The organism is Sphingosinicella sp. LHD-64 (assembly GCF_031157375.1).
Taxonomy (GTDB): domain Bacteria; phylum Pseudomonadota; class Alphaproteobacteria; order Sphingomonadales; family Sphingomonadaceae; genus Allosphingosinicella.
Map to the genome: position 1 here is coordinate 787,938 of NZ_JAVIFV010000003.1, position 343,423 is coordinate 1,131,360.

Sequence of the window (343,423 nt, forward strand, 5' to 3'; positions counted from 1 at the left end):
CGATCGTCTCCACCGTCGGCGCATCATTGAACAAAGCACCGCCGCCGCCGTTCACCTGGACGTCGATGAAGCCGGGGACGAGCATCGCGCCCTCGAGGTCAATGCGTCGGGCGGCCACCGGCACGTCCGACTCGGCCGCGACGGCCGCGATACGACCCTCCTCGACGAGCACGGCCTTGCCGGCCCTGAAGCCGGAATCGAGCAGAACCGGGCCGTTGAGGAAAGCGGTCAGACTCATACCGTCTCCGTGACCTTGGCGAGGTGGGGCGGGTGGTCCGGATCGAAGCCGCGGCGGACCGACAAGGTCACTGCGGCACGGTAGAAGCTCTGGATCTGCAGCATCGGCTCCAGCACCGGATCGTGCCTGACGCTTGGCAGCGCATCCGTGCCGGTAACGAAAACCTCGGCACCACGCGCGGCCACGTCGCAGATCAGCTCGTCCACGCTCTCCTCGGTCTCGTCGGACTGGCGGAAGACGAGCAGCGGCAGATCGGGGCCGACCAGCGCCATCGGTCCATGGCGCAGCTCGGCGGCGCTGAACGCCTCGGCATGAAGGCCGCAGGTTTCCTTGAGCTTGAGCGCGGCCTCCTGCGCGACACCAAGCCCGAGACCGCGGCCGATCACATAGAGTCCACGCGCACCGGCCAGCCGGTCGGTCAGGGGCGCCCAGTCGCAGTCCCAGGCGCGCGCAAGCAGGTTCGGCGTCGCGGACAGAGCCTCGTCCAGGGACTCGTCACCAGCCCAGGCGGCAGCCAGCGACGCCACCGCGGCGAGCGATGCGATGAAGGACTTGGTCGCCGCCACGCTGGTCTCGGGAGCGGCGTGCAGCGGCAGAACATGATCGGCCGCCGCGGCGAGCGGCGAGCCGGGATCGTTGACCAGGGCGACGGCCAACGCGCCGCCTCGCTTCGCCGCCTCGACCGTGGCGATCAGGTCCGGACTGCGGCCGGACTGGGAGATGGCGATGCAGAGCATCCCTTCGGCCGCCGACGGCGCGCCGTAGACCGAGGCTACCGAAGGCGCGGCCGAGGCGGTCGGGATGCCGAGCCGGGTTTCGATCAGATATTTGGCGAAGGTCGCGGCGTGGTCCGAGCTGCCCCGCGCGCAGGTCATCACCGCGCGTGGTGGATCGTCGCGGAGGCGATCGGCGAGCGCGGCCACGGCATCGCGATTCGCGGCGAGCTGAGTCGCGACCGCCACATGGGCCTCGCACGCTTCCGTCCACATGCGGGTCTTGGCGGGATCGATCATCCGAGATCGTTCAGCTCGGCGACGAAATCATAGGCGTCGCCGCGATACCAGGACTGGGTCATTTCGACCGCGCGGCCATCTTCCAGGAAGCCGCGCCGTTCGATGAGGAGGCCGGGGGCGCCCGGCTCGATCCCCATCAGGCTCGCCTTCTGGCCGTCGAACAGGACGGCGCGCAGCCGCTGCAGCGCGCGTACCGGCCGGGTGCCCGATGCGTTCAGCGCCTCGTAGAGCGACCCGTGCACGACCGCGAGATCCGGCAAGGCGAAGCCGGGAATGGTCGAATATTCGAGCGCCATCGCGAAATCGTCGGCGTAGCGGATGCGGTTGAAGCGATAGACCGGCGTGCCGGGGCTCAGGCCCAGCATCAGCGATTCGTCCGGCGTCACAGCGCCTTCGCTGCGCGAGATCCATTCGCTGCGCGAACTGCGGCCACGCGCCGCCATGTCCTCGGAGAAGGAGGTGAGCTTTGAGAAGCTCTTCTCGACGCGCCCGGAGATGAAGGTGCCGGCGCCCTGACGGCGCAGGAGAAGACCGTTGCCGACCAGCCCGTCGAGCGCCTTGCGGATGGTGATTCGCGAGACCGCGAAATCCTCGGCGAGGTCCCGCTCGGAAGGCAGCGCCTGTTCGGGCTTCAGGACACCCGATTCGATCGCATGCCGGAGCCGCTCCTCCAGCCGCCGATAGAGCGGTCCGCGGCCTTCCTCAGGCTCGAATCCGATCTGTGCGGCTAGGCTCATGTGATGGTCAGCTCCCCTCTTGTCAGACCAACATAATACCAATCAGTTACCATTTGCCAGAGGTTTTTCGCTCAGCTTGGCCCTTTCTTCCAAACAAGCCTCTTGACGGAATGATGACAGTAGCAGATGGTCCGCTTATTGGTCTCCGTTTGGTATCAGATTGGTTCTGTTCAAATGCGAGCCTGCAAGCCCGGGACAACGGGCAGCAGTCAGTGGGGAGAAAGTCAATGATCCGTCGGCTTCTGATTGGTTCTGCCAGCGTGTGTGCGTTGGTCGGTGCAGCCGCACCGGCCTGGTCCCAGGACACCGCGCAGGGCGCGGACGCGCCGGACGGGGAAATCATCATCACCGGCATTCGCGGCTCGGTCGTCCAGTCGATCGAGGCCAAGCGCGATTCGAGCGTGATCGCCGACTTCCTCACCGCCGAGGACATCGGCCAGTTTCCGGATCGCAACGTCGCCGAGGCGCTGCAGCGCGTGCCCGGCATCGTCATCAACCGCGAGTTCGGCGAGGGCGAGCGCGTCTCGCTGCGCGGCACCGCGCCGAACCTCACCCGCACCCTGATCAATGGCCATGCGGTCGCGACCGCCGACTGGTTCATCCTCGACCAGGTCGCCTCGACGCGCAGCTTCAACTATCTGACCCTGCCGTCCGAGATCGTCGGCCAGCTCGACGTCTACAAGAGCCCGCAGGCGGACATCGAGGAGGGCGGCATCGGCGGCACGATCAACGTGCGCACCCGCAACCCGCTCGATCTCGAACCCTTCACCGTCTCCGCATCCGCCGAGCTGGTCTATTCGCAGCTGCGCGATTCGGTCGATCCGCAGGCGTCGGGCCTGGTCAGCTGGCACAATCCGGCCGGCACGTTCGGCATCCTGATCGGCGGCGTCTACCAGCGCCGGGACATCCGCCGCGACGGCATCGAGGTGTTCGGATACCGCTCCTTCCCAGTCGGCGGCGGCCAGGAGGCGCTGGTGCCGACGCTGATCGGCTCCGCGCTCTTCACCCAGGAGCGCGAGCGCTACGGCGGCAATATCGGCATCCAGTTCCGTCCGTCCGACCAGCTGGAGATCAACCTCACCGGCATGTACTCGCGGTTCAAGGCGGACAATATCAACCGCAACTACATCGCCTGGGGTGAGCAGGCGCTCGGCGGCGGCGGCACGATCACCGGCGCGACCATCGTCGACGGCGTGGCGGTCGCCGGCAACATCGCATCGCCCAACGGCGGCACCACCGGCGCCGCGATGGTCTACGATACGATCGCGCGCGCGGCGGTGGCCGAGACCTGGTTCGCCGACCTCGACATCACCTATCGCCCGACCGACGCGCTCACCATCCACCTGCAGGGCGGCTGGACCCGGGCGAGCGGCGACACCTCGAATGAGAATTTCTTCGAGGTCGCTGCACCCGGCGCCTTCAGCTACGACCTGCGCGGCGGCGTCCCGCAGGTGAGCTTCACCAGCCCCAATCCGCTGTCGCCCACCGGCAACCGGATCGACTTCGCCCGGATCCAGTCGGTCACCAACGACGACGAGGAGAAATATATCTTCCTCGACGTCGAGCACGAGATCGACTGGGGTCCGCTCGAGGCGCTGCGCGTCGGCTTCAAGTTCACCGATCACGACCGCGCCGCCGACCGTCTTTCCACTGCCGGCGGCATCCTGACGCCCGGCCTGATTTGCGGCGGCGCGCCCTGCGTGGCCGGCGATTTCGCGGGCGGGAGCCTGCCCGGCAACTTCCTCGGCAATATTGCCGAGCCGGGCACGCTGACCGATTATTGGACGGTGGACGCGCGCCGTCTCGCCGAAATCTACGGCGCTCAGGATCCGTCGATCACTGAGCGTTTCGTCGTGCCGGGCAACGTCTATTCGATCAACGAGAAGACCTATGGCGGCTATGCCCTGGCCCGCTTCCGCGGCGACGGCTGGCGCGGCAATGTCGGCGTGCGCGTCGTCAGGACCGACCAGACGTCGATCGGCAACATCATCGGCGGCGCCAATCCCGAATTCGTGAATCCGTTCGGTGGCTTCACGCCGACCACGGCCGAGCGCTCCTACACCGACGTGCTGCCGAGCGCGAACCTCAGCGTCGACCTCTCCCGCAGCCTCGTGCTGCGTTTCGCGGCGGGCCGGACGGTCACGCGTCCGGACTTCGTCGACATCACACCCGGTGTTGATCTCAACGGCACGGCGCTCACTGGCCGCGGCGGCGACCCGAACCTCGATCCCTATCGCGCCAACCAGTATGACGTGTCGGTCGAATGGTATCCCGACCGTGAGACGCTCGTCGCGCTGGCCCTCTTCTACAAGGACATCCAGTCCTACATCGTCAGCGAAACCGGGACCGAGATTCTGCCCGGAACCTATGTGCCCGGCACCGAGCCGGCGGGCTGCGTGCCGGCCGGGGGCGGCGATCCGAACCTGTTCAACTGCCCGTTCCTGGTCGATCGCCGGACGAACGGTCCGGGCGGCCGCAACCAGGGCTTCGAGCTCCAGGTCTCGCGTCCGATCTGGCGGGGCTTCGGCGCCATCGTCAACTACACCTATTCGGACGCGCAATCGAACGATGGCGATCCGATCCCGGGCAACAGCAAGCACACGCTGAACCTCACCGGCTATTACGAGAACGATTGGCTGTCGGCCCGCCTTTCCTACAATTATCGGTCGAAATTCTTCATCGACTTCAACCGGTCGGCGCCGCTCAACCAGGGTTCGACGGAATCGCTCGATGCCTCGCTGAACGTCAGGATCACCGACAACATCTCGCTGACCGCCGACGCGATCAACCTCACCCGCGCGTCGATCATCCAATATTCCGGCACACCGGATCTGCCGCGCGCGATCTACGACAACGGCCGGCAGTTCTACTTCGGCGTGCGCGTGCGCTACTAGGAGACGAGTCGGGGCCGCATAGACAAGATCATGCTCCGGCGGAGGATGTCGCGCGTGCCCCGATTTGCCGTTCCGGCCCTGCTCGCGATCTGGTTGTCGGCCCCCGCCTTGGCGCAGGAGCCGACGGCCGCATTGCTGCCGATGCCCCAGTCCGTCGTCGCACAGCAGGGCCGCTTTACGGTGTCGGCGCGCACGGCGATCCTGGCCTACAGCGATGACGAGCGGCGGGCAGCGCAACGGTTCGCCGATTTGCTCGGACGGACCACGAACACCCGGCTGGTGACAGGCGGTGGCGCGGCCGGAGCCGGCATCGCGTTCCGGACGGCTGCGGGGATGCGGACGGAATCCTACCGGCTGGAGGTCACCGCCAATGGCGCGACGATCACCGCCTCCGATTTTGCAGGCCTGTTCTATGGAGGTGTTACCCTCTGGCAGCTGCTGACCGCCCGGCCGGGCCTCACCGCTGAAGCCGTCATCATCGAGGACGGGCCACGCTTCGGCTGGCGCGGGCTGATGCTCGACAGCGCGCGGCACTTCCAATCGCCCGAGTTCGTCATGCGGCTGATCGACTGGATGGCGGCGAACAAGCTCAATCGCTTCCACTGGCACCTGACCGACGATCAGGGCTGGCGCATCCAGATCAACCGCTATCCGCGCCTCACCGAGATCGGCGCGTGGCGCACCCCGGCGTCCGCGCCCGACGCTCCGACCTTGCCGCAGACGGGCGGCTACTACACGCAGGACCAGATCCGCGAGATCGTCGCCTATGCCCGCGAGCGCGCGATCGAGATCGTGCCGGAGATCGACATGCCCGGCCATGCCCTCGCGGCGGTGCGCGCCTATCCGGAGCTGGGCACGGGTGTCGAGCCGCCGTCGGGAATCGAATCCGACTGGGGCGTTTTTCCCTATCTCTACAATGTCGAGGACGGCACCTTCATCTTCCTCGAGAACGTGCTGGACGAGGTGCTGGCGCTCTTTCCCGGCAGGTACATCCATATCGGCGGCGACGAGGCGGTGAAGGACCAGTGGCGCGCCTCGCCCCAGGTCCAGGCGCGGATGCGCGCGCTCGGCATCGCCGACGAGGCGGCGCTGCAAAGCTGGTTCATGGCGCGGATCGGACGCTTTCTCGACACACGCGGCCGGCGACTGATCGGCTGGGACGAAATCCTGGAGGGCGGCATTCCGGCCAGCGCTACGATCATGTCCTGGCGCGGGATCGACGGCGCGGTCCATGCGGCGCGCGCCGGGCATGACGCGGTGCTCTCCCCCGCGCCCGTCCTCTATCTCAACCACCGGCAGGCGGGCGGGCCGGAAGAGCCGCCCGGCCGGGGCCAGATCGTCTCCCTGGCCGATGTCTATGCCTTCGATCCCGCCCCAACCTCACTGACGCCGGCCGAACAGGAACATATTCTCGGCCTTCAGGCGAACATGTGGACCGAACATGCCCGCACCGAAGAGCGCGTCGCCAGCATGATGTTCCCGCGCGCGCTCGCGGTGGCGGAGCTCGGCTGGTCGCCACGCGCGTCGCACGATTATGCGGGTTTCGTCCGCAGGCTGGTGCCGCAGCTGGAACGGCTCGGGAGCCTTGGCCTGCAGCCGTCGGTGAGCGCGTTCCGGCCGGTCGCCGCCGAGCGTTTCGATCCCGCCGCGAACCGCGTTGCCGTCACTTTGTCCAATCAGGCAGAGACGGATGTGCGCTACACTCTGGACGGCTCGATGCCGACTGCCGCCTCGCCGCTCTATGCAGCGCCGCTCGACCTCGCTCTTCCGACCCGCCTGCGCGCCGCCGGTTTCCTCGGCACAGGCGCGCTGCCCGGCGAACTCGATCACAGCTTCGATTCCGCGAGCGTCAGACGGCGCGACGACACGCAGCTCGAGCTGTGCAGCGAGAATATCGCCCTTTCGCTGGAGGACGATGCACCGGCGGAAGGCGAGCGTGCCGTCTTTCTCACCGATATCCAGAACCCCTGCTGGATCTACGAGGATGCGCCGCTGGACGGCGTGACAGCGATCGAGATCGACGTCGGCCAGATCCCGTTCAACTTCCAGATCGGCCGCGACATCGAGCGCATACGCTTCCGCCCGCCCGCCACGCCGGCCGGCGAGATGGAGGTGCGCGCCGGCGGGTGTGAGGGCGAGCGGATCGCGGTGCTGCCACTCGGCTCCGCCGTCGGGAATCCGGCGGTGACGCGCCTGCGGGTCCCGATCGCGGCGAGGCGGGGACAGGCCGACCTTTGCTTCACCTACACGGCAAACGGACCCAACCCGATGTGGGCGATCGACGCGGTGCAACTGGTGCCGGGGTCGTGACCGCGATCATTCTCCACGCGCCGTTCGCCGGGTGGGCCGCGCCGCTCGACGAAGTCCCGGACGCGGTCTTCGCCGAACGGATGATGGGCGACGGCCTCGCCATCGACCCGCTCGAAGCCGTGCTACGGGCGCCTTGCGATGCCGAGGTGATCTCGGTCCCCGCCACCGCTCATGCCGTCACGCTGCGCCTCGCCAACGGCGCGGAGCTGCTGATCCATATCGGACTGGAGACCGTGGCGCTGGGCGGTGCGGGCTTCACCGCCCATGTCGCGGCCGGGCAGCAGGTCCGTCGCGGCGATCCGCTGATCGACTTCGATCTCGATCTCGTCGCCGAGCAGGCGAAGAGCCTGATCACCCCGATCGTCCTGACCTCCGAAGGCTATCGGCTCGCGGCGCTTGCGGTGGATCGTGCCGTGGCGGCGGGCGATCCGATTGCCGAAGTGTCCGGCGGGCAAGCCCCCACGGCTGTCGCGCCGGCGGAGCAGGAGGCGCATCGCACGGACATTTCGATCGGCGTTCCGAACGGCATTCATGCGCGGCCCGCCGCGCGTATTGCCGCCGCTGCCAAAGGCTTTGCTTCCGCGTTGGACATCGAAGCCAGGGGCAAGGCGGCCGACGCGCGCAGCCCGGTGGCGCTGATGACCCTGGGCCTTGTGCAGGGCGACACGGCGTCGCTGGTCGCGCGCGGTCCCGACGCCGAGGCGGCGCTCGTCGCGCTGAAGCGCCTGATCGAAACCGGCCTGGGCGATGAGCATGACGCCACGCCTCGCCCCGTGCCCTCAGGGGCGCCGACCGCGAAGGGAGCACTCCGCGGCGTCTGTGCCGCGCCCGGCCTTGCCGTTGGACCCGCCGCGCAGTTCGCGGCGGCGGACATCCGCGTGGAGGCGCGCAGCCGCGGCACCGAAGCGGAGCGACACGCGCTCGCCGCCGCCCGGGCGAAGGTGGCAACGGAGCTGGCCGGTCAGGGCGGCAGCATCGCGCTGGCGCATGAAGGACTGCTCGACGATCCCAAGCTGCTCGCCCTCGCCGATGCCGGGATCGCGGCCGGGCAGAGCGCCGGCATCGCCTGGCAGGGCGCGATCCTCGAGACCGCCGAGGCGCTGCGCGCGACCGGACAGGCCCTGCTGATCGAGCGGATCGACGACCTCCACGATCTGGAGCGACAGGTCCTCGCCGCGCTCGCCGGCGAAGCAGGGCGGGTGTCGCGCGCCTTTCCGGATGGCGCGATCCTGATCGCCGATCTCCTGTTCCCGTCGGACATGATGGCGCTCGATCTCACGACGCTCGGCGGCATCTGCACCGCGCGGGGCGGGCCGACCTCCCATGTCGCGATCCTCGCCGCCTCCGCCAGCGTGCCGATGCTGGTGGCGGTTGGCGATCGGATCGCCGATATCCCGGAAGGCAGGGCCGTCATCCTCGATGCGAGCGCCGGCTGGGTCGATCCCGCACCCGATGACGCGGCGCTCGCCGCAGCCAGCCAGCGGGTCGACGATCGCCGACGCATCCGTGCGGCGGAGGCCGCCGCCGCCACCGAGGACTGCCGGATGGCCGATGGCACGCGGATCGAGATCTTCGCCAATCTCGCATCGCCCGCAGAGGCGCAGCGCGCCGTCGCGGCCGGCGCCGAGGGCTGCGGGCTGTTGCGCACCGAGTTCCTCTTCCACGACCGGGCGGATGCCCCGTCCGAGGACGAGCAGGCGGCGGTTTATGAGGATGTGGCGCGCGGACTCGGCGGGCGTCCGCTGATCGTGCGCACGCTCGACGCTGGCGGTGACAAACCACTCCCCTATCTTCGCGTGCCGCAAGAGGAGAATCCCGCCCTCGGCCTGCGCGGCGTCAGGCTCAGCCTCGCCCGGCCGGACCTGCTGGCGACGCAGTTGCGCGCCATCCTGCGTGCGACAGGCGCGGGCGATATCCGGATCATGGTCCCGATGATCGTCGATGTCGCGGAACTGCGGTTCGTGCGTGCGCTGCTCGATGAGGCGGCCGATGCGCTGGGCCTCGGCGCGACGCCGCTCGGCGTGATGGTCGAAACGCCCGCCGCTGCCTTGCTCGCCGGAAGTCTCGCGGCCGAAGCCGATTTCCTGTCGATCGGGACCAACGATCTCACCCAATATGCGCTCGCGGCCGATCGCGGAAACCCTGCCACCGCTTCCCGGATCGATGCGCTCCATCCTGCCGTGCTGCGTCTGATCGCGGCGACCGGCGAAGGGGGCCGGCGGCACGGCAAATGGTTCGGCATCTGCGGCGGCGTCGCCTCCGACCCGCTCGCCGCGGCGATCCTGATCGGGCTCGGCGCCACCGAGCTTTCCGCGACGCCCGCTGCGATCGCGGCACTCAAGGCGGCGGTGCGGCGGCTGACGATGGCGGATTGCCGCGCCCTCGCCGTGCGTGCGCTGGAGGCGGAGACCGCGGAGGCCGTCCGTATCCTCGCAGCCGAAGCGCAGACGCCCGCTTTCGAAGGAGCCACGGCATGAAGCTCGGCCTCGACCGCCTCCAGCCGCTGGGCCGCGCCCTGATGCTGCCGATCGCGGTGCTGCCGGTCGCCGGCCTGCTGCTCCGTCTTGGCCAACCGGACCTGCTGAACATCGCCTTCATTGCTGCGGCGGGCAGCGCGATCTTCTCCAATCTCGGCCTGCTGTTCGCGATCGGCGTCGCGGTCGGCGTCGCCCGGGAAAATCACGGCGCGGCGGGCCTCGCCGGCGCGGTCGGCTATCTGGTCACGATCGAGGGGGCGAAGACGCTGCTCGTTGTCCCGCCTGAGGTAACGGCGGCTTATGCCGAGCAGGCGGGCAAGGATCTGGCGTCGGCCGCCTTTGCCGCGCGCGAACTCGCCAAATTGAGCGTCCCTGCCGGCATCCTCGCCGGGCTCACCGCAGGCTGGCTCTACAACCGCTACGCCAACATCAAGCTGCCCGAATATCTCGCCTTCTTCGGCGGGCGCCGCTTCGTGCCGATCGCGGCAGGGTTCGCCGGCATCGTCGGCGCGATCGCCTTCGGCCTCGGCTTCCCCTGGCTCGAGCAGGGGATTGACACGCTGAGCCGTTGGGTGGTGAGCTCCGGGCCGATCGGCCTGTTCATCTACGGCGCGCTCAACCGGTTGCTGATCGTCACCGGCCTCCACCATATCCTCAACAACATCGCCTGGTTCATCGTCGGCGATTATGGCGGCGCGACCGGCGACCTGCAGCGCTTCTTCGCGGGCGATCCGGACGCGGGCGGCTTCATGTCGGGCTTCTTCCCGGTGATGATGTTCGGCCTCCCCGCCGCCTGCTTCGCCATGTACCGCTCGGCGCTGCCGGAGCGCCGCAAGGCGGTGGGCGGCATGCTCCTCAGCCTGGCGCTGACCTCGTTCCTGACCGGGGTCACCGAGCCGATCGAGTTCACCTTCATGTTCCTCGCGCCGTTGCTCTACGCCGTGCATGCGGTGCTGACCGGCCTTTCGATGGCGCTGATGGACGCGCTCGGCATCCGGCTCGGCTTCAGCTTCTCCGCAGGCCTGTTCGACTATGTGATCAATTTCGGCTCCTCGACCCGGCCGCTGCTGCTCCTGCCGGTCGGCACCGCCTATTTCGCGGTCTATTATGCGGTGTTCCGCTTCTGCATCCTGCGCTTCGATCTGAAAACGCCCGGCCGTGACGTCGCGCCCGCGCAGGCCGCAACGCCGCAGGACGACCGCGGGCGCGCCGATGCGATGATCGCTGCGCTGGGCGGCCGCGCCAACCTGCTCACCGTCGACGCCTGCACCACGCGCCTGCGCCTCACCCTCGCCGATCCGGCGCTGGCCGACGAAGCGCGACTGAAGGCGCTCGGCGCGCGTGGGTTGGTCTCGCCCGGCGGAAACGCGCTCCAGGTCGTGCTCGGCCCGCAGGCCGACCAGGTTGCGACCGAGATCCGCGATGCCCTCGCCGGCCCTGCGGCTGCCCCGCTCTCGGCATTGCTGGACGTCCTCGGAGGCGCCGGCAACGTCAGGGCCCTGCAGGCAAGATCCGGCCGGTTGCGGGTGCGCGTGAATTCGGCCGAGAAGATTGATCCGGACCGGGTGAAGGCACTCGGAGTAAGAGGCTTTGCGGTCGTTTCACCCACCGGCATTCATGTCCTGGCGGGCGACCAGGCCGGCATCTGGTCGGAGGAATATGCCCGCGCGACGGGTTCGTGAAGCCTAGTCGCCCGGCGGAGTCAGGCGGTAGCCGACACCGGGTTCGTTGCGAATCAGCGTCGGGGCGGAGGGATCGCTTTCCAGCTTGCGGCGTACCGCGCGCGCGGTGACGCGCAGATATTCGACGTCTCGTTCATGCGCCTCGCCCCAGACGGTACGCAGGATCTGGCTGTGGGTGACGACGCGGCCGGGATGGCGGGCGAGCTCGGCGAGGAAGCCGAATTCCTTGGGCGTGAGGTGGACCTCCAGGCCGGCCTTGGTCACCCGGCGCGCGGCGAGGTCGATCTCGACGTCGCCGATCGCGACGGCCGGCGCGTCGGCGGCGAGACGGTGGCGCAGCGCCGTGCGAACACGGGCGAGGACCTCCTCGGTGTCGAACGGCTTGGTCACATAATCGTCGGCGCCGAGATCGAGCGCGGCGACCTTCTCCTCGGTCGCCTCGCGTGCGGAGATGACGAGCAGCGCCGCACCCGCCGCCTTGACCAGCGGCACCAGCTCCATGCCGTCGCGATCGGGCAGGCCGAGATCGAGCAGCACCGCCTCGGGCTTGTCGATCTGGAGCGCGGTCAGCGCCTCGCGCGCGGTCTCGGCCTCGATGACGCGATAGCCGGCACGCTCGGTCGCGGCACCGAGCAGGCGGCGGATGGCGCGCTCGTCGTCGACGATGAGGATCTTCGCGCCGTTCATTCGGACGGCGCCGGCTTGACCAGCACGCTGGCCGGGAAGCGGATGGTGAAGGCGGCGCCGCGCGGCTCCTCGCGGGTGGCGGCGGAGACGGCGAGGCCCATCGCTTCGGCGAAGCCCTTGACGATGGCGAGCCCGAGGCCGGTGCCGCCCTTGCGGTCCGAGCCTTCGAGGCGGGTGAATGTCTCGAAGATCGCCGCCTCGCCCCCGGGCGGGAGACCAGGACCGTGGTCGATCACCGAGAGGGCGATGCCGTCCGGCCCGCGTGCCGCGGAGATCGTGATCGGCGTGTCGGGATCGGCATATTTCCCTGCATTTTCAAGCAGGTTGATCAGACAGTGGTGGAACAACTGCGGATCGACCCGGACCAAAGGCAGCTCCGGTGAGACGTCGAGGTCGATCTTGTGGCCCTCGAGCGCGCGGCGGAGGTCGTGCGCCGCGCTGGCGATGGCGTCGGTGAGATCGACCGCCTCGAGCTGGAGACGCAGCGCGCCGGCCTCGATCCGCGCCATGTCGAGCAGGTTGGCGACAAAGCGGTTGAGCCGCTCGGCCTCGGCCTGGAGCGAGGTGAGCAGCGCCGGTTCGGCCTCTCCGGCGCGCTTCAGCTCGGCGACCGTCGCGAGAATCGCGGTGAGCGGGGTGCGCAGATCGTGGCTGACCGAGGACAGCAGGGCGGCCCGCAACCGGTCGCGTTCCTTGAGATGCGCGATCGTCGCCATCTCGTCCTCGAACCCCATCCGCTCCAGCGCGAGCGCGGTCTGGCTGAGCAGGCTGAGCAGCAGCGGCAGCTGGTCCGGGCGGAGCGCATCGCCGCCATCCGGCCGTGCGATGCCGAGCACGCCGAGCGTGCGCTCCCCGGCGATCAGCGGCTGGAACAACCAGTCCGACGCGGTCAGCGTGTCCGAGCCGCGTCCGGCCGGCTGGCCATGATCGAACGCCCAGGCCGACGCCGCCTGCTCGATCACGCCGAGCTCGTCGATCGGCGGGACGGCGGCGGCCGGCGCCAGCCCGTCCTCGCCCGGCAGCAGCAGCACCGCATCCACGCCGAACAGGCGGCTGACCTCGCCGCACAATATCTGCCCGACTCCGGCCTTGTCGGTGATACCGGTGAGCGCCCGGGCATAGCCGGCCAGCGCGGAATTCTGCCCGGCGCTGCGCTGGGCGAGGTCGGCCTGGGCGCGCACCCGCGAGGCGAGCTGGCTGGTGACGATCGCGACGCCGATCAGCACCAGCACGGTGATCAGGTTGCGCGGGTCCTGGATGGTCAGGGTGTAGAGCGGCGGGATGAAGAAGAAATTGTAGCAGAGCGAGGAGAGGAGGCCGGCGAACAGGCCGGTGCGCAGGCCATAGCGGGTCGCCGCGAACAGGACCGGAATCAGGTAGACCAGGCCGATATTGGTGATCTCGCCCAGCGTATAGATGCTGACGCCGAGCAGGGTGACGAGCGACACCAGCAGGGTCGAGATCGCATAGCCCGACGGCGGGCCCCAGAGGTTCTTCTTCTTGACACCCGTGCCGGTCCGTGACGGTGCCGCACCAGCCTGCTCCATCGGCAGGACGTGGACGGCGACCCCCGGCGTCTCGCGGACAAGCCGGTCGACGACGGAGCCGTGGCGCAGCTCGAAAAAGCGCGAGCGCGCCGATTTGCCGACGACGAGCTGGGTCGCGCGCGCCTCGCTGGCGAAGCGCTTCAATCCCTCCAGAACCGATGTCGCCGGCACCGAGGCGACCCGCGCGCCGAGCTGACTCGCAAGCTGCATCACCGCGGCCAGCCGCTGGCGCTCGTCGTCGGTGAATTCGCGCTCGCGCGGCGTTTCGATATGGAGGGCAGTCCAGGGCGCGCGCAGCGCATCGGCGAGCCGTTTGGTCGCGCGGACCAGCCCATCGGCGCCCGGCAGCTCGCTGATGGCGACCACGATCCGCTCGCCCGCCGCCCAGGTGCCGGCCAGCGCATGGGCGCGCAGATGCTCGAGCATCTGATCGTCGACCGCCTGCGCGGCGCGCCGGAGCGCCATCTCGCGCAACGCGGAGAGATTCGACTTGGAGAAGAAGTGCCCCAGCGCCCGCGTCGCCTCGTGGGGGACGTAGACCTTGCCCTCCTTCAGGCGCTCGATCAGCTCGTCGGGCGGGATGTCGACCACCTCGATCTCGGCATTTTCGAGCACGCTGTCGGGCACCGTCTCGCGCACCCGCACGCGCGTGAACGAGGCGACGACGTCGTTGAGGCTCTCGAGATGCTGGATGTTGATCGTCGAATAGACGTCGATGCCGGCGGCGAGCAGCTCCTCGACGTCCTGGTGGCGCTTGGGGTGGCGGCTCTCGGGCGCGTTGGTGTGGGCCAGTTCGTCGACGAGGACGAGGGCGGGGCGGCGGGCGAGGATGGCATCGAGGTCCATCTCGGTCAGCGTCCGGCCCTGATAGGCGATCTCCCGGCGCGGGATGATTTCGAAGCCCTGAGTGAGCGCCTCGGTCTCGACCCGGCCGTGCGTTTCGACCACGCCGACGACGACATCGATCCCGGCCCGCCGGCGGACCGCGGCGTCGGTCAGCATCTCGTAGGTCTTGCCGACCCCGGGCGCCGCGCCGAGGAACACCTTCAGACGCCCGCGGCCCTCCTGCGCGGCTTCGCGCAGGAGGGCCTCAGGAGACGGGCGTTCGGACTCGATGTCGCGTCGTCGGGTCACCGGCGCGCTTGTGCGCCGATACTATCGAGTTGTCGATTGAGCAGCAGCACATTGACGTGGGGATCGCCCAGCACGCCCAAAGTGGGACGCTCGATCGACCGCTCGACGAGCGCGCGCACCTCGGCCGCCGGCAGGCCCCGCGCCGAGGCGACGCGGTTCACCTGGGCGAGGGCGTTGGCCGGCGAGATGTCGGGGTCGAGGCCGGAGCCGGAGGTCGTCACGATGTCGGCCGGGACAGGCCCGGTGACGCCCTCGGCGCGGGCGGCGGCGACGCCTTCGCCGATCCGGTCGGCCAGCGCCTGCGAGGTCGGGCCGAGGTTCGAGCCCGAGGAAGCCGAGGCATTGTAGCCGTCGCCGGCCGCGGACGGGCGCGGGTGGAAATAGCGCGGCTCGGCGAAATTCTGCCCGATCAGCGCGGAGCCGACGATCCGGTCGCCGTCCCGAATCAGGCTGCCATTGGCTTGGCTCGGGAACAGCGCCTGGCCGAGGCCGAGGATGACGAGCGGGTAGAGGAGGCCCGTGATCAGCGTCAGCAGGATCAGGAAGCTGAACGCGGGGCGGAGCGCGGTCTTGATGTCGTTGCCCATGGCTGGAGTTCCTTAAGCGAGGCCGATGCCGGTGACGGCGAGGTCGATGAGCTTGATGCCGATGAACGGCGCGACGATGCCGCCGAGGCCGTAGATGGCGAGATTGCGCCGCAGGATGTCGCCGGCCGGGGCGGGGCGGTAGGTGACGCCCTTCAGGGCCAGCGGCACGAGCAGCGGGATGATCAGCGCGTTGAAGATGATCGCCGACAGGATCGCGCTTTCCGAGGTTCCGAGCCCCATCACGTTGAGCACGCCTAGGGAGGGATAGAGCACCACGAAGATCGCCGGGATGATCGCGAAATATTTCGCGATGTCGTTGGCGACGGAGAAGGTGGTGAGCGCGCCGCGGGTCATCAGGAGCTGCTTGCCGAGGCCGACGACCTCGATCAGCTTCGTCGGATCGCTGTCGAGATCGACCATGTTGCCGGCTTCGCGCGCCGCCTGGGTGCCGGTGTTCATGGCAAGACCGACATCGGCCTGGGCGAGGGCAGGGGCGTCGTTGGTGCCGTCGCCGCACATCGCGACGAGCCGGCCGCCGGTCTGCTCCTTGCGGATGAGGGCGAGCTTGTCCTCCGGCGTCGCCTCGGCGAGGAAATCGTCGACCCCCGCCTCGGCCGCGATCGACGCGGCGGTCAGCGGATTGTCGCCGGTGATCATCACCGTACGGATGCCCATCCGGCGCAATTCGCCGAAGCGCTCGCGCATGCCGGCCTTGAGGATGTCCTTCAACTGGAGCACGCCCAGCAGCCGGCCGTCCTTCGCCACCGCGAGTGGCGTGCCACCGGTGCGGGCAATCTCCTCGGAGACCCGGCGAAGATCGGCCGCGGCGCCCGAATCGGCTGCGGCGGGGACTGCGCGCAGCACCGAATCGACCGCGCCCTTCTGGATCAGGCTGTCCTCCAGCTTGAGGCCCGACAGGCGGGTCTGGGCGGTGAAGGGGATGACGACCGCCTTCTCCGGCATGCCCCGGTCGGCGACGCCGTATTTCTCGCGGGCCAGCGCCACGATCGAACGGCCTTCCGGCGTTTCGTCGGCAAGGCTGGCGAGATAGGCCGCCTCGGCGAGCTCGGCTTCCGGGATTCCCGGCAGCGGCCTGAACTCGGTGGCGTGGCGGTCGCCGATCGTCACCGTGCCGGTCTTGTCGAGCAGCAGCACGTCGACGTCGCCCGCCGCCTCGACCGCGCGGCCCGATTTGGCGAGCACGTTGAAGCGCACCAGCCGGTCCATGCCCGCAATGCCGATCGCGGACAGGAGGGCAGCGATCGTGGTCGGAATGAGGGTGATGAGCAGGGCGGCAAGCAGCGGCACCGGGACCGCGTCGCCCGCATAGGTCGCGAAGCTCGGGATGGTCGAGACTGCGATCAGGAAGATGATGGTGAGGCCGACGAGCAGAATGGTGAGCGCGATCTCGTTCGGCGTCTTCTGCCGCTCGGCACCCTCGACGAGCGCGATCATCCGGTCGAGGAAGCCGTGACCCGGCTCCTGCGTCACGCGCACCTTGATCCAGTCCGAGATAACACGCGTGCCGGCGGTCACCGCCGAGCGGTCGCCACCGCCCTCGCGGATCACGGGCGCGGATTCGCCGGTGATCGCGGCCTCGTTCACCGAGGCGACGCCGCCGATCACCTCGCCATCGGCGGGGATGAGATCGTCGGTTTCCACGAGCACGATCTCGCCGGCCATCAGCTGGGTGGCCGGCACCTTCTCGTAGGTGTCGCCGACCCCCAGCATCCGCTTGGCCCAGAGCTGCGCCTTGGTGTCCCTCAGCGACGCCGCCTGCGCCTTGCCGCGGCCTTCCGCCAGCGCCTCGGCGAAATTGCCGAACAGGACGGTAAGCCACAGCCAGAAGACGAGCTGGATCTGGAAGGCGACCGTGCCCGTGCCGTGCCCGGTGCCGAACAGCACCGTCAGCAGCAGGGCCACCACACCGGTCGTGAACATGACCGGGTTGCGGATCAGCTGGCGTGGATCGAGCTTCTTGAAGGAGTCGAGGATCGCCGGGCCGATCAGGCTCCAGGTGAAGATCGACGGACGGACTTGTGCGTGACGAGTCATGTGTATGGCTTTCAGAAGAGCTGGCCGTGGATCATCGCGAGATGATCGGCCGCCGGACCGAGCGCGAGCGCCGGCAGGAAGGTGAGGCCGCCCAGGATCAGGATCAGGCCGGCGAGCAGGCCGATCCACAAGGGACCGGTGGTCGGGAAGGAGCCGGGGCCGGCCGGCACCTGCTTCTTCGCCGCGAGCGAGCCGGCGATGGCGAGCACGGGGATGATGATGAAGAAGCGGCCGATGAACATCGCCACGCCCAGCGTCGAGGCCCAGAAGGGGTTGGACGCCGTGAGGCCGCCGAAGGCCGAGCCGTTGTTCGCCGCCGCCGACGTATAGGCGTAGAGCATCTCGGAGAAGCCGTGCGGACCCTGGTTCAGCAGGCCTTCGAGCCCCTGCGGCAGCACACTCGCCAGCGCGGTGAAGCCGAGCATGCACAGGGGCAGCACCGCGATCGCGATGATCGCCAGCTTCACCTCGCGCGATTCGATCTTCTTGCCGACATATTCGGGCGTGCGCCCGACCATCAGGCCGGCGACGAAGATGGCGAGGATGCAGTAGAGCAGGACGCCATAGAGACCCGCACCGACGCCGCCGACGACGACCTCGCCGAGCTGCATGTTGAACAGCGGGATGAGCCCGCCGATCGGCGTGAAGCTGTCGTGCATGCCGTTCACCGCGCCGCAGGAGGCGGCGGTCGTGATCGCCGCGAACAGGGCGGTGGCGGCGACGCCGAAGCGGGTCTCCTTGCCCTCCATGTTGCCGCCCGCCGGATCGACGCCGGCGGCATGGTGGATCGGGTTGCCGGCGGATTCGGCGATATAGGCGGTCGAGACGCCGGCGGTGAACAGCACCAGCATGGCGGCGAGGATCGCCCAGCCCTGCTTCGTGTTGCCGACGGCCTTGCCGAAGGTCCAGGTGAGGCCTGCGCCGAGCGCGAAGATCGACAGCATCTGGAGGAGGTTCGAGAACTGGGTCGGATTCTCGAACGGATGGGCGCTGTTGGCGTTGAAGAAGCCGCCACCGTTCGTGCCGAGCATCTTGATCGCTTCCTGGGAGGCGACCGGTCCAAGCGCGATGATCTGCTCGGCGCCCTCCATCGTCGTCGCGACGACGGAGCCGGCGAGCGTCTGCGGCACGCCGGTGAAGACGAGCACCAGCGCGTAGATGATGCACGCAGGCAACAGGATGTAGAGCGTGATCCGGGTGAGATCGGCCCAGAAATTGCCGATCTTCGCCGTTTCCTTGCGGGCGAAGCCGCGGATCAATGCGAAGGCGACGGCGATGCCGGTCGCGGACGACACGAAGTTCTGGACGGTGAGGCCGAGCATCTGGACGAGGTGGCCCATCGTCGTCTCGCCGCCATAGGATTGCCAGTTGGTGTTGGTGACGAAGCTCACCGCGGTGTTGAACGCAACCGGTGTCGGAACGGCGGGAAAGCCCTGCGGATTGAGCGGCAGCCAGGCCTGGAGCCGCTGGAGCGCGAAGAGCAATACGATGCCGAAGATGTTGAACAGCAGCATCGCGACCGCATAGCCGCGCCAGTTCTGCTCCCTGGCCGGATCGACACCGCCGGCGCGGTAAAGCAGGCGCTCGACGGGGCCGAGTGCGTAGCTCGCGAAGGTCGGCCGACCTTCGTAGATGGCGAAGAGCCAGGCGCCCATCGGCCTGGCGATGAGCGCGGTGAGGGCGACGAAGCCCAGGATGAGGATCCAGCCCTCGGGGGTGGTGTGCGACATGGGAAAGCGCCCCTTCAGAAGCGCTCGGGCCGTGCGAGCACGGCCACGAGATAGACGAGGAGGAAGAGGGCGGTGAGCCCGCCCAGCCAGAGTTCCAGGGTCATGCGCCCTCTCCTTCGCCGCCCTCGCCGAGCAGGCGGATGAGCAGCAGGCCGAGCAGGCTCAGCCCGACGATGATTGCGATCCACATCAGGTCGTCCATGGCGCTTCCCCTCAGAAGCTCGCGGTCAGGGAGACGACGACCGCGCCGTCGGCGATCGATCCGGTGCCGTCCTGGCCCAGGCTGAAGCTGGGCTGGAGATAGGCTGCCTCGCTCCGGCTGATGTCCGTGTCGACATAGGAGACGTTGAACGTCAAGTTGCGCCACGTCACGTCCGCGCCGACCGACCAGTCCCAATATTCGCCGGTCGGGGCGAGGCTCGTCGCGTTCGGGCCGAGGCCCGAATTGCCGCTGGTATAGCCGATATGCGCCTTGGCGGTGACGGGCGTGCCCGCAATCGCGACGGCGCCGTCGCCCCAGACGTAGAGATTGTCCTCCTTGTCGCCGGGATCGTTGTAGACGCCAGCCGCCGCGTCGGCGCCGGTGAAGTACCAGCGCCCGAGCGCCTGCTGGCTGGGCGCATAGGCGACGCCCGCGGTCAGCGTCGCCGGGCCGGTGGTGCCGGTGAGCTTGACATAAGGCTCGGCGAAGTCGGTCTCGTCCGCGCCGCCGGGATACATGTACCAGACCAGGCCGACGTCGAGCGTGGCATTGTCGGACAGTCGCGCCCTGTAGCCGCCGATCAGGTCGAGTTCCATATTGGCGCCGCCGAACGTGCCCCAGCCCGACAGGTTCGAACCCCAGGTGCCGACATAGAAGCCGCTCCTGTGGGTGAGCGTCAGGCCGCCCTGGACGGCCATATTCTCGTCGGTCTGCGAGATGCCGCGGAACCGGTAGTCCGAGGCGATGGCGGCGGAGCCGCTGATGGTGAAGGCGCGCGGCGCCTCGGTCTGCGCGAGCGAAGGGGTCGAGAAGGCGGACGCGGCGAGGGCCGCAGGCAGGCAGAAACGCAGCATGGAAATCTCCGAAACCCCGACGCGAGGCGCATCGGTCGTCGGAGGCGCAAATGGTCCCCGTTCGGATTAGATTTCCATGTGAAGTGCGGGCGGGCCGCGTAAAGAAAGCGTAAGGGCGCTGGATGGGTCAGCGCGGCTCCACGCTGATCTGGGAGATATGCCAGCGCCGCTGCTCGGCGGTCGATCCGGGCACGTCGTTGACCCGACGCAGCATCGCGGTGCCGGACGCATTGAACGGCGCGCCGTCCCGGAGCCGCCCGTAAACTTGCACCGGCACCTCGACATAGAGCGAGCCGGCGGCGCCTTCGATCTCGCCTGGCCCGCCGATATTGGCATGATATTCCCGGTAGCGTTCGAAGCCCGAGGCGAAGTCGGTCTCGCTCTTGCCGCTCGCCCTGCCGTCATCGGACCAGAGCCGCCGCGCCTCGCCGTAGCGCCGCTGCTCGATCAGCGCGAAATAGCTCTGCAGCACATTGGCCGCGCCCTGCGCGCTGGTCTCGGCAAACGGCCCTTCGTCGACCGGCGTGCGATCGTCCGGCAGGCCGCCCGGTTCGCCAGGCGCCGGCGGATCGAGCAGCGCCTCGGCCACCTGGTTCGCTTCCGGCGGCTGTTCCAGCGCAACATTCTGCCGGGCCTCGTTCTGCGCCGCCGCGGGCGCCTGGGCAGGCTCGCGACTGCAGGAGGCCAGCAACAGCAAGGAGGCGAGACAGAAGCGAGGAGACATGACTGATCCACGTTAAGCAACAGGTGCGATCCAAACCGCCATCCGGCTATCGCGTTCCGGGATTTGCGACGGGTGCCAAAATTGTCTCGGATACGGAATATTTTTTGGAAACAAGCCGCGGTGGCGCTCGTTCTTGGTGGCGGAAGCACCGAGTGCCTGGTGCGAAGGGATGAGGAGAATCCTGATGCGTACACTGCTGCTGGCCGCCGCGATGGCCGCGACGGCGATCCCGCTTGCCGCCACACCGGCCGATGCGCAGGGCCGCAACGAGCGCCGCGAGCTGCGCGAATGTCGCGAGGACCTGCGCGACGCCGACAGCCGCCGCGAATATAATCGCGAGCGGCGCGACTGCCGACGCGACCTGCGCGAGGCACGTGCGCGCGACTGGCGGCAATATCGCCGCTACGACCACAACCGCCCGCCGCCGGGCGGTTATTATGCCGACGATTATTATCGCGACGGGCGCTACTATCGCGAGCGGCGGCTGACCCGCAACGACCGGCTCTATCGCGGCCGCGACGGGCGCTATTATTGTCGTCGCAGCGATGGCACGACCGGCCTGATCGTCGGCGCCGGCGCCGGCGCGCTGCTCGGCAATGCGATCGACGGCGGCCGTTCGAGCCTGCTCGGCACATTGATCGGCGCCGCCGCCGGCGGTGCGATCGGCCGCGAGATCGAGCGCGGCAACATGCGCTGCCGCTAACGGCCCGCCAGGATGACGGATCAGGGACCCATGCCCTCATCCGTCATCCGCGACTTCGCCTACCGGCCCGGGGCCGGGGAGCTGGAAATCCTGTTCACCACCGGGCGGCGCTACGTCTATCACGACGTTCCGCCCGCCGTGGTTTCGGCACTTGCCAGCGCGGGCAGCAAGGGCCGCTATTTCAACGCCCGCATCCGCAACCGCTTCCGCTACTCTGAGAAGACTGCGAAAAACCCGCCCCGCCGCCGGCGTTAAACCGTGGGTGAACGGGCGCGTCGCCCGCGGTTCATGCAACAAGGCGTATCTTCCGCGCGTCTCTTTCGGGTGTCCGGATGAGGACGTTTGATGGGAGTTGGATCATGCGTACCATTCTTATCGCCGCCGCCGCCACGATCGGAACGCTCGGCGCGATGGCTCTACCGGCCGCGCCGGCCGCCGCGCAGTATCGGGGTTACGGCTATCAGGACCGCGACGTCCGCCGCGAAATCCGCGAATGCCGGCGTGAGCTCCGCCGTGCCGACAGCCGGCGGGAATATCGCCGCGAACTGCGCGAATGCCGCCGCGAGATCAATCGCGCGCGCTGGGACAATCGCTACGATCGTTACGACCGGCGCTGGAACCATCGCTACGACCGGCGCTATTATCGCGACCGCTATCGCGGCTGGTGACAGGCGCTGATTGACTTGCCCCGCCAAGGGGCAGAGCATCCCCCCTTCCGGGCAACCAGGAGGGGGGATTTGCCATGGCCACCGAACCGATCGCGCCTGCGCAGCCGAACGATCGCGGCGCAACGCTGATCAACCTCGCACGCGGCGCCAAGGTGCTGGCGCTGCTGTTCTTTTTCCTGCCTTGGGTGACGGTGTCCTGCGCCGGCCAAGAACTGGCGTCGATGAGCGGCTACGAGCTGGCGACCGGATCGGTCAGCGTCACCAATCCGATGACCGGCCAGCGCGAGACGCCGCCCGGTGCGGGGGAACGCGACTTGCCGGTGATCGCCGCAGCGGCACTGATCGCGCTGGCGCTGGTGGCGAGCTTCCTGCTTGCCCGCGGCTTCGGCGCGCTCGTCGCGGCCGGCGGCGCCGCGGCTGCCGCGGCCCTTGTCGCCTACACCGTCTTCCACCGGATCCCGGGCAAGCTGCACCAGGGGCCGACGCCCGCCGGCGACGCCGCCGATGCCGGCATCAACCAGCAGCAGATCGCCGAGATGATCCGCATCGAACAGGCGATCGGTTTCTGGCTGGTCCTCGCGGCACTTATCGCAGCGGTCGCCTTCAACCTGATGGCGCGCAGCCGGACGCCCTGAGCTGGGTCTGGTTCCGACTGGTTGAATCACAAATCCGTTCGGGCTGAGCTTGTCGAAGCCCTGCCCTTCTTTCGGCGTCGAAGAAAAGGACAGCCCTTCGACAAGCTCAGGGCGAACGGTAGTATTTCAATAGCCTCTACGCCCAAAGGCCGCGATAGCGGCCCCAAGTGGACAGCAAATCGGGCCAGTGCGCCACCGATTTGCCGCGTGCGAGCCTCAGGCCGAAGCCGTGGCCGCCGTCCGGGAAGATATGGGTCTCGGTCGCAATGCCGCGTGCGCGAAGCGCGTCGCGCAGCAGCAGCGTGTTGGCGACCGGCACCGTCGCATCGTCCTCGGCATGGAGCAGGAAGCAGGGCGGGGCATCGGCGGGCACGTGGAGATGCGGCGAATGGGCGCGCTCCGTCCCGGCGGACGGATTTGCGCCGAGCAGATTCTCGCGCGAGCCGATATTGGCCTCGGGTGCGCGCATCGAGATCACCGGGTAGATCGGCGCCGCCGCATCAGGCCGCGCCGAGAGACCGTCAGCGGCGTCGACCGGATCGTAAACCCGTGCCGTGAAGCGCGTGGCGAGACTGGCGCAGACATGGCCGCCGGCGGAAAAGCCGATCGCGCACAGCCGCGCCGGATCGATCCCGTAGGCGGCCGCGCGATGGCGGATCAACCGGGCGGCACGCTGCGCGTCGGCGAGCGGCACATTCGCGCGATCGGCCCAGCCTTCCCCGGGCAACCGATAGAAGAGGATGAAGGCGGTGACGCCGCGCGCCGCCAGCCAGCGGGCCAGCTCATAACCCTCCTTGTCGATCACCACCCGGACGTAGGTGCCGCCCGGCGTGATCAGCGCCGCCGCGCCGTTCGGACGCTGGGGCCGGAACACGACCAGCCGCGGTCGCGAGATGCCGGTGACGAAGCGGTCGTTGTAGGTGGGATCGGTGCTGCGTTCCTCGACTCTCTCGACGAGCGCCGCCCGCGGTCCGCCGGGTGCGCCGTCGGGCCAGAGATCGATCGTCTCGTCTGGATCGGGAAGCGCGAGCCTGCCCGAAGGTGCGGTGTCGGGGGGCGGGGTCTGCGCAGCGGCCCGAGCGGCAAGACCGGCGGCGAACGTGCCGATGAGGAGCGTGCGGCGATCGAGGCTCATAGGGCCGTATAGGTGAAATCGCGGAACCGCGCCTCCCCGCCTCCCGCCGCATAGAGCGCCGGGCGCAGGCTCAGGAAATCGTAGGCGACGTTGTGGTGATAGCCCGAGACCTCCATCTGCACGTCGAACTTCTGCCAGCTTGACCCTTCATCAGCGCTGGTATGGATGGTGAGGATGTTGCGCTGGTTGGTGAGCCTCAGGCGCAGCGCTCTGACCGGCCCGGCCGCGCCGGTCTGCCGCTGCCCCGGAATCGCGCCGCGCGGCCACTGCAGGCCGTAGCGGTGCATGACGAGGCCGTCGTCGCCGAAACCGAGGCCCGCATAGAGCCGCCGGTTGTAGAAGAGCAGCAGGCCGGCCTCCGCGCCGGGATCCACCTCCACCGCCGCCTCGATCCGGTAGCTCTGGTCGCCGCAGATGCAGGTGACCGGCGCACAGTCGCTTGGCGAGGTGCCCTTGCCGCGCAGATGGAGGGTGCGATCACCGTAGCGCACCCGCGCCATCTCGTCCGGGGCGGGATCGTAGAAGGCCCACTGGATTCCGAAGCGGTTGGCTGAGAAATCGTCGCTCAAGGGCGCGCCGTGCGGCTGCGCCCCGAGCTCGCGCGGCTTGCGCAAGGGGCGGGAAAGATCGCCGCCCAGGGGACGCACCCAGCCGTCCGCGGTCCATTCGATCGGCTCGAGCAGCGCCTGGCGTCCGAGCGTCCAATAGCCGTTCTCATAGCCGTGATAGATCATCCACCAGCGCTCTTCGGGCCCCTCGACGATCGTGGCATGGCCGCGCGACCACCATTTCTCGGTCTCGGACCGGGTACGGACGATCGGATTGTTCGGGTCACTCTCCCACGGCCCGTGAATCGAGCGCGACCGAGCCATGATCACCATGTGACCCGTGGGCGGCCCGGCGGTGCCGCCGACCGCGGTCACCATGTAGAACCAGTCGCCGCGCTTCAGGATCTTCGGCCCCTCGGGCGCGAAGGTCTCGACCACCCAGTTCTCGGGATAGCGCCAGGGATCGTAGACATGTTCCACCGGGCCGGCGGTGGCGAGACCGTCGCGGCTCAGTTTCACGCGATCGCCGCCGGACAGGAAGAGATAGCGCTCGCCGTCTTCGCCGACCGCATGGCCGGGATCGATATGGCTGGGAAGATCGAGGTCGATCGGCTCCGACCAGGGGCCTTCGATCCGTTCGGCATGGATGACGTAGATCGAGCGTTTGTCGGGAAAGCGGGCCGGGATGTAGAGGAAGTAGCGGCCGTCATGCTTGACCAGCTCGGGCGCCCAGACCGAGCCGATCGGGGTTCGGAGCGCCGCCGTCACCGGCCGCCAGTTCACCAGGTCGCGGCTGTGCCAGATGACGAGGCCTGGATAGGCGTCGAAGCTGGAGAAGGTGACGTAATAATCCTCGCCGTCCTTCAGGATCGACGGATCGGGATGGTCGCCGGCGAAGACCGGGTTGAGGAAGGTGCCGTCGCCGAGGTCCGCCCGCCGCTGCCCTTCGAACCCCCGCCCCCAGCGCATCTCGGCATAGGGATCGAGCGAGGAGGAGGCGCGCGAGCCCTGGGCCCGCAAAGGCAGGGACGGCAGGCCGAGGCCGGCCGCGAACCCTGCGCCGGCGAGGAACTTCAGGCTGTCGCGTCGGTCCATCGGACATCCTTGCTCACAAAAAAGCCGGACGCCCGTCGGCCAGGCGCCCGGCATGCTGGGGAGATCGTCTCAGGTCAAAGCCGGTAGCGGATGCCGAACAGGATCGTGCGCCCGAAATGATTATATTCGTAGTTCCGGTTCGCATCGACATCGACATAGCGGTCGCGATATTCGTCGGTGAGGTTGATGCCCTCGACCGAGACCTCGAAATTCTCGGTGATCGCATAGCGCACCGAAGCGTCGACGTTGATCGTCGAATTGTAGCCTTCGAAGATGTTCCCGGTGCCGCTGCCGCCGTCGACATAGCCGCTGCGGTAGCTGACCGAGGCGCGCGCGCTGAACCGGCCGTCGTCATAATAGAGCGTCGCGTTGAAAGCACGCTTGGACAGGCCGAACAGCGTTTCCTCGCGCGTGACGTTGACCAGGCCGCCGCCCGGCGTGATCGCTGGTCCGCTCTGGGTGTATTCGGCGCTCGAATCGACGAAGGTCGCATTCACGATCCCGCCGAAGTTGGAGAGGAAGCCGGGGAGGAAGCGGAACGGCGCCTGCAGGGCAAGCTCGACGCCGTTCAGGGTCGCACCCTCGCCATTGTCGATCGTCGAAATCTGCCAGGTCGGCGAGGCGCGAAGCGCTGCGCTGAGCGCGGCCGGCGAGGAGGGCACCAGCACGGAGACCGGTAGACCCGTCGAATCGAAGCTGTCCGTACGGGTGACGTTGATCGGGAAGCTCGACACCTCCTTGCGGAAGAAGGCGACCGAGAAGACCGATTCCGGCGCGAAATACCATTCGACGCCGAGGTCGTAGGCGGTCGCCCGGAACGGCTCGAGCTGCGGGTTGCCGAAATTCACCCGCAGGTTGAATCCGTCGGCGGAGCCGCCCGGGGTCAGGTTGCCGAGCGTCGGCCGGGTCATCACCTTGGCGACGGCGGCGCGCACGATGATGTTCCGGGTCGGATAGAGCGCGAGGTTCAGCGACGGCAGCCAGTCGTCGTAGCTCCGGTCGATGGTGACCAGCGTCGTGCCGTTAAGCCCGTAGGAGCTCTGGTCGGTCTGGACGTAGCGGATGCCGGCATTGAAGGCATAGCGCAGGCCCGCCAGCTCGCCTTCCGTCACGAATTCGAGATAGCCGCCGGTCACCTCCTCGGTCACGCCGCGATTGTTGCCCGCATCGAGCCGCAGCGGCCGCTCGTAGAGCCGCGTGAATGCCGTGCCGGCCTCGAGATTGGGGATCAGCCAGCTGTTGGTGTTGCCCGCCGGCTGGCCGGCATTGCCGAGCTCGAACAGCTCGGCGAGGTCGCCAGTGACCGGGAAGCCGTAGATCGCACCCGGCCCGAAGGCCGAGGAGGGCGAGCAGGTGATCGTGCCGAGCACCAGATCCGGCCCGCCATTGCCGCACACCGCGGTGTCGCGGGTGAAGGCGGTGATGTCATAATCGAAGCGCCGGTAGACGCCCCCGACGCGCACCTGGAAGCCCTCCGCCACGTCCCATTCCGTCCGCAGCTGGGCCGTGCGGAACTTGTTGGTGACGTTGGACGGCCGGTCGCGGATCTCGGCGAACTGGAAGTTGGCCGGATCGGTGACGCTCGTGCCGAAGGTGAGCAGGGGGCTGCGGGAATCGGTGTAATCGTAGGTATAGCCCTGCGCGTCGCGATCGTCGAAGACGAGCGTCGTCTCGACCGGAATGTCGGCACTCGACCTGGAGAAGCCGCCCATCAGGGTGAAGCGGAAATTGTCGGACAGATCCTGGTCCCAGCTGCCGCCGACCTGGTAGAATTCCGTCTCCGACTGGCGGAGATAATGTTCGGTGCGGACCCAGGCGTCGTTCACCGTCGCCCGGATCATGTTGTTGTTGTCGTCGATCTCATAGTCGGTGACGTCGATCGACCGCTCGTTGCTGCGGAACAGCACCTCGCCCCATTTCTCCTCGCGGTCCTCGCGGAAGCGCGAATAGAGCGCGTCGATCGAGATGCGGGTTCGGTCGCTGGGCGCGAACTGGATGCTGCCGGTGAGGCCCAGGCGCTCGCGGTCGTGCCGGACCTCGCCATAGCGCGGGATGCGCGGGTGGAAGGCGAGCGCCACCTCGTTGCAGGCCACGCTCGGAACGTAGGTGCCGCCGCTGTTCGGCTGGGTGAAGCAGCGTGTGCCGTTGACCGAATCGAAGCGCGCCTGCGCCCAGCGCACCGTGTTGTTGCCAAGCTCCAGCGTGTCCGACTTGGAATAGGCGCCGGAGATCGAGACGCCGAACGTTCGCTCGGGATTGGTCCACGACAGCAGGCCGGCGAACCGCGGCCCGACATTGTCGCTGAGGTCGTTGTAGGAGCCCTGCGCCGAGAGCGCGAGGTTGAGGCCCGGCCGGCCGCCCAGCGGGTTGCCGGTGTTGAGATCGACCACCGCGCCCAGCGAGCCTTCGTCGAGCGATGCCTCGGCGGTCTTGTGGACGACGATCGAGGTGAACAGCTCGGAGGCGAAGACGTTGAAGTCGAATGCGCGGTCGCGATTGGCCGACGCACCGTCGGTAGAGGTCGCCACGGTCTCGAGGCCGTTGAGGCGCACCCGGGTGAACTGCGCGCCGAGGCCGCGCACGGTGATTGCCCGCCCCTCGCCGCCGTCGCGCTGGATCGAGATGCCGGGGATGCGTTGCAGCGATTCGGCAAGGTTCTGATCGGGGAACCGGGCGATATCCTCGGCGACGATCGCATCGACCGCCGCCACCGACTCGCGCTTGAGGTTCAGCGCCGCGTTGAGCGAGCCACGAATGCCGGTGACGACGATCGCCGGCTCGTCCGCCTGCGCACCGGCGGTGTCCTGGGGCGTCGGGGCGTCGTCCTGCGCATAGGCCGGCGCCGCAAATCCCGTCGTCGCCAGGGCCAGTGCCGAGGCAGCGCCAAGCAGGCCACGTTGCGCGATGTCGAGCTTCGAAATCATCTGGTTCCCCTCCCGATTGGCCGCGCCCGAGCGCGCATGTCCAGTCCAACGCGTCGTCGTGTCAGGTGTCATCGCGTTCTCCGCGTGATGACACCGGTGTCTAATGGAGACGAAAAAACGCGACGCACGAAGAGGCGAAGCCGATCCCTTGTCTGATTCGGTGCCCATCGGCTTGCTTCCTCTCCTGTCGCCACGCTGCGTTCGCCGCAGTCGCTTGTCCCGGTTGTCGATGTGAAGTAACCGGTGTCATAAGACATTGAGCCGATGGCCTGCGCATGTCAAGTCGGCGTATCGGAGAGGGAACGCCATGCTGCTTCGTCTGTTCGCATTGCTCCTGGGCCTCATGCCGACACCGGTGCTGGCCGAAGCCTTTCCCGGCGCGGTCGGCTGGGCCGCGCAGACGCAGGGCGGGCGCGGCGGCGCGATTCTCAGGGTAACCAACCTCGATGCGGCGGGCCCCGGCTCGCTCCGCGCGGCGCTGGAGGCACGGGGGCCGCGAATCGTGGTGTTCGAAGTCGCGGGCGTGATCGATCTCGGCCTCACGACGCTGACGATCGCCGAGCCGTTCCTCACCATCGCCGGCCAGACTGCGCCCTCGCCCGGCATCACGATCATCCGCGGCGGCATCGACATGCGCGCCCATGACGTGATCATCCGCCATATCCGCATCCGCACCGGTGTCTCCGGCCAGGCTCGGCGCAGCGGCTGGGAGGCGGACGCGCTCTCCACGGTCGGCGCCTACAACGTCATCGTCGACCATTGCACGATGACTTGGGGCCTCGATGAGAATCTCTCCGCCTCCGGACCACGCTTCACCGGCAGCACGCCCGAGGAATGGCGGCGCGGGACCAGCCACAACATCACCTTCTCCTACAATCTGCTGGCCGAGGGGATCGCCCATGGCAGCCACCCCAAGGGCGAGCATTCCAAGGGCTCGCTGATTCACGACAATGCCAGCGGTATCCTCATCTACCGCAACGTCTACGCCCACAATTACGAGCGCAATCCGCTGCTCAAGGGCGGCGTCCATGCCGCGGTGGTCAACAACCTCATCTTCAATCCCGGCGCGCAGGCGATCCACTACAACCTCATGGACCTCGAATGGGGCGATCATCCGCACGAGCTCGGCCGGCTTTCGGCGGTCGGCAACGTGCTGCGCGCCGGCTTCTCGACCCGGCCGGACATCGCCTTCCTCACCGTCGGGGGCGTCGGCGACCTGTCCTATTACGGCCGCGACAATCTCGCGGTCGACCGGCGCGGCGCACCACTGCCGATGTTCGGCCGCTACACGACGAGCCCGGCGCGGATCATCGAGACGGAGCGGCCGGAGATCTGGCCCGACGGGCTCGACGTGCTCCCCGCCAACCAAGTCGAGACCCATGTGCTGCGCTATGCCGGCGCACGGCCCTGGGACCGTGACGCGCACGACATCCGCATCCTGTTCGACGTCGCCGAAGGCCGCGGCGAGATCATCGACGACGAAGCGGCGGTCGGCGGCTATCCCGAGGTCGAGCCGACCCGCGCCCCCTTCGTCGAGGCAGACTGGAACCTCGACACGATGGAGCCGCGCTCCGGCCGCTATCCCGGTCAGCGCGACGACTTCATCCAGCAGCCGACCACCCGCCGCGACACCGAGATGCGCCGATGACCCGGTTGCTCGTCTGGTTTCTCCTGCTGGTCACCTGCGCGGCGTCGGCGCCGGCACAGGAACCGATCCGCGCGCTGCTGTTCAGCCATTCGACCGGCTGGCGGCACGATTCGATCGAACCCGGTATCGCGGCGATCCGCGCCATGGCGGCGCGGGAGGGCATCGCCCTCACCGCGAGCGAGGACCCGGCCGTATTCGCTGGCGAAGGACTCGCCGGTTACGACGCACTGATCCTGCTCAACACGACGACCGATGGCCGCCGGCCCGAGACCGAATGGTTCACCGGAGCGCGCCGCGATGCGCTCCAGGCCTTCGTCCGGCGCGGCGGCGGCGTGGTCGCGATCCACGGCGCGGCCGATTCGCACCATCACTGGCCCTGGTACCGCCGGATGATCGGCGGCCGTTTCCAGCGCCACCCACCCGGCACGCCCGAAGCAGCGTTGACCCGGCGCGATGCGGCGCATCCGGCCGCGACCGCCTTTCCGCCCGAATTCCGGCGCACCGACGAATGGTATTATTTCGACGATCTCGATCCGACGATCCGGCCGCTCGTCACCTTCGATCCCGGCTCGATCGGCGAGGCCGACGCCAATCCCAATCCCGTCGCCTGGGCGCACGAGTTCGAGGGCGGCCGGGTCTTCTACACCGCAATGGGCCACACCGCCGGCAGCTATGCCGAACCCGCCTTCCTGGCGCACCTGCTCGGCGGCCTGCGCTGGGCGGCCGACGCCGCACCCGAGGCGCGACCGATGGTGGTGGTCGACGAGGCTGAGCGCGTACGCGAGGAGTCGCCGCCGCACGGACGGATCGGGATGAGCACTGCCCACCGGATCAGCGACGGCATTCCCGGACGCACGATGGAGTTCCGCAAGCGCACCCTCCACGTCGGCGCAGCGATCGGGGCGCATGTCATCGACCATGACGAGGTCTATTATGTCGTCGCCGGCGCGGGCGAGGTGCTCTCGGACGGGCGGACCGCACGCCTCCGCCCGGGCATGGCCGCCTATCTCTACCGCGGCGCCAATGTCGGCATTCGCCAGCTCGGTACCGAGCCGTTGACTTTGATCATCTCCTATCCGCTGAATGCGCCGGCAGACTAGACCAGCCGGAGCGGGGCACAGATGGAGCAATGACCGGACCCCAAACGCGCTGGCCTGCGCTCACCCTGCACTCCACCCTCCTCGCCACCCTCGCCTTCAACCTGGTCTTCTTCCTCCAGGAGCTGTTCCTCGTCTGGCCCAAGGCGCTGACGCCGGGCCTCAGGCCGACCCTGTTCCACAACAATCATGACTGGGCGGGAAGCAACCCACTCGCCGAGCTGCTGCAAGGGACGGGCGCGTCGGCGATCCTCGCGACCGGTCTCGCCCTGCTACTCCTGCTCCGCCGGCACGGCGGCGGATCGGCGGCGCTCAGGCTGCTGCTCATCTGGATCGCGTTCAGCGGCCTCTATCAGTCGCTGCCGCAGGTCGTGCTCGGCGCGTTCGTGCCGATGAACGACGTCGGCCGGGCGATGACCTATCTGGGCATGAGCGAGACCGCAAAGCTCTTTGCTGCCGCGGCTGCGGTAATCGCGATGATCCTGATCGGCCGTGCGCTGGTGCCGCTCTATCTCGGCTTTGCTCCCGAGGCGAAACCGGGATCGGGCGCCTTCCGCCTGGCGACCCTGCCGGCGCTCGTCGCGATCCTGCTGATCCTCCCCTTCCGCGTGCCCGGCGATCCCCTCCAGGTTGCGCTGGTTCCGGTGATCATGAACGTCACCGGTGCGATCTTCGTCCAGCTCGGCGCGATCGGGCGGCCGCGGCCGGGACCCGCACCCGGCGGACCGCTCCTGCCCGTCATCTGGCCGGTCGGCGCGTTGCTCGCCGTGCTCGCCGTCTTCCAGATCGTGCTGCGACCCGGCGTCGACTTCTTCTGACGCCTTGCGGTTGCCCTGAAACCCCGCCTACAGCGTGAGGGAGACAGGGAGCGCGGGATGAGCGAGGGCAGCAACGTCAAATTTTCCGAAGCCGAGGCGCTGGAGTTCCACGCCAGCGGCCGGCCGGGCAAGATCGAGATCATCGCCTCCAAGCCGATGGCGACGCAGCGCGACCTCAGCCTCGCCTACTCGCCCGGCGTCGCCGTGCCGGTGCGCGCCATCGCCGAGGACCCGAGCAAGGCCTACGACTATACCGCCAAGGGCAATCTCGTCGCGGTCATCTCCAACGGCACCGCGATCCTCGGCCTCGGCAATCTCGGCGCGCTCGCCTCCAAGCCAGTGATGGAGGGCAAGGCGGTCCTGTTCAAACGCTTCGCCGACGTCGACTCGATCGACCTCGAACTGAAGACCGAGGACGTCGATCGCTTCATCGACGCGGTCGAGCTGCTCGAGCCGAGCTTCGGCGGCATCAACCTCGAGGACATCAAGGCGCCGGAATGCTTCATCATCGAGCAGACCCTGCGCGAGCGGATGAATATCCCGGTCATGCACGACGACCAGCACGGCACCGCGATCATCAGCGCTGCCGGCCTGATCAACGCCTGCTACCTGACCGGGCGCGAACTCAAGGACGTGAAGGTGGTGGTGAACGGCGCCGGCGCCGCCGCGATCGCCTGCACCGCCCTCGTCAAGGCGATGGGCGTGCGCAACGACCATGTCACCATGTGCGACCGGACCGGCGTCATCTACGAGGGCCGCACCGAGGGCATGGACCAGTGGAAGTCGGCGCACGCGGTCAAGACCGGCGCGCGTACGCTGGCCGAGGCGATGAAGGGCGCCGACGTGTTTCTCGGCCTCTCCGCCGCCGGCGCGCTGAAGCCCGAGATGGTGAAGGACATGGCGCCCCAGCCGATCATCTTCGCCATGGCCAATCCCGACCCGGAGATCACCCCGCCCGAGGCCAAGGCGGTCCGCCCCGACGCAATCGTCGCGACCGGCCGGTCGGACTATCCCAACCAGGTCAACAACGTGCTCGGCTTCCCCTTCATCTTCCGCGGCGCGCTCGACGTGCGCGCGACCGCGATCAACGAGGAGATGAAGATCGCCGCCGCCCAGGCGCTCGCCGATCTCGCGCGCGAGGCGGTGCCGGAGGAGGTCGCGGCCGCCTATGGCAAGGTGCACAGCTTCGGCGCCGACTATATCATCCCGGCGCCGTTCGACCCGCGGCTGATGGAGGTCGTGCCGGCCGCCGTCGCGCAGGCGGCGATCGACACCGGCGTCGCCCAGCGGCCGATCGCCGACATGGCCGAGTATCGCACGAAGCTGCGCGCCCGGCTCAATCCGACCACCTCGGTGCTCAGCCTCGCCTATGAATCGGCGCGCGCCAATCCGCGCCGCGTCCTTTTCGCCGAGGGCGAGGAGGATGTCGTGCTGCGCGCCGCGATCGCCTTCCGCGACGGCGGCTACGGCATCCCGATACTGGTCGGCCGCGACGACGTCCATGATCGCCTCCGCGCGCTCGGCGTCGAGGACCCGGAGAGCTTCCCGGTGTTCAACAGCCGCCACTATCCGCGCGTGCCCGAGCTCGCCGATTACCTCTACCAGCGCCTCCAGCGGCGCGGCTATCTCCAGCGCGAGGTCGAGCGGGTGGTCAATCAGGACCGCAACATCTTCGCCGCCCTGCTGCTCGCCGCCGGCGAAGCCGACGTGATGATCACCGGCGTCACCCGCACCTACGCGCAGAGCTTGCGCCAGATCCGCCGCGTGCTCGATCCGCTGCCGGGCGTGACTCCGTTCGGCATCCACGTCATGGTCGGCCAGGCGCATACCGTGTTCATCGCCGACACCACCGTCACCGAACGGCCGGCGCCGGAGCAACTGGCCGAGATCGCGATCCGGACCGCCGAGGTCGCACGCCGCATGGGCCACGAGCCCCGCGTCGCCTTCCTCTCCTATTCGATCTTCGGCAATCCGGAGGGCAGCTTCCTCGACCGTATCCGCGATGCCGTGAAGCTCCTCGACAAGCGCGACGACATCGACTTCGAATATGAGGGCGAGATGCCGCCCGACGTCGCGCTCAACCCGGCGATGCACAAGGTCTATCCGTTCAGCCGCCTGACCGGCCCCGCCAATGTGCTGATCATGCCGGGCCTCCAGACCGCGAACATCTCGGCCAAGCTACTGAAGGAGCTGGGGGGCGATGCGGTGATCGGGCCGATGCTGGTCGGCATGCAGCACCAGGTCCAGATCGCGCCGATGACGGCGACCGCCTCGGACCTCGTGACGCTGGCCGTGCTCGCGGCCGGACGGGTGGCCCAGTAGGGCTCAGCTACCGGCTGCTTCGGCCCTGACTTCGGCGACGAGGTCCTTGCGGCTCAGCTTGCCGATCATCGTCTTGGGCAGGCTTTCGCGCACGACCACCGCGTCGACGCGCTCGTGGTGACCGAGCTGCGGGTTGAGCCAGGCCATCAGGGCCGCCCCGTCCGCCTCGGCATCCTCGTTGAGCGTCACATAGGCCCGCGGCTGCTCGCCGCGATAGGCGTCGGGCATGCCGATCACCAAGGCCTCCTTAACCGCAGGATGGCGATAGAGGAGCTTCTCGATCTGGCTCGGGAAGACCTTGAAGCCCGAAACCGCGATCATATCCTTGAGGCGATCGACGATGCGGATGAAGCCGTCGGCGTCGATCGCGCCAACGTCGCCGGTCCGCAGCCAGCGCCGCCCTTGGGAATCGGTTACGAACACCTCCTCGTCGGCATCCGGGCGGTTCCAATAGCCCTTCATGATCTGCGGCCCGAACGCGACGATCTCTCCCGGCTCGCCCTCCGGGGGATCGCGTGTGGGGTCCGACTTGTCGACCAGGCGGACCTGGGTTCCGGGAATGGGCTGGCCGATCGTGCCGGCCTTGCCCTCCGCCTCATAGGGATTCGACGCGATGACGCCGGAGCTTTCCGACAGGCCGTAGCCTTCGATCAGCTTCGCTCCGGTCGCCGCCTCGAACTTCTGCTGGAGCTCGGCCGCAAGCGGCGCACCGCCCGAGACGCAGACGCGGAGCGAGGAGAAGTCGGTCGCCGCGAGATTGGGATGGTCGAGCAGCGCCTGGTACATGGTCGGCACGCCCGGCATCGCGGTCGCCTTGGTGCGGGTGATCGCCGCCAGCACCTGGCCGGCGTCGAACCGCGGCAGCATGACGATGCATCCGCCGTTCACGACGGTGCGGTTGAGCACGCAGGTATTGGCGAAGACGTGAAACAGCGGCAGCACGCCGAGGATCCGGTCGGGCGTCCCGGGATGCGGATCGAGGCCCACGACCTGGCGGGCATTCGCGGACAGGTTCGCGTGGGTCAGCATCGCGCCCTTCGGCGTGCCGGTGGTGCCGCCGGTATATTGGATGAGGGCGATATCCGTTTCGGGCCGGATCGCGGCCGCGGGCGCCGCCCCGTCATTTGCGATCAGCGCGGAAAAGGCCATGATGCGCGGATCGTCCGGCCGCTGGGCCACCTCGCGGCCGCGGAACAGCCGGTAGAAGAGGGATTTGGCCGCCGGCAGCGCCCCCGCCACCGACCCGACGATCAGCCGCTCGAGCGCACTGCCGTCGAGCACCCTGAGGGCGGTCGGCAGCAGCGCGGTCGCCGACAGCGTGAACAGCGCCCGCGTCCCCGAATCGGCGACCTGATCGGCCAGCTCCTGGGCCGTGTAGAGCGGCGAGAAGTTCACCACCGTCGCACCGAGCCTCAGGATGCCGTAATAGGCCGCCAGATAATGGGGAACGTTGGGGAGGAAGAGCCCGATCCGATCGCCCGGGCCGTATCCCAGTGCGCCAAGGCCAGTGGCGACGCGCTGCGCGCCATTCAGCGTTTCGGCATAGCTGTAGTGGCGGCCGAGGAAGTCGATGAGCGGGGCTTCGCCCGACCGCGCAGCCGTTTGTTCGAACAGATCGACCATCGATTGCAGCGGAAAGTCCGCATCCCAGGGCGTGGGATGGCGATAGGCGTCGCGCCAGGCTCGGGCCGGACTGCTCATTCCCTTGGCGTAAGCAATCGGCCCGGCGGAATCCAGCCCGCCCGGACTATTGCGGCCCTTATTGCGGGTTGTCGGCAGTCTGGCCGCGCTGGCCGCCCTGCCCGACGGCACCGATATTGCCGAACAGCTCCTCGAACAGGCTGCGATGGCGGCCGAGCGTGGGAGTCTTGTCGGAATCGGGCCGGATCCGCGCGACGAGCTCCAGGCCCGTCCGGTTCACGCTCTCGACATTCCCGGCCTCGTTAAAGCGCACGTGGAGCACGGTCTGTGCAGTCGGGCGCGGCATGCGGAAGGCGAGCGCGGCGGTGTCGCGCGACACATAATACCAGTCACGCTGCTGCTGGTCGAACTGGCCGGTGAAGGTCGGCCGGCCGAGCGTGCCCTGGACCGACTCGCGGTTGTCGACACCGGGCTGGATCGACTCGACCAGCGCCGTATCGACCAGATAGCCCTGATGCTCGCGGAACGGCGAGCAGCCGGCGACCAGAACGCCGCCAAGGGCGATCGCCAGAAGGGCGCGGGATCCGGGGCGGAAAGGCATGTGCGGTGGAACTCCTGATCGTCCGATGCGATGTCCGACGTTGAGGCAGCGGACTTGACTAGGCCCACCAATATGAACATCGCCTAACCGGCGCAAGTCGCCCGGCCATCACGGAAAAAACGCCTTGTCCCTTCTCGAGCGCATTTTCGGCGAACGCAAGGAGCGCGCGGCGCTCGATCCGCTCTACCGTGCGATCGTCGCCGCAGGGCGCGATCCCTTCTGGTATGTGGAGGGTCAGGTGCCCGACACACTCGACGGCCGCTTCGACATGGTCGCGGCGATCACCGCGTTGGTGCTGCTCCGGCTCGAGGCCGATGGCGAGGCCGGCCGACAGCCGGCCGTGCTGCTCACCGAGATCTTCGTCGACGACATGGATGGGACGCTGCGGCAGATCGGCATCGGCGACTATGTGGTCAGCAAGCATGTCGGCCGGATGATGGGCGCGCTCGGCGGCCGGCTGGGCGCCTTCCGTGACGCCGACGAAGGCGGCGGGGGCTATGCGGAGGCCGCGCGTCGCAACATCTTCCATGAGGCGCCGCCGTCCGAGGAGGCGGTCGCGCTGGTGAGCGGCCGGCTCGAGGGATTTGCAGGCGCACTCAAGGCGATCTCGACCGAAGATCTGGTGGCGGGCCGCCTGCCGGCGCCATGACCGCGCCCGAGTTCAGCCGCCCGGTGGCGCTCGACACGATCGGCGAGACTCCGCGCACGATGACGATCGCGGCCGATGCCGACGAGCGCGCGGCGCTGGCCAAGCGTTTCGCGCTGATCGCGATCGATCGGCTCGCCGCAGATGCAGCGCTGGCGCGGCGGGGCGATGTGGTGACGGCCAGGGGCAAGCTGCGCGCGGCGGTGACGCAAAGCTGCGTCGCCAGTGGCGCGCCGGTTCCCGCCGAGATCGACGAGGCCTTCGAGATCGCCTTCCACCCGCAGCCCGCGGACAGCCCGCCCGACGAGGAGGTGGAATTGGGCCACGACGACCTTGACGTCGTCTTCTACACTGGCGGGTCGATCGATCTCGGCGAAGCGGTGGCCGAGACGCTGGCGCTCGCCCTCGATCCCTATCCGCGCGCGCCGGACGCCGAAGCGGCGCTGAAGGCCGCCGGGGTGAAGAGCGAGGAGGAAGCCGGCCCGTTCGGCGCGTTGACGGGGTTGAGGGACAAGCTCACCGGCAAAGAGTGATCGTCATTCCAGGGCAAGCTGGAATCTCCCTTCCTTACAGAACCACCGAGATCCCGGCTTTCGCCGGATGACGCGCTACGGCGCATCAGAACGGGACGTCGTCGTCCAGATCGGAGTCGAATGCCGGCGCGGGCCGGGACTGCTGGCGCGGCGCGGCGCCGAAGTCGCTGCCGCGGTCGCTGAAGCTGCTCGCGCCGCCGGAATCGTCGCCATAGCCGCCGCCTCCACCGCCGCCGCGGCTGTCGAGCAGGACGAGCTCGCCGCGGAAGCGCTGCAGCACCACTTCGGTCGAATATTTGTCTTGGCCCGAATTGTCCTGCCACTTGCGGGTCTGGAGCTGGCCTTCGAGATACACCTTCGAGCCTTTCTTGAGATAGGACTTGGCGACCCGGCCGAGATTCTCGTTGAAGATCACGACCCGGTGCCATTCGGTCCGCTCCTGGCGGTTGCCGTCGCGGTCCTTCCAGGTCTCGGACGTGGCGACGCGCAGGTTCACCACCTCGCCGCCGCTGTTGAGGCTCCTGACCTCGGGATCGTCGCCGAGATTGCCGACCAGTATCACCTTGTTCACGCCCGCCATGGGCTCATCTCCTAAAGACCGATGGCGGTCGCGATCCAGAAGGTCGCCCCTGCCGCCAGATATGCCAGTGCGAACAGGTAGCCTAGCATGAAGAGCGGCCACTTCCACCCGTTCGTCTCGCGCCGGACGACGGCAATTGTGGATAAGCATTGCGGCGCGAAGACGAACCACATGAGAAAGGCGAGCGCGGTGGGGAGCGACCAGCGGGAGGAGAGCTGCTGGCCGAGCGCGGCGGCGCCGGCCTCCTCGTCATCGCCGGCGTCGATCGCGTAAACGGTCTGCAGGGCCGAGACGGCGACCTCGCGCGCGGCCATGGCCGGGATCACGGCCAGCGACATTTCGTGATTGAAGCCGATCGGCGCCAGCACGACCTCAAGCCCCGAGGCGATCCGGCCGGCGACCGAATATTCGCTCTGCTTCACGCCCTCCGGCGCCTGCGGGAACGAGGCGAGCAGCCAGAGCGCGACGGTGACGCCCATGATGATCGTGCCAGCGCGGCGCAGGAACACATAGGCGCGCTGCCACAGGCCGATGACGAGATCGCGCGGCAGCGGCAGCTGGTAGCGCGGCATCTCGATGGTGAAGCCGGCCTTGCCGCCCTTCGCGACGCTGCGCCTCAGCACCAGCGCGACCAGCATCGCGCCGAGGATGCCGGTGACGTAGAGGCCGAGGAGGACCAGCCCCTGCAGGCCGACGCCGCCGCCGACGTCGCGCGCCGGGATGAAGGCGCCGATGATCACCGCATAGACGGGCAGGCGCGCCGAGCAGGTCATCAGCGGCGCGATCAGGATGGTGGTGAGGCGCTCGCGCGGGTCCTCGACCGAGCGGGTCGCCATGATGCCGGGAATCGCGCAGGCGAAGGAGGAGAGGAGCGGGATGAAGGAGCGGCCGGACAGGCCGACGCCGGACATCATCCGGTCCATCAGGAATGCGGCGCGGACCATGTAGCCCGACGCCTCCAGGAGCAGAATGAAGAAGAACAGGATCAGGATCTGCGGCAGGAAGACGACGACCGAGCCGACGCCGGCGATGATGCCCTCGACCAGCAGGTCGCGCAGGAAGCTCTCGGGCAAGGTCGCCACCGCCCGCTCGGCGAGCCAGGCCTGGGCGCCCTCGATCCAGCCGATCGGGGTCTCCGACCAGGCGAAGACCGCCTGGAACATGATGAAGAGCAGGGCGAACAGGATGATCGGCCCGGCGACCGGATGCAGCACGATCCGGTCGATTGCGCGGGTGAAGGCGCGCCCCTGCGGCTGCTCGACGGTCGCGGCCGCGGCGATCCGCCGCGCCTCGCGCTGATAATGGCGGATGTCGCGATCGACCGACGTGTCGGGTGTTGCGGCCGCGGTGGAGAGATCGGCCAGCACGTCCTTGAGCGCATCGAGGCCACGCTTGCGGACCGCGACCGTCGGCACGACCGGCACGCCGAGCTCGCGCGACAGCACGGCCTCGTCGATGGTGAGGCCGTCGCGCGTCGCCATGTCGACCATGTTGAGCGCGACCACCATCGGCCGGCCGAGCTCGCGCAGCTGCAGGACGAAGCGCAGGTGATTGTCGAGATTGGTCGCATCGACCACGACGATCATCGCATCGGGAAAGCGCTCGCCCTCCTGGGTGCCGAACAGCACGTCGCGGGTGACCTGCTCGTCGGGACTCGTCGGCTCGAGCCCGTAGGTGCCGGGCAGGTCGACCAGTTCGATCGGCCGCCCGTCCGGCAGCGACATCCGGCCGGCATGGCGCTCGACGGTGACGCCCGGATAATTGCCGACCTTCTGGCGGGCGCCGGTCAGCGCGTTGAACAAGGCGCTCTTGCCGGCATTGGGATTGCCGACCAGCGCGATCAGCGGGATCGTCGTCATGCCTGCGCCGCGCTTCCCGGCGTCACGGCGATCGCCCGTGCCTGCGCGCGCCTGAGCGCGATCTGCATGCGGCCGATCCTGACCGCGATCGGATCGCGGCCGAACGGCGCGCCATGGAGCGCCTCGATCGCCACGCCTTCGTCGAAACCGAAGTTTCGCAGCTTCTTCGCATCGCTCTCGGACAGCGAGTCCCAGAGGATCTCGGTCACCGTGGCCGGCGTGCGATAGGGAAGCTCGTCGAGGCTGAGGCGCATGGGCGCCTCATGGATCATTTGCGACTGATTATCAATAAGCTGTACGGACCCTAGGCGGCGACGTGGCGGCGGCTGGCCGCGAGGCGCGGCGTGGTCTGCGCGACGACGCAGCGGTTCCGGCCCTGCGCCTTGGCCTTATAGAGCGCACCGTCGGCGGCCTCGATCAGGTCGGCGAAGGCACAGCCATGCTCGCGGCTGAGCGCGACGCCGATGCTGACCCCGATGTCCACGCCGCTGCCATCGATCAGATAGGGCAGGGACAGCGCCCGAATCAGGGTTTCGCCATAGCTGCGCATGCCGGCCGGGTCGCCGGAACGGGTGACGAGCAGGAACTCGTCGCCGCCGAGGCGCACCACGATGTCGCCGCTTCGCGCGGCAGCGCGCAAGCGCTCGGCGACCTCGACCAGCAGCCGGTCGCCCGCGCTGTGGCCGAGCGTGTCGTTGACGCCCTTGAAGCCGTCGAGATCGAGGAACAGGAAGGCGAGATCCTCCGCATCTCCGGCCACTGCGCGCCGGTCGAATTCCGCGGCGAGGCCGGTGCGGTTGAGCAGGCCGGTCAGCTCGTCGTGGCGGGCGCGCCGGTCCTTGTCGATCTCGGCCTCCATCCGCTCGATCAGCATCCGGTTCATGCGGAAGGTCGCCGCGGTCATCGCGCCGAGATAGGCGGGGATCTGGAGGAAGGTCACCAGCAGCACCGTCTCGCCCGACAGGATGCCGCCAAGGACGCAAGGGCCAAGGCTGAGTGCGATCATCGCCGCGCTGAGCCGCGGCGCGGCATAATTGCGCAGGCAGATGCCGCCGACCATCGCCGCGGCGGAGAGGCAGGCGAGGGTTGCAATCACCCAGTCGCCGCTCAGCAGGCAGATGAAGCTGCCGAAGCCGACGCTGAACGCCCACAGGAGGGCGAGCAGGATGTAGAGGTCGCTCGGTCCGCGCCGGCCTTCGCGAATCGCCCTGAGCCCCAGGATGACGACGGGGAGGCGAATGATCGCCAGCAACAGCTCCCCGATCGCCCAGCCGATGAACAGCGGCGTCGGATGGCGCATCGCGATCGCGGTGGAGACGAGCACAGTGTTGAAGACGCCGCCCAGGAAGATCGGGAGCGTGCCGTAGAGTGCGTTGAACAGGGAGATGCGGATTGCGTCGGGAACGTCCTGGCCGGGGTCGATCAGCCAGCGCGTCAACGACCAGCGCGGCAATGGATCGCTTGCAACCAGCCCGGACATTCGTTTCCCACCTTCCTGCCGATGCCGTTAAGGCAGGTGGGTTAAGTCTTTCTAAGCGTCCGCAGAATCAGACGGCAGGGTAGCGCAGGCGGCCGAGGAACCGGCTGAGCGAGGGTCGAAGGTGGCCCTGGCCCTTCCAGCGCGCCTTGAATTTCTCGAAGCGCATGACGTCGTCGATCCGCCGGTCGAGGAAGGCCCGGGTTTCCGCCAGATCGTCGCTGTCGTCGTCGAGAAACACGAAGGTGGTCGAGCCGTAGACGCCGGTCAGGATGGCCCGCTTGGAATAATGGTTGAAGTCGGTCGCGGTGTCGCCGGCAAGGCGCCAGATCCGGTCGGCGCTTCGCCAGGCGAGACGGGCGGCGCGGGCAACATGCTGCGGCATGGCGAGGATGGCGAGCGCGCGGCGCAGCGCCTCGCGGTGGGGATGCGCGACTGTGAGGCGGAACAGGACCAGTTCGCGGATACGCGCGCGGATCTTCATCGTTTCGATGCGCTCCGCCGGAAAGGCTTCGAGCATCGCGCGGTCGATCGAATCGAACCAGGCATCGATCATGTCGGTCTGGCCGCCGGGAAAGCAGAGCGCGGCGCGATCGGCGGGAACGCCGAGCTCCCCGGCTGCCATGGCAAGCGCCTGCGGCGACCAGCTGTCGAACGCGGCGTGGCGCGGCAACAGCGGCGCCAGCGCCATCCTGAGCTCGTCGAGAGTCATGTCGGCGGGCGGGATCATGCCCGCTCAATGGGCTTCGGCGCCGCTGGTTGCAACCCTCCGGTCCGGCAACCGGATGAGGACCAGTGCCGCACAGACGAGCAATGCGCCGAGTCCGTCGGCGAGCCCGAGGCGTTCGTCATAGACCGCCCAGCCGAGCGCGGCGGCCGCGACGGGCTGGGTGAGCAGGCCCACGCCAATGACGAGCGGCGGCAAATGGCCCATCGCATAGACGAGCAGGCCTTGCCCGACGACCTGGCTGCCGATGGAAAGAGGGATCAGCGGCGTCCAGTCGGTCGGCATCACCTGCTCGCCCATCGCGAGCGCAAAGAGGAGGATCGGCAGCGCACCGGCCGTGGTGGCGATCGCCAGCACCGGCCAGGGCGCCATCGTCTTGCGGGCGCGATCGACGACGATGAGGTAGAGGGCGTAGAAGAGAGCCGCGAGCAGGCAGAGTAGATCTCCGACGAAATGACCGGGCGAGAGCTCGTAGCTGCGTCCGAGCAGCAGCGCGGTGCCCGCCATGGCGAGGAGCAGGGCGACCGCCTGCATCGGCCGCGGCAGGGCGCGCAGCATGAGAAAGCCGTAGAGCGCGAACAGGAAGCTGGCGAAATTGCCGAACAGGGTGGCATTGGCGAGCTTGGTGCGCAGGATGCCCTCGTGCCAGGCGGCGAGATCCGCGGCGAAGAACAGGCCGCCGAGCGCGATCGACCCGATCAGTACCCAGCCAGGAAAGGGTTTTCCCCGGCGCTGGCGGACGGCGAGGAGGGCAAGAAACGGAATCGCCAGCGCCAGCCGCCAGAATCCGGCGGCGACCGGCCCGACGTCGGAGAGGCGCACCATCCACGGGCCCGCAGTCAGACTGAGATTGGCGCCGATCAGCGCGGCGAACGCATAGCGGGCGTGGCTCTTCTCCATCGCGTTGTCCGCCTATCGGCGACGGCAGCCCGATGGCAAGGCGGCAGACAGATAAAAGCCGCTCGCGGCTTGATAAGGACAGTTTGTGACCGGCGGTCAGGGGCGGATGCGCGCCTTCCATTGGGCCGCGGTCTGGCCCCAGGCATCGACCGGCAGGTCCTCATAGGGCGGCGGCAGGCGAGTCGGGCCGCGATTGGCCGCGCCGAGGCGCTGGGCGAGGCGGATCGATGCCAGATTGTCCGGATCGATGGTGTGGATGATGTCGGTCCAGCCGAGCATGTCGACCGCATAGTCCATCGCGGCGACCGCCGCCTCATAGGCATAGCCCTGGCCGGCAAATTCGCGCGCCACGCCCCAACCGACCTCGGTCCCCGGCCAGCCCTCCGGCTGCCACGGCCCGACCCGGCCGACCCAGCGTCCGGTGCCGCGCTCGATCAGCGCGAACATCGAATATCCCCGCACGCTCCAGGCGCCGGCCATGGTGCACAGGCTCCGCCAGGATTCGGCGCGGCTCTGGACGCCGCCGAGGAAGCGCATCATCTCGGCATCCGCCTGGAAGGCGGCCCAGGGCTCGAAATCCTCCCCGTTGAGCGGCCGCAGAACCAGCCGCTCGGTGAAGAGGACCGGCAGGGTCATGCCGCGAAGCGCTCCTTCAGCGCGAGCATCGCGAGCGCCGCTTTGGCCGCCTCGCCACCCTTGTCCTTTTCCGTCGGCCTGGCGCGAGCAAGGGCCTGCGCCTCGTTCTCGACGGTGAGGATGCCGTTGCCGATCGACAGGCCGTCGAGGCTGAGCGCCATCAGCGCCCGGGCGCTCTCGCCGGCGACGATCTCGAAATGATAGGTCTCGCCGCGGATCACCACGCCGAGTGCGACGAAGGCGTCGTAGTGCCCGCTCTCCACCGCCAGCGCGATCGCGCCGGGGATTTCCAGCGCGCCCGGCACGGTGATGGTGTCATGCACGTGACCTGCCGCCTCGATTGCGGCGCGGGCGCCTTCGAGGAGCAGGTCATTGAGATGGGCGTAGAACCGCGCCTCGACGATCAGGATCCGGGCCATCAGGCGCAGCCCTCGATTCCGCGCTCGCCGACGATGGCGAGGCCGTAGCCGCCGAGCGCGACCGGCGTGTGGTGGCTGTTGGTCAGCAGGATCATGTCGTGGACTCCGAGCTCGGCGAGGATCTGCGCGCCGACGCCATAGTCGCGCAGCTGCTCGCCGTCACGCCCGTCCGCCTCACCGGCGCGGACCTTCAGCGCCCGGGCGAGCGCCCCCTGCATCGGCCGGTTGATGACGACGATGACACCCGCACCGTTTTCGGCGATCGCCTTCATCGCGCCTTCGAGCAGGCCGCCGCGGCCGGTCGCCTCGGCGAAGGTGTCGGCGAAGAGGTCGAGCGCGTGCATCCGGACCAGGGTCGGCTGGTCCGGATCGACATGCCCCTTGACCAGCGCGATCTGCTCGGTGCCCGCCGCCTTGTTGAGGAAGGTCTTGGCGGTCCACGTCCCGCCCCAGCGGCTTTCGAAACGCGACTCGGCAGTAAGCTCGACCAGCCGGTCCTTCTTGAGGCGATAGGCGATGAGGTCGCGGATCGTGCCGATCCTGAGGCCGTGCATCGCGGCGAACTCGACGAGGTCGTCCATCCGCGCCATCGACCCGTCCTCGCGCATGATCTCGCAGATCACGCCGGAGGGGTTGAGGCCGGCGAGGCGAGCGACATCGACTGCCGCCTCGGTATGGCCGGCACGGACCAGCACCCCGCCATCGCGGGCGACCAGCGGGAAGACGTGGCCCGGAGTCACGATATGCTCCGGCCCCTTGCCGGCATCGATCGCGACCGCGACGGTGCGGGCGCGGTCGGCGGCGGAGATGCCGGTCGTCACCCCATCCCGCGCCTCGATCGAGACGGTGAACGCGGTCTCGTGGCGGGTGCCGTTGGTGCGGCTCATCAGCGGCAGGCCGAGCTGGTCGACCCGTTCCCGGGTGAGCGACAGGCAGATCAGGCCGCGGCCGTGGCGGGCCATGAAGTTGATCGCGTCCGGCGTCGCCATCTGGGCGGGGATGACGAGATCGCCCTCATTCTCCCGGTCCTCGTCGTCGACCAGGATGAACATCCGCCCGTTGCGCGCCTCGTCGAGGATCTGCTCGGCCGAGGCCATTACGTCGCGCCGTCCGCCGGCGAGGAACTTCTCGAGCTTGAGCAGCGTGTCGGCTGTGGGATTCCAGTCGGAATCGCCGAGCTTGCGCAACGAATTGGGGTGGAGGCCGGCGGCGCGGGCAAGGCCGGCCCGGCTCATCTCCCCGGCGGCAACGATTTCGGACAGGCGGTCGATCAGAAGCGTGCTCATGCCGCGCCAGTATCACATCACAATGTGATCCGCTATTGCAGAAATCACATCTTGCTGTTGCGGACGTCGAGCATGCGGCCGAGATAGCGGGCGAGGATGTCGATCTCGAGGTTCACCTGGTCCCCTGCCGCGAACAGGGCGGTGTGGGCTGCGGTGTGCGGGATGATGTTGACGCCGAAGCTGGTGCCCTCCGGCCCGTCCGCGACTTCGTTGACGGTGAGCGAGATGCCGTTGATCGCGATCGAGCCTTTCTCGGAGAGGTAGGGCGCGAGCTTCGCCGGCACCGCGATCGCGAAGCGGATCGAGCCCTGGTCGGGTGCGCTCGTGGTGACGGTGCCGAGCCCGTCGACATGGCCGGTGACGATATGGCCGCCGAGCTCGTCACCGACCTTCAGCGCGCGCTCCAGATTCAGCCGCGTGCCCCCGGCCCACATTCCCGGCGCGGTGCGGCTCAGCGTCTCGCCGGAGACATCTACCGCGAACCAGCCCGGCCCCTTGTCGACCACGGTGAGACAGACGCCCGAGCAGGCGATCGAGGCGCCAAGGTCCACCGTCGCCATATCGTAGCCGTTGGCGACCCGGACGCGCAGGTCGCCGCGGTCCTCAACGGTCTCGATTGTGCCGACGTCGGTGATGATTCCGGTGAACATTCAGCTCTCTTCCCGGACGCGCTCGTAGACTTCGAGCCGGTCCATGCCAAGCGCGCGCGTGTCGGCGAGGCGCCAGCGTCGGTGTGCATCGGCGATAGCATTGAGGCCGATATAGCCGACCGATGACCTGCCCTCGCCAATCAGGATCGGCGCGCGGTAGATCAACATGCGGTCCACCAGGTCGGCGGCGAGGAAGGCGGTGGCGGTCGCCGAGCCGCCCTCGACGAGCAGGTCGTTGACGTCATGAAGGCCGGCGACCTCCTCGGGTGCGCCGATGCGGGCCCAGCCTTCGACCGTCTCGCCGCGGGTCAGCAGCGCGCGCCGGGGCGAGCGGTCCTCGAGGCCGGGCAGGCGCACGTCGAGCCGCGGCCTGTCCGCCTCGTAGGTGCCGCGGCCCACCAGGATCATGTCGGCGCGGGCGCGCTCGAGATGGACATGGGCGCGGGCATCCTCGCCGGTGATCCACTTGCTCTCGCCGGAGGGGAGCGCGATCTTGCCGTCGATCGACATCGCGAGCTTCAGCGTCACAAGGGGCCGGCCGCGCCGGATGCGGCTCAGGAATCCGGCCAGGCTGCGCGCCGCCGCCTCGGCGCCTTCGCCGACGTCGACCGTGATTCCGGCTGCGCGCAGACAGGCGATGCCGGACCCGTTGGTGCGTGGATCAGGGTCTTCAAGCGCGACCACCACCCGCGCCGGCCCGGCAGCGACGAGCAGGTCCGCACAGGCCGGTCCGCGCGCGCTCTCATGCGCGCAGGGCTCCAGCGTCACATAGACGGTGGCACCCTCCACATTGCCGGCTTCCTCGAGCGCGACGGCTTCCGCGTGCGGCCGCCCGCCCGACTGCGTTGCACCACGCCCGATCACCGCGCCGTCGCGGACGATCACGCAGCCGACATGGGGATTTGGGGCGGTGGTGCCGCGGGCGCGCTCGCCGAGCGTGATCGCTTCGGTCATCCGGACGGCGTCGCTCAAATGCCCAGCCTGTTCAGGCCCTCGTCGATCCGCTGGAACTGCTCGCGCCGCTCGCGCTCGAGCGCCTCGCGTCGCGCCTGGTCCTGGCGCTGCTTGGCCTGGATCTCCGCATCGCTGCGGGCCGCCGGCCAGTCGTTGACGTAGATGACCTGCTCGGGCGGCACGATGTTGGTCTGCGCGTCGAAATAGAAGGCAAGGATGATCCCGACCGGGATCAGGATGGCGAGCGTGGCCGCGAGCCACTGGTGGCGCGGCCGCGTGCGCCAGAATTCGCGCATGTCGGCCCACAGGACTTTCGGGGAAGCGGGACGGGGCAGGGGCATCGCGCCAAGATAGTCGCGCGGCGCCCCTGCCGCCAGCCCCGGCCGGCATAGGGGCCTGTACCCATAACCGGCAATGGTCGTGATCGTCTGGAGAGGTCCGCTGGCAAGGAGCGCAGCGCAGTCGCGTAGCTGACCGCTACGCGCAAGCAAGCGACGCCGCCAGCAGGCCTCTCCAGACGACCGCGAAGCGGCGGGCGGCTTTTGGCGCAGGGCGGCGTCGCTCGTCGGTCACGATGCGCCCAGCATCGCTCCCTCCTCACTCCTTGCCCTGCACCAAAATCCACTCCGTCACGACCGTTGCCGGTTATGGGTGCAGGCCCCAAGGGGGACTCAGACGTCGGCCAGCCGGAAATGCAGGGTCATGACCTTGGTGCTCTCGATCGGACGGCCGTCGACCGTCGCCGGACGGAAGCGCCAGTGACGCAGCGCCTGACGCTCGGCGACCGCCCAGAAGGCGTCGCTGGTCGCCGACAGGCGTTCGACGGCGCGGACGCGGCCATCGGCGCCGATCGTCACGCGAACCCGCACCGTTCCCTCGCGTTGGGCGCGCTGCTCGGATGTCGGATAGGGCGGCTGGAACGCGGCCGCGTAGCGCTGGTCGATCTCGGCGTCGCGGCGGACCGGGGTGAGCGGAGGCGGTGGCTGAACCTGTTCGACGAAGCCGGTGCCAGTGCCGCCGAGCGGCTGGACCGGACCGGTCCCCGACACGATCGCAATCTGGTCCCGCGCCCCGTCGGGAGTCCGGACGATCGGATCTATCGTCCGGATCGGGGTTTGGGTTTCCACTTCAGGCCGCGGCGGCGGGGCGGGATCGGGCGTCCGCTCGGGCGGGACATTATAGACATCCATCGGAGGGAAGGCCGGCGGGATGATCACCGGCCCCTTGATCAGCAGCACCGCGCCGAGCGCTGCCGCATGCATTGCCACCACCAGAGCGAAGCCGCTGGGGCTCGCCCGTCTCTGTTCGAAGAAACCTGCCTCTGACATGGGTTTTCTCCTCTCCTCACCGACCCCAAAAGTCGGCTCAGTAACGTTACACCATATCGTTACGTTATACTATACAATCCCATCAAACCGAAACGCGCCAGCTTGCTGCCTCAGCGATCGATGGCGGTTGCGTATCTCTCGCTGTCGACAAGGCCAAGCCGGTCGATGCCGGCGCGGCGGACGTCGGCCAGAATCTGGTCGACCCGCTCGTAGCGCGCCTCGCTGTGCGGGTTGAAGTGGAGCGCGGGACCGGCCGGGTCGGCGGCCGCCGCTGTGAGGCGCTGGCGCAACTCGTCATCGGTGACGGGCCGACCGTTCCAGATGGCGCGGCCGCCGAGGTCGATGTCGAGACGGTGGACCGGGCGCGTATCGACAGGGCCGGGGACCGGCGGAGGCAGATCGAGCGGCACCTTGTGGGTGCTCAAGGGGATGGCCATGATGAACATGATCAGCAGCACCAGCATCATGTCGATCAGCGGCGTCGTGTTGATCGCGGCGATCGGGCTGTAGTCCTCGCGGGGAGCGTAAAGACGAAGCCTGGGCTTTTCGCGCTTGGACTGGAGCGTGACGGCCAAAAGTCGCCTCCTCGTTCGCTGATATGATATTATAACATCACAGAAACGAAGGGAAGGCACATTTTCGGCCGTGTCTTCAGCCGAGAATGTCGAACACGCGCAGGATCCAGCTCAGATAATAGACGAGATAGATGGCGGGAAAGAGCAGGTGGAAGCGGCGGTTGCGGGTCAGGACCGCCACCAGGCACAGGCCGATGCAGACGACGATCTTGATCTCATATTCCAGCCCGAGCTCGCCCAGCCGGGTTCGGCCCTTGATCAGGGTGTCCATCAGGTCGACCGCGAAGGTCGCCGCGAACAACCCGAAGAACCACCGCCGCCGGGAGAGGAAATAGTCCTCATAGCCTTCGTAGTCGCTCATATCGTCGGGGAAGAGCAGGCTGGCGAGCAGGTAGAAGAGGAAGGCGTAGAACAGGACGAAGAGGAAAAGCTGGAAGCGGAACGGGGAAATCCGGCTGAGCTCGAACTCCCACCACCAGAAGTGGATCGCGGAGATGAGAATGACCGCGACCCAGACCAGGTGCGGGGCATAGAGCCGCTCGCGCCCGGGATGCTGGACCAGCTTGCTGACGCCCGAAAGGACACGGGTGAGGCTGAGGCCGACGACCAGCCCGATCAGGATCCGGATATGAAAATAGACGTCGTGCGTGATGGCCACGTCGTGCATCGGCGCCTCCGCTCGCGGCGCAGCCTAGTGCGGCGCGCGGCCGCGCGCCAGCCGGGTCAGCCTCCGACCTGCACCCGCTCGAGCCGCGGCGACAGCAGGTGGACGAGCAGTAAGGCAATGAAATAGGCGCCCGCCGCCACCGCGAACAACGGCCAGTAGGTGCCCAGCCGCTGCAGGACCTCGCCGGCATAGAAGGACATCAGCATGCCGCCGACCGCACCGGCGGTGCCGCCGATGCCCACCACCGATCCCACCGCCGCGCGCGGGAAGAGATCGGCCGGCAGCGCATAGAGATTGGCCGAGAAGGCCTGATGGGCGGCGGTCGCGAGACCGATGACCAGCACCGCGACCCAGACGCTCAAGATGGATTCGGCGAAGACGACCGGGACCACGGCGCAGGCGCAGATGAACATGGTCAGCTTGCGCGCGCGGTTCGCCGTCCACCCGGCGTTCATCAGTCGCGAGGAGAGCCAGCCGCCCGCGACGCTGCCGGCGTCGGAGATCAGGTAGATCGCCGCCAGCGGCAGGCCGAAGGTCAGGAGGTTGAGATCGTAGCGCTCGAACAGATAGCCGGGCAGCCAGAACAGGAAGAACCACCAGATCGGATCGATGAAGAACTTGCCGAGCGCATAGGCCCAGGTTTCCTTGCGGGTGAAGACGGCGCCATAGCCGAGCGGCACGACCGGATCGGCCGGATCCTGCTCGATCCAGGCGAGTTCGCTCTGGGTGACCTTCTTGTGGGCGCGGGGATGGCGGTACATCGCCCACCAGGCGATCAGCCAGACGAAGCTGACGACGCCGGTGATGACGAAGGCGGAGCGCCAGCCCCAGGCGATCACCATCAGCGGCACGATCAGCGGGGTGATGACCGCGCCGATATTGGCGCCGGCGTTGAACACGCCGATCGCGAAGGCGCGTTCCTTGGCGGGGAACCATTCGGTCACCGCCTTGATGCCGGCGGGGAAATTACCCGATTCGCCGATGCCGAGCGCGAAGCGGGCGATCGCGAACTGGGTGACGGTGGACGCGGCGCCGTGCGCGATGTGCGCGATCTGCCAGATCACGAAGGCGATGGCGTAGCCGGCGCGGGCGCCCGCCTGATCGACGATCTTGCCGAAGGCGATGTAGCCGATCGCATAGGCGAACTGGAACCAGATGATGACGCCGGCAAAATCCTTCTCGGTCCAGCCGAGGTCCGCCATCAGGGTCGGCTTCAGCACGCCGATCATCTGGCGATCGACATAGTTGATCACCGTGGCGGCGAAGAGCAGGGCGACGATCATCCAGCGATAGGAACCAGCCTTCGCCGCCGCCTGCCGGATCGTCGATTGCGCCTCGTCCGTCATGTCCACCCTCTCTTGCCGGACGTCTTCGCCTCGGCGGTCAAAACCCTATTCCGGCGCCGCCGCCTTCAGCCGGCAAGCCACCGACAGTCCATCGCCGAACCGGGCCTCGACCAGCTGGCCGGGCCGCGCCGCATGGACGCCGGTCACCGCGCCGCTGGAGATCCACTGGCCCGGAATGGTAGCGATACCACGGCGCGCGAGAAGGTCGAACAAAAAGCGCGCCGCGCCGATCGCACCGTCGGGGAAGGCGGACGCGCGCCCGGTGCCGACGGGCGTGCCGTCGATCACGGTCTCGATCTCCCAGTCCTGGAAGCCGCTCGACCGCCAGTCCGGAATTTCCGGCCCGATGACCAGGCCGTTGTTGTTGCCGAAGTCGGAGACGACCGCGATCGGGCCGAGGTCGTTGATCGCGCCCAAAGGCGAGCTCGCGATCTCGATGCCGATATGGACGGCGCCGATCAGGTCGGCCGCCTCGTCGAGCGTGAAGCCGGTCTTGCCGGGAGGCGGGGCCTTGCCGATCTGGAGCAGGAACTCGGCCTCGCCGGCAACGAAGCCCTCGGCGAAGACCGGCATGTCCACGGGCAGGCCCGCTTCCACGACCTCTGCGAAGATCGGCCCGGCGAGCCGATCGGTATCGAAGCGCTCGGATAAGGGTGGATGGACGCGGCCGACCTTCCAGCCGACGATCGGGCGGCCCCAGCGGGCGATCGCCTCGTCCTGGATCGCATAGGCGTCGTCGAGCGTCGCAGGAAACCGGCCGGGATAGGAATCGAGCCCGATCGCGGCGCGGCGGGCGTCCAGAAACCGTCCGGCGATGCCGCTGCGATCGTTCACCAAAATCCTCCCCGCGCCTCGAGCCCGTTTCCCGGCTTGCTATAGGAAACCGGTGTCATAAGCAACGGGAAGAAAGCGCGCGACATGAAATTCAGCGGCTGCGGAGTTGGGCGGCAGCTGCGGCGCGTGCGCGAATCGCTTCGGGATCAATCGCCTGGCCGCGCGGCACGAGCCAGCTGCCGCCGACGCACGCGACAGCGGGCTCGGCCAGCCACTCGGGCGCGCTCGCCAGGGTGATCCCGCCCGTCGGGCAGAAGCGTACCTGGCCGAACACCGCGGTCATCGCCTTGAGGACGGGCAGGCCGCCGGCGGCCGTCGCCGGGAAGAATTTGAGGCGGAAGAAGCCGAGGTCGAGCGCCCGCATGATATCGCCGGTGGTCGCGGTGCCGGGCAGGAAGGGCACGCCCGCATCGGCCGCGGCGCGTCCGAGCCGGTCGGTGAGGCCGGGACTCACGACGAACTCGGCGCCGGCTTCGAGCGCGGTATCGAGCTGGTCCGGGTCGAGCACGGTACCCGCGCCGACCACCGCGCCGTCGACTTTCTTCATCTCCCGGATCGCGTCGAGCGCGGCAGGCGTCCTCAAGGTGACTTCCAGCACCGGCAGGCCGCCCGCGACCAGCGCCTCGGCGATGGGGCGGGCGTCCTCGACGCGGTCGATGACGAGCACGGGGATGACAGGCGCGCGGCCCATGAAGGTATCGATATCGGCCATGATCTAAAGCGTAACGCCCCGTTTCCAGATGGCAATGTCGCGCTCGCCGGCGCGCTCCGCCGCCGTCGGCGTGCCGGAGGCGATGGCGGCGATCCGCGCGGTGAGCGCGTCCGTCGGCGCATCGAAGCCGTCGACGAGCACCCGGCCGGCATCGAAGTCGATCCAGCCCGGCTTGCGCGCGGCCAGGGCGCTGTTGGTCGCGATCTTGACCGTCGGCACCGGAAAGCCGAGCGGCGTGCCGCGTCCGGTGGTGAACAGGATGACGGTCGCCCCCGCGGCCGCCAGCGCGGTCGACGACACCGCGTCATTGCCCGGTGCCTCCAGCAGCGTCAGCCCCTTGCGCCGCACCCGCGCGCCGTAACGGAGCACGTCGGCCACGGGCGCGCGCCCCGCCTTCTGCACCGCGCCGAGCGACTTTTCCTCCAGCGTCGTGATGCCGCCCGCGATATTTCCGGGCGACGGATTCTCCGAAACCGGCTGCCCATGCTCGAGAAAGTAGCGCTTGAAGTCGTTCACCACGCCCACCAGCGCGTCGAACACCCCGCGATCGCGGGCGCGCGCCATCAGCAGCCGTTCGGCGCCGAAGATCTCGGGGATCTCGGTCAGGATCGCCGACCCGCCCGCACCGATCACCCGGTCGGCGATCCGGCCGACCAGCGGGTTGGCGGTGAGGCCGGAAAAGCCGTCCGAACCGCCGCATTTGAGGCCGACGACCAGCTCGGACAGCGGCACGCTCTGCCGCTTGTGGATCGCGGCCCGGGCGGTCAGTGCATCGACCGCGGCCAGGCCCGCTTCGACCTCGTCCTCGGCCTCCTGCGCCCTGAGCGTCCGGACGCGGGACCGCAGCCCTTCGGGAATCTCCGCCATCAGCCGGTCGAGCTGATTGGACTCGCAGCCGAGCCCGACGAGCAGCACGCCGCCGGCATTGGGATGGCAGGCCAGCGCCGCAAGGATCGCCCGGGTGCCGTCCAGATCCTCGCCGAGCTGCGAGCAGCCGTGCGGATGGGCAAAGGCATGGACGCCATCGATCGTCCGCGCATGGCGGGCATGGGTGATCGCCGCGATACGCTCGGCCGTCCGCGCGACGCATCCGACCGTGGGCAGGATCCAGATCTCGTTGCGCGTCCCGACCCGTCCGTCCGGCCGGCGATAGCCGTCGAAGCCGGTCGCGGCATGCGGCGCTGGCGGCTCGGCTGCGGCCGGCGCATAATGATAGCCCTCGACGCCGCTCAGCAGCGTTTCGAGATTGTGGCTGTGGACATGGCCGCCCGCCGGAATAGCAGCTGACGCCCGTCCGATCGGCCAGCCATATTTGCGCACCGTCTGGCCGGACGCGATCGGTGCGAGCGCGAACTTGTGGCCGGCTGGCACCGCCTCCGCGACGGTGACGCCGGCCGCCGCCTCCCCCGCCATTATCGCACGCAACGCCACCGCGACGTCATCGTCGGGATGGAGCCTGAGCGCCGCCGGGGCGGTCGCGACCTGGTCCTGGAGTTCGGCTTGAGACATTTGGAAACCGGTGTCAGAATACGCCGATGGAGAAGTTCGGGCAAGCGGCGGCATCACCGCTCTTTATCGGACGGCCGCACGCGGCTAAGCCGCTCGGGTGGGAGCGACACGGGTGACCAGAAGCGCGCAGGCGCCGGCAGCGGGACGGACGGCCAAGCCGACGATCAATGACGTCGCGCGCCTCGCCAACGTCTCCAAGAAGACGGTGAGCCGGGTCATCAACCGCTCGCCCTTGCTCAACGCGGAAACCCGCGAGCGGGTCGAGAAGGTGATCCGCGAGCTCGGCTATGTCCCCAATCCGCAGGCGCGGGCGCTGGCGCTCCGCCGCAACTTCCTGATCGGCCTCATCCACGACAATCCCAACGCCCAGATGGTGCTCAACATGCAGCAGGGCATCCTGGAGGCGTTACACGGCACCGATTTCGAGATGGTGGTGCGCCCGGTCGACCGCTCCTCGGCGATGATGCTCGACGACGTCCGGACCTTCCTGGAGCGCCAGCGGCTGTTCGGCGTCGTCCTGCTGCCGCCGATCAGCGAGAATGACGCGCTCGCCGCGCTCTGCGAGGAGGTCGGCTGCCGCTACGTCCGGATGGGATCGGCCCAATTGGACGATGCCGATCATATGGTCGCGTCGAACGACCGCGAGCTGGTCAAGGAGGCGACCGAGTTCCTGATCGGCCAGGGTCACCGGCTGATCGGCCTGATCGAGGGACCGGACGGCTTCCGCTCGGCGCAAGAGCGGCGGCTGGGCTTCGAGGACGCACTCGCCGCCGCCGGGCTCAGCTTGCCGCGCAGCCATATCGCGCGTGGCAACTATACGTTCGAGACCGGCGTCACCGCCGCCAACCGCCTGTTCGACCTCTCGCCCCGCCCGACCGCCATCTTCGCCAGCAATGACGAGATGGCCGCCGGTGTCGTCTTCGCGGCGCGCGAGCGCGGAATCGCGGTGCCGGAGGAGCTGTCGGTGATCGGCTTCGACGACACGCCGATCGCCGCCCATATCTGGCCGCCGCTCACCACCGTGCGCTGGCCGATCGTGTCGATGGCCCGCGCCGCCGCGCGCAAGCTGGTCGGCGACGTTGTCGGCGGCGAGGCGGCCGCGCCGCAGCCCTCGGAATTGCCGTCGATGCTGGTCAGGCGCGCGTCGGTCGCGCCGCCGCGCTGATCCGAGTCGCAACCGGAGATTCCGATGCCGCTTTCGCTCTACGACGTCACCATTCCCGTTTTCATCCGCTCGTTCGGCAATTTGTCGGCGATCCTCGACAAGGGCCGCGCCTTCGCCGATGCCGAGGGCCTGCCGCATGGCGAATTGCTCGAGGCGCGGCTGATTGCCGACATGCACCCGCTGACCAGCCAGGTGCAGCGTGCCAGCGACAGCTCGAAGTTCGTCGCCGTGCGGGTGGCCCAGGTCGAGGCGCCGGCGATGGAGGCCGATGAGACGAGTTTCGACGATCTGCAGGCGCGGATCGCCAGGACGGTCGACTTCCTGAAGTCGGTGCCGGCAGGCAGCATGGACGGGCGCGAAGACGCCGAGGTCGAGCTCCGGACGCCGAACACGCACCTGACCTTCACCGCCAGGGACTATGTGCTGGGCTTCGCGCTGCCCAATTTCTTCTTCCACGTCACCACCGCCTACGACATCCTACGTCACAAGGGCGTGCCGCTCGGCAAGATGGATTTCATCGGCCGACCCTGAGCGGCCCGGGCAAACGGCCGGCGTGACTTGCAGAGGATTGTGACACCGGTTACCAAGATACGCCATTCCCGGAGAGGTCCATGTTCGAACGCACCTACTACGCCACCCATCCCGACATGATGGAGTGCGTCTCCAACGAGGAGCTACGCGACCGCTACCTGATCGCCGGCCTCTTCCGCGAGGGCGAATGCGTGCTCAACTACACCCATGCCGACCGCTTCGTGATCGGCGGCGTGGCGGTGGGCGCGGGCGAGGTGAGGCTTCCCGACCAGACCGAGCCGCCCTCGGCCGCTGGCCATCCCTTCCTCGAGCGGCGCGAGCTCGCGGTCGTCAATGTCGGCGCGGCGGGAGGCACGGTGACGGTCGACGGCGAGACGTTCACGCTTGCCAGCAAGGACTGCCTCTACGTCACCATGGGCGCCAGGGATGTGCGCTTCTCCGGCCTGGACGCGCGCTTCTATCTCGCCTCCTGCCCGGCCCATCAGGCCTTCCGGACCCGCAAGCTCGGCATCGCCGACGCGAATGCGCTCGATCGCGGCAGCCTCGAAGAGTCGAACGAGCGGACGATCTACCAGCTCGTCATCCCGGGCGTGTGTGATTCGGCGCAGCTCGTCATGGGCCTCACCGTGCTGAAGCCCGGCAGCGTCTGGAACACGATGCCGCCGCACATCCACGAGCGGCGGAGCGAAATCTATTTCTATTTCGAGCTCGACGACAGCGCGAAGGACCGCGTCTTCCACTTCATGGGCGAAGGCGAGGCGACTCGCCATATCGTCGTCCAGAACGAGGAGGCGGTGATCTCGCCGCCCTGGTCGATTCACATGGGGTCGGGCACCAGGGCCTATGCCTTCATCTGGGCGATGGCCGGCGAGAACCAGGACTATACCGACATGAACGTGCTGGACATCTGCCAGCTGGCCTAGCCGTCTCCCTTCTTTTTTGGGGCGCGAGACAAGAAATGGGATTCCAGCTTTCGCTGGAATGACGAAGGTAGACAGACATGACCAATCCCTTCGACCTCGGCGGCAAGGTGGCGATCGTCACCGGCGCCAATACCGGCATCGGCCAGGGCATCGCCGTCGCGCTCGCCGGGGCCGGGGCCGACATCGCGCTGGTCGGCCGATCGAGCGCGGACGAGACCGCCGAGAAAGTGCGCGCCGCTGGTCGCCGCGCCGTGCTGATCGCCGCCGACCTGTCCACGATCGGGCCCGTCCAGCAGGTCGTCGACGAGACACTGGGCCAGCTCGGCCGCCTCGACATTCTCGTCAACAATGCCGGCATCATCCGCCGCGCCGACGCGGTCGACTTCACCGAGGAAGATTGGGACGCGGTCGTCGACACCAACCTCAAGAGCGCTTTCTTCCTGTGCCAGGCGGCGGGGCGGCACATGATCGCAAGCCACGAGCAGACCGAGGACCGCGGCAAGATCATCAACATCGCCTCGATGCTGAGCTTCCAGGGCGGCATCCGCGTGTCGAGCTACACGGCCTCCAAATCGGGCCTTGCCGGCCTCACCAAGTTGCTTGCCAACGAATGGGCGGGCAAAGGGGTGAACGTGAACGCCATCGCCCCCGGCTATATCGCCACCAGCAACACCGCCGCCCTCCAGGCGGACGAGGCCCGCAACCGCCAGATCCTGGAGCGCATCCCGGCCGCTCGCTGGGGACAGCCGTCCGATCTTGGCGGCGCGGCAGTCTTCCTCGCCTCGGCGGCCTCGGACTATGTCCAGGGCCACGTCCTCGCCGTCGACGGCGGCTGGCTGGCGCGATGACCGGACGCGTTGTCTGCTTCGGCGAGCTGCTGCTGCGCCTGACCGCGCCGGGCCGCGAGCTGCTGCTGCAGAGCGGTCGGCTCGACGTCCATGTCGGCGGCGCCGAGGCCAATGTCGCGATCGGCCTCGCCCGGCTTTGGCATGACGCTGCGATGGTGAGCCGCGTGCCCGACAGCGCACTGGGCGATGCCGCGGCGGGCCATCTGCGCCGCTATGGCGTCGATGCCCGGCATGTCGCCACCGCAGCGGGACGGATGGGCCTCTATTTCCTGTCGCCGGGCGCAGGCCTGCGCGCCTCCGACATTGTATACGATCGCGAGGGCAGCGCGTTCGCGCTCGCCGGCCCCGAGGATTTCGACTGGGACGCGCTGTTGGATGGCGCCAGCCTGCTTCACCTGTCGGGCATCACCCCCGCGCTGGGACCCCGATCGGCCGAGACGGCGGCCGCGGCCGCCGAAGTCGCCAAGGCCAAGGGCATCTCGGTCTCGTTCGACGGCAATTACCGGGCACAACTCTGGAACCGTTGGGACAGCGATCCCAAGACGATCCTGTCGCGGCTGGTCGGCCAGGCCGACATCCTGTTCGGCAACCACCGCGACATCTCGCTGCTGCTCGGGGCGCAGTTCAGCGGCGATGGCGAGGACCGTCGGCGCGAGGCATCCGAGGCCGCCTTCGCCGCCTTTCCGAACCTCGCGCTGATCGCCTCGACCGCGCGCCACATCGTCGATGCCGATTCGCACCGCATCTCGGCGCGCATCGACAGCCCCGAGGGCGCAGTGCAGACCGAGGAGGTGCTGGTCGCCGGGATCATCGACCGGATCGGCGCCGGCGACGCCTTCGCCGCGGGCGTGCTGCACGGCCGGCTGAGCGGGCTCGATCTCGACGGCACCGTCCATTCCGGCCTCGCGCTCACCTGCCTCAAGCACTCGCTGCCCGGCGACGCCAGCCTGTTCGGGCCGCGTGACATTGCCGCCTTCCTCGCCGGCGAGCGCGACGTCCGCCGCTGAGATGATCGGCCGGCGGACCTTCCTCGGAGCGGTCGCCGGTCTCGCCGCCGCGCCGGTTTTTGCGGCTTCGGACCGCCCCCAAGCTAAGACGAGTCTCGGCCAGGTCCGCGGCTTCACCGAGGGCGGCCTCTCGGTCTTTCGCGGCATCCGCTACGGCAGCGCCGAGCGCTTTCAGTCGCCTGTGGCGCCGACACCATCGCGGGACGTCATCGATGCGCGGAGCTATGGCCCGTCCTGCCCGCAGACGGGTCTCGGCGACCTGAGCAAGAGTGAGGACTGCCTCTATCTCAATATCTGGACGCCCGAGGCCAATGCCCGGGCACGCCGGCCGGTCATGGTCTATTTCCACGGCGGCGCCTATTCCTCGGGCACGGCGAACAGCCCGCTCCTGGACGGCCGCCATCTCGCGGCGCATGGCGACGTCGTCGTGGTGACGGTCGGGCACCGGCTCAACGCGTTCGGCTATCTCTATCTTGCCCGGCTCGATCCCCGCTTTCCCGACAGCGGCAATGCCGGCCAGCTCGACCTCATCCTCGCCCTCCGCTGGATCCGCGACAATATCGCGGCGTTCGGCGGCGATCCGGGCAAGGTGATGGTCTTCGGCCAGTCCGGCGGCGGCGCCAAGATCGCCACCCTGATGGGCACGCCCGCGGCCGCCGGCCTCTTCCACCGCGCCGCGACGATGAGCGGGCAGCAGGTCACCGCCTCCGGCCCGCTCAACGCGACGCGACGCGCGCGCGCCTACATGGCCCGGCTCCGCGTCGAATCCGTCGATGCGCTGCTGGCCCTGCCCGCCGAACGACTTGTCGAAGGCCTCGAGGCGACCGATCCGATCCTCGGCGGCGGCGTCTATTTCGGCCCGGTGCTCGACATGAAATGGCTGACCCGCCATCCCTTCTGGCCGGACGCCAATCCGCAGTCGAACGCGATCCCGATGATGCTCGGCAACACACGGGACGAGACGCGCGGCTTCTACGGGCCCGATCATCCGAAGATCGTCGGGCTCGACTGGACCAATCTCGCGGAGCGAATGGCGCCCGAGCTCAGGATCGACGCCCATCCCGAATGGGTGGTGGCCGAATATCGCCGCATGTTTCCGGAGCATAGGCCGGAACAGGTCTTCTTCGCCGCTACGACCGCCGGCCGCAGCTGGCGCGGCCAGGTGATCGAGGCGGAGGAACGGGCACGCGCCGGCGTTCCCGGTTATGTCTACCAGCTCGACTTCGCCTCGCCGGTCGAGCCGTGGCGCGGCGCGGCGCACATGCTCGATATTCCACTCGTCTTCGGCACGCTCGACGCGCCGGGCGCGATCACCGGTACGGGCGCCGGGTCCCGCGCGGTCAGCGCCGCGGTGATGGGCGCCTTCCTCGCCTTCGCCCGCACCGGCGATCCCGGCTGGAGGCCCTACACCCTGCCCGAGCGCGCGACCCGCATCTTCGATGCGTCCCCGCGCACGGAGAACGACCCCCGCCGCTGGCAGCGCGAGCTGTTTGCCCGCTTTCCCTACATCCAGCCTGGGACCTAGGCGGTCGACCTTCCGAAAAGCCGGTTCCGAAACGCCGCGCGACCCTCTATCCATCGGCCATGGCCACCCGGGCGAAAGCAGAAGGCGCGAACGCCGCAACCCCGATGATGGCGCAGTATCTCGCGCTCAAGGCGGAGGCCGAGGGTTGCCTGCTGTTCTACCGGATGGGCGACTTCTTCGAACTGTTCTTCGACGATGCCAAGGTGGCGGCGGCCGATCTCGACATCGCGCTCACCACGCGCGGCGAGCATGACGGGCAGCCGATTCCGATGTGCGGCGTCCCTATCCATGCCGCCGAATCCTATCTCGCGCGCCTGATCCGCGCCGGCCACCGCGTCGCCATCGCCGAGCAGACCGAAAGCCCGGCCGAAGCCAAGAAGCGGGGCAGCAAGGCGGTGGTCAACCGCGCGATCGTGCGCGTCGTCACCGCCGGCACGCTGACCGAGGAGACCCTGCTCGATTCCCGTGCCGCCAACTGGCTCGCCGCGGTGGCGAAGGCGGGTGAACGCTACGGCATCGCGGCCGCCGACATCTCGACCGGCCGGTTCGAGCTGACCTCGATCCCCGCCGCCGCGCTCGATGCGGAGCTCGCCCGGCTCGCCGCCACCGAGATCATCTCGCCGGAACCGCTGCAGCAAGCGCACGCCCGCCGCGCCGGCTTCGACAGCCTCGCGGCCGAAAAGCGGCTGAAGGACCGGTTCGGGGTTGCGACCCTGGACGGCTTCGGCAGCTTCGATCGCGCCGCGCTGAGCGCGGCCGGCGGCCTGCTCGCCTATCTCGACGAGGTCGCACGCGAGTCGCTGCCCTTCCTGCGCCCGCCGGTCGCGGTGCGCCTCAGCGATCATATGGCGATCGACGCGGCGACCCGCGAAAGCCTGGAACTGATCCAGTCCGCGTCGGGGAGCCGCGCGGGCAGCCTGCTCGCCGCGGTCGACCGCACCGTTACCGGCGCCGGCGCCCGCCTGCTCGCCGCCGACCTTTCGGCGCCCCTGCTCGATCGCGGGACGATCGAGGCCCGGCTCGACCTGGTCTCGTCCTTCGAGCGCGACTCCGCCACGCGCGACTGGCTCCGGCGCCAGCTGCGCGCGCTTCCCGACATCGGCCGCGCGCTCGGCCGCCTCGTCGCCGGGCGCGGGAGCCCGCGCGACCTCGGGCAGCTGCGCGACGGCCTCGGCGACGCTCGGCGCCTGCACGAGCGCCTCGCCCACGCCGCCGAGCCGACTCCGCTGCTGGCCGAGCTCCTCCCCCATCTCACTGGCCATGGCGCGCTGGTCGACCTGCTGTCCCGCGCGCTGGTGCCATCGCCGCCAATCGATGCCGCGCAGGGCGGCTATATCGCCGAGGGCTATGATGCCGCGCTCGACGCGCTGCGCGCCACCGGCGGCGAGGGGCGCCGCGCGATCGCCGCGCTCGAAGCCCGCTACCGGAGCCAGACCGGCATCCAGTCCCTCAAGATCCGGCACAACAATGTGCTCGGCTACCATATCGAGGTGCCGGCCAGGAATGCCGACAGGCTGATGGCGGCCGACTCCGGCTTCACCCATCGCCAGACGCTGGCCGGCGTGGTGCGGTTCAACGCGCCCGACCTCCACGAGCAGGCGCTGCGGGTCGGTCAGGCCGGCGCCCATGCGCTTGCCGCCGAGGCGGCACACCTGGAGGACCTGACCGAGTCCGCCTTGAAGCGCGCCGAGCCGATCGCCGCCGCGGCCGACGCTTTGGCCCGGCTCGACGTCGCCGCCGCTCTGGCAGACCGCGCCGCCGAGGGCGGCTGGTGCCGCCCGCAGTTCGACGAAGCGAACTGCTTCGAGGTCGAGGCCGGCCGCCATCCCGTGGTCGAGGAGGCGCTCCGCGCCAGCGGCGTCCGCTTCGTCGCCAACGACCTCCGGCTCGGCGAGGCGTCGCGCCTCTGGCTGGTCACCGGCCCGAACATGGGCGGCAAATCGACCTTCCTGCGCCAGAATGCGCTGATCGCGATCCTTGCCCAGGCGGGCAGCTACGTCCCCGCCGCGCGGGCGAAGCTCGGCCTCGTCGACCGGCTGTTCAGCCGGGTCGGCGCGTCGGACAATCTCGCGCGCGGCCGATCGACCTTCATGGTCGAGATGGTCGAAACCGCCGCGATCCTCGCCCAAGCGACGGACCGCAGCTTCGTGATCCTCGACGAGGTCGGCCGCGGCACCTCGACCTATGACGGCCTCGCCATCGCCTGGGCGGTGGTCGAGGCGGTCCACGACGCGGCGAAATGCCGCTGCCTCTTCGCCACCCACTATCACGAGCTCACCCGCCTCGCCGAACGGCTCGATGCCCTTTCGCTGCACCATGTCCGCGCGCGCGAGTGGAAGGGCGATCTCGTCCTTCTCCACGAGGTCGCCGACGGCCCGGCCGACCGCAGCTACGGCATCGCCGTCGCCAAGCTCGCCGGCCTGCCGCCGCCCGTCCTCGCCCGCGCCAAGTCGGTGCTGGCCAAGCTCGAGGAAGGCCGCGCCGCGACCGGCGGCATTGCCGCGGGGCTCGACGATTTGCCGCTCTTCGCCGCCGCGATCCCGGAGGAGAAGGCGCCCGATCCGCTCCACGCCGCGCTGGCCGGCGTCGAGCCCGACAGCCTCACCCCGCGCGAAGCTCTCGATCTTGTCTATCGGCTGAAGCGCCTCCAGATCGCGGACAGCTGATGGCCGCCCGCTTCGCCTCGATCCCCGCCCGGCGCGAGATCGTCGACCGGGCCGCCCTCGCCGAACGGCTGGCGGGGGTCGATCGCGCCGAAGCGACGGCGATCCTCAAGGACGCGCTCGCGCAAGGCCGCGCCGAGATCGCCCGCCGCCTTGCCGAGAAGCCCTATGCCGGCACCGAGGCCGCCTCGGCCTATGCCTTTCTCACCGACCAGATCCTGCGCCTGGTCTACGACCATGTCACCGGGCACGAGCATCCGCGCGCCAACCCGACGACGTCGGAACGGCTGCTGCTGATCGCGGTCGGCGGCTACGGGCGCGGCGAGATGGCGCCCTGCTCGGATGTCGACATCGGCTTCGTCACGCCCTGGAAGCAGAACCAGTGGACCGAGACGGTCATCGAATCGATCCTCTATCTGCTCTGGGATCTGGGGTTGAAGGTCGGCCAGTCGACACGCAGCATCGACGAGCAGATCAGCGTCGCCCAGAGCGACCAGACGGCGCGGACGGCCCTGCTCGAGGCACGCTATCTCTGGGGCGACGAGACGCTCTACGACGAGGCTTCGGCGCGGTTCTGGAAGAAGGTCGTCGCCGGAACAGCGCGCGCCTTCATCAAGGAGAAGCTCGCCGAGCGCGAGCAGCGCCATCATCGGATGGGCGACAGCCGTTATCTGGTCGAGCCCAACGTCAAGGAGGGCAAGGGGGGCCTGCGCGACCTCCACACGCTCTTCTGGATCGGCAAATATGTCTACAAGGTCGGCGCGGTCGCCGAGCTCGTCGATATCGGCCTCCTGACCCAGGCGGAACTGCGCCGCTTCCAGCGCGCCGAGCGCTTCCTCTGGGCGGTGCGCTGCCACCTCCATCTGCTCGCCGGGCGGGCCGAGGAGCGGCTCACCTTCGACTATCAGCGCACCATCGCCGAGCGAATGAACTATGCCGACCGGCCGGGCAAATCCTCGGTCGAGCGCTTCATGCATCATTATTTCCTGCACGCGCGCACCGTGGGCGACCTGACCGGCGTGTTCCTCGCCCATCTCGACGAGAAGTTCGCGACGCGCGGCAGCCGCTTCCTGCTTCCGATGCTGCGGCGCCGGCCAAGCAAGCTCGAAGGCTTCGCGCTGGAGCGCGGCCGGCTTGCCGTTCCGCGTCCGGACTTCTTCGCCGAGGACCCGGTGCGGCTCCTCCAGATGTTCGCGCTCGCCGACGCCCACGGCCTCGAAATCCACCCGATGGCGATGCGCGCCGCCGCCAGCCACGCCAAGCTGATCGACGGGAAGGTCCGCGCCGATCCACGTGCCAATGCCTATTTCCTCGACGTTCTGACCTCTCCGCGCGACCCGGAGACGGTGCTGCGCTGGATGAACGAGGCGGAGGTGTTCGGCCGCTTCGTGCCCGATTTCGGCCGCGTCGTCGCGCAGATGCAGTTCGACATGTACCACCATTATACGGTGGACGAGCACACGATCCGCGCGATCGGCCTGCTGGCCCGGATCGAGAAGGGCGACCTCAAGGCCGATCACCCGCTCTCGACCAACCTGTTCCGGCACATTTCCTCGCGCCGCGTCCTCTATGTCGCGGTGCTGCTCCATGACATCGCCAAGGGCCGCGGCGGCGATCACAGCGTGCTCGGCGAGAAGGTGGCGGAAGCGCTCTGCCCGCGGCTCGGCCTGACGGCCGCCGAGACCGAGACCGTCGCCTGGCTGGTCCGCTACCACCTGCTCATGTCGGCGACGGCGCAGAAGCGCGACCTCTCCGATCCCAAGACGATCCAGGATTTTGCCGACCAGGTGAAGAGCCTGGAGCGGATGCGCCTCCTGCTCATCCTCACCGTCGTCGACATCCGCGCGGTCGGACCAGGCACCTGGAACGACTGGAAGGCGCAGCTGCTTCGAACCCTGTTCGCCGCCGCCGAGGAGGTGCTGCGGCTCGGCCACAAGGGCCAGGGCCGCTTGCTCAAGGTCGAAGAGGTGCAGCAGGTGCTCGCCGAGGGAATGGGCTGGGATGCGGCGCAGCGCACCGCCTATGCCGCACGGCTCGCGGACAGCTACTGGCTCGCCGAGCCGATCGAGGTGATCGAACGCAACGCCCGCTTCGTCGCGGCCGCCGACAAGGCGGGACCCGCCGGGCGCCATCCCTTCGAGGCGGTCGCCCAGCCAGAGCGCGGCGCGACCCTGGTCAGCGTTTACGCGAAGGACGAGCCGGGCCTGTTCTACCGGATCGCCGGCGCGATCAGCCTGGTCGGCGGCAACATCATCGACGCGCGCATCCACACCACCGCCGACGGCATGGCGCTCGACAACATCCTCGTCCAGGACCTGAACCGCGGCCCGATCGCCGATCGCCACCAGCTCAGGCGGCTGGAGAAAGCGGTGCTGGAGGCGGTGGAGGGGCAGGAGCCCGACACCTCCCGCCTCGCCGCCCGGGCGCTGCCGCTCCGCCGCGCCGAGGCGTTCGCGATCCATCCCGCGGTGTTCATCGACAACGAGGCGTCGAGCCGCCACACGGTGGTCGAGGTCAACGCGCGCGACCGTGCCGCCTTGCTGTCGGAGCTCGCCCGCGCGATCTTCGAGGCGAAGGCGACCATCCACAGCGCCCATATCGCCACCTATGGCGAGCGCGCCGTCGACGTCTTCTATCTCGCCAGGCGGGGCGGCGGGAAGATCACCGGCCCCGCCAAGCTGAAGGCGCTGGAAACGCGGTTGCTGAAGGCCGCTTCCGAGACGCCGACGCCGGCCAAACGGCGGGCCGCCTGAACGAAAGAAGGGCTCCCGCCATCGGCGAGAGCCCCTCCTCCCCCTTGATCGGACCCGGGTCCGGCGGCGCCTTTAGAAGCGGAACCGTCCGGTGATGCCGAAGGTGCGCGGCTCGGCCAGGAAGGCTGAGGTGAACTGATTGGCGAACGCGCTGGTCGGCGCGCCGAACTGCTGGACCTGCGCCACCGTATTGTTGTTCGGGCCGCTGCCCTGGAACGGCGTGCTGAACGCGACCTGCTGATAGTCGACGTCGAACAGGTTCTGCGCCCACAGCTCGATCGCCCAGCGCTGGGCAGGGCCGCGAATGCCGAGACGGGCGTTCACGATCGCATAGCCGTCCTGCTCCTTCTCGGGAAACAGGTCGGAGCCGGTATTGTAGTCGCCGGTGAGGCGGGCATCGGCATAGACCAGGGCGGACAGGCCCGAGCTGCCGATCTCCGGGGTCCACGCGAAGGAGGTCGTGACGACATATTCCGGCGCATTGGACAGATTGTCGCCCGGCAGCAGGAACAGTGCCGGATCGAGCGGCGTGCCCGTGTCGCGGCCGACCAGATTGTCGCGGTAGCGGGTGTTGGCATAGGTGAAGCCGGCGGTGATGGTGATATCGCGGTGCGGATAGAGCGCCGCCTCGACCTCGAAGCCGGTCGAGAGCACGCCCGCTTCCACGTCGTCCACACCGCAGGCGCCGGACGTCGGGCTCTGGTCGGAATCGGTCGAGCCCAGGTCGGCACCGCAGCCGTTGATGTTCTGGACGAGGAAGACCGAGCCGTTGAACGTGTTCAGCTGGAAGTTGGTGAACTCCTGGTGGAAGGCGGCGAAGTTCAGTGTGAAATTGCGGTTCGTCCACTTGAAGCCGACCTCGTAGGCGTCGACGATCTCGGGATCGAACTGCAGGTTCAACGTGCCGAACGGGGCGCCGCGGCCGCCGATGTTGCGCGGATCGGTCGGCGAGAAGATCGGCAGGCCGAGCGCCGATCGATCGAGGTTGAAGCCGCCCGCCTTGTAGCCGCGCGAATAGCTGCCGTAGACCAGCAGCCGGTTGTTGGGCCGGTAGGAGAGGACGGCGGTGCCGGTCCATTCGTCCTCGTCGCGCTCGTCCTCGAGGTTGAGCGCATTGAGCGAGGCGGACGAATTGCCCTGGCAGGTCAGGTTGACGATGCCCTGGGCGAGCGACTGCAACGCAGGCGGGAGCGCCGCCGCGCCGCCGGTGATGAACGGCGCGAAGAAGGCCTGCTGGACCGGGCAGATCGTGTTGGTGTTGTTGAAGTTGGCCGAGAAATCCTTCTTCTCGCTGGTGTACCTGAGGCCCAGCGTGATGCTGAGCTCGTCGGTGATGTTGAAGATGTTGTGGGTGAAGATCGCCCAGTTCGTGCTGTCCTGGAAATAGTTGGCGGTGTTGTCGCCGACATTGTTGACCGTGCTGAGGCGATCGATGCCGGCTAGGATGATCGGCGCCGCGGCGCCCAGCTGCGCGGAGAGCGCTGCCCGGCCGGCCGGTGACAGGCAGCCCGGAAGCGCTGGATTGCGCAACGCGGCGGTGGGATTGACCGTCGCGACCAGACGACAGGCGGCGAAGGCGCCATACTGGCTGCCGAAGCTCAGATTGTCGCTGAGATCGAGATTCTCGCTGGCGAAATAGCCGCCGACCAGCCAGTCGAGGAAGCCGTTGAAGGCCGAGCCCTGGAGCCTCAGCTCCTGGCTGAAGGTCTGGAACTGGCGGAAGGCATTGCCGTCGTCGTTGCGGCGCAGGATATCGACATTGTTGTAGTCGACGTCGCCCGGCTGCTCGGAGCGATAGTCGCGATAGGCGGTGATCGAGGTGAGCGTCGCGCCGCCGATATCCCAGTCGATCTGGCCCGAAACGCCCCACTCCTCGGTCTTGCCCTCGTAGGACGTGCCCGGCGTGATCGCGATCTCGCGGTTGTAGGGATCGCCGGCCGACGGGAAGATGCCGCCGAGGCTCTGCAGGACGCCGACGATGCGGTTGCTGGCCGCCACCGAGAAGTCGCCCGGCACGCCCGGCGTCGGATCGAACGTCTCGCGCAGCTGGGTGTAGACGGCGCCGCAGCAGGATTCCTCGCGGGTCGTATAGTCGCCGATGATCCGGATCGAGAGCGCGTCGCTGGGCTCGAACAGCAGCTGGCCGCGGACGAACAGGCGGTTGCGGTCGTTGACCTCGTCCTCGGTGCCGCCCGACGCGTTGACGACGTCGTAGAAGCCGTCGCGCCGCGCGTAGACGGCGTCGAGGCGGAAGGCGAGTGCCTCGCTGATCGGCCCGGTGACCGCGCCCTGGGCGCGGACATAATTGTAGTTGCCGTAGGTGAGCTCGGCCATGCCGCCGAACTCGAACTCGGGCCGGCGGGTGATGACATGGATGAGGCCGGCGGACGCATTGCGGCCGAACAAGGTGCCCTGCGGGCCGCGCAGCACCTCGACCCGCTCGATCTCGCCGAGCTCGTTGAGGCCGATGCCCGAGCGTGAGCGATAGACGCCGTCGATGAACACCGCCACCGAGCTTTCGAGGCCCGGATTGTCGCCGACCGTGCCGATGCCGCGGATACGCGCCGAGCCGTTGGCTTCGGTGCCGGTCGAGGAGACGAGCAGCGAGGGCGCGAGCTGGTTGAGCTGGCGGATGTCGGTCGCGCCGGAATTCTGGAGCTGCTCCGCGCCGACCGCCTGCACCGCGAGCGGCACGTCCTGCAGCAGCTGGCGCCGGCCCTGGGCGGTGATCACGATCTCGTTCTGGCCGGCGCCGGTATCGTCCTGCGCGGTCGTGGCGGCGTCGGTGGTCGTCGTGGCGGTGCCCGGCTGCGGCTGATCCTGCGCATAAGCGGGCGCCGCGAGCGCGGTGAGTCCGGCGGACAGCAGCCAAAAGGTCTTCGGCATCAACCCCTCCCAAAATATGTTCTGGTTTCCGTTAAGGTAAGGGCTAACCCGGATGCGGTCGTGCCGCCAGCGGAAAAACCGCAGTTTCCCGTAGGTTTGGGAGGGCTTATGGCAAATCGGCAACAGAATGGTTGCAAGATGAAACGGGCAAAAAAGGCCTTCCGTTACGGAAAGCTGATCTTCCGCTTCTCTATTTACATCGGGCACAATCGGAGAGTCCCGTCACCAGCGTGACGGGAACACGTGTTTGATACGATGGAGGAGGCTAGCGGGGTGCCAGCACCATCAGCATCTGGCGGCCTTCCATGCGCGGATGCTGCTCGACCTTGGCGACCTCGCCGGTGTCGCCCTGAACGCGCTGGAGGAGCTGCATGCCGAGCTCGCCATGGGCCAGCTCGCGGCCGCGGAAGCGCAGCGTCACCTTCACCTTGTCGCCCTCGCCGATGAACTCGAAGATCTTCTTCATCTTCGTCTCATAGTCGTGGTCGTCGATGTTCGGACGCATCTTGATCTCCTTGATCTCCTGCGTCTTCTGGGTCTTGCGGGCGAGGTTCGCCTTCTTTTGGGCCTCGTATTTGAATTTGCCGACGTCGAGGAACTTGCACACCGGCGGATCGGCATTGGGCGAGACTTCGACCAGGTCGAGGCCGACTTCGGCGGCCTGCTCGATCGCCTCGGCGGTCAGCATGACGCCGAGATTCTCGCCATTCTCATCGATCACGCGCACCTTGGGCACGTTGATGAATTCGTTGAAGCGGGGGCCGCTGAGCGGCGGGGCGGCCGGGCGCCGCATCTGGGGGGAACGTATGTGAGTCTCTCCTGAGGCCAATGGGCGGCCTTACCTAGTGAATCGCGCGGGCGAATGAAAGATACGCGCAGCGCTCCGGGATGATTTTCGTGCCCGCCTGTGGCGGATCAGCCGCGAAGGTCGGGCGGCAAGGCTTCGGCGGTCAGGCGCCCGATCAAGGCGTCGAGGCCGATCGCCTCCTGCCTGGCATCCGCGCCCAGCGGCCGCAGCGCCACCGTCCGCTCCTCCGCCTCGCGCTTGCCGACAACCAGCAGGTAGGGGACCTTGGCGAGGCTGTGCTCGCGCACCTTGTAGTTGATCTTCTCGTTGCGAAGATCCGCCTCGATCCGGATGCCGGCGGCGCGCAGCGTCTCCTCGACCTCGCGCGCATAATCGTCCGCGTCGGAGACGATCGTCGCCACCACCGCCTGCACCGGCGCCAGCCAGAGCGGGAAACGGCCGGCATGATGCTCGATCAGGATGCCGATGAACCGTTCGAAGCTGCCCAGGATCGCCCGGTGCAGCATGATCGGCCGGTGCCGCGCCCCGTCCTCGGCGACGTAGGAGGCGTCGAGCCGCTCGGGCAGCACCGTGTCGGTCTGCAGCGTGCCGACCTGCCAGGTCCGCCCGATCGCGTCGGTCAGGTGGAATTCGAGCTTCGGCGCATAGAAGGCGCCTTCGCCGGGCAGCTCCGCCCAGCCGAATGCCTCGGTCGCCCGGCCCGTCGCCTCGACCGCGTCGCGCAGCGACTGTTCCGACCAGTCCCACATCCCGTCCGAGCCGAAACGCTTATCGGGCCGAAGCGCCAGCTTGATCGCGTAATTGGGGAAACCCAGGTCCTTGTAGACGACGTCGAGCAGGTCGCAGAACAGCCGTACCTCCTCGACCAGCTGGTCCTCGCGGCAGAAGATATGGGCGTCATCCTGCGTAAACTGGCGCACGCGCAGGATGCCGTGCAGCGCGCCGTGTGGCTCGTTGCGGTGGCAGCAGCCAAACTCGGCCATGCGGATCGGCAGGTCGCGGTAGGACTTGATGCCCTGGCGGAAGATGAGGACGTGCGCGGGGCAGTTCATCGGCTTGATCGCCATCAGGTCGGCCGTGCCCGACAGGACGGGGCCGTCCTCCTCCGTGCCCGGGATCTCGTCCGGAACGATGAACATGTTCTCGCGATACTTGCCCCAGTGGCCGGACTGCTCCCACTGCCTGGCGTCCATGATCTGGGGCGTCTTCACCTCGACATAGCCGGCCGCGTCGAGGCGGCGGCGCATATAGGCCTCCAGCTGCCGCCAGATGATGTAGCCCTTGGGGTGCCAGAAGACGCTGCCATGCGCTTCGGCCTGGAGGTGGAACAGGTCCATCTCCTGTCCCAGCTTGCGATGGTCGCGCTTGGCCGCCTCCTCGAGCCGGTGGAGGTGCGCCTCGAGCTGCTTCCTGTTCAGCCAGCCCGTGCCGTAGATGCGCGAGAGCTGCGGATTGTTCTGGTCGCCGCGCCAATAGGCGCCCGACACGCGCGTCAGCTTGAACGCTTGCGGATCGAGCTTGCCGGTCGACGCGAGATGCGGCCCGCGGCACATGTCCATCCAGCCGTCGCCGGACCAGTAGACCGTCAGCTCCTCGCCGTCGGGCAGCTCGGCCGCCCACTCCGCCTTGAACGTCTCGCCTTCCTGCCTCCAGCGCGCGATCAGGTCCTCGCGGCGCCACACCTCGCGACGCAGCGGCTGGTCGGCGCGGATGATGCGCCGCATCTCCTCCTCGATGACCGGCAGGTCCTCCTCGGTGAACGGGCCGCGCTCCGCGGTCGGGGCAAAGTCGTAGTAGAAGCCGTCCTCGGTCGCCGGACCGAAGGTGATCTGCGTTCCGGGATAGAGCGCCTGTACCGCCTCGGCGAGGACATGGGCATAATCGTGCCGCGCCAGCTCCAGCGCATCCGCCTCGTCGCGGGCCGTCACCAGCGCCAGTTCCGCGTCGCCCTCGAACGGCCGGCCGATGTCGCGCAGTTCGCCGTCGACGCGCGCGGCCAGGGCCGCCTTGGCGAGCCCCGGTCCGATTGCTGCCGCCACATCCGCGGGCGTGCTGCCCGGCGCGACCTCGCGCACCGAGCCGTCGGGAAGGCTGATCTTGAATGCTTTCGTCATCGCCGGTGCATGTAATGACAGGCCGTGCCTTGGGCCAGACCCTTCCGCCGCGCTAGCGAAGATCACCGTCGGGATCGATCAACCGAATTTCGGCGTCGCCTTTCTCCGTCCAGCGCCAGAGTACAAAATTGACGCCGCCCTGATGCTGTGCCGACGGGACAAGCGCACCCTGCGCGCCCGCTGCGATCAACCTTTCGGCGAGATCCCAGCTCGGCGGCCGGCGGCGTTCGATGGCGAAGATCGTCTGCCAGTCGCACATCAGCACCTCATTCCCGATCGCGGCGCGCCGAAGGCTGAGCGAGTCGGTGAGGTCGGCGATCTTCCCAGCCTTCACTTCGTAGGTCGCCAGTGTGCCGGGCCGGACGAACGCACGGTGGAATTCCAGGATCGCGGCCGAATGGTCGCTAGCGAGATAAAGCGCGCGACTGCCCTTGGCATTCCAGCGCCCGCCCGTCAGACGCGACCCACTGCCGAGCGGCTCGCGCTGCCAGCGCACCGACAGCATCCGCCAGAACCGCCCTTCGAGCGCACCGAGTGGATAGAAGCTCATGCGTCGAAGTTAACCGCTACCGCCGGTGGAATCTTCTGAACGTTATTCGCACCAGTGCGCGCGCCAACATCAGGCGTAGACGCCCGCTTCCAGCCCTTCGAGATGCCAGAGGACCGCCTCGGCATGGCCCTCTTCGACGATCTCCTCCGCGGTCTTGTTGCCGAAGCCGGGGATCGGCTGGTGGCGGAACCAGATGATCGCGCGCCCTTCGTCGCCCGACAGCTCAGCCGCCTTGGCGATGATCCGGGCGATCTCACCGAGCCGCTCCTGCACGGCGGGCGAGCCCGCCTTGGCGGTCAGTGTGTTGCGGTTGACATGGGCGAGCCGCGACAACTGGGTCAGCGGCACGCGCAGCCGCGCCGCCATGCGCTTGGGGGCGATCATGTCGCCGTCGCGAATGTCTTCAAGAAAGGACGCAAGCATGAAATGAGCACCTCATGCCTATATTATGCTCGTTTCATGCTCGAACTTCCAGGGGTAAGCCCTGCGTGCTATTTCGTGCTAGGCGCGCCGCATGACCGATTTCTCCGCTCAGTCCATCAGCGCCGCGCTGCGACTCGCGCACCATCATCGACCTGATCACGGGCCGACGATCGTCTTCCTGCCCGGCTACATGTCCGACATGGCAGGGACCAAGGCGCTGGCGCTCGACGCGTGGGCCGAGGCCGAGGGGCGCGCCATGCTCCGCTTCGACTATAGCGGTTGCGGCGAGAGCCCCGGCGATTTCGAGGCGCAGACGCTGGGTGGGTGGCGCGACGACGTGCTGGCGATGATCGATGAGATGGTGCGAGGTCCGGTCGTGCTGGTCGGTTCGTCGATGGGCGGCTGGCTGATGCTGCTCGCGGCATTGGCGCGGCCGGACCGGGTGAAGGCACTGATCGGCATCGCTGCGGCGCCGGACTTCACCGACTGGGGCTTCACGGTCGAGCAGAAGATGGCGATCCTGCACGAAGGCCGGCTGATCGAGGAGACGCCCTGTGGCGACCAGCCCTATGTCACGTCCCGGGCCTTCTGGGAGAGCGGCGAGGCGCTCCGCCTCATGCACAGCCCGCTCGCCATCGACTGTCCGATCCGCCTGCTCCACGGCCAGGCGGACAAGGACGTCCCCTGGACCTGGTCGCCGGAGATCGCTCGGCTGGCGCGTTCAGCCGACGTGCAGGTGACTCTGATCAAGGACGGCGACCACCGCCTGTCGCGCGAGTCGGACATCGCCCTCCTCATCGCGACGGTGAAGACGCTGCTGGAGCGCCTGTGATCCTTGCCCTTCTTGCCATTGCCGCCGCGCAGGCGCCGGCCATGCCCTCCTCGCCCGATCCGGCGCCGCCGACCACCGACGGCGTCACGCCGCCGCGCGTGCCCGACGAGATCGTCGCGCGCTTTGCCGCCTGCACCGACCTCGTCCGCTCCGATCCCGAGCGCGCGGTCGAGGTCGCCAGCGCCTGGCGCGTCGACGGTGGCGGCATCTACGCCCGCCAGTGCCTCGGCCTCGCTTATGTCGCGCTCGAGCGCTGGGCGCCGGCCGCCACCGCCTTCGAGCAGGCGGCTCGCGACGCCCAGGCGGCCGGCGACGTCCGGCGCGGCGACTTCTGGGTGCAGTCCGGCAATGCCTGGCTCGCCGGCGGGGAGCCGACCCGTGCGGTCCAGGCCTTCGACGAGGCGCTCGCCGCGCCCGGCCTCAGCAACGCGCTGAAGGGCGAGGTCCATCTCGACCGCGCCCGCGCCCTCGTCGCGCTCAACAATCCCGCCGGCGCGCGCGACGATCTCAACGAAGGGCTGCGGCTGGTGCCGGAAGATCCTTTCGCCTGGTATCTCTCCGCCGCCCTCGCCCGGCGGCAGGGCGACGCGGCGCGCGCCCGCACCGACATCGCCCGTGCGCGCGAGCTCGCACCCGACAATCCCGACATCATGCTGCTCGCCGGCACGCTCGCCGGCGAGGGCGGCGACATGGCCGAGGCCGAGCGGCTCTATCGCCGTGTCGCCGAGGGGGCGCCCAATACCGACGCCGGCCGCGCCGCGCAGGCGAGCCTCGCGACCGCGCGCGAGACCGAGACGCCGGCCGCGGCGCCGGCCCAGCCGCCCGCGCCGCAACCCGCTCGGCCAGCGCCCCAGCCCGCGCCGACGCCTCAGTCTCAGTTGAGGTAGAATTCGATCGTGGTGACGACCCTGGCCTTCTGGTCAGGCGAGTCGCTGGCATTGCCGCCGCCTTCCTCGCCGGCGCCAGCGCCGTCGCGCGCGGTGATCGAGAAATAGCCCTGGGTGGCGGAGCGGATCGCGCCGACCTCGGCCCCCGAATCCCGCGCGAACCGCTCGGCGCCGGCCCGGGCGTCGCGCACCGACTGGGCGATCATGTCGGGCTTCACGTCGTTGAGGCGGGTGAAGCTGTAGACCATGTTCGAGCCTTCCTGCAGCGCGACGCCGCCGCGGATCAGGTCGAACTGGCGGGCATAGGTGCGCCGCGCCCGGCCAACGTCGGTGCTGCGAAACTGCAGGCGGCGGTTGATCGTCACGACGTTCGCCGCGCGATTGTTGTCGTAATAGGAGCTCACCGATCCGCCGCCGTCGCTCACCGCCTCGGCCGGGAAACCCGCCGCGCGGAAGAAGTTGCGGATCGTCTGCGTGTCCTGCTCGATCTTCGCCTGGACCGGGCCGAGATCGCTGCCCTGCGCCGAGAAGTTGATCGTCCAGGTGGCAAGATCGGCGGTGACGTCACGTTCGGCAAGGCCGCGCATGGTCACCGCGCGGTCCGCCGTCCGCGCGCGCTTGAGGCCGTCGCCCAGCAGATAGCCACCGGCAATGATGCCGACAGCGAGGATCAGCACTGCGATCAGGATCGTTGTACGGTTGCCGTGCACACTGTCGGACATGATATGCGTCCTCCCCTCCCCGAACGCGCGACTCCATCGCGCAGTGCCTTATATCTCAGCCCACCGATGAACCGTGCATTTATAGCGATGAACCGAAGGGTCTCCCGATGAAGTATCTCCACACCATGATCCGCGTCTCCGATCCTGACGCGACCATCCGCTTCTTCAACCTGCTCGGCCTCGAGGAGACCCGCCGGATGGAGAGCGAGAAGGGGCGGTTCACCCTCATCTATCTCGCCGCGCCTGGCGACGAGGGCGCCGAGGTCGAGCTCACCCACAACTGGGACCCGGAGGATTATGGCGAGGGCCGCAATTTCGGTCACATCGCGTACCGCGTCGACGACATCTACGACACCTGCCAGCGGCTGGTGGACGCCGGCTACACGATCAACCGTCCGCCCCGCGATGGCCACATGGCGTTCGTCCGCACACCCGACAACATCTCGATCGAATTGCTGCAGGACGGCCATCTCGATCCGGCCGAGCCCTGGGTGTCGATGCCCAATAGGGGGCACTGGTGATGCTGGGGTCCCTGCTCGCGACGGCGATCGTGACCGTCCCGATTGAGGACGCGCGTTTTGCGCCGGTGGATCCTGCCCGTCCGGACGGCGCGCGGATGGCGGTGCTGAGAGGCGATCCGGCAACGGGTCCTTCGGATATGCTGCTGCTGATGCCCCGTGGCGAAGGAGCGCTTCACGTCCACAGCGCCGACTATCGGCTGGTCATGCTGCGCGGTACGCTGCGGCGCTGGGGAGTTGGCGGGCGCGAGGGCGCGGCCGACCTCGGGCCGGGCAGCTATTCCTTCCAGCCCGGCGGCGTCGCGCATGGCAGCGAATGCCTGACCGACGAGTGCCTGATGTTCGTCAGCTGGTCCGGCCGGCGAGACGGCCGCCTCGCCACCGAGGCGGACTCGGCGGAATGACCGGCGCCGGCGATGTGGCCTGACGACCGTTTCGCCGGGCTGCTCGGCAGCCGTTTGCCGATCATCGCCGCGCCGATGGCCGGCGCCGGCGGCGTCGAGCTCGCCGTCGGCGCCATCGCAGGCGGTGCCGTGGGCTCGCTGCCCTGCGCCCTGCTGACCCCCGACCAGATGCGCGCGCAGGTCGCGGAAGTCCGTACGCGCACGACCGGCCCGATCAACCTGAACTTCTTCTGCCACGCCATGCCGGAAGCAGTGGACGACAGTGCCTGGCGCGCTGTGCTGCGGCCCTTCTACGACGAGTTCGGAGTGAAGCCGGTGACGGGTGGCACCCTGCGCCGGCCATTCGACGCGGCGTCGTGCGCCGACGTCGAGGAGATTCGGCCCGATCTCGTCAGCTTCCATTTCGGCCTGCCGGACGATGCCCTGCTCGCGCGGGTCCGCGCCACCGGCGCCCGCATCCTCGGCAACGCGACCACCCTCGCCGAAGCGCGTGTGCTCGCCGCGCGCGGCGTCGACGCGATCATCGCCCAGGGCTGGGAGGCCGGCGGCCATGCCGGTCGCTTCCTCGGCGCGCCGATCGAGGAGGCGCCGGGGCTGATCGCGCTGGTGCCGCAAGTCTCGGATGCGACCGGCCTGCCGGTCGTTGCAGCCGGCGGCATCGGCGACGCGCGCGGCATCGCCGCCGCACTGGCGCTCGGCGCGACCGCGGTCCAGGTCGGCACCGCCTATCTCCACTGCCCGGAAAGCCTGATCGGCCCCGCTCACCGCGCCGGTCTCACCGGCGAATCGGCCGAGCATACCGGCTTCACCAATCTGTTCAGCGGCGGCCTCGCCCGCAGCCTGCCGACCCGGCTCACCGACGTGCTCGGCCGCATCCGAACAGAAGCGCCGCCGTTCCCGCTCGCGTCGCCGGCCCTGGCCCCGCTGGCGAAGACGACGGACGGCTTCGCGCCGATGTGGGCCGGCCAGGCATCCCGGCTTGGTAGGCCGCTGCCGGCGCGCGAGCTGACCGAGACGCTGGGCCGCGAGGCGCTGGCCCTGCTCGGCCGAAAGGCGTAAAGGAGCGGCCGTGCTGGAGATCGCCCGCATCCCCGCGCTCAGCGACAACTACATCTGGCTCGCCCACGATCCGGACTCGGCCGAAACCGCCGTGATCGACCCCGCCGTGGCCGATCCGGTGCTCGCCGAAGCCGCCAAACGCGGCTGGCAGATCACCCAGATCTGGAACACCCACTGGCATCCCGACCATATCGGCGGCAATGCGGCGATCAAGGCGGCGACCGGCTGCACGGTGACCGCGCCGGCGGCCGAGGCCGCGAAGATCCCGACGCTCGACCGGGCCGTGCGGGAGGGCGATGTCGTCACGCTCGGCGCGATCGAGGCCGAGGTGCTGGAGGTGCCGGCGCATACCGCCGGCCACATCGCCTACCACCTGCCGACCGAAGACGTGATCTTCGTCGGCGACACCCTGTTCGCGATGGGCTGCGGCCGGCTGTTCGAGGGCACGCCGGCGCAGATGTTCGGCAACATGCAGCGGCTGGCCGCGCTGCCGCCCGACACGCTCGTCTACTGCGCCCACGAATATACGCTGGCGAACGGCCGCTTCGCACTCACCGTCGAGCCGGACAATGCCGCGCTGGCCGAGCGGATGGCGCAGGTCGAGGCGATGCGCGAACGCGGCGAGCCGACCGTCCCCACCACCGTCGCGCTGGAGCGCGCCACCAATCCCTTCATGCGCGCCGCAACTGCGGACGAGCTCGCCGCGCGGCGTCAGGCAAAGGATGGCTTCAAAAGCTGAAGGAGGCGAGGATGAAGACGATCGCAACTCTGGGGCTCGCGCTTCTGGCCGTCGGCTCTGCCGGGGCAGAGGGTGGCCAGTCCTCACCAGAGGTCGACAAGGCAGCCGAAGCCTTGGCGGGACGCACGGCGGGAACACCGGTCAGCTGCGTGAACCTGCGCGATCTGCGCGGCAACCGCTCGATCGGCGATGGCGCGATCCTGTTCGAGGGGGCGGGAAACATCGCCTATGTCAACCGGCCCGCCGGCGGCTGTCCCGATCTCGGCGCGGGCCGGACCTTGGTCACGCGCACCCCTTCGGGCCAGCTGTGTCGCGGCGACATCGCCCGTGTCGTCGATCTGACCAGCGGCGTCGAATATGGCTCCTGCGGCCTGGGCGATTTCGTGCCCTACAGCCGGCGCTAGTCCGGAACGCTTGCCTCCGGCCGGAATCAGGCGGATAATCGCCTGGGCTCATGCGTTGAACGGCAACAGGAGGTTGCCATGAAGGCCTTGATTGCCATCGCCGCGGCCGGCCTTGCGGGCACGGTCGCTTTCGCCGCCGGCGTCCACCGCGATGCGGATCCGGAGCGCCGTCTCGCCACCGCACTCGAGGGACGCGTGGCCGAGCCGCCGGTCGCCTGTGTGATGTCCCGCCAGCTGCGCGGCAACACACCGATCGACGAGAGCACGATCCTGTTCCAGGGCATCGGCGGACGCGTCTACGTCAACCGGACGCGCAATGCCTGCGCGGGCCTGCGCTCCTGGCACGCGCTGCGCAGCCGCCGGCTCGGGACATCCTTGTGCGAGGGCGACCTGGTCGTGGCGTTCGATCCGACCTCGGGCGTGGAGCGCGGCGGCTGCACGCTCGGCGAGTTCGAACCCTATCGCCGCGCGAGCTAGCGCTTGTAGAGCGCGTCGAGCCGCGCGCCATACTTCTCCTTGATGACGTGGCGCCGGATCTTGATCGACGGCGTCAGCATCTGGTTCTCGACCGTGAACGGCTCGTCGGCGAGGATGAAGCGGCGGACCTTCTCGATCACCGAGAGCTCCCGGTTCACCCGCTCGACCGCCTCCGACACCGCCCGGATGAAGTCCGGATCCTTGGCAAGCACCGCGAAATGGCAGGTCCGCCGCTGCGCCGCGCACCATTCGGCCGACCATTCGGGATCGGGGACGATGAGGCCGACCAGATAGGGCCGCCGGTCGCCCGCCACCATCGCCTGCAGGATCTCGGGCTGGAGGGTGAGCATGCCCTCCACCTTTTGCGGCGCGACATTGTCGCCCTTGTCGTTGACGATGAGGTCCTTCTTGCGGTCGGTGATGACGATCCGCCCGGCCTCGTCGAGATGGCCGACGTCGCCGGTGTGGAGCCAGCCGTCCTTCAGCACGCGCTGGGTCTCGGCGTCGTTGCGCCAATAGCCGTGCATGACCAGCTCGCCCTTGACCAGGATCTCGCCATCCTCGGCGATCCTGACCTCGACCCCGTCGAGCGGCGGGCCGACCGTGTCCATCTTGAGCCCGGCCCTGGGCCGGTTGCAGGAGATGACCGGCGCCGCCTCGGTCTGGCCATAACCCTGCAGCAGGGTCAGCCCCAGCGAATGGAAGAAGATGCCGACCTCGGGATTGAGCGGCGCGCCGCCCGAGACCATCGCCTTGATCCGCCCGCCGAACCGCTTCGCGATCTTCGGCTTCAGCGTCCGGCTGAGGAACAGGTTCATCGGCTGGTCGATGAACGGCACCCCGCCGCCATAGCTCTTGGCGCCGATGTCGAGCGCCCGGTCCATGAGGTAGTTGGTGAACCGCCCCTGCTTCTCGACCTGCTTCAGGATGCGCTGGCGCAGCACCTCGAACAGGCGCGGCACGACGACCATGATCGTCGGCCGAACCTCCTCGATGTTGGAGGCGAGCTTTTCCAGCCCTTCCGAATAATAGATTTGCGCGCCGAGCCCGATCGGGAACATCTGCCCGCCCGAATGCTCATAGGCATGGGAGGCGGGGAGAAAGGAGAGGAACACCTCGTCGTCCCAGCCGAAGTCCTCGGAAATCAGCTTGGCGCAGCCTTCGATGTTGCACAGGATGGCGCCGTGATGCTGCATCACGCCGCGCGGCGCGCCGCCGGTGCCTGACGTATAGATGATGCAGGCGAGATCCTCGCGCGCGAAGGTGGCCGTCGCCGCACAGGCTTCGGGATCAGTATGCTCGGCGGCGATCAGCGCCGACCAGTCGTGCATGTGCACATTGCCGGTCTGCCCGAGGCCGGACGACGGCTCCATCATCAGCACGTGCTCGCAGCCCGAGCTCCGGATCGCCGCGGGCAGCAGGGTCCGGGCGAGCTTCTGGGTTGAGACGATCACGGCGCGCGCGCCGCTGTCGTCGAGGATGTGCTGGTGATCACGCTCGGTGTTGGTCGTGTAGGTCGGCACGGTGACGCAGCCGGCGGCCATGATGGCGAGGTCCGAGATCAGCCATTCCGGCCGGTTCTCGGCGACCAGCATCACCCGGTCGCCGGGCTTCAACCCGAGGCGTGTCAGCGCTGAGGCCAGGTTGGCCACCTGAAGCGAAGCCTCGCGCCAGCTGATGGAGCGCCAGGACCCGTTCTTCTTCGCCCAGAGGAAGGGAAGATCGTCCTTGGCCTTCGCGCGCGCGAAGAACATCGCGACCAAATTGGGGAAATGCTCCAGTTGCCGCATCGTACCTCCGCCCCCTCGCACGGTTTGCCCGCGTCGAAGGCGCCAGTCTAGCGACGTGAAACTTACTGCGCCAGCCACGTCCCTTCGCTGCGCGGATCGGCGGCGCCAACCCAGCGCCCGTTGACGCGCTCGATCGCATTGGCCTTGTAGCCGGGCTCGACCGGCGTGACCTGATGGCCCATCGCGGTGAGGGCGGGCACCATGGATTCCAGCGCCGTGCCGCGCTCGACCATCACCCGGTCGCCCATGCCGAGGATCTGCGGCATCGCGATCGCGTCCTGCGCGCTCATGTCCCAATCGAGGACGCCGATGATCGCCTTGGCGACCTGCGAGATGATGGTGAGGCCGCCGGCGGCACCCACCGCGAGGCGTACCTCGCCGTCCGGTGCGTAGACGATGGTCGGCGACATCGAGGAGAGCGGCCGCTTGCCGCCCTCGACCCGGTTGGCCGCCGGCGCGCCTTCATATTCGGGCGCCGAGTTGAAGTCCGTGAGCTCGTTGTTGAGGAACATGCCGTTGACGGTGATCCCCGATCCGAAGGCGCTTTCGATCGTGGAGGTATAGGTGGCGACATTGCCGGCGCTGTCGACGGCGACGAAATGGGTCGTGCCTTCCTCAGGCACGGTCTGGCCGGCGCGCTGGCGTGTCACGCCGGGCGGCGTGCCGGCCTCGGCATGTTCGATCGCGCGATCGACCGAGAGGAGCTGCGCGCGGCTGGCGAGATAGGCCTCGTCCATCAACCCCTCGACTGGCACGCGCACGAAATCGGGATCGCCGAGATAGGCGGCGCGATCGGCGTAGGCGAGACGCATCGAATCGGCGATGAGGTGCCAGGCTCGCGGGTCGTTGCGGCCCATGGCGCGCAGGTCGAACCGCTCGAGCTGCTTCAGGATCGCGAACACCGTGGTCGCGCCGGACGAGGGCGGCCCCATCCCGCAGATGCGATGGCCGCGATAGGTGCCGCAGCGCGAGTCACGCTCACGCGCCTGATAGGTGGCGACGTCGTCACGGGTCATGATCGAGGGGTTGCGCTCGGCGCCGCGCACCGCCTGCACCAGCGCCTCGGCGGCAGGCCCGGTGTAGAACGCCTCGGGTCCGCGCGCCGCGATCTGCTCCAAGAAGGCGGCGAATTCGGTGTTGCGCAGCACAGTACCGACCGGCTTCGGCGTCCCGTCCGGCTGATAGTAGAAGCCCCGGCTCCATGACGTCAGCCGCGCCGTCGAGCGCGGCGATTCGAGCGCACGGTAGAGTCGCGGGGTGATTGCGAAGCCGTCGCGGGCGATGCGGATCGCCGGCTGGAACAGCCGCGCCCAGGGCAGCCGGCCATGGTCCTCATGCGCCTTCGCCATCAGACTGATATTGCCCGGCACGCCGACGCTCATCCCGCCGGGGATGATGTCGCGTCGCTCGCGCGGCTGGCCGGCCGCGTCGAGGAAATAGGCTGGAGTCGCCGCATGCGGGGCGGTCTCGCGGCCGTCATAGCTGGTGAGGCCTTGGGCTTGCTGGTCGTGATAGACGAGGAAGCCGCCGCCGCCGATCCCCGAGCTTTGCGGCTCGACCACGGTCAGCGCCACCATCATCGCGAAGGCCGCGTCAGCCGCAGTGCCGCCGGCGCGCAGGACCTCGACGCCCGCTTCCGCGGCGCGCGGATCGGCGGCGGACACCGCGCCCTGATTGGTCGGGGTCGGGGCCGGTGTCTGCTGGGCCGATGCGGCGCAGGCAGCGATAAGGAGGGCGAGCGGGGCGAGGAGACGGCTGAGCATGATCACGGCTTTTCAGTCCCGATGGCGTCCGTCAAGCGGGCGAAGCCGTCACTTTCCATGAGGGCCCTCAAGCCGGAGGCTATACGCCGCGCCAGCCCCGGCCCCTCGTAGACCAGCGCGCTGTAGAGCTGGACGAGGCTCGCCCCGGCGCGGATGCGGGCATAGGCATCCGCCGCCGTCTCGATCCCGCCGGCCGCGATCAGCGGCAGCGCTCCGCCGGTCGCGCGGCGGAAATCGCGCAGCCGCGCCAGCGCCAGCGCCTTCAGCGGCGCGCCGGAAAGGCCGCCCGTTTCCTCCCGGTGTTTCGACCGCAGCACCGGCCGGCTGACGGTGGTGTTCGACACGATCAGCGCGTCGATCTTCCGCGCGATCGCGACCGCGGCGAGATCGTCGATATCCTGGCGTTCGAGGTCTGGCGCGACCTTGAGGAAGACCGGCGGTCCCACTCCGCGCGCCTCCATCACCGCCGCAAGCAAGGCGTCGAGCGCGCCCTTGTCCTGCAGGGCGCGCAGGCCCGGGGTGTTGGGCGAGGAGATGTTGACGGTGAGATAGTCGGCCACGCCGAGCATTGCCCGCACCCCGGCGGCATAGTCCGCGATCCGGTCCGGACTGTCCTTGTTGGCGCCGATATTGACCCCGACGATCCCGCCATTGCGGTGGCGCCTTGCGAGCCGGGCCAGCGCCGCCGCCTGCCCGCCATTGTTGAAGCCCATCCGGTTGATGACCGCCCGGTCCTCGGCGAGGCGGAACAGGCGCGGGCGATCGTTCCCCGCCTGCGGCTGCGGGGTCAGCGTGCCGACCTCGACGAAGCCGAAGCCGAAGCCCAGCATCTGCCGCCACACCTCGGCATCCTTGTCGAAGCCGGCGGCGAGCCCGACCGGATTGGGAAAGTCCAGCCCCGCGACATTGACCTTCAGCACCGGATCGGCTTTGGCCGGCCGGCCTGCCGGCGCCAGCTTCAGCGACCGGATCGTCAGGCGATGCGCCGCCTCACCATCGAGCGCGAAGGCCAGCGGCCGGACGAGGGAATAGAGCGCCATCGCCGGCGGCTATGGCACCGCGATCCGGGCGGGTCAAAGGCGCTTGATTTCAGATTGCAACGGGACCACATGCCCAATCGGAACGAATCAGTCCGATTTGAGAATCATTCGCAGGTGCGCCAGATCCTATGAGGCTTACCAGTCTTGCCGATTATGCGGTCGTGATGATGGCCGCCGCCGCCCGCCACGATGCGGGCGCGCGCCTCAGCGCCACCGTGCTCGCCGAGGAGACCGGCATCCCGCTCCCGACCGCGCAGAAGCTCACCGGCCGCCTCGCCGCGGCGGGCCTGCTGGAGACCGCGCGCGGCTCCGGCGGCGGCTTGTGCCTCACCCGCACCGCGGCCGAGATCAGCCTCGCCGACATCATCGAGGCGGTCGAGGGGCCGATCCAGATGACCAGCTGCGTCGACGCCGAACGCCACGATTGCGCGCTGGAGCAGGCCTGCCAGGTCCGTCCGCACATGGGCGTCGTCAACGGCGCGGTGCGCGGCGCGCTGGCGGCGGTGTCTTTGGATCAACTTTCTTGTGCTCCCGCGCAGGCGGGAGCCCAGAAGGACGGCTGGACCCCCGCCTTCGCGGGGGAGCAGGTGGCGTCATGAGCGAAGTCCGCAACCGCGAAGCGATCGAGGCCGCCGAGCGTGCGTCCAAGTACGAATGGGGCTTCACTAGTGACATCGAGCAGGAGTTCGCGCCCAAGGGCCTCAACGAGGACACGATCCGCTTCATCTCCGCCAAGAAGGCCGAGCCGGAGTGGATGCTCGACTGGCGGCTCAAGGCCTTTCGCGCCTGGCTGACCATGGAGGAGGTCGACTGGGCGAAGCTCGACATTCCGCCGATCGATTTCCAGGACGCCTATTATTACGCCGAGCCCAAGAAGAAGCCGACGCTCGCGTCGCTCGACGAGCTCGACCCGGAGATTCGCCGCACCTACGAGAAGCTCGGCATCCCGATCGAGGAGCAGAAGGTGCTCGCCGGCGTCGCGGGCGCGCGCAAGGTCGCGGTCGACGCGGTGTTCGACAGCGTCAGCGTCGCCACCACCTTTCGCGACGAGCTGCGCCGCGCCGGCGTCATCTTCCTCTCCATCTCCGAGGCGATCCGCGAATTCCCCGAGCTGGTGAAGAAATATCTCGGCTCCGTCGTCCCCCAGCGCGACAATTATTACGCCTGCCTCAACAGCGCGGTCTTCTCCGACGGCACTTTCGTCTACGTGCCGGAGGGCGTGCGCTGCCCGATGGAGCTTTCCACCTATTTCCGCATCAATGCCGAGAATACCGGCCAGTTCGAGCGCACCCTGATCGTTGCCGACAAGGGCAGCTACGTCTCCTATCTGGAGGGCTGCACCGCGCCGATGCGCGACGAGAACCAGCTCCACGCGGCGGTGGTCGAACTCTACGCCCACGAGGACGCGGAGATCAAATACTCCACCGTCCAGAACTGGTATCCGGGCGACGCCGAGGGCAAGGGCGGCATCTATAATTTCGTCACCAAGCGGGCGATGTGCGCCGGCGCGCGATCGAAGGTCTCGTGGACGCAGGTCGAGACCGGCTCGGCGATCACCTGGAAATATCCGTCCTGCATCCTGAAGGGCGAGAACAGCGTCGGCGAATTCTACTCGGTCGCGCTCACCAACAACCGCCAGCAGGCCGACACCGGCACCAAGATGATCCATATCGGCGCCGGCAGCCGCTCGACCATCGTGTCGAAGGGGATCAGCGCGGGCAAATCGAACAACACCTATCGCGGCCTCGTCCGCGTCAACGCCAACGCCGAGGGCGTGCGCAACTTCACCCAGTGCGACTCCCTGCTGCTCGGCGACCGGTGCGGCGCCCACACGGTGCCCTATATCGAGGTGCGCAATCCCTCGGCGCAGATCGAGCATGAGGCGACGACGTCGAAGATCAGCGACGACCAGCTCTTCTACGCGATGAGCCGCGGCCTTTCGCAGGAGGACGCCGTCGCCCTCATCGTCAACGGCTTCGCCCGCGAGGTGCTGCAGCAGCTCCCGATGGAGTTCGCCGTCGAAGCGCAGAAGCTGTTGGGGATCTCGCTGGAAGGTTCGGTCGGATGACGATCCCCCTCCCCCGTCATGCTGAACTTGTTTCAGCATCCATGCCTCCACCGCTGGCGCGCGCGACCAGCTGGACCCTGAAACAAGTTCAGGGTGACGAATTGCGACTGGAGGCCACGGCACGAAAGCTGCGGAGGATCAACCTCGCGGGGAGTGGGGGATGAGCCTCACCGTCCGCCCCGCCACGTCAGCCGACGCGCCCGAGCTGGCCGAGCTGCTCAACGCGATCATCGCGCGCGGCGGCACGACCGCGCTGGAGCGGCCGTTCACGCCCGAGCGGCTCGACGCGACCTATCTGACCGGGCCGGACGTGCTGTCCTGCGTCGTCGCGGTCGACCGTGCGAGCGGCCGCCTCGAAGGCTTCCAGACCCTGATCCGCGAGGACCATCTTCCGGCGGACTGGGGCGATATCGGCACCTTCGCGCGCGTCGACGGTATCCAGCGCGGCGTCGGCTCGGCCCTCTTCGCCGCCACCCGCGACCGGGCGCGCGAACTCGGCCTCGCCGCGATGAACGCCGAAATCCGCGCCGACAATACGGGCGGCCTGGCCTTCTACGGCAAGATGGGCTTCGAGGACTACAAGACCGACCGCGCCGTCCCGCTCGGCGACGGCACGCCGGTCGATCGGATCAACAAGCGTTATGTGCTCGATGCCCCGGCACCTTCTGAGGTCAGCCGTGAGAGGAGCGTGGGACAATGATCTCAGTTTCTCGAGACAGCGTTGAAGCAGAAGTCCTGGAGAAAGCTCACCGCATTCATGAGCTGCGCAAAGGGCTTTCTCCGGCGGTGAGCCATCTAGTGAAACATGGCCTCTTCGAAGCAAACTCAGATTTCATCGACTGGGACAAAGGCCTTTGGGACCTACACGATTGGCTGATGCGCGAGCGAGCGCGCCTGATTGATGGAGAATCGCCGGTCGAGGTCCTTGAAAGAGCGCGAGCAGCAACCGCCCACTTGGACGGTGCATCGGAACGGATCGAACAATTTAAGGCCCGCGGATGGTGGGCGGACGTGAGTTTTAATGATGCTAAGGATTGAAAACCTCCACGCAGAAGTCGACGGCAAGCCGATCCTGAAGGGGATCAGCCTCGAACTGAACCCGGGCGAGATCCATGCGATCATGGGGCCGAACGGGTCGGGCAAGTCGACGCTCAGCTACGTCCTCGCCGGACGACCGGGCTATGAGGTCACCGAGGGGTCTGTCACGCTCACCCTTCCCCGTCACTGCGAGGGGCGAAGCGACGAAGCAATCCAGGGTGGCTCGGCCTCCGAGACTGGATTGCTTCGCTCCGCTCGCAATGACGAGGAGAGCATCGATCTCCTCGCCCTCGATCCGCACGAGCGCGCCGCCAGGGGCATGTTCCTCGGCTTCCAGTATCCGGTCGAGATTCCCGGTGTCTCCAACGTCCAGTTCCTGCGCACCGCCTTGAACGCGCAGCGCAAGGCGCGCGGCGAGGCGGAGCTGTCGGCGGGCGATTTCCTGCGGATCGCGCGCGAACAGGCCGATGCGCTCGGGCTCGACATGGAGATGATGAAGCGCGCCGTGAACGTCGGCTTTTCGGGCGGCGAGAAGAAACGCAACGAGATGGTGCAGATGGGGATCATCGATCCGGAGCTCGCCATCCTCGACGAGACCGACAGCGGCCTCGACATCGATGCGCTGCGCGTCGTAGGCGAGGGGATCAACCGGATCCTGCGCAAGCCCGACAAGGCGGTGCTGCTCATCACCCACTATCAGCGCCTGCTCGACCTCGTCCGCCCCGATTTCGTCCACGTCCTCGCCGGCGGCCGCATCGTCCGCTCCGGCGGCGCCGAGCTCGCGCTGGAACTGGAACGCGAAGGCTATGGAGCGATCGCGGCGTGAACGGGCCTGTTCCCTCCTTCTTCCGTCACCCTGAACTTGTTTCAGAGTCCAGCTCTTCGCACGCCATGCCGGTGGAGGGCTGGATGCTGAAACAAGTTCAGCATGACAATGAAGGGGGCAGCCCCGGCATTTTCCTACACACCCCGTTTCGTGCTTTGCTTTCGGCCATGCGCGCCAGCTTCCCTCGTTCCCAGATTCACCCAGCGGGTCTGATGGAGATCAGGTTTTTTTCCCTAGGGAAGCTGAAACTTATGAAACTTACGCGGCTCGGGGGCACAGCCTGATGCTGCTCGAACTCCCGTCGAATCGCACCGAGGCGTGGCGCTGGAGCGACCTGTCGGCGCTGCCGGCGCTCGCCGAGGCGACGCCGTCGGGCGCGGTTCCGGCTGATCTGCCGTGGATCGAATGCGAGATCGCTGGCCCGCGCCTGCTGTTTGTTGACGGCGTGTTCGTGGCGGAGAAGAGCGACCCGCGCGAGGTGAAGGTGGCGGCGGCGCGCTACAAGCCTGGCACGCAGCCGCTCGCCGATTTCGCCGGCACGCAAGCGAAGGCGGGCTATGTGATCTCGCTCGGTGCGGACGGCGCCACCAGCGGGCTCGTCCAGATCGTCCACGTCTCCACCGGCGGTGCGGCGCATCTCTCCAACCGCATCGCACTGGAGGCGAACGCGCAGGCCTCGGTGGTCGAGACCCATGTCGGCAGCGGCTGGAGCAATACGACTTCGGTGTTCGAACTGGGCGAGGGCGCCCGGCTGATGCGAGTCGTGCGCGTGCTGAAGGACGGCGGCGTCCACACCGATTTCGCCATGACCTCGGTCGGCGAGGCGGCGAGCTACGACAGCATCGCCCTCGTCACCGGCGCGGACAGCGCGCGGATCGAGAACGACATCGTGATCGCGGGCGAGGGCGCCTATGCCGAGGCCGGCGGCGCGCTGCTGGCACGCGGCAGCCAGAAACTGGAGGGCGTCACCGTCCTGCGCCATGGCGTGCCGCTCGGCACCAGCCGGCAGGTCTGGCGCTCGGTCGCCGACGACCGCGCCACCTGTTCGGTCGCCGCCCGGGTCGAGGTCGCCCGCGACGCGCAGAAGACCGACGGCGAGCAGAGCCTGAAAGGCCTCCTCCTCGATCGCGCCGGCACGATCAACGCCAAGCCCGAGCTGGAAATCTTCGCCGACGACGTGAAATGTGCCCATGGCGCGACGGTCGGCGAGCTGGACCGGAACGCCCTCTTCTACCTCGAAAGCCGCGGCGTGACGCCTGACGAGGCGAAGGCCCTCCTCACCCGCGCCTTCGTCGCCGACGCGCTCGACCGGATCGGCGAAGAGGCGGTGCGCACGGTCTGCTATGCGGATGCCGAGGCCTGGTTTGGGGGCGCCCAATGAGCCGCCCGCTCAAAGCCCCCTCTCCCCGGTGGGGAGAGGGACGGGGTGAGGGGGTTCTGAGTCCGAGAATCCCCACCAGCGCCCGACCCCCTCACCCTGCCCTCTCCCCCAAGGGAGAGGGGGAGGTTTGCTGATGGACGCCGTGACCACCCGCCCGCTCGACTGGCTCGCCGATTTCCCGGCCATCCCCGAAGGTTGGGCCTATCTCGACAGCGCCGCCACAGCGCAGAAGCCGCAGGCGGTGATCGACGCGATTGCGCGCGGCTATGCCGAGACCTATGCGACCGTCCATCGCGGCGTCTACCAACGCTCGGCCGACATGACGGTGGCGTTCGAGGCCTCGCGCCAGCGCGTCGCGCGCTTCCTCAACGCCGCCGCGCCCGAGGAGATCGTCTTCGTCCGCGGCGCGACCGAGGGGATCAACCTCGTCGCGCAGAGCTGGGGCCGCGCGAACCTGAAACCGGGCGACCGCATCCTGCTCTCGACGCTGGAGCATCACAGCAACATCGTGTCGTGGCAGATGACCGGCGCCGAGATCGACGTGGTACCGCTCACCCCGGACCAGCGCATCGATCTCGACGCGATGGCCGCGATGATCCGGCCGGAGCACAAGCTGGTCACTCTCGCCCATGTCTCGAACGTGCTGGGCTCGGTGCTCGACGCGAAGCGCGCCGCCGAAATCGCGCATTCGGTCGGCGCGAAGCTGCTGCTCGACGGCTGCCAGGCGGTGCCGCGCCTTCCCGTCGACGTCCGCGACATCGGCTGCGACTTCTACGTCTTCTCCGGCCACAAGCTCTATGGCCCGACCGGCATCGGCGTGCTCTGGGCGCGCGGCGACATCCTCGACGCCATGCCCCCCTGGCAGGGCGGCGGCGCGATGATCGACAAGGTGACGTTCGAGAAGACCACCTACGCCCCGCCACCGGCGCGGTTCGAGGCGGGGACGCCGCATGTCGTCGGCGTGATCGGCCTTCACGCCGCGATCGACTATGTCGACGGCATCGGCCTCGACGCCATCGCCGCCCACGAGAGCGCATTGGTCCGGGAGACGCGCGGCGCCCTGCACGGGCTCAATTCGGTCCGCCTGTTCGGGCCGGAGGATTCGGCCGGCATCGTCAGCTTCGCGGTCGAGGGGGTGCATCCCCACGATGTCGGCACCATATTGGACGAGGGCCAGGTGGCGATCCGCGCCGGCCACCATTGCGCGCAGCCGCTGATGGCGGCGCTCGGGATGGACGCGACGGCGCGGGCGAGCTTCGGGGTCTATAACGGCCGGCGCGACATCGATGCGCTGGTGCGTGGAATTGAGAGAGTGACGAGGATTTTTGGGTAGACACTAACCGTGATGCTGAACTTGTTTCAGCATCCAGTTCTCCGCCTCCCGGGAGGCGACAAGATGGACCCTGAAACGAGTTCAGGGTGACGTTTCTGAAAGCGTAGAATGAACGAGGAACGGAAGATCGAAGCAGAAGAGGTGGACGGCGTCGCGGCGCCGCCCAAGGCGCGCGTGGCGGATGTCGTGGAGACCTTCGAACGGAAGCGCGACTATCTCGAAGGCTTCCTGTCGCAGAAGCCGGCGGCGCTGACCGGCACCGAACCCGGTGGGGATCTCTACGAGGCGGTGATCGACGCGCTCAAGGAGATTTACGATCCGGAAATCCCGGTGAACATCTACGACCTCGGCCTCATCTACAATGTCGAGATCAGCCCGGATCACCACGCCCGCGTCCTCATGACACTGACCACGCCGCACTGCCCGGTCGCCGAGAGCATGCCGGGCGAGGTGGAGCTGCGCGTGGGCGCGGTGCCGGGGATCGGCGATGCCGAGGTCGAGCTGGTCTGGGATCCGCCCTGGGATCCGCAGAAGATGAGCGACGAAGCGAAGCTGGAGCTGGGAATGCTATGAGTGCCGAGACGAAAATCCGTGCGCGGCCCGCTGCGGTCATTCTGACGCCCGCCGCCGAGCAGCGCATCGCCGACCTGATGGCGAAGGCGCCCGAGGGCGCGATCGGCGTCAAGCTCTCGACGCCGCGCCGCGGTTGCTCGGGCCTCGCTTACTCGGTCGACTATGTGACCGAAGCAGACCCGTTCGACGAGAAGATCGAGACGGCCGGCGGCACCTTCTACATCGACGGCGCTTCGGTCCTCTACCTGATCGGCTCGACGATGGACTGGCAGGAGGACGATTTCACCGCCGGTTTCGTCTTCGCCAATCCCAACGCCAAGGGCGCCTGCGGCTGCGGCGAGAGCTTTACCGTCTGACCCCTTCCCCTGACGCGACCGTCCGCTAAGAAGGCCGGATGCGCATCGGAATCCTGACGGGGGGCGGCGACGTCCCGGGGCTCAACGCCTGCATCCGCTCGGTCGTGCTCTCCGCCGACGATCTCGGCTGGAAGGTGACCGGATTCCGCCGAGGCTGGGAAGGGGTGATGGGGATCGACCCCGCCGAGCCCGCCAGCATCGGCGAGCACAGCCTGGCCCTGAACCGCGAGACGGTGCGCGGCATCGACCGGATGGGCGGCACCATCCTCCACACCTCGCGCACCGATCCCCGCACCCGGCCGGAGGGCGACCGGACCGGTCACGTCCTCGACGTGCTCGAAAAGCTCGGCATCGACGCGATGGTCACCCTGGGCGGCGACGGCACCTTGCGCTTCTCGGCCCATCTCGCGGCGCAGGGCGTGCCGGTCGTCTCCGTCCCCAAGACGATGGATAATGACGTTTACGGCACGGATTATTGCATCGGCTTCTCCACCGCCGTCAGCCGCTCGGTCGAATCGATCAACGCACTGAGGACCACCATCGAGAGCCACGAACGGATCGGCGTGATCGAGCTGTTCGGCCGTCGCAGCGGCGAGACGGCTTTGCTCGCCGGCTTCCTCGCCCAGGTCGATCGCACAGTGATCGCGGAAGTGCCCGCCGATCTCGACGTGCTGCTGCCTTTGCTCGCCGAGGACAAGGCCTCCAACCCCGCCCATTATGCGATGTGCGTGATCTCCGAGGGCGCCAAGATCGGCGGCGAGGCGTCGGGCGACGGCGACATCGCCAAGCCGGCGGCCGAGCGCAACGACGGCAGCGTCGGCCAGCGGCTCGGGCGGGAGATCACCCGCCGCCTCGGCAGCGGCGCGGTCGTCCAGGAGCTCGCCTACCTGATGCGCGCCGGCGAACCCGACGCGATGGACCGGATGGTCGGCTTCGCTTTCGGCGCGCTCGCCGTCCAGCTCCTCAATCGTGGCGAGAAAGGCCGCATGGTGACGCTCACCGACGGCAATTATAGCCACGTACCCGCCGACACCCTGCTCCAGGGCAAGAAGTCGGTCGACGTCTCCGCGCTCTACGACAAGGCCAGTTATCGCGCCCGGCTGATGCGCGTCGAGGGCATGCCGATGTACCTTTACTAGGAGCGGTTGCGCCGCCCGAAAGGCTTTGCTAGAGGCCCCGCTTCCTACCGGCGCCGGGACTTCTCGGCGGCATCACGTGCGGTCGTGGCGGAACTGGTAGACGCGCAGCGTTGAGGTCGCTGTGGCCGAAAGGCCGTGGAAGTTCGAGTCTTCTCGACCGCACCATCATTTGGGTAGTTCGGCCAAAGGCCGAACCGCAACGTCCGGGGGACGTTGCGCCAAATGATCAAATAACCCCTCCGGTAATTCCTCCTTTGACGCGGCCGCAACCTAGTCCATGCAAGGCCATGGACCCCGTCGCTCCGGCCACACCCAGGCGCGCCTTCGGCTTCTGGATCTGCCTGGCACTCGTCATCGGCAACATGATCGGTTCGGGCTTCTTCCTGATGCCCGCGACTTTGGCGCCGTTCGGCTGGAACGGGGCGTTCGGCTGGCTGGTGACGACCGCCGGCACGCTCTGCCTCGCCATCGTGTTCGGCAGCCTCGCCCGCACGATGCCACGGGCCGGCGGCGTCTACGCCTATTCGCGGGCCGCCTTCGGGCCGTTCCCCGCCTTCATCGTCGCCTGGAGCTACTGGGTATCGATGTGGGTCGGCAACGTGGCGATCGCGACCGGCGTCGTTGCGCCGCTCAGCACCGTCTTCCCCGGAATCGGCGCCCATTCCGCCTGGGTGACGCTGGCGCTGGTCTGGTCGCTCGCCCTGATCAACTGCCTCGGCGCCAGGACCGTGGGCCGGATCCAGCTCGTCACCACCATCCTCAAACTGCTGCCCCTGGCGGCGGTGGTCATCCTCGCCGTCCTGCTGCTCGGCGGTGGCGAGGCGCGGCTCCCGCCGCTGGAAGCGAGCGCACTGACCTTCACCGGCGCCACTGGGATCGCCGCGGCAGCGACATTGACGCTCTGGTCCTTCCTCGGCTTCGAATCGGCGACCGTGCCGGCCGAACGGGTCGAGGCGCCGGAGCGGGTCATCCCGCGCGCTACCCTGATCGGCGTTGCGCTAACCGGCGCGATCTACACCTTCGCCTGCTCGGCGGTCGCCTTGCTGATGCCGGCAGATCAAATCGCCCAGTCCGGCGCGCCGATGGCCGACTTCATAGGCCGCTACTGGGGCGGGCCTGCCGCGACGCTCATCGCCCTGTTCGCTGCGATCGCCGCGTTCGGCGCGCTCAACGGCTGGATGCTGATGCAGGGCGAGCTGCCCTGGGCGATGGCGAAGGACGGGGTGTTCCCGTCATGGTTCGCGACGCTCTCGCGCTTCGGCACGCCGGTGCGCGCCCACCTCGCAGCAACCACGCTCGTCACCATCGTGCTGGTGCTCAACAATGCGCGGTCGATGACCGATCTGTTCGGCTTCCTGATCCTGCTCGCGACCAGCGCCTCGCTCGTCGCCTATCTCGCCGCCTCGCTGGCAGCGATCAAGCTCCGGACCGGCACGACCGCCATGCCGGTCTTCGTGGTCGCGGCGATCTTCTCGCTCTGGGCGCTCTGGGGGGCGGGTTTCGAGGCGATCGGCTGGGGCGCGGTGCTGCTGGCGAGCGGAATCCCCGTCTACTTCATCGCCCGGACCAGCCGGCCGGCGGCGGAACCGCTTCCCGCGTCTGCGGAATGATCCGCCGGAGCTTCTGCGCGAAGCTCCTCAGGCACACCTCGCTCTCGCCCAGCGGCCCCGGCCGGTAGAGCGACGAGCCCATGCCCTGCTGGACGCGGCGGATCAGCACCGTGTCCTCGGCATTGACCTGCCGGTTGATCCGCCAGTTGAGATAGCGCGCTGCTTTCATCTCCCGCCGGTCGTCGGGCACCGCATAGCTGATCTCGCGGATCATCGTCTCGGTCGGCGAGACCGGTACGAAGTGCATGAAATCGACCTGGTCCGGATAGATGTCGAAAGCAACGTTCGGCCAGAGTTTGAAGTAGAGCCAGGTCCGCCCTCCGCCCTCGGGCAGCAGGCGCTGATAGGCGCGTTCAGACAGATTGGCCGATTCTCGCTCGACCAGCTCGCCCGACATGCGATCGACATGCGGCCCCGCCTCGATCGCATAGCTCGCGCCGAACAGGCGGGTGAGGCCGGGATGGGCAATGTCGATGTGGAGCCCGTCCGAATAATTGTCGGCGACATTCTTCCAGTTGACGTCGCGCGGCCGCATCGTGATCCGCCCGATCGCCTCAAGATCTTCGAGCCGATGTGGCGCGATCTCCGCGTCATAGGGCGCCATCATCTCCGCGACGCCCGGCCCGCCGCCCTCCAGCCGCACGAACAGGAAGCCCCGCCATTCCTCGAGCTCGACCGGGATCAGACTCCACTCACTCTGGTCGAAATCCGGATAGTCCACCTTGTGCGGCACGCCGATCAGCCGGCCGTCGGTCGCATAGGTCCAGGCGTGATAGGGACAGGTCAGCCGCCGCGCGCAGCCCTCATGGCCGTCGACCAGCCGCGAGCCACGATGCCGGCAGACGTTGGCGAAGGCGCACACCTCGCCGTTCGTGCCGCGGATCACCATCACGCTCTCGCCGAGGTAATCGAGCGTCCGCCAGTCGCCCGGTGCGGGAATGTCGCTGACGTGGCAGACGATCTGCCAGGCGGGGCGGATCACCCGCGCCATCTCGACGCGGAAATATTCGGGATCGTGATAGACCCAGCCGGGCAGGCTCAGATCGTCGGTCCGGTCGGGGGCGCGGATCGGCAGGCGGGCGATGTCGGACATGGCATCGATGCTATCACATCTCCGTCATTCCGGCGAAAGCCGGAATCTCCCTTCCTTTCGGTGACTATGAAGAAGAGGGATTCCAGCTTTCGCTGGAATGACGATAGAGGATGAAATGTCGCGCCAGACGACTTTTCGCGGGTTTGATCCCAGCCGTCGCGAGGCCCACATTCGCCGCATGGACAAGATGGACCTCCCCGACGCGGAATGGCGCAAGCGCCTTTCGCCCGAGCAATATCATGTGCTCCGCGAAGGCGGCACCGAGCGTGCCTTCACCGGCGTCCTCTACAACAATCATGACGACGGCCTCTATCGCTGCGCCGCATGCGGCAACGAGCTGTTCGACAGCGGCACCAAGTTCGACAGCGGCAGCGGCTGGCCGAGCTTCACCGGCCCGGCCGCGCGCGATCATGTCACGCTGCACGAGGACCGGAGCCACGGCATGGTCCGCACCGAAGTGCGCTGCGCCAGGTGCGACAGCCATCTCGGCCACGTCTTTCCCGACGGGCCGGGACCGGAAGGCCTGCGCTTCTGCATCAACTCGGCCAGCCTCGATTTCGAAAAGCGGGACGAGTCGAAGTAAGCCTTCGTTCAGCCGTTTCGCGCTTCTGCTTGCCGCCATGACTCGCGCACCCTATCCGTAGCCTTCGATGGCCAACGCCGCTCCCCGCCCCCGGTCCCGCGTCCGGCGGTATCTCGTCACCAGCTTCAAGATCGCGGCCTATCTCTTGGTCGTGTCGCTGGTCGCGCTGGGCGTCGCCGTGGCGGTCGCGGTCAACCAGCTGCCGAGCTACACCGAGCTCGCCCGCCGCAACGATCTCGGCCAGATGATCCGGGTGCGCGCCGCCGACGGCACGATCATCCACTCGATGGGGCCGGTGTTCGGCGAATGGCTCGCCTATCGCGACATTCCGCCGGTCATGCGCGACGCGATGGTCGCGGTCGAGGACCGCCGCTACCGCTCGCATCCCGGCGTTGATCCGGTCGGCATCGCCCGCGGCATCTGGATCGGCTGGACGGATGGCGGGCGGGTGCGCGGCGTCTCCACCATCACCCAGCAGCTCGCCCGCAACATCTTCCTCACCAACGACCGCAGCTTCGCGCGCAAGGTGCGCGAGGGCATCCTCGCCCTCGCCCTCGAATGGAAGTTCTCGAAGGACCAGATCCTCGAACTCTATCTCAACCGCGTCTATTTCGGCGGCGGCGCCTATGGCATCGATGCCGCGTCGCGCCGGTTCTTCGCCCACAGCGCGACCGAGATGAGCGTCGCCGAGGCCGCGATCGTCGCCGGCCTCGTCAAGGCCCCCTCCAACTATTCGCCGACCGCCGATACGGAAGCCGCGCGCGATCGCGCCGGCGTCGTGCTGCGGCTGATGGTGCGCAATGGCGCGATCACGCCGGGCCAGGCCGCCATGGCCAATCCGCAGGACATCCAGTTCGCCGCCGATGCCGAGCGCCACGACAGCTCCCGCTATTTCGTCGACTGGGTGCTGCCGCAGCTCGACATGCTGATCGACGAGACCAACCAGCCGCTCGACATCTGGACGACGATCGACATCGGCATGCAGCGTTCCGCCACCGCCGCGATCAACGCCAATGCGCCGCAGGGCGCGCAAGGCGCGCTCGTCTCGCTCGACCGCGACGGCGCCGTGCGCGCGATGGTCGGCGGGCGCAACTATGCCCGCTCGATCTACAACCGCGCCACTCAGGCGACGCGCCAGCCGGGCTCCTCGTTCAAGCTGTTCGTCTACCTGACCGCGCTCGAGGCGGGCTACAATCCGAACACGATTGTCGAGGATTCGCCGATCACCATCAACGGCTGGAGCCCGCGCAACGACAATGGCCGCAATGTCGGCCCGATCCCGATGCGCGCCGCCTTCGCCTACTCGGTCAACACGGTGGCGGTGCGGCTGGCCCAGCAGGTCGGCACGAGATCGGTCGCCGACATGGCGCAGCGCTTCGGCGTGACGACGCGGATCAACACCAGCCCGGCCATGGCGCTGGGCTCCTCCGAAGTGCGCCTCATCGACATGACCCGCGCCTATGCGGCGGTCGCGCGCGGCGGGGTCGGCGTCACGCCCTACGGCATCCGCCGGGTGACCACGGCCGACGGCACCCTGCTTTACCAGCATCAGGACGATGAGACGCGGGTGCTCGTCCAGCCCTGGGTTGCGGCACAAATGACCCAGCTGCTGGAAGGCGTGGTCAGCAACGGCACCGGCCGCGCCGCCAATCTCGGCCGCCCGACCGCGGGCAAGACCGGCACCACGACCGCCAACAAGGACGGCTGGTTCATCGGCTTTTCCAGCGGCATCACCACCGGCGTCTGGTACGGCCGTGACGACAATCGCCGCCTGTCCGGCCTCTCCGGCGGCCGCGCGCCGGCCCAGGCCTTCCACGACTACATGGTCCGCGCCGTCGCGAGCCGGCCGGCGGAGCCGTTCGCGACCGAGGCAGCCGCGCCCGACTGGCAGGTCGCCAACGAACAGGAGATGGACATCTGGTACGCGCCGCAAGAGGGCGACGGCCCGATGGTCGATGCCGACGGCAACCCGCTTCCGCCCACCCTGCAGACCGTTCCGGAAGAAGGCAGGGAGGTCTATGAGGAGGAGGTCCTGCCGCCTGTCGACGAGGGCAAGCCGCCCGAGCGCCTCGATCCGGAATGGCTCGAGCGCGCGATCGATCGTCCACCCCGGCGGGACGACCGCTTCTAGCGCGCGCCGAACCGGTGCAGCCGCGCGCCTTCGCGCCGGAGCCAAAGGCGGGCCGACCGCGGATCGCTGCCGAGCAGCTCCGCGACCAAAGCGTGGAAGGCCGGGCCATGGTTCATGTGGACGAGATGGGCGACCTCGTGCGCGACCGTCGCCCGGCGCACGAAGGCCGGGGCGAGAATCAGGCGCCAGCTGTAGCGGATCGTGCCGCTGCTCGCGCAGCTGCCCCAGCGCGAGACCGGATCGCCGACCCCGACCTTTGACGCCATGACGCCGGCCTTGGTGCCGAACTCGCGCGTCTCCGCCTCCAGCACCGCCAGCGCCCGCGCCTTGAGCCAGCGCAGGACGCGGGCCTGAAGCCCATCCAAAGGACCCCCGGCAACCAGGCGGCCGTCTCGGGCCTCGATCCGGCGCGAGCGGCTCGGATCCCAGTCAAGAACAAGATCCTCGTCCGCAAGTGGAACGACCGTGCCCGGCCCGATCGGCGCGGCGACCGGGATCGCCGCCAGCGCCCGCTCCGCCCAGTCGCGATGGCCGGCCGCCCAGGCGAGCGCACTGCGCCGCGAAACGCGGCGGGGAATGGTGAGCAGCACGGTGCGGGTGCGCGTGTCGACCTTGAGCCGCAGGCGACGCGCGGTCGGGCTGACCCGGATGGTCAGCGGCAGGTCGCCCAGCGCGCGCTCAGAGCTCACGATCGACAAGATAATGTTCGAGATCGCCGACATCGTCCTCCGACACCGTCCAGCCGCGCACCGATACGCCGGCCGCGTGGATGCTCTCCGGATCGCCGCTCACCAGATAGTGCCAGTCGAACAACGGCTTGTCCTCTGCGCGCAGGCGATAAGCGCAGGTCGACGGCAACCAGTCGATCGTATCGATGCTGCGCGCGTCAAGCCGCACGCAATCCGGCACATAGGCCCGCCGGTTGCGATAGTCCTTGCAGCGGCAGGTCTTGCGGTTGAGCAGGCGGCAGGCGACGTTGGTCGGGAAAAGCTCGCCGGTGACCTCGTCCTCCAGCTTGTGCAGGCAGCATTTGCCGCAGCCGTCGCACAGGGCTTCCCATTCCTCGCGGGTCAGATCGCCGATCGGCAGTTCCCAGAAGCGATCCCTCATCTGACCCAGCGTGCGAGTTCCGCAGCGACGCCGTCCGCCCCCTGATCGTGCGGGATGATCGCGACCGGTTCCCCGTTCGGCCCGTAGAGCACGACGACCCTCGTATGGTCGACCAGATAGGCGCCCTGCGCATTCGGCGGCTCGCGATTGTAGTGGATCGCATAGGCCCGCGCCACATTGGCAATTTCCGTCTCGCTGCCGGTGAGGCCGATCAGGCGCGGGTGGAAGTTGCGTACGAAGGCGCGCAGCACCTCCGGCGTGTCGCGCACCGGGTCGACGGTGATGAAGATCGGCTGGACCCGCTCGGCCCGCGCCCGATCCTGCTCCTCGAATCGGCGCAGGCCCGCGCCGATCACCTGCATGTCCACCGGGCAGACATCGGGGCAGAAAGTGTAGCCGAAATAGACCAGCCGGTACATGCCGGCGAAGTCGGTGTCGCTCTGCCGCCGCCCGTCCTGGTTGGTGAGGGTGAAGGGACCGCCCATCGTCGCCCCTTCGAGCGGCGGCGGGCCCGATTGCGCCCCTTGCTGGCAAGCGGCCAGAAACAGCGCGAGCCCCAGCGCGAACGGGGCCAGCAAACGGGCAAAAGCGTTTTCATTCATGGCAATGACCGCCATGCTTTGCTAATCCCCCGCGATCAAGCCGAATAGATATGGGTGCCCCATGGCCCGGACCAACCTTCGCCTACTCCTCGCTGCTCTCGTCGCTGTCGTCGCGGTGCCGGCGATCGCCCAGATGGGCTTCTCGGAAAGCTATACCTTCCTGAAAGCGGTGCGCGAGCGTGATGGCGCCAAGGTCGACGAGATCACCTCCAATCCCAGCTCGACCGCGATCAATGCCCGTGAGCAGGCGACCGGCGACGCCGCGTTGCACATCGTCGTACGACGTCGGGACCTGAGCTGGCTCGGCTTCCTGCTCGGCCGCGGCGCCCGGCCCGACATCGAGACCAATGACGGCTCGACGCCGCTGATGCTGGCCGCCCAGATCGGCTGGCGGGAAGGCGCCGAACGCCTGATCACTGGCCGTGCCAATGTCAACGCCGCCAACAATCGCGGCGAGACCGCGCTCATCTATGCGGTGCAGCGCAACGACCTGCCGATGGTGCGCCTCCTGGTGAGCCAGGGCGCCGATCCCGACCAGACCGACAGCGTCGCGGGCTACTCCGCGCTCGATTATGCCCGCCAGGACCGCCGCTTCTCGGCCGTCCTGCAGGCGCTCCAGAATCCGCAGGGGCGACCCACGACCGGCCAGATGATGGGGCCGACCCAGGATTAGTCGAGCCCGGCAAGACCCGGATCGAGGTCGCCTGCCAGGCGTCGCGCCGCACGCCGCGCGAAACGCAGCGTCTCCGCCTTGCGCCGCGCCGCGGCCAGAGGACGATAGGGCGCCTCGCGGATCACCTCGGCATCATAGCGGTCGGCAATGATGAGCCCGGCGCAGTCGTGGCCCAGCGCCTCGCCGTCGAAGGGCTCCAGCGCGAAGCCCGCCGGCACCGCCCAGAAGAAGCGGTCGCAATAATCGAGATAGTCGGTCCATTTGTGATCGCCGATGAGATCGGCGCGCGACACCTTGATCTCGACAATGGTGAGCAGCCCCCTGCTGCAGATCGCCATCATGTCGGCCCGTCGCCCATTGGGCAGCGGCACCTCGCAAATGCCGTAGAGATCGGAACGGAAGAAGAGCCGTGTCACGCCCCGCGCCACGTCCTGCGCCACCAACGGCAGGCCGGCGAAGCAGTCGGTGCGGGGCGAATCGGGCAGGCTGGCCATCGCGGCAGACTAGAATGAAACGGGAACAAGGGAAACCCGGCGACATAAAAAGGCCCGCTCTCCGGGCACTGGAGAGCGGGCCATGTCCTAGCCGGGGAGCCGAAGCTCAGCGGTAGAAAACGTGGTTTCCGACGGTCGCGACGCGGGTCAGCCGCCAGCGCGGATTGACGTGGCGGGCGTGGAAGAAGAGCGCGCGGGGCGCGGCGCCGTCGGCGAGGTCCTCCATCGCGATCCGGGCGATCGCGACCGCGATCCGCCAGTCGCGCGCGCCTTCCGGCGGCGTCGGGATGACGCCGCGGCGGACGAAGGAGAACTGGCCGGCCTGGCGGACGACGCCGCAGATCGACGACGGGAAACGACCCGAGCGCGACCGGTTGACGATCACGTCGGCGACGGTGAGCTGGCCCGACAGCGGCTCGCCCTTGGATTCGTAATAGACGGCGCGGGCGAGGCACTCGGTTTCCGCGTTCGGCGTGTCGGTGTCGCCATAATCGTCGACCAGTGCCGCGAGCGAGCGGCCGTCGCGCTCCGCGGGCGCATCCCCGGCTTCGTCGGCTTCGTCATTTTCGGGGAAGGCAGGTGCGATCGCATGGGTGGCGACCGGCGTCGAAAAATCGATGTCCTGGGAGAGCTGGCGGCGATCCTCGACCGCGTTTACGCCAAGCCCCGGAGTGGTCTGGACGGTCGCGGCGCCATGCTCCGTATAGGAGATCGCCGGCGTGCCCTCGCTGTCCGAGGCGAGCAGCGGGCCGGCCAGGCCGGCGACCGCACAAAAAGAAAAAGCGACCGCGGCGGCAGCCGCAGCGCGAAACTTGGTTTGCATTGACAATCTTGTCTCTGCGGTCGGCCGATCAAATGCCGGATGGAAACGCCATCCCCGATCGAGCCTCCCGACTCGCGTGCCGTCTCTCTTTTCGAACTTGCGGACGGCCCCCGCTCTTTCACCTGAAGTGCTGTTCTTGGCGCTAGGATTTCACGCTGCAACCGTCAATCGAAAGCACTCATTTCAGCGGCGAACCGTTCGGCCGATGCGATATCCAGTTCGACGATCCAGAGGTCCGGATCGAAGCTGCGCTTGCGCTTCAATAGTCTTTCGAATTCCTCTGCTTTTTCAACATCTTGTGAAGATGCTTGCCATGCATAGCGGCCGTCGGGCTGAAGCGCGCGTTCCAAAAGGCACGCTTTTCTGCCCTTTTCGGCAAGGATCACAGCGATCGCGCCGGCGGTTTCGTCCCCTTTTGCGACAACCACGCCGAACCCGCCTTCCGCTTCCGCCCGGCGAATCAGCGCGCTGGCCAGAACCGCGCTCGCGACCCGCGGCGCCATCAGCGCGGCCGGTAGCCGGCGAGGCTGGAAAGCGGGATGTGCGAGCGCATGAAGGTGCCGGTCCCGCGTCCCGCTTCCTCGCCGTCGGGGGTGAGCAGCCGCGCCTCGCCCACGAACACGCGCCGCCGCCCGCTGATCCAGCGGCCCTCGGCGACGACCGGTCCCGTCCTGAGCGGCCGGGTGAAGACCAGATTGAAGGCCGTGGTCAGGAGGAAGCGGTCGCTGACCATACTGTTGCAGGCGTAGAAGGCGGCATCGTCCATCATCTTGAAATAGAGGGTGCCGTGCGCTGCGCCGGCCGCGTGGAACGTCTCCTCCCCGATCTCGAACCGGATCCGCGCCCGGCCCGGTTCGACGATCTCGAGCTGCGAGCGGAACAGCCGGTTGATCGGCGCTTCGTTGTAGAGCGACTCGAGCGCGCGGAAATGGGCCGCCTCTCCGCCCGGGACCGACGCCGCGCCCGCCTCAGGCGGCATTGCGCGCTTCCTCCCCGGCGAGCAGCGCATAGATCGCGTCGCGCGAGCGGGCGCCGCGCAGCTTGGCGAGGGTCGGCTGGTCGCGGAAGGTCCGACTGACGCTGGCGAGCGCCTTCAGATGATCGGCGCCGGCATCGGTCGGCGACAGCAGCAGGAACACGAGATCGACCGGCAGCCCGTCCACGGCACCGAAATCGATCGGCTGGGTGAGTCGCGTGAAGGCGCCGACCACCTTTTCCAGCCCGTCGATCTTGCCGTGCGGAATGGCGGTTCCGCCACCAAAGCCGGTCGAGCCCAGTTTCTCGCGGGCGTTGAGGCTGGCGAGAATGTCCTTCGCGTCGAGCCCAGTCTGCCGGCTCGCGACGGCGGCGAGCTGCTGGAACAGCGCCTTCTTGTTGGCGGCGGTCAGGTTGGCCTCGACGGCTTCGCTGGAAAGGATGTCGCTGAGATCACTCATGAAATAGCACCGGCAGGGCCGCTCCGACCCATGGAGAGAAGAGTTTCGATTGCGGGGCGAAAGGTTCAGTCGCCTTTGGGCTCGACCCAGCCGATCGTCCCGTCCCCTCGTCGGTAGACCATGTTGAAAAGGCCCGTGCCGCTGTTGCGGAACATGAGCGCGTTGGTGTTGCGAAGGTCGAGGAGCATCACGGCATCGGACACGCTGGAGCTCGGGATGTCGACCCGGGTCTCGGCGACCACGGGTGGGTTGTCGACCGGCTCCTCCGCCTCGGACGGCGGCGCGAAGATGGTGTAGCCGGCGTCCAGCGCCGCCCCGTCATCGGCCTCGGCGCGCGCCGTCTGGGCGTGGCGGTCCTTGAGCCGCCGCTTGTAGCGGCGGAGCTGGGTCTCGATCCGGTCGGCGGCCTGGTCGAAGGCATTGCGGGCGTCGGCCGCGGCGCCGCGGCCCTTGAGGACGACCCCTTGCGGCACATGAGCGACGATGTCGCAGGTGAAGCTGTGGTCGTACGGCCCCTTGCCGAAGGTCACCTGGGCCGAGATCGCCCGGGCGAAATATTTGTCGGCAATCCCGCCCAGGCGCTGGTCGACCTGGGCCTGGAGGGCTTCGCCGGTTTCGATCTGGTGGCCGGAGACTCGGATGTCCATCGCCTGCTCCTGCTTGCTGCCTAAGCCCGGCATTTGGGCTCGGGCGCGGCCAAGGTCAACCGCGGCCGGCCAGCCGGTTCCAGATCGGGTCCTTGATGCCCGAAAGGAACGCGGCGTGGCGCGCCAGCTCCTCGTCCGACGGCGCATGCGCCCGCGGCGGCCGGATCTCGAGAACGACTGGCGCGGCGATCGTCTCGACGACCAGCGCCGCCGGATCGACCTCGATCACCGCGGCGACCAGGCCGAGGCCGATCTGCCGCCCGCCGGTCAGCTCGACATAGACCTGGGCGAGCAGCTGCGCGTCGATCAGCGCGCCATGCTTGATGCGCAGCGAGCGATCGACGCCGAAGCGCGTGCAGAGCGCATCGAGGCTGTGCTTGGCCCCCGGGAACTTCTGCCGCGCGATGGCAAGCGTGTCGACCATCCGCGAATGGCAGACGGTTGGCCTGCCGCAGGTGCCGAGCTCGTGATTGATGAAACCGAAGTCGAACGCGGCATTGTGCGCGATCAGAGGCGAATCGCCGATGAACTCCAGCAGCGCCTCGACCACCGTGTCGAACGGGGGCTTGTCGGAGAGAAAGCGTTCGGAGAGGCCATGCACCGCCTCGGCCTCACTCGGCATCGCCCGGCCGGGGTTGAAATAGGAGTGGAAGGTGCGCCCGGTCTCGACCCGGTTCACCAGTTCGACGCAGCCGATCTCGACCAGACGATCGCCATTGCCCGGGCTGAGCCCGGTGGTCTCGGTGTCGAACACGATTTCGCGCATGGTTCTCTATGAATCGCCGTCCGTCCGGAGGCAAGCGATGATGCGGCGAACCGCTTCGCGCGTCTCCTCGATGTCGACATCGGTCGGGATGACGAAGTCGGCGCGCTTGCGCTTTTCGGCGTCCGGCATCTGGTGGATGAGGATGCGGGCGAACTTCTCCGGCGTCATGTCCGGCCTGGCGAGCGTACGGATCCGCTGCACGTCGGCGTCCGCCGAGACGACCGCGACCTTGTCGACATGCGCGTCGCCGCCGGTCTCGAACAGCAGCGGGACGTCGAGCACGACGAGGAGCGCATTTGCATGTTCGGCAAGGAACGCCTGGCGCGCCTCGCCCACGGCGGGATGCACGATCGCCTCGAGCTGCTTGAGGATCGAGCGATCGGTCAGCACACGCTCGGCCAAAACGTCCCGTTTCACGCCGTCGGGCCCGGTCGATCCGGGAAACGCCGCCTCGATCGCCGTGACCAGCGCACCTTCCGGCCCCTGCAGCCGCCGCACCGCCTTGTCGGCATCGAAGACGGGCACGCCCTCGTCGGCAAACATGCGCGCGACGGTCGATTTGCCCATGCCGATCGAGCCCGTCAGTCCCAGAACGATCATGTGGCGATCATCCCCCTCGAGCGCAGGAAGGCGAGCAGCGGCAAAAGCGGCAGGCCGAGAATCGCGAAATGGCTGCCGTCGACCCGGTCGAACAGCTGCGCCCCCAGCCCCTCGATCCGGTAGCCGCCGACATTCCAGCGCACCTCGTCATATTCCCGCGCGAGATAATCGTCGAGGAAGGAATCGCCGAACTTGCGCATGACGAGGGTCGCCGTCTCGGTCGCACGCCAGCAAGGCCGGCCATTGGCGACGACGACGGCCGCAGAGTGGAGGAAATGAGTCCGGCCCCTCAGCACGCGCAATTGCATCCGCATCTCAGCCACCGAGGCGGCCTTGCTGAAAATCTCGCCAGAATCGGTTTCCAGCACCTGATCTGCGCCAAGCACGAGCGCGTCGGCAGCCGCCGCGGCGCTGAGCGCTTTTCCTTCGGCCAGATGATCAGCGACGGTCCGGCCATCCGGATCCGAAGCCAAGACCTCAGCCTTGGCCTGCTCCTCGTCGAAGGGCGCATCGACGACCTCGAACGAAACGCCCGCGGCGTCGAGCATGCGCCGGCGCGTGCCGCTTTTCGACGCAAGCAGCAGCCCTGTCCTGAGCGACGCCGAAGGGTTCACGCCGCGCCCTCGAGCCGCTCCATGTACAACCTGACGATGGCGAGCGCGCTTTCCTCGATCGAGCGGCGCGTCACGTCGATCACCGGCCAGCCATTGTCCGCGAACATCCGCCGGGCGAAGGCGAGCTCGCCGTTCACCGCATCGCTGTCGACATAGTCGGTCTCCGGTGCCTGGTTGAGCGAGAGCAGCCGGTTGCGCCGGATCTGTATCAGCCGCTCGGGATTGGTGGTGAGCCCGACAATCAGCGGATGCGTCAAGCGGAACAGCGCGTCCGGCGGCGGCGAGGCGGGGACCAGCGGCACGTTCGCGACCTTGTAGCCGCGATTGGCGAGATAGATGCTGGTCGGCGTCTTGGACGTGCGCGAGACGCCGGCGAGGACGATGTCGGCCTCCTCCCAATTCTCCGGCCCGACGCCGTCATCATGGGCGATGGTGAACTGGATCGCATCGACCCGCGCGAAATAGGCGGCGTCGAGCGCATGCTGGCGTCCGGCCCGGCCCTTGGCCTGATGGCCGCTGACGGCCGCCAGCGCGTCGAGCACCGGGTCGAGCACCGACACCGCATTGATCTGCCGCTGCCGGCATTTGCGTTCCAGCTCTTTCCGGATCGTCGGATTGACGACCGTGTAGAGGACCAGCCCCGGCCGCCGCTCGACGTCGTCGAGTACCCGGTCGAGATGGCCCTCGGACCGTACCATCGGCCAAGGGTGGCGGATCGCCTCGACGTCGTCGAACTGGGCGAGGCAGGCATTGGCGACCATGTCGAGCGTCTCGCCGGTGGAGTCCGAGAGGAGATGCAGGTGGAGCTGCTTCATCGGCGAGCGCCGATTTCGGGCCTGTGGAAAACCATGGGGAAATCGCTAGCTTAACCCTGCGCATCGCCGCAAGGACAGGATTCGCCCACGTCCGCCGCCAAACCGCCCACAGCTCGGCGAACAGTGCGCAAGATTCACGCACCGCCTGTGAATACCGGGGATGGCATTCGCGAATCCGCGGGAGTCCGCGCCGCTCGTCGCGTCAAGCTGTTGGCAAAATATGTGCGAGCCCATAAACCCCGCTTTGCCCACGCCTACTCACTTCAACAGACTCCTTAGAATCTAACTAGAGATTAGAAGAGAGCGGAGACGCCTTTCCTTCATGCCCGGTCCGTCCAAGCCCTTGCTTACCGTCCTAAGTGGCAGGATTTCCGAGAGAAAACCGGTTTGGTTGATGCGCCAGGCAGGCCGCTATCTGCCAGAGTATCGCGCGCTGCGGGCGGAGAAGGGCGGCTTTCTCGCGCTCGTCTACGATCCCGACGCCGCGGCCGAGATCACGCTCCAGCCGATCCGCCGTTTCGGCTTCGACGGTGCGATCCTGTTTTCCGATATCCTGATCGTTCCCCACGCGATCGGCCAGGAGTTGAGCTTCGGTGCCGGCGAGGGCCCACGCCTCTCGCCGCCTTTGGTCGATGCGTCGCTCGCCGCCCTGGAGCGTGTCCCGGCGCGGCTCGAGCCGATCTATCGGACTGTGGAGAAAGTGAAGTCGCAATTGCCGGCGGAGACGACCTTCCTCGGCTTTGCGGGCAGCCCCTGGACAGTCGCGACCTATATGGTGGCGGGCCAGGGCAGCCGCGACCAGGCCGAGACGCGCGGCTTCGCCTATCGCGATCCGGCCGCCTTTTCCGCAATCGTCGACGCGGTCGCCCACATGACCGTCGACTATCTGGTCGGCCAGGCCGATGCCGGCGTCGAGGCGGTCCAGCTGTTCGACAGCTGGGCCGGCAGCCTTGCCCCGGCGCAGTTCGAGGACTGGGTGATCCGGCCGACCGCCGCCATCGTCGCGAATCTGAAGGCGCGGCGTCCCAACCTGCCGGTGATCGGATTCCCCAAGGGCGTCGGCAGCCGCATCGCCGCCTACGCGAACGAGACCGGCGTCGATGCGCTCGGGCTCGACGAGACGATCGCGCCGGAATGGGCCGTCGAGGCCCTGCCCGCCGATCTGCCGATCCAGGGCAATCTCGATCCGCTGGCGCTGCTGGCCGGCGGCGAGGCTCTTGAAAAGGCAGTGGCGCGCATCCTATCTGTGTTCGCGGGGCGGCCGCACATCTTCAACCTCGGCCACGGCATCATCAAGGAAACCCCGATCGGCCATGTCGAACGCCTGCTCGAACTGGTGCATGCGCGGTGACCTATGACCTGGGATGGGTGCTGAACGTGACCTACGCCTGGCTGAAGGCTGGCCATATCATCTTCGTCATCTTTTGGGTCGCCGGCCTCTTCATGCTGCCGCGATTCTACGTCTACCATCAGGAATCGGCACCCGGATCCGAGGAAGAGAAGAGATGGATCGAGCGCGAGCGGAAGCTCCGCACGATCATCATCACGCCCTCGATGGCGCTGGTCTGGATACTCGGGCTCAGCCTCGCCTATGTGACCGACGCCTGGCATCAGGGCTGGTTCATGGCCAAGTTCGCGCTGGTGTTCGCTTTGTCCGGCTATCACGGCTGGATGGTGAGCTACGGCAAGAAGCTGGCGGCCGGAGGCGAGCGGATCAGCGGCCGGTCGCTTCGGATGATGAACGAGATTCCAGGCATCGCGGTGATGCTGATCGTCGTCCTGGTCGTCGTCCGTCCTTTCTAGACCTTTCCACAGCTTGACTCGCTTCCGGGCGGCGCATAACGCCGTTGCAGTCGTTGCCTGCCGTCCGCGCGGGTGTTCAAGCTGCATCGCAATCTTAGACTTCTGAGCTCTCCAACGCCCAGAATCCGACTCCAAAACGAGAAAATAAATGCATCTCAATGATCTGAAGCAGAAAACCCCCGCCGAACTGGTCGCGCTCGCCGAAGAGCTCGGTGTCGAAGGCGCCTCGACGCTCCGTAAGCAGGAGCTGATGTTCTCGATCCTCAAGGTCCGCGCCGAGAATGGCGACGAGATCATGGGCCAGGGCACGATCGAGGTCCTGCAGGACGGCTTCGGCTTCCTGCGCTCGGCCGATTCCAACTATCTGGCCGGCCCCGACGACATCTACGTCTCGCCCAATCAGGTCCGCAAATTCGGCCTGAGGACCGGCGACACCGTCGAGGGCGAGATCCGCGGTCCCAAGGAGGGCGAGCGCTATTTCAGCCTCGTCCGCGTGACCCAAATCAACTATGACGACCCCGACGTCGTCCGCCACCGCGTCAATTTCGACAATCTGACGCCGCTCTATCCGGACGAGAAGCTCCGGCTCGACAGCCTCGATCCGACGATCAAGGACAAGTCGGCGCGGGTCATCGACATCATCTCGCCGCAGGGCAAGGGCCAACGCGCGCTGATCGTCGCGCCGCCGCGCACGGGCAAGACGGTGCTCCTCCAGAACATCGCCAAGGCGATCACCGACAATCACCCCGAGGTGTTCCTCATCGTTCTGCTCATCGACGAGCGGCCGGAAGAAGTGACCGACATGCAGCGCTCGGTGAACGGCGAAGTCATCTCCTCGACCTTCGACGAGCCGGCCAGCCGTCACGTCCAGGTCGCCGAGATGGTGATCGAGAAGGCCAAACGCCTCGTCGAGCACAAGAAGGACGTGGTGATCCTGCTCGACTCGATCACCCGCCTCGGCCGTGCCTACAACACGGTCGTGCCGAGTTCCGGCAAGGTGCTGACCGGCGGCGTCGACGCCAACGCACTCCAGCGGCCGAAGCGCTTCTTCGGCGCCGCGCGCAACATCGAGGAGGGCGGCTCGCTCTCGATCATCGCTACCGCGCTGATCGACACCGGCTCCAAGATGGACGAGGTCATCTTCGAAGAGTTCAAGGGCACCGGTAACTCCGAAATCGTCCTCGACCGCAAGGTCAGCGACAAGCGCATCTTCCCGAGCCTCGACGTCGGCAAGTCCGGCACCCGCAAGGAAGAGCTGCTGGTCGAGCAGGGCACGCTTTCGAAGATGTGGGTGCTGCGCCGCATCCTCATGCAGATGGGCACCGTCGATGCGATGCAGTTCCTGCTCGACAAGATGAAGGACTCGAAGACCAACGAGGACTTCTTCGCGTCGATGAACCAGTAGCCGCACGGGGCGTTCGGGGGCGATGGTCGATTTCCTGCAGCATCTGAGCGCGTCGGCGACCGGCCTCGTCGGCATCTGGGCGTCGATCGTCCACGATTTCTCGAATCTCGACGATCCGGCCGCGCTGGCTGCCTTCGGGCAGGTGCTGATGATCGACATCATGCTCGCCGGCGACAATGCGATCGTCGTCGGCGCGCTCGCCGCAGGCCTGCCGGCCGATCAGCGCCGCAAGGTCATCCTGATCGGCATCATCGCCGCTCTGGTGCTGCGCATCGCCTTCGCGCTCGTCGTCACCCAGCTCATGCAGATCGTCGGCCTGATCCTGGCCGGGGGCATCTTGCTGCTCTGGGTTGCCTGGAAGATGTACCGCGAGCTCGTCCACAAGCCCGAGGATCCGGCGACGGCCGCGCACGAGTCCGCCCATGTCCGCCCGGCCAAGAGCTTCGCGGGCGCCGCCTGGGCGGTCGCCGTCGCCGACGTCAGCATGAGCCTGGACAACGTCCTCGCCGTCGCCGGCGCTGCGCGCGACCATCCCGGCATCCTGATCATCGGCTTGCTGCTCTCGGTCGCCCTGATGGGCCTCGCGGCGAACTTCATCGCCAAATATATCGACCGCTACCGCTGGATCGCCTGGATCGGCCTGCTCGTCATCCTCTGGGTCGCCGGACGGATGATCTATGACGGCTTCGTCGACCACAATGTCGGTGTCCTGCAGTTCATCGCCCCGCAGCTCGCGGGCTGACGTACCCCGAATCCGGGGTCACGAAACGGCAACAGCTTCGTGAGATGCTGCTGTCGTGGGGAAAATGACTCTCGTTCAGCCGCGCGCCTGCGGCCAATGCGCCTTCTGGCTGCGTATCGTCCTCTGGGCCACCCGTCGGGTGCGGCCCGATCGGTTTCGGTAGGCCTGGCGCCTAGCGGAGATTCTCGGCGAAAAAGGCTTCCGTCCGGCTGTCGGCCAACTGTGCCGCCCTCTCGCTGCGGCGATTGCCCATCTCGACCGCGAAGCCGTGATCCTCGCCGGGATAATCGTGGATCGTCACGCGCGGATGGTCGTCGAGGCCTTCGTGGATGATCTTCTGCTTGTCCGGCGTGACGAAATGATCGGCGCCGGCGATGTGGAGCAGGAGCGGATGCGCGATCGCATGCTTCTCGCCGAGGAGCGCATCGAGATTCACGCCATAATAGCCGACAGTGGCGTCGATGTCCGTCCGTGCCGCGGTCATGTAGGCGAGGCGGCCGCCGAGGCAGTAGCCGACCGCGCCGACCTTGCCGCCTTCGGGCAGGCGCGCCCGCGCCGCGCGGATCGTCGCCTCGATGTCGCGGATGCCCTGGTCCTGGTTGAACTTCTGCATGAGGCCGAGCGCCTCCTGGAACTGCTCGGGCACGTCGGGGTCGAGCTCGACGCCCGGCTGCAGCCGCCAGAACAAGTCGGGCGCGACGGCCAGGTAGCCGAGGCGCGCCCAATGGTCACACTTGCGGCGAATGCCCTCGTTCACGCCGAAGATTTCCTGGATGACGACGATCGCGCCCTTGGGCGTTCCGGCCGGCTCGGCGAGATAGGCACCGAACGCGCCATCATGTTCGAGAGTCGGGATGTCGATCATCGGCATGGCGGCCTCCTCTTGCGGTCGGGGTGTCTATAGACTTAGACGCCGATGGGCCAACAGCGGGAAAGGGCCCAGGGCCATGAAAGTCTCGGTCGACGTCGATTGCACGCCCGAGGAAGCGCGCCGCTTCCTCGGCCTGCCGGACCTGACGCCGGTGCACGACGCCTATGTCGAGAAGATGAAGGCGGTCGTGACCGAAGGCGCGACGCCCGAGATGTTCGGCGACATGATGAAGGCGTGGGGGCCGATGAACGAGGCGGGCATGAACCTGTGGCGCCAGATGCTGGGCCAGATGGGTGGAAAGAGCTCGAGCTGACCGACACGATCTACGCCCTCTCCTCGGGTGCGCCGCCGGCCGCGATCGCGGTGGTGCGGATCAGCGGGCCCCGCGCCGATGCGGCGCTCGAAACGCTGGCGGGAACGCTTCCTGCCCCGCGAACCGCGAAGCTCGCCATCCTTCGCGATGATGATGAAGTCCTTGATAATGCTCTGATTCTCCGCTTTCCGGGCCCACAGAGCGCGACCGGGGAGGATGTTGCCGAACTGCATCTTCATGGCGGTCGTTCGGTCGTTGCGGCCGTGCTCGCCGCTCTCGCGCAGATCGACGGGCTCCGCGCCGCCGAGCCGGGCGAGTTCACCCGACGGGCCTTCGAGTGCGGACGGATTGATCTGGCCGAAGCGGAAGGGCTGGCCGACCTCCTGTCCGCCGAGACCGAGTCGCAGCGCCGCGCCGCGCTCGCGCTCGCCGGCGGGGCGCTGAGCCGACAGGTCGAGACATGGCGTCAGGCGCTGCTGGCCGTCGCCGCCCGGATCGAGGCGGTGCTCGACTTTTCCGACGAAGGGGATGTCGATGTCGCGCCAAATGACTTCGCGCCGGACATCGCGGCGCTTGCGGACGAGATCGACGCCTGGCTCGCCCGCCCTTCGGCGGAGCGTCTGCGCGACGGCGTCCGGGTGGTCATCGCCGGGCCGCCGAACAGCGGCAAATCCAGCCTGATCAATGCGCTGGCCGGGCGCGAGGCGGCGATCATCTCCGACATTCCGGGGACGACCCGCGACGTGATCGAGGTGCCGGTCGCGATCGGCGGCACGCCCTTCCTGCTCGCCGACACGGCCGGCCTGCGCGCGAGCGGCGATGCGATCGAGACGATCGGCGTCGAACGCGCACGGGGATCGATCGCGGCGGCCGATATTCTCCTCTGGCTCGGTGATCCGGACGCGTGCCCGGCACCCGCCAGGACGATCCTTGTCCAGCCCAAGGCCGATCTTCTGCCTCCGGCCCGGCGGGCCGACGTCATCGTCTCGGCCGTGACCGGGCAGGGTCTGGATGATCTGGCGCAGGAGTTGCGGGGCCGCGCCTCCAGATTGCTTCCCGCCGAGGGTGAGGTCGCCCTGAATGCCCGCCATCGTGCGGCCCTGGCAGATTTGGCCGGGTGGCTGCGTGAGGGTCAGGCGACCTCTGATCCTCTCATCGTCGCGGAAGCAATGCGGCAGGCGCGGGTCGCGCTCGACCGCATAACCGGCCGGGCCGGGGTCGAAGACATGCTGGACGCCCTGTTCAGCCGCTTCTGCATTGGAAAGTGAATGTTCCACGTGGAACAGATGCGCTAGAGGCGCCGGCGTGACTCGGGCATTCGACATCATCGTGGTCGGTGGCGGCCATGCGGGAACCGAGGCGGCGGCCGCCGCGGCGCGTATGGGCGCGTCGGTGGCGCTGCTCAGCTTCACCCGCGACCAGATTGGCGCCATGTCCTGCAACCCGGCGATGGGCGGGCTCGGCAAGGGCCATCTCATCCGCGAAGTCGATGCGTTCGACGGCCTGATCGCCCGCGCATCTGACGAGGCCGCGATCCACTATCGCATGCTCAACGCGAGCAAGGGCGCGGCCGTACGCGGACCGCGCATCCAGGCCGATCGCAAGCGCTACAAGGCGGCGATCCATGCGCTGCTCGATGCGCAGCCCGGCCTCGAGATCGTGGAGGGCGAGGCGGCCACCCTTATGGTCGATGGCCGTGCAGTCCGGGGTCTCGAGCTGGCCGACGGGCGGCGATTGCCGGCGCGGGCGGTCGTGCTCGCAACGGGCACCTTCCTCGGCGGCAGGCTCCATTTCGGGATGACCAGTCGCGACGGCGGGCGGGTCGGCGAGCGGGCGGCGACGGCGCTGGCCCGTCAGCTCCGCGATCTCGATCTGCCCCTGGCCCGGCTCAAGACGGGCACGCCGCCGCGCCTCGATGGGCGGACGATCGACTGGGCTGTGCTGGAACGCCAGGACTCGGACGACGGCAGCTGGACGATGTCCGCGATGGGCACGGACCGCCCCCTCCCCCAGCTCTTCTGCGCGATCACCCGCACCAACAAGCGGACCCACGAGATCATCCGCGCCAGCCTCGACCGCTCGCCGCTCTTCGCCGGCGAGATCACTGGCGTCGGCCCCCGCTATTGCCCGTCGATCGAAGACAAGGTGCACCGCTTCGGCGATCGCGATGGTCACCAGGTCTTCCTCGAGCCCGAGGGGCTCGATGACCCGACCGTCTATCCCAACGGTATCTCGACATCGCTGCCGGGCGATGTGCAGCTTGCCATGGTCCGCTCGATGGCGGGGCTGCAGCGGGTGGAGATCCTCCAGCCCGGTTATGCGGTCGAATATGACCATGTCGATCCGCGTATCCTGGAGCCGACCCTCGGCGTGCGCGATGTCGAAGGGCTGTATCTGGCCGGCCAGATCAACGGCACCACCGGCTATGAGGAGGCGGCCGCGCAGGGACTGGTTGCGGGCCTGAACGCCGCCGCCTGGGTGGCCGGAAAGGCGCCGGTCGTGTTCGACCGCGCGGATTCCTACATCGGGGTCATGGTCGACGATCTCGTTCTCCAGGGCGTGACCGAGCCTTATCGCATGCTCACCGCCCGCGCCGAGTACCGGCTGCGTCTCCGCGCCGACAATGCCGAGGCCCGGCTCACGCCCAGGGCGCTCGCCGCCGGCTGCGTCACCGAGGCACGGCGTCGCCATTTCGAATCCGCGCAGGCGGCGCGCACGCATATCCACACTCTTCTCGCGCGACCGGTGGGTGCATCGATGCTGCGGGGCGCCGGGGCAATGGTGCGTGAGGACGGCGTCCGGCGGAGCCTCGGCCAATGGCTGCGGTTTCCGGAGCTCGACACGCCGCACCTCAAGGAGATCGAACCCGATCTGGCCGCAGTGCCCAAGGACCTGCTCGAAGAGGCCGTCCAGGACCATCGCTACACGCCCTATCTCGAGCGCCAGCAGAGCGAGATCGGCCAGCTTCGGTCCGACGAGGCAGCGCACATTCCTCCGGATCTGGACTTTTCGGGAATTGCCGGACTCTCGAACGAGATGGTCGAGCGCCTGTCCAAGGCCCGCCCAGCCACCATCGGCGCGGCCTCGAGGATACGCGGAATCACCCCCGCCGCTTTGGCAGCGATCCTAGTTCACACGCGTCGCAAGGCCGCCTGATGGAGGAGGAGGAAGCGCGCACCTGGGTGGCGGAAACGTTCGATGTTCCACGTGAAACACTGGTGCGGCTGAATGCCTTTCTCGATCTGATTCGCGCCGAGAATGAGCATCAGAACCTTGTGTCGAAGGCGAGCCTGGACCAGCTTTGGAGCCGCCATATTGCCGATTCGGCTCAGCTTCTGCGCTTCACCCCGAGCCCGACGGCAAGCTGGCTCGACCTGGGCAGCGGGTCGGGTTTTCCTGGCCTCGTCGTTGCGGCGCTGCATCAGGGACCGGTCACTCTCGTCGAGGAGCGGCGATTACGCGTGGAATTTCTCCAGCGGGCAGCCGACCTGTTGGGCGTGCAGGTCGAGATTCTCGGAACGAAGGCCGAGCGCGTCCCGCCCCGCCCGTTCGACGTGATTAGCGCCCGCGCCTTCGCGCCGCTGCCGCGCCTGCTCGATCTTGCCACAGGATTTTCCACAACAAAGAGTCTGTGGGTGCTGCCCAAGGGACGAAATGCGCAGTCGGAACTGGAAGCGCTCGATCCTTCGTGGCAGGGTGACTTCCGGCTCGAACAGAGCGTGACCGACCCCGAGGCACGGATCATCGTCGCGACCGGGGTCCGCAGAGGGAAGCGCCCATGATCCGCATTGCGGTCGCCAATCAAAAAGGCGGGGTCGGCAAGACCACGACCGCGATCAATCTCGCCACCGCGCTGGCCGCGACGGGCCTGCGCGTCCTGCTGATCGATCTCGATCCGCAGGGCAATGCCTCGACCGGCCTCGGCATCACCCAGGCCCTGCGCGAGCGCTCCAGCTACGAATTGCTGACCGGGCAGGCGACCCTGGAAGAGGTGGTCGTCCAGACCCGCGTGCCGCGGCTCGACATCGTTCCCGCCAAGGTCGATCTGTCGGGCGCCGAGATCGAGCTGATCGAGTTCGAGCGCCGCACCCACCGGCTCGACGGCGCGCTCGAAAATGTGCCCGCGGCGCGCTGGGAGGTCTGTCTGATCGATTGCCCGCCCTCGCTGGGCCTGCTCACCGTCAACGCGTTGATCGCCGCCAATTCGATCCTCGTGCCCCTGCAGGCCGAATTCTTCGCGCTCGAGGGCCTGAGCCAGCTCCTCAAGACGATCGAGCGGGTGCGCGAGCGGTTCAACCCGGAGCTCTCCGTCCTCGGCGTCGCGCTCACCATGTACGATCGGCGCAACAATCTCTCCGCCATGGTCGCCGATGATGTCCGCGCCGTGCTCGGCAAGGTCGTGTTCGAGACGGTCATTCCGCGCAACGTGCGCCTGTCGGAAGCACCCAGCCACGGCATTCCCGCCCTGATCTACGACCATCGCTGTCCGGGTTCGGAGGCCTATATCGCGCTCGCCCGCGAGTTCATCGCCCGGCTGCCGCGCCCGGCGGAGGCGGCATGAGCGACGACCTGCCCAGGAAGCGCCCGACCGGGCTCGGCCGCGGCCTCTCCTCCCTGCTCGGCGAAGTGGCGCACGAGGCGCCGGTGGGCGGAAGCGACTCGCCCCAGGGCAATGTCCGCATGATCCCGATCGCCAGCATCGAGCCGAATCCGGACCAGCCGCGTCGCATCTTCGCCGAGGAGGCGCTGGCCGAGCTCGCCGGGTCGATCACCGCCCGCGGCGTCATCCAGCCGATCATCGTCCGCCCGCACGGCCACCGCTTCCAGATCGTCGCCGGCGAACGGCGCTGGCGCGCCTCGCAGAAGGCCCGGCTGCATGAGATCCCGGCGATCGTCCGCGAGTTCAGCGACGAGGAGACGCTGGAGGTCGCCCTCGTCGAGAACATCCAGCGGCGCGACCTCAACGCGATCGAGGAGGCGCAGGCCTACAGGCGGCTGGTCGACGATTACGGCCACACCCAGGAAGAGCTCGGCCGGATCGTCCACAAGTCGCGCAGTCATGTTGCCAACCTGTTGAGATTGCTCGATCTTCCCGCGAAGGTTCAGGTCCTGGTCGGCACCGGCCAGCTCACCATGGGCCACGCCCGCGCGCTCGTCTCGGCGACCGATCCGGAAGGGCTCGCCGACGAGGTGGTCCGCCGCGGCCTCTCGGTGCGCGAGACCGAGAAGCTCGCCCAGTCGGGCAAGCCGACCCGCCAGCGGCCGCTGCCGATCAAGAACGCCCAGGCAGACATCGCCGCGCTGGAGCGGCAACTGGGTGACATGCTCGGCCTCAAGGTCGCGATCAGGCACAGCCCCAAGGGCGGCCAGGTCATCCTCGCCTATTCGACGCTGGATCAGCTCGATATGATCTGCCAGCGCCTCAGCGGCGACAAGTTTTGAGCGAAGCGCGCGCAGGGCACGCGGGTCGCTCAGAACCCTGACGGTCCCGACAGGCCGTCCCCAGCGAAGGCTGGGGTCTCAGTGGGTGAAGAGTTCGGTGTCTGACCGCCCTGAGATCCCGGCCTGCGCCGGGATGACGCTATCTGAGCCGTCCGGCCTGCCGGCAGATCGCGAACAGCTCGGTTTCGGCCGCGACGATTCCCGGTCCGCCCGGCATCATCACCTGCCGCTCCGCCTCGATCAGCCGGCCGATCACCCGCGCGATGAGATCGCCGCGCCAGCGGCCGAGTTGCGGCGCGATCGCATCCTTGTCCTTCCAGAACAGCGACTTGCCGGATGACGCCATGACGGCGCCGACGTTCATCCCCTGATCCACCTCGGCCCGAAGCCGGCCGAGCAGGGTCATCCGCCGCAGCATCGCCCGGGTGAGCGCGATCCCCTCCTGCCCTTCGGCCCGCAACCGTCCGATCTCGCTCTCCAGCATCGTCGCATCGCCGCCGAGCACGCTGTCGACCAGCCGCGACAGATCGCCTTCGTCGCTGTCCGCCCCAAGCGCGTCGATCGCATCATGGTCGAGCGGCTTGGGCGCCCCGGGCGTCGCATCGACAAAGAGCGCATATTTGCCGAGTTCCTGGGCAATCAGCGCCCGGTTGCCGCCGCAGCTCTCCGCGATCCGCCGCGCGACATCGCTCCGTATCTCAAGGCCCAGGGCCTGTGCCGGCTCCCCGACCAGCGCCGCATAGTCGCGCGCGTCCGGCAGATAGGAGGCGAAAGCGAGCGCGGACTTCTCCGCCAGAGCGAGCTTCAGCAGCCTCGAGGCCGGCCGGAGCGCGCCCGCGACGATCACGACCAGGTTGCCGGCCGCCGGCACTTCGGCCAAGGCCTTGACCGCCGGAGTGACCTCGTCGCCGACCTGCTCGACCAGGATCCAGCGCCGGTCGCCGAACATCGAGAGGGCTGCCGCCTCGTCGGCGAGCCGGGCCGGATCGGCCTTGAGCTCGCTACCGGTGAGATCGATCCGCTCGGCACCTTCGCCCATCGCCGCGCCCAGCATCTTCATCAGCGCACGGCTGCCGGCCTCGTCGGGGCCGTGAAGCAGGAAGAAGCGCGTCTCGCCGGGGTTCCTGAGCGCGCGTTCGATCTCGCCGCGATTGGCCTTCACGGGCCGGGCTTCACAGCCTGGATTTCACTGGGCCGCACGCGCCTGCGGCGTGCGCGAGGCGTAGAGCGCGACGCGCGCGACGATCTGGTCGGCGATGTCGACGGCGAGCCGCTCCAGCGCGGTCTGCTCGGCGGCGACGGTGGCATATTCCGAGCTGACCACGTCGATGCCGGCGTCGGACCCCGCGGTGGCGTCGAGCACCACCGTTCCCTGCGCCGCATCGACCAGCCGGTAGCGGGCGCGCAGCGTGCGCCGCTCGCGCGTCACCGCGTCGTCGGCGCGGATGCCGAAGCCGGTGATGTTGTCGTCGAGCTCGATCTCCAGCCGGTAGCGCGGCACGGTGTTGGCGCCGAGGCGGTCCTCCAGCGCCGTACGGACCAGCCAGCCGGCCCTGCCCGGTATTTGTGCTACCGAGACGCCCTCCAGCGCCTGGGCGACCGGTCCGGTGGCGCCGCCCGCGTAAAGCGGGCGCAGCGTGCAGCCGGAGAGGAGGAGCGCGAGGCCGAAAAGGGCGGCCCGGCCGATCATGCGACGATGTTCACCAGGCGGTCGGGCACCACGATCACCTTCTTCGGGGTCGCGCCGGCGAGGATACGCTGCACATGATCGTTGGCAACCGCCATCGCCTCAAGCTGTTCCCGGGGGGCGCCCTTGGGCGCACGCCCGGTGTCCCTGAGCTTGCCGTTGACCTGGATGGCGATCGTCACCTCGTCCTCGATCAGCAGCGCCGGATCCGCCTCGGGCCAGGGGGCATCGGCGATCATGCCGTCGTGCCCGGCGGCCGTCCAGGCCTCCTCAGCGACGTGCGGCACCATCGGCGCGACCAGCCGCATCATGGTCTCGACCGCGGCGGTGCGCGATGCCGACGGCGGCGCCTTCTCGATCGCATTGGCGAGCTCGTAGACGTTGGCGACCGCCTTGTTGAAGGCGAGCCCCTCGATATTGGCGCCGACCGCGGCGATCGTCTGGTGCAGCTTGCGGTCGAGCGCCCGATCCTCACCGGCGCCCTCGCCGGCCTGCGCCGTCGAGGCCAGCCGCCACAGCCGCTGGATGAAGCGCCAGGCGCCCTCTATCCCGGCCTCGCTCCATTCGAGGTCGCGCTCCGGCGGCGAGTCCGAGAGCATGAACCAGCGCACCGCGTCGGCGCCATACTGGTCGACGATCGGCTCCGGATCGACCGTGTTGCGTTTCGATTTGGACATTTTCTCGACCCGGCCGGCCGTCGCCGGCTCGCCGGTCGAAGACTCGATCAATCCGGCGCCCTGCCGCTCGACCTCGTCGGGGCTGAGCCAGCGGCCGTCCGCCGCACGATAGGTCTCGTGCGTGACCATCCCCTGGGTGAACAGGCCCCGGAACGGTTCGGCGAAGTCGAGCCGGCCGATCCGCTGCAATGCGCGCGTCCAGAAGCGGGCGTAGAGAAGGTGCAAAATGGCATGCTCGACGCCGCCGATATACTGATCCACCGGCAACCAGCGCTCCGCCACCGCCTTGTCGAACGGCCGGTCCGCCGGCTGGCTGGCGAAGCGGATGAAATACCAGGAGGAATCGACGAAGGTGTCGAGCGTGTCGGTCTCGCGCACGGCCGCCCCGCCACAGGACGGGCAGGTGACGTGCTTCCAGGTCGGGTGGCGCTCCAGCGGGTTGCCGGGGATGTCGAACGTGACGTCCTCGGGCAGTACGACCGGCAGCTGGTCCTTCGGCACCGGCACCGCGCCGCAGGCCGGGCAATGGATGACCGGGATCGGCGTCCCCCAGTAGCGCTGGCGCGACACACCCCAGTCGCGCAGCCGCCAGGCGGTCGTGCCCTCGCCCCAGCCTTCCGCTTCGGCACGAGCGATGACGGCCGCCTTCGCCCCGTCAACGCTCATCCCGTCGAGGAAGCGCGAATTGACGATCACGCCGTCGCCGTTCTCGGCCTCGCCCTCGACCGGCTTGCCGGCATCCTTCGCGGATGCCGCGACCACGCGGCGGATCGACAGGCCATATTTGGTCGCGAACTCGAAATCGCGCTGGTCGTGCGCGGGCACGCCGAAGATCGCGCCCGTGCCGTAATCCATCAGCACGAAGTTCGCGATGTAAACCGGCAATTCCCATTCGGGATCAAGGGGATGTACAACCCTGAGACCGGTGTCGAAGCCAAGTTTCTCGGCCGTCTCGAACTCCGCCGCGGTGGTGCCGCCGCGCTTGCACAGCGCTATGAACTCGGCGGCCTTGGCCTCACCGTTCCCGAGCGTCTGGGCGATCGGATGGTCCGGCGAGACCGCCACGAAGCTCGCCCCGAAGATCGTGTCGGGCCGCGTCGTGAAGACCTCGATGCGCTCCTCGCTTCCGGCCAGCGCGAAGCGGAACTGCAGGCCCCGGCTCTTGCCGATCCAGTTCTCCTGCATCAGCCGCACTTTGTCGGGCCACTGGTCGAGTCCCTTGAGGCCCTCGAGCAGATCCTCGGCGAAATCGGTGATCTTCAGGAACCATTGGCTGAGCTTTCGCCGCTCGACCAGCGCACCGGAGCGCCAGCCGCGCCCGTCGATCACCTGCTCGTTGGCGAGCACGGTCATGTCGACCGGGTCCCAGTTGACCTCGCTCTCCTTGCGGTAGACCAGCCCCGCCTCGAACAGGTCGACGAACAGCGCCTGCTCCTGCCCGTAATAGGCCGGATCGCAGGTCGCGACCTCGCGGCTCCAGTCGAGCGCGAAGCCCAGCCGCTTCAGCTGCGCCTTCATCGTCGCGATGTTCGACCAGGTCCATTCGCCGGGATGGACGTTGCGCTCCATCGCCGCGTTCTCGGCCGGCATGCCGAAGGCGTCCCAGCCCATCGGGTGGAGCACCTCGAAACCGTTCATCCGCTTGTAGCGGGCGAGCACGTCGCCCATCGTATAGTTGCGGACATGGCCCATGTGGATGCGCCCCGACGGATAGGGGAACATCTCGAGGATGTAGGTCTTGGGCCGCGGGCTGTCGTCCGCGGCGCGGAACGTCCCCGCCACCTCCCAGGCCTTCTGCCAGCGCTCGTCGGCCGTGAGCGGATTGAAGCGCGATGCCATCGCGGCGATTGTCCTTCCGGGCCTAGCCGATGGAGGCGGCGCGCCTCAGGTCGCGGGCACGGGTGAGGATGATCTCCTCAAGCCGCTGGACGGTCGCCGCGGTCACCGGCGCCTCGATCCACTGGCCGTTCTGCATCACCTGGCGCGCGGCGTTGACGCGCAGGGCGTCGGCGCGCAGGTCGCGGTCGAGGATCGCGACGCTGACCTTCACCCGCTCGTTCGGATTCTGCGGGTTGGCATACCAGTCGGTCGCGAGCACGCCGCCATTGGAATCGCTCTGGGCGAGCGGCGCAAAGGCGAGCGTTTCGACCGCGGCGCGCCACAAATAGGCATTGACGCCGATCGTCGTCACCTGGCTCGCGGCGATGTCCGCCTGCTTCCCCCGGTCCTCCCGCGGCGCGAGGCCGAGCGCACGGTCGACGTCCCGGCTGAACGAATTGAAGGACTGGCAGCCAGCCAGCATGACGGCACAGGCGGCGACCAGGCCGAAGGTGGAAAGGCGAGCCATCGTGAATCCTTGGAAAATACGCTCTTCGAGAGGGCCGTTATAGATAACGGCGCGCGCCCGGCAAGCGCCGCGTGCGCGGGTTCCGGCGCGATTCGCCGCCATTAACCTCATTTCCAGATCAATTGGTTGTGGGAAAGTTGCAACAGCCGGAATGATTCCGGTATGAATCCCGGTCGGCCGGACCCTTTCCATAGGAATGGGGGGCGAGTCGTATTACGTTTCGGCCGAACGTGGAGTCGCATGTCGTGAGGAAGCTTCGGGCCATCGGGTCGGCAGGAGGCGCATCGCTTGTCGCGATGGCGTTGCTGCTCGCCCCTGCTCTGGCCGCTTCCACCGCCGTCCGCAACACCGCCCGCCCGCCCGCCATAGCCCAGGCCCGTCCGGTCGGCGCCTTCACCCCGGCCGTGTCCGATCCGCGCCTCGCCGCCCTGCTGGCCCGCTCCGGCGGCGCGGTCGATGCCGATTTCCGCTTCACGCCGGCAGGCAACAATGCCGACCGCAACCGCGCCGTCCGGGTCGCGATCCGCGCCCGGGCGACGACCCCGGCGCAGGCGCAGCGCGACGTTCTGTCGATCACGTCGGCCTCGCCGGTGACCGCGATCACGCCGGTCTCCTACAATCTCGGCGCATCGCTCGGCTGGCGGCGCTTCGCCGTTTCCGGCGACATCGCCCAGATCGACGGCGGCGTCGTTCCGGGCCGGCGCGAGGCGGCGCAGGTTGGCATGAGCTACCGCGCCAATCGGCGGCTGACCGGCCGCGTGGCGGTTGCCGCCGAACGCGCCGAGGGCGCCCAGCGGATCGTGTCGGAAGACGAAGCCTATTCGCTCGACGTCGGCGGCGCCTTCTCGATCACCCGCAACATCGATCTCACCGCCGGCGCGCGCTATCGCATCGCCCGTGACCGGGTCGACACGATCGCCCGCGACGAGCGCCAGGACAGCCAGGCCGTCTATATCGGCACGGCCTTCCGCTTCTAGTCGCCGCTCCAGGCGTCGATTCCCGCCCAGCCATAAGCGCCGTCGAGCGCGGCGAAGCGTGCTTCGTTCATCCCGCCGAGCGCGATCACCGGCAATTGCGTCTGCCCTGCCAGTTCGGCGAACCGGTTCGGGCCGAGCGTCGCAGCTTCCGGATGGCTGCGCGTCGGAAAGACGGGAGAGAGGAAAACCAGATCCGCGCCGGCTGTCTCGGCCGCGCGAATCTCCGCAAGATCATGGGCCGGAGCGCTTCGAATACCCGCGCCGGAGTTCCGGCCGTGGCTGCCGTCCGCACCCCACATTTCCGCCTGCTCGGAGGGGCCGGCGATCAAAAGCAGCAGCTCGCGATCACGCGTCTTCTGCCGGACTTTTTCGAACAGCGATCGTCGGTGCGCCGCGTCGAGGCTGTAGTGGCGAAAAACGATGCCGGCGCCCTGCGGCAGCCGTTCGATCGCCTGCCAGAGCCGGTCGCCCAGCCGCTCATCGGTCATGAACCAGCGGCGCGGCAGGGTCTGGCGGGCGCTCATGCCCCTATCTATAGCAGCCGCCATGCAAGAGGCATCCGCCAAAGACCGCCTGGCTGACGTGCGTGCCGATATCGCCAGGGCCGCCGCGCTCGCCGGCCGCAAGGCCGACGAGGTGACGCTGATCGCGGTCTCCAAGACCCATCCGGCCGAGGCCGCCGTCCCGCTCATCGCTGCCGGCCATCGCGACTTCGGCGAGAATCGCGTCCAGGAGGCCGGGGCGAAATGGCCGCCGCTCCGGGCGGCCCATCCGGACCTTCGGCTCCACCTGATCGGACAGCTTCAATCCAACAAGGCGGAGGAAGCCGTCGCGCTCTTCGATGCGATCCATTCGGTCGACCGCCCGTCGCTCGTTGCCGTGCTGGCGAAGGCGATGGGCAAGACGGGGCGGCGGCCGGACTGCTTCGTCCAGGTCAATATCGGCGACGAGCCACAAAAGGGCGGTTGCGCGGTGGCGGAGCTGCCGGCGCTGCTCGCCAAATGTGTCGCGGCCGAACTGCCGGTCGTCGGCCTGATGTGCATTCCGCCCGACGGGCAGGAGGCGGCGCCCTATTTCGCGCTGCTCGCCAAGCTCGCCCGGCGTCATGACGTCACCGGCCTCAGCATGGGCATGTCCGGCGACTATGAAAGCGCGGTGATGATCGGCGCTACCCATGTGCGCGTCGGCACGGCATTGTTCGGAGAACGCACAAGCTGAAACGAAGAGGGGGATGATCATGGGAGATATGCGTGAACCTGGCGCGGCGGTGCCGAAGCGCCGCTGGCGCGTCTGGCATTTTGTCACCCTGGGCGCGATCGTGCTGGCGGCATTCGTCGCGATCCTGCTCACGACCGTCCTGTCCCTCACCCGTCCGGTGGTGGATGACGCCGAAACCTTCATGTTGGCGCTGCGGGACGGCAATTACGAGACGGCCTACGCCCGGATGACCCCGGCGCTCCAGGCGGAACTCGGCTCTGCCCGGCAGATGGAACAGCGATTCGCGCGGCTCCGGCCCACCGCGTGGAGCTGGAACAGCCGCCGGATCGTCAACGGCATCGGTGAGGTTCAGGGCACGGCGACCTTCGCAGCCGGCGGCAGCGGCCGCGCCGGGATGCAGTTCGAGAAGATCGGCGACGAGTGGCGCGTGACCTGGTTTCGCCTCGATCCGCCGTGATGCGCCATGACGCGATCCTGTTCGATTTCGACGGGGTGCTGCTCGAAAGCGAATATGTCGGCAACAAGCAGATCGCCGACTATTTGACCGCGCGCGGGCATCCCACTTCCGTTGCGGATTCCATGAACAATTTCATGGGCCTGTCGGGGCGCGACTTCCTGGGCGCGATCGAGCGATGGATCGGGCGGCCGCTGCCGGAGGATTTCCATGTCGCCCGTGCAGCCGAAGATGAGCGGGTGCTCGCCGAAGGGATCGAGGCGGTCGCGGGCGCCGTCGCCTTCATCGAGAGCCTGCCGCCGGCCCTGCCCAAGGCGATCGCCTCCTCGAGCTCGACCGAATGGATTGCCCGCCACCTCGATCATCTCGGCCTGCGCCAGGTGTTCGGCCATCATATCTACAGCGGTCACGAGCATGTCGCGCGCGGCAAGCCGGCGCCCGACATCTATCTTCATGCCGCCGCGGCGCTCGGCGTGCCGATCGAGCGGTGCCTGATCCTCGAGGATTCGCCGGTCGGCGTCACCGGCGCGCTCGAGTCGGGCGCCGACGTGATCGGCCTGTGCGCCGGCCGCCATTGCACGGACGGCCATGCCGAGCGCCTGCGCGCGCTGGGCGTCGCCCGGATCGCGCGCAGCTTCGACGAGGTGGCCGCGCTGATCGCCTAGGGTCCAGACCCTAGCTTCTGTTGACATTCAGCGGAGCCATTTGAGAGCGGCGACGAGGAGGAGGAAGCTGCGATAGTTTCTGGCGAGCTTGTCGTATCGTGTAGCGATGCGGCGGAAGTGTTTGATCTTGCTGAAGAAGCGCTCGATGAGATTGCGCTCTTTGTAGAGCGCGGCATCGAAGGGTCGCCGGGTGGCAGTGGTTGTCCGGCGCGGGATGATGGGGATGGCGCCTGATGCATTGGCGGCATCGATGGCGCGCTGGGCGTCATAGCCCCCTTCGACGAAGCTCAGGACATGCTTGTCGGCGAGGACGAAGGCGGTGCGGATGCCGTCGAGCAGCGGCTCGATCTGGGTGATGTCGTTGCGCTCGCCGCCGGTCAGCAGGATCCGCACCGGCAGCCCGAGCGCATCGGTGACGACATGGACCTTGGTGCTCGGCCCACCCTTGGAGCGGCCGAGCGCGTCAGCTTGAGCCCCCTTTTAGGCGCTCCGGCGCTGTGCTGGTGGGCACGGATGATGGTGGAGTCGACCAGCACATAGTCCCAGTCCGGCGTGTCGGCCAAGGCATTGAAAAGACGCTCCCACACCCCTTCCCGGCACCAGCGGTTGAACCGCTGATACACACTGTTCCACTTGCCATACTCTGCCGGCAGAACCCGCCAATGCGCACCCGACCGCGCCAGCCACAGGATCGCCTCCACGAACAGCCGGTTGTCCCGCCCCGTCCGCCCAGGATCGCTCGCCTTGCCCGGCAGATGCGGCTCCATCCGCTCCCAAACCCCGTCACTCAGCTCTGCTCGATCCATCCATGCTGACCTCCACACCAGCCAGCAGCTTGAAGCACAACAAAACCTAGTTGTGAATCCTGAATGTCAACAGAACCTAGAGCTGGTGGCCGCTGCGGTCGCGCTTGGTGGCGAGATAGGTGCGGTTGTGTGCGCCGGGCTCGATCTTGAGCGGCACCCGCTCCGCGACCTTGATCCCTTCCGCTTCCAGCGCCGAAACCTTGGCGGGATTGTTGGTCAGCAGCCGCACCTCGCGCTGCCCCAGCGCCTCCAGCATCCGCGCCGCCGCACCGAAATCGCGCTCGTCGTCCTGGAAGCCGAGGCGCAGATTCGCGTCGACCGTGTCGAAGCCCTGATCCTGCAGCTGATAGGCGCGCAGCTTGTTGACCAGGCCGATGCCGCGCCCTTCCTGCCTGAGGTAGAGGAGGATGCCCCAGCCGGCCGTGCCGATCGCACCGATCGCGCCGGCGAGCTGGTCGCCGCAATCGCATTTGAGGCTGCCCAGCACGTCGCCGGTCAGGCACTCGCTGTGCAGGCGCACCAGCGGCGGCCGCCCGTCCGGGCTGCCGATCAGCAGCGCGACATGCTCGGCGGTATCTCCATCGGCGCGAAAGGCGACGATCTCCGCGCCTTCGGCGAATTTCGTCGGCAACCGTGCCCGCGAGACGATGCGCAGCTCCGCGCCATGGCCGAACGCCATGACATCCGTCGCCGTCACCCGCGTTTCGGCCGGTCCGTCACGCCGCGTGAACAATGCCGGCAGCAGTCCTGCGAGCCGGGCCAGCCGCAGCGCGGCGACCGCGGTCGGCGGCGAGCAGAGCGGGGCCGTCTCGAAGGGGCCCTTGAACGGATTGGCGAGATCGAGCGCCGGATCGGCAATAGCAGTCGCCATCGCGAAGTCGATCCACGGCGCCCGCCGGATCAGCACCGGCTCGGTCGGCACCGCCTCGATCTGGTTGGCGAGCTTCAGGGTAGCGCCGCGATTGCCGGAGATCAGCAGGCTCGCCGGCGCGCCCTCTCCATCGAACGCCGCGAGACCGGTCTCATCTCCGGTCTCGATTGCGAGGAACGAGACCTCGTCCACCGCGATCGGCCAACCACGCCGCAGTGCGTCGATCGCGCGGGCGACGTCCCGCGCGCCCATCAGAACGTGAATTCCGTCATCAACGGCACATGGTCCGACGGTCGCGTCCAGGCGCGGCACGGCTCGTAGACCTTGTGGGAGACGGCCTGCGCGGCCACGTCCCTCGTCGCCCACATATGGTCGAGCCGGCGGCCGCGATCGTTCTTCGTCCAGTCGGGCGAGCGATAGCTCCACCAGGTGTGGAGGCGCTGCGGCGCCGGGAAGAAGTGCCGGCCGAGATCGGTCCATTCGTTGCTCTGCTGAAGCTTCGTCAGCGCCTCGACCTCGACCGGCGTGTGGCTGACGACATTCAGCAGCTGCTTGTGGCTCCAGACGTCGCATTCGAGCGGCGCGACGTTGAGGTCGCCGACCAGGATCGTCGGCAGGTCGCAAGTCTCAGACCAGCGCGTCATCCGCTCGATGAAATCGAGCTTTTGGCCGAATTTGGGATTGAGCGTACGGTCCGGAATGTCGCCGCCGGCCGGTACGTAGACATTCTCGAGCCGCACGCCGTTGTCGAGCCGCACGCCGATATGGCGCGCCTCGCCATTGGCCTGCCAGTCGAGCCGGTCGTCCTCGCGCATCGGCACCCTGGAGGCGATCGCGACGCCGTGATGCATGGGCTGGCCGCAGATCATCAGGTGATTGTAGCCCAATCGCCGGAACAGCCCTTCCGGGAATTCCGCATCGCGGACCTTGGTTTCCTGCAGGCAGAGGATGTCCGGCGATTCCTCGATGAGGAATTTCTCGACGATCTCGGTCCGGGCGCGGATCGAGTTGATGTTCCAGGTGGCGATCTTGAGCGTGGATGACATGGCGGCGGGCTTAGCGGCGACTGGCCGGGCTGTCGATGCGGGGCGGATCGACGGTTGGTGACGCGAAAGGCCCCCGCTCCGGGGGCGTGGAGCGAGGGCCTACCAAGCGTTGATACGCGAGGTCAATTGCGGCGCCGGCTCGGGCAACAGGGGGAAAACCCGAATGACCGGACCCCGCAACTGCAAGCTTCGTTCTAGCGGAGCGGACCTGTCGCCCCGATGAACGGTTCCGGCCCTTGGGCGTCAGCCGCGCGGCCCCTGCCTCCGCGGGTCGCGATAACGGAACAGGCTGTCGGCGACCGGCACGTTGAACCGCTGGTTGGCGAGGCGCACCGTCGTCAGGTTGTTCTGCGCATCGATCGTGTTCCAGCCCTGCAGAATGAGGCCAGCCGGCCCGCTGGCATTCTTTGAGAAGGCGAGGGTGATCGTGCCGAACTCGCGCCGCCGCGGATCGCGCGCCTCGATCGTCAGCACCTGCGCGTCGTTGCGTACAACCCGGGCGAAGCGACTGAGATCCTGGCTCGCGTCGAGCAGCACGGAGAGCGGCGAATCGCCGATCGGCCAGCGCTGCACCTGGCGTGCGTCATAATCGACGAAGGTCAGCGCCCGCCCGTCGCCGACGATCAGCATGTTGGCGCTGCGGCCATAATCGAAGCGGATGCGGCCGGGCTGCTTCATGGTGAGCGTGCCGCTGACCGTCTGGCCGCGCCGGTCGCTCTGAGTGAAGCTCGCGGTCATCGAATTGACCGCGCGCAGGTGCGCCTGCACCTGGGCAAGTCCGTCTGCCGCCTGTGCCTGTACTGGAACGGGTGCCGCGGCCGCGACCAACGCGAGCGGCGTGAGGGTGAGGGCAAGGGCGCCAAAGCGCGTCATAATCTTCCTTTCGGATCGTCCGAATGCGTGTGGGGCGATATGAAGCTGGCGGATTGAATGTCCAGTGAACCCCTGTGGTTCCCGCCGGAAAGACTGATCCGATTCGCAACGGATCGCGCCTCAGCTCAACGGCCGCCCGTCCGGATCGACCAGCACCTCGCGACGGCCGACATGGTCGGGGGCGCTGACGATGCCTTCCTTCTCCATCCGCTCGATCAGGCGCGCAGCATTGTTGTAGCCGACGCGCAGCTGCCGCTGGAGATAGGAAGTCGAGGCCTTCTGGCTCTCGGCGACGACCTGGACGGCCTTGCGGAACATCTGCGTCTCGGCATCGTCCTCGCCGGTCGGCTGGCCCTCGAACATATAGCCGCCGTCCTCGGGTTCCTCGGTGACCGACTGGATGTAGTCGGGGGCGCCCTGGGTCCGCCAGAAATCGGCGACGGCGCGGACCTCCTCGTCGGAGACGAAGGGGCCGTGGACGCGCGCGATCTGCTTGCCGCCGGGCATGTAGAGCATGTCGCCCTTGCCGAGCAGCTGCTCCGCGCCTTGCTCGCCGAGGATGGTGCGTGAATCGATCTTCGAGGTGACCGCGAAGCTGATCCGCGTCGGCAGGTTCGCCTTGATGACACCGGTGATGACGTCGACCGACGGGCGCTGCGTCGCCATGATCAGATGGATGCCGGCGGCGCGCGCCTTCTGCGCTAGGCGCTGGATCAGGAACTCGACCTCCTTGCCCGCGGTCATCATCAGGTCGGCGAGCTCGTCGACCACGACGACGATCTGCGGCAGCAGGTCGTATTCCAGCTCCTCCATCTCGTAGGTGGGCTGGCCGGTCTCGGGATCGTAGCCGGTCTGGACCCGCCGCCCGAGCGTCTGGCCCTTCATCTTGGCCTCGCGCACCTTGGCGTTGAAGCTGGAGAGCTGCCGCACGCCCAGCGAGGCCATCATCCGGTAGCGCTCCTCCATCTGCTCGACCGTCCATTTGAGCGAACGGATCGCCTTTGGCGGCTCGGTAACCACCGGCGCCAGGAGGTGCGGAATGTCGTCGTAGATGCTGAGCTCCAGCATCTTGGGATCGATCATGATCATTTTGCACTGCTCGGGCGTCAGCCGGTAGAGCAGCGAGAGGATCATGCAGTTGAGGCCGACCGACTTGCCCGAGCCGGTGGTTCCGGCGACGAGCAGGTGCGGCATCGGCGCCAGATCGGCGACGACGGGATCGCCGGCGATGTTCTTGCCGAGGATGATCGGCAGCGAAGCGACCTGGTCCTCGAAGGCGGGGCTCGACACCAGCTCGGAGAAGCTCACCATCTCGCGCTTGGCGTTCGGGAGCTCGATGCCGATCACGCTGCGCCCGGGAATCGTCGCGACGCGGGCCGACAGCGCCGACATGTTGCGGGCGATGTCGTCGGCGAGCTGGATGACCCGGCTCGCCTTGATGCCGCTGGCCGGCTCAAGCTCGTACATGGTGACGACGGGGCCGGGGCGGACCTCGACGATCTCGCCCTTCACCGAAAAATCCTCGAGCACCGATTCGAGCAGACGGGCGTTGCGCTCGAGCGCGGTCTTGTCGAGCGCGACATTGGTCCGGGCGGGCGGCGGGGTGAGGAGGTCGACCGAGGGCAGGGTGTAGCTGTCGCCGAGTGCGAGCGAGGGCTGCCGCTCACGCTGCGGACGCCGGGTTCGCTCGGCCGGCGCCGCACGATCGGCGATCACCGGCGTGCGCGACGGCCCGGCGGAAGGCGCTGCGGCGGTTCGGGCCGGCCGCGGCTGCGGTTCGGGCCGGTTTTCGACGCGGACCCGCTCGCGCTGGCTGCGGCGCGCGGCGATCCATTCGCGCTCCTCGACGGTGAGGCCGAGCCCGAACAGCCACAGGGCGAGGCCGCCCGCCGCCGCCAGCGCGATGATCGCGATCCGGAACGGCTGGACAATGCCCGCCGCGCCAATCTGGCCGAGCCCGAGTTCGACCAGATTGGCGAGCGCGAGGCCGATGCCGCCGCCCCAGCCTGCGGGCAGCCCCGCGACCGCGCCGCCGACGAGCAGGCCCGCGGCCAGGCCGAGCAGGGCGATGCCGGCAACGGTGATGAGAAGGTAGCGTCCCCAGCGCCCCGGCTCGGCGCCGCGCATGACCCGAAGGCCCAGCAGGAAGACGAGCGGCAGCAGGAGCCCTGCGAGCGGGCCCATCAGCATCAGCAGGACGTCCGCGGTCCAGGCGCCGGGGCTGCCGATCCAGTTCTGGGTCGGTCCGCCCGCGTCGGTGTTCAGCGCCGGATCGCTCGGATGGTAGCTCACGAGGGCGAGCAGCGTCAGCGTCGATCCCAAAGCGAGCGCAATGCCGCCCAGGAAGCTGCCCGAGCGCCGCGCCGCCTGGCCCAGGCTTTCGCGCCACCGCGCGAGCCGCCCTTCCGCTGCCGTCGCCATTCCCGTGTGCCCCAAATGTTCCCGTCGGCCCTCATGCGCCCTCGCGGACTCCCGGGTCAAGCTTGGCGTGGCGTCGTGGCGTCGCTACAGCGGCAAAATGCGGCAAGCGGACGTGATCATCCTCGGCGGCGGCCTGGTCGGCCTGACCCTCGCCATCGCGCTCGACCGCCACGGCCTTGCCACCCTGGTCATCGATCCCGCCGATCCCGCCAGGCAGGTCGCGCCGACCTATGACGGCCGCGCGACCGCGGTCTCGAGCTCGTCCTGGCGGATGCTGGAGGCGATCGGTGTCGCCGGGCGCCTGGCCGGCCGCACCAGCGCGATCCGGGCGATCCGGGTCAGCGACGGCCTCAAGCCCGGCGGCATCCTGTTCGATCCGGACCGGGACGACGATCCGCTCGGCATCATGGTCGAGAATCGGCTGCTCCGCGCCGCCTTGCGCGATGCGGCGCTCGCCTCGGCGCGGATCGAGCTGCTGATGCCCGCCCGCGCCGCCGAGATCGTCCGCAACGCGACCGGGGTCCGGATCGCCCTTGCCGACGGCAGCGCGGCGGCCGCGCCGCTGCTGATCGGCGCGGAAGGGCGCAACTCGCCGGTGCGCGAAGCGGCCAATATCCCGCTCGCCCAATGGCGCTACGACCATGTCGCGATCGTCGCGACGGTGACCCACGAACGCGACCACGAGCACGTCGCCTACGAGATCTTCTATCCGGACGGCCCGTTCGCCATCCTGCCGATGTCGGACGGCGAGGATGGCGCCTATCGCTCGGCGATCGTCTGGTCGGTGAAGGCGAAGGACGGTCCCGCCGTCGCTGCCCTGCCCGATCGGGCGCTCGCGCACGAGATCGCCAGGCGGATGGGCGGTTTCCTCGGCGAGGTCGCGCTCGCCGGTCCGCGCTGGAGCTATCCGCTCGGCTTCCATCATGCTGCCCGGATCACCGACACCCGCCTCGCCCTCGTCGGCGACGCTGCGCACGGCATCCATCCGATTGCCGGCCAGGGCCTCAATCTCGGCTTCCGCGACGCCGCGGCGCTCGCCGAAGTGCTGGTCGAAGGCGCCCGGCTCGGTCTCGACCTCGGCGATGCCCAGCTCCTGGGCCGCTACGAGCGCTGGCGCAGCCTCGACACTTTGATGGTGGCGATGGCCACCGACAGCCTCACCCGCCTCTACGGCGTCCCCGGCAGCGCCGCCTCGGCGATCCGCCGCTTCGGCATGGGCGCCGTCCAGCGTATCGGTCCTCTGAAGGACCGGCTCATGGCCGAGGCCCGCGGCGAATCGGGCGAGCTGCCGCTCCTGTTGAGAGGATTGCCGATCTAGCGGGAAGTCCGACCGGTTCCTCGACCTTGATTGCCCGCTCCTCCCCGGCGCCTGCGGCACGGATCATGAGGAACGTGCCGGCCCACACTTCCGGAATCTCCCATCGCCCGTCGATCTCGTCTCCGTCCGCATGGACCGTGCCTTCGTAGTGCACCACGTCATAATGTTCGTCGGCATCATACATTTTCAGGAAGCGGACCGTGCTCCCCTCCTTGCGACCGTCGATCACTGCGTGCAGGATCTCGCCATGGCGCTCGAGCAGGTCCGACGTTTCTGTCGTTGTTGCCGTTACGCATCCGGAAATTTCGTGCAGCACGGCTTCGAACGGCACGGGAGACCCTCCGGCGGGATAATTGTAGAGCCCGGTCCAATGTCCGGTCAGTCCGGCATCCGTTCCGGTCATGCAGCGATGACGCGCGCCGCTTCGACCAGCAACACCGGCACACCGTCCTGTATCGGATATGCCAGGTCCGCAGCCTGCGACACGAGTTCCTGCGCCGCTTCGTCATAGACGAGCGGTGCGCGCGTCACCGGGCAGACCAGCTTGGCCAGCAACTCCGGGTCAAGATTCATTGCAGCGTCGCCGGTCCGTCGGCGCCGCCCGGCGCCATGCGCTGGAACTGCATGAACTGGACGAGCAGGTCGGCCCGCGCCGTGAGGTCGCGCGCCTCGAGCAGCGCCTGCTTCGAGCCGACGTCGAGCGGCGCGATCTGGGCGATGCCGTTGACCAGCATCTCGTCGTCGAGCCGCGCGACCGATTCCCAATCCACCGCGTAACCGAGCGCATCGGCATAGGCGCGCGATTCGCGCTCGATCTCGGCGCGCTGGGCAATTGCGAGCGGTTCATCCTCATCCTGGTCGTTGAAGCCGCTGCGATCGGCGTCGACCTGGCGATAGAGCGTCTCGACCCGTGCCTCGCGTGCGACGCGGAAGCGGCTGAGGCCCTCCAGCACGATGTTGAACCGGCCGTCGTCCAGCTCCTCGCAGCCGGCGAGCCGACCGATACAGCCGATCTCGAAGATCGGGGGTGCGATCATCTCGCGAGAATCGTCCAGAGCGGGCCGCGGCTGGATCATCGCGATCAGCCGGTCGCCGTCCAGCGCATCGCGGACCATCGCCCGGTAGCGCGGCTCGAAGATGTGGAGCGGCAGCTGGCCGCGCGGGAAGAGCAACGCCCCGACGAGCGGGAAGATCGGCACGCGCAGGAGCGCAGTCTCGTGCATCAGCCGAACAGGATCTCGGACAGCCGCCGCCGCCGCTGCGCCGCCCAGGGATCCTCGAGCCCGGTCGCCTCGAGCAGCTGGAGCAGCCGCTTGCGGGCCGCGCCCTCGTTCCAGTCGCGGTCGCGGCGGACGCTTTCGAGCAGCTGGTCTGCCGCCGCGTCGCGCTCGCCACGTGCCATCAATGCACCGGCCAGCTCGTAGCGGGCCTCGTGATCGTCGGGATCGCGCGCGATCCGGCCTTCGAACTCGGCCGAGTCGCCGGCCGGCGCGATCTCGGCCAGCGCGAGCGCCGAGCGCGCCTGCGCCACGGCGGGGTCCTTCGCCGCCTTCTCCGGCAGGCCGTCCAGCGCCGCCTTCGCCTCGTCAATCCGCCCGGTGCCGACCAGCGCGCGCGCCAGCCCGGCGACCGCCTCGGGATTCTCCGGGGCCATCTCGACGATCTGGCCGAAAATGTTGGCCGCCCGCTCGGCATCGCCTTCGGACAGGACCTGCTCGCCCATCTCGATCAGCGGTTCGATCTGTGCCTCGAGCTCCTGCGCCTCGCCCTGGATCGGAAGCTGGGCGAGCAACTGGTCGAGCGCGCCCGAAATCTGGCTTTCGGTCCGCGCCGAGGAGAGATCGGCGACCGGCTGGCCCTGGAAGATCGCATAGACGGTGGGGATCGACTGGATGCGGAACTGGGCGGCGATGAACTTGTCTTCCTCGACGTCGATCTTGACCAGCTTGACGCCCTTGGCGGCGTAGTCGGCGGCGACCTTCTCGATCACCGGCGAGAGCTGTTTGCAGGGGCCGCACCATTCCGCCCAGAAATCGACGATGACCAGATTGGTCATGCTCGGCTCGACGACCTCGCGCCGGAATTTCTCGACCGCCGTCCGCTCGGCCTCGGTCATGCCCAATGTCGCCACGTTGAAATGCTCCGGAAGGGGATATCTATCCGGCTCTATGTGGGATCGCGGCCCCGTCTGCCAAGCCCGCGCGTGGACATGCATTTCGGGGCCCTTTGACTTCGCTCAGGACAGGCTTGCAGGGCAACGAAGCCCGTGCTAGCAGCCGCCGCCTTACCCGGACCGGTCCCGCCGGTTCCGCCGAGAGCGGGCGTAGCTCAGGGGTAGAGCACAACCTTGCCAAGGTTGGGGTCGAGGGTTCGAATCCCTTCGCCCGCTCCAGATTTCCTGCATTTGGGGGTCGCCATGAAACTCACTGCCGCCCTCATGCCTGCCGCTGCCCTGTCGCTCGCGGCCTGCGGCCAGTCCGATTCGGACCGGCTGAACCAGGTCGCCGCCGAGGTTCATGCGGAAAAGCAGGCGGAGCTCAATGCGCCGGCGCCGCAATCGACCACGACCCCATCGGGCCTGCGCTTCGAGACGCTGACGCCGGGCAATGGCCCACGACCGCAGCTCGGCCAGCCGGTGATGGTCACCTATGAGGGGCGCCTGACCGACGGCACGATGTTCGATTCGAGCGCCCAGCCGGTGCCGATGGTCGTCGGCCAGCTCATTCCGGGCTTCAACGAAGGGCTGCTGCTGATGAACAAGGGCGGCCGCTATCGCCTTCGCATCCCGCCCGAGCTCGGCTACGGCGCGGCCGGTGCCGGCGGCGTGATCCCGCCCAATGCCGAGCTTGATTTCCTCGTGACCCTGGTCGATATCGGCGACGGCGCGACCCCGGCCCAGCTGCTGCCGCCCGAGGGCAATTCCACGAACTAGCGGCGTCCCGGCAAGGGAACGCATCCGTCACGCTGCCGTTCTGTCATCTCCCGGACACGGGGGCCGCATCGGCCGTCCGTCCGCCGGGCAGAGGCAGGATGCATGAGCACGCAGCTTCCCGCGCTCGATCCTTCGGTGTTCGAGCCCCCGCCGGCCGCGGTCGACTTCTATGTCGAATGCCTGCGCCTGCTCGACGAATCGGGTATCCCCTTCCTGTTGTCCGGCACCTATGCCCTGTCCTGCTATACGGGCATCGTCCGGCCGACGAAGGATCTCGACGTCTTCTGCAAGCCGTCGGACGCGCCCCGGATACTCAGCTTCTTCAAGGAGCGCGGCTACCGGATCGACATCGAGGACGAGCGCTGGATCGGCAAGGTCTGGAAGGACGACCGGCATTTCTTCGACGTCATCTACAACATGTCCACCGCCGGCATGCCGGTGACCGAGGACTGGTTCGCCGAAGGCTATGAGGTCGAGGTTTACGGCACCAACGTGCGGATCACCCCGCCGACCGAGTTCATCCTCTCCAAGCTCTTCCTGCAGGACCGCTACCGCTACGACGGCGCCGACGTCGCCCACGTGATCCTCAAGAAGCATGACGAGATCGACTGGCAGAAGCTGCTGAACGCGCTGGAGCTCTACTGGGAGGTGCTCCTCATCCACGTTCTCAATTTCCGCTTCATCTACCCGACCGAGCGCGAGTGCATCCCGCGCTGGCTGTTCGACGAGCTGCTTGCCCGGCTGGCGGCACAGGCGGAGATGCCGACGGCGCGCATGAAGATCTGCCGCGGCCGCCTGTTCAGCCCGCGCGACTACATCACCGACATCACCGAATGGGGCTTCGCCGACGTGGTCGGAAAGGGCATCGAGGAGAAGCATGAGCCCAAGTCGTGACACTCTCACGCTGGCGGCGATCGGCGATCTCCATGTGACCGAGGCGAGCGAGCATCGCTACCGCGACATGTTCGCCGAGATTTCCGGGAAGGCGGACGTTGTCGCCCTGTGCGGGGACCTCACCAATTTCGGCAAGACGCGCGAGGCGGAGATCCTCGCGGAGGACCTGCGCCACTGCACCATCCCCTCGGTCGCGGTGCTCGGCAACCATGACTATGAATGCGGCCAGCCGGAGGAGGTGGCCCGCATCCTCCACGCCGCCGGTGTCACCATCCTCGCCGAGCAGGCGGTCGAGATCGAAGGCGTCGGCTTCGCCGGCGTGAAGGGCTTCCTCGGCGGCTTCGGCCGCGGCGAGCTCGGTTCGTTCGGCGAGGCGCCGATCAAGGCCTTCGTCGATGCGGCGCTGGACGAGGCGCGTAAGCTGGAGAACGCCCTGCGCTCGTTGAAGACGGAGCGGACAGTCGCCGTCCTCCACTACTCGCCGATCGCCGAGACCCTCGAGGGCGAGCCGCTGGAAATCTATCCGTTCCTAGGCTGCTCGCGTCTCGCCGATGCGATCGACCGGTTCGAGAATGTCGCCGCCGTCGTTCACGGCCACGCCCATCGCGGCACCCACGAAGGGCAGACGCCGCGCGGCATCCCGGTCTACAACTGCGCGCAGATGGTCGTGGAGGCCATCCACGGGCGGCCCTACGCGCTGATCGAAATCTAGCGCGTGGCCGGCGCTGGTGTCGGGGCGACGGCCGTTGCAGGCCCGGAGCCGCTGGCGGTCGGCGTCGGCATGCGTGGCTCCAGCAGGGCGGCGGTCTCGATCGTGTCCAGCGCGCGGCGGGCGAGCACGTAGCGGCGGGCATCGACCACCCATTCCCGTGCAGCCTCGCGGCCCGGCAGCCGCATCACCTCGGCCAGCGCGACGTCGACCTGGCCCGCCTCCAGCCGCCGCGTCGCGCGGCGCAGCCGCTCGGCGGGCACCGGGGAGGGCGTGCCCTCGCGGCGGACGATGATGAGACTTCCGAGCTCGGCCCGGACCCGCCCCCACCAGCTCTGCTGCGGCCCCTCGCCGACGAGCTGCGGTGCGATCTGGCCGAGGCCATCCTGCAGCTCCTGCAGCGTCACCGGCTCGCGCGCCGCGGCGATGATCGTGCCGACCGCCTGCGGCTGGGTCGCGCCGAAGCGCTGACGCAGCAGCGCCTCGAGGAATCCCAGCGAGACGCCGCGGTCGAGCGCGCGCCGCGCCGCGAAGGCGACCAGCAGCCCCTCGGCCCGGTCGGCATTGCCGACCGCGGCGCGCGACTGGCTGTCGACCTGGCCGAGCCGCGCCTCGATCGCCGCGACCCGGCGTGTGATCTCGGGATCGATGACGATGCGCTGCGGCTCGGCGCCGGGGGCAGGCGTGGCTTCAGGAGGGCGGGCCACTTCCGCAGGCCCGCCCGGCGTCTGGACGGTGGTCGGCGCCGGTGGCGGCGAGGCGACCTGGACGACGGGCGGCTCCGCCGGCGCGACGCCAAGGAACCGCGCCGCGGCCTCCCAGCGGCTCAGCACCCAGCCCATCGCGGCGATCCCGATCAGGAAGAAGATCAGCGCCAGGATCAGGTAGGTCGGCCATCCGCGTTGCCGCGGCTCGGCCATCCGGCCTTCGATCGGGTCGTATCTCTCGCTCATGCAGTGGGGCGCCCCATCATCGGCACAGTCTGGCACAGCTCGGCGGCAAGCTCCAGCAAGGCTTCGTCGCGCGGCCGCGCGGCGACGGCGATCGATGCCCAGCCCGTGCCGGCGGCTTCGACTGTGGCGTCGCTGATCGCGGCCAGACAAATGGCGTCGGGCGAGGCGACGAGCGTCCGAAACAGCGCCGCAGCGCGGGGCGAGTGCAGCAGCACCAGCGCGTGTCTCTGCAACGCAGCCACCGCGCGCGGATCCAAGGCGTCGGCGGCTTCGGAAACATAAACCGGCACATCCGCGATCGCGATGCCGGGCCGGCTCATCCGGCGATGATCCTGTCCGCAAGGGTGGAGCAGATATCGAGGCCCGGCCTCCGCAATCTCCTCCAGCAGCGCTGCCCCGTCGGCCGGCCCCGTCCGGACGTCGGCAAATCCCGCCTCCTGCGCTGCAGCCGCCGTCGCGTCTCCGACAGCGAAGCAGGGCAGGTCGAAAAAGGGCGCCACGCCGCCACCGCCATGGCGCGCGGCATTGGCGCTGGTCAGCATGACCGCGTCGAACGGTCCCTCGGGGGCCGTCCAGGGCAGCGGCCGCACGGTGAAGAGCGGGGCGACGACAGGCTCCAGTCCCAATGCCCGCGCCCGCGCCGCGGTTTCGTTGGCGCCGGGCTGCGGCCGCAGGATCAGGATGTCGCGGCTCATCCGGCGAACATCGCCCGCAGCGCCGGGCTGGCCCTGGCCAGCAGCCGCTGCGCCAGCTCCGCCGGATCGCTCCCGTCCTCAGCCAGCACCTCGCGGCCGTCCGGGCTCAGGATTTCCGCGCTGAGCCGCCCGTCGCCCGCCTGCGCCGCGACCGCCGACCGGCAATCGCCGCCAAGCGCGGCCAGGAACGCGCGCTCCAGCGCGACGCAGCGATGGGTCTCGCCATGGTCGATCGCGGCGACCAGACCGCGCACCTCGGCATTGTCCGCGAGGACCTCGATCCCGATCGCGCCCTGCGCCGGGGCGGGCAGAAATCCGTCCAGCGGCACGCCGATCTCCAGTCCGAGCCGGTCGAGCCCCGCGGCCGCCAGCAAGGTCGCGTCGAACTCGCCCCGTTCGATCTTCGCGAGCCGGGTCTGCACGTTGCCGCGGATCGAGGCGATCTCGAGGTCGGGCCGCCGCGCCAGCAGCTGCGCCGTCCGCCGCGGCGAGGAGGTCCCGACTCGCGCCCCCTCCGGGAGCGCGTCGAGGCTGTCCGCCCCGACCAGCCGGTCGCGCGTATCCGCCCGCTCGAGCATCGCCGCGACGACCAGCGCGTCGGGCCGGATCGTCTCGACGTCCTTCATCGAATGGACCGAAAGGTCGGTGCGCCCCTCGATCAGGCAGCGGTCGAGCTCCTTGGTCCACAGCGCCTTGCCGCCTACCTCAGCGAGCGGCCGGTCCTGGATCATGTCGCCGCTGGTGGTGATCGGCACGATCTCGGTCTCGACGCCCGCGCTGGCGCGCAGCGCCTCGGCCACCATATGGGCCTGGGCGAGCGCGAGCGGCGAGCCGCGGGTACCGATACGCAAGGGACGGATCATGCGGCGCTTGTGCTAGCGGCAAGCGGAGTGGCAGGGAAGCACGGATGAACTTGATCCTCGGCATCGAATCGAGTTGCGACGAGACGGCGGCGGCGCTGGTGACCGCCGATCGCCGCATCCTCGCGCATCGCGTCGCGGGGCAGGAGGCGGCGCATCGTCCCTATGGCGGCGTGGTGCCGGAGATCGCGGCGCGCGCCCATGTCGAGATCCTGCCGGATCTGATCGAAGAGGTTCTGGCGGAGGCCGAGGTGAAGCTCGCCGATGTCGATGCGATCGCCGCCACAGCGGGCCCCGGCCTGATCGGCGGTGTTATGGTCGGCCTGCTCACCGCGAAGGGTCTGTCTCTGTCGACAGGCAAGCCGCTGGTCGCCGTCAACCATCTCGAGGCCCATGCGCTCTCGCCGATGCTGACCGAGCCCGGTCTTGCTTTTCCCTATCTGGTGCTGCTCGTCTCAGGCGGCCATTGCCAGTTGCTCTTCGTCGAAGGCGTCGGCCATTATCGCCGGCTCGCCACCACAATCGACGACGCGGCCGGTGAGGCGTTCGACAAGACCGCCAAGCTGCTCGGCCTCGGCTATCCCGGCGGCCCGGCGGTGGAGCGGGCAGCGCAGAGTGGTAATGCTGCTGCCGTTCCGTTGCCGCGCCCGCTGGTCGGCTCGGCCGAGCCCCATTTCTCCTTCGCCGGCCTCAAGAGCGCGGTGCTGCGCGCCCGCGACTCCGGCCGATACGCAGATGCCGACATCGCCGCCTCGTTTCAGCAGGCGGTGGTCGACTGCCTCCTCGATCGTACCCGTGTCGCCCTCGAGGCCGCGTCGGGCGCTACGGCCCTGGTGGTCGCCGGTGGCGTCGCTGCGAACCAGGCGATCCGCGCGGCGCTCACGGCCCTTGCCCATGCGCACGATCTCCCGTTCGTCGCCCCGCCGCTTTGGCTTTGCACCGACAATGCCGCAATGATCGCCTGGGCCGGCGCGTTGCGTTTCGCCGGAGGGCTGGTGGACGGCCTCGACGCCCCGGCGAGGGCCCGTTGGCCGCTCGATCCCGATGCCGAGAAGGCGCGCGGGGCGGGGGTCAAGGCGTGAGGATCGGGGTTGTCGGCGCCGGCGCCTGGGGCACGGCGCTTGCTCAGATCGCCGCGGGCAGCGGCGGCGAAACGCTGATCTGGGCGCTGGAGCCCGAGGTCGTCGACTCGATCAACACGTCTCGTCAGAACGCGCTTTTCCTCAAGGGCCTGCGGCTCGCGCCCGCGATCCGCGCCACGGGGGATCTCGCCGACCTCGCCGGCTGCGATGCCTTCCTCGTCGTCACGCCCGCTCAGCATCTGCGCGCGGTCGCGGGCAGATTGCCGGCTGCCGGCAAGCCCCTGATCCTCTGCGCCAAGGGCATCGAGGAAGGCACCGGCCTGCTCATGCACGAGGTCGCAAGGGCGGTGCAGCCCGCCTCGCCGATCGCCGTCCTCTCGGGGCCGACCTTCGCCCACGAGGTGGCTGCCGGCCTGCCCACGGCGGTGACCCTCGCTGCGGCCGACAAGGCATTGGGCGAGGCGCTGATCGCCCGCATCGCCCGCCCGCATTTCCGCCCTTATTATTCCGACGATGTCGCCGGCGCCGAGGTCGGCGGCGCGGTCAAGAACGTGCTCGCCATCGCCTGCGGCGTGGTGGAGGGGCGCGGCCTCGGCCTCAACGCCCGCGCCGCCCTCATCTCGCGCGGCTTTGCGGAAATGACGCGCTTCGGTCTCGCCAAGGGCGCGCGCGCCGAGACGCTGGCCGGCCTCGCCGGCCTCGGCGACCTCGTCCTCACTTGCTCCTCGACGAGTTCGCGCAACTTCAGCCTCGGCAAGGGGCTCGGTGAGGGCGCCCGCGCCGCCGATCTCCTCGCCGATCGGCGCACGGTGGCGGAAGGCGCCTTTACCGCGCCGGTGCTGAAGCGGGCGGCCGCAGCCCTTGAGGTCGACATGCCGATCGTCAATGCGGTCTGCGCTTTGCTGCAGGAGGAGGCGTCCGTGGATGAGGTGGTGGGACAGCTCCTGTCACGACCGCTCAGAAGCGAAGGCGTTTGACCCCACCCGTCACCCTGAACTCGTTTCAGGGTCCAATCCTGCGCCGGCTCCGCGGCTCGAATCTGGATGCTGAAACATGTTCAGCATGACGGGTTGGAGTCAGAAGTCCCAGCAAATCCCCTTGTTCTCCCAGTCGCCGTAGCGCGTCGGCTCCTTGCCCTTGGGGCCGCCATGTTCGTTGCCCTCGTCGACGGGGCGGGGCTCGGGCACCGGCGGGCTCTTTGACAGGTAGGCGGGCGGTTTCACGTGCGGCGGGCGTTTGGCCATGGGGCATCCATTTGAATTCTGGGCGTCTCGCTCCCACATTTCGGCCACGGAGGTTGCGAAGGCAAGATGAGCACGTTCAGGACCATGTTGCTGCTGGCGGCACTGACCGCCCTGTTCATGGGTCTCGGCTACACGATCGGCGGCGCCGGCGGCGCGGTCATCGCCTTCCTCGTCGCGGCGGGGATGAACCTGTTCACCTACTGGAACGCCGACAAGATCGTGCTGAGGATGCACAATGCGCAGGAGGTCGACGCGCGCTCGGCGCCGCAGCTCCACGGCCTGGTGCGCGAGCTCGCGACGCGCGGCGGCCTGCCGATGCCGCGGGTCTATCTGATCGACTCGCCGCATCCCAACGCGTTCGCGACCGGCCGCAATCCCGAGAATGCGGCCGTGGCTGCGACCACTGGCCTGCTCGCGATTCTCGACACCAACGAGGTCGCCGCGGTGATGGCGCATGAGCTGGCGCACGTGAAGAATCGCGACACGCTCGTCATGACGATGACGGCGACCATCGCCGGCGCGATCTCGATGCTCGCCAATTTCGGCCTGTTCTTCCGCGGCGGCGGAAGCCAGAACCTGATCGCCACGCTGCTCGCGGTCATTGTCGCGCCGTTTGCCGCGATGCTGGTCCAGCTCGCGATCAGCCGCACCCGCGAATATGGCGCGGATCGTGGCGGCGCGCTGATGCACGGCGATCCGCGCGCGCTCGCCCGCGCACTGGCCAAGCTCGCCGGCGCAGCGCAGCGCATTCCCAATCCGGTCGCCGAGCGCAATCCGGCGGCTTCCGCGCTCTATATCGTGCCCGGCATGGGCGGCGACAGCCTGTTCTCGACCCATCCGGCGACCGAGAACCGGATCGCCGCGCTGGAGGCAATGGCGGCCGAGCTCGGCGGTCCCCGCCCGGCGCCGCGCGTCGCCGGCGGCAGCGCTTCCGCGCTCGACCCGCTCGGGCGCCGCCGCTGAACCGCGCCGATCCGCCGGGCACGGCCGCGCGCCGCGCGGCCTTGCGTCTGCTCGATGCGGTGCTGCGCAGGGGATTGCCGCTGGAAAGCGCGCTGGACGCCGCCGCCCGCGATCTCGACCGCGCCGACGACCGTGCCTTCGCCCACGCCATCGCCGCCGAGGCGCTGCGGCGCCTCGCCGATCTCGACGCGCTGATCGACAGCGCGACCCGCAAGCGGCTGCCCGACGATGCGAAGGCGCGGTTCGCCCTGCGCATTGCACTCGTTCAGGCGCTCGCACTCGATACGCCGCACCATGCCGCGATCTCGACGGTGCTGCCGCTGGTCGACGGCGGCCCGCGCAAGCTGGTGCACGGCGTGTTCAGCGCGGTGATGCGGCAGCAGCCGGTCCTGCCCGACGTCCCGACCCTGCCCGAGCCGGTCGCGATGCGCTGGCTGAAGGCTTGGGGCGAGGACGTCCTTGATGCAGCTGCCCGCGCGATCGCCACACCGCCGCCGATCGATCTGTCCTTCCCGGCAGACTCGCCGCCACCCGGGATCGAGGGGATCAGCCTGTTGCCCGGCCATCTGCGCCTCCCGCGCGGCACCTCGGTCGCGGCCCTTCCCGGCTATGCAGGGGGCGAATTCTGGGTGCAGGATATCTCGGCCTCGCTCCCCGCCCGCCTGCTCGGTCCGGGCGACGGCCGCACGGCGCTGGATCTGTGCGCCGCCCCTGGCGGCAAGACGATGCAGCTCGCCGCCGCCGGGTGGCGGGTGACGGCAGTCGATGCCTCGGAAAGTCGCCTCGCGCGACTTTCGGACAATCTCTCCCGCACCGGCCTTTCCGCGGAGGTGGTCGCCGCCGGTGTGATGGCCTGGGCGACGCCCGCGCCGGTCGACGCGATCCTGCTCGACGCGCCCTGCTCGGCGACCGGCATCTTCCGCCGCCACCCCGACGTCCTCCACCGCGTCCGCCCGAAGGCGATCGCGGAGCTGGCCGAGGTGCAGCAGGCGATGCTCGCCCGCGCCGCCGACTGGCTGAATCCCGGCGGCGCACTCGTTTATTCGGTCTGCTCGCTGGAGCCGCAGGAGGGCGAGGCGGTCGCCCGCACCTTCCTCGCAAGCCGGCCGGATTTCGTTCAGGAGGACGAGCAACGCATCCTTCCAGGCACATACGAAGAAGCCGGTGGCGCCGACAGCTTCTATCTGACCCGCTTTCGACGCGCCTGACGCCCTTTCGGAGGCAATTAGCCGGGGATAAGTCCCGCCGCTTCCTTGCCCCGCGAGTCGCGCGGATGCTAGATTCGCCGCCGTGCCGCAGCCCGTCCGCATCTCCCCCTCGATCCTCTCCGCCGATTTCGCGCGCCTCGGCGAGGAGATCCGTGCCGTTGACGAAGCGGGGGCCGACTGGATCCACGTCGACGTGATGGACGGCCATTTCGTGCCCAACATCACGATCGGCCCGGCGGTGGTGAAGGCGCTGCGCCCGCACACGGCCAAGCCGTTCGACGTCCATCTGATGATCTCGCCGGTGGATTCGTATCTTGAGGCCTTCGCGGAGGCCGGTGCCGACACGATCACCGTCCATCCCGAGGCCGGTCCGCACCTTCATCGCACGATCCAGGCGATCAGGGCGCTGGGCAAGCGCGCCGGCGTCTCGCTCAATCCCGCGACCCCGGCCAAGGCGCTCGATTATGTGCTGGAGGAGGTCGACCTCGTCCTGGTGATGAGCGTCAATCCCGGCTTCGGCGGCCAGAAGTTCATCGAGAGCCAGCTGCGCAAGATCGAGGCGATCCGGGGGCGGATCGACAAGCTCGGCAAGCCCATCGACCTCGAGGTCGACGGCGGCATCGACCAGTCCAACTGCCGCCGCGTCGTCGATGCCGGCGCCGACGCGCTCGTCGCCGGCACCGCGACCTTCAAGGGCGGCCCCGCCGCCTATGCCGAGAACATCCGGGCCTTGCGGGGATGAGCCTGCTCGAGCGGATCGACGCCGAGGAGGGCGAGATCGAGCCGGGCAAGCGACTGATCCGCGTCGGCGACGATCGCGGCCTCTCCCTGTTCGAGCGGATGGGCTACCGGCTCCACCGCCTCGCCTGGCGTACGCCGCTGCACAAGCTGCGCCTGCGCGGCCGCGTCCCGCTGAAGCTGATCGCCGTCCCGAAAGACCCTGTCGCAGGCGAGAAGACGGCCGGTGAGGCGCTGATCGACGGCGCCTTTTTCCATCACGGGCACGAGCTGCCGGTCGACGGGCTCGATTTCACCGCCACCGGCTACCCGGAGGACTTCGCCGACTATCTGCAGAGCTTCGCCTGGCTCCGCGATCTCGCCGCCGCCGTCACCCGCGATCGCGGCGCCGGGGTCGCCGAAGCCGTGATGCGCAAATGGCTCGATGCCTATGGTGAGCATGTCGGCGAGCCGGCCTGGCGCGCCGATCTCTGGGGCCGGCGCATCCTCTTCTGGACCGCCTACGCCCCCTATATCCTCTCCAGCAGCGACATCGTCTACCGCTCGTCGGTCCTCTACGCGCTCGCCCGCGGCGCCCGCCATCTCGATCGCGGCGCCGACAAGGTCCCGCCCGGTCTGCCGCGCGTCACCGCCTGGTGCGGTGTCATCGCCGCCGCCCTGCTCGTCCAGGGCGGTCCGGCGCGGCTGAAATCGGGTGAGGCGGGCCTCACCCGCGCGCTCAGCCTCTCGCTTCACGACGACGGTGGCCTGATCAGCCGCGCGCCGTTCGAGCAGCTCGCTCTGGTCGAGACGCTGTCGCAGCTGCGCTCGGCCTACATCGCCGGCCGCCGCGACCTGCCGGACTGGCTGATCGAGGCGCTGGAAGCGGCGGTCGGCGCGCTGCTCGCCGTCACGCTAGGCGATGACGGCCTGTCGAGCTGGCAGGGCGGCAACAAGGCGAGCCGGCGCCGCGTCCTCGCCGCCGTCGAGGCGTCCGCCGTCACCTCGCAGGCGCTCCGCCAGGCGCGGGGCTGGGGCTATCAACGCGTCCAGTGCAAGCAGAGCGTGCTCATTTTCGACGCCGCCCCGCCCCCGCCGCCCCGCGCGCTCTCCGGCGGCTGCGCCTCGACCCTCGCCTTCGAGTTCAGCGACGGAGCGGATCGCCTGATCGTCAATTGCGGCGGCGAGGGGTCAGCGAAGGGCGCACTGCCCGAAGCGCTGGCCAACGGCCTCAGGACCACCGCCGCCCATTCGACCCTGACCCTCGCCGATCGCAACTCGACCGCGATCCACGAGGACGGTTCCCTCGGCAAGGGCGTCGGCCAGGTCGAGATGTCGCGCGACCAGACCGCTGGCATCGCCCGGGTCGAAGCCACGCACGACGGCTATGCCCGCCGCTTCGGCCTGATCCACGAGCGCCGCCTCACCCTGTCGCCCGACGGTCGCCAGCTGACCGGCGAGGACCGCCTCCACCCCGCGGAGAAGCGTCGCCGCCACGCCGAGACCATCGCCTTCGCCGTCCGCTTCCATCTCGCTCCGGCGGTCGAGGTGACCGCCACCGCCGACGGCCAGGGCGCGATCCTGCGCCTGCGCGGCGGCGCGGCCTGGCAGTTCCGCTGCCGCGGCGGCCAGCTGATGCTGGAAGACAGTGTCTGGATCGACGGTTCGGTACGCGCCCAGCCGACCCTGATGCTCGCCATCACCGGCGAAACGCCGCCCGATGGCATGACGATTTCATGGGAGCTCAAGCGGGCCTCCTGATCGTCATCCCGGCGCAGACCGGGATCTGAGGACCAGGAGTCACGGCATGTCTCCACGAGGCCCCGGCCTGCGCCGGGGTGACGGGCTGGTCAGTAGACGCTAAGGGCCTCGCAAACTCAGCCTCTTCAAGGACTCCCGATGACCGACGTGAGGATCACGCGCGCGCTGCTCTCCGTTTCCGACAAGACCGGCCTCGCCGAACTGGGCCGGGCCCTCGCCCGCCACGGCGTCGACCTGATCTCGACCGGCGGCACCGCCGGGGCATTGCGCGACGCGGGCCTCGACGTGCGCGACATTTCGGACCTCACCGGCCTTCCGGAAATGATGGACGGCCGGGTGAAGACACTTCATCCCAAGGTCCATGGCGGCCTGCTCGCCGTCCGCGACGACCCCGCCCATGCCAAGGCGATGACGGATCACGACATCGGCCCGATCGACCTCGTCGTCGTCAATCTCTACCCGTTCGCCGAGACCGTCGCCAAGGGCGCCGAGCGCGACGAGATCATCGAGAATATCGACATCGGCGGCCCGTCGATGGTCCGCTCGGCCGCGAAGAACCATGCCTATGTCGCCATCGTCACCGATCCGGCCGACTATGGCGAGTTGATCACCGCGCTCGAGGCCAGTGGCGGCATGACGTCATCGGATCTGCGCAAGCGCCTTGCCGCCAAGGCGTTCGCTGCAACCGCCGCCTATGACGGGATGATCGCGAGCTGGTTCGGCTTCGCCGACCAGGGGCAGCTGTTTCCGGAGACGCTGCCGCTGACCCTGAAGCGCAGCGCCGAGCTGCGTTACGGCGAGAATCCGCACCAGAAGGCCGCCTTCTACACCGCCACCGGCCCGGCGGCGCGCGGCATCGGCCAGGCCCGGCAGGTGCAGGGCAAGGAGCTGTCCTATAACAATTACAACGACGCCGATGCCGCGCTCGAGCTGGTTGCCGAGTTCCGCGACACCGCGCCGACCTGCGTCATCGTCAAGCACGCCAATCCCTGCGGCGTGGCCACCGCCGCGACCCTGAACGCGGCCTATGAGGCGGCCTTCGCCTGCGACAGCGTCTCGGCCTTCGGTGGCATCATCGCGGTCAACCGCGCGCTCGATGCGGCGACCGCGCAGGCGATCGCCGGCATCTTCACCGAGGTCGTCGTCGCCCCCGACGCCGACGACGCCGCGCTCGCCGTCTTCGCCGCGAAGAAGAATCTCCGCCTGCTTCTGACCGGCGAGCTGCCCGATCCGGCGCGAGGCGGCCTCCAGGCCAAGTCGATCGCCGGCGGTTGGCTGGTCCAGAGCCGCGACAACGGCCGGATCGTTGCCGAGGACCTCAAGGTCGTGACGAAGCGCCCCCCGACGGACGGTGAGCTGGCCGACTGCCTGTTCGCCTGGACCGTCGCCAAGCATGTGAAGTCGAACGCCATCGTCTATGCGAAGGACGGCGCCACCGCCGGCATCGGGGCCGGCCAGATGAACCGCCTCGAATCCTCGCGCATCGCCGCCTGGAAGGCCCGGGACGCGGCTGAAAAGGCCGGCTGGCCCGCGCCGCGCACGATCGGCTCGGTGGTCGCCTCGGATGCCTTCTTCCCCTTCCCGGATGGCTTGCTGACCGCCGCCGAAGCAGGCGCCACCGCCGTGATCCAGCCTGGTGGCTCGATCCGCGACGCGGAGGTCATCGCCGCCGCCGACGAAGCCGGCCTGGCGATGGTCTTCACCGGCGCGCGCCACTTCCGACACTGAGCGGCCGTTCCCGGATTGCTCGGGCCTATTTTTCCGGCGGCAAAGCCGGTGTTTCGTCCGCTTCATGCTTGCGAAACAGCGCCCGGTCCTCGCTGGTGAACCCGCGCCGCCAGACGATATAGCCGAACGTGCCGAGGATCAGCGGGATGCCGAACACCAGCTCGCTCCATTCGTAGCGGCGCGGCAGTGCGGTGAAGACATAGCCGATCACCGTCGCCGCGGCCGCCGCCCAGACGAGCGGCCAGCGCCAGCCCTGCACCGGCGCGCCGAGCAGTCGCGACAGCAGGTTCGCCTTCATCACCGACGCGAAGCCGAGTGCCAGCGTGAGGGCAATCGCCGCGCCCGCGGCCTGGAAGGCCTGCGACCAGCCCAACTCACGCATGGCGAGGATGATGGCGACGGTCAGCACCGCCTGCACGCCCAGCATCGCCATGGAAATGAGCAGGTTGCGGTGGCGCGCGATGTACACCAGCGCCGCCTCGGATACGACGGCCGTCGCAGCTACGACTTCGGCGAGGAGCAGGAAGGCGAGCGCGCCGGTGCCGCCGACGAACTGCGGACCGACTAGCCCCATCACCGCCTCGCCGGGGATACCAAGGGCGAGGCCGATCCCGGCCTGGGCGGCGATGATCCAGAAGCCGACCTGGCGGACCTGCTTCGCGACCGCCTGCTTGTCGTCCTCGGCGAGCTTCTGGGTGATGACCGGCGCGAGGATCGGATCGAAGCTGGTCTTAAGCTTCTGCGGCAGCGAGGCGACCTGCTGGGCGATATAGTAGACGCCGACCCAATAGGGCGCGACGAACAGGCCGAGGATGGCGATGTCGAGCCGGCGCGAGCCCCATTCGATCGCATCGGCCGCGGCGAGCGGCACGTTGCGCCGCGCCACCGCCAGGATCTCGTCCGGCCGCGGCGTCCATCCCCGCGGCGCGCCGTAGCTGCGTCCCAGCCGCCAGAGCGCGGTCAGCAATCCGGCGACGATCGAGATGACATAGGCGATGATCAGGCCGTCGCGCGACGACAGGAAGATCATTGCGAAGGCGGCGAGGCTGATCGTCCACGGTTCGACGATGGCGCGGACATGGACGGTCGAGGCGACGTCATGGCGGTAGGCGAGCGCGGCCAGCGCCACGTCCGCCCCGGCGATCCCGAAGATGACCAGCGGCAGCAGCCATTCGGCGCCACGTATGTCGTTGGCCGGGAACATCGCCTGCGGAAAGAGCATGAGGGCGCCGCTCGCCAGTGCCGAGGCGATGAAGGCGGCCAGCAGCCCATCCCAGACCACCCAGACGTGCGGTTTCTCGGTCGTCGCGAGCTGCTGGGCAAGGCCGCGCTTCAGGCCGATCGTCGCGAGCTGCGCGGCAAGCTCGATGACGATGATCGCATAAGCAAACCGCCCGAGCAGCTCCGGCCCATAATAACGCCCGGCGATGAACAGGAAGGGCAGCCGCGCAACGAGGCGCAGCAGGAAGCCGAGGAAGTTGGTCCGCCCGCCCTTCGCCAGCGCGGCGATGTCCTGATCGGTCTGCCCGGGGGCAGGCTCACTCAATGCGCTTCGCCCCAGTTCGGCCCGGTGCCGATCTCGACACCGAGCGGCACGCTCAGTTTGAACGCCGGCTCGGTGGCGCTCTCCATCACCCGGCGCACCACCGCCCTGGCCGGCTCAACCTTGTCCTCGGGCACTTCGAACACGAGCTCGTCATGGACCTGGAGCAGCATGCGCACCTCACCCAGCCCCTCGGCGTTCAGCGCCGGCCCCATCCGCGCCATCGCCCGCTTGATGATGTCGGCGGCCGTCCCCTGGATCGGCGCGTTGATGGCCGCGCGTTCGGCGCCCTGCCGCTCGTGCTGGACGGAGGAGTTGAGCCGCGGGAAATGCGTCTTGCGGCCGAACAGGGTGGTGGTGAAGCCGGTTTCCTTGGCGTGGGTCAGCGTGTCGCCGATATAGGCGCGGATGCCGGGGAAGCGCTCGAAATAGCGGTCGATGATCGCCTGCGCCTCGTCCGCCGTCACCTCCAGCCGCCCCGCCAGCCCCCAGCGCGAGATACCGTAGAGGATCGCGAAGTTGATCGTCTTTGCCGACGCGCGGGTGTCGCGGTTGACCTCGCCGAAAAGCTCCTGCGCGGTCATGTTGTGGATGTCCTCGCCCCGCTCGAACGCGGCGCGCAGCTGCGGCACGTCGCAGATATGGGCGGCGAGCCTGAGCTCGATCTGGCTGTAGTCGGCCGACATCATCACATGGCCCGGCTCGGCGATGAACGCGTCGCGGATGCGCCGGCCGATCTCGGTGCGGATCGGGATGTTCATCAGGTTGGGGTCGGTCGAGGCCAGCCGCCCGGTCTGCGCGCCGGAAAGGGAGTAGCTGGTGTGGACGCGACCAGTTGTCGCGTTGATCTGCTCCTGCAGCGCGTCAGTATAGGTACTCTTGAGCTTCGAGAGCTGCCGCCAGTCGAGGATCAGCCGCGCGATCGGCACCCCCTCGCGCCCCAGCCGCTCCAGCTCGGTGACGTCGGTCGACCAGGTGCCGGACTTGCCCTTGCGCCCGCCCGACAGGCCCATCCGGTTGAACAGGATGTCGCCCAGTTGCTGCGGCGAACCGATCGTGAAGCGCGTGCCGGCGGCCTCGTAGACCTGGTCCTCAAGTGCCGCGATCTGGGTGGTGAATTCGGCCGACAGCGATTTCAGCGCGTCGCTGTCGACCTTGACCCCGCCCTGCTCCATCGCGCCGATGACGGACACCATCGGCCGGTCGACCATCTCGTAAACCCGCGTCACCTTCTCAAACGGCAGGCGCGCGCGGAAGCGCAGCCACAGGCGCAGCGCGACATCGGCATCCTCGGCGGCATATTCGGTCGCCTTGTCGACCGGCACCCTGTCGAAGGTGATCTGCTTCTGCCCCGTCCCGCACAGCGACTTGTAGGGGATGCATTCGTGGTCGAGATGCTTCTTCGCCAGATCGTCGAGCGCATGGCTGTTGAGGCCGCCTGCATCGAGGTTGAAGCTCATCACCAACGTATCGTCATAGGGCGCGAGATCGATCCCGCGCTGACGGAACACGACCCAGTCGAACTTGAGGTTGTGGCCGATCTTGAGGATCGCCTCCTCCTCGAGCAGCGGCTTCAGTCGTTCCAGCACCAGCGCCACGGGCAGCTGCGGCGGCCGCTCGTCGAACATGTCGCCGCCGCCATGCTCGAGCGGAATGTAGCAGGCCTTGTTGCAGTCGGTGGCGAGGCTGATCCCGACCAGCTTCGCGGTCACGCAGTCGCGCCCGTCCGTCTCGGTGTCGATCGCCACCAGCCCCTTCTCGCGGATCGCGGCGATCCACTGGTCCAGCGCCGCCTCGTCGGCCACCGTCTCGTAGAGCGACCGGTCAATCTTCGGCTCGGGCCGCACCTCGCGCTGAGTCACCGCCGGCGTCGCCACATTCGTGGCCGCAGGTGCGCCCGCCGCGGCACCCGCGCCGCCAGCCAGCCGGTTCAGCAGCGACTTGAAGCCATGATGCTCGAGGAATTCCCTGAGCGGCTCCGGCGGGATTCCCTTCATCGCCAGCGCCTCGAGTGGCTCGGGAATCGGCGCGTCGCAGACCAGCTCGACCAGCCGGCGCGACAGCCGCGCCATCTCGGCATGCTCGATCAGGTTCGCCTTGAGCTTGGGCTTGGTGATCTCCTCGACATGGGCGAGCACGCCCTCGACGTCGCCATATTGCTGGATGAGCTGGGTCGCGGTCTTGGGTCCGACGCCCGGCACCCCCGGCACATTGTCGACGCTGTCGCCCATCAGCGCCAGCACCTCGCCGACCTTCTCCGGGCCGACGCCGAACTTCTCGATCACCTCGGCGACGCCGATCCGGCGGTCGTTCATCGTGTCGAGCATGTCGACCTTGCCGTCCTCGACGAGCTGCATCAGGTCCTTGTCGGAGGAGACGATCGTCACCTTCCAGCCGGCCCTGACCGCCTCCTTGGCGTAGCAGGCGATGATGTCGTCCGCCTCCAGCCCGTCCTCCTCGATGCAGGGGATCGAGAAGGCGCGAGTCGCGTCGCGGATCAGCGGGAATTGCGGCACCAGCTCGGGCGGCGCCGGCGGCCGGTTCGCCTTATACTGGTCGTACATCTGGTTGCGGTGGGTGCTTTCCGACGCGTCGAGGATCACCGCCAGATGGGTCGGCGCGCCCGCTCCTTCGACGCCGCCCGGGGCCGGCTTGTTGAGGCTCTCGGCGAGCTTCCACAGCATCGTCGTATAGCCATAGACGGCGCCGACATTGAGACCGTGCTTGTTGGTGAGCGGCGGCAGCCGGTGGAAGGCCCGGAAGATGTAGGACGAGCCGTCGACGAGATAGAGGTGCGGGGAGGACATGCGCGTTGTCTAGCCTTTGCCGCGAAAGCCGTGAAGGGTAAGGCTGCGTTCAACCAGCCGATCCTAGGAGACATGGGATGAAACGCAGGGATTTCATCCTGTTGGGCACCGTCTTCGCGCTGACCGGGCTTGCCGTCCCGGCCGCCGCGCAACGCTTCCGGCCGACCCGCTTCTCGGCTCAGGTGCGGGGGCGCGGGCCCGATGTGATCCTGATTCCGGGTCTGACTTCGGGCCGCGACGTCTGGGCCGGCACCGTCGCCGCCGTCCCCGGCTACCGCTATCACCTCCTCCAGGTCGCGGGCTTCGCCGGCGAGCCGGCGGGCGCCAACCGCACCGGCCCGCTCGTCCGCCCGCTCGCCGACGAGATTATCCGCTACATCGAGATGCACGGCCTGCGCCGTCCCGCCATCGTCGGTCATTCGATGGGCGGGGCGCTCGCCATGATGATCGCGGCGCGCCGGCCGGAGCTGCCCGGGCGGATCATGGTCGTCGATATGCTGCCCCAGCCCGCCGGCCTGCTCGGCGGCACCGCCACCGGCTGGGGGCCGCTCGCCCGCAGCCTCGGATCGATGATGGAGACGCCCGGCGGCCGCCAGCTCTTCGCCAATCTGATGGGCGCGTTCAGTCCGCCCGGCGCGCCGAACCGCCGCAGCGATCCCGATGTGGTCGGCCGCGCGATGAGCGAGCTCACCTCGACCGATCTCACGCCCCAGCTCCCCCGCATCCGCGCGCCGATGACGGTGGTCTACGGTTCGGCCGACCCGCGCGGGCGCGCCGCCGTCGATCGGGAATTCGCGACAGCCTATGCACCCGCCCGCAGCGCGCGGCTGGTTCGCATCGACGGCGCTGGCCACATGGTAATGCTCGACCAGCCGGCCCGTTTCCAGCGCGCGCTGAGGACGTTCCTCAGCGGCTAGGCCGCCATCGCCGCCACGGGGGCGTGGCAGACGAACTCGATCAGCCGGCCGTCCGGATCGCGGAAGAAGCCGGCATAATAGCTCGGGTGAATGTGCGGCATCACAGCCGGCGCGCGGTCGAGCCGGTGCCCCGCAACGACGCCCGCCATATGGATCGCATCGATCGTCGCGCGACGGCGCGCCCGCGCCGATGAAGAAGTCGAGCCGGCTGCCCACGCCGAAACCCTTGACCGGCCCGTCCAGCTTCAGCGCGTAGCCGAGCGGCGCCAGGAGGTCGGCATAGAAGCGGACGTGGGCATCCACGTCGCGGATACGGATCTCGATATGGTCGATCATTTCCGGGTCTCCTCAGACATTGCCGCCGCACAGGGGGACGGCGATCCGTTTGCCCCGCCAGCGCGGTCCGGATCGGCGATCAGGGCGGCGAGGCCGGCCGCGCTGGCCGGTTCGACGACGAGGTCCAGCACCTCGCCGAGCAGCGCCATCGCGGTCCGGATATGGTCGTCCGCGACGAGCACGACATCGTCGATCACCGCGCGGACCGCCGGGATGGCCGAGGGGATCGGCACACGAACCGCGATACCGTCGGCGATCGTGTCGGCGGTCGCGGTCTCGATCACCCGGCCGGTCCGCACGGATTCCGCCATGGCCGGCGCGCGGCGCGCGGCGGCCGCCGCCGTCTCCACGCCGGGCAAGGCATGCTTGGCCCAGCACCCCGTGCCGGTGGCGAGCGCGCCGTTGCCGAGCGGCACGATCAGCGCGTCGAAGGCGCCGGCCTCGGTGATCTCCCGCGCCAGCGTCCCGGCGCCCTCGGCGATCGCGGCATGGGCACCGTCCTCGACATAGAACAGCCCTTCCGCGGCCGCATGAGCCTCCGCTTCGGCCTTGGCCGCGTCATAGTCCTCGCCCGCGAGCTTCACGGTCGCGCCGAGCCGGCGCATCGCCGCGATCTTCGCCGGCACGGCATGGCGCGAGGCGAAGACGGTGAGCGCGAAGCCATGTCCGCGCGCGGCCCAGGCGAGGCCCTGCCCGAAATTGCCCGCCGACGCGCAAAACCAGGGCCGGCCGGAGAGCCGGGCCGCGAAATTGCACCTTCACAGCCGAAGCGGGGGATTTACAGTCCCTTGAGTTCACTCATACCCAGCCCGTCCGCAACTGACGGGCATGAAACCCGTCAAGCAGACGGACAATATCGGGCGGTGACTTCAATCCGGAACATGGCGTGGTCCATTCGGAACGCTCGTGCCTCTAGATGATCAGTCGATCAGGCCGTTATCGCGGAGGACCTGACGCTCATCGCCGGTGATCCAGGCGAAGACCTTCGGCGTCCCATCGCGAATCTGGAGCAGGTAAATGTTGGTGAAGGGGATTTCCTTGCCGCCCTTGTAGCGGGCGACCCAGTCGACATGGGCCATGGCGTGGTGGTCGTCGAGGTCGGTGACCCTGACATCGGCGACGTCCATCGCAAGCGTGCCGATCCTGCGATAATATTTGATGCCGCGCGGGATCATCAGGCGGAAGAGGAGGCCGTTGCGGCCGCCCGCGACGCCGTTGGGATCGGCGCCCACGAAATAGCGGGCGAAGGCCTCGCGCGTCCCCGTGACGTCAATCTTCGACGGGTCGGCGAGGGCGTCGTTCATGCGCTGCGCATAGGCCGCGAAGAAGGGCCGGATCAGCGCCTCATGCGAGCGCCCTGGCGCGCTTGCCGATGTGCCCGAGGTCTTCGACGAAGCGGGCATATTCCTCTTCCTTGTTGTCGCGGACGCGGAGCAGGAAGCTCGGATGCACTGTCACCCAGGCCTCGCCGACATCAGCGAGCGCATGGCCCTTGCCGCGCAGCGCCGAGATCGTCACCGCCTTACCGAACAGCGATCGGGCCGCGGTGGCGCCGAGGGCGACGGTGAGCTCGGGCCGGATCAGCGCCAGCTCCTGCTGGATCCACGAGCGGCAGGCGGCGATCTCCCCGCCGTTCGGCTTCTCGTGAATGCGACGCTTGCCGCGGCGGACGAACTTGAAATGCTTGACCGCATTGGTGACGTAGGTGCGCTTGCGATCGATCCCGGCCTCGGCCAAGGCTTTGTCGAAGAGCTGACCAGCGGGGCCGACGAAGGGCTTCCCAGCGAGATCCTCCTGATCGCCCGGCTGCTCCCCGACGAAGACGATGCTCGCACCGAGCGGCCCCTCGCCGAACACCGTTTGCGTCGCATGCTTGTAGAGATCGCAGCGGGTGCAGTGCGCCGCCTCGGCGCACACCGATTCCCATCTCTTCGTCACATTGCCGCCGGCCATCTCGGCGACCGAGGCGGCGACCATCTGCGTCTCCCACGCCTGCGCACCTGCAATCAGGTCCGGCATCAACGCTGTCTCGGACATGTTTTTCCATTCGTCCTCGCCCGGTTCGCAGAGCTGCGGGAAAGCGCGCGTCTTGTGCATGTCACGGCGGACCGCGCGCGCCATCAGCTCAAGCCGGCGCAGCAGCGGATCGGCAGCGTCCTCCATCGCCCGCGGATTGTCGCGCAGACGGCAAAGGAAGGCATAGAGGAGCGAGAAGCGTTCCGGGTCGCGATGACGGATCACCGTGCGGGCGAGGTCGACGAACGGGCGTGGCACAGAAAAGGCGCCTTCCGCGGCTGGCGGAGCCGGGGCGGGCGCCATGTTGAAAAGATCGACTTCGCTTTCGACCTGCCACAACACCTCTTCCGGCGCCGCATGGACCAGGGCGAGGGCGCGGGCCGCGCTGCGCCAGCCGTCGAAATCATCCTCGGCGGCGAGGCGGACCGTGCGGATCGGCCCGCGTTCAGTCGCGCGCGTCGCCAGGGTCGTCCTCCTCGGCGAGCGCCAACTCCTTCGGCTTGCGCGCCTCGAACACGCAGGCGAGGCGGTCCTGCTCGGCCTGCGGCAGGTCCTTCGCCGCGGCCGGGAACATCTCCTCTTCCTCCTCGTCGATATGATGCTCGTAGCGGTGACGCATCTCCTTGAACTTCGCGAGCCAAGCCGAGGAGCTCATGTCGGTCTCGATCAGTTGCCCAAGGAAATCGTCGATCTCCTTGTGCTCGGCGACCGAATGGCGGGCATCGTCGCGCAGCTCGGGATTGGCGAGCATGCAGGCGTAGAGCGATTCCTCTTCGGCCGCGGCATGGGCGGAGACCTCGATCCGGAACGCCTCGAACAGATCGCGCCGCTCGGCGCTGTCGCCACTGGTCTCGCCGAGCCTGGCGAGCATCTTGCGGTGACGATCATGGTCGGCCTTCAGATCGGCGAAAATGCGGGCGTCAGCCATATGTGTCTCCTTTCCTTGTGGCTTCAACCGGCGACGGTGCCCTCTTGTTTCACGTCAGCAGATACATGCGTTCACTATATGTTCTTATGGCCACTTTGTCGAGGGCAGGCCGGCCCGCACCTTGCGTCCGCGATCTGACACCATATGCCTGACGCTCTCGACGCTTCGGGCAGGGAGGCGCGCATGAAGTTCCTGAATCGGTCTCGGTCAGCATCGCACTTCTGTGCGGCCTTTCGCTGACGCTGGCGGCGCCCGCGCAGGAGCGGATGACGGCGCCGTCGGGCGGCGACATTCCGGCGAACTTCACCCAGCCGACCGCCGCCTACGACTATGAGCGGCGCGAGGTGATGATCCCGATGCGCGACGGGGTCCGCCTGCATACCGTGATCATCGTGCCGAAAAATGCGCGGACCTGCCGATTCTGTTGACCCGCACGCCCTACAACGCCTCGGGGCGGACCTCGCGGACGGACAGCCCGCACATGCTGGCAACCTTGCCGGAGGGCGACGAGGATGTGCGCGGCAAATACGGCTCGGAGGGCGACTATGTCGTGACCCGGCCGGTGCGTGGGCCGTTCAACCCGACCGAGACCGATCACACCACCGACGCTTGGGACACGATCGAGTGGCTGGTGAACCGCGAGAACCTGCCGGAGAGCAACGGCCGGGTCGGCATGATCGGATCGTCCTACGAAGGCTTCACCGTCGTGATGGCGCTGCTCGATCCGCATCCGGCGCTGAGGGTCGCCGCGCCGCAGAGCCCGATGATCGACGGCGATGACTGGTTCCATTACGGCGCCTTCCGCCAGGCCAATATCGGCTGGATCGGGTCGCAGACCGGCTACAAGGGCGCGGGCGAGCAGCCAGCGCAGGGCGCCTATGACGATTACGAGACCTTCCGGCGGATTGGCTCGGCCGGCGCCTGGGCGCGCCAGTCCGGTTTCGACCAGCTCCCCTTCTGGCAGCGGATGAGCGCGCACCCGGCCTATGACGCCTTCTGGCAGGGGCAGGCGCTCGATCGACTGCTTACCGCCCGCCCTTCGAACGTCCCGACGATGTGGATCCAGGGCCTGTGAGACCAGGAGGACATGTACGGCGCAATCATGACCTGGGAGGCGTTGAAGGCCGCGGGCCACGAGACCAACAACTGGCTGGTGATGGGGCCATGGCGGCACAGCGGGGTCAATTACGATGGCTCGTCGCTGGGGGCGTTTCGGCGCCACACGCTGCTGCCGTGAAGGTCCCGGACCTGATCCGGGACTGCCTCTACTCGCTCCATCTCTATGTCGCGATCGACCGCACCTCGAAGCTCGCCTGCGCCCAGCTCCACGCCAAAGCCAACCGGCCCACCGCCGTTATGTTCCTGGAAGCGCTGATCGCGGCGATCCCCTACGACCTCCACACGATCCTGACCGATAATCCTGTCCTGAGCGACTGCCGCAGGCAGGCAGTCGAAGGGGGCATCCAGCACGGCATCGAGCATCGGCTCACCAAGCCCAACCATCCCTGGACCAATGGCCAGGTCGAGCGCATGAACCGCACCATCAAGGACGCCACCGTCAAACGCTACCATTGCGACAGCCACGACCAGCTCCGGCAGCATCTCCAGCTCTTCATCGACGCCCACAACCACGGCCGCAGGCTCAAGACCCTGCATGGCCTCACCCCCTACGAATATTCTGGACAGAAGAGCCGAACCGATTCAAATCAGACCCGTATCACCACCCCACGGGACCAAACACCTAGGCGGCCAGCGGGAAGCGCAGCAAGCGATCTGCAACCGGGACCAGCGCTTCCGCACCCGTCCCCACTGCACGCCCGATCTCCGGATGCCGGGCGTCGAGCCCGCCGGTCAGCGCGCCGAACGCCGGCAGGATCAGCTTGCGCTCCGTCGCGACGAAGCAGCGGCGCGACACCATCCGGCCGCGATGGCTGATCCGGAGCTTGGGATGGAAATGGCCGGACAGTTCGGGGCGGCTTTCGCCGGGCACGGCCTCGTGACGCAGGATCAGGCCGTCGATCTCCGCCTCGTCGACGATCACGCCGCCGCAGGTGTCGGTGAATGATGGGGTTGCGCTGTCCCCCGGACAGCGCAACCCCATCATGGGATCATGATTGCCGACGATCCACGTCCAGCGCGTCGCGGCCGTGAGCCCGGTCAGGATCTCGCGGGCGCGCACCGGCAGGCGATCGCAGCCGTCGCTGTCGTGGAAGCTGTCGCCCAGGCACCAGATTTCCCCGGCGCCGACTCCGACGACGAGACGAGTCAAATCCGTCAGCGTCGCAATCGAATCGTAGGGCGGCAGCATCTGCCCGCCCTTGGCGAACCAGCTCGCCTTTTCGAGATGGAGGTCGGCGACCAGCAACGCGCTGCGTGCCGGCCAGAACAAGGCGCCCTGCGACAGCGCCTCGAACTTGTGACCGCAGAACGAAAAGGGAACCATGGACCCGCTATAGCGCGGGCCGGGCCGCGATCAAGCGCCTAAGGTCTGGATCCTAGCGCGCCGCCTCGATCGCCGTCGGAGCGACCGGCGCAGCCTCGCTGACGCCGTGGAAGGCGAAGAAGAGGACGCCACCCAGCACGAAGCCCTGGCCGACCAGCGCAAACGGATTTTGCAGCTTCTTCCAGAACGTCATGACTCGTCTCGCTCTTCGTCTCGGTTGCGGCCTGCGCCGCGCAAACGCGCGCCCGTTACACAACCGAAAAGGCGTTGGCACGCAAAATCTGGTTAGAGACCCCACCTTAAACGGCACCTGAACCGGACTGTTCAGTCGCGTTCAGCTTTCTCTCCGTTCTGAGGCAGAAACCGGGTGATCAGCTTGACGAGGGTGAGCAGCGCGATGCCAAGGCCGGTGCCGACGATCACCAGCCGGTACTGCCCGGCGCCTGCAGCGATGCCGACCGCGGCCGCCACCCAGATATTGGCCGCGGTCGTCATGTTCACGACATTGGCGCCGCGCACGAAGATCACGCCGGCGGCGATGAAGCCGATCGCCTGGCTGAGCCCCTGGATCGCCCGCAGCGGATCGGGCGAATAATCGTCGCTGCGCAGCTCGACGGTCAGCATCAGCGACGAGACCATGATCATCGCCGAGCTGAGCGCGACCAGCGCATGGGTGCGTATGCCCGCCTCGTGGCCCTGCAGCTCGCGGTCGAGCCCGAGCAGCAACCCCACGAGGGCGGCGACGCCGAGCCGGAGCGTCAGCTCGGTCCAGGAGAAGACGGCGAGCGGATCATGTTCGAACACGCTCGCCCAATGCAGAGGCGCGGCACAGGTTCCGGCGCGCACTCGCTACGGCGTGTAGCCGCCGCCCGTCACCCAGCGCACCTGGGGATCGTTGAAATCCATCACGTCGCTGAGCTCACGCACGTTGCGGTAGCCGTAGCCGACGAGGTGGACGAAGGTGGACAGGTTGAGTGCGAGCGGCATCGATTTCAGGACGACCGGCTGCACGTCGTTGCGAAAGTTGTTGTTGCAGTAGATCAGGATCGGCCGGTCGGTGCGGCCGATGACGGCGGCGAGGCTTTCCTCGCTGAACTCCGGCAGCGGCAGGTTGACCGCGCCCTCGATATGGCCGGCGGCGAACTGGCGGGCGGTGCGCGCATCCAGGATCAGCACGTCCGGCTCGGCCGCGGCCGTGACGAAATCGTCCCAGCTGATGAGCCGGGTCTGGCGATAGCCCTCCACCTCGTTGGCGAGCTGACGATAGCCGGCATAGTCGATCTGGGGATTGGGCGGGGCGGCAGCCGTGGCCGGAACCGCGGCGCAGGCAAGGAGAAGCGGAAGCACGCAACGCAACATGAGACTCTCCTTTCGGAAGGCGATATCGCTACGGCAGCGTAACTTTATCGGGCCTGAATGGTCTCGCCGAGCATCGCGAACGCCCGGACCGGAAAGGTGCCCATGCCGGCGATCTTCGGCGGCACCGCGGTGAAGAGGAAGCCCGCGTCCGGCAGCGCGCCGAGATTGGTCATATGCTCGCAGATCAGGATGTCGTTGCCGAGCAGGACGGTATGCACCGGACGGGCGCGGCCGCCGGTGTCGTCGATATTGTGGCTGTCGATGCCGACCAGCGCCACGCTTTGGCGGGCCAGGAAATGCGCGGCTGCCTCGGTCAGGTGGGGATGGCCCGTCTGATAGGCGTCCGTGCGCCAGTGGCGATCCCAGCCGGTATGGACGAGCACCGCCTTGCCGGCGAGGTCGTGGCCTTCGAACAGGTCCCGGTCGATGGCCGTCGCCTCTGTCCTGAGGACGAGGCCGGGCAGGGCGACGAGCTGCCCGAGCTTCAGGCCGGCGAGATCGGCGCCGCCGGCGAAGCGGTGGAATGGCGAGTCGAGATAGGTGCCGGTGTTGGCGACCATGTCGATCCGGCCGATCTGGAAGGTCGAGCCGTCGTCATAGAAGGCAGCCGACGCCTCGCGCTGCCAGAAGTCGCAGATATGCGGCCCTGGCAACCCCTTGTGGGTGGTCATGCCGTCCTCGATCACATGACTGAGGTCGACGAGCGTCTGGCCTTCCTGATGTTCCATAAAGCGAGCAATCCCAGCCCTGCCCAGATCACGTTCACCGCCGCCGACGGATAGGCGCCGTTGACCCCGCTGTTGACGATGAAGCCGGCCGCGGCGGCGACATTCATCCACTGGTAGAGCGGCGAGCGCGCATCGACCTTGCCGCTGTTGAGCAGCCCGTAGGCGGCGAGGATCAGGACCGCCGAGATCCAGCCCAGCGCCTCGACCAGGATGCCGGCTACGCTCAGGCTGCACCCCCGCGCGCGAGATTCCTCAGCACGTAGTGGAGGATGCCGCCCTGGCGGTAATATTCGAGCTCGTTGGCGGTATCGATCCTGACCCGTGCCGGGAAGCTGAAGCCGGTGCCGTCGGCACGATCGACCTTGACCGCGATCTCCTTGCGCGGAGAGAGATCGGCGACGCCGGAGATGGTGAAGGTTTCGGTGCCGTCGAACGCCGGCGGCGCCTCGACGAACTGCAAGGGGATCACGCCCATGCCGACGAGGTTGGAGCGGTGGATGCGCTCGTAGCTCTCGGCGATGACGGCGCGCACGCCGAGCAGGTTGGTGCCCTTCGCGGCCCAGTCGCGGCTGGAGCCGGTGCCATATTCCTTGCCGGCGACGATGACGAGCGGGGTGCCTTCTGCCTTGTACCTCATCGCGGCATCGTAGATCGGCATAACCTCGCCGTCGGGCATGTGCCTGGTGATGCCGCCCTCGATGCCGGGCACCATCCTGTTCTTGATGCGGATGTTGGCGAAGGTGCCGCGCATCATGACGTCGTGATTGCCGCGGCGGGCGCCGTAGGAGTTGAAGTCGGCACGGCTCACCTGATGTTCCGACAGGTATTTTCCGGCCGGCGAGTCCAGCTTGATCGAGCCGGCGGGCGAGATGTGGTCGGTGGTGATGCTGTCGCCGAGGATAGCGAGCGGACGGGCGCCGATGATGTCTGAGACGGGCGCCGGCGTCATCGTCATGCCCGCGAAATAGGGCGGGTTGGCGATGTAGGTGGAGCCGGCCGGCCAGCCATAGGTGTCGCCGCCGGTGACGGGGATGGTGCCCCAGCGCGCGTCGCCCTTGTAGACGTCGGCATAGCGGGTGCGGAACATGTCGCCGTTGACGTAGGAGTCGATGTAGGAGCGGACCTCCTCGTTGCTCGGCCAGATGTCCCTGAGGTAAACGGGCTCGCCGTCCTGATCCTTGCCGAGCGGATCGTTGACCATGTCGCAGCGCACCGTGCCCATGATCGCATAGGCGACGACGAGCGGCGGCGAGGCGAGATAGTTGGCGCGCACGTCCGGTGAGACGCGGCCCTCGAAATTGCGGTTGCCGGAGAGGACCGAGGCGGCGACGAGATCGTTGCCGTTGATCGCCTTCGAGATCGGCTCGGACAGCGGCCCCGAATTGCCGATGCAGGTGGTGCAGCCATAGCCGGTGAGGTTGAAGCCGATCGCGTCCAGCTCGGCGCTGAGGCCGGCCTTGTCGAGATAGTCGGTGACGACCTGCGAGCCCGGCGCGAGGCTGGTCTTGACCCAGGGCTTGCGGGTCAGGCCCTTCGCGCGCGCCTTCTTGGCGACGAGGCCGGCGGCGACCAGCACGGCCGGGTTGGAGGTGTTGGTGCAGCTCGTGATCGCGGCGATGACGACGTCGCCATGACCGAGATCGTGGCTCTCCTCGTCGACGGTGCAGCGCCCGTCCGGCGTCCTGCAATTGTACTCGCCGGCGAGCGCGGCGTCGAATTCGGTGTGCAGCTTCGACAAGGGCACCCGGTCCTGCGGCCGCTTCGGCCCGGCGAGGCTCGGCTCGACGGTGGACATGTCGAGGCTGAGCGTCTCGGTGAACACCGGCTCGGGCCCGTCGGCGACCAGCCACATGCCCTGCGCCTTGCAATAGGATTCGGTGAGCGCGATCTCCGCGTCCGGCCGGCCGGTGAGGCGCATATAATCGAGCGTCTTCTCGTCGATCGGGAAGAAGCCGCAGGTGGCGCCATATTCCGGCGCCATGTTGGCGATGGTCGCGCGGTCGGCGAGGCTGAGCGCGCCGACGCCCGAGCCGTAGAATTCCACGAACCGCCCGACCACGCCCTTGGCGCGCAGCATCTGGGTGACGGTGAGCACGAGATCGGTGGCGGTGATGCCTTCCCTGAGCGTGCCGGTGAGGCGGAAGCCGACCACTTCGGGGATCAGCATGGAGACCGGCTGGCCGAGCATCGCGGCTTCCGCCTCGATCCCGCCGACGCCCCAGCCGAGCACGCCGAGGCCGTTGACCATCGTCGTGTGGCTGTCGGTGCCGACGAGCGTGTCGGGATAGGCGACCTCTTCACCGCTCGCCTTGTCGACCGACGACCAGACGGCGCGGGCGATATATTCGAGGTTCACCTGGTGGCAGATGCCGGTGCCCGGCGGCACGACCTCGAAATTGTCGAACGCGCTCTGGCCCCATTTCAGGAATTCGTAGCGCTCCATGTTGCGCTGATACTCGAGCGCGACGTTCTCCTCGAAGCTCTGCGGCGTGCCGAAGGCGTCGACCATCACCGAATGGTCGATGATGAGGTGGACCGGGACGAGCGGGTTGATCTTCTGCGGATCGCCGCCGAGCTGCTTCATCGCATCGCGCATCGCGGCGAGATCGACGACGGCGGGGACGCCGGTGAAATCCTGCATCAGCACGCGCGCCGGGCGATACTGGATCTCCTGGTCGGACCGGCGGTCCTTCTGCCAGTCGACGATCGCCTGGATGTCGGCGGTGGTCACGGTGTCGCCATCCTCGAAGCGCAGCAAATTCTCGAGCAGAACCTTCATCGAGAAGGGCAGCCGACTGACGTCGCCCAGCTTCTCGCCCGCCTTGGGCAGGGAATAATAAGCGTAGCTCTTGCCGCCGACCTTGAAGGTATCGCGGGTCCCCAACGTGTCCTGTCCGACGGCGGTCATGTGTGCGCTCCCCGTATAAACTCGTCGCGAAGTGATACTTCGCGCCGGGCAAGGGCAGCCTGCCCGGACGCTCTGCGCCGGGCCTTAGCAAGAGCGGGGGCAAGGGGAAAGGTGGCTGGGGTGTCAAATCGTCGCGGAAAGGGCGCCCAGTCCTGAAGACCGGACGCCCTCCCGTGGTCAGACTAGTGCTTTAGCAGCAGCCGCAGCAACCACATGCTTCGGCGACGGCGTGAAGCGCGCCGGGCACGGCGGCGAGAGCCCCCGAGCCGGCGAACAGCAAGCCGATCGTCGCTGCGATCATCTTCTTCATGATGTTTCTCCTGGAAACGAACTTTCGATTGCGATGCTACGCGGCGCGCGGAGGCGGCGGATCGGGGGCAATCGAAGTCGTTTCCAAGGCATGCGTCAGCCCCCAGAAGGAGGTCGACATTTCGGCCATGGCATGGTCGCCGGACGGGGCGCTGGACGGAGCGGCGGTGCAGAGCGTGTGGCAGACGATGGCGCAGCTATCGACGTTCGGGTGGTCGCACCGCGAATGATCGGCGGTCGGACAGGCCGTCGCGCACGCAAGCGCTTCCGTGAACGCGCCGAACGCGAACAGCAGCGTCAGCGTGCCCAGGAGCGCCAGCCAGGTTCGGTGGAAAGCGGCCATCCGGGGACTTTAAGCCCGTCCAACGGGAATTGCTATCGGCCGACATCGGCAGCCAACGTCATTTCGATAGTTTTCGAATTTATATTGACTTCATCGCGAGATCGTGTCATTTCAATATACGTCGAAATGAGGAAGTCCCAATGTGGATTCGACCGATTCCGAGGCTGCTGACCCGCCCCGAAGTCCCGTGGTGCGCGGCAGCCATCCGCTGGGGCCGGCTGCGCTGATGGATGGCGTGGGCGCCGTCGCCGCGCTTGGGGCGCTGGCGCAGGAGCACCGGCTGGCCTTGTTCCGCCTGCTCGTCCAGGCGGGGCCGGACGGGATGGCGGCCGGCGCGATCGCCGAAGCGCTCGGCGTGCCCAATTCGTCGCTGTCCTTCCATCTGGCGCAGCTCAGCCGGGCCGGCCTCATCAGCCAGGAGCGGCAGCACCGCTCGCTGATCTACCGCGCCGACTATCCGGCGATGAACGCCCTCGTCGGCTATCTCCTCGAAAATTGCTGCGGCGGAGCCGGCTGCATGCCCGAGGCGGCGTGCGGGCCGGCCGATGCCGCCCTCTCCAGGCAAAGGAAATCCGCATGAAGCGCCTGCACGTCCATGTCGGCGTCGAGACTCTCGACACGTCGGTCGCCTTCTATTCGACCCTGTTCGGCGCGCCGCCGAGCGTCCTCAGATCCGATTACGCCAAATGGATGATCGAGGATCCGCGGGTGAACTTCGCCATTTCCAGCGGCAATCATGCCGCGAACGGGGTCGAGCATCTCGGCATCCAGGTCGAGGACGCGGACGAGCTCGTCGAGGTCTACGGGCGCCTCAAGGCCGCCGACCGGCCCGTGCTGGAGGAAGGCGCGACCACCTGCTGCTACGCCAGGTCCGACAAGAGCTGGATCGCCGATCCCGACGGCGTGGTCTGGGAAACCTTCCTCACCCATGGCGCGGCGACCGTCTATGGCGACGGCCCCGCGCTGGGCGCCCTCTCCCAAAGCGCCGCGGAGAGCCAATGCTGCGCCCCGGCGATGCCGGCCGCGCCGACCCCGGTCGCTTGCTGCCGTTAGCCCGATGGCCGGACCGAGCTACAAGGTCCTGTTCCTCTGCACGGGCAATTCCGCGCGGTCGATCCTGGCGGAAGCGCTGCTCAACCGCGACGGCGCCGGCCGCTTCCGCGCCTGGTCGGCGGGCAGCTTCCCCAAGCGCGCGGTGCATCCGGCCGCGCTCGGCTTGCTGCGCGACCTCGACCTTTCGACCGACGGCCTGCGCTCGAAATCCTGGGACGAATTCACCGGGCCGGACGCACCCGAGTTCGATTTCATCTTCACGGTCTGCGACAATGCCGCCGGCGAGACCTGTCCGGTCTGGCCCGGCCACCCGATGACCGCGCATTGGGGGATCGAGGATCCGGCGGCGGTGGAGGGTCCGGGGCAGCGCGAGGCGTTCGAGCAGGCGCTGAACTCTCTCGGGAACCGCATCGCGCTGTTCCTCGCGCTGCCGATCGAGAGCATCGACCGGATGAGCCTGCACCACAAGCTCGGCGAAATCGGGAGGATCGAGGGCAGCACCACGAAGTCCGATGTCTGAACGCGCGCCGCTGCCGCGACGGCTCGCGGCGGAGGCGGTCGGCGCCTTCTTCCTGTTCGCCACCGTCATCGGCTCGGGCATCATGGCCGAACGGCTCGCCGGCGGGAATGTCGCGCTGGCCCTGCTCGGCAACACGCTCGCCACGGGGGCGATCCTGTTCGTGCTGATCGCGCTGCTCGGGCCGGTCTCGGGCGCGCATATGAATCCGGCCGTCACCCTCGTGGTGGCGCTGCGCCGCGACCTGCGCTGGCGCGAGGCCACGGCCTATATGCTTGCGCAGCTTGCGTTCGGCCTTTTCGGCGTTTGGGCGACGCACGCCATGTTCGACCTGCCCATCCTCCAACTCTCCGAGACGTCACGCGACGCACCCGGCCAATGGCTGGGAGAGCTGATCGCGACGTTTGGCCTCGTCCTGGTCATTCTCGGCATGGTGCGCCAGCGGGTCGAGTGGGTGCCGGCGAGCGTCGCGCTCTACATTTCCGCGGCCTACTGGTTCACCTCCTCGACCAGCTTCGCGAATCCGGCGATCACCTTCGCCCGATCCCTGTCCAACAGCTTTGCCGGCATTGCGCCGGACAGCGTGCCGGCCTTCGTCGCGGCGCAGCTGGCGGGGGCCGTTGCGGCGATCCCCGTGGCACGGCTGTTGTTCGGCGAGACGTGAGCCAGGCCGCTGTCGATCACCAAAGGAACGGGATCAGCCTGCCGCGCACCCGGCGCGCATAATCGGCATAGCCGGGGAGCTCGGCCTGCAGCAGCCGGTCCTCCCAGGCGGTGCGCAGCACGAGCAGGGCAGCGGCGATGGCGGCGGGGACCAGCGCCCAGAGCGAGCCGAGCGCGAGTGCCATGCCGAAGAACAGGAGCAATGCGGCGACGTAGCCGGGATGGCGGACCAGCCGGTAGGGACCGGTGTCGACGACATGGTGGTGGCGCTCCGACTGGATGCGGACGCCGGGCTCGAAGAAGGGATTCACTGCCTGCGCCCAGGCCGTCACCGCGATGCCGGCGAGCATCGCCGCATAGCCCAGCGCCACGAGCCAGCCCGGCACTGTCGACCAGTGGACGGGGCCGGCGTCGAGCGCGCCGACCGGCAGGATCGCCACCAGGGCGGGCAGCAGCACCCGCGATCTGCCATTGTTCCGCGCGCGGTCCGGCGGTGCTTGATCGCGGTGGCAGTCCGTGCGAGCTTGGTAGCGCTACCATAATCCCGGGAGAGGGCGGATGAGATTGGCGCTCGCGATGTGCGCGGTGCTGGCTGCGATGCTGTTCGGGCCTGCCGCTTATGCCTGCGAGGGAGCGGTCGCGGTCTGTGCGGAGAACGGGAACGGTCGATTTGCGCTGATCGAGAACGGCCGGCCGGCGGCGCTGCTGATCGAGGCGGATGCCGATCCGGCGGTGCGGCATGCCGGCGACAGCTTCGCGCGCGACCTCGAGCGGGTCGGCGGGCAGGCGCCGCGAAGGCTCCGGAGCCTCGAGGCGGCACGCGGGCATTTGATCGTCGTCGGCACGCCCGGCCAGAGCGCGGCCATCGACGCGCTGGTGCGCAGCGGGCGGATCCGGGCCGACGACCTTGCCGGCGAATGGGAGGCGTTCCGGCAGGTCGTCGTCGAGCGGCCGTTTCCCAATGTGCCGCGCGCGCTGGTGATCGTCGGCGCCGACCGGCGCGGCGCGGTGTTCGGCATGTACGACCTGTCGGAGAAGATCGGCGTGTCGCCCTGGCACTGGTTCGCGGACGTGCCGGTGCGGCGGCAGGCCAACCTGTTCCTGACCGCCGGCGCGCGGCGCGACCAGCCGCGGGTGCGCTACCGCGGCTTCTTCATCAACGACGAGGAGCCGGCCTTCGGCGGCTGGGCGCGGCGGCGGTTCGGCGGGATCAACGCGCGGATGTACGCGCACGTCTTCGAGCTGCTGCTGCGGCTCAAGGGCAATTATCTCTGGCCGGCGATGTGGGAGCCCAAGGCGTTCAACGACGACGACCCCCGGAACATGGTGCTGGCCGATGCGATGGGGGTGGTGATGGGCACCTCGCACCATGAGCCGATGATGCGCGCCCACAACGAATGGCGGCGCGACACCGGCGGGGGCGTCACCGGCGGGCCGTGGAACTATGCGACCAATGCCGGGAACTTGCGGACCTTCTGGCGCGGCGGGATCGAACGGATGATGTCGCGCGGCGATGGGCGGCCCTACGAGAGCCTGGTCACGCTCGGCATGCGCGGCGACGGCGACGAGGCGATGGCGGAGGGGACCGCGATCCCGCTGCTCGAATCGGTCGTCGCCGACCAGCGGCGGATCATCGCGGAGGTGACCGGCCGGCCGGCGAATGCGACGCCCCAGGTCTGGGCGCTCTACAAGGAGGTGCAGGACTATTTCGACCAGGGGATGACCGTGCCCGACGACGTCATCCTGCTCTTCGCCGACGACAATTGGGGGCAGATACGCCGGCTCCCCGCGGCCGGGCCGGGCCGGAGCGGCGGCTACGGGGTCTATTACCATTTCGACTATGTCGGAGGCCCGCGGAACTACAAATGGCTGAACACCAACCAGATCGAGAAGACCTGGCAGCAGATGGACCTTGCCTACCAGCGCGGGGCGCGGGCGCTCTGGATCGTCAATGTCGGCGACATCAAGCCGATGGAATTCCCGTTGAGCTTCTTCATGCGCCAGGCCTGGGATCCCGAGGCCATGACGCTGGAGGCGATGACCCGCTTCCCCGCCGAATGGGCGGGGGCGACCTTCGGGGCGGCGCATGGCGAGGCGATCGGTGCGCTTCTCACCCGCTACAGCCAATATGCGGCGCGGCGGAAGCCGGAGCTGATCGACGCGGAGAGCTTCCCGCTCGGGGGCGGCACGGGCGCGGTGCTCGACGGCGGCGAGTTCGGCGCGATGATCGCCGAATGGGACGCGCTCGAGGCCGCAATGGAGCGGGTGAAGGCGGACGTGTCCGCCGACCAGCAGGCCGCCTATGTCCAGCTGGTCGAGCATCCGATCCGCGCGCTCGCCAACCTCTACCGGCTCTATTACGCGGTCGCCTGGAACCGGCGGCTGGCGGCGGCGGACGACCCGCGCGCCAACCATTTCGCCGGCCAGGCCGAGGCCGCGTTCCGGCGCGATGCGGCGCTCACCGCGGCCTATCACGCGCTGAACGGCGGGCGGTGGGACGGGATGATGTCGCAGACCCATATCGGCTATACGAGCTGGCAGCAGCCCGAGACGCAGGTGATGCCCGAGGTGCGGCGGGTCGCCGCGCACGGGGCGGTGCGGCCGATCGTCTTCCGGACCGCGGGCGCAGGGCCGGCAACCGACGCGGACGTGATCGCGATCGAGGCGCCGCATTTCTCCCGCGCGGTCGACGGACGCGGCCTCACCTGGCGGGTCATTCCCCATCTCGGCCGCACTTTGGGCGCCGTCGCCGCCTTTCCGCAGGGTCGTCCGGCGACGACCGGGCGGGACGGCGTGCGCCTGGACTATGAGGTGGCGATCCGCCGGGCGGGCGACCTCGCGGTGCAGCTCTATCTGGCGCCGACGCTCGACGTCGACGGCGGAGGCAGCCTCGACATCGGCGTGTCGATCGACGACGGGCCGATGCAGGTGCTGACCGACCGGCGGTCGACTCGCCGACCGCGGCCACCCGGCAGGCGCAACGCGACTGGAACCGCGCGGTCACGGACAATGTCCGGATCCTGGAGGCGCGCTTTCCCGGAGTCGCGGCGGGGCGGCACGTCGTGCGGGTCTGGCGGCTGGACGACAATGTCCTGCTCCAGAAGCTCGTCGTGACCAATGGCGCGCTTGCGCCCTCCTATCTCGGACCGCCGGCGGCCCGGCGCTAGCCGGCGAGGGCGCAGGCCCTTGCGGACCCGGCCCCGGGCCTGCCAGAGAGGGGCGATGTCGGTCTGGATCACCCGCTCCGCGCCGGACAATCTCGCGACCGCGCGGCGGCTGCGGGCGGTCGGCGTGCGGCCGCTGCTCGTTCCGGTGATCGAGACCCGTCCGCTGCCGCAGCGGCCGGTTACGTTTCGCCCGGCGGCGATCACGTTCAGCAGCGTGCATGCCGTGCGCCATTACGATCTTCGGGACGAACTGCTGGACGTTCCGGTCTTCGTCCGCAGCGAGGAGATCGCCAACGCGGCGCGGCACGCGGGCTATCTCGCCATCACCTCGACCGCCGGCGACGAGCCGATGCTGCACGAGCTGCTGGCGCGCGCCGTTCCCGCGCACGGGCAACTGCTCCATGTCTGCGCGGAACGGACGTCCGGGATGTTGGAGGCGGCGCTGCGCAAGCATGGCACGCAGGTCGCGCGATGCTGCGTCTACCGGCCGGTCGCGGTCGAGTCCGACGGGCTGTCGCGGCTGGTCGACCGGCTGTCGGGCGTCAACGCGATCGTGCTCCATTCGAGCATCGGCCATGCCGTCGTGCGCGAAGCGATCGCGGCCGCCGGCTGGCGCGGGCCGATCTGGTGCATTTCGCCGCAAAGCGCCGGGCCGTTCCGGGATCTCGCCGGCGTCGCGCCGGCCGTCGCCACGGCACCGACCGAACATGCGCTCATCGAGCTGATCCGCCGGCAGACCGGCGGGCGGAACGGGCCCGGGCCGGACAGACGAGGCGACGATCTCAACCGGCTCGCGCAGAGCCGCCGGAAGACGCCAGTCGGCTGGCTGGAACGTGCGTTCGCCAGGCCGCGCCGGCCGCGCCCGCCCGCCAATGATCGCGGCGATCCTCCGGCGGACTAGCGACTCGACACCGCCCCTGAAGGCGCGCGCATCGATGGTCACCGGCATTCGCTTCTGCTGGCTTGCGCAATCTGGTAGGATCGCCCCTCGATAGAGACCCACGCGAACGGAGGCGCGGCATGCCGCGTTCCCTGGTGCTGTTCGTTTCCGCGCTGCTGCTGTCGCTTGCCGCCAACTGCTCGCATCACGGCCAGACGCCGGCCTCGCGCATCTATTATACCGGCGCGGCGAGCGACCATTTCAACGGCGAGACCTTCTTCAACCCGGACGGCGAGCAGGGCAGCGGCGGGGCGCAGCGGGCCAGCCGTGCGCATTTCATGGCGATCGCGACCGGCAAGGCCGGCCATCACAACTGGTCCCGCGCCGTGCCGGTCCGCGCGTCGGTGCCGCCGCGGCGGATCGAGGGCGACCGGATGCTGGTGACCTGGATCGGCCATGCCACCGCCCTGGTCCAGACCCAGGGGCTCAACATCCTGCTCGACCCGGTCTGGGCGCACCGCGATTCGCCGGTACAGTTCGCCGGGCCGCGCCGGGTGCGCGCGCCGGGCGTGCGGATCGAGGACCTGCCGCCGATCGACCTCGTCCTGATCAGCCACAATCATTACGATCATCTCGACATCGGCGCGCTCCGCCATCTGGCGGCGCGCGACCGGCCGATGATCGTCGCCGGGCTCGGCAACGACGCGCTGCTCGCCCGGCACGGGCTCCAGGTGACGGCGCGCGACTGGGGCGAACGGGTGACACTCCGGCCTGGCGTCGACATCATCCTGGAGCGCGCGCATCACTGGAGCGCGCACTGGACCGACGACCATGACCGCGCGCTGTGGGCCGGCTTCACCGTGACCCTGCCGGGCGGCAACCTCTACTTCGCCGGCGACACCGGCCCCGGCGACATGCGCTGGCCTGCCGAGGCGGCGCGCTCCGGCCCGGTGCGCCTAGCGGTGCTGCCGATCGGCCCCTATCAGGTGAACAACCCGTCGACCGGCAGCCATATCGGACCGGACGAGGCGGTCGCCGCGTTCCGCCAGCTCGGCGCCGCCTACGCGCTCGGCGTTCACTGGGGCACGTTCGAGCTCACCGACGAGCCGATCGACGGGCCGCCGACCCGGCTGCGGGAGGAGCTGCGCCGGCTCGGCCTCGACCCCGGACGGTTCCGCACCGTCGAGGCGGGGGAATCCTGGGAGATTCCGCGGATGTGACGCGCGGGGAACCGTCGGCGCGGATCGTCGTTCTGGGCCACCGGAACGGGTTCGAAACAAGCGAGGGAGACCGGTCATGCATATCCTGCCTGCAGCCCTGATGTCGCTCACCGTCGCGGCGCTGGTGGTGCCGAGCGTCGCCGAGGCGCAAAGGCGCTGGCGGACCGTCGGCTACATGACCGTGAGCCGCGGATCGGACCGCGACACGATCCGGCTGCGCGGCAATGCCCGCGACCGGCAGATCCGGGTGTGCGCGATCAACCGGGCAATCAACTTCACCCGGCTCTCCGTGCGGTTCGAGAATGGCGGCCGCCAGGAGCTGCCGGTCCGGCGGGTACTGAATGCCGGCACCTGCACGCCGGCACAGGACCTGCGCGGGCAGCGGCGCAACATCGCCGCGGTCGACATGACCTATTCGCGCTTCGCGCGCGGCACGCTGCCGTTGATCCGGGTGCAGGCGCGCTAGGAGAAGCCGGTCAGGGCTGTTGCGGCATAGGTTGCGGTGTCGGCTGGGTCGGCTGGGACTGCGGCGGCATCGTGACGACGGGCGGGGGCGGCAGCGGCGGGGCCTCCGGGTCGGCGCCGCGCTCCAGCACCGCGCAGGGGCTTTCGTTGCCGCCCGGCCCGGCGGCGCCCCAGCGGCGGAAGCTGCGCGTATCGATGTGGAAGCGGGTGAAGGCGTAGAAGCCGAGGCCGACGCCGTCCGCCCGGCCGTAGCGCGCGTGCATCGGGCACAGCTCCCGGAACAATTGCCGGCGCGTGGTGGGGCGCAGCGGAACGAGGTCGATCGCGAAGAAATCGAGATGGGCGCTGCGCTCCGAGCCGCGGGCGCAGACGTTGAGCACCGGATTGCGGTAGCCGGAGACCGCCTCGACCTCGCCGACCGCCGGCTTCACATGATCGCGGATGAAACGCAGCGTCCTGGTCATGCCCGGCCAGAGCGTGAACGGCGGCACCTCGAACGGCGCGCCGCCGCACGGGCGCCACATGCTGGCGGTGCGGATCACCTGATATGTCGGCAGCACGTTGCGGACGCCGGCGGCGTCCTGCCACGCCTCGAACGACATCACCTCGCCGCGGCGCCCCGGGGCGGCATCGAGCCAGGCGCGATAATCGGCCTCGCTTTGGCCGTCGGGAAGCTCCTGGGCCAGGGCCGGGGCGACGGAGAGGGTGATGAGGACGGCAGCGAGGGGAGCGAAGGCGCGGCGCATGCGGCCACCATATCCGCAAGACCGACCTCTTGCACCCCGGTGATCGGTGGCGCCTGAGCGGCGGCAAGCCGCAGGTCCGGCCTCAACATCGCGTTAACCACGTCGCTTGAAGGAAGGTTAGCCAAAGCTGCGCAATGGCGGTGTCTCATGGGCCCGAAATGGGCCCGGGAGGGACCCAGATGCACGATCAGGATCGCCGCAGCGCCGCGCCGACACCGGCCCGCGGCCCGGGCTTTCTGACCCGCCTGCGCCAGGACGCGCGTGGCAACACGCTGGCGATCGTCGCGGCGGCGCTGTTTCCATTGCTGGCGATGATCGGCTCGGGCATCGACATGAGCCGCGCCTACATGGCCAAGGCTCGCCTGCAGAGCGCCTGCGACGCCGGTGCCCTCGCCGGGCGGCGGATCATGCAGAACGACACGCTCAACCAGACCGTGATCGACGAGGCGCGGCGGTTCTTCGCGTTCAACTTCCGGCAGGGCCTGTATCAGACCACGGCCTTCACGCCGAACGTCACGCGGCCAAGCGCGGGCACCGTCCGAGTGGCCGCGAGCACCCGCATCCCGAACACGATCATGAGCATGTTCGGCTTCGACAGCATCCCGCTCAACGTGACCTGCGACGCGTCGCTCAATTTCGTGAACACGGACGTGATGCTCGTGCTCGACGTCACGGGTTCGATGGACGATACCTTGAACGGCACGCGCAAGATCGTCTCGCTGAGAGACGCCGTCATGGCGTTCTACGACGAGTTGCGGCCGATCCAGACCCAGCTGGAGGCAAACAGCCTCAGGTTGCGCTACGGCGTCGTGCCTTATTCGACGACGGTGAATGTTGGCGCCCTCATACGCGAGGCGAATGCGGATTTCCTCGCGGATAGCGTCACGTATCAATCGCGCGTTGCCAACTATGACAATCAGATCGCCGAATATACCGGCGAGGTGCAGCCGCCGAGCCCGGCTCAGGAGCAGGTGTTCGACAATGGTCGTGCAATTACCCAATTGCAATGCGACAAGTACGGACTGAACGAGAGGTTCACCTACACAGCCGGCGGCACCAACCGGACCTTCAATCCCAGCGCGACCACGGGCGGCGGCCCCGCCCCGCAAGCCACATGGACCCGCGCCTTCTCGAACAATGAAACCGCAGGCCAGGATTGGGGATGGTCCGGTGCGTCTGACAGCAGCACGGGCGGGAGCGACAACCGGATGAGCTGCCGGCGGCGCTATGTGCAGACCAATACCGAGTACGAGGTCACTGGCTACCACTATCTTTCGACCGGCTATACCTATCAGGAAGAGCCGCTCGACGTCAGCCAATACAAGATGGGGACCACCATCACCTATGCGACGAATCGTGGCGGTCAGACGCTGGTCGGCGGTTCCTACGATCCCATCGAGCTCGCACAAGCTGGCACCGGTATGAACACCACCACCGCTACTTGGAACGGTTGCATCCAAGAGCGCGATACCGTTTCAACCATCACCGGCACGTCGGGGACCACCATCCCGGCTGATGCCTTCGATCTCAACATCGATCTCATCCCGGACCCAGACGATCCGCGGACGCTATGGCGTCCGATGATTCCGCAGCTCTACTGGGGAATCGAACCGGATGGCGACCGGGTCAATCAGGCGAACAACGCGCCCTGCCCTGCAGCGGCCCGTCGTCTTCAAGCCTGGACGCGTGACGACCTGCTCGCTTATGTCAACGCGCTCCAACCGACCGGCAACACCTATCATGACATTGGCATGATCTGGGGTGCGCGGATGATTTCCAATGCCGGCATCTTCGCCGACAGCCCAAACACGTTTGCAGGCATGCCGGTGGCGCGGCACATCATCTTCATGACGGACGGCGTCATGGATGCGAACACCGACGTGTTCACGTTCCATGGTCCCGAGGTTTTCGAGCATCGCGTCGGCGGCACGCCGACGCCCCGCGACGATGACTCGACCGGAACCATCCAGGGCAGCATGGAGAACCGGCACATGCAGAGGTTCAGGATGGTCTGTTCCGCTGCGCGCACCAATGCGCAGGTTTGGGTGATCGCCTTTGGTTCGACCATGCAGCCGCATATGCTCGATTGCGCAAGCAGCGCGAACCATGCGTTCACCGCCGCCAATCGCGACCAACTGATCGCCCGATTCCGTGAGATCGGAAGTCAGATCGGCGCGCTCAGGCTGACGCAATGATGTCAGCGGCACGCCTTCATACTTTCGCCCGCGATGCTCGCGGCGCTACGCTCGTCGAATTTGCGTTCGTGGTACCGGTGCTGTGCGTCCTGTTCGTCGGTGTGCTGGAGCTCGGCTATCGCGCCTATGCCGCCGCGGTTGTGCAGGGCGCTCTTCTCGAAGCCGCTCGCATGGCGACGGTCGGCGGGATGACGCAAGCCCAGATCGACACGCGCGTTCGGGCTCGCCTCGGTCATTTCGGTAGGCGATCGACCGTCCAGATCGACTCGAGAAATTATCAGGAGTATTCGGATATCCGATCGGGCGAGCCACTCATCACGGACACCGCGCCTCTCAATCAGGTGAACAGCGGCGACTGCTGGCGCGACTATGTCGTGAACGGTAGCCACGATACCAGCTTTGCTGGTCGCGCCGGGCTTGGTGGCGCGGAGGACGTCGTGCGCTACGAGATCACGCTTACCTATTCGCGAATACTGCCGGCGGCGAACCTGTTCGGCTGGAGCGACAACGAGACGATCAGGATGAACACGATGCTGCGCAACCAGCCTTTCGCCGGGCGTACCATGGTGCCGATCGCATGCATGCCATGACCCGCCTCTTCCGACGCCCCGGCGCGCGTCCCGCAACCCGCGGCCTTGGCCGTTGTGACAGTGGCATCGCGATGACCGAGTTCGCTTTCGCCCTGCCGCTCATGCTCCTTGTGGGCATGACCGGCATGGAGATGGCAAACTATGCGATGGCCCGCATGCGGGTCAGCAATATCTCGGTGATGACGGCCGACGGCGCGGCGCGCATACGCGACAGCATCGACGAAGCCGATGTCGTCGAGCTGATGAACGGTGCCAAGATGACCGGCGACGGGATCGGCTTCGCGCAGAACGGCCGGATCATTCTCTATTCGATCGAGCTTTCGGCGGACGGCACGCGACAATGGATTCGCTGGCAGCGCTGCGTCGGCGCGTTGCGCGCCGACCCCAGCTACGGGCGCCCGCTTACCGCCAGCGGGGCGACCATCGCCAATGGAACGGAGATCTTCGCGGCGAACCGCACCAGCGTGTCGGCCAACCCGAGCAGCCCGGATCGCTCGACGGCGACCGCGGTCGGCCCCAACGGAAACCAGATCGCGGCGCGCGCCGGCACCGCGATCATGATGGCCGAGGTCGTCTACAATTATCAGCCGATCATTCCGGCGAGCCCGCTGGCCGGTCGCCAGATCCGCCACCAGAACGCGTTCAACGTACGTCAGCGTGTCGACCAGAGCCTCCGGAACCTCGGCCGCATCACGCCGCGCAGCTGCGACACCTACCAGGCCTGATCCGGCGACACCAAAAAGGCTCGGATTCCAGGGCTGCCTGCGCTACACTGTAGTGCATGTCCAATACACCTCTCACCGTCGACGTCCCCCACCAGCTCGGCGCCGAGGAGGCGCGCCGGCGGATCGACGGGAAGATCGGGACGCTCAAGGACCATATTCCGGTGGCCGCCGACGTGCGCGCCGCCTGGCAGGGCGACCGGCTCGGGCTCCAGGTGGCCGCGATGGGGCAGGAGGTGAATGCGGTGCTCGACGTGCGCGACACGTTCGTGCGCGTCGAGGTGCTGCTGCCGCCGGCGCTCGGCTTCTTCGGCAAGGCGATCGAGCTGGCGCTGAAGCGCGGCGGGGCGGCGCTGCTGGAGGACAAATCGGGATCGCGCGGCTGACCGGCTGTCCGATCCATCGCTTATCCTGTCCGGATCCGGCCGAGGTTCCAATCCTCCCGGCACGATTGTTGGATACAAATAGGATTTCTTCTGATCCAAGCCGACGGATGGAAACGCATCCCGCCCGCCCGCCCCACCGCGCCGAACGCGGAGACCCGGGCGCCGGAAGCCCCATGGGCACCGCGAACATTGGGACGTTATGAAACTTCCGCCTGTCCTGAGCGAAGTCGAAGGGCCCGCCCGCCGCACCGATCGGGAGACGGTTTCTCCTTTGGGGTTTCCAACCGCAGGGAAAACGCTAGCATCGCCGCAGCGAAGGCGGGGACGGGAGAGGCCATGCGTCATGTCGCGGTGATCGGGTCGGGCCCGGCCGGCTATTACAGCGCGGAAGCGATCCAGAAGCAGTTCGGCGACGAGGTCCGGGTCGACATCATCGATCGGATGCCGGTGCCCTACGGTCTGATCCGCTTCGGCGTCGCGCCGGACCACCAGTCGATCAAGGCGGTCTATCGGCGCTACGAGAAGGTCGCGCTCAGCGACAATGTCCGCTTCGTCGGCAACGTGCTGGTCGGCCGCGACATCTCGATCCCCGAGCTCCAATCGCTCTACGACGCGGTGATCCTCGCCACCGGCGCGCCGCACGACCGGCCGCTGGAGATCGCCGGCGCCAGTCTCGACGGGGTGATCGGATCGGCCGCCTTCGTCGGCTGGTACAACGGCCATCCCGATTTCGCCGAGCTCGATCCCCCGCTCAATGTCGCCGCCGCCGCGGTGATCGGCAACGGCAACGTCGCGCTCGACGTCGCCCGCATCCTCTCCAAGACGCCGGCCGAGTTCGCCGGCTCCGACATCGTCGGCCATGCCTTCGAGGCGCTGGGCCGCGCCGCCATCCGCACCATCCACATCCTCGGCCGCAGGGGCCCCCACCAGATCGCAATGACGCCCAAGGAGTTGGGCGAGCTCGGCCATCTCGAGGAGGCCGTGCCGCAGGTCGAGCCCGGGGACTTCCCGCCCGCGATCGACGATGCGCTGCTCGAGCCCGGCCAGCGCAAGTCGGTGACGCACCTGCGCGAGTTCGCGAACCTGCCCGGGGGCAAGCCCAAGACGATCGTCTTCGACTTCTTCGCCAAGCCGCTCGCGATCGAGGGGGCCGGACGGGTCGAGCGCCTGCTGGTCGAGAGGACCCGGCTCGACGAGAAGGGCGCCGCGATCGGCACCGGCGAGACCTATGCGATCGACTGCGGCCTCGTCGTCACCTGCATCGGCTACCAGACGCCGCCGATCGAGGGCGTGCCCTACGAGGCCGACCGCGGCCGCTTCGCCAATTGCGAGGGCGCCATTGGCGAGGGCCTCTACTGCGTCGGCTGGGCGCGGCGCGGCCCGACCGGCACGATCGGCACCAACCGGCCCGACGGCTACGAGGTCGCCGAGAAGATTGCCGCCGACATCGGCACCGGCGGCGGCAAGGAGGGGCGGCCGGGGCTCGACCGGCTGCTCGCCGCGCGGCAGGTCGACATCGTCACCTTCCGCGACTGGCAGAAGATCGAGGCGGCCGAAACCGCGCGGGCGCGCGAGGGGAACCCGCGCGAGAAGTTCGTCGCGCTGGCGGAAATGCTCGGGGCACGCGGCCGCTGAGTCTCGGCCATTGCCAAGCCGGCTCCCGAGCGGATAGCCTCGCGCGGCAACAACCCCCTGAAGAGACATCATGACCGGCCACGTCTTCGTCAGCCACGGATCGGAGGACAGCGACGACGCGAACGCGCTCGCCGCCTTCATCGAATCGAAGGGCGCGAAGGCGTGGATCGCGCCGCGCGACGTGCGCCCGGGGCAGGATTACTCCGAGCAGCTCCAGGAGGCGATCGAGACGTCGATCGCCTTCGTCGTGCTGGTCAGCGAGAAGGCCAACCGCTCGCCTTACGTGCGCGCCGAGACGGAGATGGCGTTCAGCAACGGCAAGCCGATCTTCCCGGTCCGGATGAGCGACATCCAGCCGGCCGCCGGCCTCGCCTTCTTCCTCAAGATCCGCCACTGGACCGACGCGTTCGGCCCCGGCCGTGACGCCAGCCTCGCCCGGCTCGCGCGCGAGGTGCAGACGGTCGCCGGGGTGCCGGTCGACGCCGCGCCGACCACGACGCCGCCCGACACGGCGCCGCCGGCGGCTCCGGCCTATGTTCCGCCGCCGCCTCCATCTCCCCCGCCCGCGGCACCGCAGGCCGCGCCGGTGCCGCTGATGGCCGCCGCTGCGCCGCCGCCGGCCGACGAGGCGCTGATGCGCGCCGCGATCGGCCCCAATGCCGATCTCTATCTCCAGCGCTGGCGGCAGATGGACGAGAAGCGCTCGGCGATCAGCTGGAACTGGCCCGCCTGCCTCCTCAGCGGCTACTGGTTCGCCTATCGCAAGATGTGGCTGCCGCTCGTCCTGCTGGTGCTCGCCAGCATCGTGGTGAGCGCGCTCGGCGCGACCAATCCCGGCTTCAGCCAGGCGTCGCTGTTCATCACCATCGGCTTCACCTTCGTCACCGGCACGTTCGGCAACCACTGGTATCGCAACCATGTCCGGCGGCTGATCGCCGAGACCTCAGTGCTGCCGCGGGAGGCCCAGCTGGACGCGCTGCAGAAACGCGGCGGCGTCTCCCAGGCCGCGGTCTTCATCCTGATCGGCCTGTCGCTGCTGATGGTCGCGATCGGCGTGATCGCCGCAATGAGCAAGCTCAACCAGACGCTGGGCAATCCGCCTTATTCCGCGAACGGCTTCCAGCCGCTCGTCGACCCGAACGCGCCCGAGCCCGATCCCAATGCGCCGCCCTCGGGCGAGAAGCCGCCGCTCACCGACGAGGAGATCCGCGCGCTCGAGCAGCAGGGCTATTGAGCGTGGGCCAGCGCCGGGCGCAAGAATGCGGCAAGGCCGCTTGCGCTCCCGGCAAGCCGTCCCTATAGACGCCCGGCCCCGCCGGCCTTTCATGAGGCCGCGCGTATCGGTCGGGGAGTAGCTCAGCCTGGTAGAGCACTGTCTTCGGGAGGCAGGGGCCGGAGGTTCGAATCCTCTCTCCCCGACCAGTTCGCCGCATCGCGGCTTTCTTCGTCGGCAAACGGGACCGGGCGGCCGCGGCGCCTAGCGCACTGTCGCCATCTCGTAGAGGAAATCGACATAGCCCATCGTCGCCTCCCTGAGGCCGGCGACGCGCGGGTTGCGGCTTTCGATGACCATGAACTCGTTCGGCGCATGGGCGCCGCTGCCATAGCCGAGCCCGAACCCGCCGGCGGGCTTGCGCAGCGGTTCGCCGGTGAAGACGCAGCCCGGCCAGGAGCCGGCGCTGCGCGGCGAGAGCGTGTAGGAGATGTCGTTGCGGGTGAACAGCGCCTGCTGCGCCCGGATCAGCCGGCTGTCCTCCGGCGTCTCGGTCGGATCGTAGCCGCCGGTCATGTTCACCTCGATGTCGCCGAAGCCCTGCTGGGCGAGATGGCGCCTGAGCTTGGGCAGGCAATCGTCGACCGTCATGTCCGGAACCAGCCGCAGGTCCAGCTTGGCGACGCCGCGCGCCGGCAGGACGGTCTTGCCGCCCGGGCCGGTATAGCCGGCGACGAGGCCTTCGATGTTCACCGTTGGTTGCGAGGCGAGGCGCTCCAGCGATTCGCGCCAGGGCAGATCGTCGATCCAGCGGGAGACGCCGAAGGCGGCCTTCGCCTCGTCCTCGCTCTCCAGCCGGGCGATCTCCGCGATCAGCGCCCGCTCTCGGTCAGTGAGCGGGCGGACGCGCTCGAACCAGCCCGCGATCGCCGGCGTGTTGCCGTGATCGGTGGTGAGCGTCTTCAGCGCCTCGACGAGGTGCCAGACCGGGCTGTCCACCTGCGCCTTGAGGCTCGAATGCACGTCGCGGGTCGGCCCCCGGCCCCAGCGCTCGCCGGAGGCGACGAGCTCGAGCTCGATGATGCCCTTGGCGCCGAGCTCGATGCCGGCATTGCCGTTCGCCGCCTGGCCGTTGCCGGGGATGATCACGCCGTCCGCGCGGCGGAAGGCGGCCAGCACGTCGGCGTCGCGGAAGACGTTGCGGAAATTGGGCGATCCGATCTCCTCCTCGCCCTCGGCGAGCAGCACGAGATTGACCGGCAGGCGCCGGTTCGCCGCCCGGAAGGCGTGGAGCGCGGCGAGGAAGGCCCCTTCCGGCCCCTTCTGGTTGGTCGCGCCGCGGCCGCGGATCGCCCGGCCCAGCTCGTGATCGAAGAACTGCGCCTCCAGTGGCGGCGAGGTCCATTCGGACGGATCGTACTGCTTCACGTCGTACATGAAATAGATGCCGACGGTCCGCGCCGCGCCGGCGTCGATCGCGCCGAAGACGGCGGGAACGCCGCCGGTCGGCACCTTGCGCACGCCGGTGAAGCCCGCCTCGGCGGCGAGGCGGGCCATATGGTCCGCGCCCTCTTCGATGTTGAGCCGCTCGGCCGCGATGGTGGGCAGCGCGATCCACTGGCGGATGCGCTGCACCGACTCCTCGAAGCCGGCATCGACCGCGCGCCGGATCGCCGCGCGGTCGCCGTCGCGCCGGCCCTGGGCGAGCGCCGCGCCGGGCGTCATCAGCGCCGCGGATGCGGCGACCGCCTTCAGCACGGCACGGCGATCGGTGGACGCATTCTCCTCGGCCATCTCCATCTCCCCTGTTTTCGGCATGACATCACCGCAGGCGGCTGCTGTCCAGACCGGATCGCGGGCGAGCGGCGGCTGCGGATCAGCGGCCCAGATATCGGATCGACGAGATGTTGCCGTTCAATCCGCCGAACGAGGATCGCGGCGCGCGAACCGTGATGCAGGTGCCGCGATACCGGGTACGCGAGCAGACCTGCCAGCGCCCGCGCCCGCGCAGGCTCGCCGCCCGGTCGTCGAAGCCATGACGCCTGAGGTCCGGGATCGCGCGCCGGACGGTCAGATAGCGGCCGCGATAGCCGGTCTGCGTATAGAGAATGGCGGTGCCGAAGCCCGGATTGACGATGACCGGCGGTCGAATCGGGCGCGGCGGGATTGGCCGAGGCGGCTGGATCACCGGGCGGTCCGGTACCGGCCGGGGCAGGGGAACCGGCCGGTCCGGCACTGGCTGGGGGAGAGGAATCGGACGCGCGGGCGCCGGCCGCGTGACCGGCTGGGTGGTCACCTGAAACGCGGCCAGCGAGGCGCTGCCCAGGCCGGCGAGCGACACTGCCAGCGCCAGAGTGATCGACCTTCTCATCGCAACCCTCCCTGTATGATGCGGAACGCGACGCGCCTTACCAGCGGATCGAGACTCCTCCCCGCACGGTCGCGCGCCAATAGTCGCCGGCGATGCCGCCCTCGGCCTCGGTAAAGACCAGCACCGCCTCGCCAAGCCTCAGGCTCAACCCCAGCGCGCCTTCGGCAACCGTGCGCGGCGCATTGGTCTCGATCTCGTCGAAGCCGACGAGAACCTGCGGGTCCGCCTTGAAGTCGTGCGCGATGCCGAGCCGGATCGAGGGGGTCATCACCGTGGTGCCGAACGGGGTGTCGGTCGAGAGCCGCACCGACGCGCGGCCGCGGATGCGGTCATTCTCGTTGTCTTGCGCGACGAGGCCGTCGACCCCGACGAAGCCGTCGATATCGCTCCGGAACCAGGTCAGCCGCGCCGTCGGCTCGATCCGCCAGGCGCCGGCGCGCAGGATGTTGCCGACTTCGAGCGAGAGGCCCAGGCCATCGCCCTCATAGTCGGCGATTCTCCCCGCGCCGGTGTCGAGTTCGAAATCGAACGGGCTGTATTGCGCGACGAAATCCGCATACCAGCCGCTCTCCTGCGCGGCATCCTGGAACCAGCTCGCGTAGAGGCCGAAGGCATAGCCGTCGACGTCGAGATCGGCGCGCGCGCTCCTCAGCCGCGCGTTCCAGTCGCCGCGCGACGCGCCGAAGGTGACGCCGGCCATGATCGCGCCGCCGCTGCCGGCCGGACGGGTCAGCCCGACGCCGATCTGGGCGATGCCGCTGCGCTGGCCATAGCCGATCGCATAGTCCTGGCCGTCGAGATCCGACCGCTCGGCTTCGATCCGGGCCCAGGCATGAACGTTGCGCGCCGTGAGCAGGGCCTGGCCCTGCCGTTCGCGGATATGCGGCAGCAGCATATCGGTCATGCCGACGACCGCATCGGGCGCGATCACCGCACCTGCGGCCGACGGCGCATAGGCAGCGAGCGGCGTGCCGTCCTGATCGTCGAAGCGCGGCGCCAGCCGCACGTCGGTGCCCTCCTGGACCAGCTCGTAGCGCCACGGGCCGACCGGCACATAGTTGAATGGCGGGTTGAGCGTGAGGTCGGCCGTGATCTCCTCGGTGACGCTGATCAGCGTGGCCCCCGACCCTTCCTGCGGGGGCGCGGTGACGGGTCCGCCGAGATTGTTGACGACGGTCTCGACCGACCCGCCGAGCGAGCCTTCGATCGCCACCGTGTCCGCGGTGCCGCCGGTGTCGGTGATGTCGGCATCGACGATGATCGTGCCGGTGCCGGTCACATCGCCGACGATCGTCAGGCTGTCGCCGGTGCCGCCGCCGGACAGGTCGATGACGCCGTCGTTGACCAGCCCGCCGCCGGAGTCGATCACCGCCGCGCCGCCGCCGCCGACGATCTCGCCGCTATTGGTGGTCGCGCCGGTCACGGTGACGACGGCGTCGCTGCCCGCGACGTCGAGCGTTCCTTCGTTGGCGAGATCGCCGCCGACATCGACGGTCGTCCCGGTGCCGTCGATGTCGATCGTCTCCTCGTTGATCAGGTCGCCGCCGACATCGATGTCGGTCGGTCCCGCGACGGTGACCTCGCCGCTGTTCTCGAGATTGTTGACGACCGCGACGCTGCCGCCGCCGGGCAGGTCGATCGTGCCGCTGTTGTCGAGGCTCTCGGTGGTTATGTCGATCGGGGCCTCGGACGTGATCGTGCCGCTGTTCTCGGTCTCGCCGCCGATGGCCACGCTGCCGCCGCCCGGATCGATCGTCCCGCCATTGTCGAGATCGCCGTCGACCACGAGGTCCACCGGCGCTTCGCTGACGATGTCGCCCTCGTTGTTGAGATTGCCGCCGATGCTGACCTCGCCGCCCGCATCGGGGCCGCCGGTGATGCCCGACGTCCCGTCGATCGAGACGTTGCCGCCGCCGAAATCGACCCCGCCCGGCGTGATATTGATCTGGGTGTCCTGGGTGAGCGCGATCTCCTCCCAATTGGCGATTGTCGGCAGATCGGCCGAAACGCCCTGGAAGGTGAGCACGTCGACCCAGCCGTCGGCAGCGCTCGCATCGTCGCCGCCATCGAGCAGGGCGAGCTGGGTCAGGTCGGCGCCGTCGGCGACCAGCGCCGTGTCGCTGCCGATGCCGCCGTTGAAGCTGGCGAGCGTGCCGCCTGTCCAGCTGAACGCGTCGTCGCCGTCGCCCGCGTCGATCGCGCCGACCGTGCCGGTGCCCGACAGGCCGATCGCGTCATTGCCGGCGCCGGCAATGATCCCGGCGGTGGAACCGCCCGAGACGGCATAGGTGTCGATGCCGGTGCCGGTGGTGATCGTGCCGGTGACGGTGCCGCCGGTCATGTTGATCACATTGGCGCCGTTGCCGAAGTTGACGTTGCCGCCGATCGTGCCGCCGGAGAGGTTCAGCGTGTCGTTCTGGAAGCTTGCGGTGAGGTCGCCGTCGATCTGGCCGCCGGACATGGTGACGACATTGTTGGCGATGTTCATGTCGACGAAGCCGATCCGGCCACCGGTGATGGTCACGAAATCGCCGTCCTCGAGCCCGTTGACAATCCGCCCGCCGGAAATGGTGGCTTGGTCGAGCCCGCCGCCCTGGAACACCTCGTTGATCTCGCCGCCTGACACGGTCAGCACGTCCTCGCCGTCGCCCTGGATCACCGATCCCTGGATCTGGCCGGAGGCGACCTCGACCGTGTCGATCCCGGCGCCGAAGGTGACGTCGCCGGTGATGGTGCCGGTCCCGCCCGCGGGCAGGGTGAGCCGGTTGTTACCGACGAGATCGGTCACGCTGCCGATGGTGCCGCCCGACACGGTATACTGGTCGTTGCCGCCGCCGCCCTGGAGCGTTGCGGCGCTGCCGCCGGAGACGGTGAGGCTGTCATTGCCGAGCCCGCCGAATATGTCGGTCGCCGCGCCGCCGCTCACGGCGATCGTGTCGTCGCCCGCGTCGCCGTTGAGGGTGGCGAGCGTGCCGCCCGAGATCGCCGCGGTGTCGGCGCCAGTGCCGAGGGACACCTGCGCGACGGTACCGCCCGTCTGCACGAAACTGTCGATCCCGTCGCCCAGGCTTGCGGTGCCCGTGATCTGGCCGCTGGCAACATCGATGCTGTCGGTGCCCGCGCCGAAGGTCACGTCGGTGATCGCGCCGGTCCCGCCGGCGGGCATGGTGAGCGAGTTGTTGCCGAGAAGGTCGGTGATGTCGGCGATCGTGCCGCCCGAGACGGTGTAGATGTCGTTGCCGTCGCCCCCGTCGAGCGCAGCCACGCTGCCGCCGGAGACGGCGAGGCCGTCATTGCCGAGGCCGCCGAGCACATCGGTCACGGCGCCGCCACTGACGGTGATCGCGTCGTCACCGTCGCCGCCGTCGAGCGTCGTCACGGTGCCGCCGGAGACGGCGAGCGCGTCATTGCCGGCGCCGCCCAGCGCGGTCGCGACGGTGCCGCCGCTGATCGTGATCGCATCGTCCTCCGTGCCGCCGTCGACGGTCGTCACCGTGCCGCCGGCGACGGTGATGGCGTCCGCGCCGGCCTCGCCGTTGAGGAAGCCGGCGCTGCCCGTACCCGAAAGGCCGATCACGTCGTTGCCGGCACCCGCATTGACGCCCGCGGTGGCGCCGCCGCTGATCGCATAGGTGTCGACGCCGTCGCCGGTGGTGATCGTGCCGGCGATCGTGCCGCCGGTCATGTTGATCACGTTGGCGCCGCGGCCGAAGTCGACCCGGCCGCCGATCGTGCCGCCGGAAAGGTTGAGCGTGTCGTTCTGGAAGCTCGCGGTGAGGTCGCCGTCGATCTGGCCGCCCGACATGGTGACGACGTTGTTGGCGATGTTCATCTCGACGAAGCCGATCCGCCCGCCGGTGATCGTCACGAAGTCGCCGTCCTCGAGCCCGTTGACGATGCGCCCGCCCGAGATCGTCGCGGTGTCGAGCCCGCCGCCCTGGAACACCTCGTTGATGGTGCCGCCCGACAGGGTGAGCACGTCGAGCCCGTCGCCCTGGCTGACCGTTCCCCGGATCTCGCCCGACGCCATGTTGATCGTGTCGACGCCGGGCCCGAAGCTGACATTGCCGGTGACGATGCCGGTGCCGCCCAGCGGCATGGTGAGCGTGTTGTTGCCGACCGCATCGGTGATGGCGGTCACCGAGCCGCCGGAGACGGTGAACTGGTCGTTGCCGTTGCCGCCGTTCAGCGTCCCGTTCACGGTCGCGCCGCTCAGGTTGAAGATGTCGTTCCCGTCGTCGCCCGAGATCGACCCGTTGAGGGTGCCGCCCTGGAGATTGATCGTGTCGTCGCCGGCCTGCAGGTTGCTCGGCGGCGTCGAGGGATCCGGCGGGGCGATGGTGCAGGTGATGACGTCATTGCCCGCCGTTGGCCCGGGTATGCAGGACGCCTGCGCTTCGGACGAGAAAGCGATTGCCGTGAGCGAGGCGCCCGCCAGGGCCAGCGCCAGCGACGGGCCGCGACGGCCCCCTGTATATCGTGCCTGCATCGACTCCTCCGCTCCAAGCTTCAGGTCACAGGCCACCCCGCGGGACGCATCCTATCGAATCGTTCGGGCAACGCAATATTCAAACAACACATGGCTCTAGACTCGGATGTAATTTCCACGTCTGAATATGTCTGCCGTAAGGAGGAGAGTTACCGGACAATGGAACGGCATAATGGTTCACCGTCATTACGGCATATCTTTGTGCCGCGTGCCGGCGTTAACCATGTTTCTTAATTGTCAAGCCGACTATTGGGCTTCTTGAGCCCGCATCGATTGCCTTATCATGCACCGTTGGCGGAGCACGCCCCCGAGCACATCGAGGGGCACGGTGACGGACAAGCTGCGATTTCGGATGTCGACGATGGTGGAGCCGAGGGGAATCGAACCCCTGACCTCTGCAGTGCGATTGCAGCGCTCTCCCAGCTGAGCTACGGCCCCATGCGTCGGTGGGCGCTCCAGATAGCGGCGGCCTCGCGATGTTGCAATGCCTTCGCGAACAAAGCCGACGCCGGCCCGGCCAAAGCGGGCCACGCCCCGTCCGATCGGCCGGAACGCGCGGCATTTCTCCTTCGTTTTGCAGGGGTTCGATCCCAAGCAGATTCAGGAGAGCAACAATGGCATATGACGAGAGGACCGGCCGCCGGTATCGCCCGCGCGGCTGGCGCGGCCGCGACGAGGATTGGGGCCGCGGGGACTGGGAGCGCGAGCGCGGACCCGAATGGCGCGGCGATCCCGCCTTCGGCAGCGGCTGGGGCAACCAGACCGCGCGGTCGGGAGGCTGGCGCGACGAGGATCGCTACATCGACGACGATCGCTACCATCCCGGCGCGCCCGAAGGACATGGCTACGGTCCGCCCGGCCGTTCCGACGTCAGCTCTGGCGGGCCGGGCTTCGATGCCGGATTCGGCAGCCCGCGCTTCGACCGGCTCGACGTCGGCAGCACCGGGACGCACGGCGCCCATCCGATCTCCTCGCCGTCCAGTCCGGCCTATGCGTTCAGCCCGGGTTATGGCGGCGCGGCCCGCGAGGATGCGATCCGCCGCCGCGACCCGCATTATGCCGCATGGCGGCGCCGGCAGATCGCCGCGCTCGACAGCGACTACGAGGAATATCATCGCGAGAACCAGTCGCGCTTCGACCGCGAGTTCAGCGCCTGGCGCAGCCGCCGCGGCGCCCAGCGCGAGGCGGTCGGCCGGGTCACCGAGCATATGGAGGTGGTCGGCGCCGACGGCAGCCATGTCGGCACGGTCGACAAGGTGCGCGGCGACACGATCATCCTGACCAAGAGCGACCCGAGCGCCGGCGGCGTCCATCACGCCATCCCCTGCGGCTGGATCGACCGGGTCGAGGACAAGGTGACGCTGACCCTCACCGCCGAGGAGGCGACCGAGCGCTGGCGGACGGAGAGCCGCAGCCGCGCCCTGTTCGAGCGGCCGGACAGCGGGCAGGACGGCCCGCACATCCTCAACCGCAGCTTCTCGGGCACCTATCGCGACGACGAATAGCGGCTTTGACTTCTTCCCTCGCCGCGGCGCAAGCTGGGGCGAGGGAGAAGAGACATGACCAACCGCGCCTGGCACCTGACGTCGCGCCCGAACGGGCTGCCGACGATGGACGATTTCGAGCTGAAAGCGGTGCCGGCGCCGGACCTCCAGGACGGCTGGGTGCGGGTGCGCAACGCCTGGCTCTCCGTCGATCCTTACATGCGCGGGCGGATGAACGACGTGAAGAGCTACACGCCGCCCTTCGCGCTCGGCGAGCCGATGTCCGGCGGCGCGGTCGGCACGGTCGTCGAAAGCCGCTCGCCGCATTTCAAGGAGGGCGAGACGGTCTTCCACATGCTCGGCTGGCGCGAGGAGGCGGTGGCGCCGGCGGAGACCTTCAACAAGGTGCCGCCGCTTCCGGTCGAGGCGCATCAGTGGCTCGGCAATCTCGGGCTGACCGGCGGCACCGCCTATTTCGGGCTGCTGCGCGTCGCCGAGGCGAAGGAAGGCGACATCGTCTTCGTCTCGGCCGCGGCCGGTGCCGTCGGCTCCGCGGTGGTGCAGATCGCCAAGGCGAAGGGCATAACCGTTATCGGCTCCGCGGGCGGGGCCGACAAATGCGCCTGGGTGAAGGCGCTCGGCGCCGATGTCGCGATAGACTACAAGGCGGGGCCGGTCCTGAAGCAGCTCATGGAAGCCGCGCCGCAGGGCATCGACGTCTATTTCGACAATGTCGGCGGCGAGCATCTCGATGCCGCCTTCGCCACCGCCCGCCAGAATGCCCGCTTCGCGATCTGCGGCATGATCGAGGATTACAATACCGGCTCGAACTACGCCTATCGCTACATCATGCGAGTCATCGGCGCACGGATCATGATGAAGGGCTTCATCTATCTCGATTTCCTGATCCAGATGGGCGACTTCTACCGTGACATGGGCGGCTGGATCGCCGGCGGACAGGTCACCTCACGCGAGACGATCCGCGACGGGATCGAGGCGGCACCGCAGGCCTTCCTCGACCTGTTCAGCGGCGCCAATACCGGCAAGATGCTGGTGCGGCTCTAGAAGGTGGTGGACGGGGAAGGAATTGGTCGCACGGCGTCCCTTGAAGGAACGGATCGGGTTCGCCGTCTCGTCCTTGAGCAGGAGTTCGGCGCCGAACCAGGCGTCGAGCGCGGCCGAGCGGCGCAGTGGCATGTCGCGAAAGACCGGGTCGATCCGGCCGGCGGCGGCGATGATTCCATCCGGTGAGGCGTTCCACATGCAGCGCATATTATGGCCCCATCGGGTGAATGATCCGCTAAGACGGGCTCAATAACGCAGATTATCCGCACAATGTGCCGCTAGAACGAGGATCGACATCATTGGACAGTTTCGATCGCCGCCTCCTCGCCCTCGTCCAGCGCGACGCCTCGCTAACCAGCGAGGTGCTCGCCGATCGGGTCGGGCTCTCGGCTTCGGCGGTGCAGCGCCGCCTGAAACGGCTGCGCGCCGAGGGCGTGATCAACTCGCTCGTCGCGACGGTCGATCCGTCCAGGGCAGGCCGCCCGTCCTTCTTCATCGTCGGCCTGGAGATCGAGCGCGAGCGTCCCGATCTGCTCCAGCGCCTGCGCGCCTGGCTCGCCGACGAGGATGCGGTGCAGGAAGTGTTCTACGTCACCGGCGCCTGGGACTTCGTCCTCATCGTCACCGCGCCCGGCGTCGAGGCCTATGACGCCCTGATGAGCCGCCTGATCGCCGACAATCCCAACGTCCGCCGCTTCACCACCAATGTGGCGCTCGGGGTCTACAAGCGCAGCTTGTTCCTGCCGGTGACAGAAGGATAGCGCCCGCTACGAGTTGAAAGTGGACGGTCGCGTTGGCCGCTGAACGGTGGCAATTGGCCGAAAGCGGCCGGTCCGCTTTCGGACGGGAAGAAGCTGCCGTCCCACAGGGTCCCGATTCCGCGACCGATCAGCCGATCTGCCACATTGGCGCCACTTACTTCCATGCTACGGCAGTCTCGCTTCCGATCGACTAGCCCGCTTTTGCAGCCACGAGAAAGCGCTCCCGGCTTTGCGACGCGCGTTGCTGGACCTCCTCCAGAGCGCGCTTCTCGGTCGCTTCGAGCATGGATTCGAGCAGCCGATGGAAATGTTCGCGCATCGCCCTGCGGGCGCCCGCGGGATCGCGCGCCTTGAGGGCTTCGAAAATCGCGCGATGCTCTTCCGTTCGCGACTCCGCATCATGGACGCAGACCGCATCGTAAGTGGCTTTGACCTCGTGGATCTCCTCGCGCATCCGCCAGAGCGAATTGATCGTGTGAAGCATCACCGCATTGTTCGACGCCTCGGCGATGGTGAGATGGAATTGCTCGTCCGCCTCATTTGCCGCATGCTCGTCACCCGACTGCATCTGTTCGATCAACGCGCCGAGCCGGGCGATTCCTTCATCGGAAATGTTGCGGGCCGCCAAAGCAGCGGATTCGGATTCGATCAGCAGCCTCGCCTCGGTCACCTCGAACGCGCTTGCATTCGGAAGCGCCGCCCCGTGGGCCGGCCTGCTCTGGCATACGTAAACGCCTGAGCCCGTCTTGATCTCGAGCCTGCCGACGGCCTGCAAGGCGATCTCCGCCTCCCTGATCGTCACGCGGCTGACCCCGAGCATCTCGGCCAGCTCGCGCTCGCCGGGCAGCCGTGTCCCGACGGGATATGCGCCCGTATCGATCATTTCCACGATCTGCGCGGCGACGGACTGGAAGAGTCTATTGGTAGCCATGCTCGCACAAACTCCGCGATCTATTTTTCCGACAGGCTCTATACCAATTTTCCTGAACAATATTCCTGGAAATTTTATCTCTTCCAGCCGCGTGATCAGAGAAACTGCGGCCCCGGTCTAGAATCGCACGCTCACGCCAGCGGTGATGCGACGATCTGTCAGACCCTGGAAGCACAGGAGCGCGTTGTTGTTGACGCAGAACTGGTTGGCGTCCGAGCCGGTCAGGTTGATCCCCTCGACGCCGATGTTGATATTGTCGGTCAGGTCGTAATTGATGCTGGCATTGAGCTGTCCCCGCGCCGCGTTGACCCGCGGCAGTCCGAAAAAGAACGAGTCGGTGGATATATAGCTGGAGCGCCACGTATAGCGTGCCCGGGCGCTCAGCCCGTATTTCTCGTAATAAAGCGTGGCGTTGTAGGAATGCCGGGACAGGTTCGGCAACGTGATGCGATCCTGCGCCCCGATGATCCCCAGATCGGTGAACGCGCCTTGAGGTCCGTCCGCGGTGCGGAAATTCGATGCGAAATTCTGCGCGCTGCCGCCCGTGGTCTGGTAGGTGTAATTGCCGATGAACCCGAAGCCCGATGCAAAGCCGAGCACATCCTCAAATCGGGAGAGATCATATTGAACGGCGAACTCGATGCCGGTCTGGGTCGTGTTTCCTTCCCCGTTCACGATCGTCGTCACGGGCACGCAAATCCCCGTCCCGGGGTTCAACACATTGTTGATGTTGCGATCGGCGATCGGGTTGAAGATGCCGCCCTGCTCACACGGGGGCGTGATATCGATGGCGAGCCCGCCATTGGCATCCCGGGCCGGGAACGGATCGATCCGCACTTCGGAGAACAGATTGGTGCGGGTCTTGTGGAAGAAGCCGAGGCTGACGAAGGCGGACCGGGCGAAATACCATTCGCCCGAAATGTCGAACGACCAGACGGATTCCGGCACCAGATCGGGATTGCCCACCGGAACGGGGGTGTTGGGGCCGGTGCCGAAGCTCACCGATGTCGAAAGATCGTCGAAATCGGGCCGGTTGATATCTCTTGAAAGGCCGACGCGGACAAGAAAGTCCCGGGCCGGCTCGATAACCAGATTCAGCCGCGGCAGGAAGAACTCGTAGGAACTGTCCCGGACCACGGGCGTCACCGCGCTGCTTCCGGCCGTCTGGGTGTTGCCGAGCGAGGAAATATTGGTTCGCACATAGCGGATGCCCACATTGCCACGCACGGGCAGCCCGATCTCGCGGCCGTCGAAATTCGCCTGGGCGTAAAGGGCATGCGTCTCCTCGGTGATGTCGAAGAAGGCGGTGACCTGCTGGGTCGGCGTGGTGAGCAACGCAATATCGGGGCCGGTCGTCGCCGCATTGTTCGCCGTGATCGCGGCATTGAGCGAGGCCAGGATCGCGGCCGGATCGGAAAAGGAGAGCGCCGGATCGATGACGAGGAAGTCCCGGATGAACAGCCGCCGCCCGTCCGCGGAACCGAAATTGTCCGGACCCGCGACCATGATGTCCGAGAACAGGTTGGCCCTCGGCCGATTGATGGCGGCGGCGTTGGTCAGGCCGACGTTGCGGACATTTGAATCGTTGAAGGACGACGTCTCGTTGTAGCGATATCCAACGTCGATCGAGGTGACGAACGGCGAGGCGCCGGTAAAGTCGTAGGAAAGATCGAGACGGCCGGCGATCTCCCTGTTCTCGACCACGCCCTGGCTCTGGTTGACCTGGCGCAGCGCATAGTTCGCCGGATCGAGCAGCTGTGCCGTCGTCGGCGTCGTCGACAATCCCGGGGCGATTCCGAACTGCAGGACGCCGCCGGTGAGGTCGAACTCGATCGGCACGCCGTTGTCGATGCTGGCCGCGCTGACCGGCAGATGGTTCGGGTTGATGAAATCGAGCGTCGTCGAAAAGTCGGAGTTGGTCGTATCGGAGGTCGAAAGCGCTCCTTCCGCGCGCACCGTCAGCCGCCCGGTCTCCCACTGGCCGCCGAGCCGGTACACCCGGCTGTCCGTTTCCCGCGATCCCGTATTGGAATCGGTTCTGAGATTCGGATCGAGGGCGCCGGTCGAGTTTGGGCGTATCACGCCCGAAAGCGCGGCCTGGACGCTGCCGAGATCGCGGGGGCCATCCGGGCCGTCGAGGACGCCCAGGTCGATCGTTTCGAAGGCGGTATTGGTCGTGTTGTCGACCACCCCGTTCGACGACACGCCGGAGATCTGCACCCTGGTGCTTTCCTGCGCGCGGGTCTGGTTGTTGAGGATTCCGTCCAAATAGAATCTCAGATTGTCGGCCGGCTTCCATTCCAGTGAACCGACGAAATTCAGGGTTTCATATTCGAAATTGTCATTGTCCTGATCAAAGAACTGGATGCGCAGGAACGGAAAAGGCTGGGCGCTCGCGCGGCCGGAGGTTGGTGTCACCACCGCATCGCGATCCACCCGGGGCCGGAAGGCGGAAACATCCGAGCGGGCATAGCTGCCGCTCAGGACCACGCCGATCTCCCCGATGCCGGTCGACCAATTGTCGCCGACCGTGCCGGATATCCTCGGCAGGACCGTGCCGGCGAGGTCGCTATATTCCCCCTGGACACGCACGGAAAACAGACGGTCCCTCAACTCGAGGGGACGAAGCGTCCTGAGGTTGATCGTACCGCCCACTGAGCCTTCAATCGTCTCTGCATCCGGGACTTTGGTCACTTCGAGCGAAGAAATCAGCGCGGCGGGCAAATCCTCGAAGCTGATGCCACCACGCCCGGCTCCCGACCCCACCGTGGACACGCCGTTGATCTCGGTGCGGTTCTCGTCCGTGCCGCGAATTTGCACGGCGGTGCCGACACCGGCTTCTCTGGTGATCTGGATGCCGGTGACGTTCTCCAACACCTCGGCGAGGTTCTGGTCCGGCAGTTTGCCGATATCCTCAGCCTGGATGACCTCGATCAGATTGTCCGAATTGCGCCGTTCGTTGAGAGCGCTTTGGAGAGAGCTGCGAATGCCCGTGACGACGATCGCCTGATCATCGTCCGCCGGTTCGCCGACTTGTCCTTGGTCTTGGGCGAGGGCGCTCCCCGGCGCGACAAGTGCAGACAAGGCTGTCCCGACCAGGAGCTTTGCCAGACGACGAAAATCGCTCGCGGCCACGCGGCCGACACCGACAGGCTTCGACATGCGCGCCCTCCCCTCAGGTTGTCGTTTTGGCCAGGAATAATCCATAGTCCAATGATGTCAACCTATGCTTCGTATTATCAGGACCAATATATCATGCCAATACGAAGCCGTTGGTCGACACACCTGAGTCGGCAGGTGACGAGCCGCATCCTGCGCGATCTTCCAGGTTGGCCCGCCTACACGCTGGTGCCCTAACTGCTAGCATCGGGCTCCCGCCAAACCGCGGGGGGATTTGCTCAAGTCGCGATGATAGGCTTTGAGCGAGCGCTTCTGGCCGGAAACGGCCGGTCCGCTTTCAGGAGGGAATTGGCGAAATCTGCCATTCGCGGAGATTCTCTGGGCCTTCAGACATGCGCGCTTGAGTAACGCGATTCGAATGGGGGCAAGATCCGCCCGTTCCGTGTGGCGGGGCCCTCCGCCGGATTGACCAAATTCGTGCCGACCACGGCACCGCTCCACTCGATATCCTGGATGACAAGGTCCGATTCCTCCTCCAGCGCTGGAAAGCTGCAACGATCGATCGGCCGGGACAGAAGTTCCGAGAAGAGGCGCTGGCGCGCCCCGGACAGTTCGGTCAGGTCATCGCTGGTCATCAGCACCCCGCCCGACAGACCGGCGAAGCGGGCGAGGGTTTCGACCTGGACGTCGGTGAGTTCGTGGAAACGGTCGCGCAGCAGGATGCAGTCGGGGTCCGCCTGCCAGAGGATGCCGTTGCCATGATTGCGGGTCTGGAGATCGCGCAGCAGGCTTTCGGCGGAGTAGTCGCCGGTCCAGCTAACGCCGATGTCGCGGCCGATCCTGACCGCATCGACGAGGCCGACCGACGCCCAGAGCGGGCAGCCGCAGCCGAGCCACAGCGCTTCACCGATTTCCTCGCGGATGAGCGCGGCCATGCGACGCCAGATGGCGATGCGCGACAGGCCCGGCCTATGCCAGCCGGCGGTTTCGGGGCCGTGCTCGCTGCCGAACAACATGAAATCGGTCTTGAAATAGCCGGCGCCCCAGTCGCGGCGCCAGGTGCGGAACACCTGCCGGATATAGGTTTCCGCCTCCGGGTGGGTGATGTCGAGGATGTAATATTCCTCGCTGCGCTTGTGCCAGCGGAACTCGCCATAGAAGGTCATCTGGGCCAGCGGCTGCCCGTCCGAAGCCCGCTTCACCATCCAGTCGGGATGTTCGGCGAACAGGCGGCTGCGGTTGCCGACCATGAACGGCGCGATCCACAGGCCCGGGGTGAAGCCCGCTGCCGCAATGTCGCCGAGCAAGGGCGCCATGCCACGCGGGAATTGCGGCTTCACGTCGAGCCAGTCGCCCATTTCGGGCGTGAAGCCGTCGTCGATCTGGAAGATGCCGAGCGGCACGCCGTGCGCGTCCCGGAAGGCAGTCGCCCCGGCCAGGTGCTCGAGGATCAGCCGCTCGTCGATCGCCGCATAGAGATTGTACCAGGAGCACCAGCCGGTGATCCGGCGGGCCGGCAGGCGCGGCGGCACCGGCGATTGGGCGGCGACACGCCGGGACCAGGCGCGCAGGCTTTCCTCGACTGCGGCGCCTTGGAACAGGACGATCGGCTCGGCTTCGATCGCACCGTCATGCGGCACGCGGTCCCGCAACGTCTCCATGTCGATCGAGAGGCTTTCGGCACACCCGCCGAAACGGAAGCGGCTCTGGAAGCGGTCATGCCGGGTGAAACCGAGGACCAGCGCGCCCGACGCGTCCTCCGGCAGGAGCGCGGTCATCGCGAAGCCGAGGGTCGGCGCCCTGCCCGGCGGCCCATCGCCAGCCGGCGTGCCGGGTGCGACGAAATAGCTGCCGTCCCAGCTCTGATAGCCATTGCGCAGGTAGCGCCGGCACCCGCGGACTTCGCCGAAGCGCAGGCCGAGGCTGTCGACGGCGCGACCGGGGTCGATGCCTTCCAACCGCACGCGCAATCGAAACCCGTCGTCGCCCTCGACAATCTCGAGCACCATCCGGCCCGGATCGAGCGGCCAGATGACGATATCGTCAGCGATCTCCGCTTGATGGTGTGGCGGCACCGTTCCGTCGATCAGCGGCGCGATCGCGGCGAGATCGATGCCGAGACCGCGGATCCGCAGCGCGGCGAGGTCAAGCTCCATCGCCGAGCCTGATCTGCTCACGCGTCTCCGCCGCGCGGCGCGCCGCCAGCGCCAGCCGCAATGTGGCCGCGCCTTCGCGCAGAGGAACGGACGGCGCCCGACGCGCGCGGATCGCCGCGGCGACGTCGGCGAGCTGAACGACGAACGGATCGCTCGTCCCGACGATCGTCTCGCTTTCCCCTGTCCTGCGCGTCGGCGTCAGCACGGCATCGTTCCAGCTGGTGAACCGCCCGGTCATCGCCTCGGCATAGATCGACCACTCCTTGTGCCACACCCCCGGCACGGCGATGTTGGAGGCATTGAGCGTCGCGATCCGGCCGTCGTCCCAGCCGAACAGGATCGCCGAGACATCCTCGATATCATAGCCGGGGACATGGTGGTGGAAGAGGTTGGCGAAGCGGGCGACGACGCTGTCCGGCTCGCCGACGAGATGGCGGATCAGGTCGATCTGGTGGATCACCTGCTCGAGCATCTGCCCGCCGGACCTGGCACGCTCGCGCCACCAGTGGGCATGCAGCGCATTGCAATGATAGGCGCCGGCATAGAGGCCCACTGGTCCCGTCTCCAACGCGCGCCAGCGCCGGACGCCATCGCCGAATCGGTACATGAAACCGATCGCCGCGACGACGCCCGCTTGCTCGACCGCTTCCACCATCGCGTCGGCATCGGCCTGCGCGAGCGCGATCGGCTTCTCGACGAGGAGATGCACGCCCGCCGCCGCCGCCCGCTCGATCTCGCCGCCGCGGCAATAAGGCGGGAGCGTCGCGATGAGGAGGTCGGGCCGCGCCGCGTCGATCATCCGGTCGAGGTCGACGAAGGCGCTGCCGCCATGTTCGGCCATGAAGGCCTCGGTGCGGCCGAGGTCGCGGCCGCAGCCTGCGACCAGCTGCATCTCGTCGGACAATGCCGCGACCGCGCCGGCATGGCGCGCGGCGATGCCGCCGCAGCCGAGCAGGGCGACGCTCAGCCGGCTCATGTGGCCGCGAACACCAGCATCGCCTGGAGCAGGCCGGGTTCGCCCGCGTCCAGCCGCGCGAACAGGGCTGGCGCCTCGGCGAACGGCGCGACATGGGTGATGAGCGGGACGAGATCGAGCACGCCCTCATGCTGCAGCTCGATCGCGGTCCGCCACAAGCGCGGCTTCGACCAGCGGTGGCTCGCCTCGGGCGCGACGCCGGAAATCTGCGAACAGACCAGCTCGACGCGGTTGTGATGATATTCGGCGCCGAGCTCGAGCCCGCGCACCTCGCCCTGGAAAAATCCCATGACGACGACGCGCGAGGCATAGGCGACCGCCCGGATCGCGTCGGCCAGCGCCGGCGCTGCGCCCGAAACCTCGATGCAGACATCCGCGCCGCGCCCGCCAGTCATGTCCTTGATCGCCTCGGCGGCGCCGCCGGCGCCCGGATCGCGCACCGCCACGGCGCCGTGCCGGAGCGCGGTCTCGCGACGCGCAGGGTCGGGATCGATCCCCACGACGCGCCCGCCGGATGCGCGCGCCGCCTGTACGACGATCTGTCCGGGCACGCCGAGGCCGAATACCGCAACGAGGTCGCCGATCCGGATGCGGGCGTCGTGCACCCCGTTCAACGCCACCGCGCCAATATGGGAAAAGATGCCGATGCGCGGATCGGCGCCGTCCGGCAGCAGCCGTTCGCGCGCATAATCGGCCGGCGCGACATGATGAGTGCGGTGATTCCAGGTACCATAGACGCGCTGGCCGACCTCCAGATCTGCGACCCCCGAGCCGATCTCGACGATCTCGCCCGCCTCCTCATAGCCGAGATTGCGGACGGGCCAGGTCCATCTCGGCTCGTCGCGCGCGACGAACAGCCGTCGCGCCTCGTCGAAGCGCCGGTTCATGAACGGATTGGTGCCGCGATACTGCGAGAGCTCGGTCCCAGCACTGATCCCCGAGCAGAGCGTCCGGATGCGCACCTCCCCGGCGGCGAGCGGCGGATCCTCGCTCTCCTCGAATGTGAGCGCGCGCGGTGCGGCGAGGACGAGCGCGATGCTCACCGTTCTGCCACTTCATGCGCGTTGGCCAGGACCGCCGCGCGCGTGGACCCGCGCGTCGCCAGCAGCAACAGCACCGCGACAACATAGAGACCGGCGAGCGAGGTCATGCCGGCGGCCATGCCGAAGCTCTCCGCCGCCATCGCGACGAAGATCGGGGTGAGGCCGGCGCCGATGAAGCCGCACAGAGTCATCATTCCCACCGCCGTCGCACGCGCACCGGGCGGCACCACGTCGTGCATCGAGGCATAGATGCAGCCGTCGAACAGGCCCTTGCCGACGCTGGTCGCGAGCAGGACGATGCCCACCGTCAGCGCGGTCGAGGCGGAGAGCAAGGGGAGCAGCAGCAGGGCGGCGCCGGTGAGGCCGATGGCGAGCGTGTAGAAACGGCCGATCGGCGTGCGCCTGGCGAGCGTGTCGGCGAGCAGTCCGCCCAGGGGCACCGAGAGGAAGCCGGCGAGATTGATCGTCGCCGAGCCCCAGAGCGCCGAGCCGGCGAGATCGAGGCCGAGCGCGTCGTGGATATAGGTCGGCGCCCAGACGGTGACGCCGGTCGAGGCGCCGTTGGCGAGGAAGAAGACGGCGCACAGCATCAGCGCCGGCTTGATCCGGAGCACGATGCCGATCGGCTCCCTGGGCTTGTCCTTCTCGACCGCGGTGTGGACGATCGGCGCATCCTTCAGCCAGCGGAAGAGGAAGAAGGCGTAGATCAGGCCGATGACCGAGAAGATCAGGAACGGTGCGTGCCAGCCGATCCAATCGGCGAGCAGGCCGGCCGCGACGGCGCCGAGCCCTGCGCCGGCGAAGACCGCGGTCTGATGGAGTGAGAGCGCGCGGCTGCGCATCGCCGGGCGGTGCCAGTCGCTGATGAGGGCGGTCGCGGTCGGATAGTAAAAGGCCTCGCCGAACGCGACGAGCCCGCGGAAGGCGAGCAGCATCGCGAAGCTGGTCGACAGCGAGGTCATGCCGGTCGCCGCGCTCCAGAAGAGCAGGCCGTAGATGATGACCCGGGTCCGCCGCGCGCTGTCGCCGAGCCGGCCCGCAAGGAAGGCGGTGAGCGCATAGATCCAGAAGAAGACCGAGTTAAGCAAAGCGAGCTGGGTGGCGGTGAGACCGAACTCCTGCCTGAGCTGCGGCATCACCGCGATCAGGATCGAGCGGTCGGCCGAGTTGAGGAACGCCACCAGCCAGAGCATGCCGATCAGCAGCCAGGGATAGGAGGCGCCGGCGGCCCGGGCGGGGTTGCTGGCGAGGCTCGTCATCAAACGCCTCCCTCATAGAGGATCGCCCGGAAATCGTTGACGTTGGTGAGGGTCGGGCCGGTCACCACCAGATCGCCCAATGCCTCGAAGAAGGGATAGGCGTCGTTGCGCGCGAGATGGGCGGCGGGATCGAGCCCGAGCACCGCCGCCCGCGCCAGCGTGTCGGGCGTGACGATCGCGCCCGCGACCGCCTCGGTGCCGTCGATCCCGTCGGTGTCGCAGGCGATCGCCGAGATGCCGGCCGCACCACCGAGCGCGATCGCGAGACCGAGCAGATATTCGAGATTGCGTCCGCCGCGGCCGGCCTGGTTGGTGACCGTCACGGTCGCCTCGCCGCCGGAGAGAATGAGCCGGCGCTGCCCGTCGCCGGCAAGCCGCCGGGCGAGCGCGGCATGGCTGGCGCCGAGATGGCGCGCCTCGGCCTGGAGCTGGTCGCCGAGGTCGGTCACCGCATAGCCGTGCGCCAGCGCGAATTCCCGTGCGGCGCCGAGCGCGGTGCGGGCTCGGCCGATGATCGCCGTCTCGCCACCGGCGAGGCCGAGGCTGTCGGCCTCGGGCGTTTCGTTGCCGGGATCGTCGAGCGCCGCGGCGACGCTCGCCGGCACCGCGACATGATATTCGGCGATAACCTCGCGCGCCATCGCCAGCGTCGTCTGGTCGGCGACGGTAGGGCCCGAAGAGACGAAGGAGGGATCGTCGCCGGGAATGTCAGAGATGATCCACGTCGTGACATGCGCGGCGCCAGCGGCGACCGCGAGGCGCCCACCCTTGATGCGTGAGAGATGCTTGCGCACGCAATTGATCTCCGCGATCGTCGCGCCGGACTGAAGCAGCGCCCGCGTCACCTCCTGCTTGTCGGCAAGGCTGACGCCTTCCGCCGGCAAGGCAAGCAAGGCCGAGCCGCCGCCAGACAGCAGCACCAGCAACTCGTCGCCTGCCTGGAGACCATGGGCGATCTCCAGCGCCCGCTCGGCGGCGCGCACGCTGCTGGCATCGGGAAACGGGTGGCCGGCCTCGATCACCTCGACCTCCGGCCATCGGGTCGCGCCTTCGCCGAGATGGCCGTGCCGCGTCACCACAAGGCCAGGGAGCGGTGTCTTGCTGTGCGATTGGGCGACGCGCATCATCTCGGCCGCCGCCTTGCCGACTGCGATCGCCACCAGCCGTCCGTGCGGGGCGCTCGGCAGGACGGCCGGCATCACCTGACGCGGCGAGACCGCCTCGACGGCGTGGTCGAACAGGGTACGCAGCAGGGTGCGGCTGGTGGCATGCGCGTCCGTGTCCTTCGCCTGAAGCATGCCTGCCGCCTCTCCTACAGGGCGGCGGCCCTTGCCGCTCGCCGATGCGCGATCACTCCGCCACGAAAGCTGACGCCGCCGCTTCGGCCTGCATAGTCGAGTTATTCGGAACAATGAGTTGCATTCGAAGCAACATGGTCGGGCCGACTTTTCATAGATCGTCATTGCGAGCCCTTCGACGCCGCCTGCGGCGTCGCTCAGGATAAACTCAGCGACGCAATCCAGTGCGGCCTCTGGACCAGGCTGGATTGCTTCGTCGTTTCGCTCCTCGCAATGACGATGCAACGCACGACGATGCGCTCTAAACCTCCCATGACAGGACCGGCCGGAGATTCTCGACGAGATAGTCGATCAGCGAGCGGACCCGCACCGGCACCGTCTTGGGATCGCTGAACAAGGCGTAGAAGCTGAGGTCCGACGTGTGCCAGCCGGGCAGCACCTCGACGAGGCGGCCTTCCACCAAATCGGCCTTGCAGAGGAAAGCGGGGAGGCTCGCGATGCCGAGCTCGGCGAGCGCCGCATGGCGGAGCTGCAGGATGTCGTTGCACACCAGCTTGGGCAGGAACTCGACCGTCACCTCCTGGCTGCCGTTGTGCAGCCGCCATTTGTGGCGACGGTCGACCGTGCCGGTGGCGAGCAGGTCGAAGCGTGGCAGCTCGACATGGTTCTGCGGCATGCCCTTGCGCTCGAAATAGAGCGGCGCGCCGAACGCGCCGCACTCGGTGGTACCGAGCTTCACCGCGACCAGATCGGAATCGGCGAGCGGGCCGACGGCGAGCGCGAGGTCGAAGCCGCCACGCAGCAGATCGACGGGCGTGTCGCTCGACACGCTGACCAGCCGGACGTCCGGATAGTCGTTGAGGAAATTGGCGAGCATCGGCCCGAGAATGGTCTGGCCGAGCAGGTAGGGAATCGCGACCTTGATCACCCCCTGCGGCTGGTTGTGCTGGGATTGCAGCGCCCGCTCGCCGTCGCGCAGCACGCCCATCGAGCGCATGCAATATTGGAAGAACAGCGCCCCGTCCTGGGTGACGGTGACCGACCGCGTCGTCCGGTAGAGGAGCTGCGCGCCGAGATGCTCTTCGAGCCTCGACAGGCGTCGGCTGATCGTGGATTTGGGCAGGCCCAGCGCCTGGCCCGCCTTGGTCAGGCTCTCCGTCTCCACCACCTTGGTGAAGACGAGCAGGTCGCCCATGTCCAGCATCGCGTCTCTCCCCGGACGGGCCTAGGCGATCGTTGCGCCAGCGGCAACAGACTGTTCCCGCATATCGGGCTTCCGGCGGCGGGCCACACCATTCAGCTTCCGGGGCAATGGGCGCGGCAACGAACCGCCCCGTCAAGCGCAAGGCACAGTGCGCGACAAGAACCGCCTTTGGGAGGAGGGGAAGAACTCATGCATATCGGCCAGCTCGCGCGCCCCGCGTTCAAGCTTCAGCTTCTCGCGGCGAGCGCCGCCATCGCCTGGCAGCCCGCGACGGCCCAGGATGCGCCGCCGGCCGGCGTGCCGGTCGCCGCCGAGGACGAAGAAACGATCGTCATCACCGGCACCAGCCGCGCTCGCGCCGCCTTCGACACGCCGCTCGCCGTCAGCACCCTGAACGACGAGGCGCTGGCCCGCCTGGGCTCCAGCAGCCAGGCCGACATCCTGAACTCGATCCCGACGATCAAGGCCGACGCCGGCGGCGGCGAGGTCGCGAGCAACGTCTTCATCCGCGGCCTGCCCTCGGGCGGCCAGTTCCAGTTCACGCCACTTATGTACGACGGCTTGCCGGTGTTCAGCTCGTTCGGCCTCAACTCCTCGGCCTACGACGTCTACTACCGCAACGATCTCGGCATCGAGCGGCTGGAGTTCGTCCGCGGCGGCGTCTCCAACCTGTTCGGTCCGGGCTCGGTCGCCGGCCTCATCAACTATATCTCGCGCACCGGCGGCGACCGACACACCGGCACCGTCCAGCTCGAAGTGGCGGAGCGCGACCGCTACCGCGGCGACATCGCGATCAGCGGCCCGCTCGGCGGCAATTTCTATTATGCGCTGTCCGGCTTCTACCGCAGCGACGAGGGCCCGATCCGCACCGGTCTCGACACCGAGGGCTTCCAGGTCCGCGGCAATCTGCAATACCGGTTCGACGACGGCTCCGGCTTCGTCGCCCTCTACGGCCAATATATCGACGACAAGACCCAGTTCTACCTGCCGGTGCCGCTGGACGGCACGACCCGCGCGCGGGCGCCGGGCAATGACGGCCGCGACGTCTTCTCGGTCCAGAACAACTTCTCGTTCGCCGATCTCGGCTTCAACACCCCCGACGGCCCGTTCGAGAGCGACATCGCCGACGGGGTCAGCACCCAGGGCGGCTCGGTCGCGCTCGTCTTCGAACGCGACTTCGGCGGCGGCTGGGGCGTCAATCTGCGCGCCCGCTATGCGGACTACGATCACAAGTTCGGCCTCTGGTCCGACGGCGACGGCCTGATCAACGTGCCGGAAACGCTGCAGAGCTTCCTCACCAACCGCGGCCTCGGCAGCCTTGCCAACGCGCGCTTCACTTTTGCGGACGACGGCAGCGCGATGCCAGCCGACTATCTCCTCTTCGCCAACCGCTTCACCGATCGCGACCGCCCGGCCGAGGACGTGACCGTCGAGGTCAACGTCACCAAGGAGCTGACCACCGGCAGCCTCGAGCACACCTTCACCATCGGCGGCTTCTGGGGCAATGCGACGGCGCGGGACGTCAACGTCACCACCACCTACCTCGCCGAGTTCAACAACCGGCCGCGCCTGGTGGATCTCGTCATCACCAACCCGAACACCGGCGCGCAGACGGTCATTTCCCAGGGCGGCCTCCTCAACGCGGGCGCAGGCTATGTGAACAACCGCCATTCGGTCTCGCGCTATGCCGCCTATGTCGCCGACCAGATCGAAGCCGACCGCTTCGCCTTCGACATCGGCTTCAGGATCGAGCGGTTCGAGGGCGACATCCTGCGCGAACGCACCTCCACCTTCGTCACCGACACGACCACGCCCGACCTCGCGGCGGCGCTGCGCGACGTGATCTGGGGGAACGGCACCTTCCAGCAGGCGCGGGTCGCGACCAGCGAATGGGCGGTGGCGGTCGGCGCGCTCTATCGCCTGACCGACGATCTCAACATCTACGCCAATGCCTCGCGCGGCTATTTCTTCCCCGAGATCCGCGCCGTTACCTTCAACGCCCTCGGCCAGCCCGCCTCGTTCAGCGCCGAGATCATCAAGCAGGCCGAGGTCGGCATCCGCTATTCGTCAGGGCGCTTCTCCGCCTCGCTCGCCGGTCTCTACACCCGGCTCACCAACCGGCGCCAGGTCCTGTTCGTCAACGACGGCCAGGGCGGTTTCCGCGAGCAGGTCAACATCGTCGCGACCGAGGCCTATGGCCTCGAGGCGACGCTCCGGGCGCGGCTGATCGGCGGCCTCTATTTCGAGGGCAACCTGACCCTGCAGGACCACAAATACACCGCCTTCGACACCGCGCCGGCCAATATCGGCAACGAGCTCGAGCGCCAGCCGAACTTCCTCTACAATGCCGGCCTTTATTATGACGACGGCCAGCTCGATGCCGCGATCTTCACCAACTACACCGGCGACAATTTCACCGCCGCGAACAATGCGATCGTGCTGGAGGGCTTCAACGTCGTGAACCTCGATGCCGGCTACCGCTTCGGCCTCGGCGGCGAGCGCTCGCTGCGCTTCGGCATCAACGTGTTCAACCTGTTCGACACCGATGCGACCACCGAAGGCTCGCCACGCCAGGATGCGAACCAGACGACCGGCGGTGCCTTCTTCGTTGGCCGCCCAGTGCTGCCGCGCCGGATCACCGGGCGGCTCACCTTCAACTTCTGATCCCCCTCCCCGATGGGCGGAGGCCATCGTGCCTCCGCCCCTTTTGCGTAAAAGGCCGGACATGACGATCAACGACAGGGACGAGGAAGCGCGGGCGATCCTCCGCGCGAACGACCGCGGCGGCTATACCGTGCCCAACGGGCGCGTCTATCCGTTCCAGTGGAACTGGGATTCGGCCTTCGTCGCGCTGGGCTTCGACACGTTCGACCGCAATCGCGCGTGGCAGGAGCTCGAGACGCTGCTCGGCGCCCAGTGGGAGAACGGCTTTCTCCCCCACATCGTCTTCTGGCAGGACGATCCCGGCTACTTCCCCGGCCCGGCCGTCTGGGGAACGGGGCGCACTCCGGTCACCTCCGGCATCACCCAGCCGCCGGTTGCCGCCACGGTCGTCCGCAAGCTCTGGGACAGCGCCGAAGCGGCCGGCGACGGCGGCGCCTATCGCCCGCGTCTGGCTGCGCTCTTCCCGAAGCTCCTCGCCTGGCACCGCTGGTTCCGCGATTTTCGCGACCCTGAGCAGCGCGGCGTGGTCGTCGCCATGCACCCCTGGGAGACGGGCCGCGACAACTCGCCCGAATGGGACGCTCCGGGCGAGCCGATCGATATCTCCAACGTGGGCGACTATGTCCGCCGCGACACCAGCCATCTCGACGCCAAGATGCGGCCGACCAAGCTCGAATATGACCGCTATCTCGCGCTCGTCCAGTTCGGCCGGGCGACCGGCTGGGACCATGGCCGCATCTCGCGCAAGAATCCGTTCCGCGTCGCCGACATCGGCATGTCGATGATCCTGCTGCGCGCCAATCGCGACCTCGCTGTTCTGGCGCGGGTTCTCGGCGACGAAAGCGCGGCGGCGGAGCTCGACGATCTGATCGAACGCGCCGAACGGGGCATTTCCTGGCTTTGGGACGACAAGACCGGCACTTGGTGTTCGCGTGACCTCGTCACCGGCCGGCATTCGGGCTTCATCACCAGCACCTCGTTCCTGAGCTTCTACGCCGGCCTCGCCGACCCGGCCCGCGACGCGGCGACGCTCGCCCATTTCGACCGGATCGGCGCGAGCGTCCCCTACCTGATGCCCAGCCTCGATCCCGCCGACCCCGGCTTCCAGATGATCCGCTACTGGCGGGGGCCGGTCTGGGCCGTGGTCAACTACATGATCGGCACCGGCCTCACCGAAGCGGGCGAGACGGACCGCGGCGAGCGCGTGCGGGGCGACACCCGCACGCTGATCGAGCGCAACGGCCTCTACGAGGCGTTCAGCCCGGTCGACGGCACCGGCAGCGGCGGCGACGATTTCTCCTGGACCTCCGCGATCTGGCTCGCTTGGGCGAGGCAGCCTCGATCCTAATCTTCGGCCAGGCAGGAGATGTGGAATGACCGACACGCGCACTGCAATGCTTAGGACGACAAGCGAAATCCGGCGCGAGGCGGCCGACGGCTGCCACGACGGTCAGGGCCGCGTCGATATCGGCTGGGCGGTCGAGCGCGGCGAAAGCGAACTGGGGCTGCAATTCGTGCACGATGACATGCTGCCGCCCGGCGCCGGTATCGGCGAGCATTTCCACGCGGACAGCGAGGAAGTCTATTTCCTGATCGAGGGCGCGGGCACGCTGCTCCTCGACGGCGCAGAGCATCCCTTCGCCGCCGGCGACATCTCGCTGCTGAAGCGCGGCCATTCGCACGGGATATGCAATACCGGAGCCGGGCCGATGCGGCTGCTGGTCTGGCAGGTGAAGGCGGCCGCGCCCTAGTCAGCGATCCGGATCGATCCCGAGGCTATCGTTCGCTGCGGCCCGGACGGCGGATGGGCTGGCTCCGAGAAAACGCCGCGCCAGCTTGTTGAAATGCTGCGGATCGGGAATGCCGCTACGCTCGGCCACCCGCCAGATCGGCAGGTCGGTCGCCTCGAGCAGGTAGCGGGCGTGCGCCATCCGCCGCTCGATCAGGCGATGGGCGAGCGTATTGCCGAAGTGCGCGCGGAACTGGCGGGCGAGATGGGCGCGCGCGCAGCCGAGCTCGCGCGCGATGCCGGCAATGGTGAGCGGCTCGGCAAAGCGCGCGTCGATCAGGGCCGCCGCCCGTTCGGCCCTGGCGGCGCCGGCCGGCATGGGCGCGGTCCGTTCCCAGAGCCACAGCAGCAGCTCCTGCAGCGCCAGCGACGCGCCGGCTGCGGCCACCGGACTTGCGCCGCCGCGCGCGTGAAGGCTCGCCACATGCGCCATCCGTTCGCGCGCAGCAGACGCCGCCGCGGCGAGGTGGAGGTGAAGCGGGAGCACAATCGCCCCGTCCGCGGCCTCGACCGGAGCGAAATGGATGCACCAGTGGTGGCCGGAGTCCGCGAGATCGTAGCTGCTGGGCTGGCCGGCCGGGCTCAGCGTCAGATCGCCCGGGCCGAGCGGCTGCATTCCCCCCGCGAGCCGCATCCGCCCCTGATAATCGTGCAGGTGGAGCGCATGGGTGCGGCCGAGATAGGTGGTCGCAAAGCCCGTATCGGCGAGGGCGAAACGCCCGGCGACGACCACCCGGGGGAGAATCGCGACCGGCCAGGCGAGCTGCTGCATGATCACAAATATACCAGAAGATGGCGGCACATCCAATTGCGGCCGGCACGGATGAACGCTAGCCTGACCTCACAAATTCACAGGAGCGGCGGCATGTCGGCGAACGGGCTCGATGCCGGGCAACGGGCGTTCTACCGGGAAAACGGGTTCGTCCATGTCCGGAACCTGCTGGCCGCGGACGAGGCCGCAGCCTATCGCGCCGAGCTCCATGCGCTTGCCGCGCGCCAGGGCAGCAACGACGCCACCTGGAGCAGCGTCCAGGGCGGCGGCACGAGCATCCTGCACAGCCACGACGTCCACTTTCGCTCCGCCGCCTTCACCCGGCTGCTGACCGATTGCAGGATCACATCCATCGCACGGGACATCATCGGGCCCAACGTCCAGCTCCATCACAACAAGATGTTCATCAAGCCGCCCGAGAAGGGCTCGCCCTTTCCGATGCACCAGGACTATCCCTATTTCCCGCATACGCGGCACTCGATGATCGCGGTCATCCTTCATTTCGACGATGCGCCGGAGGAGAAGGGCTGCGTGCGCGTCTATCCCGGCACCCACAAGCTCGGGCCGCTCGCGGCGATCGGGCAGGACCATCATTTGCCTGAGGACATCTATCCGATCGCCGGCGCGACCCCGATCCCCGCCAAGGCGGGCGATGCGATCTTCATGTCCTATCTGCTCGTCCACGGCTCCGGCGTGAACGTATCGAGCGAGCCGCGCACGACCTGGCTCATCCAGATGCGCGATCCGGAGGACGAGCCGCTCACGGAGGGCCACGCCTCGCGCGGCCAGGGAATGATGCTCGCGGGCATCGATCCGCGCGCCACGCCCTTCCGCTTCGCCTGGGCGGAGGAGGCCGCCTGAGCCTCACCGCGCTGCTGGCGCTCGTGGCCTGGCACCTGTCGGGAGCACAGGCGCAGCCGAACGCGTGCACGGCGCTGCGCAGGGCCGATATCGCGAACGTCACGATCGAAGCCGCCGAAATGATGCACCTGCCCTCGTCGGGCGAGGCATGCCGGGTGCGCGGCATCGCCCGACCCGTGCCGGGCTCGCGCATCGGCTTCGAGCTCTGGCTGCCGCGCGAGGGCTGGAGCGGCCGCTACTACCAGATCGGCAATGGCGGTTTTGCTGGCGGCATCCACAGTCCGTCGCTCCAAGCCGAGGCGATGCGCGGCAATGCCGCGGCGTCGACCGACACCGGCCATCGCGCCGACGCCTTCGACGCGAGCTGGGCCCGGGGAAATCCGGTGGCGCTCGAGGATTATGGACATCGCTCGATCAAGGCGACGTCGGATGCCGCCGCGGCCCTGATCCAGGCTTATTATGGTCGACCCGCCCGCTGGCGCTACTTCGCCGGCTGCTCGAACGGCGGGCGCCAGGCGCTGGTCGCGGCGCAGCGTTATCCGGACGATTGGGACGGCATCCTCGCAGGCGCGCCTGCAAATCCCTGGACGCAGCAGCTTCTCGACTTCGCCCATGTGCAGCACCGGTTGCATGCGGTCCCCGGCGCCTATCTGCCCAGGGCAAAGCTGCCGGCCATCCAGCGTGCCGCCCTCGCCGCCTGTCCATCCGGGACGACGCCCAACGGCATCGCGACCAACCCCCCTGCCTGCCGCCTGGATGTCGATATCCTGCTCTGCCGGGGCGGCGAGCGTGACGATTGCCTGACGGAATCCCAGGCCGAAACGCTTCGGCAGATCGTTGCTGCAGGCTTCCAACCGACGGCGGCGGCCTACCCCGGCAACTGGGACAGCTGGATCCTCAACAGCGACCCGACCGCGCCGTCGCAGCTTCGATTCGCCATCCAGGGCGCGCGCTACTTCTTCGGCAGCTCGTCCTTGATCGGGGCCAGCGCCCCGCCCGACACGGCGGCGTGGCTGGATGCCGGCGCAACGGGCTATGATCGCTTCAGGGCACGAGGCGGCCGCATCATCTCCTATTTCGGCTGGGCGGACGCGGTCATTTCGCCGATTCGGGGGCTTGGTTACTATCGGGCTGTTGCGACCGATATCGGCTCGGTTGCCGCGATGCGATCGTTCTATCGACTGTTCATGGTTCCCGGCATGGAGCATTGCCAGGGCGGCCCGGGATCCGACAGTTTTGGCCAGTCGATGGTAAGTCCCGCACTGCAAGGCGATGCAGATCACGATGTTCGGCTGGCCCTGGAGTGCTGGGTGGAGGCCGGGCAAGCGCCCGAGCGCCTCATTGCGCACCGTCGGAGAGAGAACGGAGGAGCCGTGACCGGCAGGCAATTTCTTAGACCGGTCGATTGAACGATCAACCGACGCCAGTCCCTTTTGACCGAAAACGGACGGTTTTTGGCAAGAGCGGCGACCAAGCGAACGCTCAACACCTCCTCAGGCGAGCATCCGTGCAGCGATTGCCTTGAGTGCGGTGCGGCTTTCGGGGGTGACCGACAGATTGCTCAGGATGACGATGGCGATCCGCCGCGCGGGATCCAGATAGGCCATGGTGAACACCCCGGGATCCCCGCCCCAATGGTTTATGCGCGGAACACCGTCGAGCAGCGATTGCTGCCAGCCAAGGCCGTGGCCCGTCAGCCAGTCCGGCAAGCCGGGTGGCTTCTGCATTCTGAGCATCTCCGCTGCGACCGCTTCGCTCGACAGCCGCTCGCTCCGCGCCACGCCGCCATTGGCCGCCGCAGCCATCAGCAGCGTAAGGTCGTCGATCGAGGCACGGATCATCCCGGCCGGCCAGTCGGGGAAGCCCACCGGCTCGACCGGCGCGACCGCTCCGCCGACGAGGTCATAAGGCGTGGCGCGCAGCCGCGCCGGCGTCTCGGCAATGGTCCAGGCTATATGGCCAAGCCCGAGCGGCCTGAACAGACGTTCGCGCGTCAGGTCCCGCATGTCCTGCCCGGCGATCCGCCCGACCAGATAGCCAAGCAACGCGTATCCGATATTGCTGTAGTCCCACCGGGCCCCCGGGGTTTGCGTCAGGTTGCCGCCACGCGCGTAACGCCCCCCGGGCGCGAGATATCCGCGCAGCAGCGTGCCGATCTCCATCGACGCATCGGCGCCGCGTTGCCGAAAGTCGATCTCGTAATAGTGCGCGTCGGAAATGCCCGACATATGCATCAGCAGGTGTCGAAACGTGATCGCCGCTGCGGCCTCGCCGAGGATCGCGAAATCGAGGTGCGGCGCGATCGGATCGTCGAGCGCGATCCTGCCCGCATCGACCAGCAGCATGACGGCCTGCGCCGTGATTACCTTGGTGACCGAAGCGATATGGAACATGGTGTCGGTCGTCGCGGGCTGGCGCCGACCCAGATCGGCATAGCCATAGGCGCGGGTGAAGGACACGGCGCCGTCTCGCGCAATGCCGAGGGCGAGGCCAGGTATGTGCGCCGCCATCATCTGCGCGGCGACGAACGAGTCGAAACGAAGTGTCGCCCGCACCGACGAGGGAAGGAGTGCGCTGGCAAGGCCGGCCGCCGCTCCGCCGAGGAATCCGCGCCGCGAGCTCAGCATCATCGTTCCGTTTCCCATTTCTCTGTTTCACGGCTATATATGTAGGCACCTACATATCTGTCAATGATGGGAGAGACCATGAAGGACTATGTGGCGGAGATGCGCGGTGCGGCGCTCGGCGCGCGGTTGCGCCGTCTGAGCGCCGCGATCGATGCCGACGCAACGCGCATCTATGCGGCGATGGGGTTGAGGTTCGAACAGCGCTGGTTCGGCGTAATCAACCAGCTTTCTCTGAACGGACCGATGTCGGTGAGCGAGCTCGCCGCAGCACTGGGAATCAGCCATGCATCGGTCAGCGAGACCCGGCAGTCGCTTGAAAAGGCGGGGCTCGTTCTGTCCGAACCGGATCGGCGGGACTCACGCCGCCGCACCCTGGCATTGTCGCGGTCGGGAGAAGTACTCGTTGATCGGCTGCGGCCGCTGTGGAGCGCTTTCGACGAGGCCGCGCGCCGTCTCGACGCCGAAGCGGGTGAGGTGACCCAGGCCTTGGCACGTCTCGAGCAGGCGCTGGCGCGACAGTCGCTCCACGACCGCATCGCCGCACTGATCGGCCACCGCGACTGAAGCTGGCCGGAGCGGAAGGGCGGGCGCATTGTCGCCATAAGCCGAACGACAACGATGGATCGAAAGCAGGCGTAGGACTTACGGCGCCAGCACCGTATCCACCGCCTTCGGCAACGTCTTCGGATAGTCGGTCGTATAATGCAGCCCCCGGCTCTCCTTGCGGTGGAGCGCCGAGCGGACGATGAGGCTGGCGGTCTGGAGCAGGTTCCTCAATTCCACCAGATCCGGCGTCACCCGGAAATGGCCGTAATAATCCTCGACCTCGTCGGTGAGCATCTTGATCCGGTGGGCGGCGCGCTCCAGCCTTTTGGTGGTGCGCACGATGCCAACATAGTTCCACATGAAGCGGCGGATCTCGGTCCAGTTCTGCTTGATCACCACTTCCTCGTCGGAATCGGCGACCCGGCTTTCGTCCCACGGCCGGATCGGCGGCGGCGGCGGCAGATCGTCCCAATTCTCGAGGATGTGATTGGCGGCCGCCTCGCCGAACACGAAACATTCGAGCAAGCTGTTGGAGGCGAGGCGGTTGGCGCCGTGCAGGCCGGACTGGCTGACCTCGCCCGCCGCATAGAGGCCGGGCAGGTCGGTCCGCCCGTCGAGGTCGATCACCACGCCGCCACAGGTGTAATGCTGGGCGGGGACGACCGGGATCGGGTCTTTGGTGATGTCGATGCCGAGTCCCAGCAGCTTGGCATGGATGTTCGGGAAATGCTCCTTCACGAACTCCGGCGGCCTGTGGCTGATGTCGAGATGGACAAAATCGAGGCCGAGCCGCTTGATCTCATGGTCGATCGCGCGGGCGACGACGTCGCGCGGCGCCAGCTCGGCCCGTTCGTCGAAATCGGGCATGAAGCGGTGGCCGGTTTCGGGGATGAGCAGGTGCCCGCCCTCGCCGCGCACCGCCTCCGTGATCAGGAAGTTCTTGACCTCCAGATTGTAGAGGCAGGTCGGGTGGAACTGCATGAACTCCATGTTGGAGACCCGGCAGCCCGCCCGCCACGCCATCGCGATGCCGTCGCCGGTCGCCCCCCTGGGCGCGGTCGAGAACAGGTAGACGCGGCCCGCGCCGCCGGTGGCGAGGATCGTCGCGCGGCCGAGGAAGGTCTCGACCTTCCCGCGCTTGCGATTGAGCGCGTAAACGCCCCAGACATGGCCGTCGCCCGAATAGCGCTCGCCGTGGCGGCTGGTGACGAGGTCGATCGCCACCATGTCGGGGACGAGGGTAATGTTGGGATAGGCCCGGGCGGCGCGCTCTAGCGCCTCCTGCACCGCCCAGCCGGTGGCGTCGTCGACATGGACGATGCGGCGGTGGCTGTGCCCGCCCTCGCGGGTGAGATGCCAGCCATTGTTGTCGTCGGCGACGTTGAAGGGGACGCCGAGGTCGGCGAGCCGGTCGATCGCCGCCGGCGCGTTCCCGACGACGAACTCGACGGTGGCGCGGTTGTTGAGGCCGGCGCCGGCGACCATCGTATCCTCGATATGGCTCTCGAACGTGTCGCCGGGCTCCAGCACCGCGGCGATGCCGCCCTGCGCCCAGGCGGTCGAGCCCTCGTTCAGCGCGCCCTTGGCGAGCACCGCGACCTTGAGACTGGGGGCGAGGTTCAGCGCCGCCGTCAGCCCGGCTGCGCCGGAGCCGATGATGACGACGTCGAAATTCTGATTAGCCATCCGTACCGGTCGCCCGGGTGAGGTTCAGGAACACGTCCTCGAGGTCCGCCTCGCGGGTCGAGACGTCGACGATGCCCAGCCCCTCCTTCTGCAGCGCGGCGAGCACATCGCCGGCGTTGACGCGATCCTTGCGGTAGGTGATCGCCAACATCCGCTCGCCCTTGAGCTCCACCTTCTCGAAGGGCGCGGCGTCCGGCGCCCGAACGATGTCGCGATCCGTGACAACTTCGACAACTTTCTCCTGCGCCATTCCGACCAGCGTGCGCGTCGTGTCGTTGGCGATCACCCGGCCGTGATTGATGATCGCGATCCGGTCGCACAGCTCCTCGGCCTCCTCGAGATAATGGGTGGTGAGCACCACCGTCACGCCCTGCGCATGGAGCGACCGCACATAGTGCCAGAGCTGCTGCCTGAGCTCGACGTCGACCCCTGCGCTGGGCTCGTCGAGCACCAGGATCGGCGGCGAATGCACCATCGCCTTGGCGACCAGCAGCCGCCGCTTCATCCCGCCCGAGAGCGTCCGCGCATAGGCGTTCGCCTTGTCCTCGAGATGGACGGCGCGCAGCAGCTCCAGCGAGCGCCGCTCCGCCTTCGGCACGCCGTACAGCCCGGCGAACAGCTCCAGCGTCTCGAACGGCGTGAAGAAGGGATCGAACAATATCTCCTGCGGCACCACACCGATCGAGCGCTTGGCGTTGCGCGGATGGGCGTCGATGTCGAAGCCCCAGATCGAGGCCGTCCCGCCGCTCTTCATCACCATCCCGGCCAGGATGTTGATGAGCGTCGACTTGCCGGCGCCGTTCGGCCCCAGCAGGCCGAAAATCTCCCCGCGCGGCACGTCCAGCGACACGCCGTCGAGCGCGCGCTTGCCGCCCTGATAGGTCTTCTGGAGATCGCGGATCGAAATGGCGGCGTCGCTCATGTCGCCCGCAATAGCGGCGTTAACCCCTCTCGAAAAGAAGCCGTAAACCCTGTCGTCATAGGATGGGCTTATGTTCGTGCAGCTCCACCTCACGGGCTTCTCGCGCACCGCCCTCATTCTGTCGGCAATGGGTGCGGCGCTTCTCGCCCTCGGCGCCAGTCCCGGCGCCGTCTAAGCGGATTGTCGCTCGCCCGGGCGCTTGCTAAAGCGCGCCCATGGCTGCCACCGATCCCTACACGCCCGAGATCGTCCATACCGACAGCGCCCGCTGCGTCTGCGACGGCGCGACCCATATCTCGCCCGCGCTCGGCCATCCACGGGTCTATCTGCAGATCGACGAGAAGGGTTATGTCGACTGCGGCTATTGCGACAAGCGATTCATCCTGAGGGGCGGCCCGGCGGATGCCTAGGAGTCTGGCGGCATTGGCTGCCCTGCTTCTCGCCTTCGCGACCCCGGCATTCGGGCAGTCGTCGGCAGACCCGGCATTCGCCTATCGCAATGGCTTCTGGCGCAATCTCCACCACACGCTCTACGCCTTTGCCAGCCATGATCCCGCCGCCGGGCGCGTCCGGCGCGTGCGGCTGAGCCCTGCGGACGTTGCCGTTCGGGATGCGCTTGCCCAAGGCGAAGCCGCGACCTGGTCCGAGGCGGTGCGCTGGTATGCGACGAATCTCTCGCGGCGCGACCTGCTGTTCGATGATGGCATGGTTGCGATCGGCGACGCCATCACCGCCGTTGGCGATGGCGCGCGCCCCGACTCCGCAGGGGTTCCCGGTGACTTGCGCGACATCCTCGCGCGGGCCGCGCCCGTTTACCGGGCGCGCTTTTGGCCAGCCCATCGGCAGGCGAATGAGGCATGGCGCGTTGCCGCGGAACCTCTGGTCGCCGAGCATGGGTCGGCCGTCGCCGCGCGGCTTTCCCGCCTCTTCGGCGTGGCGTGGCCGGATGGGCCGATCGAGGTCGCGCTCGATGCCTATGCCAACTCTGCCGGCGCCTATACCTCGCTCGAGCCGACGCGGATCACGGTCGCCACGAGCGATGAGAGCTATCAGGGCCAGGCCGCCTTCGAAATGCTCATGCACGAGGCAGGCCATGCCCTGGTCGGCCCGCTGCGTGAGCGGCTGGCGGCGCTCGTGGCGGCCGAAACGGCGCGGCCGGGCGCCAATGCCGCCGCGCTTCGCCGCGATCTCTGGCACGAGATCCTTTTCTATATGGTCGGTCAGGTCGCGGCCGAGACGATGCCTGGCTACGTGCCATATGCCGACCGCAACGAATTGTGGCACCTCGCCTGGCCCGGGCCCGACCGGGAGGCGCTCGCCCGGCATCTCGACCCCTATCTTGCCGGGCGAACGAGCCTCGACGCCGCCCTGACGGCGCTGGTCCGCGACCTCGCCGCGACGCCGGCCCGGCAATAGCCGATCCAGCGCGACGCCTTCCACAAGCGGCCAAATCGCCTATATCCATGCGGATGAGCATCGATCCGCGCCGCTTCCTCTATCGCCCCGACGGCCTCGATCCCGATGCCGCGCTCCGCCTCACCGCAGATGCCCTCAAGGGCTGCGACGACGGCGAGCTCTACCTCCAGTATACCGCCTCGGAGAGCTTCAGCTTCGACGACGGACGCCTCAGGACAGCCGATTTCAATACCCAGGCCGGTTTCGGCCTGCGCGGCGTCTCGGGCGAGACTACCGCTTTCGCGCAGGCCAACGACATCAGCGAGGCGGCGATCCGCCGCGCAGCCGAGACGATGCAGGTTCTCGATCCGGCGACCGGTCCCCGTCCGGCCCCGCCGCGGCGCACCAATGCCAATCTCTACACCGGTGCGGATCCACTCGGCCTCATCCCGTTCGCCGAGAAGGTCGAACTCTGCCAGCAGATCGACGCGGCGGCGCGCGCCCGCGATCCGCGCGTCGCCCAGGTCACCGTCACCCTCGCCGGCACCTGGAGCGTGGTGGAGATCGTCCGCCCCGACGGCTTCGTCGCCCATGACGTGCGGCCGCTGGTCCGGCTCAACGTCCAGATCATGGCGGAGCAGAATGGCCGCCGTGAAACCGGCTATCATGGGCTCGGCGGCCGCTATCTCTATGACGACCTGTTCAAGCCCGAGACCTGGAACCGCGCCATCGATATTGCGCTTGCACAGGCGCTGGTGAACCTTGAATCCGTCGACGCGCCGGCCGGCGAGATGACCGTCGTGCTCGGCCCCGGCTGGCCGGGCGTGCTGTTGCACGAGGCGGTCGGCCACGGCCTCGAGGGCGATTTCAACCGCAAGGGCACCAGCGCCTTCTCGGGCCGGATCGGCAGCCAAGTCGCCGCGCCCGGCGTCACCGTGATCGACGACGGTTCGATCGACCGCCGCCGCGGCAGCCTCGCGATCGACGACGAGGGCACCCCGACCCAGCGCAACGTGCTGATCGAGGACGGCATCCTCAAAGGCTATATCCAGGATCGCCTGAACGCCCGGCTGACGGGCGTCGCGCCGACCGGCAATGGCCGGCGCGAAAGCTTCGCCCACGCGCCGATGCCGCGCATGACCAACACCTTCATGCTCGGCGGCCAAGATGATCCCGGCGAGATCCTCGCTCGCGCGAAGAACGGCATCTACGCGAAGAGCTTCGGCGGCGGCCAGGTCGACATCACCAGCGGCAAGTTCGTCTTCTCCTGCACCGAGGCGTACCGGATCGAGAACGGCCGGCTCGGCGCCCCGATCAAGGGCGCGACCCTGATCGGCGACGGCCCGACCGTGCTCACCCGGGTCGCGGCGATCGGCAACGACATGGCGCTCGACGAGGGTATCGGCATTTGCGGCAAGGGCGGCCAGTCCGTCCCCGCAGGTGTCGGCCAGCCGACCTTGCTGATCGAGGGCCTGACGGTCGGCGGCACCGCTGCATGAGCCTTCCCTGGGCGCGCGAGGTGCTGGACTTCTGGTTCGGCCATGCCGACGACTGGTGGAGCGGTGCGGCCGAGTTCGACGCGGAGATCCGCGAGCGGTTCCTGCCGCTCTGGCAAAGCGAGCGCGGACGGCAGGTGATCGACTTTCTCTATTCGGAGGAGGATGCGCTCGCCGCCGTCATCCTGTTCGACCAGTTCCCGCGCAACATGTTCCGGGGTCATGCCGACCAGTTCGCGACCGATCATATGGCACTCGCCATCGCCAAGAATGCGGTCGAGCTCGACTACGACCACGGCATGGACAAGGGCCAGCGCATCTTTCTCTACATGCCGTTCGAGCACAGCGAGGACATGAAGGACCAGCTCCAGTCGCTGCTCCTGTTCACCGCCCTGGGCGATGAGGAGATGCTGCTCTACGCCCGCAAGCACCATGATGTCATCGAGCGGTTCGGGCGCTTCCCGCACCGAAACGCCGTGCTCGGCCGCAAGCCCACCGCGATGGAGCTGGCGGCCGGCGACGTGGTCCCCTGGTGACGTAAATGGCGCTGGTCGAGCTCGGCAAATTCTACAACAGCCTGGAGGCGGGCATCGTCCAGGGCCGGCTCGAGGCGGCCGGCATCGATTGCTTCATGTTCGACTTCAACATGACGCTGGAAGGCGTCGGCTTCCTGATCCCGGTGCGGCTGATGGTCGACGAGGACGATCTCGCCGAGGCCCGGCGGATCCTCAGCGAAGCAGGTGGTTCCGAAGCGGACTGAGATCGTAGCCGGCTGCCGATGCCTGCACGATCAGCGTCGCCCCAGCCACGCCCTGCGCGGCGCGGGCCAGCGCCCACAAATAGGCCGAGCGCGTCCCCGACCTGCAGAAGACGAGCGCCTCGCCTGCCGCTGCGTCCAGCGCTTCGGCCATCGCCGACACCTGATCGGGCGAGAACCCGCCCGCGACGGGAATGTAGCGATAATCAAGGCCAATCGCCCGCGCAGCCGTCTCTATGTCGGCCCCCGTCGGCTGGCCGAACTCCTCGCCGTCCGGGCGGTTGTTGACGATCAGGGTCACGCCGGTCGCGGCAATGGCGGGAAGATCGGAGGGAGCGATCTGCCCGGCGACGCGCACCTTCTCGTCGAGGGCGATCACTGGTCGAGCGCCTCGTAGCGCGCGATCCGCGCCAGCACCTCTTCATTGCCTGCGTAGCGCTCGCGCAGCGCGGCGCCGCGCGCATCGACGCCGGGGCAGATCTCGGCGACGGCTTCGTTGATCTGCCGCTGACGCTCCGCGTTCCAGGCCGGCTCGCCGATCCAGTGCGCGCAATCCTGCCACTGGACGATGAACTGCTGGACGTCCGCCGGCATGCCGCGCGCGTCCGGATAGGTGCGCAGCGTCGCCTCGTCGAGCGGCGCCGGCTGCGCGGTTCCGCTCGCCAGTGCGAGGCCAATCAGGATCGCCTTCATCACGCTGCCTCCATCGCTGCGATGACCTCGACGAACGCGGCGCCATAGCGTTCCAGCTTGGCCGCGCCCACGCCGGACACGTTGGCCAAAGTGTGCAGCGTTGTCGGTTTGAGCTCGGCCATCTCGCGCAAGGTGCTGTCGTGGAAGATCACATAGGGGGGTACGCTCGCTTCCTGGGCCAGCTCGCGCCGCCGCGCCCGCAGCGCCTCGAACAGCGGATCGTGCGGATAGTCCTGCGCGCCCTTGCGCGTCCGCCGCGTCGTTCGCTTCGGCGGCAGGACGATCTCCAGCCGCGCCTCACCCTTGAGGATCGGCTTCGCACCCGGCCCGAAGGAAAGCCCGCCGAACTCGTCGGCCCTGAGTGCGTCACGCGCCAGCAGCGCCCGCGCCACCGGCTTCACCAGCGCCAGCTCCTCGGAATCGGCGATTCCGAACACGCTCAGCCGATGATGGCCGAAATTATGGACCTTGTCGGTCTCCTTGCCCGCCAGCACATCGGTCAGATGGCCGAGCCCGAACCGCATCTCGGTGCGGAAGGCGGCGGAGAGAAGCTTCTGCGCCGTGGTTGTCGCATCCACGGCTTGGGGCGGCTCCAGGCAGTTGTCGCAATTGCCGCAGCGCTCCGGCGGATCCTCGCCGAAGTGCCGGAGCAGGATCGCGCGCCGGCAGCCGGCGGTCTCGACGAAGGCGGCGAGCGCATTGAGGCGATCGCGCTCGCCGGCGCGGCGGCCCTCCTCGACCTCGGTCTCGATCCGCCGCCGGGCGCGGGCGAAATCCTCGGCGCCCCAGAACAGCCAGGCCTCGGCCGGCTCGCCGTCGCGCCCCGCGCGGCCGGTCTCCTGATAATAGGCCTCGATCGATTTCGGCAGGCCGGCATGGGCGACGAAGCGCACGTCCGGCTTGTCGATCCCCATGCCGAAGGCGATGGTCGCCGCCATCACCATCTCCTCCGACTGCACGAACGCCGCCTGGTTGCGCGCCCGCACCGGCGGCTCCAGCCCGGCATGGTAAGGCAGCACCGGACGGCCGTCCGCGCCGAGCTGCTCGGCGATCCGTTCGGTCTTGTCGCGGCTCGGCGCGTAGACGATGCCCGGCCCGGGCTGCTGGCCGAGCAGAGTCCTCAGCTGTCCCGTCACACCGTCGCGCGGACGGACATGGTAGCGGATGTTCGGCCGGTCGAAGCCGGCGACGATCAGGCCGTCGTCGGGAATGCCGAGCTGCCGCAGGATGTCGGCCCGGGTGCGCTTGTCCGCCGTCGCGGTGAGCGCCAGCCGCGGCACCTCCGGAAAGGAATCGAGCAAGGGCAGGAGCAGCCGGTAGTCCGGCCGGAAATCATGTCCCCATTCGGAAACGCAATGCGCTTCGTCGATCGCGATCAGCGCCAGCGGCAGACGCGCGATCAGCTCGCGGAAGCCCGCACCCGTCGCCCGCTCGGGCGCGACATAAAGAAGATCGAGTGCGCCCTGCTTCAGTCGCTCGATCGTCTCGGCGCGATTGTTGTCGGCAGATGTCAGCGCCGCCGCGCGAATGCCGAAGCCTTCCGCCGCACGGATCTGGTCGTGCATCAGCGCGATCAGCGGCGAGATCACCAGCGCGGTCCCCGCCCGCGCCAACGCCGGCACCTGATAGCAGAGCGACTTGCCGGCCCCGGTCGGCATGACGGCCAGCGTATGCCTCCCGACCATGACCCGGCCGATCACCTCCTCCTGGACGCCCCGGAAATCCTGGAATCCGAAGACCCGGTGGAGAATGTCGTGCGGCGTCGTCACCAGTGTCCCAAAGTCAGTCCTGAGGGAAAAGTCGAGTCGCATTCGCGAATCATATCAGAACATAAGAAGAACAAAAGAACTGATACGACCTCAACTGCCGATCGGCGGCGAATAGTCGGTAAGATGCAGCGTGCGATCCTGGATGCTTTCGACCATCGGCCCGTGTTCGGCCGCAGTCTGGCGCTTGATCTCGGCCCATTCCGCATCGGCCATGAAGCCTTCCCAGGCGCGCCGCATCGTCGCCTCGTCGGGCCAGCGCAGCACATAGACGAACTCGGGCCGGCCGTCGCTCCGCGCCTCCCACATCGCGACGATGTCGAAGCCGTAGCGTGCCATGATCCGCGTCGCATGGGTGCGGAACCGCTCGTGGAAAGCAATCCGCGAGGCATCATAGAGCCGGTAGATCCTGAGCTGCTGGACGGGTCCGCTCCGCGGCACGGGGTCTTCCCGGGCCCCCGCGGCCGTCGCCGATGCCAGGGCCGCCAGTGCAAGGGTCAGGGCAAGCTTCATGGGGCGTCTCCACGAGATGGCGGAGCGTAACTAGTGGCGCATCGGCGCCGCGTCCATGGCGCCGCCGCAGCGCTCAGGCCGCCCGTTCGACTCCCAGGGCAGGCAGCATCCCGCCAGCCGCGGCGTGCGCCTGTCGGGCCGTCGCGTCGAAGGATGCGGGATAGCCGAACAGGAAGCCCTGTACCTCGTCGCAGCCCTCGCGCAGCAGGATATCGAGCTGCGCGCGCGTCTCCACGCCTTCGGCCAGAACGGGAATGGCGAGGCTCTTGCCGAGCGCCAGCACCGCGCGGATGATCGCGGTCGCCTGCGGACTTCCCTCGAGCTCGGCGGTGAAGAAGCGATCGAGCTTGATCTTGTCGAACGGGAAGACGCGCAGCGTCTCGAGCGACGAATAGCCGGTGCCGAAATCGTCGAGCGCGACGCCGACGCCGAGCGCCTTGATCTGCCGCAGCACGAACAGGGCCCGCTCGCGATCGGCCATGATCGCGCTCTCGGTCAGCTCGATTTCGAGCCGCCGTGGGGACAGGCCGGTCTCGACCATCACCTGGTGGAACAGCTGTGGCAGATCGGCGTGGGCGAGCTGCAGCGGCGAGACGTTCACCGCGACCTTGGACTCATGCTCCCAGCGTATCGCGTCGGCGCAGGCCCGGCGCAGCACCCATTCGCCGAGCGCCAGGATCAGGCCGTGCTCCTCGGCGATCGCGATGAACACCGACGGCGCGATCGGACCCTTCGTTGGATGGGTCCAGCGCAAGAGTGCCTCATAGCCGGTGACGGCGCCGGTCGCGGCCCGGGTCTGCACATGGTAATGGACCTCGAGTTCGTTGCGTTCGATGGCGTGCCTGAGGTCGTTGGCGAGCTCGCGACGTTCGCGGACGGCCTCGTCGAGCTGCGAATTGTAGTAACGCGGGCCCGGCGCGCCCTCCGTCTTGGCGCGGTACATGGCGAGGTCGGCATTGTTGGCAAGCGTGCCCGCATCTTCCGCATCCTGCGGAAAGACCGCGACGCCGATGCTCGCGCCAAGCCGCGCCTCGAAATGCCCCAGCGACATCGGCGCCTTCACGATCGTGCTCAGCCTGTTGGCGAAGGCGGTGAGGTGGGCGCGGTCGCTGAACCGTGTGACGGCGATGAACTCGTCGCCGCCGAGGCGGGCGACGAGGTCGCCGGGGCCGAGCGCCGTGCGCAGGCGATGGGCGATCAGCACGAGCACGTCGTCGCCGGCCTTGTGGCCGTAGAGATCGTTGATCTCCTTGAACCGGTTGAGGTCGATCGCACAGAGGCCGACCTGGGTTTCGGTGGTCCGCGCCATCTCGATCCGCCGCTCGAGCTCGCCCTGGAAGCCGCGCCGATTCGGCAGGCCCGTCAGCGTGTCGTTGAACGCCATGTAGGTGAGGTCGCGCCGCGCGTCGGATCGGGTCTGACGGTCGATCAGCGCCGCGAACACGGCGGCCGCGATCACGATGGCGCCGACCAGCGCGGTCGCCAGCGCCAGCGCGCGCAGCTCTTCCGGCCGCAGCGGCGTCGCGTCCAGCGCGAGCGGCGCGATGTTCATCGCCGTCATCGCGACGAAATGGAGAGAGGCGATGGCGAGCACGATCAGGACGGTGCCGAGCGCGAGCCGGTGGCGTGCGACCTTGTTCGGCCGCAGGGCGGTGAGCGCCGCGCCGGCAAAGATCATGGCGCACAGCACCGACGCGACGACGTAGGGCTTGTCCCAGGTCACGATTCCGTCGACGCGATAGGCGGCCATGCCCGTATAATGCATCGCCGAAATCGCGAGGCCGAAGAGCGCGCCGCCAACGGCGCCGTAAATGTCCTTCGAACCCCAGGCGGCGGTGGCGAAGCCGACAAAGCAGCCGGTCACCGCGACCACCAGCGAGGCGATCGTGAGCACCGGATCGAGCGTCACCGGCGCCCGTGCCTCGAAGGCGAGCATGGCGACGAAATGGGTGCACCAGATGGTGGCGCCGGCGGCGACCGAGGTCAGGAAGGCCCAGGCGAAGCGCTGGGCACCGGGCGTGCTGCGCGCGCGCTCGAACATCTGCACGATGGCGAACGCGCCGGCGCAGCAGATGATGACGGCCAGCGCCACCAGCCACGGATCATGCTCGACGGCGATGCAGAGCGCCACGTCGATCAAGGCCCACCTCCTCAACCGGAACCCAAGAGACCCCCCGAACAAGGGGACCGGTGTCATGAGGGGCGGAGCGTTACGAGACCGTAAACAGGTAACGGATTATTTGTGCGCAAAGGCAGACTATTCCGCGGCTTCGGCTTCCGCCTCGGCCTCGCGCTCGTTCTGCTGGCGGGCCCACATCTCGGCATAAAGGCCATTCCTGCGGAGCAATTCAGCATGGGTGCCGCGCTCGGCGACCCGGCCGGCATCGAGCACGACGATCTGGTCGGCATCGACGACGGTGGACAGGCGGTGGGCGATGACGATCGCGGTGCGGCGCGCAGCGACGCCGCTCAGCGTTTCCTGGATCGCGGCCTCGGTGCGGCTGTCGAGCGCGCTGGTCGCCTCGTCGAGGATCAGGATCGGCGGATCCTTCAAAAGGGTGCGGGCGATCGCGACGCGCTGCTTCTCGCCGCCGGAGAGCTTGAGGCCGCGCTCGCCGACCGTCGAATCATAGCCGTCCGGCAGGCTGGCGATGAAGTCATGGATCGCGGCACCCTTCGCCGCCGCCTTGATCTCGGCCTGGCTCGCGCCTTCCCGGCCATAGCCGATATTGTAGCCGATCGTGTCGTTGAACAGCACCGTATCCTGCGGAACGATGCCGATCGCGGCGCGGAGCGAGGATTGTTTCACACCTGAAATATCCTGCCCGTCGATCGTGATCCGGCCGGTCGTCGGCTCGTAGAACCGGTAGAGCAGACGCGACAATGTCGACTTGCCCGCCCCCGACGGCCCGACCACAGCCACGGTCGTTCCCGACGGCACGTCGAGATCTATGCCCTTCAGGATCTCGCGTCCCGGTTCGTAGCCGAAACGCACGCCTTCGAAGCGGACATGGCCGGCGGTGACGGCAAGGTCCGCGGCGCCCGGCACGTCCTGGATCTCGGCCGGCGTATCCAGCAGATTGAACATCGCCGCCATGTCGATGAGGCCCTGACGCACCTCGCGATAGACGAAGCCGAGCATGTCGAGCGGCCGGAAGAGCTGGATCAGCAGCGTATTGACCAGCACCACGTCGCCGGTGGTGAACTGACCGCGGCTCCAGCCCCAGACGGTGTAGCCCATCGCGCCCGCCATCATCACGTTGGTGATCAGCGACTGGCCGATGTTGAGCGCTGCCAGCGAGGTCTCGACCTTGACCGTGGTGCGGGTCAGCCGCTCGATCGCCTCGTCGTAGCGCCGCCGCTCCATCTCCTCGGCATTGAAATATTTGATCGTCTCGTAGTTGAGCAGCGAATCCACCGCCCGCTGGGTCGAGCGCTGGTCATATTCGGTCCATTGCTTGCGGACCTTCAATCGCCATTCGGTCACCCGCCGGGTGAAGGACACATAGGCCGCGACCATCGCCAGCGTCGCCGCCACCAGCCCCCAGCCGAACTTGACGAAGAAGATGATGCAGACGGCGCCGAGCTCGAGCACCGTCGGCCCGATGTTGAAGACGAGGAAGTAAAGCATCGAATCGATGCTCTTGGTCCCGCGCTCGACGATCCGGGTGAGCGCGCCGGTCCGCCGTTCGAGGTGGAAGCGCAGCGACAAGGCGTGGAGATGGCGGAAGACGTCGACCGACAGCCGCCGCGCCGCGTCCTGTCCGACGCTCTCGAAGACGCCGTTCCTCACATTGTCGAACAGCACCCCGCCGAAGCGCGCGCCGGCATAGGCGACGACCAAGGCGACGGCGAGCATCGCCGCCGGCTCCATGCCCGGCGCCATCCCGTCGATCACGCCCTTGTAGGCGAACGGCATCAACAGGGTGATGGCCTTGGCCGCGAGCACCAGCAGCAGCGCGACGATCAGGCGGATTCTGAGGTTCAGGCTGTGGCGTGGCCAGAGATAGGGAAGAAAGCGCCGCAGCGTCCGCCATCCCGCCTCGTCGGGGATTCTCGTCGCCTCGGTCGCATCGCTTGCCATCTTCGTCGCTAGATAGGCGCGTCGCGCGCGGATTCCAAAGTAACGGGGCCGCAACATGGGGAACCCGGCCGGAGTGCCGGGCATTGAGCCTCGTGAAGGAGCGGGTGATGGAACCCCTGATCTATGTGATGGCGATCCTGGGCTGCGGCGAAGGCGATGCCGCCTGCCGCCTGCTCGCCGTCGTCGAGACGCGCTACCGGACCGAGGCCGCCTGCCTCGCCGCGACCGAAGACCAGCTGCTGCGCCGCGACGATCTCGCCTATCCGAACGTCGTCGCCGAATGCCGCCGTGCCGGCGCCGCGGCGCAACCGCTGCGCGGCCGTGATATCATGCAGCCCGAGGGCGGCCGGCTGCCGGTCGGGCGCGCGCAATATGCTGCATCCGGGTGGTTCAGATCGTCCCGCTGATCGAGAGCGTGAACACCGGGCCGTAGAAGCGGTCGCGGTCCTCGGTGAACAGGATGTTGCTCTCCGTCGGGTTGCGCCGTCCGTCGAAGAAGGTGCGGCTGAAGCTCTCGTTGGTGTCGAGGATGTTGTCGACGCTGGCCCGGACGGTCAGCCCCATCACGTCCTTGTGCTCGATGAAGACGCCCAGGCTCCCCGGTGTGTCGAGGAAGCGGAAGCGCTGGTCGAGCCGGAAGCCCGCCGACTGCCGGAACTGCTCGAACGTCGCGCCCCACGCCCAAGCGGTGCGCGGCACGTCGTGGCGGAAGTTGACCTCGATCTCGCGCGTCTCGACCTCGTTGAATGCCCGGCGCCGGCCGGTGAGCGGGTCGCGCAGCGAGGTCCGTTCCAGCTCGATGTTCATGTCGACCTTGGCGCCGCGCCAGCCCAATGGATCGAAGTTGAACGTGCTGGTCCATTGCACGCCGTAGCGCCGCGCCGTGGCCTCCAGATTGCCGGGCGCCTGGCCGGTCTCGCCGATCGGGATGATGTCGACCACGTCGCTCACCAGCCGACCGAACACCCGCGCCGTCGCCGTGCCCCAAGGGCCCAGGTTGCGGGTCGCCTGGACCTGCGCATTCCAGCTCTGCGGCGGCACCAGATTGGCATTGCCGGCATCTTGCGTCCCGCCGCTCACGTTGGCCGAGGCGACGAAGTCGAAGAAGTCGAGCTGGTCGACGGCCCGCTCGAGCCGGGCGCTCACGTCCCACCCATCGGCCGGCCGCCAGGCGAGGTTGAGGAAGCCCTTGGGCCGGTAGAAGGTGCGGTCGAGGCCGCCGGCGCCGTCCTGCACCAGGTTCGAATATTCCCCGCCGAGCGCGAGCTGCAGCGTCAGATTGAGGGCAAGCTGGCGTCCGTAGGTCAGGATCGCCTCGCCGCGCCGCTCCTCGACGGTCGCCTCTGAATTGGGAAAGGGCACCGCCACGAACTCGCCCGCGGCGTTGAGGGCGAAGAGGCCGCTCTCGACGTCGAGCCGGTTGACCGCGCCTTCGAGGCTCACCTGCCAGTCGTTCGGCCCGCCACGCCAGCGATATTCGCCGCGCAGGATCGTTTCGGCCTCGTCGGCGGTCTGGGTGAAGCGCTCGCCCTCGGTCGGTCGGCCGTCGCTGAATTCGGTGACCAGGGTCTGGCGATAGGGGCTGTGTTCGGCGCGGTGCAGGCCGATCAGCTTCAGCCGTCCACCGCCCAGACCGAATTCATAGTCGCCGCCGAGCTCGTAATTATGTTCGCGCTCGCGTTCCCTCAGGCGCCGGTCGCGGTCGGGCTGGCCGGGGCCGGAGCGGAAGGAATCCTCGCCGAGATCGATGCTGTAGAGCGCGAAGGCGGCATTGGCGTTGAGGATCGATCCGTCGCCGAAGGTGCGCCGGATCGTGCCGGCCAGCCGCGGCTGCTCCTCATTGACGGACAGCACCTCGTCGCGCCGGTCGAGCACCACGCCCGCGGGCGTCGTCACGATCTCCGGCCCGGCATTGCCGTTGCGGCGGCTCACATTGGCGAGGCTCAGCGTGTACTGGGTGCCGCCGAGCGACCCGTTGATCGAGATCTCGCCGTCGAGCACGCGCGGCGGTGTTCGCCGGGCCCGGATCTGCGGCCGCCACACGAAATTGCCGGCGAGGCCCTGGCTCAGTGTCACGACATTCGCGACCTGACCGGTCAGGCCGGAAATGTTCAGCGTCGCGCCGTCGACGATCTCGATCCGGGCGACATTGGCGGCGCTGATCCGCCCGAGCTCGGTGAAGATGTCGACCGACTTGGAATTGAACCGCTCGCCGTTGATCAGCACGTTGCCGGTGGCTTGGCCAAGCCCGCGCCGCTCCGTATCGCCCTCGTCGATCGCGAAGCCCGGGAGGTTGTTCAGCATGTCGAGTGCGCTGCGCGGCGCGAAGCGGGCGAAGTCGGCGGGCGCATAGGTGCGCGTGCCGTTGCTGGCGGTGCCTTGCGGCGCTGCGGCCTCGGCGGCGGACGGCGCGGGGACGGGCGGCGCCTCACTTGCTTCCTGCGCAAAGGCGGGCGCCCCCGATCCGAGCATGGCCAGCACGAGCATCGGACGTCCGTGCGGCGTTATGCGCGACCGCGCCGTCAGCATTCCCAGGTCCCCTCCCGCCTGCGCGCCAACCCGGCCGCTACGTATGTGGCATAGCGCGGGCGAACATGAATGCGAGCCTAACAGACACGCCTGCGAAACGATCCGCTCGACCAACCGGCGGCCATGTTCGACGAAGAGGTTATTGCGAACGCCTGGCTTGGGAACGGCCGGCACGATGGTCGGTTCTGGCTTCGCAGGAGAGAAGCCATGTCCGACACCGAAACCGTCGAACGGATCCGCGAGGATGCGCTGCCGGGCCATGAGAGCAAGCTCGAGCCCAAGCCCGATTGGGCGCCCTTCTATCCGGGCTCCGGCCGTCTCGCAGGCAAGGTCGCCATCGTCACCGGCGCCGACAGCGGCATCGGGCGCGCCGTCGCCGCCCTGTTCGCCCGCGAAGGCGCCGACATCGCCATCGTCTACCTCTGCGAACATGACGACGCGGCCAGGACGAAGGCGATCGTCGAGGCCGAGGGTCGCAAGGCGATCACCCTCGCCGGCGATCTCGGCGGGAAGGATTTCTGCGACCGCGTCGTCGCCGAGACGGTGCAGCAGCTCGGCAGTCTCCATATCCTCGTCAACAATGCGGGCGAGCAGCACGCCGACAAGGAGATCACCGACATCACCGAGCAGCAGCTGAAGCGCACCTTCCAGACCAACATCTTCTCGATGTTCTTCCTGGTCCAAGCCGCGCGGCTCCACCTGGGGAAAGGCGCCGCCATCATCAATTGCACCTCGGTAACCAGCTATCAGGGCTCGAAGGAGCTGCTCGACTACAGTTCGACCAAGGGGGCGATCACCGCCTTCACGCGCGCCTTGTCGGAAAACCTCGTCGGCGACGGCATCCGCGTGAACGCGGTCGCGCCCGGCCCGATCTGGACGCCGCTCAACCCTTCCGGCGGTGCGAGCCCCGAGAAGCTCGCCACGTTCGGCGAGAAGACGCCGATGGGCCGCCCCGGCCAGCCCAACGAGGTCGCGCCGAGCTTCCTGTTCCTCGCCTGCGAGGACAGCCGCTACATGTCCGGTCAGGTGTTGCATCCCAATGGCGGCACGATCGTCGGAAGCTAGGGCCTGCAGCCCTAACCAGCGGCTGCCAAGGCCGCTTCCGCCGCTTCGCGTCTTGGGCTAGGCTGCGCACAAGCAGACAGGAGGGGCGCCTTGCGGACTTTTCTCGGAATTCTCGTTGGGCTCATCGCCGCGCTGGTGGTGCAGGCCTGTTCCGACATCGTCGGCAACCTGCTCTATCCGACCGGCGTCACCGACATGTTCAACCGCGCTCAGGTGACCGAGGCGTTCGCCAACCGTCCGGTCGGCGCGTTGCTCATCACCGTCGCCGGCTATTTCCTCGCCGCCCTGATCGGCGGCTGGCTCGCCCGGCGCATTTCGGCGCAGGGCTGGACGGTCTGGGTACCGGCCGGCCTCATGGTGCTGATGGCGATCATCATCGTCTTCGCCTATCCGCTGCCGGCCTGGACCTGGTTCGCCAGCCTTGCCGCGCCGCTGATCGGCGGGCTGATCGCCCGCCATCTCGGCCCCGATCCGGTCGCGGCGGCGCCGGCGGCCGAGGAGACCCCGGTTGACGCGGACCTATAGCAGCTTCGCCGAATTCTGGCCTTTCTACCTGCGCGAGCATTCCCGCCCGCAAACCCGCGCGCTCCATTATATCGGCACCAGTCTGGTCGTGCTGCTCGCGGTCGCTGCCCCGATAACCGGCAATTGGTGGTTGCTCGCCGCGATCCCGGTCGCCGGCTACGGCTTCGCCTGGGCCGCCCATTTCAGGGTCGAGCGCAACCGTCCTGCGACCTTCACCTATCCCCTGTGGTCGCTCGCCGCCGATTTCCGGATGTGGGCCCTCTGGCTCGCCGGCCGCCTCGGCCCCGAGCTCGAACGCGCGGGCGTCGCTCCGGAGCCGCACGCGCGCTGAGCGTCCGCGAGTGGTCGAAACCGGCCACCTGTCCGCCAGCGGACAACCAAGAACTGGGAAATCTCGCCGTTTGTTGGCGTCTGTTCATCGGCGCGAAAGATAGCGCCAAGCCAAGAATCGCAGTTTTCTGCCATTTTCAGCACTTGGCACGGTCCCTGCTGAGCTGTTGGCATGATCGCCGGATGGTCCGGGGATCAGGAAACAGGAGACCTCAAATGTCGCTGTCTTACGCCAATCTGCAGAACGTCGCTCTCTCGGTCCTCGGTGCGCTGGTCGCGAGCAGCATGTTCGTTTCCGCGGCGGTGGGTTCGGCCACGCTCATCTGACGGGGCCGTTCCTTCCACCAGCTTCCAACCGATTTCGAACCCAGAAAGACCACAGGACTTACGACCATGAACAGCGGTTATGCCCTCGACAGAAGCAACGGCAAGGTGCTCGGTGTGTGCGCGGGCCTTGCGCGGACCACCGGCTGGGATCCCCTCGTGATCCGGATCGGCGTGGTGCTCGCCACCCTGTTCGCCTTGGGGCCGTTGGCGATCGTCGCCTACGTCCTCATCGCCTGGCTCGCCAACGATCGCTGAGCCAGATCCGTCAAAGCCCTGCCGGTCCGGCTAACGGATCGGCAGGAAGAGACCCAGGATCGCAAGCGCAGCCCCAATTGCCGAGACGATCAGGGCCACCCGCGAAATCTGTGCCGCCCGCCGCGCCTCGGCGATCGCTTCTTCCAGCTCCTCTTCGGAAATGACCCGCTCCGTCAGGCCGGAATCGGGCGCGCCGTCAGCCCGGGGCTCACCATCGTGCCGCTTTTCGCCGCCGGCGCCGGCGGCTCCACCCCGTCGGTCGCATAGCCGGCCAGCGCCTCGTCGAGCGCCCGCCTCGCCTCGTGCAGCGCCTCGTCATGATCGGATCCGAGCGCGGTAACGCCCGGCAGGTCCGGGAAGGTGGCGATCACCAGCCCGTCGTAACGCGTTGCAAGCTGAACGGCATAGCTGACCATCGTCAGTCTCCTTGAACCGTCCGATCGCCCCCAAAACGCGACTCGCGGCGAGCGGCCCCTAGCGAAACAAATCCTTCATGTTGATGGAGGCGGAGTCAAATCGCCCCGCCTCCGCATCCTCAGAATTGCGTCCGGACGGTCACGCCCCACGTCCGGGGGTCGCCCGGCTGGCCGACGACGAGGCCGGTATTGCCGGACTGGGTGGCGAGCACCTCGAAATAGTCCTCGTCGAAGGCGTTGCGGACCCAGGCCATCACCTCCCAGCCGTCATCCACCCGGAAACCGAGCCGGAAATTGGCGAGGCCATAGCCTGCGATGTCGGTATAGGCCGAGCGCGACGGGTTGGACGAGAAGCGCGAGCGGTAGCTGGCGTCGAACCCGAGGTAGATTTCGCCGTCGAGGCCGAACAGCCGCTGCGGCAGCGCATATTCGCCGCCGAACGCGCCCGCCCAGCGCGACACGCCCGGCAGCCATTGCCCGGAAATGTCGCAATTGGGCGGGCTGACCCCGCCGGGCGTCCCCGGCGCGCTCGGCACCGGCCCGCTCGCGCCGCCGGACAGCTCGGGCGGGCAGGGGGCGTCGGTGAAGCGCACGTAGCTGGCGTCGGTGAAGGCGCCGTTGAAGTAGAGGCTGAGGCCGCGGACCGGCCGAGCCGAGACCTCGAGCTCGAAGCCGCGCGTGCGCACCTTGTCCGCATTGGCGAGATAGCCGCGCAGCACGCCCAGCTGGCCGTTGGTGACGGTCGCCTGGTAATCCTCGATCTCGGTCCAGAAGCCGGTGAAGTTCACCGTCAGCCGCCGGTCGAAGAACTGGGTCTTCAGCCCCGCCTCGAAATGGTTGACCGTCTCCGGATCGACCGTCGCGACGGCGAGGATCGGATTGTTGTTCGCATCGAGCGGGAGGCCGGAGAGGTTGATGCCGCCCGATTTGAACGCCCGCGCATAGGTCGCATAGGCGAGGATGTCGTCGGTGAGGTCGTACGACACCGTGAAGTCCCACGAGAAGTTCCAGTCGGAGAAGCTCGGCTCGTAGCTCTGCGGCGCGAGCACCCCGCGCTGGTCGCTGGTGAGCGGCGTGCCGGTGCCATTGGTCACCACCGCCACATAGGATCCGTCCTTCTTGTCGTAGTTGATCCGGATGCCCGGCTGGAGCCGCAGTCGGTCGGTCACCCGCCAGCCGATCTGGGCGAAGGCGGCGAGGCTGGTCGTCCTCAGCCAGATGTCGTTCTCCGACCTCAGGCCGTCGAGCACCGCGGGGTTGCAGGCATTGGCGGTCGGCGGGTTGCAGCCGCTGGAGCCCGGCGGAACGTTGCCGGGGTTCAAAAGCCAGCGGCTCGCCGCCGGCCCCTGTTCCTGGGCGCCGGTCGTGTGCTGGCGCTGGTAGTAAGCGAAGGCGCCTGCCACATAGTCGAGCCGGCCGCTGGACCCGGCATAGCGCAGCTCCTGCGAATACTGGTTCTGCCGGGAGGGGTTGGCCGACACGGTGGTGATCGGCAGGCCGGTGAAGTCGCGGTCGTTCGACGGTCCCCAGTTCCAGAACCGCCACGCCGAGACCGAGGTCAGCGTGCCCGGCCCGATGTTCCATTCGGCCCTGAGCGCGACGCCGCCGATCTCCTGGAAGGCCGAGAGCGGCGTGTCGAGGTCGGTCAGGCGGTCGAACGGATCGGTGCTCGGTGGCGCATAGCCGAAGGCGGCGGCGAGCCCGGCGAACTGCCGGTTCAGCGGCCGCTGCGTCGCGCCCTCGCGCACGTAGATCTGGACGCAGCATTCCGGGTCCTGGCGGTTGTAATCGGCGGACAGGGTCAGGTTGAGGTTGTCGGTCGCCCGCCACAGCAGCTGGCCGCGCAGGCCGAGATTGTCCTGCTCGTTGACCCAGCGATCGGTGGTGACGTTGTAGACCGTGCCGCGCCGGTGCGAGCGCGCGGCGGCGACGCGGAAGGCGAGGACGTCGTCGACGATCGGCCCGGAAAAGGACGCGCCCGCGTTCACATAATCGAGATTGCCGATCGTCACCTGCGCCCGCCCTTCGAAATCGAAGCTCGGCGCCCGGGTGGTGACGTTGACCGCGCCGGCGGTCGTGTTCTTGCCGTAGAGCGTGCCCTGCGGCCCGCGCAGCACCTCGATCCGCTCGACGTCGAGGAAATCGAAGGTCGTGACCGCGATACGGCTGTAATAGACCTGGTCGATATAGACGCCGACGCCCTGCTCGATGCCGTCATTGGTGAGGCCGAACGGTGCGCCCAAACCGCGGATATTGGCCGCCGAGTTGCGCGGATTGGTCGAGTAGAATTGCAGGCTCGGCTGAATCTGGGTCAGCCGCAGCACGTTGACGCTGCCGGTCGCATCGAGCTGCTCGCTGCCGATCACCGAAACCGCGATCGGCACGTCCTGCAGGTTCTCGTTCCGGCGCCGCGCAGTGATGACGATGTCGTCGTTCGGTCCGGCCGCGACCGGCGTGGCGGGCGGCGGCTCCTCGTTCTGGGCGAAGGCGGGGACGGCGCCCAGCGCGAGCGCCGAGGCGGTGGACGACAGAAGAACGGTGCGTGCGATCATGATCTTGCTCCTGGATCATGCTCGCCTCCGGTCGTCCGGTCGGCAGCGGGATGTGAACGGTTTCAGGCCGAAAGGGCGCGATAGACTCCGTAGAGGCTGGTCAGGGTCAGCAGCACGCCGACCAGCACCAGCAATATCTTCGGCCGCGCCTTCTTGGCGAAGATCGCGCCCAGCGGCGCGGCGGCGATACCGCCGATCAGGAGGCCGACCGTCGCGGTGGTGAAGGCGGCCCAGCCCAGCTGGGTGATGAAAGTGGCCGAGATCGTGGCGGTGACGAAGAACTCGGCGCTGTTGACGGTACCGATCGTCCGGCGCGGCTCGGTGCCCTGGACGAGCAGGTTGCCGGTCACCACCGGTCCCCAGCCGCCGCCGCCCGCCGCGTCGAGGAAGCCGCCGGCGAGGCCCAGCGGCTCGACCACCTTGGGCGGCTTGTGCTGCGGCGGATAGGGGCGCAGGCCCCGCCAGAGCAGGAAGAGGCCGATGAGGGCGAGATAGGCGAGCACGGCCGGCCGCGCGGCGTCCGCATGGATGTTGCTCAGCACATAGGCGCCAAGCGCCCCGCCGATCGTGCCCGGGACGGCGATCCGCGCGAACAGCCGCCAGTCGACATTCTTGTGGATCGCATGACTGATTCCGGACGCGCCGGTGGTGAAGGTCTCGACCGTGTGCACGCCCGCCGAGGCCGCAGCCGGCGGCACGCCGAGCCCGAGCAGGATCGAAGTCGAGATGACGCCGAAGGCCATGCCGAGCGCGCCGTCGATCAGCTGGGCGGCAAAGCCGGCGGCGATGAAGGCGAGCAGGCTGGCGACATCGATCGCCGCGAGATCGGGCATGCGAGAACCCTTCGGTGGATTGCGGGGCGAAAGCCCGGTGGCGCTATTTCGCCAGTCGTCGTTTCTCGGTCACGTCGAGCTGGACGACGCGGCCCTCATGGATGGTGACCGCGATCGAGCCGAAGCGGATGCGCTGCAGACAGTCGCGAATCGCCGCCAAAGCGTCCTCCGGGGCTGCGGCCGAAGGGAGGGCGCGGGTGAGCTGGGACATCGGCATTCTCCTGGTCTGGAGGGTAGCGACTCGCGGTACGCGCAGGCATAGAAGATACTCTACCTGTGCAGTTGACAATGCTCGGGCGACCAGCCGATGTCAATTTGAGCCGGGCCGCGACTGCAAGTTTGGAGGAATCTTGCCCTCGGCGTCGTCTGGAGAGTGATTAACCGCGGATAACAGCGTCATTCAGGACGGTTTCAATCGCGGTGGCTCATTGAAGGACGCGACGGGCTCAGCGCGGTTCGCGTCCGTTCAGTTCCCATGAATGAGGTGGGATTGCCCCCGGCGATCCCAGCCATGCCTGGGAGGCATGGCGACCTCAATCATTCCCTCGGGTGGCGTATCGAGGGGAGGCCGGCATTCCGCAACGGGTGCCGGCCTCACTGTTTTCCGGACTTCGATCACGGCACCTTCGCCGGCGTCACGGGAACGCCGGGGACATCCGCGCGGAAGCTGAACAGGTTGCCGGCGTCTGGTTGGGCATCGCGGGCGGCCGCGTCGAGATCCTTGGCGGCGGTGGTGGCGTAGACGGTCCTGAGATCCGCGCCGCCGAACGCGAGCTTGGTGATGTTGGCGGTGGGGAAGCGGGCCGTCTCGACGAGCCGGCCGTCCGGCGCGTAGCGGCGTGCGGCCCAGCCGGCGAACAGACCGATCCAGACATGGCCCTCACCGTCGACGGTCGGACCATCGGGATACCCGGCGCCGTCTTCGATCCGGGCGAAAAGCCGCGAGGGGCCGAGCGTACCGTCTTGGCTCAGATCGCAGACGTGGATCGTCCGGCCGAGCGTGTCGACATGGTAGAACAGGCGCCCGTCGGGCGACACGGCGGGGCCGTTGGTGATGCTGACCGGCGGCAAGCCCGCATCGGTCACGCGGCCGTCCTCGAACCGGTAGAAACGGCCCGTCTCCGCCCGCTCGCCATCGTCCATCGAGCCCAGCCAGATCCGTCCTTCGGGATCGGTGCAGGCGTCGTTGAGCCGGTTGCCCGGCCGATCCGCCTCGACCTGTGCGATCATCGTGAACCTGCCGGTGCCGGGATCGAAGCGATGGATGCCGCCCTGCAAACCGATCAGGAGATCGCCGCCTTCTGCGGGTAGCACCCAGCCGGGTTGCGCCGGGGCGTCCCAGCTCCGCAAATGCCCGCCTTCCTGATCGAAGCGATGAATGCGGCGGCCCTTGATGTCGACGAACCAGAGCGCCTGATCCCGTGCAATCCAGACCGGCCCCTCGCCCAGCGTCGCGCCGACTGGCGCGACCGAAACGGGGTCGTACCCCATCAGCGCCAGCCGGCGTCGACGAAATATTCGTGCGCGGTCACGAGCCGCGCATCGTCCGAGGCGAGGAACAGAACCATCGCGGCGATGTCCTCCGGCAGCAGCCGCCCATGCAGCGCCTGCGCGGCGACGATTTCCGCTTCGCCTTCCGGCGTGAACCATTGCAGCTGGCGCGGGGTACGGACATTGCCGGGCACGACGCAGGTGACCCGGATGCCGTCGCCGCCGAGATCGCGGGCGAGCGCGCGGGTCAGTCCCTCGATGCCCGCCTTGGCGGTCTGGTAGAGCGCCAGCTTCTCGATCGCGAGATGCCAGGAGATCGAGCCCAGATTGACGATCGCGCCCGCGCCCTTCTCTCGCATGCCGGGGATCACCGATTGGGCGGCGAAGAACATGTGGCGCAGGTTCACGTTGATCCGCTCGTCCCAATAGGCCTCGGTCACCGTGTCGATCTCGTGCCGGTCGTCATTGGCCGCGTTGTTGACGAGCACGTCGAACGCCCCGCCGCCGTCGATCGCCCCGGATATGGCCGATTGCAGGGCGGCGACGTCGGTCAGGTCCACGTGCTGGAACACCGGCCCTGAATTGCGGCCGTTGGTCAGCCGCTGGGCGAGCGCGCGCGATTCCTCCTCCTGGATGTCGAAGAAGGTGACGCGCGCGCCCTGCCGGACGAAGCCCTCGACGATTCCCGCCCCGATTCCCGAGCCGCCGCCGGTGACGAGCACGCGACGCCCGCGAAGGCTCGGATAGAGAGCGCGCTGCTCGCTCGGGACGGGGTAGTTCACCTGGGGTCAGCCTCCGATGTAGACCGTCTTGGTCTGGGTGTAGAATTCGATCGCGGCGAAGCCCTGCTCGCGCGCGCCGTAGCTCGACTTGCGGGTGCCGCCGAAGGGGACGTGATAGTCGACGCCCGCGGTCGGCAGGTTCACCATCACCATGCCGGCGCGGACGTGGCGGCGGAAATGACGGGCATGCTTCAGGCTGTCGGTGACGATGCCCGCGGAGAGGCCGAACTCGCCGCGATTGGCGACATCGAGCGCCTCCTCATAGGTTTTGACGCGCACCGTGCTGACGACGGGCCCGAACACTTCCTCGTTGTTGATGCGCATGTCGGGGGCCGTGTCGGCGATCACCGCCGGCGACATGAAGTAGCCCGGATTGGCGAGGCTCAGCAGCTCGCCGCCGGTGACGAGGCGGCCGCCCTCGTCGGTCGCGACCTTCACATAGCGCATGTCCTGGTCGAGCTGGGTCTGGCTGACCACCGGCCCGATCTGGCTGGCCGGATCGAGCGCGTCGCCGACCTTGAGCGACCGGGCCTTCTCGGCAAGCGCCGCGACGAAGCGGTCGTGAATGCCCTCGGTGACGATCACCCGCGACGAGGCGGTGCAGCGCTGGCCGGTGCCGAAGAAGGCGCCGTCGACCGCCACCGCGACGGCGCGGTCGAGATCGGCGTCGTCGAGCACGACGAGCGGGTTCTTGCCGCCCATTTCGAGCTGGATCCGCGCCTGGCGCCGGACCGCGGCCTCGGCGACCTTCGCGCCGACGCCCTGCGAGCCGGTGAAGGAGACGGCATCGACCTCCCGGTGATCGACGAGGGTGCTGCCCATGCCGCCCTCGCCGATCAGCAGGTTGAACACGCCCGCGGGCGCGCCGCATTCGTGGATGATGTCCGCGAGTGCCCAGGCGATCGCCGGGGTGGAGCTGGCGGGCTTCAGGACGACGGTGTTGCCGAAGGCGAGCGCGGGCGCGGCCTTCCAGGCGGGAATCGCGATCGGGAAGTTCCACGGAGTGATCAGGCCGACGACGCCCAACGGCTCGCGATGGGTCTCGACGTCGATGCCGGGCCGGACCGAGTCGAGCGTCTGGCCGTGGCGGCGGATTGCCTCGCCGGCGAAATATTTGAAGATGCGCGCGGCACGCATCACCTCGCCCTTGCCCTCGGGCAGGGTCTTGCCCTCCTCGCGCGACAGCAATTCGCCTAGCTCGGTCGCGCGGGCCATGATCGTCGTGCCGACCTTGTCGAGCAGGTCGGAGCGCACCTCCGGCGTCGCGCCTGCCCAGCCCGGGAAGGCCGCCCGCGCCGCCGCCACCGCCTCGTCGACCTCGCCGCGGCCGCCGGCCGGATAATGGGCGATCACCTCATTGGTGTTGGAGGGGTTGAGGCTCTGATGGGGCGTGTCGGCCGCCACCTTCTCGCCGTTGATGAAATGGGTGAGCGTCTGGGTCATGCCGCGTGGTCCTGTCCTCTGTCGCCGCCGCCGATCAGGCCGCGACCGGCGAGATTCGCGATCAGGCCGCGAATGCCGAGCCGCCAGGGCGGCGCCGCCTTCGAGGTCGTGACCCGGTTCACCAGGCTGCCCAGTTTCGGCGAGGAGATCCGCACGACATCGCCCCGCTTGTGGGTGAAGCCGCGGCCCGGCTCGTCCCGGTCCTGGACCGGTGCGAACAGGGTGCCGAGGAACAGAACGAATCCGTCGGGATAGTCGTGCTCGCTCATCGCCTGGCGGACCAGCTCCTCCGGCGAACGGCTGATTTCGCGCATGGAGCTGACGCCGCGGAGCAGATAGCCGTCGGTGCCCCGGATTTCCAGTTGCACTTCGGCCGCACGCACGTCGTCCAGGGTGAATTCGTCGTCGAACAGGCGGATGAATGGCCCGAGCGCGCAGGACGCATTGTTGTCCTTGGCCTTGCCGAGCAGAAGCGCGCTGCGCCCCTCGAAATCGCGCAGGTTGACGTCATTGCCGAGCGTCGCGCCGGCCGGCCGGCCGGCGCTGTCGACGATCAGCACCACTTCCGGCTCGGGATTGTTCCAGTCGGAGTCGGAGCGCACACCGATCTCGGCGCCCCAACCGACGGTGGAAAGCACCGGCGCCTTGGTGAAGATTTCCGCGTCCGGCCCGATCGCGACCTCGAGATATTGCGACCAGAGGCCATCCTCGATCAGCGCCGCCTTGAGCCGTGCCGCTTCGGGCGAACCCGGCACCACGGCGCGAATCTCACCGCCGATCCGACCCTCGATGCGGCCGCGGATGTCAGCGGCGGCCGATGCGTCGCCGCGCGCGCGTTCCTCGATCACCCGCTCGATCGCCGAGCGCGCGAAGGTGACCCCGGCCGCCTTCACCACCTGAATGTCGATCGGCGAGAGCAGGACGGGAGACTCAGACCTCGGCGCGGCCAGATGCGCGATCAGTTCCTCGACGCCGAACAGGCGGTCGCCGCGAATCGCGTCGAGGTCCGTGCGCTCGGCCAGATCGGCGACGGTCGGGGCGTGGCGCGACATGTCTTCGACCGCACCTTTGCGCAGCAGCACCGGCGTCGGCCCCGCACCGAGATCGAGTCGCCCGGCAAGCAGCGCCCGTTCTGCATCGGCGGGAAGAATCGACCCTGTGTCAGCGACTTCCAAGCGTTCCACCCCTCGCATTCTTGTTAGCGGTCACATGCAGCCGCGACGGCTTTCCTGTCAAGGAGAAGCGCATTTCCTCTCTTGCGTGAAGGAAAATCGCAATCGCGATTGACAGCGCCGCGCGTTGGAGTCACACCAATAAATGTGAGCGCTACCATTAGCACTCACCAAACACCGTTTCCGACAAGTGCGAAAAGCACGGGACCGAGGGGAGGATTGATGACCACACGGACTTCGCGCCGCGTGCGCGCGCAACGATCGTTCAGAACCGCAACCATTCTCGCCACCGGCATGCTGGCGATCGCGGCGACGCCGGCACGGGCGCAGAACCAGTCGGTGGACGACCAGGGAACATCGCCGAGCGCCTCGGCCGAGGACCAGATCGTTATCACCGGCATCCGCGGCAGCCTTGCGAGCTCGGCACGCGCCAAGCGCGAGGCGACCGGCTTCACCGAGTCGGTCTTCGCCGAGGACATCGGCGATTTCCCCGACACCAACCTCGCCGAATCCTTCAATCGCGTGCCCGGCATCACGATCAGTCGCGAGATCACCGGCGAGGGCCTCAACATCGCGATCCGCGGCCTCGGCACGAACTTCACCCGCATCCTGCTGAACGGCGCACCGGTCGCCATCGCCTCGACCGGCCGGACCGACGCGCAGAACACCAACCGCGAGGTCGACCTCGACCTCTTCCCAAGCGAGCTCTTCACCCAGCTCACGGTCTTCAAGAGCCCGATGGCAAGCATGATCGAGGGCGGTGCCGCCGGCACCGTTAACATGCGCACCGCGCGGCCGTTCGACAATCCGGGCCTGAGGCTCAACTATTCGGCGCAGCTCACCACCAACAACAACAGCGACCGCTGGGGTGGCCGTGGTTCGCTGATTGCAAGCGGCACCTGGGGCGATTTCGGCATTCTCGCCGGCGTCGCCGCGGTGCGCAACGAAGTGCGCGTCACCGGTTTCGAGACGATCGGCTGGACCAACGCCAACCTGTCGGCGGCGCAGAGCAGCAGCGCGACCCGCAACAATACCGGCGGCGGCAACTGGACAATCCCCGGAACGGTGCCGGTGAATGCCGGCAACGGGCTGACTCCAGGCGCTACGATCGACGAGGCCTTCCTGCTCGCCAACAACCCAGGCCTCAACATCACCCAGATCGACAATGCCCTCATACCACGGCTCGGCCGCCCGTCGGACGAGTTTGGCCGCAGGGATCGGATCAGCGCGATCCTTGCGCTCGAGTGGCGGCCTTCGGACGATCTGCACTTCTACATCGATGGCATGTACGGGCGCCGCGAGAACGATCTGGAGCGGATCGACATGAACTGGGTCGGCCGCAACGGCGTGATGATCCCGCTCGACATGCAGGTCGACCGCGAGGATTGCAGCAACGGCTGCGTCGTCACCGAGGGCACCTTCGCCAACGCGCAGTTCTTTCTCGAGTATCGACCGTTCCTCGAGGAGACCGAGTTCTGGGGCGTGAATCCCGGCCTCGAATTCCGCATCAACGACCGGTTGCGCGGCGACATCCAGGGCAACTGGACGGAAAGCACCTTCCGGCGCGAATCACCGACTGTCCTCGTCAACACGGCGGCCGGCTCCGGCGTGACCGTCGAATATAGCAACGACGGCTCCATCCCCGACATCCAGAGCAATGTCGACCTCAACGACCCGGCGAACTTCATCTGGACGGGCGGTCGAGTGAACATCCAGAGCGAGGAGCGCAAGACCTTCACTCGTGGCATCCGCGGCAACCTCGTCTGGGGCGACGACGAATTCAACATCCGCGTCGGCGGCGCCTATGACGACATCCAGCGCCGCATCGAGGCGTTCGACAACAGCCAGGCATGGCAGAATGCCGTCTGCGGCAACGATCCCAGCGTCTTCCTGCCCAACCCCAATACGCAGCCGCCCTGCCAGGGGCTGGACGCGCCCGGCGCCGCGCCGCCCGGCTATCCGACCTATCCGGGCTATGGCACCGGCTTCACCGCCGGCCAGACCGGTCCGGTCACCTATAACGGCTCCCTGATCCCGCAAGCGGCGCTGGCCTCCTATTTGCGGCCTGGCCCGAGCGGTTTCGTCACCCTCGACTGGGATCGTTTCCGGCGCGATTCCAACTACGACGCCTTCAACGACGCCGCGCCCCAGGTCGGCGCGTCGAACACCGGCGCCAACGGCGGCCTGGTGCGGGAGAAGACGCTCGGCATCTATGGCGAGATCAACGGCGATACCGAGCTCGGCGGCAACCGTCTGCGCTACAATGCCGGCCTGCGCTGGGTGGAGACGCGGCAGACGATCGCCGGACTGGTGGCGGTCGGCGATCCGCGCAATGCGGATCCGGACGGCAATGGCCCGCTGCGCGGCTGTCCCGGCGGCGCTACGCCCGCCCCGGCCAATCCGAACGACGGCGCCTGCTTCCCCAATATCGACAATTTCGACGCGACGACCCGGAACACCTACGACAACTGGCTGCCGTCGGCGAGCGTTGCCTACAACGTGTCCGGCAATGCCGTGGTCCGCGTGGCACTGTCGCGAACGATGACCCGCCCGAATCCGAATACGATGCTGCCGGGCGTCAACTTCTCGAGCCCGTCGGCTGATACCGGCACGCGCGGCAATCCGGCACTCGAACCGTTCATTTCCGACAATCTCGATCTCGGCTTCGAATATTATCTGGGCGGGGAAAGCTATCTCGCCGTCGCGGCGTTCCGCAAGACCGTGTCCGGTTTCACCGTCAACGGCAACGTCACTGTGCCGTTCAGCGATCTCGCCCAGTACGGCATCACTTTCGAAACGCTTTCACCGACCCAGCAGGCCGCGATCAACTCCCGCGGTGGTCCGGACCAGGCGACCGTCGTGCTGACGCAGCAGGTCAATGCCGATGGCGACCTTACGGTCAACGGCCTCGAAGGGACTTGGGTCCAATCGCTCGATTTCCTGCTCGGCCGGCACCTGGGGCTCAACGGCTTCGGCTTCTCGGTCAACGGCACGATCATCGACCAGAAGGGCGAGGGCGCCGCGCCGGCGGTGGCGATCGGTGTCGCGCGCTACTCATACAACGCATCGGTCTATTACGAGAATCACGGCTTCAGCGCGCGCCTGTCGACGACATGGAACGAGGGATCGCAATCGTCAGGCACCAATCAGAACGGCATTCCCGCCGCAGCCCTGTTCACGGACGACTATCAGCAATGGGACTTCTCCTCGAGCGTCGACCTCGCCGAAGTCTTCGACAGCCCGATGCTGCCCACCTTGACCTTCGACGTGGTCAACATCTTCGAGGCGGAGCAGCGCGCCTACTTCCAGTTCGAGAATGCCGCCTTCACCGTCTATCAGCCCGGCCGGACGGTCCTGATCGGCCTGCGCGGCCGGTTCTAGGAGATCCGGCACTCCCCCTTGGCGCCTCCTTCACGGGAGGCGCCGATTTTTCGGAACGGAGGGTCGGGTTCCGATGTTGTTCCTGTCTCGCCGAAAGGAGGCCGGTGCATGATCCGCACACTGGCAGTTTCGCTCGCCGCGCTGGTGCTCTCGGCCGCGAGCGCGCAGGAGCCGCAAGCGAAAGCATCCGCCGCGACGGACGGAACGCGCAACTGCATCGACCTGTCGGCCGTCACCAGCCGGCAGGCGGAGGACGGGCAGACCATTCGCTTCGAGGCGATCGGCGGCAGGACCTACCGCAACCATCTGCCGGGCCGCTGCCCGGGCCTCCAGCAAAGCAGTCGCGGCTTCGGCACGCTCGCGTTCGAGGTGCACGGCGCCCAGATCTGCCGCGGCGACCGGGTCCGCGTCCTCGACCCATCCAGCCCGGCGAGCGTCAGCACCTCCGTTCCCTGCGTGCTCGGTACCTTCACCGAGGTCCGGACGCCCGCGCGCTAGCGGCTGCCCGCAACCGCCGGTTGACGGAATGGTAACGCCAGGCTGCGAATGTAACCGTGCGTAAAGCAGGCGTTAACCATTGTCGGTCAGAGCTGTCTTCCAAGAAAATTCGGGGGCCTGGGGGCAAAATTGGACAATCGTGACGGCTTCCGCCGGACGGGAGCAACTTCGTGGTAACGCTCGCCGCCGCCGCGCCGGAGGCGATGATTGTCGGCGACTCCGCGGTGATCGCCGAGCTGCGCCGGCTCGTCGCCTGCGTCGCGCCGAGCGGCGCATCCGTCCTCCTCGCCGGCCCGTCGGGCAGCGGCAAGGAGGTCGTCGCCCGCGCCATCCATGCGGCGAGCGGCCGCGGCGACAAACCGTTCGTGGCGGTCAATTGCGGCGCGATCCCGCGCGATCTCCTGGAATCCGAACTGTTCGGCCATGAGAAGGGCGCGTTCACCGGCGCCCATGCCCAGCACAAGGGCAGGTTCGAGGAAGCCGATGGCGGCACCCTGTTCCTCGACGAGATCGGCGACATGCCGGCCGACATGCAGGTGAAGCTGCTGCGGGTGCTCGAGGAGCGCGCCGTCCAGCGCGTCGGCGGCCGCGGCCAGATTGCGGTCGACGTGCGCATCGTCGCCGCCACCCATCGCGACATCGACGCGGCGATCGACGCGGGCAAGTTCCGCGAGGACCTGTTCTACCGTCTCGCCGTCTTCCCGATCGAGATCCCCTCGCTCGCCGAGCGGCGCAGCGACGTGCCGCAGCTCATCCGTCATTTCGTCAAGGCGATGGGTAAGCGCGCCGGCGACCTGCAGTTCTCCGAAGCAGCGTTCGAGCGGCTGGCCGAACATGGCTGGCCCGGCAACGTGCGCGAGCTCCGGAACTTCGTCGAACGCGCCGCGATCCTGTTTGCCGGCCGGACGATCGGCCCGGCCGAGGCCGGCTCGCTGCTGCTGCGCCGCGGCCGCGTCGGAGCGGTCGAGCGCTCCGCGCTGTGGGAAGCGACGGAGCGCCTGCATGCGGCCTTCGCGACCGAAGAGGACGACGAGGACGCTGGCTCCGTCCAGACCGAGGCCGAGATCGTTCCGATTCGCGCCGAGATCGACATTTCGGCCAACCGCGGCCTCAACCGCGGCGAGCCGGTCGCGCTGCGCGACATGCTCGCGGACATCGAACGCCGCTACATCGAGGAAGCGCTCACCCTGTCCGACGGCGTCATCGCCGATGCGGCGCGGCTGCTCTCGCTCCAGCGCACCACTCTCATCGAGAAGATGCGCAAGTACGAGATGAAGGCGGCCTGAGCGCCGCCCTCGCTCAGCCCTTCACCACGATCGCATCCCAGGCGGTGGCGATTTCGTAGAGCATGTCGCGGGCCTGCTTGATGCGATCGGCATCGTTCTCGCGGCCGGCGGCAAGCACCAGGCGGCGCGCTTCCCGATAGATGGCGACCAGGCCGGTGGCGATCTCGCCGCCCTTCTCGAAATCGAGGCTGGTTTCGAGGCCGGTGAGGATCGCGAGCGCACGCGACTGACGCTCGCCGCGCTGGCTGAAATCGTTGCGGCGAACGGCGACCGCCATCGCGTCGAGCGCCTTGAGCAGCTCCTCATACATCACCTGCACCAGCTGGTGCGGGCTGGCGCCCTCGATCCGGCTGACCAGATCGACGCTCTTGTACTGCGCGCTGGCCGCGCCGAATTTGCCCCGCGAAACGTACATGATTCACTCCCGCCACAAACTGGATGCGCCCGGCCTAGTCGTTGCTGTTGGTCCACATCTTGATCTGCTGATCGAGATAGGACTGGGTCGCTTTGAAGGATGAAACCTGCCGCTCCATGTTGGTGAAGGTGGTGAGCAGCTGGTTGTAATATTTCTCCGAGCGCGTCTCGAGCGTCTCGCGATCCTCGGCGATCTTCTTCGCTTCCGCGCTCAGCCGCTCCTCGGTTCCGGCGAACGGACCGCTTCGTGCACGCAGCGAGTCACGAATACCCTGCAGGGCGCCACCGAGGCCGGGATCGATCGTGATCGTGACGCTCGAGACCGTGCCGCTGACGCCGAGGATCAGGCCGACGGCGTCAGAGCCTGCCGGCGCGACGAGATTGCCGCCGATGCCGGTCATCGCCACGCCGTTGATCTTGCCCGACGCCGGGGTGTCGCCCGATGCCGGAACGATATCGGTGATCGTGTAGGTGCCGGGCTTCACCTTGCCGATGCCGCTCTTGATCGTGACGAACGGGCTCGAGCTGGACTGGGTCGGGTTGAACAGTGCCTCGACCCCGTCGGGATCGTTGGCCAGCATCTCCTGCAGCCGCACCGCGTCGACGCTGAGCGTGCCGTCACGATTGGTGCGAACACCGATCTCGGCCAGCGTCTTCGGGCCGGCGCCCGAGGAAGACAGCGTCATCGTCGAAATCTGGCGCAGCTGACGCTGCATCTCGCGCACGCCAAGGTCGCCGCGCAGCGCCCCGCCGTCACCCTCGACACCGGCGGCGGTCGCCTCGGCGATCATGCCCATCAGTTCGTTATAGGCGGCGACGAAGTCCTGAACGCCCTGGGTGATCGCCGCAGTCGGGCGGCTGACGCCGACCGACACGAGCGTGCCGGGCGAGGCCTGCTTGAGGTCGATCTGCACACCCTCGATCAGGTCGCTGAAGCTGTTGCTGGCACGGGTCACGGTGACGCCGTCCATGTTGAGGATCGCGTCCTGTGCGGACTGCGCCACCGTCATGCCGGCGGAGGCGAAGCGCTCCAGACCGCTCGTCGTCCCGCCCGGCACGGTGAGGGTGAAGGCATTGGCGGCGCCGGTCGCGCCCTTGAGCACGAGCCGCGCACCCGAGGCATCGGTGACGACGCTCGCCTTCACGCCGGTATTCTTGTCGTTGATCGCCTTCGCAAGTCCGTCGAGGCTGTTGTTGCTCGCGTCGATCGTGATGTCGTGGCTGGCGCCGCCGACGGTCAGGGTCAGCGTGCCTTCGCCGACCGGCGCGGTGCGCGCGGCGAGTGAGGCCGAGGACAGGGTCTGCGCCTGGGCAAGCTGCTCGACAGTGATCGAGGCGGAAAGGCCGCCGATGCGCGAGCCCGGCAGCGCCGACGCGGTGAAGATGTTGGTGTTGGAGACGCTTGGCTGGCTGTAGAGCGTGCCGCCGGAGATCAGCGAGGTCAGCGCCGAAGCGAAGGAATCGATCGCGTTGCTGACCGAGGCCAGGGTCGAGACCTTGGCGGCGTTCGCGTCCTCGCGCTTCTTGAGCAGCGCTTCCTTCGGGCCCTTGGCGGCCGCGGCGAGATCTTCGACCAGCGACTTGACGTCGAGGCCGGAGCCGATGCCGAGTTGAAAACCGATGGAGGAGGTCGCCATGTCCCGAGTCCTTGCCGTTCAATATCCAGAACGGCCGCGACGGCCGGAAATTTAGCGAAAAGCCGGAGAAAATCAGTCTTTGAGGACGCGGAGCGCCGAGGCGTCGAGACGGGCCTGCGCATGGAGCGAGCGACCGGGATCGCGGCGCATGCGTCCGGCCACCTCCGCGCCCTCCTGGGTGGTGCTGGAACGCTCGGCACGCAGGTCGCGGGCGAGCTCCTCGACCCACGGTTCGACCGGGACGCCGATGCGGGTCGCCATCGCGAGGAGCCGTTCGATCTCCTCGAGCGAATAGCGAAGATTGCGTGCCCGTCCGTCCACTTTGCCGCCCTTCTTTTTCTGCTTTCCTTATCAGGCAGGATAACGGCGGCGGAACGTCCTGCTTAAGCCTCCGGGCGACCTTCGGTGTCGAAGCGCATCGCGGGCGGCAGATCGACCTCGGGCTGGCGCGTGCCGGCGGCGAGCGCGGCATCGAGGTTGAACACGAAGGCGAGGATGGTGGCGACCGCCATATAGAGATCCTCGCGGATGATCTGGCCCGGCTGCGACGTGTAGTAGAGCGCGCGGGTGAGCTGCGGGTAGCTCAGCATCGGCACCTGATGCTCGCCGGCGAGCTCGCGGATCGCCTCGGCGGTGATGCCCCGGCCGCGGGCGACGACGACCGGCGCCGCATCCATGCCCTGACGGTAGCGCAGCGCCACCGCGAAATGGGTCGGGTTGGTGAGCACCACCGTCGCCTCGGCGATCGCGGCGCGGGCGGAGTTGCGCGCGACCTCCATCTGGCGGCGGCGGATGGCGCCCTTGATCTCGGGCGAGCCCTCGGTCTGCTTGTGCTCGTCCTTCGCTTCCTGCTTGGTCATCTTCAGCCGCTGGAAGCGCTGGTACATCTGGGCCGGCACGTCGATCATCGCGATGACGACGAGCGCGGCCGCCATCACCAGCACCGCAAGCACGAAGGTGCTGCCGACATTGGCGAGCGCGGGGCGGATTTCCTGCGAGGACAGGCCGATCATCGAGCGCGCCTCGCTCATCAGCAGCCAGGCGCCGACCGCGCCCAGCAGCACGACCTTGGCGATCGACTTGCCGAGCTCGATCAAGCCCTGGATGCCGAAGATGCGCTTCACGCCGGCGATCGGATCGAGCTTGCCGCCCTTGAACGCGAAGGCGCCGCTGCGGAAGCCGAGCGAGCCGAGCAAGGCCGGCGTCCCGACCGCGGCGACGAGGGTGAGCGCGAACAGGGCGATCACCGGCAGCGCGACCAGCCCGAGCAGGCGCAGCACCTGGCTCAGCGGATCGAAATGGCGGACGTCGGAGGCATCGAAGGTGAGCGCGTCGCTCATCATCGTGCTCAGCGCTTCCATCATCATCGGCCCGGCGACCGCGATCCAGGCGGCGCCGCACAGGACGACGAGTGCGGTGCCCAGTTCGCGGGACTGAAGGACGTCACCCTTTTCCGCCGCGTCGCGCTTGCGCTTCGGCGTCGGGGCTTCGGTCTTCTGGTCCCGATCGGCGGTGTCGGCCATGGCTCAGTTTCCCGCCGCCAGCAGGCGCGACTGCTCGAGGCCCATGCGGATCGCGGCAATGATGCCTTCGCCCATCACCGGCGCGGCGATCGCGAGCAGGATCACCCCGGCGAGCAGGGCCGCCGGGAAGCCGACCGCGAACAGGTTGAGCTGCGGCGCCGAGCGGGCGAGCATGCCCATCACGATCTGGACGAGGATGATCGCGAAGGCGACCGGCAAAGCGATCGACAGCCCGGCCGAGAACAGCACGCCGCCGAACAGGACGAGGCCGCGAATGCTGTCCGCGCTCATCCACGCATCGCCCGGCGGCAGCGCGCGATAGCTTTCCACGATGGTGGAGGCGAGCGCGAGATGGCCGTCGACGGCGAGGAAGAGGAAGGTCGCGAGGATCGAGAGGAACTGGCCGAGCACCGGATTCTGCTGGCCGCTCGCCGGATCCATCATCGCCGCGAAGCCGAGGCCCATGGCGTTGCCGATCACCTCGCCCGCCACGACGGCGGCGGAGAAGCCGATCTGGACCGCGAAGCCGAGCGCGAGCCCCGCCATCACCTCGCCGGCGATCAGCATGAAACCCTCGATCGAGGCGAGCCCGTTGGCGGGCAAGGCGAAGGGCGCCGCCGACAAAGCCGGAATGCCGAGCGCGAGCGCGATGACGAGGCGGAGTTGGACCGGGACCGCCGGTGCGCCGAAGATCGGGGCGGCAAGCATCGCAGCACCGGGCCGAAGCATCGCGACCATCCACAGCCAGAGCTGCGCCTCGACGCCCGCGAATCCGGCCGGGATCATCTCACCAGCTCAGGGATCTGCGCGAAGATGTCCTGGGTGAAATCGACGAGCAGCATCAGGATCGCGCTGCCGAAGAAGGCGAGGCAGACGCCGACCACGATGAGCTTCGGCACGAAGGTCAGGGTCTGCTCGTTGATCGAGGTCGCGGCCTGGAACATGCCGAGGACGAGACCGGCGACCAGCGCCGGGATCAGGATCGGCGCGCAGGCCAGAGCGAGGATCCACAAGGCCTGCTGGGCGACTCCGATGAAATAAGCGGGACCGTCCATCAGGCTATCCTCCGCCCGCGAAGGACGCGGCGAGCGAGCCCATGGTGAGCGCCCAGCCGTCGACAAGGACGAAGAGCAACAGCTTGAATGGCATCGAGACGATCGTCGGCGACAGCATCATCATGCCGAGCGACATCAGGGTCGAGGAGACGACGAGATCGATGATGAGGAAGGGCAGGAAGATCAGGAAGCCGATCTGGAACGCGGTCTTGAGCTCGCTCGTGACGAAGGCCGGGAGCAGGATCGAGAACGGCACCGCCTGGCGCGATTCGAAGCGCTGGACGCCGGCGAGATCGGCGAAGAGCCTGAGATCGGTTTCCCGGGTCTGGCGCATCATGAAGCCATGCAGCACCGTTCCGGAGCGCGAGACCGCCTCCTCGATGCTGATCTGGCCGTTGCCATAGGGCGTGTAGGCGGTCTCGTTGATCTGATCGACGACCGGCCGCATCACAAACAGCGACAGGAACAGCGCGAGGCCGACCAGCACCTGGTTGGGCGGCGTCTGCTGCAGTCCGATCGCGGTGCGCAGGATCGACAGGACGATGATGATCCGGGTGAAGCTGGTCATCATGAGCAGCAGCGACGGCAGCACCGTCAGCAGGCTCATGAGCAGCAGGATCTGCAAGGAAAGCGACAACGGGCGCCCGTCGCCCGAGATGGTGTTCAACGCGCGATCGAGCGCGCCCGGCTGGCCCGGCCCCGGCGCAGCCGCCGGTGCAGGCGCTGCCGCCGCCGGCGCGGCGGGCGCCGCCTGGGCCTGCGCGACGTCCGGCACGACGAGGATCAGCGCGAGAAGGAAGGCGGTGAGGAGGCCGAACAGCGCCGGCCGCGCCAGAAGCCTAGGCATCGGCCGCGGTCTCCGCGGGCCTGGCTTCGGTGATCAGCTGCACCTGGCCGCGCGACATCGAGAGAAGGAGATGCTTGCCGCCGAATTCGACGACGGCGAGGCGACCGGTGGCGCCGAGCGGGATCGCGTCGACCAGCTTCACCAGCCGGTCGCGCTGGCCCATCGCCATGCCGGGCTGCACCTTGCGCCACAGCCAGAGCGCGCCGAACGCCAGCCCCGCGACGAGCGGGACCAGGAAGACCAGCTTCAGGATATAGGCCCACATCATTTGCGGCGCTCGGACCCCGGGAGACCTTCGAGCGCGACGACCTCGACGACGCGGATGCCGAAGCGGCCGTTGACGGTCACGACCTCGCCCTTCGCGATCAGCGTGCCGTTCGCCATGATGTCGAGCAGTTCGTGCGCCTGGCGGTCCAATTCGACGACGCTGCCTTCGGCGAGGTCCATCAGCTCGGAGAGCTTCATCGCCGCACTGCCGACCTCGACCGAGAGACGCACGGGGATGTCCGCGAGCAGGCCGTAATTGCGGCGCCCCAGCGCCTCGTCCAGCGGGCTGGCCTCGACGATGTCCTGGGCTTCCTTCACGACACGAACCTCCTCTGTTCAATCTTTTCAATCTTGAGTGCGGCACGCCCGTCATGCTCGCCGATCGTGCCGATCGCGAAGCGGCGGCCCTCGACGAGCAGCGGGACATGGGTAGGCAGGCTGACCGGGATGACGTCGCCCGGCCGCAACTGCATGAGTTCGGAGAGCGGCAGCTCCGGCCGCGCGAGCACGGTGCGCGCCTTGATCCGCACTTCGCCGACGGCCGTGCCCATCCGGCGGCGCCAGTCGCTGCCGGTGAGGCCGACATCGTCGCTCGGCTTGGCCGCGAGCAGATGCTCGAGCGATCTCAGGCCCGCGACGGGATAGAGAATCTCGATGGTCGCGCCCTGGCCCGGCCATGGCGCGATGGTGAACTGGGAGACCGCGATCGCCTCCTCGGCCTTGGCGAGGCCGGCAAAGCCCGCATGGGTCTCGCGCGAGCGCAGCAGCGGCTGGGCCGGCACGACCTCCGACCAGACCTGGCCGAGCGCAGCGGCGAGCGTGTCGGCGAGCCGCGACGCGACGCTTTCCTCGGTCGCGGTGAACTCGCGCGCCCGCCGGGTGGGCAGGGCGCCGGTGCCGCCATAATAGGCATCGACCAGGCGACTGACGAATTCGGGTTCGATCCGGATCAGGATCGCGCCCTTCATCGGCTTGAAGCTGTAGAGGCTGAGGCTGGCGAACTCGCCCTGTTCCGCCTGCCAGTCGCCGAAGCTGCGCACCACCGTCGGCTCCACCGTCACGTTGGGCTTGGCGCGCGCGAACGGCTCGATCAGGTCGCGCACGCGGCGGACCATGCGTTCATTCAGCCGATCGACCGCCGGGAGGACCGCCATCGGGCGTCCGGCGTCGCCGCCGAACGGAAACGGCCGCGCGGCGCCGGAAGACCCGGCGCCGTCAGGCTCGCCCTGGGCCCCGCTCATCAGGGCCGAGATTTCTTCACCCGATAGGGTCGGTTGGTCGGTCATTGCGTGACGAAGCTCGTGAAGTACACGTCGTCTATGCCGCCGAATCCTTCCCGATTGGTTAACACGTTGTTTATCGCGTTCTTTAATTCCTGCTTGAGTTGCTGCTTGCCTTCGGTGGTCGTGATGAACACCGGATCCTGCTCGGACAGGGCCATTAGCACGGCGGAACGGATCGCCATGTCGTGGGTGCGGATGCGCTCGGTCAGCGGCTCGCCATAATAGGTCGAGACGCCGAGCCCGATCTGGACGAAGGAATCGCCGCCGCGCAGGTTCGAGGTGAAGCTGCCTTCCAGCGGGACGTAGGTCGCCTGGAAGACGCGCGGATCGGGCGATGCGTTGGGCGCGCGGGCGCGGGCCTTCGCTTCCTCGGCGGCGGACCCGCTCACCCCTTCGCGCACGACGAGCTGCGGCTGGTTGGCATCCTCGTCCTCGGCATGGCCGCCCCCGCCGAAGACGGAGCCGGTCATCGCATAGAGGCCGCCAGCCGCGCCGCCGCCGCCGACCACGATCAGGAGGACGAGGATCACGAGGATCTTCTTCAGCTTGCCGCTTTTCTTCTTCGGCGCCTCGTCGGCCGTGTTGGTGGTGTCGCTCATGTCACATTCCTTCAGGCGTAGCGGTCGGCGTGGCCACGGGCCGGCGCGGCCGTCTCGTCGGCCTCCCCGGCGGATCCGCGCGCGGTCCGGATCAAAACGGTCTGGCGCGCATCGTCCTGATGGCGCCGCGGATCGCCGGACGCGGCCTGGTGGCCCTGTCCGGCAAGGTCGATGTGGCTCTCGCCGATGCGCACGCCCTGCGCGCGCGCCTCGGCCATCAGCCGCGGCTGGGCGTCGGCGAGGATGGAGCGCGCCGCTTCGGTTTCGACGGTGAGGCGGACGCTGGTGCCGAGATCGCCCTGGGTCAGCTCGACCTGGAGATGGCCGAGCGTGGCCGGGTTCAGCTTGAAGCGCATCGGCCCGTCATTCGCGCCAGTGCGGGCAATGTCGCGGGCGAGGCGATCGAGCCATTCGCTGTCATGGGCAAGGTCGAGCTCGCGGGCGATCGCTGCGTCGGCGGCGGCCGGTGCCGGCTGCGACGCGGCAGTCCCAGCCGGCACGGTCTGAAGCGCGGCCGCCGGATCGCTCATCACGACCACCGGCGTTACGGTCCCCCCGATTGGAGCCTGCACGGTCGGGGCTTGCGCGGGGGCGGCAACCGGCGCGACCGGCTTCTCGGCCGATCCCGAGCGATCCGTCACGGGGTCGCTACCGGCAGTTGCCGAGGGCACAGCCGGGGCAGGAACCCCAACACCAGCCGGCAGCCTGACCGGCTGAACCATGTCGCCCTTTGCGACCTCGCCAGTCTTTGCGGATGCTGGCGACGCAGCGCCCTCTCCTTCACCCTTGGCGACCTCGCCCGTCTTGGCTGACGCCGGCGGATCGCCGCTCTCCGTTTGGCCCTTGGCAGAAAGAGTCCGGACCGCCTCGCGCACCGCCACCGTAACGGCCGGATCGCCGGCCACCATGGCGTCGGCTGCCGGCATGGACAGTGCCGCCGGCAGCGGCAAGGGCGTCGCGGCGAGCGTGACGGGTGGCTGCGGCACCGTGGTCGCGATCGGTTGGGAGGCGGGGCTCGGCGGAGCGGCCTCCGAACCCTCGGACGCAGGCGCCGTCGCCCGCGCGGGAACCGGGGCCGTCACGACCGTCACCGGAAACATGCTCTGCGCCTGAAGGAGGGGCAGAAGATCCGCCTCCGGCGACGGCGCCGCATCGTCCGCCGCAGCCGCCTCGCCGGTTTCGCGCCCGTCCCCTTCGGTCTTCGGGGCGGCGGCATGGAGATCGATGGCGAGGGCCGGCGCCTCGACGATGCCGGGCTGGGGCACGCCGGGGCCCGCGCCGCCGGTCGTTACCGGCCGGGCCGTCGCATCCGGCGCAGCGGTTTTGGGCGCGGCCGTACCGGTCACGATCGGCAGCAGGCTGGCGAAGAGATCGCCCCCCTCTCCCTCGACGGACGGCGGCAGGCCGACCTGCGGGACCATGGGCGCCACGTTCATGTTCGGGGCCGTCGCCATCACTCGTCATCTCCCTGGTTCATGCGCCGGCGCCGACGCGCCAGTTGCTGCAGCCGCCGTTCCGCCGCGTCCTCGGCGAGGCCGACCGCAGCCGCCTCGAGCTTCTCGGCGCTTTCCTGATCGCGCCGCGCGCCGCGCCGCTCGCCTTCCAGGCTGGCGGCGAGCGCCCTGGCATTCTCGATTGAGGGATCGAGGCCATAGCGGGCGGTATCAAGCCGCATGGCGAGCTCGCCCATGCGGGCAAGCGCGGCGCCCGAGGTCAGGCCCTCGATCGGCCTGAGGTCACGGCGCATGCGCGCCAGCCGCTCGCGATTGGTTTCCAGCAGCGCGACGCGCTCCGCCGCCTCGGCCGCCGCGGTGGCGGCGAGACCGTGCTGGATGCGGCGCACCCGGACGATGCGCGCGCGCTGACGGACAAGGCTATTCATGGCTGAACATCCCGGTCAGGGCGGCGATCGATTCCTCGAACGGGGCGCGCTCGCCCGGCGCCTGGCGCAGGAAATCGAGAATCTCGGGCCGGCGAATGATCGCCTCGTCGATCAGCGGATCGCCGCCGGCGGCATAGGCGCCCATCAGGATGAGGTCGCGATTCTCCTCGAACGCCGACCAGAGGCGACGCAGCGCCGCCGCGGCGATGGCGTGGTCGGGGCCGACGATATCGGCCATCACGCGCGAGAGCGAGCGGCCGATGTCGATCGCCGGATAGACGCCCTGTTCGGCGAGCGAGCGCGACAGGATGATGTGGCCGTCGACGATCGCGCGGGCGGCGTCGACGATCGGGTCCGACGTGTCGTCGCCGTCGGCGAGGACGGTGTAGAGTGCCGTGATCGATCCGCCGGTCTCTGCATCGGCGCCGGCGCGCTCGACCAGGCGCGGGATGAGGCCGAGCGCGGAGGGCGGGTAGCCCTTGACGGTCGGTGGCTCGCCCAGTGACAGGCCGATCTCGCGCTGCGCATGGGCGACGCGGGTGAGGCTGTCGACGAGCAGCAGCACCCGGAGTCCCCGGGCGCGGAAGTCCTCGGCGATCGCGGTCGCCCGCATCGCGGCGCGCAGGCGCAGCAACGGCGCATGATCGGCCGGCACCGCGACGACCACCGCCTTGCGGCGCACTTCCGGCGGCAGCTTGGTGGCGAGAAAATCGCTGACTTCACGGCTGCGCTCGCCGATCAGCCCGACGACGATCACGTCGGCATCAGCGCCAGCGATCATCTGCCCCATCAGCACCGACTTGCCGACGCCGGAGCCGGCGACGATCGCGATGCGCTGGCCGACCCCGGCGGTGAGCAGGGAATTCACGGCGCGCACGCCGGTGTCGAAGATTTCGGTGACCCGGTCGCGGGCGAGCGGATTGCCCTGGCGGCCGGCGAGCGGCCATTTGTCGACCGACGCGATCGGCCCCAGCCCGTCGAGCGGCTGGCCGAGCCCGTCGACGACACGGCCGAGCAGGCCCGGGCCGACCTCGACCATCGAGCCGCTCGCGTCGGGCTCGATCCGGGCGCCATGGGCGTAGGCGGCCTCGGCATCGAGCGCCATCAGCAGGGTGCGCTCGCCGCGGAAGCCGACGACCTCGGCGCGGGTCACATGATTGTCCGCCGTGATGATCCTGGCGCCCGACCCCACTGGCCGCTTGAAGCCGGTCGCTTCCAGCATCAGGCCGTCATAGGCCGCGAGCCGGCCGACGCGGCGCGGACCCGCCTCGTCCGGCTGAACCCGTTCCAGCAGGTTCCGGGCTTCGGTCAATATCGCGCTCATTGCGGCGCCGCCATCTTGTCGAGCGCCGCGCGCAGCCGTTCGAGGCGGATCTGCGGGCCGTCTTCGACCCAGCCATGGCCGGTCTCCAGCACGAGCGATCCACGTGGCAGCGTCGGGTCCGGCTGCAGGGCAAGCTCAAGCCCGGCCGGCGCCAGATAGGGAATGTCGTCGGGATGAGCGCGCAGCTTCGACGGCTCGACATTCTCGCCGATCAGCTCGGCGGCGGCGCGGGCGCGGGCCAGCAGCCGGTGTGCGTCGACCTCGACCTCGCCGACCACTTCGCGCACCAGCCGATCCACGGTCTCGGCGAGCAGCAGCGCCAGCGCGTTGGTCGGCTCGGGCTTGAGTAGTTCCAGCGCCGAGACGAGGCGCACCAGTGCGTCACGCTCGGCGGCGAATTCCAGCTCGACCGTCCGGCGCGCCTCGGCATAGCCCTGGTCGTAGGCGGCGGAGCGGGCGCGCAGATGCTCCTGTTCGGGCGTCATCGGCGGCGTATCGATCTCGGCGCTCGGCTCGGTGCCGGCGCCCGATCCGCGCGCGCGGAAGCCGGCATTGGCGCGGCGCAGCACGAAACTGCCGAGACTGGTCGGCTCGTCGGCGGGCAGCCCGCCATTGGCACGCATCACTCTAGACATAATCTTCCCCCCGGCCGGCGAGCATGATCGCGCCCGAATCGGACAGGCGGCGGGCGATGCTGAGCACTTCCTTCTGGGCCTCGTGCACCTCGGCGAGGCGCATCGGGCCGCGTTCGGCCATTTCGTCGCGGATCGAATCGGCGGCACGCGCCGACATGCAACCGAGCATCTTCTCGCGCAGCTTCTCGTCTGCGCCCTTGAGCGCGACGACCAGCACCTCGTTCTCGATGTTCCTCAAGAGGATGCCGAGATTCTTCTCGTCCAGTTCGTTGAGGTTGTCGAAGATGAACATCTCGTCCTCGATCCGCGCCGCCAGCTGGCGGTCGACCTTGCCCAATGTGCGGATGATCCGCTGGTCCGAGCCGGGGCGCAGGTTGTTCATGATCTTGGCGGCCTCGCTCGCGCCGCCGCGGATCGTCGCCGGCGATGAGGAGACGCGGGCCACCTCGCTCACCAGGATCTTCTCGAGCTCGTCCATCGCCTCGGCGGTGACTGCCTCGAGCTTGGCGATGCGGTAGACGATGTCGGGCTGCTGGTCCGCCGGCAGGAGCTGGAGGACGTCGGCCGCGATCGGCGGCTCGAGATGGGCAAGCACGACGGCGGCGATCTGGGGATGCTCATGCTCGATCAGCGCGGCGATCGTCTTCGCGTCCATCCAGCGCAGCGCATCGAGCGCGCGGCTGCGGGTCGCCGGGGTGATGCGGGCGAGCACATTCTCGGCGCGCTCGGCGCCCAGCGCGTGTTCCATCACCGCACGGATGCGCGGCGCCGCACCGAAGCCGATCGTGGTGCGCGCCTTGGCGCGGCCCATGAAGGTGTTGAAGACCTGCGCGACCTCGTTCTCCGAGACGTCGGCGACGTTGAACATCGCCGAGCCCAGATGCTGGACCTCGTGCGGCTCGAGGTGGCTGAGGATTTCAGCCGCCTCGGCGTCGCCGAGCATCATCAACAGGATCGCCGCGGCCTCGCTGCCGTTCGGCTCGGGGCCGGCATTGGCCGGCGCCATTTCGGCGGGGCTATCCATTCTGAGCTCCATCCTTGGCATCGGCGCGGATCAGGTCGCGCACGACCAGCGCGGCGCGGGCGGGATCCTGGCGGACGAACGAGCGGATCAGGGCGGCGCGCTGCTCATAGTCGCGGGTCGCCTCGATCATCTCCAGGCTGACCTTCATCTCGAGGTCCGAGCGGGCGCGGTCGGCGAGCACCGAAGCGATCTCGCCGCCGACCTGGCTGCGGGCGGCGCGGCTGGTCTCGGCGCGCTGGGCGAGCGCGGTGGTCGCCTTCTTCATCATCGGCCGGCCGAGGCCGAACACGACGATGAGGGCGATGAGAATGGCCGTCAGGTTGCGGGCGAGCGGCGAGGCCCACAGGCCCTCGGCGGTCTCGGTCCAGGTGACCGGCGTTTCCTCGGCCGACGCGAAGGCGCGGGCCGACAGGGCGACGACGTCGCCGCGGTTCTGGTCGAAGCCGACCGCGCCCTTGACCAGGGCCTCGAGCTGCTGGAGCTCCTGCTGGCTGCGCGGACGGGCGCCTTCCGGATTGCGCAGCGCCACTGCGACGGTGATCCGCTTGACGACCCCGCTCTGCTGACGGGTCACGGAGACCTCGCGGCCGACGGCGAAGTTGCGCTGATAGTTCTCGGTGCGGCGACCGCCGGCCGCCGTGGCGCCCTCGGCTTCCGCCGCGGCGGGCGTGACCGCCCCGCCCGGCGCCGCAGCGACCTGGGTGGCGGGCGGCGGCTCGTTGGAGAGCGCGCCGGGCACGCCGCCGGGCGCACCGGCACCGCCCGCGGCGTCGGTGGAGAGCTGGCCCTCCTCGCTGGCAAGCGCGCGGGCGTTTTCGGGGAATCCTTCGCGGGTCGACTGGACTTCCGAGAAGTCCATTTCGGCATGGACCTCGGTGGTGAAATTGTCGGCGCCGACGATCGGGGTCAGCATGGTGACGATCGCCTGGCGATAGCGATCCTCGATCGCGGTCTGGGTGGCGAGCTGACGCTCGGCAACGGCACTTTCGCCGCCGCGGCGCGACAGCAGCCGGCCGTTCTGGTCGACCACCGAGACGTCGTCCGGCGACAGGCCGGGGACGGACGAGCCGACGAGGTGGACGATCGCCTGGACCTGCGCGTCGCTCAGCGTGCGGCCGGGGGCCAGGGTCAGCATCACCGACGCGCCGGGCTGGCGCTGCTCGCGGACGAACACGCTGGGCTGCTCGACGGCGAGATGGACGCGGGCCGACTGGACGACGTCGATCCCCTCGATCGTGCGGGCGAGATCAAGCTCGCGGGCGGAACGGATACGCTCGGTCTCGACCGCGCGGCTGGCGCCGAGCGGCATGTTGGAAATGACCTCGCTGCCCTGCTGGCCGCCACGCGGCAGGCTCTGCGAGGCGAGCAGCATGCGGGCGCGATGATAATCGTCTTCCCCGACGGTGACCGCGCCGGTGCCGTTGTCGATGCCGTTGGCGATGCCGGCGGTGTTCAGCGCCTCGACCACCGCCGCCTTCTCCTCGTCGGGCAGTCCCGAAAAGAGCGTGCGGCTCGGCGGCGCGCTCAGCGCCACCCAGATGATCGCGGCAAGGCCGGCAAGCGCGATGAAGCCGAGCAGCGGCAGGCTTTTCACCACCGCAGGCTGGGACAGGAGGTTGCGGGCGCCCTGGACGACGCCGCGCAGCGGCGTGCCACCCGCGGGCGCGGGGGCCAGCGTGCGGGCCGGCATCGGGGCGAGATCGTTGGCTGTCGTGTCGCTCATCGTCGATTACACCGGCATGCTCATGATGTCCTTGTAGGCGGTCAGGAGTCGGTTCCTGACTTGGAGGGTCGCCTCGAAACCGATCGACGCCTGCTGGCGGGCCAGCATCACCGCGGCGATGTCGGTCGTCTCGCCGCGCTCATAGGCCTCGGTGATCGCCGAGGACTGGGACTGCGCCTCGTTGACGCGGGCGAGCGCGCTGCGCATCGCGTCGCCGAAACCGGCGGCATTGGTGCCGCCCGTCGCGTTCGCACCGCCCGCCTGGCCGATGCCGGCGGCGCGCTGCAACGCGCTGTTCTGTTCGAGGATGGCGGATCTCAGCGCCATCAGGCGGCTGGCTTCGATGGACATGCCTTAACTCCTAGGCGGCCACGGCGCGCATTTCGGCGAGCCGGTAGCGAAGGGTGCGTTCGGAAATACCGAGCCGGCGGGCGGCGCGCAGGCGGTGGCCACCGGCCTCGTCGAGCGCGGCGCGGATCGCGTCGGCCTCGGCGGAGCGGGCGGCGGCGCCCAGCGACAAGGCGGCAGCCTCGGGCGCCGTGGCGGCACGGTCGATGATGAGGTCGGGCGCGTGGATCCGCTCGCCGGAATGGAGCAGCAAAGCGCGCTGGATGACGTTCTCGAGCTCGCGGCAGTTGCCGGGCCAGGCGTGATTCATCAGCCGGTCCAGCGCGGCGGCGGTCGGGAACGGCATCGCCATCCCGGCCGGCGTGTGGCGCAGCAGCATCGCGGCGGCGATCGCCCGGATATCGAGCCGGCGCGCGCGCAGCGGCGACAGGTTCACCGGAACGACGTTGAGACGCCAGTAGAGATCGGCCCGGAAGCGGCCGGCCTCGACCTCGGCGGCGAGATCGCGGTTCGCGCAGGCGATGATGCGCACGTCGATCGGCTCCGGCCGGACGGCGCCGACCGGGAGGATCTCGCGCTCCTGCAGCGCGCGCAGCAGCTTCGCCTGCAGCGACAGCGGGATTTCGGCAATTTCGTCGAGCAGCAGGGTGCCGCCGTCGGCGGCGCGGAACAGGCCTTCGCCGTCGCCGCTGGCGCCGGTGAAGCTGCCCTTGCGATGCCCGAACAGGATCGCCTCCAGCATCGTTTCGGGAAGCGCGGCACAGTTGACCGCGGTGAACGGACCCGAAGCGCGCGGCGAAACGGCATGGATGTAGCGGGCCATGCCTTCCTTGCCGGTCCCGGTCTCGCCGAGCAGCAGGACCGACGCGTCGCTGGCGGCGATGCGCGCGGCGAAGATGAGCGTGGCGGCGCTTTCGGGCTCGCCGGCGGCCGGCCGGAAGGCGGGTCGAACCAGTTCGGCCACCAGCGCATTGCCGAAGGCAAGGTCCTCATAACCGTAGGCGAGCAGGGCGGGCGTGGCCGCTGTCGCGCGGACGAGCGTGGGCGCGGCGCCGAAATCGATCACGACGTCGCGGCCCGTCGCCTGGGCGGCGTCCGCACGCGCATAGATGGCCGGACCCGCGGTCCTGCCACCCTCGCTTGCCCTGAAGAGCGTGACGGCGAGGCCGCACCCGTCCAGCCATGCGGCCAGCGCGGGATTGGCTTCGGCTGCCTTGTCGCTCAATCCGATCATCGACGCTCCCCGGAGTTGGTCGATCCATCGGAAGCAAGCTGCGTGCCAGATGAGAGCGGGCGCCCGTTCCCTCTCTGCACCCACGCATGCGCGCGCGGCTCGTCGGGAAATCGACGTTCCGCCGGCGTTCACCACGTCGGAAAACCGACGCGTCAGAAAAAAGCGATTAAAGCCCCCGGAGAACCGGCCGTTACTGCAATCGTGGCACGCTCGGGATCGACCCGGCAGCCTCGAATGAGCGGGAAAGGAACCCAAAATGGCTGTTATCAACACCAATACGGCTGCGCTGCGTGCGCAGAATGGTAGCCGGGTCGCCAACCAGGCCCTCCAGGTCGCCATGGAGCGTCTGTCGACCGGCAAGCGCATCAACACCTCCAAGGACGACGCCGCCGGCCTCGCCATCGCGAGCTCGATGACGTCGCAGATCCGCGGCCTGAGCCAGGCGATCCGCAATGCCAATGACGGCATTTCGCTCGCCCAGACCGCGGAAGGCGCGCTCGGCGAAGTCACCAACATGCTGCAGCGCATCCGCGAGCTCGCGGTGCAGAGCGCCAGCGGCAGCTACTCCGCCGACGACCGCGCCAACCTCGACTCCGAAGTCCAGGCGCTGAAGACCCAGATCACCGACATCCTGTCCGACACGACGTTCAACGGCGTCACCCTGTTCGGTTCGGGCGCCGCCGACGTGGCCATCCAGGTCGGCTCCAATGCCGGCGAGACCGTCGATGTGGAACTGTCGCAGATCACCCTCACCCTCGGTGACGTGACCTCGGTCGCCAACGCCAATACGCTGCTCGGCGCGTCCACCGCGTCGGGTTCGGTCGCTGCGGCGCTGAAGACGGTGAGCGACACGCGCGCCGACCTCGGTGCGGCGCAGAGCCGGCTCGACTCGGTTGTCAACAACCTGACCAGCAACGTCACCAACTTGAGCGACGCGCGTTCGCGGATCGAGGACGCCGATTTCTCGGCCGAGACGACCAACCTGGCGAAGGCCCAGATCCTGAACCAGGCGTCCACGGCGATGCTGGCCCAGGCCAATCAGAGCCAGCAGGGCGTGCTGAGCCTGCTCCGCTAAGCGTACAAGCAAGAAGCGGAAAATCGGGAGCCCGGTGCGGATGTCCGCGCCGGGCTCTTCTTTTGCATGGAGATCAGGCGGCGCGCCGGCCGGCGGCCACGCGGTCCTGCCATTCGAGGACGGTGAGATAATTGGCGAGCCGGTTCTCCTCGAGCCGGCGCAGCAGCTTGTTCTCGTGCCACGGGATGACGAGCCCGGCCATGTCCGGCCCCCAGGGCGCATCGGTGTCGAACAGGATGCCGAGGCCGAACACGGCGGGCACCTCGGCAAAGGCGATGCCGCGTCCTTCGGCCCGCAGCTCCTCGATGAAATCCTCGATCGCGGTCATCACGCCGTTGCGCGGACCGCCCTCATGCAGCGCGCAGGCGAACTGACCCATGCCGCGAAACCCCCGGTTCGGGATCGGCGCGCTGATGCCCGGGAAGACACCCCCCTCGAACGTATAGGCGTGCCGGAACTCCGCCGGGATCCGGTCCGGCGCATAATAGAGATCGCGACGCGCGCACGGCCAAGCGATGTCGTGAAGGAACGCGAGCAGCGGCTTGCCATCGCGCCGACAGGCCGCATCGACGCCTTTCAGCTCATGGTAGACGGTGTACCAATTGTGGTCGCCGTCGATGATCCACGCATCGACGTTCACGACCTCATCAAACGCCTCAAGACTCGGCTTGGCGACGTGGCGGAAATGATCGCGCGTCGCGCCCCAATCGAGAAATTCCTGCTTGGGCGACGGATCGATGCTGGTCAGCCGGCCGCCCTGCGCCTCGGCATGGTCCGCCAGTAGAAACGACATGCCGCCGAACTCGGCGCCGATCTCGACGATCTCGCGCGCTTCGGCGAGCGCGAGTGCCTTGAGGATGATGTCGGAAAATTCGGACATCGAATGAATCAGGAGATTGGTCATCAGGCAGCCTTTCTCAGGGCCTGCCGGTCCCCAAAGGCCAGCGGGCGGAAGGTGAATGCGATGAGGTGCGGCTCGGCTCCTAGGCCGGGCACCGGCGGCACCAAGAGCAAGGCGGCGGGGGTGCAGCGCAGCAGGCCGGGCGCCTCCTCGATCAGACCCTCGCGGATCACGGTCGCGGGGATCGGCGCGGCCGCCTTGGTCGGCAAATCGGGCGAGAAGCCCTCCACGGCATAGAAGACGACTTCGTCGACCTCGGCCCAATCGCAGAGCGCGCCCAGCTGGATCCCGGCGGCGAAGCGGCCGGCACCGACCGGGATCGTCGCCAGATAATAGCCGTCGTGCGTCGGATAGGCCTCGATCTCGATCATGGTCTGGCTGCGATCATCGGCGAGGATGACCGGCAGCTTCAGCGCAGGCCCGCGGAAATCGGCGCCGCGCAGATCGAGCGAGAAGCGGTTGGCGCTGAACAGCGACAGGTTGAGCGGCAGGCCGTGCGGCTGCAGCTCGCCGGGCAGGAAGACCCGCTTGGCTGTGTTGAGATAGAAGAAGCCGCGCCGGCGCAGGCCCAGGGTGGCGGCCTCCGGATCGAGCAGGTCGATGAGGTCGCCCGTGCCGAGATTGACGTCGTGCTCGAACGCCTGGAGCAGCGCGACCTCCTCGGGGATCGGCATGAACAGCAGGCGGGCGAGGCTGGCTGCGGCCATTGCCTGCCGTGAAGACGCGTCGTCCGATGCGGGGGCGCGATGGATGCCGTGCGCGGCATTGCGGGCGAAGGCGACGCAGCCCGCCTGCACCCGGTCGCGGATGTCGTTCTGCGCGCCCTTGGCGCCGGCCGCCGTGCGGATCGGCTCGCCATTGGGCGAATAGTTCTCGACCGAGCCCAGGGCGATCGTCGACAGCTGCTCGATGAGCGCGATCGGGCCGGACAAAGCGTGAAGTGCGTTGTAGTCGAAGTGGCGCGGGTCGAGGAAACCCTTCTTGTCGTATCCGGTCTCGGCCTCCTCGCGCAGCAGCAGGTAGCGGCCGACCAGCCTGAGGTCGAACCGCTCGGAGAGCGCATCCTCGAGATAGTCCTGGACGGTGCCGTTATAGCCCAGATCGACGAGCATCACGGTGTCGCCGCGTGCGATCCCCAGGCGCTCGAGATGGGCGAACAGCTTCTTGCCGAAGGCGTGCGACCGCTCGACGATCTTGCGGACGTTTTGGGGCTGCAGCGCGGCGCGCTCGAACCCGGCCTGGCCGCCGCGGCCGAGCTTCTCGCTTTCCTCGCGGCTGAGGCCGAGCTGGCGGCCGAGCAGCGAGACGCGCCCGTGCTGGATCTCGCCGGTCAGGAAGCCGGCAATCGCATCCGCATTGGCGAAGCCCGCGCGGCGCGCGGTGAAACGGCTGATCTCGGCGGCGGCCGTGGCCTTGCCGGTCACCGCTTCGAACACGCGCTGCGGCAGATGGCCGTCGCGGAGCAGGAAAACGATCTTCGCGTCACCGAGCGCCGCGGCCTCCGCCTCGACCCACGTGATGAAGGCATGCATCAGCGGGCCGAGCACGTCGTGGCCGAGCGTCCAGGCTGGATCCTTCTCGGCGCGCAGCGACAGAGGCGCGCGGTGCGGCTGGAAGACCGGACGGGTGGTGCGCGCGGCGGGATCGAGGATCGCCGCCGCGGCCGCTTCGAGCCGCAGACGTTGCTCGGCCGCCGCGTCGAACTGGCGGAAATGGACGGCGTGGATGCCGAGCGCATCCGGCGCGTCATGGTCGGCCTTCTTGTTGTCGCCCACATGCAGGATCGTCTGCGGCGGCACGCCGAGCTCGGCGAGCACCGGCTCGAACAGACCGCCGGCCTTGGTGACGCCGTAGGTCGCGGAGCAGAAGATGCGATCGATGAGCCCGGTGACGTCCGGCCCCGCCGCCGCTTCGATAAGGGCGCGCAGCTGGGCTTCGGCGAGATAGGTGTCGCTGACGATGATGACCTCGAGGCCCTTGGCCTTCGCGGCCTTCATCAGCGCGACGGTCGGCGCGAAGGCGTAGCAGTGGCGCGCCTCGGCGGCGAGCTCGGCGGCAACCGCCTCGGCGACGCGCGCCTCGTCCGCGCGCGGGCGGAGCGCCCGGTGGATCTGCTCGATCGTGACTTCGGTCCTGCCGTCGATGAAGCGGCGCTGCTTGCGGGCCCGGCGCTCGGCGCGGGTGCGCTGCCAGATGCCGCCGCAATCGGTGAAGACATCGACCGGCGCCTGGCAGTTGCGCCAGAGCAGGGTGTCGAAGCAGTCGAGCGAGAGGATGCGCACCCCTTGGGGTGCAGTGTCCAGCAGGTCGGCAATTCCGGTGGCGGTGACGGTCATCTTCATCGCGGCGGCTCCTCAGGCCCAGTCGGCGAGCGACGTGCGCAGGCGGTCCAGGGCGGCTTTCTTGATCTGGCAGATGCGGGCGGCGCCGACGCCGAGCGTCTGGCCGATCTCCTCGAGGTTCATCTCCTCGACGAAGTAGAGCTGGAGCACCAGCCCGTCGCGCTCAGGGAGAGTACGGATCGCCTCGGCGATCGCGTCTTTCAGCCGGTCGCGGTCGAGCGCCTCGTCGGCGCGCTCCTCGACATCGGCGAACCATATCGAATGGTCGGAATAGACCTCGTCGATCGATTCGTGGTGCACGGCCTGGCTGTCGTCGACCATCTCGCGATAGTCGGCGGCCCCCATGCCGAGCTCTTCGGCCATTTCGGCGTCGAGCGCGGCGCGGCCGAGCCGGGCCTCCAGTCGCTGACGGGCAGCGGCCAGCTCGCGCCGGCGCACCATGGCGGAGCGGCAGATCGAGGCGTGGCGACGCAGATGATCGATCATCGCGCCGCGGATGCGCAGCGTCGCATAGGTCGCAAAAGCGTGGCCACGGTCCTCGAAGCCGTTTGCGGCCTCGACGAGGGCGACCATGCCGATCTGGACGAGATCCTCGACGTCGATCGCGGACGCGACGCGGCCGTGCACGTGCCAGGCGATCTTGCGCACCAGCTGCATGTGGCTGCGCACCAGCGCTTCCGGCGTCGGCCGCGCCTGACGCTGATAGGTCGCCGCGCCCTGCTGGGGGTCAATAAGTGCCATTGGCCTCCCCCATCAGGCGCAGTTCGGCCGGTGCCGGCACCGGCTGGATGTCGGGCCGCGCGAGACGGCGGGCGATCCGCCCGAACGCCTTGGACGCGCCCGAGCCCGGGAAGGCCTCGAGGCAGCAGCGCTTCCTCAGCACCGCCTCGCGCACATAGGGATCGTCGGGAATCGCGCCGGCATAATCGAGATTGAGATCGAGAAAGCGGGTGACGACGCCGCGGAAGCGGTCGAACAGCTCGCGGCCCGCAATGTCGTGGCGGACCATGTTGGCGACGACCTGGAAACGCTGCAGGCCTTGGGCGACGGCCAGCGCCTTCACCAGCGCATAGGCGTCGATGAACGAGGTCGGCTCGGGCGTGACCACGATCATCGGCATGTCGGCTTCGGCGATCAGCGCGAGCGCCGAGGCCTCGATGCCGCTGCCGGTGTCGATCACGACATGGTCGAAATCGTCGAGCCAGGGTCCGAGCGCCTCGATCAGGCGGGTGCGTTCGCTGTGAGTCAGGGTCGATCCGCTGCCGGTGCCGCTGTGACCGGGCACGAAGCTGATCCCGCCGGGGCCGGGCCGGATCAGGTCGTCCATCGTGCAGCGGCCGGCGAGCAGGTCGCCGATCGTGAACGTCGCGTCGATTCCCATCAGGATCGCCGCATTGGCCAGGCCCATGTCGCAATCGATCAGCATCACGCGCCCGCCCGCCCTGGCGAGGGCGACCGCCAGATTGACGCTCACATTGGTCTTGCCGACGCCGCCCTTGCCGCTCGCAACGGCAATGATTTGGGCGCGGCCGGAACGCTGAAAACTCACGCGACCTCCGATTCAAGCATGGGATGATTGTTGTTGGCTTCACCGCCGACGACGGCGACGACCTCGACCGCCTTGCCGTCGGGGATTTCGAGAAAGGACAGGACGGGGGCGTCGGGCACATGCGGCGCAAGCAGGCGGGCCAGCGCCCGGCGTGCGATCGGCGAGGTGACGACGGCGAAACGGCGGCCCTGCTGAAGCAGCGGCCCGGCGACGCCGCCGATCGCCTGGACGATCTTCTGGCCCAGACCCGGCTCGATCGGATGGACCGCGTCGCGGCCGGTGCGCACCGCCTGGGCAAGCAGGCCTTCGAGGCTGGCGTCGAGGGTGACGACGGGGAGCGGCAGCTTCACCGGCACGATGGTCTGAACGATCAGGGCGCCGATCCGCTGGCGGACCGCCTCGACGAGCTGGACCGGATCGGTCTCTTCGCGCGCTGCGTCGGCCATCGCCTCGGCGATGCGGCGGAAGTCCTTGAGCGGCACGCCTTCGATCAGCAGCGCGCGGCACAGCGCGGCGAGGCTGACCAGCGGCAGCGGCTGCGGCGTCAGGTTGGCGGCGAGCTGCGGCGCCGTCTCCTTGAGCGCGTCGATCAGCTTCTGGGCCTCGTCCATACCAAACAGGTCGGCGGCGGCGGACTGGATGACCTGATTGAGATGCGTGGCGATCACGGTCGCCGGATCGACGACGGTGTAGCCCGCGACCACCGCCTCGGCGCGCTGCGCCGGCGGAATCCAGACCGCGTCGAGACCGAAGGTCGGATCCTTGACCTGGCGGCCATCGATCCGGTCGAGCAGGTCGCCGCTGTCGAGCGCGAGCAGCTCGTCCGGCCAGATCTCGTCCTCGGCCACAACGACGCCGGCGACGGTGATGCGATAGGTGTTGGGGGCGAGCGCCAGATCGTCGCGCACGCGGACCATCGGGATGACGAAGCCGAGCTCGCGCGACAGCTGGCGGCGGATGCCGGTGATCCGCGCCATCAGCGGCGCGCCCTTGCGTTCGTCGACCAGGCCGACCAGCGCGAAACCGAGTTCGAGGCCGAGGGCGGCATCGTCGCTGACCTCGTCCCAGCCGATCGTGGTCGGCGCCGGAGCTGGCGGCGCCTCGACCGGGGCATTGGCCTTGGCCTGCGCGGCCTTGTGCAGCTTCCACGCGATCGCGGCGGCGCCGGCAGCGGCGACGAGAATGATGAAGTGCGGCATGCCGGGCAGGAGGCCGAGGATCAGCAGGATCGCGGCGACCGGCACCCACGCCTTGGCCGAACCGAACTGGTGGGTGATCTGGCCCGATAGGTCGAGCGGCGAGCTGACCCGGGTGACGATCGAGGCGGCGGCGATCGAGAGCAGCAGTGCCGGCACCTGCGCGACCAGCGCGTCGCCGATCGCGAGCACGATATAGGTCGAGGCCGCCTCGCTCATCGACAGGCCGTGGCTCAGCATGCCGAGGATCAGGCCGCCGACGATGTTGACGACGAGGATCAGCACGCCGGCGATGGCGTCCCCCTTCACGAACTTGGAGGCGCCGTCCATCGAACCGTAGAAATCGGCCTCGGTCGCGACTTCCTGGCGACGGAGCTTGGCTTCCTCGGGGGTCAGCAGGCCCGCGTTCAGATCGGCGTCGATCGCCATCTGCTTGCCGGGCATGGCATCGAGGGTGAAGCGCGCCGAGACTTCGGAGACGCGGCCGGCGCCCTTGGTGATGACCACCAGGTTGATGATCATCAGGATCATGAAGACGAACAGGCCGACGGCATAGTCGCCGCCGATCAGGAAATTGCCGAACGCCTCGATCACATAGCCGGCGGCATGCGAGCCCTCATGGCCGTCGACCAGCACGACGCGGGTCGAGGCGACATTGAGCGCGAGCCGGAACAGGGTCGCGAACAGAAGCACCGTCGGGAAGGAGGAGAAATCGAGCGGCCGGGCGACGTTCAGCGCCACCATCAGCACCGCGAGGCTGATCATGATGTTGGTGACGAAGCCGATGTCCAGCATCATCGCCGGCATCGGCACGATCATCAGCATGACGAGCAGCAGCGTCGCGAAGGGCAGGACCGCGCCCCGGCCCGCGCCGAGCCATACCTTGCGGTTCACGGTAGCGCGGCTCATCTCAGGCGTCTCCCAGCTGCGCGAGCATCAGATAGGCGAGGCGCGCATATTCGGGCGACGGGCGGGCGAGGTTGATTTCCTCGGGCGCATCGACCGCCTCCTCGCTGCCGAGCGCCATGCGCAGCGCGAGCATGTCGTTGGTCGGCGCGCTCGGCGGCGCAACCGGCGTGTCGCCGAAGCGGCGGGCGAAATGGGTGCGGATCTCGGCGAAGCTCTTCGGCGAACCGTCGCGATCGTAGAAGATCGAACGGTTGGCGCGCGCCGCTGCCGGCAGCAGGCGGGCCGCGGCGCCGTCCGGGTTGGCATCATGGGCGCGCAGGAACTGTGCTGCGCCGCCGGCGCCTAGGAAATGGGCGAGGTAGAGATCGACCGGCTCGGCGCGGCGGCCGATCCGGCTTTCGAGATGGTCGCGATTGTCGGAGGCGAATTCGGCCGCCATGGCCGAGGCGGCTTCGGGCTGGCGCCTGAGGTCAAGAATCGCACGGCGCATTCCCGGATCGGCGACATGATAGCGGCCGCCGGGGGTGCGGCGGATCGCGTTCGCGGCCCAGCCGAGGCCATGATCGGCGCCGTGCCGCTGGACGGTGCCGAGCCAGGTCTGGTCGATGAACTGGAAGAGGCCGGTCGCGCTCGAGGTGCGCGCGCGCGCATTGGGATCGAGGCCGCTTTCGACGCGGGCCTGATTCATCAGATAGCCGAAATCCATGCCGGTGCGGGCGGCGGCCTGCTGGATGGCGGCACCGATGCGGTCGCGGCCTTGAGGGCCCGATGCACCGGTGATCGTCGTCGGAATCATGACGCCCCTTTCTCTTCAGGGACATCGAAGCAATTGCCGTGCCAGATCGTGCATTAGCTGGGCGGGTGACGCATGTAGCATGTTCCGGTGAAAGCCGGAACCCAAGGCTGACTCTGCAACTGGGCCCCGGCCTTCGCCGGGGAACGAGATACTACAACCTAACGCGCGTGTGGGCGGTAGGTGAGGCCCTGCGGACGGCCGGCGAGGGTCGCGAGCGTGTCGATCCGGCGGCGGACATGGTCCGTCAGAAAATTGACGCGGGCCTGCGCGGCCTGGGCGAGAACCGCAAGGCTGGAGATGCGGTCCTTGAGATCCGGCGCGAGGCCCACGCCCTGGAGCGCGCGCGCGCCGGCGACCGCGTCGGAAAGGTCAGTGGTCGCGGCTTCGATGCCGGCGAGATCACCGGAATCGAGCGCGATGATCAGTGCCTCATGCGCGACAGCAAGGCGGTCGAGAACCTGAAGGCTCATTACCGGACCGGCAGATCGAGCGCGATCATCCGTTCGGCGATGCGATCCGCATCGACCGGATAGCGGCCTTCGGCGATCGCGGCACGGATCGCGGACACCTTGGCGGAATCGACCGGGGCGCCGCCGCTCACCAGCTCGAACACGGCGCTTTCGACCGGGCCGTTCCGGCCGCGCGACGTGGCATGGCCGGTGGCCGCAGCCGCCTGGCTTTTCTCGGTGCCACGGGTCAGCTCGATGCGTCCCGGACCGGTTTTTCCCACACCGTCGATCATCTCGAATTCCTCTTGCCCGAAGGCGCTTCAAGAAAGTTACTCAACCTATAACGGCCGCTTCACGCGGCCTTTAAATTCTTTTTCAGTTGAACCCGGGCAGCGCGACCCGGCCGTCCTGCGTGACCTGGCCGATGAACGGCGCCGAGCGCCGTTCGGTGCGCACGCGGATGCGGTCGCCGGGCGCGCCATCCTGTTCGGCGATACCCGTGGTGCTGACCGAGAAGCTGCGCGAGAGCGCTACGACCTCGACCTGATCCCCGCGCCGGATCACCGGCTCGGCGCGGACGGCCGCCGCCCGGGTCACGGTCGCGCCGCCGCCGGCCAGCGGCACGCGGATGCGCCATCCCTGCGCCGGACAGCGCACCGTCACGGCATTCATCGCCGGCTCCTCGATCGTCGCCGGCTCCGGGCAGGCGGCAAGGCGCAGGCGCCGGTCGAGAGGTGCGGCCGGACCGCCCGGCTCGCCGACATTGGCGCCGAGCGCCGCGGCGACGCGGCTGTCCAGCATCTCCAGATTCTCGAAGCCTTGCCCGAGAGCGGGAGCCGCGATGGCCGCGGACAACAGCAGTGCGCGTCGGAAAATCGTCACCATGATGGTCGCTCCAGTCATTTCGCGGGAGCGAAGCAACTGCCGTGCCAAATGTCAGCGAGGCAGGATCGCCAGCGTCTGGCCTGCGCCACCATCGGCCTGCTCGACGCGGAGTTCGATATCGTTTTCACGAACGCCGCTATCCCGGAGCGCGCGTGCCGCCGCCGCGCTGCGGGCGGCCGCAAGCTCGAAACGTTCGAGCCGGGCGTTGCCCTCGGCCGCGCCGCGGCTCACGATCCGGATCGGCCGACCGGCCCAGCGGCGACCTTCGGCCCGCAACTCGGTCAGCGCCGCAGGGGTCAGACGCGCTTCCCCGGGTTCGAACATCTGGGTGGCGCTCAGCACCCGTCCGGGCCTGGCCTCACTTTCGGCGCGCGTTCCCGCGTCGGCCTTCGGTCGGGCGGCCTGCATCGCATTCAGCATGACGAAGCAGGCGATCAGGACGAGGCCCAGATCGGCGAAGCTGACCGCCCAGCGCGGGACCGGGAGCGCGATCCTCATCCCACCTGCCGCGCAGTCTTGCGCGCGCGCCACAGGCTGTAGGCCTCCTCCTCGGAACGGGCGAGCTCGATCAGCCGGTCGACGACGCGGGTCTGCCACTGGCATTCGGCCTGCGACAGCCGCTCCAGCCGCGCGGCGACCGGTCCGGCAATCACGGCGGAGAGGAACAGGCCGTAAAGCGTGGTCAGCATTGCGGTCGCCATCGCCGGGCCCATCGCCGACGGGTCGTTCATCTGCGCGAACATGCCGATGAGGCCCAGGACGGTGCCGATCATGCCCATAGAGGGCGCGACCTCGGCGGCGTGACGCCAGACCGAAATCGCGCCCTCGTGGCGCGTGCGTCGTTCCTCCAGCTCCGCACGCGCCCAAAGGGAGAAACTGCTGCTGCCGTCTGCATCGGCGAGCCGGCAGGCCAGCCGGTGGACGAACTCGACCGGCGTGTTGACCCGGTCGGCAAAGACGATGCCGCGATATTCCGAAACACTCTCGATCCGGCGCACCGCCTGCTCGGCCGTCCGGGCGTCCGTATCGGGCTTGGCAATGAAGAGAGTCCGAAGCGCGCCGAGCGCGCGGCGCCGGTCGGCGCGGGTCGCGGAGACGATCACGGTGACGAGGGTGCCGCCGAGCACGATGAGGAGCGAAAGAGGGTCGATCACCCGATCCAGATACACGACCACACGACCCTCCTCGCCGCCGGCAAGATCCTGCCGGCCCCGGCAAGACGTTGCCGGTCCTGCCCCCATTCCCTCGCAACGGCAAAGAGCGCGCGCTGTCGGGCGCATGCCGCGCACAAATTGGCACGGCATTTGCAGCGACATGGGCGAGCGCCTCTGCCTGTCAAAATAACGGCGGACGGAGGCGGAGCTTTAGAGGAGTTTTCGATCATGGCCGGAAATGAAGGCCTGTTCGGCATACACGGGACCGCGCTGGCGCTGCGCTCGCAGCGCCTGTCGCTGCTGGCGTCGAACATCGCCAATGCCGCGACCCCGGGCTACCAGGCGCGCGACATCGATTTCGGCCAGGCCCTCGCACGCGCGTCGCGCGGCATGGATGCCGGCTCGGCCGCCGAGAGCAGCGTCGCCTATCGCGTGCCGCTGACCCCGTCGGTCGACGGCAACACGGTCGAGCTTTCCACCGAGCAGACGCTCTTCGCCGAAAATGCGGTCCAGTACCGCACCACCCTCACCTTCCTCGAAGGCCGGATCTCGACGATCCGCCGCGCGCTCAAGGGAGAATAACGATGGAACGGTCCATGTCGGTGTTCGACATCGCCGGGCGCGCCATGTCGGCGCAGCTCGTGCGGCTCAACACCACCGCCTCCAATCTCGCCAATGCCGGCGCCGTCTCGGGCAGCCGCGAAACTTCGTTCCGCGCGCTGCGGCCGGTGTTCCGCACCGTCGAGACCGAGCCCGGCATCGCCACCGTCCGGGTCGAGAATGTCGTGCAGTCGCGCACCGAGCCGACCCGCCGCCACGATCCCAACCACCCGCTTGCCGACGCGAACGGCGATGTCTGGGAAGCCGGCGTCGACAGCTCGGCGGAGCTCATCGACATGATCGAAGCGGCTCGCCAGTACCAGAACAACGTGCAGGTCCTCCAGACCGCCAAGACCCTCACCCTCGACACGATAAGGCTCGGCCAATGACGACCTCTGCGATCAACGGGCTGAACAACCCGTCCACCACCAACACCTCCACCCAATCGAGCCAGACGCTCGGCCAGGCGGAATTCCTGCGGCTGATGACGACCCAGCTCACCACCCAGGATCCGTTCAACCCGATGGACAACACCCAGATGGTCGCCCAGATGGCGCAGTTCTCGCAGGTCGCCGGCATCGCCGAGATGAACGCGAGCCTGCAGACCATCGCGGCTGGCCTCGGCGGCAACCGCCTGTCCGACGCGGCGAGCTGGATCGGCCATTCGATGCTGGTCGAAAGCGATGTCGCGACGCCGCTGCGCGACGGCACCTATGCCGGCGAGTTCACGCTGGAGAAAGACGCGACAAACGTCACCGTCAGCTTCGTCAACGCGGACGGCGCGGTCGTTCACAGCCAGGCCCTGGGCGAAGTCGATTCCGGCGAGGCCGCCTTCGCTTGGGACGGCAAGAACGAAGCCGGCGAATATATCGGCGGCGGCCCGCTGCGCATGGTCGTCACCGCGACGGTGGGTGGTCAGACGGTCACTCCGAAGACCGCCACCTGGACCACCATCGCCGGCATCCAGTCTCCGGCCAACGGCGGCGAGAGCCGCCTCGTTACCGGCCTCGGCCTCCTCACCCCCGACAAGGCGATCCGCCTCGCCTGAGGCAGACTTTCACAAGGAGCAGATTCCATGTCCTTCTACACTTCGCTCTCCGGCCTCCGCGGCGCCCAGACCGACCTGTCGGTCCTCGCCAACAACATCGCGAACGTCGGCTCGATCGGCTTCAAGCGCAGCCGCGCCCAGTTCGGCGACATCGCCCCGGCGTCCAACACGACCGCCGGCCAGGGTGCGCGCCTCAAGGGCATCGAACAGCAGTTCACGCAGGGCGGTTTCGAGACCTCGTCGCGCGAGCTCGACCTCGCGATCAGCGGGGCCGGCTTCTTCGTGACCCGCGACGCGGTCGCCAACGGCACCACTTTCTTCTCGCGCAACGGCTCGCTGTCGGTCGACGGCCAGCGCTACCTGCGCGATTCGAACGGCGGTTATCTCCAGGTCCTTCCCGTCGACAATGAAGGCAATGTCACGGCCACCGGCCTCGAGGCGGCGCAGAACCTGCAGCTGCCGCTGACCTCCGGTACGCCGCGTGCGACGAACCTGCTCCAGCTCACCGCCAACATGCCGGCGACAGCGGAGAAGCCCGAGGATCGCGCCGTCTTCAGCCCGAGCAATCCCTATGTCTTCGACCGGCTCGACCCGAACAGCTACAATTTCTCGCAGCAGACCACGGTCTATGACAGCCAGGGCAATGCCCAGTCGGCGACGCTCTATTTCGTCCGCACCGGCTCGACCACCGCGGGCGACACCGCCGACACCTGGGACGTGCACCTGTTCGTCGGCAACACCGAGGCCTCGGCCGGCGGCACCGCGACGACCCCGGCGACGCCGCTCGAGCTGACCTTCGACGGCGCCGGCGTGCTGACCGCACCCACCGGCGCGGTCGCGTTCAGCAGCGTCTTCCCGTCGGGTGCCTCGGCGCCGCTGACGCTCAGCCTCGACTTCGGCACCGCAACCACCCAGTCGCCGGGGACGTTCAACGTCTCCTCGCTGGTCCAGGACGGCGTCGCCTCGGCCAAGTTCAGCGACATCTCGATCGGCGAGGACGGCCTCATCACTGCAGCGTTCAGCGACGGCTCGATCAAGGCGCTGGGCAAGCTGCTCATCGCCACCTTCTCCAACCCCGATGGCCTGCGCGAACGCGGCGACGGGCGCTGGTCGGTGACCGGCGAGAGCGGCCCGGCGACGGTCGGCGTGGCCGGCTCGGACGCCTTCGGCCGCATCCAGTCGGGTGCGCTCGAGCGGTCCAACGTCGACCTCACCGAAGAGCTGGTCGCGCTGATCGCGGCGCAGCGCAACTTCCAGGCCAACGCCAAGGCGATCGAGACCTCCAACTCGATGGCCCAGTCGATCATCAACCTGCGGAGCTAAGGCCCCCGGGCCTGAGGAGCTGAGCCATGGACCGGCTGATCCACACCTCCCTGTCGGGCCTGCGCGGGGCAATGGCCCGCCAGGCGACGACGGCGAACAACCTCGCCAACGCGAACACGGTCGGCTTCCGCGCCGAGCTGTCGACCGCGCGGGCGCTGTGGGTTCAGGGCGGGGGCTTCGGCGCGCGCGCGCCGTCCTCGCAGGAGGTGACCGCGGCGAACATGCATGGCGGCACGGTCACCGAAACCGGTCGCGACCTCGACATTGCGCTCCGGGGGGAGGCCCTGCTCGCGGTGCAGGCCGCGGACGGCAGCGAAGCCTATACGCGGCGGGGCGACCTCCAGGTCAGCCCCTCCGGCCTCCTCACCACCGGCGACGGTCGCCCCGTCCTCGGCGACGGCGGCCCGATCACGCTGCCGCCCGCCGATTCCGTCCGCATCGCCGATGACGGCGCGGTCTGGATCGTGCCGAGCGGCGGCGATCCCAACGTGCCGCAGCAGGTCGACCGGCTGAAGCTCGCCAACCCGACGGGCTCGCGCGTGCTCAAGGCGGTGGACGGCCTGTTCCGGGTCGAGAATGGCGGCATCCTGCCGTCGGATCCGGACGGGCGCCTCACCCCGCGCAGCCTGGAAGGCTCGAACGTCGAGGTCAGCCAGGCGCTGATCGACATGATCGACGCCAGCCGCGCCTGGGATACCCAGCTCAATCTCATCACCACGGCGCGCGACCTCGACACGTCCGCCGCCGATCTCATGCGCCTGCCCAGCTAGGCGCAAGCGAAGGAGCAAAGACATGGCCAATTCAGCCCTCCAGGTCGCCCGCACCGGGCTCGATGCCCAGTCCGAGCGGATGCGTGTCATCGCCAACAACCTGGCGAACGTGAACACGACCGGCTTCAAGCGCGACCGTGCCGATTTCGAGACGCTCGCCTATCAGGTGATGACCGCCGCCGGCGCCCGCTCCTCGGGCGACAACCAATATGCGGTCGGCCTCAATCTCGGCACCGGCGTCCGACTGGTCGGCACCAGCCGGATCACCAGCCAGGGTTCGATCAACAATACCGAGAACCCGCTGGACCTCGCGATCGAGGGCGACGGCTTCTTCCAGATCTCGCGGCCGGACGGGACCACCGCCTATACCCGCGCCGGCAATTTCCACCGGTCCAACGAGGGCACGCTGGTTACGGCCGACGGATCGCCGATCCAGCCGCAGATCCAGATCCCGGAGAACGCCCAGTCGATCACGATCGGCGCCGACGGGACCGTCTCGGTGACCCTGCCCGGACAACCCGAGCTCGCCGAGGTCGGCCGGCTCGAGATCGCGACCTTCATCAACCCGGCGGGCCTGCGCGCGCTCGGCGGCACGCTCTATGCGGAATCCTCCGCCAGCGGCACGCCGCAGGTCGGACCGCCCGCCGAGGAAAGCCGCGGCGCGATCCGCCAGGGGGCGCTCGAAGCCTCGAACGTCAACGTCGTTCAGGAGCTGGTCGACATGATCGAGACGCAGCGCGCCTACGAGGTCAACTCGAAGATGGTCTCGGCGACGGACGAGATGCTCCGCAACGCGAACCAGCAGCTGTAACCCATGGCCCACGCTTTGCTCATCGCCGCCTGCCTGTTCTGCGCGAGCCGCGCGCAGCCGCAGGAGGAATTTCGTCCGGCCCCGCCACCGGCGCCGCCGCCGGCTGCTGCCAACGGCGCGATCTTCCAGGCGTCCAACGGCTTCTCGCCGCTGACCAGCGGCCAGCGCGCCGGCGCGGTTGGCGACGTGCTGACCATCGTCCTTGTCGAGCGCACCCAGGGGTCGTCCTCGAGCTCGTCGGGCACGAACCGGGAGGGCAATATCGGCCTGACGCCGCCTTCGACGGGACCGCTCTCCTTCTTCCAGCCGTCCGACGTAGCCGCGGGCGGCCAGTCCGAGTTCGACGGGCGCGGCCAGACCGGCCAGTCGAACAGCCTGGTCGGCGAGATCACCGTCACCGTCCATGAGGTCTTTCCGAACGGGGTGATGCGGGTGCGCGGCGAGAAGCAGCTCCGGATCAACCGCGGCCACGAGTTCATCCGCCTGTCGGGTCTCATCCGCTTCGCCGACGTCGGCCCGGACAACCGCGTCCCCTCGACCCGTGTGGCGGACGCCCAGATCGAATATCTCGGCCGCGGCGAGATCGCGCGCGCCAGCCGCCAGGGCTGGCTGCAGCGCTTCTTCTCGATGCTGAGCCCGTTTTGAGGTGTGACATGATCCGTTCGATTTTCTTCGCACTCGCGGTTTTGTTCGCGGTCGCCGCGCCGGCCGATGCAGCGACGCGGATCAAGGATCTCGGCGCGTTCCAGAGCGTGCGCCCGAACCAGCTGATCGGCTACGGCATCGTCGTCGGCCTCGCCGGCACGGGCGACGACAATCTCGAATATGCCACTCAGGGCATGAACGGCGTCGCCGCGCGCTTCGGCCTCACCTTGCCGCCCGGCGTCAATCCGGCGCTCAAGAATGCGGCGGCGGTGATGATCACGGCAGAACTGCCCGCCTTCGCCCGGCCCGGCCAGCGGCTCGACATCACCGTCTCGGCACTCGGTCGCGCCCGCAGCTTGCGCGGCGGCACACTCATTCTCACCCCGCTGCGCGGCGCCGACAACCAGATCTATGCGATGGCGCAGGGCAACCTCGCCGTCGGCGGCCTCGGCGTCTCCGCGCAGGACGGCAGCCAGGTCTCGGTCAACGTGCCGTCGGCCGGCCGCATCCCCGGCGGCGCCACGGTCGAGCGTGCCGTCGACACCGGCTTCGCCACTGCGCCGACGCTGACCTTCAACCTCGCCGAAGCCGATTTCACGACCGCCCAGCGCGTCGCCGACGCGATCAACCGCCAGCTCGGCCCGGTCGCACGCGCCACCGACGCCGTCTCGATCGCGATCGAGGCCGCGCCCGGCGCCGAGATACGCACCCAGCTGATGAGCCGGATCGAGAACATTTCGGTCGAGCCGGGCGACGCGCCGGCACGCGTCATCGTCAACGCCCGCACCGGTACCGTCGTCATCAACGGCGCGGTCCGGATCAGCCCGGCCGCGGTCAGCCACGGCCGCCTCACCGTCGCGGTGCAGGAGAATCCGACCGTCGTGCAGCCCGCGCCCTTCTCGCGCGGCCAGACCGCGGTCGAGCCGAACAGCGACATCGAGGTCGAGGAGCAGCGCTCGCCGATGTTCGATTTCGCGCCCGGCGCCTCGCTTTCCGAGATCGTCCGCGCCGTGAATGCGATCGGTGCGGCGCCGTCGGATCTCGTCGCGATCCTCGAGGCGCTCAAGCAGGCCGGCGCGCTGCGCGCCGAGCTGGTCGTCCTGTGACCGGGCCGGTCTCCGTCCCGCCGTCCGCCGCCACGCCGGCGCCGGGCGCGCCGATCCAGAGCGACCGGCAGCAGGCGCAGATGCGCGAGGCGGCGCAGGCGTTCGAGGCGATCTTCTTGCGCCAGATGATCGGCTCGATGCGCCAGGCCAGGCTCGCCGAGGACGCCTTCGGCAGCGCGGCGACCGACCAGTTCCGCGACTTGGGCGACGCCCAGCTCGCCGAGAGCATGTCGCGCCAGGGCAGCTTCGGCATCGCCGAACTCCTCATGAACCAGTTCCAACGTGGCGGAGGCCAGAGATGAGCGACCTTCTCAGCATCGGTTCGTCGGGCCTTGCCGCCTATCGCAGCGCCCTGAACGCGATCGGCGAGAACGTCTCGAACGCCGAGACGCCCGGCTTCTCGCGCCGCAACGTACGGCTCGAGCAGCTGAGCCTCACCGGCAATGGCGAGATCGGCTATCGCGAGCAGGTCATGTTCAACGGCGTGCGGACCGCCGGCGTCGAACGGGCCTGGGACGCCTTCCGCGCCACCGAAGCGCGGCTCGCGACCAGCGCCGCCGGCCGCGCCGGGGTACGCGAGCAATGGCTGACCGGCGTCGAGACGGCGCTGGGTGACGGACCGGCGGGGATCGGCTCCTCGCTCACCAGATTCTTCAATGGCGCGACCTCGCTGGCCGCGGACCCGAGCGACCGGCTCGGCCGCTCGTCGATGCTGGCCGCGCTCGAGGACGTCGCGGTCGGCTTCCGCAACACCGCCGACGCGCTGGCGCGCGTTTCGACCGGAATGAAGGAGGCCGCCGGCCTCGATGTCAACGCGGTCAACAGTGCATTGAGGGCGTTGCAGGACATAAACGGCACGATCCGCACCGCCGGCCCCGGCACCAGCGCGCGCGCCGGCCTTGAGGACGAGCGCGACAAGCTGATCGGCATGATCGCCGAGCGGCTCGACATCAACGTCACGACCAACGGCGACGGCACGGTCGCCATCAGCGCGGCCAGCGACGGCAGCGTCAAGCTGCTGGACGGCCAGGGCCCCGGCCTGATCAGTCTCGTCCCGGCCGCGGACGGCCGGCTCTCGTACCAGCTCTCGAAGGACGGCACGACCGCCCCGCTGCCGACGCTCGCCGGCAAGCTCGCCGGCCTTGCCGAGACTGCCTCGTCGACCGCCGACCGGCGCAGCGCGCTCGATGCGATGGCGGCCGACTTCGTTTCCCTGGTGAACACCTGGTCGGCCGGCGGCACCGACGCGAACGGCAATCCGGGCGGCAATCTCCTGGAAGCGCCCACCGGTGCCGTCTCGATGCGTGCGCTGGTCACCGATCCGGACCTCGTCGCCGCAGCCGGCGGCGGCACCGCCAACGGCAATCTCGCCGCGCTCGACGGCCTGCGCACATCGAGCGGCATCGAGAATCGCTGGGGCGACCTCGTCTCGGACAATGCCCAGGTGCTGGCCTCGGCCAAGGCGGAAGCGTCGGCCGCGAATTCGTGGCGCGACCTCAGTCGCGCCTCGCTCGACGGCGTCACCGGCGTCGACCTCGACTATGAGGCGGCCGAGCTGCTCCGTTTCCAGCAGGCCTACAATGCGTCGGCGCGGATCGTGCAGGTCGCGCGCGAGACGATCGAAGCGCTGTTCAACGCGCTGTGATGAGGGAGATTGAACGATGATCAGCGGCACCCGCTACCAGCTGACGCTGGAGATCAACCGGCAGGCGACGCTGGCCCGCGACATCGCCCGCGCCCAGTCCGAAATCTCGACGACGAAGCGCATCCTCGCGCCGTCGGACGATCCGGTCGCGGCGGCGCGTGTCTCCGACATCGCACGTACCCAGGCCGACTCCACCGCCTGGAAACGCAATCTCGATCTCGCCGCGTCGCTGAGCGCCCGCGCCGACACGACGCTGAAAGCGATCGAGACCGCGATCGGCCGCGCCGCCGAACTGATGGTGACCGCGGCGAACGGCACCATGTCGGACGAGAACCGGGCAACCGTCGCGCAGGAGCTGCGCTCGATCGCGCAGGAGCTCGAATCGCTGAAGGACGTCAAGGATTCGCGCGGCAACGCGCTCTTCATGTCCGGCACGACGCTTCAGATTCCGGTGGCGCCGGGCTTCTCCGTTGCGGCGGTCGCCACCCGCGAGGATGTGTTCGAGACGGTCGCGACCAGCTCGGGTCCGCAGGATATCGCCGCGATCGTCCAGGCCGCGGCCGACGCGATCGTCGAGCCCGACCCAGCAGTGCGCGGCCCCGCGATCCAGCAGGCGCTCGACGACGTCAACGCCGCAGTCAGCCACGCTGCCACCGTCCGCGGCGAGCAGGGCGCCCGCGGCAACCGGATCGATGCGATGCTCGAGCGGCTGGCCGACACCGACATCCAGCTCGAGGAAGAGCGCGGTCTGCTCGAAGGCACCGACATTCCGGCCACCGTCGCGCGGCTCAGCGCCAAGCAGCTCTCGCTCGATGCCGCGCAGGCGGTCTTCGCGCGCATCAACCAGAACACCCTGTTCGATATCCTGCGGTAAGCTGGCGGCGACACGGATCGGGTTTCGAGCAGGGGCGTCCCGGCTTTGGCCGAGGCGCCCTTTCGCTGCGTCGGGACCGCAAGGCCACAGGTCCAAATTACGTCGTAACCCTCCCGTTAACCCTAAAGTCCGGCGACGCCTGCCGTTAATCCACAAGGGCGAGACGCTCTTATTCCTCCAGGGAACGGCTTCGCGGGGTTCATAATGTTTGCAGGTATCGGCATCGTCGTTCTGCTCGTGATGGTGTTCGGCGGCTATATCATCGCCGGCGGCAACATCGGCGTGATCCTGCACGCTCTGCCGATCGAGATGACGATCATCGGCGGTGCCGCGATCGGCGCCACGCTGGCCGGCAATTCCGCCGCGGAGCTCAAGGCGCTGGCCGGCGGCCTCGCCAAGGTCTTCAAGGGGCCGCAATACGGCAAGCAGGATTTCCTCGATACCATCTTCCTGGTCTCGAAGCTTATGAAGATGCTGCGCGTCGACGGCCCGGTCGCGGTCGAGCCGCATATCGAGGATCCGAAATCGAGCGCGATCTTCGCCGAATATCCCAAGCTCCTGAAGGACGACACGCTGGTCCACCTGATCTGCGACACGCTGCGGCTGGTCGTCGTGTCCTCGGGCACGCTCGATCCGCGCGCGGTCGAGGACGTGATGGACAATTCGATCAAGACCCATCACCACCACGCGCTCGCGCCGGCAAACAACCTCCAGACTCTGGCCGACGCGCTGCCCGCGCTCGGCATCGTCGCCGCGGTGCTCGGCGTGGTGAAGACCATGGCCTCGATCGATCAGCCGCCCGCCATCCTCGGCGCGATGATCGGCTCGGCGCTGGTCGGCACCTTTTTGGGCGTGCTCCTGTCCTACGGCTTCGCCGGGCCATTCGCGAACCGTGCGAAGCAGGTCATCGAGGCGGATTCGGCGATCTACCAGGTGGTCAAGCAGATCATCATCGCCTCGCTCCACGGCCATCCGCTGCCGCTGGTGATCGAGGCCGCCCGTTCGGGCATCCAGCATTCGAACCAGCCGGCTTTCGCCGACGTGTTCGACGGCATGCGTGGCCGCTGAGCCATGGTGAGCACAGCCAAGCGCGGCCGCAACGAACCGCCGCAAGTCCAGCCGATCATCGTCAAGAAGGTGATCGAGGAGGCCCACGGCGCCCATCATGGCGGCGCCTGGAAGATCGCCTATGCCGATTTCGTGACGGCGATGATGGCCTTCTTCCTGCTGCTCTGGATCATCGGCGCCACCGACGAGGACAAGAAACGCGGCCTCGCCGATTATTTCACGCCGACGCTGATCGAATATCGCCAGGACAGCGCCGGATCGGACGGCATCCTGGGCGGCGATTCGATCGTGGCCTCCGAAAATTATCCCCACAGGGCCACCCAGACCGGATCCCGGGCGATCGTGATCCCGCGCGACGTGACCGGCGGCGTCCGCGAGGGGAGCGGCCCGACCCAGGAGGATCGCCTCCGCTTCCAGCAGCTGCGCGCCGAGCTGATGCGCCGGATCGAAAGCAATCCGGAGCTGAGGCAGCTGCGTCGCCACATCAGCTTCACCGAGGACGGCGAGGGTCTGCGCATCGACCTGATGGACGAGGCCAATTTCTCGATGTTCCGCGTCGGCACCGACCAGCTCCTTCCCCAGGCGCGGCGGCTGGTCGAGGAGGTCGCCCAGGTGATCGGCGACGTGCCCAACGCGGTGGTCGTGCGCGGCCATACCGACTCGCTGCCCTATTCGGCCGGCCAGACGATGAACAACTGGATGCTCTCGACGGCGCGCGCCGAAAGCACCCGTGCCACCCTGCAGCGGGCCGGCGTCGCGATCGACCGCATCGCCCGGATCGAGGGCGTGGCCGATCGCGATCCCTTCGTGCCGGAGGACCGCTACGACCCGCGCAACCGGCGCATCTCGATCACGTTGGCGTGGCGGGGCAATGCGGTCCGTCGCACGCCCCGGACGCCGGTGGCCGAAGCCGCGCGGCCTGCAGCGCCCGCAGCCCGGCAGACGCCGCCACGCCCGTAGAACATCTCAGCAGATCGGTTTGAGGCAGAACGACAATGAAGCCGTGGAGCAGCCGCCGGGAGAAGATGACCGCGAAGCTCGGTCAGCTCGAAGCCGAGCCGATCTACATGAAAATCGGCGCGTTTCTCGCCGAGCACGGCCTGTGGCCGAGTCCCGGCAACTACACGCTCGCCTATCAGGTTTTCGCCGACCCGGCGTCCTCCGTTGCGGAGGCCGTGAAGACGATCACGGCCGATGGCATCCGCCTTTCCCAGCGTGACGCCGACCGGATCATCGCCGAGCATGGCATGCCGGCCGCCACGGCGCCGGCGACAGCGGGCACCGATCCGGTGATGATCGGCGAGGCGACACGGCAGATGGAAGAGTTTGCGGCGATCATCGAGACCTCGCGCGCCGCGACCCAAAGCTATGGCCGCGACCTTGCTGCCGGTGCCGCCGAGCTCGAGGAAGCGCTCGGCTCGGCCTCGTCGCTGATCGAGATCACCCGATCGATGATCGCGCGCACCAAGTCGGCCGAGCAGCAGCTCACGGCCGTGCGCAACGAAGCCGACGGGCTCAAGGCGAAGCTCGCCGAGGCCGGCCAGGAGGCGCGCCGCGATCCGCTGACCGGCCTTCCCAATCGCCGCGCCTTCGAGGAGCATTATGCCGAGCTCCAGCGCGAGGGCGCGATCGTCAGTGTCGCGATTTGCGACGTCGATCATTTCAAGCGGATCAATGACCAATATGGCCATGGCGTCGGCGACCGCATGCTGCGCGCCGTGGCCGAATTGCTCGATGCGAACTGCAACGGCCATTTCGTCGCGCGGCTCGGCGGCGAGGAGTTCGTCGTCCTGTTCCGTGGCCTTACCGCCGCCCAGTCCGCAGAAATCCTCGACGATGCGCGTGAGCGACTGGCCGCGAAGCATTTCAAGCTGCGCGAGAGCGACGCCCCCCTAGGCAAGGTCACCTTCTCGGCCGGCATCGCCTGCGGCACCTCGCGCGCCGAGGAAGTCCCGCTCGCTCGTGCCGATGCGCTGCTCTACGAAGCGAAGAATGGCGGCCGCAACGAGGTGCGGGTCGAACGCATCTAGATGACCCAGCCGTCGCCGTCGCCATCGACGGCCTCGATGCCCGGCAAGGTGGTTCCCTCAGGCCGGGGCACCGCGAGGATCACCGTGACGCCGGCCGCGTGCATCAGCCGTGCCACCTCTCCGGCCCGTTGTGCGAGGCCCGTCTCGTCCTCGACATCGAGGTCGCTGCAGACGCCCTCGCGAAGCACGGCTTCGGACAGAACGAAGCTCGGCCGTCCGGCATCACGCAGCCGTTGCGCCAGTGCTTGCGCCCGGGCCACACGTTCCCCGGCCGATGTGCTGGACACCCGGAAGATGCCGTCGTCGCGTATCGTGACCGCGGCGGGGGTAGACGGAAAGCCGGTGATCAGGCCCGCGGCGACGGTCGCGTTCGTGATCTTGTCGATCAGCACGAAGCTGCCGAGCTGACGGTTCTGCGCGTAGGGCACGGCGGAGACGCGGCGGTCGAGGTCGATCGCGACCGCGGCGATGTCGTTGAGGCCGAGCGCGGTCCCAAGCGTGCCGCCGAGGCCGTCGACGTCGAGCGGCGCGCCGACCCTCGAGACGCTCGCCGATACCGTCTGGGCCCCGATCCTGAGCCAATAGGCGCGGTGGAGCACCAGCCGCTCCTGCGCCATCCAGACAAGTCGCGCGTCGAGCGCGGAAGTCACCGCAAGCGATTCGGCCGCGGCGATCACGTCACCGCGCGAGCAATCGACCTCGTCGACGAGGGTCAACGTCACCGCCTGCCCCGCCACCGCCTCGTCGAGCTGTCCGGCATAGGCGACGATCCCGGCCACCTTTGAGACCTGCCCCGACGGCGCGATCGCGATCCGGTCGCCGACGCGAACACGGCCGCTGGCGATCGTGCCGGCATAGCCGCGGAAATCCTGGCCGAAGCGATTGACCCATTGAACGGTCATCCGGAACGGCTCCAGCGCCGCATGGCTCGCTTCGACGGGCACGGTCTCGAGATGTTCGAGCAGCGCCGGCCCGTCATACCAGGGCATCGCCTCGCTGCGCCGGGCGATATTGTCGCCGAGCCTCGCCGACACCGGGATCGCCTCGAACGCCTCGATCCCCGCGCCGCGCGCGAAGTCGCGATAGTCGGCGACGATCTCCTGGAAGCGGGCGCGGCTGTAGCCGACCAGATCCATCTTGTTCACCGCCAGCACGATGTGGCGGATGCCGAGCAGGTGGGCGATGTGGCTGTGTCGCCGGGTCTGCGGCAGCACGCCCTTGCGCGCATCGATCAGGATGACGGCGAGGTCCGCGGTCGAGGCGCCGGTCGCCATGTTGCGGGTATATTGCTCGTGGCCGGGCGTGTCGGCGATGATGAACTTGCGCCGGTCGGTCGCGAAGAAGCGGTAGGCGACGTCGATCGTGATCCCCTGCTCGCGCTCGGCGGCGAGCCCATCGACCAGCGAGGCGAAATCGAGCTCGCCTTCCTCCCCAGCCGCGCTCGCGTCGCGCAACGCCGCGAGCTGGTCGTCGAGCAGCATCCGGCTGTCGTAGAGCAGCCGGCCGATCAGCGTCGACTTGCCGTCGTCGACCGAGCCGCAGGTCAGCAGGCGCAGCAGCGACTTCCGCTGGCTGGCGGCGACATAGGCGTCGACCGTCGCCCGCGCGGCTTCGGCCGGACTCTCGAACAGGGGCGCTACGCTCGCCATCGTCAGAAATAACCCTCTTGCTTCTTCTTCTCCATCGACGCGCTGCCGCCGTCGCGGTCGATGGCGCGGCCCTGCCGCTCGGACGTGGTCGAGACCAGCATCTCCTGGATGATCTCGGGCAATGTCGCCGCCTCGCTCTCGACCGCGCCGGTCAGCGGGTAGCAGCCGAGCGTGCGGAAACGGATCGAGCGTTCGACCGGCACCTCGCCCGGCTGGAGCGGAAAGCGCTCGTCGTCGACCATCAGGATGAGGCCGTCGCGCTCCACCGTCGGGCGCGGCGCGGCGAGGTAGAGCGGGACGATCGGGATGTCCTCGGCATAGATATATTGCCAGACATCGAGCTCGGTCCAGTTGGAGAGCGGGAAGACGCGGATGCTCTCGCCCTTGGCCTTGCGGGCATTGTAGAGGTTCCAGAGCTCCGGCCGCTGGTTCTTGGGGTCCCAGCGGTGGCTCGCCGAGCGGAAGGAGAAGATGCGCTCCTTCGCCCGGCTCTTCTCCTCGTCGCGGCGCGCGCCGCCAAAGGCGGCGTCGAAGCCGTGAAGATCGAGCGCCTGCTTCAAACCTTCCGTCTTCCACATGTCGGTGTGGAGCGGGCCGTGGTCGAACGGGTTGATGCCGAGCTTTTCCGCCTCCGGATTGCGGTAGACGATGAGCTCCATGCCGCTCTCGGCCGCGATCCGGTCGCGCAATTCGTACATCGCCTTGAACTTCCAGGTCGTGTCGACGTGGAGCATCGGAAAGGGCGGCGGGGCGGGATAGAAGGCCTTGCGCGCGAGATGCAGCATCACGGCCGAATCCTTGCCGACCGAATAGAGCATCACCGGCTTCTCGGTCTCCGCGACGACCTCGCGGAAGATATGGATGCTCTCGGCCTCGAGCAGCTCGAGATGGGTCAGACTACGCGCACTCATGCAGCCTCGCTCAGGACTTGGGCAATCGACGCCGGCACGCGTGCCACGCGTCCGATGATGACGGTGACCGGCGCGCCGGTGGGAAGAGCCTGGGCCAGTGCCGCGATCTCGGCAAGGGTGCCGGCGACCTCGGCCTGCTCGGGCAGGGTCGCTGATGCAATGGCGAGGGCGGGCGTCCCCGGATCGAGCCCATGCTTGATCGCCGCTTCGGCGAAGCCGGCGAGGGTGCGGCGGGGCATGTAGACCACCGTCGTCGCGCCGTCGTCGGCGACCGCGTCCCAGTCGATGTCGCGCGGCAGCTGGCCGTCGGCGCCATGGCCGGTGACGAACTGGACACGCCGGGCCTCGCCGCGCTCGGTGAGGGACATGCCGAGCGCCGCCGCCGCGCCTTGCGCCGCGGTGATGCCAGGGACGACCGCCACCGATATGCCGGCGGCGCGGCACGCCGCGATCTCCTCGGTCGCGCGGCCGAAGATCATCGGATCGCCGCCCTTGAGGCGCACCACTGTCTCGCCGGCGCGGGCGAGTGCGAGGATCCGGTCGTTGATGTCGGCCTGCTTGCAGGACGGGCCATGACCCTTCTTGCCGACCGCGATCCGCTTCGCCTCGCGGCGCGCCAGCTCCAGCACCTCGGGGCCGACGAGATCGTCGTAGAGGATCACGGTCGCTGCCTGGAGCGCGCGGACCGCCTTCAAAGTGAGCAGGTCAGGGTCGCCGGGCCCGGCACCGACCAGGGTCACGCTCCCCTTCGTCGCCTCCGGCGCAAAGGCGAGGAGCGACGCGAAGTCGGCGTCGGTGGGCGCGCGATCAACGTTCGACCAGGCCCGGCGGACGAACCCTTCCCAGAAGGCGCGGCGATCGGCGAACCGGGCGAGCCCCTGCTTCACGCGCGGCCGCCATGCCTTCGCCGCCTCGGCCCATGCGGAGAGGCCGCGCGGCAGGATCGCTTCGATCCGGGTGCGGATCGACTGGCCGAGCATCGGCGCGCCGCCGTCGGTCGAGATGGCGAGGACGACCGGCGAGCGGTTGACGATCGTGCCGAACTGGACATCGCCCAGCTCGGCATGGTCGATCAGGCCGGCCACGGCGCCGGCGGCATGCGCCGCCGCGACGAAGCGCTCGGCCTCGACGCGCTCGGGCAGGTCGGCGAGGGCCAGCGCGGCGCCGGCAAGATCGGCCGGCTCCCAGACCCGGGCCAGCACCGTCAGCGGCCCGGCCAGTACGGTTTCTTTCCCTCTCCCCTGGGGGGAGAGGGCAGGGTGAGGGGGTTCGGCGGACGAGGCTACTCTCTGACTCAGAGCCCCCTCACCCCAGCCCTCTCCCCCCAGGGGAGAGGGGGTTTTGGATGAGCGGTCGATCCCCGCGAGGCCGTCGAACAGCCTGGCCGCCGCTTCATGGCCGGCCAGGACCAGCACCTCGGCGCCGGCGGCGAGCAGCAGTTCGGCCTTCCACAGCGCGCCTTGCGAGCCACCCGCGACGACCGCCTTGCGACCGGCGATGCGGTGGAACAGCGGCAGGGTCGCCAGCGGCGCGATACGTGGTGGCAGCGTTTCAGGCGTGCGATCGGTCATGCCGCTTTCCTTCTCGGCCGGCCGTCGTCGTCGACATGGAGACCGCATTCTCTCGCGTCATCCGTTTCCCACCACCAGCGGCCGGCACGCTCGTCCTCACCGGCGACGATCGCGCGGGTGCAGGGCTCGCAGCCGATCGAGGAATAACCCTGCGCGTGAAGCGGGTTGATCGGCACCGCCTCTGCGGCGCAGAAGTCCGCGACCTGATTCCGGGTCCAGTCGAAAAATGGGGCGACCTTGATCAGGTTGCGCTCGAAGCCCGCCAGTGCGACCGAACCGCGCTGGCCGGACTGGTCGGCGCGCAGGCCCGTCACCCAGGCGGCGGCGCCGTCCAGCGCGCGACCGAGCGGCTCGACCTTGCGGACCTCGCAGCAGGCCTGCCGCGCCGCCTTCGAATAGTAGAAGCCGTTGATCCCGGCATCGGCGACTAAAGCGGCGAGCGCGACCGCATCGGGATAAAAGGCGCGGATGCGCACGCCGTAGCGCTCCTCCGTCTCTTGCCAGAGCTGGTAGGTCGACGGGAACAGTCGCCCTGTATCGAGCGTCGCCACCTCGATAGCGAGGCGGTTCGAGAAGATCAGGTGCGCGAGCGCCTGGTCCTCGAGGCCGAAGCTGGTGGTGAACACGATCCGCCCGGGCACGGCCGCGCGCAGTGACTGCAGCCGCGCGAGTGGCGTCGCGCCGCCGATCCGGGCGAGGACCTCGGTGCTCATGCCGTGCGCCGGCGCACGGGCCGGTAGCTGGCGGTGATGAAGGTCAAAGCCTCCAGCCATTGTTCGATCGGTTGGCGTGCGGCCTGCTCCTCGCCGATCTCGACCTCGTCGAACCCACACTCGAGCGCAAAGGCGAACTGGTCCGGAATGAGATAGCCGGTCGCGCGCAGCGTGCCGCGATAGCCTTGTGTCCTGAGCGCACGGGCGATGCTGAAGCCGCGCCCGTCGCTGAACTTCGGGAACTCGATGGCGATCAGGTCGAGACGGTCCTGCACTGCGAGCAGCTCGGCCGCGGGAACGGTGTTCGTGATCAGAACGGCGCGTGCGTCGCCCGCCGGGTCGAACTCGACATAGGGGACGAGCGCCACCGCCGGTCCTGCCCTCCAGCCTTGGCGATCAAGCAGCAGCACGGATCGCCTCCGGCAACTGGAGGGCGGGCTTGAACGGATCGAGACCGACGCGGCGGACGGTGTCGATGAACGTCTCTCCGGGGCCGGTGCGCAGGCCCAGATAGACGTCGACGATCCGCTCGATCGCCGCCGGCACCTCGTCGCCGTCGATGCCGGGGCCGAGCCGTTCGCCCAGCGAGGCGCCCTCGCCCGGATCGCCGCCCAGCGTGATCTGGTAATTCTCGACACCCGCCTTATCGAGGCCGAGAATGCCGATCGAGCCGACATGATGATGGCCGCACGCGTTGATGCAGCCCGAGATCTTGATCCCGAGCGGTCCGATCTCGCGCTGCCGTTCCGCGTCGGCGAAGACCTTGGAAATCTCCTGCGCGATCGGGATCGAGCGGGCGGTGGCGAGCTTGCAATAGTCCATGCCGGGGCAGGAGATGATGTCGGTGATGAGCCCGGCATTGGCCGTTTCCAGCCCCGCCTCGACCAGCGCCACCCAGACGGCCGGCACATCGTCCAGCTTCACATGCGGCAGCACCACGTTCTGGACGTGGGTGATCCGCAGCTCATCGAGCGAATAACGCTCAGCAAGATCGGCGAGGGCACGCATCCGGTCCGACGTCAGGTCGCCCGGCGGCGCCCCGATCGGCTTGGCCGAGACGGTGATCGCGGTGTAGCCCGGCACCCTGTGCGGGAAGAGATTGGTCGCCGCGAACCGGTCGAACGCGGGGTCTTGCGCGCGGGCAGCATCGAACACGGCCGAGGCTGCGGGCAGTGTTTCATAGTCCGGTGGCGCGAAATAGGCGGCGATGCGTGCCACCTCTTCCAGATCGGCGTTGACGCTTGGCCCATCGAGCTTCGCAAATTCCTCCTCGACCCGGGCGATGAACGGCGCTGTGCCGATCTCGTGCACGAGGATCTTGATCCGTGCCTTGTACTTGTTGTCCCGCCTGCCCTCGAGATTGTAGACCCGCATGATCGCCTCGAGATAGGCGAGCAGGTCCGCCTTGGGCAGGAAGTCGCGGATCGTCTTGCCGATGAACGGCGTGCGCCCGAGGCCGCCGCCGACCAGGACCTTGTAGCCCAGCTCGCCGGCCTCGCTCCGGACGATGCGGATGCCGATGTCGTGGACGGCGACGGCGGCGCGGTCCTCGGCGGCGCCGGTGACCGCGATCTTGAACTTGCGCGGCAGGAAGCTGAATTCCGGATGCAAGATCGACCATTGCCGGATCAGCTCGGCGGTCGGGCGCGGGTCCTCGATCTCGTCTGCGGCGACGCCGGCGAAATGGTCCGCGGTCACGTTGCGGATGCAATTGCCCGAGGTCTGGATCGCGTGCATGCCGACATCGGCCAGCGCATCGAGGATGTCGGGCGTGTCCTGCAGCTTGGGCCAGTTATACTGGATGTTCTGACGCGTCGTGAGATGGCCGAAGCCGCGGTCCCACTTGTCGGCGATCATCGCGAGCTGGCGCATCTGGCGCGAATCGAGCGTGCCGTAGGGGATGGCGACGCGCAGCATGTAAGCGTGGAGCTGCAAATAGAGGCCGTTCATCAGGCGGAGCGGGGTGAACTCCTCCTCGGTCAGCGAGCCGTCGAGCCGACGCCCAACCTGGGCGCGAAACTGCGCCGCGCGCTCGCGCACGATCCGCTCGTCGAACTCGTCATAGCGATACATCAGATCGCGCCCGCGAGCGCGAAGGTCGGGCCGATGACGCGGATCTTCTCGCGATAGTGCGACGGGACAGGTGCGCCCGCCGCATCGAGCGCGACGGTGATCAGATAGGGCTCGACGATGTCCTGCTGGCTCACCGCAAGGACTGCGTCGAGCCGCGCTGCGCCGCCATCATCGACCGCGACCTCGGCGCCGCGGGGATCCGCCGTCCAGCCGTCACCGTCGAACCAGACGACTGCGCCGCTCAACAGGTCGTTGCCGGTCAGAACCAGCGGAAGCGCTGGCCTTTTGGAAGATTTTTGCTCGGACACATAAATTCCCCTCTGTTCGTCCAGTCAGGGACTGCAGCGCGTGGAGGGAAGGGCACATAGATAAGGCGGAGCAGCGCGCAACAGCCGCCGATGCAGAAAGCGTGGACCTTGCGGGGACGATTCGGAGTTTGGAAATTTCTGCCAATTCGACCAAATCGGTCGCAATCTCTCTCCCGGAACCCGCACGGCGGAATCACGCTTTTCGGGGAAGGTGGGCCGACTCGGGAGAAGGAAAATGTTCGTCGCGGTCTATTGGTGGCGGGTCCATCCGGGCAAGGAGGCGCAGTTCCGCGCGGCCTGGCGCCGCGGCATCGAGGCGATCACCCGCATCTACGGCAGCCACGGCTCGCGCCTCCACCAGGATCGGGACGGGCGCTTCGTCGGCTATGCCGAATGGCCGGACGAGGCGACCTGGCAGAAGGCCTATGATGCAAAGATGGTCTATGACGATCCCGAAACCCGCGCCATGTTTGTCGACGCGGTCGCCGAAACGCCGCCGGGCAACGCGCCGGTGTTCACGATGACGGTGACGGACGACATGCTGACGCAAAGAAAGGGAGGGGCATGAGGAGATTTTCGGGACGCCTGCTGGCTGCCGCGGCGGCGCTGTCGGTCGCCGGTGCGGCGGCTGGGCAGGGCGCACCGGCCGGCGCCGACGCCGCGCTGGACGCGCTTGCCGACCGGCTGGTGCAGCTGCTGGTCGCCTACGATCCGACCCAGGCCTATTCGATCGGCGTTCCGGCGCCCGATCATCGCCGCTGGCCCGATCGAAGACCGGAGGCAGTCGCGGCGTACGAGCGCGCCTCCGACGAGATTCTCGACGCGCTGCGCGGCATCGACCCGGCCCGCCTCTCGACCGCCAACCGCTTCGTCCATGCCGGCATGGTGGAGCGGCTCGACGCCAACCGCGCCGAGCGGGTCTGCCGCTTCGACCTGTGGGCGGTGAATCATATGGGCGGCTGGCATCTCGGCCTCGCCGAGGTGGCGCGGGACCAGCCGGTCGCCACCGCCGACGAACGCGCGCAGGCGATCGAGCGCTGGTCGACGCTCCCGGCGATGATCGACCAGGAGATCGCCAACGCCCGCACCGGCCTCGCCCAAGGCTATTCCGCGCCCAAGGCGGTGGTGGCGCGGGTGATCCGGCAGATCGACGGCATCCTCGCCGCCCGGCCCGAGAGCCTGCCCTTCTACGCGCCGGCGGAGCGGGCCGACGATCTCGCGTTCAAGACCAGATTGCGGGAGGTTCTGGCGGGGCCGGTCCATGAGGCCTTTGGCCGCTATCGCCGGTTCCTGGGCGACGACTATCTGCCGCGCGCCCGCGAAGCGCTCGGCGTCTCGGCCAACCCGGACGGCACCGAATGCTATCGCGCCTCGCTCAGGAGCTACACGACGCTCGACCGGTCGCCCGAGGCGGTGTTCAACCTCGGCCGCGAGACCGTCAACGGCAATCAGGAACGCGTGCGCGCGCTCGGCCGCGAGGCGTTCGGCACCGACGATCCCGGCCAGATCGTCCAGCGCATCCCGGCGGCGCCGGACAACCGCTTTACGTCGGAGGACGAGCTGATCGCCTTCTCCCGCGCGGCCGTCGTCCGCGCCCGCGCGCGCACCGCGCGGCTGTTCCTGGAAATGCCCGCGCAGGAGATAAGGGTGGAGCCGTTCCATGCCTATCGGCGCGGCTCGGGCGGCAGCTCCTATTACGAGCTGCAGATCGATCCGGCCCTGCCGGCCTTCTACCGGATCAACAGCGAGGTCTGGGCCAACGAGACGCGCGGCACCGCCGAGATCACCGCGGTGCACGAGAGCTATCCCGGCCATCACATGCAGATCAGCCTGGCCGCCCAGACCTCGACCCGGCCGATCTCGAAATTGCTGTTCAACTCGGCCTTTATCGAGGGCTGGGGCCGCTATTCGGAAGCGCTGGCCGAAGAGGCGGGGATCTACGAGACGCGCTATGCGCCGATGACACGGCGGCTGTGGCCGGCGCGCGGCATGGTCGTCGATCCCGGCCTCCACGTCATGGGCTGGACACGCCAGCAGGTGATCGACTTCATCCGCGCCTCGGGCCGCTTCCCGGGCGCCGAAGCCGACGATCTGGTCGACCGGATCGCGATCCTGCCCGGCCAGCTCACCGCCTATGATTCCGGCGGGCTCGAGATCATGGCGCTGCGGCGGGAGGCCGAAGAGGCGCTCGGGCCGCGTTTCGACGTCAGGCAGTTCCACCAGCGCGTGCTGGAGAACGGCACCGTGCCGCTCGGGGCGCTGCGCGACCATGTCCGCGCCTGGATCGCAGCGCAGCGGGCTCAGTAATCGCGCGAGTAGCGCAGGCTCACATTGTTGCCGCTGTTCGAGCCGAACCGCGAGAGCAGGCTCAGCACGCGGCTCAGCGAGATCTCGACCTGGGTCGCGGTGAAGCCCTTCGTGTCGGTGACGATCTCCACATAGATGTCGTCGGACAGGTACATGCCGGCGGCGACCGCGGTGCCGCGACCGGTGGTCTCGTCGGCGCCGAGCACGCGGATGCGGTCGATGCCGGTCGCCGAGCGGAGCTGGCCGAGCGGGTTCATCCCGCCGCCGCCGCCGCGCAACGCGTTCAACGACGCGGCGAGCTGGACGGCCTGGAGGGCGGAAATCTCGGTCACCGAGCTGCCGAACAGGATGCGCGAGACGATCTCGTCCTGCGGCAGGTTCGGGGTCGAGGTGAAGGCAATCTGCGGATTGTAGGCGCTGCCCGCCACGCTGATGCCGACCTCGACATCGTCGATGTCCGACGTCGCCTCGATGTCGATGCGCGGATTGGGCGGTCGCTCGCCGGCGAAGGCGATGTTGCCGCGCTGCAGCTCGAAGCGCCGGCCGGCGAGGCTCAAAGTACCGCGGATCATCTCGAGATTGCCGGTGATCGTCGGCGTCGCGCTGGTGCCGCCGACCCTGAGGTCGGTCGACCATTCGGATTCGAGGCCCATGCCGGAGACGAACACGCGGTTGTCGGCGCGCACCCTGAGGTCGAGCTGCCAGATGCTCGGCACGCCGGCCTCGGCCTGGTCCCGCTGGCCGGGCGGGCGGATCGGCTCGCCGCGGCGGCGGACGCCGGCAAGCTCGCGCACCTCGCTCGATCCCTGCCGGACGAATTCGTAGCGGACTTCGCCCAGCTCCATCTCGCCGGAGATGCGGGCGCCGCCGGCGCCGTTGGTGATCGCGATGTTGCCCGTCGCCCGCGCGCCGAGATCGTCGCCGCGGGCGAGCTGGGCGTTCTGGAACTGCAGCCGGAGGTCGATCGGGAAGCCCTCGGCGGCGGAGAGGCCGATCGCGCCGCTGCCGCTGATCGTGCCTTCGCCGGCGCGACCGGTAAGCTGGCGGACCTGAAGGCGGTTGGCGTTGAAACGCGCCTGCACCGCAAGATTGGTGATCCGCGTCCCGTAGTCGCCATTGACGTAGGTCAGGTTGTCGGCGCGGATCAGCCCGAAGAAGCGCGGGTCGTCGACGGTGCCGCGGACATCGGCGGCGATCGCGACCGGGCCGGTGAGCTGATGCCCGGTCAGGTTGGCGAAGGACATCGGCACGTCGGCGGGGCCGTTGTAGCGGATGCCCCCGGTCACCGGCGCGCCGGCCAGCCGTTCGGTCCAGCTGCCCGATCCGGTCGGCTGGAGCTGGGTCTGGACACGCCCGATCACGGTGCCGCCGCGCCGGATCACGCCGGCGAGCCGCGCGGCGTCGCTGCGCAGGCTGCCGGCGAGCGCGAGATTCACGGGGACGGAGCGGACGGCGATTCCCGTCCGGGTGAAGTTCTCGATGTTGAGGCGCATCTCGGCGCGGGGGAAGCCGCCGCCGGCCGGCTGCGCGAAATCGAGGCTGCCGGTGGCGCGCCCGCCGATCCCGAGCTCGGGCGAGAAGGCGTTGAGGATCGACAGATCGAGGCTGTCGAGCCGCGACTGGAGGACGAGATCGTCGCCATAGCGGCCGGCGAGCCTCAGGCGCCCCTGCTGCAGCGCGACCGTGACCGGGGCAAGGCGCCAGCCGTCGCCGTCGCGCGTGATCTCGGCCGGCTGGGCGAAGCGGAACGGGATCGCGTTGACCTCGCCCTGGAGCGCGGCGCGGATCACGTCCGGCGCGAGTGCGACATTGGCGGCGACGCGGAACGGCACGCCGCGGCGGCCTTCGGCAAGCAGCTGCGCCTGGCCGCTGCCGCCGCGATAGTTGATCCGGATGCGCGCACGGGCGACCTGGAGATCGCCGCTGCTGAGCCCGGCGAGCTGGGCGTCGCCGACGACCGACGGTGCATCGGGATAGAGGATCACGGTGGCCTGGACGACGCCGCGCTGGATCAGGATCGGCACGTCGCCGGGCGTGCGGGCGCCATTGGCGTTGGCGGCGATGTCGATCCGCTGGTAGCGGCCCTCGGCACCGAGCCGCACCGTCCCATCGAGCCCCTGCCCGGCCATGGTCAGCGTGCCGACGAACGGCCCCGCCGGCGACTGCTGGATACGGCCGGCGAAGTCGATCCCGGCGAAGGTCAGACGGTTGACCGCGATGGTGAGCGGCCCGCGATTGCTGAGGATCAGCACGTCGGCGGTGAAGGGGCCATAGGCCGACTGGCCGGACGCCTGGATCGCCCAGCCGCCCGCGGTGGCCCGCACCGTCGCCTCGACCTCGCGGAGGCCCACGCCGAAACCAGGGTTCGCCGCATTCAGCCGCACCTGCGGCGCGCCGGCCGTGCCGGTCACATGAACGACCAGCGGCCCGTACGTATTGCTGACCCCGGCGAGACGCAGATCGAGTGCACCGTTCGGGCGATAGGTGCCGCCGCCGGAGGTCACCCGGAGCAGGGGCGACGTGAGCCGGACATTGTCGACGCGAATCAGTCCGGAGGGCTCCATCACGACGTTGGCGGTCGCGGTCATCACGCCGCCGAGCAGATCGGCCACCGTCGCATTGTCGATCCGCCGGCTGCGCGCAGCGACGCGGCCGCGCAGGCCGAAGCCGGCCGACGTGCTGGTCATGTCGAGATCGGTGTTGATGTCGAACAGGCCGACGCCATCGACCGCGTAGTTATTCACCCGCCCCTGGACGGCGGCGAGGTAACGGCCGGTGGCGAGATCGAAGGCGATGGCGAGCCGTGCGTCGATCCGGTCGGCGCGCACGCGCAGATTGTCGGAGACGATCCGTGTCCCCTCGACGCCGAGATCGCCGTTCAGCGTGACGTTGGCAATCGGACCGCCGGCGACCGCGTCGAAGCCGGTAATGCGGGCGGCGCGCGCCGAGACCGGTACGATGATGTCCTCCGCACGCACCCGTGCGCTGCCGACCGCGCGCAACCCTTCGACCGTGGTCGTGCCGAAGGTGAGCCGCGCGGCGCGCAGATCGTAGGCGACACTGGGCGTCGCGAACGGGCCGTTGAGGATCAGCGCGATCTGCGCATCGCGGCCGCTGAGATTGGGGGCGATCGCACCGGGCTCGAGCAGGCGGGCGGCGACGTTGAGCCCTTCGAACCGGTTCTGGCCGAGATCGACGCGGCCTTGCGCGGCCACCGCCAACGCACGGCTGCCAAGGCGCAGCCGCAGGTCCGCACGGCGGTTCTCGAAGGTGGTGACGAGATTGACGCGCGTGACCGGGCCGGCGAGCCGCTCGACCGGTCCTTCCATCAGCAGACCGGGCCGCACCGGTCCTTCGACAGTGAAGGTGCCGTCGCGGGCGCCGAGGTGGAGGTCGGCCAGCGCCTGGCCGCCCAGCGCCGCCTGGGCGCGGCCCTGCCAGTTCGCCCAGTCGCCGCGGCCCTCGATCCGCGCCGCGACGTCCTGGTCCAGCCCCGCGAGGCCGGCGATGAAGCCATCGCGAGGCCCGCGTGCGGCCAGCGCGATGTTCAACCGGTTCGCCTCCGGCACCGCATCGAGCCGCAGCACCAGCCGGTCGCCGCCGGGCAGGCCGGGCGCGGCGACGGCGGCGAGGTTCAGCGCGACCTCGGCGCGCCCGTCGGCGATCTTCGTTCGGCCGTCGAGCGTCAGAAGGTGGCGCCGGCCGGTGACCGGCGGATCGACGAGCAGGCGGCCGACGCTCAGCCGGCCGATGTCGATATCGATGTCGGGCAGCAGCGGCGCATTCGGGTCGCCCGGGCGCAGCGCCGGCAGGCGGGAGAGTCGCGCCTGCGGCACGACCAGCGACTGGATGTCGATATGGTTGCGCAGATAGGCGAGCGGTCGATAGTCGAGCTCCGCCCGGTCGGCGCGGAAGAAGACACCCTGCGGGTCACTGAGCGCGAGCCCATGCAGCGTTATCTCAGAGAAGATCGAGCCGTCGATCCGGTCGATATGGACCTGGAGGCCCGACGCCATCTCGATCGCGTTGACCTGACGGACGATGTAGCGGCGGCCGGCATCGCTGTTCAGCCAGAGGACGAAGGCACCGGCGAGGATGACCAGTGCGAGGAGGGCGATGCCGGCCCATTTCGCGATCGTGACCGCCGGGTGACGCCGGGACGGCGGCGGTGCCTCGACGGGGCGATCATCCGACATCAGAAGGCCTGCCCGATCGAAATGTAGAGCGAGATGCGGGATTCGCCCTCGCGCCGGTTGATCGGCGTCGCCACGTCGACGCGGATCGGGCCGAAGCTCGTATAGAGCCGCCCGCCGACGCCGACGCCGAAGCGCAGGTCCGAAAGGCGCGGATACTGGCCTTCATAGACCTGGCCGGCATCGACGAAGGCGACCACGCCATAATCGCCGAACCGGTAGCGGCCCTCGATCGCGAACTCGTTGAGACTGCGCCCGCCGAGCGGCACGGAAATCGTGGGCGGCTCAGCCTCCGGGTCGGCGGGATCGAAGTCGGGATTCGGCAGTATCTGCCGTGGCCCCAGTTCCTGGAAGCCGAAGCCGCGCACCGAGCCGCCGCCACCCGCGTAGAAGCGCCGCGAGGGTGCGAGAGCGTCGCGCGCGATGCCGGTGATCGAGCCGAAGCGGACCCGGCCGGCGATCACGAAATCGCCGATCGGATAGTAGGCGCTGCCCTCGATCAGGCCCCGGACATAGAAATCGGCGCCGTCGTTGAGCGAGGCCTCGGGATTGATCCGGGCGAGCAGCCGATAGCCGCGGGTGGCATCGAGCAGGTTGTTGGAGCGATCGTAGCCGACCTGCCCGAAGACGCCGCCGATGAAATAGGTCTCACTCGGCGCGGACTGGCCGCGCGCGTCGAGGGCCTCGTTGGTGGCGAGCAGTTCGGCGCCGAAGGCATAGGTCCAGCGCTTCTGCCAGATCGGCGTGGATTCGCGCGCGACCGTGCCGGCGAGACGGGCGGTGTAGGCGCGGTAGGCGTCGTAATTTCGCCGTCCTGCCTCGATCTGGGCGATGAGCGCCTGATCGCGGCGGCGCCAGTTGTTGCGGCGGTAGCGGAAATTCGCCGACTGTTCCTGGGTGCCGCCGATCGCGGCAATGCGGATGCCGCCTTCCGGCGGGAAGAAGTTGCGATGCTCCCAGGCGACCTCGGCGCGCAGGCCCTCGCCGGTATTGTAGCCGATGCTGCCGTCGATCGAACGCGCCGGTCCGTGGGTCTGGCGGACGAGCACGTCGACATATTCGGTGCCGTCCGGCGCCGTCTCGCCGGTCCGCACCGGCTCGGCCGAGACGCTGTTGAACAGGCGGGTCGAGACCATCGCCTCGCGCAGGTCGTCGACCAGGCGCCGGTCGTAGAGCTCGCCCTGGTTGAAGCGGGCGAGGAGATCGATGTGATCGGTGTCGAACACCGCATCGCCTTCGGTTTGGATGCCGCGGAAGCTGGCACGTGGACCGGGATCGAGCGGCAGCGTATAGGCGCCGAGCCGGGTCGCCGGGTCGAGCTCGATGTCGCGCAGGCCGATCTCGGGAAAGGGATAGCCCTGCTGCGGCAGGCGCAGCGCCACATTCGCCTCGGCCGCCTCGACCTCCTCGGCGACGATCGGGTGGCCGGATTCGAGGGTCAGCGCCGCGCGCGGCAGGCTCGGCGGCTCGGTCGCCGGGCCGGTGATCCGGATGTCGCCGAAGCTGTAGCGATTGCCGGCAGCAGCGGTGAGGGTGACGACGACCCGCCCCGGCTGATCGGGCAGCTGCGCGATCGAGGAGGTGGCGACCGCGTCATAATAGCCTTCGGAGCGCAGCAGGCGGACGGCGAGCTGCTCGTCCTCCTCGGCCCGCGCCGCGATCATCGCGCCGTTGACCGCCTCGCCGTCGGCATCCTCGAGCGCGGAAAGATCGCGGAACCGGCCCTCGAGGTCGACCTCGTCCAGACCCTCGACGACATAGGTGTAGCGGACCGGCGCGGGCTCGCCGCCCTCGTCGGCATCGGCCGCGACGTCCTGGATCGGCTCGGTCCGGAACGTGGAAAGCGGCGGCAGCGGCTCGGACAAGGCCGGATCGCCGAGCGGCGCCTCCTCGACGGGTCCGGGCACCGGCGGGAAGGGCGTCGCGGAGATCGCGTTCTCGTCGAGTCCCTCGATCGGCTCCAGCGGCCGGTTGAGTTCGGGGTCGAGCGGCGGCAGCGCCTCCTCGAACTGGGAGTCGGGGATGATCGGCTCGGCCGGATCCGTCTGGCCGGATGCCGCCGGCGGTTCGGCGGGGGAGGCCTGTTGCGCGGCGAGCGGCGCGGCCAGCGCGCCGACCGCCACGGCTGCCAACAAGAAATGCCTTTGCCTCAATTGCCCCCCAATTTAGGTCGCCTTCCCAAGGCGTTGAGGGGCAAACGTATATCAGGTCGGTTGGTTCAACGCACCATGGCAACCTCGGCGGGCGTGACCGGCCGGATCACCGGCGCGACGCCGTCGCCGACCACCGCGAAGGCCGCCCAGTAATAAGGGTGCGAGGTCGCCGGATCGTCCATCAGGACGCGTTGCGCCAGTCGCAGCGCGCCGGAGGTTCCCGTCCCCTGCGGCGCCGCGAACAGACCGGAGATCAGGCGCTCGGTCGCGTTGAAATCGTCGGGGACCGGCCAGTGGCTGGCGACGACGATCCGTCCGCCGGCGCCGACGAAGGCGCGGACCAGGCCGTCGAGCGCGAAGTCGCCGCCGGTGGTGAGGCCCGCCGCCGCGGTCACCTCGGCACCGGCGCGGCCGGCCGTGTCGCAGGCCGAGAGCACGACGAGATCGGCGTCGAGGCGGAGGTCGAAAATCTCCGAGAAGGTCAGCAGCCCGTCCGAATCCTGACCGCCGAAGCTGGTGAGCAGAGCCGGCTGGGCCGGGCATTCCGGCCGTGGCGGCGCGACCAGGCCGTGGGTCGCGAAGTGGAGGATGCGATACTGGTTGAGATTCTCGCGGCCCTTGATCGCCGTGTCGGTGAAGGCCTCGCCGGTGACGATGTCGGTCGCGCCTTGCACCGAGCCGGTGATCGCCCGTTGCGCCGTGTAGAGCTCGCTCGCCGAGATCGGCCGGTTCCAGGCGGCGAGCGACCAGTCGCATTCGCCGGCGGCGCGAGTGCCGCCCTGCTGCAGGAAACCCTGCGTCGTCGCATTCTGGCCGAAGCCGAGATACTCGCCGGTCGCGCGCGACGGCGGCGCGGTGCGCACGTCGCGGAAGGCGCGGGCCGAGACCGCGGTGCTGATGTCGCGCTCGCGGCCGAACCAGGCGACCCCGCGGAAATCGAACCCGTCATTGTCGGGATTGGCGGCGCGGGCGCGATAGGCATCAATGCTCGCCTGGTCCATGACGAGCAGGTTGGGCGGCAGCCGCAGCATCGCCCCGTCCGGCTCGAACACCAGATGGGTGATGCCGCCGATCCCGTCCTCGACCGGGGTGAACAGCGCGCCATAGAGCCGGTGCGCGAGATCGAGATCGAACGGATAGGTGATCTGCTGGCCGTTCTCGACGACGGTGATCGTCCGCCTCAGCGCATCGACCTGCTGCTCGAGCTCACCCGGACGCGCGCCGATGCGGAAGATGCGCGCGCTGTCGGCCGTCACGAAGACCGCATAGGCATCGTTTCCGGCAACCAGCATCTTGTAATAGGCCTCGCCCGGCCGGAGCAGGGTCTGGAGGTCCGCCAGGCTGATTGCGTTGGTGGCGACGGCGCGGTAACGCGGGAAGGCGGCAAGCTGCGCTTGCGTCGCGACCTGATCCTGCTGGAGCTGGGTGAGGTTGGATCTGAGCTCGCCGGCATATTGGGATTGCGCGGCCGACGGGTTCGGCAGCGCTTCGAGCCGGGCGAGATCGACCCGGGTCCGCTCGATGTCGCGGGTGAGGTTCACCGACTGGCGGAACAGGCGCGAGGCCTCGTCGCTGCCGCCGGACAGCTCGCGGGCGAGCACCGCCTGCGTCTGAGCCACGCCCGGGCGGACCAGCACCTGGCTGGCCGCGAAGAAGTCGGCGACGGCCTCGGGATCGTTGCCGCGCTCGGCGAGCAGGCCGAAATAGGGGTTGAGGATGCGGCGCAGCGACGCCGAGCTGTCGCCGTCCGACGCGATCGCGCCGACGATCTCGCGATAGAGGCCGCGTGCCTGATCGCCCTGGCCGGTTCGTACGTAGAAGCCGGCAAGCCGCCCCTTGGCGCTGAACAGGGCGGCGGAAGCCGGATAGTCGCCCTCGAGCAAGGCGACGGCGGCGCGATGCTGGCGCTCGGCCTCGCCGAGATCGCGGCGGCTTTCCGCGATCCGGGCGAGCTCGCCGAGGATCTGCGCGCGCATCCAGACGGTGGCGGCGACCCGCCCGCCGCGGATCGCGACGAGATTGTCGAGCGCCCGGTTGAGCATCACGACGGCCTCGTCGGACCGGCCCTGGAGCCGCAAGGCGGTGCCGCGCAGCTGCAGTGCCTGGCCGTCGAGCACCTGGGCCTTGTCTTCGGGCGACAGGCCCTCGAGCCCGCCCAGCCGCCGCGCGCCCGGCGATTCCGCGGTGAGCTGTGCCGCGGTGGCGCGGTCGAGAACCAGCGACTGCACCGCCTCGCTGGCCGGCGGCCCGGCCAGCACCCGGTCGAGCTCGGCGAGCGCATCGTCGGTCCGCCCCTGATTGAGCAGGTGCATGGTGCGGTAGTTGCGCAGGCGCCGCTGGTTCACCGGATCGCCGCCGGCGAGATCGGCGGCACGGGCGAACAAGGCATCCGCCTCGGCATAATTGCCGAGATTGGACTTTTGCAGCGCCTCGTTGGCGAGCGCTTCGGCCTGATCGGCGGGATCGGTCCGCCCCTCGGTCAGCGCGGCGAAGAACTCGGCGGATTCGGCATAGTTGCCGGCATTGTTGCGGCGATAGGCCTCGTCGAGCGCGCGCTGCGGATCGAGGCTGGATGCCTGAACACGGGCGAACGCGACCGGATCACCGGCACCGGTGGTGGCGACGTCGATGTCCCCCGGCACTTCGCGATCGGCGACGACGCTTCTGAGGCCGAGCCTGAGCACGCTGTCATAACCGCCGAGACCCTCGGCTGCGTAGAGAATGCTGCCGACCTGCTTCAGGTAGACGCGGTAGGCGACGTCGGCATTGCCGAGCCGGCAGGTCAGGGTCTGGACCGGGCCGAGCCCTTCGATCTCCGCCGCTTCGCCGGGCTGGCAGGTCGCCCGCCCCGCCCTGGCCTCGGCGAGGCGCGCCGCCGGATCGCCGGCACGTGCGCGCAGGGCATAGAGGCTGCCGACCGGCACCGCCGCGTCGCGGCAGGTGATCGCATAGCCGCGATCGAACATGTCCGCATAGACGCGGTCGGAGATGGTCGGCTGGGCGCTGCAGAGAAGGCTGCTCCCCGATCCGATCCGGAAGCTGTCCTGCAGGGCGATCGACTGGGCCGACGCGGCGTCGGCCGGCATGAGAGCCGCCGTCGCGAGCGCGCCGACGAGGCCGAAGATGCGTCCGTTCATCATGGGTTTCCTCCGCCACCGGGCTCGCAGACCTCGCCCGGCGGACAATCTTCCGGGCTCTCCCACACCCCGCTGTCGCCGCCGCTGGTCACCGGCTCCTCGAGCAGCGATTCGGTGGCGAAGCTCACGTCGACGAACTCCTGCCGATCCGGATTGGGCGGGGGCGTGCTCTCCTCGGTTTCCTCGATCGGGCCCTCGATAACCTCCGAACCGACCGGGAGGCCGGGCGGCACGTCTCCGGCGCACACCCCGGTGGCGATGGTGCAGTCATTGAAGCTGGCCGCCGCGAGATAGCGGGCACGATCGCCGAACTCGACCTCGCGGAAATAGGGGCTGTTCACGACGAAGGTGCCATCCGCGTTGATCCGGCGACCAAAGGCAAACACGTCGATCTGACCCGACGAGGTCGGCTCGATGGTGAGCGTGTTCTGCACCACGGTGATGCCGGCGAATTCGTCGGCCGTGCCACTGTTCTGGACGAGCAGGGAGCTGCCGACGCGCAACAGGATCTCCCCGCCTTCGATATAGCCGCGTTCCTGCGTTGTCCCGTTGTTGGCCATCAGGGCATCGTCGCGACCGGCAAATGAAGGATTTCCAGCAAGCTGGTCGATGATCGACTGGCTTGCCGACCAGATATTCGCCGCCTCGATCTCCAGGTTGCCGGCCGGCAGCCCGCCCGATCCCAGCACGCGGATGCTGCCCTGGGGATTGACGATCTGCACCCGGCCGCCCGGCGCTGCGAGCGTGATACCGTTGTTCGCGCCGGCATTGCTCATCGCCAGGGCGCCTTCCACGGAGATGATCCCGGAGCCGCCGCCCTCGCCGGCGGTCAGTGCGATGCTGAGGTTGCCCACGCCCGATCCGGCCGGCGTCGGCGTGGCGCTGACGCTGAGATCGCGGACCACCAGATCGGCCGGGCGATTCGCCGCGGTACCGGTCTGGCCGGCAATGATCTCCAGAGCGGCGGTACGGATACGGCCGGCTTCCGTGTTGGTGAGCGTGTAGCCCGGGCCTTGTGCGCTGCCGCCGATCACCGTCTGCTGCCCGGTCTGCCGCGCTTGCAGCCGGACAAGCTCGGTATCGGCATTGCCGAGCCGCGCGGAGTCGCCGATCGCGATATCGTTCGAGGTCACGCGGATTTCGGTCCCGACGATCGTGCCGGAGAAGCTCGCGGTCTGCGCCGCGTCGAAAAGAATCGCTGCGCCGCTTGCCGAGGTTCCGGCGATACCGCCTTCGCTGCTGGTGACGGCGATGTCGCCGCCCGTCAGCGACGCGAACGTCACGTCGCCAAAGGCGCCCACCGCCAGCGACGTCGCACCGGCGAGCGTGCCGAGCGATGCCCCGCCGCTGGTCGCCGTCACATCGATCTCCGACGCGGTCACGTCGGGCAGCGCGAGCGTCGCTGCGCTGCCACCGAACCGGCCGCCCGCGTCGACGCTGTCGAAGCTGGCTGCGCCGCCCGCGGCGAAGGTGATGCCGCCCGTGGCGGTCAGATCTCCAGCAGTCAGTTCGTTCACGGCATCGAGATCGATGGTAGTGCCATCGGCCGATGCGATATCGATGTCGCCGCCCCGGACCTCGATCGCGCCGCCTAGCAGCGATCCGGAAAGGCTGGCCGTCCCGGCGGCCTCGATCAGCATCGCTCCGCTCGCGCGGATCACCGTGCCCGGAACCGTGGAGACATCACCCCCGGCGGAGGCGGTCAGGCTGGCGACGTCGATTGTCGGCGAACCCGCGACGGAATCCGTATGGAGGACGGCAATGTCACCGCCGGCTTCCAGGTTCCAGGTGCCGCCGGAAATCACGCCGGTGCCGGTGACATCGAGCAGCGCATTCTGCGTCGTCGAGATGCTGGCTACGCCGGCAAGGTCGAGGGTTCCACCGTCGGCCGCGATCTCGACCCCGCTGGTGGAGGCAATGCGGATATCGCCGGTCACCGTGACCTGACTGCTGATGGATCGGATCGCCGCGGGCCCCGCCAGTGCGGAGTCCAGGGGCGGCTGATCGCCGCCCACTATGATGTCGATCGAGCCGAACTGGGCTGTGCTGCCCTCCACCGTCAGCGTGGCGAGGCCATGCCGCGATCCGCCCGCCGTGGCACCGGTTCCTGCCGTTCCGGTACTGGCGAGGGCGAGCGCGCCAATCGTGGCTTCGACCGGCTCGCCGGTCTGGAAACGCGGTGTCAGAAGCGCGATCGTGCCGCCGCCAGCGCCGGAGCCGCCAGCGCCGCCGGCGCTGTTTCCGCCGACGCCATCGGCGGCGAGAGATGCACTGGTGGCGGTGAAGGTGCTGCCCTGGCCGAGCAATATCGCGTCGCCGCCCGTGCCGTCGCCGCCCGCACCGGTGGTCCCGGCACCGCCGGCGGCGGAGGCCGTGACAACGATGGTGCCGAACTCGCCGGCGCCGACCACGGCGCCCTCGGTCTCGTTGCCGCTGACGGTTCCGACCTGGGCGTCGCCGCCGCGCGCATCGCCGCCGCTGGTGCCGCCGCCGCCGGTCGCGTTCGCCGACCCGCTGAAGGAGTCGACGCGGATGACGCCGTTCAGGGTCTGCGCAAAGGCCGCGATCGTGCCGCCGGTGGCGTCACCGCCCGCGCCTCCGGTGCCCTGGCCTCCGATTGCCGAAACATCCAGGCTCGCCGATGCGATGTCGATCAGGCTGCCGGTCGGCCGATTCAGCGATTGGAGCCGGGCGCTGCCGGCGATGCCGGCGCCACCGTTGCCGGCCGTTCCCGCGCCGCCGATGCCGCGCGCCGATTGGATGATCGCGCCGCCGGTGAGCGAACCGCCGGCCACGCTGACCGCGGCACCACCCGCGGGGGGTGCGAAGGGATCGGGATCCTGCCCGCCCGTTCCGATGCCGCCCGTCGTGCCGCTGCCGCCCGTGCCGTCGGCCGCAAGCGATGCCGACCCGAAGGTCAGGGGGGCATCGTTGACGGCATAGAGTTCCGCCAGTCCGCCGGTGCCGGCCCCGCCCGCACCGGTCGTGCCCGCGCCGCCGAAGCCGCTGGCATCGAGATCGACGCTGCCGGCCAGGGTCAACTGTCCGCCATCGGTGCCGGTCCGGGCGATACCGCCCCGGCCGTTGCCGCCGGCCACGCCATTGCCGCCTCGTCCGATCGCCGATACCCGCATCGCTCCGGCGGTTCCGGTCCCGATCGCATCGCCCTCGATGCGGAAGTTCGCCTGGCCGCCGGTGCCGTCGCCACCCGTCGTCCCGCCGGAACCGCCGGTTCCGTTTGCGGTGAGCGCCGAGCCGCCGCCGATGGTCATCGATCCGATCGGGGCAGAGGCAAAAGCAAGGCCGCCCGTTCCGCCGCCGCCGGCGCCCGTTCCTCCGCTCCCGCCCGTTCCGGATGCGTCGAGCGAAAGATTGCCGAACGTCGCGCTGACCGTCGATCCGCCGCCACCATAGCCCAGCTCGATGCCGGCGAAGAGGTCACCACCGTCCCCCAGGCCCCCGGCCACGCCGCCCTCGCCACCGGCGCCCCGCGCGGTGGCCGTGACATTGCCCAGCACCAAGGTGCCACCAACAGCGTCCGCGACGAGCCGGACGTCTCCACCCGTCCCGGTGCCGCCATTCTGGGTGTCCCTGCTGTCCCCGCCGCTCCCGTCGGCGGCGGCGGCGACGTTGCCGGTCCGCAATGTGCCGTTGCTCAGCGCGGCCATCTCGATATCGCCGCCGGTCCCGTTCCCGCCGAGGATGCCGTTGCCGCCTTGGCCCGACACGGACAGCGTCATGCCGCCGACCTGGACCTGTCCGTTCGGAAAGGCCTGCACGAAGATTTGTCCGCCCAGGCCGCTGCCGCCGATGCCGACGGGCGGGTCAGCCAGGCTGGCGACGCCGCCGATGCCGTCGGCGCGCACCTCGAAGCTCCCATCCAGCGTCATCGAGCCACCGGTCGACTCGATCGAAGCGGTTCCGCCTTGCCCCAGACCGCCCGTACCCAGGCCGGTGCCTCCGGCCCCGCCAGTGCCGCTGGCGTCCAGCGTGCTGCTGCCGAGCGCGGCCGTCATCGTCGCACCCGTGGCCGCGCGAATCCTGACGGTGCCGCCTTCGCCCACGCCGCCGGCCAGGGCGCCCGCCGCGCCGCCGACGCCGCGCGCCTGCAGGTTGTTGCTGCCGCCGAACGAGACCTGGCCGACCTGCGCCTCGATCCGGGCAAGACCGCCGGTGCCGATCGCGCCATTGCCGGTGCCCGCGCCGCCGAGACCGTCGGCAGTGAAGCTGATGCTTCCGAAGGTCGCCGTCGCGGTCGAGGTGGCGCTGCCATAGCCGAGCTCGGTGCCGGCGAACAAAGTGCCGCCGTCGCCGGCGCCCGCTTCTCCGCCCGAGCCCCCGCCCGCTCCGCCCGTCCCGATCGCGGTCGCGCTGACGTTGCCGAACTCGATGGCGCCATCCTCGGCGATCGCCGCAAGACGGACGAAGCCGCCGTCGCCTGCGCCGCCATCCCGTGTGCCGGCACCACCGGTTCCGTCCGCCGAAATGGTTACCGTGAAGCCACCTGCGCGCGCACTGGCTCCCTGGGCAGTGATCCCGACATTGCCGCCGTCGCCGTCGCCGCCATTGGAGATACCGAGACCACCGGTGCCGTCGGCAAGGATGTTCGCGGTGGCGCCGAGAAGGGCCGTCCCATTCGCCGTCGCGTTGACGAAGACCGATCCGCCGAATCCGGACCCCGCGAAGGGGCCGGCGGCGCCCTGCGCGGAGAGGTCGATGCTGGTCGACGGACCGAGCGTGACTGTCCCGTTGTTGGCGTTCATGAAGAAAAGGCCGCCCTGTCCGAAGCCACCCGAGGCCTCGACGCTGACCGCGTCCTCGATCGCGCCGCCCGTGCCGCGCGCGGTGAAACTGTTGGCGCCTTCGATGCTGACGCTGCTTGCGCCGCCGGAGGCGAAGATGTCGATGGTGCCGCCGCGACCTTCGGCGCCCGTTTGCGTCCCGCTATCGCCATTCGATCGGCTGCCGGTGCCGCTGACGTCGACCGTCGCGCCGCCCACCACGCGGACGCCCGCCCCGTCGGACGCCGCTATGCGCGCCGTCCCGCCTTGGCCGACGCCGCCGGTGTTGGGCACATAGTCGGTCTCAGCACCCTGGCCGGTCGCGCGCATGTCGAGGTTGCCGTCGACAAGGATCGACGAACCGACCCCGTTGGCGCTGACCGTCACGCTGCCGCCAATGCCGTCGCCCGCATCGAGATCGTCCGGATTGTCGAATTCGCCAACCGCCGAACTGTTGAGCGCCGCATCGCCCGCGATGGTGAGCGACTGTCCGTTCTCGGCAGTGATGGACGCGCTGCCGCCGGTCAGGTCGAGCCCCAGCACGCCGATCCCGAATGACGAGCCATAGCCGAATTCGAGCGGGCCGAACGCGGTGAGGCTGAGATCGCCCTCGACATCGACCGCATCGTTGAGCGCGCTGAGCCTGGCTTCGCGAAAGGCTTCGATGGTGAGGTCACCCTCGAACAGGAGCGCCGCATCCCGGCTTTCCACGATCACGTCACTGGTTGCGCGCGCAACCACGTCCGAGCTGAAGTCGCCGCCTGTGATGCGGATGTTCGATTCCGCGAGGATCGCATTTTCGGAAAGCGCGCCGTTCTCGATATCGAACCCTGCCGACAGAATGATCTGGCCGTTCTCGACCGTGGCGCTGACCGCGTCGTCGAAGCCCACCGAACCCGACAGCAGCATCTCCACCGCGCCGAACGACGAGGACGGCTGCGTGATCATGTAGATGCGATGCGGATCGGCGGCGCCGGTGCTGGCCGGCCCGCCTGTCGAGCCGCTGTGGGTGATCGGCACCTCAGCGAAGCTGCCACTCTCGACAATGATGTCGAACAGACCCTCGTTGATGGCAAAGGAGACCTGGCGCGCGCCGATATAGGCGGCGCTGCCGTTGACGTAGACGCTGCCGCCATGGCTGATGGTCGGCGCGACGAGGGCGACATAGCTGCCATCGGCGGTGGCCCGAATTTGCGATCCCGCCTGGGTGACGATGTCGCCGCTGCCGTCATTGTCGACGAACTGGTAATTGTCAGGCGTGAAATCGACGAGGTTTCCATAACCGTCTTCGATCCCCTGGAGGCTGAGCGTCGTCAGGACCAGGCTGCCGACATCGAACAGGGCAGTCGGGCCGAGGATGATCCCGCCGCGGGATTGGAAGATCACCGTGCCGCCGGGCTGCCCGTCGATGCGGCTCTGGACGGTGCCATTGAACTGGACCGGGTCGCCATTGAAGGTGAAGATGCGGTTCAGGACGGCATAGTCGGTGATCCCCGAGCCATTCTGGAATGTGGCGCTGTTGCCTTCGGGCAGGAAGTTATTCTGAGCCTCGCTCCAGTCGATGATCGCAGTCGGCCGGTTGACGGTGATGGTCTCCAATCCTTCGGTCGATCGATCGAATGAAACGGAGCCTGGGATCGCTTCCGACGGACTGCCCTGGAAGGCCTGCGCCGAAGCGCGGTCCGCTTGCAGGACGAGGGCAAGCGTCGTTCCGAGCGCGCAGCCAGCAAGCAGATGCCGACGCCATTCGCCGATCCGAAGCCGGCGAGAAGAGACGGAGTGCGAAGGAGGAGCCATCATCAGTAACTCCATGGCCACAGGCGCGTGGTGAAGGAGACGAGGAAGCGCGGATCGCCGCGCTCCGCCTGCAGGAAGGTGCGCTGGAGCGGGGCGGCGATGAAGGCTTCCAGGCGGAACTTGTCGCCATAGGCGGCGCGCAGGCCGCCGCCGACCGAGCTCAGCTCCTGCCGGCCGGGGTTGCCGAGCACGTCTTCGTTCCAGACGCGGGAATGATCGAAGAACACGAACGGCTCGACGGCGAGATCGTCGCGGGCACGCGGGATGATGCTGCCGATGCGCAGCTCGATCTGGACGCCGACGCCGCTGTCGCCGAGGATCGAGCCGGGATCGTAGCCGCGGCCGATCGTGTAGTTGCCGCCGGAATATTCCTCGAAGCTGAGCAGCGGATCGCCGCTATATTGGCCGCGCAGCCCGACCGCGAAGGTCACCCGCGGCACCGGCCGGTACTCGGCATAGACGCCGCCGCGCAGGACGGTGCCGGTGGGGTCACCTTCGAGCCGGCTCGGCGGCACGACGCCGGGCAGCAGGCAGTTGACGAGGCCTTGCCCGCACGGCTCGGTCGCGTCGAAGATGCTGAGACCCTGGCGGAATTCCGCATTGGCGCCGATCCGCCAATTGGGCTCGATCAGGGTATAGCGCAGATCGCCCGGATCGAAGCCGACCCAATCGTAATCGAGACGCGCATAGGCGACGCGCAGCCGGTCGCGATTGAGATCGAGATCGTTGAACTCGACGTCCTGGTTGATGAAGTCGAAGCCGAGCGTGCCGCGCAAGGTCTGGTCCTGGCGCCGCACGAACGGATAGCTCGCCTCGAGCGTCGCGAGCAGGGTGCGCGAGCGGATGTCGATCGCCGGATCGCCGAGATCGGGATGGCCCCAGGCATAGGTGAACTGGCCGCCGATCGTCAGCCCTTCGCCGCCCAGCCGGAAGTCATGGGCGACCTGCAGCGTCTGCTGCTCGTCGAAATCGGCGGTGGTGAAGAAGGACAGGGTGGTGCGGTCGCCCATGCCGGTGAGGCCGAAGAGCTGGGCGCGGGCGAGCCCACCCCAGCGGCCGAGCTGGCGCGAGCCGTAATTCTGGATGGTGAGATCGGCCGAGGCGCGGGTACGCAGCACCGTCACTTCGCCGATCACCTCGCCGCGGGCGGTGCCGGCGGAGCGCAGGGCGAGGCGCACATTGTAGCCGGGCAGGTCGCTGGCGAGGAGAAGATAGCGCTCCGCCTCGTAGCGGTTGAACACCTCCTGCTCGGTCAGGCGGCCGAGATAGCCGGCGATGATCCGTTCGGCCCGGCCGGCATCGCCGCGCACGCGCAGGCCGACGAGGCGGGCCTGAAGCACGCGGAAACGGATCGTACCGTCGGCGATGCGCTGCTCGGGCACCTCGACCGCGGCGACATAGCCGGCCTGGCGCAGGAGCGCCGCGGCGCGATCACGGATTTCGCACACCACCGAGACCGGCTGCTCGCTGCCGAGATAGGGTTCATAGGCGGGGCGCAGCGCCTCGGGCGGCACCCCGCGCAGATCCTCGAACACCGCGCCGGTCGGCGTGAACCGGATGCTCGCATATTCCGGCCGATCGAGCGCGCAGGGTGCGCGGGGGATCTCGCCTTCCACGCTGAGACGGGCGCCCTCCGGCGCGGTTCGTGGCTCCACCGGCCGCTCGACTTCTTCACGCGTGGGAGGCGTGACAGTGGGAGGGGGCTGTTGGGCGTAAGCAGTTGTTGCGAACATTGCCGCATAACCCGCGACAAGACCTGCGCGAATCAGGCGAGCCGAACGCCCCCCGCTTCGCGCGTCCGCGCTCGCCCCAACACTGCGGTCCATTGCCGCCGGCAAGACCATACCCAAGCCCCCCTTGGTCGATCCGTTATGTCTGTAGGCGAGAAGGCATAGCAGATCGGGCGGGCGCGCCAAACCCGGAATCGAAACAGTTGCGAATCAGTCGTTCAGCCGCCGCTCCCGAGCTGCGGATTGAGGCCCCGGACGTGGATCAGGAAGGAGCGGGGGCGCTTCATCAATCGGTCGGCATAGTCGACGCGGAGCCCAACCGCCTCGGCGAGCGCGCCAACGAAATGCACGCAGTTGCGCCGGTTCATATTGTAGGAAGGCTGTCGCCGGTCGCGCCATTCCTGCACCACTGCCATCACCCGCCGATATTGAGCGTCGCTCAGGGTGAGCGCGAACTGCCGGTCGCTGCGCGCGATCTGGTGCGGTCCTTCGACGATCACCTCGCCGACGACCGAGCCGAACAGGATTGCGGGGGTGATCGTCTTGGCGGTGAAGCCGTAGCTCGCCTCCACGCGCTCGCCCGTCGCATCGACGGTGCCGCGCAGAACGATGAAGGCATGGGGAAAGTTGTTGCCGCCCAGCTCGCGCGAATAGAACGCGATCTCGACCGCGGCCTGGGCGGGCACGATAAAGCCCAGCAGCAGGAGCGCTGCCAGGCAGAGTCGAAGGATGGAAAGAAGGGTGTGCTGATGCCCGGCTGGACGCCTCAGCCGCAAAAAGGGCACCCTGTCCGACCTAACGCCGTTTGGAGCGTTGCGCGATCGCCTTCAGCTTACGCCGGCGCAGCGCACCGGCTGCCTCGAAGGCGCCAAAAACCAGAACAAGCCATGCGCACAGGACGATCGCCCAAAACCATTCTTCGCTCAACGCTCCGTTCCCGCTCTTTTGATACGACGATCCTGAGCTCGATAATTGCCGATCCGGAGCTGATCAAGGGCCGTTGAGACCCAGATCGCGCAACCATCAACGGCGGCCGGCGTTGATCAGCGCTGTTCCGACGCCTATGGCGCTTGTCCATCTCGGATTCCAGCCCTTTCCAAAGATATGCCTGTCCAACGCCTGCTTAATTTCGTCGCCAACCGCCGAACGCGCGCCTATCGCGTGCCCGATGGCCGCCGCGTCTACGCGGTCGGCGACATTCACGGTCGGCTGGATCTGCTCGATGAATTGCTCGCCAAGATCGAGGCGGACAACATGGCGCGCGATCCCCGCGACGTGTTGGTGGTCTTCCTCGGTGACCTCGTCGACCGCGGCCCCGATTCGCGCGGCGTCGTCGATCGGCTGATCGACTATAAACGCGGCCCCATCGCCACCCGCTTCCTGATGGGCAACCATGAGGAAGTGTTCCTGCGTGCAATCGGTGGCGACCCCAAGTCGCTGAAGTTCCTGCTGCGGATCGGCGGGCGCGCAACGGTGATGAGCTACGGGGTCAGCGAACAGGAATATCGCGAGCTCGACTTCGAAGCGCTCGCCGCGGTGCTCCAAGCGCGCGTCCCCGCTGAGCATGTCACCTTCCTCTCGAGCTTCGAGGAATCGGTTGAGGCGGGCGACTATCTTTTCGTTCATGCGGGTGTGCGCCCGGGCGTCGATCTGGCCGAGCAACGACCGAGCGACCTACGCTGGATTCGCGACGACTTTCTCCAGCACCGAGACGATTTCGGCAAATTCGTTGTCCACGGCCACAGCATCACCCAGGAAATCGACGTCCGGGCGAATCGGGTCGGGATCGACACCGGCGCCTATGAGACCGGTCGGCTGAGCGCGATCGGGCTTGAAGGGGCCGAGCGCTGGTTCCTTTCGACGTAAGTCGGCGTGCGTCGGCCAAGATCAGAATGGCGGACCATCCTGTGACGGTATGGCCACAGGGAGAAAGCTTGGAACCGCCAGCCCGCCCCGCGCTCGGGCTTGCCGGACTCTTTCCGCCTCTTCCCGGAGTGCGGCTATCCGCGTCCGCCAGCTCCCATGGGTCGGGCTACCGAGGAAATTGAGCCCGCGGCGGCCGAAGCGTTCCCAGAAACGCACCGCGGCATCGACGTCATAGCCGGCGCGGTCGAGCAGGTAGATGCTGAGGCGATCGGCCTCGATCTCCGTTTCGCGAATAAGCCGGGCATTGCGGCCGAAATTGCCGAAGAAGCCACGGGCGACACCCGTCGCATCAAGCCGGGCACGATGATGGAGGATGTTGTGCGCGAACTCGTGCGCGATAACGGCGGCCAGCTCCTGGTCATTGGTCGCATAGGCGCCGATGGCCGTGGTGAGCTGAACATAGCGTCCGTCGGCGAGGGCGTTCAGCCGCTCCGAAGGAACCACCTGGAAATGGGTGGCGCAGCCGCGTTCCCCCTGGATCGTGATCGTTACGGCTGAGCCGCTTCGGCGGATCTCGAGTGTTGCCGCCCCGTCGGCAAAAGCCTGATCGAGCATGTCGAGCGTCCGCTCCATGCGATCGAATGAGGCGCGCGGCGGCAACGCGCCGGATGCGGTATCGAGACCATCGACCCGAAGAACGATGTCTTCGATTCTGAGGCCGGCGCGCTCTGCCGGACCGCCCGTGGCGAGCGCGAGAACGGCCGGACCGGCGTCGAGACCGAAATGCCGCGCCGCCGCTGCCCGATCGTCCGGACCATATTGGCCAAGATCATGTAGAACGAAACCCGGACGCCACACCTGCTCTCGACAGAAGTCGAGATTCGCAACTGCAAGTCGATGTCCAATCGTCGCCACCTGCCCATCGAGCGACTGAAGAGCCGCGAATGGGCGTTCGGCCGTCGGCGCCCCTTGTGCCGCACCCGTCCAGCCCGACAGGCAAAGCAACGATACGACCGCGACTTTCGTCAGGATGGATTCAGTCAAGCTGTCCTCGTAATATCGGGCATCAAGCTCCGACTTTCTAAATTAGCGCTGTCTTAACCACTTTCGTCGAGGGATCGCATCAGCGTTATTGCCGGCCATTGCGGGCGATTCGCGCGGCTGGCTCGTGCAGTCGGGCAACACCGGGTGGGCAAAGGGAGACCTAAGCAGATTCAGGGTTGTCATATTAGGGGCAGTGTGGCAGTTCACCCTCTGCCAGCTCAACAGGGAGTTCGAAATGAGTTTCAAGAAGGCATCTTTGGCGGCGATGCTTGCGGTCTCGATGGCCAGCACGCCAGTCCTGGCGCAGACCTCTGCCTCCTCGCTCTCGGTCGCGGCTGCGCAGCCAGCTCCTGCTGGCGCGGACATGGATTCGGCGAATGCGGCGGCCGGCGGCTGGTTCATTCCGCTGCTCGCGGTGCTTGCGGTTGTCGCGGGCATCATCGTTATTGTGGACGATGGTGACGACGCGCCGACCAGCCCGTAGGCGATACGCGAGAGTCAACGAAAATAGCGGCCTTAGGGCCGCTATTTTTTTCACCTTCAATCATCTCGGTCACCATCGCCTCGATCTATGGCATATGCTCGGGTGTCCGGTACCGCCTTACACTGCGTGCGTGTCTCTAAGGAGGGCCCATGACCATTCTTGTGACCGGTGCAGCGGGCTTCATCGGCTTCCATGTCAGTCGAAGCCTGATGGCACGCGGTGACAGCGTCCTTGGTATCGATTCGATCAACGATTATTACGATCCCAATCTCAAACAGCGGCGCATCGCTGAGCTGAACCGGCTGAATTCCGGTAACTTTCTCTTTGAACGCGTGGATTTTTCGGACCACGTCGCCTTGGAGGCCGCACTCGCGCCGCATGATTTCGATCATATCATTCACTTGGGCGCACAGGCAGGGGTGCGTTATTCGATCGATAATCCGCGCGCATATATTCAATCCAATCTGGTCGGGCACCTCAATCTGCTCGAAGTCGCGCGCCATCGCAAAACCGCAAATTTCGTCTACGCCTCGTCGTCTTCGGTCTATGGAAACAACAAGACGCTGCCGTTTCGTGTCGATGACCGTGTTGATCAGCCAGTTTCTCTTTATGCGGCAACCAAGAAGTCCGACGAACTGATCAGTGAAACCTACGCCCACCTTTACCGGCTTCCGCAGACTGGCCTTCGCTTCTTCACGGTTTATGGCCCTTGGGGACGGCCCGACATGGCGATGTGGATCTTCACCCGGAAGATCCTCGCGAGCGAGCCGATCCAAGTGTTCAACTATGGCAATATGCGGCGTGACTTCACATATATCGACGACATCGTGACGGGCATTCTGGCCTGCCTCGACACGCCTTCAAGGGACGACGGCAGCCTCAAGCCGGGCGGAAGCGTTTCGCCTCATCGCATCTATAATATCGGTAACAATCGCCCCGAAGACCTCATGCACATGATCGCGCTGCTGGAGGAGACCTGCGGTCGCAAGGCGATACTTGAGATGCTGCCCATGCAACCCGGCGACGTTCCAGAAACGTTCGCCGACATCGAGGCGCTCAGCAGGGATCTCGACTTCTCGCCTACCACGAGCATTGAGGAAGGCATCCCACGTTTCGTGGAATGGTATCGGAGTTACACAGCGGGCTGAGCGCGCCCGGCACCGGTCACGGGATCGCCTGTCCCAAATTCATGCGGAGCCCGGATTTCGCCTCTTCTGTGTGGACCAGATCCATGAGGTGCGAGCTGGGAGAAAATTCCGGAACCAGCGCCATCAGCATTCGCCTTACACTTTCGACATCCTGTCGGCCTAGCGCCGCGAACAGCCCTGCGAGCTTTTGCGTCAGCTCCGCATGAGGCAGAAAGCTCTCATCAGCCACCATTATCCTCGGATGGCTCGTCGCCGCTGGATTGCCGCCAATCAGCAATTCCTCGTAGAGCTTCTCGCCAGGTCGCAATCCGGAAAATATGATCTCGACGTCCCCCTCGCGACTGCCTTCGAAGAAGGGCTTGAGGCCGGAAAGCTCGATCATTCGTTTCGCCAGATCGACGATCTTAACAGGTTGGCCCATATCCAAAACAAAGACATCGCCGCCACGCGCCATGGCACCGGCTTGTAACACCAGTTGCGCGGCCTCTGGAATGGTCATGAAGTAGCGGGTGATCTCCGGATGCGTTACCGTTACCGGCCCACCCAGGCTGATCTGCTGCCGAAAGGCCGGAACCACAGAGCCGCTGGACCCAAGGACGTTGCCGAACCGCACCATCGAAAAGCAGGTTTGAGGCCGACGCTCGGCAAGCGCTTGAAGCTGCATCTCCGCCAGCCTTTTGCTGGCGCCCATGACATTGGTGGGTCGAACCGCCTTGTCTGTGCTGATCAGGACGAAGCTCTCGGCCTGGAACTCCTGGGCGAGGAGCGCACACGTCCTTGTGCCGACAACGTTGTTGCGCACACCTTCGACGAGATTGTGTTCGACCAGCGGCACATGTTTGTAAGCGGCGGCGTGATAGATGGTTTCCGGCCGCCATGCCGAGAAGATTCGCCGCATCCGCTCCTCGTCGCAGACCGAGGCGAGAAGCGGAACGATTTCAGTCTTGCATCCGGGAGTCCCCTCTCGCTTGCCGAGCAGTTCCTTATGGATGGCGTAAAGCGCGTACTCGCTCATGTCGGCGACCAGCAGCATTCTGGGTCGGGCCGAAAGAATCTGACGACAAAGTTCGCTCCCGATAGAGCCCCCTGCGCCGGTCACTAGCACGACCTTCCCGGCCGTGTTCCTTTCCACCAATCGCGTATCCGGCGCCACCGGATCGCGCCCGAGCAAATCCTCGATGTCCAATGGCCGCAACTGGCTGACAGCAACCTTGCCTTGGGCGATATCGAGCAGGCCGGGAAGCGTGCGGACACCAACTCCCGTCGGTCGGATCGCGTCCAGGATCTCGTTTCGCCGGGTCTGTCGCGCCGAAGGAATGGCAAGGAAGATTTCTTCGACGTCGAATCGATCGACCACTTCCTCAATTTGGCCCGGGCCATAGACGCCGACCTTGCGGATCACGCTCCCTCGCAGGTCTTGATTGTCGTCAATGAAGCCGACCAGACGCGTATCCAAAGAATCCGAGATCGCGTCCGCGAGCTGCCGGCCCGCGGTTCCCGCGCCGTAAATCAATACGTTCTTCGAGACACTCTGGCGGAAATGCCGCCGATAGCGTCCGCCGAGCCAATAGCGGACCGCGGCCCGCGCGCCTGCCAATGCCAGCAGAAGAAGGATCGGTTGTATGACGCCCACTGTTCTGGGGACACCCGGCACGGCAAAGGCCGTGAAAACCGCGGCATAAATGACGCCATAGACAAAGACCGCCTGGATGATCGAGGTCAGGGCGTCCCAGCTCGCATAGCGAAACACCGCACGATAGAGACCGAACGCGACGAATATCGGGAGGGCGATGATCACCGAACCGAGCGCGGCAGGCCATCCGTAACCCGACAATGAAATCCATTCGCCAAGCCGCAACCAGAATGCGAGCCAGACGGTCAGGACACAGAGCCCTGCGTCAAGCGCGAGCGCAATCGCTTTCTTCACCAAGCGGGGAAGGCCAAGAACGGGCTCGATCATACGCTCAAACATTATCGCCGTGCCTTCCGGCCTATTATTTAACTCGATAGATTCGAAGGAGAATCCTGGGAAACCTTCCCCTCGGGCCACTAATATGATGAATTGGGACTGGAAAGAAACCTACCCCAGCGAAATTCCGTCGGCCCACGCTGCGAACTCGCTAGCGCCCCCGCAGCGCGGCGTCCCCCCTGCCACGACCCAGAAAAGTACGAAATACGATCCCCAGATCGGTGATCGGAGTGGCGCGCGCGAAGTACTCTATTTCCACTTCGGCCAGGCGCACAGGCTCCGACATGTCCACGTTCAGCAGCTGCGCCGGCCCAGTCACCCCCGGGAGAAACTCGAACAGACCCCGCCTCTCCCGCGCTTCGACAAGCTCGTTCTGCGTAGGGAGACAGGGGCGTGGGCCCACGAGACTCATTGTCCCGGCCAGCACGTTCCACAGCTGCGGCAACTCGTCCAGCTTCAGTTGCCTCAGAATCGCCCCGAGGCGCGTGATTTTGAGGCTTTCGACTTCGTGCGACGGGACGTGAGCTGTATCCGCCGCCATGGTGCGCAATTTCAGGATTCGGAACGGACGACGATGCCGGCCCACTCGCCACTGCACGAAGAGCGGGCTGCCCGGGCTTTCGGCACGAATCAGGATGCACAGCAGAACGCAAAGAGGCACCGCAACGACCGCGAGGGGGATGACCACGCCGAGGTCAATTAATCGCTTCATAAGTGGCTGCTTTTCTTTCACGTGGAGTGCCCCGATCCCGTCGACAACACAGTTGCGATCAGGCAGAAATCACAGCTCGCCGCAGGCCCTCATCCAGCGAGACTGGTGGTTGCCACCCGAGACGGGTTCGCGTCTTCTCGATATCGATCTGGAGATTCCCCAGCAACCGGTCGGCCTCAACCGAGCGCCCGATCAACCCTGCCGCTGCGCGCAGAAGAATGCCGGGGACCGGTAACAAGCGTGGTGCCTTGCCCGTCACGCGACCGAGACGGCGCAGGAGGCTCGCTGTCGACACGTCTTCCCCGTCGCTCACCAGGAATGTCTCTCCCGCTGCTTTGGGATGGTCGATGCATGTGATTATGAGGTCCACGAGATTGTCGATGGACACCATGCTGCGCGCATTGTTGTCAATTCGCCCCAGAGGGAGCGGCACCCCCCGCCGCACCCAGCGGACCATCGACTGAAAGTTGCCGCGCGCGGCGCGCCCGTAGACAAGCGGCGGCCTGATGGTCACGACCTCCATCAATGACGCTGCCGCAACATCCCGGAGCGCACATTCGGCCTCGAACTTGCTCACCGCATAGGGGGCAATAGGCTGCGGCGGATCGTCCGCTTGGAACGGTCGCCCGGGCGACGTTGCCTCGCCATTGACCTTGATCGTGCTGATGAAGACGAACCGCCGAACGCCTTGTTCTGCCGCCCGGCGTGCCAGGTTGACGGTTCCGTCGCAGTTGATCGTGCGAAAGGCCTCGAGCGCATGATCAGGTCGCTCTCGCATCACATGTACACGAGCAGCGGCATGGACGAGCACATCGATCCCGTCGAGGAGGCCTGTCCAGTTAGTGGCGCCGTGAATATCCCCCGAGACACGTTCATTGAAAAGGCCAGCGGCGCTCCGCACGATCGGGACGACGCTCCTGCTTTCGGCCGCGAGCCGCTCGCACACGGCGCGGCCAACGAACCCGCTCGCCCCCACAACGCCGATTTTCATAGTTGCGAGCCACCCATCATTTCCACCTTTGGTTCGAAATCCTCCCCGATACCAATCTGCTGAGAGGCGCCGATCGCTGCCGAATCGTCGTACTGGTCGTTCGCGCAAGAGACAATCGCGCAACGCCCGCTTTCCTTGCCCGGACGATCGGACACGACATGCTCGGGAATCTCCTCAAGTCGCTGGGCTTCGCGACAAATGCGCGCTATCGGCTCTCGCCGGACTGCGAAGGAAGACCTCTTGGACAAAGCCCCCACTGCCCTGATCACTGGCGTAACCGGTCAGGATGGCGCATATCTTTCCGAGTTCCTGCTCCGCAAGGGCTATGTCGTCCATGGCGTAAAGCGGCGCTCTTCCTCGTTCAACACCGGTCGAATCGAGCATCTATACGAAGACCCGCATGTCGAGGGCGCCCGCTTTCACCTACACTATGGTGACATGACGGATTCGACCAACCTCATCCGCATCATCCAGGAGGTGCAGCCGGACGAGATCTACAATCTTGCAGCGCAGTCCCATGTGAAGGTGAGTTTCGAAACACCTGAATATACCGCAAATGCAGACGCGCTCGGGACGCTGCGCCTGCTTGAGGCGATCCGTATCCTGCGCCTTGACGACAAGTGCCGTTTCTATCAGGCATCAACGTCGGAACTCTACGGGCTCGTCCAGGAGGTGCCGCAGCGCGAGACCACTCCCTTCTATCCGCGTTCGCCTTATGCGGCCGCCAAGCTTTATGCCTACTGGATGGTGGTCAACTATCGCGAGGCATACGGCATGCACGCTTCGAACGGTATCTTGTTCAACCACGAAAGCCCGATACGTGGCGAGACTTTCGTGACCCGCAAGATTACCCGCGCCGCTGCAGCCATCGCTCTCGGCCGGCAGGACAAGCTCTTCCTGGGCAATCTGGACGCGAAGCGCGACTGGGGCCATGCTCGGGAATATGCCCGCGGCATGTGGATGATGCTCCAGCAGGACCAGCCGGACGATTATGTCCTTGCCACCGGCGTCACGACCTCGGTTCGCCAGTTCGCCGAATGGGCATTCGAAAACGCCGGGATCGAGATCGAATGGCAGGGCGCCGGCGTTGACGAAAGAGGGTTTGATGCCAAGACAGGTCGTTGCCTGGTTGAAATCGATCCGCGCTATTTCCGGCCGACTGAAGTCGAGCTGTTGCTGGGGGATCCAGGCAAGGCCTTTCAGAAGCTCGGCTGGCGTCACGAGACCAGCGTCCGCGAACTGGTGCGGGAGATGGTGCGCGCGGATTTGCGGGTGATGGAATCCGCCCCTATGTCCCAAGGCGACTGAAATGACCGATGTCGCTGGCAAACGCGTGTTTGTCGCGGGTCATCGCGGCATGGTCGGCAGCGCCATCCTCCGCCGGCTCGCCAGCGAGAATTGCGAAGTGATCACCATCGACCGGGCCGGACTGGATCTGCGCGACGGCGCCAAGGTAACCAGATGGATACGCCGGGAGAAGCCCGATCTGATTTTCGTCGCGGCCGCAAAGGTCGGCGGCATCCTCTCCAACCAGACCTATCCAGCCGAGTTCCTTTACGACAATCTTCTCATCGCGACCAACCTCGTCCATGCCGCCCATGTGGTCGGATCGGAAAAGCTGCTTTTTCTTGGATCGAGCTGCATCTACCCAAAGCTCGCGCGCCAACCGATAACCGAGGACGCGCTGCTGACCGGCGCGCTGGAACCCACGAACGAAGCTTATGCAGTCGCCAAGATCGCCGGCATCAAGCTCGCCCAGGCCTATCGCAGCCAATATGGCGCCGACTTCATTTCGGTGATGCCGACCAATCTCTACGGCCCGGGCGACAACTACGATACGCATACCAGCCACGTCTTGCCGGCGATGATCCGCAAGGCCCACATGCTCAAGACCGGAAGGGCGGAAAGCTTCGTGCTTTGGGGTACCGGCAAGCCACGCCGCGAGTTCTTGCACGCGGACGACTGCGCCGACGCGTGCGTGTTTCTGATGAAGAACTATTCGGAAGCGGGTCATGTGAATGTCGGGACGGGAGCGGACATCTCCATTGCCGACCTTGCGCACCTGGTTTGCGAGGTCGTCGGCGTGGAGCCTCGGATAGAACATGATCTCGGAAAGCCCGACGGGACCCCGCGCAAATTGCTCGACGTGTCGAAGCTGGAAACCCTGGGATGGACCGCGCGCATCCCTCTTCGCGAAGGAATTCGGCGAACCTATGCCGATCTGTTGACTGGAATGTTCTAGTCTAGGCATGAGAGGCAACATCGCGACGCCCTGAGCGAGCGGAGCGATGTCTCACCGCCGACTGGAGTGGCTGATCTTGCGCGTTATCTACTCGTTCAACAAGAAGGGTTTCGAGGAACAATATTGGCTCCGCGAACTCGCCTGTCGTCGCGGCGACGATGAGATCATCCCGTTCAATCACGGCCGATACTTCGACTGTGGCCGGGCGATGCGGGCCCAGCTCCTGGACAATCTCTACTTTGCCAGGGATGCAAGCCTCATGGCACTGTACGATCATGTCGAAAAACTGATCGCGGAAACAGGTGCCGATTGTCTCGTCGTCGACAACGCGCTGCCCTATCATCCTGAATTCCTGAGGAGGCTTGGCGTCTACAAGGTGATGCGCACGACGGATGGTCCGATCTCCGCCTACGATCGGGACTTTGCTTACTGCCACGGCTATGATCATGTCGTCTATCATAGCCCGGCCTACAGCCCCGAACTCAACATGGCCGAGAAGCTTGCGTATGTCGGTGCAAAGCGCGCGGATTTCTGGCCGCTGGCAGCGTTCGATGAGATGTTCCACCCCGAAAGAAGCGAGACGGAACTCTTTGATCGGGATCGCGACATCGATATTATCTTCGTGGGCGGAATGTTCCTGAACAAGATGCCCGTGCTGGCGGGAATCAAGAAGGCTTTCGGCCGTCGCGCGATGCTCCGCGGCCTCAGCAACTTCAAGGCGAATGCCTACTTCAACCTGAAATACGGCTTCCCCGGCTGGGTTCGCCCCATCCCGTTCGAGGAATATGTTACGCTCTATCAACGGGCCAAGATTGGCATCAACGTGCATAACCGGGGAAAGTACACCATCGGGAACTATCGCTTGTTCGACCTGCCCGCAAATGGTGTAATGCAGATTTGCGATGGCGACGAGTATTTAGCGGACTATTATCGCGTCGGCGAAGAGGTGGTGGGTTATTCGTCGACGGATGAGCTGATCGACAAGGTCCGTTACTATCTCGACAATGGAGAGGAACGCGAGCGCATCGCGCGCAACGGCTATCGGCGCGTTCTGGCCAGCCACCGTATCCGCACCCGCCTTCACGAGCTTCTCGATCTGCTCGGCCAGGCGATCGCGGCATCCTCGTCTCGAACGGAGACGGCCCAGCCAGCTGTCCGCTAGAGCATGATCAGCTTAGCCTGAAACATCTCGTCATTGCGAGGAGCGAAGCGACGAAGCAAACCAGCCTGACTCGAAGGCCGCACTGGATTGCTTCGCTGCGCTCGCAATGACGACGCAGCTTAAGATGATCGCGCTCTAGCGGGCCGACAGCACGAAATTGAAACTCATGATCCAGTCCGGGTTCCAGTACATCGATCTGATCCGGAAATGAGGTTCGAAGCGGGCCGCGACCTTGCGCCGGGAATAGCCTGGGCGGCCGATCTCCCAATAGTGCTCCCCCTCGCAGAAGCGCGGCTTGCCGGGATCGGGCCGGTAAAATGGGTTGCACAGGTGCATGGCGATGGTCCAGTCCCATCCAAGCAAGCCAGGCATGACCCTGAATCTCATGATCCTGCCGCCCACGGGCAAATAGACCAGGGCATGATGCGCGACTCTGGCCAGCTCGGCGATTGCGCGATCGAGATAGGCGGGCGGTAGATGTTCCAGAACGTGTGACGCGATCACGACATCGAACGACTTGTCTTCGAACATGGACAAATCGTGAGCGCTTCCGATGAAATCGGGATTCAGCCGGTCGTCGATGTCAAGCGTGGTCACTTGATATCCACGCCATCTGAAGACGGCGCAATCGAGACCCTGGCCGGGGCCGATCACCAGAATACGGGACACGTTTCCGAGACTGGCCACGTCCCGAAATTCTGCGTAGGCATTGGCGAAATTCGAGATATGGAGCTGCTGTGACCATTGCGCGATGTCGAGACTCATGGGCCCTGGCACCGGGCCACTTTCTGCCTGGGACGCGATTGGTGTGGTGACCGATGTCATACGGGCCTTCTAGCCGGACAGCCGCTCCCCCTGCAACCTGCGGTATCCGGTCGAAGGACGGTATCGGCTTGTCGAGGAGAGGCCTGTCCGGACACTGCTCATTCAGGAGACGATTCTGAACAGGGGCGCGTGACTGATCGGAGTCGTGACACGGGCATGTCGAAGTTCTGGCTTTGATTCGGACTCGCTGACCATAACCGGTATGAAGGACAGGACACCGTTTCGGATGGACATGTATCGAAAAACCCTGCCGCACGATATTGCGGCGATCGCTCGCCGCAGCTTTCTGGCGACGGTGCTGGCCGCGCCGGCTCTCTTGCTGGCCTCAAGTTGCCGCGGCGCGGCCACCACAATCGCGCAGGCGGATCGCCAGGCTGGCGCTCTCTATGTGGCCGACTTCCGGCGCCGCGGCCTGAGCGATCGTCAAGTTCTAGCGAATGCCTTCCAGGCCTGGGTTGAACATGGTGGCACCCTCCACCTGGAACCCAATCGTCGCTACAATCTCGGAATCCAGGCGACCACCGACCATGTGTTCCAACTGTTCTGGATGCAGGATGCGACTTTGGCCGGCAATGGCGCCACCCTCGTCATCCAGACCCGTGGTGAAGTCACCTACAACCTCTTCTATCTTGCTCACTATCGGAATCTCCGGATCGAAAACCTGAGCGCGGTCGACACCGGCTTTCGCGACACCTCCGACACCGGAGCCAAGTTCATCGTCGTTGATGCGGGGCAGCGTGACTCCGTCGACATCACGCTCGACAATGTAGCCGGGGAGCGTCTCGTCAGTTTCATTCAGCTGCAAGGCCGGCCGGGTGGCCCACGCGTGCGCGGTGTCCGCATCATGCCCAATTGCCGCGCGACGCGCGTGTTCTACGGACTTGCGTGCCTCAATCAGGGCGATGATGTGAGCGGCGGCTTTAGCACCCATAACAGCGGACGATCCTACTTCCCCTATGGTGTCCGTAACCACAGCCTCGACATTCGGGTGCATCATCAGGGCGCGGGCTACGGACCTGCGGCGGAAACTGCGATACTCATCAAATGCTATGGCCCAACCACCTCGCGCATCCGCCTTCACGCCGAATTCAGTGGCACGCTTGCGTCCGGCGGATCCTGCGTCACGCTCGAGCATCAGCATGATCCTGCGGGATCGCCGTCGATCATCGAGGACATCGATCTGCGGATCACGATCGCGCCAGGCACGACCGATCCGAACAATTCCCACCGGGTCGCGCTGCGTACGCTGACTCCTGCCGACCGTGAGGAAACTGGCCGCACCCGGAATATCTGGCGACGCATCCGGATCGCGGGCATCCTGCGGCCCGGACGGGCGCCGGCCATTTTCTCGCATGCGAACCCCGTCGCGCCGGCGGAGATAATGATTGCGCCCGGAACATCCGGGGCTGAACCGGACCGCATCGCGGCACCCGGTTTCCGGTTCCGCCGGGGCTGAAGGGAGCCGATGCCGGTCAGTTCACACGAACAACGTCCTTATAGAGACTCTCGTAGCGCGCTACAGCTGCGTTCATCGAGAATTCGGCGAGCACGCGCGCTCTGGCTTCGGCGGCGAGCCGGCGACGCTCCGCGCCCGCAAACGCCAGCCGCTCGAGGGCGGCAACAAGTGCATCGCCGTCGCGCGGCTGGATCACCACACCAGTATTCCCTACCAGAAGGGCTGCATCGCCGACATCGGTGACGACGCATGGAATGCCCACGCTCATCGCCTCGGCCACGACGTTCGGCATGCCCTCCCCGTTCGAGAAGAGCGCGAAGATGTCCATGGCGGCCTGCCATTCGATCAGGTCGTCCCGCTCGCCGAGAAGAGTGAGCCGGTCGCCGACACCCGCTCGCGCAATCCAGGCCGCCAGCTCCTCGTTCTCGCGGACAAGCCCCCTGCCGGCGAGCAGGAAGTGGAGGTTCGGATGACGCCGTGCGAGAGCTCCCGCTGCATCGACGAAGCCATGAAAGTTTTTCTGTGGAGAAAAGCGCCCGGCGGTGCCGATAAGGATGGTTTCGGGCAAGATTCCCAGTTCGGCGCGGCGCTGACGGCGCCAGGCCTGGATCTTCTCGTTTTCGTGAACGGCATAGCCATTGTGGATGACAACCGACTTCTCGGGATCGTAGCCAAGGCGCTCGTGAATCTGGCGCGCGGCTTCGGCCACATAGGCGATTCGTGCCGGAACGATACCTGAAATTCGAGCACACAGATGGCGTATCCCGGTCGTCAGGCGCGAGATGCCGAGGCTGGGCCCGAGATCCGCGAGGCGCACGCCCCATATGATTGCGCGCTTCCCGGCCCAGCGCGCCGCGAGGCCGCCGAAGAAGTCGGCATGATACATCCACGTCTGCACCACGTCGGGATCGATGACTCGGATCCGGTTGCGCAACTGGACGATCGCAACCGGCACGCGGAGCCAACGCTGCATTCCGAGCGCTTCGACATCGACCCCCAGCGACAAGAGATGTACGCCAACCGGTCCAACCGTCCGCAGCGAGATGACCTTGTGCACATAGTCGGATCGGTCGCGGTGCGCCGCGATCAGTCGCGCCATTTTCAGTTCGGCGCCGCCCTTGGTGAGGTCGGTGATGATGTGTAGGACCACCATTTCAGGCGAGACCTTTAATCCACGGCTCAGAGCCCAAGGAAGTCATTCCCCTCCCTCTCTGCGGAAGGCAGCATTCTGGCGATTCCCATCACGCGCAGCATTTCGGCATTGATTTCCGCAGCGTCGAAACGAGCTTCTGCCAGCTTGCGGCTTTCCAGTCCCATGCGTTCAATCAGCGAGGGGTCGTCGACGAAACGCGTCATCGCGGCCGCGAGCGCGGGAATATCCCGGATGGGAACCAAAAAGCCGTTGATGCCGTCCTGCACGGTGTCCCGGCACCCGATCCAGTCTGTGGTGATCACAGGTCGCCCCATGGCCATCGCTTCCTGCGTGCTGCGCGGAACACCTTCGCGGTAATAGGAAGGCAGGACATAAACGCTGCTCGCACGGATCTCTGGCATCACGTCATCGACATGACCGAGCCAGCGCACCGCGCCTTCTGCCGCCCACCCGCGCACCTCGGCTTCCGAAAGACCACCAGGATTGGGATCGAACCCTCCTAGCAGGACGAATTCAGCCTCCGGATGGGATTGACGAACGAGGCGCCCGGCCTCGACGAATTCTTCGATGCCCTTTTCGCGCAGTAGACGGGCCATAAGAAGAAATCGCACAGGCTGAGGTACGGCGGGAGCGCACGCAAACCGCTTCAGATCGACGCCGGTGCCATTGAGACGCACGGCCTTGTCCATCGGCAGCAACCCTACATCGACAAAATGCGCGACATCCTCCGCATTCTGGAAGAAGATTCGGTGACAGGTCCGAAATGCCAGCGCGTAGAAGCGCGAAACGAACACCTGCAACATCTTCCGCTTGAGGCGTCCCTGATGGGGCGCAAACACGTAGCCGAGGCCTGCGACCAGCGCGTATCTTCGCTTCACTCGTGCCGCCCAGGCGGCGAGGCTGCCGTAAATGACAGGCTTGATGAAATAGGACAGAACTATGTCCGGCTTCAGCCGGCGCAGCAGGAACGCGAGACGGACCGCATCACGGATGTCGCGAAAGGGCCGTATCGACGCGCGCTCGAGAGTGTAGTCCACTGGCTCCGCGCCAAGTTCGCGCGCGCGTGTCCGGGTCTTGTCATCAAAATCGGGAGCGAGCGCATAAACCCGCAGGCCCTGTTTCACCATGTCAGAGATCAGCGGTCCTCGGAAATTCGCCAATGAGTAGGCATTGTTCGTAATGATTGCGATTGATCCGGTCGGTTCCGCCGAGGAGCAGAACGCCCCGGCCTCCTGCGTCATGCCGATACCTCGCTTCGCGCGGGCACAACGAGCACGTCAATGTATTTGGTCAGCAAGTCGTCTTCGGGAAGGTCGCTGTACGGCATCGCCATCGCGCTGCGTGCGATCGGCAAGCGATCCCATTTGCCTGCCGACACTTCGAGAAGATCGAAACCAGCGTCGATCATCGCCCGCTGCATTTCCGCACTGCGGATCCGGTTCGTATAGAAACCGGAGCTTGCCATGAAGTCCGACTCCCAGACGCGCTGGGTAAAGCGCAGGTTGTTCAGTGATCCGCCCAGATGGTCCATGAAATCGATTCGATGGGAAAGGCGAGCATCGCGCGCGCAGATCCGCCGCAACTCCTGGAATGACGGCTCGACCTCCGCCAGACGCACATGTTCGAGTACAGCCTGAGACCAGACCAGGTCGACCGATCCGCTCGGAATGGTGCGCAGCGATGCGAGTCCGTCGGTCAGATAGTCGGCTCCGATCCGCTGAAGCATTTCTTCGATCGTCGCGATCTCCGAAAGATCTGCCACTGCAAGGCCAAAGGCGCGCAGCTGCTCCGCGATCTCACGATAGGCCACAATGTCATGCTCTGCGAACGCGCCGGCATCGACCAGATAGGTCTTTCGGGCGCCAAGAGCGTTTGCGATGAGTGCGGAAGCTAGCGAGTCACCAGGCCCGAGCTCCAGGCAGACCGCATCCCGAAAGCGGTCCGCGCCCAATTGGCGGGCGTGACCCATGACAACCTGGTAAGCGTATTCAGCTCGATTCATGTCGCCATGTCGAAACAGGCCGAACTTGTAGAAAGTCCGATATCCGATCGGCAATCTCGACAGCACGATCTTGGCCAGGATTTTCAGTCGCCAGTTCATTGTGCGCCGATCATAATCGGACGTTGGGCGCGCCGGCTATTTCTGTCATAGCGCATAAGCATGCGGTTCAGGCTTCTGGCCACCTAGGGGCAGGGCGTCCGCCCTCGCACGATTGTCCTGTAGCCAGGATTGGAACATGAGGACGATCCACAGATAGTAGTGCCAGCGCCGGCGTCCGGAGACATGCTCCTCCCAGAGACGCCGTATCGGCACGGGATCAAAAAAGCCCTCCGTGCGCAGGCGCTGCTCGTCAAGCAGCTCCTCGCCCCACTCTCGCAACGGACCACGCAGCCATTCGTCGATGGGTACGCCAAAACCCATTTTCGGGCGGTCGACCAAAGGCTTTGGAACGTATCGATAGAGCACTTCGCGAAGAATGTGCTTGCCTATTCCTCCACGCACTTTTGCCGAGAGCGGGATTTGCGCGGACAATTCAACGACACGATGATCGAGGAACGGCGCGCGACTCTCGAGGCCGACGGCCATGCTGGCGCGATCGACCTTCACCAGAATATCGTCCGGCAAATAGGTCAACATGTCCTTGTACATCATGGATTGGCAAAAATCGGCGAGCAGTGGATCAGCGCCGAAAGTGGCCGGCGGCTCCGTCGCTCCTAGGACGAGCTGTTCCGGATCCTTGAAGAGGGAGGTCAGTCGCTTGTAGAAGGATTCCGGCGAGCGTTCGGCAAGGACCTCGCCAACCTTGGGCAAGCGGTCCGCGAGATTGAGAGTGCGGTAACGCGGCACCAGGCCCGCGACCGCGCCGGCCAGCTTGCCGGTTGCTGGCGCGGCAAGCGCTCCGGCCAGCATTTGCCGGACGCCGAGGGGGACCTTGGACATGCGATTCCAGATACGCATGCCCATGAAATAGCGATAGTAGCCTGCAAACAGCTCATCCCCCGCATCGCCCGACAAGCTGACGGTCACATGCTGTCGGGTGAGCGCTGAAACCAGATAAGTGGGTATCTGAGACGGATCGGCGAAAGGCTCGTCCCAGATCTGCGAAAGGCGGGGTATTACGGCAAGCGCATCGTCTGACGTGACTTGAAGCTCGGTATGTTCGGTGCCCAGATGTCCAGCCACCACCTTTGCATGGGCGGCTTCGTTGTAGCCTTCCTCATGGAAGCCGATCGTGAAGGTGCGGACCGGACGCGACGATTGCGCCTGCATTAGCGCCACGATAGTCGATGAGTCGATCCCGCCGGAAAGGAATGCACCGAGCGGCACGTCGGCCTCCATGCGCCGCAGAACCGCGTCCTTGAGCAACGATTCGAGCCTGTCCACCAGCTCGGGACCGTCCGCGAGCGGCGCAGCGGCGCCGGCTTCCACAATCGCCCGCGCGCCCCAATATGCAGTCGGTTCGCCGACGCTTCGCCCGCCGTCGCCGATCTCGATGAAGTGGGCTGGCGGAAGCTTCGCAATACCGCGCCAGATGCTGAACGGGGCCGGAATATAGCTGTAGCGCAGGAGCAGCGTGAGTGCTCCGCGGTCAATGTCGCCCCGAAAAGCAGGGTGGGCTGTCAGCGCCTTCAATTCCGACCCGAACAGGAAGCTGCGCTCCATCCGGCCGTAGTAGAGCGGCTTCTCGCCGAGGCGGTCGCGCGCCAAGATCAAGACCCGCCGCAACCTGTCCCAGATCGCGATGGCGAACATGCCATTGAGGCGTTCGAGCGCACCGACTACACCCCAATGCTCTATCGCTGCCAGCATGACTTCGGTGTCGGAATGGCCCCGCCACTTGGGCGCTGCGCCACAGGATTCGAGTTCAGCCCTCAGATCGCGATAATTGTAGATTTCACCATTGTAGACCGTGACGTAACGACCGGACGCAGATTGCATCGGCTGTCGGCCCGCCACCGAAAGATCGATGATCGACAGGCGTCGATGCCCAAGGGCAACGCCGACATTCTCGTCGAGCCAAAGATCGCCATCGTCAGGCCCCCGATGTGCCAGTGCATCCGTCATCCGTCGCAGCGTCGACCGGGCGTCCCGCTCAGGCGGGCCCTCCTGCAGGAAGCCCGCTATGCCGCACATGGTAGCTTCGATGTCCTGATCGGCGGAAGAATGGTGCTGGTCATAACAGAATGCGGGCTCGACCTTTCCGGGACTGCCGCCAATAGCTGGCGCCGACAGTCTGTGGAAGCCCCAGCTTGCAGGTCGGGCGGGCAGCTTGGCGGCGGCGATCGAGCCATGCTATGCGTCCGCTTTCACCTTGTCGACGGCCCGCGATCGCGGCTTCCGTCAGTCCGGACAGCGCTGAGCTCGTATGCTTCGACGATCCATTATCCTGCCGACACTAGCCGCAGCGGCGTTCACCGCCCTCTTCATTCTTGTCGGCTGGCCGCGGATCAATCCTTTCGGATTTCCCGATCTCGATAACTACCGAGTCGGTTTTCAAAGCGGATGGTATTTATTCACGACCCTGGATCGCGAGCCGATTGATTTCGTTCTAAACGAAGGACTGTGGGTCTATTTATTCGACTTCATGTATGCTTTGATCGGAGACATCGACGACACCTTCACTTTTGTATCTATCGTCATTGTATTTTTAACGAGCCTCTATGTCGTACTCCGTGCACAAGCTCCGTGGTACCTGCTCTTCTTTTTCAACCCTGCATTCATCGAGATAGCTCTGGGCCAGATACGTTCTGGGCTGGCCGCAGGGCTGTTCTGGACGGCCGTCAACGTGAAAGGTCTTCCGTTTAAGCTGGCGCTCCTTCTCGCAGCGAGTGCCATACATACCTCTTTTGTGCTGTTTTCATTGATTTATCTTGTATTCCATTTCCTGCGCGACACGCGTTCCGCGGATGCGGCCCTCTCCAACTCCGCGTTAACGGTGCTCGTCATATCGGCCCTTGCGCTTGTCCCGACCGTGTTCCGGGAGGCGGCGCTGTCGACCATAGGCGACCAGCGCGCCTATCAGTTTCTGGAATATAGTTCCGGCATCTTCCTCGCGATCGGCTGGGCGAGCTTCTTCGTCACCTATCTTCTGCTTCGAAGCGATCGCCGCATCTCGTTCGAAGGTTTCTTCTACGGGTTCGGGGCAGCCGCCGCGCTGTTCTCCGCCATTGTCGGCGTCTACGGTGCCCGGCTCGTTTCGATCGCGATCCCTGCGCTGGCGGTGATGTGCTTCCAGATCGATCCGCGATATCGCGTTCTGTTCATCGGCCAGTTCATCGGCTTCAGCGGCCTCTATTTCGTCTATTGGCTCAGCTGATCGCCCAGGAGGCGTCATGCCTACAAGGACCTAGCCGAGCGCCAGATCGAGATAGCGTTGAACGGCAACCGACACGCTGAAATCCTCAACAGCCCGGCGCACATCGGGGTGCTCCTTTTCCCCGAGTGCCGAGATCATTGCGTCGGCCAACGCGGGGATATCTCCAACGGGTACGAGCTTGCCCCAGCGGCCGCCCTCGAGAATCTCTCTCGGCCCGGTTCGGCAATCGGTGCTGACCACCGGAGTGCCACAGGCCATTGCCTGGACGATCACACCGGGCATGCCCTCGAACCTGGAGGAAAGGACGAACAGCCCTGCCGCACGCATGAAGGCGAACGGATTGTCGACAAAGCCCGGCAGGGCGACGTGGCTTTCAAGCCCGAGCTGGCGGACCAGGGCCTCAAGCCGAGGACGATCCGGCCCTTCGCCGACGATGACCAGCGCGGCATCATGACGAAGACGGGTCAGGGCGAAGGCGCGTATGAGGCTGTCGAAATCCTTCTCGAAGGCAAGGCGCCCAGCCGCCAGGATGACCGGGCGCCCTTGTGCGAAGATGGGTTCTTCGGGATCCTGCGCTGCGGCATCCAGCAATCCCTGGTCGACGATCGGATTGCGGATTGCGACTATGCGAGACCGATCCAGGCCGAGGTCCTCGTGGAGCTCGTCGACGATCGCTTCAGCCACAACGGCGATCCGATATGCCCGACGATAGGTCACCCGCATCAGCAGTCGGACGAGTCGCTCGTTGAGTGATCGCAGATGTCGCTTTGCCTCACGAAAGCTGGTGCGTTCGCTGACGACATTTCGGGTAGGAGATCCCGCAAGCAAATTTGCGAGTAACGCCACCACGTTGGCGTGACTCAGCGCGGAATAGAGCGCATCCGGCCGCTCCCTCCTGAGATAGCGAACCAGATCCCCGAGGCTGCCGAACACGCCGTTCCTGCCAAAATCAACAATCCTTACTTCGGCAGGAATAGTTGCCCGATAGGGGCCTTCGCCCTGGGCGAGCAGCAGATCCACCTTGTGCCCTTGCTGTGAAAATTCACGTGCGAGCGTCGCCATTACGCGCTCGGTGCCGCCCCCTCGAAGGTTTGGCACAAAAATCGCCAGCCGCCTGGGCCGCATCTCAATGGGTCGGCTGGGCCGCAGATGCGCGGATCAGCGTAAATTCTGCGCAACCGGTGCCCAAGAGGCGCAGGCCCTTTTTGATCGGATAGACCGCCGCGATTTCGAAGCCCATCGCCTGCATACGGTCGCGCACCTCGTCTACGCTCGCGGACTCATATGGGTAGCCACCCATCCAGTCATGAACGTCGTTGTAAAAGTTCATTCCTCGCGCCGACTTGTAAGTCTGGACGTAGCGGACCGGATTTCGGCCCGTCATCAGCAGGCCGGCATAGAAGGCGGCCTTGTATAGTCCGCGCAGCAGCTTCCGGACGACTTCGGGTGCCTTCATGTAGAGCTTCTTTTCCCGGAACCAGAAGACGCAGCTCGGACGCCGCTCGTAGAGCGCGAGCGCGAAGAGGCCCTGCGGGGCGACCAGCCGGGCGGCGCGCTCCACAGCTTCCCACATCGCGCCGGTATGATGCAGCACACCCCAGGAATAGACGATGTCGAACTGGCCGAGATCGGCGGAATCCGCGTCAAAAATACTGAGCAGGCGCGTTGTGGTTTTCGCCTCGGGTGCCTGCCGGGACAGCAAGTCCTGCGTTGCCTGGACCGAGTTGGGATCGATATCGATTGCGACGACTTCGGCTGCGCCGAGGCGCAGCGCTGCCAGCGAATGCAGGCCCGAACCGCAACCAATATCGATGAACCGCGCCGACTTGATGAGCTCGGCCGGTATGAGCTTCCTGAGGCCCTTCTCGGCTTCAAGGATCGCCTCATCGTCAATGCGACGGGAATAGTCGAGCCAGTTCTCGCCAAACTCGAAATGCTCGTCGAGCGTCTTGAGGCTCGCACTGTTCATGCACTCGTTTCTCCGGTTGCGACGACGGGGCTATCGCCAAGGTCCTGGTTTCGGGAGCTCTTTATGAGCCGGCCAGCCGCATGTCGATGGTCGTCCGGCCGAATGTGCGTTAATGTTGAGATGACCGGCGCTGCAACTGGCGTTCCCGATCCGGCTTGTGTCCGCTCGATCGCATGCTATGCGGTTTTCCATGACATCATCCAACAAACTGAAGCGCTTGCTTGCTCCGGTTAGGCGATCGATCCGCTCAGGCCTGAAGCTCGTAAACCGCGAGCTGGAGTATGATTTCGAATCCGCCTCCTTCAAGCTGAAGCCGATCCTCGACCTCAGTCGGGATCAATGGTTTGCGGCGCGAACCATTCTCGGCCGGCCGCCCCAGATCGTGTTCGACGTTGGTGCCAACACCGGTGCCACCGCGCTCGAACTCTCCCGGCGCTTTCCGCGTGCGCAAATTCATTCATTTGAGCCGACTCCGGATGTTGCGCGGGTCTTACGCGCGAATGTCGCACACCTGCCCCAACGTCAGGGTTCACGAGATCGCGCTCGGCGATACCGATAAGACCGCGGAGCTTCACGTCAATCGCATGTCGGAAACCAATTCTCTCCTTTCGACGCATCCCGACAGCGCCACCTTCAACCAGTCCGCGAAGATGCAGGAAACGATCGATGTCATCCAGGTTCCGGTCCGGACGATCGCGGCCTTCTGCAAGGAGCAAGGCATAGCCCGGATCGACATTCTCAAGACCGATGCCCAGGGTTACGATCTCAAGGTGATCGAAGGTGCCGCGAACATGTTCGGCGTCATCCCGATCATCTATGCGGAAGCCACTTTCGTGCATTGCTACAATGGACAACCGACCTTCGGTGCCTTTCACGATCGGATGAATGACCTGGGCTATCGGCTTGTCGATCTTTATGAAACCGGATTCCGGACCCGCTACTACCAGCTTTCATGCAACGCGCTGTTCGTGCGCGAGGATGTGCCCGGCCCCAGACGCTGACCGGCGGCCTCGCCACATCGGAGATCACGCGCCCTGCTGATCCGGCTCCCTGGCCGCTTCAATCCGGAGCAGCGCGAGCAAAACCAAGCAGGTCAGTGCGTACATGGCGGCGGTCGCCAGCATCAGGCCGGGCAATCCAAACGAGTCGACGAGCAGCGCATTGAGCACGAGCTTCACCGCAAACCCCGCAGCTGCCATGATAGCGGCCAGCATGTAACGGCTGGCGCTGAACAGCGCTTGGGATGCCGCGATCATGGCAATATAGAAAGGCAGCTGCAGAAATCCCCATCGCAGTATCTCAGCCACGGCGGCCGTGTCGCCTGCGGTGAACGCACCGCGCTCAAAGAGCAGGCGAACCATCCATTCAGCCGAGAACCAGCCGAGAACCAGCACGACGAGGCCGGCAGCGAACAATAACAGCGTCCATTGCGTCGCCAGCCTCGCCAACGACTGAGGCTGATGCGTACGCACGCGCGAGTAGACAGGCAGCACGGCCCGGCCGATCGACGTTGCGCCCAGAGAAAGGAACAAGCTCAGAATGCGTCCGGCATAACCGAGAGTGGATATGGCGCCTGCGCCAAGGCGTGCCGCGAAGAACTGGTCAATGACTGCGGTAAGAGCGAACATGAGTTGCGCAACCAGCATGATGCTGACCCCGCTTCGGAAGAAGCGCCATTGTTCGGACCGAAATGAAAAGAGGGGACGGTGTGAAAACTCCCCGCCGAGCGTGAGCCGCGTCAGCAGGAGATGTGCCGCCGCGCCGCACATCGTCCCGAGCAGCAGGGCCTGCGGCGTGCCGCCCCAGACGAGTAGCACGACCAGCACCCCTAGGGCTGGTGCTCCTTCGAGCAAACTGTTCACATGGCGGCCGCGTGCCATCAGCAAAACCGATCCGTAGACGGTGACCAGCCCCAAGGGGATCATCAAAGCGAGATAGTCGGCCGCCTCGATCGCGAACGCCCGCGTTTCAGGCGGCAGTCCGACAGACGATAGGGTGAGGAGCAACTTCAGGCTCAGCCAGCCGGCCGCTCCCAGCCCCAGGCCGCACAGAATGGAGCCGCCCAACATCTCCCCGCGAAAGCGATGCTCGGCCGAAGGTGGCCCGCTGTGGAGCTTGATCAGCAAGGGGATCAGTACAGCGGTGAGAACGCTGTACGAAACCGCGATAGGCAGATTGTAGAGGTTGAAGACGAACAGGTATGCGTCGACCACCGGGCTGGTGCCGAAGCGCGAGGCAATGACCACCTCCTTTGCCGCCGCGGCGATCTTGGCCATCAGGATGAATCCTGCGATCACCGTCATATCGCGTAGAATGAGCTTGTGTTCGCTCCGGACCCCATTGGCCATTGCCCGCGCGCGGATCATCAGGCGCATGGGCACGCTCCCGATCGAAGCGGTACATCCGGGATCGCGATCACGGGAGCCCCAGGATCAAAGCTGGCGCAGCGAAAGCGCCGCAATCCAGGGCGGTTCCGCCAAGGCTTCGTCAAGACCGCCGCGCACGAAAATCGAGAGCCACTGGTAGGGACAGCTGCGCGGAACATCGAATCGGGCCACGATGATGCCGCCCTCACCATCACCGCGGGGAAAGTCGTGACGCATGATCACTCGCTGGCCGGCGCCGGCGCAACTCACTCGAACAAAGGGCCGACGAGCCGGATCCGACGGAACGTCGCCCGTTTCCGCGCGAAATTCATATGTGCCCGAAGACAGGCGCAGCAGCTGCTCCGCCACCTTGCCGTGGCTCGATGCTTCCATTGGCAGATAGAGCGCCGATCCTGGCCCTGCGTCGAGCTGGCGCCGCTCCGGGCTAAGCTCGCCAGTTTCCGCATAATGCCAATCCACGGGGGGGAAGCCACGATTGCCCTCGAAATTCCCGTCACGCAGAAGAGCCATGGGCGCAGCATCGGCCACGCCCAGCCGCTGATAGGTTGACCATAAGAGATCGTAACGTTCCGCTTGCGCGAGCAACTGCAGCTGGCGCAGGATGAGCGTCCGGTCCTCATCCACATCAGGGTCGAGCACCGCGCGGGGCAATAGCGCGATTGCCATGGGATTGCTGGAGGCGCCCAGAAACCAGGTCAAATACTCTCGCCACCAATTAGGCTTGCGGCGAAGCACAAGGTTGAGCTGCCGCGCTATCGCCGGATCAGCGCTTGCATTCGTGAGGATCGGAAACAGGATGGATTTGATCCGGTCCGAAGATCGTAGAATTGTGTCGTAATGCTCCAACGCGCCCACGATATTTCCGCCGGCGACCTGATGTTCGATCAATGCCAACTGGGTTTGCACGTCGCGGCGGGATAGCTCCTGGGAATAGCGAAAGGCGCGGAGCGACGCATCCTGCCGTCCCTGCAAGCCAAGTGCTATTGCGCTCGCGGTAACGGCTGAAACGACCGTAGGTCCGCGGGCAAACGCCGAGCGCGCATCGTCGAGTGCACGCCGTACCGTCGCGGGATTGCGGTCGGCGACCATGGACTGGGTCGCCTGCGCCGCGGTCGCACCGGCGTCAAATGGAACGACCTTGAGCACCATGCCCGGCCTCTTGTCCCTAAAGATACCAGCAAAGGTCACAGCAGTGACCGGTACTCCAATGAGGAGCGCAGCGACCACTATAGCGAGCAGGCGGAATATCGGTCCGCCGTTGTACATGCGCGAGGCCTCAGGCGCCATGGACGGTTGCCTCAAGCTGATGCCTCTGCGCTCCGTCCATAGCCGTAGCCATAGTCGTAGCCATAGCCGTAGGCGGCGCGCTTCGTATCGAACTTGGTAAGGACCGCGCCGACAAGATGGGCCTGCGCCGCGGAAAGCCTGCTGATCGCCAGCTTGGCCTGGCCAAGCTTCGTATTGTTCGATTCGACCACAAAAACGGTGCCCTCGCTCTGGCTGGCGAGCAGCGGCGCATCTGCCAGCCCCATGACCGGCGGCGAGTCGATCACAATATGATCGAAAGAGGGTTGCAGTCTGTCGAGCAGCGTCTTCATGCGATCGCCTGACAGCAGTTCGGCGGCATTGGGCGGCTGCGGCCCGGCCGGCATGATTGCCACCTCCGAACCGGCCGGCCGATGGAGCATTTCCTCCAGGTTGTTGTCGCCCGCGAGGAAGTTGCTCAGGCCGCGATGATTGCCGATGTCGGCGATATGGTGAGCCGTGGGCGCACGCATGTCGGCGTCGAGCAGGAGCACGTTCTTGCCCGTGCGCGCAAGGGAGAGTGCAATCGCATAAGCAGTCGTTGACTTGCCTTCGCCCGGCCGCGTGCTGGTGACAGCCAGGGTAAACGGAGCGCCATGGTCGGTGCAGAAGGCGAGGCTCGTTTGCACGGCGAGATAGGCTTCCGCAAGATCCGACTTGCGATCACCCAAGGCCAGATAGGTGTCCTCGTCGCGCGACTTGGGCACCGTGCCGAGCAACGGCGTTCCAAGCTCGTCCACGATCTGCGAGGGGTCCGACACCGCATCATCGACCTGCTCGAGGATCGCCGCGAGCATGAAGCCAGTTGTCAAGCCCAGACCGAGGGCCAGCAGCAAGTTTATCAGGACACGCGGACTCGAAGGACGCTCGGGTATCTGCCCCCGGTCCACGACCGAGATATTGTTGACTCCGACGCCGCCGGCTACGCCAATTTCCTTGTAGCGCTGCAGCAGGGCATCATAGAGTTGCCGGTTCGTATCCACCTCGCGCTGATAGATATTGTACTGGATGCTGCGCCGACGAAGGTCGAGCAGGTCGCCCTTCAGCCGATCGACGCGGCCCGACAGATTGGTCTCCCGCTCGGTGCTGGCCCTGTAAGTTTCACTCAGGGTGTCACGAACTCGCGCTTCTTCGCGCGCGATAGACTGATCAAGCTGCGCGATTTGCTCGCGCAGCGCGACCACCGGTGGATATTCCGGCTCGAATTGCACCATTAGCCGGGAATATTCCGCGGCCGCTTCAGCACGCCTCTGCCGAAGACCGGAAATTGCCTGATTGTTTAGAGCTTCGGTGACCGTCCCGCGCCCGCCCGGCAGGCGGCTTTCGGCTTTCACTCGATCAGAGGTCGCCTCGGCAAGCTCGCGATTGAGGGTGGTGAGATCGTCGACAACCATCGAACGTTCCGGCGCCCCGAGCTGCGGATTGGCAGGAAGATTGACGATCCCCTCTCGCGCCGCATAGCCGACCAGCTGACGCTCGGACGCATCGAGCCGGTCCCTCAATTGTTCGAGACGCTGCTCAAGGAAATTCCGCGCGTAGGACGTCGCCTCAAAGCGCCGCTCCAGCGTGATCCGGATAAACTGTTCGCCCCACGCATTGGCCACGCGAGCCGAAAAGGTCGCATCGGGACTGGTGTAGCCAACATGTACCAGGCGCGACAAACGAACCGGATTGACCGAGAGATTCAACAACAGCACGTCCGCGGCCTTGCGCACCCGCTGCTCCCGATTTGTGATTTCAGACCGTGGCCGTCCGTTCTCGAACCAGTCTTCTGCCTGGGGCAAGCCGTACATCGCGAAGAATTCGGGGTCGTCATAGAGCCGCAATTGTGTCGCCACCCTCTGCGCAAGCGCATGGGATTGGAGCAGGCCATATTGGGTCTGATAGAATTCCATGTCGCCGAGGCCGGTCTCTGGCTCGACGCCCTCAACCCGCATGATATTGTCGCTGTCGCGGCGAATCTCGACGGTAATGCGCGAGGTATACTCCGGTGTCATCAGCACCGTGACGATGACGGCCGTTATCAATGCCGTAACGACGGCACCGAAGATCAACCATCGGTGACGCAGAACGACAGCCAGATATTGACCGAGAATCGGAAACAGAGCTTTAGAAGCGCCCCTCGACCCGTCGGCCCCGGCAATCGGGCCGGGAACGGCAGCAGTACCGTCGCGACGGAAATTCATGTCATTCATCAACCAGAACCTACCGCTGAACAAGCGCAATGATGGGTGTTGTCAGGAGCGTTGAACCTTGGAGTATGTCGCGGAAAATGCGACGCGCCTGAGACTCTCCAACGAGAACGGTGTCCTGCGAATATATTTCTGGATCCGGATATAGGCCTGCGCGAATGGCCCGCAAATCATAAAGCGCGGCCATCCTCTGGCCCTCGACCGTTCGAAACAGCACCACATGGCTGAGCCGTGCGAACTCCGTCGTTCCCTGAGCCCGGGCAACCAGCTGCGACAGCGACATGCGTCCGCCGAGCGGAACCACGCCCGGGCGACGCACCTCGCCATCGATCGTCACGAACCGGTTGGCACTCTCTTCGATGTTTACCGTAACCTGAGGGTTGCGCACATAGCGACCCGAAAGCCGCTGCTCGATCTGGTGCGCCAGCTGCTGCGGCGTCAGTCCGGCCGCCGGGATTTCACCCGCAAGGGGCAAAGTAACGTTGCCTACATTGTCCGTCTGTACGGTCCGGCCGAGTTCGTCAATGCCGTACACTTCGATCGACAATCGATCGAGCGGTCCGATCAGCTGAGCCTGCGCCGGAGCAGTGAGGTCGGCAATGGTCGGCGGGGGCAGAGTCCCCGTATCGGAAACCGTAAGATATTGCGTGGTTTGCAGAGCTGGACCGGATGAGCAGCCAGCAATCGAGAAACTGACGCCGATTGCCAAGGCTGTCCACAACCTCATCGTCCGATAACCTTCCGTTTTTGCCAAGAATTCAGCGGCCAAGCTGGCGTGCAATAGGGCCCTATCCCGCATAGCGCAATGACGCCCCTGCAGAACGACAATCAGGATCTGGACTTCGACGCACTGCAGAGCCAGCCGCAGGCCACCGCGAACAATGCTGCCAGAACGGGAACGCGCAGCGGATAGTCGACCAGGCTTGCCAGCAGCAGGAAGGCGACGAGGATCGACCCCAGCATCCCGTAGGCGCGTCCGCCCCTGAATGCAGACCAGCTCGTCGTGCCCCACCACAGCAGGAATGCGAGCAGCAGGAGCGTTGCCGGCAGTCCCCCGGTAATCACGAACTCGAGAAAATCGTTATGCGCATGATTGAGATATCGCGTTGAAAGCAGGTCGAGCGGCTCGCGTATGCGATAGGCCGGATCGAAGGCCCCGAAGCCGGCACCGACAGGGAAGTAGTCCCGTGCCATTTGCGCCACATAGGGCAGCTGCCGAAGCCTCTCCTCTCCTTGCATGTCCACACCGATCAGGCGTTGGAGCGATTGAGCGCGTGCGAAGGAGAGAAAGACGAGGCCCGCACCCACCGCGGCCGTCGCGGTTAGCGCGAGAACAAGCGATCGCTGTCGCGCGACCCGCTCGCCGCGCAGGAAACGCCGCAACTCGATATAATGAAAGATCGACCAGACCGACGCAGCGCCGCCAAGCACCAGGCCGGCACGCGAGCCGGCCACAAGAAGGACGAGCAGCAGGACGATCGAAACCGCCGCCGCGCTACCGCGCTTGACAGCTCGGACGTGACGATCGCCCGTCGCATGGGCGGCGGCTATGGCCAGCATTGGCAGCGACAACGCCAGCATCACCGCTTGGTGATTGCGGTTCGCGAACAGTCCCACCGCGGATTGATTATTGGTGATCCGATAGGTGTAGAGCAGGCTGTCCGATCCGCCGGACAGTTGCATGATCCCGAGCAAGCCGCTGACAACACCGCCGCCGATGAAGATGATGGCCAGATTTTCGCGCTGGGTCGCGCCGAGCGCCGCAAATCCGATCAGGGCGGTCAAGGGAATGACCATGGCCGCGAGGCTGTTCTGGGTGAGATCCGGCGCGAGACTGATCGGGCGCCAGGGCTGGGCCATTTCCAGTACCTGCGCGCCCTCCGCCACAATGGCCCGCCCGGGGAGCGTCGTCCAAAGGCTGGGCGGGAGCGGAACGAGCTGGATTGTCATCAATGCCGTCAATCCCACAAGAAGCCAGAGCGGCACCCGGATCAGCTTCCAATCGACCCTGCCCGGCAGAGCCAGGATCACGGCGAGGCAGAGAATTGCCCCGGGCCGAAGATAGAGTAGCGAAAGTATGTCCTCGCGCGACCCGCCGCCCCCGGCGAAGCACAGGATCAGGAACAGAACAAAGACTGCGTAGCGCACTCTGGCCGCGATGTCGTCGTCGGAACGAATCATTGTCGATGAAGAAGGGTTCATGATCTCGATCATTCCGTCCTGGGCCGACCGGTGGAATAGGAGCGAAGCATCGTGTTCATAGCGACCAGCGTATGACCTGCTGCCCCAGATCAAGCCCGCGCCACATGCCCTTGAGGTCGGCCACGCATCCTCCGTTCTCGAGCAGGGCATGGATCTCCTGTTCGGAGAAGCTCCTGTAGACATCGTGCGGCACAGCGGCAAAGACGATGTCGTGCTTGCGCGGCGGCAACTCGGACTGCAGGGCGATATCATATTCGCGCTGCGCCTCTTCCGCGCTGGCCAGCGGATCATGAACTGTGACGGCGTGCCCCAGTTCCTGAAAGCGACGGATGACGTCGACGACACGGCTGTTGCGCAAGTCCGGCACATTTTCCTTGAATGTGAGGCCGAGCACCAGGATCGAACCGACGCGGGCGCCATTTGCGGCGTGGACCGCGTCCGCGACCCACACGCCCATGGCATCGTTGATTGCGCGTCCGGCGAGGATCACGTCCGGCTTGTGGCCGAGTTGCTGGGCGCGGAAGCTCAGATAATAGGGATCCACGCCGATGCAGTGGCCGCCGACCAGCCCAGGTTGAAAAGGCAGGAAATTCCATTTGGTCGATGCAGCGTCGAGCACGTCCCAGATTGACAGGTCGAGCCTGGCAAAAATCTGTGTGATCTCATTGATGAACGCAATGTTGATATCCCGTTGCGCATTCTCGATAACCTTCGCTGCCTCGGCGACCTTGATGGATGCCGCCGGGAACACGCCAGCTTCGGTCACCTTTTCATAAAGCGCGACCAACCGCGCGAGCGTTTCCGGGCCGTCACCGGCAACGACCTTCACAATATTGTCGACCCGGTGAGTCCGGTCGCCCGGATTGATCCGCTCGGGAGAGTAGCCGACGAAGAAATCGCGGCCGTGTTTCAAGCCCGATTCGGCCTCGATCAACGGCACGCAGACTTCCTCTGTCACGCCGGGATAGACAGTGCTTTCATAGACGATCACGGGGCGCTGGCCCGGATTCAGGAGCTTGGCCACGGCCCGTGTAGCGCCGAGGATCGGCGTCAGGTCAGGCCGATTCTTCGCGTCGACGGGTGTTGGGACCGTGACGATATAGATGTTGGCGGATCTGCACGCCCCAGCGTCGGCCGTGACGCTCAGCGTTGCCGACGCAAGATCGCCACTTTCGACCTCGCCGGTTCGGTCGTGGCCGGCACGCAACTCGGCGATACGGGCTTCATCGATATCGAAACCGGTGACGGGCGTCGTCCTGGCGAGCGCCACGGCCAGCGGAAGGCCCACATAGCCAAGTCCGACGACGACAACCTGTTCTACACTCATATTGACCTACCGTCCCGGCCGGTGCGCCGCATGTCATGCGTAAGAATGGGGAGAAGAGTCCACGCATCCTAGTGAGCGGAGGTTGGATCGCCAACCTTGCGGCTATGGCGAGCCGGCCTGTCCGCGCGACGGCCTCAGTCGCGATCCCGCCCCCGTTTGCTTTCCACGTGCCGCTTGGCGCGACGATGCGATAGCAAGCCTGGCAGAAACAGCACCGCAGCACCGTAGAGGCTGAGGGCAAATACCAATGCAACCAATAGCTTAAGCATATTTCTACTTTATCCTCACGATCATATTCGCGTCGCGCGACAGGTCCTATACGGCCAGGGCATGGTCAACAAGCGGTGCTTCGAGGCTTCCGAAAGAGAGATCGCCTACTCGCCGGAAAAATGGGGCGTGTAGGGACAAGTGCGGGCCGGCGTCACCATGCGGCTATATTGACGGCCAAGATAGCGATAATAGCAGATACGTCTGTCGCCGGTGATCCGCTGCCCGACAAGAGTCGCCATTGACGGTATCGGCCTTGCGTGCGGTGAGTCGTCGCCCGGATCCCGGTCCGGGCATCTCTCCGAAACATCGACCCTGCGAGTCGGCCTGCGCGGCACCTGCCCCGAAGGCTCCTCATCCGACTGCACGTCACCTTCCGCGCGCGCATCCTGATCAGGCGATTCATAGATGCAGAGCCGGCGGCCGCGCTCGAGACGCTGGTCGACCAGCGGTGATGTCGGACGAACGAGCCCACCGGATCTGGGTGGCCATGATGGCTCCGTCGTCTGGACATCCGCCTGCACGGCGAGCAAGCCCACGAAAGTCATGCCCGTCAGAATCATCGGCGTGCTAGTGCACGCGGGGGCCATCCCTGTCCAGTCGCTCCGCGCGGATACCAGCGGACCGGCGAATTTCGGATGGACCGAGGCTGCTAGCATGGTCGCCTGACAAGGATTTCCGCGCGTTCCCGGCGAGCGGATGGTCGGGATGCGAACGACGAGTAGGTCATAGGCCGCGGCCCGAGCGGCATCGAACTCCTGTTGGGTCGCGATGTGGCCGTCGCGGGGAGCGCCAAAGCCTCGATCCGCCTCCTCGTTCAAGCTGTCCACCTCCGATGGAGCTTCCCCCAGGGTCGAATCCTGGAGCCCTTTAGGATTGCCGGGCCCATGTGCCAAGCGAATAGGGCGGAAAGGCGGCGTCGGGGCGTCGCCTTGGATTTCAGATGACGATGAAGTCGCTGGCGGCGAGGGCCGGCGCGGTCTGGAGGGTGGCGACCTGGATGGCGGCGCCGTTGCCGTTGCCGTCGGCATCGAAGAAGAGGGCGCCGCTATTGGGGTTGTAGATCAGGCGGTCGTCGCCATCCAGGGCGGTGGTGCCGATGCGGAACGCGCCCGCCGGGAGGGTTCCGAGACCCAGGCCCGCGAAGACATCCGCGTCGAGCGCGATCCGGTCCTCGCCGGAGACGAAGTCGGCCAGCACATCCACATTGCCTGCGCCGGGCGCCGTGTCGAACACGAACGTGTCGTTGCCGCCGAGCCCGACCAGCACGTCCACGCCGCCGCCGCCCCTCAGCACATTGGCGCCCATATTGCCGATCACCGCCTGGCCGAACTCGTTGCCGGTGAGGTCGATCGCCGCCGTCCCGACATTGGCCGTCGTCGACAACAGCTCCACCTCCGCACCGGCGTTCAGCACATAATGCGCGCTCGCCAGCACATTGTCCCGGCCTTCGCCAGCCCCCTCGAACACCAGGTCGCCGCCGTCCACGTAAAGCAGGTCGTTGCCAAGCCCGCCAGCCAATTGGTCGCTGCCGTCACCCCCGTTCAAAACGTCGTCGCCGGCAAAGCCTCTAAGGATGTCGGAGAGCGCCGTGCCCGTCAGAACATCATCTCCCGTGCCGTCGATGAGCCGCACATTGCTGGGATTCAGCCCGCTGAGATTGTAGGGGGTCAGCGCGCTCGCGTTGACGTTCAGGAGCTGAACGTAGAGGGCCTCCGTGGCGATCTCCTGAATCCACGTATCGGCGCCGGCCTGGACGATCCTGAACCGGCCGCTCGCAAACGGATCCGCGCCGAAAAAGCCCAGGTCGATCCGGTCGCCGGAATCGCCGACGGCGAAA

The 343,423-nt window shown here is 67.6% G+C and carries 318 protein-coding genes, 4 tRNA genes and 4 pseudogenes (1 of these 326 running past the window's edge); 138 read left to right on the forward strand and 188 right to left on the reverse strand.

What is annotated here, in order from left to right; genetic code table 11:
- The 3 genes in view from nagA to RCO27_RS11875 are tightly spaced (each overlapping or abutting the next) and all read right to left on the reverse strand, a layout consistent with a single transcriptional unit that may run on beyond the window.
- On the reverse strand, positions 1-238 hold the 5' end (the start) of the coding sequence (gene nagA, locus RCO27_RS11865) for an N-acetylglucosamine-6-phosphate deacetylase (protein ID WP_309002879.1). The gene continues 923 nt to the left of window position 1, outside the view; 238 of the gene's 1,161 nt are visible here — the first part of the coding sequence; the start codon lies at positions 236-238; the stop codon falls past the left edge of the window.
- Complete coding sequence (locus RCO27_RS11870; RefSeq protein ID WP_309002880.1) at positions 235-1,251, reverse strand: SIS domain-containing protein; 1,017 nt, start codon at positions 1,249-1,251, stop codon at positions 235-237. Before RCO27_RS11870 ends, nagA begins: the two co-directional genes overlap by 4 nt.
- Positions 1,248-1,988, reverse strand: coding sequence for a GntR family transcriptional regulator (locus RCO27_RS11875; RefSeq protein WP_309002881.1), 741 nt, complete (start codon positions 1,986-1,988; stop codon positions 1,248-1,250). Before RCO27_RS11875 ends, RCO27_RS11870 begins: the two co-directional genes overlap by 4 nt.
- A 227-nt stretch (positions 1,989-2,215) precedes the next feature.
- Between RCO27_RS11875 and RCO27_RS11880 the strand changes: the two genes are divergently transcribed.
- Genes RCO27_RS11880 through nagE form a run of 4 tightly spaced genes read left to right on the forward strand, consistent with a single transcriptional unit; the run spans position 2,216 to position 11,351 of the window.
- Positions 2,216-4,882, forward strand: coding sequence for a TonB-dependent receptor (locus RCO27_RS11880; RefSeq protein WP_309002882.1), 2,667 nt, complete (start codon positions 2,216-2,218; stop codon positions 4,880-4,882).
- A 54-nt stretch (positions 4,883-4,936) separates the two neighbouring features.
- On the forward strand, positions 4,937-7,192 hold the full coding sequence (locus RCO27_RS11885; protein WP_309002883.1) for a family 20 glycosylhydrolase: 2,256 nt from the start codon (positions 4,937-4,939) through the stop codon (positions 7,190-7,192).
- On the forward strand, positions 7,189-9,669 hold the full coding sequence (ptsP, locus tag RCO27_RS11890; protein WP_309002884.1) for a phosphoenolpyruvate--protein phosphotransferase: 2,481 nt from the start codon (positions 7,189-7,191) through the stop codon (positions 9,667-9,669). Before RCO27_RS11885 ends, ptsP begins: the two co-directional genes overlap by 4 nt.
- Positions 9,666-11,351, forward strand: a complete 1,686-nt coding sequence (gene nagE / locus RCO27_RS11895) for an N-acetylglucosamine-specific PTS transporter subunit IIBC (RefSeq protein ID WP_309002885.1) — start codon at positions 9,666-9,668, stop codon at positions 11,349-11,351. Before ptsP ends, nagE begins: the two co-directional genes overlap by 4 nt.
- Positions 11,352-11,354: 3 nt before the next feature.
- On the opposite strand, the gene RCO27_RS11900 is transcribed toward nagE, so the two are convergent.
- The 8 genes from RCO27_RS11900 to RCO27_RS11935 form a co-directional block, all read right to left on the reverse strand.
- Positions 11,355-12,038 (reverse strand): response regulator transcription factor, encoded by a 684-nt coding sequence (locus RCO27_RS11900; RefSeq protein WP_309002886.1) that lies wholly within the window; start codon positions 12,036-12,038, stop codon positions 11,355-11,357.
- Positions 12,035-14,719 (reverse strand): sensor histidine kinase KdpD, encoded by a 2,685-nt coding sequence (locus tag RCO27_RS11905; RefSeq protein ID WP_309002887.1) that lies wholly within the window; start codon positions 14,717-14,719, stop codon positions 12,035-12,037. Before RCO27_RS11905 ends, RCO27_RS11900 begins: the two co-directional genes overlap by 4 nt.
- On the reverse strand, positions 14,716-15,306 hold the full coding sequence (gene kdpC, locus RCO27_RS11910; protein WP_309002888.1) for a potassium-transporting ATPase subunit KdpC: 591 nt from the start codon (positions 15,304-15,306) through the stop codon (positions 14,716-14,718). Before kdpC ends, RCO27_RS11905 begins: the two co-directional genes overlap by 4 nt.
- Positions 15,307-15,318: 12 nt before the next feature.
- The gene (kdpB, locus tag RCO27_RS11915; RefSeq protein ID WP_309002889.1) at positions 15,319-17,361 is read right to left on the reverse strand and encodes a potassium-transporting ATPase subunit KdpB; all 2,043 of its coding nucleotides are present in this window, start codon (positions 17,359-17,361) and stop codon (positions 15,319-15,321) included.
- Between the two features lie 11 nt (positions 17,362-17,372).
- A complete protein-coding gene (gene kdpA / locus RCO27_RS11920) occupies positions 17,373-19,091 on the reverse strand; it encodes a potassium-transporting ATPase subunit KdpA (RefSeq protein ID WP_309002890.1) in 1,719 nt (572 codons plus the stop codon).
- Positions 19,092-19,105: 14 nt separating this feature from the next.
- A complete protein-coding gene (gene kdpF, locus RCO27_RS11925; protein ID WP_309002891.1) occupies positions 19,106-19,195 on the reverse strand; it encodes a K(+)-transporting ATPase subunit F in 90 nt (29 codons plus the stop codon).
- A 109-nt stretch (positions 19,196-19,304) separates the two neighbouring features.
- Complete coding sequence (locus RCO27_RS11930) at positions 19,305-20,147, reverse strand: TorF family putative porin (RefSeq protein WP_309002892.1); 843 nt, start codon at positions 20,145-20,147, stop codon at positions 19,305-19,307.
- 127 nt (positions 20,148-20,274) lie between these two features.
- Positions 20,275-20,871, reverse strand: coding sequence for a hypothetical protein (locus RCO27_RS11935; RefSeq protein WP_309002893.1), 597 nt, complete (start codon positions 20,869-20,871; stop codon positions 20,275-20,277).
- Between the two features lie 184 nt (positions 20,872-21,055).
- Here RCO27_RS11935 and RCO27_RS11940 point away from each other — a divergent pair, with 184 nt between their 5' ends.
- From RCO27_RS11940 to RCO27_RS11955, 4 genes are all read left to right on the forward strand, one after another.
- Positions 21,056-21,574, forward strand: coding sequence for a glycine zipper 2TM domain-containing protein (locus RCO27_RS11940; protein ID WP_309002894.1), 519 nt, complete (start codon positions 21,056-21,058; stop codon positions 21,572-21,574).
- Between the two features lie 30 nt (positions 21,575-21,604).
- The gene (locus tag RCO27_RS11945) at positions 21,605-21,829 is read left to right on the forward strand and encodes a KTSC domain-containing protein (protein ID WP_309002895.1); all 225 of its coding nucleotides are present in this window, start codon (positions 21,605-21,607) and stop codon (positions 21,827-21,829) included.
- A 104-nt stretch (positions 21,830-21,933) separates the two neighbouring features.
- Positions 21,934-22,242, forward strand: coding sequence for a hypothetical protein (locus RCO27_RS11950; protein WP_309002896.1), 309 nt, complete (start codon positions 21,934-21,936; stop codon positions 22,240-22,242).
- Positions 22,243-22,316: 74 nt separating this feature from the next.
- Complete coding sequence (locus RCO27_RS11955; protein WP_309002897.1) at positions 22,317-22,877, forward strand: hypothetical protein; 561 nt, start codon at positions 22,317-22,319, stop codon at positions 22,875-22,877.
- Between the two features lie 136 nt (positions 22,878-23,013).
- Here RCO27_RS11955 and RCO27_RS11960 read toward each other — a convergent pair whose 3' ends face one another.
- From RCO27_RS11960 to RCO27_RS11970, 3 genes are all read right to left on the reverse strand, one after another.
- Entirely contained in the window at positions 23,014-24,012 is a 999-nt protein-coding gene (locus RCO27_RS11960; protein ID WP_309002898.1) for an alpha/beta hydrolase, read from the reverse strand.
- On the reverse strand, positions 24,009-25,655 hold the full coding sequence (locus RCO27_RS11965; protein WP_309002899.1) for a family 43 glycosylhydrolase: 1,647 nt from the start codon (positions 25,653-25,655) through the stop codon (positions 24,009-24,011). The genes RCO27_RS11960 and RCO27_RS11965 overlap by 4 nt, the downstream gene beginning before the upstream one ends.
- 74 nt (positions 25,656-25,729) lie before the next feature.
- Complete coding sequence (locus RCO27_RS11970) at positions 25,730-28,579, reverse strand: TonB-dependent receptor (protein ID WP_309002900.1); 2,850 nt, start codon at positions 28,577-28,579, stop codon at positions 25,730-25,732.
- Between the two features lie 307 nt (positions 28,580-28,886).
- Here RCO27_RS11970 and RCO27_RS11975 point away from each other — a divergent pair, with 307 nt between their 5' ends.
- Genes RCO27_RS11975 through RCO27_RS11990 form a run of 4 tightly spaced genes read left to right on the forward strand, consistent with a single transcriptional unit; the run spans position 28,887 to position 34,464 of the window.
- A complete protein-coding gene (locus tag RCO27_RS11975) occupies positions 28,887-30,227 on the forward strand; it encodes a pectate lyase (protein ID WP_309002901.1) in 1,341 nt (446 codons plus the stop codon).
- Positions 30,224-31,327, forward strand: coding sequence for a ThuA domain-containing protein (locus RCO27_RS11980; protein ID WP_309002902.1), 1,104 nt, complete (start codon positions 30,224-30,226; stop codon positions 31,325-31,327). The genes RCO27_RS11975 and RCO27_RS11980 overlap by 4 nt, the downstream gene beginning before the upstream one ends.
- A gap of 29 nt (positions 31,328-31,356) precedes the next feature.
- Positions 31,357-32,142, forward strand: a complete 786-nt coding sequence (locus RCO27_RS11985; RefSeq protein ID WP_309002903.1) for a hypothetical protein — start codon at positions 31,357-31,359, stop codon at positions 32,140-32,142.
- A 57-nt stretch (positions 32,143-32,199) separates the two neighbouring features.
- Positions 32,200-34,464, forward strand: a complete 2,265-nt coding sequence (locus RCO27_RS11990) for an NADP-dependent malic enzyme (protein WP_309002904.1) — start codon at positions 32,200-32,202, stop codon at positions 34,462-34,464.
- A 3-nt stretch (positions 34,465-34,467) separates the two neighbouring features.
- On the opposite strand, the gene RCO27_RS11995 is transcribed toward RCO27_RS11990, so the two are convergent.
- A complete protein-coding gene (locus RCO27_RS11995; protein ID WP_309002905.1) occupies positions 34,468-36,165 on the reverse strand; it encodes a long-chain fatty acid--CoA ligase in 1,698 nt (565 codons plus the stop codon).
- Positions 36,166-36,223: 58 nt separating this feature from the next.
- Positions 36,224-36,706, reverse strand: a complete 483-nt coding sequence (locus RCO27_RS12000) for an outer membrane protein assembly factor BamE (RefSeq protein WP_309002906.1) — start codon at positions 36,704-36,706, stop codon at positions 36,224-36,226.
- 124 nt (positions 36,707-36,830) lie between these two features.
- Between RCO27_RS12000 and RCO27_RS12005 the strand changes: the two genes are divergently transcribed.
- Together RCO27_RS12005 and RCO27_RS12010 are read left to right on the forward strand one after the other, a co-directional pair.
- On the forward strand, positions 36,831-37,355 hold the full coding sequence (locus tag RCO27_RS12005; RefSeq protein WP_309002907.1) for a ubiquinol-cytochrome C chaperone family protein: 525 nt from the start codon (positions 36,831-36,833) through the stop codon (positions 37,353-37,355).
- The gene (locus tag RCO27_RS12010; protein WP_309002908.1) at positions 37,352-37,885 is read left to right on the forward strand and encodes a DUF177 domain-containing protein; all 534 of its coding nucleotides are present in this window, start codon (positions 37,352-37,354) and stop codon (positions 37,883-37,885) included. Before RCO27_RS12005 ends, RCO27_RS12010 begins: the two co-directional genes overlap by 4 nt.
- An 85-nt stretch (positions 37,886-37,970) precedes the next feature.
- On the opposite strand, the gene ssb is transcribed toward RCO27_RS12010, so the two are convergent.
- The 19 genes from ssb to RCO27_RS12105 form a co-directional block, all read right to left on the reverse strand.
- Positions 37,971-38,465, reverse strand: coding sequence for a single-stranded DNA-binding protein (gene ssb / locus RCO27_RS12015; protein ID WP_309002909.1), 495 nt, complete (start codon positions 38,463-38,465; stop codon positions 37,971-37,973).
- Between the two features lie 11 nt (positions 38,466-38,476).
- On the reverse strand, positions 38,477-40,324 hold the full coding sequence (locus RCO27_RS12020; RefSeq protein WP_309002910.1) for a ferrous iron transporter B: 1,848 nt from the start codon (positions 40,322-40,324) through the stop codon (positions 38,477-38,479).
- Positions 40,321-40,578, reverse strand: coding sequence for a FeoA family protein (locus tag RCO27_RS12025; protein ID WP_309002911.1), 258 nt, complete (start codon positions 40,576-40,578; stop codon positions 40,321-40,323). Before RCO27_RS12025 ends, RCO27_RS12020 begins: the two co-directional genes overlap by 4 nt.
- Before the next feature lie 50 nt (positions 40,579-40,628).
- Complete coding sequence (locus RCO27_RS12030; protein WP_309002912.1) at positions 40,629-41,804, reverse strand: diguanylate cyclase domain-containing protein; 1,176 nt, start codon at positions 41,802-41,804, stop codon at positions 40,629-40,631.
- Between the two features lie 67 nt (positions 41,805-41,871).
- Positions 41,872-42,531 (reverse strand): COQ9 family protein, encoded by a 660-nt coding sequence (locus RCO27_RS12035; RefSeq protein ID WP_309002913.1) that lies wholly within the window; start codon positions 42,529-42,531, stop codon positions 41,872-41,874.
- 6 nt (positions 42,532-42,537) lie between these two features.
- Complete coding sequence (locus RCO27_RS12040) at positions 42,538-43,428, reverse strand: DMT family transporter (RefSeq protein WP_309002914.1); 891 nt, start codon at positions 43,426-43,428, stop codon at positions 42,538-42,540.
- Between the two features lie 96 nt (positions 43,429-43,524).
- Positions 43,525-44,064: a GNAT family N-acetyltransferase gene (locus tag RCO27_RS12045; protein WP_309002915.1), complete on the reverse strand. Its 540-nt coding sequence runs from the start codon at positions 44,062-44,064 to the stop codon at positions 43,525-43,527.
- Positions 44,061-44,483 carry a 6,7-dimethyl-8-ribityllumazine synthase gene (ribH, locus tag RCO27_RS12050; protein WP_309002916.1) on the reverse strand — a complete coding sequence of 141 codons (423 nt, stop codon included), beginning with the start codon at positions 44,481-44,483 and terminating at the stop codon, positions 44,061-44,063. The genes RCO27_RS12045 and ribH overlap by 4 nt, the downstream gene beginning before the upstream one ends.
- Entirely contained in the window at positions 44,483-45,769 is a 1,287-nt protein-coding gene (gene ribB, locus RCO27_RS12055) for a 3,4-dihydroxy-2-butanone-4-phosphate synthase (protein ID WP_309002917.1), read from the reverse strand. The genes ribH and ribB overlap by 1 nt, the downstream gene beginning before the upstream one ends.
- Positions 45,770-45,813: 44 nt before the next feature.
- Positions 45,814-46,419: a riboflavin synthase gene (locus tag RCO27_RS12060; protein WP_309002918.1), complete on the reverse strand. Its 606-nt coding sequence runs from the start codon at positions 46,417-46,419 to the stop codon at positions 45,814-45,816.
- Complete coding sequence (gene ribD / locus RCO27_RS12065) at positions 46,420-47,373, reverse strand: bifunctional diaminohydroxyphosphoribosylaminopyrimidine deaminase/5-amino-6-(5-phosphoribosylamino)uracil reductase RibD (RefSeq protein ID WP_309002919.1); 954 nt, start codon at positions 47,371-47,373, stop codon at positions 46,420-46,422.
- Positions 47,374-47,387: 14 nt separating this feature from the next.
- Positions 47,388-47,714, reverse strand: a complete 327-nt coding sequence (locus RCO27_RS12070) for a hypothetical protein (RefSeq protein WP_309002920.1) — start codon at positions 47,712-47,714, stop codon at positions 47,388-47,390.
- Positions 47,715-48,044: 330 nt separating this feature from the next.
- Positions 48,045-48,701, reverse strand: a complete 657-nt coding sequence (locus RCO27_RS12075; RefSeq protein WP_309002921.1) for a TonB family protein — start codon at positions 48,699-48,701, stop codon at positions 48,045-48,047.
- A 110-nt stretch (positions 48,702-48,811) separates the two neighbouring features.
- Positions 48,812-49,276, reverse strand: a complete 465-nt coding sequence (locus tag RCO27_RS12080) for a biopolymer transporter ExbD (protein WP_309002922.1) — start codon at positions 49,274-49,276, stop codon at positions 48,812-48,814.
- Positions 49,277-49,352: 76 nt separating this feature from the next.
- On the reverse strand, positions 49,353-49,943 hold the full coding sequence (locus tag RCO27_RS12085) for a hypothetical protein (RefSeq protein ID WP_309002923.1): 591 nt from the start codon (positions 49,941-49,943) through the stop codon (positions 49,353-49,355).
- 56 nt (positions 49,944-49,999) lie between these two features.
- Positions 50,000-51,289: an MFS transporter gene (locus RCO27_RS12090; protein ID WP_309003208.1), complete on the reverse strand. Its 1,290-nt coding sequence runs from the start codon at positions 51,287-51,289 to the stop codon at positions 50,000-50,002.
- Between the two features lie 45 nt (positions 51,290-51,334).
- Positions 51,335-52,123, reverse strand: coding sequence for a 2-keto-4-pentenoate hydratase (locus tag RCO27_RS12095; RefSeq protein WP_309002924.1), 789 nt, complete (start codon positions 52,121-52,123; stop codon positions 51,335-51,337).
- A 91-nt stretch (positions 52,124-52,214) separates the two neighbouring features.
- Positions 52,215-52,835, reverse strand: coding sequence for a bifunctional 4-hydroxy-2-oxoglutarate aldolase/2-dehydro-3-deoxy-phosphogluconate aldolase (eda, locus tag RCO27_RS12100; protein WP_309002925.1), 621 nt, complete (start codon positions 52,833-52,835; stop codon positions 52,215-52,217).
- 3 nt (positions 52,836-52,838) lie between these two features.
- Entirely contained in the window at positions 52,839-54,344 is a 1,506-nt protein-coding gene (locus RCO27_RS12105) for an altronate dehydratase family protein (RefSeq protein WP_309002926.1), read from the reverse strand.
- Positions 54,345-54,456: 112 nt separating this feature from the next.
- On the opposite strand from RCO27_RS12105, the gene RCO27_RS12110 reads away from it, so the two are divergent.
- The 8 genes from RCO27_RS12110 (at position 54,457) to RCO27_RS12145 (ending at position 65,759) form a co-directional block, all read left to right on the forward strand.
- Entirely contained in the window at positions 54,457-55,509 is a 1,053-nt protein-coding gene (locus tag RCO27_RS12110; protein ID WP_309002927.1) for a LacI family DNA-binding transcriptional regulator, read from the forward strand.
- A 24-nt stretch (positions 55,510-55,533) separates the two neighbouring features.
- A complete protein-coding gene (locus tag RCO27_RS12115; RefSeq protein ID WP_309002928.1) occupies positions 55,534-56,040 on the forward strand; it encodes a DUF1993 domain-containing protein in 507 nt (168 codons plus the stop codon).
- 80 nt (positions 56,041-56,120) lie between these two features.
- Positions 56,121-56,963: a 5-dehydro-4-deoxy-D-glucuronate isomerase gene (gene kduI / locus RCO27_RS12120; protein WP_309002929.1), complete on the forward strand. Its 843-nt coding sequence runs from the start codon at positions 56,121-56,123 to the stop codon at positions 56,961-56,963.
- A 77-nt stretch (positions 56,964-57,040) separates the two neighbouring features.
- Positions 57,041-57,811 carry a 2-dehydro-3-deoxy-D-gluconate 5-dehydrogenase KduD gene (gene kduD / locus RCO27_RS12125; RefSeq protein ID WP_309002930.1) on the forward strand — a complete coding sequence of 257 codons (771 nt, stop codon included), beginning with the start codon at positions 57,041-57,043 and terminating at the stop codon, positions 57,809-57,811.
- Positions 57,808-58,818 carry a sugar kinase gene (locus tag RCO27_RS12130; protein WP_309002931.1) on the forward strand — a complete coding sequence of 337 codons (1,011 nt, stop codon included), beginning with the start codon at positions 57,808-57,810 and terminating at the stop codon, positions 58,816-58,818. The genes kduD and RCO27_RS12130 overlap by 4 nt, the downstream gene beginning before the upstream one ends.
- A gap of 1 nt (position 58,819) precedes the next feature.
- A complete protein-coding gene (locus RCO27_RS12135; RefSeq protein ID WP_309002932.1) occupies positions 58,820-60,343 on the forward strand; it encodes a carboxylesterase/lipase family protein in 1,524 nt (507 codons plus the stop codon).
- A 59-nt stretch (positions 60,344-60,402) separates the two neighbouring features.
- A complete protein-coding gene (gene mutS, locus RCO27_RS12140) occupies positions 60,403-63,009 on the forward strand; it encodes a DNA mismatch repair protein MutS (RefSeq protein ID WP_309002933.1) in 2,607 nt (868 codons plus the stop codon).
- Positions 63,009-65,759 (forward strand): [protein-PII] uridylyltransferase, encoded by a 2,751-nt coding sequence (locus RCO27_RS12145; protein WP_309002934.1) that lies wholly within the window; start codon positions 63,009-63,011, stop codon positions 65,757-65,759. Before mutS ends, RCO27_RS12145 begins: the two co-directional genes overlap by 1 nt.
- 72 nt (positions 65,760-65,831) lie before the next feature.
- Here the strand turns inward: RCO27_RS12145 and RCO27_RS12150 are convergent, their stop codons facing one another.
- From RCO27_RS12150 to RCO27_RS12170, 5 genes are all read right to left on the reverse strand, one after another.
- Positions 65,832-68,645 carry a TonB-dependent receptor domain-containing protein gene (locus tag RCO27_RS12150; protein WP_309002935.1) on the reverse strand — a complete coding sequence of 938 codons (2,814 nt, stop codon included), beginning with the start codon at positions 68,643-68,645 and terminating at the stop codon, positions 65,832-65,834.
- Positions 68,646-68,910: 265 nt separating this feature from the next.
- The gene (gene infC, locus RCO27_RS12155; protein ID WP_309002936.1) at positions 68,911-69,438 is read right to left on the reverse strand and encodes a translation initiation factor IF-3; all 528 of its coding nucleotides are present in this window, start codon (positions 69,436-69,438) and stop codon (positions 68,911-68,913) included.
- 122 nt (positions 69,439-69,560) lie between these two features.
- The gene (thrS, locus tag RCO27_RS12160; protein ID WP_309002937.1) at positions 69,561-71,567 is read right to left on the reverse strand and encodes a threonine--tRNA ligase; all 2,007 of its coding nucleotides are present in this window, start codon (positions 71,565-71,567) and stop codon (positions 69,561-69,563) included.
- A 52-nt stretch (positions 71,568-71,619) separates the two neighbouring features.
- The gene (locus RCO27_RS12165) at positions 71,620-72,117 is read right to left on the reverse strand and encodes an RES domain-containing protein (RefSeq protein WP_309002938.1); all 498 of its coding nucleotides are present in this window, start codon (positions 72,115-72,117) and stop codon (positions 71,620-71,622) included.
- A gap of 69 nt (positions 72,118-72,186) precedes the next feature.
- Complete coding sequence (locus RCO27_RS12170; protein WP_309002939.1) at positions 72,187-72,501, reverse strand: antitoxin Xre/MbcA/ParS toxin-binding domain-containing protein; 315 nt, start codon at positions 72,499-72,501, stop codon at positions 72,187-72,189.
- A 130-nt stretch (positions 72,502-72,631) separates the two neighbouring features.
- Here RCO27_RS12170 and RCO27_RS12175 point away from each other — a divergent pair, with 130 nt between their 5' ends.
- Both RCO27_RS12175 and RCO27_RS12180 read left to right on the forward strand, forming a co-directional pair.
- Positions 72,632-73,372: an alpha/beta hydrolase gene (locus RCO27_RS12175; protein ID WP_309002940.1), complete on the forward strand. Its 741-nt coding sequence runs from the start codon at positions 72,632-72,634 to the stop codon at positions 73,370-73,372.
- Positions 73,369-74,259, forward strand: a complete 891-nt coding sequence (locus RCO27_RS12180) for a tetratricopeptide repeat protein (protein ID WP_309002941.1) — start codon at positions 73,369-73,371, stop codon at positions 74,257-74,259. Before RCO27_RS12175 ends, RCO27_RS12180 begins: the two co-directional genes overlap by 4 nt.
- On the opposite strand, the gene RCO27_RS12185 is transcribed toward RCO27_RS12180, so the two are convergent.
- Positions 74,247-74,981, reverse strand: a complete 735-nt coding sequence (locus RCO27_RS12185; protein WP_309002942.1) for an SIMPL domain-containing protein — start codon at positions 74,979-74,981, stop codon at positions 74,247-74,249. The genes RCO27_RS12180 and RCO27_RS12185 overlap by 13 nt on opposite strands.
- Before the next feature lie 107 nt (positions 74,982-75,088).
- Between RCO27_RS12185 and RCO27_RS12190 the strand changes: the two genes are divergently transcribed.
- The 6 genes from RCO27_RS12190 to RCO27_RS12215 all read left to right on the forward strand — a co-directional run bounded on the left by RCO27_RS12190 (position 75,089) and on the right by RCO27_RS12215 (position 78,582).
- Positions 75,089-75,502, forward strand: a complete 414-nt coding sequence (locus RCO27_RS12190) for a VOC family protein (protein ID WP_309002943.1) — start codon at positions 75,089-75,091, stop codon at positions 75,500-75,502.
- Positions 75,502-75,903, forward strand: coding sequence for a DUF4437 domain-containing protein (locus RCO27_RS12195; RefSeq protein WP_309003209.1), 402 nt, complete (start codon positions 75,502-75,504; stop codon positions 75,901-75,903). The genes RCO27_RS12190 and RCO27_RS12195 overlap by 1 nt, the downstream gene beginning before the upstream one ends.
- Positions 75,904-75,915: 12 nt before the next feature.
- On the forward strand, positions 75,916-76,962 hold the full coding sequence (locus RCO27_RS12200) for a nitronate monooxygenase (protein WP_309002944.1): 1,047 nt from the start codon (positions 75,916-75,918) through the stop codon (positions 76,960-76,962).
- A gap of 10 nt (positions 76,963-76,972) precedes the next feature.
- On the forward strand, positions 76,973-77,701 hold the full coding sequence (gene gloB / locus RCO27_RS12205; protein ID WP_309002945.1) for a hydroxyacylglutathione hydrolase: 729 nt from the start codon (positions 76,973-76,975) through the stop codon (positions 77,699-77,701).
- An 11-nt stretch (positions 77,702-77,712) separates the two neighbouring features.
- On the forward strand, positions 77,713-78,105 hold the full coding sequence (locus RCO27_RS12210; protein ID WP_309002946.1) for a hypothetical protein: 393 nt from the start codon (positions 77,713-77,715) through the stop codon (positions 78,103-78,105).
- A gap of 78 nt (positions 78,106-78,183) precedes the next feature.
- Entirely contained in the window at positions 78,184-78,582 is a 399-nt protein-coding gene (locus RCO27_RS12215) for a hypothetical protein (RefSeq protein ID WP_309002947.1), read from the forward strand.
- Here RCO27_RS12215 and RCO27_RS12220 read toward each other — a convergent pair.
- The 3 genes from RCO27_RS12220 to RCO27_RS12230 all read right to left on the reverse strand — a co-directional run bounded on the left by RCO27_RS12220 (position 78,579) and on the right by RCO27_RS12230 (position 83,175).
- A complete protein-coding gene (locus RCO27_RS12220) occupies positions 78,579-80,372 on the reverse strand; it encodes a long-chain fatty acid--CoA ligase (RefSeq protein ID WP_309002948.1) in 1,794 nt (597 codons plus the stop codon). The genes RCO27_RS12215 and RCO27_RS12220 overlap by 4 nt on opposite strands.
- Positions 80,373-80,434: 62 nt before the next feature.
- A complete protein-coding gene (gene ggt / locus RCO27_RS12225; RefSeq protein WP_309002949.1) occupies positions 80,435-82,135 on the reverse strand; it encodes a gamma-glutamyltransferase in 1,701 nt (566 codons plus the stop codon).
- A 2-nt stretch (positions 82,136-82,137) separates the two neighbouring features.
- Complete coding sequence (locus RCO27_RS12230) at positions 82,138-83,175, reverse strand: quinone-dependent dihydroorotate dehydrogenase (RefSeq protein ID WP_309002950.1); 1,038 nt, start codon at positions 83,173-83,175, stop codon at positions 82,138-82,140.
- A gap of 128 nt (positions 83,176-83,303) precedes the next feature.
- Between RCO27_RS12230 and RCO27_RS12235 the strand changes: the two genes are divergently transcribed.
- From RCO27_RS12235 to RCO27_RS12290, 12 genes are all read left to right on the forward strand, one after another.
- Positions 83,304-83,774 carry an Rrf2 family transcriptional regulator gene (locus tag RCO27_RS12235; RefSeq protein WP_309002951.1) on the forward strand — a complete coding sequence of 157 codons (471 nt, stop codon included), beginning with the start codon at positions 83,304-83,306 and terminating at the stop codon, positions 83,772-83,774.
- A complete protein-coding gene (gene sufB, locus RCO27_RS12240; RefSeq protein WP_309002952.1) occupies positions 83,771-85,243 on the forward strand; it encodes a Fe-S cluster assembly protein SufB in 1,473 nt (490 codons plus the stop codon). The genes RCO27_RS12235 and sufB overlap by 4 nt, the downstream gene beginning before the upstream one ends.
- A gap of 160 nt (positions 85,244-85,403) precedes the next feature.
- Positions 85,404-85,943 carry a GNAT family N-acetyltransferase gene (locus RCO27_RS12245; RefSeq protein WP_309002953.1) on the forward strand — a complete coding sequence of 180 codons (540 nt, stop codon included), beginning with the start codon at positions 85,404-85,406 and terminating at the stop codon, positions 85,941-85,943.
- Positions 85,940-86,281, forward strand: a complete 342-nt coding sequence (locus tag RCO27_RS12250) for a hypothetical protein (RefSeq protein WP_309002954.1) — start codon at positions 85,940-85,942, stop codon at positions 86,279-86,281. Before RCO27_RS12245 ends, RCO27_RS12250 begins: the two co-directional genes overlap by 4 nt.
- The gene (sufC, locus tag RCO27_RS12255; RefSeq protein ID WP_309002955.1) at positions 86,268-87,107 is read left to right on the forward strand and encodes a Fe-S cluster assembly ATPase SufC; all 840 of its coding nucleotides are present in this window, start codon (positions 86,268-86,270) and stop codon (positions 87,105-87,107) included. Before RCO27_RS12250 ends, sufC begins: the two co-directional genes overlap by 14 nt.
- 283 nt (positions 87,108-87,390) lie before the next feature.
- The gene (locus tag RCO27_RS12260) at positions 87,391-88,488 is read left to right on the forward strand and encodes a SufD family Fe-S cluster assembly protein (protein WP_309002956.1); all 1,098 of its coding nucleotides are present in this window, start codon (positions 87,391-87,393) and stop codon (positions 88,486-88,488) included.
- A 133-nt stretch (positions 88,489-88,621) separates the two neighbouring features.
- Positions 88,622-89,821: a cysteine desulfurase gene (locus tag RCO27_RS12265; RefSeq protein ID WP_309002957.1), complete on the forward strand. Its 1,200-nt coding sequence runs from the start codon at positions 88,622-88,624 to the stop codon at positions 89,819-89,821.
- A 108-nt stretch (positions 89,822-89,929) separates the two neighbouring features.
- Entirely contained in the window at positions 89,930-90,394 is a 465-nt protein-coding gene (locus tag RCO27_RS12270; protein ID WP_309002958.1) for an SUF system Fe-S cluster assembly protein, read from the forward strand.
- Entirely contained in the window at positions 90,391-90,750 is a 360-nt protein-coding gene (locus RCO27_RS12275) for an iron-sulfur cluster assembly accessory protein (protein ID WP_309002959.1), read from the forward strand. Before RCO27_RS12270 ends, RCO27_RS12275 begins: the two co-directional genes overlap by 4 nt.
- A 38-nt stretch (positions 90,751-90,788) precedes the next feature.
- Positions 90,789-91,889: an ATP-dependent 6-phosphofructokinase gene (locus tag RCO27_RS12280; protein WP_309002960.1), complete on the forward strand. Its 1,101-nt coding sequence runs from the start codon at positions 90,789-90,791 to the stop codon at positions 91,887-91,889.
- Between the two features lie 78 nt (positions 91,890-91,967).
- Positions 91,968-92,054 (forward strand) — tRNA-Leu (locus tag RCO27_RS12285).
- A gap of 122 nt (positions 92,055-92,176) precedes the next feature.
- Complete coding sequence (locus tag RCO27_RS12290; protein ID WP_309002961.1) at positions 92,177-93,499, forward strand: amino acid permease; 1,323 nt, start codon at positions 92,177-92,179, stop codon at positions 93,497-93,499.
- Here the strand turns inward: RCO27_RS12290 and RCO27_RS12295 are convergent.
- Positions 93,444-94,592, reverse strand: a complete 1,149-nt coding sequence (locus RCO27_RS12295) for an aromatic ring-hydroxylating dioxygenase subunit alpha (RefSeq protein ID WP_309002962.1) — start codon at positions 94,590-94,592, stop codon at positions 93,444-93,446. The genes RCO27_RS12290 and RCO27_RS12295 overlap by 56 nt on opposite strands.
- A 178-nt stretch (positions 94,593-94,770) precedes the next feature.
- Here RCO27_RS12295 and msrB point away from each other — a divergent pair, with 178 nt between their 5' ends.
- Together msrB and RCO27_RS12305 are read left to right on the forward strand one after the other, a co-directional pair.
- Positions 94,771-95,175: a peptide-methionine (R)-S-oxide reductase MsrB gene (gene msrB / locus RCO27_RS12300; RefSeq protein ID WP_309002963.1), complete on the forward strand. Its 405-nt coding sequence runs from the start codon at positions 94,771-94,773 to the stop codon at positions 95,173-95,175.
- 67 nt (positions 95,176-95,242) lie between these two features.
- Positions 95,243-97,306 carry a PBP1A family penicillin-binding protein gene (locus RCO27_RS12305; protein WP_309002964.1) on the forward strand — a complete coding sequence of 688 codons (2,064 nt, stop codon included), beginning with the start codon at positions 95,243-95,245 and terminating at the stop codon, positions 97,304-97,306.
- On the opposite strand, the gene RCO27_RS12310 is transcribed toward RCO27_RS12305, so the two are convergent.
- The 3 genes from RCO27_RS12310 to RCO27_RS12320 are packed head-to-tail and all read right to left on the reverse strand — an operon-like array spanning position 97,303 to position 99,018.
- Positions 97,303-97,995 (reverse strand): YgjP-like metallopeptidase domain-containing protein, encoded by a 693-nt coding sequence (locus RCO27_RS12310; protein WP_309002965.1) that lies wholly within the window; start codon positions 97,993-97,995, stop codon positions 97,303-97,305. The genes RCO27_RS12305 and RCO27_RS12310 overlap by 4 nt on opposite strands.
- On the reverse strand, positions 97,985-98,416 hold the full coding sequence (locus RCO27_RS12315; RefSeq protein ID WP_309002966.1) for a YcgN family cysteine cluster protein: 432 nt from the start codon (positions 98,414-98,416) through the stop codon (positions 97,985-97,987). Before RCO27_RS12315 ends, RCO27_RS12310 begins: the two co-directional genes overlap by 11 nt.
- Positions 98,413-99,018: an SCO family protein gene (locus tag RCO27_RS12320; protein WP_309002967.1), complete on the reverse strand. Its 606-nt coding sequence runs from the start codon at positions 99,016-99,018 to the stop codon at positions 98,413-98,415. Before RCO27_RS12320 ends, RCO27_RS12315 begins: the two co-directional genes overlap by 4 nt.
- Before the next feature lie 61 nt (positions 99,019-99,079).
- On the opposite strand from RCO27_RS12320, the gene RCO27_RS12325 reads away from it, so the two are divergent.
- Positions 99,080-99,691 carry an ankyrin repeat domain-containing protein gene (locus tag RCO27_RS12325; RefSeq protein ID WP_309002968.1) on the forward strand — a complete coding sequence of 204 codons (612 nt, stop codon included), beginning with the start codon at positions 99,080-99,082 and terminating at the stop codon, positions 99,689-99,691.
- Here the strand turns inward: RCO27_RS12325 and RCO27_RS12330 are convergent.
- The 10 genes from RCO27_RS12330 to RCO27_RS12375 all read right to left on the reverse strand — a co-directional run bounded on the left by RCO27_RS12330 (position 99,688) and on the right by RCO27_RS12375 (position 105,886).
- The gene (locus RCO27_RS12330; RefSeq protein WP_309002969.1) at positions 99,688-100,185 is read right to left on the reverse strand and encodes an MmcB family DNA repair protein; all 498 of its coding nucleotides are present in this window, start codon (positions 100,183-100,185) and stop codon (positions 99,688-99,690) included. The genes RCO27_RS12325 and RCO27_RS12330 overlap by 4 nt on opposite strands.
- Before the next feature lie 106 nt (positions 100,186-100,291).
- Positions 100,292-101,008: a cell wall hydrolase gene (locus RCO27_RS12335; RefSeq protein ID WP_309002970.1), complete on the reverse strand. Its 717-nt coding sequence runs from the start codon at positions 101,006-101,008 to the stop codon at positions 100,292-100,294.
- Between the two features lie 164 nt (positions 101,009-101,172).
- Positions 101,173-101,511: a DUF1491 family protein gene (locus tag RCO27_RS12340; protein WP_309002971.1), complete on the reverse strand. Its 339-nt coding sequence runs from the start codon at positions 101,509-101,511 to the stop codon at positions 101,173-101,175.
- Positions 101,511-101,987, reverse strand: a complete 477-nt coding sequence (locus RCO27_RS12345) for a PaaI family thioesterase (protein ID WP_374990379.1) — start codon at positions 101,985-101,987, stop codon at positions 101,511-101,513. Before RCO27_RS12345 ends, RCO27_RS12340 begins: the two co-directional genes overlap by 1 nt.
- Positions 101,977-102,444 (reverse strand): PTS sugar transporter subunit IIA, encoded by a 468-nt coding sequence (locus RCO27_RS12350; protein ID WP_309002973.1) that lies wholly within the window; start codon positions 102,442-102,444, stop codon positions 101,977-101,979. The genes RCO27_RS12345 and RCO27_RS12350 overlap by 11 nt, the downstream gene beginning before the upstream one ends.
- 65 nt (positions 102,445-102,509) lie before the next feature.
- A complete protein-coding gene (gene hpf / locus RCO27_RS12355; protein ID WP_309002974.1) occupies positions 102,510-103,091 on the reverse strand; it encodes a ribosome hibernation-promoting factor, HPF/YfiA family in 582 nt (193 codons plus the stop codon).
- 55 nt (positions 103,092-103,146) lie between these two features.
- Positions 103,147-103,857 (reverse strand): DNA polymerase III subunit epsilon, encoded by a 711-nt coding sequence (gene dnaQ / locus RCO27_RS12360; protein ID WP_309002975.1) that lies wholly within the window; start codon positions 103,855-103,857, stop codon positions 103,147-103,149.
- Between the two features lie 6 nt (positions 103,858-103,863).
- Positions 103,864-104,457 (reverse strand): dephospho-CoA kinase, encoded by a 594-nt coding sequence (gene coaE, locus RCO27_RS12365; protein ID WP_309002976.1) that lies wholly within the window; start codon positions 104,455-104,457, stop codon positions 103,864-103,866.
- The gene (locus RCO27_RS12370) at positions 104,454-105,071 is read right to left on the reverse strand and encodes a Maf family protein (protein WP_309002977.1); all 618 of its coding nucleotides are present in this window, start codon (positions 105,069-105,071) and stop codon (positions 104,454-104,456) included. The genes coaE and RCO27_RS12370 overlap by 4 nt, the downstream gene beginning before the upstream one ends.
- Positions 105,068-105,886, reverse strand: coding sequence for a pyruvate, water dikinase regulatory protein (locus tag RCO27_RS12375; RefSeq protein WP_309002978.1), 819 nt, complete (start codon positions 105,884-105,886; stop codon positions 105,068-105,070). Before RCO27_RS12375 ends, RCO27_RS12370 begins: the two co-directional genes overlap by 4 nt.
- Before the next feature lie 322 nt (positions 105,887-106,208).
- On the opposite strand from RCO27_RS12375, the gene hemE reads away from it, so the two are divergent.
- The 4 genes from hemE (at position 106,209) to RCO27_RS12395 (ending at position 109,836) form a co-directional block, all read left to right on the forward strand.
- Positions 106,209-107,237, forward strand: a complete 1,029-nt coding sequence (hemE, locus tag RCO27_RS12380; RefSeq protein WP_309002979.1) for a uroporphyrinogen decarboxylase — start codon at positions 106,209-106,211, stop codon at positions 107,235-107,237.
- On the forward strand, positions 107,234-107,689 hold the full coding sequence (locus RCO27_RS12385) for a CopD family protein (RefSeq protein ID WP_309002980.1): 456 nt from the start codon (positions 107,234-107,236) through the stop codon (positions 107,687-107,689). The genes hemE and RCO27_RS12385 overlap by 4 nt, the downstream gene beginning before the upstream one ends.
- Positions 107,690-107,837: 148 nt before the next feature.
- Positions 107,838-109,094, forward strand: a complete 1,257-nt coding sequence (gene rho / locus RCO27_RS12390; protein ID WP_309002981.1) for a transcription termination factor Rho — start codon at positions 107,838-107,840, stop codon at positions 109,092-109,094.
- Between the two features lie 22 nt (positions 109,095-109,116).
- A complete protein-coding gene (locus RCO27_RS12395; protein ID WP_309002982.1) occupies positions 109,117-109,836 on the forward strand; it encodes a YjbE family putative metal transport protein in 720 nt (239 codons plus the stop codon).
- Between the two features lie 172 nt (positions 109,837-110,008).
- On the opposite strand, the gene RCO27_RS12400 is transcribed toward RCO27_RS12395, so the two are convergent.
- Positions 110,009-110,707 carry a dienelactone hydrolase family protein gene (locus RCO27_RS12400; protein WP_309002983.1) on the reverse strand — a complete coding sequence of 233 codons (699 nt, stop codon included), beginning with the start codon at positions 110,705-110,707 and terminating at the stop codon, positions 110,009-110,011.
- Positions 110,708-110,783: 76 nt separating this feature from the next.
- Here RCO27_RS12400 and RCO27_RS12405 point away from each other — a divergent pair, with 76 nt between their 5' ends.
- Genes RCO27_RS12405 through RCO27_RS12430 form a run of 6 tightly spaced genes read left to right on the forward strand, consistent with a single transcriptional unit; the run spans position 110,784 to position 116,462 of the window.
- A complete protein-coding gene (locus RCO27_RS12405; protein ID WP_309002984.1) occupies positions 110,784-111,020 on the forward strand; it encodes a DUF6489 family protein in 237 nt (78 codons plus the stop codon).
- Positions 111,017-112,288, forward strand: coding sequence for a tRNA uridine-5-carboxymethylaminomethyl(34) synthesis GTPase MnmE (mnmE, locus tag RCO27_RS12410; RefSeq protein ID WP_309003210.1), 1,272 nt, complete (start codon positions 111,017-111,019; stop codon positions 112,286-112,288). Before RCO27_RS12405 ends, mnmE begins: the two co-directional genes overlap by 4 nt.
- 37 nt (positions 112,289-112,325) lie before the next feature.
- Complete coding sequence (gene mnmG / locus RCO27_RS12415; protein ID WP_309002985.1) at positions 112,326-114,176, forward strand: tRNA uridine-5-carboxymethylaminomethyl(34) synthesis enzyme MnmG; 1,851 nt, start codon at positions 112,326-112,328, stop codon at positions 114,174-114,176.
- Complete coding sequence (gene rsmG / locus RCO27_RS12420; protein ID WP_309002986.1) at positions 114,176-114,802, forward strand: 16S rRNA (guanine(527)-N(7))-methyltransferase RsmG; 627 nt, start codon at positions 114,176-114,178, stop codon at positions 114,800-114,802. The genes mnmG and rsmG overlap by 1 nt, the downstream gene beginning before the upstream one ends.
- Complete coding sequence (locus tag RCO27_RS12425; protein ID WP_309002987.1) at positions 114,799-115,581, forward strand: AAA family ATPase; 783 nt, start codon at positions 114,799-114,801, stop codon at positions 115,579-115,581. The genes rsmG and RCO27_RS12425 overlap by 4 nt, the downstream gene beginning before the upstream one ends.
- Entirely contained in the window at positions 115,578-116,462 is an 885-nt protein-coding gene (locus RCO27_RS12430; protein ID WP_309002988.1) for a ParB/RepB/Spo0J family partition protein, read from the forward strand. Before RCO27_RS12425 ends, RCO27_RS12430 begins: the two co-directional genes overlap by 4 nt.
- 139 nt (positions 116,463-116,601) lie before the next feature.
- Here RCO27_RS12430 and holA read toward each other — a convergent pair whose 3' ends face one another.
- The 4 genes from holA to RCO27_RS12450 are packed head-to-tail and all read right to left on the reverse strand — an operon-like array spanning position 116,602 to position 121,173.
- A complete protein-coding gene (gene holA / locus RCO27_RS12435) occupies positions 116,602-117,624 on the reverse strand; it encodes a DNA polymerase III subunit delta (RefSeq protein ID WP_309002989.1) in 1,023 nt (340 codons plus the stop codon).
- A 24-nt stretch (positions 117,625-117,648) separates the two neighbouring features.
- Positions 117,649-118,152: an LPS assembly lipoprotein LptE gene (lptE, locus tag RCO27_RS12440; RefSeq protein ID WP_309002990.1), complete on the reverse strand. Its 504-nt coding sequence runs from the start codon at positions 118,150-118,152 to the stop codon at positions 117,649-117,651.
- Positions 118,149-120,665: a leucine--tRNA ligase gene (leuS, locus tag RCO27_RS12445; protein ID WP_309002991.1), complete on the reverse strand. Its 2,517-nt coding sequence runs from the start codon at positions 120,663-120,665 to the stop codon at positions 118,149-118,151. Before leuS ends, lptE begins: the two co-directional genes overlap by 4 nt.
- A 22-nt stretch (positions 120,666-120,687) precedes the next feature.
- A complete protein-coding gene (locus RCO27_RS12450) occupies positions 120,688-121,173 on the reverse strand; it encodes a DUF3576 domain-containing protein (protein WP_309002992.1) in 486 nt (161 codons plus the stop codon).
- 245 nt (positions 121,174-121,418) lie between these two features.
- On the opposite strand from RCO27_RS12450, the gene RCO27_RS12455 reads away from it, so the two are divergent.
- On the forward strand, positions 121,419-122,150 hold the full coding sequence (locus RCO27_RS12455; RefSeq protein ID WP_309002993.1) for a hypothetical protein: 732 nt from the start codon (positions 121,419-121,421) through the stop codon (positions 122,148-122,150).
- On the opposite strand, the gene RCO27_RS12460 is transcribed toward RCO27_RS12455, so the two are convergent.
- Complete coding sequence (locus RCO27_RS12460) at positions 122,147-122,674, reverse strand: thiamine phosphate synthase (RefSeq protein ID WP_309002994.1); 528 nt, start codon at positions 122,672-122,674, stop codon at positions 122,147-122,149. The genes RCO27_RS12455 and RCO27_RS12460 overlap by 4 nt on opposite strands.
- A gap of 22 nt (positions 122,675-122,696) precedes the next feature.
- Between RCO27_RS12460 and RCO27_RS12465 the strand changes: the two genes are divergently transcribed.
- From RCO27_RS12465 to RCO27_RS12475, 3 genes are read left to right on the forward strand one after another with little or no spacing between them, the layout of a single operon-like run.
- Complete coding sequence (locus RCO27_RS12465) at positions 122,697-123,368, forward strand: YggS family pyridoxal phosphate-dependent enzyme (RefSeq protein ID WP_309002995.1); 672 nt, start codon at positions 122,697-122,699, stop codon at positions 123,366-123,368.
- A 28-nt stretch (positions 123,369-123,396) separates the two neighbouring features.
- A complete protein-coding gene (locus RCO27_RS12470; protein WP_309002996.1) occupies positions 123,397-123,825 on the forward strand; it encodes a hypothetical protein in 429 nt (142 codons plus the stop codon).
- Complete coding sequence (locus tag RCO27_RS12475; RefSeq protein ID WP_309003211.1) at positions 123,825-124,487, forward strand: HAD family phosphatase; 663 nt, start codon at positions 123,825-123,827, stop codon at positions 124,485-124,487. The genes RCO27_RS12470 and RCO27_RS12475 overlap by 1 nt, the downstream gene beginning before the upstream one ends.
- A gap of 27 nt (positions 124,488-124,514) precedes the next feature.
- Here the strand turns inward: RCO27_RS12475 and RCO27_RS12480 are convergent.
- The 5 genes from RCO27_RS12480 to RCO27_RS12500 form a co-directional block, all read right to left on the reverse strand.
- Positions 124,515-125,293, reverse strand: a protein-coding gene (locus RCO27_RS12480) for an IS5 family transposase (RefSeq protein WP_309002997.1) whose coding sequence is annotated in 2 segments (ribosomal slippage) — positions 124,515-124,967 and positions 124,970-125,293 — 777 coding nt in all. Because the reading frame shifts where the segments join, the coding sequence is not laid out codon by codon here.
- A 76-nt stretch (positions 125,294-125,369) separates the two neighbouring features.
- On the reverse strand, positions 125,370-126,416 hold the full coding sequence (ribA, locus tag RCO27_RS12485; protein ID WP_309002998.1) for a GTP cyclohydrolase II: 1,047 nt from the start codon (positions 126,414-126,416) through the stop codon (positions 125,370-125,372).
- Positions 126,416-127,210 (reverse strand): exodeoxyribonuclease III, encoded by a 795-nt coding sequence (locus RCO27_RS12490; protein ID WP_309002999.1) that lies wholly within the window; start codon positions 127,208-127,210, stop codon positions 126,416-126,418. The genes ribA and RCO27_RS12490 overlap by 1 nt, the downstream gene beginning before the upstream one ends.
- A gap of 243 nt (positions 127,211-127,453) precedes the next feature.
- Complete coding sequence (locus tag RCO27_RS12495) at positions 127,454-128,083, reverse strand: outer membrane lipoprotein carrier protein LolA (RefSeq protein ID WP_309003000.1); 630 nt, start codon at positions 128,081-128,083, stop codon at positions 127,454-127,456.
- Positions 128,084-128,203: 120 nt separating this feature from the next.
- On the reverse strand, positions 128,204-130,504 hold the full coding sequence (locus tag RCO27_RS12500; protein ID WP_309003001.1) for a DNA translocase FtsK 4TM domain-containing protein: 2,301 nt from the start codon (positions 130,502-130,504) through the stop codon (positions 128,204-128,206).
- A 97-nt stretch (positions 130,505-130,601) separates the two neighbouring features.
- On the opposite strand from RCO27_RS12500, the gene RCO27_RS12505 reads away from it, so the two are divergent.
- Entirely contained in the window at positions 130,602-131,822 is a 1,221-nt protein-coding gene (locus RCO27_RS12505; RefSeq protein WP_309003002.1) for an FAD-dependent monooxygenase, read from the forward strand.
- Here RCO27_RS12505 and RCO27_RS12510 read toward each other — a convergent pair.
- From RCO27_RS12510 to RCO27_RS12525, 4 genes are read right to left on the reverse strand one after another with little or no spacing between them, the layout of a single operon-like run.
- Positions 131,758-132,225 carry a hypothetical protein gene (locus RCO27_RS12510; RefSeq protein ID WP_309003003.1) on the reverse strand — a complete coding sequence of 156 codons (468 nt, stop codon included), beginning with the start codon at positions 132,223-132,225 and terminating at the stop codon, positions 131,758-131,760. The two genes, RCO27_RS12505 and RCO27_RS12510, sit on opposite strands and share 65 nt — an antisense overlap.
- Positions 132,222-132,395 (reverse strand): Trm112 family protein, encoded by a 174-nt coding sequence (locus RCO27_RS12515; protein ID WP_309003004.1) that lies wholly within the window; start codon positions 132,393-132,395, stop codon positions 132,222-132,224. Before RCO27_RS12515 ends, RCO27_RS12510 begins: the two co-directional genes overlap by 4 nt.
- Entirely contained in the window at positions 132,392-133,045 is a 654-nt protein-coding gene (locus RCO27_RS12520; protein ID WP_309003005.1) for an LON peptidase substrate-binding domain-containing protein, read from the reverse strand. Before RCO27_RS12520 ends, RCO27_RS12515 begins: the two co-directional genes overlap by 4 nt.
- Positions 133,045-133,953, reverse strand: a complete 909-nt coding sequence (locus tag RCO27_RS12525) for a tetratricopeptide repeat protein (RefSeq protein ID WP_309003006.1) — start codon at positions 133,951-133,953, stop codon at positions 133,045-133,047. Before RCO27_RS12525 ends, RCO27_RS12520 begins: the two co-directional genes overlap by 1 nt.
- Before the next feature lie 186 nt (positions 133,954-134,139).
- On the opposite strand from RCO27_RS12525, the gene RCO27_RS12530 reads away from it, so the two are divergent.
- From RCO27_RS12530 to RCO27_RS12545, 4 genes are all read left to right on the forward strand, one after another.
- A tRNA-Gly gene (locus RCO27_RS12530) sits at positions 134,140-134,214 on the forward strand.
- A gap of 24 nt (positions 134,215-134,238) precedes the next feature.
- Positions 134,239-134,754 (forward strand): FKBP-type peptidyl-prolyl cis-trans isomerase, encoded by a 516-nt coding sequence (locus tag RCO27_RS12535; RefSeq protein ID WP_309003007.1) that lies wholly within the window; start codon positions 134,239-134,241, stop codon positions 134,752-134,754.
- Positions 134,755-134,856: 102 nt separating this feature from the next.
- Positions 134,857-135,648, forward strand: a complete 792-nt coding sequence (locus RCO27_RS12540) for a nucleotidyltransferase family protein (protein WP_309003008.1) — start codon at positions 134,857-134,859, stop codon at positions 135,646-135,648.
- A complete protein-coding gene (locus RCO27_RS12545; RefSeq protein ID WP_309003009.1) occupies positions 135,632-136,360 on the forward strand; it encodes a metallophosphoesterase in 729 nt (242 codons plus the stop codon). The genes RCO27_RS12540 and RCO27_RS12545 overlap by 17 nt, the downstream gene beginning before the upstream one ends.
- On the opposite strand, the gene RCO27_RS12550 is transcribed toward RCO27_RS12545, so the two are convergent.
- From RCO27_RS12550 to hemC, 3 genes are read right to left on the reverse strand one after another with little or no spacing between them, the layout of a single operon-like run.
- Positions 136,357-137,310 (reverse strand): hypothetical protein, encoded by a 954-nt coding sequence (locus RCO27_RS12550; RefSeq protein WP_309003010.1) that lies wholly within the window; start codon positions 137,308-137,310, stop codon positions 136,357-136,359. The genes RCO27_RS12545 and RCO27_RS12550 overlap by 4 nt on opposite strands.
- Positions 137,307-138,005, reverse strand: a complete 699-nt coding sequence (locus RCO27_RS12555; RefSeq protein ID WP_309003011.1) for a uroporphyrinogen-III synthase — start codon at positions 138,003-138,005, stop codon at positions 137,307-137,309. The genes RCO27_RS12550 and RCO27_RS12555 overlap by 4 nt, the downstream gene beginning before the upstream one ends.
- Positions 138,002-138,868: a hydroxymethylbilane synthase gene (gene hemC / locus RCO27_RS12560; RefSeq protein WP_309003012.1), complete on the reverse strand. Its 867-nt coding sequence runs from the start codon at positions 138,866-138,868 to the stop codon at positions 138,002-138,004. Before hemC ends, RCO27_RS12555 begins: the two co-directional genes overlap by 4 nt.
- A gap of 44 nt (positions 138,869-138,912) precedes the next feature.
- On the opposite strand from hemC, the gene tsaD reads away from it, so the two are divergent.
- Together tsaD and RCO27_RS12570 are read left to right on the forward strand one after the other, a co-directional pair.
- The gene (gene tsaD, locus RCO27_RS12565; protein ID WP_309003013.1) at positions 138,913-139,947 is read left to right on the forward strand and encodes a tRNA (adenosine(37)-N6)-threonylcarbamoyltransferase complex transferase subunit TsaD; all 1,035 of its coding nucleotides are present in this window, start codon (positions 138,913-138,915) and stop codon (positions 139,945-139,947) included.
- On the forward strand, positions 139,944-140,924 hold the full coding sequence (locus RCO27_RS12570; RefSeq protein WP_309003014.1) for an NAD(P)H-dependent glycerol-3-phosphate dehydrogenase: 981 nt from the start codon (positions 139,944-139,946) through the stop codon (positions 140,922-140,924). The genes tsaD and RCO27_RS12570 overlap by 4 nt, the downstream gene beginning before the upstream one ends.
- 99 nt (positions 140,925-141,023) lie before the next feature.
- Here the strand turns inward: RCO27_RS12570 and RCO27_RS12575 are convergent, their stop codons facing one another.
- The gene (locus tag RCO27_RS12575) at positions 141,024-141,191 is read right to left on the reverse strand and encodes a DUF1674 domain-containing protein (protein ID WP_309003015.1); all 168 of its coding nucleotides are present in this window, start codon (positions 141,189-141,191) and stop codon (positions 141,024-141,026) included.
- 66 nt (positions 141,192-141,257) lie between these two features.
- Here RCO27_RS12575 and htpX point away from each other — a divergent pair, with 66 nt between their 5' ends.
- The 5 genes from htpX to purH all read left to right on the forward strand — a co-directional run bounded on the left by htpX (position 141,258) and on the right by purH (position 147,568).
- Positions 141,258-142,154 carry a zinc metalloprotease HtpX gene (htpX, locus tag RCO27_RS12580; RefSeq protein WP_309003016.1) on the forward strand — a complete coding sequence of 299 codons (897 nt, stop codon included), beginning with the start codon at positions 141,258-141,260 and terminating at the stop codon, positions 142,152-142,154.
- The gene (locus RCO27_RS12585; RefSeq protein WP_374990387.1) at positions 142,151-143,362 is read left to right on the forward strand and encodes an RsmB/NOP family class I SAM-dependent RNA methyltransferase; all 1,212 of its coding nucleotides are present in this window, start codon (positions 142,151-142,153) and stop codon (positions 143,360-143,362) included. The genes htpX and RCO27_RS12585 overlap by 4 nt, the downstream gene beginning before the upstream one ends.
- An 82-nt stretch (positions 143,363-143,444) precedes the next feature.
- The gene (gene rpe, locus RCO27_RS12590) at positions 143,445-144,104 is read left to right on the forward strand and encodes a ribulose-phosphate 3-epimerase (protein WP_309003018.1); all 660 of its coding nucleotides are present in this window, start codon (positions 143,445-143,447) and stop codon (positions 144,102-144,104) included.
- A gap of 905 nt (positions 144,105-145,009) precedes the next feature.
- Positions 145,010-145,840: a heparinase II/III family protein gene (locus RCO27_RS19270; protein ID WP_374990388.1), complete on the forward strand. Its 831-nt coding sequence runs from the start codon at positions 145,010-145,012 to the stop codon at positions 145,838-145,840.
- Positions 145,841-145,978: 138 nt separating this feature from the next.
- Complete coding sequence (purH, locus tag RCO27_RS12600) at positions 145,979-147,568, forward strand: bifunctional phosphoribosylaminoimidazolecarboxamide formyltransferase/IMP cyclohydrolase (RefSeq protein WP_309003020.1); 1,590 nt, start codon at positions 145,979-145,981, stop codon at positions 147,566-147,568.
- Positions 147,569-147,593: 25 nt separating this feature from the next.
- Here the strand turns inward: purH and RCO27_RS12605 are convergent, their stop codons facing one another.
- Positions 147,594-149,114: an oligosaccharide flippase family protein gene (locus RCO27_RS12605; protein ID WP_309003021.1), complete on the reverse strand. Its 1,521-nt coding sequence runs from the start codon at positions 149,112-149,114 to the stop codon at positions 147,594-147,596.
- Positions 149,111-151,918 carry a DNA polymerase I gene (gene polA, locus RCO27_RS12610; RefSeq protein ID WP_309003022.1) on the reverse strand — a complete coding sequence of 936 codons (2,808 nt, stop codon included), beginning with the start codon at positions 151,916-151,918 and terminating at the stop codon, positions 149,111-149,113. The genes RCO27_RS12605 and polA overlap by 4 nt, the downstream gene beginning before the upstream one ends.
- A gap of 77 nt (positions 151,919-151,995) precedes the next feature.
- Here polA and RCO27_RS12615 point away from each other — a divergent pair, with 77 nt between their 5' ends.
- Positions 151,996-152,835, forward strand: a complete 840-nt coding sequence (locus tag RCO27_RS12615; protein WP_309003023.1) for an alpha/beta hydrolase — start codon at positions 151,996-151,998, stop codon at positions 152,833-152,835.
- On the opposite strand, the gene RCO27_RS12620 is transcribed toward RCO27_RS12615, so the two are convergent.
- The 5 genes and pseudogenes from RCO27_RS12620 to RCO27_RS12640 form a co-directional block, all read right to left on the reverse strand.
- The gene (locus RCO27_RS12620) at positions 152,832-152,984 is read right to left on the reverse strand and encodes a hypothetical protein (protein ID WP_309003024.1); all 153 of its coding nucleotides are present in this window, start codon (positions 152,982-152,984) and stop codon (positions 152,832-152,834) included. The genes RCO27_RS12615 and RCO27_RS12620 overlap by 4 nt on opposite strands.
- Positions 152,985-153,167: 183 nt before the next feature.
- Positions 153,168-153,890: pseudogene (locus RCO27_RS12625) on the reverse strand (pyridoxal-phosphate dependent enzyme); the annotation flags it as partial.
- A 201-nt stretch (positions 153,891-154,091) separates the two neighbouring features.
- On the reverse strand, positions 154,092-154,574 hold the full coding sequence (locus RCO27_RS12630) for a hypothetical protein (RefSeq protein WP_309003025.1): 483 nt from the start codon (positions 154,572-154,574) through the stop codon (positions 154,092-154,094).
- A complete protein-coding gene (locus RCO27_RS12635) occupies positions 154,516-155,622 on the reverse strand; it encodes a UdgX family uracil-DNA binding protein (protein WP_309003212.1) in 1,107 nt (368 codons plus the stop codon). Before RCO27_RS12635 ends, RCO27_RS12630 begins: the two co-directional genes overlap by 59 nt.
- A gap of 10 nt (positions 155,623-155,632) precedes the next feature.
- A complete protein-coding gene (locus RCO27_RS12640; protein ID WP_309003026.1) occupies positions 155,633-156,115 on the reverse strand; it encodes a hemerythrin domain-containing protein in 483 nt (160 codons plus the stop codon).
- A 266-nt stretch (positions 156,116-156,381) separates the two neighbouring features.
- Between RCO27_RS12640 and RCO27_RS12645 the strand changes: the two are divergent.
- Together RCO27_RS12645 and RCO27_RS12650 are read left to right on the forward strand one after the other, a co-directional pair.
- A pseudogene (locus RCO27_RS12645) lies at positions 156,382-157,349 on the forward strand (CocE/NonD family hydrolase); the annotation flags it as partial.
- A 38-nt stretch (positions 157,350-157,387) separates the two neighbouring features.
- Positions 157,388-157,860, forward strand: a pseudogene (locus tag RCO27_RS12650) (integrase core domain-containing protein); the annotation flags it as partial.
- Here RCO27_RS12650 and pdeM read toward each other — a convergent pair.
- The 8 genes from pdeM to RCO27_RS12690 all read right to left on the reverse strand — a co-directional run bounded on the left by pdeM (position 157,857) and on the right by RCO27_RS12690 (position 164,205).
- A complete protein-coding gene (gene pdeM / locus RCO27_RS12655; RefSeq protein WP_309003027.1) occupies positions 157,857-158,558 on the reverse strand; it encodes a ligase-associated DNA damage response endonuclease PdeM in 702 nt (233 codons plus the stop codon). The pseudogene RCO27_RS12650 and the gene pdeM sit on opposite strands and share 4 nt — an antisense overlap.
- A gap of 52 nt (positions 158,559-158,610) precedes the next feature.
- Positions 158,611-158,751 carry a hypothetical protein gene (locus RCO27_RS12660; protein ID WP_309003028.1) on the reverse strand — a complete coding sequence of 47 codons (141 nt, stop codon included), beginning with the start codon at positions 158,749-158,751 and terminating at the stop codon, positions 158,611-158,613.
- Positions 158,752-158,882: 131 nt separating this feature from the next.
- A complete protein-coding gene (locus RCO27_RS12665) occupies positions 158,883-159,362 on the reverse strand; it encodes an MgtC/SapB family protein (protein WP_309003029.1) in 480 nt (159 codons plus the stop codon).
- Between the two features lie 45 nt (positions 159,363-159,407).
- A complete protein-coding gene (locus RCO27_RS12670; RefSeq protein ID WP_309003030.1) occupies positions 159,408-159,905 on the reverse strand; it encodes a rhodanese-like domain-containing protein in 498 nt (165 codons plus the stop codon).
- 56 nt (positions 159,906-159,961) lie between these two features.
- Positions 159,962-160,645 carry a cyclase family protein gene (locus RCO27_RS12675; RefSeq protein ID WP_309003031.1) on the reverse strand — a complete coding sequence of 228 codons (684 nt, stop codon included), beginning with the start codon at positions 160,643-160,645 and terminating at the stop codon, positions 159,962-159,964.
- On the reverse strand, positions 160,600-160,752 hold the full coding sequence (locus RCO27_RS12680) for a hypothetical protein (RefSeq protein WP_309003032.1): 153 nt from the start codon (positions 160,750-160,752) through the stop codon (positions 160,600-160,602). The genes RCO27_RS12675 and RCO27_RS12680 overlap by 46 nt, the downstream gene beginning before the upstream one ends.
- 116 nt (positions 160,753-160,868) lie before the next feature.
- Entirely contained in the window at positions 160,869-163,553 is a 2,685-nt protein-coding gene (gene acnA, locus RCO27_RS12685) for an aconitate hydratase AcnA (protein WP_309003033.1), read from the reverse strand.
- Between the two features lie 346 nt (positions 163,554-163,899).
- Entirely contained in the window at positions 163,900-164,205 is a 306-nt protein-coding gene (locus RCO27_RS12690) for a hypothetical protein (RefSeq protein ID WP_309003034.1), read from the reverse strand.
- Positions 164,206-164,431: 226 nt separating this feature from the next.
- Between RCO27_RS12690 and RCO27_RS12695 the strand changes: the two genes are divergently transcribed.
- From RCO27_RS12695 to RCO27_RS12710, 4 genes are read left to right on the forward strand one after another with little or no spacing between them, the layout of a single operon-like run.
- Positions 164,432-164,785 (forward strand): metalloregulator ArsR/SmtB family transcription factor, encoded by a 354-nt coding sequence (locus RCO27_RS12695; protein ID WP_309003213.1) that lies wholly within the window; start codon positions 164,432-164,434, stop codon positions 164,783-164,785.
- Positions 164,782-165,258: an ArsI/CadI family heavy metal resistance metalloenzyme gene (locus tag RCO27_RS12700; protein WP_309003035.1), complete on the forward strand. Its 477-nt coding sequence runs from the start codon at positions 164,782-164,784 to the stop codon at positions 165,256-165,258. The genes RCO27_RS12695 and RCO27_RS12700 overlap by 4 nt, the downstream gene beginning before the upstream one ends.
- A gap of 4 nt (positions 165,259-165,262) precedes the next feature.
- Entirely contained in the window at positions 165,263-165,778 is a 516-nt protein-coding gene (locus RCO27_RS12705) for an arsenate reductase ArsC (protein ID WP_309003036.1), read from the forward strand.
- Positions 165,771-166,439, forward strand: coding sequence for an MIP/aquaporin family protein (locus RCO27_RS12710; protein ID WP_309003037.1), 669 nt, complete (start codon positions 165,771-165,773; stop codon positions 166,437-166,439). The genes RCO27_RS12705 and RCO27_RS12710 overlap by 8 nt, the downstream gene beginning before the upstream one ends.
- A gap of 16 nt (positions 166,440-166,455) precedes the next feature.
- On the opposite strand, the gene RCO27_RS12715 is transcribed toward RCO27_RS12710, so the two are convergent.
- Positions 166,456-166,896 (reverse strand): isoprenylcysteine carboxylmethyltransferase family protein, encoded by a 441-nt coding sequence (locus tag RCO27_RS12715; RefSeq protein ID WP_309003038.1) that lies wholly within the window; start codon positions 166,894-166,896, stop codon positions 166,456-166,458.
- 559 nt (positions 166,897-167,455) lie between these two features.
- On the opposite strand from RCO27_RS12715, the pseudogene RCO27_RS12720 reads away from it, so the two are divergent.
- The 5 genes and pseudogenes from RCO27_RS12720 to RCO27_RS12740 all read left to right on the forward strand — a co-directional run.
- Positions 167,456-169,327: pseudogene (locus tag RCO27_RS12720) on the forward strand (glycosyl hydrolase 115 family protein); the annotation flags it as partial.
- 131 nt (positions 169,328-169,458) lie between these two features.
- Positions 169,459-169,605: a hypothetical protein gene (locus tag RCO27_RS12725; RefSeq protein WP_309003214.1), complete on the forward strand. Its 147-nt coding sequence runs from the start codon at positions 169,459-169,461 to the stop codon at positions 169,603-169,605.
- Between the two features lie 55 nt (positions 169,606-169,660).
- Positions 169,661-170,506, forward strand: coding sequence for a uroporphyrinogen-III synthase (locus tag RCO27_RS12730; protein ID WP_309003039.1), 846 nt, complete (start codon positions 169,661-169,663; stop codon positions 170,504-170,506).
- Positions 170,507-170,625: 119 nt separating this feature from the next.
- Entirely contained in the window at positions 170,626-171,705 is a 1,080-nt protein-coding gene (locus tag RCO27_RS12735) for an MBL fold metallo-hydrolase (protein WP_309003040.1), read from the forward strand.
- A 76-nt stretch (positions 171,706-171,781) separates the two neighbouring features.
- Positions 171,782-172,171 (forward strand): hypothetical protein, encoded by a 390-nt coding sequence (locus RCO27_RS12740; protein ID WP_309003041.1) that lies wholly within the window; start codon positions 171,782-171,784, stop codon positions 172,169-172,171.
- Between the two features lie 10 nt (positions 172,172-172,181).
- Here RCO27_RS12740 and RCO27_RS12745 read toward each other — a convergent pair whose 3' ends face one another.
- The gene (locus tag RCO27_RS12745; protein WP_309003042.1) at positions 172,182-172,916 is read right to left on the reverse strand and encodes a hypothetical protein; all 735 of its coding nucleotides are present in this window, start codon (positions 172,914-172,916) and stop codon (positions 172,182-172,184) included.
- 179 nt (positions 172,917-173,095) lie between these two features.
- Between RCO27_RS12745 and RCO27_RS12750 the strand changes: the two genes are divergently transcribed.
- The 7 genes from RCO27_RS12750 to RCO27_RS12780 all read left to right on the forward strand — a co-directional run bounded on the left by RCO27_RS12750 (position 173,096) and on the right by RCO27_RS12780 (position 179,866).
- Positions 173,096-175,111: a Tad domain-containing protein gene (locus tag RCO27_RS12750; protein ID WP_309003043.1), complete on the forward strand. Its 2,016-nt coding sequence runs from the start codon at positions 173,096-173,098 to the stop codon at positions 175,109-175,111.
- Positions 175,108-175,701 (forward strand): pilus assembly protein, encoded by a 594-nt coding sequence (locus RCO27_RS12755; protein ID WP_309003044.1) that lies wholly within the window; start codon positions 175,108-175,110, stop codon positions 175,699-175,701. The genes RCO27_RS12750 and RCO27_RS12755 overlap by 4 nt, the downstream gene beginning before the upstream one ends.
- Before the next feature lie 71 nt (positions 175,702-175,772).
- Positions 175,773-176,426 (forward strand): TadE/TadG family type IV pilus assembly protein, encoded by a 654-nt coding sequence (locus tag RCO27_RS12760; protein WP_309003045.1) that lies wholly within the window; start codon positions 175,773-175,775, stop codon positions 176,424-176,426.
- A 56-nt stretch (positions 176,427-176,482) separates the two neighbouring features.
- Positions 176,483-176,809 (forward strand): polyhydroxyalkanoic acid system family protein, encoded by a 327-nt coding sequence (locus RCO27_RS12765; RefSeq protein ID WP_309003046.1) that lies wholly within the window; start codon positions 176,483-176,485, stop codon positions 176,807-176,809.
- Positions 176,810-177,145: 336 nt separating this feature from the next.
- On the forward strand, positions 177,146-178,444 hold the full coding sequence (locus RCO27_RS12770) for an FAD-dependent oxidoreductase (protein WP_309003047.1): 1,299 nt from the start codon (positions 177,146-177,148) through the stop codon (positions 178,442-178,444).
- Between the two features lie 70 nt (positions 178,445-178,514).
- Positions 178,515-179,678: a TIR domain-containing protein gene (locus RCO27_RS12775; RefSeq protein WP_309003048.1), complete on the forward strand. Its 1,164-nt coding sequence runs from the start codon at positions 178,515-178,517 to the stop codon at positions 179,676-179,678.
- Between the two features lie 111 nt (positions 179,679-179,789).
- Positions 179,790-179,866: transfer RNA gene (locus tag RCO27_RS12780), tRNA-Pro, on the forward strand.
- A gap of 55 nt (positions 179,867-179,921) precedes the next feature.
- On the opposite strand, the gene RCO27_RS12785 is transcribed toward RCO27_RS12780, so the two are convergent.
- The 4 genes from RCO27_RS12785 to RCO27_RS12800 form a co-directional block, all read right to left on the reverse strand.
- Positions 179,922-181,475, reverse strand: coding sequence for a M20/M25/M40 family metallo-hydrolase (locus tag RCO27_RS12785; protein WP_309003049.1), 1,554 nt, complete (start codon positions 181,473-181,475; stop codon positions 179,922-179,924).
- A 58-nt stretch (positions 181,476-181,533) separates the two neighbouring features.
- Entirely contained in the window at positions 181,534-182,028 is a 495-nt protein-coding gene (locus RCO27_RS12790; RefSeq protein WP_309003050.1) for a beta/gamma crystallin-related protein, read from the reverse strand.
- Between the two features lie 37 nt (positions 182,029-182,065).
- Positions 182,066-186,517, reverse strand: a complete 4,452-nt coding sequence (locus tag RCO27_RS12795; RefSeq protein ID WP_309003051.1) for an autotransporter outer membrane beta-barrel domain-containing protein — start codon at positions 186,515-186,517, stop codon at positions 182,066-182,068.
- Positions 186,518-186,879: 362 nt separating this feature from the next.
- Positions 186,880-186,955: transfer RNA gene (locus tag RCO27_RS12800), tRNA-Ala, on the reverse strand.
- Positions 186,956-187,131: 176 nt separating this feature from the next.
- Here RCO27_RS12800 and RCO27_RS12805 point away from each other — a divergent pair.
- The 3 genes from RCO27_RS12805 (at position 187,132) to RCO27_RS12815 (ending at position 189,827) form a co-directional block, all read left to right on the forward strand.
- Entirely contained in the window at positions 187,132-188,022 is an 891-nt protein-coding gene (locus RCO27_RS12805) for a DUF2171 domain-containing protein (protein ID WP_309003052.1), read from the forward strand.
- Between the two features lie 54 nt (positions 188,023-188,076).
- On the forward strand, positions 188,077-189,066 hold the full coding sequence (locus tag RCO27_RS12810) for an NADP-dependent oxidoreductase (protein ID WP_309003053.1): 990 nt from the start codon (positions 188,077-188,079) through the stop codon (positions 189,064-189,066).
- Between the two features lie 299 nt (positions 189,067-189,365).
- On the forward strand, positions 189,366-189,827 hold the full coding sequence (locus tag RCO27_RS12815) for an Lrp/AsnC family transcriptional regulator (RefSeq protein ID WP_309003054.1): 462 nt from the start codon (positions 189,366-189,368) through the stop codon (positions 189,825-189,827).
- A gap of 190 nt (positions 189,828-190,017) precedes the next feature.
- Here the strand turns inward: RCO27_RS12815 and RCO27_RS12820 are convergent, their stop codons facing one another.
- The 8 genes from RCO27_RS12820 to RCO27_RS12855 form a co-directional block, all read right to left on the reverse strand.
- Positions 190,018-190,818, reverse strand: coding sequence for a FadR/GntR family transcriptional regulator (locus RCO27_RS12820; RefSeq protein ID WP_309003055.1), 801 nt, complete (start codon positions 190,816-190,818; stop codon positions 190,018-190,020).
- A gap of 57 nt (positions 190,819-190,875) precedes the next feature.
- Positions 190,876-193,920, reverse strand: coding sequence for a TonB-dependent receptor (locus RCO27_RS12825; protein ID WP_309003056.1), 3,045 nt, complete (start codon positions 193,918-193,920; stop codon positions 190,876-190,878).
- A 344-nt stretch (positions 193,921-194,264) separates the two neighbouring features.
- Positions 194,265-196,055, reverse strand: coding sequence for an alpha-galactosidase (locus tag RCO27_RS12830; RefSeq protein ID WP_309003057.1), 1,791 nt, complete (start codon positions 196,053-196,055; stop codon positions 194,265-194,267).
- Positions 196,024-197,010, reverse strand: coding sequence for a Gfo/Idh/MocA family oxidoreductase (locus RCO27_RS12835; RefSeq protein WP_309003058.1), 987 nt, complete (start codon positions 197,008-197,010; stop codon positions 196,024-196,026). The genes RCO27_RS12830 and RCO27_RS12835 overlap by 32 nt, the downstream gene beginning before the upstream one ends.
- Entirely contained in the window at positions 197,007-198,053 is a 1,047-nt protein-coding gene (locus RCO27_RS12840; RefSeq protein ID WP_309003059.1) for a zinc-binding dehydrogenase, read from the reverse strand. The genes RCO27_RS12835 and RCO27_RS12840 overlap by 4 nt, the downstream gene beginning before the upstream one ends.
- Positions 198,050-199,312 carry an MFS transporter gene (locus tag RCO27_RS12845; protein ID WP_309003060.1) on the reverse strand — a complete coding sequence of 421 codons (1,263 nt, stop codon included), beginning with the start codon at positions 199,310-199,312 and terminating at the stop codon, positions 198,050-198,052. Before RCO27_RS12845 ends, RCO27_RS12840 begins: the two co-directional genes overlap by 4 nt.
- Complete coding sequence (locus tag RCO27_RS12850) at positions 199,312-200,610, reverse strand: glycerate kinase (protein WP_309003061.1); 1,299 nt, start codon at positions 200,608-200,610, stop codon at positions 199,312-199,314. Before RCO27_RS12850 ends, RCO27_RS12845 begins: the two co-directional genes overlap by 1 nt.
- 301 nt (positions 200,611-200,911) lie before the next feature.
- Entirely contained in the window at positions 200,912-201,814 is a 903-nt protein-coding gene (locus tag RCO27_RS12855) for a LysR family transcriptional regulator (RefSeq protein ID WP_309003062.1), read from the reverse strand.
- Between the two features lie 189 nt (positions 201,815-202,003).
- On the opposite strand from RCO27_RS12855, the gene RCO27_RS12860 reads away from it, so the two are divergent.
- From RCO27_RS12860 to RCO27_RS12870, 3 genes are all read left to right on the forward strand, one after another.
- Entirely contained in the window at positions 202,004-204,478 is a 2,475-nt protein-coding gene (locus RCO27_RS12860; RefSeq protein WP_309003063.1) for a TonB-dependent receptor domain-containing protein, read from the forward strand.
- Positions 204,479-204,539: 61 nt separating this feature from the next.
- Positions 204,540-205,826, forward strand: a complete 1,287-nt coding sequence (locus RCO27_RS12865; RefSeq protein ID WP_309003064.1) for a trehalase family glycosidase — start codon at positions 204,540-204,542, stop codon at positions 205,824-205,826.
- 25 nt (positions 205,827-205,851) lie between these two features.
- Positions 205,852-206,229 (forward strand): cupin domain-containing protein, encoded by a 378-nt coding sequence (locus tag RCO27_RS12870; protein ID WP_309003065.1) that lies wholly within the window; start codon positions 205,852-205,854, stop codon positions 206,227-206,229.
- Here RCO27_RS12870 and RCO27_RS12875 read toward each other — a convergent pair whose 3' ends face one another.
- Complete coding sequence (locus RCO27_RS12875) at positions 206,230-207,039, reverse strand: helix-turn-helix transcriptional regulator (RefSeq protein WP_309003066.1); 810 nt, start codon at positions 207,037-207,039, stop codon at positions 206,230-206,232.
- Between the two features lie 93 nt (positions 207,040-207,132).
- Here RCO27_RS12875 and RCO27_RS12880 point away from each other — a divergent pair, with 93 nt between their 5' ends.
- Positions 207,133-207,900 carry a phytanoyl-CoA dioxygenase family protein gene (locus tag RCO27_RS12880; RefSeq protein ID WP_309003067.1) on the forward strand — a complete coding sequence of 256 codons (768 nt, stop codon included), beginning with the start codon at positions 207,133-207,135 and terminating at the stop codon, positions 207,898-207,900.
- A 23-nt stretch (positions 207,901-207,923) separates the two neighbouring features.
- Complete coding sequence (locus RCO27_RS12885; RefSeq protein ID WP_309003068.1) at positions 207,924-209,309, forward strand: tannase/feruloyl esterase family alpha/beta hydrolase; 1,386 nt, start codon at positions 207,924-207,926, stop codon at positions 209,307-209,309.
- 84 nt (positions 209,310-209,393) lie between these two features.
- On the opposite strand, the gene RCO27_RS12890 is transcribed toward RCO27_RS12885, so the two are convergent.
- The gene (locus RCO27_RS12890; RefSeq protein ID WP_309003069.1) at positions 209,394-210,530 is read right to left on the reverse strand and encodes a serine hydrolase domain-containing protein; all 1,137 of its coding nucleotides are present in this window, start codon (positions 210,528-210,530) and stop codon (positions 209,394-209,396) included.
- 75 nt (positions 210,531-210,605) lie between these two features.
- Here RCO27_RS12890 and RCO27_RS12895 point away from each other — a divergent pair, with 75 nt between their 5' ends.
- Entirely contained in the window at positions 210,606-211,091 is a 486-nt protein-coding gene (locus tag RCO27_RS12895; protein WP_309003070.1) for a MarR family transcriptional regulator, read from the forward strand.
- A 78-nt stretch (positions 211,092-211,169) separates the two neighbouring features.
- On the opposite strand, the gene nadB is transcribed toward RCO27_RS12895, so the two are convergent.
- Both nadB and RCO27_RS12905 read right to left on the reverse strand, forming a co-directional pair.
- Entirely contained in the window at positions 211,170-212,759 is a 1,590-nt protein-coding gene (gene nadB / locus RCO27_RS12900; protein WP_309003071.1) for an L-aspartate oxidase, read from the reverse strand.
- Positions 212,752-213,681, reverse strand: a complete 930-nt coding sequence (locus RCO27_RS12905; RefSeq protein ID WP_309003072.1) for an ABC transporter ATP-binding protein — start codon at positions 213,679-213,681, stop codon at positions 212,752-212,754. The genes nadB and RCO27_RS12905 overlap by 8 nt, the downstream gene beginning before the upstream one ends.
- A 215-nt stretch (positions 213,682-213,896) precedes the next feature.
- On the opposite strand from RCO27_RS12905, the gene RCO27_RS12910 reads away from it, so the two are divergent.
- Genes RCO27_RS12910 through RCO27_RS12930 form a run of 5 tightly spaced genes read left to right on the forward strand, consistent with a single transcriptional unit; the run spans position 213,897 to position 217,332 of the window.
- Entirely contained in the window at positions 213,897-214,091 is a 195-nt protein-coding gene (locus RCO27_RS12910) for a zinc-finger domain-containing protein (RefSeq protein ID WP_309003073.1), read from the forward strand.
- A 13-nt stretch (positions 214,092-214,104) separates the two neighbouring features.
- Complete coding sequence (locus RCO27_RS12915) at positions 214,105-215,097, forward strand: hypothetical protein (RefSeq protein ID WP_309003074.1); 993 nt, start codon at positions 214,105-214,107, stop codon at positions 215,095-215,097.
- A gap of 47 nt (positions 215,098-215,144) precedes the next feature.
- Positions 215,145-216,575, forward strand: a complete 1,431-nt coding sequence (gene tldD, locus RCO27_RS12920; RefSeq protein WP_309003075.1) for a metalloprotease TldD — start codon at positions 215,145-215,147, stop codon at positions 216,573-216,575.
- Positions 216,572-217,108 (forward strand): DUF924 family protein, encoded by a 537-nt coding sequence (locus RCO27_RS12925; RefSeq protein ID WP_309003076.1) that lies wholly within the window; start codon positions 216,572-216,574, stop codon positions 217,106-217,108. Before tldD ends, RCO27_RS12925 begins: the two co-directional genes overlap by 4 nt.
- A 5-nt stretch (positions 217,109-217,113) precedes the next feature.
- On the forward strand, positions 217,114-217,332 hold the full coding sequence (locus RCO27_RS12930; RefSeq protein ID WP_309003077.1) for a DUF2007 domain-containing protein: 219 nt from the start codon (positions 217,114-217,116) through the stop codon (positions 217,330-217,332).
- On the opposite strand, the gene RCO27_RS12935 is transcribed toward RCO27_RS12930, so the two are convergent.
- The 6 genes from RCO27_RS12935 to RCO27_RS12960 form a co-directional block, all read right to left on the reverse strand.
- Positions 217,301-217,708 carry a TIGR01244 family sulfur transferase gene (locus tag RCO27_RS12935; protein ID WP_309003078.1) on the reverse strand — a complete coding sequence of 136 codons (408 nt, stop codon included), beginning with the start codon at positions 217,706-217,708 and terminating at the stop codon, positions 217,301-217,303. The genes RCO27_RS12930 and RCO27_RS12935 overlap by 32 nt on opposite strands.
- Positions 217,705-218,022 carry a hypothetical protein gene (locus tag RCO27_RS12940; protein ID WP_309003079.1) on the reverse strand — a complete coding sequence of 106 codons (318 nt, stop codon included), beginning with the start codon at positions 218,020-218,022 and terminating at the stop codon, positions 217,705-217,707. Before RCO27_RS12940 ends, RCO27_RS12935 begins: the two co-directional genes overlap by 4 nt.
- Complete coding sequence (gene recQ / locus RCO27_RS12945; RefSeq protein WP_374990380.1) at positions 218,022-219,833, reverse strand: DNA helicase RecQ; 1,812 nt, start codon at positions 219,831-219,833, stop codon at positions 218,022-218,024. The genes RCO27_RS12940 and recQ overlap by 1 nt, the downstream gene beginning before the upstream one ends.
- A 48-nt stretch (positions 219,834-219,881) precedes the next feature.
- A complete protein-coding gene (locus RCO27_RS12950) occupies positions 219,882-220,301 on the reverse strand; it encodes an NIPSNAP family protein (protein ID WP_309003081.1) in 420 nt (139 codons plus the stop codon).
- 73 nt (positions 220,302-220,374) lie between these two features.
- Complete coding sequence (locus RCO27_RS12955; RefSeq protein ID WP_309003215.1) at positions 220,375-222,432, reverse strand: EAL domain-containing protein; 2,058 nt, start codon at positions 222,430-222,432, stop codon at positions 220,375-220,377.
- 126 nt (positions 222,433-222,558) lie between these two features.
- On the reverse strand, positions 222,559-224,385 hold the full coding sequence (locus tag RCO27_RS12960) for an ABC transporter ATP-binding protein/permease (RefSeq protein WP_309003082.1): 1,827 nt from the start codon (positions 224,383-224,385) through the stop codon (positions 222,559-222,561).
- 107 nt (positions 224,386-224,492) lie between these two features.
- On the opposite strand from RCO27_RS12960, the gene RCO27_RS12965 reads away from it, so the two are divergent.
- The gene (locus tag RCO27_RS12965) at positions 224,493-224,792 is read left to right on the forward strand and encodes a hypothetical protein (RefSeq protein ID WP_309003083.1); all 300 of its coding nucleotides are present in this window, start codon (positions 224,493-224,495) and stop codon (positions 224,790-224,792) included.
- On the opposite strand, the gene RCO27_RS12970 is transcribed toward RCO27_RS12965, so the two are convergent.
- A complete protein-coding gene (locus RCO27_RS12970; protein WP_309003084.1) occupies positions 224,776-226,872 on the reverse strand; it encodes a TonB-dependent receptor plug domain-containing protein in 2,097 nt (698 codons plus the stop codon). The two genes, RCO27_RS12965 and RCO27_RS12970, sit on opposite strands and share 17 nt — an antisense overlap.
- Before the next feature lie 249 nt (positions 226,873-227,121).
- Here RCO27_RS12970 and RCO27_RS12975 point away from each other — a divergent pair, with 249 nt between their 5' ends.
- The 4 genes from RCO27_RS12975 (at position 227,122) to RCO27_RS12990 (ending at position 229,416) form a co-directional block, all read left to right on the forward strand.
- Positions 227,122-227,979 carry an SDR family oxidoreductase gene (locus RCO27_RS12975; RefSeq protein WP_309003085.1) on the forward strand — a complete coding sequence of 286 codons (858 nt, stop codon included), beginning with the start codon at positions 227,122-227,124 and terminating at the stop codon, positions 227,977-227,979.
- A gap of 90 nt (positions 227,980-228,069) precedes the next feature.
- The gene (locus RCO27_RS12980; RefSeq protein WP_309003086.1) at positions 228,070-228,504 is read left to right on the forward strand and encodes a hypothetical protein; all 435 of its coding nucleotides are present in this window, start codon (positions 228,070-228,072) and stop codon (positions 228,502-228,504) included.
- A complete protein-coding gene (locus RCO27_RS12985; protein WP_309003087.1) occupies positions 228,488-228,835 on the forward strand; it encodes a DUF962 domain-containing protein in 348 nt (115 codons plus the stop codon). The genes RCO27_RS12980 and RCO27_RS12985 overlap by 17 nt, the downstream gene beginning before the upstream one ends.
- Positions 228,836-229,227: 392 nt before the next feature.
- Complete coding sequence (locus RCO27_RS12990) at positions 229,228-229,416, forward strand: PspC domain-containing protein (RefSeq protein WP_309003088.1); 189 nt, start codon at positions 229,228-229,230, stop codon at positions 229,414-229,416.
- A gap of 173 nt (positions 229,417-229,589) precedes the next feature.
- Here the strand turns inward: RCO27_RS12990 and RCO27_RS12995 are convergent, their stop codons facing one another.
- From RCO27_RS12995 to RCO27_RS13030, 8 genes are all read right to left on the reverse strand, one after another.
- A complete protein-coding gene (locus tag RCO27_RS12995) occupies positions 229,590-229,832 on the reverse strand; it encodes a type II toxin-antitoxin system HicB family antitoxin (protein ID WP_309003089.1) in 243 nt (80 codons plus the stop codon).
- A gap of 119 nt (positions 229,833-229,951) precedes the next feature.
- A complete protein-coding gene (locus RCO27_RS13000) occupies positions 229,952-232,384 on the reverse strand; it encodes a TonB-dependent receptor (RefSeq protein WP_309003090.1) in 2,433 nt (810 codons plus the stop codon).
- 62 nt (positions 232,385-232,446) lie between these two features.
- Positions 232,447-233,217 (reverse strand): sulfite exporter TauE/SafE family protein, encoded by a 771-nt coding sequence (locus RCO27_RS13005; protein WP_309003091.1) that lies wholly within the window; start codon positions 233,215-233,217, stop codon positions 232,447-232,449.
- Positions 233,218-233,260: 43 nt separating this feature from the next.
- Positions 233,261-233,428, reverse strand: a complete 168-nt coding sequence (locus RCO27_RS13010; protein WP_309003092.1) for a YezD family protein — start codon at positions 233,426-233,428, stop codon at positions 233,261-233,263.
- Positions 233,429-233,832: 404 nt separating this feature from the next.
- On the reverse strand, positions 233,833-234,708 hold the full coding sequence (locus RCO27_RS13015) for an SMP-30/gluconolactonase/LRE family protein (protein WP_309003093.1): 876 nt from the start codon (positions 234,706-234,708) through the stop codon (positions 233,833-233,835).
- Positions 234,708-235,490 carry an SDR family oxidoreductase gene (locus tag RCO27_RS13020; protein ID WP_309003094.1) on the reverse strand — a complete coding sequence of 261 codons (783 nt, stop codon included), beginning with the start codon at positions 235,488-235,490 and terminating at the stop codon, positions 234,708-234,710. The genes RCO27_RS13015 and RCO27_RS13020 overlap by 1 nt, the downstream gene beginning before the upstream one ends.
- 6 nt (positions 235,491-235,496) lie before the next feature.
- Positions 235,497-236,933 (reverse strand): aldehyde dehydrogenase family protein, encoded by a 1,437-nt coding sequence (locus RCO27_RS13025; protein ID WP_309003095.1) that lies wholly within the window; start codon positions 236,931-236,933, stop codon positions 235,497-235,499.
- Positions 236,930-238,108, reverse strand: coding sequence for a fumarylacetoacetate hydrolase family protein (locus RCO27_RS13030; RefSeq protein ID WP_309003096.1), 1,179 nt, complete (start codon positions 238,106-238,108; stop codon positions 236,930-236,932). Before RCO27_RS13030 ends, RCO27_RS13025 begins: the two co-directional genes overlap by 4 nt.
- A gap of 219 nt (positions 238,109-238,327) precedes the next feature.
- Between RCO27_RS13030 and RCO27_RS13035 the strand changes: the two genes are divergently transcribed.
- The 3 genes from RCO27_RS13035 (at position 238,328) to RCO27_RS13045 (ending at position 243,270) form a co-directional block, all read left to right on the forward strand.
- The gene (locus RCO27_RS13035; RefSeq protein WP_309003097.1) at positions 238,328-241,486 is read left to right on the forward strand and encodes a TonB-dependent receptor; all 3,159 of its coding nucleotides are present in this window, start codon (positions 238,328-238,330) and stop codon (positions 241,484-241,486) included.
- Positions 241,487-241,594: 108 nt separating this feature from the next.
- A complete protein-coding gene (locus tag RCO27_RS13040) occupies positions 241,595-241,984 on the forward strand; it encodes a hypothetical protein (RefSeq protein ID WP_309003098.1) in 390 nt (129 codons plus the stop codon).
- Positions 241,985-242,154: 170 nt separating this feature from the next.
- Positions 242,155-243,270, forward strand: a complete 1,116-nt coding sequence (locus tag RCO27_RS13045) for a sigma-54 dependent transcriptional regulator (protein WP_309003099.1) — start codon at positions 242,155-242,157, stop codon at positions 243,268-243,270.
- Between the two features lie 13 nt (positions 243,271-243,283).
- On the opposite strand, the gene fliS is transcribed toward RCO27_RS13045, so the two are convergent.
- The 19 genes from fliS to RCO27_RS13140 all read right to left on the reverse strand — a co-directional run bounded on the left by fliS (position 243,284) and on the right by RCO27_RS13140 (position 259,065).
- Positions 243,284-243,685, reverse strand: coding sequence for a flagellar export chaperone FliS (gene fliS, locus RCO27_RS13050; RefSeq protein ID WP_309003100.1), 402 nt, complete (start codon positions 243,683-243,685; stop codon positions 243,284-243,286).
- Positions 243,686-243,719: 34 nt separating this feature from the next.
- Complete coding sequence (gene fliD, locus RCO27_RS13055; RefSeq protein ID WP_309003101.1) at positions 243,720-245,321, reverse strand: flagellar filament capping protein FliD; 1,602 nt, start codon at positions 245,319-245,321, stop codon at positions 243,720-243,722.
- A gap of 72 nt (positions 245,322-245,393) precedes the next feature.
- Positions 245,394-245,642: a hypothetical protein gene (locus tag RCO27_RS13060; RefSeq protein WP_309003102.1), complete on the reverse strand. Its 249-nt coding sequence runs from the start codon at positions 245,640-245,642 to the stop codon at positions 245,394-245,396.
- Positions 245,643-245,704: 62 nt separating this feature from the next.
- Entirely contained in the window at positions 245,705-246,844 is a 1,140-nt protein-coding gene (locus RCO27_RS13065) for a flagellar type III secretion system protein FlhB (protein ID WP_309003103.1), read from the reverse strand.
- 3 nt (positions 246,845-246,847) lie between these two features.
- Entirely contained in the window at positions 246,848-247,630 is a 783-nt protein-coding gene (gene fliR, locus RCO27_RS13070) for a flagellar biosynthetic protein FliR (RefSeq protein WP_309003104.1), read from the reverse strand.
- Positions 247,627-247,899 carry a flagellar biosynthesis protein FliQ gene (fliQ, locus tag RCO27_RS13075; RefSeq protein WP_309003105.1) on the reverse strand — a complete coding sequence of 91 codons (273 nt, stop codon included), beginning with the start codon at positions 247,897-247,899 and terminating at the stop codon, positions 247,627-247,629. Before fliQ ends, fliR begins: the two co-directional genes overlap by 4 nt.
- 4 nt (positions 247,900-247,903) lie before the next feature.
- Positions 247,904-248,746, reverse strand: a complete 843-nt coding sequence (gene fliP, locus RCO27_RS13080; RefSeq protein WP_309003106.1) for a flagellar type III secretion system pore protein FliP — start codon at positions 248,744-248,746, stop codon at positions 247,904-247,906.
- A complete protein-coding gene (locus tag RCO27_RS13085; protein ID WP_309003107.1) occupies positions 248,739-249,014 on the reverse strand; it encodes a flagellar biosynthetic protein FliO in 276 nt (91 codons plus the stop codon). The genes fliP and RCO27_RS13085 overlap by 8 nt, the downstream gene beginning before the upstream one ends.
- Positions 249,011-249,313 carry a flagellar motor switch protein FliN gene (gene fliN, locus RCO27_RS13090; RefSeq protein WP_309003216.1) on the reverse strand — a complete coding sequence of 101 codons (303 nt, stop codon included), beginning with the start codon at positions 249,311-249,313 and terminating at the stop codon, positions 249,011-249,013. Before fliN ends, RCO27_RS13085 begins: the two co-directional genes overlap by 4 nt.
- Positions 249,314-249,327: 14 nt before the next feature.
- On the reverse strand, positions 249,328-250,299 hold the full coding sequence (locus RCO27_RS13095) for a FliM/FliN family flagellar motor switch protein (protein ID WP_309003108.1): 972 nt from the start codon (positions 250,297-250,299) through the stop codon (positions 249,328-249,330).
- Entirely contained in the window at positions 250,296-250,895 is a 600-nt protein-coding gene (gene fliL, locus RCO27_RS13100) for a flagellar basal body-associated FliL family protein (RefSeq protein WP_309003109.1), read from the reverse strand. Before fliL ends, RCO27_RS13095 begins: the two co-directional genes overlap by 4 nt.
- Positions 250,896-250,906: 11 nt before the next feature.
- On the reverse strand, positions 250,907-252,349 hold the full coding sequence (locus tag RCO27_RS13105) for a flagellar hook-length control protein FliK (protein ID WP_309003110.1): 1,443 nt from the start codon (positions 252,347-252,349) through the stop codon (positions 250,907-250,909).
- Complete coding sequence (locus RCO27_RS13110) at positions 252,349-252,777, reverse strand: hypothetical protein (protein ID WP_309003111.1); 429 nt, start codon at positions 252,775-252,777, stop codon at positions 252,349-252,351. The genes RCO27_RS13105 and RCO27_RS13110 overlap by 1 nt, the downstream gene beginning before the upstream one ends.
- Positions 252,770-254,101, reverse strand: a complete 1,332-nt coding sequence (locus tag RCO27_RS13115) for a FliI/YscN family ATPase (RefSeq protein WP_309003112.1) — start codon at positions 254,099-254,101, stop codon at positions 252,770-252,772. Before RCO27_RS13115 ends, RCO27_RS13110 begins: the two co-directional genes overlap by 8 nt.
- Complete coding sequence (locus tag RCO27_RS13120) at positions 254,098-254,724, reverse strand: hypothetical protein (RefSeq protein ID WP_309003113.1); 627 nt, start codon at positions 254,722-254,724, stop codon at positions 254,098-254,100. Before RCO27_RS13120 ends, RCO27_RS13115 begins: the two co-directional genes overlap by 4 nt.
- Before the next feature lie 4 nt (positions 254,725-254,728).
- Positions 254,729-255,760 (reverse strand): flagellar motor switch protein FliG, encoded by a 1,032-nt coding sequence (gene fliG, locus RCO27_RS13125; protein WP_309003114.1) that lies wholly within the window; start codon positions 255,758-255,760, stop codon positions 254,729-254,731.
- Positions 255,753-257,483 (reverse strand): flagellar basal-body MS-ring/collar protein FliF, encoded by a 1,731-nt coding sequence (fliF, locus tag RCO27_RS13130; protein WP_309003115.1) that lies wholly within the window; start codon positions 257,481-257,483, stop codon positions 255,753-255,755. The genes fliG and fliF overlap by 8 nt, the downstream gene beginning before the upstream one ends.
- A gap of 6 nt (positions 257,484-257,489) precedes the next feature.
- Positions 257,490-257,834, reverse strand: a complete 345-nt coding sequence (gene fliE / locus RCO27_RS13135; RefSeq protein WP_309003116.1) for a flagellar hook-basal body complex protein FliE — start codon at positions 257,832-257,834, stop codon at positions 257,490-257,492.
- Between the two features lie 10 nt (positions 257,835-257,844).
- Positions 257,845-259,065, reverse strand: coding sequence for a sigma 54-interacting transcriptional regulator (locus tag RCO27_RS13140; RefSeq protein ID WP_309003117.1), 1,221 nt, complete (start codon positions 259,063-259,065; stop codon positions 257,845-257,847).
- A gap of 256 nt (positions 259,066-259,321) precedes the next feature.
- Here RCO27_RS13140 and RCO27_RS13145 point away from each other — a divergent pair, with 256 nt between their 5' ends.
- Positions 259,322-260,140 (forward strand): flagellin, encoded by an 819-nt coding sequence (locus RCO27_RS13145; protein ID WP_309003118.1) that lies wholly within the window; start codon positions 259,322-259,324, stop codon positions 260,138-260,140.
- 73 nt (positions 260,141-260,213) lie between these two features.
- On the opposite strand, the gene RCO27_RS13150 is transcribed toward RCO27_RS13145, so the two are convergent.
- The 11 genes from RCO27_RS13150 to RCO27_RS13200 all read right to left on the reverse strand — a co-directional run bounded on the left by RCO27_RS13150 (position 260,214) and on the right by RCO27_RS13200 (position 270,342).
- Complete coding sequence (locus RCO27_RS13150) at positions 260,214-261,044, reverse strand: class I SAM-dependent methyltransferase (RefSeq protein WP_309003119.1); 831 nt, start codon at positions 261,042-261,044, stop codon at positions 260,214-260,216.
- Positions 261,044-263,383, reverse strand: a complete 2,340-nt coding sequence (locus RCO27_RS13155) for an HAD family hydrolase (protein WP_309003120.1) — start codon at positions 263,381-263,383, stop codon at positions 261,044-261,046. The genes RCO27_RS13150 and RCO27_RS13155 overlap by 1 nt, the downstream gene beginning before the upstream one ends.
- 12 nt (positions 263,384-263,395) lie before the next feature.
- A complete protein-coding gene (locus RCO27_RS13160) occupies positions 263,396-264,124 on the reverse strand; it encodes an RNA polymerase sigma factor FliA (RefSeq protein WP_309003121.1) in 729 nt (242 codons plus the stop codon).
- Positions 264,111-264,932, reverse strand: coding sequence for a MinD/ParA family protein (locus tag RCO27_RS13165; protein WP_309003122.1), 822 nt, complete (start codon positions 264,930-264,932; stop codon positions 264,111-264,113). The genes RCO27_RS13160 and RCO27_RS13165 overlap by 14 nt, the downstream gene beginning before the upstream one ends.
- Positions 264,929-267,037 (reverse strand): flagellar biosynthesis protein FlhA, encoded by a 2,109-nt coding sequence (gene flhA, locus RCO27_RS13170; RefSeq protein WP_309003123.1) that lies wholly within the window; start codon positions 267,035-267,037, stop codon positions 264,929-264,931. Before flhA ends, RCO27_RS13165 begins: the two co-directional genes overlap by 4 nt.
- Position 267,038: 1 nt before the next feature.
- Positions 267,039-267,833 carry a transglycosylase SLT domain-containing protein gene (locus RCO27_RS13175; protein WP_309003124.1) on the reverse strand — a complete coding sequence of 265 codons (795 nt, stop codon included), beginning with the start codon at positions 267,831-267,833 and terminating at the stop codon, positions 267,039-267,041.
- Positions 267,834-267,991: 158 nt separating this feature from the next.
- Positions 267,992-268,303 carry a hypothetical protein gene (locus RCO27_RS13180; protein WP_309003125.1) on the reverse strand — a complete coding sequence of 104 codons (312 nt, stop codon included), beginning with the start codon at positions 268,301-268,303 and terminating at the stop codon, positions 267,992-267,994.
- On the reverse strand, positions 268,303-268,575 hold the full coding sequence (flgM, locus tag RCO27_RS13185; RefSeq protein WP_309003126.1) for a flagellar biosynthesis anti-sigma factor FlgM: 273 nt from the start codon (positions 268,573-268,575) through the stop codon (positions 268,303-268,305). Before flgM ends, RCO27_RS13180 begins: the two co-directional genes overlap by 1 nt.
- Positions 268,576-268,657: 82 nt before the next feature.
- Positions 268,658-269,167 (reverse strand): flagellar basal body P-ring formation chaperone FlgA, encoded by a 510-nt coding sequence (flgA, locus tag RCO27_RS13190; protein ID WP_309003127.1) that lies wholly within the window; start codon positions 269,165-269,167, stop codon positions 268,658-268,660.
- A 51-nt stretch (positions 269,168-269,218) separates the two neighbouring features.
- Complete coding sequence (locus RCO27_RS13195) at positions 269,219-269,665, reverse strand: flagellar motor protein MotB (RefSeq protein WP_309003128.1); 447 nt, start codon at positions 269,663-269,665, stop codon at positions 269,219-269,221.
- A complete protein-coding gene (locus RCO27_RS13200) occupies positions 269,662-270,342 on the reverse strand; it encodes a MotA/TolQ/ExbB proton channel family protein (RefSeq protein ID WP_309003129.1) in 681 nt (226 codons plus the stop codon). Before RCO27_RS13200 ends, RCO27_RS13195 begins: the two co-directional genes overlap by 4 nt.
- Positions 270,343-270,549: 207 nt before the next feature.
- Here RCO27_RS13200 and flgB point away from each other — a divergent pair, with 207 nt between their 5' ends.
- The 14 genes from flgB to RCO27_RS13270 all read left to right on the forward strand — a co-directional run bounded on the left by flgB (position 270,550) and on the right by RCO27_RS13270 (position 282,241).
- On the forward strand, positions 270,550-270,903 hold the full coding sequence (gene flgB / locus RCO27_RS13205) for a flagellar basal body rod protein FlgB (protein ID WP_309003130.1): 354 nt from the start codon (positions 270,550-270,552) through the stop codon (positions 270,901-270,903).
- A gap of 2 nt (positions 270,904-270,905) precedes the next feature.
- Complete coding sequence (flgC, locus tag RCO27_RS13210; protein ID WP_309003131.1) at positions 270,906-271,310, forward strand: flagellar basal body rod protein FlgC; 405 nt, start codon at positions 270,906-270,908, stop codon at positions 271,308-271,310.
- A complete protein-coding gene (locus RCO27_RS13215) occupies positions 271,307-271,969 on the forward strand; it encodes a flagellar hook capping FlgD N-terminal domain-containing protein (RefSeq protein WP_309003132.1) in 663 nt (220 codons plus the stop codon). Before flgC ends, RCO27_RS13215 begins: the two co-directional genes overlap by 4 nt.
- A 27-nt stretch (positions 271,970-271,996) precedes the next feature.
- Positions 271,997-273,292, forward strand: coding sequence for a flagellar hook protein FlgE (locus tag RCO27_RS13220; protein WP_309003133.1), 1,296 nt, complete (start codon positions 271,997-271,999; stop codon positions 273,290-273,292).
- Between the two features lie 26 nt (positions 273,293-273,318).
- Complete coding sequence (locus RCO27_RS13225; protein ID WP_309003134.1) at positions 273,319-274,062, forward strand: flagellar basal body rod protein FlgF; 744 nt, start codon at positions 273,319-273,321, stop codon at positions 274,060-274,062.
- 22 nt (positions 274,063-274,084) lie between these two features.
- On the forward strand, positions 274,085-274,873 hold the full coding sequence (gene flgG / locus RCO27_RS13230) for a flagellar basal-body rod protein FlgG (RefSeq protein ID WP_309003135.1): 789 nt from the start codon (positions 274,085-274,087) through the stop codon (positions 274,871-274,873).
- Positions 274,874-274,876: 3 nt separating this feature from the next.
- Positions 274,877-275,518 carry a flagellar basal body L-ring protein FlgH gene (locus RCO27_RS13235; protein WP_309003136.1) on the forward strand — a complete coding sequence of 214 codons (642 nt, stop codon included), beginning with the start codon at positions 274,877-274,879 and terminating at the stop codon, positions 275,516-275,518.
- An 8-nt stretch (positions 275,519-275,526) separates the two neighbouring features.
- Positions 275,527-276,624 carry a flagellar basal body P-ring protein FlgI gene (locus RCO27_RS13240; protein WP_309003137.1) on the forward strand — a complete coding sequence of 366 codons (1,098 nt, stop codon included), beginning with the start codon at positions 275,527-275,529 and terminating at the stop codon, positions 276,622-276,624.
- Positions 276,621-276,926, forward strand: coding sequence for a rod-binding protein (locus tag RCO27_RS13245; protein ID WP_309003138.1), 306 nt, complete (start codon positions 276,621-276,623; stop codon positions 276,924-276,926). The genes RCO27_RS13240 and RCO27_RS13245 overlap by 4 nt, the downstream gene beginning before the upstream one ends.
- Complete coding sequence (gene flgK / locus RCO27_RS13250; RefSeq protein ID WP_309003139.1) at positions 276,923-278,269, forward strand: flagellar hook-associated protein FlgK; 1,347 nt, start codon at positions 276,923-276,925, stop codon at positions 278,267-278,269. The genes RCO27_RS13245 and flgK overlap by 4 nt, the downstream gene beginning before the upstream one ends.
- Positions 278,270-278,285: 16 nt before the next feature.
- Positions 278,286-279,143: a flagellin gene (locus RCO27_RS13255; RefSeq protein WP_309003140.1), complete on the forward strand. Its 858-nt coding sequence runs from the start codon at positions 278,286-278,288 to the stop codon at positions 279,141-279,143.
- A gap of 204 nt (positions 279,144-279,347) precedes the next feature.
- A complete protein-coding gene (gene motA, locus RCO27_RS13260; RefSeq protein WP_309003141.1) occupies positions 279,348-280,211 on the forward strand; it encodes a flagellar motor stator protein MotA in 864 nt (287 codons plus the stop codon).
- Between the two features lie 3 nt (positions 280,212-280,214).
- The gene (locus RCO27_RS13265) at positions 280,215-281,171 is read left to right on the forward strand and encodes a flagellar motor protein MotB (protein ID WP_309003142.1); all 957 of its coding nucleotides are present in this window, start codon (positions 280,215-280,217) and stop codon (positions 281,169-281,171) included.
- 65 nt (positions 281,172-281,236) lie between these two features.
- On the forward strand, positions 281,237-282,241 hold the full coding sequence (locus RCO27_RS13270) for a GGDEF domain-containing protein (RefSeq protein ID WP_309003143.1): 1,005 nt from the start codon (positions 281,237-281,239) through the stop codon (positions 282,239-282,241).
- Here the strand turns inward: RCO27_RS13270 and cysN are convergent.
- Genes cysN through RCO27_RS13305 form a run of 7 tightly spaced genes read right to left on the reverse strand, consistent with a single transcriptional unit; the run spans position 282,238 to position 289,466 of the window.
- Positions 282,238-283,890 carry a sulfate adenylyltransferase subunit CysN gene (gene cysN / locus RCO27_RS13275; protein ID WP_309003144.1) on the reverse strand — a complete coding sequence of 551 codons (1,653 nt, stop codon included), beginning with the start codon at positions 283,888-283,890 and terminating at the stop codon, positions 282,238-282,240. The two genes, RCO27_RS13270 and cysN, sit on opposite strands and share 4 nt — an antisense overlap.
- A gap of 2 nt (positions 283,891-283,892) precedes the next feature.
- Positions 283,893-284,801, reverse strand: coding sequence for a sulfate adenylyltransferase subunit CysD (gene cysD / locus RCO27_RS13280; RefSeq protein WP_309003145.1), 909 nt, complete (start codon positions 284,799-284,801; stop codon positions 283,893-283,895).
- Positions 284,798-286,372: a siroheme synthase CysG gene (gene cysG / locus RCO27_RS13285; RefSeq protein WP_309003146.1), complete on the reverse strand. Its 1,575-nt coding sequence runs from the start codon at positions 286,370-286,372 to the stop codon at positions 284,798-284,800. Before cysG ends, cysD begins: the two co-directional genes overlap by 4 nt.
- A complete protein-coding gene (locus tag RCO27_RS13290) occupies positions 286,369-287,085 on the reverse strand; it encodes a phosphoadenylyl-sulfate reductase (protein ID WP_309003147.1) in 717 nt (238 codons plus the stop codon). Before RCO27_RS13290 ends, cysG begins: the two co-directional genes overlap by 4 nt.
- Entirely contained in the window at positions 287,082-287,495 is a 414-nt protein-coding gene (locus tag RCO27_RS13295) for a DUF934 domain-containing protein (protein ID WP_309003148.1), read from the reverse strand. The genes RCO27_RS13290 and RCO27_RS13295 overlap by 4 nt, the downstream gene beginning before the upstream one ends.
- Positions 287,482-289,158 carry a nitrite/sulfite reductase gene (locus RCO27_RS13300; RefSeq protein ID WP_309003149.1) on the reverse strand — a complete coding sequence of 559 codons (1,677 nt, stop codon included), beginning with the start codon at positions 289,156-289,158 and terminating at the stop codon, positions 287,482-287,484. The genes RCO27_RS13295 and RCO27_RS13300 overlap by 14 nt, the downstream gene beginning before the upstream one ends.
- Positions 289,158-289,466 carry a DUF2849 domain-containing protein gene (locus RCO27_RS13305; protein WP_309003150.1) on the reverse strand — a complete coding sequence of 103 codons (309 nt, stop codon included), beginning with the start codon at positions 289,464-289,466 and terminating at the stop codon, positions 289,158-289,160. Before RCO27_RS13305 ends, RCO27_RS13300 begins: the two co-directional genes overlap by 1 nt.
- 235 nt (positions 289,467-289,701) lie before the next feature.
- On the opposite strand from RCO27_RS13305, the gene RCO27_RS13310 reads away from it, so the two are divergent.
- Both RCO27_RS13310 and RCO27_RS13315 read left to right on the forward strand, forming a co-directional pair.
- Positions 289,702-290,034, forward strand: coding sequence for an antibiotic biosynthesis monooxygenase (locus RCO27_RS13310; RefSeq protein WP_309003151.1), 333 nt, complete (start codon positions 289,702-289,704; stop codon positions 290,032-290,034).
- Positions 290,031-291,773, forward strand: coding sequence for a DUF885 domain-containing protein (locus tag RCO27_RS13315; protein WP_309003152.1), 1,743 nt, complete (start codon positions 290,031-290,033; stop codon positions 291,771-291,773). The genes RCO27_RS13310 and RCO27_RS13315 overlap by 4 nt, the downstream gene beginning before the upstream one ends.
- On the opposite strand, the gene RCO27_RS13320 is transcribed toward RCO27_RS13315, so the two are convergent.
- The 6 genes from RCO27_RS13320 to RCO27_RS13345 all read right to left on the reverse strand — a co-directional run bounded on the left by RCO27_RS13320 (position 291,767) and on the right by RCO27_RS13345 (position 310,250).
- Positions 291,767-295,969 carry a translocation/assembly module TamB domain-containing protein gene (locus RCO27_RS13320; protein ID WP_309003153.1) on the reverse strand — a complete coding sequence of 1,401 codons (4,203 nt, stop codon included), beginning with the start codon at positions 295,967-295,969 and terminating at the stop codon, positions 291,767-291,769. The two genes, RCO27_RS13315 and RCO27_RS13320, sit on opposite strands and share 7 nt — an antisense overlap.
- Positions 295,969-298,101 carry a BamA/TamA family outer membrane protein gene (locus RCO27_RS13325; RefSeq protein WP_374990381.1) on the reverse strand — a complete coding sequence of 711 codons (2,133 nt, stop codon included), beginning with the start codon at positions 298,099-298,101 and terminating at the stop codon, positions 295,969-295,971. The genes RCO27_RS13320 and RCO27_RS13325 overlap by 1 nt, the downstream gene beginning before the upstream one ends.
- 83 nt (positions 298,102-298,184) lie before the next feature.
- The gene (locus tag RCO27_RS13330) at positions 298,185-301,256 is read right to left on the reverse strand and encodes a CHAT domain-containing tetratricopeptide repeat protein (protein WP_309003154.1); all 3,072 of its coding nucleotides are present in this window, start codon (positions 301,254-301,256) and stop codon (positions 298,185-298,187) included.
- Positions 301,256-307,636, reverse strand: a complete 6,381-nt coding sequence (locus RCO27_RS13335) for a hypothetical protein (RefSeq protein ID WP_309003155.1) — start codon at positions 307,634-307,636, stop codon at positions 301,256-301,258. The genes RCO27_RS13330 and RCO27_RS13335 overlap by 1 nt, the downstream gene beginning before the upstream one ends.
- 200 nt (positions 307,637-307,836) lie before the next feature.
- Entirely contained in the window at positions 307,837-309,489 is a 1,653-nt protein-coding gene (locus RCO27_RS13340; protein WP_309003156.1) for a ShlB/FhaC/HecB family hemolysin secretion/activation protein, read from the reverse strand.
- A 293-nt stretch (positions 309,490-309,782) separates the two neighbouring features.
- Positions 309,783-310,250 (reverse strand): hypothetical protein, encoded by a 468-nt coding sequence (locus tag RCO27_RS13345; RefSeq protein WP_309003157.1) that lies wholly within the window; start codon positions 310,248-310,250, stop codon positions 309,783-309,785.
- Positions 310,251-310,668: 418 nt separating this feature from the next.
- Here RCO27_RS13345 and RCO27_RS13350 point away from each other — a divergent pair, with 418 nt between their 5' ends.
- The gene (locus RCO27_RS13350) at positions 310,669-311,430 is read left to right on the forward strand and encodes a metallophosphoesterase family protein (protein ID WP_309003158.1); all 762 of its coding nucleotides are present in this window, start codon (positions 310,669-310,671) and stop codon (positions 311,428-311,430) included.
- Positions 311,431-311,451: 21 nt separating this feature from the next.
- On the opposite strand, the gene RCO27_RS13355 is transcribed toward RCO27_RS13350, so the two are convergent.
- Positions 311,452-312,474 carry a M48 family metallopeptidase gene (locus RCO27_RS13355; RefSeq protein ID WP_309003159.1) on the reverse strand — a complete coding sequence of 341 codons (1,023 nt, stop codon included), beginning with the start codon at positions 312,472-312,474 and terminating at the stop codon, positions 311,452-311,454.
- 235 nt (positions 312,475-312,709) lie between these two features.
- On the opposite strand from RCO27_RS13355, the gene RCO27_RS13360 reads away from it, so the two are divergent.
- Together RCO27_RS13360 and RCO27_RS13365 are read left to right on the forward strand one after the other, a co-directional pair.
- Positions 312,710-312,958 (forward strand): hypothetical protein, encoded by a 249-nt coding sequence (locus RCO27_RS13360; RefSeq protein WP_309003160.1) that lies wholly within the window; start codon positions 312,710-312,712, stop codon positions 312,956-312,958.
- A gap of 149 nt (positions 312,959-313,107) precedes the next feature.
- The gene (locus tag RCO27_RS13365) at positions 313,108-314,106 is read left to right on the forward strand and encodes an NAD-dependent epimerase/dehydratase family protein (protein ID WP_309003161.1); all 999 of its coding nucleotides are present in this window, start codon (positions 313,108-313,110) and stop codon (positions 314,104-314,106) included.
- Positions 314,107-314,122: 16 nt separating this feature from the next.
- Here RCO27_RS13365 and RCO27_RS13370 read toward each other — a convergent pair whose 3' ends face one another.
- The 3 genes from RCO27_RS13370 to RCO27_RS13380 all read right to left on the reverse strand — a co-directional run bounded on the left by RCO27_RS13370 (position 314,123) and on the right by RCO27_RS13380 (position 317,778).
- Positions 314,123-316,066 (reverse strand): nucleoside-diphosphate sugar epimerase/dehydratase, encoded by a 1,944-nt coding sequence (locus tag RCO27_RS13370; RefSeq protein WP_309003162.1) that lies wholly within the window; start codon positions 316,064-316,066, stop codon positions 314,123-314,125.
- A 160-nt stretch (positions 316,067-316,226) separates the two neighbouring features.
- Positions 316,227-316,808 (reverse strand): sugar transferase, encoded by a 582-nt coding sequence (locus RCO27_RS13375; RefSeq protein ID WP_309003163.1) that lies wholly within the window; start codon positions 316,806-316,808, stop codon positions 316,227-316,229.
- A 37-nt stretch (positions 316,809-316,845) separates the two neighbouring features.
- Entirely contained in the window at positions 316,846-317,778 is a 933-nt protein-coding gene (locus RCO27_RS13380; RefSeq protein ID WP_309003164.1) for an SDR family oxidoreductase, read from the reverse strand.
- A gap of 240 nt (positions 317,779-318,018) precedes the next feature.
- Between RCO27_RS13380 and gmd the strand changes: the two genes are divergently transcribed.
- From gmd to RCO27_RS13395, 3 genes are all read left to right on the forward strand, one after another.
- Positions 318,019-319,086 carry a GDP-mannose 4,6-dehydratase gene (gmd, locus tag RCO27_RS13385; RefSeq protein ID WP_309003165.1) on the forward strand — a complete coding sequence of 356 codons (1,068 nt, stop codon included), beginning with the start codon at positions 318,019-318,021 and terminating at the stop codon, positions 319,084-319,086.
- A gap of 1 nt (position 319,087) precedes the next feature.
- Positions 319,088-320,020 (forward strand): GDP-L-fucose synthase, encoded by a 933-nt coding sequence (locus RCO27_RS13390; RefSeq protein WP_309003166.1) that lies wholly within the window; start codon positions 319,088-319,090, stop codon positions 320,018-320,020.
- Between the two features lie 76 nt (positions 320,021-320,096).
- On the forward strand, positions 320,097-321,182 hold the full coding sequence (locus RCO27_RS13395; RefSeq protein ID WP_309003167.1) for a glycosyltransferase: 1,086 nt from the start codon (positions 320,097-320,099) through the stop codon (positions 321,180-321,182).
- Positions 321,183-321,317: 135 nt separating this feature from the next.
- Here the strand turns inward: RCO27_RS13395 and RCO27_RS13400 are convergent, their stop codons facing one another.
- Positions 321,318-321,947, reverse strand: coding sequence for a class I SAM-dependent methyltransferase (locus RCO27_RS13400; protein WP_309003168.1), 630 nt, complete (start codon positions 321,945-321,947; stop codon positions 321,318-321,320).
- A 286-nt stretch (positions 321,948-322,233) separates the two neighbouring features.
- Here RCO27_RS13400 and RCO27_RS13405 point away from each other — a divergent pair, with 286 nt between their 5' ends.
- Complete coding sequence (locus RCO27_RS13405; RefSeq protein ID WP_309003169.1) at positions 322,234-323,463, forward strand: hypothetical protein; 1,230 nt, start codon at positions 322,234-322,236, stop codon at positions 323,461-323,463.
- A 16-nt stretch (positions 323,464-323,479) separates the two neighbouring features.
- On the opposite strand, the gene RCO27_RS13410 is transcribed toward RCO27_RS13405, so the two are convergent.
- Genes RCO27_RS13410 through asnB form a run of 4 tightly spaced genes read right to left on the reverse strand, consistent with a single transcriptional unit; the run spans position 323,480 to position 328,751 of the window.
- Positions 323,480-324,616, reverse strand: coding sequence for a glycosyltransferase (locus RCO27_RS13410; protein ID WP_309003170.1), 1,137 nt, complete (start codon positions 324,614-324,616; stop codon positions 323,480-323,482).
- Positions 324,617-324,642: 26 nt separating this feature from the next.
- Entirely contained in the window at positions 324,643-325,857 is a 1,215-nt protein-coding gene (locus tag RCO27_RS13415) for a glycosyltransferase family 4 protein (RefSeq protein WP_309003171.1), read from the reverse strand.
- On the reverse strand, positions 325,854-326,717 hold the full coding sequence (locus RCO27_RS13420) for a methyltransferase domain-containing protein (protein ID WP_309003172.1): 864 nt from the start codon (positions 326,715-326,717) through the stop codon (positions 325,854-325,856). The genes RCO27_RS13415 and RCO27_RS13420 overlap by 4 nt, the downstream gene beginning before the upstream one ends.
- Before the next feature lie 45 nt (positions 326,718-326,762).
- The gene (gene asnB, locus RCO27_RS13425) at positions 326,763-328,751 is read right to left on the reverse strand and encodes an asparagine synthase (glutamine-hydrolyzing) (protein WP_309003173.1); all 1,989 of its coding nucleotides are present in this window, start codon (positions 328,749-328,751) and stop codon (positions 326,763-326,765) included.
- Positions 328,752-328,983: 232 nt separating this feature from the next.
- Here asnB and RCO27_RS13430 point away from each other — a divergent pair, with 232 nt between their 5' ends.
- On the forward strand, positions 328,984-329,934 hold the full coding sequence (locus RCO27_RS13430) for a hypothetical protein (protein ID WP_309003174.1): 951 nt from the start codon (positions 328,984-328,986) through the stop codon (positions 329,932-329,934).
- A gap of 30 nt (positions 329,935-329,964) precedes the next feature.
- Here RCO27_RS13430 and RCO27_RS13435 read toward each other — a convergent pair whose 3' ends face one another.
- The 3 genes from RCO27_RS13435 to RCO27_RS13445 form a co-directional block, all read right to left on the reverse strand.
- Positions 329,965-331,059 carry a glycosyltransferase gene (locus tag RCO27_RS13435; protein ID WP_309003175.1) on the reverse strand — a complete coding sequence of 365 codons (1,095 nt, stop codon included), beginning with the start codon at positions 331,057-331,059 and terminating at the stop codon, positions 329,965-329,967.
- 1 nt (position 331,060) lies between these two features.
- A complete protein-coding gene (locus RCO27_RS13440; RefSeq protein WP_309003176.1) occupies positions 331,061-331,903 on the reverse strand; it encodes a class I SAM-dependent methyltransferase in 843 nt (280 codons plus the stop codon).
- Between the two features lie 247 nt (positions 331,904-332,150).
- Positions 332,151-332,360, reverse strand: a complete 210-nt coding sequence (locus tag RCO27_RS13445) for a hypothetical protein (RefSeq protein WP_309003177.1) — start codon at positions 332,358-332,360, stop codon at positions 332,151-332,153.
- Here RCO27_RS13445 and RCO27_RS13450 point away from each other — a divergent pair.
- Positions 332,347-332,904 (forward strand): FkbM family methyltransferase, encoded by a 558-nt coding sequence (locus tag RCO27_RS13450; RefSeq protein WP_309003178.1) that lies wholly within the window; start codon positions 332,347-332,349, stop codon positions 332,902-332,904. The genes RCO27_RS13445 and RCO27_RS13450 overlap by 14 nt on opposite strands.
- 24 nt (positions 332,905-332,928) lie before the next feature.
- Here RCO27_RS13450 and RCO27_RS13455 read toward each other — a convergent pair whose 3' ends face one another.
- The 8 genes from RCO27_RS13455 to RCO27_RS13490 all read right to left on the reverse strand — a co-directional run.
- A complete protein-coding gene (locus tag RCO27_RS13455) occupies positions 332,929-334,278 on the reverse strand; it encodes a lipid II flippase MurJ (protein ID WP_309003179.1) in 1,350 nt (449 codons plus the stop codon).
- A 57-nt stretch (positions 334,279-334,335) separates the two neighbouring features.
- Positions 334,336-335,439: a hypothetical protein gene (locus RCO27_RS13460; protein WP_309003180.1), complete on the reverse strand. Its 1,104-nt coding sequence runs from the start codon at positions 335,437-335,439 to the stop codon at positions 334,336-334,338.
- Between the two features lie 149 nt (positions 335,440-335,588).
- Positions 335,589-337,790 (reverse strand): polysaccharide biosynthesis tyrosine autokinase, encoded by a 2,202-nt coding sequence (locus RCO27_RS13465; RefSeq protein WP_309003181.1) that lies wholly within the window; start codon positions 337,788-337,790, stop codon positions 335,589-335,591.
- A gap of 10 nt (positions 337,791-337,800) precedes the next feature.
- Positions 337,801-338,556, reverse strand: a complete 756-nt coding sequence (locus RCO27_RS13470; RefSeq protein ID WP_309003182.1) for a polysaccharide biosynthesis/export family protein — start codon at positions 338,554-338,556, stop codon at positions 337,801-337,803.
- 59 nt (positions 338,557-338,615) lie between these two features.
- Positions 338,616-340,001 (reverse strand): O-antigen ligase family protein, encoded by a 1,386-nt coding sequence (locus RCO27_RS13475; protein WP_309003183.1) that lies wholly within the window; start codon positions 339,999-340,001, stop codon positions 338,616-338,618.
- Between the two features lie 43 nt (positions 340,002-340,044).
- Complete coding sequence (locus RCO27_RS13480; protein WP_309003184.1) at positions 340,045-341,316, reverse strand: nucleotide sugar dehydrogenase; 1,272 nt, start codon at positions 341,314-341,316, stop codon at positions 340,045-340,047.
- Positions 341,317-341,690: 374 nt separating this feature from the next.
- Entirely contained in the window at positions 341,691-341,825 is a 135-nt protein-coding gene (locus RCO27_RS13485) for a hypothetical protein (RefSeq protein ID WP_309003185.1), read from the reverse strand.
- 697 nt (positions 341,826-342,522) lie between these two features.
- Positions 342,523-343,423, reverse strand: a 901-nt coding sequence (locus RCO27_RS13490; RefSeq protein ID WP_374990382.1) for a calcium-binding protein, incomplete at its 5' end; no start/stop codon positions are given.

What these genes read in the sequence shown, in the direction of transcription:
- RCO27_RS11870 (WP_309002880.1), bottom strand. Translation starts at nt 1,251, where the DNA reads ATGATCGATCCCGCCAAGACCCGCATGTGGACGGAAGCGTGCGAGGCC.
- RCO27_RS11875 (WP_309002881.1), bottom strand. Translation starts at nt 1,988, where the DNA reads ATGAGCCTAGCCGCACAGATCGGATTCGAGCCTGAGGAAGGCCGCGGA.
- RCO27_RS11880 (WP_309002882.1), top strand. Translation starts at nt 2,216, where the DNA reads ATGATCCGTCGGCTTCTGATTGGTTCTGCCAGCGTGTGTGCGTTGGTC.
- nagE (WP_309002885.1), top strand. Translation starts at nt 9,666, where the DNA reads ATGAAGCTCGGCCTCGACCGCCTCCAGCCGCTGGGCCGCGCCCTGATG.
- RCO27_RS11900 (WP_309002886.1), bottom strand. Translation starts at nt 12,038, where the DNA reads ATGAACGGCGCGAAGATCCTCATCGTCGACGACGAGCGCGCCATCCGC.
- kdpC (WP_309002888.1), bottom strand. Translation starts at nt 15,306, where the DNA reads ATGGGCAACGACATCAAGACCGCGCTCCGCCCCGCGTTCAGCTTCCTG.
- kdpB (WP_309002889.1), bottom strand. Translation starts at nt 17,361, where the DNA reads ATGACTCGTCACGCACAAGTCCGTCCGTCGATCTTCACCTGGAGCCTG.
- kdpA (WP_309002890.1), bottom strand. Translation starts at nt 19,091, where the DNA reads ATGTCGCACACCACCCCCGAGGGCTGGATCCTCATCCTGGGCTTCGTC.
- kdpF (WP_309002891.1), bottom strand. Translation starts at nt 19,195, where the DNA reads ATGACCCTGGAACTCTGGCTGGGCGGGCTCACCGCCCTCTTCCTCCTC.
- RCO27_RS11930 (WP_309002892.1), bottom strand. Translation starts at nt 20,147, where the DNA reads ATGCTGCGTTTCTGCCTGCCTGCGGCCCTCGCCGCGTCCGCCTTCTCG.
- RCO27_RS11935 (WP_309002893.1), bottom strand. Translation starts at nt 20,871, where the DNA reads ATGTCTCCTCGCTTCTGTCTCGCCTCCTTGCTGTTGCTGGCCTCCTGC.
- RCO27_RS11940 (WP_309002894.1), top strand. Translation starts at nt 21,056, where the DNA reads ATGCGTACACTGCTGCTGGCCGCCGCGATGGCCGCGACGGCGATCCCG.
- RCO27_RS11945 (WP_309002895.1), top strand. Translation starts at nt 21,605, where the DNA reads ATGCCCTCATCCGTCATCCGCGACTTCGCCTACCGGCCCGGGGCCGGG.
- RCO27_RS11950 (WP_309002896.1), top strand. Translation starts at nt 21,934, where the DNA reads ATGCGTACCATTCTTATCGCCGCCGCCGCCACGATCGGAACGCTCGGC.
- RCO27_RS11955 (WP_309002897.1), top strand. Translation starts at nt 22,317, where the DNA reads ATGGCCACCGAACCGATCGCGCCTGCGCAGCCGAACGATCGCGGCGCA.
- RCO27_RS11960 (WP_309002898.1), bottom strand. Translation starts at nt 24,012, where the DNA reads ATGAGCCTCGATCGCCGCACGCTCCTCATCGGCACGTTCGCCGCCGGT.
- RCO27_RS11965 (WP_309002899.1), bottom strand. Translation starts at nt 25,655, where the DNA reads ATGGACCGACGCGACAGCCTGAAGTTCCTCGCCGGCGCAGGGTTCGCG.
- RCO27_RS11970 (WP_309002900.1), bottom strand. Translation starts at nt 28,579, where the DNA reads ATGATTTCGAAGCTCGACATCGCGCAACGTGGCCTGCTTGGCGCTGCC.
- RCO27_RS11975 (WP_309002901.1), top strand. Translation starts at nt 28,887, where the DNA reads ATGCTGCTTCGTCTGTTCGCATTGCTCCTGGGCCTCATGCCGACACCG.
- RCO27_RS11980 (WP_309002902.1), top strand. Translation starts at nt 30,224, where the DNA reads ATGACCCGGTTGCTCGTCTGGTTTCTCCTGCTGGTCACCTGCGCGGCG.
- RCO27_RS11985 (WP_309002903.1), top strand. Translation starts at nt 31,357, where the DNA reads ATGACCGGACCCCAAACGCGCTGGCCTGCGCTCACCCTGCACTCCACC.
- RCO27_RS11990 (WP_309002904.1), top strand. Translation starts at nt 32,200, where the DNA reads ATGAGCGAGGGCAGCAACGTCAAATTTTCCGAAGCCGAGGCGCTGGAG.
- RCO27_RS11995 (WP_309002905.1), bottom strand. Translation starts at nt 36,165, where the DNA reads ATGAGCAGTCCGGCCCGAGCCTGGCGCGACGCCTATCGCCATCCCACG.
- RCO27_RS12000 (WP_309002906.1), bottom strand. Translation starts at nt 36,706, where the DNA reads ATGCCTTTCCGCCCCGGATCCCGCGCCCTTCTGGCGATCGCCCTTGGC.
- RCO27_RS12010 (WP_309002908.1), top strand. Translation starts at nt 37,352, where the DNA reads ATGACCGCGCCCGAGTTCAGCCGCCCGGTGGCGCTCGACACGATCGGC.
- ssb (WP_309002909.1), bottom strand. Translation starts at nt 38,465, where the DNA reads ATGGCGGGCGTGAACAAGGTGATACTGGTCGGCAATCTCGGCGACGAT.
- RCO27_RS12020 (WP_309002910.1), bottom strand. Translation starts at nt 40,324, where the DNA reads ATGACGACGATCCCGCTGATCGCGCTGGTCGGCAATCCCAATGCCGGC.
- RCO27_RS12025 (WP_309002911.1), bottom strand. Translation starts at nt 40,578, where the DNA reads ATGCGCCTCAGCCTCGACGAGCTTCCCTATCGCACGCCGGCCACGGTG.
- RCO27_RS12030 (WP_309002912.1), bottom strand. Translation starts at nt 41,804, where the DNA reads ATGTCCGGGCTGGTTGCAAGCGATCCATTGCCGCGCTGGTCGTTGACG.
- RCO27_RS12035 (WP_309002913.1), bottom strand. Translation starts at nt 42,531, where the DNA reads ATGATCCCGCCCGCCGACATGACTCTCGACGAGCTCAGGATGGCGCTG.
- RCO27_RS12040 (WP_309002914.1), bottom strand. Translation starts at nt 43,428, where the DNA reads ATGGAGAAGAGCCACGCCCGCTATGCGTTCGCCGCGCTGATCGGCGCC.
- RCO27_RS12045 (WP_309002915.1), bottom strand. Translation starts at nt 44,064, where the DNA reads ATGACCCTGCCGGTCCTCTTCACCGAGCGGCTGGTTCTGCGGCCGCTC.
- ribH (WP_309002916.1), bottom strand. Translation starts at nt 44,483, where the DNA reads ATGGCCCGGATCCTGATCGTCGAGGCGCGGTTCTACGCCCATCTCAAT.
- ribB (WP_309002917.1), bottom strand. Translation starts at nt 45,769, where the DNA reads ATGAGCACGCTTCTGATCGACCGCCTGTCCGAAATCGTTGCCGCCGGG.
- RCO27_RS12060 (WP_309002918.1), bottom strand. Translation starts at nt 46,419, where the DNA reads ATGTTCACCGGAATCATCACCGACGTCGGCACAATCGAGACCGTTGAG.
- ribD (WP_309002919.1), bottom strand. Translation starts at nt 47,373, where the DNA reads ATGACCGAAGCGATCACGCTCGGCGAGCGCGCCCGCGGCACCACCGCC.
- RCO27_RS12070 (WP_309002920.1), bottom strand. Translation starts at nt 47,714, where the DNA reads ATGCCCCTGCCCCGTCCCGCTTCCCCGAAAGTCCTGTGGGCCGACATG.
- RCO27_RS12075 (WP_309002921.1), bottom strand. Translation starts at nt 48,701, where the DNA reads ATGTCAGAGGCAGGTTTCTTCGAACAGAGACGGGCGAGCCCCAGCGGC.
- RCO27_RS12085 (WP_309002923.1), bottom strand. Translation starts at nt 49,943, where the DNA reads ATGCACGACGTGGCCATCACGCACGACGTCTATTTTCATATCCGGATC.
- RCO27_RS12090 (WP_309003208.1), bottom strand. Translation starts at nt 51,289, where the DNA reads ATGACGGACGAGGCGCAATCGACGATCCGGCAGGCGGCGGCGAAGGCT.
- eda (WP_309002925.1), bottom strand. Translation starts at nt 52,835, where the DNA reads ATGGCCGATATCGATACCTTCATGGGCCGCGCGCCTGTCATCCCCGTG.
- RCO27_RS12105 (WP_309002926.1), bottom strand. Translation starts at nt 54,344, where the DNA reads ATGTCTCAAGCCGAACTCCAGGACCAGGTCGCGACCGCCCCGGCGGCG.
- RCO27_RS12115 (WP_309002928.1), top strand. Translation starts at nt 55,534, where the DNA reads ATGCCGCTTTCGCTCTACGACGTCACCATTCCCGTTTTCATCCGCTCG.
- kduI (WP_309002929.1), top strand. Translation starts at nt 56,121, where the DNA reads ATGTTCGAACGCACCTACTACGCCACCCATCCCGACATGATGGAGTGC.
- kduD (WP_309002930.1), top strand. Translation starts at nt 57,041, where the DNA reads ATGACCAATCCCTTCGACCTCGGCGGCAAGGTGGCGATCGTCACCGGC.
- RCO27_RS12130 (WP_309002931.1), top strand. Translation starts at nt 57,808, where the DNA reads ATGACCGGACGCGTTGTCTGCTTCGGCGAGCTGCTGCTGCGCCTGACC.
- RCO27_RS12135 (WP_309002932.1), top strand. Translation starts at nt 58,820, where the DNA reads ATGATCGGCCGGCGGACCTTCCTCGGAGCGGTCGCCGGTCTCGCCGCC.
- mutS (WP_309002933.1), top strand. Translation starts at nt 60,403, where the DNA reads ATGGCCACCCGGGCGAAAGCAGAAGGCGCGAACGCCGCAACCCCGATG.
- RCO27_RS12145 (WP_309002934.1), top strand. Translation starts at nt 63,009, where the DNA reads ATGGCCGCCCGCTTCGCCTCGATCCCCGCCCGGCGCGAGATCGTCGAC.
- RCO27_RS12150 (WP_309002935.1), bottom strand. Translation starts at nt 68,645, where the DNA reads ATGCCGAAGACCTTTTGGCTGCTGTCCGCCGGACTCACCGCGCTCGCG.
- infC (WP_309002936.1), bottom strand. Translation starts at nt 69,438, where the DNA reads ATGCGGCGCCCGGCCGCCCCGCCGCTCAGCGGCCCCCGCTTCAACGAA.
- thrS (WP_309002937.1), bottom strand. Translation starts at nt 71,567, where the DNA reads ATGACGAAAGCATTCAAGATCAGCCTTCCCGACGGCTCGGTGCGCGAG.
- RCO27_RS12165 (WP_309002938.1), bottom strand. Translation starts at nt 72,117, where the DNA reads ATGAGCTTCTATCCACTCGGTGCGCTCGAAGGGCGGTTCTGGCGGATG.
- RCO27_RS12170 (WP_309002939.1), bottom strand. Translation starts at nt 72,501, where the DNA reads ATGATCGCCCCCAAGCGCATGGCGGCGCGGCTGCGCGTGCCGCTGACC.
- RCO27_RS12175 (WP_309002940.1), top strand. Translation starts at nt 72,632, where the DNA reads ATGACCGATTTCTCCGCTCAGTCCATCAGCGCCGCGCTGCGACTCGCG.
- RCO27_RS12185 (WP_309002942.1), bottom strand. Translation starts at nt 74,981, where the DNA reads ATGTCCGACAGTGTGCACGGCAACCGTACAACGATCCTGATCGCAGTG.
- RCO27_RS12190 (WP_309002943.1), top strand. Translation starts at nt 75,089, where the DNA reads ATGAAGTATCTCCACACCATGATCCGCGTCTCCGATCCTGACGCGACC.
- RCO27_RS12195 (WP_309003209.1), top strand. Translation starts at nt 75,502, where the DNA reads ATGCTGGGGTCCCTGCTCGCGACGGCGATCGTGACCGTCCCGATTGAG.
- RCO27_RS12200 (WP_309002944.1), top strand. Translation starts at nt 75,916, where the DNA reads ATGTGGCCTGACGACCGTTTCGCCGGGCTGCTCGGCAGCCGTTTGCCG.
- RCO27_RS12210 (WP_309002946.1), top strand. Translation starts at nt 77,713, where the DNA reads ATGAAGACGATCGCAACTCTGGGGCTCGCGCTTCTGGCCGTCGGCTCT.
- RCO27_RS12215 (WP_309002947.1), top strand. Translation starts at nt 78,184, where the DNA reads ATGAAGGCCTTGATTGCCATCGCCGCGGCCGGCCTTGCGGGCACGGTC.
- RCO27_RS12220 (WP_309002948.1), bottom strand. Translation starts at nt 80,372, where the DNA reads ATGCGGCAACTGGAGCATTTCCCCAATTTGGTCGCGATGTTCTTCGCG.
- ggt (WP_309002949.1), bottom strand. Translation starts at nt 82,135, where the DNA reads ATGCTCAGCCGTCTCCTCGCCCCGCTCGCCCTCCTTATCGCTGCCTGC.
- RCO27_RS12230 (WP_309002950.1), bottom strand. Translation starts at nt 83,175, where the DNA reads ATGGCGCTCTATTCCCTCGTCCGGCCGCTGGCCTTCGCGCTCGATGGT.
- RCO27_RS12235 (WP_309002951.1), top strand. Translation starts at nt 83,304, where the DNA reads ATGAGGCTTACCAGTCTTGCCGATTATGCGGTCGTGATGATGGCCGCC.
- sufB (WP_309002952.1), top strand. Translation starts at nt 83,771, where the DNA reads ATGAGCGAAGTCCGCAACCGCGAAGCGATCGAGGCCGCCGAGCGTGCG.
- RCO27_RS12245 (WP_309002953.1), top strand. Translation starts at nt 85,404, where the DNA reads ATGAGCCTCACCGTCCGCCCCGCCACGTCAGCCGACGCGCCCGAGCTG.
- RCO27_RS12250 (WP_309002954.1), top strand. Translation starts at nt 85,940, where the DNA reads ATGATCTCAGTTTCTCGAGACAGCGTTGAAGCAGAAGTCCTGGAGAAA.
- sufC (WP_309002955.1), top strand. Translation starts at nt 86,268, where the DNA reads ATGCTAAGGATTGAAAACCTCCACGCAGAAGTCGACGGCAAGCCGATC.
- RCO27_RS12260 (WP_309002956.1), top strand. Translation starts at nt 87,391, where the DNA reads ATGCTGCTCGAACTCCCGTCGAATCGCACCGAGGCGTGGCGCTGGAGC.
- RCO27_RS12265 (WP_309002957.1), top strand. Translation starts at nt 88,622, where the DNA reads ATGGACGCCGTGACCACCCGCCCGCTCGACTGGCTCGCCGATTTCCCG.
- RCO27_RS12270 (WP_309002958.1), top strand. Translation starts at nt 89,930, where the DNA reads ATGAACGAGGAACGGAAGATCGAAGCAGAAGAGGTGGACGGCGTCGCG.
- RCO27_RS12275 (WP_309002959.1), top strand. Translation starts at nt 90,391, where the DNA reads ATGAGTGCCGAGACGAAAATCCGTGCGCGGCCCGCTGCGGTCATTCTG.
- RCO27_RS12280 (WP_309002960.1), top strand. Translation starts at nt 90,789, where the DNA reads ATGCGCATCGGAATCCTGACGGGGGGCGGCGACGTCCCGGGGCTCAAC.
- RCO27_RS12290 (WP_309002961.1), top strand. Translation starts at nt 92,177, where the DNA reads ATGGACCCCGTCGCTCCGGCCACACCCAGGCGCGCCTTCGGCTTCTGG.
- RCO27_RS12295 (WP_309002962.1), bottom strand. Translation starts at nt 94,592, where the DNA reads ATGTCCGACATCGCCCGCCTGCCGATCCGCGCCCCCGACCGGACCGAC.
- msrB (WP_309002963.1), top strand. Translation starts at nt 94,771, where the DNA reads ATGGACAAGATGGACCTCCCCGACGCGGAATGGCGCAAGCGCCTTTCG.
- RCO27_RS12305 (WP_309002964.1), top strand. Translation starts at nt 95,243, where the DNA reads ATGGCCAACGCCGCTCCCCGCCCCCGGTCCCGCGTCCGGCGGTATCTC.
- RCO27_RS12315 (WP_309002966.1), bottom strand. Translation starts at nt 98,416, where the DNA reads ATGAGGGATCGCTTCTGGGAACTGCCGATCGGCGATCTGACCCGCGAG.
- RCO27_RS12320 (WP_309002967.1), bottom strand. Translation starts at nt 99,018, where the DNA reads ATGAATGAAAACGCTTTTGCCCGTTTGCTGGCCCCGTTCGCGCTGGGG.
- RCO27_RS12325 (WP_309002968.1), top strand. Translation starts at nt 99,080, where the DNA reads ATGGCCCGGACCAACCTTCGCCTACTCCTCGCTGCTCTCGTCGCTGTC.
- RCO27_RS12330 (WP_309002969.1), bottom strand. Translation starts at nt 100,185, where the DNA reads ATGGCCAGCCTGCCCGATTCGCCCCGCACCGACTGCTTCGCCGGCCTG.
- RCO27_RS12335 (WP_309002970.1), bottom strand. Translation starts at nt 101,008, where the DNA reads ATGCAAACCAAGTTTCGCGCTGCGGCTGCCGCCGCGGTCGCTTTTTCT.
- RCO27_RS12340 (WP_309002971.1), bottom strand. Translation starts at nt 101,511, where the DNA reads ATGGCGCCGCGGGTCGCGAGCGCGGTTCTGGCCAGCGCGCTGATTCGC.
- RCO27_RS12345 (WP_374990379.1), bottom strand. Translation starts at nt 101,987, where the DNA reads ATGCCGCCTGAGGCGGGCGCGGCGTCGGTCCCGGGCGGAGAGGCGGCC.
- RCO27_RS12350 (WP_309002973.1), bottom strand. Translation starts at nt 102,444, where the DNA reads ATGAGTGATCTCAGCGACATCCTTTCCAGCGAAGCCGTCGAGGCCAAC.
- hpf (WP_309002974.1), bottom strand. Translation starts at nt 103,091, where the DNA reads ATGGACATCCGAGTCTCCGGCCACCAGATCGAAACCGGCGAAGCCCTC.
- dnaQ (WP_309002975.1), bottom strand. Translation starts at nt 103,857, where the DNA reads ATGCGCGAAATCGTGTTCGACACCGAGACCACCGGGCTCAGCCCGGGC.
- coaE (WP_309002976.1), bottom strand. Translation starts at nt 104,457, where the DNA reads ATGATCGTTCTGGGACTGACGGGCTCGATCGGCATGGGCAAATCGACC.
- RCO27_RS12375 (WP_309002978.1), bottom strand. Translation starts at nt 105,886, where the DNA reads ATGAAGCAGCTCCACCTGCATCTCCTCTCGGACTCCACCGGCGAGACG.
- hemE (WP_309002979.1), top strand. Translation starts at nt 106,209, where the DNA reads ATGCCCGGTCCGTCCAAGCCCTTGCTTACCGTCCTAAGTGGCAGGATT.
- rho (WP_309002981.1), top strand. Translation starts at nt 107,838, where the DNA reads ATGCATCTCAATGATCTGAAGCAGAAAACCCCCGCCGAACTGGTCGCG.
- RCO27_RS12395 (WP_309002982.1), top strand. Translation starts at nt 109,117, where the DNA reads ATGGTCGATTTCCTGCAGCATCTGAGCGCGTCGGCGACCGGCCTCGTC.
- RCO27_RS12400 (WP_309002983.1), bottom strand. Translation starts at nt 110,707, where the DNA reads ATGCCGATGATCGACATCCCGACTCTCGAACATGATGGCGCGTTCGGT.
- RCO27_RS12405 (WP_309002984.1), top strand. Translation starts at nt 110,784, where the DNA reads ATGAAAGTCTCGGTCGACGTCGATTGCACGCCCGAGGAAGCGCGCCGC.
- rsmG (WP_309002986.1), top strand. Translation starts at nt 114,176, where the DNA reads ATGGAGGAGGAGGAAGCGCGCACCTGGGTGGCGGAAACGTTCGATGTT.
- RCO27_RS12425 (WP_309002987.1), top strand. Translation starts at nt 114,799, where the DNA reads ATGATCCGCATTGCGGTCGCCAATCAAAAAGGCGGGGTCGGCAAGACC.
- RCO27_RS12430 (WP_309002988.1), top strand. Translation starts at nt 115,578, where the DNA reads ATGAGCGACGACCTGCCCAGGAAGCGCCCGACCGGGCTCGGCCGCGGC.
- lptE (WP_309002990.1), bottom strand. Translation starts at nt 118,152, where the DNA reads ATGATCGGCCGGGCCGCCCTTTTCGGCCTCGCGCTCCTCCTCTCCGGC.
- leuS (WP_309002991.1), bottom strand. Translation starts at nt 120,665, where the DNA reads ATGGCATCGCGCTTCAATCCGCTCACGGCCGACGAGCGCTGGCAGAAG.
- RCO27_RS12450 (WP_309002992.1), bottom strand. Translation starts at nt 121,173, where the DNA reads ATGGCTCGCCTTTCCACCTTCGGCCTGGTCGCCGCCTGTGCCGTCATG.
- RCO27_RS12460 (WP_309002994.1), bottom strand. Translation starts at nt 122,674, where the DNA reads ATGAGCGCCCGCCAGACCCTGCCGCGCCGCTGGTTCATGACCGATGAG.
- RCO27_RS12465 (WP_309002995.1), top strand. Translation starts at nt 122,697, where the DNA reads ATGCAAGAGGCATCCGCCAAAGACCGCCTGGCTGACGTGCGTGCCGAT.
- RCO27_RS12470 (WP_309002996.1), top strand. Translation starts at nt 123,397, where the DNA reads ATGCGTGAACCTGGCGCGGCGGTGCCGAAGCGCCGCTGGCGCGTCTGG.
- RCO27_RS12475 (WP_309003211.1), top strand. Translation starts at nt 123,825, where the DNA reads ATGCGCCATGACGCGATCCTGTTCGATTTCGACGGGGTGCTGCTCGAA.
- ribA (WP_309002998.1), bottom strand. Translation starts at nt 126,416, where the DNA reads ATGGGCGCGCGGGACGTCGCCCGCGCGATCGACGCACTGCGGCGTGGT.
- RCO27_RS12490 (WP_309002999.1), bottom strand. Translation starts at nt 127,210, where the DNA reads ATGTCATCCACGCTCAAGATCGCCACCTGGAACATCAACTCGATCCGC.
- RCO27_RS12495 (WP_309003000.1), bottom strand. Translation starts at nt 128,083, where the DNA reads ATGACGCGCTTTGGCGCCCTTGCCCTCACCCTCACGCCGCTCGCGTTG.
- RCO27_RS12500 (WP_309003001.1), bottom strand. Translation starts at nt 130,504, where the DNA reads ATGGCGACGGCAGCGGAAGGGCGGCTCGCGCGGTGGCGCGAAAGCCTG.
- RCO27_RS12505 (WP_309003002.1), top strand. Translation starts at nt 130,602, where the DNA reads ATGCGGCAAGCGGACGTGATCATCCTCGGCGGCGGCCTGGTCGGCCTG.
- RCO27_RS12510 (WP_309003003.1), bottom strand. Translation starts at nt 132,225, where the DNA reads ATGACCGGAACGGATGCCGGACTGACCGGACATTGGACCGGGCTCTAC.
- RCO27_RS12515 (WP_309003004.1), bottom strand. Translation starts at nt 132,395, where the DNA reads ATGAATCTTGACCCGGAGTTGCTGGCCAAGCTGGTCTGCCCGGTGACG.
- RCO27_RS12520 (WP_309003005.1), bottom strand. Translation starts at nt 133,045, where the DNA reads ATGCACGAGACTGCGCTCCTGCGCGTGCCGATCTTCCCGCTCGTCGGG.
- RCO27_RS12535 (WP_309003007.1), top strand. Translation starts at nt 134,239, where the DNA reads ATGAAACTCACTGCCGCCCTCATGCCTGCCGCTGCCCTGTCGCTCGCG.
- RCO27_RS12540 (WP_309003008.1), top strand. Translation starts at nt 134,857, where the DNA reads ATGAGCACGCAGCTTCCCGCGCTCGATCCTTCGGTGTTCGAGCCCCCG.
- RCO27_RS12545 (WP_309003009.1), top strand. Translation starts at nt 135,632, where the DNA reads ATGAGCCCAAGTCGTGACACTCTCACGCTGGCGGCGATCGGCGATCTC.
- RCO27_RS12550 (WP_309003010.1), bottom strand. Translation starts at nt 137,310, where the DNA reads ATGAGCGAGAGATACGACCCGATCGAAGGCCGGATGGCCGAGCCGCGG.
- RCO27_RS12555 (WP_309003011.1), bottom strand. Translation starts at nt 138,005, where the DNA reads ATGAGCCGCGACATCCTGATCCTGCGGCCGCAGCCCGGCGCCAACGAA.
- hemC (WP_309003012.1), bottom strand. Translation starts at nt 138,868, where the DNA reads ATGATCCGTCCCTTGCGTATCGGTACCCGCGGCTCGCCGCTCGCGCTC.
- tsaD (WP_309003013.1), top strand. Translation starts at nt 138,913, where the DNA reads ATGAACTTGATCCTCGGCATCGAATCGAGTTGCGACGAGACGGCGGCG.
- RCO27_RS12575 (WP_309003015.1), bottom strand. Translation starts at nt 141,191, where the DNA reads ATGGCCAAACGCCCGCCGCACGTGAAACCGCCCGCCTACCTGTCAAAG.
- htpX (WP_309003016.1), top strand. Translation starts at nt 141,258, where the DNA reads ATGAGCACGTTCAGGACCATGTTGCTGCTGGCGGCACTGACCGCCCTG.
- purH (WP_309003020.1), top strand. Translation starts at nt 145,979, where the DNA reads ATGACCGACGTGAGGATCACGCGCGCGCTGCTCTCCGTTTCCGACAAG.
- polA (WP_309003022.1), bottom strand. Translation starts at nt 151,918, where the DNA reads ATGTCCTCCCCGCACCTCTATCTCGTCGACGGCTCGTCCTACATCTTC.
- RCO27_RS12615 (WP_309003023.1), top strand. Translation starts at nt 151,996, where the DNA reads ATGAAACGCAGGGATTTCATCCTGTTGGGCACCGTCTTCGCGCTGACC.
- RCO27_RS12620 (WP_309003024.1), bottom strand. Translation starts at nt 152,984, where the DNA reads ATGGCGGGCGTCGTTGCGGGGCACCGGCTCGACCGCGCGCCGGCTGTG.
- RCO27_RS12630 (WP_309003025.1), bottom strand. Translation starts at nt 154,574, where the DNA reads ATGCCCGCTTCGTCGAAGACCTCGGGCACATCGGCAAGCGCGCCAGGG.
- RCO27_RS12640 (WP_309003026.1), bottom strand. Translation starts at nt 156,115, where the DNA reads ATGGCTGACGCCCGCATTTTCGCCGATCTGAAGGCCGACCATGATCGT.
- pdeM (WP_309003027.1), bottom strand. Translation starts at nt 158,558, where the DNA reads ATGGTTCCCTTTTCGTTCTGCGGTCACAAGTTCGAGGCGCTGTCGCAG.
- RCO27_RS12660 (WP_309003028.1), bottom strand. Translation starts at nt 158,751, where the DNA reads ATGACGTTCTGGAAGAAGCTGCAAAATCCGTTTGCGCTGGTCGGCCAG.
- RCO27_RS12675 (WP_309003031.1), bottom strand. Translation starts at nt 160,645, where the DNA reads ATGGAACATCAGGAAGGCCAGACGCTCGTCGACCTCAGTCATGTGATC.
- RCO27_RS12680 (WP_309003032.1), bottom strand. Translation starts at nt 160,752, where the DNA reads ATGAATGTCGCCGCCGCGGCCGGCTTCATCGTCAACAGCGGGGTCAAC.
- acnA (WP_309003033.1), bottom strand. Translation starts at nt 163,553, where the DNA reads ATGACCGCCGTCGGACAGGACACGTTGGGGACCCGCGATACCTTCAAG.
- RCO27_RS12690 (WP_309003034.1), bottom strand. Translation starts at nt 164,205, where the DNA reads ATGGCCGCTTTCCACCGAACCTGGCTGGCGCTCCTGGGCACGCTGACG.
- RCO27_RS12695 (WP_309003213.1), top strand. Translation starts at nt 164,432, where the DNA reads ATGGATGGCGTGGGCGCCGTCGCCGCGCTTGGGGCGCTGGCGCAGGAG.
- RCO27_RS12700 (WP_309003035.1), top strand. Translation starts at nt 164,782, where the DNA reads ATGAAGCGCCTGCACGTCCATGTCGGCGTCGAGACTCTCGACACGTCG.
- RCO27_RS12705 (WP_309003036.1), top strand. Translation starts at nt 165,263, where the DNA reads ATGGCCGGACCGAGCTACAAGGTCCTGTTCCTCTGCACGGGCAATTCC.
- RCO27_RS12710 (WP_309003037.1), top strand. Translation starts at nt 165,771, where the DNA reads ATGTCTGAACGCGCGCCGCTGCCGCGACGGCTCGCGGCGGAGGCGGTC.
- RCO27_RS12730 (WP_309003039.1), top strand. Translation starts at nt 169,661, where the DNA reads ATGTCGGTCTGGATCACCCGCTCCGCGCCGGACAATCTCGCGACCGCG.
- RCO27_RS12735 (WP_309003040.1), top strand. Translation starts at nt 170,626, where the DNA reads ATGCCGCGTTCCCTGGTGCTGTTCGTTTCCGCGCTGCTGCTGTCGCTT.
- RCO27_RS12740 (WP_309003041.1), top strand. Translation starts at nt 171,782, where the DNA reads ATGCATATCCTGCCTGCAGCCCTGATGTCGCTCACCGTCGCGGCGCTG.
- RCO27_RS12745 (WP_309003042.1), bottom strand. Translation starts at nt 172,916, where the DNA reads ATGCGCCGCGCCTTCGCTCCCCTCGCTGCCGTCCTCATCACCCTCTCC.
- RCO27_RS12750 (WP_309003043.1), top strand. Translation starts at nt 173,096, where the DNA reads ATGCACGATCAGGATCGCCGCAGCGCCGCGCCGACACCGGCCCGCGGC.
- RCO27_RS12755 (WP_309003044.1), top strand. Translation starts at nt 175,108, where the DNA reads ATGATGTCAGCGGCACGCCTTCATACTTTCGCCCGCGATGCTCGCGGC.
- RCO27_RS12760 (WP_309003045.1), top strand. Translation starts at nt 175,773, where the DNA reads ATGACCGAGTTCGCTTTCGCCCTGCCGCTCATGCTCCTTGTGGGCATG.
- RCO27_RS12765 (WP_309003046.1), top strand. Translation starts at nt 176,483, where the DNA reads ATGTCCAATACACCTCTCACCGTCGACGTCCCCCACCAGCTCGGCGCC.
- RCO27_RS12770 (WP_309003047.1), top strand. Translation starts at nt 177,146, where the DNA reads ATGCGTCATGTCGCGGTGATCGGGTCGGGCCCGGCCGGCTATTACAGC.
- RCO27_RS12775 (WP_309003048.1), top strand. Translation starts at nt 178,515, where the DNA reads ATGACCGGCCACGTCTTCGTCAGCCACGGATCGGAGGACAGCGACGAC.
- RCO27_RS12785 (WP_309003049.1), bottom strand. Translation starts at nt 181,475, where the DNA reads ATGCCGAAAACAGGGGAGATGGAGATGGCCGAGGAGAATGCGTCCACC.
- RCO27_RS12790 (WP_309003050.1), bottom strand. Translation starts at nt 182,028, where the DNA reads ATGAGAAGGTCGATCACTCTGGCGCTGGCAGTGTCGCTCGCCGGCCTG.
- RCO27_RS12795 (WP_309003051.1), bottom strand. Translation starts at nt 186,517, where the DNA reads ATGCAGGCACGATATACAGGGGGCCGTCGCGGCCCGTCGCTGGCGCTG.
- RCO27_RS12805 (WP_309003052.1), top strand. Translation starts at nt 187,132, where the DNA reads ATGGCATATGACGAGAGGACCGGCCGCCGGTATCGCCCGCGCGGCTGG.
- RCO27_RS12810 (WP_309003053.1), top strand. Translation starts at nt 188,077, where the DNA reads ATGACCAACCGCGCCTGGCACCTGACGTCGCGCCCGAACGGGCTGCCG.
- RCO27_RS12825 (WP_309003056.1), bottom strand. Translation starts at nt 193,920, where the DNA reads ATGTCGAAGCCTGTCGGTGTCGGCCGCGTGGCCGCGAGCGATTTTCGT.
- RCO27_RS12835 (WP_309003058.1), bottom strand. Translation starts at nt 197,010, where the DNA reads ATGAGCCGGCTGAGCGTCGCCCTGCTCGGCTGCGGCGGCATCGCCGCG.
- RCO27_RS12845 (WP_309003060.1), bottom strand. Translation starts at nt 199,312, where the DNA reads ATGACGAGCCTCGCCAGCAACCCCGCCCGGGCCGCCGGCGCCTCCTAT.
- RCO27_RS12850 (WP_309003061.1), bottom strand. Translation starts at nt 200,610, where the DNA reads ATGCTTCAGGCGAAGGACACGGACGCGCATGCCACCAGCCGCACCCTG.
- RCO27_RS12855 (WP_309003062.1), bottom strand. Translation starts at nt 201,814, where the DNA reads ATGCTGGACATGGGCGACCTGCTCGTCTTCACCAAGGTGGTGGAGACG.
- RCO27_RS12860 (WP_309003063.1), top strand. Translation starts at nt 202,004, where the DNA reads ATGCATATCGGCCAGCTCGCGCGCCCCGCGTTCAAGCTTCAGCTTCTC.
- RCO27_RS12865 (WP_309003064.1), top strand. Translation starts at nt 204,540, where the DNA reads ATGACGATCAACGACAGGGACGAGGAAGCGCGGGCGATCCTCCGCGCG.
- RCO27_RS12870 (WP_309003065.1), top strand. Translation starts at nt 205,852, where the DNA reads ATGACCGACACGCGCACTGCAATGCTTAGGACGACAAGCGAAATCCGG.
- RCO27_RS12875 (WP_309003066.1), bottom strand. Translation starts at nt 207,039, where the DNA reads ATGCAGCAGCTCGCCTGGCCGGTCGCGATTCTCCCCCGGGTGGTCGTC.
- RCO27_RS12880 (WP_309003067.1), top strand. Translation starts at nt 207,133, where the DNA reads ATGTCGGCGAACGGGCTCGATGCCGGGCAACGGGCGTTCTACCGGGAA.
- RCO27_RS12890 (WP_309003069.1), bottom strand. Translation starts at nt 210,530, where the DNA reads ATGATGCTGAGCTCGCGGCGCGGATTCCTCGGCGGAGCGGCGGCCGGC.
- RCO27_RS12895 (WP_309003070.1), top strand. Translation starts at nt 210,606, where the DNA reads ATGAAGGACTATGTGGCGGAGATGCGCGGTGCGGCGCTCGGCGCGCGG.
- nadB (WP_309003071.1), bottom strand. Translation starts at nt 212,759, where the DNA reads ATGGCTAATCAGAATTTCGACGTCGTCATCATCGGCTCCGGCGCAGCC.
- RCO27_RS12905 (WP_309003072.1), bottom strand. Translation starts at nt 213,681, where the DNA reads ATGAGCGACGCCGCCATTTCGATCCGCGATCTCCAGAAGACCTATCAG.
- RCO27_RS12910 (WP_309003073.1), top strand. Translation starts at nt 213,897, where the DNA reads ATGGCTGCCACCGATCCCTACACGCCCGAGATCGTCCATACCGACAGC.
- tldD (WP_309003075.1), top strand. Translation starts at nt 215,145, where the DNA reads ATGCGGATGAGCATCGATCCGCGCCGCTTCCTCTATCGCCCCGACGGC.
- RCO27_RS12925 (WP_309003076.1), top strand. Translation starts at nt 216,572, where the DNA reads ATGAGCCTTCCCTGGGCGCGCGAGGTGCTGGACTTCTGGTTCGGCCAT.
- RCO27_RS12930 (WP_309003077.1), top strand. Translation starts at nt 217,114, where the DNA reads ATGGCGCTGGTCGAGCTCGGCAAATTCTACAACAGCCTGGAGGCGGGC.
- RCO27_RS12940 (WP_309003079.1), bottom strand. Translation starts at nt 218,022, where the DNA reads ATGAAGGCGATCCTGATTGGCCTCGCACTGGCGAGCGGAACCGCGCAG.
- recQ (WP_374990380.1), bottom strand. Translation starts at nt 219,833, where the DNA reads ATGCGACTCGACTTTTCCCTCAGGACTGACTTTGGGACACTGGTGACG.
- RCO27_RS12950 (WP_309003081.1), bottom strand. Translation starts at nt 220,301, where the DNA reads ATGAAGCTTGCCCTGACCCTTGCACTGGCGGCCCTGGCATCGGCGACG.
- RCO27_RS12960 (WP_309003082.1), bottom strand. Translation starts at nt 224,385, where the DNA reads ATGGCAAGCGATGCGACCGAGGCGACGAGAATCCCCGACGAGGCGGGA.
- RCO27_RS12965 (WP_309003083.1), top strand. Translation starts at nt 224,493, where the DNA reads ATGGAACCCCTGATCTATGTGATGGCGATCCTGGGCTGCGGCGAAGGC.
- RCO27_RS12970 (WP_309003084.1), bottom strand. Translation starts at nt 226,872, where the DNA reads ATGCTCGTGCTGGCCATGCTCGGATCGGGGGCGCCCGCCTTTGCGCAG.
- RCO27_RS12975 (WP_309003085.1), top strand. Translation starts at nt 227,122, where the DNA reads ATGTCCGACACCGAAACCGTCGAACGGATCCGCGAGGATGCGCTGCCG.
- RCO27_RS12990 (WP_309003088.1), top strand. Translation starts at nt 229,228, where the DNA reads ATGAACAGCGGTTATGCCCTCGACAGAAGCAACGGCAAGGTGCTCGGT.
- RCO27_RS12995 (WP_309003089.1), bottom strand. Translation starts at nt 229,832, where the DNA reads ATGGTCAGCTATGCCGTTCAGCTTGCAACGCGTTACGACGGGCTGGTG.
- RCO27_RS13000 (WP_309003090.1), bottom strand. Translation starts at nt 232,384, where the DNA reads ATGATCGCACGCACCGTTCTTCTGTCGTCCACCGCCTCGGCGCTCGCG.
- RCO27_RS13005 (WP_309003091.1), bottom strand. Translation starts at nt 233,217, where the DNA reads ATGCCCGATCTCGCGGCGATCGATGTCGCCAGCCTGCTCGCCTTCATC.
- RCO27_RS13010 (WP_309003092.1), bottom strand. Translation starts at nt 233,428, where the DNA reads ATGTCCCAGCTCACCCGCGCCCTCCCTTCGGCCGCAGCCCCGGAGGAC.
- RCO27_RS13015 (WP_309003093.1), bottom strand. Translation starts at nt 234,708, where the DNA reads ATGGGGTACGACCCCGTTTCGGTCGCGCCAGTCGGCGCGACGCTGGGC.
- RCO27_RS13025 (WP_309003095.1), bottom strand. Translation starts at nt 236,933, where the DNA reads ATGACCCAGACGCTCACCCATTTCATCAACGGCGAGAAGGTGGCGGCC.
- RCO27_RS13035 (WP_309003097.1), top strand. Translation starts at nt 238,328, where the DNA reads ATGACCACACGGACTTCGCGCCGCGTGCGCGCGCAACGATCGTTCAGA.
- RCO27_RS13040 (WP_309003098.1), top strand. Translation starts at nt 241,595, where the DNA reads ATGATCCGCACACTGGCAGTTTCGCTCGCCGCGCTGGTGCTCTCGGCC.
- fliS (WP_309003100.1), bottom strand. Translation starts at nt 243,685, where the DNA reads ATGTACGTTTCGCGGGGCAAATTCGGCGCGGCCAGCGCGCAGTACAAG.
- fliD (WP_309003101.1), bottom strand. Translation starts at nt 245,321, where the DNA reads ATGGCGACCTCCTCCATCGGTTTTCAACTCGGCATCGGCTCCGGCCTC.
- RCO27_RS13065 (WP_309003103.1), bottom strand. Translation starts at nt 246,844, where the DNA reads ATGGCCGACACCGCCGATCGGGACCAGAAGACCGAAGCCCCGACGCCG.
- fliR (WP_309003104.1), bottom strand. Translation starts at nt 247,630, where the DNA reads ATGATCCCGGCCGGATTCGCGGGCGTCGAGGCGCAGCTCTGGCTGTGG.
- fliQ (WP_309003105.1), bottom strand. Translation starts at nt 247,899, where the DNA reads ATGGACGGTCCCGCTTATTTCATCGGAGTCGCCCAGCAGGCCTTGTGG.
- fliP (WP_309003106.1), bottom strand. Translation starts at nt 248,746, where the DNA reads ATGCCTAGGCTTCTGGCGCGGCCGGCGCTGTTCGGCCTCCTCACCGCC.
- RCO27_RS13085 (WP_309003107.1), bottom strand. Translation starts at nt 249,014, where the DNA reads ATGATGTGGGCCTATATCCTGAAGCTGGTCTTCCTGGTCCCGCTCGTC.
- RCO27_RS13095 (WP_309003108.1), bottom strand. Translation starts at nt 250,299, where the DNA reads ATGACCGACCAACCGACCCTATCGGGTGAAGAAATCTCGGCCCTGATG.
- fliL (WP_309003109.1), bottom strand. Translation starts at nt 250,895, where the DNA reads ATGAGCGACACCACCAACACGGCCGACGAGGCGCCGAAGAAGAAAAGC.
- RCO27_RS13105 (WP_309003110.1), bottom strand. Translation starts at nt 252,349, where the DNA reads ATGGCGACGGCCCCGAACATGAACGTGGCGCCCATGGTCCCGCAGGTC.
- RCO27_RS13110 (WP_309003111.1), bottom strand. Translation starts at nt 252,777, where the DNA reads ATGAATAGCCTTGTCCGTCAGCGCGCGCGCATCGTCCGGGTGCGCCGC.
- RCO27_RS13115 (WP_309003112.1), bottom strand. Translation starts at nt 254,101, where the DNA reads ATGAGCGCGATATTGACCGAAGCCCGGAACCTGCTGGAACGGGTTCAG.
- RCO27_RS13120 (WP_309003113.1), bottom strand. Translation starts at nt 254,724, where the DNA reads ATGCGTGCCAATGGCGGGCTGCCCGCCGACGAGCCGACCAGTCTCGGC.
- fliG (WP_309003114.1), bottom strand. Translation starts at nt 255,760, where the DNA reads ATGGATAGCCCCGCCGAAATGGCGCCGGCCAATGCCGGCCCCGAGCCG.
- fliF (WP_309003115.1), bottom strand. Translation starts at nt 257,483, where the DNA reads ATGAGCGACACGACAGCCAACGATCTCGCCCCGATGCCGGCCCGCACG.
- fliE (WP_309003116.1), bottom strand. Translation starts at nt 257,834, where the DNA reads ATGTCCATCGAAGCCAGCCGCCTGATGGCGCTGAGATCCGCCATCCTC.
- RCO27_RS13140 (WP_309003117.1), bottom strand. Translation starts at nt 259,065, where the DNA reads ATGATCGGATTGAGCGACAAGGCAGCCGAAGCCAATCCCGCGCTGGCC.
- RCO27_RS13145 (WP_309003118.1), top strand. Translation starts at nt 259,322, where the DNA reads ATGGCTGTTATCAACACCAATACGGCTGCGCTGCGTGCGCAGAATGGT.
- RCO27_RS13150 (WP_309003119.1), bottom strand. Translation starts at nt 261,044, where the DNA reads ATGACCAATCTCCTGATTCATTCGATGTCCGAATTTTCCGACATCATC.
- RCO27_RS13155 (WP_309003120.1), bottom strand. Translation starts at nt 263,383, where the DNA reads ATGAAGATGACCGTCACCGCCACCGGAATTGCCGACCTGCTGGACACT.
- RCO27_RS13160 (WP_309003121.1), bottom strand. Translation starts at nt 264,124, where the DNA reads ATGGCACTTATTGACCCCCAGCAGGGCGCGGCGACCTATCAGCGTCAG.
- flhA (WP_309003123.1), bottom strand. Translation starts at nt 267,037, where the DNA reads ATGAGCCGCGCTACCGTGAACCGCAAGGTATGGCTCGGCGCGGGCCGG.
- RCO27_RS13175 (WP_309003124.1), bottom strand. Translation starts at nt 267,833, where the DNA reads ATGATTCCGACGACGATCACCGGTGCATCGGGCCCTCAAGGCCGCGAC.
- RCO27_RS13180 (WP_309003125.1), bottom strand. Translation starts at nt 268,303, where the DNA reads ATGAGCCTTCAGGTTCTCGACCGCCTTGCTGTCGCGCATGAGGCACTG.
- flgM (WP_309003126.1), bottom strand. Translation starts at nt 268,575, where the DNA reads ATGATCGACGGTGTGGGAAAAACCGGTCCGGGACGCATCGAGCTGACC.
- flgA (WP_309003127.1), bottom strand. Translation starts at nt 269,167, where the DNA reads ATGGTGACGATTTTCCGACGCGCACTGCTGTTGTCCGCGGCCATCGCG.
- RCO27_RS13195 (WP_309003128.1), bottom strand. Translation starts at nt 269,665, where the DNA reads ATGAGGATCGCGCTCCCGGTCCCGCGCTGGGCGGTCAGCTTCGCCGAT.
- flgB (WP_309003130.1), top strand. Translation starts at nt 270,550, where the DNA reads ATGGCCGGAAATGAAGGCCTGTTCGGCATACACGGGACCGCGCTGGCG.
- flgC (WP_309003131.1), top strand. Translation starts at nt 270,906, where the DNA reads ATGGAACGGTCCATGTCGGTGTTCGACATCGCCGGGCGCGCCATGTCG.
- RCO27_RS13215 (WP_309003132.1), top strand. Translation starts at nt 271,307, where the DNA reads ATGACGACCTCTGCGATCAACGGGCTGAACAACCCGTCCACCACCAAC.
- RCO27_RS13220 (WP_309003133.1), top strand. Translation starts at nt 271,997, where the DNA reads ATGTCCTTCTACACTTCGCTCTCCGGCCTCCGCGGCGCCCAGACCGAC.
- RCO27_RS13225 (WP_309003134.1), top strand. Translation starts at nt 273,319, where the DNA reads ATGGACCGGCTGATCCACACCTCCCTGTCGGGCCTGCGCGGGGCAATG.
- flgG (WP_309003135.1), top strand. Translation starts at nt 274,085, where the DNA reads ATGGCCAATTCAGCCCTCCAGGTCGCCCGCACCGGGCTCGATGCCCAG.
- RCO27_RS13235 (WP_309003136.1), top strand. Translation starts at nt 274,877, where the DNA reads ATGGCCCACGCTTTGCTCATCGCCGCCTGCCTGTTCTGCGCGAGCCGC.
- RCO27_RS13240 (WP_309003137.1), top strand. Translation starts at nt 275,527, where the DNA reads ATGATCCGTTCGATTTTCTTCGCACTCGCGGTTTTGTTCGCGGTCGCC.
- flgK (WP_309003139.1), top strand. Translation starts at nt 276,923, where the DNA reads ATGAGCGACCTTCTCAGCATCGGTTCGTCGGGCCTTGCCGCCTATCGC.
- RCO27_RS13255 (WP_309003140.1), top strand. Translation starts at nt 278,286, where the DNA reads ATGATCAGCGGCACCCGCTACCAGCTGACGCTGGAGATCAACCGGCAG.
- motA (WP_309003141.1), top strand. Translation starts at nt 279,348, where the DNA reads ATGTTTGCAGGTATCGGCATCGTCGTTCTGCTCGTGATGGTGTTCGGC.
- RCO27_RS13265 (WP_309003142.1), top strand. Translation starts at nt 280,215, where the DNA reads ATGGTGAGCACAGCCAAGCGCGGCCGCAACGAACCGCCGCAAGTCCAG.
- RCO27_RS13270 (WP_309003143.1), top strand. Translation starts at nt 281,237, where the DNA reads ATGACCGCGAAGCTCGGTCAGCTCGAAGCCGAGCCGATCTACATGAAA.
- cysN (WP_309003144.1), bottom strand. Translation starts at nt 283,890, where the DNA reads ATGGCGAGCGTAGCGCCCCTGTTCGAGAGTCCGGCCGAAGCCGCGCGG.
- cysD (WP_309003145.1), bottom strand. Translation starts at nt 284,801, where the DNA reads ATGAGTGCGCGTAGTCTGACCCATCTCGAGCTGCTCGAGGCCGAGAGC.
- cysG (WP_309003146.1), bottom strand. Translation starts at nt 286,372, where the DNA reads ATGACCGATCGCACGCCTGAAACGCTGCCACCACGTATCGCGCCGCTG.
- RCO27_RS13290 (WP_309003147.1), bottom strand. Translation starts at nt 287,085, where the DNA reads ATGAGCACCGAGGTCCTCGCCCGGATCGGCGGCGCGACGCCACTCGCG.
- RCO27_RS13300 (WP_309003149.1), bottom strand. Translation starts at nt 289,158, where the DNA reads ATGTATCGCTATGACGAGTTCGACGAGCGGATCGTGCGCGAGCGCGCG.
- RCO27_RS13310 (WP_309003151.1), top strand. Translation starts at nt 289,702, where the DNA reads ATGTTCGTCGCGGTCTATTGGTGGCGGGTCCATCCGGGCAAGGAGGCG.
- RCO27_RS13315 (WP_309003152.1), top strand. Translation starts at nt 290,031, where the DNA reads ATGAGGAGATTTTCGGGACGCCTGCTGGCTGCCGCGGCGGCGCTGTCG.
- RCO27_RS13320 (WP_309003153.1), bottom strand. Translation starts at nt 295,969, where the DNA reads ATGTCGGATGATCGCCCCGTCGAGGCACCGCCGCCGTCCCGGCGTCAC.
- RCO27_RS13330 (WP_309003154.1), bottom strand. Translation starts at nt 301,256, where the DNA reads ATGAACGGACGCATCTTCGGCCTCGTCGGCGCGCTCGCGACGGCGGCT.
- RCO27_RS13350 (WP_309003158.1), top strand. Translation starts at nt 310,669, where the DNA reads ATGCCTGTCCAACGCCTGCTTAATTTCGTCGCCAACCGCCGAACGCGC.
- RCO27_RS13360 (WP_309003160.1), top strand. Translation starts at nt 312,710, where the DNA reads ATGAGTTTCAAGAAGGCATCTTTGGCGGCGATGCTTGCGGTCTCGATG.
- RCO27_RS13365 (WP_309003161.1), top strand. Translation starts at nt 313,108, where the DNA reads ATGACCATTCTTGTGACCGGTGCAGCGGGCTTCATCGGCTTCCATGTC.
- RCO27_RS13370 (WP_309003162.1), bottom strand. Translation starts at nt 316,066, where the DNA reads ATGATCGAGCCCGTTCTTGGCCTTCCCCGCTTGGTGAAGAAAGCGATT.
- RCO27_RS13380 (WP_309003164.1), bottom strand. Translation starts at nt 317,778, where the DNA reads ATGAAAATCGGCGTTGTGGGGGCGAGCGGGTTCGTTGGCCGCGCCGTG.
- RCO27_RS13390 (WP_309003166.1), top strand. Translation starts at nt 319,088, where the DNA reads ATGACCGATGTCGCTGGCAAACGCGTGTTTGTCGCGGGTCATCGCGGC.
- RCO27_RS13400 (WP_309003168.1), bottom strand. Translation starts at nt 321,947, where the DNA reads ATGAGTCTCGACATCGCGCAATGGTCACAGCAGCTCCATATCTCGAAT.
- RCO27_RS13405 (WP_309003169.1), top strand. Translation starts at nt 322,234, where the DNA reads ATGGACATGTATCGAAAAACCCTGCCGCACGATATTGCGGCGATCGCT.
- RCO27_RS13410 (WP_309003170.1), bottom strand. Translation starts at nt 324,616, where the DNA reads ATGGTGGTCCTACACATCATCACCGACCTCACCAAGGGCGGCGCCGAA.
- RCO27_RS13415 (WP_309003171.1), bottom strand. Translation starts at nt 325,857, where the DNA reads ATGACGCAGGAGGCCGGGGCGTTCTGCTCCTCGGCGGAACCGACCGGA.
- RCO27_RS13420 (WP_309003172.1), bottom strand. Translation starts at nt 326,717, where the DNA reads ATGAACTGGCGACTGAAAATCCTGGCCAAGATCGTGCTGTCGAGATTG.
- asnB (WP_309003173.1), bottom strand. Translation starts at nt 328,751, where the DNA reads ATGTGCGGCATAGCGGGCTTCCTGCAGGAGGGCCCGCCTGAGCGGGAC.
- RCO27_RS13430 (WP_309003174.1), top strand. Translation starts at nt 328,984, where the DNA reads ATGCTTCGACGATCCATTATCCTGCCGACACTAGCCGCAGCGGCGTTC.
- RCO27_RS13435 (WP_309003175.1), bottom strand. Translation starts at nt 331,059, where the DNA reads ATGCGGCCCAGGCGGCTGGCGATTTTTGTGCCAAACCTTCGAGGGGGC.
- RCO27_RS13440 (WP_309003176.1), bottom strand. Translation starts at nt 331,903, where the DNA reads ATGAACAGTGCGAGCCTCAAGACGCTCGACGAGCATTTCGAGTTTGGC.
- RCO27_RS13445 (WP_309003177.1), bottom strand. Translation starts at nt 332,360, where the DNA reads ATGAATTTGCGCACGCGGAAAGCGCCGGGAGAGTTCGAGCGCGGTGGC.
- RCO27_RS13455 (WP_309003179.1), bottom strand. Translation starts at nt 334,278, where the DNA reads ATGCGCCTGATGATCCGCGCGCGGGCAATGGCCAATGGGGTCCGGAGC.
- RCO27_RS13460 (WP_309003180.1), bottom strand. Translation starts at nt 335,439, where the DNA reads ATGGTGCTCAAGGTCGTTCCATTTGACGCCGGTGCGACCGCGGCGCAG.
- RCO27_RS13465 (WP_309003181.1), bottom strand. Translation starts at nt 337,790, where the DNA reads ATGAATGACATGAATTTCCGTCGCGACGGTACTGCTGCCGTTCCCGGC.
- RCO27_RS13475 (WP_309003183.1), bottom strand. Translation starts at nt 340,001, where the DNA reads ATGATCGAGATCATGAACCCTTCTTCATCGACAATGATTCGTTCCGAC.
- RCO27_RS13480 (WP_309003184.1), bottom strand. Translation starts at nt 341,316, where the DNA reads ATGAGTGTAGAACAGGTTGTCGTCGTCGGACTTGGCTATGTGGGCCTT.
- RCO27_RS13485 (WP_309003185.1), bottom strand. Translation starts at nt 341,825, where the DNA reads ATGGCGACTCTTGTCGGGCAGCGGATCACCGGCGACAGACGTATCTGC.